Here is a 378,985-nt window from a genome sequence, read left to right on the forward strand (position 1 = left end):
TAAAAAAAGACTCTATCGACGTCCTCCACGTTGACGACAACAATCAGATGCGGACGCTCTTCCGGATAGCCTCGAACAGGTCGACGGGGCGTTTGGTTACTTCCGTTGGGGATCCAGTTGCAGTCCTCGATAGGCTTGATACCGATATCGAGTGTATAGTCTCGGATTACGAAATGCCGACAATGAACGGCCTGGAGCTTCTCCGGGCAGTGAGTGCCGACCGGCCAGACCTCCCGTTTATTCTTCTGACGGGGAAAGGGTCCGAGGAGGTCGCCAGCGAGGCGATCTCAGCTGGGGCAGACTACTTTCGGAAGTCAGATATCGCACAGCAGTTCCCGGTGTTAGCTCAACGCATCGAGAACGTGGTGGAAGGCGAGCGAGCGGAAATGAGCTATCGCGAACTCTTCGGCTTAGCCGCCGAGGGTTTCGCATTCCATCCCGAGACCGGAGCGTTTATCGACGCTAACCCGGCTTTCCTGGAGATTTTTGGCGTAGAGCGAGCGGAATTGTTGTCGATGGGTTTGAACGATCTCTGGAGTATTCCGCGACAGGACCATCAGGAAACGACGTTGAGCGATCACTTCCAGCGAGCGGCGACTGATGGAATGACCAGCACGGAGGAATGCTGTCAGCGAGCGAGCGGCGAGCGCTTCTGGGTGGAATTCAAGTTCAAACCAATCGAGGTGAAGGGTCGCTCGCTGGTCCTGACGCAGGCCCGCGACATCACTGACCGTAGGCGGTACGAACAAACGCTATCGGCGCTACATACAGCAGTCACTGATATCGTCGCCGCCGATCAATCGCGTCAGGTGACCGGAAGCGTCCTGTCCACGGTCGACAACCTGCTTGCTGCCGATCGAGGGGCAGTGTTCCGCCACGTATCGTCAAAAAATTGGTTGGAGGTCGTGGACGCGATGTCACTTCCGAGCGTTGCTGCGAGGTCCCACTCGATCCGGATCACCCGCTTGCCCGTGCCTTCATCGACGGCCGTCCGATCGAGGTAGATGATGTGTCGACCTTTGGGTCCGCGGCAGGAGACGACACAGGTCACGGACTGACGTTGTTCATGCCGATTGGATCTGCAGGCGTGCTCGCGATCGGGTATGACGACAGGAGATCGGTTGCGCCCCACGATAGCGAGTTCGTGGAGATCCTGGCTAACGCCGCTGCGGCGGCGTTCGAGCGGTTCGAGAGGGAACAGGAGATCAATTCGGGCCAACAAGAGATCAGTCGACAGAGCGAGGAACTCCACCGTCTGGAACGTGTGAATGCAACGCTTCGAGGACTCAACGAGTCCCTGTTACGAGCCGAAACCCGAGACGAGATATTCGAGGCAGTTTGCGACCAGGTGAGCGATATCGAGGGCGTGAAGCTCGCGTGGATCGGCGTTCCGACTGAAGAGAGCGTGCTGGATCGTCGCGCGTGGGCGGGTAATATTCCACAGTATCTCGACAATATTACGTTAGAGCTCGATTCGAGCGAAGAGCCAGCGATAGTCGCCTTCCAGACCGGCCGCTCGGTTCGCGTCGCAAACACGGCGATCGATATCCGTCAACAGCCGTGGAAGCAAACCGCGCTCTCGTACGGTGTCGAATCCGTCGTTGCGATCCCGATCGAGGTAGATGGCGTTACGTCCGGCGTGCTCTCGGTTCTGTCGGCCGATCAGAACGCGTTCAGCGGGCGCTTCGAGAGAATGTTGTCGGCTATCGCATCCTCGGTGGGCGAAACACTTCAGTCCGTCGAGCAGCGTCACGCGCTCCAGTCGGGTGCCACAACTGAACTTGCGTTCGAGATCGATGGCGTTGATCATCTTTTCGGGCGGCTTGCCGCTGACGCCGATTGTGAACTCGACGTGACAGGGGTTATTCCCGAACCGGGTGCCACCTGTCGGGTGTTCGCTGCTGTCGAGGAGGCGTCGCTGAAGAGCGTAACGGAGGTTGCTGCCACGATGAGTGCGGTCCGATCGGCAACTATCGCGACCGACAACGGGCCAGACGGTGTCGTCGAGCTTCATCTCGAAACCCCACTTCTCGGAGCGCAGTTGCGGGAATACCCGGTCAGAATTTCGGAGCTATCTGCATCCCCGAACTCCGTTCAGGTCGGTCTGGAGATCGCACAGACGGATATCCTGCGGGATGTCGCGTCGGATATTCTGGATCGGTATCCGAGCGCACAGTTGGTCTCGAAAGGCACACAGAACGCCGACGGCAGCGATTACGAGCGACTGGTTGCGTTTCGCGAGTCGCTCACGACGCGCCAGCGCGAGGTCGTTCATACCGCGTATCTCAACGGCTATTTCCAGTCCCCGCGTCACTGCACCGGGAAAGAACTCGGGGAGAAACTCGGTATCTCTTCCCAAGCGGTGTACCAGCATCTCCGGGCCGCGGAGCGACAGCTGTTCGACGAGGCGTTCCGCCAGACCCGGACGGTGTCGGCGAACGACGAGTAAACTGTGCTGGCGGGTGATTCAGAGGGGTGGGGGTTTACTATCCAAGCATCTCGACGGCCGGCGCTTGGAACGTCAACGGAGACGCCTGTCCGTCTCCAGCTATAATGGGGTTGTATGCAACGAAGAGCTGTAATCGGAAGCATCGGAGCGATTCTCGGAACAAGCGTCGGTACGGCTGCATACACCAGCGCCAGCGTCACTCGAGATGCGTCTTTCACGGTCGCAACAGACGCTTCTACAGCACTCATCGGCCTCAACGCCGGGACGACCGACGGTATCACTGAAACCGGTGACCTCCTCAAGATCACGCCGGCCGATCTGAATACAGACGGTTCGTTCACTTTCGGCGACTCGACTAGCCTTGATACGGCTCACGCCTTCTCGATCACGAACAACGACGGTAGTGAGCGCAGCTTTACGCTCGGGTACGGAACCGCGGGTGTCACCTTTGATCTCTTCGAGGAGGGCACAAATGGGTGGACAGATGCTGTCTCTCTTGGTACGGTCGACGACACGACAGACGTAACGTGGACGGCCGCTGCCGCTCAGGAGGTCCGCGTTGTCATGACCGTTGACACTACAGGGGTAGCCTTGGGTGCGACAGATCTGGACGGGACACTCACCTTCACGGCGAACTAATTCGACGGTCCAGCGAATGATTCGTCGAGCGCTGGCGTTCGTAGCGGTTGGTGGTCTGCTCCTGCTCTTACTGCCAGGGACGCCGCTCCAGCTCTCGTACGTATACAGCGACAGTATGGAACCGACCATCGGGCAAGGTGACGGCTACGTCGTCGGTCCGACTGGCGACGTCACCTCGGGCGACATCATCGTGTTCGACTCCACAACCCGCGACGAGTACGTTACCCACCGTGTCGTCGCCCTTACCGACGAGGGGTATATTACCAAAGGTGATAACAATCCATCGACTGATCAGGATGCCGGCCATCCTGTCGTGACTGACTCCAGTGTCGTCGGCACAGTCCTCACCATCGGCAACAAGCCGATCGTTATTCCACGGCTTGGAAGCGTCGTCGCCGTGCTGTCGACGTACTGGCCACTCGGCGTGCTCGCGGTGATACTCGCCGGCGGATTCATCGAGCGGAACCCCCGTGCTCGCGATGTCGTTCGCGTCAACGATCTGATGACACCGCTTGTCATCACTGCTGTCCTCGGAAGTGCTCTCGCGCCAGCCTACGGGGCGCCGACCTACGAGATGGCGTTTACTGCGGTCACGACCGACGGTGGAGGCGGTGGCCGCATCATTCCGGTCGGAGAGTCGGTGACTCGGTCCGTCGAGGTGGCAAGCGCCCCACGATTCACCTACCAGTTCGTCGAGGGGGCTGGCGTTACGGTTCTCGATATCGGCGCGAACGGAGGCAGCTCCGACGTTGTCGTCAGGGTCCCCGCCCAGACGAGTACCGGCGCCCTCGAGGGTACGGTGAGTTCCCACTACTATCCGGCCGTCCTGCCCTATGGAATCATGAGCAGCCTTCATACGCTTCACCCAGTCGCGGCGGCGATCGCCTCTGTCGGCACGGTCGTCACACCGCTTTACGGGGTACATTGGCTCGTGGTGGATGGCAAAGCACCGATCGAATTGCGATCCCGGTCACGTACTTCGTGGTGGGAGTTCCGATGAGTAGCGGTCGTTCTCGGGCGCGGTCCCGCCGCGTACTTCCCGCTACCGTGTTACTACTGGTCGTGTTACTACTTGGCGCGACGCTGTTACCTGCGGCCTCGTATTCGACCGCGGATGTCGACCGGGGGCGACCCTCGGCATCACTGACGACCCACAGGCTCTCATCGCGCTCGACACCGCGACAGGCGTCAGAATCGGTCACACGGACCAGCTCGTCGTCGTCACGAACAACCTCCAAAACACCGCCACGATGACGGTGACGCTAAACGACGCGTCGGCCACGAAAGCAGATCTCGTGGTCGACGGTATCTCTGTCGGGGACGAGTATACTGTCGATCTCGACGCGACCGAGAGTGTCGCTGTTGACGTTGCGATACCGGACGACGACACCTACGTCGATGAGAAAATCGTGTTCGATACATCCGCTGACAGCGTCGGTATCGACGCCGTCGCCACGAATCGGAGTGCAACGATCGAGGATACCACTCAATGATGGCCACTGGCGCCGCCAAAGTTCGATATCTCCTTTCAGAGAACGGCCGGATGCTTAGTCAACTCGGCGCTCTCTTGCTGTTAGTCGGCTTTATCGGTGTCGCCGTCACGATGGTGTTCCCGCCGACGATGGCTGTGACTGAGGTGACCGACCGGTCGCTCGTGGAAACAGGGACCACCACGACAGCGACGGTCGAGAACGACCACGCGATGTACCAGGCTGGCGAGGAGCTAACCAATGAACCTGTGTATCTCCGCGGAGTCTCCCCGAGTGTTACGGTGACCGCGACGACACGAGCACCGCCGGATGACGTCGTTGTCGACCAGCAGGTCTCGATCCTGTACACGGCATCCTCGACCGAGGACGGCGTATTTCGACGGCAGAAACACGCGATAACGTCTACATCCGGAACGATAGAAGGGAACGCCGCCACCGTCGATAGTGTGGCAACGGTTCAGAGCGCGGATCTCGCCGACACGCTGCGGGAGATGCGTGCGGAGATCGGGGATGCTGGCAGTGTCAACGCGTATCTCCACGTCGAAACCACTTATTCCAGTGACGATTATGAAGGATCTCTCGAGGATCGGGCCGAACTCACCGTCAGTCCTGACTCCTACCGTGTCCCAGTTCTTTCGGTTAGCAAGGAACACCGAACGACGGCGTCGTACGCCGCCCCAGTTAGCGACAAAGTGTTCCAGACGACGTCTCCGGTGGCTGGCTCCGTCATTGTCCCCCACATGACCCTGGTCTTCCTGGTCCTCTCGGTGATCGGTGGTGTGGTCCTCGGCGCCGCACGATACGGGCGCAGGGAGTTCGATGCTGATCGCGAGCGTGACAGGATCCATCGCCTGCGCTACGACGAGTGGATCTCTGGCGGAGACCTGCCGACAGCGTTCTCCAAGCATCTAGAAGTTATCCCGATGGATTCGCTCGAAGGCCTCGTCGATATCGCTATCGACTCCGAGACACGCGTGATCCACGACTCACAGCAGGGTCGTTATGCCGTTTTCACAGACGCGGCCGTGTTTGTCTTCCGTCCGGATACCACTGCCGGGTTTTTATTCAATAGGGAGGTGCAAGACACCGACAAATAACGGTATCGAGATCTCACTTCAGACTGCCGAGGCTGATGGACTGGATGCAAGCGATGAGCGTGCAGTACTTCAGTTCGGGACCTATGACGATCTCGTCGACAGCCTCACTCCGCTGCGCCTTGATCTCATCCAGGCGATCGCCAAAGAGCGTCCATCCAGCATGCGTGAGGCTACACGACTCGTCGACCGCGACGTCTCCGATATCCATGCAGATCTGAAACAGCTGGACGTGCTGGGTATCCTCGAGCTCAAGGAGGGAGGCCTTGGCGGAACGATCCAGCCAGTTGTCCCCTTCGATAAAATCGAGATGCACATCGATTACCCACTTCTCGACGACGTCGACGTAGACAGTACTCCCGCTAGCGCGGACTAGCCACTTGTTTTCACCCTCTGAAAGGGTGCGAGGGCTATCAGATGGCTCTCAGTGACACGACCAACGAACGGGAGGTGTCCAGAAAGGAAGCCACGGAACCATCCAGAGAGCGACTCGACCGTCAGCACTGCGAGCGATCAACTGCCCATCGATTCAGTACCCACGACTCGGTCCCTGATGAGACGTGGACGGGGCAACCGATCTGGGAGTGCCACGTATGTAGCACAGCTCGTCACGGGCCCGCTCGCGAATAGTGGAAAACGGACTCGTCGATTAACCAATAGAGACGAACGAGACCGCGTTTTGTTGGTTAACACTGCGAACGCCCGCAAGGCCGACGTCAGTCACGGTGGCCTATCCGCGCCGGCGAGCGGTGAGGCGCTTCCAGTGGAGCAACAGTTCCAACAGGGTAAACGGATGCACTGTGTGCTCAGCAATCTCAATCGGCTCGACGTCGACCGGTTGGACGACGCGGATCGAGAACGAGTCGAGATCACGAGAAGCCTCCTGGGAGAGGTGAGCCTTCTCACACGGCCGGATGCCGGAGACGAGACGAACATTCACGCGGACCCCTCACTGGCGTCTCCATCCACGCTCAGGGGAGGCGTTCCAGAGCCGGTACAACATCCCTCGATGAGGGTGTACGGAGCAGTCGACGCACGCTCGGCAGTTCCAGTATCGGAAAGCGATCCGGTGCGCGCGACACGGTCACGCGGGGTGTCCGGCAGCGTATTCTGCTATCATGTGGGTCGGTACCTCTTCACAGACTAACAGAGACCACAACGGTGCAGTCCCTCGATTAGTCCGAGTTAAACGGGATTAAAACCGTGAATCCGAGGGAAGACGACTGAATCCAGATACAGCGTTTGGACGGTTCATACGGGTTGGCGAGAGAGGTGGCGACATAATGAACACCGAACGTATCGCACTGGTCGTGGTCACGCTGGCGCTCCTCGTCGGTGGGGCCGCGACATTGTTCGCACCGACCATTCTTTCCGAGCCGGGTACCGCCCCCGGCCACGCGGAGGCAACGACCACCGCCGTCATGGATGGTGGGCTCGCGTCGTTGTTCGGATTCACGCTCTGGGGCGTGACGCTCCTTTTCGGGGCCACCGCACTCGTTTGGTTCGTCCTCACGACTGTCGTTGGGGCGGGCTACGAGGCGCCGCCGAACGAATACGGCCTTGAGAACATCCAAGTTCAGAATTATGACTGTCGACGCCGCTGAGGTCGTCCAGGAGACCGTCGATTCCCTGCCCGAGGGGCTCGAGGACGTGCACGTGATCGCGGAATCGGCCATCGACGTGACTGGAGCGACAGTCCACGTCGTCCCAGAGGACTTCACGTGTCGTGCAGTCCGGAAGGGCCGCGCACAGGAGTGGGCGCGGCAGGCGCTGGACTGTCAGGAGGAGTTCGTGTTGTATCTCGACGAGGACAGCATCGTCGAGTCACTAGACGGGCTCCCGGATGCAGATATCGTCCAACTCCGCGAGAAACCTCGCCGCACGGGATCGAATCTGAGCTATCTGGCCGATATGTACCGGATGGGCGTCCAGTTCGAACAGCGCGCATTCGCGCGACTCTCGATTCCGCTGTTCGCGTGGGGTGGCGGGATCGCTGTTCGCACCGAGGTCGAAGAGAAGACGACATGGGATCGTGAGACGCTGGTCGAGGACACCGCGTTCGTCTGGGCAGCGTTTCAGGAGTTCGACGTGACGTTCGCACTGGCGGATGCGGTCTGCCGGAACGAGGCGCCGCCATCGCTGTACGAGATCCTGCAGCAGCGTCGCCGCTGGGCGGCTGGCAACGTGCAGGCATCGGCGATGCTCCCGCTGCGGTACGAGGTACTGACGCGGGTGCGGAACTACGCCTGGGCGCTCTCGCCGATCGTCACCCTGCTCGTCGTCCCGCTGTCGCTCCTGAGCGTGACGATCGTCTATAGCGGGTTGTTCTTTGTGGCGTCCATGGGACTGGCGCTGTGTACGCTCGGCTGGTTCCTTCTGGGTGTTATCTACTACGGTGACAACCACCGTCAGTGGATACTGGCACTCCCGCTGGCGCCGGTGATCACCGTTATCCACTCGATGGGGACAATCGCAGGTCTCCTCAACCCACCGGAGACGTTCCGCGTGACGACGAAGGTAGGTAGCAAGTGATCAATTACGTCCAGCAGCTGTCTTGATTTTCAGGCAAGCGACGCATCTGCGGGTTCGGTTGGCGTCGAGTGTGTCGGTATAGCTCCTGATGGGTGAGAGGCGCTGGCCTATCCCGCTCGTGTTCGATAGCGACGGACGAGACAACCGACCGAAAGGGACAACGATACACCAGAAATCGTCCACTGGTCAAACACGACAGCCACAAACGCCTGGTTATCGCTGAGTTGCTGGAGGGGGCGGAACAGACCGACGTACGGCGTCGAAGCCCTCCGCGCGGATTTCAGTTCCCCCGAACCGATCGACGAGTAGTGTTGTTCGTCCCCCGGAAGGGGTGCGGGGCGAACCAGTCGCGGGTTGCCCTGCAAGGTGATTGCTCGATGGGACATCGCGCACTCGTTGCGTACGAACGAACCGACGGACAGTACACGCTTCACTACAGTCACTGAGGTACTGAGAACCTGAAGCTGAAGCACCGAATCTCGGCTGAAACGCCGTTCGGTGGCGAGGACACCGACTCGAAGTGGGTAAAACAGCTCATCGCGGAACTGGCCGATGGCCTCGAGGCAGATGCCGTCGACGGCTACCTCGCCGGCGAAGACCGACCGGCAACTCTCGTCGAGCCGAAGCCCCGCACCACCGGCCTCACGCTGGAGGAGATCATCGCTGACCACCTCGACTACCTCCACCACGAGGCGTTCTACGTGGTGTCGACGACGTTCGAAGTGACTACGTATCGGACGCTGTGGTTCGGCCTCCAGTACGACTCGGAGACAGTCGAACAGGGAGAGACGGTCGGGAACGGCGCGCTTGCGACGGTGCGCTGGTACGACGGCGAGCCGGTCGGCGACGGCCACCTGAAAGGGCAGTTCGCGGCCCTCAAAGACGTCGGCGGCGACATAATCGACAAAGGCGTCTTCACACCGTCGGCGGCGAGGCAGTATCTGAAACGGAAGCTGGCCGAGTGGGTCGCGATCAACAAGAACTGCTCATTCCGACCAGGGAATCGCCGTTCGAAGGGCGATCCGGCTCTATTGAGATCCTCTGCAGTTGATACGAGTCGCGTACAAGATACAGAGGTTCCGTTCACCACCTGGGGGAGGTATCGCAGCAAGAGGCTCCGTGCAAGTCAGTCGAAGCTATCGGTCCGATATTGCAACGAAACCTGCCATCTGACCGCGCATGTTTTCTTTAGTCGAGTATATCGGGATTGTCCTGGTCAAGTGGGTCTTCGAGGTCACCGATGATCGTCTCCAGCAGGTCGGTGACGGTAACCAGCCCGACCACGTCGCCGTCTTCGATGACGAGGGCAATCTCCTGCCGTTCGGCCTGGAACTGATCGATCGCGTCGCTCACGTCGGTATCCGGTGAGAGTGTCATCGTCGGTGCTGCCAATTCAGTAAACGCACCGTTGCCAGCAGACAGTTCCTTACGGCGGTTGAACAGGGCCGGGCTGTAGACGATGCCACGGAACTCGGTGAGGTCCTCACCGATCAGTGGATACCGCGTGTGTGGGTGCTCTTCGAGTTTCCGGAAGTTCGATTCAGGATCATCCTCAGTAGACAGCGCCACGATTTCCTCGGGCGGAATCATGACTTCTCCCACCGACTGCTCGCCGATGGCCAAGGCGTTCATAACCTCCTCACTGCGTTCCTCGGCCAACTCACCCTCGTTGAGCACCGACCCAAGCTCGTTTCGGAGGTCCGCACGGGTTTCGATAACTTCCTCACCGGTTTCGGTCCACGATTGGGTCATCTTGATGCCGAACAGGCCGAGTGTCGCTTTTGCAACCGAGTCACCGACCCAGATGGCCGGAGCGAGTATTTTGGAGAACCAGTACAGTGGTCGCGCTCCATACTGAGCGACCTGTTTGGAGCGCTCAACGCCGAGGTACGTCGGTGTCTGTTCGCCGTGGGTGAGATGAACCAGGTTGATGAGAAGAAATCCGAGGAGCGAACCAGCCCCGATCGATGCGAGGGTCGTGTTCTCGAACAGGGTTCTGAACAGGGCTGCGAGTCCGGGTTCGGCGATGATCCCCAGCGCAATACTGGTCCCAGAAATCCATACCTGACACGTCGTCAGATAAAACTCCAGGTCGTTAGTCATCTCCCAGGCGAGTTCGAGTCCAGGCGTGTTGAACTCCGATTCGGGATACTGCCTGAGACGGGTCAGGGCGAATTCAATTGCAACAAAGTAGGCGTTTACCCCGATAAGGACGATACCACCGAGAATCCGTAGTCCGATCTCGAGCGGTTCCATCATCTATTATACCGACAGTAGACAGAAAATAGTGTTCACATCAGGACAATGACGAAGGCACAAAAGGCACGGTACACAGGCACAACCAAGGCACGAGGTACGCGCCCTGTATTCAGCAAGCCAGCTGGAATATATAACTGATTGAGGAATTCTACAAGAGCAGCGAGCTTGAATCACTCTTGATCCTGCTTGCTTCGTGAGTGCTGCTGTTTTTCAGGGGCCGGAATGGGTGAGCCCTGCCGTAGGCTCGTGATTCGATGACCTCAGACGACCCGTTTCACGACTGCGAGTTGGATCCCGAGGCGATCCTCGGGACACACCTTCGAAGACGTCCTGTTCACCGACGAGACGGAAACCCCGGTGAACGTGCTCACCGGTGAGACACCGGCGCATTCGCGAGCGACCGTGGAGGAGGCAAAGGAGTTCGCTGCGAGTATCGACACGGAGACGCCCCAGATCGCGCTCCCCGCATCCGTCGAGTCGCAGGTCGAAACCCAGAGCAAGCCCTACACGGCGGCCGCATTCTTCCACTTCAAGGCGACTGGCTCGCTCGAACGCCACCGTGCTTACCATGCCGCCTACGAGGCGGACGAATTCGTCGTCGACTTCGAGGCCGACTACGAATCGGGCGACCTGACCATCACTGTCGAACGAGCGGACGAGTCCTGAGAACCCTCCGTCACGAGGGAGTTTTTCGAGCGCCGGCGATGGGTGCCGACGCAGCTGGAGCGAGCAACGATCCCCAGAGCGTCGGCGCTTCGAGGTGTTCGAGATGCATATGGTCATTTACACACTGGTAGAAGTATCGACGCACGACGACGCGCTGGCCACCGGAAAGTCAGTGTTCGACCGCCTGGTCGGGGCGGACCCACACGCCGGCGCCGTCTTCGATTACTACGTGACCTTCGATGAGGAGGACACGTCCGTTGCGGGGAAGGCGCGATGGGGAGAGTTGCCGACTGCAGCCCCTGTCGACTCCGATGACGGCCAGGACCTGCTCGAACGTGGGTGGGAGGCGACGAAGGAAGAGTTCGAGCGCAATCTCGACCGGGTGAAAGAGGCCATCGACGAACTCTCCGACGAGGAGATCATGCGCGACGAAGAGCTCGCCCGGCACGCCTTCCACCAGGTCGGCGCCTACGACGGCCCGACGATCTTCCTGTACACCGAACACGCAACCGGTATTCGCCACCGCGAGCAGCTGGATCGAATCCTCGAGGAAAGCGAGGACCTCTGGATCGTGCCCGCCGACGTCCACTTCTGAACAATGCCCCGAATCACCAACTGGCGACGCGAGTGCCGCTCGCCAACACTCGTGTATCGGAACACCGAGACCGGTGCGCGAGCCGTCCTGCATCGAGCACCGGACTCGTACCGGCACAAGTGGCGTGGGGCAATCCTCGTCGACGGCTACCCGATCTGGTCGCGGGGGTACGAGACGAAGGACGCGAAATCGTTCCGTGACGAGCTCCGGGAGCGGCCAGCGCCTGAACTGAGTTGTCCCGAGTGTCCGAACGATGACGTCCTCGTCGGCGAGAAGTCAGCAGACGGGGCGAGGGTACAGCGCTGGTACGACTGTCCCGACTGGCAGCAGCGTTCACCCGAAGGCGGCTGCAAGCACCTGCGTCGCGCCGATCACGAGATCAAACGGGGGCGCGTTCCCCGACCAGACGGCCGCCTTCCTTCCCCGTAGGGCAGCGATTGAGCTACTCCACGGGATGGACTGTGTCGCCATCTCGACGGACCCGGTCGAACGTTGAGAGATACGCGATCCGGTCCCGAACCTCCTCGTCATCCAGCTCCAGTTCCGCGGCCAGTTCGTCGACGGCCATCGGCTCGTCGAGTGCCTGGAGGACTTCGAGCCCCCGGTAGTACCTATTCGTGAGCTCCTGGACGCGGGCCTCGATCGGCGTGGTCACTCCGTACCGCTCCTCGAGTTCAACCAGAGCCTCGTTCGCGAACGTGGCGAACTGATCGTCCCCCAGGCGTTCGATCTGGGCTTCGAGTTCATCCCGGACGACGTCGTAATCGAGGCCGGCCTGCACGAGCATACTCATGTCCTCGATGTCGTCGTCGCGGCCTGCGATTGCCTTGAACAGGAAGATATCCTCGTTGCTAACCAGCCGGACCGTCAGTCGATCCAGGTTGAGGAACGGCTCACTGCGCTCTTGCATACCGTCGGTGAGCACGAGCTTGTTCGCGACTTGCTGGTTGAAGATGTCGAGGCGACACCCATCGTCGTTCTCGACGCAGCTCGTCGCGCCCAGCGCCCGGTAATCTGGATCCAGCGACTGGACCTCCGCATACCCGAGGTCCATCAGGACGGCCCACAGCTGACCGTACGCGTCGCCATCTGGGACGACAAGGTCGATATCTTTCGTCGCCCCCTTGAGGTCGCGTAGCGACATCGCGCCACCACCGATCAGGTAGACCGTGAGCGGTTCAGATAGCCCGTCTCCGATTCGCTGGAATTCGTTCTCGATGTACTCGCGTCCGAATGTTGGTCTCATTGTGGTAGTGGCACCTCGTAGTCAGCCGCCAACTCCTGGAACTCGTCCCACTCCGGGAGCCGGTCGTCGTCGATCTCGCCGTGCGTCTCGAGGTAGCGGAGCAAGGCGTCGATTTCGTCTTCGAGGCCATACTTCGCCGCCTGCTCTCGGAGATCCTCCTCGTCGACGTCGACGTGGCTGAGCAGGAGGAGACAGTACGAGCGGTGTCGGCTGCCGTCGTCGATCAGCAGCGTGTGACAGCAGAGCTCCGCCGGCGAGACTGCGTCGAGGTCTTCGGAGTAGACGTAGTAGCGGTGGCCGGTGAGCAGGAACTGGAGGTCATAGGCCGCGAATCGAGCAAGGCCGGTTTCGTGGAACGCCTCCGCGTCGATCTCCATCTCGGCCTGGAGGAGGAATTCGTCGTAGTCCTCCCAGAGAATCGTGCCCTTCGGGGCGACGGCTTCGAGGCGTTGGCGATGCAGATGGTGTGCGAGTTCACGGGCGAACGCGTGTAGGCGGTCGAAGTCGGCATTGAACTCGTAGCGGCCGTCGGCCGTCCCGACGAGACCACGGTCACGAAACCGCTTGAGGACACGGTTGACCGTGTTGCGGTAGTTGTCGCTCCGGTCGGCGATCTCGGAGACGGTTCGCGGCTGGTCGAGGTAGTACAGCACCTCGAGTGCCTTGCCGGTCAGCAGCTCGGGGAACTCGATGTGGGAGTACTGGCGGACGAGGTCCTGATAGAGTTCGACGGCGCGAGCATCCGACGGGACGACTCGTTTTCGGCGGCCGTCGCGTTCCGTGTAGACGAGCCCCTTCTCGACGAGGTCGCCGACGGCACGAGAGAGGTAGCTCTCGCTGTGGTCGAGCTTCGTCGCGAGTTCGGAGATCGTGTCGCCGCGGTCGACCGTGGCGAGGACCTCGAGTTCGATGCGCCGGAGCACGGTGTAACACAGTACGAAACTTGTATATAAAGAAGTTTCGAGTAGTGTTACAGACAGAGAGGAATAAGAGCTTGCCCCATCGTCTCGCTCTTATGTAGAATTGCGGAAAACCCCGATAACGAGACAATCAACGATTGACTCGACGGATTCACCCGCTATGTTGAATGAGCGAACGATTCCGAAGGTGTGAGCGGCCTGTTCCAAGCCCTGCTTGGACAGGCCGCGGAACTTCCGCAACCACGGCTGGACAAGCGAAAACAGGCACTCAGCTTGGTTAATATGAACGCTTTCTGGCGATACATACCTCTCTTTGTGGATGACCGTTCGGTGGTCAAAGTCCATCTGTCGGTACGCCTGGAGTCCGTCGGTTCAGACCTCTCCCAGCGGCTGGGAGAGGTCTTTAGCCTCCTGTATCACCGGTTCAAGATCGCTGCTGTAGTCGATCCCAAGTTGGCCGCGAATCACGCGAAGCGAGTCGCGGCACGCCGCGACCAGCGTTATCTGATCACCGTGGCGGCCTCGCCAACGAGATCGACCAGTTTGGGACGAGCCGCCGCGAGAACGGCTGTTCCGCGGCGGCTCTTGGCCTTTGTAGCCCGAATAGACCTCGCCAGATTCGTCGACTTGCGTCGGTCCGTCGATGGTTTGATCGAGGAGGCTCCAGACGACGGGGAAGCCGCGCTGAACCGCGGCTTCCACGTCTCGAATGGCTGTGTAGACGGTTCTATAGGCTCGACCGAGAAACGGCGCGATCTGGTTGATACTGAGCAACGTATCGGCGTACAGCGTGAACGCGAGAAGCACCTCCCAGCAGGCGAGGTGTTTCTCGTGGAACGGCGTTCCGTAGGTGAAAACCGGCTTAAAATTGCAGTTACGGCACCAGATTCGGTCGATACTCTCCCAGGTCACGATGCTCTGGTGGCCGCACCGTGGACAGGACGTATTCTCCCAGAATTCCTTGAGTCGCCGCTCGATGCGGACATCGAGCGGCTCCGTGTCGATCTCGACAACGCCCAGCTCGATCAGCTCTCGAAACATCGCTCCGAACGCTGGCTGAGTAGAAGACATATTGCCAGATTAGCGCCGACTCAGTGTAACAATACGGTCTTTCCGCAGCTTTGCATAAGAGCGAGTCCTTCAGCGCCCGCCCGAGGTGGAGGCGTATCCTGATTTTCGTCCGAAACCAACCCTGATATCGAGCAAATCAGTAAGGAATTTCGCTGAGTATCCGCCACACTACACCCCGTGTGCAAAATGAAAAAGCAGAATATTTTGTCTTTTTAATTGATCAACTCGATTTTTCGAGTATTGCGATTACGATGACGATTAACCATACGTAAACTATCTTGAGCAGGTTCCGAGACATTTGATCTGGCACGCGGTGAATTCGCATATCAATCCAAGATCTGGTTAGCATATGTTACTACAACTATGGTATTACTAACAGGAAATCCCGGTTTGCGAGATAAATATATTATGGCTTATAGGAATATACACCCCCCGTGTGCGATATGAAATACCAGATCATCACTCGGACAGGCTATCTTTCTTCGAGGAGGGAATCCGGGCCACTCACTCAAGTATGACTAATAGGTCTTTCAAACCCTTGATCGGTGATAGGTTCCAATGGTCATGCTGAATACAAAGCGTATATCGGTCAACCGTTATCTCCTCCGTGCGTCAACTGGTGGTGAAATACCTTTGTGTACCAAGCAGTAACGTGATATCAGTGGTCTACGTTACTGACTGACATGGACGTGATTATGAACCAAGTCACAGGAACAGTCCACAAACATGAGGGCGGTAAGTCGGATTGTCAGACTCTTTGTGGAATCCACTATCATCTATCGCATGATAATCTTCACCCCACCACAACCGACCAGTCAAATACCGTCACGAGCGCCAGTAAATGCGGGCGGTGCTTCGATGGTGGAGGCGGGTACTGAAACGTCCATCCGCAAAAGTTAGCAGTAACCGCAGAACAGACTCCACAGTGAATATATGCTCTACATCTTGTACACGAATTCTGACAGATAATCAGAACGTTTCGTTGCATCGCCGGAGGGGAACTACTAGCAGATCTCAGTTCCCGTGACCGCACATTTTTAGAGGGACTCTTTCGGAAAGCGGTATTCATCAGCGTTCTCTTCCCGACTTCGATAGCGAGAGTGGCGTTTGGGATTGGCCCTCTGCTGAACGAAAGCAACGGCATTGCGTTCAATCGACGATCTACCCCCGCTGTACTGTGATTCTGGAGAAAATATTCGTTATGGGCGCTGCAGGCTCGCGTTCGACGATCGAAGGGATCGACCTTTCTGGCGTGAGGTGGCCGAAATCGGCCATTTGAGAGTCGGGTGATCTGTCTGGTTTTGAATATGTCTTGGAGCCTGTGCTGACTACAGCGCGCATATCTCACACAGAATCCTGCACAGATTCCGATCCCTCGGATCGGTCGGTACAGGTGATTCAAGTATCGGTAAGGATAAAATCGCAGGGGAGACCGGTATCTATCTGCTTGGAAAGACAAGAAATTTGATGTTCCTTTAAAATGGTATATGTATGAGTCGGTTTATTGACCACGCAGCATCATCCGGTATATCTGATCATGTCGGCAGGATATGACGCATTTCCGGCAGGTTACATCCGCTTCGACAAAGTCAGGCGGTCAGTACCAGAGCCGACCAAGATACAGGTATCCGATGACGTTGCTCTCGAAACGCTCCATATACCAGGGGCCGATGAGGCGCTTGTTTTCATTCATGGAGGCCTTGGTTCGTTATGGAATCCGTATCCACAGTTGCATGCGTTTGCTGGAGAACGGGACCTCGTGACGTACTCGTTGGCGGGCAATGGCAACTCAACGACCCGACCAACGCAATCTATTAACGGTCACGTGGCCGATCTCCAAGCCCTACTCAAAGAACTCGATATTGATCGGCCAATTCTCCACGGTCACAGCTACGGTACAGCGGTCGCTATCGAGTACGCGAAGCAGCACCCGACAAGCGCACTCGTTCTCCATGCGGGCGGTGATCACGACCTCACACCAGCGTGGGAAAAGCCCTTCTTACGGCTCTTTCTTGCCCTCAGTCTGTACAGGTTACCGTCAAACAAGACCTTGATGCGTCGATTGGCTCACAGCGTCGGTGCACACGAAGAGACCTCCAGGGGTGTCATCGAAGACTTCCTTCAATCGAACCCGATGCCGCACCGCCGTTCGGCGTGGACAACGGTCACGGAGGGGTTTTGGGGGTATGACGGGCGTGATGATATGAGCCTCATCGACTGTCCAGCGCTGGTCATCTATGGACCTGCTGATGGGATCGTCCCTCTTGACGTGGCACGAAGTACTGCCAGCCGGATTTCGCAAGGTGTATTCTGCCAGTTAGAGCGAACCGGTCACATCGGAATGATCGAACGGCCCGCGATATACAACAGTTTGCTTCGGGCGGTCAGTACAACCGTCAAAACAGATCAACCATTAGTAGAATCGATGACGGAGGTACGGGATGCAGAAATTTCAAACGAGTAGTGAACAGAATCGTCGTTATCACTCCACAATTCGATTCCACTAAGATCAATATCTAAGACACTGCTGTAAGAGTGTTGGCTGCGGTAGTTGCCGGTCTCACTTTGGCACCTTCGTTCTCCCAGATCGCTATCGGTCGGAACACCACCCGCTGAGAGAGCAGTCGTATCCCACTATAAGGATCTGATTGGGCATCGATTCAGTCGTTACTTTCCGTAGCTGTCTATTTTATACTGCGACAACCATTGCGATCATCATACCTGTTGACTGGCACCAAGTGGATCTTGGGGCAAGCTGAAGTACACAGTATCGAAATTTCTAGCAAGTCGGCAGGGAGAGTTGATGATGTCTCAGGATACACCGCGGTACGACGCGTTTACGAATCGGGCACGTAGCTACGGGGTTGAGATCACCGAGTGTCCTCCGGACGACGTCGCGGCAGCGGTCGATGAGCGGATCGAGGGGCCGGCCATCGGCACACCATTGCCGTGGCCAGACGTCGAGTTGCCGGAGCAAGTAACAACTGCGCCCACGCCAGCGGATCTGGAGAATGCAGCCACTGGTGTTACGGCAGCTTCGCTGGCGATCGCCGAGTACGGGAGTCTCGTTCTCAGGATGGACGAACTCGGGAGCGAGCCGGTAAGTCTGTTCAACGACCGGCACGTTGTCGTCCTTCGGAAGCAAGACATCGTTCCGGATATGGCAGCAGCCTTCGAGTGGCTCGGCGACGAACTCCGGGAAACACGCGGTTCGGCGATTCTCGCAACCGGTCCTTCAGCAACTGCGGACATGGGCGCGCTGGTGCAGGGTGCGCACGGTCCGAAAGAAGTGGAGGTGATCGTTGTTTCATGAGCTCACAGCGAGAGTCGAAAGCAGCCCATATTCGACACATCCTGGAGACGGAGGGCGAGGCAGTCGCCGCTAACACGAGAGGATTTAACGCGGGACGATACGAATCTGTTGCCGATCTCGAGTCGTACGAGCAGCTTCGCGCGGAAGCGAGGGCGATCAAGGAAGACGCCATCGAACGGCTACCTGCTCTTCTCGACGAACTCACTGAAACGGTCGAGGAGAACGGTGGAACCGTCTATATCGCTGATGATGCCGCCGATGCCAACGAGTACATTTCGGACGTCTGTTCGCAAGCGGAGGCCGACCGCCTCGTCAAAAGCAAGTCGATGACGAGCGAGGAGATCACGGTCAACGAGCACCTCGAACGTGAGGGCGTCGACGTCGTCGAGACCGACCTCGGCGAGTGGGTCCTTCAGGTCGCTGACGAGGCTCCAAGCCATATCGTCGCTCCCGCGATCCACAAGTCTCGTGAGGATATTGCGACCCTCTTTAACAAGCAGTTCGAGCCTGCCGACGAACTCGAAACGGCCGAGGAACTGACGATGTTTGCCCGGGAGAAGCTGGGTGAACAGATCCGGGGCGCCGATGTCGGAATGACTGGTGCGAACTTTCTCACGGCGGATTCCGGGACCATGGCGCTGGTAACGAGCGAGGGCAACGCCCGCAAGACTGTGACCGTTCCGGACACGCAGATCACTGTCGCTGGCGTCGAAAAGATCGTCCCGAGCATCGAGGACCTGCAGCCCTTTATCGAACTGATCGGCCGCTCCGGGACGGGACAGGACATCACGAGTTATATCTCGTTGCTCACGCCCCCGATCAACTCTCCACCGGTCGATTTCGACGATCGAGAGACACCGATCGGCGGCGATGGCGAGGGCCGTGAGTTCCATCTCGTCCTCATCGACAACGGGCGGTTGGCGATGCGAGAGGACGAAGATCTCCGGGAGACACTGTACTGTATCCGGTGTTCGGCCTGCTCGAACACCTGTGCGAACTTCCAGTCCGTTGGTGGCCATGTGTTTGGTGGTGAGACGTACTCCGGCGGAATCGCCACGGGGTGGGAAGCTGGCGTACATGGTACCGACACCGCAGCGGAATTCAACGATCTCTGCACGGGCTGTTCGCGCTGTGTCGAGGCCTGCCCGGTCAATATCGATATCCCGTGGATCAATACCGTCGTCCGGGATCGAATCAACACCGAGACCGACACCAGCGCCGAGTTTCTGGTCGATGGATTGACGCCTGATACCGAGAGTTCTGGGCCGGGACTCCAGAAACGCCTGTTCGGCAACTTCGAGACGCTTGCCAAACTCGGTAGCGCGTTCGCACCCCTCTCGAACTGGGCTGCAAATTCTCTGCCGGCTTCGTACCTCCTTGAACGCGTCGCAGGCGTCGACCGGAGGCGGGACCTCCCCGCGTTCCGCCGGACGACATTTGTCGAGTGGTTCGAAAGCCGTGACGATATTCCACCGAGTGATCCGGACTGGACAGTCGTGCTCTATCCCGACCTGTACACGAACTACATGCTAGCCGAGCGCGGAAAGGCGGCTGTCAGAGCGCTGGAAGCACTTGGTGCTGAGGTCGTCGTCCCGCCGGTACCAGGGGCTGGGCGGGCACCACTCTCGCAGGGAATGATCGATACGGCCCGGACGAAAGCAGAACGCGTCGTCGAGCAGCTTGGCCCATACGTCAAGCAGGGAGACGACGTGGTCGTAATTGAGCCGAGTGACCTGGCGATGTTCCGTAACGATTACGCCAGGCTCCTTCCGGAAGAGCAGCACGAACCGCTCGCGGCGAACAGCTACGAGATTCTCGAATACATCTACGGGCTCCTCGAAAACGGTGCCAATCCCGACGAGCTGACTGTCGCTGCCGACGGGGAAACGGTTGCCTATCACGCCCACTGCCAACAGCGTACGATGGGACTCGACGAGTATGGCCTCTCCGTCCTAGACCGACTGGAGTACGAGGTGACAACAAGCGATGTCGAGTGCTGTGGAATGGCTGGATCGTTCGGCTACAAGCAGCAGTACTACGAGCTTTCGATCGACGTCGGCTCGAATCTGGAGACACAGCTCGACGAGGCGGACTGTGAACATACCCTTGCAAGCGGCATGTCTTGTACGGACCAGATTGGAGACCTCGTGGGCGACGAGCCGATGCATGTCGTCGAGCTCATCGCTCCTGATTGAGCTGCTCTTCGCTCGGTCGCTTCATTAGCAAGCTCGCTCTTGAGGAACATCACAACCTCGAAGGATGGAAATGATGCGTGGCTTCAAAGCGCAATATTGTTCGTGAATTGAATTATAGAAGGTACAGGAGAAAACCCACGGCTTTAGCCGTGGGATGAATCCGACAACACGGAACCAATCCACGTTTCGATACCTGTCCGAGAGTTCCAATCCATACTTTCAACTGACAGGCACTCCGATTCAAGAATAGGACTCAGGCGAGAAGAGAGTGATTCTGCCTTGTCCTCCGATGGCGGCTTCGCCGCCCCAAGCAACCAAGCAGTAATCGAAACCAGTTGATGACCGCCCGATTCTCACAGAGTCGGCGTGGAGTTGACTGTTGCACGCACCAGGAAAGTAACTCCGAGTCCGTCGAAGCCTGTCGGACTCTCCGAGGCAAAAACAACTCTGGGAGTCCGAACATGACAGAGGATAGGAGTACCGGGGGCTTGGCACTCCCAGCAGTCTCACTCGTCACAGTCCGTGAACTCTACACGGATTCTGACCGTGTCAGGGTTCGGTGGGACTGCAAACCTGAAATCTCTAACACTCAGGATTCCTCCGCGTTCACGCGGAGGAGGATGTCAATCCGTCCGGGGCCTGATACTGCGCGGTGCGATCAGGGCAAGCGGACTCGAAAGAGAACGGCGGGGTGGTCGTCCGCGAACGTTCTGGGTGCTCTCAAGCGTGGGCAGTGTATCCAGCGTCTTCGACGGCTTGTACAAGGGCCATGACGTCGGCGTCACCATTGACTCTCGCCTGTTCGGCCTCACGATCGGCGGTGGCGTCAGTCACGCCAGATACGTCTTGAAGGGTCTCTTTAACGGTCTGTTCACAGTGTTCGCACGTCATCCCCTCGACGGTGATCGTTTGACTCATTCCGGTGAAAAATACGGACGGCTCCTCTTTGTCATTTGCTGCTTCGATACTGTTGTTCGAACGGTTATGAAACGACGTATTCCAAAGTATCTTCAGGGAAATAGTATTGTATCCTGCGTCCTTTTGGGCCAGTATGCGGGACTTGGATGAAACCGACATGGAGATTCTCTCGCTGTTAGCCGAGAACGCCCGTCGCCCGTTCAGCGCGATCGGCGAGGAAGTTGGCCTCTCGGGGCCAGCCGTCTCAGATCGCGTTACACGGCTCCAAGAGACCGGAGTCATCAACAACTTCACTATCGATGTCGACCGTACTAAACTCAGAGCTGGTGTACCGGTACTCGTTCAACTGGATCTCCCGTCTGAGTCGTTCGACGCGGTACGCGAGCGGGTCAGAAACGACGACGCCGTCGAACACGTGTTCATTACGTCGGAGGGCGACCTCTGGTTCTATGGACGTGCAGAAGCACAGAACGTCCGAGCATGGGTGAACACGCTTCTCGATGGCGCTAACTCGGTTGATTACACAGTCACGTTAGTCGACGAAGTCGAGTGGACACCGTCGATTGACGGCGTCGAGTTCGCACTCACGTGTGCCGAGTGCAGTAATACTGTGGATTCTGAGGGGGAGACGAGTCGTATTGATGGAGAGCTCTATCATTTCTGTTGTCAATCGTGTCAGAGTCGATTCTGAAGATCGACACCAGCGTCTCGAAGAGGGCATATAGCGCTGACTTCGGTTTGGAACCGAAAGTAAACGCCGTCGATTACCCTCACTATCCAAGTGAGAACTCACCTAACGGGGTAGCTCCTACAGTATGATATGGAAACACGCACAGCACAACTGGACATCACAGGAATGACCTGTGCCAACTGCTCGGGGACAGTTGGGGACGCCCTGGAGTCACTCGACGGCGTCATCGAGGCGAACGCCAATTTCGCCACGGACGAGGGCTCCGTCGAGTACAACCCTGACGAGGTATCGCTCGCAGAGATCTACGGGGCGATCGAGGACGCCGGCTACGGTGCGGTGTCTGACACGGTGACCATCGGCATCTCCGATATGACCTGTGCCAACTGTGTGCAGACGAACGAGACCGCGCTCGAGAACACGCCGGGTGTTATCGCGGCCGAGGCGAACTTCGCCACCGACGAAGCGCAGGTCAGGTACAACCCCGCGGACACCTCACTCGACGCGCTCTACGACGCTATCGAGGACGCTGGTTACTCGCCGGTTCGTGAAGACAGCAACAGCGGTGAATCGGGTAAAGACGCTCGGGACGCTGCACGACAGGGTGAGATCTGAAAACAGCTTCGACTGACGCTGTTCGGAGCCGCGCTCTCGGCCCCGATGCTGTTTTTCCTCGCAGAGAAGTTCCTGCTCGGCGGGGGAATTCTCCCGGAGACGGTCCTCGGCGTCGAATTCGGATGGGTCGAGTTCCTGCTGGCGACACCAGTTCAGGCCGTGCTCGGCTGGCCGTTCTACAAGAACTCGTACAACGCGCTGATCAACAACAGGCGCGCCAACATGGACGTTCTCATCGCACTGGGTTCGTCCACTGCGTATTTCTACTCAATCGCAGTACTCGCGGAATTGATCGCGGGGGCTGTACTTCGACACTGCCGCGTTGATCCTCGTGTTCATCACCCTCGGGAACTACCTCGAAGCCCGCTCGAAAGGGCAGGCAGGTGACGCCCTTCGAAAGCTCCTCGAAATGGAGGCCGAGACGGCCACCCTCGTCGACGAGGACGGTACCGAAGTGGAAGTGCCACTCGAAGAGGTCACCGTCGGCGACCGTATGAAGGTCCGGCCCGGCGAGCAGATTCCGACCGACGGCGTCGTCATCGACGGGCAGAGCGCCGTCGACGAGTCGATGGTCACCGGCGAGTCGGTTCCCGTCGAGAAAGGCGAGGGTGACGAGGTCGTCGGGTCCACTATCAACGAGAACGGTGTGCTCGTCGTTGAGGCGACGAAGGTCGGTGCGGACACGGCGCTCCAGCAGATCGTCCAGACGGTCAAGGAAGCCCAGTCGCGCCAACCCGACATCCAGAATCTGGCGGACCGCATCTCGGCGTACTTCGTCCCAGCGGTCATCGCGAACGCGTTGCTGTGGGGCACTGTGTGGTTCCTCTTCCCCGCGACTTTCGCGGGCTTCGTTGAGGCACTCCCGCTATGGGGACTCGTCGCAGGTGGCCCCGTCGCCGCTGGAGGCGTCTCAGTCTTCGAGTTCGCGCTCATCGTCTTCGCATCGTCCGTGTTGATCGCCTGTCCCTGTGCGCTGGGGTTAGCGACGCCTGCTGCAACGATGGTTGGGACAACGATCGGTGCCCAGAACGGCGTCCTGTTCAAAGGCGGGGACATTCTTGAACGCGCGAAAGACGTCGACACGGTCGTCTTTGACAAGACCGGGACGCTCACAAAAGGTGAAATGGAGCTAACGGACGTCGTGGTCTTCGACGGTGACGGCCAACCTGTCGCTGACGGTGGAGAGCCGGCAGCCGACGGCGGAGCGCTAACTGCACGCGATCGTCTCAGTGAGGACGACGTCCTCCGATTCGCAGCGACGGCCGAAAGTGGAAGCGAGCATCCGCTTGCGCGGGCCATTGTCGATGGAGCTGAAGCCCGTGGTATCGACGTGACCGACCCGGACGCCTTCGAGAACGTCCCCGGCCACGGCATCAAAGCGACGGTCGGTGACAATGAGGTGCTGGTCGGCAACCGCAAGCTGCTGCGCGACAACGGGATCGACCCCTCGCCCGCTCAGGAGACAATGGAGCGCCTCGAGAACGAGGGGAAGACGGCAATGCTCGTCGCGTTGCGCGGTTCGGAGCGAAGCGGCGACCGCGATGCGAGCGGCGAACAGCCGCGAGCGGAGGGCAAACTCATCGGTGTGGTCGCTGACGCCGACACGATCAAAGAAAGTGCAACCGAGGCCGTGAGCCAACTGCAGGAGCGCGGCATCGACGTGATGATGATCACCGGCGACAACGAGCGGACCGCCCTCTCCGTCGCCGAGCAGGTCGGGATCGACCCCGAAAATGTCCACGCGGAGGTGCTCCCCGAGGACAAATCCGATGCCGTCGAGGCCATTCAGGACGAAGGTCGCAAGGCGATGATGGTGGGCGACGGCGTCAACGACGCGCCCGCGCTCGCGGTGGCCCACGTCGGGACGGCCATCGGGAGCGGGACGGACGTCGCTATCGAAGCGGCGGACGTGACGCTGATGCGCGACGATCCACTCGACGTGGTGAAGGCTATCCGTATCTCGGACGCGACGCTCCAGAAGATCAAGCAGAACCTCGTGTGGGCGCTTGGGTACAACACGGCGATGATCCCGTTGGCTTCACTCGGGCTGCTCCAGCCCGTGCTCGCCGCCGGCGCGATGGCCTTCTCAAGTGTATCGGTGTTGTCGAACAGTCTACTGTTCCGCCGGTACACTCCGGATCACGATTACGAGCTCCTCGGTCGACTCCGCTAATCAGCTGGTTTCACCAGCAGCATTCTTCGTCGTGTCCGGAAAAAACGACTCTCTGGAGAGAGACGGCTACTCCTGAGTGACAATTCCACGAAGAACCGGATAGTACGCTGTCCCAGTCCAGACCCCTACATGTGGATGACCGATGTACTGGAATCGGCCGTGGAGGTCGGCGTACGTCCCAGCGACCTCTTCGGCCTGGTGAAATGTCGCATCCTCTCGGGGATGGTTATCGGGCGTGTTGTACTCAAGTCCGTAGTGTTCCTCGGGGTTCGACGCCGTCCAATGGACTGGGTCGGTTACGTACTCCCATACCTCCTCGGACGATGCGTCGATGATGATTTCGGCTTTGTCGGTGACGTACCTGGATTGACACCTAATCTATGATACGAAGGCGTTGTAAAGCCACGCGAAGGCATACATCAAGACGAAGCTGATCACCGCTGCCTCGACCATGCCCGCCACAGTCCCGACGATGGTCGGTTCGAAGAACAGGTGCCACTGCTCCATCGCTTCGACTGCGCCCTCATAGACGCCGATCGCTCCGAACACACCCAGCAGGAGCATCGCGGTGGCAGAGACGACTGCTGCTGCGCCCGCCAGTGCCAACGAATCGAGATGCATCACGTTGGTCGTGGAGTCCATTTCGTACGCATCTTGGTTTGTGGTAGTAGTGCTCATGACTACAGATACGCTCTACTCCTTCAATCGGGTTTCTCTTACAATTCGAAAGGGAGCGATTCCTTGGTAACACGGAGGAAAAATATCGTGGGGGAACCAGCGGTCCAACACCCAGATCTGTATGGCCGGTCCGTCGGAAGACCAAGGAGCCACCACCGACTGGAATCAGTGACACGCAAAAACTGATGAGCGCGAACGCAGTCCTCGAACGCTTGACCACCTCTGATAGCATGAGTCACCTTTGAATGCAAGATTTACTCCGCCCACTGCCCCGGTTTCTTAAGAACAAATAACAAAAAAGATGGCTGCGATCGTCTAAATATGCAAGCCGCCCTCGTCGACGGAATCCTCGAGTCGTTGCGGATCGGCGTCGGTTTCCTCTGGACTGCGGCGTGGGCGATCATCATGGGGCTCGTCATCACGAGTCTCGTTCAGGTTTTCAAAATCGTCGTGTTCGCGCTCTCTGGCTTTCTCCTATACGTCTACCGTCGTGGTCTCGGTGTGCCCGGGCAGTACTGCGACCCCGTGGGATGCGAACCGACGATAGTGGACCGAGCCTCACCCACGACGGCGAGCCGATACAGTAGTCGGTGGCTTGGTCGCTGTCGTCCTCATCGTCTCTGGTGTGCTCATCTGGCAAGCATACCAGCAATAGCAGGCCTTCGACCAGATGGGATCGATAATGGGCACGTTGATGGGGTCCGTTCACGGAACGAATCCACTCTGGTACGTCCTCGGAACCTTCCTCGTTTCGGCTGTCATCGATGGGGGGTATCTCGTGATTCGGGATGAGGTCACCAGCATAGAGGTAAACGACCGCTCACAGAGTTAAATGGCGAATCCGACCGATCCTGAGGGTGATGAATCGCCAGAGGTAGCTGTCCAATCGAATCGAGCCATCAATCCGGAGTCTCAGCTACAGGCTCGCGTGTTAGACCTCCTGCCAGATGATGAACGCCGTATCCTCGAACCAGTTATCTCCTCGTCTGGCATCACACAGATCGAACTCAGGGATCGCTCGGACATCTCGAAGAGCAAGGTCAGTCAGACGGTGAGTGCGCTTGAGAAGCGTGGCCTGCTGTACCGCGAGCGCCAAGGGCGGACGTATCGCATCTATCCGAGCGACGACCTATAACGAAAACAGGCGAACTAGTGGGGCGTTCCCACGAGTCCAGCCCCGTCCAAAACGTTGTCCACTATCACGTCTGCACAATCTCGATGCAGGGATGGCGCGTGTCGTAGAATACGTCGAATGACCTGGTTACGGATCGTTCATACTGTTGTTCCTGGGGCCGTGGTCCTGTCCCGGGAGAAGGATTGAGTACCAATCCGGCGAATTCGGGCCGGAGGAACGGTCCTTGTCCTGAAAAACGGTTAGGTCCTCTTATACATGTTCTCGAACGTTCTCCTGTGTGGATTCACACCCACGTCGATAACCCCCCAGCAGTCCTACGAGTAATCGAGGAGAAAGACAATGACCAACTTCAAACTCGGCCGCTGGCTGCTCGTGGCCCTCGCGATCGTCGGACTCGCGTTTGCCGCGCCCGTTGCCAGCGCACACGGCAACGACACGACCGCTGACGACACGCTCACGGACAATACCACCGCAGATGAATTGGCCACTTGGATGGAGGCGCAGATGGCCGAACACATGGGCCCTGGTAGCGTCGAGTGGATGGAGTCGCACATGGGTGTGACCGTCGACGAGATGGCCCAGGACATGTCTGACGAGGAATACCACGACGGAGCTGACGACGACTACAGCGGCGAGATGTACGGGCAGGGCCACTGCTGACAACCCTGACCGTTTCGATCGCTGCAACCGAACACCACAACTCACCAACTCAAGATAATGACACAACTCACCACTCACATCGGACGCACTGCTCGTCGACTCGCAATCCTCGCCGTCCCGCTGCTGGTCGCAACGACTGGAACGGCTGCTGCCCGCGGTGGTGGGAGCTACGGCGGCGGTATGATGGGCGGGAGCGGCTGGGGCCTCTTCGGCGGAGCGATGGGCCTCTGGGGACTTCTCTGGATGGGGCTCCTCATCGTCGTCCCGCTCTACATCGTCTATGCGCTCCTCAACCGAGGATCCGGCGGGAACGAAGAGCAGTCGCTGTCAGTTCTCCGCGAGCGCTACGCCCGCGGTGAGCTATCGGATGAAGAATTCGATCGACGGCGAAAACAGCTCGAACGAACCGGATGACTGGAACAGTTGCTGTTCCAGCCGATACATCACACTCCCAACGCTCGCCGTTGCGGCACCCAACCGTTAACCCCGTGGACGGGGTATAATATTACATGGAATACACAATACAGACTTCAGTCACTGGCGATTTCGACGACGTCGTCGACACGACGATCGCAGCGCTCGAAGACGAAGGATTCGGCGTCCTCTGTGACATCGACATCCAGGCGACACTCAAGGAGAAACTCAACGAAGAATTCCGCCAGTACCGCATTCTCGGTGCATGCAATCCCCCCTGGCATACGAGGGACTGACCGAAGAAATCGAACTCGGAGCACTCCTCCCGTGTAACGTCATCGTCTACGAAACCGATGACGACGATATCGTTGTGAGTGCCGTCGATCCGCAGCAGTTGATCGACATCGCAGACAACGATGCGCTCGAGTCTATCGCGACCGAGGTCACCGAGCGATTCTGAACGTGTTCTCTCGGCCGTCACCGACGAACTAGGATCCAGATCGGAGACCTGATCTTCGATGTCTTCATCAAACCAGCTCGACGTCACGACGATCGTTCTTCTGATCCTCGGAGCGATCATCTTACTCCCGTTGCTCACAATGGGGATAGGATTCGGCGGGATGATGGGGTACGGTGGGATGATGGGTCAGTATGGCGGTACTGGCGGGTGGTGGCCGCTCGTCGGGATGCTCGTCCCGCTCATCTTCCTCCTTATCCTCCTCGGCGGTGGCTATCTCGTCTTCCGGCGTATTAGCGAAACGCAGACATCTCGAAATCCCGCGATGGAGGAACTCCGCACGGCATACGCTCGTGGCGACCTCACTGATGAAGAGTTCAGAAGCCCGCCGCGAGAGACTCGAACGGTCGGATTGAGCCAACGAGTACGCACCAAGTGCGTATTCACACGCCTGCGTGATCGAATTTGTGATGCTACTCCCGGTCACCACTGTGTGAACGCCCTTTCAGAATCGAAGAGATGGAGTTCTCTCAGCTTACGATTCTGAATAGTAATGTGGTTAAGTCCCAATACCGTATTATACTATGTGACCGAAGTCATCCTCTTCACCCAAGAGACGTGCGGAGCATGCGCAACACAACGAGAGAAAAACGACGGCCTCGAGGAGAAGTATCCGGACATGGAGTTCCGGGAGATCGATATCCAGAAAGATCTGGAAACGGCCGAGGAATACGGCGTCCGGAAGACGCCGACGACACTCGTCTACGCGAGCGGTAAACAGACCGCCGAGTTCATCGGCATTGTCGAGCGGAACGACCTCGAACCAGCCATTGAGAGCGCGACCGAACAGTCGTCTGGACTCGTCCAACGTCTCGTCGATGTCGTGCGAACATAACGACCACCCGACCAATTCAAACCACATGACGAACTATGATCGACGTCAGTTCCTGGGAGTGCTCGGTGCCGGCGCAGTCGCCAGCGCAGGCCTCTCTCAGCCAGTGAGCGCACAGGAGACGCCCGTCGTGAAGATGGGCAACAACTATTTCGACCCGATCGGGCTCCACGTCCAACCCGGCACGACCGTCCGCTTCGAGATAGCAGCCGGTACACACTCGGCGACGGCCTACGAGAACCGGATTCCGCTCGACGCCAGTCCATTCGATAGTGGGGTCATCTCGTCGGGAGGGTACGAGTACACGTTCGAAGAACCAGGTACGTACGACTACTACTGCATCCCGCACAAGACAGTCGGGATGGTTGGTCGCATCGTCGTTGGCAATCCCGGCGGCCCGGCCGAAGAGAGTCCGATTCCGGACGGTGACGTGCCCGAGAGCGACGCGATCGTCGAGCAGGGCGCGATCGCGTATGGATCTGGTACCGGGGGTGATGGGAACTCCGATGGCGGAATGATGGGTCCCGGAATGGGGTCCCGCCCGGGGATGATGAACGGCCGGAACGGTGGATGGTTCGGTGGGCTGCCGTTCGTCGGCGGGGCATTCGGAATGCTGGGGCTGGTCGGCGGACTCCTCTACTGGGCAACGGGTCGAGGTGATGCACCTCCAGAGAGTGACGATTCCGCGATGGAAACCCTTCAACGTCGTTACGCACGAGGCGAGATCGACGAAGAAGAGTTCCAGACGCGTCGTGAACGGTTGGAGGACGGGCAAAACGACCCATCCCTGTGAGGAGAGTCACCGAACCCCGTTGGGAGACGTCGGTAAATCCGTCCGTCTGCGGAGATCGTCCTTTTTCGATTGCGTCGTCACGTCGTTCGAGTTCCTCGGTAGTACACCCATATAGCGAGGAGCCCGATGACGAGGAGATAGCTGAATCCCCAGCTGAGTGACACAGCAGTATCCAGGTCCGTTGTGAGCCCGGTATCGACTATCACGCGGACGGGATGGTAGCCCGGGAAGAGTTTCATCCACCACTCGGGCTCGGACTGGACGAACAATGGGTCCTGAAAGAGCCCGATATCGATCATCGGGAGGATCAACATGATCCACAGGCCGGCCAGTCGATTGAAGACGGCACCGACGAGCATCCCGATCAGTCCGTAGGTCACCGAGAGGACGAGCATCGCGGCGACAAACCACCACAGCTGCTCCGGCCAGAAGTCGACGAGCATCACTCCCACTGAGACGCCGACAACGAGGAGTGTAATGACGACGAGGACGCCGAACCGGGCCGCGATAACCTGCCGTGCTCGATAGCCCACGACCGAGAGGCGGCCGTCCGTATCTCTCGCCTCGCGCATCAGGATTGACATCCTCCTCCGCGTGAACGCGGAGGAATCCCACGGCACCGCTACCGCTGGTTTGGGATATTAGGGTCTACGACATTGCCTGTTCTTGAGGCTCAAACGAGCCAGTTTCCTTGTCAAACAGGTACGTCGATGGCTGTGCCAACCAGCCGTTACTCCTATCACCGCCATCCGTGGCGAGACTCGGAGATACTTGTTTCCGAATATTCTCAGCACCATTCACGTCAGCATTCGCAACCAACTCGCACTCGGCACACACGTACAAGCCACGCTCAACACGATTCGACTCACGCTCACACCCGCACGAAGAACACGACTTTGAGGTGTTCTCCTCAGATACGCGCTCAACGGAAATGCCAGATTCTTCAGCCTTGTATTCGAGCAGGTCAGTGAATCGGTCGAACGCCCACGAGTGCAAGTCCAAGTTACCGTGCTTGCCCCAATCCTTCGTCTCACCGTCTTCATCCTCACGGATCCCGCTGAGGTCACCAATTGCAATCACACTGACGTTCTCGTCAACGCATCTCTCCACGATATGTTTCGAGAGCGTGTGGAAATAGTGCGCACGACGATTAGATTTCTTGGTGTTCAACCGTACTGATTCTTCCGACGAGGAATCATCACAGTGAGCAATATGCTTGCTGTAATAGTAATCGTCCTGTTTGAGGCAGTTCAACGGGTATAGCTCAGACTCTTGGTGTTCAAAGGCGAGAGCGGCGAAGTTACAGATACCCAGGTCGATACCAGCGGTCTTCTCAGCGTCGTTCTCTGATGCATTGATTTCGACATTGCAGACGATGTGGAGTTCCCATTCGTCTCGCTGCTTATTCCAGACAGCGCGTACCTGCTGGACGCTCTCAATCGCAGAGAGGTCAACGTCAGGTCGTGTTTGGATGTTGCAGAGAACGAAGTCCGACCAGTGCTCTTTCAGGTTCTCACCTTTGGAGAGTCGGATTCGACCATTTTTGGTATCGAGCTTGAAGCCAGCGCCTTTGAACGTGAGCGTTGAGCGTGGATGTTCGTCGTTGTGTTTGCGATATGCTGGTGGATTCGCTTTCGAGTCCCCGTTCTGGCGTTTCTTGTACCAGCCAGTGAACGCTTCAGAGAGTTCTTCAAGAACTCGCTGACTTGACTGCGAATGTAGGTCACTATAGCGTTCGTGGGATTTGAGGTACGATTTCAGGTCGCCGTCGTCGGGGATGTGGCCAGTTTCGTTCCAGACACGCCCGCTTGTCCAGCGGGCGACGTTCCAGAGTTTACTGGCGGCGAATCCAAGCGAATCAAGGTCGTCCTGCACTTGCTGATGGTTCTGTATGGAACCAATGAAAGTGCGTTTGACGACCTGTTTCGCCATACATAACCTATGTTTCTTAGCTTATGGACAAGTGTCGGTTTCGGGTCGCGTGGAATATCCAGAAATGCCGAACAACGGTTATTGTATCATCAGTTGGCGGCGCGTATCCACGCCGTAAACGACGTGGTATTGCGCCTGCTCAGCGTATAAACAGACGTTCGATCCGGAGTTTTTTGATGATGCCCACATCGTCACTGCTGGCATTCGGATGGCAGATGGCTCGGTATATGAGGGTGTGGGTTTACCGGCCAGTATCGGACGGGCCTCGGTCTGTGGAGAGCCAGTTGCAGTTGGCTCAGCCATTGCAGACGGGTATGACCATGACGAGATTCAGACGTCCGTAGCCGTATCGTACCCATTGCCCTATCATGACGCAACCGAAGCGCGCGTTATCCCGCCGTGTGGCGTCTGTCGAGAGCTATTGGCTGACTACAACGAGCAAATGCGTGTGATCGTACCCGTCGATGGTGACCATCAGGTCGTCAGTGCAATTGGTCTTCTCCCGACCCGGACCTGGTAAGCCGTTCATCTGTATCGACCATTTCGCCCGTGGTTCTTTCTGACTGAAACCTCCGAGCGGTCGATCTGCAATCTGAGCGGACAGGTGAGAGCAAAGCGGGAGTGGGGGTGGAATTTTGGTATGGAGGCCGTACGTGTACACGTGACAGACCAGAGCCAGAATGCGAATGATGCGGAAGAGCACGAAGAAGAGGAATTCGAGTTGGAGGGCCTCATGACCCGCGAACAGGGAGAGAACGTCCTCCGTCGCCTCGCCACCGGCGTTGCGAGCGGGTCAGTAGAACTGGGCCGCGATGAGGGCCCGGTGACCGTTCCCGAGCAGTTCGAAGTGGAAGTTGAGTACGAGGAAGAAGAGGATGAGGCCGAATTGGAAGTCGAGCTAGAGTGGTCGATGGCTGACGGTGAGGCAGTCTCACCCGAAGAAGACGAGAGCGACGGGACGGAGGAACCCGAAACGAGTGAGCAGGGAGCAGACGACCAGGAATGAACAGCAGGACAGTCGGACGCAGTGAACACTGTGAGGCACTGTCACGGGAGCGAAACCTACTGTCAGAGAAAAGTGAACCCCACAGGGGAGATACAGGACTATCAGTATCGAGCGTGCCCGCATCTACCGACGTACCGGACGGTCACGTGATTTCAATCTCGAAACGAGCACCACCGTCGGGACCGTTTGTGGCAGTGATCTCCCAGTCGTGTCGGTCAACGACTTCCTTGACGATACCCAGCCCGAATCCGGTCCCGTCGTCAGCGGTCGTATATCCCGCTTCTGAACACGTTCGTACTCTCTGAGTCGGGGAGTCCGCCCCCGTCATCAGCAACATAGAAGCCAGTATCTGTGTTCCCAATCGTCACTGTTACGTCTGGCCCGCCGTGTTCGACGGCATTCTGGAACAGATTTAGTACGAGCTGTTGGAGCTGATCGGGATCTGCCTCGATGGTACGGTCTGTCTCAATCGAGAGCGTCGCATCCTTTGTCGATAGTGTTCCCCAGCATAGCTGGGCGACGTCCGGCAACTGGACTGCTTCGAGGTCCATTACTGCTTCCCCGGCCTGCGCGAGCGCCAGTAAATCGTCGATCAGGGCATCCATCCGGCCCAACGCGTAGTCGATCTCGTCGATGTTGTCGCTGTCGCAGTCCTCTCGCAGTAACTCCAGGCGGCCTTTCGCGAGCTGTAACGGGTTCCGGAGATCGTGACTTACGACACTCGTGAATCGGTCCAACCGCTCGTTCTGCTGGACGAGTTCACGCTCGCGTCGCTTCTGGTCACTGATGTCACGGTCCATCGCCACGATCCGATCCTCTCCATCCAAGTTGAGACGGATAAGGTGGATTTCGATGGGGAATGTGGACCCGTCTTTCCGTTCGAGTTTTCCCTCGAATCGACGCGGGGTATTCGGCGGGAGTGACTCCCAGAATGACGACGCGCGCTCCGGATCGGCCGTTGGATCGAGATCCCAGACATACTGTCCGATCAGTTCGTCTTCAGTGTATCCGAGTTCGTCACACAGTCGCTGGTTGGCATCCCGGATGACGCCGTCGAAGTCGTGGATTATAAACATATCCGGCGAATGCTCGAACAGCGCCTCGAGACGCGCGGTATGGGACTGTAACCGTTGTTCGTACCTCTTGTGCTCCGTAACGTCGTCCTGGAATCCGACAAAGAGATCGACATCGCCGTCAGCGTCATACAGTGGTGCGATGCGGACGCGATTCCAGAATTCCGTGCCGTCCTTCCGGTAGTTCCGCACCTCGACGGTTACCGGCTCGCGATTATCAATGGCTCTTCAGAAGCTCCTCGACTGGCTCATCATCAGTGCCATCGCCCTGGAGGAATCGACAGTTCTGCCCAAACACCTCGTGTTTCTCGTAGCCAGTGAGTGCCGTGAATTCGTCGTTCGCGTAGATAATCGGGTTATCCTCCTGGTTGGGGTCCGTCAATAGAATCCCGATCGGAGCCTCATCCATTGCTTGCTCTTTCGCCGATAGATGCAGCGTCCCCGCATCAGTCGCTTGTGGTGGCGTGAGTGTACAGATCAGCGAGTTATCGGTAGTAAACGAGAGCGTGTGCTCGAGGTCGATTGGTTCGCCGTGCTTCCGGACGAACGACGTAGTGCCGTGCCAACGCCCATCGCGTGCCTCCGGAAGGAGGACGTCGTAGACGTGATCGACATCCTCGTCGTGGTAGAACGTTTCCCAATGGAGGCCGATAAGCTCCTCGGGTTCGTAGCCGAGAAGCTCCGCACAGGCGGAATTCGCGTACTCGATGTAGCCATCGTCATCAAGAATGCTGATGCCGTCGTGTGCGGTTTCGATGGCTTCGAGACCACGGTTCATGTACCGTTCGGCCCAGTATCCTTCGACAGCGTTCTGCACGCGATTCGCGAGGACGCCATACTGGTCCGTGCTAGTGGTCTTCTGGAGATAGTCAGTGACGCCTGCCGTGATGGCTTCGCTAGCGATCTCCTCACTACCTTTTCCAGTGAAGAGGATAAACGGAAGATCTGGATAGGACTCACGTACTCGTTCCAGTACCTCCAAACCGTCTACGCCCGGCATCTCGTAGTCGCTCACGATACAATCAACAGACGACTCGTTCTCTTTGAGAACGTCTAGGGCATCGCGAGAGTCTGTTATACTGCGGACATTGAAACAGTCACGTTCATGTTCAAGGAAGGTGGCGACAAGCCCGGCGAAACTGGGGTCGTCATCGATATGGAGGATATCGATAGTTTTCGAGTCCGGAAGGATTGTTGAGTTCTTACGGACTCTTCTATCACCGTTCATACTGCTTACTCGTCCGCAAGCATTAATTGGTTTATTGATTAGCTCCGTAGCACTTGAACTTTCTGAGAAGTGGAGAACTCACCGTTGCCACTGCACCGAGTCCCGCTGATCAATCTGGCGTTTCACTCTCATCCATCAGGGAAGATATGATGAGTCGCTTGATTCCACGTCGAAGCAGACCACTTGCTGCAGGTTGAGAGATATCCAGATCAGCGGCGACCTCGCTGAGAGTTGCGTTCCGTGGTTCTTCGAAGTACCCCGATTCTGAATGCGGCGAGGAGTGCTTCTCGCTGGCTATCGGTCAACCCGGCGTCCGTATTCCCCAAACTAGCGTATTCATTCACGCGCAGCAAATCGATATCAATGTCGTGCTGTTGTGCATAGTCCCAAAGATGAACTAGATCCGTTCGCTCGGGCATCCATACTGTTAGGATCCAGGCGCTTCCATCGTTTTCCATGTCGAGGATAACACCATTCGCGGCCGAAATTACTGGTGAGAGGATCTTCGCTTTGTCTGTATACTCAAAGCTATATATCGCCTCCTTGTCTCTGGTTTCAATAACTCGTTCAGAATTCGCCAATGGTACTATCATTCCGTAACCCGTCCTCGAACCGCTGGAAATCAGATGATTCTATGTAATAAAAGAACTTCCCCGACGTCGGGTCAGTTCCAGCCTCTGACACCGACTTGACTTTCTGAACTTCGATCGTGACTGACTGACTGTGTGAGCACTATGTCAGGATGCTCGGCCCGGACAACGGCTTTAATATCGGTCATTGTTCTGTAAAGTGATGGTTTCGTACATTAGGTGTTAGGATTATATTTGAGATACTTGATGTAAATATATTGCGATGCTTGTTACCGGGCTTATACGGAGGTCGTGTGGTGGCTTAACTGAGTCGGTCAGTCGTAATTCTTGAATGCGAGGATGGGGTTCAATTTTTTCACGTCTCATGTGTCTCGTCAGAGCGGAAGATCAATTCAGAAATCACACACTTCACTCTTGAATTAGCTGGTTCAACGGACTCGTTCGCAGTTCTATCCCCTTTTTCAGATGCGACGGCTGAACAGCGTTGTCCAGATGTACTCAAACCAACTGGCTTCGGACGACGGGGTGACCCCGGCAGGGAGGTAGATTTTTGATTCAGTAGCTCTGTCTTGATCATCAGCATGGTTTCTCTGTGTCATACAACTGAATAGAAGACTCGTAACCGCATTGTTCTGTAGCTTAAGCGTATAACCTGCTTATAAATAGCAAGGAGAATACCTGCGGCTTTAGCTGCCCCCAGACATCACAGATTTCTGGTGTGGGAACGAGACCTGCGGTCTCGTTAACGCAGGCTGAATCCGACAACTCGGAATCAGTCTACGTTTACTGGCCCCTCCGAGATTTCTCAATCCGTGTTTTGAACTGACAGGCAAGCCTACTCAGGAGCAGGAATCGGTTAGGAACGGACCGATTCCCGCCAGTCCTACGATGGCGGCCTGTCCGCCCCAAACAATGAGACAGTAATCGGAACCAGTCGGGTGAACGGTCGGTTCCTACTTTTCAGCAGCGAGAGAATCCCGCCGTTCACGGCGGGCGAGGATGTCCCCGGATATTAATCACTCCTCGCGATCGGACAACCGCTCGGACAGCCGATCCAGCTTCTCTTGAGCGGACTCGCGGCGGTCTCGTGTTACCTCCGGTTGGTACTCCATCGAGACGATCTCCCCCGCTTCGAGCGTCACCGAAAGCACGCCCCCATCCGTTTGAGCGGGTTCGGGCAGACGATCAGCCGCGATATCCAGTTGCTCGATTACCTCCCCATCCTCCTCGAGCAGGATCACGGCGATATCGCCATCTTCGATCCGGTCGACAACGGCAGTGTAAGTCCCCTCCATTGTTCACCCCACAACAGACGCGACAGTCCCATCAATCCCACTGCCCGAACTCCCTGCAACAAGCGGGCTGGGTGGCTGAAGGTTCGCCGTGTCGTCGGCGTCGGGCGTCTCCTCGAGGATATCCTCGGGAGCCGTCGAGAACGACTCCTGGGTCTCGATAGCAGTCGCCGTCCCATCGGTTCGGACCACGATATCGCCGTGGACGCCCGTCCAGTACGTCTCGATATCCCGGTCGGCGAATCGGTCGAGCACGACGTCGTTCGGATGGCCGTACTGTGAGTCGTAGGCGCTCGAAATGATGGCCGTCTCGGGAGTCATGGTGTCCAGCAAGGCCTCGCTGGAGGAGGTCGAGGACCCGTGATGGCCGACTTTGTACACGTCGCCCTCGAGATCGCTTCCTTGTTCCTCGATCAGTTGTTGTTCGACATCGGTGTCGATGTCGCCGGTTGTCACGTACTGGAACTCGCCGATATCGAACGTCAGCACGATACTGTTCTCGTTGACGTCGCTGCCGGTCTCCGTGGGCGGGTGCAACACCTGCGCGGAGACGGTCCCCGCAAGCGGCAGTTCGTCACCTCGTTCGACGAGAAGGAGTTCGACGTCGTGCTCGTCGATGGCATCGAGGTAGTTAGTGTAGGTCGCCGAACTCGAGGGCACGCCCGAATCGTACGCGGTCCCAATGCCCTCACCGTTCGTCTCGAAATGCTCGATCACAGCAGCGTGGCCGCCGATGTGGTCGGCGTCGGCGTGCGTCGCGACCAGGTGGTCGATCCGGTCGATCTCCTGTGCTTCGAGGTAGTCGATCACCTCACTGCCGTTCTGGCACCAGTCGCCGCTGTCGATCAGGATCGTCTCGTTGGCCGGCGTGACGATGAGGGTCGAGTCGCCCTGCCCGACGTCGATGTGGTGAACTTCGAGTTCGCCTTCAACAGTACTCTGTGTGTCGCCATCGCTCTCGTCGTCGGTCTCGTCATCGGTGTCGTCGGTCTCATCGCCGGCGTCGCTGTCCGACTCGGTTCCCACCATGTCGCCGTAGGCGTGCTCCATCACGACCTGGCCATCGGCGTCGACGAGTCGAACCACGTCGCCGTCGCCTCGCCAGATGTTGACGTTGTATCCCCAGTACAGCTCGGTCTCCGTTGCCTCGCCGTCTCCGGTCGTTACTTTCACTGTCTCCCCGGGTTCGAGGACGAACTCACTGGGAAACGAAAAGGGCGAGAGGCCGCCATCGACTTGGCCGCCCTCTCGGTCACGGAGCTCGAATCCGGAGAGGTCGGCGGGCTTATCGGCGGTGTTTTCGAGGACGATGGACTCCTCGCCGGGTGAGACGTCCGCGACGTTCAGGTCGACGATTTCGACGGCGTCTCCCACCGCCTGCGGGTCGTCGATCACGTCCTCGGTCTCGCCGGTGCTAGTCGTACATCCGGCAAGACCGACGAGCAGCACTACGGCGATTATGAGGATCGCTCGTTTCATACTCGGTGTATTCAGGGGCAGTGTTTGAGTGTTCCGTCCGGGACGGTAGTAGTGGTAGCGCCAAACCTGTAGCATGGTCCCTTCGGAATGGCTGTCTCTAACACCTCTTTCAGAGACAATGGACTGAGACTACTGTTAAACAGAGCTGCGAACTGACCGGTGAGGGAACTACTAGATAAATATAATAAATGTCTTGGTATGCAAGATGTAAGGCGCGTATGGGTCACTCAGCTTTTTGGACACCGGTAATTTCAGAGCGGGCCCCGCCCCCTTTGCTCTCAGTCACGGTAATCTCCCACCCATGCGCGTCGGCAATTTGTTCGACGATTCTCAGGCCGAACCCAGTTCCGTCCTCATTCGTTGAGTATCCTGCCTCGAAGACCTCCTCACGCTCACTTTCGGGTATGCCGGGGCCCGTGTCCGCCACGTAGAAGCCGTCGTCCATCGATCCGACAGACACTGTCACGCCGTCACCGCCGTGTTCGACTGCGTTGCGATAGAGATTCTCGAACAGTTGCTGGAGCCGGTTCCGGTCGCCTTCGACAGACTGAGACGTCTCGATTTCGAGTACTGCCTGTTCTGTGTTCGCGGTTTGCCAGCTACTCTTGACGATGTTCGCCAGGCCAATCACTTCGGTCTCATCGATTTGCTCAGCCTCTTGTGCCAGTGTCAGCATGTCCTCGATGAGCGTGTCCATCCGGCCAAGTGCCTGTGCGACGTCGTCGATATGGTCACTCTCACACACGTCCCGAATCAGTTCCAACCGTCCTTCGGCCACGCTGAGTGGGTTCCGCAAATCGTGGCTGACTACGCTGGTGAACTCCTCCAAGCGCTCGTTCTGTGTTTGTATTTCGCGCTCTCGTTCGACCTGGTCAGTCACGTTCCGGGCAATACCCACGATCCGAATGACATCGCCATCGATAATGACTGGCGCGAGGCTTGTCTCCCAAATCCGAGCATCTTCAGCGATGTTGAGCTCTTCACGGTACGATATCGGCGCGCGCTGCTCAACGCATCGAGTGTAGTTGGCTTCGAGTTCGGCACCTCGTTCGCTGCCGAAGACCGCTTGCGGTGTTTTCCCTCGAACTTCCTCGGTTGAGATTCCGGTCTGCGTCTCATAGCCAGGACTGAGTCGGGCGAACTCGAACGCTGGATCCTCGCCAGTTGTATCCACATCGAGCATGAATACCGCGTCTCCGGATGTTTCCAGCAGCGCCTCGTATTCTTCGGCAAGCGCTCGATACTCGCGGTTTTTATTCCCGGTTAGATTTCGTCCGATACCGACTATTCCGGTCGTATTCCCATCAGCGTCGATCAACTGTGCGCCGGTGAACTCGTAGGGAAGCCGCTCGCCGTCGGCAGTGAGCAGGTTAGCTTCGACAGTGACTGGTTCACCTGAGACAGCCGTTTGGATCGCGTCGGCGATTGTCGGGCGGTCGTCTTTGGGAAACAATTCGATAGCCTGCATATCGGCCAGTTCCGAGTCGGCATACCCCGTCGTTTCCGGAACCTGGTTGTTCCACCGTCGGAGGCTGCCGTCCGTGTCGAGCACGTAGAACAGGTCATCGAGTGTGTCGAGTGCCTGCTCGATGAACCGTCGTTCCGCTGCGAGTTCCCGTTCGCGTTCTTTGCGGTCGGTGATGTCGTTGCCAGACCCGCGGAGTTTCGTTACCTCACCGTTTTCGACGACTGGAGTGATCGTGATGTCCAGAAGGCGCTCGTTGCCGTCGTCTTGCTGGAGTCGCCACCTATCGTGCAGTTCCTCGCCAGTTTCTGAAGGCTCTGTCGAGTGTTTGCTGAATGCCCTCGCGGTCGTCCGGGCGGAACAGTTCGAGCGCTTCCTCAAGAGTGATTTCAGAATGTGTCGGGACGCCCGATGATTCGCCGGGTGCCAGCGGTCAACAGAATCGTGTTGCTCTCTCTGTCAAACTCGAACCCGCCGGTGTCGCCTGCGAATTCTGTCAATCGCATCAATTGTTCTTGTCTGTCGGCCCGCTCGGCCTCGCCGCGGGCCCGAACGGCGTTGCGGATCCGGTTGGCCAAGAGTTCATACCGTTCGGTGCCGCTCCCCTTCTGGAGATAGTCGGTGACACCGGCAGCAATGGCGTCACTGGCGACTGTCTCGCTGCCCTCGCCGGTGAAGAGAATAAACGGGAGGTCGGGATACTCCTCTCGGACAGCCTGCAGGAATTCGATGCCATCCGTGCCGGGCATGTTGTAATCCGAGACGACGCAGTCAGGCGGGCGGTCATTAATATTCTCCAACCCCTCGTCGGCACTGGTCGCTGTCTGGACAGCGAAGCGGTCGTCCTCGCGTTCGAGAAACGTCCCTGTTAGGTCCGTGATGGAGGGGTCGTCATCGACGTGGAGAATCTGAATATCTTGATGAGAACTGAGTGGCATAATCTACAAAGTGTTACTATCATCAAAAACCTACTGTAGCAGAATCAGGACTGAAATTGGCCTTGTCGATACCGAAAAATTAATTCATATTTAAATATTCAAAATAAAAACGTTCTGATACTGACTTTACGCTCTGTATGTTACACCAATGTTCTGATCGATTCCAGACAGGTTGTCAATCGTCGCGGTATGTGTGTACGCTATACTGACCGATTGAGGGTAGTTGCGAATCGGTTGTGCGACCGTTCTATGACACCCTATCCGGCTACTCGGATCTACCTGTTCATTCCCAACGTAGGGCTATCAGAGCCTCCTCATTCAGCGTATAACGGAAGGCGTGATTGCGTGCCGTCAAGAAGTCCCGCGAGTTGCTCGAAGTCCCACTGACGAAATTCGTCGAATTCGGGAAGCGATACACTACGTTCGCGGAAGAACATCCGGTCGGCGTCGCTCTCGGCAATCGCCTTCGCCGCGTCAAACAACGCATTTGTGAACGTATTTCGAGTCACCCACAGCACGCTGTATCCATTGACGAGATAATCATACGTAGCGGCGTGGAGATCCTTCTCTTCGTTTCGATGTTGGATCTCGAAGGCGATTCCATCCCCGAACTGATCGTGCTGCGCACCGAATCGAAGAAGCACATCGGCGTGTCGGGTAGTTGGATCCGTTGGAGTATGTGAGACATCGAGCTTCCCTTCCATGCAGAAAAAGAGCGATTCTTGGTTGGGAAGATGCAAATCGTGTAGTGCACGGAACACCAGGTGCTTCCACCGACGATGTTCCTCTGACTCGCCGCTACACTTCCGGCTGTCGGGGTAATGCACGAAGTGACGAAGCCGATCCGTCTGCGGCCCACCTCTGACGAACATCTCTTCCTCGCACTTCGGACAGATAACTGTAGTTCCGTCTGATACCCATCCCGGAAAAACGATAGTTCCTCGAAAACGGCCAACAAAAGGCATTATTGGCTCCAACGTTACTAACCAATGTCAATTTATCGACGATATTGTAGTCTCTGCTATGCTCAACGTTACCGTACGTTTGCTCAAGTGGACTACTGTCCTTCGACGACTTACCAGGGGAGATCACGTCACTTGAGTTGTCTATGTAGACCGGAGCGTATACACATGCAGCTGCGAACCACCGGTGATCAATCGCCACCAATTGTGACAGGGAATCATCTCTGTACACGTCTATCTGTCAGGGAAAGGATCATCATCTGTCCGGGATACCGTTTTTGTATGAGTACGGATCGACTGCGCAGTATCGTACCAATGTTTGGCGGTGCAACACGATACGTTACAACGCTGAATGCGATTCTTCAGTTTGTCGAGGCACATCATCCGACGTCGGATGAGCTCGTCGGATGGCATCGTGGAACGTTTTCAGAACGTATCCAGTCGGCAGTCGATCATGCGGCGGGTCAGCTATCTTCAACAGGTCGGCTTCTTGCACCAGGTGGGTGAACAGTGGGTACTGGGAGATGCTGGTCAGGAATATATGGCACAGGGAGAGATAGCGACACTGCTCCGTATAATGTGTGATCGGAACGTTGGGCTACGGAGTCTCCTGTATGCGTTGTCTGCTGGATCAATGACACTCGAGACGGTAAGTGAACAGCAGTTGGACACGCATCCTGAGTTAGGGTGGAGTCGTGGAGAGACCGACATGGCGAGACAGCGAGTGAACTGGTTGCGGAGCATGGATCTCGTCGAGGAGCGCTCGGACATGTTCGCATTGACGGACGAGGGGCGATCGTTCGTGGAGAGTGCGGTTGCGGAATGGAGTGATTCGGACTGGAAACCGTCGATGATCGACGACGAACTGAGTGCTGGGACGTACACGACGACAATTCACGCCCGTGCGGTTGATCCTGAGTTCCGTGCGACAGTGATTTCTCGGTATGACCGAACATGCCCGGTCTCAGGTGTTGACCACCCGGGGCTACTGGACGTCGCGCACGTGTTAGCGTGGAGTGAGCACCCAGATCACCGGGCGGATCTAACGAACGTCTTACCGCTGAGTAAGACACATCACGCAGCGTTCGACCGTGAACTGTTCACGATCGACTGCGACTATCGGTTGCGCGTGAACCCGTCCTTCAAACGGAAAGCGATCTCTTGCAGCGAACGATTATTCAGCAGGCTGGTGAACGAGTCGCACTTCCCGAGAAGAGTCTGAGCCCCGGATATCTCGCGGAGCATAACGCGGGACTCGCATGGGTGTAGATCTACTTTTGCTCTGGAAAGTGAGAGCCGTGGTACTCTCGTTCGATTAGTTTCATCATCTGACCTTGGAGACGTCTGCTAGATCGAGGTGATAGATGACTCGATCAAGAGAGAGTAAGTAACAACACCGACGACGTCGGTAATCACTCCTCTGCCTTCGTCGAGACGATCTCCTTCGATCCGCATTCCGGGCACTGGTCGTCGGTGGCATTGAACCGCGCCTGACAGGACTGACACTGCCAGTCCGCGTTGTCGTCGGCTGCTTCCTTCGCGGTCTGTTTGAATTGCTCGACCTGTCGCCCGACACTTTCGAAGAATCCCATCGGTTGTTTTCTATTAGCCGGCCGAACGGGATAAGCGTTCATCGGGTGTCGGCCGGTAGTTTCGCACGGGTATCTAGTCCGAGGAGTTCCAAAACGGCAGTGATGGCCCAGATCGTGTCCCCGTTCTCGTCGAAAATACTGATCGGGGCAAGCGCCATCTCAATGCGGCGCTGGTTTCGATTGTGGCGTTCCTCATCGAACAACGACTCCTGGCGAAGGCTCGTACGAATACGAGACAGAATCGGTTCCGTTGCGGCAGGTTGGGGAATCTGATCATTCACCTCAATGACGATCGCGGTACTGGCAAGCAGGTCACTCCTCCCACGGTGCCAAGACGAACGGTGGGGTCCGGGTTTGGAAAATCGATGGCCTGTCGCACGTTGAGACCGCTGAGATCGGTACGATCGGAGTCGCTCTCGACGCAGCCCACGGGGTTTTGTTCGACCGGTTGCGACACTCGCTGGCGGTGTCAACGACAGTAACTGTGGCTCCGGTAGCGGCTCACTCAGTTTTCACACTGAGCAATATAGGGTATCGCATGCTGGACTGGACGTCGATGAATATCGGATCATAGCCGGTATGAGCCATCACACGGCGTCAAAACGGTAGCTAGACGCCAGTGCGATAGTCACGTGGTGTTCATAATCGGCATTTTGCACCGCAAGAGCGGTGCTGAAAGGGGTTTGTGAGGGTGAACCAGGACGGATGTCGTGACGAAGTCGTGCTGACGCGATAGCCAGGCCGTGGAGTAAAGCGCATCTCGCGCCTGTTTCTGGCTGTTTCGGACGCTTGGGGTGTCTGCTTGGAGCCGTCGTCGTCGTCGAACATCCCCGAAATCGCACGAGGGGATCCGATTATGAGGCTATGGGTGCCTGTATATCGACGTCGTTGAGCACATGGTGGTACGTCCATTCGAGCGATAGCCGCCCGCTCCAGGCGTTTCTTCGTCGCTCCCCGACTGGGGAGTGGCGTTCGAGCGCCCGTCCTGGTTGGCTTGCAATTGCGGCTGTATCAGTAATTAGCGGTCCGTTGGAACAGATAGGATCGATCTGAAACGCTACATATTCGGTTTAGACTCCAAATAAAGCGATTTCTTGCCCTGAATCTGATTATGATGTATGGGCCGAAGTAGGGATCTGACCTGCCGTCGACGAGGGCTCACGAGCTCCGCCTCCCCCATGAGACCGGCGTCTCGCTGACCACCCGCGAGCACGAAACCGAGTACAAGGAAGTGACGATGGCCGATCTGATGACTGAATGTAACTATCTGAATCCGGACGTCGAAGTGATCGCCGAGATCAACACCGCGGCCAGTTTCGAGACGTTCGCCGAGTTGCTGAAACCAGGTGAACTACCGGTTTGTACCGGCATCAACGGTGTCGAGATCGGGTTCGTCAAACTCGAGTGCTTCTGCAACAGCCGTTGGTAGCTCTGGACGCGGGGCCGATTCGTGGCGTTCGATTTTCTCGGTCTTACGCGTGTTCTCGTAGAGGGCGCGAGCGACCGGGAGCCCCCGGAGATACTTGTAATCGTGAAGGACCTCGACACCTCTCTCTGTGAACCCGTAGAACTGCGAGGGGAGATCGCGTTTGTCTTGACTGGGTTCGTACGTATAGCGTGCAAGGAGCCCGGCGTCGCTCAGTGTCTCAAGCTGGTCTTTGATGGCCGCTTGGCTCTTGCCAGTCATGTATTCGAGTTCAGCGAGCGACATGAGGTGTGCAGGATGGCCCAGCAGCTCCTGGATGATGAGGTGGCGCGTCTCTTGGGACAGCAGCTTGAACAGTCGCTGCTGCTCCGCGAACGGCCCCGCATCGGCCGCGCCAGTGTGGGTTTCGCTCATACATATCCGTACGAGGAGCGAGGCAATAACAGTTAGGGTGATCCAAGTTGGTTATTCTTGAAAATACCAAAGTGATTCAGAAGAGACATAGTGGTGTGGTTCAGAACCAGCAGCCAATGACTGATCCCAGCCCCCGCCTGACGCTGCGAACATTATGGCAGTGGTCCACGAAGCGGTCGGCGGTATCGAACTCGAACCAGCGGAAAAGCGTGAGATCTGGCAGTTCGCCCAACATGAACTGCCGTATCTCTGGAGCCAGCGAACATCGTATTTTATTCTCGGCAGCTATCGTGATCCCTACATCCGCCGTCTCCGTGCTGTGCAGAACGAACTCACCAAGCAACTCGGCGCGTACCCGTTCATTATGGGGGATCTCCTGGAGCTGCCAACTGAGCGGCTCAATACGTTCGATATCATGTTCTCTTTGTTGGCAACCTACAGCGACTACATCGTTGGTGTCTTCGAAAAGGAAGGCGGGGGTGAAGCACCGGAATTAGGCGAGATCGATGACCCGCCGTATTTCGACAAATCGTACGTGTTTCCACGCGACTACGCGTGGGTGACTGACGCAAATCTCACATCGAAACATCACGTCACTCAAGCTGCGCTCGAAATTGCGTTCACGGATGAGTTGAAGCAAGATGAGGTCCATTCGAAGATCGACGCGCTCGTCGACCGCGCACAAGAGTCTGGGATCGACGTTACTGAAAAAGAGGTCTGGGATGTTATCGACGACCGAGCGGTGGAGGGAGACGAACCTGCGAAGTACAGTTGGGTCCATCTGAACAAGTTCCGCAAATTCTGAATTACACGCCCAGTGCTTTCCATGGTCTGCTGAGGAGGAACTCCGAACTGCAGTTTCCGAGCTTCCGTCGCCGACACCACGCCCGGAGTGGGAAGCGCGTAACGAACCGTGAACTACCCCACCCTACTTACTGTGTCTATCGGTCGTAGCCAACAGTTCAGTAGCGAAACGCCACTATTTTTTCGCATGCGAACTGACCACATATACACACACACGTGGCAGAATTACTAATTCTCGTGGGATTGCTGGTGGCGGTGTTCGTCGGGTACAATATCGGCGGGTCATCAACCGGTGTTGCCTTCGGTCCGGCAGTCGGCAGTCGGGCCGTTAGAAAAGTCACCGCCGGAGCCCTGTTTACCGTGTTCGCGTTCCTCGGAGCGTGGACGATTGGGCGGAAGGTCATCACGACGATGAGTACCGAAATCGTCGATGCAACAGCCTTTACACCCGAAGCGAGCGTCGGCGTCCTCTTTTTTACCGGGCTCGCACTCCTGATCTCGAACGTCTACGGTGTCCCGGCGTCAACCTCGATGACAGCCGTCGCAGCAATCGTCGGACTTGGATTAGCAACGGGGACGCTCAACACTGCCCTGATGTTCACCATCCTGTCGGCATGGATCGTTGCCCCACTGATCGCTGTCTTTACAGGTGCGTTTATCGGCAGATATCTGTACCCGCACCTCGACGCCAAATTCGAATTTGGTCGCCTCACGAACCCGTTGATCGCAATCGATACCCAGGGGAGGCTCCCACGGCTATCGGTCAACGATAACGTGGCACCTCGGGATCTGATCGGGTCGGCGCTTGTAGTGGTAATTGCCTGCTATATGGGGTTCAGCGCCGGAGCCTCGAACGCGGCGAACGCAGTCGCCCCGCTCGTCGGCAACGGTTCCCTCGACCCCAGCCCGGCGATTCTCCTCGCAGTCGGGGCCATCAGCGTGGGTGGCTTCACAATTGCCCGGCGGACGCTGGCGACCGTTGGCAACGATATTACTGAGATGCCGATTCTGGCAGCGCTCATTGTTTCGACCGTGGGTGCGACGATCATCACCGTCCTCTCGTGGCTCGGAATTCCAGCTAGTCTCGCCGTGAGTACGACCAGTTGTATCATTGGGCTCGGGTGGGGCCGTGCAAGCCGACAGCGGACGCTCGCAGAAATAGTCACACAGTCCCCTGCCGATGAATCCGCTCCAAAGTTTACGACTGGTGCACTCAAACTTCACCCAGTTGAAGGCAACAAGGGGGTCGCTGCGGGCCCGACTGTGGGCGAACTCGCTGAAGGCGAGACTCCTCACCCGGATAGGCAGCAGGCATCCGGGGATGATGTGTCTAGTATCGGTGAAAAAGACCCGGGGGAACTGTCCGCCGAAGGCCTGTTCCACCACGCAGCGGCAGCTCGCGTCGTAACACTCTGGGTGATCACGCCGATGATGTCCCTCGTGGGGGCCTATGCCTTGTTTTTACTTCTCGGCTAAGAGAATACCTCGTCTGTCCATCGGCCTCAGTCGTGGGTAAACAACCTCGGGCGCGGGGCGGTGTTAACTTAGCCATTGATTCCACCAGACGGCGTGAGCTTGTAGCCATGATTCTGCGGTGTCTGGATCAACGTGGCTGAAGCAGTTTGAAAACGAAGATGTTCGTCGTTCTACCTCACGAAAGACACGTTCGACGGCGTTTCTGAAAGTCGTGTTGCTGGACGCGGTAGCTGAGATTTTCTCGTCGAAGGCCGGCGATGAGGTCATCTGCGTCATCGACGAGAAACACGGCGTCTGTGACGGCGTGTTTCTCGGTCAGTTCAGTGAGAAACTCTCGTGCAATCGGCACCGTATACGTTGGGAACAGTCGTGAATGGAGAATTTTGTTGGATTCAGGATCAACCGCGGTGTACAGCCAGTATTGCTCGTCGTTGATCCGGATCGATTTTTGATCGACCGCAACTCGATCCAGATTCTCACCGCCGCTCGGCTGTAAATCCGCTTTTTGAACCCAGTTGTGAACCGCAGTGCGACTGCGTTTGACACCCGACTCCTCAAGTAACACAACTGTATTCGAGAGTGATAGGCCCGCAAGATGGTGGCGAATACCCTTTTTAATGAGCTGCGGGGGTGTCCTCTCACGCTGCACAAACTCCAAGTCGATCCAGTCTGTAGATTCGTTGAGGCGGTCGGTTTCGGCCATGAACATCCGAATCTTCGACCGCCTCGTTCCTAACTTAACACGACCGCGAGGGGCGCTGTTAATCTTTTGTGAGTGTATGTCTGGAAGGCATCGAGAGGGTGACGCCTCGGTACAGAGGTGATGGGCTTTCGTCTATGGAGGGCCATAGGTAAGATATGCCGCTGGACGAAATCGCACTGACAATGGGGAAGATCGGCGCGGGGGAATGAGAGCTCCACATTGAGGACGGCGAGACGGTTCGCGCCTTCTTCGATGAGGTCGAGGTGAGCAAAGAGAGCGTATTCCACGCCGAGGGCCGGAACGAAGACCAAGCGATGCTGTACGAACTGACGACCGGGAAGCAGCCCGGCGGCCCCGTCCGTCTGCGTCGACGGGCACTCGATGAGGAGTGGGAGGAGGCCGGGGAGGTCGTCGAGAGCATCGACCGGGACTGAACGACGGGCGTTGGTCCGGCTGCAGACCCCACCGACTGCCCGCCGTCCTAGAGCGGCTCGACCCGCAACGGAAGTCGCTGGGGGTAGCTACCTACATGCCGCCTGACCTGCCCATACGAAACGAACTCGGGGAAGGAATGCTCGGGTGATTACTCATACGATGGAACGACCACCAAAGTTCATATCGAGGCGTCATGTTTCTTCGAGTCAATGGAGTCCGATCACAGATCATCGACGTCAAAGAACCGCGGCACGCAGGTAGACTATGTGCAATCGATCGCTTAGCTCTCGCTGGGGGCGGTTGCCGTTAGCACAGTTGTGCTTCTCGTCGCCTCAGTTCTGCCATCTCCTCTCAGACGTCATCCGGGATGGAAGTGGGTGGGTCCCGACAAACTCCTGCATCTCATCGGCCATGCAGGCTATGTGGTGGCCCTGGCAAACGCAATCAGCGCTGGTCGACGTACTGACGGAGGGGCCGCCGTCCTTGCAGTGTGTATCTCAACAACGCACAGCCTCGTCACGGGTCGGCTTCAGAAGCGGGTTCCTGGACGAGCGTTCGAGCCGATAGACGTCCTTGCTAGCTTGGTCGGTGCAATCCTCGCCGCTATTGGCTGGTACGCTGTGAACGAGACGTCGACTGACGAATGTCAGTGAGGAGGGCACAGCAGTCAGGATGACTGGGATGGATGTGCCCGTCCGAGGAGCAACACGTCGCCGTCGAGCACTATCACCGTATCGGTCGCAAGAGCTCGAACCTCGACTAGACAGGATAGTCAGTTGATGTATAAAAGGGGATCCGGGTGCGCGTTCGGTGTCGGTTCCCCTCTCGTATGCTCGCATCTCTAACCAGCGTTCTCCCCTCGTTAGTCAACTCGCGAACTCCACCGACCCGGCGGATGAAGCCCAGGGCATCCAGCCACTCCCGGTGCCGGCCTGCCGGTCCCGAAGTAGACGCTTCGCTTCCTCGAACTATTACAGCAATATTGATCTTCGGAGTGATCCCTGCCTGTTGATCGAGAGGTCCCGTGCGCTGTGGCCGTGCGCTTTGCCGCCCCACTACGTAGTGCTCCGAGGTTGTTGGGTTTGTGTACGGCCCCGGCGGGCATAACTCCGAAGAAGGCGGAGTGGAAGTTGACGCGATTCAGGCCCGTCCCCAGAAGTCGTAGAGTTCTGGTGTGCGAACAAATCGCTCTGCGATTTGTTAACGCCCTGTTCGGGGCTCGGTTCCACCAAAGCGTCGGAACAGTCTCGCCTCACGGGAAGGGCGGGACCCTCTCGCTGTTAAAGATAGTGTCAACTGGACCACCCAGTTCGTCCCGAATCCGTGAAACGTAGTCGACGAAGTCGTGAGCTATCAGGCCACCCGAATCCTCAAGGAGGCAGTATGCAACTTCAGAGTATGGAGACGTACGACGTTGCGATCGTCGGTGGTGGCTGTATCGGGTGCTCAGTCGCGTACTATCTGGCGCGAGACTCGGCGTTAGACATCTGCGTCATCGAAAAAGAACACCACCTGCGGAACACCAGAGCGGCCGAAACTCCGGCGTCCTTCATCCTGGATTCAATTACCCACCCGGATCGTTGAAAGCCCAGTTCGCCTCTGAAGGCACTCGACGAATGAAGGAGTACTTTGATACCAACGATCTGCCCCTCGATGAACTCGGCGTACTGGTCGTCGCAACCGACCACGAAGAACGACGACGTCTCACTGAGATCCAGCACCAGGCCACCGAAAACGGCGTCGAGACCGACCTTCTCGAAAGCCAGGCTGCGATTCGAGAGCACGAACCGCATGCCGTCGGGGAGGCCGCCCTCTACTGTCCCGAAGCCGCATCGGTTGACTCACAGAAATACGTCTACTCGCTCGCTGGTGATGCGGAAAATGCGGGCGTGGACTTCTTTAGCGGCTACGAAGTCGAGACGATCGAGACTAACGACAGCACCCATCAGATCCGAACCTCAAACGGGACGATTACCAGTTCGTACCTAGTCAATACGGCGGGCCTGTACGCGGATACACTTGCTCATCAGATGGGGGTCGGACAGGAGTACAGGATCGTTCCTTTCCGTGGTGAGTATTACGAACTCGTCCCGGAGAAGCGCCACCTCGTACAATCAATGATCTATCCGACGCCTGATCCGGATCTTCCCTTCTTGGGCGTACACTACACCCGGCGGACCGACGATAAAGTTATTATCGGACCGAACGCCGTCCTCGCGTTCGGCCGTGAGGCGTATGCGAACACGCAGTTCGATCTCTCCGAAGTCCTCGACGTGCTTGGCTACAGCGGATTCTGGAAACTGTTCACGTCTCTCAAGATGATCAACGTCGGGATTACTGAACTGAACAAGTCATACCGGAAGACGGCATTCGTCGATGCAGCACAGAAACTGGTGCCCGAAGTCGAACCCGATGATTTCCGAAAAAGCTACGCAGGCATCCGGGCCCAAATCGTCCGTAGTGACGGGACACTCGTCAAAGATCCGCTGTTTAAGCACGGCTCACGGTCCACCCACGTGCTCAACGTCGTGTCGCCAGGACTGACGTCCTCTTTGCCCTTCGGCGACCATCTTGCGAGTGAGGTTCTCAGTCGGTTCAGAATGAGTGAGGTGTCGCGTGCTGGGTCGTACAGAACGTATCCAGTCCGATACCGATATCCTCTCGACTGACGATATCGCCGGTCGTCGCGCCCCCTTCACCGGGTGATGTAACTCGCTTAATTAAACACGATGGCGGTATATCCCGACGATCAATACGATGGTCAGGAGAGTAAAGAGCCCGAAGCCAGCGCCCCAAACTGTTACAACGTCGAACTCGACAAGTATCCAAGCCCCAGCAAGTACGTACGCGCCGACAAACATCGCGAGAACGTAGAGCAAACGCCTCTCGATCACGTTAATCCGCTCTTCGATTGGAACGTCGTCCATATTTGGGAACACTATTGCGAAAACAAATATGCTGGTACTGGAACAATCATTCGCCCGTGGCATCCAGGCGATACAGGACGACTGGGTGAACTACCGCGTCCTTCTCATCCGATGACCCAGTTCCGTTACGACAATGGGAACTTGATTCTGAAGACATACTGTCATACGTGCGAACGTTTCGTGTGGTTGTCCTGAAGCGTTCCACCGAGATCATCAAGTATGTCGTAATCTGGATAAGTCAGAGGTCATATAGCGATTCACCACGCCTCCCGGTTTCCGTGGTCATTCGAAGAAAAGGTCTGTCCCTGGTGGTTCCTCTGCCTCATCCGGGAGCTCATCGAACCATCCGATATCCGCTGGCTGTTTTTCAGCAGGAACATCTATCATAGAAAGACTAGACTGCTGACTGCTGTCTTGGGGCGATGCACTGAAGACAACAAAATGACGAGTTGCCGTTTCTCCCGTCTCTTCAGCCGTCAACTCTATTCGCCAGATTCCTTCGACACTCTCCAACTCGATCTCCAAGCCAGTACTCTCAGCAATCCATTCTTTTACAGCAACACCGTAGGGTTCGTCTGTTCTAACGGCCTTACTGGGAATCTTCCATGCACAATCGTCTTCGACACGCATGAGAAGAACCGATCCATCTGAACGCCTGATACCCGTGGGTGCCAAATCATCCATCTCGGAAACTGTTTCGACAATTTCCTGTTCTACGGTGTCGGTATCTACATGAACTGGAACATCGAGTTCTGTGAATCTATCTGGAGTAGCAATCTGATCTATCGACGTATGAGGGCTTTCAGGGCACATTGTTCTATCAAAACCCGATAAAAGCCGAGACTACATGTGAGGACAAAAAATTTACGTATTTATTTAATATGATTTTTGCACAACAGTATCCGACAATCAAACAATCTCAGGGGTGATGAACTCAGAACATATTCGATATTGCTCTCACAGCTCCGTGAAGACGCGATTGCGCGGATGGAAGCCGGTAACATTGAGATGGTCGCTGACGACGCCGTCAACGTCCGTACAGAAACGTCTGAAACCACCACGGACATTCGCGAAGTCGGGTGCGCGTCTCGGGGCTGTTGGCGCTCCACCAGCGAGTCGTAAGCAGTTGCCTGTGGTATCCGCACTGCCCGGGCAGCTCCGAACGGCCAGCGCCCTGTACAGTCTCCCCCGGCACGACAGCGACAGGGTGTTCACTGTAGACGCCTGAGATGTGATGTCCCAGTTATACTTCGGGGCGTCGAATCATCTGACTGATGGCGACGAGAGTACGCTCGTGGTCGACGGGTACGACGACCTGAGCAGGTTCACATACTCGAACTGCCGGACGGCACCACACAGTCGGTGGGAAAGCAGGTGAACTACCCCTGCCTACTCAGCCGCTGGCGCGGCTTCCTTGAGGCAGGGGCTTCCTGTTTCTACGACGCGACTTGCAGACACAGACTCTCGCTGAGTCGGGTCCACAGCGGTCGCAGTCTCCACAGGCGTTGACGAGAGCGGGGCTCTCGTTCGCACACCAGAATCGCCGTGCGATTCTGAGGACGTTGCTTTGGAGTGAACCACTCCTGGTTTCGACAAGCCACGCGATTTCACGTTCAAAGCGGCGTTCCAATCCCTATCAAGTTCGAACCCACAGGACGGACACGAGTGCTCACGCACCCACAACGGCTTCTCTGTTTCTACTCCGCATGACGCGCACTCCTTCGTCGTTCCTCGTGGATTGACCTCGACGGAGTGCGTGCCGTGCTTGTCACAGTGGTGTTCGAGAATCGCTCTGAAATCACTCCAACCTACTTCAGCCTTGTTCCGAGCGTTTCCATCGGCTTCGAGCATCAATTTCACATTGAGGTTTTCGACAAACACGGCGTCGTACTCTGTCGCATAGAAGTGCGCGAGTTTGTGCTTGTAATCGCGCTTCTTGTTCGATATACGAGCGTGAACCTCTGCGACGCGGCGGCGCTGCTTCTCCCAGTTGGTCGACTCGTACTGTTTGCGAGAGAGCGAGCGCTGCTCGCGTTCGAGTCGCTCGCGCTCATCCGACAAGTCAAGACGGTCGATAGACCGTCCGTCGGAGTCGTGGATGAAGTTGAGTACGCCGAGGTCGAGGCCCACGGTGTCTTCGGAATCGATGTCTTCTTGCGCTGGGTTCTCTGGTTCGTCCGTGCTGATGCAGAACGAGGCGTACCACGCTCCCGTTGGCTCTTTCTTCACTGTGACTTCCTTGATCGCGTCATGCTCTGGAAGGTCACGATGTAGTCGGATTGGAACCTCTAGAGTTTGACCGCGGACTTTTTTGAGTCGGAGGATTGTTCGGTCTCGTGGGCCACTCTTTTTGTCGAGTGTGAAGCCCGATTGCCGATACGTGAAACTCCGATACTCACGCGGCGCTTTCCAGTTCAGCGAGCCAACATCGTATCCCTTGGCTTTCAGTTTACCGAGATTCTTAATGTTGGTTCTGAATGCGTTCGACAGCTTTCTGCAACACAGTGGAGTAGACCTGTTGTATGTCGGTCCACCGTTGCTTAAGTTGTGGCAGAGTGTCGCGGACCTGCCAGACGCGCTGTCGAAGCGTGCCTTCGTCTTCTGGTATCGTGTTGAATTCGTGGAGCGAGTGGTTGTACACTTGTCGCACGATGTCACGAGTCCAGTCAAGACTCTCCCGCTGTTCGGTCGAGGGAAATAGTCTGTATTTTGGACTGTACTCCATGCGACGTGTCCCCTGCTAGTGGTTGTGGTTTGTTAAAAATTTTGATTAGAGTGGTTGAGAATCGTGCGGGTGCTGTATCCCCGCCCTACTGTGCTCCTCACTCGCTTCGCTCGTTGCGGTGCTCCTTGAGGACTGGGGCTTAGCGCCCTATTCTTCAGCTAAGCCGTCCACGACGAGGTCCGCCACCGCCCGGGAGAGGTAGCTACCGACATGACCGGTCTTCGTGGCGGACTCGGAGATGGTGTCGACGCGTTCGACGGTGGTGAGGACATCGAGAACTTCCGCAAACTGTCAGGGAGGTCCACATCAGCAGGCTTATTTTATTTGTTCGTCGAACTGTATTGTGATACGTAGTTCAATATGACGAGCGAACTGATTCCACTGGTGGCAGCGATTATCGCCATCGGGGTTATTGCGCAGTTGCTTGCCGATCGCTTCGAGGTGCCCAGCATCGTGTTTCTGCTGGTCGCGGGGGTTATACTGGGTCCGGAGGGTCTCGGATTCATCACGCCGAACACCTTCTGAATCGCTCCCGGCTATCGTCGGTCTCTCGGTTGCCATTATCGTTTTCGAGGGGGCGTTCCACCTCCGAATAGAGAATCTCCGCCAGGCGACGACGGAGAGCCTCCGCCTCGTCTCGATCGGGGCAGCCATCTCCTTGCTGGGAACGGCACTTGTCGTTCGGTTCGCCCTCGGTGCCGACTGGCTGTGTCCTTTCTCATCGGCTCACTGTTGGTCGCGACCGGTCCGACCGTCATCACACCGATCATGCAGGTCGTTCCTGTCCGTGATCGGGTGGCGACGGCGCTGGAGACGGAAGGCATCGTCAACGACGTGACGGCGGCCATTCTCGCCGTCGTAGTGTTCAAGATTATGCAACTTGAGGAGCCGACGGTGAGTGCGTTCCTCCAACTGTTCATCGAGCGGATCGGGACCGGCGTCGGTGTGGGCGTTATCGTGGCCGTCATTATCTGGGTCGTTCTCCGATACATCGATCTCTCGCCGGGCGATGCACCACGAAACGCTCGTCTGGTCGTTCTTGCCGGCGCTCTTGTTGCGTTCGGGGCCGCCGATACCGTCGCCAGTGAGGCCGGAGTCGCTGCCGTCGCGACGGCCGGGATCATCCTCGGCAACACGGAGATCCCGTACGAGGAGGAGATAGCCGATTTCAAGGGCGACATCACACTTATCGTACTCTCGTTCGTCTTTATCGCGCTGGCGGCGTTACTCGAGTTTAGCGATCTGCTCTCGCTTGGTGTCGGTGGACTCATCGTCGCCGCCGCTGTTATCTTGCTCATCCGGCCGCTGGACGTGCTCATTTCGACGCATGGGGGCGGATTCAGCACCTCCGAGCGGTTGTTCGTCAGTTTCGTCGGACCGCGTGGTATTATTCCAGCATCAGTCGCGACGCTGTTTGCGGTCGAACTGCAGGCGGCCGGCCAGACCGAGGCCGCAACTCTGCTCGTTGGCACCGTCTTCCTTGTCATCTTTTCTACTGTTGTCATAGAGGGCGGATTCGCTCGTCAGATCGCGGAATACCTTGACGTGATACCAATGCGTGTACTCATCATCGGCAGCGGGCGGGTCGGCCGCGAAGTTGCCACTCGACTGGAGGACAGGGGAGAGAACGTCGTCTTGATCGAAAACGACGAAGCAGCCGTCCAGCGGGCACGTAGTGAGGGGCTTACGGTGCGCATTGGTGACGGAACCAATGTTGAAGCGCTCCGTTCGGCCGGTATCGAGAACGCCAAGACCATTATCGCCGCAACCGGCGACGACAAGGTGAATCTATTCATCGGTCAGCAAGCGACCACGAACTTCGACGTCGATCGGGTGGTCTGTCGGGCGAACGACCCGGACAATCTCGAAGCTTTCGAGGATCTCGGCGTCGAGACGATCTCGTCGACGCACGCGACGGCGCAGGCTATCGACGATTCGATCGAGCGTCCTGCAATGGCCCGGTGGGTCGATATGCTCGGCGAGGAAGGCGACGTCCAGGAGGTAACGCTCCAAAACGAGGAGTTCGTCGGCCAACCGCTCAACGAGGTTGGGCCCGAACTGCCGGGGCGCTGTCTCATCACCCTGATCACGCACGGCGAAGATACGTTCGTTCCGGAGGCGACTTACACCCTCCAGCCGGACGACCATCTTACGCTCGTCGGTGAACGCGATGCCGTCCAGTCGGCAGTGTCGCTGGTCCGCGGAGAGCGAGCAGGCGTCCCCTGACTTGCCAGTTCAGGAGGTAGGTCGATCGATTCTACAGCAGCTATTTCGACAGGTTTTGGATACAAGGTTTCAGAGACCACTTCTCAAGGTGTTTGAATTCAGGCCTTTGGGGAATAATCACCTAGTCAGTACGTTTGCGTATCAAACGATGGTGGTATATTGAGATTGGACTCACTGAGATAGTTCCCTGCAAATCCCATCTCTGGATTCTCCATGTGAATTTGTAGCAAGGATTCAAAAGGTTCGCTCACGAACGGGACGACATGGTCGACAATCAATTGGACAACCTCGACCGTCGTATCCTCCACATGTTACAGCTCGATGCTCGTGGTGCCAGTGACACAGATATTGCTGAGAAAACCGACGTAACCGGGACGACTATCAACAATCGCATCAACGAACTTGAGGAGCAAGGAGTCATTGTCGGATATAATCCGGAAATCAATTATGAGGAGGCAGGCTACCCGATGAACGTCCTGTTTATCTGTTCGACTGATCTTTCCCGACGGTCGGAGATGGCCGAGAGAGCACTCGACGTGCGGGGGTCGTCAATGTCAGGGAGATGTTGTCCGGTGAACAAAACCTTCACATCGAAGTCGTAGCCGAAGCAACTTCGGACATCAAGCAAAGCACCAAACAGTTAGATGAACTCGGTCTACGCGTTATTAGTAGTAACATCTTGGCGGAGGAGCATATCCAGCCCTGGAACCACTTCCACCAGGAGATGACGGGCGAGCGCGATAGGCTCTCGGAAAGCGAATCTACAGAGTAATAGCGTGTGCCAGTAGGAGTCCATTAGTTGGACTACTGAAGCTATCCCGTACCGCTTGACTGCCACTCCGCATTTTGCTTGAATAAGTCAATCGCTTACCCCGATCCGTTTAGAAATATCAATAGTGTAAAATTACAGTTAACGAGACATTATACCGCTTCGGACGTACCAATAGATGATGGCAGCACTGAATACATCACGACTGAACGAGACCTTCGATATAATGACACATCCGCACCGGCGATACGTGTTGTATCATCTGCGAACCCAGGCCGGGGAAGTTAGCATCGAGGCGCTTGCAGCCGCAATCGCCAATTGGGACGAGGCACACTCAGGGAAGGAAAAGCCTCTCAGTACCGACGATATCAAAACAATGCTGCATCACAACCACATCCCGAAGCTTGCGGACGCCGGCTTGATCACTGTTGGGCCTGCCATGGATTCCATTGGCCTCGCAGGAACGGACGGACTTGACCGTTTTCTCGTCGACGCGGCCCCTATTGACGGACCCGACCAGGTCACCGCTGACGACTGACCGACAGTACCTGGATTGAGTACAATCCATTATGCTCTAGCTATTGTCCATACTGACCGATCCTGATTGGTCGAAGACAGGTCTGTGAACTATTGAATGACACCCTTATCCCAAAACGAACTGCCCAATCACTGCTAGCTACTGCCGGGACCAATGGTAACACAGCCATGCAGGCCCAATTATACTTATGACTCTGTCCGCCGATTACCGCGCAGGGTTCCGCACACAGACCGAGGAAGTGGTGAACGCCCAGCTACCCGTCGAAGGATCGTTCCCGGACTGGCTCCGGGGCGACCTCATCGGGAACGGCCCCGGCCAGTTTGAGGCCGGTGAGACGCAGTTGCGTCACTGGTTTGATCCGCTGGCGATGCTTCGCCGGTTCCGAATCGACGACGGGGCGGTGACGTACGCGAACCGGTTTATCAGAAGTCGAGATTACGAGTATGCGGCGGGCGGTGGTGGCGTCCGGACCCCGTTCCCCGGCACGCCACCGGACCGTCCTGTTTGGACGCGACTCGCACAGGCCCTCGGCGGGACCTTCCCGGACAATCCGGTCATCGGCATTCAGCAGTTTGGCGAGGACGTTGCGGCGGTGACGGAGTCGCCAACCGCGCTGTTGTTCGACCCCGACACTCTAGAAACGACGGGGCGAACGGACCTCACTGCGGGCCTCGATAGTGATCTCACGCTCGCTCACGTTCATTACGATCATGACGAAGCGGCGTTTTTCAACCTCGGCGTCTCATACGGCCGGGACACGACGTACACGCTGTTCCGCCGGCCAGCCAACGGTGGAGCGCCAACCCCGCTGACGCGACTCCGCTTCGACGAGGCACCGTATATCCACTCGTTCGCGCTGACTGAGCAGTACGCCGTCGTCACGGTGAACGCGTTCGGTCTCGACATCGCGAGACTACTCCGTGGTGCGGTTACGCGAGAGACGTTCCTGGATGCGTTCCAGGCGCTGGACGCACCTACGCGGTTCATCGTTCTCGACCGCCAGACGGGCGAACACGAGACGACAGTTACTGCCCCGCCCGCGTTTGTCTACCACCACGCGAATGCGTACGAGCGTGATGACGAACTCGTGGTCGACCTGGTGGCCTTCGAGGACGAACGGGCAGTCACCGGGCAGCACTGTCGAACCTCCGGAGCGAGGATCCCGACCTGCCGGTGGGCGACCTCTACCGATATCGGCTCCCGCTGTCCGGCGGTGAAGCGGATCGGGAATGCCTCCACCGGGGTCCCGTCGAGTTCCCGATGGTGAACTACCGGCAGGTGAACGGTGAGCGACACCGATACGTCTATCTCGCGGAGACGGATACCGGATCGAGTCTCCCGACGGACCTCACGAAGGTCGACGTCGAGAGCGGGACTGTTCGGCGGTGGCGCGAATCGGGAACTCACCCGGGAGAGCCGGTGTTCGTGTCAGCGCCGGACTCCGCGGCCGAGGACGATGGCGTCCTCCTCTCGATAGTTCTGAATCCGGAGGCCGATCGGTCCGAGTTGGTCTGTCTCGATGCTGAAACGCTCAGAGAGTGTGGTCGTGCTCGCCTTCCTCACCGCCTCCCATACGGGTTCCACGGCCAGTTCTATGGCCCGTCGTCGCCGGGTCAAAGCATGGCCTGACCCGCCCGCCCGGGATCAGCTACCCATCGTCAAATCGGTGGCTTCCGCGCTGGCGCCGCTCTCGAGCGTCTCTTCTCTCTCCCTGCGATTGATGCTGTTCCTGAGTACGAACCAAGGGATTTATGTTTTGGACTGGCCTGTTGTATTTCGGTTATGAACGATATACGTACGGGTCTGAGCTACGGCGACGTATTGCTCGTGCCACAGCGCTCGCAGGTCGACAGTCGGAGCGATGTCGACATCTCGACGCATCTGACGCCCAGTATCGAACTCGATACCCCGCTTGTATCTGCCGCGATGGACACCGTCACCGAGGCTGACCTCGCTATCGCGCTCGGCAAGGCCGGCGGTGTCGGGACGATTCACCGTTTCCTTACCGTCGAAGATCAGGCCGAGGAGGTGGCGGCAGTCGCCGACGCCGGGGTTCCGGCCACGGCTGCGGTGGGTATCGATGAGGACTATCTCGCCCGGACAGCCGCCCTTGTGGACGCTGGTGTCGACGCTGTCGTCGTGGACGTAGCCCACGGCCACATGGAACTGACACTCGACGCAGTCTCGGACCTCCGCGAGGCGTACCCGGACCTCGATATCGTCGCCGGTAATATCGCGACTCCGGCGGGTGTCGAGGACCTCGCGGCAGTCGGAGCCGATTGTGTGAAGGTCGGCATCGGCCCGGGATCACACTGTACGACACGGAAAGTCGCCGGGGCGGGCGTCCCGCAGTTGACTGCTGTCGACGACTGTGCCGATGCGGCGGCGGATCTCGATGTAACGATCTGTGCTGACGGCGGTATCCGGACCTCCGGCGACGCGGTCAAGGCGCTGATGGCTGGGGCGGATACAGTAATGATGGGCAGTCTCTTCGCAGGGACGGCCGAAGCCCCCGGCGATGTGGTGGAGGCCGACGGGATGCGCTACAAGCGCTCACGCGGGATGGCGACGACGGCGGCCGCCGAAGAGCGCTCGGATAAGCCAGCGGACGTAACTACGGACGAAGGCGTCGAAGGGCTGACCCCATACAAAGGAGCCGTTGCAGATGTCGTGGGGGAGTTCTGTGCAGGTATCCGCTCAGGGCTGTCCTACTGTGGTGGCCACGATATCGAAGCGGCTCGCGAGAAAGCAACGTTCATCGGCGTCGCAGCCAGCGCCAAGAAGCGTGAAGGTGCCCACTCCGACAGCGAGTGGGAGACAGTCAGCGTCGATAGCACGACACACGCCGAAGCCAACGCGGACGACTGATTCGATTCGCCCCGAAGTCGAACCACGGTGATTCAGAGCGAAGACAGTGGGGACGTTCACGTCTCCGGATCGAGTCGGAGTATGATGTCGTCTTGCTCCGTCGGCTCAGCCCTTCCGCCCCGATTCGAGGTCAGCAGGTAGATTGCTCCCTCCGGCCCCTGAGCAACGTGGCGGATACGACCGTACTCTTCGACCAGTAGCTCGTGTCGAACCGCGAGATACCGATCATCGTACCAGTCCTCGCCGTAGACGGCAGTCGCGTCGTCCGGTGGCTCGGTTTCCTGGTCCAACAGGGTGAGGACGTGCAACTGCCTCGACCGGAGGCCACCGAACAGAAACCGGTTCCGGAGGTATGGGAGGGCATCGTCACCGTACCAGGACCCTCCTGAGGGTGCCCAGGTTACCTCGGTTCCGGAGGATGCGATCGGCGGCGCGAACTCCGGGGTCTCCCCGTAGGCGCCGTACTCGGAATCGTCAGGCCCGCCGCGGGCTGTCGGCCAGCCGTAGTTGTTGCCCGGCGAGAGGAGTTGCACCTCGTCCCGTGCATCGGGTCCGTGCTCGGTTGCGATCGGCGTTCCGTCGGGTAGCCAGTCGAGTCCCTGCATGTTCCGGTGGCCATGGGTGACCACGCGGGGATCGGCGTCCGGCGGCGCTTCGTCACTGCCCCTCGGCTCGCCGTCCTCCGACACTCGCAGGAGTGTCCCGACGGGTGTATCCGGATTCTGGGCCTGATCCGGTTCGTGTGTATCTCCTCGCGTAATCCACAGCAGACCGTCCGGCCCGAAACGGATTCGGCCGCCGTTATGATACCCTTCCCCCGGAAGGCCATCGACGATGATCTCGACGTCATCTTGAGTGGTTGCATCGTACCGGGCGACCCTGTCGACCCGTTCCTCCAGCATGGCAGTATAAAAAACGTAGACGTAGGCCGGCTCCGGATACTCGGGGTGAACGGCGATTCCGAGCGTTCCTCCTTCACTGTCAGTAACTACTCCGGGAAGGTCGATCTGGTCGGTGTCGATCTCGGATTCGTCCGTTGGCGAATCGCCGGAGAGGACCTCTATGGTCGTGTGCCGTATACGTCCCGATCGTTCGGTGAAGAACACGTCACCGGTGGGTGCAAACGCGATATCCCACGGCAGTTCGAGGTTCGAGACTGCGACGACCTCCTCGAAAGACGCTTCGAGTGGGGAGCCCTCCACCTCCATATCTGCGGGGTCGGTTTCGTCTTCGCCAGTCTCGGTCTCGTTGGTCGGTTCGTCTGTTGGTCCGTCTTCCTCCGGCGTGCCATCAGTATCGTTGGTGTCGTTAGTGTCATCTGTGTCGTCGCCGTCGCTGTCGAGACACCCGGCCAGTGTCATACCACTCGCTCCCGCCAGCGTGAGCACTGACCGACGTGTATGATGATCTACCATTGCTATATACTCAGGTCGTTTGACAGCAAGTACTCATGGGGTGTTCACGATGTGGTTCTTCCAGCAACAAACGCTCTGAGAAGTCCACCGCCTATCGAGCTACAACCGGTCAGCAGGTAGTTTTCTCGAATCGATACCTTTTTTGAATCTGTCAGTAGCGTTTGGATGTGAACAACGCCGACCGACGGATCCAGTTCTGGGCACTCTATCTGACACGGTTTGCCGAGGGATTCGGTTTTGTCACTCTCTTGACGTTGTTGCCGACGTACATCAACACGCTCAATCCCGAAGCAACCACTATCCTTGGAATCACCGTTTCTGCTGGTGTTATTATCGGGATGTATACGACCGGATTTACGCTGGCCCAGACCGTGGCGGTAATCCCGCTCGCGTGGGCCGGTGATCGGTTCGATAAGCGGACAATCCTGTTGCTCGTGCTCGGAGTCGGCGCCGGGGTGTACGCGCTGTTCCCGCTCGTCGACTCCTCGGCCTCGTTCATCGGGATCCGCGCCCTCCAGGGTGTTGTGGTCACTGGTACCGGGCTGATGTCGCTCTCGCTGGTCGGGCAGGTAGCCGACGTGGGCACTCGCGCAGACAAGATCGGCAAGGCAAACGCCGCTTCGTTCGCCGCCTCGATCGTCGGGTCGCTGTCAGCCGGGGCCATCTACGACGAGGTCGGTTTCGGTCCGATCTTCACGATTATCACGGTAATGATGATCCTCGCATGGGTCGTGCTCTGGTGGTTTCTCGACGACGATCCCACTCGTGTCAAGGGGTTCCCGTTCTCTGATCTTGCGGTCAACCGCAAGCTCCTCACGATCACGAGCTTTCGGTTCCAGTATGCGTTCGCGGTAACGATGGTCAGGACGTGGGTGCCGATCTACGCGGGAACAGCCGTCGCGGGTGGCGGCCTCGCGGTCGGTGCGACCGCTGTCGCCGTCACCGTCACCGCCGAGAAGGCGACAAATATGGTCGGTCAACTGTTTACCGGGCGACTCTCCGACCGCGTCGGCCGTTCGCTGTTCGTCTTTGCTGGCGGGGGCGCGTACGGAGTGATCGCGATCTGCATCCCCTTCTCACGAGCCATTGGCGACGTCCTCGGTGCAAGCGCTACGGTACCGTTGCTCGGGACGCTCCCACCGGCGTACCTGCCGCTTGTCGCGTTCTCGGGACTGCTCGGCGTCGCAGATTCGTTTCGTGAGCCCGCCAGCATGGCGCTGTTTGCGGATGAGGGCACCGACGAAGGCGGTGTTGCCTCTGGTTTCGGGATCCGCGAACTCGTCTGGCGGCCCGGCTCCGTCGCCGGCCCCCTCATCGCCGGGTGGTTGATGATCGAAGTAAGCATGGGCTCGGTCTTTTATGTCGGTGGAGCCTTCGCCGTGACCGGCGTACTCGCGTTCGGTGGCATTCTGGTGTACGATTACGGAACACGCGCACTCACTGCGTGGTGACCGGTCTCGGGACGTGAGTTCGGCTCACGCTGTTAGACGTGCACTTCTGAAACGATCTCACGACAAGATGTCGTGAGAAGACCTCGTCGAACCAAAGTGCTATACTCGCAACATCGAATGGAATCACGGATAAAAAAGCCGCTAGCAGCGCCCTAACTCAACTGGATCGTATTCCCGTTCTGCATGATATGAAGGTTCTGCCCGACTTCGTAGCCCTGTCCCTTCGCGAGGTCGACGTATCCAGAGACACCCTCGATATCCTGATGAGCGGGGATGATGTGCTCAGGCTGAACGGCGTCTAACATCTCGTAGTGTCCCTCTTTCCGAAGGTGACCGGAGACGTGAACGTCGTCGTAGATTCGTGCCCCTTGCATCTGGAGGAGCTGCTCGGACTGGTACCGCTGCCCCTCGTTTGTCGGCTCCGGGATGACCCCCGCGGAGAAGATGACTTTGTCCCCGTCAGTCAGTTCGTACGGTGTCTCGCCGCGACCCATCCGGGTGAGTATCGCTCTCGGTTCGCCCTGATGACCGGTCACGATCGGGAAGAAGTTCTCTTTGCCCTCGTTCATGATCCGCGTAAGCGCCTGATCGATGCTGCCTCGGTGACCGTGCATCTCCAGCGTATCCGGGAAGGAGACTGCACCGATACGCTCTGCAGCCCCGGAGTATTTTTTCATCGACCGCCCAATGAGGACCGGTTTTCGGCCGATATCCTCGGCGAACTCGACGAGACTCTTGACACGAGCGATGTGGCTTGCGAACGTCGTCGCCACGATCCCGCCGTCGTAGTCTTCCATGCTGTGCATAACGTCTTGAAGCTGCTCTCTCGCGACCGCTTCACTCGGGGTCCGACCCTTCCGATTGGCGTTCGTACAGTCTTCAATGTAACAGAGAACGCCCTCACGACCGATCTCACGGAAGCGCTCCATATCGATCGGGTCGCCGACGACCGGCGTGTGATCGATCCGCTTGTCGAGTCCGTAGACGACTGCCCCCTCGGGTGTGTGAAGTACGGGGTTGATCGCACCGATCACAGAGTGGGTGACGTTGAGGAATTCGAGTTCGCAATCGTCACCGATATCCATCGTTTCGCCCGCATCCATCTCGACGAGATCGTTGTCCACCGCGAATTTGCCTTCGTCGTCGATCTCCTCACGGACCAGTTCGAGGGTATAGGGAGAGGCGACGATCGGTGCGTCGTATCTATGTGCGAGCTTTCCGATTGCTCCGATATGATCGAGATGGCCGTGAGTCGGGACGATGGCCTGGACGTCGCCGTCGAGCTCGGTCATGATGCGGTCGTCCGGAATCGCACCCATATCGATCAAATCGAGTGAGTGCATTCGTTCGGTCTGGACATCGTCGTGAATCAGTACTTTCGAGAGATTGAGTCCCATGTCGAAGATGACGATGTCATCCCCGGCACGGACAGCAGTCATTTGGCGACCGACTTCTTCGTAGCCGCCGATTGTTGCGATTTCTATTTCCATAGGTGGAGTCCGATCAGAGCAGTCCCAGAACTGCGAACAGTCCGCCTGATAAAGGAAAGCTGGTGTGCATCTCGTATCGAGAGCCGATATCGAGAGTACACAACCCGCTCGGGGAATACGCGCGTTTCGGTTATCTAAACCACGATGCTCACGACATAAGTACCCGCGTATTTGAGCGGCAAGAGACTTTCTGGAGTAGTTCAGAGAATGATAGCTATGTTGAGACCCCTCTTAACTGACACAAACCGCGTACTGAATCCAGAGAATAGATACAGTATGACGGCTTCGCTTATTCCAGCCTGGAATCAGTGAACTATCTGTTCAGTAGAGATCATCTGTTGATCACTGAGTCTCGTTACGAATAAGTAACATAACCTTTAATATATGCCTATGGATGAAACTCTTTATCAAAGCGTCATTGGGTTGTATATTGTGTGGCTCCTGTTGGTCGTCTTGATGATTGCAGGGCGATATACCTCGTTCCCACTGTTCGATGAAGTTCACTCAGGTGTCGTGTTTGGTGCCGCTGTTCTGGCTGTGCTGGGAGTTACGCGACTGATCCAGACCGGGTATCAACGAATCGTAGAATGATCTATATTCAGCACTGTCCGATGGGTGGCATCAACCTATCTCCTGCTGAGAAGTTCAATACTGCGAGGATGATCGACTTCTTCCGAATCATCTGCTCAATGCCCTTCACGATTGATCCCTGACGCACCGTTCCCGCCGAACGGCATCTCTCCGAGTCCGGCACCAACAAAAAGAATATTGTATTAGATCGCTTTGGAGCGCTCGATTGGATTCGAGCGATCCAGATCAGCTACGGGGGACTGTCACTCTCTCCAGGCACACCGCGCCCCTGGTAGAAGTCACCGCCCCACTGGCTGATCCAGATGTCCTGATTCGCCAGATACATCGCCGCCTCGGCATCGAACGTGTCGTCGACGACACTCCAGTCATCGCTCGTCGTGTCGTATTCGACAGCGCTGTTGTAGACCGTGGCCTGCCCGAACTCGCCGCCAGCCATCGGCGGCAGCGGCAGTGTAAACTCCGCGTTTTCGTCGCGCGATGGCGGTCGTTCTGCACGCTGCAGTTGACCACGGTTGACCGTCTGGTTGAAGAACTCCGCGTACTGGGCCTGAACCTCGGACCGGCCCAACACGGCGTCGGCGGCGTTGAGTCCTCCCGTGATATCGCCCGCGTCACGGGCGGTGATCCGATAGGTGGTGTCCTCGGCACCGGATGCGAAGGTTCCTGCATCCTCGTCGAACAGTTCATCCGTCAGGTAGCCCAGCACGTCACCAGCCGTATCCGTGTAATCGACACCGTCGATCTGTGAGGCCCAGAGGAGTCCCTGCCCGACGACTCCCTGTGTCGCAGCCTGGTTTTCGGTTCCGCTGGCGACCCGCCCGTTACCGTCGAGATTCGTCTCGATCCGTCCAGCGAGACCATCTGCGTACTCTATGGCACTGTTCTGGAGAGGATCCTGGTTCGTCTGCGTGCCGAACCAGCCGATTGCACCGAGCAACTCACCCACCAGTCGGGTATCGTCGAGTTCGGCGGGGTCGATGGCGTTCATCGTCGTCTGCCCCATCCCGTTGGTCAGCATCTGGATGTTCTCGGCGGGAATCAGCGGTTCTGGGTTCTCGTAGCCAAACCACCCACCCTGGGCGAAGCTATTGAGATTCGAGAGGAACCACAGCATCGCCGAGTGATGTCGGGGACGTGGCGTCTCGTCGACGAGGCCTTCGCCGGGGCTGAACGCCGATCCGAGCAGCAGGTTCTCCTCGTTCAATCGGAAGTTGCCACCACCCTCCTCGGTGACGAGTCCGAACACCGTCCCGACCTGTGCCATCGTCGAGAGCAGCATCGAGCGAAACAGCGGTGCGAGATCCGGCGGGAGAATCTCTGCATGCTTCTGGAAGTTTTTCGCCCAGGTGATACCCTTGAGGTGGGTCCACCCGAGAGAGGACGGACTGACAGTCATCGATGACGCCGACTGATCCCAGGTTAACGTCGAGGCGTCCGGTCGCCCGTCGCCAGCGTCTAACGCCGGTTGCTCGGTGAAACTCGGAGCACCCGAGGTGAACGGAGCCATATTCAGATTGGGTTCGATGACCGGTGGTTCGTCGGCGTCGGCAGCCTGGATGATCTGTGGCAACCGCTGCTGGAACTGTTCCTCTTGTTGCTGGTTCGCGGGGAAGGTGATCCCGTTACCGGAGAGCGTAATGACTGTACTCATGTTGTACAGCGAGTACCAGTACGAGTCCCACGTGGCGTCGATCCAGTCGTAGCCGGCTTCAGACTGTTCGATCTCGACTCCCGCGAGTTCGAGCAGATCTGTCAGCCCGGTCGCTTCCGCACCGTCGACCTCCTCCAGTGGACTCGTTCCGGGACCCGCTGCTACCTCCTCGACGATGACGAGGCCCACCATTCCAAGCCCTCTGTGCGGTTGACAGTAGTAGTTGTACACCCCGGGTGTCTCAAAGGTGTGTTCAGAAGCTATCTCCCTCGACCATGATCCCCGAATCGAACGGGCTGGCGTCCTGCGGGATCCGCAATGGCCCGTCAGTATCCGGGTGATACGACGTTGCCGAGTGGCTTCCGCTGGCGCTGTCCCACGTCACTGTGGCTCCCGTTTCGACCCAGACAACCGCCGGCGAGAACACGTTCTGGCCGGCACCCTGATCCGAATCGAGTATCAGTGCTTCGACTGTCGGCGTCGATTGGAGGTCGTCCGGTCCACCGAGGACATCGGCCCCTGGAACTTGCCCGTCCTCACCGGTCTCTTCCGTTCCGTTCTCCTCCTCTTCCGCTGTTCCGTTCTCCTCTTCGTCGTCCGTATCGGTCCCGTCACTGGGTTCATCTGTTGGTTCGTCCTCACTGGCTCCGCACCCTGCCAGTGCGACCATTGTTCCTGCGCCAAGGGTTTTCAGAATCGTTCGTCGATGCGAGTTACGGGTTGGATCCATTCTTCTACACGGCACGATTCGATACGTCAGGATATGAGTCCGTGTCAGATGTGCACATCTACCGTCTTGCCCCGAAGGTTTTATATACTTGTTTAAAAACATCCGATTCTCGGACGCTCGTCTGCCTCTGGTCTTACAAGCGAAAGCCCACGGCTTTAGCCGTGGATGAAGCCGTCACCTGATGTGGCTTGAGAGAGAGAAAATACGCGATATCTGTTCTCAGTGCGCGAGAATACGGACGGGTGGGGATCCCACTCGAGATTAGCCCTCTCCACGATGGCCAACGCCGGGATGGCCTGGAGTTCGGTGCCTCTCCCGCCGCCCGCATGTACTCGTCGAGTTTCATAGCCATCGCTGCCGCGAACGCGTCGTCGTTGATATCGGTCTCCCGTTCGATTAGTTCCATGGACTCGTCGAGATGCTTGCGAAGCGCATCAAACAGGGCCGAATCTGCCTCGGGGTCGTGGAAATCCTCCCCTTCGACGTCGAGCATTGAAACGCCTTCTAACGGGAGGAACAGCGCGGTCGGGCCCCTCGCAGTGTTGAGTTTCTCGGCGATGATCTCCCCGAGTTCTGCTGTCTCCTCGGGCGTGGTCCGCATCAGCGTCACCTGGGGGTTGTGAATGTGGAACTCTCGTCCCTCGAACTCCTCGGGGACGGAGTCACGGGGGCCGAAATTGACCATATCCAGCGCACCTGTGGAGACCACCTGAGGCGTGCCTGTCTCGGCAGCAGCGTCGAGTCGCTCGGGACCGGCAGCGAGGACCCCGCCGACCAGTTCGTCGGCCCACTCTGTCGTCGTCACATCCAGCACGCCGTCGATGACCCCCTGTCGGATCAGGTCTTCCATCGCACGACCGCCCGTTCCCGTGGCGTGGAAGACGATGGTCTCGTAGCCGCGTTCTTCGAGATACTCGCGGGCGGTCTGCACGCAGGGCGTCGTAACGCCGAACATCGTGACCCCGATGGTGGGTTTTTCCTCTATCTCGACGCCAGAATCGTTGGTAACCATCCCGACCATCGCGAGCGCGGCGTTGGCGATGACTTTGCGTGACAGTTGGTTGAGCCCCTCGATATCGGCGACCGAATACAGCATCATCACGTCTTTCGCGCCGACGTAGGGCTCCGTATCTCCCGAGGCCATCGTCGAGACCATCACCTTGGGAACCCCGACAGGCAGCGCACGCATCGCCGTGGTTGCAATCGAGGTGTTGCCCGAACCGCCGAGTCCGAGCACCCCGTTCACGGTACCGTCGTCGTGCATTCGCGTAACGAGGGTGGCGGCACCCTCTCCCATCGTTTCCATCGCTTCCCCGCGGTCGGCATCCTCGCGGAGCTGATTGAGGGTGCTGTCGGCGGCCTCGGCGACCTCATTCGCGCCCGTGTCGGGCTCGAACTCCGGTTCGCCCATCACGCCAACGTCGACGACGTGAGTGTCGACTCCCTGTGCCTGGAGGACATCGCGTGCGAAGCCGATCTCCTCGCCTTTGGTGTCGAGGGTTCCGACGATGACGACGCTCATTCCTCTCCCTCCACGTTCTCGGGGGTCGGTAACTCACCTGGCGGAACGATCTCACACCCGGGAAGCTCTCGAAGGACGTCCTCCGGCCCGGGTGGCGCGTACACTGCAAGCAGGAGCAACGGCTCCCAGCCGGTGTTGACTGTTCCGTGTTCGACTCCCTCCGGGACGAACACCATATCGCCAGCCTCGATCTCTCGAGTCTGCTCGGCGACTTCTTGTTCGCCTTCGCCACGGATCACGAAGAGGATCTCATCGCTGTCGGGATGCGTGTGGCGCTCGTGGCCTTTCCCTGGTTCCAGCTTGACGACGCCCGCGCTGAAGCGCTCGCCACCGGTCACCTCGGGCGTACTCATCCACTTCAGGACGCCCCAGTCGAATAGCTGGCTCTCGACGTCGTCCGGGGTGATAAAGTACTCTTCGTCGGCCATCAGAAATCCATCTCCTTGAACTCGCGGGCCTGGTCCTCGATAGCCTCCTCTGTTGGGAGGCGCTCGATGCTGGACGCGCCGAAGAACCCGACCACGCCCTCGGTGTGCTCCAGCACGTACTGTGCGTCGTCAGGCCAGGCGATGGGACCGCCGTGGCAGATGACGAGGACGTCCTCGTTTACCGCTTTCGCGGCATCGTGGTGGCTCTGGACCCGTTCGGCTGCAGTTTCGAGGTCGAGTGCGGTTTCGGCACCGATATCGCCGGAGGTGGTCAAGCCCATGTGCGAGACGATTACGTCGGCCCCTGCCTCGGCCATCTCCCGGGCCTGTTCCTCGGAGAACACGTACGGACAGGTCAGCATGTCCTGGTCGGCCGCCTCCCGGATCATATCGACCTCTTTGTCGTAGCCCATCCCCGTCTCTTCGAGGTTCTGTCTGAAACCGCTGTCCTCGTCGATTAGTCCGACCGTCGGGAAGTTCTGGACGCCGGAGAACCCTCGTCGCTTGAGATCCTCGATAAACACGTCCATCTCCCGGAAAGGATCGGTCCCGTTGACTCCTGCCAGCACTGGCGTATCCTCGACGACCGGAATTACCTCGTGCCCCATTTCGACGACGATCTCGTTGGCATCGCCGTACGGGAGCAGGCCGGCTAGCGATCCGCGGCCGTTCATCCGGTAGCGCCCGGAGTTGTAAATGATCAACAGGTCGACGCCACCACGCTCGGCGAACTTCGCCGAAATACCGGTGCCTGCACCCGCACCGATGACTGGCTCGCCGCTCGATACCGCTTCACGAAGTCTATCTAAGGACTCCTGGCGTGTGAACTTCATGGCTCATGCATACTGTTCGATAAATCATTACATAGTACTGTGTATAACCAGAGGACATACAATCTGTGACCACGGGGTCGCCGATGAGGTCAAAAGTCTAGAGTCAAATACCTGCGATATGGATTCGTCCGTCTGGGTAGTGAGACATGGCCAACGGCGGGATACCGTCGACCCCGAGTTCAGAATCGTACGCCGACCGGATCCACGACCCCGATCTGACGGAGTTCGGTCGCTGGCAGGCATGGCGGGTCGGCCGCCGGTTCGCTGAGAACGGTGTCGCATTCGACGCCGTCTACGCCTCTCCGTTTCTTCGGGCGGTCCAGACGGCCGACGAGATCTGTCGGGAGATCAATCGGACCGTCCGACTCGAACCCGGACTCGGCGAACACCGCAACCCCGAGTGGTTTGACAGCGACCCCGAAACTGCCTCTTACGACGACCTCGCGGACTGGTTCGATACCGTCCGGCTCGATCATGATCCAGTCGTGATCCCCGAGTTCCCGGAACACCACGAGGAGGCCGAGCGCCGAGCGGGGAGGCCGCCCGGAGACTCGTCGAGACGACGCGAAAGGACGGGTCAGACACCGGAAACGTGCTTCTGGTTGGTCATGGCATGACCGTCGGCGGTGTCGCCAGTGGACTCGTCGGGTCGACTGACCGGGTTGAGGCACCGCTCTGTGGGATTACCCGCATCGACCGGGATGGCGACGGGTGGGAACTCGCCTTTTCGGGCGACACTGATCACCTCTCGGAGTAACGCGAAAATCGGCGGTCGGTGATCCAGCCAACCGTCTCTCACGGGGTGCCCGGCCGGAGGAATGCTGAGCAATGCGTCCTGCTTCCGGCCGGTGAGTCTGCTACGTCTGTCCGCCCGCAATCTGCCGAGTAAGTAGTATACGGGGCTCTGGTCGAATCCTGCGTTTGGCCGAACTGTGGTCTCCGTGACGGGTGTCTATGGCGCTCGTGATATTCTGAAAAACAACGGTGAAGACGGTCGGACGCCGCGATTAAGACCCGGACGGGAGACCTTTTCCATGCGCCGTACGACCCTTCCAGCCTTGTATGGCGGTAGCCGGTTTCTCCCGGCATTGCCCTTCCGGGCTTTTGCTGGACTCACACCAGCGGTTGCCAGCAGCCGGTTTCCCGAGTATTGGTCACCCAACACCCGATAGTTGGTCTTCGCACCAGTCCAGCCGGCTGGACTGGTACTGGCACACTTCGGTTCTCCTTCGAGGCGTTCATCTCGCTGCCCTGTTACGGGCACTTTGATTTTACCTCTAATCTGAGCAAGCCCACCGTGAAGGGCGCACCCACTCAGATCGTCCGGTTTGTCCTCGCCGCGTCCGCACTTGTGTGATACGGTAGCAAGGGTAATGAAAGTTTTCATATGACGGGAAGATGACTATAATGAATCAGTTGGTGGATGGGCGTTACGTCGGTGTTGAGTGCCCTTAAATGCCCCTAGAGAGAAATAGAACGACGAGGGATTGCCTAATATATCACAAATACGTCTTATCGGCAGTAGCCTCACAGCGGTGTCCGTGAATCCACTTAGTGAAGCGATATGTCGCTCGGATCCGAGGCAATATCACCGGTGAGTCTGTATTTAAGCCAGTCTTTACAAAAAGACGATGTCCGCAGCCATTATCGTCTCCGTCTCGTGTTCGCGCAACCACTGCAGGAGTGCCAGACTCGTTCCGAGGAACTGGCCCCTCACACAGACGTCGTACAGGCGGTTGTTGATGTCGGACTCCTGCCTCTCGCCGATGCTATCGCTCGCATGCTCGTCGTACCAGAATGCATCCCGGGCCGGCTTCCCCTCGTCGTCGATGACCCACTCACCATCCACCTGTGCTGTCACCCCGAGACCGTGCTCCCGGCATCGAATCTGAACGGGACACGGACGGACGCTGGTCACTCTCGAAGGCCTTCTCGACGCGCTCGAATCGGTTCGTGTGCAGGACTTGGCAGTTGAGCCTAAAAAGTAGTAGCTGACACGCCGGCGTATTACGATATCTGGAGCGCTCTCGGTCAGTTAAAAGACGGTTACTGTATTTTGTGTTTTACCAGATTGGTCAAATCGGCAAACGAAGCGAATACTGACTGCCGTTGGCCTTGTACTCGTGTCTGCTGGTACTTGCTTGATCAACAATTCTGGCACCTGGTCGAAGAGACATTACAACCATATGTGCGTAAAAATAGCCTATAAGACGAGAAAGGAGTTTGTGCATACGATCCATTCGTGTACCACGTCGAGATGGTACCATTCGGCGTCGAGACGTTGTCTGACCTGCAAGGACTGTGTTGAGCCAGTGACGTCGGTAGTCTGCACGCCGACGTATACCCACCCAACGGGACCTGATCGACCCTGACGAGTTCGCCACGCGGAGCACGCATACCTCTGCAACGCCGCCCAGCCAGCGTGTCTCCGGGAGAGCGCACTCATAGAACCCCTCGAAAACAGTGAGATCTGGCGATCGGGGACGTATGTCTAGCACCGCGAACAGATTGCCGAAGACGACCCACTGCTTGAGCTGGAAAACGTCGTTACGACACCCCCATATCGTTTCGGCCTTACAGGACGTTATCAACCGATATAGTGGACTCAGTTCTGGATATCGAGGCCGACCTCAATGATGAGGTTCCGATGCACGTCAAAAACCCCGAAACGCCCGAACACTTCTGAATTATAAGACAAATATACAATAGAACAGTTTATTGATAATAATATTTATGTTTCTTTCGATGGATTGTGATTTAGCTCCGGTCGTTGTCAGGCTATCAGTTTTCAGTAGCCGTCAAGACGGTCGCAGTGGACCCGTCCAAACATTACAGCACAGTAAACTCTACAATCCAGGTATACCCGTCGACGTCGCGTTTATTCATAACAAAAACTGGGACGTGAGGACTTTCTGGCGCTTCTTGCCAGATGTAACGCTCCTCAGCGGTAGTGACAACTGAATGAAAGTGGCCCTTGAGAGTGCGAGAAGACACGGATGGATCTGATCATGTTGGGGAACCGTCCGTAACTAGTTGATCGTTTAAAATACAGCTTTTGAAATTGATATGATCGAGCTTTTATCGCTCCAATGTGGCGATATAGAACCGAACTCACACGTTATCCGAGAATCAGTATCTCCTGGTTCGTCGACGCTGCTCATCCTGACATACAACACATCGTCGTTGTCTAGTTGGCATCTTCCGCCGACCCGCATCTTCGTCTTGTAGTTCCCCAGCAAAAATCGCCTTAGTCTGTGACTACTCAGCATACTCGGTACCGAATCCTCACAGAGCCACCCTGGTGAGTTCGCTCGTTCCGGTAGCTGCAGAGTGTCTAACGGCCCTTCTCTCGATTCGATCGTAGCACCAGAACCGTCGTGGCGTCATAGTCGACGACAAGATTAGCTGAATACAGGCGCTAAGCCCCCGTCCTCAAAGAGCGACCAACGGGAGCGAGTAGGTCGGGGATACAGCGCCGTCATCATCTCACATACACTGTCCTGTTGCAGTCCCACAGGCCAACGCGAACCACAACATTCAAATGCATAAGTTACGTAAAGTGTGAAGTGGCAAAGCGCAAAACAATTTCCATCCGCGAAGACCAAGAAGAGTGGATTCAGGAAAATCACTTGAATCTCTCCTCGTTCGTCCAAGAGAAACTAGACGAACTGATTGAAGAGAGAAATCAGTAACAATGCACTATACCAACAGGTATCGGCTCCACCCAACAGAAGACCAGCGCGAGACACTGGACTACCACCGCGATACCTGTCGGCAACTATACAACCACGCCCTCAACAAGTTCGAGCAAATCCCTGACTCAGCAGGCACCCTCAACCAACGAGTTCGCCAAGTCCGCGACCAACTCACCGACCTCAAAGACTGGTGGGATGAGTTGACCGACCTGTACTCGACAGTGGCACAAGCCGCTGTTATGCGAATCGAGGCCAGTATCAAAGCACTTTCACAACTCAAACAGGACGGCTACAACGTCGGGAGTCTCAACTGGAAGGCACCGAGCGAGTTTCGGAGTTTCAAATACGTTCAGTCTGGCTTCGAGTTCGACAAGAAGAACGGCCAGACCGTCCTCTCACTCTCGAAACTTGCTGACATTCCAATCAGTTACCACAGAGATATTCCCGATGATGTCACAATCAAAGAGGTCTGTGTTAAGAAAGAACGGACTGGTGAATGGTACGCTTCCTTCGCTGTTGAAGGCAAAAAAGAGCCACCGATCCCAGAGAATCCAGACCGCTGTGTCGGAATTGATGTTGGCATCCTCAAATACGCTCACGACACGGATGGACGCGCTGTCGGCTCACTCGACCTGCAAGATGAACGAGACCGCCTCACGCGTGAACAGCGGTCGCTCTCTCGGAAACAGCACGGGTCGAACAACTGGGAGAAACAACGGCTGAGAGTTGCTGAGTGCCACCAGCGAGTCAGGCGGAAACGCCACGACTTCTTGCACAAACTCTCGAACTATTACGCCACGGAGTACGACTTGGTGGCCGTCGAGGATTTGAACGTGAAGTCAATGCTGGAGTCGGCTGGAAACAGTCGGAATACTGCATCGGCGGCGTGGGATACGTTCACCACAATGCTCGAATACAAGTGCAAACGAGAAGGCACGCATTTTGTTGAGGTGGAGCCAGCGGGCACGACCAAAGAATGCGCGTCGTGCGGCGTCGGGTCAGACAAACCATTGTGGGTGCGCGAACACTCTTGCCCCGCCTGTGGGTTCGAGATGGATAGAGATGCAAACGCTGCGATTAACATTTTGTCTCGCGGTTTCGAGAAGCTAGGACTGGGACAGTCCGAAGACACAACGCCTGTGGAGACTGCGCTCCCTATGTTCACGTCATCGGGTGCTACCGATGTCGTGGATGTAAAGCGCGTCGTAGAAACAGGAAGCCCCACCCTCAAGGAGCGAACGGCGAAAGCCGTGAGCGAGTAGGGTGGGGTAGTTCACATGAAACTGATAAAGGTTTGAGTATCCCGATGTTACGTCCTGCTTGTCGCGACCCAGGTTGCACTTGCCTCAACAGCGTTTTCTGAACGCGAGTTGGGCCACTTCTGGCGGCGAATCGGTGTCGCCGCCTGCGGGGAGAAACTGGAAACTTAGTTTATCCCCAGTCTCGCCGAGTTGCGCTTCGAGAGTTACGATATCACCCTTCTCAGCGGTGACGAACTCACGACGAACGATCATCTCCCCGCCGGCGACTTCAGTATCGAGTGAGGCGTCATATCGGTCTAATTTTGTGTTCACAGAGACTCCTACAGGGCGGTCACCTGTGTTCTCAACGATCAGTGTGCCTCCCGGATACTCAGGATCTTGATTATAACCCGGGAGGATTTCTGCGCACCCGGATACTGAGATCGCACCGAAACAACCTCCGATGCCACGTAGATATCGTCTTCTTATCATACTGTACGTTGAACCGACTTTTTGACGAACTTCATTGTCTGAATTTATTGTTGGTGCTGTTTCTTTTGCTTTGTGGTATGTCCTCCAGCGTCCCTTGCCTGATTCTGGCGATATAGCTATCAGATGTGTGATATTGTTACATGTTGGCGTGCAAGACGTAGGGCGCGAATCTTTCATGAGAGTCCGTTGGCGGGCCAGGCAAGTCACGTTAACTGTCCGTCCCGGGACTGGGAGGATGTGTCCGCAGAGCGTGTCGGGGAGGAGCGACCTATCGCTTACCACTTCATCCGGATTACCTTCTCGTGGAATCGCTACTGGGCTTTATTATCGTGCTTATTCTACTATTCGTATGACACTCGACGTAGCCGTCCCGGAGCCACCCGATCTCTCGAACCGGGGACGACCGCGAGGTTTCGACTGGGAAGAATCGGAAACCCTCGGATCCGAGGAATTCTACCGCGAGGACCTCGAAGACCTCCTCCAAGAAGGCGCGTGGCGTGAGGGGTTCGAGGAGTGGGCGGAGTACACGGACCTCGACGAGGAGAAGGTCCGAGTCGTCGACGACCTTGACCTGTTCCAGGACTTCGACTTCTACCGTGATCCAACGGACGAACACCTCCGCTTCGATGCGCCGACGGTGCCTGAGGACTGGAGCGAGCACGACGTGACCGAATCGCTCGATTCGAGTTCGGTCTCGGCCATCAACGGCGAGTTACATGACCTCGGCCGGTCCGTCCACGAGACGCTCCAGAACTACCTCCAGCGGACCCGCGACACCTCCGACTGGGGTGAGGAAGCCTTTGGCGAGCGCGAAGAGTAGAGCGAGATAACGGAGGAACGCGGACGCTGGTGGGCCGGGCGGTGGATTGGCGGGTGTTGGTGGGGGTCAAGAAGCTCCAGAAGGTGGCTCGATATGACACCCTAAGCTTAGCTAAATCCACCGAATGCTGCGCGCGAACTGCATGAGTCGGGGTCCCGAGCCATTGGCGACTCAGGAGGACCTTTCGATCCAAGAGGTCTACACCCAGCGGTGGGAACCGAAGACCAGCAACAGCGCCAGGGGTGCCGGGATCGCGTTCGTCGGCGACGGGGCCGTATTCCTGGTCCTGAACTTCCTGGGGAGTGGCTTCGAGATCCGGGTCAGTCGGGAAGGGAAGTTCGACCCGTATCTCCGATAGGCAGCCCTACTGTTATCCGCCTGAATCCCCTACCATGGTATATGGCAGATGATAAACAGGGCCGAGACGAGCAGGCGGATGATGAAAAACGTCGCCAGCGAGAGCGGATGCAAGAGGAGGTAAGTACCCGCACCGATGAAGAAGAGCCGGTGCGCGTCGACCCTGGTGAGGGCCTTGGTGATCTTGATGAAGCGCTCAAATCGCACGACTATCCAGCCACGACAGATGAGTTAGTTGAGGCCTATGGCGATTATGAACTTGAAACTCAGGGCGGCAAGAAATCCCTGGAGGACGTACTTCCTTCAACTGATGATCAAATATATGACTCAGCTGAGGACGTTCGCAGACGGATACTGGGACTCATAGGCCGATAGCACAACGGACCAACACACTCATTTCGCGAATTGGACCGCCTGTGCCGAGATCAACTCCGTCTGTGGTTCCCTCTCTGCTGAATCCACTCTCTATATTCAGCAGCCGATTTGTCACAGCCTCTGGGTGAGTCTTACATAATAATAGGAGAAAGCTCGCTACTTTAGTCGTGGGATGAATCCATCACTTTTGAAACAACTACGGCCCCGTAGCCCGACTGCAATCCTAACGTGTACAATCTATAATCTGATATTTACCGTGTGAGCGACCGACCGCGACGTACGAACGAGTACACTGCCGAACCCGCTACCGAGCGGTACAAGCAGTGTTTGTTCTGAATGGTTGATCGCCCACGCCCCCTTGTGGAACCAAATCAACTACCGACGCCGACAGAAATACTTCGCCGAGAACGGCGACGTCTGGGATACCGAGTACGCTGACCTGTACGACGAATACGCTCCAATACTCGGCAAGGCAGCGTGCCAGCAAGTCGCCCACAAGAACGCTGAAGCATGGCGGAGTCACTTCGACCTCCTCGACAAACACTCCGACGATTCGGACTCTTCGGTCACCGAAAAACCCAGTCCACCGGGGTACTGGGGCAGCCGTGAGGACGGGTACGAACTACACAGTCTCGTCCGCAACGACCTGTATACATTCGACTGGGCCGAAGACAAGAGTACGCTGGAGTTTGGCGTCGGTGAAGCACTCGAAGAGGAATACGACTTCGAGCATAACGAACGCGTCACGCTCGAAATCCGCGGGAATCCACAGTGGGATGGTGACGACGCGCGGTTAGAACTCGTCTACGACGAGCCAGCAGACGTGCTTCGTGTCAAGCATCCAGTTCGCATTCGGCCAGACACATTGCAAGAACAGCGACTAGATGCCTTCACTCACACACTCGACACCGAGAACACAACATACTCTGCCGCCATCGACGTGGGCGCGAACAACACACTCGCAATCGTCACCACCACTGGAGAAACCGCCGTCTATCACGCTCGTCCAGAATTCGACCGCTTCCAAGTCTTGTCCGGGCTAATCGCCGAGTTGCAATCGGAGCTGCCCGACGACCAGTACACGAGCAAGCGTATTCAACGAGTGTATGATGACCGCGGACGGAAGCGCGACCACAGCCGTGATGCTGCGGTGAAACATGCGGCAGACTGGCTGCTCGAATGTAACGTGGGCACCGTGTACGTTGGAGACCTGACCGACGTGTTGGACGCGCACTGGTCCGCGACCGTGAACGAGAAGACGCACGCGTTCTGGTCGCACCGACAACTTGTTGAACGACTCTACCTCACACTCGGCGATGTTGGCATCAGTATCGAGCAGATGAGCGAAGCTGATTCGAGCAGTGAGTGTCCGAAGCGCGGAAGCCAGCATACGTCGAGGAATGTAGATTCGTTCCGGTGTCACGACTGCAAGTTTGACGCGCACAGTGACATTGCAGGGGCGTGGAATCTGCTACAAACCACGGTTGGGCCGATGGCGCGGCCTGCCGCCCTATCTGCTGAACGCGATAGGGACGCACCCACCGATGGGACGTACTGGGAGTGGAATGGAGACGACTGGGGCGGTGTTAACTTAGCCATTGATTCCACCAGACGGCGTGAGCTTGTAGCCATGATTCTGCGGTGTCTGGATCAACGTGGCTGAAGCAGTTTGAAAACGAAGATGTTCGTCGTTCTACCTCACAAAAGACACGTTCGACGGCGTTTCTGAAAGCCGTGTTGCTGGACGCGGTAGCTGAGATTTTCTCGTCGAAGGCCGGCGATGAGGTCATCTGCGTCATCGACGAGAAACACGGCGTCTGTGACGGCGTGTTTCTCGGTCAGTTCAGTGAGAAACTCTCGTGCAATCGGCACCGTATACGTTGGGAACAGTCGTGAATGGAGAATTTTGTTGGATTCAGGATCAACCGCGGTGTACAGCCAGTATTGCTCGTCGTTGATCCGGATCGATTTTTGATCGACCGCAACTCGATCCAGATTCTCACCGCCGCTCGGCTGTAAATCCGCTTTTTGAACCCAGTTGTGAACCGCAGTGCGACTGCGTTTGACACCCGACTCCTCAAGTAACACAACTGTATTCGAGAGTGATAGGCCCGCAAGATGGTGGCGAATACCCTTTTTAATGAGCTGCGGGGGTGTCCTCTCACGCTGCACAAACTCCAAGTCGATCCAGTCTGTAGATTCGTTGAGGCGGTCGGTTTCGGCCATGAACATCCGAATCTTCGACCGCCTCGTTCCTAACTTAACACGACCGACGACTGGAGACCCAGCAGTTTTGGGAAACAGTCGAGCCCGCTCAACCAAACCAGAATCGGCGAACCCGGAAGTTCACAGCCGGGGTAATCTGCTGGCCGGATTGCCCACGGAGGAATCCCACGACTTCAGTCGTGTGGAGGACGTCGATCCATCTCGGCATCAATCACTGGTTCTTCGCTGTCGTCAGTCTCGTTCGAATGTGCCGCCCGGTAGGCATTTTTATACTGCTGGATTTTTCGGTAGAGCAGGTAGCCAAAGCCCCCTACATACAGCAACACGTAGATGAAGAAGGCGGTAAGTTGGGGGAGGCCCGTCCCGGCCTGAATCAGTCCGCTTCCGATTCCCACTGTGGTGTTGTAGGTTGCGTGGATTACCGCGGCGATGACGAGCCCTTTTACGATGATTGGACCGCGGTTCTCAGGATTAAATTTCGCTAACCCGAGGTAATAGCCCGCGAACGACGAGTAGATGACGTGCCCGGGCCCGGCTAACGCGCGAGTTGCAGTGATATCACCGCCGATACCGATCAGATCTAGGCCGAGAGACAGACCGCCGACTTCTCCAACTGCTCCACTGATGTAGATGGCATTTTCGATGGTAGCGAATCCGAGTCCGGCGACAGCGCCGTACACTGCCCCGTCGATAACTGCGGCGAACCGAGTGTCGTTATACGCATAGAGCCGTACAGCGAGCAGTTTCACCGTTTCTTCCACGGGGCCTACGATGAGGTAGAAAAACAGAATCATTCCGATACCACCGAGCATCGTGAAAACCGGCTGAAACAAGCTATTGACAACGGCAGCAAACCCTGCCGTGAGCACGCCTAACATGAAGGTAACCGCGAGCAGCGATAGCGGCTCACTGGTCGTTACATCGCTGTACCAGACGTACCCCGCCAATGCCAGCGCAGGAAGGGCAGAGAGGGCCGTTAGCACGCCGATTGAGGGCTCTCTCAGAATACTGAGTCCGCCGACGGCCAGGAAAATCAACAGTGCGAGCAGGATCAAGAGAATCTGGCCGGTACGAACCGCCAACCAGTAGATCGCGACCGAGGCGCTATCGAGGAGGGACCGCCGTTCCCACGATGAGATCCCGTAGAGATCTCGCTCGTCGTCCGCGGCCTCGACAGGATCCGTCTTATCTGAACCCATGGTTTGTTGAAATCCTTAAAAACTGATAGAACTTGCGTACTGAATGCAGAGATTACAGTCTGCTGAGCGAGAGCCACTCACAATGAGACACATCGTCCCGTCTAGTACCCACCTCCTTCTTCGAAGCACTGTCCACACTTGCTCGTGTTGTCTTGCTTGGTAACGTCTGGGACTCCGATTATCCGTAATTTTTCCTGTCCAACGTGGTTGAGGTGTCCACATACAGTCTGGAACTTGCCGAGTCCCAGCTCCTGTTTGTGAAGCGTCATCGTTGTCTCGTTCAAAATCAGGCTTTCCCCCGTGTTCTGGGCGATTCCCATAGTGTGTTATAATGTACCACACCTAAAATTCTATAGCATGGTGCACAATGATCTTTGAGCCGTGGTACTGAGCTGGGTAATAATTCACAACATCACCTGAATGTCTTCATACATTTTAACGAATATCGATTCCGTATCTCCCAGCTATTCAGCACGTCGCCCCCCAGAACTCGGATCTGCTGAGAGTGACCTGTGAATATGTGTTTAGTACTCATCAAGCAGTTCCTGGTAGCTCTTGAGGGTTTCACCAGAGCCTCACAGGACCAACGGACACGATGGATTCAAACAGACAGGGCGGTACCACACGGCTAGAATGGTCTCCCAGGCCGAGATCGAGCGCCTCCGTCTGGAAGCCGATACGATCATGACGCGCTACCAGCAGGTCGAGCAGGCACTGGATACAGCTCGCACCGAGTCCGGCGCCCACTGGGAGTCCGGGGAGCTCAGCGTCATGCTCGACACGCCACGCGGTGAGTCGATCGACGTCACGCTTGATCTCGATGCGGATACTGCAAGCAATGCTCAATCCCGGTACGAACGAGCGAAAGAACTCGAAGCCGAACTCGATCGCAAACAACGGGTCGTCGGACAGTTGGCGCCGCTCCCGGCAGATCCCGTCGCATACCTGATCTGTTACCATCTCGACGCCGTCGAAGGAAACTATCCCCGCTCGATGGCGGGACACCTCGATGCAGAGCGCGGCCACGTCGAAACGCTGTGCAAAGAAATGGAAACAGCGGGACTACTCGAACGCATCGAATCTGGCACCGTCAAACAACGCCGCGTCAAAGCCAAGCAGGCGGACGAGGTCCGCCAGCACCACACATACTATCGGCTCTCCCGGGATGGTGACCATCTCCTCCGGTTCCTCTCCGAAGACGAGGGACGAGTGAACGTCCTCCGGCACCTGCCCGATGGACAAACGCTCGTCGAGCGTCTGGCACGCGCCGGCCCGGATTACGCCCGCATGACCGCCGACGAACTGGACATTGAGTTCGAACGTGTCCGCCACCTCTACCGTGCGCTCCGACAGACGGGCCTCGTCACAGAGTACGAGGGCAGCACGATCAAGCAGAGCGAGCGGAAACTGAAGCCCAAAGACGAAACCCATCGCAAGCACACGTACTACGTGGCAACCGACCGTGCTGAGGAGGCGCTTCGGACGATGATGAGCTAGAAATTCACTCTGCGGTATTTGGATCTCTGTAGACCTGCCAATTAGTCATCGCTGATGATTTCTCCGCTCCATACCGAAGTGGGATGTCAATCAGTCGATTATGAATCCAACGACAGATCTCTTTTTGATTGTCCCTGCGGTGGAGAGCCCGCTGGCTCCTCGAGAAACCGTCCAGTCGGACTGTACCGCCAGCGAGCATACTCTCGACCGTAGGGGTGTCTGATCAGCCCCCAGTAAACGAAAATCCCGGTAGTTCGTTTCAAGATGCGTCTCCGAATGTGCATGCTGGTTCTGTCGGAACTACGGGAATCACAGATATAATTGTCAGATAACTATATAGTAACGGAGTAACCGTTCTACCAGCGGGATGGCTTCCGGTCTCCCAACACCCGGTTCGCATAGCATTTCCTGGGAGAGATGGCACCGCTATCCGCCGAACGACACCGTCGGCGTCATCTGGAGCGTGCGAACCGGGAACGCCGCGGCGACGCCCAAACCGGTCCGTTGCACTCGAAAACACACCGCGCTTTCGAGGACGAGGACTCCTGCGGTCGGCTTCTGAGGTTCAATCGTCTTCCTGACCACGCCAGGGGCCGCCGATCATCTCACGTTCGACCGTCTCGTACTCCCCATCCTGAAAGACAGTGATACGCCCTGACTCTTCGCTTAACGTGATGGTCGTTATCACGTCCGGTCGGAGCGAAGTCTCGTACGCACTCATATGTCGCGCTCCCATCCAGTCGGCGTAGTTGAGGCTGTCGAGACTCAGTCCCTCCGCTATTTCGTCGTTACTGATGTTCTTGAACCGGACCATCTGTTCGAGGATCCTTCCATCGACTCCGATACATACTCCGCCATCGCAGGAGTGTGCAACCTGCTTGGTGGCATCGTAGAAGGCGTCGATATCCGCGGACGCTCTCCGACAGGTATCTACTGGCCACGTGTTCGAACCCATCGGCTCTGCGAACTCGCCGACAGAATGATTCAAACGATGGCATAGTAGAGCCCTGGCCCGCGGAGATGGTCCTCGTCGTAGCCGTCGAATTCGAGGCTCAGCGTCTCGACGCAGTCACGAATCCGATTGGAGAGGTCCGTGACAGTCGTTGCTTGTTCGTACTGGAAGTCCAACGAGTGTGATGTCATGTTTTTGTGAGGCTTTTGCTTTGGGTGCTTTGCGAGTTGGAGACCGATGGGATACGTATCGGTCATTGGTCCATCTTGGACTCGTATCACGACGCTGGTTCATTATCACCGATTGTCACTGTCCGGTCGCTAGTGAAAAGCGCAAAGAGTGCAAAGAGAGCGTACAGTGCTGGTTCGTTCGTCCAGACACCGAGGACGCCCAATACGCCGATGACACCCAGCTTGTTGACCCGGATCTCCATATGAAATCTTACGTTCACTATCAAGAAGTACCTTCGGCCCAAATCAAATTCTCTGGAACCGATTCATCATTACAACTGCGGAGCGAGCCGTTCTGTGGACGCATAACGTTCATACTGTCGAGGACCTATGGATACGTATGAGCAACCGGGTTGCAGACGACGGGCAACCGGAGACCGAATCCGACTGGCGAGAAGTGCTTTCCGACGAGGAGTACCGCGTGCTTCGCGAGGCTAAGACGGAGCCTGCTGGCACCTCTGCACTCCTCCACGTCGACGATGACGGTGTATTCGAGTGCGCTGGCTGTAGAACCAAGCTGTTTCACACCGACCAGAAGTACACGTCGGGGACTGGCTGGCCGAGTTTCTGGGACCCCATCGACGACGATGCCGTCACCACCCAGCGCGAGACGGGCTTGCTAGACAGACGAATCGAGGTCTGCTGTGCCGAATGTGGTGGACACCTCGGACACGTCTTTGACGATGGGCCTGAACCAACCGGGAAGCGATACTGTCTCAACGGCGTCGCGCTCGAGTTCGCCCCGACGAGTGACGAAGAGCAGCCTGGAGAATGAACCGTAACGTCGGACGCCTCGACGCGATTGCTCGGGTTGTAGCCGGGGGTGCACTGGCGGTGCTCGCTGCACTCGCCGCATTCGGTGTGGTGACCGTGCCGGTCTTCTCGGCGCTCGGGGTAGGAATCGTCGCAGTTGTATTGGTCGTTGAGGGGGCGACACAGCGATGTCTGTTGTATCGCGTGCTCGGTATCGATCGCTGTCCGGTCGATTGAGGTCGGCGCTGAGGAGGTCAAGGACGCTGGTTCTCGGTCGCTACACCGACGGTTGCAGTGAATCCGACGTCACGGAGTCTGTCGATGAGGGGGTCACCGATCGCCGAGACTGGGGTTAACACGCCACCGTCCAGTGGCGAGTCGGTATCGTCCTGGACGAGACACATCGCGGATTCGCCGAGCATGCGTGCGGTGGCGCCGTAGCCCGGGTCCCGGTCAGCCCCGAACTCGGCTTCCACGGTAAAGGGGCCGTCTACGGTCGTTCCCTGCCCGAGTATACGTACGGTGAAGTGACCGTTCTCTACCTGTTCGTCCGTCGGGCCCTCGCCGGGGTCCGGGAACACGTACTCACGGATCGCTGAACGGAGCGGCCCGACAGACATCGCGGCCGTGAACAGGCCGAGTCCGCCGGTGATAAGGCTCGCACCGGCTACGCCTGTGAGTCCACGTCCGGTCGGGATGACCTCCGTACAGCGGAACTCCCGGCCCCAGGGGTATCCGAGGAGTGCGTTACTCCGCCGGACTACGCGTTCGTTGACCTGGGCCATCGGTGAGGGTGCGGTCCACGCTGATCGCAACCGATCCCTTCGCGGACCGCGTTGTGTGCCCGGGTCGACGCCGGTCCGTTCTCCCGGCGGAGCCAGCGAATACGGATTCCGGAGTGTCTGCCGGGCAACCGGGTCGGTCGATGCGGCCTCGAACTGCTCGGCCATGCTGGCCAGCGTGCCGCCGCTGACGCCGCCACTGGCGTCTTCGACGTAGATCCGAACCATGTCACAGGGCGTGTCGAACTTGTCAGTCGCGTACGACTGGACGAGCATGGTCCCGAGGTCCGCAGGGACGGAGTCGAAGCCGCAACTGTGCACGATACGCGTGTCGGCATCGACCGCCGCGTCGTGATAGCGGTCGATCATCTCACGGACCCAGGTTACCTCCCCAGTCAGGTCGCAGTAGTCCGTTTCGGCGTCGATACACGCCTCGACGAGCGGCGTTCCGTACGCCGTATACGGCCCGACAGTCGTGCAGACGACGCGTGTGCTGTGAGCGATATCCTGAAGGCTCTCAGGATCCGTCGCGTCGCCGAGTAGTATCGGGATCTCACCCCATTCGCTCCGACGAGCGAGATCCGAAGCAAGCGCTTCGAGTCGGTCCGCGTCCCGCCCGCCGAGAGCCAACGAGAGCGTGTCCGGCGAATACTGTTCCGTGAGGTACTCAGCCACGAAGCTCCCTGCGACGCCAGTCGCGCCCCACACCACCAGATCGTACTGTCGGTCTGTATCTGACACGTCTATCACGGTCCAGTACGCTGTCGAGCGGCTAAATTGTCAGGGTTACCACAACGATACCGGTGAGGCCCCTGGCTCGTCGGGACGTCCGACTCGAAGCGGCATCCAGCGACCCGGTCAGTCGACAATCTCCGCGACGAGTTCACGCGCGCTCCGGCGGACGGCTTCGTCGCTCGATAGCGACGGCTCCCAGCCCAGGTCCACGAGGCGCTCGATCGAAAGCCGCATGCGCGGGACGTCGCCGGTCCAGCCGCGGTCCCCGCCGGTGTACTCGTAGGTCGGATCCACGCCGAGTTCGTCGCTGACGACGTCGGCGATGCTCGTGACCGAGGTTGTCGTGTGGGTGCCGAGGTTGTAGACGTTCAGGTCCTCGTCGGCGTGTTCGACGACGTGACAGATGGCATCGACGCACTCCGTAACGTGCATGTAGGATTTCTCCTGCCGGCCGTCACCGAGGATAGTTAGCTCGGTCGGGTCCGCGTCAAGCTTCTGGATGAAGTCGGGGATCACGGTGCCGCGCTGATTGGGCCCGACGATGTTTGCGAACCGGAACACCCAGGCGGTGAGATCGTAGGAGTGGGCGTGCGTCGAGATCAGCGCCTCGTCGGCGAGCTTCGAGGAGCCGTAGATAGAGATGGGTTCCAGCGGGCCGTGGTCTTCCGGCGTGGGGCGTGGTGCCTCGCCGTAGACGGTCGAGGAGGAAGTGAACGCGAACTGATCGACGCCGACCTCGCGCATCCGTTCGAGCACGTTGTAGGTCATGGCCGTATTCGCCTCGAACAGTTCGCGGTCGTCGTCGTAGTTCGTGTCGGTGTACGCGGCGAAATGGAAAACGATGTCCAGTTCGTCAGTGACGGCTCTGGCGACGTCAGCGGTGTCGGTGAGATCCGCCTCGACGAACTCCGCGCCGTCGGGCACCCTGTCGGGGTCACCCTTCGAGAGGTCGTCGGCGACGCGGACAGTTGCACCGCGGTCGAGAAGCTCTGCGACGAGATGGCTCCCGACGAGCCCTGCACCGCCAGTAACGAGAACGTTCAGAATCGGGAAACATGCGCGGTGCTCTGTTCGGCGGCCACAAGTACATGTGGGATTCTGAAGGACCGGGGGCAGTCCGGCCGCCCGCCGTCAGAGCCCTCGGTTGCTCCCTTCGCCTGCGAGAATGACGACCATCGAGAGCCCGGAAATCACGAGCAGGATGAGCGTTGGTACGACCGCGTACTGGTAGAGCTGGGTCTTCTGAGCGCGCCAGATCTGTGTGACGATGGTCTCGAAGCCGGACGGGCGAAGAATGAGGGTAACGGGAAGCTCTTTCATCGTCGTGAGGAAGACGAGGGCGGCGCCAGCTACGATCCCCGAGCGGGTGAGCGGGAACGTCACGCGGCGGAACGCGCCCACCGAGGACTCCCCGAGTGTGCGACTCGCCTCGGCCAGTCTGGGATCGACCCCCAGGATCGAGGTTCGGGTCGACCCGACGACCTGCGGCAGGAACCGGACGACGTACGCGAACACGAGCAGTGGGATCGTCTGGTAGATCCACGGGAGATAGCCGGAGCCGAAGTAGACCAGCGCGAGCGCTAACACGATCCCGGGCACAGCAAAGCCGACGTAGGTGGCCCGCTCGAACAGGGTCGACAACGGCGAGTCGCTTGTCGCGGCGAAATAGGCGACAGGGATGGCCACCAGCGCGGCGGCGATGGCGGCCGCCGCGGCGACGGAGACCGAGTTGATTACCTGGACCCACTCGAACGCCATCGAGGGGCGACGCCCGGCATCGGAGCGGCGCAGCCACAACAGGAGGATCCAGATGGGGACGACGAGCGCGATTGTAGCCACCGACGCGGGCAGCAGGGTTGCCGGCCAGCGCCAGCGTCCCAGACTCACGAGTCGGTCGGTGCTGCCGGTGTCGTCGCCGTGGGCGTCCCGGTCAGACCGGACCAGCCACTCCAGCGCGAGGACCACGAGCACGATACCGAGCAATTGCAAGGAGAGCAACGCGGCGTAATCGCGGCCGAACGCGTTGTACTCGACGTAGATCTGTCGCGTGAACACCGGCAGTTGCATGATCGACGGCGTACCGAAGTCGGACACGGCGTACAGCGCCGACAGGAGTGATCCAGCGGCGATCGCCGGTCGGATTATCGGAAGCGTCACCCGGCGGAACGCCTCGATGCGGCCGTGGTTCAGCGTCCGAGCCGCCTCGATCAGCGTGGTATCGAGCGAGCGGAGGGCTGCTCGAGTGGTGAGATACACATACGGGTACGTGTACAGGGTGATCACGAAAATCGTCCCCGGAAGCCCGTAGATCTCCGGGAGCTGTTCGATCCCGAGTGGGGCGAGCACGTCCTGAAACTCGCCTCGGGGGCCAAACGCGGAGACGAACGCGAACGCGCCGACATAGCTCGGAACGACCAACGGGAGCGCGATGATAACCGACCAGAACCGGCGGAATGGGAGATCGGTCCGCACCGTCAGGTACGCCAGTGGTACCCCGAGGATGATCGACAGCGTCGTCACGCCAGCCATCAACAGTAGGCTGTTTTCTATTACCTCGGCAGTGCCACGGCTGAAAAGCAGCTCAGTCGCCCGCGAGGGATCGACGGTGACGGCCTCTATCACCAGCCACGCGAGTGGGAAGACCATCGTTCCGGCGATGGCCGCGGAGAGCAGCGTCAGCCCCAGCGGTAGTTGGTCGTCGCCGTCGGTCAGGACGTCGCGTATCCGTCGTGTCCAACTCATAATCCAGGAAACGGCTGTGCTTGAGGGAGAGAGGCTGCACCGACTGTTAACGATTCCGATCCCGTCATCGAACGAGTCCGATGGATATAATTGTTTAGGGGGCCTAAAACGATTATGAAACTGACGAGGCGCGACGCGGTGGCCGCCCTGGCCGCAGTCGGAGCGACCGGCGGCGTCGCCCTCGCCGCTCGACGGCGGGCTGAGAACTCGACCGACAGCGACGGAGAATGGGATGACGGGCTTCCGGACGAAGAGACCGTCCGGGCGTCGATGACCGCGATTGCAACCGTCGTCTATCCGGACGAGGTGTCCGGCGTGGAGGCGTTCGTCGACCGGTTCCTCGACGGTCGGCTCGATAGATCGGCTCACGCCGAGGGTGTTCATACGGCGGTTGCCGATCTCGACGAGGTGGCCCGTTCGTGGCACGGCGCACCGATCACCGAACTCCCCCGGAGGACCGGGATACACTCCTCAGAGAGACCGGCGCCGATACCGCAGAGGAAGATTCCGAGGGCTCGCTCGCCGAGCGGGTGCGGTACTACGTCATCAACGAGTTGCTTCTGGCGCTGTACACTTCGCCCACGGGCGGCGAGTTGGTTGGTCTGGAGAACCCGCAGGGCCACCCCGGCGGGGCCGAGAGCTATCAGGAGGGACCGCAATGACTGGCGCTGAGATGGATGCGAACGAGGCTGTTGACGGCAACGGGCCGGCCGTCCGCGACATCGATCGGTCACCGGTCACGAACGCGGACGTTTGCGTCGTCGGCGCGGGCCCGGCGGGAGCGATGATCGCGGACCGTCAGCTGCCGACCACGACGTGGTGGTTCTCGACGCCGGTCCTCGATTCGATCCTGCGGACCGCCTCGACCGACAGGAACGGGCGATCCGACCGAGCTACAATCGACCGGACGTCTGGGACGTCGGCGGCGAGCGCGACGCCCACGCCAACTCCGGCGAATGGTTCTACCCGTTGAATCACGCTCGTGTCAAGGGGATCGGCGGGTCGACACTCCACTGGCAGGGAATGGTGATGCGGCTTCACGAGGCCGATTTCAACTCCGGGGAACAGCGGGGTGTCGGTCCGGACTGGCCAATCGACTACGCCGACCTCCAGCCGTACTACGCCGAGGCCGAACGCGAACTGGGCGTCGCCGGAGCCTCGGACAATCCGTACGCGCCGCCGCGCGAGGAACCCCACCCGATGCCGGCGTTTGAGCCGTCATACAGCGACTCCCTGTTTGCGGAGGCTTGCGAGGAGTTGGAGATAGACATGCATTCGGTGCCGAACGCACGCAACTCCGAGCCGTACGACGATCGGTCCTCGTGTGTCGGTTACGGGACGTGTCAGCCGGTCTGTCCCTCCGGAGCGAAGTACGACGCGACCGTCCACATCGAACGGGCGGAAGAGAAGGGAGTATCCGTGATCGACCGCGCGCCGGTCCAGCGGCTGGAACACGAGGCCGATCGCGTGTCCGCCGCGGTGTACGCGACCCCTGACGGGGAAGAACACAGACAGGAGGCGGACGCCTTCGTCGTCGCCTGTGGCGGCGTGGAGACGCCGCGGCTCCTGCTCCTGTCCGATTCCGAGACGTATCCGGACGGCCTGGCGAACTCCAGCGGTCACGTCGGGGAGTTCTTCATGGACCACCTGTTTGCGGGCGCTGGCGGCGTCCTCGACGAACCCACCCGCCAGAACCACATCGGGTTTTACACGAGTGCCTCCGACCAGTTCTACGACGACGCCGACGAGGAGTTCGCCCCGTTCAAACTGGAGTTCTTCAATTCCATTCAGAACAACTACGCCGGTCCGTCCCCCGTTGGCATGGCGCTGACAGGCGATGACTGGGGGAACGAACTGCTCGACCGCCTTCGTGAGGGCTACGGCACTCGCGTGGCGATGGGTGGGCTGGTCGAACAGCTTCCTCGATCGGACAGCTACGTGACGTTGGACCCCGACCGCACCGATGACCACGGTAACCCAGTGCCCGATGTTCACTGGAACGTCGGTGACCGGGCGCTCAGGACCATCGAACGGGCGAACGAGATCCAGCAGGCGGTACTGGAGGAACTCGGCGCGGATATCGAGTGGGTCGCCGGCCCCGATGCGACTGGCCCTGCATACCATCACATGGGGACGACACGGATGAGCGCGGACGCCGAGAACGGCGTCGTCGACCCGGACTGCCGGACCCACGACCTCGACAACTGCTGGATCGCGTCTAGTTCCGTGTTCCCCACTGGCGGTGCGATGAACCCCACGCTCACCATCGCCGCGCTGGCGTTACGGGTCGCTGACGACATCGCAACACGGCTCTGAGTATTTTTAGGTAAACCTAAAAACTAAAGTGGGTGCGGGAGCACCTATCGGTAATGAGTGGATCACTCACGCCGCCCGCCGACGAGTCGGGGTCGGATGCGACTGACGAAAGTACGACGGCAACAGACGATACAGCCACGGACACCACGAGCGATACCGAGAACGCTTCAGGCATGACCGACCAGGACCGATACACCTTCGACGACGTCAGCGTCGTAATGGGGACGTACAACGAGGAGGCGGCAATCGCAACCGTACTCTCCGACATCGACGACGTCACCGGTGGGCGCGCCGAGGTCGTCTGCGTCGACGGCTCCTCCGACCGGACGCCCGAGATTGCCCGCAAACACGGTGCGACCGTGATCGAACAGGAGCCCCAGGGGTACGGCGTCGCCGTCCGCGAGGCGATACTCACGCCCGACCGCCCAGTCGTCGTTACGACCGACTGCGACGATACGTATCCGATGGAACAGCTTCCGGAGTTCCTCGACGCAATCAACGACGGGGCCGACGTCGTCAGCGGCGACCGGCTATACTACGGCGCGGACACCATGCCCGCGTTCAACCGTCTCGGAAACCACTCGTTCGCGGCAATCGCGAGCCTCCTGATGGGCAAGCGCGTACACGACACCACTACCGGGATGCGCGCATACCGACGGGACGTGATCGAGAACATCGAATGGACAGAGAACACCGGGCTCTCCGCCGAACTCCTGATCCGCCCGCTGATGCGCGGCTACGACGTCCGCGAGCATCCCATCGACTACGCCGAGCGCCTCGGCGAGACGAAACTCGATCCGATCGAGGGCGGCGCCGCAATCGCGAAATCGATCGTCAAGGTCTGCCTGGAAGAACGATTCCGGTAGATCGAGCTCTGACACCTTTTTAATTCAGCTTTACCTTCGAGGCGTCCGCTCCGGTCGGCTCGTTCCGACAGAATCTCACTCCTCGGCTGACTCTGCGCTCGTCTCGAAGACGACCCACTCGGCATGTGCGTTCGGATCGTCAGGGATGTACGTCCCCCTGTTCCCGCAGTCCGTGACGAGCCGGCAGACCGAGCGCTCGGGCGGCCAGACGGCCTCGATGCCCTCGCTGGATGCCCGGACCGTCGTCTCCTGTCGATAGGTGAATGTCGATCCCGACGGATCGACGAGGGTCACCGTCATGGTGACGACGTCGCCGTCCGGGTCGACCGGGATGGAGGCGTTCGGAGCGCCGGCCAACCGTGCCGAATCGCCGTCGAGCGACCAGTCCACCGTGAGCGATTCGTTGGGATCAGTCACGGCGTATCCCACACGGTCGGACCCACCGGCGACTCCGCCATCAGGGCTCTCTCCGCCCGCGGTCTCGAGGCGGATCCGCGCTTGGTCGACGCGGTCCGGGATGCCGACGGTCGTCTCCGCATCGAGCCGTGGTCCTTCCCGGACATCGAGCGTCTCCAGTTTCGGAACGACGCGTTCGTATGGGTTCGGCGTCCACTCGCCCTGATACCCGTACCGATAGAGAGTCCGGTCCGGGTATGCATCCAGCACCGCAAAGTCCTCGCTCGGATCGCGGTCGAGCGCGTACACGACCTCTCCGTCCAGCCCGGGATCGTTCCGGAGCGCCTGGAAGGGGTGGTTCTGCCACTCGCCATACGGTGTTGGGACGAATACGAGCGCGTTATCAAACGATTCCGACTCGATCGGCTCGTAGGCCGCATCGTATTTGTCGGCCTGCACCGAGTGCCGGTCCAGGGGAGCGCCGACCGCAGCCGCAGCCGCGAGAGTCCCGCTGAGGACGACGAGGACGGCCGCCACGGCGACGACCGTCCGCGCCGTCTGCGGGGTGACACGGGTAGCGAGCCGTTGCCGGACCCCGGCGAGCGCCCGGCCACCTGCGACGACGGCGACGCCGCCGAAGACAGACAGCGGGACGAGAAGATCGAAGTGATAGACCGGGCCGAAGCTCGCGACGAATCCGTCAGTTGGGTCCGAGATCGTCGCGAGGAGGTTGTGAGTGCCCCAGAAGAACAGGTTCCCGACCACCACCGTGACGACCACACCGCCGAGGAGGAGCCCGGCAATCCGCTCGAATCGGCGGTCATCAGCGGTGGAGTCGGTGGCCCCGTGGTCGTCGCCCTCCGAATGGTCGGCGGCGAGCGCCCGTTCCCCGAGCAGCCAGTGCCGCGCGGCTGCCCGCCGCCGACGAGTGCGAGTGCCGCGCCGACGGGACCGGCGACGAGCCAGCGTGTTGCGAGATACCACAGCGCGTAGCCATTCGTGCGGAGCGCCAGCCCGGGCGTGTAGTCGATCGAATGGTCGAGGATCCGTCGCTCACCGAATCCGGGGCCGTCCATCGGGGCGAACGCCTCGTAGGGGAACGTTAGCGGGGAGCCAGTCAGGCGGAGGTTGTACGCGAGGGTGACGCCCACGAACAGCACCCCGAACAGTGCAGTGAGCCCATGGCGGTTGATCGGGTCGGGAAGGCCCCGGAGCCCCCTGTTCACGAGTGGAGTGAGTCCCTCGGCCCGAACCGCCGAAACGACCTGGACGAGCGCGTGGCCGATGAACGGGGCCGCGAACAGCACTGCCGTGAACGGCCGGGCGAAGAACGCAAGCCCGATAGCGACGCCCGCAACCCCTGCAGCCAGAACCGATCGGTCACGGACGCTTCGGAGGTACGCGACCGCGAACAGCAGGTTCAGGAACGTGGTAGGGGCGTACGGGAGGAAGACGGACGAGGTGACGACCGCCATCGGCGAGGCTGCGAACAGGACGGCGGCCGCGAGCCCGACCCGTCGGTCGAAGACCATCGAGCCGAGCAGGTACACGAGCGCCGCGTTACCCGCTGCGATCGCCGCAAGGGTCAGCCGCGGCTCGCCGAACAGTCCCATCGAGACCGCGTACATCGCGGCCGGAACGGGGCTGTACTTCGGATAGAGCCTGCCGCCATCTTCAATGAAGAACCACGGGCGAAAGGCGCCGACTGCTCGCCAGCATGCAACTCTGCTGCCCGGACAGAAGCATCGCGGCCTGCGTGAGGTAGACACCTTCGTCGTGGTTAATCGAGTGATGCGCGAAGACGGTCGCGGCAAGAACGAAGGTGAGGATACCCGTCGCACAAGCGACGAAGACGGCCGCGAACGTCAGGCGGTCCGCTCGGGCGACCTGCTCGCGGCCGTAGCTCGCGAGTCGTCGTGCGAACCGGCGTGGACGAAGGAGGGCCGAAAGGGACGACACGGATGTCGGTGGCGGAACTCTATACCTCGACGCCGGCCTCACGCATGAGGTCGACCGTTTTTTCGAGATCGGATAGCTCCGTCAGGTCGATCTCGGGGACGTCGAGTTCGTCAATCGTCGGTAGATCGCCGATCGGCTCGACATCCGGGATCAGCGGGTACTCGAACGTCGTTCGGGCGAAGTAGTCCTGCGCCTCGGCCGACAGCAGGTGTCGGATGAAGTTCTCTGCGAGGGTGGGGTCGTTGGCTGTATCGACTACCGTGGCACCGGCGACGTTGAACACTGCGCCGGCGTCGCCCTCGGTGAACTCGGTGCCGATCGAGGCATCCGGGTTGCCATCCAGGACGCGCTGGATGTAGTAGTGGTTCGTGAACGCGGCGTCGATCTCCTCGTTGGCGATCGCCTCACAGGCGGCGAACTCGCTGGGGTAGCTGCTGATGCCGGAATCGACGACTGCCTCTAGCCAGTCGAGGGTGGCCTCCTCGCCTTCGATGAGCCGCATTGCAGTGACGAATGCCTGACAGGAGCCGTAGGAAGGGGCCCAGCCAAGGTCGCCGGCGAACTCATCAGGGTACGCCATGATGTCCTCTGGCACCTCGTCCTCGGAGAACGTCTCGTTGTCGAACGGTACGGCGCGTGCCCGCCCGGACGTGCCGATCCAGTCGTCGGTGTGGAACTCCGCCCGGACCATCTCGGTGATATCCGACGAAAGTGCCTGTGTGCGCCCCTCGTTGGCGAGCGCACCGAGTGCGCCTGCGTTGACCGAGTAGAAGACGTCGGCCGGGGAGCCGTCTCCTCGTTTGCGATCTGGTTCACGAGATCAGTAGAGCCGCCGTAGCGCTTCGTCAGATCGAAGTTGTCGTACAGGTTATCGATGTAGTCGAGCAGTTCGCCGACGAGGAACTCCCCCGACCGGAGTAGACGTGGAGTTCGCCCTCCAGATCCGGCATCTCGTCCATCGAAGTGCCGCCCGGGGCGTCACGCCCCTCCCGTCCCGATCCAATCTGTCCGATATTACTCTCCGGTTCATCGTCGTCGCCGCCCAGACAGCCGGCGAACCCGGCGGCACCGAGCGCGCCCGCCGTTGCCAGGAACCGGCGTCGGTCGACATCGTTCTCGTTTCGTAGGTGTCTCGTCATTGTTTTTAGGTTTACCTAAATCGTTTTAGTGGTGTCGGTTTAGTCGTCGGCAACCGCCGGCGTTCGCCTGAGGGCGTCGAGGCAGTCGAGCCAATCGCGCATGTATTCGCCGACGTGGGTAAAGAACGCACCGTTTCGGTACTCGTCGAACTCGCCGTCTGCAAGCCGGTCAGCCATCGCGGCGTATACCGCGGCGTAGCTTTCGGCATCAGTTCCGGCGTCATCGACGAGTTCCCAGAGGTGCTCGTTGAGTTCGAGCCCGGCGACCTCGTTGTGGAGGTCGTCGAACGTCGATCGAGCGGCCTTGTTGTGCTCACAGAGCGGGCGGCCGTTGTAGATCCGTCCGCCCACATCGCAGGCGCGTTTGAGGAACACCCCGCTCCAGATGTCGTCGAACCGTCCGACGTCCCACTCGTTGTCGTCCATCGGAAGCTGGTAGAACGCGGGGATTACTTCTCGCCGGAAGGCGAGGTTCATCGAACAAACGGTCAGGTAGTTGCCGCGAGCGGCGACGAAATCGTGGTCGAACTCCTCCGCGGTCGTCCGCGTCTGGGCCTGACCCTCCAGGTCCCCGTCCATCAGGATCCGGACCGCATCGAGGTCGGGGACGTTCGTCCAAAGTCCCTGTGAGGCGACGACTTCGCCGCCTTCGATATCGACCGTATCCGTCTCGACTGTCTCATCCATCGCCGAGTAGGGGTAGCCACGCGGGTAGAGCCCGTGCTCGTCGGCGTTCTGGTAGAGAACGTTTACCCAGTTCTTGTCCGACTGGACGCGCTCGACTGACCCCTCGAACGCGAGGTTCTCCATGTGTTGCCCGAAGTAATCCTCGTCCTCGTGCGGGAGCGTATCATCGTCGATGAACAGTCCGTACTCGAAGCTCTCGTCGGCCCACATGTACAACAGCCCAAAGCTCGTCTCGGCGTGGCTTGCGGCTGGCACGACGTGACCGTACTGCTCGATGTCATTCGCATCGTACCATTCCTCGCGCCGACTGCCGTCGAAGACTTCACCGGAAACCCCGAGATCATCGAGCATCGACTGCATCTCGTCGACATCACAGAAATCCTCCGTGACGAGAACGAAGTGGAGCCGCGAGATATCGAACCCGTGCTCGCGGGCGTTCTCCACGTACGAGCGAAGACACTCGTACTCTCGAATCGTCGGGACGATCACGCAGATGTCCCGTTGTACTACCTCTGAACGGTTCCCGGTCATACATTCGAATTCTTAGGCTGACCTAAAAGTCTGATGGTTCGGCATTGGAACTATCGCTGTCCTCGGGCGTGAACGTCGGCGAGACGTTGAACGCGACAGCCACGAGGCCCCCACCGCCGAGCGTGACGGCGTTTTTCAACGCGTGATCGAGGATCGCTGCGGCGAGCGCCGTTTCCACCGGAATCACCGTCGTACTGACGACTAATCCGGTAAAGGCCGCCTCGTAAAGCCCGATCCCGCCCTGTGAGAGCGGGAGCACTTTCGCAAGGTTACCGACGGTAACGGCCAGCGTTCCGACGGTCAAAAGCGTCACTGGGGAGACGAGGCCGCCGACCGGTCCGCCCACGAGTGCGGCGAGTACGAAGACTGCGGTCAAAACGTCCAGCGCCCACACGACCGTGCTCCAGAGATAGACCGTCCCGAGGCTACGGGGATCGGCGGCAACGACGCGAACGGCCGCTCCGAACCGTATCAGAGCGTCGACGACCTTCACCATGCGCGGCCGCCGAACACGGTCGCGGAACACGGGACCAAACTCTCTATCGCTGCTGGCCGCCGCGAGAGTCAGGGCCGAGAGAGCCACGGCCACGGCCGCGATCACTGCTGCGCCCATGACGGCGGTTATCGGTTCGACCGATCCGACTGATTCGGCCGACCTGATCGACCGACCATCCAAAAGCAAGAAGGCGAACGCGACGCCGCCAAGGGTGGCAAGCGCAACGAGATCGAACGTACGCTCGACGGCGAGCGAGGCGACGCCCGTTGGATAGGGCACGTCACGCTGATCGTTGAGCAGATAGGCACGGATCCCGTCGCCGGCGCGCGCCGGAATGACCAGATTCGCGGTCTGACTAGCGAATACGATCGCAGTAAGGAAGCCGGTTCGACAGTGATACTCCATGGCCCCGAGCACGTCGCGATACCGTCGTCCCCTGACCGGCCACGAGAGGAGGTAGGCGACGAGGGCGGCCCCCAGAAGCGCCGGGTTGGCCTCGACCACTGCCGTGATCACCGCGCCTATGTCGGCGTTTCGGGCGAAGAGTACGCCCCCAAGAACGAGAACGAGCACCGTGCCAAGGACTGTGAGGCGCTTGCGCGAGAGGTGGTTGCCCATCCACGCCCGAAAGTTGCGACCGGTCATTTCTGCGTGGTCGCGTGCCTGAAGCGACGCGTGATCGGATGTCGGACGCTCCCTACGCAAGCACACGCTGGAGTGGGCGAGCGTAGATATCCGGGCGTCGCGCCGGTTTGAGGGCGTTCAGGCGACTGTTCGCCGGTCATGCAGTGATTTAGGTCGCCCTAAACATATATCGCTGACGATTTATTCATCTCAAGAGAATCCTCACCATTCCACCAGCGAGGGGGCGTTGGCCGGGAATCTGGGGAGGATACCGTCCGTTCTTCATCGTTCAGCAACAGTGGTACGTATGGACAAAAACACTCATCAGGGAGTTGCTTGCTGACCACTCGCGGAACCGTTCAGATTATCGGTGGCATTTGGTAGTGTTCAGTCAGATTCGATAGCACTGGCAAGGACGTGCTGAGTGATACTCACACTACCGCTGGGCAACTGCCTGCCCGTGTTGCTACTGTGATTTTGATGCAGCCCACCCATCTCTGACACACCACTCCGCACAGTGGTACAGTATTGAGTCAGTCGGGTCTGACGACTCCTTGCCGAATCCTGTTTCTGCTTGTGAGCCGTGGACTGAACGCCAGTCGAACGGGCACCTGTATCTCCGTCCACAACAGGCGATGGAAAACTGGCGTGATTTCCTGTCTCCGTATAGGCGACAGGTTTCGCCGCTTCCATCTTGCTGTCTGAAAGGTACTTTCGACCGACGTTGATCGCGCCAACCACGTCACGGTCGCACTCGTAGCCGCAACCGGGACAGTGGAAGTGACCACCGTGACGACACTCAGTATGGTCGTCTGGGGCTTTCACCGTCTCACCACGTTCGCCACATCGAGGACAGTATCGGCTTGTGCCCCACGGATTCACCGACTCAACCTCAACACCCACGAGTTCAGCTTTGTATTCGGCTAACTCTAATAGGTCGCCTCTCGCCCACGTCGATATTGAGTGGGCAAGTGTTCCATCTACGTCGGGCGATTCAATCTGTCCGAGCGATTCAAACACGATCGTCTCACACTCATAGTGTATAGCCAGCCAGACCAACTGGTTCGCTACGTCGTGTTGAATCTGGGTTCGCAGGCATGTTTCCTTCCGTCGGAGATGTTCGTATTCACTATGGAGGTGGTTGAATCGGTCAGTATGTGCCTTCCCCTGTTTCCGCAGGGCAGCCAACCGGTCGTTGATTCCCTCGGCCTCTGTCGTCAACCTGAACAGTTTTTGCTTATTCGGATGATCGATAATCTCCGGCGGGGCGACCTGTCCCTTATCGCCATCCACAACCACCGCCGTGGTCTGTTTCTTCACACCGAGATCAACAGATAAAACACGGTTATCGATGGTTTCGGTGTCTTGTTCGGGTATCTCCACCGGCACGTCGAGCGTATAACCGCATTCTGATTTGTGGAGTGTCGGCGCACCCATCGCCCCGTGTTCAAGCATATTGGCCAACCGAGAGTGAACTGGGAAGGTGATTTTGTGGTCACTCCAATCGAGGTATGAGTCGGGGGTGAGTGAGTTTGGGGCGTTCAGAGTAGCTTGCAGGTGTCCATTTTCGATTGTGACTTGGTGGATGTGGTGGTCACCTTTGTCGGGAGCATACGGCAGTGTACCATTCGGCTCCGGCGTTTCTACCATATCGGTATAACAGTCGGGAAACGCACCGTGACAGTCGTAGTAGTTGTTTAACTGTTCAACTACTGACTCAAGGATGCCCCACTGGAGATATGGACTATCCTCGGTGAATAGCCGATCTCGGAGTTTCTCCCAACCAATCGTCTTGATTTTCCGTTGCTCGACTGTTTCGGTAACGAATTGGAACGCCTGATACTCGTCGGCGTGTGCTTCAAGCACGCTCGTCACTCGCTGGTACACGCACCGCTTGAACCGACTATACAGGTATTCATCGACGCCATTAAAAGCATCATACACGTCGTCACGGATGTACGTGTAGGACTGTCCACTGTGACTGGTCACGCCTGCTATGTGGGTTGCTGTCCAATACTCATCTACGAGTAACCGGCCTGCGTGGTGTTCGACCAGTGTAGTGAGTCGGTCACAGGCGTCGGTATATTCGTCGGGGATGTGGAACTGTTCGGTGAGTTGCATTAGTCTGAGTTGTCGGGGTCTGGTTCGGAGACACGCACGAGTTTGACGGTGGCTCCTTCCCATGCAACAGGGGCATAGACGTGTGCGCCGCCACTCCCGAACGCTTTGACCTCTTTTTCGAGGATTTCCTCACCCTCAATTTCGTAGCTGTCAGGCATGAGTCTACATATGTCTTACATATGCAAAATATATTTTGATACGGGATACACCCATATCATACTATATTACCTAACAGTTGGCTACCCCTGAACTCCGATACGGAGTGGAACTCGAGTCATCTCCGGGCAAAAGGGCCCGGCGCTAGTCGATCACAACTGTCAGGAAGGAAACTATGTGTGCGGGGCCGAAAAGAGGGGGTATATGATGAGCATCGACGAGGCGAGTGCACAGTGTGATGCCGTGCTGACCGAGGTCGAAAACGCGGTTATCGCTGACCGATCGTTTCTCGAAACGGTTCTCCTCGGTGTGCTCGCGCGAGGGCACGTGCTCCTCGAGGACGTCCCGGGAACGGGCAAAACACTGACTGCTCGAAGTATGGCCACCGCGTTGGGCCTGTCGTTCTCACGCGTTCAGTTCACTCCTGATCTCCTCCCGTCGGACGTCACGGGCACTCACGTCTTCAACGAGCGTGATCGTACCTTCGAGTTCAACGAGGGCCCGATTTTCGGGAACGTCGTGCTTGCTGACGAGATCAATCGGGCGCCACCGAAAACCCAGAGCGCACTGCTGGAAGCGATGGAAGAACGGCAGGTCACGGCCGATGGGGAAACCCGTGAACTGCCGGATCCGTTCTTCGTGATTGCGACACAGAATCCCGTCGAACAAGAAGGAACGTTCGCACTGCCCGAGGCACAGATCGATCGGTTTGCCGTGAAAGCCAGTATGGGCTATCCGAGTTACGAGGGTGAGGCGGAACTCCTGTTCCGACGGGCCGACCGAGAGGAACGAAGTCCATCCGTCGAGCCTGTGCTCTCCCCTGATCGTGTTCGTGCGGTACAGCGTGTGCCGGAGACCGTCCGCGTCGACGAGGATCTGATTATGTACATGCTCGATATCAGTCGAGCAACGCGCGACGATTCACGAGTGGCCGTCGGGGTGTCACCGCGCGGCGCACAGCGATTGTTCAGAAACAGCACGAGCGCAGGCAGTTATCGAGGGGCGTGAGTACGTAACGCCGGATATCGTCAAGACGATTGCCAGACCCGTGCTAGCTCATCGACTTGTGTTGACTGCTGATGCACGCGTGAACGACGTGGAGAAGAGAGGTGATCGACAGTGTGCTCGAACGGGTTGAAGTGCCGACTGTCGACTAGCGCAGAGATTCGAGCAAGAGGACTGCGGCGATCAGCAAGAAAAAGAGTGCTGTGATCGGCTGGTTACCGATGCCAGTCACATAGAGACCGTATCCGACACTACTCGTTACGACCCCGACGCCGGTACTCGCAACCACGTGAACGACCTCGATACGTCTGGTGTTAGCATCTCGTCCCAGTTGGCTCCCGATGCTGATCGCATTCGTACCGATATCCCACGCCAGCACTGCTGCGGTGACACTGATCAGCACCGGCGAAACGGCCGCAGTCTGCATACCCGCGAGGATTGCACCCACGAACAGACCGAACGCGCCGAGCGTGACCGCATTATACAGTCCACGAACGAGTCCGACGACGACGAGAACCAGTCCAACCGCTCCGACGACGAGTGCAGGCCACGAGTAGAACGCGCTGACTCCGAACGCTACGACCGCGGCACTCCCAGAGAGCAGGCTGCTAAGCCGTGCTGGATCTCGATCAACGCGGTTCATCTTGACCACCGTTCGTTGAACCGGGCCAGCGTGGCAGCAACCGAGTCGTCCCACGACCAGTCCATGACCGGAATTCCGGTGCCTCGAAGCGTCGAGAGGCGGAGTCGCCGGGCAACCTGTGCGAATCGCTGAGCAGTCGTCCGGCTGGCGGTCGGATCGAGGCTGATAACCGTAACGGGATAGCCGTGCTCGTCGAGTCGTCTGGCGAACTGGCTCCCGTATTCGTCACATAGCGGGGTGAGGAAAATGACCTGAGTGCCTGCGGATAGTCGTTTTCTGAGGTGGTGCTGCTGTCGTATCAACGCTGACTTGGTCTTTGTCGGAACGGGTGAGAACGCCGGATGTGTTGCGAGCAGTTTGCGTGCCGTGTCTCTGTGATCCACACCGGACCCCGGGGCCAGCCAACAGGACTCCTCGCTCAGTGCAGCGATCCCGACCCGATCTCCCGCATCGGCCAGGGTCACGAACAGCTGTCCGGCAGCGTCGACTGCACGATCAACCGCATGCTGTGCATGCGCCTCGGGCGAGAGGTACGCTTCTTCGCGTGTATCGACCACAATGACGACGCTCGCGGCGCGTTCTTTCCGGAATTCGACCGTGGTAAGCTCACCCGTTCGGGCGCGACGGTTCCAATCGATCCGACTCATCTGATCGCCTGGCCGGTACTCTCGGGTTGCATAGAACTCGATCCCGTCTCCGCTGGTCGCCGTCTCGACGCGACCCACCTCCTGGGTGGCCTGTGCTCGAAGGGGGACCGGTTCTGCTAACGCGCGTAGCGCCGGGATACAGGTCAGCGTCGTCTCTGCGCGAAGGATTCGTTCCTGCTCTCTCGCGGACGTAAGATCGCGTGTGATCACTGTCGTTGGACCGAACGTGTGGACGCCTCGACGAGCAGTAATCGAATACGTGAACGACGTACTCTCTCCTGCTCGAAGCGCCGTGCCGATACGCGGTGACGTATCGGTCACAGCCAGCGTTTCTGGCACACCGTCGATGAGACGCAGATCGGCGAGCAACCGATCGCTGTCGTTCGTGATCGTAACAGTTACCTCCACCTCGTCGCCCGGTTCCGGCCGCTCGTCACTGAGCGTCCGGGAGATGGAGACGCTCCCGGGTGGCAACGCTGACGAGCGGGCGTACGCAGCGTAGCCGATGCCGACGACGCCAGCAAGCAGTACCGAAGGCTGCTCGACGAGAATCCCGACGCCGATACCCACGAGCGCAACGCTACTCACGCCGGTCCAGTGTCCCGTCGAGTGTGTTGCACGCATGAGCGCGTCTTTCGCCTTGCCGTCAGATCCGCTGCTGTCGTTGGTCCGTCTCTGAGATGACTCGGTATCGGATTTCGCCTGCAGGTCCTCCTGCTGTCGGGGGTCCTGGGACGTATCGTTGTTCGAGGGAGATGGCACGCCAGCAGCCGCGGCAATCGCGTCGACAGTGTGTCGACCACCGCGCTTGAACGGTGACTCTCGACGAAGCGCGTTCGGAACGCGAACGCGGAGCGGAGGTGTCGGGGCCTGCTCGCCACCGATAAATGCAGCAGCGTACATATCGTCAGTCCACGTTCCTGCCTCGACTGCCGCCTCGGCTTCAGCCGTAGACTGCGACTCGTACTGGCTGAGCACAGTAACGGCAGCCTCACGGAGTCCTTTACGAAGACGAGTCTGGCGATAGTATATCTGTCTGGCGTCGAGAAATCGCTCGAGTTCGCTTTCTAAATCCTCTCCGGGAGGCGGGGTCGCAATCGGGAGTTCCGGGTCAGGAGTCACAGCCTCGTCACGGTCGTCGCGTCTGCGGGCCTGAATAACGCGTACTGCCTGTAGCAGGACCAATCCACCGACCCCCGATACCAGTACCCGATCGAGATTGAACGCTACAAGTCCGGGAGAGACGATTGCAAGTAGACTGAGTCCCAGAGCTACAATCCCGATAGCGAGCGCGAGGCGTCGGTAGTTCACGGATCCTCCTCCGTGTATCGGTTCTCGATCCGTCGGAAGATGCTGATCGCCTGGCGTTCGCGCTCGTCGGACGGCTGTGCGTTTCCGTACCGAACGTCCTCGAACAGACGGGTGAGTTCGGTGACGTCCTCACGGCCGAGACCTGTCTCGACGGCAGCAGCAGCGAACTCTCCGGGCGTGCTCGTTTCGGGGTTGTCGACGTCGGTCAGTTCCACCATCTCACGCCAGGTCTTGTACACCTCATTATCGACGTCCACCTCCCCTTCGAGCCGGTCGGCAGCGCGTCCTGCCGCTCGGCCGATGGCCGCAGCATTCTCACCGCCGCCAGTAGACTCCTCAATAGACTCGTCGGTGTCGCCAGTTTTTCTCCTCGACAGCGCAACGAGACCACCGATGACGGTGAGCCCCAGAACGAGCAGTACGAGTAGTGTTGGTGGGGATGGCTGTGTTGGATCGACGCCGCCACCGTCGCCCCCGCCCTCGCCCCCACCGCCACCGAGTGGAGTTCCGTCTCCTGGCTCCAGTCCCGGGAGCCCCGACGAGATAGTTGCCGTATCCAGAATTCCGGAGAGCAGGTACAATAGTACGAGCGAGGCGACGATTGCGAGGAAGACGCCGATAGCTTGTCGCCGATAGATAATCACGTAGGCAATGACCGCTATCGTCAGGATAATGGCGAGAATCGTGAGTATTTCGCTGAGGTACGGAATCGTCACTGTTTCGCTGGGAGGTGTTTCCGATTGCGGGACTGGTAGTATTCCGCTGCCGCCGTCACCCCCACCGCTACTAGCTCCGTCTCCACCGCCACCTTCGGGGAGGACCGTCGAGTCGAGCGTTGCTGCGGCGTACGCGACTGCAAAAATGGCCAGTCCGGCGATGATCGCCGATCGGGTGGATTCATTCATCGAGTCCGAATCTGGCCCCCGGTTTGTGACGATACGATCGCATCGTGTGATTACTACCTGTATTGTCAACGTCAAGAACCTTGCTACACAACCGGGGATGGTTCGGTCGGAGGGAGGCCGTGAGCGGCTGAATCACGAAATTCAGGCGCTCGTCGACGTAATCGAGTCGCAGTCTCGCCAGTGTCAGTGTTCGTATCTCTTGTTGTAAAGCTGAGAGTAGTGGTGACTTTGTTGGTTAAGAATGTGCGGTTGTTGGTTAACAGAGCAGGTACAGCCAACCGCTCGCTGGCGCGCCAACAGAAAGCCCCTGAGTATGTTCGAAAGGCGAGTTAGTGAACATTTTTATTCGATGAATCAAACACTATACGTATGTCTCCTTTGGGGGTTTCCTTCGGTCGTTTCCTCGTCCTGGGCGAGGGAAAACGTATTGACGCTTTGTCTGAGTGGGCCCAAGAGGACAACCGGATGGTTGCTGTCGAAGTCGCAACCGCTGAGTCGACGACGGACGAAGAAATCCAGGAGTGGGAGTTAGACTGTCTTGTCGTGGATAGCGGCGCTGTATCGGTGGACAGTACTGCCGTCATCGAGCGATGGCGTCGCGAACGACCGGACGTGCCCGTCGTGTTGCTCACTGACGAGTGGAGTGCCGAACGCGTCACTGGCGCGTTGTCAAGCGGCGCGACAGCAACGCTCCCGCGGCGACTCGTCGACGAGGATCCGGAACTGCTCGCGGATCGACTGCTCGCGGCTGTCGAATTCGAACACGGCTGGCAGAGCGTTCGAGAACTGTACGATACCGTCACGGGGTTTGCCACGGTTCACGACCCGGAGTCCGGCGAGATGGTCCACGCGAATCAATCGTTCTGTGAGCTACTGGGACACGACCGGGACGTGGTCCTCTCGATGGACGTGGGCGATTTCACAGCGGATGTGTCCGGGTACGACAACGAACGCGCGATGACGGTCGTTTCGCAGGTGGCCGAACAGGACGGTCCGAGCGAGGTCGAGTGGCCGGTGACCACCTCTGACGGGTCGGTCCGATGGGTGGATGCGCGTCTCCACACGGTCCGAATCTGCGGAAGGGAAGTCGTTCTCTCGACGTCAGTAGACATCACCGAGCGCAAGCGAAGAGAGCACGAGTACGAACAGATCTTCAACGGGGTCACCGAGGGAATCGCTATTCAGGACCCCGAAACGGGCGATCTTCTCGACGCGAATCAGACGTTCGTGGACAGGCAGGCTACGACGACGTGGAGACACTCCGAGAAGCAGGTACCGAGGCACTCAGCGTTACCGAGGCTGGGTTTACGAAGGAGAAGGCCCGCCAACTCTGCCAGCGCGTCATGGAGTCCGGAGAGTCCGAGACAGTTGAGTGGCAACAGGAGACGAAAGACGGCGATCGGATCTGGATCGAGGCGACAGTGAATCCGGCGGTTATTGGGGGCGAAGACAGGATCGTTTCGATGCAGCGCGATATCACCAAACGCCGCCGCCGCGAGCGCGAATACGAACAGATTTTCAATAGCGTCAACGACGCAATCGCAATATTCGACCCCGATACCGCCGATATCGTCGATGTCAACGACACCTACCACGAGATGCTGGGTTACGATGACCTCGAGACCCTGCAGGAACTGGGTATCGAGGGGCTCAGCGTGACCGAAGAGGGGTTCACGCGCGAACGCGGGCAAGCGCTCGTCCGGGAGGCAGCTAAAACCGGTCAGCCGAAGATGGTCGAGTGGCGTGGCGAAACGCGTGATGGGGACCAGATCTGGCTGGAGGTGACGCTCGCCCCCGCCGACATCGGCGGCGAAACACGCGTGTTGTCGATGCTACGTGATATTACCGAGCGCAAGCACCGCGAACGCGAGTACGAACAGATCTTCAACGACGTTACTGACGCGATTACCGTTCACGACCCCGAAACGGGTAGGCTCCTCGACGTCAACGACACGATGTGTGAGCTAACGGGCTACGACCGCGAAGCACTGCTCGGCGAAGGGCAAGCAAGCATCAACGTCGCCGAGGAAGGCTACTCCACTGACCGCGCAAAAGAGATCGTTCAGGAGGTCATGGAGCAAAACGAGAAACGGACGCTCGAATGGCTCATGGAGCGAGCGGACGGGGAGCGGCGCTGGCTTGAGGTCAACGCGACGCCAACGACGCTCAACGGGGAGGAACGGTATCTCGCAATCATGCGCGACGTGACCGAGCAACGTCGTACCGAGCGACGACTCCGCGAAATCCTCGAGCGTATCGACGAAGCGATCTATCTCACGCGTGCGGCGGAAATCACGAATCCGACGTTGCGCTCGGACGATCTCGGTGCAGGCTACGAATCGATCTGGGGTGAATCCCTCCAGGGCATTTTTGAGCGCTATGAGAACGGCTTCTTTGATACCCTGCATCCGGACGAAGTCAGCGGCTACAAAGAGTTCATCGATGACCTCGGAGCCGATTTCGACGAGGGAACGTGGGCCGATCGATACAGTCGTGAGTACCGTATCGTTCGGGCGGACCGTGAGATCCGGTGGGTCAGATCGGACTTCTACCCGATCGAGTGGCCCACCGGGTCGCTCCGCATCGTGATCGTCAGCCGCGATATAACTGATCGAAAGGCCCGGGAACGTCGTATCGCCTCGTTCGACGATGCCACGGACGACCTCGCCACGGCTGACACCCGCGCGGAGGCGACGCGGACGGCTGTAACGGCCGCGACTGACTCACTGGAGCTCCCTGCAATCGGTGCGTTCCTCTACGATAGTGACGACGGTGTGTTGCGCCCGGAGGTGCTTGAAGGCCCCTTCCCCTCGGAGGTCGCTACTGATTCGATTGCCCCCGGTGATGGACCGCTGTGGGAAGGCTTTGCGACCGGCACTATCGTCGGCGCGGACAGCACCGGCGACGAATCCGGAACCGTTTCGGAGAGCAACCGAACCCGAGCACTTGCCGAGTTGACGGACTGGCGGGCGATCTCGCTGGGGAACCACGGTATACTGCTGGTGGGGTCACCGGACGACTCACTGGGTTCGGAAACGATTCAGTCGGCCCACGTGCTTGCGGCGACGCTCGAAGCCGCACTCAACCATCAGCGGGGCCAGCAGCAACTTGCTGACCAGGAGGAACAACTACGCACACAGACCGAGCGTGCGGAGCGATTGGATCGGATCGCGCGCCTTGCTCAACAGGTCGAGGCGGCTATCACGGATACATCGAACCCTGGCCAGGTAGAGCGAGCGGTCTGTGACCGACTCGTCAACGCCGGTGCGTACGACCTCGCGTGGATCGGGGGTATGGACGTCGGATCCGTCCGTCTCGCCCCGCGTTCGGTCGTCGGTGCGCCGGAGCAATACGTCGAGGGGATGGACCTGACGACGGCCGAGGACGCCGGTGACCCCCATCCGGCGGTCACGGCCTGGCGGACCGACGAGCCCCGAGTTGCGGACTCTCTCGTCGCGAACGGTCCCGCGGGAGACTGGCGTCAGCGAGCCCTCTCCGAAGGCTATCAGTCCCTGTGTGCAGTCCCACTGACTTACGACGGTGTCACTCACGGCGTGTTGACCGTAGGCACTGACTCGCCGAACACCTTCGGTGACCGCGAGCGCGACGTTCTCGCTCAGCTGGGCCTCTATCGCAAACGCCCTGACTGCCATCCAGCGTCGTCGAGCACTCGAATCCGACGAAACCGTCGAACTGGAGTTTCACGGCGCCGGTGATAGCCTCTCGTTCGCACGCGCTGCGGACGCGGCCGACTGCCGTGTCAGGCACGACCGGACCGTGACCCGACAGGAAGGCGGCGTAAACGTGTATTTCAACTTTGAAGATGACGTCCCCGACGACAGACTTGACACCGCAATGGAACGGTTACAGGGGTCGGCTAGCGTCGTCTCCGAGGCGGCGTCGACACTCGTGGAGGTGAAGACGGACGACTGGTTCGGGTCTCCGCTGGCCGAATACGGCGGCGTGTTGCGCGAGGCGACGGCCGAACCCGGCGAGACGACTGTCACCGTGGAAGTCCCCAGACAGGCCGACGTCCGGTCGTTCGTCGAGCGATTGCAGACAGTCGCACCGTCGCTCGAACTCGTAGCCAAGCGCCAACACCAGCGACAGGACTGGACGCCCGCGGAGCTCAACGACCACCTCCGCGCGGAAATGACCGACCGCCAGTTCGAGGTTCTGAAACTGCCCTGCTGGCGGGGTACTTCGAGTGGCCCCGGGAGAACGACGGCAGCGAGGTGGCGAGCCGACTCGACATCACGCAGCCAACGTTCAACAAACACTTGCGACTCGCAGAAAAGGCGACGTTCACGCTGTTGTTCGATGCCGACGACTAAGAAGTGGTCCGCTGGAATATGAGAATCGACTTATTAGGCTCGGGTAACCACTATGCCGTATATGGGCCGCGACTCATCCGTTTCGAGTGGACGAAATCCGCGGGAAAATATACAGTTCTACCTCCTTGATCACAGGACAGTACCCGGGAAGATCATCGATATCGCCCTGTTGGTGCTGAATCTCGTATTCGTTGCCATTTTTGTCGTCGAAACCTACCCGATTGCGGCCGAGTTGCGATCTTTTCTGTGGAACCTCGAAGTCGGCATCGCGATCGTGTTCTTGGTGGAATATGTCCTGCGGATATACGGGGCTCCCGACCGGAAGGCGGAATTTCTCAACGGATACACAATAGTGGATTTGATCGCTATTCTGCCGACGCTTCTGGTGCTCGTGTTTCCTGTGACCGCTGGCGCGTTGCAAATCGGGTTTTTGCGGGTGATCCGAATCATCCGCGTGTTGCGTTTTTATCGTTTCACCGATGATGCAGAGTTTTTCTTCGGAACAGTTTCGGACAACAGCCTGCGTGCTATGAGGTTGCTGTTGACAGTTGGGGTGCTCCTGTTTATATCCGCCGGGGTATTTTTAAGTGTAGAACGCCCAGCGAATCCCAACGTGACGACGTTCGGTGACGCGTTCTATTACACGGTTATTTCACTTTCAACGACTGGATTTGGCGATATCATCCCCGTCACGACTGCAGGCCGGTGGGTGACCGTTGGCTCGATTCTGGCTGCAATTATAATCATCCCACGACAGGCGAGTAAGATCGTCAGAGAGTGGTCGTCCAGGGACAAGATCAACGTCACATGCCCACAGTGTGGATTGGAGTATCACGATTCGGACGCATCGCATTGTAAGGCCTGCGGGCAGGTCATTTACCAGAAAATCGACTCTCGGGAGTAAGTTTCACAGCTTCACAGGTCAAGATCGGTGACGACAGTCTTTCTAGTCGGCGGAGAACCCTTTTCCTGGATACTGGATGCCCCTAACAGTCAGTGATCGGGCTTTTGTCGACCGGTTTGAGTATATGTGGATGTTGGTACCTGCTACAGTCTAGACCAACCGCGAAAACAATATTAGTCATCGTCCGGTCAACAGGTTCCACCCCTCGAGTGATGGCTGCGCGTCAGATGTAAGTGGGATATGAGATCTCTTTCCAGAGAATCGCCGATCCAGGCCTGTAGCGGTTTGACCTGAGACACTGAACACCAACGCGATTGCCGGGCAAGGTATCTTCCAGCCGAGCCTCTCGGTATGCGGATAGTATTAAGCCCCAGGCAATCAAATGTGTTATCCAAACTGAATGAACGACACTACCAACAGTGAAGGTACGACCACTCCTGAGGTCGGCCCCCAACTCCCCGAATTCGTCGATTGGATAGCCGCTACGGTCATTGCATTGATCGGCGTTGCTCTCACGGTTGGAGGGACTGCCCTCGCCTTCGCCGTCGACCGAGATCTGCTCGAAAGCGGCGTTGAATCCGGCCAAATCACGGTGATCGTCTTCGAACGAGATCTCACGGAGGCGGAGATGCTCGAATTCACTCAAGAAATCGTGACATGGACAGGCTGGGGGCTCTTGGTGACAGGTATCGGCTTGGTCCTCTTTGCGATCGGGTACGTGGTCGTCCGTCACCGCGCGTATCGACAGCTTCCGGATGACGAGTCGGCCGGGTCGTATCTGTCGTCCGCCGTGCTCGGTGCTCTTGTCACCGGGATACTGTCCTTTCTCCCGTTCTCGCCCGTCTTCGGTGGCGGGGCCGCGGGGTATCTCGAACGTTATGGGAGCGGCCGCACGGTCAGTGCTGGTGCGCTCTCAGGGTTCCTGGCGATAATACCTGCTCTCGTAATTCTCGTCTTCGTCACTATCGGACTTTACATTGGTTTGGCCGCTGTTCAATATTCGGGCCTCGGAATCGTGGCAGGAGCAGCCATGCTCTTTGGGGTGCTCTTCACCGGGGCGTATGGTACTGCATTCGGTGCTCTCGGCGGATTCGCAGGTGGTCGGTTAGCAGAGTGATTGATATCTGGCCAATCCGAGCTACCTGTTTGAAACCCTGAATTCTGGCAATAGATTCCTTCTTGTTCTTATATTATAAAATTGATAATCACGGTTTTGACCGTGCTGCTCGAACTATTACACATGAGTGATCAGAACACGCTGCGCAACACAGTCCTCGGTGCTATCGTAACGCTGCTCCTCTCGTTCACGACGGTTTCGCCGGTATTAGGGGTGCTCTGGCTGGATACCTCGAGGGGGAGTCTCCCGGCCGCGGCATGAAGGTCGGTGCTATATCGGGCGCGCTAGCGAGTATTCCCTTCATCCTAGTGCTCGGTTTCGGGGTGATCCTATTCTTCGGGATACCGGGAGCAGGGTTCGGTGTTCCTGGTGGTCTAACTAGCCATCATCGTACTATTCATGTTACCTCTGCTGTTCGCCTGGACTATCGGGCTGAGCGCTATCGGTGGCTACCTCGGGGGCCTCCTTCGGGAGAGTTCGCAGCCAGCAACCGGTGACGCGGCCCCGCCGGAACAGGAAGCCTGATCGAGGGCTCAAAGACCGTGTCGGAAGGTCCAGCCTCCATTATGTCGGCGGACGAGAGGGACAGAGTCTCGGGCCTTGGAGGCGTCATTGTCACATCTGATGTGTCATTTTGTGCTTTTAAAAATCATCGTCAATACTCCAGATGCATAGTGTGCCGGCTGGTGATCCAGCGGCACTGAGACCTACTCGAACGCATCCCACTGTAACGTCGATAGCTCAGACTCGACAAACGGTCCGAGCGTGACTGTCCGGAACAGACTGAGTGTGGCCAACAGTGAGTGCGATTGCGCTGGTGTCGGATAACCGTGATCCCCACGAGCGGTCTCGGCTCCACGAAGCAAAGTGTCATACCGCTGTGCACGGCTATTCGTGTAGCTATCGATGGCCTCTGAGACCGAGCTCTCGTTCCGAGTCAGTTCCAAGACCAACGACAGTGCATCTCCGGTGCCGAATGAGTCGTGAAACCCGCCCGCGGGCGCGACGGGGCAAGAGGCAGGCCCGCAGTGAGCCACGCGACCCGTTCCCCACCAAGACCGGTTGGTCTCTCCTCTCTGTCGTTTGTACTGCCGTATTTTCGTCATTTCGGCGGGGTCCAGTTCATCCACCAGATCGACTGGTGACTGCTCATGCAACCGATCGTAGGCTTCGTCGTGCAGTGACGCTTGTAGATTGGAACGAGTCGTCGTGATTCAGAAGCAAACTCCCAGTGTCCGCCCGTGGAAGGCACTGCACAAGACAGTCGGGATACCAACGTTCCTGGATGTGGTTCGTGCTGTTGCTATCCGTTCCGATCACCGTCTCGTGCTGATACAGAACGGTACACTCCGGAGACTCCACTCGGTCAGACTGATGTGACGGATCAACACCACTGCCAGCGTCGACCACAACGTCGAACCACTCGCGCACTCCGTCCTCGAAATCGACGGCGAGCCCATCCGAGTGATGCGTCACCGTGTCGACAGTCCGTCTATCATCGCTCTGACGGTCGGGAAGTTGCTCCGTGAGTGCACGACGAAAGGCCTCTGTCTCCACGACCAGCGGGCGGTTCGGTTCGATACCCGAGTCTGTCGGTAGTTCGAAGGTTCTGTCCTCCCGTGCAGTCGGACCGTAGACGTCGATTCTATCGATGGTGGTGGCATGATCATGCAGCCACTCTCCGACACCGATTGCCTCGAAGACACGACGAACTGGTGGCCATAGATACGTCATTCGGGAGTCGACACTGGGTGTCGTACCCGCTGTGAGCAGTGGATCATACCCGGCGTGATGGAGAACGCAAGCGAGGGTGAGTCCGACTACCGTATCACCAGCCACGAGAACCTGTCGATCCGGACTCCCCCGAATACGTCATGCTGTGGCAGCCGAACCGACGGTGAAGCCGCTGTAGCCTGGGATTCGTCGTTTGATCCGGGTGACGAACCATCCGGCGATGAGTCAGCAGGTAGTCGGTTCTCTATGGAGTCCGATTGGTCCGCGCTATCGTCTTGTACCGCCTCTTCTCGCCACTCGTGGTCGTCTTGAGGCGGCGCAACTGCACGGTATCTGGACCGGTGCCCACGCCTCTGACTGCGGGTCCGACCGATAGGGCAGGCCTGCCTACCAGCCTGTGAACAGCGCCCGGGGACGCTATCTCTCAAGCACGATAGTAGACGGTTCATGTCCGTATCTACTAGCCGTATCTATCTAAAGTGGTGACACTTGTTTCAAACACAGAAACAGTCGCGGTAGGCCCAGGGACGCTCAGTATCTGCAGTGGTCTGATCAATACACCTAGCCGTCGCGTGTAGCGGTGACAACGTTAGTTGTGAGTAGCTTCGAGGGTGTGGGAAATGAAACAGGAATCGAGTTCAAGATGAGCCAACATATACAGCCTGTACAGGATACGCCCTCGGAGGACTCAACAGTGGTTGACCGTGAGCTCACGTCCGAAACGGTTCTGGAACTGTTGAACGCGTCGTACACACAGACAATACTCGAAGCAGTCAGTTCTGAACCCAAATCTGCCCGAGAGCTCACAGCAGACTGTGGTGCTTCACGGCCGACAATCTATCGACGACTCAACAGACTTCAGGACGCTGACCTCGTCGAAACCAGTATGATGTACGATTCCGATGGTCATCATCGGACGGTGTTCAGCGCGACGTTCGAGAAGGTTTCAGTCAAAATGAACGATGCTGGAGTCTCGGTTTCCGTGAGTATCGGGCCAGGCCAGCAGCAAACAGACCATTTTGTGCCGCAGTAGCATCTCAGGGGCTGAAGCTACGTATTCTGTTCCTTCGACCCAGCACACTTCGAGAGTTGATGCTCCCTCCTGAGGTTCTGTGAGATCAGCGGGCACAATATGTATAGCCCGCCTCCCCCACAGTGACGACTCATATAGACAGTACATTTGGGGGACTCGGATCCCAGGAACATAAACGAGAAAGACGAATGTCACAAACAGCAACCCCTCGAAAGACCTCTGAAGTTCTGGATCACGCGGATGACTCGACGTCCGACGCGGAGACGCTAATCGAACTCCTCAGCGACGAGTATGCCCGTCAATTTCTCTCAGCGATCCGGCACGAAGCGAAACCGGCGCGCACTATTGCCGAAGACTGTGGAGCCTCCCGTCCCACTGTCTATCGACGACTCAATCGACTCCAGGAGGCGGGTCTGGTCACCGAACAGATGGAATGTGAAGAAAACGGCCATCACCGTAGAACGTTCTCTGCGACAGTCGAGAACGTCGAGATAATACTCGGAGATGACGGCTTCGAGGCCGTCGTTACAGAATCCAATTCGCCATCTCCCAACAAGTCGTAATTCAGAGGCCGACAGGGGCTCTGTCGGGGTGAGTCTCTAGCACCCCCTCAATGGTGATGATTGGATTCCTGCGTCTTCAGGCCCAGGAGGATGTCAATAGTTCATCTACTAGCGTATGATCGTCAGTGAAAACCTTCTAACAGCCTTGCCCGGCATGTCTCATCAAACCGGTATTCAAGATAGGTAAGATATGCTAATAATTATGAGGCACATGCCGACGAGTCGATGGAGCCAAATCGCTAAACCAGATGGTTCAGATGGGTCGGAGTCTGTGTCGCGCAAGGAATCAAAGCCGAAGTGGTACACTGCTCTTGGCGTAGCGATATAGGCTATCCCAAGTATTGCAATCACAACCGCGCCAATCTGAACGATCGTGTTCACAACAGACCAGTCCTCTGCATAAACTTCAATGTATATGAATCGCTGTGATTCGCCAGTCTTCGGTTACCGGGTAACCGGCTGGATTGTGTCTGAACACGACGCCAATCTTCTGAATTCTTTACCTCTCAGTGTTGTGTTCAGGGTCTGAACGAGAATAACGAACGGAACAAATAGAACACTCAAAACGAATAAAACGAAGGTAACGAATAAGACGAACAAAATGCGCGCAACGATTCTGTTGCTCTGGGGGTACTCACTGGACTGATTGTTGACCGTGTCGAACAAAACGGGCAAAACGAATGAAACGAACGCAATCATCGTAATTTCCTGCCCTTAGAGAAGAATACTCTCCGTACACCCAGATATAACGAATATAACGAACGAAACGAACCACACGAACCGAATGAACGTGTTTCGTTCATTAACCTCCACGAACGAACCCGGGGCTACTTCGAGTTGTTCCCCTCATCAAAGGAAACGCCTTCACCGAGCACATCGAACAAAACGAACGCAATGAGCGAAACGAATGCAACGGCACACATGCGCCCACCGATCAAAACGAACAGGGGGATTTAATATCGGTGTGTTCCTTTCGTCAAGCGATACGCCCTCACCGAACGCATTGAGCGAAACGAACAAAACGAACCAAACGAAAGACATCATTCTATGAACTCTACACGAATCACCGTCGCGAACCAGAAAGGTGGCGCAGGGAAAACAACCGACGTGATCCACACCGGTGGCGCACTATCCGCTCGCGGGCACGACGTCCTCCTCGTCGATATCGATTATCACGGCGGACTCACGTGCTCGCTCGGGTACGAAGACCTGTACTACGATACCGAGCGGACCACGCTGTTCGACGTCCTCGACTTCGAGCAGATGGGGTCTATCAACGACATTGTCGTCGAGCACGAGGAATTCGATATACTTCCGGCCAGTGAGAAACTCGCAAACAACAAGAACATCCAGACACTGCTCGAAGCCCCCAAGAGTCGGGAACGGCTTGGAATGGCGCTCGACGAACTCGAATCCGACTATGACTACATCATCGTCGATACCCCACCATCGCTCAACGTTCTCACCGACAACGCACTGGTCGCGACAGGTAACGTCCTGATCCCCGTGATCCCCGAGAAACTCAACGCCAACAGTCTTCAGATCTTCGCCAAGCAGTTGAGTTCGCTCGAACCAGCCTACGGCGACATCAACCGACTCGCCATCCTCTGCAATCGTGTCGAGCAAAACGGCGAACATCGACGCACGATCGACGAGATCAACGACGCATACTCTCTGCCCGTCTTCGAGATACCGAAGCGGACGGACCTCTCACAATCGATCGGCGACGGCGTCTCCATATTCGGCTTCGGTAAGGAGAACAAGCGTGTCGAAGACGCCCGCGGGCTATTCAACGAAATAGCCGATCTGTTCGACGAGACCTTCGAAAAGGCTGCGACTGAGCAGGTGACAGCATGAGCGACGGCTGGGGGATGCCTCCGGTATCGAGGGCAACTACGATGACGACGACTCCTCGGATACAGATGTAGAGGAGGAACCGGCTGAAGCCAGTTCGTCGACGGCACCGAACGAATCGAGCTCCACGAGTGAATCGACTGCAACGAACGAAACGAACGAAACGAACGAAACGAGCAAAACGAAGACGAACATCAAAGACGAGTGGAACGGCCGGACAATCTATATCCCGGACGGCATTCTTGGCGACCTGGAAGATACTTATCTGGAATCACAACTGAAGCTCAGGAAAGCGGGCCAGGACGAGTTCAAGAAAAATCGGCATTTTTACCCCCTCCTCGTCCAGTTTGGCCTCGAAGGACTCGCCGACGCCGATGCCGATGAACTGCAGAATCGATTATCCGACCTCTGAAAGGAGTAGTGGAGACTCATCCGGGGATTCCTACTCTACTCTGTCAGGGTTCGTTTCGGACTCGATCAGCGCACGCCGGAGGACCGTCAGCAACAGATACGTTTCGTATTTTTGTGTCCGGCAGTGCTCACACGGAGCCATCTCTGCCCCGACCGAATCGAGGACGTCGCCGTACTCGGACCGTAGTTCGGAAGCGAGTTTCGACACCTGAGGCGCAGCGGCGTCGATGAGCGGCCCGAGGTCCTCCAGCGCACCATCCGGTAGCTGGTACGAGAGCACGATCGTATTTGCCCGGTAGTGCTTGGTAGTGCCACCTCGGCGTTCCTCGAGGCGTGCAACGTCGACGAGACCCGCGTCGCGGAGCTCGTTCACGTGATGGCGGACCGTGTTCTCGGTGCGTTCGTACCCCCGGTCGGCTAACTCCTCGCTGATTGCGGCGATCGTCATCTCCGACTCGGCGAGCATATCGAGAATCATTGCTCGCGAAGGTTCGTCGACCGCGCTGGAGATAGCCGGATCGCGGATGGCGACGTCTTCGAGGCCGACGTCGGTGGTGAATTCAGTCATCAACTGAACAGTACAGTAGCCTCCCAGTAGAACCGTTCGGTTCGCTCAGCAAGCCCCAAACGAGCCATTGTACCGGCCCAACAGCTCGTAATTGTATCCAAACATATCATATCGATAATACTTATGGGTCGATGGGTGCTACGTATACTCGTCCAATGAACGAAACACTCCAACTCAGGGTGCTGGATTTTAGCTGTCCAAGCTGTGCGAACACAGTCGAACGAGCGATCGGGAAACTAGATGGGGTTGCAGACGTCGAAGTCCACTTCACGACGGGTCGGGTCGAGGTCGAATACGAAGAATCGGCGGTCGCGACTCGGGATATCGAGACAATTATCGAGAAACAGGGCTACACGCCCCAACCCGCGTGAGCAGCGATGATGGCTCGACTCGAACGAATCAAACTGACAGTCCGACGTAACCGTACCGCGGTAGTGGCGGCGATGAGCGGGCTGTTCTTCGTTGTCGGCTGGGCGCTCGATTTCGCTACGTCCTACCAGACGGCGAGTTCGGTACTCCTCGTCGCCGGGGCAGTCGTTGGCGGATTCGACATCGCAAAGAAGGCGTACTACACGCTTCGGAGCGGGACCGTCGGCATCAACACGCTGGTAACTCTGGCCGCAATCGGTGCGATCCTCATCGGCGAGTTCTGGGAGGCCGCCGGCGTTGTCTTCCTGTTCTCGCTCGGGAACTATCTCGAAGCGCGGACGATGAGTAAGACCCGGACGGCGCTCACGGAGTTGCTGAAATGACACCGGACACGGCGGTGGTTCGCCGTGATGGCGAGCAAGTCGAGATCCCCGCCCGCGAGGTCGAGACTGGCGAAACTGTAATCGTCAAACCCGGAGCCAACATTCCGGTTGACGGCGAGGTCGTCGACGGCGAAAGCGCGGTCGATCAATCCCCTGTCACGGGTGAGAGCGAGCCGGTCCACAAGGCCGCCGGCGACGAGGTCTACGCGGGCACGATCAATCAGGAAGGGGCCATCGAGGTCGTGGCGACGGGGACCGGCACGGATACGACACTCCAGCGGATCATCCGGCGGGTCGAAGCGGCCCAGGAGGCCAAAGCCCCGACCGAGACGATCATCGAACGGTTCGCGAAGTACTACACGCCGAGCATCATCCTGCTGGCTGCGGGAACGTATCTGGTGACCGGCAATGTCATCATGGCGCTGACGCTACTCGTGATCGGCTGTCCGGGTGCGCTCGTCATCGGCCCGCCGGTCAGCATCGTCTCCGCTATCGGGAACGCTGCCCGCAACGGCATCCTGCTGAAAGGTGGCGAACACCTCGAACAGGCCGGCAAGATCGACGTTGTCGCCTTCGACAAGACGGGGACGCTGACGAAAGGGGAGACGGTCGTCGCGGGCGTCAAAGGGTTCGCGGGCGACGCCGAGGAGGCGCTCCGACTCGCTGCGATCGCCGAACAAAAAAGCGAACACCACCTCGCCAGTGCGATTCTCGACGCCGCCCGAACCAGTGGTGAGGGACCGAGCATCGCGACGGATGGCGGCACCGCTGTTCGTGACGTCGACGAGGAGGCTTCCGAGCCATCGATTCCCGAGTCGGATCGCTTCGAGGTGGTTGCCGGCAAAGGAGTCATCGCACGATACGACGGCCACGACATCGCCGTCGGAAATCGGACACTGCTCGACGAACGGGATATCTCGATACCCCCTGCTGTCGCCGACCACGTCCGCGAGCGTGAAGCAGACGGTGAGACGGCTGTTCACGTCGTCCACGACGGCGTTACTGTCGGTGTGATCGCCCTTCGCGACGAACTTCGCGAGACTGCACCGGACGTCGTGCAGGCGCTGAAAGACAGCGGGATACGGACCGTGATGCTCACCGGCGACAACGAGCGGACAGCCCACACAGTGGCCGACCAGGTCGGTATCGACGACTACCGGGCGGAACTCCTCCCCGAAGAGAAACAGGAGGCGATCCAGTCGCTCCAGAGCGAGGAGCACGTCGTCGCGATGGTCGGTGATGGGATCAACGACGCCCCGTCGTTGGCGACCGCCGATGTCGGGATTGCCATGGGTGCGGCCGGCACCGATACCGCCATCGAGACGGCGGATATGGCGCTGATGGCCGACGATCTGGAACGAATCCCGGAGGCAGTGTCGCTCAGTAAGGCGACTCGCCGCAACGTCTTCGAGAACATCGGCATCGCCGTCGCGACGGTCGGCCTGCTACTCGCGGGCGTGTTCACTGGCTACGTCCACATGACCACCGGGATGCTTGGCCATATCGGTAGCGTTCTCCTGGTCATTCTCAACGGGATGCGCCTACTGCAGAGCTAACAGACAACTACCCCGATCTCCACTACAATGATCCAACAGAACGAAAAGAAACAGACGAACTGGAACGTCGAGTACGACACCGTCGAACCGATTCGGCTCCGAGATCCTGTCGCAGAGGCGCTGGCAGTTCTGGGGCCGGGTGATCCGTTCGTCATCAGCTATGCGGACGTCGTCAAGGCGGCCGGTCACTCCTGTCCGACGGCCGCGGGGGCCTTCCGAATTACTCAGATCGGGCTTGGCGCGCTCTATCTCGAGGGAATTCCGGTCCGCGGCGAGATCGAGGTCACCATGGGCGGGCCGAAATCGGATCCCACCTACGGCGTGCTGTCCCGACTCGTCTCGTACATCACCGGGGCCGCCGAGGAGGACGGCTTTGCCGGCCTCGCTGGCGGCTACGGTGGACGTGATGAGTTGCTCGACTTCGGCGAACTAGAGGCTGACGGGCCGACTGTCGCCTTCGAACGAACCGACACGGGCGACCGCGTTACCGTCACCTACCACGTCGACGAGATCCCGGCCGCTGGACCTGCAACGCAGCATCTTCAGAAGATAATCGACGGGAGGGAAACGCCCGAAGAGCGCGCCGCATTTGCCGACGAGTGGCACACTCGCGTCCAGACGATACTGACTGACGACGACTGTTTCACCGTCTCGACGGTCCGGCGGTAGGCGGACCAGAGCTACCAAAATCCGGTGACGTGAGCGTTCCCATTTTGGAGGAACCTATCTCACTTCTCAGAGAGTGATTGCGAACGTGTTCGCAACACGAGCCATGCAGTTACTCCACAGAGTAATGGATACGATGACAGAGATCGATGTCAGGGAGATCCCGCCCAACGAGCGACACGACCGGATCCACGCCACTTTCGACGGCCTCGATGCCGGCGAGACGCTCACGATAATCAACGACCACGAGCCCAAGCCGCTCTACTACGAGATGGCCGCTGAAGTGCCAGCGTTCGACGAAGACGGCTACGATGTCGAGCGCGAGGGCGCGTCGAAGTTCATCGCCCGGTTCCCGAAGGTCGACACTGACACCTCGGACCGAACGGAGCAATGAGCGCGCTTACAGCTTCCCTGACCAACCCAACCAACCGACCACGAGTTATAGACCGATGACAGAAGACACCAGACTCGACCGACGACGATTCGTACAGATCACCGGAGCAGCGGCCGCAAGCATGTTTCTTGCGGGTTGCTCAGGTAGTGCCGACGGTGACGACGGTAGCAACGCAGACAAATTGGGCGACGAACCGGACTACGAAGGCTGGTTCAGCGACGTCAGTAACTATGATGGGACAGTGGACAAGACCGGGAGCGACGAAGCGACCGTCGATGTCGGTGCCGGGAACGGTTTATCATTCGGACCTGCTGCAGTCGCTGTCTCCCCTGGTACGACCGTCGTCTGGGAGTGGACCGGTAAGGGCAGTGACCACAACGTCTCGGCGGAGAACGGTGACTTCGAGAGTGAGACCACAGGTGAAACGGGCTTTACCTTCGAGCACACCTTCGAGGAGTCCGGCGTTCACAAATACGCGTGTACCCCCCACAGATCCGTCGGCATGAAAGGTGCAGTCGTCGTTCAGTGACGTCGAGCGATCACAGATAATATCAACCTATGACACACAGACCACAACAACGACCGAAGACGACGAACGACGACGAGAGCAAAGCGGCATCCGACGAGGAATCCGACTGGCTGCTCCCCGGATTCAAGCGTCGCGACTTCATGAAGGCCGGCGCGGCTGCCGGTGGCCTCGGCGGACTGGCTGGCTGTACCGACCTGCTTGGGGGCGACAACAACGATGGAACGGCTGCTGCAGACGCCAACCACTCGGTTCCACCGGGCGAGCACGACGAGTACTACGCGTTCCTCAGCGGCGGCCAGTCCGGCGGCATCCGCGTCTACGGGCTGCCATCCATGCGCGAACTCGCCCGTATCCCCGTGTTCCAGCCCGATAGCGGGACCGGATACGGCCACGATGACGAATCTCGCGAGATGCTGGAGGAGGCTGGCGGATACACGTGGGGTGACACACACCACCCGCGGATCAGTCAGACCGACGGCGACTACGACGGCCGGTTCGCATACGTCAACGACAAGGCAAACGGTCGGATGGCTCGGATCGATCTGACGTACTTCGAGACGGACGCCATCGTCGATATCCCGAATCAGCAGGGGACCCACGGATCCTGTGCGCAGCTCCCGGACACCGACATCATCTTCGGCGTCGGCGAGTTCCGTATCCCGATGCCGAACGACGGGCGCGACCTCGATGACCCGGACGCCTACGAGTCGGTGCTGGCCGCGATCAACCCCGAGTCGATGAACGTCGAGTGGGAGGTGCGTGTCGACGGCAACATGGACAACGGTGATGGGAGCAAGGAGGGCCGGTACTTCTTCACGACTGGGTACAACAGCGAGGGCGCCGTCACCGAGCAAGGGATGACCCGCTCGGAGCGCGACGACGTCAAGGCGTTCGATATTCCCCGAATCGAGGAGGCCGTCGAGAACGGCGAGTACGAAGTCATCAACGAGGTCCCGGTCGTCGACGGTCGGAAGGACAGCCCGCTCAATCAGGGCGACGACCCCATCGTCACCTACATTCCGACGCCGAAAAGCCCCCACGGCGTCAGTGTGACGCCGGACAACAAGTACGCAATCGCGAGCGGGAAACTCGACCCGACCGCATCAGTCATCGATATCGACATGATCGACGAGGTCGACGACCCGACGGATGCGATTGTCGGGCGCCCCCAGCTTGGCCTCGGGCCGCTCCACACCGCCTACGACGGTCGTGGCCACGCCTACACCACGCTGTTCATCGACTCACAGATCGTCAAGTGGGACATCGAGGAAGCCGTCGAGGCGGAACCAGGGTCCGAGAGTCCAGTGATCGAGAAGCTCGACGTCCACTATAACCCGGGCCACCTGATCGCCGCGGAGTCCTACACCGAAGACCCCGCCGGCGACTGGCTCATCTCGCTGAACAAGCTCTCGAAGGATCGGTTCCTGCCCGTTGGGCCGCAACATCCGGAGAACGACCAGCTCATCTACATTGGCGACGATGAGGCGGGGATGGAACACGTAAAGGACTCGCCCGCACACGCCGAGCCCCACGACGCGTCGATCTGTCACCGCTCGAAGCTCGATCCCGCGGCAACGTACGATCCGGACGACCTCGACCTCGAGTATACCGACGAGGGCGACGAGACGATGGAGCGCGTCGAGGATGACCGCGTCGAGATCAAGATGTACTCGACACGGAACCACTACGGCTTCCAGGAGATGACCGTCAAAGAGGGCGACACTGTCGAGTTACAGGTGACGAACATCGAGTCAACAAGCGACCTGCTCCACTCGGTGGCGATCCCGGAACACGACGTCCACATGCGGGTCGCCCCGCAGGAGACGCGAAAAGTGACGTTCACTGCCGATGACCCCGGCGTCTACTGGATCTACTGCGCGCACTTCTGTAGTGCGCTACACCTGGAGATGCGCTCACGGCTCATCGTCCAGCCGGAGGACTGACTCCATGCGATCATCGCTCGCGCGTTTCATCGAGATCCGGCGGGCGCTACCGCTTCTTGCAGCGGTGCTGCTGATCGCCGCACTGTTGATCCCGGTCTGGGAGATCACGCTCACCGCACCACAGTATCCCGGCGATCCGATGATCATCGAGCTGTACGTGTATCCGCATCTGAGCGGCGATTTTGTCGAGATTCAGGGCCTCAACAAGTACGCTGGGTTCTACTTCCTGATCCGGTGTACGTCGAACCGAACTACGACGTACACGAGAAAGCAATCGACACGCCGGAATGGGTTCTCGGCCCCGTCGTGTACCTCCTGCTTGCACTGACTGGGATATTCGTCTCCCTTGCGCCGACGGTGCGAAAGCTCAAAATGGGCCTGATGGCCCAGTTCGCCGGCACGACGAGTGTCTTTCTGGGTATGTTTGTCCTCATCCAGTACCGCCTGTATCAGGCTGGACATACACTCGACCCCGACGCCCCACTTCGGGGTATCGAGGGGTTTACGCCACCACTGCTCGGAAGCTATGAGGTCGCGAACATCAGCGGATTCGCCTGGTTCGGCCCTGGCGGATACATGACTATCGCCGCCATCGGCCTGCTAGCTATCGCGTACCTTGCCCGGGATACGGAAGCGACTGTTCTGGATCTCCCGGCACTACTGCGGACGATCCCGGAAACAATCCGCGAGAGAGTTACCCACCGCCGCCAGCGGGGGATCATCACGATGACAGGCCAAACGGTACGGAGGACCGAGAAGACCATGCGTAAAAACTCTGCCGAGGTGGGGTTCCTGCTGGCAGTCTGTGCGGTCCTATTTCTCGCACTCGCGGTGCCGGTGTTCGCGGCAGGAAGCGCAACGCCAGCGGAGTCGGATTCCGCCCCCGAGGTCCGGACCGATACCGCTGCGACCTCCGTAACCGCGCCGGAGATGGATGGGACCGCAACCGTCGGAGATGAGCGCTACGAGACGGCAGAAGCAGCGGTCCAGGCGGCGGCTCCGGGCGAGACGGTCGTACTCAACGGCGCGTTCGACGAGCGATTGAACGTCTCGACTGACGACGTCACGGTCACCGCCGGCGACGACGGTGCCGTCCTCGATGGCAGCGGCGAGGAGCGCGTCCTGACGATCAGCGGCGAGAACGTCACCGTCACCGGGCTCTGGATCCGTGCATCCGGTAGCGACATCGGGTCCGAAGACGCCGGCGTGTTCGTCTCGGGCGACGACGCCCGGATCGATACCCTCCGGATCACCGACTCCGCGTTCGGTATCTGGATCGATAGCGCGGACGACGCCGTAATCGAGAACGTCCGTATCGAGGGGCGCGAAGACGTCTATCCGGTCACCGAACGTGGAAACGGCATCCAGCTTTACGAGACGACGGGGACGGTCGTTCGTGACAACGAGATCACGGACGTCCGTGACGGAATCTACTTCACCTGGGCGACGGACGTTCTCGCCGAGAACAATACGATCCACAAGGTCCGATACGGCGTCCACTACATGTACTCGGACGACAACCGCCTCATCGACAACGTCGCGGCCGACAACGGCGTCGGCTACGCGCTCATGGTGAGCGACGGGCTGACGGTGCGGAACAACACCGCGATCCGCAACGGCGACACGAGCGGCCACGGGATTCTGGTCAGGGATATCGAACGCTCCGAAATAAGCGGGAACGTTCTCGTGGACAACGCGAACGGGCTGTACGTATACAACGCACAGGACAACGACCTCACCGACAACCTTGTGCTTGGAAACGACATCGGGATTCACAGTTCCGCCGGCAGCGATGGACAACTCGTCGCCGGAAACAGCTTTATCGGGAACATCGAGGACGTCAAGACGCCGCGGAACTCGCTCGTCGAGTGGAACGCCACTGATCGGGGCAACTACTGGTCCGACGCGAAGACCGCGGATCGAACCGGCGACGGCGTGAGCGAGATCAGATACCGACCGTCAGGACTGGTCGAACAGATCACAGCGGAGCATCCACAGGCGGCCGTCTTCGCGAACAGCCCATCGTTCGAGGCGATCCGACTCGCGGAGAGTTCGTTCCCGGTCATCGAGGCACCGGGAGTTATCGACCGGAAGCCGCTCGTCGAGTCGCCACACGACTGGCAGCAGTACACGGACCGATCCCGATCGGAGGACGACGATTCATGAACGTTCTAGCCACTGACGTCCGCAAGACGTACGACGACGTAACTGCACTCGATGGCCTTTCACTGTCGATTCCGAGCGGTGCCACGTTCGGGGTCCTCGGCACGAATGGAGCCGGTAAATCGACCCTCTTCAGACTGCTTGTCGGCCACGACAGGCCGGATGGGGGAACCATCACCGTTGGCGGGCGGGACGTCACCGAAGAGAGCCGTCAGATCAGAGAGCACATCGGCTATCTGCCGGAGAACATCGGCTTCCCGCCGGCGCTCACCGGTCGAGAGGTATTGGAGTTCCATGCGACCGTTCGAGGACTCCCGGATGACGGTCGGATCGAGCGAGCGGTCGACCGCGTCGGCCTCGACCCGGCGGAAGCCGACAGGGCTGTCTCCGGGTACTCGAACGGGATGCAGCGTCGACTCGGACTCGCGACGGTACTGCTTCCGGATCCCTCCGTGTTGATCCTCGACGAACCGACCGCAGGGCTTGATCCCCGCGGTGTCGACGAGTTCCACCGAATCGTCGAACAGATCAACGACGAGACAAATGCGACAGTCATCTTCTGCTCGCACGCGCTTGCAGAGGTCGAGCGACTCTGTGATCGAGTCGCCATACTCCACGAGGGGAGCGTTTGCACGGCGGGACCGGTCGAGGAGATAGTCGGCGACGCCGTCGACGCCAGCACCGGCCGTTCCGGATTACGGAGAGCGTTCAACGAACTCGTCACGGACACCGGTGCCGAAGCGGCGGCGGAGGTGTCGCGATGACCGACTCGGATCGGCGAGACGTGGAGGCCGATGCTGCTGCGGAGGCCCGCTCTGACGGTGGCCACGCAGATGCACGTCTAAACTCGGGCGAAGCCGCTAACCCGACTACTGAGACGGTCGCTCAGTCGACCGGCAGTGACGGTTACCGGGCAGCACTTCGACACATGTTCACCATCGCGGCCACGGAGTATCGGCTCGCCGTTCGCGGCCGGTGGGCGCTCGCGCTGACAGGGCTGTTCACAGTGTTCGGCGCGATGCTGCTGACGTTCAGCGGCTCGGCCGTCGGCCCGGAGGGGTGGATCGAATCATCGCGTCCCTGACGAGCCTCGTCGTGTACCTGGTTCCGTTGGCGGCGCTGACGTTCGGCTACGACGCTATCGTTGGCCGGGAAGAGGAGGGCTGGCTCGCAGTCGTCTTCTCCCTGCCGGTCCGACGAGGCGAAGTAGTCGTCGGGAACTATCTGGGCCGATTACTCGTGCTTGCCGGATCGATGGTTCTCGGGTTCGGATTTTCCGGGTTCTTGCTCGTCCGCGAGTACGGGACGGCCCGATGGAGCGCGTTTCTGACCTTTCTCGTTGCGACAGTCGCCGTTGGCGCAGTGTTTCTCGCGCTCGCCGTCCTGCTCTCGACTATCGCCCGGGAGAAGACCCATGCACTCGGTGCCGCGCTCTTGGTCTGGGTCTGGTTCGTCCTCGTCCACGACCTCATCGCTCTGGGCGTTCTCGCGGCGTTTACGCTTCCCGACGTCGTCCTCTCGGCGCTCGTGGTTGCAAACCCGGTAAGCGTCTTCCGCGTGCTGGTGTTGAGCGAGCTGGGACGGCCGCCGGAGGCGGGTTCACCGCTGCACTCGCTGGAGCGGGGCTCTCACAGGCGCTTCTCATCGGTGCGCTCCTCGTCTGGTGTATCCTCCCTGTGGCATCGGCGTCTTGGCTCGTCAGGCGACGCCGACTCTGATCCACGTCCTCGCGTGGCCCCTTCGAGAAACGAACGCTACGGATCATCTCGGGGGAAGAACGACCATTCACCCGAACGGCTTCGGCACCTTTCCGGCGACGCCGAAGCGCTACCCGAATACCGTGAGCGAGTCGCCAGGGACCACCCGACGGTACTTAAATAACCGAATAGTTCGGGAGTAGATACCTGCAGGATTCGGACGAACTCATAGTCATGGGCATACCCTTCCGCTTGACGGTAGCCAGTATATCTTGGCGACCCGGTCCCCGTTCACGGGAAGACAGGTCTTGCGCCGCCCCCGGGACGGCGCTGGCCGTTTCTTGCGACGGAGTACTGTCGATCGAACGACGGAGTCAGACACTGCACAGACCAATGGATAGACGAGCTATCGTAATCGTCCTCGTGGTGCTCGCGGTGTTGATTCCGACGTGGTTCGTCGCGATGCACGGTGAACCACCGTCCGAGGAGATCCGAATCGATCAGAGCGTGAGCGAGATCCAGCCACTCGATGGAGTCGTCGATACCCCGAACAAGCTCTCGCCGAGTCAGGTTGGCGTCATCGTCTGGGTCGCGCTGTTCGGCCTGTTGGGCGTCGTCTCGTTCTTCCATCGGTTCATGAACGAGGCGGCCCGGCCGACCGAGGAGAGTGGCGGATCGGCAGACACGACTGCCGCGGACGGCGGCACGACTGGTAGCGCACCGCATGCGCGAACGACCGTACCGTGGCTGGAAACCGAGCACCGCTGGATCGTCGAGTACAAAGACGCGAGCGACGCCAAAACGGGACTGATTGCGATGGGCGGCCTCACCGTCCTCGCAATCACGTTCGCGGCGCTGTTTACCGTGGAGTATCTCACCCTCGCTCGCACCCAGTACTTCGGATTCTACACGTTCGGCATGTTCATGTCGCTCACTGGCTCGACAGTCTCGTACTACGCGTGGTTCATGCCCCACGTCGAAGTCGCCGAACGGAGGGATCACTGATGACGGAGGATACCAACGACTCACGACCGACGGCGAACCGAACCCACACCGACGGACACCTGCACCCGGACGGCGGTGGCAACAGCGAGGTCGACGACTGCACCGAGACGGACGCGTGTGATGCCTGCCCTGACGGTAAGGGCCCTGATATCGAGCCGAGCATCTACGAACCGTTCTGGGAGGACACTCGAGCGGCACTCGAACGGCGCGACTACGCAAAGCTCCTCGCGACAGTCGGCGGACTCACCGCACTCGGGAGCCTCATCGTCCCGGTCTCCGGCCTCACGCAGGTCTTCGACCGCAAGTACCAGGGGCCGGTCTACTCCGAGGGCGTCCCGCTCGTCGACGAGACGGGTGCCCGGATCGCTGAGGACACACTCGACGTGGGCACGCAGTTAACGGTGTTTCCGGAGCCACGACCCGGAATCGGGGACGCCCCGACGATCCTCGTTCGGTTCGAGGAGTCGGCCTACGGCGACGACGTCCGCGACGAGTACACGGTCGGCGGCTACGCCGCGTTCTCGAAAGTGTGTACGCACGCCGGCTGTATGGTCGACGACCGTGACGGCGACGTCCTCGTCTGTCCGTGTCACTCCGGACGGTTCGACCCGTTCACCGGTGCACAGGTCGTCGGTGGGCCGCCGCCACGAGCGCTCCCGCAACTTCCGATCACGATATCGGGTGATGGCTATCTCGTTGCGACCGCCGATTTTCAGGGGCCAGTCGGCCCCGGAGGTGACTGATGTCTCGACTCGAAGCCGCCTACGACTGGGCCGACGACCGGCTAGACCTCGACGACGCGCAGGACTTCATGGGGAAGGCGTTCCCCGCGGAGGACTCGTTCCTCCTCGGCGAGGTGGCGCTGTTCTGTTTCCTCATCCTCGCCGCGACGGGCATCTTCCTCGCGTTCTTCTACGAACCGAGCACGACAGCCGTCGAGTACGAGGGCAGCGTCGCGCAGTATCAGGGTCAGGAACTCCCTGCGGCGTTCAAGAGCGTTCTCAACATCACGTACGACGTCGAGTTCGGGATGTTCATCCGGCGGCTCCATCACTGGGCCGCACACCTGTTCGTGGCGTCGATAGCGCTTCACATGCTCCGCGTGTTCTTCACGGGCGCGTACCGCAACCCTCGCGAGCCGAACTGGGTCGTCGGCACCGGTCTCGCCGGACTGGCTATGTTCGCCGCCTACACCGGGTACGCGCTCCCCTACGACGAGTTCGCGAGCACCGCCGTCGGCATCGGCTACAACGTGGCGAGTTCGATCCCGATCCTTGGCGATCCCATCGCGAGCATCATCTTCGGCGGATCGTTCCCGACCAGCGCGACGATACCGCGGCTGTACTTCCTGCACGTCTTCGTCATCCCGGCGGCCATCGCGGCCCTGATCGCCGTGCACATGTTCATTCTCATCCGGCAGAAACACACCGAGGGCGTCCGTGACGAGGACGTCGTCGGGCCGATGCCGGCGGACGCCAGTTCGGAGAGCCCATCGGTCGAGGCAACCGACGGCGGCGTCGAGACCGTCGACAAGGACGACGACAGCATCGTGATCGGTCTGCCTGCGTTTCCGAACCAGGCCGCCGTGAGCGCGATGGTGTTCTTCGTCACGATGGCGTTCCTCTCGTTACTGGCCGGTCTGCTACCCGTGCACAACATCGCAGAGTATGGCCCCAACGATCCGGCGGCGACGCCCTCGCTCATCATGCCGGACTGGTTCCTGATGTGGGGGTACGGCTTCCTCAAACTCGTCCCCTCCTGGCTGAGTTTCGACCTGCTGGGCGTCCACTTCAGTTCGGAGTTCATCGGCGGGCTTCTGGTGCCCGGTATCGTGTTCGCGCTCGTCGTCGTCTGGCCCTTTATCGACCGGACGGACGAGCCGGAGCACTTCAGCCGGAACCCGCTCAACCACCCGTTCCCCACTGCCGTCGGCATCGCCGCCATCACGTTCATCATGGTCGCATCGGTTGCCGGGATGGACGTGATCCTCGCCGAGGTACTCGGCACGTCGACCGCCGCGCTCAGATCGTTCCTGATCGGAGCACTCGTTCTCGTTCCGACCCTATCGGGCGCCATCACCTACGCCGTCCTCGGTGGATGGGAGGACGAGGAACCGCCGGGCAACGAGAAGAGCGCAGCAGGCGACCGACCGGAGCGCCCCAACGAGGGTGTAGCCGACGATAGCGAGGTGGCGAGCGATGACTGACGCGACCGCTACCCGCGGGCCCGCACTGACCCCGCGTCGCTACCGCTGGGTGGACCGGCTGACGAAACTAACCGGCCTGGCGCTGATCTCCGTCGGATTCCATACGGGCATCACGACGCTTGCCGGTCTCGTGCTTGTGCTGCTCGGCCTCATCTCTGGCCTCGTAACTGTACTTATTGACAAACAATGACTGACTCAACCGACCCTACTGACGAACAAGCAACTGACGGCCTCGATACCGCCCGCCGTGACTTCCTCAAGGGAGCCGGCGCAGCCACCGTCGTCGGCGCAACCGGCCTCGGCATCGCCGACGACCTCCTGCAGATGGACGGTCTCGACGTCGTCGACGATCCGATCGGCAACTACCCGTATCGCGACTGGGAGGACCTCTACCGCGAGGAGTGGGACTGGGACAGCAAGGCCCGGTCCACGCACAGCGTCAACTGCACTGGCAGTTGCTCGTGGCAGGTGTACACGCGAAACGGGCAGGTGTGGCGCGAGGAACAGGCCGGTGACTACCCGCGCTTCGACGAGTCGCTCCCCGACCCGAACCCCCGGGGCTGTCAGAAAGGCGCGTGTTTCAGCGACTACGTGAACGCCGACCAGCGCGTTACGCATCCCCTGAAAAGCGTCGGAGAGCGGGGGAACGGGCAGTGGAAACGGATCTCATGGGACGAAGCGCTCACCGAGATAGCGGAGGAGGTCATCGACACCGTTCAGGACGAGGAGTACGACGCTATCAGCGGGTTCACGCCGATTCCCGCGATGAGTCCAGTCTCCTTTGCCTCCGGCAGTCGCCTCGTGAACCTCCTTGGCGGCGTCAGCCACTCGTTTTACGACTGGTACTCGGATCTGCCGCCGGGCCAGCCGATCACGTGGGGTACCCAGACCGACAACGCCGAGAGCGCGGACTGGTACAACGCCGACTACATCATCGCGTGGGGGTCGAACATCAACGTCACCCGGATCCCCGACGCGAAGTACTTCCTCGAAGCGGGCTACGACGGCGCGAAACGCGTCGGCATCTTCACCGACTACAGCCAGACGGCGATCCACTGCGACGAATGGATCGGCCCCGAACCTGGCAGCGACACCGCGCTCGCGCTCGGAATGGCCCGCACCATCGTCGACGAGGGACTGTACGACGAGGCCCATCTCAAAGAGCAGACGGATATGCCCCTGCTCGTCCGGGAGGACACCGGGAAGTTCCTTCGCGCAAGCGAGGTGCCCGGGCTGGACGTCGACGCCGACCGACCGGAGAAGGTGTTCGTCATGCAGGCCGCGGACGGCACTCTCCAGACTGCACCGGGGTCTCTCGGCGAGCGGGACGGTCAGCACGACCACTCTGTGAGCATCGAACTCGACTTCGATCCGGATCTCGCCGTCGAGCGCGACGTCTCGACAACCGACGGCACCGTCGAGACGCGCTCGGTCTGGCTCAACCTCCGCGAGGAACTCTCGGAGTACACGCCCGAGCAGGTCAACGAGATCACGGGCGTCGGCGTCGAGACCCACCAGAAGATCGCCCGCGAGTTCGCCGCGGTCGACCGCGCGAAGATCATCCACGGGAAGGGGGTCAACGACTGGTACCACAACGATCTGGGGAACCGCGCGATCCAGTTGCTCGTCACGCTGACGGGGAACCTCGGCCGACAGGGAACTGGTCTCGACCACTACGTCGGCCAGGAGAAGATCTGGACGTTCAACGGCTGGAAATCGCTCTCCTTCCCAACCGGGAGCGTCCGGGGCGTCCCGACGACCCTCTGGACGTACTACCACTCCGGCATCATGGAGAACACGGACCCCGACACCGCCGAGAAGATTCAGCACTCTATCGACGAGGGCTGGATGCCACTCTACCCGAGTGAGCGGGATACCGGCACCCGTCCTGATCCCCGGATGATGTTCATCTGGCGAGGGAACTTCTTCAATCAGGCCAAGGGTAACATTGCTGTCGAAGAAGAACTCTGGCCGAAACTGGATCTCGTCGTCGACATCAACTTCCGGATGGACTCGACCGCGCTCAACAGCGATATCGTCCTGCCGACGGCGAGCCACTACGAGAAACACGACCTCTCGGTCACGGATATGCACTCGTACGTGCATCCGTTCACGCCCGCCGTCGAGCCGCTGGGCGAGTCAAAGACCGACTGGCAGATCTTCCGCGAAATCGCCGCGAAGATCCAGGAACTCGCCGAAGAGCGGGGGATCGAGCCCATCGGAGACAGGAAGTTCGACCGGGATATCGATCTGCAGTCGGTCCACGACGACTACGTCCGCGACTGGCTCGACGAGGAACCGGGCGGGCTCGAAGAGGACCGAGCCGCCGCGGAGTTCATCCTCGAACACTCCGAGGAGTCGAACCCCGAGGACACCGAGGAACAGATAACGTTCGACGACATCGACGAACAGCCCCAGCGGCTTCTCGAAGCGGGCGACCATTGGACCTCGGATATCGAGGACGGCGAGGCGTACACCCCGTGGCAGGACTACGTACAGGACAAGAACCCATGGCCGACGTTCACGGGCCGCCAGCAGTACTACATCGACCACGACTGGTTCCTCGAACTCGACGAAGCCCTGCCGACCCACAAGGAAGGGCCGGTGCTTCAGGAGAAATCGGAGTACCCGCTCGGCTACAACACACCACACAGTCGGTGGTCGATCCACTCGACCTGGCGTGACGACACCAAGATGCTTCGCCTACAGCGTGGGGAGCCGACCGTCTTCCTGAACCCCGACGACGCCGAAGAACGCGGCATCGAGGACGGCGATATGGTTCGCGTGTACAACGACCTCGACTCCGTCGAGGTACAGGCGAAGCTGTATCCGAGCGGCGAACCCGGGACTGTCCGGCACTTCTTTAGCTGGGAGCGGTTCCAGTACCCCGACCGGAACAACTTCAACTCGCTCGTTCCGATGTACATGAAGCCGACACAGCTGGTCCAGTATCCCGAGGACACGGGCGAGCACCTGCACTTCTTCCCGAACTACTGGGGACCGACCGGTGTGAACAGCGACGTTCGCATCGAAGTCGAGAAAGTCGAGAGCGCCGAGAGCCAGGAGTCGGTCGACGGCAGCGGCGTCCTCGATGGGATCACGGGATTACTCGGGGGTGACGACTGATGAGCCAGTCCGATGACACCGGCGTCGACCTGGCCGACGGCATCGACCACCAGGTTGCGATGGTGATGGACCTGAACAAGTGTATCGGCTGTCAGACGTGTACAATCGCGTGCAAGACCAACTGGACCGAATCCGGCGGCCGCGAGTACATGTACTGGAACAACGTGGAGACCAAGCCCGGTGCCGGCTATCCGCGGGACTGGGAGGAACTCGGCGGTGGCTGGGACGAGGAGGGTGAAGAACGCACACCCGGCGAGTTGCCCGATCAGGAGGACTACGGTCGGGCGTGGGAGTTCAACCATGAGGCGATCATGTACGAGGGCAGCGACGAGCCGCTTCGTCCCCTCGAAAACGCGGACTGGGGCCCGAACTGGGACGAGGACGAGGGGGCGGGCGAGTACCCGAACTCCTATTACTTCTATCTCCCCCGGATCTGCAACCACTGTACCCACCCCTCCTGCGTGGAGGCCTGCCCGCGCTCGGCCATCTACAAGCGCGAGGAGGACGGTATCGTCCTCGTCGATCAGGACCGCTGTCGGGGCTACCGCTACTGCGTCGAGGGGTGTCCCTACAAGAAGGTGTACTACAACGCCCAGACGAAGACCAGCGAGAAGTGTATCTTTTGTTACCCGCGCATCGAGGGCGAGGGTCCCGAGGGCGAAGTTCGACCGCCATCGTGTGCCGAGGACTGCCCGCCACAGCTTCGTCACGTCGGCTTCCTCGACGACGAAGAGGGGCCAATCCACAAACTCGTCAACGAGTACGAGGTCGCCGTCCGCCTGCATCCGGAGTACCGGACCGAGCCGAACGTCTACTACATCCCGCCGTTCGCGCCCCCGCAGACGTCCGAGAGCGGGGAGACGGTCGATGCCGAGCGCATCCCGCGGGACTACCTCGAAGAACTGTTCGGGTCGCAGGTCAACGAAGCGCTGAACACGATCAGCCGCGAGCGCGACCGTGTCAGACGCGGCGAGGAGAGTGAACTCATGAACCTACTTACGACCGTCAACAACGACGATCAGTACCGCCTGGAGGTGTTCGCCGATGACGACTGAGGAGTCTGGGCTCGCTCGCCTCGGGACACGGGAACTCGTGCTTGCCGCCGTGCTCGCGCTTGCTATCGCGACGTCGGCCGTGGCATTCCCGATGCTCGTCGACGCGCGCCCAGCCTACGAGATTCCAGTCGATCAGCAGGGTGATCCGGCCGATCTGGCCGAACCGACCGGGGACGCCTGGGAGGAAGTGCCGGCCGCGAGCGTCCCGATGAGTAGTGCTGGCGCGGCCGTACCGGGGGCGACGACACCGCCATCGAGGGCGCGCGCGTCGAGGCGGCACGCACGAGCGATCAACTGTACATCAGGCTCTCCTGGGGCGATACGAGCGAGAATCGGTCGACTGAATCCCTCAACGAGTTCGCGGACGCCGCCGCCGTACAGCTACCGGCGAACGGGACCGACCGACCGCCGATCGCGATGGGTTCGACCAGTAATCCTGTGAACGTCTGGTACTGGTCCGGGGACAATACCTCCGAGGCGCTTCTCGCCGGCGGGGCTGGCACCACGACCGAGATAGAGGAGACGACCCTTGAGACCGCCGCGACCCACGAGGACGGCCGGTGGAACGTCGTGTTCACGCGACCGCTCGCCGCCGATGGCGAGAACGTGGCAGACGCCACTGCGACCAACGAGATGGACGTCGCCTTTGCGGTCTGGGAGGGATCGAACGCCGAACGGTCCGGACAGAAGGCAACGACTGAATGGTACTATCTTGCGCTCGAACCCGACACGAGCGCCGCACCGTACGAGACGATCCTCTGGACAGTGGCGGGACTCGCCATCGTCCTCACGACGCTCGTAACGATCGAGGGCGTCAGACGAACGCGGGGTGACTGAGCATGTCCGAACCGACTCCGGACCGTGATAGCTCCCGTCCCGCTGTCGATATCGACACCGAGGCGCTGACACCGCGACCGGAGCGCGTGGATCAGTGTACGCGCTCGCCGCCCGAGCGCTTTCCGATCCGGACCCGGAACTATACGCCGCCCTGGCGGACGGTTCGATCGATTCGGCCGTGGCCTCGCTCGTCGACCAGGCCGGACTCGACATCGAGGCTCCCGACCTCACCGTCGAGGACGACCGGGATACGCTCGCGGCCCGCTACAACGATCTATTCGTCGTCGGCTACTCGGAGGTGATCGACGGGACGGATGGGACGATCGACAGTCAGGGGCCGCCGGTCTCGCTGTACGAATCGACCTACCGGTCGGACGTCTCCTGGAACGACGTGAACCTCGATCTGGCCCGCGCCTACGAGTTCTTCGGCTGCGAGATCGGCGGCGAGGAGCGCCGTCACCACGATCACATCCGGCTGGAACTCGAATTTGTGGGCTACCTCTGTCGGGTGGCCGCCGCAAACGACGCCATCGGCAAGCGTGGCGACGACCCCAACGTGAACCGCGCTCGACTCGACTTCCACGACCGCCACCTCACGATTCTCGTCTCCGGGCTTCGCGAACGGATCGACGACGAACCGGGGACCGGGTTCTACGGTCGGTTCGCCCGATTCCTCGACGAGTTCATCACCGCGGACGTCGAGGATCTCGCAACACGGCTCGACGTCGGTGCCGGTAGCGAGCGAGAGCACGTCCAGCAGACCGGTTCGAACGCGGGTGGGAACTCGTGAGTTCTCCCACGGCAGATGTCGACAGAGACGGCGACGGTACGACAACCAGGACCGGACTGATCCGTGGCCGTCCTCTCGGCGTGCGACTGCTCGCACTCAGCGCGCTTGCGACGCTTGCAGTCGCGGCCACGACCGGGCTACACGTGCTCTACAACGTCCCGGTCGACCCGGCCAACGTCTCTACTCGTCTGCTCTCGACGGTGGGCACGGGGGCAGCGGCCCTCGTCGCGCTGGCGCTCGTCGCAGTCGCACTCGCGAGCACTCGTCCCGGCGTCCGTATCGGCTTCCTGTTCGCCGGCGTGTTCGGCATGCTCGCGACCCTTTCGAACGCCGCGGCGGTCCCGGCAGTCGTTGCGATCACGGGTGGCGCGGCGGTCGCGCTCGGCCCGGGACTCGGCAAGCCGTCGACGTACGACGAGTTCAGACGCCGTGCCCTCGGAATCGCGTTTCTCGCCGCCATCGGGCTTTCGCTTGCCTCGACGACGGGGGTCCTCGATGCAGGCTACCGCGGGACGGGGTCGGCCCTCTTTCTGGTGGCACTGACACTGCTCGTCGTTCGCACAGGGAGCGATCCGGTCGCACTCGTGGCGGGCGTGGCCGGCCTCGTCGCGGTGCTCGCCGTGAGTACCAGTGCGCCGTTCATTACGGGGAGCGCCCTGCTGATCGCGTTCGGCGTCGTCGGCGGGCCACACCTGCTCGCCGCGACGGCAGTCTTCGGCGGGGTGGCGGCCGCCGTGGCCGGACTCCGGGACGGCGACTACGCACTCGTCGTCGGTGCGGCCCTCCTGCTCGTGGCGGGCGTCCCGGCGTCGCCAGCGGCCGCGATGGCCGTCTGTCTCGGTGCGACACTCGCCTGCATCGACGTGGGGTCCGTTCTCGGGAAGACGGACCAGCGGGCGACACTCTCGGGGGTGAGTGACTGATGAGAGATGCTGACGAGGCGACCGACGGACCCACCGACCCGCGCGTCCACCCCGAGGAGAGCCCCGGCTTCGGCGAGGACGCCGACGGTCTCGAAGATATCGAGGTGAGCCGCGACGTCACGATTGGAGAAGCGACTCCGCGAGAACTCCAGGCGACCGACGTCGGGCCGATGGCGAGCGACGATGCCGCCGCCAAGATCGAAACACTCGCCGAGGGCGATGCCGTCGAACGCCGCCGGGCCGCCCTCGCGCTCGCTGACGAACGACCTACCGAGGCAGTCATCACCGCGCTCGTTCAGAACGGCCTTGGCGACGGTGACGAGGACGTCCGGCAGTTCGCGGTCGAAGCGCTCGGCCAACTGGGCGGCGAGCGGGCCGGCGAAGCCGCGGTTGCAACGCTTGACGATGACGATCCGTGGGTGCGCGCAGAGGCCGTCGTCGCGCTCGACCGGACCGACCGCGTTGCCTACGCCGACGCAATCGAAGCCGCACTGGACGACGACCATCACGCCGTCATCAGAAACGCGATGGTCTCGCTGTTCAAACTCCGCGGCGAGGCCCTGCTTCCCGTGCTCCTGGAGCACTCGGCGGCCGAGAGCGAGCGCCTCCGCGAGTGGGCGGTCCACCTCCTCGCCGGCGTCAAGGACGACCGAGCGACCGAACGCCTCGAAGCGGTCGCGAGCGATGACGAGGAGCGGCAGGTGGTCCGCAGCACCGCGGCGCGTGCACTGGAGGCCGACTCCGGAAAGTTCCGTCGCCAGTTCAGCGGGGGCACCGAGAACTCCAGTGCGGACCTCCCCGGAGAGAGCACGCTCAACCGACAACCCGATCTATAATGACCGAGAACACTGTCGATCCATCGGATGCCGACGCACCGACCGCCACCGACGACGGTGGTGAATCTACAGCAGGCCAGACGCTCTCGACGGCGGCGGTAGAGGCGGCACTCAAGCGCGTTCGCGATCCGGAGACCGACATGACCCTGTTCGATGCCGGCGTCGTCGAGAACATCGAACTCGACGGTCGGCGCGTCACGATAGAGGCGGATCTGCGGGAGTTCCCCCAGAGGCCGCCGAGCAGGCCTCCGCAACCATGGTCCGGGCAGCCTCAGACGTCGAGGGTGTCGAGAACGCCCGCGTCGAACAGATCGATCCAAGCCCGGATCTCGACGGCCGGAGGTCCGGCATCGAGACGGCGGACCGCGTCATCGCAGTCGCAAGCGCCAAGGGCGGCGTCGGGAAGACGACAGTCGCAACGACGCTTGCGTGTGCACTCGCCAGCGAGTCCGACTCGGTCGGCCTCTTCGATGCCGACATCTACGGGCCGAACGTGCCGGAGGTCCTCGAAGCGAGCGGGCCGGTGTACAGCGACGACGACGGCAACCCGGTACCGGTCGACATGGACGGACTCGAAGTGATGAGCATGGCGTTGCTCTCCGACGGCGGCCCCCTCGCCTGGCGCGGCGCGATGGCCCACGACGCGCTCTCGGATCTCTTCGAGGAGACCGCGTGGAGCGATCCGGATACCGTCGTGGTCGACATGCCCCCTGGAACTGGCGACGTCGCCCTGACGACGCTTCAGGAGGTGCCCGTCGACGGCGTCGTCCTCGTCACGACGCCGTTTCACGCGGCCGTCTCGGACACTGGTCGCGCGCTCGAACTGTTCGAGGAGAACGAGGTGCCGGTGCTCGGCGTCGTCTCGAACATGGGCGAGTTCGTCTGTGACGACTGCGGCACCGCCCACGACCTCTTCGGCGGCGACGATCCGATAGCGGCGCTCGACGTGCCGGTGCTCGCCGAGTTCCCGTTCACTCCGGAGATGCAGACGACGCCCGAGCCAACCCCCAACGGGGTTCCCGAGTACGGGACCGACCTCGCCGCCGCCGTCGAGAAGCGCTACGAGGACGTCTGGACGGTCGACCCGCCCGAGGGGGCCGTCGACCTCCGTGGCCTCGACCCCGACACCAGAAAGGAGCGAGTGCAGGAGCGCTTCGAGGCGCTCGACGCCGGCGAGGAGTGTTTCCTCGTCAGCGACCGCGATCCCTCGCCAGTCCGTGGCTTCCTGCTCGAACTCGCCGAGACGGAGTCGCTGCCAAGCTTTCAGGTCAGACGACAGAACCCCGAGACGTGGTTCGCGCGAGCGACCCGTCCGTAACATCAAAAACACCACCTACCATCATGCGCTGGCCCAGCCAATGTCGTTGGCACTGTTTTCATGTCGTGAGAACGAACAACGATACTATACTTGAGAACGTAGATGCTCCAATTGGTATGGCAGACGGGATCCATGTCCGGTTGGCGGTTGACGGCTGCGATGGCTGCCCGGTAGCGACGCTATCGGAGCGGACGACGGTAGAGGACCTTCGCGTCGATTCCAGCGACGAGCGAGTCGAGTTCGTCACGACTGATCCGCCCACCGACCCGCCGGAGACGGTCGAACTCGTCGATTTCGGCGGCCAGACACATGGCCGGTACGACCTTTTGACGGAGCCCCACGCTACCGACGGCGGCGTACGGACGGCCGTGTCCGCAGAACAAGGAGCCGTCACCGGTGACGAACCCACGCGCGGCACCAACGAAGCCCCACCGGCTAGCGACACTGGCGACCACTCTGACGACCCCGGGTGCGACGACTGTTCCTGCCGGGGGATTACGTCCGTGTTCGAGGCACTACCAGTCAGACCTCGCGAGACGCGAATCGAAAACGGCGAACTACTCCTCTCGTTCGTTCTAACCGGGCACGAGGAACTGGAAGCCATCGTCGACGCCTTCGCCTCGGTTGGACTCAACGCCGAACTCCGGCAACTGATCGTTGGCCGGGACTGTGGCGATGACTGCGACGTCGTACCAGTCGATCTATCCTGTGTGACGACGCGCCAGGCGGAGGTCGCCGCCATCGCGGTCGAACAGGGATACTTCGAGCCCGGGGCGCCTCCGCAGCGGAGATAGCCGCCGAGCTAGATCTCGCAAAATCCACCGTTTCGGAACACCTCCGGATAGTGACTGCCACGCTCTTCTCACAGTTGTTCGCGGACGAGTCTCAGTAGGTAGCAGTGGGTTCGGACACGGCAACTCCGAACGTGTTCGCGACACGAACCATGGACATAGAGAACCGAGTAGAGAATACAATGACCGAAATCGACGTCAGAGAGATTCCGCCCAACGAAAGACACGACCGGATCCACGCCACTTTCGACGGCCTCGATGCCGGCGAGACGCTCACGATAATCAACGATCACGATCCGAAGCCGCTCTACTACGAGATGGCCGCTGAGGTGCCGGCGTTCGACGAAGACGCATATACTCTCGAGCGCGAGGAGCCCTCAAAGTTCGTCGCGCAGTTCCCGAAGGTCGAGGCCGACCCGACGGTAGATCGGGCCGATATCGGCGCGCTCGACGGCGAACCACACGCCGACGTGTTCCCCGGCCAATCGCCGAAAACCGTCCGTCTCTCGCTGACCGCGGGAGAGAGCCTCCCCGAACACGAGCACCCCGAGCGAAACGTCCTCTTCCAGGTGCTGTCGGGGGCGGTAGATCTCTCTCTGGACGGTGACGTTCATCGCGTCAAAGCGGGCGAGATACTTCGGTTCGACGGTGACAAGCGTATCGAACCGGTCGCGGACGAGGACAGTACCGCGCTAGTCGTGCTGGCTCCGAAAGCCGCCGAGTGACCGAGAGGCGTCCGTCGCCGTTCGGCTCGGCCCGGAAGTATTGTGTTTCGCCTCTCGAACAAAAGACTCAGTCGTTCTGATACTCCTTTTCAGATCCCCGGAACTCGGTCCGGTGGGCCTCCTCGTCTGCAAGGACCGTCACAGCGAGGTCTTCGGTGACAGGGTCGTCGGCGTCCTTGGCGGCGTTGATAAGTGCGCGATACGTCTCGATAGCATCCCCTTCGGCGTCTAGAACGCCTCGGATAACCGAGAGGACGTCGGTCGAATCCTCCGGTGGTTGTAGCGAGTCCTGACGTGCGGTGAACTCCGCGGAACTGGGTGGTCGCGCATCCAGTTGCTTGAGACGGTTTCCGAGCTGTTGGGCGTGGGCCAGTTCCTCCTGAATGTCCTGCTGCAGGCTCTCTTTGATCTCTTCGGCGCGAACGCCGTCGAGAACGATTGCGTTCGTCTGGTAGTTCATCACGGTCTCCATCTCGTCGCCGTACGCTTTCTGGAGGAGTTCGATGACGCGGTCTGAGCTCATACAAATACGGATTCTCTCTACCTGAGGATATAGCCATCGCCGAATCCCGCTCGCTTGGAATACCCCACCGACTTTTCAGCCGCTTCAACCTGAGGCCGAAGGGATCTCGACCGTAGTTGGGAAAGTAGAGTTTGCAGTCTACCGCCCATTCCATAGTTTGCTGGCAGACCAGCCATACCAATCAGGGTTACCCCACGCGCAAAAATGCAGGTACTCTGCCTGTTCCTTATAATCACCATGGCGCACCATACTAAAGAAAAATATCGCAGGACGTTCTACACAACCATGACTCCCTACCACACCCCCTGCCCCTCAATGGGCGTTCCAGACGGTCGGGAGTCAAAATATGCTATTGGATGGGGACGGTGCTCATCCTACCGTTCACATCTTCTGACCGCGGGTGGAGCCGTCTGTCACATACGCCCCTCTCTCTTGGAGGATACTTTTGGCAACAATCGCATGTCTCAGTCGGGCAGTCACGACTCGCCGGGAGTATTCATCACAGGAGTAGATACGTCCGAGAAGCGGTCGGACGTAGGGCTCTGGCCCTCAGTTCACTCGTTGCTCTCTTGGAGTAACTCTTTGATTTCGCCGAGTTTGATGTAGGTAGCGAGTCCGAGAATCGTCCCGGGCCACAGGCCGATAAACTCTCCACGCTGTTTGTTCCCTCGGACGTAATAGTAGTAAAGAGCCAGAGCGACAGAACCGACAGCAGCCATCACAGTCAGATCGAGATTGTTTTCATCAACTTCTACCACGGTCTCTGCTGCTCCCTCTGTTGTTTCACTCACATATAAAATTCAGGAGTCTGTACGTAAACCACCTTCGCAATGACACACCATGCAGTTTATATAATCGCTTCGGTGCATCGGCTGCGGCCGAGTTTTTCGTCCTGCATGCGCGGTTACTCGGCAGTGTCTGATCTATCGCTTTCGATATAAATAGACTATAACTCTAGACCACTCGTAAGACGATGAGAACACCTGCACTACGTGGATGGGAAGTGTATATTAGAACAGATACCATACCACAAGGCATGCCTGAAGCACTTGCCGATCAGGACTGTGAAGCATGCACCTCCGAGGACGAACCCCTCACAGAGGAGGAATACCGCGAGTATGTTGCAGAGATCGACAGCGAGGTCTGGGATGTCGTCGACGACCACCATCTCGAGGGCATGTACGAGTTCGAGGATTTCCGCGACGCACTGGAGTTCACCTACGAAATCGGTGAACTCGCCGAAGACGAGTGGCACCACCCCGATATCCATCTCCAGTGGGGAGAGGTAACGGTCGAGATGTGGACGCACAAAATCGACGGGCTACACAAGACGGACTTCATTATGGCCGCACGGATGGATCGAATCCACGACGAGTACGTGCCGGAGTGAGCGACCCGCGGGATGCGGCCTGCACTACACTTCTGTTGGACCACATGTCTGGACAGAATACGAAGACTCCGTAGAGCCGACCGTTTAGAACGGGGCCTCGAAATCGGGCGTTGCCGTCCCTGTGGATTCGCCAATGTCGGATTTACCGATCTGGACTCTGAACTCGCCTTGTTCTTTCTTCTGGTACTCCCAGCGGAACTCCGCACCCGCTTCGGCCTCGAACTGGTGATAGAGCGGCTTTGGGTCGTGGTCGTTGATCAGCACGAATCCCTCCCCGTCCTGTAGCGCCTCGTAGGACTCGAAGATCAGTTCGTGGCGTTTCGCCGGTGGGAACTGCCGGACGTCGAGTTCGTCAGTAATCGTCAGTTCCTCGCAGACTGTTGATCCTGGGACTCGGACTCTCCCGTGTCGGCATCCCCCTTCGTGATCCAGACACGACAGCGGCCATGCTCTTTCTCCCGGACGTCCCACTCGAACCGCTCGCCGTACTGCTGGCTGAACTCCCTGTGAAGCGGTCGTGGCTCGTGGGGAGCGATCAGCTCCAGGATATCCCCGGCCGAAAGGTTGCTGAAACGGTGATGGATGGTCGGATGTCGCTCCTGTTTCGGTATCTCGCGGACGTCGAAGGACGCCGCCACGGCCTCGTTCCCACTGGTGCTGGTCTCCGTTTTGAGTATCTCCACTTTCCAGGCGTCCGACTCGCGACTGCGATACTCCCAGTCGATACCCTCACCGTGCATGGAACGGAGTTCGTGATACAGCGGTTTCGGATCGTGATCGTTGACGAGAACGAACCCGTTGCCTGGGTCGAGATTTTCAGAATGTTTCGGTCAGGATCGAGTGTCGTTGCTGTGGCGGTAGCTCGCGGACGTCGAACTCGGTCAGTTCTGCGGTACTCTCACCGGTCGGGCGAGCGGTAACAGCCCAGGTGTCCGGTCCGTCTTCCTCGTATGTCCACGTTAGCGATCGATCCTCCGTAATCTGGGCCTGATAGAGCGCTGGGCCGGGGTCTCGATCAGCAGTGATCGTCACTACGTTATCCGGTTCGGCCTCGTGGAGTGCTGCCAGAATCTCCATCCGTGCTTGACCAGGCGGCGTTTCAGTCACGTCGATATCGGATACCATTATCTCGTATCCGACGTCGCCGGCATGATGGGTAGGTCCTGTGGCGAACAGATTCGGGACATGCAGTTCGTGGCCAGCGTTCGGAACAATCGTTAGGTGCTGGACAGCGTATGGGAGCGTATGCATCTAGAGACCCTTTGCATCGACGGGTCGGTATCGGTACTCTTTCCGCCAGAACTGCTGCGCGAGAAGTTGAGCGACCTACCAGTCGAGATTGTCATCCTCGACGATTCGATAGACGAACTCTCCACAGACCAGGGTGTGGTGACACTCGCTTATCGCGAGGCGTTCCTCGACGCCGGATGGGTTCACTCGGTCCAAGCGGGGGTCGATCGCTTCCTCTCGATCGGTTCCAGGAGGCTGACGTCTATCTTACGAACTCGACGGGCATCCATGGCGACGCGATCGGAGAGACCGTTGCGAGCTACCTTCTCGCGCTCGCCCGACGACTGCACGAACACGTGGCGAATCAGCAACGAGCGAACTGGTCACAGCCCGACTGGAACGAAGCGTGGACGGTTAGCGGCGAGACGGCCTGTGTCGTCGGTATCGGTGGGCTTGGGCGAGGTATCGTCGACCGACTGAACGGTCTCGGACTCGACGTGATCGGTGTCCGGCGAACACCGACACCGGAACCCGGTGTCAAGAAGGTCTACACGCCTGATCAACTACAAGCGGCCGTTTCGGACGCGCGGTTTGTCGTTCTGGCCGTTCCGCTCACGGAGCAGACCCGTCGGATGGTTGGTCGTGACACCTTCGAAGCAATGCGCGAGGACGCGTATCTCGTCAATGTAGCTCGTGGCAGTGTCGTCGATCAAAATGCACTCGTGACGGCGCTCGAAGACGGATCTATCGCAGGGGCCGCACTGGACGTCTTCGAGACCGAGCCGTTGCCCGAGTCCTCGCCCCTATGGGAGATGGACGACGTAATCGTCTCGCCGCACTGCGGAGCCTTCACGCGCGACTACTACGAGCACGTCGGAGCGCTGGTCCGCGAAAGCGTTACTCGAATTCGTACCGGCGATGAGCCGGTTAACCGAGTCGTTTGAGGCGTATATCTTCGACGAACACCCACGCAGTTTCGTGAAGATGGATCGGACAGGAACTACCGGGTGGATCAGTGCGGTCCAGCAGAGTATATCGCCACAGTGCTAGAGGAGTATCTCACTCGGACTGGAACAGTCGCCCACAGTCGGGACATTCCCCCTCAACTACCGCAACCTCCCGCTGACAGTCCGGACAGTACTTTCGGCGACAGGGTTGTTCGCCCATTGGCGAAATTTTCGTTCCGAGAGTTGAAAAATCACGTGCACCCCCTCACCGGGTCCGTGCTATCGGATGTTCCGTCGACGACAGAGGAGTTCCTCGCCGTTCTGAAGCCGTTGGTTGCCCTATAAAAACACTCGCGAAGATATTCGTCAAAGAGTATTCCCGGCATGGTAACAACACAATGAGATATGTCCAAAAGAGCGAGGCGATACGAGGGACGTGAACCGGTCACCCGTTGCGTACACGACCGACCATGGGTTGCAAATCTCGAGTCCTCCGCACACGCAATCGACCGCGGATTAGTCGTCAGCGAAGCTATCGACGCCATCGAGCAAACGGTTCCGGGGACCCGTGTCGACCTAATTACTCACAAGCGTCATGGAGACCCCGCCGCGTATCTGTATTCACGGCTCGAATCTCGGTTCGATCATATCGGCCTCTCGGCCGATGGGCGATGTCACTGTGGCGGATACGTGACCTCGGTGGTGGTCTAAGATGCCGCGAATCGACTTCGATGCTGAACGGTCCTACGACGACGAGCAGTTCACGGCAAACGGCGTCTTTCAAAGCGATCACAAAAAGGTCGTCTGTGGCTATTTCGAGCCGGAACAGTTCATTCCGGTCCACGCACCGAGCAGCGACCTGACGGTCATCGTTCGGTCCGGTCGGGGGTCGTCCGCGACGGCGACACCGAACACGATGTCGAAGAGGGCGATATCGTCATCGTCGAAGCGGATACGGAGCGCGGCATCAAAGCCGATGAGGACTCCAGATTGGAGGCGGTACTGGTGACCGCACCACCGCCAACCGACGCCGAACACGACCCAGTACGCGAGGGGCTTCGGACCGGACAGTTCGATCCGCGCAGTGAGCAGTCATGACGACTGCTCATACTATCGACGACCACGACGGCGAGCCATGCGCGAACTCCGTTCCGAGAAGTTGCTCGGCGAGGCTAACTCACTCTTCGTAGTAGTATTCGCCGCTGGCCTGTTGCTTCCTGTCGAGTTGGCTCCCCGGCTTGTTGACCCGCGGTCGGCCCGTCCCTTCGTCGCGCCGGAAGGTGATGCCGAGCGAGGAGAGAAACGCGTTCATACCGTCTCTAAGTGACTGTGGCGGGGTTGCACGGCCGTTCTCTCCTGACGTCCCCTCGAACACAGTAACCCGGTCGGCAACCCGGTCGATCACGAAGAGGTCGTGGTCGACGACGAGAACGGGCTTGTCCGTCTGATCGCTGAATCGGGAGATCTGATCGGCGAGGAGACCCGCCGGTCAACGTCCAGAAACGCGGATGGCTCGTCGATGAGGTACAGATCCGCCTCACGGGCGAGGCAGAGCGCGATGCCGACTCGCTGGAGTTCGCCACCGGAGAGCGAGTCGAGCGACCGGTCGTACAACGACTCGATTTCGAAGGGATCGCGGATCCGCGTTATGAAGGCCTGTGAACGGATGTCCGTGATCGGTTGGAACTGGCTCCGAACCGTTTGGTCACTGTCTGCGCTGAGATGCTGTGGCTTGTACGAGACAGTCGGCGAAACCGGAACGGTCCCGTCGTCAGCATCGAGGCTTCCGGCCAGGAGTTTCACGAACGTCGTTTTCCCGAGCGCGTTCTCTCCGACGATACCGATGGACTCCCCTGCGTGAATCTCTCCGGGGTGGACGGTGAGCGAGAACCCCGGGAACGACTTCTCCAGTTCCGGATAGTCGAGCACGGTCTCCGAATCGGAAAACGGATTTTCGAGAGCCTGGGCGAACTCGATCGACCGGCGTCGGATTTGGACGTTCTCCTCTTGCAGATAGCCCTCAAGAAACTGGTTGATGCCGTCACGGACGGATAGCCGCTGAGATACGACGCCGAAACTACCTGGTTCGCCGTACAGGACGTGAATCCCGTCCGAGACCAGGTCCAGTGTAGCCAGATCGTGTTCGACGACGAGCGCCGCCGCATTGGACTCCCGGACGTGATCGTGAATCGCCCGTGCGACGGTGGTTCGTTGCTTGACGTCGAGAAACGAGGATGGCTCGTCGAACAGATAGAGGTCTGCATCGGTCGCCAGCGTCGAGGCGATAGCGACCCGCTGGCGTTCGCCGCCAGAGAGATCAGCCAGGGACCGCTCCAAGATCGGTCGCAGTCCGAGTTCGTCGACGAGTGGATCCGAATCCTCTAATCGATCAGCCAGAAGTTCTCGGACCGTCCCGGCGTCGTCGGAGAGGGTGTCGACCCGCTGCTCTTTGTAGGCCGTCGTAATCTCCCCGTCCCGAAGCCGTTCGAGATGGGTCTGGAGGGTCGTCCCGCGGAACGATGTGACCGCCTGATCCCAGTCGAGTTCCTCCTCGGCGCCGAAGTTAGGGACGGAATCGCCGGCCAGGATTCGAAGGGCTGTACTCTTTCCGATCCCGTTCCGGCCCAGAAGTCCGACGACCTCCCCATCCCTGGGCGCAGGGAGGTTGTGCAGTCGGAACCCGTTGTCTCCGTACTGGTGGACGAGCTGGCCGCTCGCGGACGGGAGCGGAAGGATTTTGATCGCATCGTTGGGAATCTTCTTCTCGATGAGTTTGTGTTCGGCCATCACGTTCGCATCGTCGATGTGGAGTTCGCCATCGTCGGTGACGTGAAAGCCTTCGTGCCCTGATCGGTTCAGCGGGTCGTACTTGAGCGCGATATCCCGCACTTCGTCGGTGACCTCGTACTGGTCGATGATCGCGACGTATTCTTCTGATTCTGTGTTTGTCATTATCGTATTGCCGCTCGGGTCGCCCGTGCTGAGACGTGAGTGCTGCGTTCGTCGAGGAACCGACAGTGGGGCGAAGACGCCTCACCGATGCGGCGGTCGGTTACGGCACTCCGTCAAAAAATCGCGCTCGACTTCCCGCGTCTCGCAGACCCTCCCGGTACGTTCCTTGTTCGCCCTTTGGTGATCACCGAATGTGGGCTTGACGGTACAGATTGTCCGTGATAGGAGTGAACATCTCAAGACTAAGTAGCTCATTCAAATTATTTTTCTTTAGATATATAACAGCAAATTACTACTCACTATACGTCGAATTATTTATTGAAGATACTCTTAATTTCTAATACTATATTTTATCACACGCTGAATATAGGCCGCAAATCGTTCACTCCCCGCCTGCTAGATATTGATCTCGAACAACGTCTTGATATGGAATTGAAGTAGACGGACGTAGTCGTCGCGGCTCTCGTCTACCCTCCTGAAACGATTAAGCGGATCTCTCTCGTAGTTCTCGTATGTCGACAGTTGGTACAGATCGATCACGCGAACTCGATCAAAGTGAGGGGGTTCTGTGAGTCTCTTCGGACGGCTCTCGTTCGTCATACGGTCGTGGGCGAACGCTCTGTTGAACCGAGTTTCCGATCCAAAGGCTGAACTGGACTACTCGTATGAACAACTGCGCGACGAGTTACAGGCGATCAACCGTGGAATCGCTGAAGTCACGACCCAGAAGAAACGTCTGGAAATGCACCGCACTCGCCTTCGCTCGAACGTCGAGAAACACGACGATCAGGTCCGCGAAGCGATCCGTCAGGATCGGGACGATCTGGCCAGGCGTGCGCTCGAAAAGAAGCACACAACCACCGAGCAGATTGCGGATCTGGAAGAACAGATCGAGCGTCTCCAGGCGACGCAGGACCAGATGGTCGAACGTCAGGTCGCGCTCCGCGGCCGAATAGAGGGCTTCCGAACACAAAAGGAGGTGTTGAAAGCTCGCCACGAGGCCGCCCGGGCCTCTGCCCGCGTTGCCGAGTCGTTCAGCGGCGTCGGCGGTGATCTAACGGACGTGAACCGCGCCATCGAACGCGCGACCGAACGTACCGAGCAGATGGAAGCGCGAGCGGCCGCCCTCGAGGAACTGAGGAGACCGGCGCCTTCGACGACATACTCGCCGAAGGCGACGAGATCGACCGCGAACTGGACCGTCTCTCAACAGATCACAGAGTCGAGCAGGAACTCGAGGATCTGAAAGTCCAACTGGGGCGAGACGCGGAGCTCCAGACGGAACTCGATGACCCGGCCAGCTAAATGTGGTTATGAACGGATCGTCTCTACGAGCTTCGAGGAACGTGATCAGTCAGACTCACAGGCACTGTCGGCTCTGTCGAAACCCTAAATCGGCGATGTATTTCGGAAGTCCTGCTGAACACAGGGCGCATAGTTTGCAAGGTGACGGGTGACGTTTCGTCAAACTGGGACGGTTGCTGTAGGCGAGATACAACTCACCCGGTTTTAAGCGATCACAATAATGGGGTGGAATATATAGGTTTTGATGGTGTATACCCAGTAAGATGGGGGTACTCGAGATCCTACGCGGTGAACGAGATGGCAGTAGCTGTGATCTCTACGAGTGTCGGAACTGTGGGGTGAAAGTCTCCCCAACGATAGATGAGTGTCCAATCTGTGGATCCGCCGAAATCGCTTGCTTCAACTTCTAGATTCTGCATTCCGACGCCACCGAGAATCCTCATTGAAGGCTTCCATCCAAAGAGTTCAGTCCGATAAACGTAGCCTCTGTATCTTGACACGCGTTTCTTTCCAAACTCGGAGCAGATCAACGACATCGGCACTACGTTGCCCATCTGTATTGACCGCACCATGGGTCTGAATGTGGTATCTGCTGAGGATTTCGACAAAGCCGACTGAATTGATGATTCGCTTCGCCGTCAATCACACCGGTAAATACCGAGCATCTTTTGATTTCCCCTACGTCTACGAAAGTATGGCCCGTACCGCTGTCATCGCCGGCGTCGGCCCTGGGCTTGGAGAATCGATCGCGCGACGGTTCGCCTCCGAGGGACTGGCAGTCGGCCTACTCGGCCGGAGTACAGACTATCTCGAATCGCTGGCAACCGAGTTACAGGGGGCAGCAGGCGACGCTATCGCCGTTCACTGTGATCTGGCCCAGCCAAGTGATATCGAGCAAGCATTCACCGAATGTCGGGAGGCGTTCGGCCCCGTCGACGTCCTCGTTAATCACGCCAGTTCAGCCTCCTGGAAAGGGATTACCGACGTGTCCGACCGCGAGTTCCAGCGAGCGCTCGATGTCGGCCCTCGCGCAGCACTGCACTGCTCACAGGAAGCCGTCGCGGACATGCGGTCGACAGATGGGGACGGCACGATCGTTTTCACGGGGGCGACCACGTCAGTCCGAGGCCGGGAGAACGCCGTCGGTTTCTCGGCGGCAAAGTTCGCCTGTCGCGGAATGGCCGAGTCGATGGCCAGAGAACTCGGTCCGGAGGGCATTCACGTCGCTCATGTGGTCCTCGACGGCCAGATACTCCCCCGGACGGCACCGGCACACGCGACGAGGAGGAGTTCCTCGACCCGGATGCCATCGCCGAGAGTTACTGGCATCTGGTCGAACAGGACCGCAGTGCGTGGACTCTCGAACTGGATCTACGCCCCCACGTCGAGGAGTTCTAGTTCCCCGGGAGACGTGCTCCGCCTCGACGACTGGCTGTCAGCGCTGGACCTGTGGATACGATTGGCTCTGGCCCGAACTGTTCCGGGCGATGATCTCGGCGATGGCGTTGCGGCGGTCGTCATCGTCGACCTCGGTTCGCTCCGCGTAGTGGAGAACCGTCAGATCGAGACACGCGTGCAGCAGTTCGTTTGCACCGAACCGGTAGCGATCACTGGACGAGCCACGGTCGACCGGGTCGTCCGTCCTGAGGTGGTGCTGGACGAACAGCACGCCACCGGGAGCAAGCGCCTCCTTGATGTCCGGGAAGCGATCGATAGCCCTGTAGAAACTGATCGTGACGAGGTCGTACGTCGCTGGCTGGAACTCGTACCGCGTGGCATCGGCCTGGATCCAGTTGATCCGGTCCGCGATGCCGCGCTCACGGGCGTTTTCCCGGGCGATCTGCAGTCCTTCTTTCGACTGATCGATCGCATCGACCCGATAGCCCTCCGACGCGAGGAAGACCGCGTTCCGACCGGTGCCTGTCGCGATATCGAGCGCTCGACCGTCCGGACAGCTATCGAGATACCGACGTAGCGTCGGCGAGGGATCCGGATCCGTCGGATAGGATCCTTTCCGGAACCGCTCGTCCCAGGAGGTCATACGATATCACGCCCGAGTCTATTCCTCGGCAACTCTCTGGCGGGAGCGTCTGCTACCGATCCGGAATCACCAACCCTGGATTCTGAGACCAGATCGACGCCCTTCCAGCAGTCCGAATCGTCGACTTCGCCTGAAGCAGGCGCGTCGTGTGTTCGCAGGTCAGACATCGTATCGTCTGTGAGTGCCACGTATGATAACTCTCCCGTCGGTCGCCCTGTTTTTGCCAGTGGCATCTGATCGGCAAATACTCCTCATCTCGACGCCCTCGCTGTGAACAGTCGGTCAGACCACCGGAATTGGCGACACGAATCCCAATCCGAGATTCGACCCGCTCAGGAGGACATTATACCGCTGGACCGAGTAGGACTTCGAAATGCCCGTCGAACTCGAATGCGAGTCCTGTGGACTCCGTCACACTATGCGCGATCGCGTGTTCGATCGCGATGAAAAACGAATGGTGTGCCCCGAGTGTGGTGCGTACCCGTTTTCGGTCCATCGAATCGGCATTACGTGGCACCCGTCCTCAGACGGACAACCGTAGCACATGCCGGGTCGAATCTCTCGCTTGACCCCGTATTGGGTAGCCCCAAGGGGCCGGATCCGATAGAGGTGAGTTCTTTCCACGGGTAGTACGGCCAGTAGTCGATTCGAGGGCCTACTGCCCTGGGCAGATGCCGATTCAGTCGGCGACGTGCTCTGCCTGCCTCGTCTTATCGACGTCTAACGGATCTGTCGAGGACGTCGCAGTCACCAATCGTAGGAACTTCCCGGCGTTCGTGAGGAGCTTGTTTTCCGCCTTCCGGAGGTGTTCTTCGTATGTCGACCGAGCGACGGCCGTCTGATCGGCCAGATCACGGAGCGACGTCTTCCGTGGTTGCTCGTAGTAGCCGCTTTCGAGCGCAAGTCGAAGCGCCGCCATCTGCCGATCAGTTACCTCCTCGAACAACTGATCGACGGGCGCCAACATGCTGTGTGGGATCTGTTGTTCCGAAATAGCGATCTTCGAGAGCACTTCGATGTCCCTGTCGTTCTCTAGATTCTGCAGGAGGGCTCGAACGTCGGCCTCGTCGAACGCGATGACCGTGTAGTGTTCCCAGCCCTGTCGATGGATCGTCGGTGGCTGATAGAGGCTGTTAAACTCCTCGAACCGTTCGATAATCGAGTCTTCTAGCGAGCAAAGACAGGACTGTGTGACGACGTGGAGACCTGACTCGTCGTTCGAGCGGTGGAGGATCGTCCCCAGTTCCTCGATCTCTGTGAGTAGTTCGTCGGGTGGGGATTCCGGCGCGGTGATCTCGATCACCTGACAGTCACTCAGATACCACTCCCGGATCGTCAGGTCCGGGTACTGTTCCGAGATCTCTCGATACGGACATTCGTGTTTGACTCGGAACGAGGCCTCGTACAGGCTCATACGGGAGAAAAGGGGTTTGAAAATATTAAGGGTACCGGTCATGTCCGGCAGGACCCATATCCTGATACCCCGTGTATAACTGAGCACTGATGCCAGAGATCAACCCCAATCGACTCAGCGAGCGTTTGCGAACAGACGGCGACGACGTAGTGGTCCTCGACGTTCGCCACGAAGCAGATTTCGACGAGTGGCACATTCCGGACAGCCGCAACATCGATGTCTACGACTCACTCACTGCCGACCCCGACTCGGCGAAGGACGCGCTGTCAGATCTCCCCCGAGACAGGGATATCGTCACCGTCTGTGCTGCGGGCGTTGTATCACAGACCGCGACGGACGTACTTCGGGAGATGGATTACAGTGCCATTACGCTCACTGACGGAATGAACGGCTGGAGTCGCGTCCACCGGCATGCAGACGTTCCAACCGAACTCGATGCCACGGTAGTGCAGGTCGCCCGGCCGGGCAAGGGCTGTCTCTCACACGTTCTCATCTCTGACGGAGCCGCCCTCGTCTTCGATCTGTCCCACTACCTCGACGAATACGAGGCGATCCTCGACGACCACGACGCCGAACTGATCGGTGTCTTGGACACGCACGCCCATGCTGATCACGTCTCCGGGGCTACGGACCTCGCCAAGCGACACGGCGTTCCGTACTATCTCCATCCGAAAGACGCGCTTGCTATCGATGCGACCCCGATCGAGGACGGCCAGACCGTGACGGTCGGCGATCTGGAAATCGACGTAATCCATACGCCCGGACACAGCGAAGGGAGCGTCTCCTTCGATATCGACGGTGCGGCTCTGATCACTGGCGATACGCTCTTTCACGAGAGCGTGGGGCGCGTCGAACTCGGCGTCGAAGCCGGGATTGAGGATTCCGGCCTCGAAGAGAACGCCGGGACGCTGTACGAGAGCCTCCAGCGCTTGCTGGACCGGTCGGACGATACCGTCGTCTTGCCGGCACACGATCCCGGCTCCCCCGAACCGCCAGCGATGGCAACGCTGGGCGAGGTGAGAGCGCAGAACGCTGATCTCGGACGTGACCGCGAGGAGTTCGTCGAGACGCTTGCTGCCGACGTTCCGGAGCATCCACCGAATTTCGAGCGTGTCAAGCGAACGAACGTCGGACAGGAATCAGTTCCTGCCGACGAACTGGCCGACCTGGAGATGGGTCCAAACAACTGCGCTGCCGAGTAATCCATGAGTACGACAACTGAGCTCAAACAGGGAATCCGCGAGCATCTCGGACAGTTCTCGCTCCACGTCCTGCTGGTTTTTGCCACCGGGCTGACGATCGGGTCCGAGCGCGCTGTTGTCCCCGTCCTCGGTCGAGACGTTCTCGGCGTCGAGTCACTGTTCGTTATCGGGTCCTTCGTCGTCTCGTTCGGGATCGTAAAATCGATCCTCAACCTCTACGCAGGCAAATGGGGCGAGGAGTACGGCCGCAAGCCCGTCCTCGTACTCGGCTGGGCGACGGCACTACCGCTCCCGCTTATTCTGATCTTCGCGCCTGCTGGGGCTGGATCACCGTCGGGAACATTCTGCTCGGCATCAATCAGGCGCTAACCTGGAGTATGGCGATCAACGCCAAGATCGACCTCGCCGGACCTGACCAGCGCGGTCTCGCGGTCGGTATCGACGAGGCGTTCGGCTACAGCGGTGTCGCAGTCGGTGCCTGGATCACGGGCGTCATCGCCGGCCAGACCAGTCTCCGACCCGAACCGTTCTACTTCCTGGCTGCCGTGGTCGTGCTGGCGTTTCTCATCTCGATCTTCCTGATCAAGGAAACGCTCCAGTTCGCACAGGCAGAAGGTGACGACGACCATCAGGATGCGAACCTGCCGTTCATGGCCGTACTCAAGCGCGCGACCTACGGCGATCGGACGCTGTTCGCCGCGGCACAGGCCGGCCACATCGAGAACTTCGTCGACACGCTCTTCTGGATCGCTGTCCCGCTGTACCTGACCAGTCAAGGGCTCGGGATCGCGGCGGTCGGCGTCGTGGTCGGCGTCCACAGCGCGATGTACTTCCTGCAGATCGCAACTGGGGGACTCGCAGACCGCATCGGTCGTCGTCCCCCCGTTATCGTCGGGATGTTCCTGGCTGGAGGCGGCGTGCTCGGGATGGTGCTCGTCAAGGGCTACCTTCCGTGGGCCGTTCTGGCGGCGGCCTCCGGGCAGGGATGGCGTTGCTGTATCCCAACCTGATGACCGTGCCGAGCGATGCCGCCCACCCGACGTGGCGCTCCGCCGGCATGGGCGTCTACCGGATGTGGCGTGACTCGGGCTATGCAGTCGGCGCAGTCCTGATCGGCCTCGCGATGCAGTTCGTCACCATCGAGGCTGCGTTCTACATGACTGCAATCCTGATGTTCCTCTCGGGTGCTATCGTGTACATCTGGATGGAAGAAACCCATCCCGACTTCGGCACGCACGAACCCCCGTCACCTGCACCGGAGCCACCGACGCAGGTGATGTCTGAGGACTGATCTCTCTTCGCGGTAAGATCCAGAATCTGCGTCTCAGGCCACCATCACGGTCTGCCAGCCACGGTGGGTTTCGTACGTACCAGCGACCGAAGCGCATCGCTCCCGCCCAACGTGAGCGGTGTCCCGTGGCCCATACAGGCAACCTCGAAACCGGGTGCTCGTTCGACGAGTGATTTGATACTCTCGCGCACCTCGTCCGTGTCGTAGCTCATTACCCAGGGGGACGATTCCAACTCCCCATCCGATTCCGTGACCAGGTCGCCGAGGAACGCAACATCCCGCCGCTCGCTCACGTACGAGAAGTGCCCCGGCGTATGTCCGGGCGTGTGGTACGCGGTGAACGACCCGATCTGATCGCCGTCTTCGACGGTATAGATGTCCAGAGATGGCTCAGTCACGAGGAAGCCGATAGCTCGCTGGAGAGCACCTTTGTGGTTGGTGAACGGTGGTGAGCGGTTTCCGGTCAGGACACCGCCATCGAACTCGCCCACGTAGACTGGCGCGTCGAGTGCAGGCTCCAGCGCGGCGAGCGTGCCGACGTGATCGAGATCGTAGTGGGTTACCAACACACGTTCGATATCGCTGACAGCGTACCCAACCTCGGCGATTCCCGTTCGGAGGGTGTCTTCGTCGAACGGTGTGCCGGCGTCGACGAGCGTCAAAACGTCGTCGTCGACCAGATAGGCGTTGACGCCACGAAGGTCGAACTGCCAGACTGACTCGGTTACTCTGGAGACCATATTACTATAGTGTACACAGTGTGACAAAGTATATCTTAGGTAAATACTCCGCTGTGGGACGAATTCGGCAATGTGTTCCTGAGTGATTGGGAACGTGAGCAAGATGTGACTATGGCGATTCACGCCGCAGTAGCGGAAGCCAACACAGTCGACGCCGATACTCCGATTCCATGTTACTCGAATTCCAATTTTGCCCACTCCATCCCGGTCGGATCCTCGGGCGGCTCGAGCGGGCTCGATGGCAGGTCCCCTCTGAGCACCGGTTTGTTATATGCTCGCGGGGCGACATCGTTCGGTCCGCCGGGGGAGAACAGTGACGCGAGCAGTTGGATATGCCCACGCCCGACACAGAGTTCACACTGGCCCTCCCCGTAGATACTGATGTCCTGGTTCTCACAGTACTCGATCGTATCGAGGAGTGACCGGACGGTCCCGAACCGCGATGGGGCAATCGAACACCACCGCGGTTCGAACGGCACGTCACGAAGGTCGGCCACGCTCCTGATCGGCGCGCCCCACGAGAGGCGATCCGCATTCGCCGCAAGCAGGTCGCGAACGGCGTCGGAGACGGCAGGGTCTGCCACGACGGCGTCGGGGAACGTCTCGAAGACCCGTTGATAGAGCGTGGAATCCGGGGGCGGCCGTCGTCGGACCCCTCGGGCTGGCCGTTCAGGTCGAGGACACGGACCGCATCGGTCTCCGCGAGCGTCGCAAACGTCTCTGCAGTCCACGCGTCGGTCGGTTCGAGTGCGAACTCGCAGCCGGGGTTGCCCGCGAGTATCTCTTCGACTCGAGTGGTATCACCCTCCGGGACCGGTGGGCTGGCGACGAATCGAACCGATGGTCGCTCCCGGTCGAGGCGAGCAGCCAGAGTCGTGTCGTTTTGCTTGAGTGCGAGGTCGAGTGCAGCACTCTCGACCGCCCAGCGCCGATAGGTCCGCGAGATTTCCTGCTCGGGGGCTTCGTCGGGAAGAGGTCGACGTCTTCGAGCGACCGCGAGAACCCTTCGAGCGTATACTCGCCTTCGAAGTCGAACACCGGCGGCTCGGGCAACGCCTCGTGATCCACCGGGTCGTGCGTGACGTCTTCGCCGGCGCCGAACTCGTCGTCTGCCAGCAGGACAAACGTGGAGGTGACACGAGTCGCATCGCCCGCCATCTCTCGACGGCGGCTGGTCCGATCCGTGCCCGACACTCTCAACGGGAGGTCCGCAACGCGATTGTATAACGTCATCTCGCGGGCCCGTAAGTGTACGCGAGCGGCGACCCAGTTCCGGTGCCGGTACTACGGTAGAACACACTCGTGAACGAACACGACCAGTAGCCGTGGTGGGCCTGTAGTTCCATTGCATAGAGTATAGTGTGGTATTCACAAAACTATTGGGTTCCGCTCGGCAATCGGTATCCGGGCGGATTACCCCCGCACCCTCAAGTCAAAAGGAAATGAATAACAGGCCACTCAGGACCACGACACCCAGCACGACAGAGACGAGCCTCCCCAACATGTAGGTGCCGAGAATCCACGCCAGAATGGCTTTGAGGAACGTATTCGCGACCGCGGCGATGACGATTCCCGTCGTGGCGACCTCTGTGGAAACAGTGCCTTCCGCTGCGAGTTGGCTCAGCGTTATCGTCATCGCATCGACGTCGGCAAGACCGGAGAAGAACGCGGTCGCGTATATTCCCGACGAGCCGAACCACTCGTTAGCGGATTCTGAGACGAGCAACACGACCGCGAAGATGACCCCGAAGAGGAGGGCTGGCCGGAGGCGAAACGGGTTGCTGAGCTCTTCGGCTTCGACCGTCTCGTCGGACGCAGTTAGCCAGTACAACCCGCCGGCAGCGACTGCTCCGACTACGGTCATCGCTCCTAATGGTACTGCCACACTCGGGAGCAACTCGGGGTTGACGACCGCGATTTCGATGAGCGCTCGCGGGAACATCACGATGGAGGCGGTGACGACCGCGAAGGCACAGACGTGATAGAGCATCGCGCTCTGAGTCGTTTTCTCCGCCATCGAAACCGTCGTCGCGGTGGAGGAGACGAACCCCCGACGATTCCAGTGATCGCAATACCTCGCTCGGGACCGAGCGCCTGACCGAGCACGTAGGCCACGAATCCAAGGCCGGTGACGAACACGACCATCAACCAGACGAACCTCGGATTGAGTCCGTAGAGGAGATCGACCGACCGATCCGGCAGGGCAGGGAGGACAACGAGGACCACGAGAATGAACTTTGCCGATGCCCGTCGTTCGCTTGCTTCGATCTGATCGGCGAACTCGTGGACGGGATCTTTCACCGAGAGCAACACCGTGACAAGCCCACCGATGATGATCGCGACGACCGCTCCTCGGTTCGAGTGCATCGTCATCGCTCCGAGGACGACTGTGATGAGGGCCGCCACGAGCGTCGTCAGGCCGATGTCGCCTTCGTACCAGACTTTCCCGACGTACGCAATGGTAAGCGGCACGGCGAGTGTTCCCACAACGAGCGGAAGCATGCCCGGAAAGAACGCCTGAACGAGAGCCCCATAGAGTGCGATGAGCGGGAACGTCCTGCTCCCGGCGAACGATCCGCCCGACTCGCTTTGCTCTCGCTCCAGACCGATGAGTGCGCCGAGGCCACCCGCGAGAAGGAGATGGATGATAATTTCGGCGAGTGGAGTAGTCATAGGATCGATCATTATGTAATGTATCAATCCAGTGGGTTATCAAACAATAGTACGGGCGCATTGCGTGCGCTGATTCGTTTAATTCTGGCTAGCGTAGGCCCCGATCTTACGAGGGGCAGCTACCGCCTCGATTCGTAGCTCTCTCCAAGGGATCCGGCGGAACAATTACTGATACAAATGGTGGACAGAGAGAACATGAATCGATCAGTGCCGCCAAAAATTACCCTGTCTGATGCTTCCTCGTCGACGAGCCGTTATTTCACGTCGGAACTCGACGCACGGGAGAGCAGAATACACTGCGACACCACCGAAAAGGAGAGCGAGGATGGTCAGGACGGCCACACCGGGGACGACTCCATTCAGGGCACCATCAAACCACGTAACCTCGATGACGGTCATCACGTCCTGATCGACCATGAGCGAGCGTGTCGCATCGACGCCGTAGGTAACGGGGTTGAACCGGGCGAACGTCTGAATCCAATCTGGAAGTGCCTCGAGAGGGAGGAACGCACTCGAGAGAAACAGTAGCGGGAACTGCAGCAGGTTTGCACCGATGATCGTCGATTCCTGATCCCTCGTGAGAATCGCCAGTGCGTTCGAGAACGCGACGAACCAGAGCGAAAACAGAACGCCGATGGCGATGATGCCGACGACACCAACGAAACCAGTGAGAATCTCTGCGCCAAGCAGGACGCCAAGGCCGACGATAATCTCCACCTTGAGTTGGGGTTGCCGCTACCGACTTCGGAGTTAGTCGCTCTCGCTAGTTTCGGGACGCCATTCCCACTACCGCTTGCGTGAATCATTGTTCCCCAATAGCTTATCGCATGGTCTTACATCGAGGTCCACTGCTCGGGGCGCTTGAGCCAATTTTTCTCGAAAAGGTCAGTACCGTCACCGAGGTCGGTATCGAACTCGTCGAGCAGGCGCTCCGTGGGGGTAACGTAGCGGCGACGCTCCACGGCCCCGACAACCCTGGGACACGCACCTACGTTTCGGTACCAACACTACTCGTCACTGGTCAAGAGGACCTGCCCCACCGCTGACAGAATCCGTCGACGGGCCGAGCGGTTTTTTCCTCGTGTGCATCCTGTGTCACGCCCGCCACTAAGAAATGCGACAGATACGAGCGGACGTCCGGAGAATCAGTTCCGAAACCAGCACACAACGGGGCGGCCCTATCATCACGGATCTGTATCTCTCGTCGAAATTTCGGGGGCGAAAAGATTGAAATCTGTCCTAAGCGGCCTATACTGTGGGATGTGTGGGGAGTAAGCCCAGCAATTTGTTCTATTGAGAGCAATTAACTATAAAGTCTTACACAAAGGCAGGCGTATGAGTTCACTGGTAGTACTCAAGTTTGGCGACATGGACGGTGCGGAAGCGATGCGTGACAGGATGTACGATTTACAGAAAAGGGAACTGATCAAACTTGAGGATGCGGCGGTGGTCGTCCGCAATGAAAAAGGGCGCGCGAAGGTCAAACAGGCATACAGCCTCGTTGGCGCAGGAGCCCTCGGCGGCGCCTTCTGGGGTATGCTGATCGGGTTGCTGTTTTTCGCCCCGTGGCTTGGCCTCTTGGCCGGTGCTACTGCCGGTGCAGTCTCCGGAAAACTCGGCGACATCGGCATCGACGACGACTTTATCAAGGAGGTGCGGGACGCGATCGACCCCGGAAACTCCGCGCTGTTCCTGCTAAGCCGGGAGGGCAACCTCGAGCGCATCGAGGAGGAACTATCGGACTTCGAGTACGAATTCGAGATCATCGATACGAATCTATCACCCGAAGACGACAGGCGCCTCCGCGAGACCTTCGCCGCAGAAGAAGTGTCCGGGTAAGCCGACAAGGCCCCGGCCACCCCGGCGGAACCGATTTATACGAGCGGAAACCCCACCGACTGATTGTCTGGAATGCTTGTACGACTGGCACCTTACCATCACATGCGACTGGCCCAGATGTCGATCCCCGAGAGAACCCGATCCGCCCTTTTCGACGCGATCGGTAACCAGTTCACAGGAGAGGTCGACCGTAATACAATCGTTCGCGCCAGATATGTCGAGACGAATATATTTGCCGGGCAACTGCCGGAACTACAGACCGCGCAGGTGGTCGCTCCTGGGGCGACGCAATGAGTTCTGACGGGGATGAACTCCGGGACGAAGTCGACGACGTGGAAAAGCATCAGGGTGCACTATCGTACTGGGGTCCGGCCATCGCGGTGAGCTTGTCAATGTTCATCGCAGTCATAGATGCGACCCTGATGAACGTAGCTGTCCCCGCTATCGTCTCGGATCTGGACACCACCGTGCCCGTCGTGCAGGGCGCGATAGCGGTTTACTCACTCGTGATGGCGGCACTGATGCTTCCCGCTGGTAAGCTCCCATCGAGGTACGGCGTCCGACGGCTGATGCAGGGTACGCTCGTCGTCTACACCGTCGGGACGCTATTGGCAGCTGTCAGTTGGAGCCCTGCAGTCCTATATTTCGGCTGGTCCATCGTTGAGGGCGCCGCGGCGGCCGTGCTTATGCCTCTGACGTTTACCGTGCTCGTGGTCACCTACGAGGGGAAAGACCGCGCGAAGGCGCTCGGGCTACTGGCGGGGGTGAACGCTACCGGCGCGGCCATCGGGCCGATACTCGGCGGAGCACTGACGACATTTGCAGTTGGCGGTGGGGGTTCGCCCTCGAGGCAGTCGTCGTGCTCGTCGCGTTGGTGTTCGTCCGCTACGTGAGCGCGGCCCCGCTGACGCAGGATAGCGACTCCCTGGACATCGGTGGGACGGCCCTCTCCATGGTCGGCGCGACGTCGCTCGTCGTCGGCCTTCTTCTGGCTGGCAAGTTCGGGTGGCTGGTCGCGACGCGGCCGTTCGTTGTCTTCGGCGTCCAGTTCAACCCCTTCGGCACATCGCCGGCGGTCTGGGTGATTGGGCTGGGGTTGCTCGCGTTCGCCGCATTCACCCAGTACGAACTCCGCCTGGAACGAGCCGGTGGCTCACCGCTCGTCCCGATGGAGATTCTGACGAACCGCCCGTTCGTTGCGGGGTCGCTCACGTTCGGTGCCCGGTCGCTCGTCATGGCCGGGTTCATTTTCGTCATCCCGGTATACCTCCAGTCAGGGCTCGGCTACACTGCGTTCGAGGCCGGGGTCGCAATGCTCCCGTTTTCAATCGGGACGCTGCTCGTCTCGACGTTCACGACTGGCTGGAGCGCCTACGTCTCGCCGAAGATTCTCGTCCAGACCGGCATCGTGCTAATGGGCGTCGGCCTCCTGTTGCTGTTCCAGGGGACGACCCCGGACCAGACCGTCAGGAGCATGGCCCCCCCGATGGCAGTTATCGGCGTCGGCGTCGGATTGCTGATGCCCCAGCTCGTCAACACGACGCTGTCGGCCGTCTCACAGGCGAACTCCTCGGAGGCATCCGGCGTAATGAACGCTACCGGGATGCTCGGATACGCGCTGGGGACGGCCGTCGTCGGTGCCTTCCTGCTCGGGCAGTTCTACCGGGGAGTGATAGACGGCGTGCTCCGGGCGAGCGACGCCGCCGTGTCGGTAGAACAACGCGACGAACTGGCACGGACGCTCCAACAGGCGTCCGAGACGGCAACAGAGGCGACCCGGCAGGCGTTCATTACCCGGCTGACCCCTGCCGAACAGGAACTGCTAGAGGGCATCTTCAAGGCCGCCATGGTCGACGCACAGCGGGCGACGTTGCTACTCCTCGTTGTTTTCGTGTTGCTCACCCTCGTCACTTCGGCGTTCATTCCACGCGACTCAGGGCGGCCCTGATCGGCTCGGCCGCTCCTTGGAAAACGCTGCGAATTAAGGCACACGACCGCACCGGGACCTCTCGGGTTTCGTGATGGCAGCGATGAGACGCCAAGAACGGAGGTGGTGACACAGCCTGACCGCGTTCGTCAGCGGTTTGCCGACCTCGACTCGAGTCGATCCCCCAGTTGGTCGGAGATGCCGGTCAGGTACGTCGTCCCGAAGACGGCGACAAGTATGCCACCAATACTGTTGTACATGAGGTCCAGAACGGTGTCGTCAAGCCCGTACTGTGTGAGCACTTTGGGGATGCCGAACAGGTCCGCGCCCACGGCGATGTAAAACTCGAGGAGTTCCCAGATCACGCCGAAGGCTAACACGAAGATCAGCAGGTAGACGAACATGAACTTCGGTCCCAGATGGATGTGTTCAGTGTGTTCTTGGAAGGCTCGCGTCACCGCATAGCCCGAGGCGACGACTATCGACGAGGACAGCGCGTGGGTCAGATGGTCCCACCACCACGTCGCACCGTACAAACTCTGGAAGTCGAGTCCAGGGAGCGGCACCGTCCCGAGCGCATGCAAGAACACCGCCATCGTGATCCAGATGACGAGCCACACGTCCATGACGATCTGGTATCGACCCTCCAGGATTGCGGGTAACTGTGTGACGAAGAGCCCGATTGCGGCGTAGAACGCGAATACGACGTTGCCGGAATACAATCCAAACCCGAGCATGGCGACTAACAGGACCTGGAGGACTCTGACGATAACCACTTGCGTGCGATGAGAGACGTGCATGCGGGCCCGAATGTTCATTACGCACTCACCCCTTCGCCGCCGACGTGGTCGAGGTTAGCCTTGAGTTGCCGCTGGAAGTACAGCCGAAAGATGCCGCCGGCGACGAACGCTGCTAGTGCCGCGGCGTTGAAAATCATCATCAGCTCGTCGTTGGTTTCGACGAAAGCCGTATCGAAATAGTAGGCCGAACCCGCCGACAGAATCGCCCAGAGGCCTGCAGTCGCCATCGTGGCGAACACGACGAAGAACACGGCGAAGTTCGGCGTCATCCGAACTGACCCCGTCGATTGGAACGCAGCGACCACGAGCATCCCCAGCGCGGCGATACTGAGACCGGTGACGACATCGACGAAGAAGCTGATCCCGAGCGCTCCCGTCGAGAGGGGGATCGTACAGATCAGTAACAGCGGCCACGGAACCGTTCGAGTCCACGTTCTCTCGACGAGCGCCGGGGTGATGGCGACGAACGCCGCAAAGGCAGCGAGCGCCATCCGGGCGAGCAAGAACTCCAGAAACGCGGTTATCGCGACGATGACGAGAGCGCCGACGAGCACCCACGTGATAGCCGCGTTGATCCGAGTGTCCTCGAGAAACCACTCTTCGGGTAGTTGTTGACTCATGCTCGGGGTTGCTCCTTGAGACGATCAGTATGGACTGTGTCGAGCGGCGACTTCATCCTTGACTCCGTTGGGTGGTGTGTTGTGCGACCGAGTTACGACTCTCCCATCCGAGGAGGATCACCGAGACGCCGGTCACGATCAAATTAATCCCGAAGAGAACACCGATAGCCCAGACCGCGTCGCTCGGGAATCCGATCCAGAGGAGACCGCCGAGCACGAACGAGATGCTCCCGCTGGCGAGCAGCCACGCGGATCCGGGCCGGCCGCGGCTTCGTATCCCCCACGCGACCTCCACGATGCCGTCGGCGATGAAGAAGCCGACAGCTAGTAGGGTCAACGTCAACAGCCCGACAACGGGGTTCGCCATAAAAACAATTCCGGCGACGCCGTAGAGTACCGCAAGTATCACTTGACCGAGCTTGTCTCTGAGCGTCCCTGCAGAGAAGGCGTGTGAAACGTGCACAATCGCGCTGGCAACGAGGACAATGCCGAGTAAAACGGACAGCGAAATTCCTGTAACAAACGGAAATATCAGCGCGAGGGCTCCGAGTACCGCGAGCATCGCTCCGGCCACTGCAGCGGTGCTGCTCCCAGTACGGTTCGATTCTGGGTTGACTGTGTTAGCTGGACTCATCGGGTATATCTCGCCGGCTTACATTAAAAATAGTATATATCGTTCATTACATCACAGACCTAGCTAGAAGCACCTTTATTTTGATAAGTGATCCAAATTAAACATGTTGGCCGACTCAAGACGCCTTACTGCGGATCGTCGCGAGGGACTCCGGTTTTCAACCGAATCACGGCCCAATAGTGTAAAGTAACATATGATTTATGGCTACAATAACACAGAGATACCTCCGACCGGTCACGACTCGGTTCAGAGCGCGCCGATCCCCGCGTAAACTCACGAAAGCGACCGGTCAACGGGCGAATAACAGAGTGTAATCGATACCACTGGAACGTATAGATGTTCCTGATACAACAATGGGTTCCAATTGACCTGCAGCAGTTCATTCCGTCGCTCACGAACGCGATTGTGACGACGCTGCTATTCATCATCGTGTTTCTCGTCGTTTACCGACTCGGGCGGTCCCTCGTGACTCAAGCGGTCGAAAGTAGCCTCAAACGCCGGGACTTCGACGAGACGCTCGTCGGCTTCGCTGTGAGTATGACTGTCGGGGTGATGACCATCTTTGCAGCCGCGCTGGCCGCAACGATTGCCGGATTCGGGAGTGTTCTCGCCGCGTTTGCGACCTTGGGAGGTGCACTCACGCTTGCGATCGGCTTCGCCGCACAGGATCTCATCGCGAACTTCGTTGCCGGCGTGTTCGTCATCAAGGACAGGACGTTCACGGTCGGCGATTGGATCGAATGGAACGGGAACGACGGCGTGGTACGTGAGATCCACCTGCGGGTAACGAAACTCGACACCCTCGACAATCAACTGATGACGGTGCCGAATAGCGACCTCGCTAACGCGGCGGTGATCAACAACGTTGCAAACGATCGACGCCGGGTGTCGGTCGGGTTCGGCGTCGAATACGACGAAGATATCACCCGAGCACGGAACGCCATCGTTGAAGAGGGCGCCCGTATTGACGGCGTCCTTGCTGTTCCCGAACCGACAGCCCCCTCGTGGAACTGGGTGACTCGGCGGTTAGCCTCTCGGGACGAGTCTGGATCGACCCGTCTGAAAGCAGTTACCCGGCGGTTCGTTCGCAGTTTACCGAAGCAGTCAAACACCGCTTCGACGCCGAGGGGATCGACATCCCGTATCCCAATACGGAACTTTCGGGCGGCCTCGAGGTCACAAACGTCGCTTCCGAGGAGGGGAGTTCATCATGACGGGTTCTGATCCTGTTTTCTGGGTGATCGAACTTCCTAGTCAATCTTTTCGGCAACACTCCGAAGGTGCGACGCGATTTCGTCTCGGCTCTGGGCGCTCTCGGATTTGAACAGTACTTCTTCGTGGATACGCTATCTTGGTGTGTATTCAGACAGTTGACATCCTCCCCGTCCTGAACGGGGGTTTCGCCTGTTCCTCAGATGAACCTGACAGTCGATGGCAGTCCGAGTGGTCAAAAGCGGCGATAGATATCGAATCTTTTTGTTATCGCTCGACAAATTCACACATGTGAACCTCAGTAAGGGGTTTGTCCTCGCCCTCGTCGTCGCCCTGCTGGTGTTATCGGCCATGGTGATCCAGCCGTTTCTCCAGTACGTCCTCGGTGCCGTCCTCCTCGCCTACGTGCTCTATCCGCTGCAGATCCGTCTCGAAGCGTATGTATCGCCGATGATCGCCGCACTCTCGCTCCTGATTCTGGCAGTCGCGGGATTCGTCGTCCCATTCGTGGTGATCCTCGCGACAGTCGTGGATGGTGCCGACCGGATTCTGAAAGACTTCGACACGAACTCGCTGCAGATCGAAGTGGTCGAATCCCGGATCGAGGAACTCACCGGACGAGAGATCGATATCGCCGGAGAACTCGTCAGCTCAGGGCGGGAAATCGGAACGATCGTATTCGAGCGGTCGACCCAGGCGTTCGGTACGATCACCTTCCACCTCATCGGGATCGCGTTAGCGCTCTTTCTCGTCTACTACCTTCTCAAAGACGCCGATGACCTGCTCGACTGGCTCCACCGAACGATCCCCCTCCCGACGGACATCCAGCGCGACCTCTACGCCGAGATCAACGACGTGATGTGGGGTGTTCTCTTCGGACACGTCTTTGTCGCCATCGTCCAGGGGGTCGTCGCCGGAATCGGACTCGTCGCTACTGGCGTTCCCAATGCGGTGTTCTGGACGGCCGTTATGATCGTTCTCGCGATGGTTCCGCTCGTCGGTGCGATCCCCGTCTGGGGTGGGGCGGTGGTCTACCTGTATCTCACGGACGAACCGGTGCTCGCCGCCGGATTATTCGTCTACAGTGTTATCGTGGTTGGACTCACCGACGACTATCTCCGACCATTCGCCGTCGACAGGTACGCTAAGCTGAATCCGGCCGTCATCCTCCTCGGTATCCTCGGAGGCGCGTACGCATTCGGGATCATGGGACTGTTCTTCGGCCCCGTCGTCCTCGGCGGACTCAAAGCCGCTCTCCGCATCGGCTTGGATAACTGGTCACGGATCGACGAGAGAGAGATCGGCTGACCGAGCGTTCGTGATCAGTCGAACAACAGCAGTCCGAGCCTCGTCCTCAGATTCGGCGTGTCAAACCGGCGGCAAAACTCCAGGAGAACCTGTCCGGCGACGAGGGGGAGGACGTCATTCTGATGCCCGAGATTCTGAATATTCGGCTATTCAGTACGGATAAGACCACGTTGAGCAGGAGGAATACGACGAATCCAACGGCTATCCATCCCCACTCGAGAAGGGTGAGGGGAACGACTTGGTAGAACTCGTGAAGTGGTGTGTACAGGACTGCGAGGTGGACGAGAAGTGACACGCCGATCGCACCGACGAGCCAGAGATTCGAGCGAAGTGTCTGATCGTACCGCGAGCGGATCACCTGGATGCGGATCAGCTCGACGACGACGATGAAGGTGAACAGGAGCGACTGAGCGCGAAGGAGCGAGCCCGTGCGGTCGAGGGAGTAAAAGAAGATACTCAGACCAGTCACTGCTAACAGAACCGCGATAGTCAGTATCGACACGAGGACACGCGTGTTAATCACCCCTTCATCCGAGGGTCGTGGGGGCCGATTCATAAGTCCCTCTGCGTGTGGGTCCGCACCCAGCGCGAGCGCTGGAAGCGTATCCGCGACGAGATTGATCCAGAGAATCAGGATCGGTGTCAGAATCAACGCCTGCGACGTCCCAGAGAACTGTCCGGGGAAGAACAAACTCCCGAGCAACACACCCAAAAACACCACCAGTACCTCACCGGTGTTGGTCGAGACGAGATAGTTGACGAACTTGCGCACATTCTCGAAGATGCCCCGCCCCTCTTCGACGGCATCACGGATCGTGGCGAAGTTGTCGTCCTGCAAGATCATATCAGATGCCTGTCGAGCGACGTCGGTACCGCGCTGTCCCATCGCAACCCCGACATCCGCTTGCGTGAGTGCTGGCGCGTCGTTGACGCCGTCGCCCGTCATCACAACGTTGTGTCCGTTCTCCTGAAGCGCATTCAGAATACGGACCTTGTGATCCGGTGACACCCGGGCAAAGACATCGACATCCTCGATAGTTTCCCCCATCTCCTCGTCCGACTGCTCGGCGACATCGCCGCCGGTGAGCGCACCAGCCGGGTCAAGCCCGATTTGCTCGCCTACAGCCCTGGCTGTCATGAGATTGTCACCGGTCGCCAGCACAGTCCGGATGCCGGCCGACCGACAGTCGGCGATTGCGTCCTCGACTTCCTCTCGGGGTGGATCGAGCATCCCTTGTAAGCCGAGAAACACCATTTCGTCCTCGATTCGATCCGCGTCAGCCGATGGGTTCTCAACGGGCTTCAGAAGCGAAACCTAGCACCCGGAGTGCGTCCTCTGCGAAGGATTCCGTTTGGTTCAGGATCTCCCGGCGCTGTTTATTGGTGAGTTCGTGTACGTCGCCGTCTTCGAGGTAAGAGTCACATCGCTCGAGGACGACTTCCGGAGCTCCCTTCATGTAGGCCGTCGGCTCCCCGTCTTCGACGATAACGGTCATCCGCTTTCGCTCCGAGGAAAACTGGATCTCCCGGATCCGTTCTCCGCTCGGGTCGATCCCTTCGTCATCCGCTACTTTTCGGAGGGCAATCTCGGTCGGCTCACCACGATACTCGTCGTCGTCCGTTCGGTCCACGTTGTTGCAGAGAGAACCGCATCGCAATAGCTGGCCAACGTCTGGATCACGACTTTGATCCCCGTTCGCAACAACCCGCCGGCCGTCAACGTCACCATTCCCTGATTTCGAGTTCGATTTAGACAAGTTAACAACGGATCCCGAAGCGTATAGTCGAGTTACTGTCATACGGTTTTCCGTCACCGTGCCCGTCTTGTCGGTGACGATAACGTCGACCGAGCCCAGGCTCTCCACGACCGGAAGTCGTCTGACCAGCGCATTCCGGTCGACCATCTCCCGTGCACCCAGTGCCAGGGTAAACGTTACGACTGCAGGGAGCCCCTCCGGGACACCCGCAACGGCGAGGGTGATGCCCACAAGCAGAATCGCGGTCGACTCTGTCGCCGTGAACAAGAACTGGACAACGACGACCAAGACAATCAACGACACGACGAGTCCCCCGATCTGTTTGCCAAGATGTTCGACTTCGGTCTGGAACGGCGTCTGCCGGTCGTCGGCCTCCTCCAACTGGGTGGCGATCCCACCGACTTCCGTCTCCATACCGGTTTCGACGACAACCGCTCTTCCCCGGCCTTTTACGACGGTCGTATTCTTGTAGACCATATTGCGGCGCTCGGCCAGTGGCGTGTCGTCGTCAACGCATTCGGTCGTCTTCTCGACAGGTTTGCTCTCCCCGGTGAGTAGGGACTCGTTCGTCCGTAACTCCTCGGCGTTGAGTACTCTGGCGTCGGCCGGAATTGCATCTCCCTGTTCAAGATAGATGATATCCCCTGGGACGACCTGCTCTGCGTCGATTAGCTGTTTTTTTCCGTCACGGAAGACGGTCGCCTGCGGCGTTGCGAGTTCACGAAGTGCTTCGATAGACCGGGCGGCCTGGTAATCCTGGACGAATCCGAACACCGCATTAGCAGTGATAATAAGTACGATGAACACCGCCTCAGTGTAACTCGGCTCACCACCGGGAAGGAACCCTGTGCCGAGTGACAAAAGCGCCGCTACGACGAGCAAATAAATAAGCGGGTTACGGAACTGGGAGAGGAGTAAATCAAGCGTCGACGTCCGTTCGGCCTCGTGGATGTCGTTTGTTCCGTACTCCGACAGTCTGCGATCCGCCTCGTCTGTCGAAAGCCCCTCTTCGTCGGTCGCCAACGCCGAGAAGATGTCACCCATTGCTGTCGCATGCCAGGGTTCCGAAGGGGTCGTGTCCGCATTTGAACGAGTCATACTGTCAAAGGCTCCGATTGAGAAACGCCGTACTTCGGTTGGGTTCTATCCTTAGAGTCGTACAGTTCTACTCTCTCACATATTACGGGTGAGGTAAAAACACAGTCGGAGGACCAAAATACGTCCCGAAGACCTTCCATTGTATTAGTGGATTTCTTCTGTGTCAGGGTCGGGTGCTGGAACCGTCAATACTGGAATAGGCGACGTCCGAATAAGATACTCGGTGACGCTGCCAAGGACGTATCGGTCAAAGCCCGTGCGCCCGTGGGTGCCGACGACGACGAGGTCAATGTCGTGTTTGTCGATATACGCGAGGATCGCTTTGTGAATGGAGGCGCCGTATTCGACCGTTTTCGACGTTTGTTCGACGCCAGCGTTTTCCGCAACCGTCGCGGCCTCGTCGAGAAGTTCGTGAGCACTTTGCTCCAATAAATCCATCTGGATATCGGTACGGATATTAACCCCCAACGCCGCAACAGCAATAACAGAGAGGAGATGCAGTGCCGCCCCCTCGGTATCTATCAGATCAACTCCGAGAGCGAGCGCTTGATTCGCACAGTCGCTCCCGTCGGTCGGGACGAGGATATCCTGATGGGGATACGTAATGGTGCCATCAGCGTCTGGGTGTATCGTGAGCACAGGGACATCCGCTCGGCGGACGACTCGCTCGGTCGTGCTCCCGAGCAGAAACCGTTCAAGTCCCCGGCGTCCGTGCGTTGGCATCACGACGAGATCAAGCCCGTTTGTTTCGGCATACCCGACAATTTTGCGGTACGGCTTCCCCTGGAGAACCTCCGTGACGGTGTCGATGCCGCGCCGACGTGCCTGGTTAGCCGCCTCACTAACGAGTCGTTCCCCCTCCTGTACGAGTGCGTCAACCTCGTTTTCCTGCATCTGTGGGACGCTGACTGGTGTCGTATTTGCGACGTTAAGGATGTGGATGGTCGCGTTGTGGCGTGTCGCGAAATCTAAGAGATGGTCCAACGCGACTGCTGCCCCGTCACTTCCGTCGGTAGGAAAGAGAATTCGGTTGAACATAGCTTCGATAATGACACGAATACACAAAAACGGGTGTGGGGGTATCGCCGTGATGGTGACGGTAATGGCTCCTCCGGTGAGTACGAACGCTCGCCGATAGTGACAGCCGATAACACGCCCACGCTACTGAAGAAGGAGACCGGAATTGGGTAGAAGGCTGCTCAGTCCGGGTGAACGCCGAGGTTTTGAGTGGCACCACTGGTAGCAGACTCGGAACTCTCCCGAAATAGTTAGTAGTATAACTGGAATGGCCATCCAAGAGTTGAACTGAAGAAGTCGTCGGTCACAGAATCCACCGAAACCACGCATGACAGCACCAGTGAACTACCCCTGCCTACTCGGCGGCTTGCGCCGCCTCCTTGAGGCAGGGGCTTCCTGAATCAACGACGCGACTTGCAGATACGGCAAGCGTATCCACAGTGGTCGCAGTCTCCGCAGGCGTGTCTTCGGAGTGAACCACTCCTAGTCGAGTCCAACCACGTTGTTGGACGTTCAACGCAGCGTTCCAGTCTCGGTCGATTTCAGAAGCCGCACGACGGGCAAGAGTGCTCGCGGACCCACAGCGGCTTCGCGGTTTCTACACCGCATTCAGCGCATTCTTTTGTCGTGCCTCGCGCTTCGACTTCGACGACGTGACACCCGTTCTTGTTGCCGTGGTGTTCGAGAATCGTGAGGAACTCACGCCAGCCCACCTCGGCCTTGTTCCGAGCGCTCTGGTATCCTTCCAGCATACTCTTCACATTGAGGTCTTCGACGAACACTGCGTCGTACTCTGTCGTGTAGAAGTGTGCGAGTTTGTGCTTGAAGTCCTGTTTCTTGTTCGACATCCGCGCGTGGATTTCGGCGACGCAGCGACGCTGTTTCTCCCGGTTGTTCGAGCCTTCCTGTTTCCGTGACAGGGACCGTTGTTCGCGTTCGAGCCGCTCACGGTCACGTGACAGGTCGAGACGCTTCACTGAACGTCCGTCCGAATCGTGGATGAAGTTGAGGACGCCGAGGTCGAGTCCCACTGTGTCTTCAGGGTCGATGTCTTCAGGCTCGGGGTTCTCGGGAGCAGCGGTGTCGATGGTGAACGACGCGTACCACGCGCCCGTTGCGTCTTTTTTTAGCGTGACTTCCTTGATGGCGTCGTGGTCGGGGAAGTCGCGGTGAAGTCGAACTGGAATTTTGCGGGTTTTACCAGCAAGTTTCTTGAGTGTTAGGAGTGCGTGTCCGTCGGGGCCACTCTTCTTGTCGAGTTTGAAGCCCGATTGACGGTACGTGAAACTCCTGAATTCACGTGGTTTCTTCCAGTTCAGCGACCCTACCTTGTACCCTTTCGCTTTGAGTTTCCCGAGGTTGTTGATGTTGTCACGGATACGTTCAACGGCTTTCTGCAAGACTGTGGAATACACCTTGTTCAGGTCGGTCCACCAGTCTTTCAGCGCGGGGATGGTGTCGCGGACCATCCAGACGCGCTGCCGGAGTGTGCCAGCGTCTTCGGGGATTTTGTTGAATTCTCTGAGTGCGTGGTTGTAGAGTTGTCGTATGGTGTCGCGTTGCCAGTCCAGTGCGTCCTGTTGCTCTTCGTTTGGGAAGAGTCGGTAGCGTGGACTGTATTTCATGCGACGTGTCTCCAGCTATGACTTATTGATAGTTAAGTATTCTGATTAATAGCATATATAACTCGTGCGGGCGCTGTATCACCCGCCCTACTCGCTCCCTTCGGTCGCTCCTTGAGGACGGGGGCTTAGCGCCCACACTTTCAGCTAACCCCGCTGTTGTCTCAACTTTCAAATTCTAGCAGAAGTTGAGACTGGTGTTTTCAATGCACAGCTGGTAGCAATTCAATCCACTTCGATCGCTACTCCGTGATCAGTCCGACGACGTCATTGACAGTAAACAGATGAAGATCGTCCCGTTCCGATTCGGCTTCCTTGACTGCGGACGAGAATCCAGACCGACTGAATAGCGCATACGTGTACTCTGGATCACCACTGCTTTCTGGATGCCAATCTACTTTCGGGGCTTCAGATTCGAGTTGACTGAGGACATCGTATCCAATCACGTCCTGTCGGAACTTCACCTCACCAACGAGGAGTCTCTCTCCATTCGTCGGAGCCACGATGTCGATCTCGCTTCCACTACCATCCCACCAGTTCCCAGGTTCCTCTACGAAACGATACTCGTCGCCGAACGCGTACAGGACAGCGTGCTGGCACAACTGCTCGAACGTCCCACTGACGAAGTCCGGCAGTTCTGGATCGATGAGGTCGGTGTAGGCATCCTCGCCATACACCTCGTACCGTGCTGTCCGCCCATAGACGAATCTGAACTAGAACCGGAACAATGGATCTGTGATCGTATACCGACCTTTCCGGCTGCGATCCGGATCGACGGTGACTGGGTAGTCTCGTTCGATAAAGAAATCCCGTACAGCGGAGTAACCTGAGAACCAATAACGCTTTACAACAACTGCACTAATCTGAGGATATGGATAGGAATCTCCCGCTCGCCGTCCTCTGTGGGCTGGTGATGGGTCTCGGCATATACTGGTTCCTCTCCCCTGACTGGTTCGTTGCGGGGGGACAGCGGCGGTGCACGCTGGAGCGGGGTACTTTTATTTTGCCTTCGATATTTCTCTCCTTGGTAGTAGTATCCAATTTGACGATCGAATAGACAGGTTGGGCTACGCTATTGGCCTGTTCGGTCTCTGTGTGAGTCCAATGGCGTTCGCACAGTACTACGGGCAACAAGGCGCTACGACGCTCCCATTCGTGATTTTATTTGTGGGCGTAATTGCGTTTCTACTTTTCATCTCAGAAGCTCAGCGACAGACCGAATATATCCACTGAGACACGCTATCAAGTACGGCCAACGGGGCATCTGAAGACTCATTGGTACTGGCTCTGTCGACTGGTGTACAAGGATCCGCTGTGAGGTACTTTCACTGCATTGGAAATATACTAAGTTGTCTTTGTTGAAATCCTCAGAGAGTTACAGGTTCGCCCAGTAGTCCAACCGGATGGAAGCCCTACCGAAGTCGCGGTTACTCCGAATTGTTGAGCAAGCGATGCACTTGGGTCGTCGAGCTGTCGCTCGCTACTCCTCGAAATTCTCGAAACGACGGTACCCAGTTCAGCAACACATCGTCTTGCTCTGTCTCAAAGTTCGGAAGAATACGACGTACCGGACGCTTCTTGACGAACTGATCGAGATGCCTCGGATTCGGTGTGCCCTCGATCTTGAGGAAATCCCGTCTCCTTCGACGTTGTGTGAACTCGTTGTTGGCTGTCTCACTCACAACACCGACAAGGCCCTCTGAACGTTAGATGTAGTGTGTGGAGTTAGTACAGGTTGGTTGTGCTGTGTATCTATTGTGCCGCAAGTGTGTTCGCCACCCAACCACCGATGCGACCGAAGGACCACCCGAATACGGGCGACAAACACAGCACTACCACACCAGCAAAGGCGAAGAACATGAGTCTGGGCACCGACCACGTCGCAGTCACGGCTTCCATGAAGACAAGCGTGAAAATTGCGATGACACCACCGAGGAATCCTGCGCGGAGTCCAGCAGCACTCGGATCTGCCGAACGGGTGGCTGCGATAGCTCCAGCAATCGACGCGCCAATTATCATTACCGCACCACCAATGGTCGCTTCAGAGTTCGGTAGCCAATTCATCACAGCAGCAGCAGGTAGTGAGGCCCCCGCACCGAGAATTGCAATCCGCCATACTTGAGGAACGTTACGGGGGTGGAGGACTGGAAACATATTCCATCTAATACTGTACCTGAGAGACATCATATGGTTTTTGAAGTGTCAACCTGCGATTTGACTTGACCAGTGAGACCGCTGTTACATTCGCAGCTCTCAGTGCTAGATTTCTATATAGCACTATACGATATACAAAACCCATTAACTGCTTGGATAAGTGGTTAGAGTCTCTCTTCCGCCTATAATCCGCATAATCCTCCCTGTTCCCAATTGGTCGTGATTACACTGATAATCACGACCACTTTGAGGTACCCCACCGCCGTCGGTGAAGCACGAATTCTGTAATCGGCTCCCGACGCCGCTTCTCCCAGGGTAGAGCCGCCGAGACCAGGGGTCGAGTTTGGTCTTGCTCTCCGCAGGCGAGGTCAAGGCGATGGCCAAGAATCGAGTTCAGTATAGAACTAATGACCTCAACCTATATTTAAACAAAGCGCAAACGGTGTTATATGACCGAAGACGAATCGAATTCCGAGGACGTGATGGAACGCCAGACCACGGGTGAAGACCGGGTGCGGATGATCGCCCGACAGCTATCCGAGCCGCGGACGGCAAACTGGATCGGCTCCGAAGCGGGCTGGTCACACGAGCCGACCAAACGCGTCCTCGAACGACTCGTCGACGATGGGATCCTCCATCGTGACGAAGGCGGCACACACACGACGTACTACCCCGATCAGCGCCGCCTGCGATACAGGAGGCGATGGGTCTTCGAGACAGCGAGCACACTGTCGAGGAGCTCATGGACACTCTCGCCCACATGAAGGCGCAGATCCGGGACTGGGAGGACGAGTTCGACGTCGAGTCGCCGAACCAGCTTCGCGGAACGCTCGCTGACCAGGCACTCGACGTCACCGAAGAGGATCGTCCCCGTGAGATCGCACGCGAGTGGGAACACCTGCAGCAGCGCATCAAAATCATTGGATTCGTGATCCGCGAGTGGGACTTCCTCGCTCCGACGACAGAGCCTGCCGATGCTAACAGCTAAGAGATGTCGGTCCCGCATCCCGGAAGTGATCCGAACGCGAACCTCTACGCCCAGTTGGAGCGAGATGTCTCGACCATGTGCCACCGATCGGGACCGTCGAGTACGATCCTGACGATATCGAGGCCAAGCAACTACGGGCGATTTTCGATCCCGCCCGCCTTGATCCCCCGACAGGCCCCGATTCGCCGGAACTGACCGTCAAGTGGTATCGACAGGGCCCACACGATCGGTTCCGTATCAACTACACCGACCCGAACACTGGCTTTCACGCTGGCTGGCACCAGGACGAGGACCACCCCGAACTCGGGCAGGTGAATTTCCAGTACTCGGTCGCCAGTACGGAGGACCCCTGGGGGATCACGTTCGAACACGAGACTCCCTCCCTGATCCTCTGGGAAATCGTCGAAGAGTTCCTCGAGGACGTTCGTCCGAACGACCAGTACACGAGCGAGAAACCATGACACCCCGAGAACGCACCGATCAGTCACTCGAGAGTTCCTTCGAGCGCTACCTCCAGGACAAAGGGTAAGGCCGCGGTGGCGGCGGCGGGAACTACCGGCGGAACGCAGCACGAGAGCTCGAGCGGTTTGCCGAGTGGGCCACCACCGACCACTTCTTAGAGGATTCACTGGGCCGGGGTCTCACTACGCGCGAATCCGAGTCAGGGGAGAGCACCCGCCAGAGGATCCGTGGGTACAGGAGACTTGTCGCCGGTCGTTCCAGCCGAAAGACCCGCAAGAACGCCTCCGTCAACATGCCGTCGTCGTGGGCTCTAGCGACCAACCGGCCTGCGTACCTGTTGAGCAGATCGGTCGCGAACGGTTTGGGTCCCGTCGTCTGTTCGAAGGTAAAATCGTTGCCGACGGCCGTCCGCCAGGCCTCGTGGACGATGTCGTCGACTCGCTCGAACATCCGTGGTCCGAGTCCGTCGATCCCTCTCGGGAGTTCGTGATGGAGCGCAAGCGCGTCTAGAGCTGCGACTGACATGCCTTGTCCGTAGACGGGGTTGAAACTGGCGACGGCGTCACCAGTGACGACCAGTCCGTCCGGGAACCGAGCAAGGTCGTCGTAATGGCGGCGAACACTCGCGGGGAACGGGTAGCGTTGGATCTCCGACACCCACTCTCGGTCACGCAACTGCGTCGAGATGTCATCCATCGGGAGAGTGTCGGCCCAGTCGAGGAACGATTGACGGTCGACCGGCGCTCGCTCGCCGTGCAGTCCCTGGAGGAGAACCTCCCACCGATCCCCCTCGACAGGGAGCATAGCCGCACCGCGCGGTCGGTGGGGCTCAGGTGCGATGAGAACGCCGCGTTGTGCGTCCGGCGGCCGAGTGATACAGACCGTGCTGTAAGTAACGTCGACCGTGACCCGGTCGACATCAGGGGACGGATAGCCGTGTCGCTCGAGCCACGCCGGCGTCCGACTCGTCCGACCCGTCGCATCGACGGTGAGCATCGCGTCGAGTGCCGTCTCCGTGCCCTTCTCGTCTCTGAACCGGACGCCCGTGACACGGTTCAGAAGCCGGGTCGTGCTGGTAGTCGATGAAGTGACATCCCTCTCGAAAGCGGATCCCCGGTGTGTCGCGAACCCGTTCGCGGACCACGTGTTCGAAAAGCGGTCGGCTGGCGTACAGCGCTGACAGTGGCGTTGCTGACTCGGCAACGACGCCCCCATGGTCGTACCACGCGATATCCCTCGTCATGTCCAGTTCCAGTCCGCCGGCGGCCAACACATCGTTGCTGAACCCCGGGAAGAGGTCCTCAAGTGTGGCCCGTCCGGCTTCGAGCATCGCATGAGGATGGCTCGTCTGTGGTGCTCCGCCGCGGCTTTCCGGTCCATGGGGGAGGTCGTCGCGTTCGAGGATCACCACTTTGTCGACGACGTCGTGGAGGATACGGGCTGCACAGAGACCGGCCATACTCCCGCCGACGACGATGGCTCTGTCGCCAATCGGCTGGACCCGGGCTTCCTCGTACCGCGCCATCGTTGCCAACGTCATGTGAGAACGATCACTCATTTGTAAGTGCCTGACGGACAAAAAGGCCGCAGTTCCGGCCTGCATCGGGACGGCGCGGCGTCCATGTGGTGGTCGACATTTCTGACGGCAAGCACGGCTGTTCCCGTGTACACGACAGCGTGGATCGGGACGGGAGCCGACGGCTGCAGGCGCGTGAGAGTGACAAGGCAGTATCGCCGACGCGTTCGACGCCCGCCTCGTGTACTCGGATGCCATTCCTGGATCTTCGCGTCCGCGAGAAAGGACCTTCCACGCCGTCACAGAATCACGCATACAAGCTACGTCGGTCCGATAGTACCGGCAGCAGATGGTTGAAATGACCGTAGGACCAAGCCAAGATATGACACAGACCTACCCGATCAGGGATCTTCCGACGCCGGATCCCTCGCTGGACCCGGCGGAGGTTGTCGACATACAGCTTGATGCTCTGGCAACGAACGATGATCCCTTCGAAGACGCGGGGATCGGCGTCGCGTACAACTTCGCCTCGCCGGCGAACCGACAAACAACAGGTCCGTTCGACCGGTTTGTACGGATGGTGAAAGGGCCACAGTACGCTCCGATGGTCGATCACGTGGCGGCGACGACCGGCGAAATGGAACGGGACGGTAACAGTGCCACGCAGTCGGTCACGCTTACGGGGCCTGACGGTCGGACGGTAACTTACGATTTCGGGCTCTCGAAGGATCGACCCGGCGAGTTGGATGGATGCTGGCTCACCGATCGCGTCCTGATATCCTCCAGGTGAACGCAAAAGAATCCCGAGCGGAGAGAGTTTCAGGTTTGCAATCCAGTTAACTACGCGGGCTGATAGACGTCACCGGCACGCTCGTGTTCGTAGCTATCTTGATACAGAGAGACCCCCACCGTTTACGCTGGGGAGGAGGTCACCGAGTATCGGTATTGTCTTTTTGTCCGGTCGCATAGTCATGGTAGTGACAGGGTTCAGGGGGCGCTCATAGACTGCCTGCACTGTGATACCGAATTCGAGTCGCGCAGCGCGGCGCTTGTAGACAAGTACAATCTTGATGACGTGGCGGCAAGTGAGCCCCCGCCATCATCGGTTACAGCGGATTTCGATGTACGCGACAGGGAGTTACTCGGCCGCGTCCGGCGGTTCGACACTGCCCCGCTGGGACTCACGCTTGCCGGACCGGCCTATCGTGACAACCCCATCCTTTATTCTGAACGAGACGCTGAGAGAGTTCACCGGCTACCCGCTTGACGAACTCCGCGGTGAGAACCCACGACTGTTCCAGGGTCCGGACACCGAACAAGAACCGCTCAATCGGCTCCACGAAGCCGTCGACACCTGGACCGAAGTGACCGTCGAACTCTGGAACTACCGCCGAGACGGGAGTCGCTTCCGGAACCGCCTCACTATCGTCCCGGTTCCCGACGATAGCGGCATGATCGCCAACTGGCTCGGTATCCAAGCCGTCATCGACAGGTAGTTCCATGGATAGCGGCGGCACGGATGAACCGAGAGCGTCTAGACGTGGGCATTGATCGGTGGGCCCGAGGCGTCCAGGGGCAGCACACCTCTGCGGTGTTTCAGACAGGTTTGCGCGGAGCGGCGCGGGTAGCGGTTTACACCACGGAAAAGTGGCGATACACCGGGAGCAAATCCGGCAGTTTGGATCAACTGATCTCCGACTCAACGTTCAAGTTTGTCAAAGGAGTACCCGAGAACGAGAATGAAGCTTATCGAACGTGGACACGGGACTGACCGCGTGGCCATTGTCGGCGGCATTCACGGCGACGAACCCGCTGGCGAGCAGATCATCACCCGGCTGGCAGAAAGACTTCCCAATGACTGTCCGAAAACCATCCAACTGATCCTCGCCAACGAACCCGCCCTCGAACTTGGTGAGCGGTACACCGAAACGGATCTTAACCGAGCGTTCCCCGGCGACCTGGAGGGGGATGCGTACGAGACTGTACTCGCGGCTCGCCTGACGCGATTACTGGAGGGATGTGAAGCCGTGCTCGCGTTGCATACCTCCCACAGTGCTCCTCCGCCGTTCGCGATATACAGCAGGTTAACCGAGTCGGTCAGACGGACGGTAGCAGCGCTACCGGTCGATTACGTTCTCGATTCGGGAGCACTCCGCGACACGACACTAGATTCAGTCGTTCCCAACGCCGTCTCCTTCGAGACCGGACGACAGGGAAGTGAGGAAGCCGTCGAGGTCGGATACAGGGGTGCGCTCTCGTTTCTACGCGCCCATGGTGCCTTGACCGATGAGGAACCGACGTTCACCGAAACCACAGTGATCAAGGGGGACAAGGAGGTGCCGAAAGGAGGTGGCACACCACATCTGTACTACAAGAACTTCGAGGAGATGTCCAAGGGGAGTGTCTTTGCCGAAGACGACGTATACGAGCACCGAGTCGAACAAGACGGCGTCGTCCCCGTCCTTGCAAGTAAACACGGATACGAGGATATCTTCGGCATCTACGGCACCGTGGAGCAGACTCTCAAGCCGCCGGAAGCCCATCACCCCGAGGATCACTCGACGAGCGAACCGTCGTAGAAGGTCTCTCCCTGCTGTTGGATATACGCCCGCTGTGTGTCTCGGACGGCCACCCATGGCAGATCAGTTGCCGGATGCTCACCAGTTGCGAGTCCGGTCGGGAGTCCAGCGACGGCAGCCACGAGCACGGTCGCGTTGGGATCTCGGCCTCGATAGTCGACCCTGGCGTCTCCACCGCCCCTCCGACCGGGTTGTGTTCGTCGATGCTAGCGACGACTGGTACTTGACAGCGTTGCTGACGTTGAATGCAAGACTGAGAGCAGGGATTCAGCCAGAAATTTTCACCCTCATCTCCGTAATCACGACCACTTTGAAGTACCCCCGCGCCCTCGGTGACGCACGAATGCGACAATCACCTCACTGCGCCACGTCTCCCGAGGCAGAGCCGTGGAAACTGGGCTCGCAGGAACGCGGGGGCGCAGTCGATGCCTGATCGGGCACTCTCGACGCCGCTTGCCGACAGCTTCGAGCGCTACCTCCAGGACAAGGGGAAAGGCCGCGGTGGCGACGGCGGGAACTACCGGCGCAATGCGGCCCGCGAGCTCGAGCGGTTCGTCGAGTGGGCCGCCGCCGACCGCGGTGAAGACGACTGGACCGGAATCGTCACCGACGACGTCGACCGACGGCCAGCCTTCGATGACCTCGATGAGCGCGTGTTCCGCGGATATGCCCGGCATCTCGCTGGCGACCGGGGGCTCAAACAGAACACTGTACAAACCTATTATCGCTATATCTCTGCCTGGTGTGGCTGGTGTGTCAACGAGGGCTATCTCGAAGCGCACTACGCACAGCGGGCGAGTGCGATGGCGCCACTGCCGGACGACGACGGCCGGAAACCGGGAGATCAACAGGCATGGACCTCGGAACAGCGACATGCGCTCACTAGATACGTCGACGAGCGGGCCCGTGACGCCATCGAGACGTACACGAGACTCCCCGAAGATGCCGACCCCGTCGACAGACAGCGAGCACGATACAAGGCCCTGAAGACGGCCAGGGATCGTGCGCTGGTGTTCGTCCTCGCGTACACGGCGGTCCGCGTCGGCGAACTGCTCCGGGACCCGAACGATCCGCGTCGACGAGGCGTCCGATGGGAGGAGATATCGCTCGACGACGGGAGTATGGACGTCTACCGGAAGAAACAGCAGTGGGATGCCGCAAGCCTGCCCGACCCCGTACTCTCACCACTCCGGAGCTATCGGAAAGTTATGGCTCCGCCGACCGAGCGGTGGCCGGTGTTCCCGACGTTCGACCAGCGGACGCTCGCAACGCTCGTGAAGGACGAACTCGCCGACAGAGGGCTACGTGCGGAAGAAATCGACGAACGCCGTGATGGGCACGCTCGTGACCTGCTGTTAGCACTTGAGGAAGACATTCGTCCGCCGTCAATCACGACGGACGGGGCACGGTCGATTCTCCAGCGACTGTCGGAAGCCACAGAGATGGATATCGACCATCCGAAACACGATTATCTCGCTCCACACGGTGGTCGACGCGGAATGGGCGAGGTCCTCGTCCGCGCGTTCGGCTACACCGTAGCAGCCCGCTATCTCGACAACTCCGAAGAGATGGTTCGGGAGCGCTACTCACACATTGAAGCCGGTGAACTCGGTGACGTCGCTACCGAAGCACTCGACGAGATAGACGGCGGAAAGTAATTGGCCGCGACGGTCTGCTGTGTCGTCATCCAGCCTTCGAGTTCGATATCCCCGGAGACCGGTCCCTCATCCACACGAACAGTTGGGGATAGGCCCAGGGTGACAGAGTGCTGTGCAGGGACAAGTCGGCTCTCACCGACGCCAGCGAACGCTGCTGGTGCTGCGCCCGTGTTCGTTGTGGCATCGGCGATTCGCCTGAGACAACCAGCCAGCCCACCAATGGCCAGGAGGCCACCCGCGGCGAGCAGTTGATGGCGGTTAATGGTGTCATGTGACAGACCATCCGAGAGACCAGTTGGTTTTCGTGAACTCATCTTCAACGTCGGAAGGAGAGACGTAGTATAAGCTTTCTTATGATTTTGAGCAGAGAACGTAGTTTCTGGCGTCTGTACTAATCGTCAAAAAACCGGAATGAGGATCACTCACCCGGTCCGATGTTCTTCTACCACATCCGCCCACGGAATCGGGCCATCCTCCACGATAGTGTCCGGGCTAAGCGCAGGGGACTTCAGGACCTCGGCAGAACTCGGGATGTTCGGATCGAGACCACCGAGAACGCCGGCAATCCCGTTCTCTTCTGCCGGTGGGCGGCCTGTCTCTTCGGTCTCGAGTTCTGGGATCTCTCCTTCGTCCTCAGAGACGACGACCCGATGGACCATCCCGAACGCCTGATGTGGGAGACAGTAGAAGTCGTAAAGGCATTGGCGGTGAGAAGCGGTGCTACCCGTTCTCCTGCCCGACGAGTCAACGGATGCAATATCGCAAAAACGGTTCCTCAGTTCGATTCGGCGGAAGTGGATCTGATGAGTGTCCGTGTTCGGACTGGCGGTGACAACATCAGGGAGTCCACTCTCACCAGTATATTCAAGTCTCCGCCACAGGATATACAAAAGTATGGCCCCCGCGAATAAATACAACATTTCCGGTATTGATTTCGTTGACGATCAGTACACTGTAGAACAGAGCCTAATCCGAAACAAGTACGAAGCACTTGATTCGGCAGGTAACACAGTTCTTAGTGGCAAACAGAAGATGTTCAAGATGAAAGAAGAGTTCCCGTTCGTCGATGCGAACGGGGAGGACGTCTTCTCGGTGAAAGCCGCAGGCATCATCGATGTTGCAGGCGACTACCTACTGATAGACGCACAAACCGAAGCAGAACTCGTTGTTCTTTCTGAACGACTTCTCCATGTTTCAGGATACGTGGACAGTACGTGATGCCGAAACGGGATCCAAACTCGCCGAGATCAACTCTCGCGGAGCAGTAGTAACGGCGTTGCGGGGTTTTCTCCCGCTTGGTTATCTGATCCCGCACAAGTACGAAATCACGGACGCGAACGGTGATCACGTCGGATCGATCAATGGCCAGTTATCGTTCCGAGATCGGTACGAGATTACGATTGACGACGCTACCGATGTTCCAAAGGAACCGATTCTCGCTGCTGCAATGGTGATCGACGCGATCCAAAACAACTAATCAGTTATCCAATAGGGGGAATTATATCGCAGTATTTATTCAGTAGCGCGGCAGAAAGTCAAATAGATATGAACGACTGGTCGGTTATGAATACTGATCTATCTTTTTTGGTCTCGATCGAACATAGCCGAGACGAGCGGGTCTCCGCAGACTGATGGGCAAAGAGCTAGAGCGTGACCTGGGCCTACCTGCAGTGACGGCGATCAGCATCGGCGCGATGGTCGGCAGCGGTATCTTCATTCTGCCGGGACTGGCGATGAAGATGGCCGGTCCGGCGGTCGTGTTCGCGTATTTCCTCGCGGGGGTGCTGGTGTTGCCCGCAGCACTGAGCAAGTCCGAGATGGCGACGGCGATGCCCGAGGCCGGAGGAACCTACCTGTACATCGAGCGCGCGATGGGGCCACTGTTTGGAACCATTGCCGGCGTTGGGACGTGGTTCTCGTTGACGTTCAAAGGGGCGCTGGCACTGGTCGGCGGCGCGCCGTATCTGGTGTTGTTGTTTGATCTGCCAGTGACACCCGTCGCACTCACAGTCGCAGTCCTGTTGATCGTTCTGAATATCGTCGGCGCGAAACAGACCGGTCGGATGCAGGTCGTGATCGTCGCGGTGATGCTTGCAGTAATGGTCTGGTTCATCGTTGTCGGTGCGCCGAACGTCGAGAGCGCCCGCTTCGAGGGCTTTTTCGACAGCGGAATCGAGGGGATTCTCGGTGCGACCGGGTTCGTATTCGTCTCCTATGCCGGCGTCACGAAGATCGCTGCGTCGCCGAGGAGGTCGAGAACCCCGACAGGAACCTCCCGCTGGGCATCCTCGGGTCGCTCGTCATCACCGCGGGGATCTACGTCGCTATCGTAACCGTGATGGTGGGAGTCGCCGAGGAGGCGGCCCTAACCGACACTGAAACACCGATGCAGGTCGCGGCCAGCAACGCGCTGCCTGCAATCGGCGTCGCAGCCGTCGTCGTCGCGGCATTGCTCGCATTGATCAGCACCGCGAACGCGGGGATTCTCTCCTCGTCACGGTACCCGTTCGCGATGAGTCGTGACGGCCTCGCCCCCGACATTTTCGAGGACGTCAGCGACCGATTCGAGACGCCAGTCAACGCGATCACGATCACCGGTGGGGTGTTGCTGGTTCTCATCGCGTTCGTTCCAATCGACGATATCGCCAAACTGGCTAGCGCGTTCAAAATCCTGGTGTTCATCCTGATCAACGTCGCACTGATCGCCTTCCGCCAGGGCTCGATCGAAGCGTACGACCCCAGTTTCAAGTCGCCGCTGTACCCCGTTCCACAGCTAGTTGGGATCATCGGGGGGTCGTCCTCCTCCGGTACATCGGGTTCGTCCCGCTGGTCGGCGCCGTCGTCATTATCGCTGGTTCGATGGCGTGGTACTACCTGTTCGTGTACCGTCAGGGCGGTGTCGGCCGCGAGGGCGCGATGACCGATGCTCTCCGCCGGAGTGTGGGACGAGACGTCGTCGAGAAGACCGAATCCGAAGTCGAAACCGAAGGCAACGAGGTCCTCGTGGCGGTCACCGAACAGACGCCACCCGACATCGAGCGCTCGCTGATCGACCTCGCCGTGGATTTAGCGCGAACCAGAGAGGGCGGTGTCCGGGTCGCCCAGTTCGACGAGGCCCCCGACCAGACGCCGCTCCCCCAGTCGGCCTCGAATCTCACCGAAGCAGATCAAGCATTCGAGGCCAGATTGGCCGACCGAGCGACCGACTCCGAGATACCGATCCGGTACGGCGAGGTCGTCAGCCACGATACCCGGCATGCCATCGTCAACTATGCTGCAGATGTCAACGCCGATACCCTGATCATCGAGCGCTCGACCGAGTTCGAAACGCTGCTCGGCAGCGACGCCGACTGGATCGAAGAACACGCCCCCTGTAACGTTATCGAGGTCTCGAATCTCGAACACGACACAGTCGAGCGCATCGGCGTCGTCACCGACGAGGGACCGTTCGACCCTGCGAAAGTCGACCTGGCCGACACGCTTGCTACCGCCGTCGGTGCGACGGTTACCTTCTACTTCCCCGTCGGCGCGGACCCGCCCGAGAGTCGGCGGAACACTACCGAGGATTATCTCTCTGAACTGGTAGAGCTTTGTGAAGCCCCGGTCGAGACCCAGGTCGTCGAGGCGGATACCGACGACGTGATCGACCTTGCGGCCACCGACTCCGACGTCCTCGTCGTCAGCGGCAGTCAGCGCGCTCTCACGGACCGACTGTTCGGTCGCAGTTCGAGCCTGGTGACGGCTGGGACAGAGCACGGCACTCTGGTCGTGTACGACGCAAGCCAGCCGGGACCGCTCCGTCAGGCAGTCGAGCGGCGACTGTTCTAGGTCCCTACGTATACCTTCGTGCGGGGCAGTCATGATGGGTCCAAACTGGATCGTGTAAGATGCGTTGGACCGCCAATGGTAGCGGTTCGGGCTATGCATCGATCAGCAGTCCTGCCGTGATGGAGCAACCGGGTAAATCGAGAGACGGAGTGTGACGGTCTTACACGCTCGCGGCACCCCTAATAACCGATAGGGCGAAACCTGAAAGAAGCGACCTCAATGACCCCTTCTTTTGAGTCACCCGAGTGGGAGGGTACGACGGGTTCAGTTGTATCTGTGGCCGGTCAGAGTTCCCAGCCCATAGCCGGGACACGAGGGGTCGCTGTGTTGAGCACGCATGCCAGTAAAGAAACCACGGCGAGTCTGAACGCAGTTCGGGTGTTAAGACACGAACCCCTCTGGATCCATACCGAAAACGTCATTCGGTGGACCGAAGACGGCAGCGTCCGGTTCTCACCGCTCGTCGACATCGACCGCTGTCTGAACAGTTGGTGGGGTTCCACTACCGTTGGTACCCGACTAACCTTTCCCAGTGCTACGCCCATGAACAGACGAACCACTCTGGAGCACCTCGCCCGGATGACGGACGCTGAGCGAGAGGAAACGACGACCATCGATACGCTCGTAGCCGCGCTCGATACGGACAGACGTGCCGTCGAAGTACATTTAGCCGGGTTAGAGGCCTGCGAGCTGGCTCGAATCGACCCGGACGGCACTGCGAGAGTGACGGTCACCGGTGAAGAGTTCTTGCAACTCGATACCGAGGAGGCGATAATCGTCGACTCCGGACCTCCGTGCTCGGAGAAATGAGGGGGCTGAATTTATTGGGAGGCCACCTTTTTGTTCAACTAACGGGGAGAGATTGCCAATGTCTGAAAACGAACCGAGCCAATCGGGAGAGGACGTCGACGAAGTGCAGTACGATCCGGCGTCCAGCCGATACGATATATTCTGAATGCCCCGACTGCGACAACGTGGTGCTTGCACTCGGCCGCGACGAACCGCCGATGTCCTGTCACGACGAACCGATGGAACGCGTGACCGATGTAGAAATGAGTGTCAAACCGCCCGACGTGAGACAGGTGCTTCTGGAGGCGTTCGGCCTTCCAAAGGCAGGCCTCGATATCTGCCTGTGTGTCATCGGCGAAGGGCCAGTGTCGGCGAACGAGGTGGCTGACTCTCTGGGATACGATCGGAGTACGATCACCCGATATCTCAATAAACTCGTGGATCTGGGTCTACTTCGGCAATCCGAACTGAACCGTGAGGGTGGAGGTGTCGTCAACGTGTATCACTCGGTCGACCTCGAGCGGATGCGACGCGAGACCCTGATCGGGTTCTACGTCTGGGCAGGGGAAGCCGCCACACTCATCGAGGAGGCAAACCTGACCAAGCAGAACTATCTCGAAGAGAACCCCGACCGGGAACTGCCGGACGTGTTCTGGGACTCGTTTCCTGACGAGTAGGCGCACTACGGCGCTTGTGAAGTACCTCGGTGGCAAGTGGTTCGAGACCCGGAGCGTCTCGTCATCACGGAAATCGTAGATTTCCGTACGATCCCGAGGCACTCGCCTCGAACTGCCTGTAGATGTCTTAGCGACGTCTCGACGACGTTTAAAGAGAGGTAGTTAGCTACAGACAGTTGGCCTCGGCGGGATCCACCGAGACGGCGAAGATGAGCGGACCCCACGGAATCGAGACGCCGAGGTCAGGCGATGTTAGGGACGTCTCTCTCCATCGACCTCCGGAACTATCTCCCCGTCTCCGCACCACACGCTTTGCAGTAGGCAACGACCGCACCCTTGTCGTCAGTCCGTTCCAGGCGGTTGTCCGTTTCGGCCTCGTAGTCCGGGCAGAGACGGAGTGTACGCTGTTCACCGTATTCGAGCGGTGCACCGAGAGCGAGCGCGCGGACGCGTTCGTCGCCACGGTTCCAGCCGCGCTGGAACTCGCCGGGGGCGAATCGAATAAAAACGTAACGAGCAATCAAATCCGTGATTTTCTCCATCAGATACGTGTGCAGGTAGAGAGACAGGTGACGGTCCTGTGGGAGCGTGCATCTGGCCATAATGCGAATAGGATCGAACGATTCTTCGAGAGATACGAGCGGCTGGGCGAAAGCCGTTTATTTGTTGTAGCTGTCAGGGATCAGTACGACGCCGTGGAAATCGAAGAGTTCTGTGACGAACTCCTCGATCTGACCGAAGTCCGGATGCAGTGCCATTGCGGGGAGGTAAATATCGGTGTCGCTGAGCTGCGTCTCATTCTCTATCGTCTCTTTCATAACGACTAGTAGTTGCAGACCTGTATGCTTAGGTGCTAGCGCGTATTATTACGGGTGTTTAAGTGCGAATATAGGTCGTGATTATTCACTATATTTATCAATTTTTACAGAAGAATACCTCGGGTATTGACCCCGAGTATTCACTCAGATGTAACAATCTACACCAGGAACCAGCAGGGCGAACGGATAGTCTAAGATACCTGTCGGGATAAACAAGATGAGAGGGCTTCAACTTGACTTGACCAGTATCAGTCCGGTACTCTGAACGACAACCGTGTGCTTATAATACGAGAAAGTAACGCAACCACCCGGACAACTGCCTTTGGCATCGTTCTCGAACAGTACGTTTAATCCATCAGGGTTGATACTCTGACCAATGGGCGGCAGTGACTCTCGGTCTGCTCCAGTATAATCGGCAACAGCACTGACAACCGCTTCACTGATTCTTTGTTCACTGTCGAATCGTAGCGTGTAATGATCTTCGCTGACACCCCCTCGTGTGTTGATACCATGCATACTTCCAATACCGCTCATTAATACATGTCTGTGCGGCATATACCACATATATTTAAGTCTGCAAAGCCTTCTGATCCTCACATAATGCGATGCTGGGAGAACAGCCTCGTCCCAGCGTACAATACAGGCCCTCATAACGAGACACTGGCTGACGAATACACTGTCAATAGGAGAAACACAAGCAATATTGGAACACTCAATACAATGTTTCGCGGAGCTATCCACCCTGTAACCGAGGGAAGCCTCTGTCTCGAAGAGTCGATACGAACGGGATACGTTCGGTCGTAACATTAGAATATGACCAATACAACTGCATCAACACCTGATTCGACCGGCAGACAATTGAACCTCGAAATCAAAAACATTGGCGGAGTCTCTCATGCCCAGTTCTCACTGTCTTCGGGAGTGACGCTCTTTTCGGGAGAGAACGCCTCGAACAAGTCCTCTACGCTCCGTGCACTGGCCGGTGTGCTCGGAGGGCCACTCCCACCGCTGAAAAGTGACGCTGACACCGGCTCTGTCCGTATGAACGTAGGCGATGATAAATATTATCTCGATTTGACCCGAAAGGACGGTAAGGTTGTTGTCAGCGAATCTCGGGTCTACTCGGGGAAAGGCGATCTCTGTGAACTTTTCATGGCGCTGACCGAAATAAACCCGATCCGACAGGCCGTCCTTGCCGGAGACGACCTATCCGAACTGTTGATGCAGCCGATCGATACAGATGAGATAGAGGCCGAGATCCGACACCTGACCGAGGAAAAAGAGTCGCTCGACGACCGACTCGACGACCTCGACAAAATGGAAAACAGAGTCCCGGGGCTCCTGGCACGGCGAGATAGTATTCAAAAAGAAATTGAAGACGTTTCTGACTCTCTCGAGGAAACTCGGACGGAAATAGAGGAGTTCAGAATCCGAAATTGATCAGACAGACGAAGATACAGTAGCAATAAGTCCGAAACGAAACAAAAGAAGAGAAATTAAGCGACGGATCCGGAAAAACGAGTCCGCCGTCGAATCACTGACTGAGCAACTCAAACGAACCGAGGAAAAGCTGGATTCGATAGAAGTGACCGAGAACGGCGTCGATATCGACGAACTCGGTGAGGAGATTGAGAGACTCCATCATCAGAAACAACAACTCACCTCGACGATTAACACCCTCAGCCCGATTGCGGAGATGAACTCTCAGATACTCAACGAGGAGGACGATGTGCCAGCAGCGATGAAATCTGACGATATTGTTTCCGAACTCGACCCTGCCTCCCAGTCGGTTACGTGTTGGACGTGTGGTAGTTCGGTCGAACGGGCACAGATTGCGGATCAGGTCGAGACAGTCCAGGAGATCATGCGAGAGAAACGCAGTGAGCGAGATGCTCTCACGGAACGTATCCAGAAGAAGACAACAAGAAAGCAAGAACTTGAGTCGGAACGTACCGAGCGAGAGGATCTTCGCAAACAGCGGGCAGACGTTTCTACCGAGATAGAGACACGACGAGAGACACTCTCAGAACTCCGTCAGCACCGCCGGACACTGGAGGACGAAATCAGCGAGCTGCTAGAACAACATGGCAAAGAAACGGACCGGGAAGCCAGATTGAGCGAGCTTTACGATGAGATCAGCGATCTCGAATACGAACGCGGGCAGCTGTCGAACGATCTGGAACGTGTTGAAGAGGAGATATCCGAGATCAAGACAGCGCTGTCCACCCGAGAGACGGTCGAGAACGACCGTAAATCGGTTGCCGAAGAGCTCAGAGAACAGCGCGAGCGTATCGATCAGACCGAACAGGAGCTCGTCTCCACGTTCAATGAGATGATGCAACGTGTCCTCGATAGGCTCGAGTATAACGCGATCGAGCGTATCTGGATCGAGCGTCGCTCGTCCGGCACGCGGATGTCCGCAGAGTCCGAGTTCGAACTGCATCTCGTCAGAACGACTGATGAGGGCCGGGCTTACAAGGACACCGTTGACAGCCTCAGTAAGAGTGAGCGAGAGGTGATCGGTCTCGTTGTCGCGCTAGCGGGCTATCTCGTCCACGATGTCGGCGAGCACATCCCGTTCGTCATCGTCGACGCGATCGAAATGTTCGATGCTGACCGGATCCAGGGACTATTAGAACACTTCAATCAACACGCTGAATTCGTTATTACGGCGGTGTTGCCCGAAGAGCAGAACGAACTCGACGGACTGTACGACTCGATTTCGACAGCCGCTCTCGGAGCAGATTAGCTTTCTTTAGGCTGTCGACTCTCGGACTGGCACGAGCATCCCCCCGTTCTAGCAGCTTCGAGAAAGGATACTCGTCGCCGCATTCCGAGCAGCCGACACGGAGACTGAGTGTGACTGTTGGTGCCGGGATTGTCAACGACCCGCCCGTCTCCAGCCGGGCTATCATCTGGTGCGCGACCGACTCTGTTCGAGAGATGAGTTTGAACACCGTGTTCTGGGCATCACTGACGGTGAGCGTGGTGTCCCGAGCCGTGTCCACCTCCAGACAGTCATTGAGATGTGTTCGTATCGTCTGATAGCTCACGAAGTCCCCCGTGAGTTCCGCGGGGTCGAGTCCGTTCTGCCTGAGGCGCGATTCGACGTCGATACGCTCCCCTGGACTCACCTCGTCGTCAGTCAGGAGCCGGTATACGTTCGGTATTTCGCCGTCGAGAGTTTCTTGACCCGTCGCTTTCATCGCTGCTTGGAGGACGGCCTGATTGTAGTACGTTTCGAGGTCACGCAAACTGTCCCCGTCGTTTCGACGTTTCTGGAGTCGTTCATCTATCTCTGCCAGTTCCCATTTATTCGAAATCCGATCGACCTTACAGATGGGATCCGACTCCGCTGTCATCGTACCAGTAATATAGAACCTATGGTAATGAACGCACCGTCATTGATCCGACGCTGGGGACTTCCGAAAAGGCAAACTGTATATATAATTCTAAATAGCCAGAGTACAAAATGCCCTGTAACCCTAGCATGACAGACGCTATCCCAGCACGGCAGCATGCCCTCATCTACTCGTAACAATCACTAAGTTGGAATATCCATAATGTCTATTACAGCAAAAGTTCATATCGAGCACGATCGGCTCGCCCTTGTTCCGACACTGACCTCTCTCAGTGATGTCAATATTCGTGTCATAACGCAAGGGAATACCGATCCCGGTTCGACCAAGTTTCCATTCCTCATCGAGTACGACGATCAGGAGGAGTTAGAGGAGATGCTGGACGACGATCCGACGGTCGAAACGTACGACCTCGTCGACTGGACTGAACAGCAAGGAATCTACTATGTCGAGCACAGTCCGGAGACGGAACTGATCAGTACAGTCGTCACCGACGTCGGTGGATTCCTCGTCAATACCGAGACGAAAGGAAGTGGGTGGCTCGTCCATCTGTTACTACCGGACAGAGACGCACTCAACACTATCTGGGAGTATACCACCGAGAAGGACATTTCGCTCGATATTATCGAAATATACGGGAATACCGACACGGACGGGATGGAATCGTACGGGCTGACAGACGAACAGCGGGACGCGTTACAGATCGCGTACGCCCACGGCTACTTCGACGAGCCACGCAGTATCAAACTCAACGAGGCCGCTGACGAAATGGGATTGTCGTCGACAGCGATGAGCGGTCGTCTTCGTCGTGGGATCCGAAATCTCATTTCGACGACCATCGCTGAAGAAGAGACAGAGGAGTGAGACTGTCTCTCATAGCTATCATCGAAATAGTTGTTTTTCAGTAGGGTATAGTTCTCCATTGACGCATAGCCGATGGTCACTCACCGCGTTTTGACTTCTTCTCTTTATACACCGGTCGAAGTGCGGATATGTCCTTACTATATCCCAGCCAGACGCTCAGCACTGAGGCAACGAGGATGAGATACACTGGTAAAAGGCTGATAAGAATGTAACCGATGATTGGCAGCGAAATCAGACCACTCCAGTACAGTATTCCCAGTACAACACCTCCGGCAGCCAGACTAGCGAGAATCCCCAAACGAAACGCCTGGTCGGCTGCAGGACCGGGAGAGGTTTTGATTTTGTCCATACGAAATCTACACGCCCGAGACGAATAAATAGCGCGAGAGACGGACTACCACTGTACAACTGGGTAGCTTCGTTTGTTTGATTCACGAGACGAACGCGAACGATTTGGCCGTGGGTGAAGCGCTGCGTTTTCAAGTGTTAAATGCCCGAAAGCGCCCGCCTCAGTGGTAGTATCGACCAGATCGAATTAGGTTTTGTGGAAGCGAGGCCACGCCGGAACTGCTGATGGAGCTCGGTATTCAGCTCCGTCTTGACATATTATCAGTTTCAAATACTATCTTAGTACTTGAATTATTTGGTATCAAACACGCTCGATCGACCGTATATAAGTGGGTTCACAAGACAGATCTACAGCCCGAAGAGGGCCAGAATCCGGATCACGGTGCAGTTGATGGAACCGTGATCCGATTCAATGGACAGCAGTACTGGCTGTACGCTGCTGTTGACCTGAAAATCGACGAATTACTCTATTTACAGCCTAATCCGACCACTACAACCGTTCTCGCTCAATGGTTTCTTGCCACGCTGCGGGAGAAGCACGACGTTGACGACGCGGTGTTCCTCGTCTATAGCGCGACCTCACTCCAAACAGCCTGTTCACGACACAGCCTCTATTTTAGATACGAAAGTCAAGTAAATCGGACCAGTGTAGAACATATATTTTTTGAAGTAAAACAACAAAACTTTTTGTTTAGTAATATTTTTAGCCACGCCGAAGTTGAAACTGCTGACTACTGGTTCAGATCGTTCGTTTTCGCGTAGAACCAGCTTATCTGAACACGACCGTATCTACAGCCTGAAGACTGTGACATTGCGCTGGTCCTCCTGCAATGATGATTTGTGGCGATCACAACTTGTCGGATATCATCGGCCCGTTCGCAGTCAGAAACCTCCCCTGTGATAAATGCCAGAAGTGATCCACAGTATCTTTTATTATGATTTCCTATCTCGTCTTATAGGCATGACCGGAAATCAGGACCATCCCAATTATCCTAATGTCGACCAGTCAGATCGGAAAGTCCCACGCAATCTGCGCCAGACCGGTGACCCGGACATCGAGATGCTTGTCTCGACCCGCGTTCGGAAATCGCCGTTCTTCCACAAGTCCTTCAACGAGGAGGGTGCGTGGCGCGCCACCGTCTACAACCGACTCTATCACCCGCGCGGTCTCATCGAACCCGAAGACGGCGGTGTAATGAAGGAGTACGATGCGCTGACCAACGCTGTCACGCTCTGGGATGTCGCTGTCGAACGCCAGATCCGTGTCAAAGGACCTGACGCCGAGGCACTCACGAACTACGTCGTCACGCGTGATGTCAGTGAAATGGACGCGATGGACGGCAAGTACGTCATCCTCTGTAACGAGGATGGCGGCGTGCTGAACGACCCCGTTCTCCTGCGACCCGAAGAGGACGAATTCTGGTTCTCCATTTCGGACTCAACGCTGATGCAGTGGCTGCAGGGCGTCAACGTCGACAACGAGTTCGACGTCGAGATTGACGAGATCGATGTCGCTCCGATGCAGATTCAGGGCCCAAAGTCCGAGGACGTCATGGTCGATGTCGTCGGCGACAAGGTGAAGGACGTGCCGTATTACGGCCTGATGGACGCCGAAATCAACGGTGCCGACGTACTTATCAGCCAGACCGGGTTCTCCGGCGAGGCTGGCTTCGAAATCTACGTCAAGGACGCACACGAGACCGCCGAGCAGGTCTGGGATCCCGTTATGGAGACGGTCAAGGACCACGGTGGTCGACAGATCGCACCGGGCCACCACCGCCGTATCGCTGCGGGGATCATGTCCTGGGGCCAGGACCTCGATCACGAAACGTCCCCATTCCAGGTCAACCTCGGCTATCACGTTCCTGACGAAAAGGATGCCGATTACATCGGTAAAGAGGTGCTCGAAGAGCAGAAAGAGCAGATCAAAAACGGCGAGTACCCATTCACGCACAAGCTTATTGGGCTCAAGATCGCTGGCGATCCGATCCGCGACTACGCACCGGACTTCTGGCTCATCTCCGATCCGGAAACGGGCGAAGAGTGTGGCTACCTCACCTCGCCGTGGTGGAACCCGGACCTGGGCACAAACATCGGCATGGGCTTCGTGCCGGCCGACATGATCCAGGAAGTCACCGATACGCCGCTCAACGACGAGGTCTACGACGAGGAGTTGGACCTCGAGTTCCAGGTTCACCTCCCCGACGAGTACTCCGAGGAGCCTGGCGAGCCGACGTTCGCGACGGCCGCCAAGGTGCCGTTCAAGGAGTCCGTCAACCCGAGCGCGCGTGAACAGGCGAAGCTGAACGCACGGAAGGAAGCAGAGGCCAACCAGAACGGCGACTGATCGACGTCACGGCGTCTGTCCCAGTTGGTTTTTTGCGATATCTTTTTTGATCGTCGATAACGGGTTGACACACAAACAGACAGCCGTCAGCCGACCAGACCGCAATTGTGCTCCCCAGAAAAACCGACGATCACCGGCACGATAGCTATATTCTGAGATGTGCCGGTGGGTCGACGGCCTCGAGCTGTTCGAGCAGTCCGAGTCGATCCTCTTCGATCCATATCTCCGCGATCTCGTCATCTTCGATACGGTACTGGACCATGCCGGACCACTCGGCTTTGTGTTGGGTCGGTTCGATATCCTCGAACTCAGCGGTTTGGGTTCCAGATGCCGTGTATCGGACAGTGACAATGTTGTCTTCGGCGATCATTGCCTCAGTAGATCCTGAATAATCCGGAAACACGTCGAAGTGAGAGCGGTGGAGTTCGACGACTTCCTCCGGCCCGTGATGGGTATCGTGGATGCCATGCTCGACGACATCGTCTGCGAGATGCTCTTTGAGCGCCTCCTCGTCCTGGTCATTGAAAGCGGCCAGATAGTTCTGAACTGTTTGCTTGGCGTCGTCTTTCTGTACTGACATCGTATCACCTGATTTGAACACTCCGGTCCCCGTCCTGTCGCTGTGACGAGACCGAAGGTCGGTTTTAAATGATACAGCCGATATTGTTAATCGTTTCCATAGATGCAAATTGCTTTCACTTTCGACCAAGCCACCGCAGATGGTCCCTGCAACATCGTCCCGAGTCGTCGGTAGTCTCGCTAGCCGTCACCATTTTTCCATCGCGGGTTCCTATCTGATCGACGTGATATCGAACGCGTTGCTCACCGTATGGTGTCATATCAAATAATCGGCTGATTGTGTTGGGGCAAAGGTGTTTTTATTCCTCATCACGAGACTAGTTGTGATGACACAAGACCCCTGCTACAACTGTCCGATGTGCGGCGCTGTATTGAGCTACCAGACGACAAAACATACTGGCTGCCCGCAGTGTGGTTTCATTCCGTCCCACAGTGCTGATTAGCGATCTGTCCTTCGGAGGTATCTGTAGTTCGGACTCCTGACTCTCGATACGTTATAGCGCCGGCAGTTAGTTCGTGACGACAGCGTCACCTGAGTGACGACGTTCGGCACACAGTGACGATCAGTCGTATGGAACGACGAAGCCGGCTTTGTAAATTTGAATCGGACTGTCTCTCTTCTGACTGGACGGAGTGAATCCTCACTCCGTTAGTTCGTTCCAGCGATCGACGCCGGCCTCCGCAACCTCTTGATCCTGCGCAACTGCGCCGCCAGAGACGCCGATCGTCCCGACGATTTCGCCGTCGCGCTCGAGTGGGTAGCCGCCACCGAAAATGACGATCCGCCCCTCGTCTGTCGTCTGCAGACCATACAGCGAGTTGCCCGGTTCGGATGGTTCGGCCAGCTCGTGGGTCGGTGTCTCCAGCGCCGCAGCCGTGTAGGCCTTGTTCCGCGAGATGCTCACGGATGCGAGCCAGGCGCCGTCCATGCGATGCTGTGCTACGAGGTTCCCCTCGCTGTTCGCTACCGTGAGGACCATCGGATTGTCGATCTCTTCCGCCTTTGTTGCTGCCGCCTCGATCAGTTCTGTCGCTCTCGAAAGCGAGATGGACTCGACCATGCAGCTAGTGGACCGTAGACAGATGATAAAAAACCTTGTTCGGGCGTGAACCGGCAGCCCGTACGCCTATTAGTGACCTGATCAACGCCGATGAAAACGCCGTTTCTGATGGACGAATCCGGCGTGAAGAGCACAGCTCTCCCGGTGTGTGACACGGGACGGACCGACTGGCGTCTGTGGTACTGTACAAGAGTCGGTGATTCTGATATGACGATATCCGTATCATTTGCAATCTGGGACCAGGTGTGGCACAGTACGTGACTCCAGCCCAGGTGCGATTCATTCTATCCAAAATCGGTATTCCTGGAAACGGTTACATCCCGACTCCGAGCGATTCGTCCGTCGTCGACCGGCTCTCTTCTCCATCCATCGCCCCACAGAGTGCTCGGACAGCGTCGACACTCTCCGGAACGACATCCGCCTGCTGGTGGATCGCTTGGAAGAACGAGAGGCGCCCGTCACTCACATCGATCGAGTCGGCCCAGACACAGTTCTCCCAGACGTCGCCCCGCCGCCGGCCGGTATCGAGGACGTACTCCTGAATCTCCGCACAGCTCTGACAGCCTGACGCGGTGCTGATGAGCTCGATACGGTTTTCGTCGTTAAGTAGCTCTCTGACCGTCGCTGCTGTCGGGTCGGCTTCCAGTGACACGGTCACACTGTGGAGGTGCATCAGTGTGGCCGGGACGGTGACGCCTTTCGTCGTTACGTCGAGATCCGGCATAATCGCCTGGAGATCCGGTGCGTGATGTGACGGAACACCGATTGGATCCGGTAGGATGTCGTTGATGGGCCCCCGGTCGGTCTGGGTCGGATCGCCCCCCGTCTGATGAGTGTCGCATCGAGAGACTGGACACCGTACTGTTCCCGCAGCGGCGTTACTGCTCTCGCCAGCCCTGTCGTGTTACACGAGACGACCCGTGTTGCCGTGCTGTTGAGAGAGTCACTGTAGTTGGTCCGAGCGTTGAAACTGTGGGGCGCAACATCCGGGTCTTCCCCACCCTGGTAGACGACGCTCGTATCGTGCTCTTTGTACAGGTCGCGGTATGTCTCGCCAACGCCGGAGGGCGTCGCATCGACGACGACATCGCCTGCGGCGACCAGTTCGGAGAATGAGCCAGCGACCGGAATCCCGCGCTGCTCGAACTCGTCTGTCCGATCCGGGTCTGCCGGGTACAGATCGTACCCTATCTCGGTGGCAGCACGGGCTTCGTGGTTCGGTGATCGCTTGCTGACACCAACAACCCGCATGTCCGGCTGGGCCGACACGGCGTCGGCAACCCGTTTTCCGATCGTCCCGTAGCCGTTTACGCCGACTGTCATCATGATATCAGCACACTCCGTCCCGTGCCGTACCGAGCGTTCTTGACGGCCCGGGACATTGCTTCAGTCGGGAAGACCCCTGGGTTATCGACGCGCAAGCGATCCTTCGCGGCTGGACTGTGTCAGGTACCGTCATCAGCCGATATTTTCGGTGTCTTCGTAATAAACAGCCGGTACGATACCCGATCTGATTGTCAAACTATGTGTTGAAAAACTGTGTTTCAGGGTGTCTCTGTTGGCTCTGGGGGAAATACTCATTAACAGGTCCGCGGTACTCCACGGTAATGACGGTAGCCTGGTTCGAGGCGGTCAACGCCGACGACGTTGATATTGTCGGTGGGAAAGCGGCTTCGCTCGGAGAACTATCATCACATGGATTACCGATTCCTCACGGGTTCAGCGTCAGGGCTGACTCGTACCGAAAGTTCATCGACGAATCCGGACTCGGACCGGAACTGTTCGAGGCCGTCGACGTCGATACCGAAGACTCGCGCGCGCTGGCCGAGGCCGAACAGCAGGCCCGCGAACTCATATTGGAAGCCGACTGGCCCGACGGTATGCGAACATCGATCCTTGCAGCGTTCGACGATCTGGAAGGTGATCCAGTCGTCGCGGTCCGCTCGTCGGCAACCGCCGAGGATCTGCCCGACGCATCGTTTGCCGGGCAGCAGGATACGTACCTGAACGTCGGGCGCGAGGATTTGCTCGACAAAATAAAGCAATGCTGGGCGTCGCTGTTCACACAGCGAGCGATCTACTATCGCGTCGAACAGGGGTTCGACCACGAGACGGTCGATATCGCCGTCGTCGTCCAGCGAATGGTCGACGCTGACAAGTCCGGCGTCATGTTTACTAGTCACCCATCGACGGGTGAACCGGAACTGACAGTCGAAGCCGCGTGGGGACTGGGCGAAGCTGTCGTTTCCGGTGCTGTCTCGCCGGATCATTACACCTACGACCGGCAACAGAACGCGGTCAATAATGTCACTATCTCGACAAAGAAGGTGATGTGTGTCAAGAACGAGTCTGGAGAGACTGTCGAACGGCCGGTCCCCGACGAGAAGCGAGACGAACGGGTGCTCTCTGATGAAGAGCTCCACTCGCTCAACGATATCGGCGAACTTGTCGAGGAACAGTACGACCAACCACAGGATGTCGAGTGGGCGATATGTGATGGCGACATCTACCTCCTGCAGTCCCGGCCGATCACGACGATCAGCGACTCTTCCGACCGCACTGACACCAAGACCGGCGAGACGGCTGATGGGTCGCTCGTCGATGGAGTCGGCGCAAGCCCCAGTTCTGGAACCGGTACCGTCCGCGTCGTCGGCTCGCTGGATCAACTGGACAAGGTCAAAGACGGCGATATCGTGGTGACGGAAATGACGACCCCGGACATGGTACCCGCGATGAAACGGGCCGGTGGCCTGGTCACCGACGAAGGTGGGATGACGAGCCATGCTGCCATCATCTCCAGGGAACTCGGCGTGCCGGCAGTGGTCGGTTGCGAAAACGCGACATCTGTCCTGACCGACGACCAAAGAGTCACTATCGACGGCGATAGAGGCGTCGTGAGGGACCCTACAACAGAACCAGCACAGGACGATACGAGCGAAGGTGCTGAGACACCGTCTCCGCCCACCCAGAACCGTGGTCCGAAGCCGATGACAGCGACGGAAATCAAGGTAAACGTCTCCATCCCAGAGGCAGCAGAGCGGGCGGCTACGACCGGCGCTGACGGCGTCGGCCTGTTGCGGATGGAACACATGGTCCTGTCGACCGGTGAGACGCCGGAGCACTACGTGGCCCAGCATGGCGAGGAGGCGTTCGTCAACTCTCTCAGCGACGCGATGCGTACGGTCGCCGACGAGTTCTACCCCCGACCAGTACGTGTTCGGACGCTGACGCACCGACGGACGAGTTCCGACAGCTCGAGGGGGCGAATCCGAACCGGCCGAGCATAACCCGATGCTCGGCTACCGTGGCATCAGACGCTCGCTCGACGAACCAGCGACGTTCAAACTCCAGCTTGAGGCTTTCAAATCCCTCTACGAGAGGGGGTACAACAACATCGAAATCCTGCTACCGCTGGTCAACGACGCCGAGGACGTCTACCGGGCCAAAGCACTGATGGAGGCGGTCGGGATCGATCCGAACAAGCGACCATGGGGTGTGATGATCGAGACGCCTGCGAGCGCACTTAGCAGCGACGCCATCTGTAAGGCGGGGATCGACTTCGTCTCCTTCGGCACGAACGACCTCACCCAGTATACCCTCGCTGTCGACCGCAACAACAGTACAGTGGCCGGCCGGTACGACGCGCTCCATCCATCGGTCCTGCAGTTGATGACGGACACGATCGAGACGTGTCGATCCCACGATGTTGCGACCAGCATCTGTGGACAGGCGGCCTCTCAGCCCAGAATGATTGAGACCCTCGTCGACGCGGGAATCACGTCAATGAGCGTCAACATCGATGCGGTCCACGACACCCAGCAGAAAGCAAAGCGAGTTGAACAGCAACACATTCTCGACTCGGTTCGGTAGTGAACCGAACGTATGAGTGGCTCCAACGGCACACCTGAACCGTGGCCAGGCACACACAGTCGGGGGACCAAGACGGTTCACCAGTAACAGTCGGGAGCGTCATCGATTCGCTGCCGGCCGGTCGCTTCCAGCGACGTCTACTCCTCGTCACTGGCGGTATCTGGGCCAGCGTCGCGCTGTCTATTCTCGTTATTTCGTTTACGATCCCCGTTCACGTGGCAGTGTGGGGACTCTCGCCAGTCGAGGCAGGAATTCTCGGCAGTGGGACGCTCTTTGGTATGATCTTTGGAGCCAGCCTCGGTGGTAGGTACAGTGATCGACACGGTCGAAAACGGACGCTGGTTGTCGCAGTCGCACTGTTTACGAGCTGTACCGCATTGACGGGACTGGCGACCGGACTCCGCTCGGCCATCCTGTTGCGAATCCTGACCGGGATCGGCGTCGGGGCCTCGGTCACTGTGACTGCAACGTACCTCTCTGAACACGTCCCGACCCAGTGGCGCGGGCGGTATCTCGCGTATCTGGAAGGGTTTTTCGCGCTTGGCAACCTCGCGACGGTCCTCCTGGCGGCGGCCATACTCCCGGCTGGAGCCACCGATGCGACAGTATTCGGCATCGCAGCATGGCGCGTCACCTTCGTCGCTGCCGGTGCGCCGATAGTCTTCGTCGGACTAATCCACACACAACTTTCGGAGTCGCCGTACTACCTCGCACGGACCGGCGACCGTTCCGGCGCCAGCGATCGTCTGGCCGCTATCGCGGCCGAAAACGGACACACGTTCGATATCGAGCCCGAACAGTTAGCCGCGGGTGACCCGGAAAAGGCGTCGTTTCGACGCCTATTTCGTCCGGAGTTTCTTGGACGGACGGTACTCATTTCCGTAGTCTGGTCGGGGTTGAATCTCGGCTACTACGGCGTGTTCATCTGGCTGCCGGACACGGTCCAGGCAGCCGGGTATGTCGGCGGGCTGTACGTCTATCTCACGGTGGTCGGGGTGTTCCAGTTACTGGGTGTCCTGACAGCGTCGACGCTCGTCGATCGACTCGGTCGAAAGCGCGTCCTCGCCGGATCCTTCTCGCTCTCGGGACTCTCGACAGGACTGTTCACGCTCGCGCTCCCCGGCGTCGATGTGGGTCTCGGTATTAACGGTACTGTGCCGCTCTTGTCCGGTCTCTTTGCGACCGGGTTCTTTATTTTCGCGTCGTTCGCGGTCATCTTCGGATATACGACGGAACTGTTCCCCACGGGCATTCGATCATCCGGACTCGGCTTTGCCAGTGGTCTCGGCAAGATCGCTGCCGTCGCCGGGCCGATCCTAGCTGGATGGCTCGTCCCGTTCGGATACGCCGTCGCGCTTGCACCCTTCGCCGTGGCGTTGCTGGCGACAGGCCTGCTAGCCGGGCTGTTCGGTCCCGAGACGATGGGTGAAACACTCGAGTAACACTCTGATTGTTCTCGCCATCCAGAGATGCTGTGTCCGAAAACCGACGGCTATGATTGTGGCGAGACTGTCGGTGTGAGCGCGATTACAAGATATACCAGATCGGTCATATCGAGCTATCAATGGTGATCCCTTCGAGGGACCAAAACATCAAAAGAGCCGCTCTCCGATGTCCTGTGCATGGCAACGCAAGAGCAGCCACTCGTCAAAGATGTCATGTCTCGACCCCTGATCACCATTCCAGCTGAGATGTCACTGGTAGATGCGGCCGAAAAGATGCGCGAACACGACATCAGTGCGCTCCTCGTAACGACAGCACCACCATCGCTCATCACCAGTACTGACATTCTGAATGCGATCGCACAGGGAAAAAGCCCGTCTGAAGTCGTCGTGGGCGACGTCATGACGGAATCCGTTGAGTCCATTCCGCCCGACCTGCGCCTCCAGCAGACGGCAGCGATGATGGAGACGTTCCAGATCAGTCACCTCCCTGTCATCGACGACGATTACATCGGGATGGTCTCTTCGACGGATCTCACTAACGCGTTCTGGTAGACGGTTTCGGGGGTTGTTAACCTGTTTCAGTCGTCGGATTTCAGAACTCCTCCAGAGATGATAACGACGGTATGCACGACAGCCACGGCAGAATCCGGGCTACTCGTACAGTGTATACTCGTCGGTGAGTTCGTCGACGCGGTCGCTCACGCCACTGAGGACAGTTTCGTCGTGCGGTGCATCGACGACATCACAGATGAGATCGGCGACCTCTCGACAGGCTTCCTCGCCGAAGCCGCGGGTCGTGAGTCCCGGCGTGCCGGCGCGGATGCCTGAGGGGTTGAACGCCGAGCGAGTCTCGCCGGGCACCGTGTTCGCGTTCAAAACGATCCCTGTCTCTTCGAGCGCCTCCTCGACGTCCTTGCCGGTCGTGTCCGGATGGGATGGCCGGAGGTCGATCAAAACGAGGTGGTTATCGGTCCCGCCCGAAACGAGTGTCAGGCCACGCTCTTGCAGTCGGTCACCCAGCGCCGCCGCGTTGTCGACGGTCTGCTGGGCGTACCTTTCGAATGCGGGATCGAGTGCCTCACCGAAACCGACAGCCTTGCCGGCGACGCAGTGCATCGCCGGACCGCCCTGCGTACCGGGGAAGACGGCGCTGTCGATTTCGTCGGCGTGGTCGTCGCCACACATGATGATGCCACCACGACCGGCACGGATCGTCTTGTGTGTCGAGCCAGTGATGAAGTCCGCGACGCCGACGGGCGACTCGTGGACGTCGGCAGCGACGAGTCCAGTGATGTGTGCAATGTCCGCGAGGTGGTACGCACCGACGGCGTCAGCGGCGTCCTGAATACGACCGAAATCGACCTCGCGGGGATATGCGGAGTAGCCCGAGATGATGATGTCGGGCTCGAAGGTCTCGGCGGTCTCCCGCAGGCCCTCGTAGTCGATGTAGCCGGTCTCTTCGTCGACCTTGTACTGCTCGACATCGTACACCTGACCAGCGAAGTTCGCCGGGTGGCCGTGTGACAGGTGGCCGCCATGGGTCAGATCCAGCGAGAGGATCTTGTCGCCGGGATCGAGTGCGGCCAGGTACACGCCCATGTTTGCCTGTGAACCGGAGTGTGGCTGGACGTTGACGTGGTCGGCCCCCCACAGTTCTTTCGCGCGATCGATCGCCAGCTGTTCGACGTCGTCGGCGAACTCACAGCCGCCGTAATAGCGTTCGCCGGGATAGCCCTCGGCGTAGTTGTTCGTCAGTTCGGAGCTCTGGGCCTCCAGAACCGCCTCAGTGACGTGGTTCTCGCTTGCAATCATCGCTAGCGTGTCGTTCTGGCGGTTTCGTTCCCCTTCGAGCGCGTCGGCAACTGCTGGATCTGTATCGCGGACTGTCTCGTACGTCATACCCGTGGTACGGGTTCCGGTGTCAATAGTCTGTCCTCTGGCAGAACGTGTCGGGCGAGCGACGTATTGCAATTAACCCAGACGCGACGATTGCAGGACAATCGACAGGTGAACTCCGCCAGCGACGACCGAGCAGGTGCGCCGACGTAGTCGCTGGGCTCTCACGAACACCGGAGAACTGCAGGAATAGCAGTGAGGCGTGTCTGGGACAGTAGCAGCATGCAGTACAAACGAAGGCGTGCCCACGGTGGCGCCGTCAGGAATCGAGTCGGTCGTGCCGCCACGACTCGGTGTCCGGCGTCTGATTGAACGTGTAGATGTGGATGCCGCTGATGTTGTAGTACTCGTCGTCGACATGGGGTGCGAGACCGTCAATGAGGTCGTCGGGCTTGTACGTTCCGCGCGAGCCGACGAGCTGTTTCACGAATCCGAGAATTCCGGTCGTCTTTCGGAGGAACTTGATGGAGTCGCCGACCCCGACCTTCTGTGAGATCTGCATCAGCCGCTTGTACTTCATGACGCCGGGGATGCCGATCTCGACCGGGAGATCGACGCCACGGTCACGAATGGTTTCGATCCACTCCAGCACGGCGTCCGGGTCGTAACAGAGTTGCGTGACGATGTACGTCGCGTACGGCGTCTTCTTGTCCATCGACTCTGCCAGTGTCTTCTCGTCGAGGAAGTCGTGACCCTCGGGATAGCCCGTAATGCCGACTTCTTCGAAGGAGTACTCCATCTCGTCGAGTGCGGTCAACAGGTCGTATGCCGATTCTGAACTCACCCGCTGGTTCTTCACGATCACCGCCGGGGACGAAGATGTCGGTGATACCGGCCTCCGTGAGCCGTCGGGCGATCTCTTCGAGTTGCGCCCGGTCCTCGACGTACCGTGCCGCGATGTGCGGGACGACGTCGAATCCCATCTCGGCTGCATCTTCACTCCGATCGACGGTCCTCTCGATACCCAGTTGTGGCGACGTGGTGATCGCGATCGTCGCGCCGTCGGGCAGGTGCTGGATTTCGTCGTCGAAGCTCTCGAACGGCATCAGTTCGAACCGTGTATTGGCAAGGAGCGTCTGAACGCCACTGTGATCAGATGTGGCCCGTTTACCTAAAGACATGATTTATCGAATTATAGGGATATGTATACTTCCGTCTGTGGGTGGGTTACCGAACCCATTTAAATACACTATCGATCATCGGATGTATCAGTGTGTGGCCTCCTGGATTCGTTCGACCACCTGCTCGTAGGTGACTGACCATTCCGGATCGTCCGCGAGCGGTCGCAAGACGAGACTCAGGAGGTTGAGTTCCTCGAGGATAGCCCGGGTCTGGTCCCGGTTGAGTCCGAGGGTCTGCGTGACCTCGTACACTGTGACGGAGTCGATTACGGCACCGGCGACCTCTTCGAGATGCACGTCCTCGGGAAGGCCGAGACCGTCGGTCACGAGCTTTTCGTCGGGTATCTGTTCCACTGACTCCGGTTCGTCGGTCTGGGCCGACACGGTACCGGCAGCAGTTGTCTGCTGCTCGTGTTCTCCCGCGGATTCCGCTGATTCGTCTGTCGAGGACGTCTCGTTGTCGACTGCTGGCGACACTTCGTCGCTCGTATCGTACGTGTCGGGGTCGTGGATATCGGCTTCGATCATGTAGCGCCTGACGGTCTCCGAAGAGACATCCATCTGGATGTGTCGGCTCATCTCGGTAAAGTTGTCACAGCTATCGTAGAGCGCCTGGAGGTACTTTGTGTCCTCGTATGGCGGGACAGTGGCGTCACGCACCGCGGCGAACTCATCTGCGGTGTTTCCGGAAGCTGCAGCAGTCTTTTGCCGACTGACATCGTCCGGATCGGCTCGCTCGAGTTGTTCGGCGAAACTGATGGTCGATTCCTCGTCAGTACTACCCTCCGCTTCTTCGGCAGCTGCCGTCGCGGACTGAGGATCGTCATCTACTGTCCCCTCGTCGACATCGACCGGTCCTGTCGATACGGTTTCCGTTGGGTCGATCGTCACCCTGACAGTCAGCGAGAATCCCTCGTCGGTAACCCGAACGTCTTCTACGGTCGTCGAGACTGCGTCCTCATCTGTCGACGGGAGCTCAGGCAGTGAAAGGTCTACCTGGAGTCCGCCGTCATCGGTCAGTGCTGCGGCCTCCGGACTGAGCTCTCGCTCTCCTGCCGGTGAGCAGAGTGTGAGCGGAACGTCTAGCGTGGCATCGAGCACCCCTGCCTCGTCATCAACTGTTGCGACTTCGAGATGCTGGATCGAGTGACCCTCAGATTCGTACTGGTCGATTAGTTCCGAGAATAGTTGGAACGTCCTATGTACTCCCATGTTATAATAGCCCATGATACCTTATGTCATAGAAATACGTGAGGAATGCCAAACCCATTTAAGTACTACCACCGCATGAGGGGTGGCGATTTTGAGCTACCGACTTCGGTCCAGTCTTGACACCCTTCGGCGTCACATCTCTGTCGCGAGCGCAGCAATCCGTTCGCCGGCAACGACCACAGCCTCCCGCGCGACAGAGTACGCAACGCCACCCTCGTTTGCGGTGACCGTCTGGAGTCGGTCGTACGTAGATGGCGAATACACCGTCCCAAGTTCCGCCCCTTCGGCTACTGTGTCCCCGACGCTGATCTCTGATCGCAGTTCGAACAGCCCTGATGCCGCTGCTATGATATCGGTGCTGTTGTTCTCGAGGACAGTTTGGTTGGAAGATGCGACCGGATCGGCATCGATCACCTCGACCGCTCGCAGGAGGTTCGCCATCCCGTCGACGCCACTTTCGATCGCATCGTGCGTTATCTGCCGGCTGTTGGATAGTTCGGCTGTTATCGCCGGAATAGCTGCGCGAGCGGCGGCGGCTCGAAACGTCCCATCGAACGGTTCCTCGGTGGCGATCTCCCCCGTGTCGACGAGACAGTACTCCGTCCCGAAGGCCTCTGCAAGTCGCCGTGCATCCGCCTGGGATGCGTGATACCGGACGTGTTCGAGCATATCCGCCGTCCCGGTGTGGAGGTCTACTGCTGCGTCGGCATCTGTGACGAGCTTCCACAACTGTGCGGCCAGGCGTTCCTGGAGACTCCCCTCGCTGTCGCCCGGCCAGACCCTGTTCAGGTTCGGATTCCTGACATCGTACTCCGAAGGCATCATATACGAGCGATGATCGAAGGCCGGTGGATTCACCACGGGGACGACGAGAATAGTGCCCGCTATCTCGGTCGACAGTAGGCGATCGTGCAACCGACGGAGTGCTGCTGGGCCGTTGAGCTCGATCCCGTGCTGGGCTGCCTGCACGTACACAGTCGGCCCGTCGCCGCCGACATATCGGTGAACGGTCACGGAGAGGGTACGGCCCGACGGCAACTGACCGAGTCGCCGGTCAGTCGTCGTGTGGGTCGGTGGCTCGTACTCCATACGGAGTGTCAGCGACGGTCTTCGCATTACGTTTGGGGTCGTCGACGTCTGTTCACCGTCACTGTGACATTTTGGGAGCGGGAGGCTTTATACGTCTCCGGGCGAAGCGGCGCGCATGCAACTAGCGACCGAGACGTGGACCGACGCAGAGCGCACCGACACGAACCTGGCACTCCTTCCGGTCGGGAGTACGGAACAGCACGGACCACATGCTCCGCTCGGAACTGATACGTTCGACGCGGAAGCGGTCGCCGAACACGGTGCGGAGCGATACGACGACCCGGTCGTCGTTGCACCAGCTGTGCCCGTCGGGGTCGCCGAAGAACACCGATCGTTTACCGGAACGCTGTGGACCTCGGAATCGACGTTTCGAGCGTACATCCGCGATATCGTCGATAGCCTCGCAACACACGGCTGGGACCACGTCGTTCTGGTCAACGGTCACGGTGGCAACATCGCTGCCCTTCGAGAGGTCGCCGGGCGAATCACACGACACGACGAGGCGTACGCCATCCCGTTTACCTGGTTCAATGCGGTTGGCGACCACGGAGCCGATATGGGTCACGGCGGGCCACTGGAGACATCGCTCCTCCAGTCCACCCGGCCCGACACGGTCCACGAGGACCGACTGGACGAAGCGGCGGCGAACGGCAGTGACGGCTGGGGCGACTGGCAAAGTGGCGTCAATCTCGCCTTCGACTCCGGGGAGTTCACCGAGAACGGCGTCGTCGGTGACCCCCGCGAGGGAAGTGCCGACCGTGGAGAAGAACTGCTGGAACTGTCGACGACCGCACTTGTGGAGCTTCTCGACGCCATTGCGGACCGGCCGACCGGACCGCGCGACGATCGCTGACCGTCACATATCGCGGAGGCGTCCATCAGCCCCTCGGTCAGTGTTTGTGAGTTCGCTGTTGCAGGCTACTCCCACCTCACTTCACAATAGTAACGATGTTATTTCATAACTCTACATGACAGGTTGCTGAAAATCTGGAAACAGCGAGAGGGGTAGCCGATAACTATATTTGCCCGCCACAGTTCTTTTTATTCAGAATTATGAAGACGACAGAGAGCCTGCCGGACCAGGCCGACACCGTCATCGTCGGTGCCGGAATCGTCGGCTGTAATGTCGCGTATCAGTTGACCGAACTCGGGCGCGAGGATGTCGTGGTCGTCGACCAGGGGCCGATGCCGACGACGGGTGGGTCCTCGACACACGCGCCAGGGATTATGTTTCAGACGGCAGAGCCAAAGGTACTCAGCCAGTTCGCGGACTACAGCCGCCGGCTCTACTCCGACCTGAGGGCGCTGACGGCCACCAGGCCTACAACGAAACCGGCGGCATCGAAGTCGCCCGGAGCGAAGACCGGATGGACTTCCTCCAGCGTCGCGTCGAACACGCCTCGGCCTGGGGTATCGAGGATCCTCAGCTCCTCTCGCCGGAGGAAGTCACAGAGAAGTTGCCCCTCGTCGATGCAGACCAGATTCTCGGCGGGTATTACTCTCCCACGGACGGACAGGTATCCGGCGTCGTCGCCTGTGACGCCCTGGCACGCGAAGCGATGGAGCGTGGCGCAGAGTTCGTGCCACACACGCGTACGGAAGACGTCGAGATGGCCGATGGCGCGGTCCAGTCGGTCGTTACGGAAAACGGAACCATCGAATGCAACGAGGTTGTCGTCGCTACGAACATCTGGGCGCGCCAGCTCGGGGAAAAGCTCGACGTTCACCTCCCAGTAACGCCGGTCGAACACCAGTACACGATGACGGAGTCGCTGGACGAACTGGCCGACAGCGCGGTCGACATTACCGACCACCCGTTGTTCGAGAACTACGAAAACGTCTCCGGCGAGAAGGCAAAACGCCTGCTTGTCGGGCCGGATCGCCCGATTCTCCGGGATCAAGACAACGCGATGTACTACCGGAACCACGGAGACTCCTACGGGATCGGGTCGTACAACCACGAGCCGATCGTCCCGGACCCCAAGGAGCTGGGAACCAATGATCCCGACGGCGAGCAAGGCTCGGTCCACGAGTTCACCGACTACCACATGAACGTCGCAACCCATCCGGACCGGCCAGACAAGGCCCCGCGCCAGGCCAGCGACGAACTCGTTCCGGCGACAGCCGGGAAGGAACTCGAACACAAGTACAACGGGATGTTCGCGGAATCGCCCAACGGCCTTCCAGTGATGGGTCCGGTTCAGGAGTACGACGGCCTCTGGACGGCGGCGGCCATCTGGGTCACCCATGCTGGCGGGGCCGGAAAGGCACTCGCCGAGTGGATGGAGAACGACGTGCCACGGCTGCCCGACGGCCCGATCGACCTCGCACACTGTGACGTCAACCGCTTCGACGAACACGAAGGGAGCTGGGACTTCGCCCGCGATATCGGTGCAGAGGAGTACCGGATCGTCTACAACATCACGCACCCAAAATGGGTCTGGACGGACAAACAGCGTGATATCCGGCGGACGCCGATGTACCATACCCACAAGAAGTACGACGCGGAGTTGTGGGCCGAGGCGGGCTGGGAGGAGCCACACTGGTTCGACTCGAACGCCGACCTGCTGGCCGAGTACGGTAACCAGATCCCCGACCGCGACGGCTGGGAAGCGGAGTACTGGTCGGCGATCGAGGGGGCAGAGGCGCTGAACGTCCGCGAGAACGTCGGGCTCCACGATATGACCTCGTTCAACAAGATGGAGGTCGTCGGGAGCGACGCCGGCGAGTTCGTCCAGTACCTCTGTACAAACGACATGGACCTCGACGTGGGCGACGTCAAGTACACGTTGATGTGTAACGAGGTCGGCGGCGTCCGTGCGGACATCACCGTTACGCGGACCGACGAGGACCGCTATCTCCTACTGACGACCGGACGCGAGGTCGGAAACAACCACGTCGCGTGGGTCCGCGACCAGTCGCCGGATGATATCGTCGTTAACGACGTCACGTCCAGCCTCGCTGCGATGGTCTGTACCGGGCCGAAGGCGCGCGCGGTCCTCTCGAAGATCACCGACGTCGACCTCTCCGATGACGCCTTCCCGTTCTTCACGAGCCAGCAGTTCTTCGTCAAGAACATCCCCGTGACTGCGCTTCGGGTCTCCTACGCCGGCGAACTCGGCTGGGAGTTCTACACGCCGTCGGAGTACGGCGAACGGCTCTGGGAGCACATCATGGAGGCCGGCGAGGAGCATAGGATCCGCCCGTACGGGAACGGAGCGCTCAACGCCCTGCGTATCGAAGTCGGGTTCAGACTGTGGGGGAAAGACCTGCACACCGAGCACAACCCCTACGAGGCCGGCCTCGGTTGGGCAGTCGATCTGGAGACCGACTTCATCGGCAAAGAGGCCGTGGCCGCAGCGGCCGACGGCGACAACATCGACCACAAGGTCGCCTGCCTCACGCTTGACGATGAGGACGCGGTCGTGCTCGACAATCGACCGGTGCTCGACGGCGACGAGACAATCGGCTACCTCCACAGTGCCGAATACGGCTACACTGTCGGTGCCTGTGTCGCCTACACGTATCTGCCGCCGGAGTACACCGAACCGGGCACAAAAGTCGAGATTCTCTACGAGGGCGAGCGATACGACGCGACTGTCCGTGAGGAGCCCCAGTGTCCTGACGGTCTGGGCGAGTCTATCGCCGGGAAACTCCGGCATTCGTGCCGCGCAGGACGTCACGACTTCTGGCCGATTCAGTACAAGAGAGACCGGCCGACGCTTTCGCATCAGAACACAAGTAGCTCATGTAAAAATTTAGAGCCGTTGAAATACGGTGCCAACTGTCTTAATGATGAGAACAGTACTCTTATCGAGATGAATGGGGAGATCCAAATAGGAGTTGTAGTTGACGGTATACTTTCGGTAGAGGACTTACTGGTTGGCCCATCCTCTCCAGCTAGCACGATCACAGGGAGACGAGTAAAAAAAATAGGACACGGCCGAGTAACGGTTGGTTTGAAACACTGTCTCGGTGAACGCTGACATGAGCCTGATCGCAGTCGTTCACGTCGAACATCACAAACTGGCACTGGCACCCACGATCGAAGCTGTACCAGCAGTCGACATTCGAGTTGTTACGAACTGTATGACCGACCCGGAGACGGAGATGTTCTTCTTTCAGGTCCAGCACGAAAGTGGCGATTTCGACGAGTTCGAAGCGGCTTTAGACCGGGACGAGACGGTTTCGCATCCGCTCGTGGTCTCCGAGTCAGAGACCACCCGAATGTACCGGTTCAAACATCGCTCCGACACAGAACTACTGTCCCCAAAGATTACGGAACTCGGTGGACTGGTTATTGAAGCGACGGCAGCGCAGGCCGGCTGGCGACTTCGCATGCAACTCCCCAATAGAGGGACTATTGAAGAACTCTGGGAGTACTGCTCACAGAACGGGATATCCTTCGAGCTATGCCAGATATCCGACAACGACGCGGACAGCGCGTCCGCCACCAATGTGAGTGAGGAGCAACGGACTGCCCTCATCGAGGCGTACCGGAATGGCTACTTCCAGGAACCACGCAAGACTTCCCAGTCCGACCTCGCCGAGCAATTCGACATCGGTCCGACGGCCATCGGCGGTCGTCTCAGACGCGGCACGCGACAACTCGTCGAAGACATGCTTCTCGATGATGACGCAGACCGACAGGGATAACCATAGTACAGTCAACTATTGTAGAAATACGGCAAATATCTGCCGGGAGTTATTACCATAACACGATATAATTGTACGCGATAAATCACCAGTACTTAAAAACCGAGCCATCTGTGGTCAATCCCCATGTATGTGTTACACATACCCAGTAGTAGATGACGCGATGGAACACAGCTAACGACGACGTCGCAGCAGTAAGTCCAGATATCACCGACGAAACGAACGCGCTTCCAGCAAAGTACTTCACGGATCCAGAAGTCCACGAACTCGAAAAAGAGAAAGTATTCGGCCAGTACTGGGTCTACGGCGGACACGCAAACACGATCACGGAGCAGGGGAGTATTTCACCCGGACCATCGGCGGAAAGCAGGTGATTATTGTCCGTGATCACGAGGATCAGGTGCGTGCGTTCTTCAACGTCTGTGCTCACCGTGGTTCTGAAGATGGTCGAGGAGACTCCCATGACGGACCCCGGAAACATGGGTCGTATCCGCTGTCCGTACCACATGTGGTCGTACGATCTTGACGGTGATCTCCAGAGTACTCCCGAGAGCTTCGAGGAGGCAGGGCTCAACCCGGACCTCGAAGACGACGACGTTTGCAGTCTGGACGCGGGCGAAAACGGCCTCAGTGAGGTTCAGACAGACCGGATCGGTCCGCTCGTTTTCCTCAACTTTGCTGACGATCCGATGCCGCTAGCCGAGCAGGCAGGCTCACTCAAGGACGAACTGGAATCCTTGCCGCAGGCGAGTACGAGCACGCTGCGCGGTACGTCTCGGAAGTCGACTGTAACTGGAAGACGTTCGCTGGTAACTACTCCGAGTGCGACCACTGTCACGCAAACCACCAGGACTGGATCACCGACATCGAGCTCAACGAGTCCGAACTCGAGGTCAACGACTACCACTGGATTCTACATTACACCCACGACGAGGACGTCGACGACGAACTGCGGATCCATGACGAACACGAGGCCAAGTTCTACTACTTCTGGCCGAACTTCACCGTGAACATGTATGGGACTGCGGACGGGTACGGGACCTACATGATCGACCCGATCGACGAAGGTCGGTTCCAGTTGATCGCCGACTATTACTTCAGTTCCGCGGAGATGACCGACGCCGAGAGAGAGTTCGTCCATACGAGCCGTCAGTTGCAGGAGGAGGACTTCGAACTTGTCGAGCGCCAGTACGAGGGACTCCAATCGGGCGCGCTCGCACAGGCACAACTGGGGCCGAACGAACACACGGTCCACAGACTGCATCTGCTCGCACAGGAAGCCTACGAGGCCTGAGTCTAATGGCACACACGAGTACTCAGGACGCTCTGCCGTTCGTCGCCCGAACGACGGCGACCGACGAAGTGGTCGAGGCACAGACGGCCAACGAGGTCGTCGAGTTCTACCGCCGTCAGCAGGGACTCACGGGAACAGATATCGAGTGGGTCTTTGCAGAACACCCAGCTGTGACACAAGCACCGGCATCAGGCGATATCGAAGCCGTTCTCCGGAGGCTGGACGATCACTTCGAGAACGGTGTCCCAATAGGTATCGTCACCGCCGCGATGGGCAAGCAAGGAAAGACAGTCGAGGAGACGCTGGCTGCTCTCTACGACCTCCGTATGTCTGGCTCGCTCTGGGAACCACAGTCGGACCACCTTCGCCCAGTCTGACGGCGCGCAGTCCGTCGGATATCCTCCAGGTTGATCGCTGTGGGTATCGTCGTCCCTCTTTTTCGGTCCATCAAATCGAGACAGACTGGGTTTTCACCAGCTCAGTCCGTGAATCAGATATTGTCAGTTGTATACTACGCTGAGGTTTGGCCATATACATGTTTTGTCTGATTCTGAACGAGATTGCCCATTGTGGCCGTTAGTGGGTGTTAAATGGGTTCTACCGAGAAAACGCGCCAGTCGGAGACTCACACCACCGGTGTATTTATCACTATGACAGCGGCAGTGAAGAACGAGATATATGAGCACGCATACTCCTCCGTCACAGGCGGACACAGTCATTATTGGTGCCGGTGCCGTCGGCTGTAGTGTCGCCTATCATCTGACGGAACTCGGCGCTGAGGACGTCGTCGTCATCGATCAGGGACCGCTCCCCGTCACTGGTGGCTCGTCCGTCCACGCACCTGGAATCATGTTCCAGACGTCGCCGTCGAAGATCCAGGCGAAGACCGCGCACTACACGAGCCGTATGCTCTCCGACGCCGGCGTCTACGACGAGGTCGGTGGCATCGAGGTCGCACGTAGTGAGGAGCGCATGGACTTCCTTCGTCGCCGCGTCGAGTGGGCAACGTCCTATGGCCTCCCGGAGCCACAACTACTCTCGCCAGAAGAGGTCACCGAGCACATCCCGATGATCGAGGAAGACGAGATCCTCGGCGGCTACTACTCGCCGACCGACGGCCGCGTCGACGGGATCGGGGCGCTACAATGGTATATGGAGCACTCCTCGGCGTCGTTCTACGGCGACACTGAAGTGACCGACCTCGACGTCGAGGGCGGCCAAATCAATCGCGTGGTCACCGACCAGGGCGAGATCGACTGCGAGCGAGCGGTCATCGCAACGAACAACTGGGGCTACCAGACTGGACAGCTCGCCGGCCTCGATCTCCCGATCGCCCCGGTCGAACACCAGTACGTCGTCACCGAACCGATGGAGGAACTCGCTGATGCAGGGACATCTGTGGGCGACAACACGACCGGGCTCGAAGTCCCCGGCGACCGTTCCATCGCGGAGTACATGAGCGAAGGCCCGCACCAGCCCGTCGGCCGCGACCAGGACCATTCGCTGTACTTCCGGACCCATGGCGACGCGCTGGGAATGGGGTCGTACAACCACGAGACCCTTTCTGTCGACCCCGACGCAATGGGGAAGAACTCCGAGGAGAGCCAGGCGTCAGTTCGCGGATTTACCAGAGAACACTGGGAGACACCGACCCACCGCGGTCGGGACAAGTCCGCAAAACAGGCCTTCGACGAACTGCTGCCGGCCACGCAGGACATCGAGTACGAGGCGACGGAGAACGGTATCTTCGTCTTCACGCCGGACGGGATGCCCGCCGTCGGCGAGACGGCACAGGTCGACGGGCTCTGGACTGGCCTCGCCATCTGGTGGACCCACTCTGGCGGCTACGGACGAATCCTCGCCGAGTGGATGGAGAACGGCGTCCCGCGGCTTCCCTCTGGCCCGGTCGATACCGGTGGGATCCACGTCCGACGGTTCGAGCCGCACGCCGGCGAGAAAGATTACTTCGTCGACCGCGGTGCCAAACGCTACGAGCAGGTGTACAGCATCGTCGAACCGCGCTGGCAGCCCGACGACCATCGGAAACTCCGGACGAGCCCGTTCTACCACCAGCAGAAAGAACTCGGCGCGGAGTTCTATCAGAGCGGTGGGTGGGAGACGCCACAGTGGTACGAGTCCAACGAGGATCTCGTCGACCGCTACGCCGATCAGATTCCCGACCAGGACGGCTGGCAGTCGATCAACCGCTCGAAGATCGAAGCGGCGGAACATCTACACACTCGCGAACACGTGTCGATGTTCGACATGACCACGTTCAGTTCGATCATGGTCGAGGGCGAGGAAGCGAAGCGTTCCTCCAGTCGGTGTGTAGTAACGACATGGAGATCGACATTGGACAGGTCCGTTACTCACTGCTCCTGAACGAGGGCGGTGGCATCCTCGCAGACATCACCGCTGTCCGACTTGACGACGAGGAGTTCATGGTGACGACTGGCGGCGGTAATTCGCCGGGGATCCACGGTGGCTGGCTTGAAGACCACGCGCCTGAGACGGTCTCGGTCCACATCGAGGAGGGTGCGAAGTCGACAATCGGACTCTGGGGCCCCAAGTCTCGACTCTTGCTCCAGCGGTGTACTGACGAGGACGTCACGAGTGACGGCTTCCCCTACTTCCGTGCTAAGCAGATGTACGTCGGCGACGTGCCAGTTATTGCGCTACGCGTTTCCTACGTCGGTGAACTCGGCTGGGAACTCTGGACGCCGACCGAGTACGGCCAGCGTCTCTGGGAGACGCTCGAAGAAGCGGGCGAGGACCTCGACGTGCGGCCCATGGGCGGCGGCGCACTGAGTTCCATGCGACTCGAAAAGGGGTTCCGTCTCTGGGGCAACGACATCGACACGGACTCGAATCCCTTCGAGGCCGGCCTCCCGTTCGCGGTCGACATGGACACCGACTTCATCGGCAAGGAAGCACTCGAAACCGCTCGCGAGGACGGCGTCGACAGCAAGATCACGCCGATCACGCTGACGACTCGACGGACATCATGCTGGGTGGCCGTCCAGTGCTGAAAGACGGCGACGCGATCGGCTACGTACAGGCCGGTAACTTCGGCCACACGATCGGTGAGTCGATCGCCTACACGTACGTACCGACCGAGTACGCCGAGGCTGGAACGTCTGTACAGGTCCAGTGCGAAGGCGAGACCTATGACGCGACAGTCCGCGACGAACCGCTGTTCGACGCCTCGAGAGAGAAGATACTCCGATAACGACCGCAGATCACACGAAACCGACTCCACATTCAGGGCACGACGAACCTATGACATCAACCGAATCGACGGACCCACCCGTTACGTACGCAGACATCGAACAGGCTCGTGAACGCCTCGACGACGACACGGTCGTCAAGGAGACGCCAGTGGAACAGAGCACCTCGCTCGGCACGTTCGTCGGCGGTGATGTCTACCTGAAAATGGAACATCTGCAGTGGACAGGGTCGTTCAAAACACGGGGTGCGTACAACAAGATCTCACAGGACGTCGCGAACGGCGTCGACAAATTCGTAGCGGCCAGCGCCGGTAACCACGCTCAGGGCGTCGCGCTTGCGGCCACGAAATGTGGGGCCGAGTCGACGATCTTCATGCCGAAGAACGCACCACAGGCCAAGGTCGACGCGACACGAGACTACGGCGCGACGGTCGAACTGGTTGGAAGTGACTTCCAGGAGACGATGTCACACGCACAGGCTACCGTTGAGGAGAGCGACGCCGAATTCGTCCACGCGTACGACGACACAGACATCATTGCCGGGCAAGGAACACTTGGAGCGGAAATGTACCACGACTGTCCCGACGTCGATACGATCGTGGTCCCCATCGGCGGTGGGGGACTGATCAGCGGTATTTCGACCGCGGTCAAACACCTCTCGCCGGAAACTCGCATTATCGGCGTGCAGGCGACCGGTGCCGAGACCGTCCACGAGAGTCTGGACAAGGGGATGCCTGTCGTCCTCGACGATGTAGACACGATCGCCGACGGTATCGCGACCGGCGGCATCTCCCAGATGACGCTCGATATCATCGAGCGCAACGTCGATGAGGTCATGACCGTCTCGGACACGCAGATCGCACAGGCGATCCTCCTGTTGATGGAGCGGGCGAAACAGGTCGTGGAAGGTGCCGGTGCGGCGTCGGTTGCCGCCATCTTGAGCGACGACCTCGACGTGAGCGACGAAACAGTAATGCCGCTGCTTTGCGGTGGCAACCTCGACATGACACAGCTCCGAACAGTCTTGATACACGCGCTGACTGAGCGGCGCCAGCTCATGCGTCTTCGCGTGCGGATCGACGACCAGCCCGGAGTGATGGAAGATATCTCCGGGACGATCGCCGACTACGGAGCGAACATTCACAACGTCCGTCACGAGCGGTCGGTCGACGATCTGGAGGTCGGCGAGGCGTACCTCGTCTTTAACGTCGAGACAAGCGGGAAAGAACACGCGGACAGTATCGTCTCCGGTATTCAGGACACTGGGTACCCGGTCGAAAATATCGCGAAACTCTCGACTCTGTGAGCGGGGTCGGCTTTTGATCTTGCTAACTGATACACTGGGAAAAATTATTTACTTTTAGATTGTGACAGTCTATGTGAACTGGTAGCATGTACGAACACATACTCATCCCATACGACGGCAGTGACGAGGCAAAAAAAGGCGCAAGGCACGGAATCGAACTCGCGAACGAACTCGGTTCGTCAGTCCACGCACTGTACGTGATGGACTTGCCCGGTGCACCACGCGCACTCGCGCTCAGAGATGACGAGGAAGAAATCCGCAGGGAGTACAGAGAGTACGGCGAAGAAGTTACCACAGAGTTGTGTGAGATGGCCGCCGAACACGGTGTCGACTGTCAAACGGCAATCAAGACCGGTTCGGTGAGCGAGAACATCGTCCAATATGCAGAAAGCGAAGGAATGGATGCGATTGTGATGTCGTCTGCCTACCACGGAAAGCTCGGCGCGCTTCTGGGAAGTACGACAGACAAGGTTGTCCGGACCGCGACAGTGCCGGTTATCACCGAACGAATGCAGGTCGACGAGGTCTGAGATCGCCCAGAGTTCCTTCCGAGCGAGAGTACGGGCTGTCACTCTGTGTTAGATCCGGTAGGGAAGGTCGGATAGCGTTGATCAGTCCGATACCACACGCGTTTCCCTGAGATAGAGGACGAGGCTGACACTGAGAAAACAGAACCCGGCAACTTGAATATTCCCAGCGGACATCGCGAGTAGAGCAGCCGCGGCCAACGCTACAGCAACGAGTGCTAACCCTGTCGCCAACGGATTTTCCATACCAGTGCTACTCTGCCGGATAAAATAAATCCTCTCACGCTCGCAGGTCCCCATCGGACATCCAGCGAAGTCTTGATCACGCTACCGTCCCAGATAGCCTCACTCATACGAATGGCGGAACTCCCAGTGATACCGACAGCGATTACAGGTCGCCCACTCGGGGATATCGAACTTCTGAGGGTGTCGTTGACCGTGTTCCATCCGGTCGCCACAGACTGGACAGGTCATGAAGTCGAGTTCGAGATCTGGAAACTCAGTGTATTTGAACTCGGCGACACAGTGGTTGCAGTCGATATCCTCCCGAGGATCTACCTGTTTGATACCATCTCCACATCGCGAGCAGACGAGTGTGGCCGGCGGCCGCTCTGCCCATCCAATTCCGCCATCGACGGTCGTCGTATGTGCCTCCGGGACCGAGAGAGTGAAACTGGGGGCGTCCGGGTTCTTTCGCAGTGGCTCGGCGAGCTTGGCCGCTGCACGCTGCGCCAGACCGAACACAAAGCGTATCTTTTCTATCACTAACTGTTCTAATGACCGGACAAACATAATTCCCAGTCTCAGTCTGGTTCTGTTACTGGCCGCATATGTCCCGATTGCATCCTGAGTGGTCCACGCAGGTGTGTACGTTCATATCCAACTACGGGATGGCAGTTTTGCATGTACAACTATACTGATCAACAGTTGTTCTTGTCGCCCTCGAACGTCTGAATATGCACGGTATCGATCTGCTCACGTCGCTGTCCAACTCTACAAATTGTTGAATCATGCTAACTTTTATTATAATACCGGCATTTGTAGGGTGTGAGGGTATGTGACATTCCCCAAACGACGAATCCGTGAGGGGCTAGAACCAACCGGTGGACCGCTCCAGCCCGCAGCTGGTGGGTCTCCTGGAAAAAAGACCGGTACGGTGAGTCGGCAACCGAGACGGAATACGAGATGGCGTATAGTGCGTGAAACGAAGCGGTAAGACGAATACACGGTTCAACATGAAAACCATGATACCAAATCGAACGGTAGAGCATTGGTGGATCGATAAAAGACAATGACAGATGGTGAAGACAAACCGGTTGGAGAGACTTCTGACGGACTTCAGGTAGAACTCTTCCATCCGGATTCGGAACGAGAACCGGGCGACACAAATATACAGAGATGGGGGTTCGACGTTCATCCAGTCGTCTTCCCCGTTGCGTTGCTGTTGATCGGGGTGTTCATCACTGCGACGCTCGTTCTCGGTGAACAGGCTGCCTCGACCTATTCCAACATCCGTAGCTTCTTCGAGGGGAACTTCGGCTGGTTTTTCCTCCTCGCAGTGAACATCTTCATCGTAACGATCCTCTACTTCGCGCTCGGGAAGTACGGAACCATCCGGATCGGCGGCGTCGAAGCCGAAAAGGAATTCAGCGACTTCTCGTGGATGGCGATGCTGTTCAGCGCCGGAATGGGGATCGGCCTGATGTTCTTCAGCGTTTCCGAGCCGCTGTTCTACTTCCAGAACGTCCCCGGCTTCTTCGGTGCTGAGGGGGAACTGGCGCAGCCGCCTCGGCGGCCATGGCCCAGACGTTCTTCCACTGGGGTTTCCACCCCTGGGCGATCTACGGTCTGGTTGGCCTGGGGCTGGCGTTCTTCTCGTTCAACCGAGGGCTACCGCTGACGTTCCGCTCGGTATTCTGGCCCCTACTGGGTGACCGGATCTACGGCTGGCCGGGTCACGTTATCGACCTCGTCACCGTGTTCGCGACCCTGTTCGGGCTGGCGACCTCGCTCGGCATCGGCGTCTCACAGGTCAATACTGGCCTCTCCTACGTCGGTGGCGACATGCTCGGACTCGTCAACATTCCGATCGGGACGAACATGCAGGTTCTCCTGATCGCCGGCATTACCGCAATCGCGACCCTGTCGGTCGCGGCCGGCCTCGACGGCGGAGTCAAGCGTCTCAGTACGTTGAACCTCTACCTGATGATGGGACTCCTCGGATTCCTCCTCATCGTCGGCCCGACCGTCTACATCTTTGGGGCATGGGTCGAAGGTCTGGGTGCCTACTTCGGCAGCCTGCTGTCGCTGTCGTTCTTCACAGGAACGATGGGTACAGGCCAGGGAACCGTTTCCGCCTGGACAGTGTTCTACTGGGCCTGGTGGATCTCCTGGTCGCCGTTCGTCGGAATGTTTATTGCACGGATTCTGAAGGGTCGGACGGTTCGAGAGTTCGTTATGGGCGTGCTGTTCCTGCCGGCCCTCTTCTCGACGCTCTGGCTGTCCACCTTCGGTGGGAGTGCGCTGTTCAACTCTCTCGTGGGCAACGGTGCCGCATTAGCGACGTATAACGAAGTCGGACAGACCGTCGCGATGTTCGCCCTGCTGGAACAGTTCCCACTGGGCGCTATTTCCGGCGCGCTCGCGACGCTGCTCGTGATCACGTTCTTCGTCACGTCTTCCGACTCGGGGTCGCTGGTCATCGATCATCTGACTTCGGGCGGCAAGCACGACGTTCCCAGAGCCCAGCGGATCTTCTGGGCCGTCACTGAAGGCGCCGTGGCCGCGCTCCTGCTGTACGGTGGTGGACTCGGTGCGCTACAGACCGCTGCAATCGCGACTGGCTTCCCGTTCGCGCTGATCCTACTCCTGATGTGCTTCACCGTCTACATGGGACTCGATAACGAGTACGAGATACTGGAGTCCGAGCAGTTCGCTGACCGCATCCAGGACATGACTGCCGAAGGCGATATCGATGTCGTCACGAGCGGTGACGAGGTTGTCACTGATATTCGAGGTGATCCGGAGGGAACAGACGACTGACAACGTTTCGTCACGGGCTTGCCGCAACCTTCTTGTCGCTACAGTAGCTCACACCGCTTTTTTACCGTAGATAGGGACTACCAGTCGCCGACATCCTCCCGAACGCTCGGCTATGAGAGGAGGTCATGAACAGGTACAGTCAACAGTTCTAATACTTCCAATCGTCATCGTCGGACCCGTGCTGGACCTCGTCGTCGGTTTCCTCTTGATCGTCGGGCCAGGTAATCCCGTCGCCACGGAGGCTCTTGTATACGAAGGCTCCGAGGGCGACGAGCATGAGCAGTAGGATCACCGTACCGGCAGTGACGACGAACTGGCTGGCCGTCTCGAACAACCCCGAGTCGAATGCCTGGATGATCAGTGTCACACACAGTATTGTATGCCAATGCGTATCAGTGTTACTTCGATCGGACTGCTGACTGGCTCTTCGCGAGATCCCGCTGCGGTAGCGGCTGCGTCTCAGGTAGCGGCCAGGCGTATCAGCTCCGGTCGAGTTTCACGGTGTCGTCGTGAAGCCACAGCCTCGCGGGACCACCGATCCCAACTGCACCGACGCTGAACCAGACGGCTACACCGACAACGGCCGGCAGCAAGAACCAGACGAATGCGCCGGCAGTCCCGAGGCCGATCAACCCGAGCCACGGATCGCGCGGTCCAAAAAGCTCCGACAGCCAGCAGCCAACAATTACGAAGCCGAACCCACTCAGGGTGAGCAGGAGAGAGATCAAGATAATGCCAGCAACAATCAATACCGCTGTCGATGTGACCTCGATCCGGAGTAACTGGCTGTAGGCGTACCCGACGAGAAAGAAGGCACCGCCGTACGTCATTATCCCATAGAGTGTTGAACTCAGCGGGCTCCCCATCGAGGCGTCGACGGCACCATCTAGACGCCCGCCATACAGGTAGATTACAGCCCCGCCAAACAGGATCGTCGCAAACAACGCAGCCACGGCCCGGACCGAGCTTGGGGCGTTGAGCAATGTATTCGGGTCGAATATCTGTGTCGTCAGCGGCCAGAAACCGAGAACGAGCGACGTAGCAGCAGTCGCCGTGACTTCAATTACCATGGCTTCTATTTTCGACACACAAGGTGAAAAGCTACCGGTCATAGTGCCGACGAGGCGTCCGGCGCTTGTCACCAGTCGTTCGTCGCGGCCACCGTGCGAACTGTAGCGACGTTCTCGGCAACATCGTGGACGCGGACGATATCCGCGCCCCGCTCGGACGCCATCGCCGTCACAGCTGGCGTCGGGTGGAGCCGCTCGCCGTCGGAACTGACGGACTCGAACATCGATTTCCGCGAGTGACCGAGCATGATCGGACACTCCAGCGCACGCAATTCTCCGAGACGGTCGACGAGTTCGAACGACTCCTCGGCGTTCTTTCCGAACCCACACCCAGGATCGACGATAATCTGTTCGCGATCGATGCCAGCCTGTTCGGCGAGCAGTATCTGCTCTATGAGCACCCGCATAACGTCGCTACCCACGTCGTCGTAGATCACGGATCGCTCGGGATCGACCGGTGCGGAGAGGCTATGCATGAGCACGACTGAAGCGTCGTGGTCGGCAACGACGAACCGCATCTCCGGGTCTGAGAGACCGGACACGTCGTTGACGATGTCGGCCCCTGCGTCCAGTGCGGCGTCGGCAACGGCTGCCTTTCGCGTGTCGACCGAGATCGTCACGTCGAGCGACGAGATCGATTCGACGACGGGAACGACACGCTCGATCTCCGTTTCGATCGATACCGGCTCTGCGCCGGGACGCGTACTCTCGCCGCCCACGTCGACAACGTCTGCCCCCGCTGCGACCATCTGTTTGGCGTGGTCGACCGCCGCCTCGAGCCGATCGTACTTACCGCCGTCGTGGAAACTGTCCGGGGTCACGTTCAGAATTCCCATCACGGCCGTCTCCTCGGTGTCAAAGGGTGCGGACAGTGCCCGCCCATCGACGACTGCTTCGAGTTGCTGTGCAACCCGCGAGAGACCCAGCCCGTCAGCTGCAAGTCGATCGACGAGTTGCCGTAGCTGACCGTCTGTCCCGGATATCGTAGTAGACACGAGTTTCTCCGGCATTCCCTTGCTTGTACTGGCGAACTCGCCGCCGATTGTCTCGAATCGTCGTTGGACGGTCTCGGCCTGGTCGCTACGGAGCGTGAGCGAGAAGGTCCGCTGTCGCACACGTTCCTCGGCGACCCGTGTACTCTCCTCGCTGGCACCCGTCGAACCGACGGGTGCCCTGGGATGGCGGTCTTTAGGAACGACTAGCCGAATCCAGCGGTCTCGTGCCTCGGCGACGGCGTACAGCGATCCGGTGACGAGCACGAAATCGTCATCAGAAGCCTCCTCGATGGCCTGCTCTGTCGCTTCGGGAACGGATTCGACCTGGTGGACCTCTTCAGCCCCATCGTCGAGGGCCTCGGCGAGCGTCGCAGTGTCGGCGGCCCGATCAACGTCGGGGCGAGTGGCGAACGCAGTGCCAATCTCTGGCAACGTCTGTACCATCTGCTCGTAGGACTTGTCCTGCATCGCCGCGAAGACGACGTGTAGATCGTCGTACTCGTACCGTTCCAGGAGGTCTTCGAGCGTTGCCATCGCACCCGGGTTGTGTGACCCGTCGAGAACCGTCATCGGATCGGTCGACCGAATCTCGAACCGTCCCGGCAACGTCGCGTCACGGAGTCCGTCGGCTATCTCTCCAGTCGTGGCATCCGCAACCATTCTGGCCAACGTCGCTGCAACCCCCGCGTTCGTGGCTTGATGTTGGCCGAGCAGTTTGAGATTCGTCTCCAGTGACCACTCCGGAGCAGTGATCGAGATACTGTTCTCGATCTGCGAGCGCATGCCGTCCTCGATGGCCGTCACGTCGGCGTTGCTTCCACCGACGGTGATCACGTCGGTCTCCATCCGGATCGCGTCGAGGGCCGCCCCTGATGTCCCGGTCACGAGTGGCGCGTCGGCAGGCGCGACCTGTGCCTTGTCACGGGCGATCTCTTCGATCGTCTCCCCGAGCAGATCCGTGTGTTCCAGGCTGATGCTCGTGACCGCGCTTGCGACCGGATCGACCGCACTCGTTGCGTCGTAACGACCGCCGATACCGACCTCAAGCACGGCGATATCGACGTCTTCGGCAGCGAAATGATAGAGAGCGAGCGCAGTGAGCACCTCGAAATGTGTCGGCATGTCGTCGTCCGCCCGGAGTCGCCCGATGCACGGTTCGATCTGCTCAACGAACTCGGTGACGCGTGCCTTCGGGATCTGTCCACCGTTGACCTGTACCTGTTCTCGAAAGTCGTTCAGTCCGGGGAGGTGAACGACCCCACGTCGGCACCGGTCGTTCGAAGAATACTCTCGACCATGCGGGTCGTACTTCCCTTGCCATTCGACCCGGCGATCTGAATGCAGTCCATCTCCGCCTGTGGATCGCCCAGATGTGAGAGCATCCTCGCTGTTGTCTCGGTGCCTAATTTGGGCCGCCGCCGCTGTAATGACTGCAGGTACTCAGCAGACTCGTGATATTCCATAACACATATCCCCGGTGCGGAGTTGATTAAATTGTCGCTGACGGATCAAAACACGTGATTTATTGGCACATCTTTCCACCCTGATTATATGATCGACAATGCTCCGGTAAACCGATCGTCGCAGGAACCGTACGTTACGTCGTTCAGAATCGCAGGTCCGGTCGATCGACGGCCGAGCCCTGACCCTCGAAGAAACATACTTTTACGCCGAGGGTGGGGGTCAGCCCGCCGACAGAGGAACAGTGGCCGGTATCGACGTGGTCGATGTCCAGAAACGCGACGGCGTGACTGTCCATACGCTCGCCGAGGAGCCGGATATCGGCGCCGGTGATACTGTGGAAGGGTCCGTCGACGAGTCGTTCCGCACGTACAGCATGCGCGCACACACCGCGAGCCACGTCATCTACGGGGCAGGCCGGAAACTGCTCGATAGCCACGGCTACGGCGGCTTCGACATCGGCGAGGACAGCATTCGGATGGACTTCGCGACCAGTGCGTCGGATGACGACCTGAACCCACTTACCTTCCAGCGGATGGCGAACGAAGTCGTCTGGGACGGTCTCTCGGTGGACTGGTACGGGATGGGAATCGAGAGAGCACGGGACGACGACCGCATCGTTTTCAACCTTGGTGACGACGTCGACACGACCGATACCGTCCGTATCGTCGAGGTCGGCGACTGGGACATCTCCGCCTGTGGCGGCACGCACGTCCGGAACACGGCCGAGATTGGACCAATAAAAGTCCTCGGCGTCTCGAATCCAGGTGCAGATCTGGTACGGGTCGAATACGCAGTCGGCCCGGCGGCGATCAATCGACAGATCGACGAGACCAGAAACGCGACCCGCGCGGCCAAAACGCTCGATACGAGCGTCGACGACCTTGCCCGGCGGGCCGAGCAACTCCTCGAGGAGAAGCAATCGTTGCAGGCGGAGCTGGACGAACTCGGCGAGGAACTGCTCGATGCCCGTCTGGCAGCGCTCGCTGAAGACACACAGACAAGAGACGGCGACGAGTGGCTCGTTGGGACCGTCAATGCCGTCGGCCCGAACACTGTCGCGGACCGCATCGGCGAACTCGGTGATGATACCGCTGACGTCGTCGTCCTCGTCGGCACCGACGGATCGACCTTCATCGTTGTCGGAACAGGCGGTGAAACGGACGCAAACGCCGTTATCGACGACGTAACCGGCGAGTTCGGTGGTGGCGGTGGTGGACGCCCCACACTCGCACAGGGCGGCGGTCTCGATGCAAATCCGGATTCGGTCGTCGAGTATCTTCGGCGAGACTGACCGGCGCGCCACTGTGTCCAAACTCTTCTTATCACTCAAATAAACAAATATGTCGGCGCTACCCACGATTGAGTGGGACGAACACATCCTATTCCGATTTTGTCAGCTATACTAACATTATTACGATGGTGCAGGGAATATCCTATCGAGATGACTTCACAGAACAACAGTAGCTCATCTGAGGAGAAACCGGAGCCAATCCCGACTGACTACGACATTGCCCAATCGACGGATATGGAGCCAATTTGGGAACTGGTCGAACCGTGGGGACTCGGCCTCGAGGATCTCCAGTACTTCGGAGAGTACACTGCGAAGGTCAAACAACCCGCGATCGAGCGACTTCGCGACGAGGCAGGCGACAGGGAGGAGAACCTGGTGTTGGTAACTGGGATGACGCCGACACCAAAGGGCGAGGGCAAAACCGTAACGACGGTCGGCCTGGGGCAGACGCTCAATCATATCGGTGAGGAAGCGATGATCGCCATTCGCGAACCGTCGCTTGGCCCAGTGTTCGGTGTCAAGGGCGGTGCGGCCGGTGGGGGCCGCTCGCAGGTGCTTCCGATGGAGGACATCAACCTCCACTTCACGGGCGACCTGCACGCACTCACCTCCGCACACAACCTCATTGCCGCGATGCTCGATGCGAAGATCTCTCAGGGTGACGAACTCGATATCGACATCAACAACGTCGCCTGGCCGCGAGCGATCGACATGAACGATCGGGCCCTGCGAGAAACCGTCGTTGGACTCGGCGGCAAGACGGGCGGGACGCCGCGAGAGGACAGCTTCCTGCTCACGGCCGCCTCAGAACTGATGGCCGTGATCTGTCTGGCGCGGGACCTCGGTGACCTCAAAGAGCGCATTAGCCAGATCATCGTCGCTTACGATGAGGACGGCGAGCCGGTCACGGTCGACGACATCGAGGCGACAGGGCCGGCCACGATGTTGCTCCGCGACGCGATCAAGCCGAACGTCGTCCAGACGATCGAGGGCACGCCCGCGTTCGTCCACGGCGGTCCGTTCGCGAACATCGCCCACGGGACGAACTCACTGGTCGCCGACAAGACGGCCTTCGGGATGGGTGACTACCTCGTTACCGAGGCTGGGTTCGGCTCCGACCTCGGTGCGGAGAAGTTCATGAACGTTGTCTGCCGAATGGGCGACATGACGCCGAACGCGGTCGTGCTGGTCGCCTCCGTCCGCGCGCTGAAGTATCACGGACTGGACCAGTGGCCGGTCGACTACGACGAGATCGGTGAGGCCGGTGTCGATGCGGTCGAGGCCGGCTTCGAGAACCTGGACAGACACGCACAGAACCTCCAGAAGTTCGGCGTCCCTGTCGTCGTCTCGATCAATCGTTTCCCGGACGACACCGATGAGGAGATCCAGGCAGTGCTCGACCACTGCCGAGACGACCTCGGCGTCCGCGTAGCCGAGTCGAACGTCTTCGCCGAGGGCAGCGAAGGCGGCGTCGACCTGGGAGAGAACGTCGTCGAGGCAGTCGAGGAGAGCGACGAGGAGGATTTCGAGATGCTGTACGCCGACGAAGACAGTATCAAGGACAAGATCCACACGATCGCAACGGAGATCTACGGTGCGGACGACGTGAAGTACACGGGTAGCGCGCTCGACGACATCGAGCAGATGAACGACCTGGATTTCGACGACTACCCGATCGTCATGTCCAAGACGTTCCACTCGCTGAGCGACGACGCGAGCCGCAAAGGTGCACCGGAAGACTGGGAACTGGAGATCAGCGAGGTCTACCCCTCCGCTGGTGCCGGCTTCCTCGTTGCACTCACCGCCGACGCTCTGACGATGCCTGGCCTGCCCGCCCGCCCGGCAGCAGCCGACATGGACATCGACGAAGACGGAAACATCTCGGGACTGTTCTGAGAGGACCGAGTGTCTACCTGCGGCGGATTTCGCCACTTCGAGATGGCGAAATCCAGACAACGTGACAGCCTGTAGTGCGAGAACGCCATTCCGATCGACGATTGCTTTTTTGTGGCGATTCGGCCAACTGGTGTCGGTCTGCGGTAGTAGCCCGGATCTCCGTCAGCGCCACTTCGGCGTCCGCCTCGATCTCGGCGGCCTGCTGTTCGGTCTCCGAAACGAACTCGTCGTCATCGATCGCCGCGAGGTTCGCATGCACAGTGGACATACAGCCATCGAGTGCAGCGTGTGCGAGTAGTGCGCCGACAGCAGCGTCCGGAACAGCGACTGAACGCCCCTCTCTGGTAACTGTGACTGCGGCTTCGACGATATCAAGACACGCAGTGGCAGTCTCCAGTGGGACTTCGGTCGCCCGTTTCGAGGTCCGCTGAATCCGATCGTCGTCGCCCGATGCGAACGCCGCCTGTACGTCGTCGACGATAGCGGCATCCTCGTCAGCGAGATCGAGCAACCGGCTCCGGCGGTCGACGAGCGTGTCGCGAACACCGGCCAGGTCCGCCCGAGGATCGGCTTCGCCCGCCTCGATCGTATGGATACACACCATCTCACAGAGTGCTGCCCCCATCGCTCCGCCGACGCCGGCAACTGCGCCGCCACTGGGGGTGACCTGTTCGGAGGCGATTGCTTCGAGAAATTCGCCGATCGTCTGGTCGGCAAACGTCACAGTCGCCCCCTTTCGTTCGTCCTGAACGACTCTCGTCACCACGCACCGTCGACGTTCCCGGAATCTCTCCCCCACAATCGAGCCGTAATCGTTCGCTGTGTTGCACAGGCGGATGTCCGTGTCGACCGACCTAACGCTTTTGCCGAACTGTCAGAGAACAGTAAGGTAGGACGGGTTCCAACATTTCGAGCGGTCACGTCCGCCCCTGCTACTGAAGCGTATACAGTGTATGTAGGTATTCAACGGCCTCTTTTCGAAAGAAATATTCGGGAGCGATCAGCCTGTCTCGTCCAGCATCTTGTTCAGTTCGGGAACGATCTCGTGGAGGTCGCCGACGACGGCGTAGTCCGCTTTCTGCATGATGGCTGCTTCGGGATCCGTGTTGATCGCGAGGGTGGTATCCGCACCCTTGCAGCCGACCATATGCTGGACCGCGCCGCTGATGCCACAGGCGATGTACAGGTCCGGACTGATTTTGGTCCCGGTCTGGCCGATCTGGTCGTCGTGTGGTCGCCACCCCTCATTGACCGCCGCGCGGGACGCACCAACCGTTCCGTCGAGATGGTCGGCCAGCCTCTCCAGTTTGTCGTACCCGTCTGCACCGTCGACGCCACGGCCTCCACCAACAACAGCACGGGCTTCGGCGAGCGACACGCCGCCCGTGTCGGACGATTCGATCCGGTCGACGACGACACGGAACGCCTCTTCGTCAAGTGTCGGCTCGAACGACTCCACTGCCGGATCAGTCGCGTCGTCGACGGTCCTCGGCGAAAACTCGTGTGCCGCGGCGGTCAGCAGTTTCGTCTCGCCGTCGAGGTGTGCGTGTTCGACGAGACTCCCACCCCAGCGCTGGCGAGCGAGTTCGTACTGCTGGTCGCCGTCCACATCGACTTCGATGCAGTTCGCCACCATCGGCAGATCCAGTCTGGCGCCGACGTGGGCCAGCAGTTCCTGACCGCGGTCGGTCCCTGGTCCGACAACGGCCGCCGGATCAGTGGTTTCGATGAGTTGGCAGATGCTTTCCGCCCAGGCTTCAGGTGCGTACGTATCCAGGCGCTCGTCGTCGACGTGGTGGACCGTCCCCACGCCGTGATCGCCGAGATGGTCCGTGGTCGCCGCTCCTCGGCGCCTATGACGACGGCTTCGAGCGAAGAGTCCGTCTCAGTCGCGACCTCTCGGGCCAGGGTGAGCATCTCCTGGGACGACTCCGTTGGTGCGCCGCTCTCGTGTTCGACGACGGCGAGAATCACCATCAGATCACCTCCAGGCCGTCGGTAAGGAGTTCGGCAACGGCCGGAGCCGCGTCTGAACCCTCTCCGAGGATTTCTGCGTCACCACCCTGGCTCTCCGATGCCTCCAGTCGGATCTTTTCGAGGCCGCCGTCGAAATCGGCTCTAATCGGCTCTCGGCGTTCGATCGACTGCTTACGCGCCTGCATCTTTGCACGCATCGAGGCGTACCGCGGTTTGTTGACGCCCTCTTTCACGCCGAGAGCCGCCGGGAGGTCGAGTTCGTACACCTCTGCCCCACCAGTAACGTCGCGTCTGGCGACGACAGTATTCCCGTCGATACGGACATCGGTTACGCCTCCGACGAACGGGATATCGAGCGCCTTGGCGACGCGAACGCCGACCTGGTGGTTCGCAGCATCTGCCGATTCATTGCCAAAGAACATGAGGTCGAACGAGAGGTCGTCGCCACCATCAGTACGTATTGCGTCGGCGATGGCGGCTGCCGTCTCGCGGGGCCGCCACTGATCGTCGTCGGTCTCGAGCAGGGTCGCTTCGTCTGCCGTCATTGCCAGTGCGGTCCGGAGTTGCTCGCCAGCGCCGTCCGGGCCCACTGACAGTACGGTCGCGCTACCGTTGTGGTTCTCGGCCTGCTGGATCGCTTCCTCGATGGCACACTCCTCGTGTGGAGCGATGGTGAATCCGAGGTTGCTGGTGTCTATCTGCTGTTCGTCGTCGGTCAGTATGATTTTCGCACCGGTGTTCGGCACGCGCTTGATACAGGCTAGCGTGTTCATGTGGTTCGGGTTTAGTGTCTGTTTGTTGCTTGTCTTAGCTTCTGATACGTTCGTTATCGGGATCGAACAGCGGACGGCTCCCGACGACTTCGACCGTCACCGGGTACTGTTGACCCATGTACTCGACCTGGAGGCTTCGCCCTTCTTCGGCGACGGACTGTGGGAGGTACGCCAGCAGAAGGTGTTTGCCGACGCTTGGCCCGGTACCGGCACTCGTCACATAGGATCGACGACCCTCGTCGTCGACGAGGACGTTCCCCGCCTGATCCAGGACCGGTTCGTTGCCGAGCATGAAGCGACGCTCGCCCCCGTCGGGCGCGTGATCATCGACGGACAGCGTACACAGCGTTGCCGCGTTCTCCTGTTCGATTGCCTCGGCATAGGCTTCCTTTCCGACGAAATCGGCGTCCTTGACCCCGTGAAAAGCAAGTCCTGCTTCCGCAGGATCGTACTCCAGTTCCAGCTCGTGCCCGAACAGCCGGTACCCCTTTTCGAGACGGCCGGTTGTCCCGTAAACGCCCATTCCGGCCGGACGAACGTCGTGGTCCTGACCGGCCTCCCAGAGCACATCCCAGAGCCGACGCCCCTGTCCCATCGGAGCGTAGATCTCCCAGCCTCGCTCGCCGATGTAGGAGAGTCGCATCGCCCAGGCGTCGACCTCGCCGATCGTGACTTTCTGTGCGGTGTACGGTTCGAACGCCTCGTGAGACATGTCCTCCTCGGCGACGCTGTCGACGAGGTCCCGGGCGTTCGGTCCCCAGACGCCGACCGTACACAGCGACTCGGACCGATCGATCAGCGTAACATCTGCCTCGTCCGAGATGTGGTCGCTGAACCACGCACGGTCTGAGCCGCCGGCAGCACCGCCGGTAATGACCCGGTACCGCTCCGGACCGAGTCTGGCGATCGTCAGGTCGGAGACGAACCCGCCGTTCTCGGCGAGTATCGGCGTATAGACTGTCTTTCCCACGTCGACATCGATACGACCGACGGCCATCCGTTCCAGATAGTCGACGACATCCGATCCCCGGAAGTCGAAGATGCTGAATCCCATATCGCCGATCATCGACACGTGTTCGCGGGTGTGGAGGTGCTCGGCGAGGATGATCGGTGACCACCAGCGAGCGTCCCACTCGTTCGGTCGGCGGAAGTCGGCAGTTCGTCTTCGTACCGATCCAGCAGGTCGCTGTTGGACTCGTACCACTGGGGACGCTCCCAGCCGGCAGTCTCGAAGAACCGCGCCCTGAGATCCTGCTGCCGATCGTAGAAGGGACTGGTCCGGAGTTCGCGTGCGGACTGATACTGCTCGGCCGGATGGACGATATCGTAGATCTTCTGGAACCCCTCGCTGGCCCGCTCCTCGACGAAGGATCGAGAGTTCCCATACCCGTAGAAGCGGTTGACATCTGCGCCGTGAAGATCGATATCCGACCAGCCGCGGGTCATCCACTGGGCGACCGCCTCACCGATCGCCGGAGCCTCCTTGATCCAGACCGCGGCACACGACCAGAGTCCCTCGACGTCCTGGAGCGGGCCCAGTAGCGGTCCGCCGTCGGGCGTCTGTGATAGTAGCCCGTCGATCTCGTGGCGGATACCGGCCAGCGGATCATCGAGGAGGTCGGGGACCATCTCCAGCGCGTCGGCCATCGACTGTTCGAACGCGTCTTCGGTTAGGGGCGGTTGTGTCGGGGAGAGTGGTGCCTCGTCGATCGACGGAACGTCCTCGATATCCCAGAGGATCGGGCGGTGCTGGTAAGAGCCAACCTCCAGGTCGTTGCCGTGCTGGCGTTCGTACATCTGGGTGTCCATGTCTCGGACGACTGGGAACGAGATCTCGCCCTCGTAGTCCTCGAAGAACGAAATGGGGCCGACGCTGACCATCTGGTGGACTGCCGGCGTCAGCGGGATGTCGACGCCGGCCATCTCGGCGATCTTCGGACTCCAGAGCCCAGCCGCGATGACAACCTCGTCGGCAGCGACGGTGCCCCGATCGGTCTCGACTGCCGCTATTGTCCCGTCCTCAACGTGGAGGTCGAGTACTTCGGTGTTTGGCGAGACGTGGAGACCACCGTCGGTGTACTCCTCGGCCCGCGCTCGCATCACCTCGCCGGCGCGGAGGGGGTCGCAGGTGCCCGCGCCGGGACTGTGGAACCCCGCCTCGACGAGATCAGTATTCACGTATGGGACCAACTCCTCAACCGCCTCCGTCGTCAGCAGTTCCGCAGGTTCTCCCCACGCTTTCGCCGACTGGACCCGTCGCTTGAGTTCCTCGACACGCTCTTCGGTGCGTGCGACCTCGATGCCGCCGCTTTCGGTGAACGTGTCCATATCTCTGTACTGCTCGATACTCCGCTGAGTAAGGTGGGTCATCTCCTTCGAGTGCTCCACCGGCATCAGGAAGTTCGAGGCGTGGCCGGTCGACCCACCGGGGTCAGGAAGCGGCCCCTTGTCGATGACGACAATGTCTTCGCGTCCCTCCTGAGCCAGATGGTAGGCGAGACTGTTCCCGACGATGCCGCCGCCGATGATCACCGTCTTCGCCTGTGAGGGCAGCGAGTTCGAGCTCATTGATGTCCCACCATCGTTTGATATCTCTGTACGCTGCACTCCCGGTTCCCGACTACGGCTTGCGGACTGGTAGCTTTCGACATCGTAGTTCCGTCTCGGAATAGGGTGGTTCGCCGGATAAATCAGCCACCACTGTACTGAGGGTCTTTAAATTACGGTCCGGTATTATACAATCTCAGCGGCTCTTCTTGCCGATCATGACAAAGACAGACCAATCACCTGAATCCGGTTCGGACGGTATCGAAACTCGTCATAATCTTTTTCTGATAGAAAGGGGGACTGTGCTGGGGCTGTCAATCCGATTCGCCGTCCTCGATGACGGTGTACGAACCGAAATCCTCGACAGAACCGACCAACGGTGCACCGAACGCAAACCAGACGTGCGTTTTGTCCGTCGTCCGATTGAGTAGATTTCACACTGTGTCGGGATTGACACGAACGATGCCCGATCGGGGGATATCGTGGACCTCCCCGTCGATAAGGAACTGTCCGCTGTCAGCGCGACGAACACCTCCTCTTGGCCGTCATGAGCGTGACCGTCGTCTCGCAACTGGTGAACTGGTCGTCTGGTACCGACGCCGGTCGAACAATAGCGTAGCTGTCGCTCAGAGACATTCCGTCAATTACGGCGGTCAGTGGCCGCTCGTGTCGCTACGCCGGACCGACTCCCGGAACTGTTCGCGGTCCTCGTCACCGAAAGTCCCCACCTGCTCTCTCGTCGTCGTTTCGGTCGCTGTCTCGACGCCACGCATCACTTCACACATGTGGGTCGCGGTGATCTCGACGGCGACGCCGTGGGCGTCCAGTTCGTCGGCCAGTCCAGTTGCAATATCCCTGGTCAGTGTCTCCTGGGTTGTCAGTTGACGCGCCGTCCACCGCACGTAGCGGATCAGCTTCGACAGACCAACCATCTCCTCTCCTGGCCGGTAGGCGACGTGTGCGACGCCCTGGAACGGGAGCATATGGTGCTCGCACATGCTATTGAGCGGGATACCAGTCTTGACGACGAGACCGTCACTCTCGCTCTCGAACGTTCGCATCTCCGGCTTTGCCTCGGAACGTGCTCCCTCGGTCAGCGTCTCGAACATTTCGGGCACGCGCCGACTCCACGTGTCGGAGATCCCGCTTTCGTCGGGGTCGCGTCCGATGGCCTCGAGAAGGAGTCTTGCCCCTTCTCGTGCCTTCTGTTCGTCGAACTCCCTGTCGGCGATCGTTTCGCTGCCGGTTTCGTATCCGTGATCGGGGTGTCGCTCCCGTGAATCCATTATAGATACCAAGTGGCAAACGAGATATAAATCCTCTGACGACCGTGGAAAGTGCCACCCTGTGAGGCCTCGGCTAACAGTATTAACAGTGTGAAATACAGGAGATAATCCGCCGAATATGTCGAAAGGAAACAAGGAATTGTTTGGGCACCAATTTCGCCGGGTCGTCATACCGGAGCGGCGGCTATCGTCACGCCGAGAGAGTTAGCAAGGTCAGTCGTCGCCGGGGACACTCCCCTACCGGCGTCCGGTGTCTTCAGGACCGTCTCGTCCGTCTCCGGGCCGATGGGGTCGATGCGGACGCTCGACACTTTGTACTCGGGGATGCCAGCCGTCGGGTCGAAGGTCTCTCCGGTGAGTTTGTTGACCGCCCCGGCCGCGAAGTGCATCGGGATAAACAGCGTGCCGGGGCCGACGCGGTCGGTGATCTGTACCTTCACGACGATATCGCTCCGCCGGGACTCGACACGGACGTACTCGCCATCGTCAATACCTACCTGGTCGGCAGTCTCTGGGTTGACTTCGACGAAGCTCTCGCCGACGTGGCTCATCAGGCCCTCGACACGGCGGGTGATCTGGCCGGTATGCCAGTGGTAGAGGACCCGTCCTGTCGTCAGCGTCAGCGCGTACTCCTCGTCAGGAATATCGCCCGGATGGCCGCCGTCAGCCGGGACAAACCGCGCTTTGCCGTCCTCGAAATTGAAGTTGCCGTCCTCGTAGTCGTAGAGGTACGGCGTCCCATCGTGGTCTTCGTCCCAGCAGGGCCACTGGAGGCCGTGTTGGTCACCTTCTTCCAGGCGATCGTAGTTCACGCCCCCGTAAATCGGGGCTAACGAGTTGATTTCCTCCATGATATCGCTGGGGTGGTCGTAATCCCACTCGTAGCCCAGTCGGTCGGCCAGTTGCTGTGTGATCTCCCAGTCCTGGCGGGCTTTCCCGGGCGGGTCAGCCGTCGGCCGGACTCGCTGGATACGACGTTCAGTATTGGTGAACGTGCCGTGCATCTCCGGCGATGTCGCCGCCGGCAGGACCACGTCTGCGTGGTTGGCTGTCTCGGTAATGAAGATGTCTTGAACGACGAGGAAATCCAGTTTCTCGAGTGCCTTTGCGGCGTGCTGAATATCCGGTTCCGAGAGTGCGGGGTTCTCACCGACGACGTACATCCCACGGAAGTTTCCTTCGTGGGCTTCGGAAAACATTTCGGGAACTTTGAGGCCCGGCTCTTCTGGTGGGCGCTCACCCCACACCTTGGCGAACTTCTCGCCGACTTCGTCGTCGCTCGGGTCCTGGTAGCCGGGGAGACTTCCGGGGAGTGTCCCCATGTCGCCGCCGCCACCTTGGACGTTGTTCTGGCCCCGGAAAGGTGAGAGTCCGGCACCAGGCTTGCCGAGCTGGCCGAGCACCAGCGCGAGATCGGCCATTGCGAGCAGGTTCTGGGTACCGTGGCTCTGCTGAGTCATTCCCATTGCCCAGCCGAAAACGACGCTGTCGGCCTCCGCGAGGGTCTCGGCGGCCGAGGCGAGCTCCTCCGGCGGAACACCGGCAAGCTCTTCGACTTTCTCGGGCGTGAACGCCGTGACCTTCTCCGCGACGGCGTCGAAGTTCTTCGTGTTGCGCTCGATGAACGCCTCGTCGTGGAGGTCGTGCTCGATGATGTACCGGATTATCCCGTTGAGCCACGCCACGTCGTAGCCGGAGTTCGTCCGGGTGTACTGGTCGGCGTGATCGGCGATGCCAACTTTTCGGGGGTCGAAGACGACGAGATCTGCACCATCCTGGACGTTCTGCTTGATGCGGGTCGCGAGCACCGGGTGGGACTCCGTGGTGTTCGACCCACTGATGAGGTAGGCATCGGCCTCGCCGATGTCCTCGTTAATCCGGTTGGTCATCGCCCCGTAGCCAAGCGTTTGCTGGAGGGCGGCGACCGTCGAGGAGTGACAGAGCCGCGCGCAGTTGTCGATGTTCTTCGTTCCCAGCACCTGGCGGGCAAACTTCTGGACGAGGTACGCTTCCTCGTTGCTCCCCTTCGAGGAGGCCAGGCAGCCAACCGCGTCGACGCCGTGTTCGTCCTGAATCCTCGAGAGCTGCTCTGCGACGTAATCGAGTGCGTCGTCCCAGCTCGTCGGTTCGAGTTCGCCGTCGTCAGTACGGACCATCGGCTTCGTGATCCGCTTCTTGCTGTTCGAGAATTCGTGGCCAAATTTCCCTTTCACGCAGGTCGAGTAGTTGTTCGCGGGTGCGTCGTCGGGGTCGTCGACCGGGACGACACCCAGCGAGTCGCCGTCCTTGCCCCACATCTCGAACCGGCAGCCAACCGCACAGAAGCCGCAGGTCGTCTCATGCTTGTCGATCTTGCTCAGTCGGTAGTCACTGACGTCCGTGGCGATATCGAACAGCCGGCCTTCTGACAGCGTATTCGCAGCAATGCTCTCGGCGGTGTGTTCGCCGGCGAGGAACGCTTTCTTGCTGTACTCGTTCGCCAGGTCGCCGGCGCGGCGCTTGGCCGCCGACGCGAACTTCGCGAGCCCCTGTTTCTCGTCTGCGCCCGCCTCGGCGCCGAAGGTCCGGTTGGGCGCAGACGTGTCGTCGATCGTCTCGGCGTCCTCGTGTTCGATGATCTTCCCGATGGAGTTGCGCTGGGTGAATCCCGGGAGCGGTAGTGTCGCCGGGCCGCCGATCCCCTTCTCGGTGAGTGACCCCGTCGGACAGACCGTGGCACAATGCCCGCAGGAGACACACTCCGAGTCATCCATCGTCTCGGCCTCGGACTGGAACCCGATCCGAGTGTCCTCGCCGTGACCTTCGATCCGGAGCACGCCCTCAACCTGGACGTCGTTACAGGCGTCGACGCAGCGATTGCAGAGGATGCACTTGTTGCGATCGATCTGGATGAACGAGGAGGTGTCGTCGATCGGTTCGTACTGGTCGCGTTCGTCGAAGACACCGTAGCGTGGGTGATCGACGCCCTCGCTGATCGCCGCGTCTTGCAGTTCACACCGGCCGTTCCCGTTACAGGTCGTACACCGGAGATTGTGATTCGACAGGACGAGATCGAGGTTGACGCTTCGGGCCTCCTCGACGTCTGGCGTATCGGTCGAAACCTCCAGACCGTCGAGCGCCGGGAACAAACACGATGGGACCATTCCGTGGTCCTCGGTCTCGACCAGACAGGTGCGACAGGTGCTTCGCGGGCCGCTCTCGTCGCTACAGTCTCCATCACGGTCGTAATAACAAAGCGCTGGAATGTCGGCGTCGTCTTCGACACCCTCGGCACCCGGGTCGACGCTGACAATCTCGTCGTCAAGATGCTCCAGGGCGTCGATGATCGTCGACCCCGGCGTTACGGTGACAGGGTTGCCGTCGACTATGAGTGTCGACGGATCGGTGTCGTCAGTGCCGACATCCGGATCGTTGGCGGTCCCCGTCTCGAATTCGCTGGTCACCGGTGTTTCGGGCTGGGGATCGACGAGGTCTGGGACTCCCGGGAACGGTTTGTCGCTACTCATAGTTTCTCCGTACAGGTGCCGCTCGGACAATGGCCGTCGATGTGCGCGCGAAACTCCGGTTCGAATTCGTCGATTGCGGTCGTCACGGGTCGGGGTGCGTGGGCCCCGATCTGACAGTTGCTCGACCGGCGCATCACCCGTCCGAGTTCCTGGATCTTGTCGGTCTCGAACGAACCCTGGTAGATATCACGCAGGAGCTCGGCGAGCTGCTTGGTGCCTTCTCGACCGGGAACACACCGACCGCTGTTTTCTGTGGCCGCGAAGCGTGCGCGTTCGCCGACGGTCGCGACCGCACAGCGGTCGTCGTCGAACAGTTCGACCACGCCGTCGGTGCCCAGATCCGCGGCTCGCAGCGACTGAGCGGTTGGCGCAACATCGAGATCCCTCGTGATACCGCCGAGGATTCCGCCGACACAGGCCATCTTGAATCCGTTTGGGAGGTCGACTGCCTCGCGTGTTGCATCGAGGCTCGCGGCAGATCCGAGTTCGATCGTCGCCGGATCAGCCACGTCACCAGTGACGGTGACGATTCGAGTGCCGGGGTCGGACGAGTCGGGGTCGACACTGTCCGTCCGTGCGATTACCCGCTGGACCTGTGCGACCGTCCGTGGCGAGTGGACGACCGTCGGGCGACCGTAGAGACCGTATTTTGCCGGCGAGGGCGGCTGGAGGCGTGGTTCGATACGGTCGGCCCCTTCGAGGGCCTCGATCGCCGCAGTTGGTTCACCCGCTCGGAACTCGTCCGGACCCGCAACCAGCTGTGGAACCACAGGCAAAGACCCTGCTGCCGCGTCTACGGCCCGGCGGAGGCGGTCTTGCAGTGCGGTGTCGTCCTCGTTCAGGAGGATCACCGCGTCCTCGGCGCCGACGTAGTCCGCAATAGCTGCTAGCCCATCAAGGACGGCCATCGGTGCCCCGTCAAGCAGCGTATCGTCACTCCGGGGAGGGTACTTGCTTCGTTCGCGTTGACGACGACGACCGGCTCGCCATCGGCCTCGCGTGCAGTCTCCCAGACATCCGCGACGGGATCGTCGGTAGCCGTGTCACCGCGCCCTCGTCCGAGGAGTCCGGCGTCGGTCGCTTCGGCAGCCGTCCGATCGTCAGAGACGAACGACCACTCGTCCGGACCGAGCGGATCGATCCAGCCACAGGGCCCCAGTACCGTGCGTAGCCCGACCGCCAGGGGCCCATCGTCGGGCATCGGAAGCGATGTCGCTTCCGGGTCGTGGTCGACGACCGCATCGGCACCGTCTGTCGGCAGCGTACCACTTTCCAGTGTTTCGACAAGTTCTCGGACGACCGACGGCTGTGGGTCGCCGTAGAAGGCTGTCCGGCCCTCGCGGGTAATCATGACAAGCGGTGTGTATGCGACAATTCCTGTCGGTCCGGTTTCGATGACCTGGGCAGAATCGGCCGCATTTTGGGCCGCAGTTACGAACTGCTCGGCAGCGACCCGGCACTCGGTCGAGATCCGAACAGCTGTCGACCAGTTCGGGTCACTGTCATTTTGTGACATAACAACGGGTATCGACTGACGGCGTAAAAATCCCGACACTACCGCTGTACTGTCATTAGAACAATCTGTTCGGGTTCATGTTGGTCACCATCCTCGAATGACCATATAAATTATACGACGCCGTCGGATAGGCCACGCTGAAGGTCGAGGTTCTTTGAATGAGCAAGCCATTACCCAAACCGTGACGACGAATCCACACTTCGAGGAGGTCAAAGACGAGGCGTCGGAGGCACTCACCGAGGAAGAGTTGCGGTCTGTCTACACGGGGATTGTCCACGAAGACGGCCGCCACGAGTACTATCTCGGGAACGATACCGAAACAGCAGAGGAACTACGGGAATCTGCGGCAGTTCACCTCGGAATGTTGCTGCGTGTTCTCGCCGACCGCTCGGAGAGCAGCGTAGACGAGCTTACTGATCTCGCCGCCGAGCGGGCTGATCAGATGGAACTGCGGTAGTCTGCGAGCGCTATTCTGTCGACGCGATCGCTTCGATCTCGACGGCGGCGCCCTTCGGCACTGCACCTGCACCGATCGCACTCCGAGCAGGAGGTTCGACCTCGAAGAACTCGCTGTAGGCTTCATTGAACGCATCGAAGTCGTCAATGTCGTCGAGGAAGACGGTCGTCTTGAGGACGTCCTCGAGCGAAAGTCCCTCGGATTCGAGAATCGCCGCGACGTTTTCCAGACACTGTCGCGTTTGGTCGCCGACCGACTCGTCGTCGAGCAGTTCGCCGTCTGTGGTCAGTGGCAACTGGCCAGCAGTGATCAGGATATCGCCGTTCGTAGTCGCCTGGCTATACGCGCCCACTGCGACCGGTGCATCGTCAGTGCTGATAGTACGCTTCATCTAGCGACTCGTACCTCGCCACTCGTCATAAATCCCGGTCGCTATCGGGAACTCTCGCATATCCTGCTTCGCTGCTAACCATTTGTGTTAGATCGGTGTTCCGCACTGGGACTACTGGTTGATGATCAAGATAGCCGCCACCGCCAGCCCGATACCCGCTATCTTCGTGCCCGTTATCGGCTCGTTAAAGGCGACGACGCTGATCACAGCAGCGGTGATAAAGTACATTCCTCCGATCGTCGAGACGACGGTTGTCGAACCAACTGTCGTACCGACGAACGTCGAAACGACGCCTACCGCCGCTGCGATGCCAGCAGCAGCCGCGAGGAGGATCCCTCGATTCGTGACGACGAAGGATGCGTCGGTACCGACCGCGTAGATGCCCGTTACGACAGCAGCGGTCGCGTAGGAGATGAAGGCCGCCGTTTCCGGATCCATCGTGCTTGAGGCCGCGCTGCCGAACGCGATCCAGAACCCCCATGCGATCATCGTTCCCAGGCCAAACAGGACGGCTGGGTTCATAGACACCCACCGGATAGTGGAGTCGCTCGGTGTCTTCGGTACATAGACTGCCGCCCGTTAGCGGTCGGTCGCTGTTGTCGGGACATTATTGATTCGGTATGAGAGCCTGATGTTTCACTCTACTCACTGACGCGTGTCTTTTTATATCGAGTAGTATAACAGTATGATTGTGGCAGACGCACGAGACGGACCCTCTGAACCGGCGCTGGACGAGGTATTCTACCATGTCGAGAGGGTCCCGTTCGTCGAATGGGGCGAGTTCTCCGGTGCCAAGCCCACAGTGATCCTGACCGGCATCGTCACACTACTCGCGTTCGTGACGGGGTTGTCGAATCTCAGCCAGGCCACGCTGACACTCAACGGGCCCCTCACCGCAGTTGTCGACGTACCGATGGGATTCGCACGGTTCGGTGGCGTCCTGTTCGCGTTCGTTCTCGGCATCGTAACGGTTGGCCTGCAGCGACGGAAGCATCTCGCGTGGCGGGGCGCAATCGTCGTTGTTCCCGGACTCTTGGCGCTCCTTCTCACAACGGTACAAACGACGGACATCCCACTGATTCTGACCATCGCCGTGACGTATCCGCTCTTGCTCCGTAATCGAGAGCGCTTCGATCAGGGAATCGATCTCTCTCCGCTACAGATCGCGTCACTGTCGGCAATCTTCGGCGTCGTCCTGTACGGGACCGTCGGCGCGTATGGGCTCCGCAACCAGTTCCTCGAACTGAACAGTTGGAGCGATGCGCTCTACTACGTTATCGTCACGATTGCCACCGTCGGATACGGCGATATCACACCCCTAACAGCCCAGGCCCGATGGTTCTCGCTCTCGATCATCATGTTTGGCACCGGCGCGTTTACCGTTGCCGTAGGTGCGCTCATCGGTCCAGCTATCGAATCGCGAATGGCGAAAGCGGTCGGAGTCATGACTGCATCAGAACTCAAACTTCTCGAGGACCATGTGGTCGTCCTCGGATATGGCGACGTCACTGAATCGCTCCTCGACGAACTGACTGACGAGACGGAAGTCGTCGTGGTAACACCAGATGAGGAAGTCGTCGCGGAACTTCAGGGACACGACGACCTGAATTTGCTTACCGGCGATCCAACCGACGAGAGTGTCCTCGAAGACGCAGGCGTAGACACCGCAAGCGGGGTCGTCGTCGGCAGCAACGACGACGCAAAAGATGTGTTGGCAGTTATCGCAGCAAAGAACGTCGATCCCGAGATCCGTATCGTCGCGGCGGCAACACAGGAAAAACACATCGAGAAGTTCCGCTCCGTCGGCGTCGATGAGGTCATCAATCCCCGATCGATCGGTGGTCGGCTCCTCGGCCAGTCGGTACTCGAGGGGGCAGAGTCACAGACACTGCTTGGCACTGACGAGGTGCAGCCAGAGGACCCCAGCGAGGCCGATACGGCCGACTGACCCGTATTGGGGGTAGTAATATACGTATTCGTTACATAGCGTCGAAATGTGGCTGCTTCCAACACCCGTGGTATCGAGGCAACTGTCGCCCGACTGTTGATACCACTATGTGTAACCTCGGGCGCAGTGATCCTCGCGGGGTTCTTTTTTCCGACGTTCGTTGGAAGCGCGGTGACCGGTCTGGCGTGGCTCTCGCTGTCACTCGTGTTCTTCAGTTCGGGACTCGGATACATCGCGCTCATTCCATACTCGTCGGACGCCGAAGAGACATCGGCGGCTGAAATTCTCCTCCGGGTTCGTCAGACGAAACTTCGGAACGCTGCCTCGGAGTTTTTCTCCCGGAACGAACCCGTGGCGCTGCTCGTCCCGGTCACGACGTTCGCCCTCTTTTTTGGCCTGCAAATCGCCCTTCCGGCACAGACAACGGCGGCCGTATCGGGCGTCTCAACGGCGGTCCTGCAAAACGGCGGGCCGCTGTTTCTCGCTGCGATGCTTCTGGCCGTCTGCTACTGTTTCTTCCTCCTGCTCGGACCCTGGGGTGATATCAAGCTCGGCGGGTCCGAGACGGAGCCGACATACACGTATCCCACGTATTTCACGCTGATTTTCACCGCCGGTATCGCCGCTGGACTGGTGTTCTGGGGGCCGGCAGAGGCGCTCTTCCACTACGAGAGTCCACCGCCATACTTCGATGCTGCGGCCCAGTCGGGTGGCGCTATCGACAGTGCCCTCGTGTACAGTCTCTTTCACTGGGGCGTTTCCGCCTGGAGCGCCTACGCCGTCATCGGCATCCCCATCGCTTACTTCGTGTTCAACCGCGGCGCACCGCTTCGCGTCTCGACGATTCTCGCCCCGTTTCTCGGGATCGATGGGCTCGATTCCCCGTGGAGCAAAGTCGTCGACACGCTCGCCGTGTTTGCGACGATCGGGGGCATCGCTACCTCGGTGGCGCTGGTTAGCGAGCAGTTCCTCGCTGGCATCGACTACCAGTGGGACGTTTCGATGGGCGAACTCGGACCGATCCTGTTCGTCGGCGGGCTGACGCTGATCTTCGTCATTTCGAGCGTCACCGGGATCCATCGCGGTATCAGGCGGATCGCAGGACTCAACATCGTGTTGTTTGCTCTGTTTGCACTCCTCATCGTCGCCGTAGGGCCACGTGATTTCATCGTCCAGCGCGGTACGGCGGCGCTGGGGACGTACGTTGCCGAGTTCGCCCCACTCAGTCTCCACATTGGGGACGAGTGGGTCGCCAATTGGACCGTCTGGAACTGGTCGTGGTGGTTCTCCTGGGCCCCCTTTGCCGGATTGTTCATCGCCGCACTCTCGCGAGGCCGGCGGGTTCGAACCGTCGTGTTCACGAGTGTGATCGCGACCTCGGCTGCGACGATCGTCTGGTTCCTGCTACTCGGCGGGACGGCACTGTTCGTTCAGCACTCCGGACAGGCCGACGTACTCGCCGCAATCGCAGCACGCGGTGGGTCGGAGGCCGTCGCCGGCTTCCCGTTGTTTGCCTCGCTCCCGCTCGGTGAGCTCCTGATGTTCCTTTTCTTGGCGCTTATTCTGGTGTTCATGACTACCTCGGCGGACACGTCGACGCTCGTCGTCTCGATCCTGTCGGCCCGACGCGGCGTGTCACCGTCGACCAGCCATATCGTCTTCTGGGGCGTATTACAGGGGACGGTCGCTGTGGCGGTGCTGACGATCGGCGGCGCGGAAACGCTGCAGGCGCTCGCTGTCCTCACCGGAGGTCCATTCGCTGTCATCTCACTTGTTGCGGTGGGCGGGTTAACCGTCACCTGGTATCGCCACGAACGCGGCCACACGTCGCTGATTAGGCGTGTGCTCGATCGACTGCCGACGATTCAGGCGCACCACGATATCGACCCACCAGAAGAGGACTAGACAGACAGGGCTGGTTCGACGCCTACGCACTCGCGATGTTGGTACAGAAGTTCTCGACGATACGCTTGCCCGCGTCGGTGAGGATGCTCTCGGGATGGAACTGGACCCCGATGTGAGGTCTGTCGACGTGCTGGACGCCCATGACGATCCCCTCTGTATCGTTCGTGTGTGCGGTCTCGGTCAACACGCCCGGGAGATCCTCGTCGTCGACGGCTAAAGAGTGATATCTGCCGACTTCGAAGGGGTCGTCGATACCGTCGTACAGTGCCGTGTCGTCGTGGCGGACCTCTGAAGATTTCCCATGTACGACCTCCGGTGCGTGGCCGACGGGTGCACCGTGGGCGGCACAGAGGGCCTGGTGACCCAGACAGACTCCCAGCGCCGGGTACGTCGTTTCTGCGAAGATATCGACCGAGACGCCTGCATCGGCCGGTGTGCCGGGGCCGGGAGAGACAATGATCCCCTCTGGATCGAGCTCGCGGATGCCTGCAATGTCGATCGCGTCGTTTCGCCGAACGGTAACGTCATCGAATTCGCCGACGTACTGCACGAGATTGTAGGCGAACGAATCGTAGTTGTCGATGATGAGTATCATCAGGTCCCCTCCATCGGATCGGTAGTGGATTCGACGGAGAACGAGCCGTGTTCGCCGAGCGCCTCGTCGACGGCCGTCACGAGTGCCCGCGCTTTATCGAGCGTCTCTCGGTACTCTGCCTCCGGATGCGAATCGTGGACGATCCCACTACCCACTCGGAGCCGGTACTCTCCCTCGTAGTGGACCAGAGTCCGGATCGTGATGTTCAACGTCGCCTTCCCGTCGAACCCGAAGACCCCGATACTACCGGTGTAGGGACCGCGCCGTGTTTGCTCGACCTCGTCAATGATCTCCATCGTCCGCGGTTTCGGTGCGCCGGTGATCGTCCCACCGGGGAAGACGGCCCCAACGGCGTCAGAGATACTCACCTCGTCACGTAATTGCCCCTCGACAAGGGAGACGAGATGCATGACTTCGGAGTACCGATCGACCCGGCGGTACTCGTCGACATCGACGGTGCCGTACTCGCTTACTTTCCCGAGATCGTTACGCTCCAGATCGACGAGCATCGCGTGTTCCGCCCGCTCTTTTTCGTCACTACAGAGGTCTTCCTCAAGCTCCTCGTCGGCTGCCGGGGTCTCGCCGCGGGGGCGCGTTCCCGCGATCGGTTCGGTCAGGAGTTGATCACCATCGACGTCCAATAGCAGCTCCGGGCTCGCACTGACGAGGTCGACACCGGGGAATTCGAGTAGTCCAGAGTAGGGTGCCGGGTTCACTCGTCGGACGGCGTCGTAGGCCTCGACCGGGTGGACCGCCGCCGGTGCGGTCAGTCTGTGGGAGACGTTCGTCTGGAACGTATCACCGTCACGGACATACTGTTTGATCTGGCGGACTCGGTCGGCGAAGGCCGCTTCGCCACACTCGCTCTCGAAGGCTGCCTGATTCATCGCCATCGGCTGTGCCTGGATGTGCCTGTCACCGTGAAGCGCATCTTCGGCGAGCGTCCGAGCGGTCTCCAGACCGTTCTCGTACACCTCGGCGAGGTCCCCGTCGACAACAGGACACGCTGTCACGCGCAGTTCAGTCTCGCCATCACGGGGTTCCGTCCAGGCTGCGACAACGTCGAAGACCCCTAATTGGAGGCGGGGAGTCCATCGGCGACCGTTGTCGTCGGTAGCTCCTCCAGTTCCCGAGCGATGTCGTAGGATAGCCAGCCGAACGCCCCGCAGGGGTACGGAACGTCGCAGTTGCCCCGAACTAGTTGCTCCCGATTGAGGAGCTCATCGATAGTCTCGATGCTCCCACTTCCGTTCTCGCTGCTGTCCGCCATTTCCGGACTGACCTCGACTCGTTCGACTGGATCGACACCGAAGTAGCCCCATCCCGACTGCCCGCCAGTCGTTTCCAGGTAGAAGCCATCAGTATTACTGTCACGCGCACGACGGTACGCCTCGAACGGGTCTGAAACTGTGACTCGCACTTCGATCGGAACGCGAGCACCGACCGGTGCCGACCTCGCGGTCTCGACGAACGATATCTCGTCGGTAACGATATCTATGTTATCCATTTTTATAATTTTATGTTGAGAGATAGTTTTCTCTCAAATATGTGCCTGTGTACCACAAGCGCTGATCCGGACAAAAACCTTGCGTACGCCGCATACTTCGAGATTTCATCGCCGCTCCGCCGATGGCCGATCGGCTCAATAACCGACGTTATTTCAAGGGGTGGACTATTCCACAGTGTCGGTTATAATACATGGTGCCGAGTAAGATAGCGAACGCTGGACAGCAAGCCGGGAGCTGATTGCCTATCAGTTTCGACCGTGCCACCGGATACTGCCTCGCCGACAGCGACACCACCCAAACAATGACCACAATAATCGACGGCAACGAGATTGCCGACCAGATCACGGCCGATGTAACGGCCTGCACCGAGACGCTCGCGAGCGAAGACGTAACACCGGGACTCGCGACGGTGCTGATGAGCGACGATGGGGCCAGCGAGACATACGTCTCGATGAAACAGAAGGCCTGTAAAAAGATCGGCATCGAGGGCTTCCACCACGAGATCGATCCGGACGAGCCCGCAGAAGTCCTCTTCGACACGATCGACAGTCTGAACGAGGATCCGACGGTCCATGGCATCCTCGTCCAGATGCCCGTCCCCGATCACATCCCCAAGCGTGAGGTCCTCGAGCGCATCGACCCGATGAAAGACGTCGACGGGTTCCACCCCGAGAACGTCGGTCGACTCGTCGCTGGCAACGCACGCTACAAGCCGTGCACGCCACACGGCGTCCAAAAGATCCTGTCGAAATCCGGGATCGAGACGGAGGGGAAAGACGCTGTCGTCGTCGGTCGGTCAGACATCGTCGGCAAACCGATGGCGAACCTGCTCATCCAGTATGGAGCCGGTGGGAATGCGACAACGACAGTGTGTCACTCCCGGACGAAGAATCTGGCCGAGAAGACGCGGAGAGCCGATATCGTCATCGCTGCGGCCGGTGTCCCCGAAATGATCGACGGATCGATGCTCTCGGAGGGCGTGACGGTGATCGATGTCGGGATCAATCGCGTCGACGCTGACACCGAGAAAGGGTACGAACTCGTCGGCGACGTCGAGTTCGAGAGCGCCAAAGAGAAGGCCAGCGCGATCACGCCGGTGCCAGGCGGCGTCGGGCCGCTCACGATCGCGATGCTGATGTACAACACCGTCAAGAGTGCGAGCCTGCAGTCGGGTGTCGATGTCGATCTTCCGTAATTCTCGTTGACACGCCCGATCGATGGGCTCGTTCATACCACTGAATCTTTCTCAGCAACGAATTTCGGTATCTCGCAACGATACTGCTCGCGCCCGCAGTGACGACGCAACCGTGATATGAAATTTGTTTTATAGTTTGGGTTCTCCGGATCGGTCTACACCGAACTCTAGTATGACAGAGTAGCCCGATCACCGCTTTTCCACAGCGCTACACACGGGACACGTTATTTCGACAGTCCCGCTTGAATCCCGGCCCGATTCGATCATGTTGTGGCCCCGTGCACAGCGTTCGTGCATGTACACCTCATGATCACCGTGGTCCCGCAGGAGGAGATCAGAGGTCTCCGCCGTCAGGACGATGCCGTTACAGAAGTAACACTGTTTACTCATGGGTGATACATACCGAGTCCAAATAGAAATAGCTATTCCCGATCCAGAAAGGATGGCAACTCCCCGATTTTGATTCTCGATAGCGTCCGCCCTCATCTGTAATTATTTGCTTTGGGAGCGACAACAACTAATCATGAAATACAGTTACACTGGCGACACGCACGAACAGTTGTCCAGCGCCTATCAGGCCGACACTGACCCGTTCCCGACCCACACACAGATGGAGTTTCCTGAGCGGGAGCACCGACGTAGAGAGGTCGAGATTCTGAAGGAGCTGTTCTTTCCCACATGCTGGAACGCGACCAATCTGGTCCGTAACGAACTCGCAGTACTGAGTCACCTCGACGAACTCGGTGGGCTCTTTTTCGCGGGAATCAGGCCGTACGCGAACACCGACCCTGCGGAGAGGGTCGCCGTCATCATCGATCGTCTCCCGTCGATCCGTGCACGACTCAAAAAGGACATCGAGGCGGCGTACAAGGGCGATCCCGCGGCCAAGACGTATATGGAGATTATCCGGTCGTACCCCGGTTTCCTCGCGATCCTGGTCCAGCGGGTCGCTCACGCCATCTACGATACCGGGGCGACTGAGTACGCCCGGGAGCTAACCGAATACGCGAAGACAGAGACTGGGATTGACATCCACCCCGGTGCCGAGATCGGCGACTACTTTTTTATCGACCACGGGACTGGCGTCGTCATCGGTGAGACTGCGACCATCGGCGAGTGGGTACGAATCTACCAAGACGTAACACTCGGAGCACTGCACTTCGAGGAACACGAGAGCGACGAAAACGCGTTAAAAAAGGGGTACAAGCGACACCCGGACATCGGTGATCAAGTCGTTATCGGGGCCGGGACCAAGGTGCTGGGTGCGATTACCGTCGGCGACCACGTCAGTATCGGCGCGAACTCGTGGGTTACAGAGGACGTCCCAGACGATACGAAAGTATTCGTTACCGATCACCCGACTCAGGAGCGAAAGGATACAGACCGTTGAGGCTGCGATTCAGCTGGGTCGGACGAGCATCCAGACGGTAGATGCCTACCCACTGACCATCGAGATCGGTGTTCTGGGCGTGGGCGCCAATCTTGGTGTGACGTCTGTTAGTTGCATTTTGGCACACCTACTCCTTCAATATTATCGGGGCAAATGGTCGACACACGAGCCGTCGACGACGCCACCGTCGAAACGTGGCACCCCCAATCTGTATGAATTCACTCCCCTACCCGGTGATCGTGACCGGCCGGTCCGCTGAGAGGAAGATATCCTGCGTCGTGCTTCCCAGCAGTACTTTCTGGACACCCGATCGTTTCCGACCACCCATCACGATACTATCGGCATCAGCGTCGTCAGCATGTTCGAGAATTGTCTCAGCGACCTCTCCTCCGGTTGCAACCCGCTCGACAGCGAATCCTTCGGCCTCCAGATGCACGGCGGCCTCGACGGCTGCGTCGACATCAGCGAACTCGTGCTCGGGAGCCCCCTTGTAATCTTGATGCGGGAATACGTACAGCACTGTTATGTCGATCTCTTCTGGGTTGCTAGCGAGCTTAGTTGCATATTCGGCCTGTTTCAGCGCTCGGTCCGTGTCAGTGTCGACGGGGACGAGCAGGTTCTCAATGGAGTCACCGAATACCATTCCGTCACCAGTTATTGTGACTGGCACCTCTGCGGAAAGCGCAACGTCTTGGACCGTACTCCCCAAAAGCATCTTCGCAACTCCAGACCGCTTTCGTCCGCCCATGACGATTTCGTCGATACCGCGCTCCTCTGTCATATGCATGATCCGACTGGAGACGGTCCCGTTGTCGATGACCCGGTTGACAGGGATATTCTGTTCTTCCAGATACTCGGCCGCTTCGACGGCCGCGTCCACTTCTGAAAACTCCACGGTATCAGCTTTCTTGAACTCGTCAGGGGGTGTTACATACAGTACAGTCACATCGACTTCCGTGGCCGTACGCGAGAGGCGGGCAACGTGTTTTGCCTGATGGAGTGCTCGATTTTCGTCTGTATCGACTGGAACGAGTACTTCGTACATCACAGTTATATATCCACCCTTTGTGACAAATAACCAAGGGGGAGAGTTTCCCGCCCCCTGTTTCGAGGAGTTCTGACGGACAAGACGATAGCGACTATCTGGATCGGGAACGACGCTTGAAAAGGCATCCAACAGTCCAGATGTAACTACCCTCTAGTGCACGTGTACATGGGTCGAACGGCCACGGGGATTATTATCACGCCGCACCCAGAGAAGCCATATGAATGAAGTTGATTTACTGGTTATCGGCTCCGGATCGGGACTAGATGTCGCAAGCGTCGCCGTGAATCAGGGCCAATCAGTCGCAATCGTCGAGAAAGGTCCACTTGGGGGGACATGTCTCAACCGTGGGTGCATCCCGTCGAAGATGCTGCTTTACCATGCGGACATGGTCGAAACGATCGAACGGGCCGCCGAGTTTCATATCGATGCCGAAATTACCGACGTCGAGTTCTCGGAGATCGTTCGCGAGGTGAACCAAGATGTTCAGGCTGATTCTGAACTCGATCCAGCGGGGGTTGCGTTCGTCCGATCAACACGATCTGTACGAGGGGAAGGCAGATTTGTCGACGAACGGACAGTCGAAATCGTTAGCGGCAACGACGAGGGGAGTCGAATCCGGGCCGAAACTGTGCTTATCGCCGCCGGGACCCGGCCCGGAATTCCGGACACTGAGGGGATCGAGGAGGTCGACTACCTGACGAGCACCGAAGCACTCCAGCTAGAGACCCCACCGGACCATCTTGTCATCATTGGCGGGGGCTACATTGCGGCGGAACTCGGCCACTTTTTCGGGACGTTCGGGAGCGACGTGACGATCGTCGGACGTCGGCCGACGCTGCTGCCGGAAGCCGACGAGGAGGTCGCAGAGGCATTTACCGAGCGCTACGACGAACGGTTTACAGTTCATACCGGCCACGCGGCCACCGCGGTGTCGGAGGCCGATGGATCGGTAACTGTCGAGGCTCGGCCCGACGAGTACGGTGAGGATCCCGGCGTCGTCGGCGAGGAGTCCGTAACGGTAACCGGGGACGAATTGCTCGTCGCTGCGGGACGGACACCGAACACGGATCTCCTCGATCTGGATGCTGCGGGCGTCGAAACGGACGACCGCGGGTTCGTCGAAACCGACGAGTATCTCCGGACGACAGCCGACGGAGTGTGGGCGCTCGGTGATATCGTCGGAGAGTACCTGCTGAAACACAGCGCAAACCACGAGGCGCAGGCCGTCGCCCGGAACATCTTCGGATCCGAACTCGAACCAGTCGATTACACGGCGATGCCCTTTGCGGTGTTTGCCTCTCCAGAGGTTGCCGGCGCCGGTGCACGCGAAGGAGAACTCAGGGAAGAGGGCAGCGAGTACGCCACCCGGACGTACCAGTACGACAAAACGGCCCGTGGCAGCGCGATGAAGGCCGATGGATTCCTGAAGGCGATCATCGATCTCGATGGGGAGATTCTGGGCTGTCACATCATGGGCCCGGAGGCCTCGAACCTCGTTCAGGAGGTCGTCGTGGCGATGAAAGCCGGCTCTGGCAGCGTTCAGGACATCCGTGATTCGATCCATATCCATCCGGCGCTGTCCGAAGTCGTCCAGCGCGGCTTTTCGGGACAGTTCGAGCGCGGAAACGGCGGTCACTCACACTGATCGGCGATTGACTGTCCCGGTGAGCCGTGAGTCGGGGACATAGGCACTGATCCTTGTTGACACGGGCTGAAGATGATATATAAATCTTGCTCGCAGTCGTATCTCCCTCACACGACTACATCCAACATATACCGTCACGACCAGTAGGAAAAGACGTAATGACGAAAGCAGCAGTTATCATTCTCGCAGGGACGGAAGGCCACGAAAACGTCGGTCGACTGGTGAACGGTCTCGAAACGGCCAAGGAGTTCGCCGAGACCGACGGCGACGACGTCGAGGTAATCTTCGACGGGGCGGGGACACAGTGGGTTCCCGAACTCGAAGACGAAGACAGCGACTATCACGACCTGTATCAGACCGTCCGCGATGACGCCGCCGCCTGTGAGTTCTGTTCCGGTGCGTTCGGAGTCGAGGACGCCGTCGCCGATTCGGGCGTCGTAACGCTCGATGACCACGACGGTCACCCCAGCGTCCGTTCGCTGGTCGACGACGACTACGAGATCATCACGTTCTGAGGACCACCTGCGACCGTCCGGCTATCCTGTGGCTGCTCCTGGCGGTGCTCCGCCAGCTGTCGGTTCATGCATTGATCGGCGGCACGGCCTTGCTCGTGGCACCCTCTGGAGGGATGGTCGACCTCTCAGCGGCCCCACTCGACGGGACGCCATTCGGGGACTTCCTCGTCACGGGGTTCATACTCTTCGTCGTGTTTGGGGTCGTCCCGGCAGTCGTGTGCTACGCACTATACACGCGACGCTGGTTGGGGTGGCTCACAGGCGTCGGCGTTGCCGTCGCGATGCTGATCTGGGTAGTTGTAGAGGTGGCCGTGAGCTTCGATCGGCCGACAATTTACCTGAACCTCGGAACTGCCGGGGCGATCCTGATGCTTGCCTCGCGTCCGTCAGTTCGCCTCAAGGGGCTGGACACAGAGAGCTCATGACTGCGGTGAACCTGCGACGCGATTTTAAGGGAACACCACTGATTGGACATACGATATGGAACTCGTTTCAGTCGCTGCAGTGGCAGCAAACGGCGTCATCGGACGGGGCAACCAACTACCGTGGCCGAGTATTCCGGCCGACAAGCAACAGTACAGGAACCGGATCGCGGACTGGCCGGTGATTCTCGGTCGACGAACGTTCGGCTTTATGCGCGATGACCTTCCGGGAAGCGCTCAGATCGTGTTGAGCCGATCAGAGTCCGACTTCGATATCGAGTCGGCCCATCACGCAGCAGGGGTCGACGAGGCAGTCAGGATCGTCGACTCGCTCGGGGAGGGTCGCGCCTACGTAATCGGCGGGGCAGACATTTACGAGCTATTCCAGCCAGTCGTCGACCGAATGGTGCTCAGCCGTGTGCCCGGCGAATACGACGGCGATGCGTACTTCCCGGACTGGGATCCTGACGAATGGGAGGTCGCCGAACGCACGTCATACGACGAATTCACCCTCGAAGAGTGGGTCCGAGAACGGCGCTAACTAGCGTGTGGCCTCTTACTCGTGGCGACTGCCAGGTGAACGGCGAACACAATATATCACTCCTGGTACAACTCGAGCGTGTAGATGCGCTGTCTGGCATCCATAAACGAGATCCGTGACGTGACGATGTCGTTCTCCTCGAGTTGGGTGAGCGCAGAGCGAACGGTCCGCCGCGGGAGGAGCGTCGCTTCAGCGAGACTTGCCTGTGTACTATCGCCCTCGTATTCGAGAACCTTCGCGACTAGCTTTGCACTCGGCGGCAGATCGCGTAAGTCGGACGATTCTGGCTGGGTTGAGTGGGATGACTGGTCGATCATTACTACCAGATACACGAGTGGAACCGTTTTAACAGCAGGTCGGATATGCAGCTCAGTCGCACATCTGTCCACTCGTCGGCCGTCACTCGCCCCCAGCGGCCCACTCCAGAAGCGGTTCGAGCCGAGTGCTCACTTCCTCACCATCCCGGGTCAGCGAATACTCGACACGAGGGGGATCTCGTTGTACTGGGTTCGAGAGATCAGACCAGCGTCCTCGAATTCATCGAGTCGTTTCGAGATGGTGGACGTACTGGCGCTCGCGAGATGGTCCTCGATCTCCGCAAATCGGAGTGACTCGTGAGCCCCGATGATACTGATCAGTTGCATCGCGTATTTCTGACTGAGCGTGTCGATGACACCGGTTAGCGGACAGTAACAGGTTCCGTCCACATTGCAGGTGGGAGCGGGTTGTGAGGTTGGATCTGCCATAGCTTCGTAGCCTCCTACGTACTCCATTGCTTTGGACTCTACAGTATAATTACTTCGCATTCTAAATCAAGCGTAATGACTCAGAACGTCCGTTCGTATGACCTCGTGATTCTCGGCGGCGGGGCGGCCGCCTTCGCAGCCATCACCGAAGCGAGTCGCCGCGGACTCTCGACGGCGATGGTGAACACGGGGCTACCCATCGGTGGGACCTGCGTGAACGTCGGCTGTGTCCCCAGCAAACACCTCCTCGCGGTCGGCGAGACCGCAGCCACTGCTCGGGAGAACCCGTTCGATGCCGTCCAGTACAGCGACAAACCGACAGTCGACTGGGCAGCGCACTTGACGGTACCGACGAACTCGTCGACCGGTTCCGACAGACCAACTACGTCGACGTCGCCGACCACTACGAGACCGATATCTACGAGGGGTACGGACGGCTGGTCGACAACAAGGAGCGTAACTCCTCCGGCAATCAGCCGAGAGCAGACAGTACCCGGACACGGTCCGGTCCGACTATCGAAGTCGTCGATGGAACCGACGCAGGAGTACGGATTACCGGCGAGAAGGCGCTCGTCGCTACCGGGAGTTCACCATGGGTACCGTCAATTGAGGGCCTCGACGACGTTGACGAGCGAAGCTCGTCAGCCCATCAGACGCAGTCTGATGACGTCGAGTACTACACCAGCGAAACCATCCTCGACGAGCGCGACTTACCCGAAGACATCGTCATCATCGGCGGTGGATACATCGCGCTCGAGTGGGGGCAGATCCTCCACCGCGTTGGCGTCGATGTCACTATCCTCCAGCGTTCCGAGCACGTCCTTTCGGACATGGAGGGCCTGCTGGGGCGGGAGATACAACGGTCCTTCGGGGAGCAAGGTATCGAGGTGGAGACCGGTACCGACTTCCAGCGCGTACACTCGCCGGAAGTCAACGGGACAGCGCCACAGGACGGCCTCTCCGTCGAGACCGTGATCGACAGCAATACTCGCGAATTCGCAGCCGAGAGCCTCTTTGTCGCGACTGGCGTCCAGCCCAACAGTACAAACGCCGGGTTGGACGAGGCCGGCATCGAGACTGCCACCGACGGCACCGTCCGGGTCAACGAGTACTTCCAGACGACGAACCCCGACGTGTACGCGGCCGGTGACGTCATCGGCGACCCCGAACTCGAGACAGTGGCCGCCAAGGAGGGTAACCACGCTGTCAGGAACGCGTTCGGCAACGCGGAACAACGCTCCGCGGGCCGTTCGAGCGGCCCACGAGAAGACAACGAGGGGGCCACTATCGACTACGGTGCGGTTCCCGAAGTCGTATTCACCAGTCCAGAGGTGGCCTCGGTGGGCATCACCGAACTCGACTACGCCGACGAACACGGCACCTGCTCGTGTCGAACCGTCCAGATGGCGGATGTCCCCAGAGCAAAAGTGGTCAAAAACACCGACGGCCTCGTTCAGGTAGTCAAACACCACGAGACCGATGAGATTGTTGGCGTCCACATGGTCAGCTCCCGCGCCGCCGACATGATCATGGAAGCCACCCTGGCTGTGAAGTTCGGCCTGACCGTCGACGACATTATCGATACTGTCCACCCCTTCCCGACGTTCAGCGAGGCGTTCAAACAGGCCTGTCAGGCGTTCCGGCGTGATACGTCGACGATGAGTTGCTGTATCGAGTGAGACACGGCCACGGATCGGAAAACCCGCTCCATCACCCGCCCTTCCAGATCAGCCACCGTGGGTAGCGTCCCCGACCTTCCCTGACCGCGGTAGCTAGCTCCGTTTTGTGATCCGGTAGTGTAATTCGGCCACCAACACGGCATGGGTTGATACTGAAGCGCCTTCCTACTATACGTGGATGATAGTACTACACGCGACGTTTCCACTCGACCCAGCGAGCCGCGATGATGCACTCGACCTGATCGAGAATCTCGTCGAACAGTCACAAGAGGAAGACGGGATTATCGAGTACGAGGCCGCCACGGACGTCTCAAACCCAAACATGGCTCGATTCTTCGAGCAGTACGAAGACGACGCCGCGTTCGAGGCCCACTCTCAGACAGACCACTTCCAGGAGTTCGAGGAGGCACTCCCCGACCTGCTCGCGGGAGAGCCCGAAGTCCTCCGGTTCGAGGTCGAATCAGCGACCGAGCTCGAACTTTAAAAGGACTGTTCCGCACGTGTTTTTTGCCGTGAGCAGTTCGGCACGCACTGGTCAACAGAAGGCGTTCTGGTGAGTTCTGCTACGACCGGGGAAGCGTCGGTTTCGTTCGGCAAACCAGACACGGGAGCGGATAGTGTAAACAAGGCAGTCAAAAAATAATACTACGAACTCACCGCCAGCGTCCGTTTCGGCTGTCAGCGAGGTCGCTTCAGCACCGCGCTCTCGAACGTGGCCGGTACTGGTTCGAGTGCCGTTATCGATTCCCACCTCCGAGTGGTCGGACGTATGCGACCGTTAGCAGCGCTATAACTGCCACGGTGATCCCAAATCCGGGGATCGTATCCGACTGGTCGCTATCGGCGTCATCGCTCGTTCCGTCGTCCGTTTGCTGCTCGGTCGTCGGGTCTTCTGTGCTGTCGTCCGGAGAGTCATCAGACTGATCCTCATCGCCCTCGTCTGCCTGCTTATTATCACTGTCGTCGCTATCGTCACCAGTCTGGTTCTCCTCATCGTCGTCCCCACTGGTGTCATCCGCACCGTCATCATCCTGGTCCCCATCACTGTCGTCTCCGTCCTCGTCAGCCGGTTCCTCGTCGTCCGCCTGCTCCTTCTCGTCCTCATCGGACTGATCGTCTTCATCGTCGTCGATGAGGAACGTCAGGTCCTGTTTGACGACTCCATCTGCGTCCGAGAGTTCGATGCTCTCGACGGCCTGTTGACCGCTCGGGGACTGAACGGTGAACACTACCTCCTCACCGGCACCGCTGTCGACGGTCAGTTTGCCGTCACCGGCCGCGGGGCCACCGAATGCACCGTTTCCTGAAACCTCGACCGAGTCCTGAACCTCGTCGTCGACGATGGCAAAGACCGTTGCGCCCGCTGATACCGGAGCGCCCGACTCGTCCTCGGCCGTTCCGTAGATGTTGATTGGTTCACCGGGAGCCTCCTGACCGGCCGCGACTGCAGGCCCGCCGAGCAACGTAAGCGAGACGAGGACGACAGCCACGACGGCACCGATTGCGATGCGTGTGGCCTGTGTACCGTCTCTACACCGACGACACGCATCAGATCTGGCGAGATGACATCGACTCATATCACCAATTGACCCGAACATGGCCACGCTGTCTACGCGCCCCCGTTACGAAGTTCGAAGAGGCCAGGGAACGCCTCGGTGTCGAAATCGTCGGTCACCGGAACGAACTCGACTCCGTCGTTGCTTTCGTCGTCCTGAACCTGATCGTCATTGAATCGGAACGTAGCACCCAACGCATCAGCAATCTCGTTGTGATTAGCTGTCTCGTCGAAGTCATTGTAGTCCGACTGATCGTGAAGGAAGACGACGCCACCGTCGTTAACGAACGCTGTCAGTGCGGTGAGTTCGCTGTCCGTGAACGCTCCCGGCGAGGTGATCACGACCGCGTCGGCGTCCGGGAGATCGTTTTCGATGTCCGTCGTCGCCTGATAAGTGTAGCCGTTCGCTTCTGCTGTACTCGCAAACGTGGCGAAGGAACTCCGGTCATAGAACTGACCGTGGCCTTCGTCGTGGAGTACGGTGCCACTTCCGCCGAGTTGGTCGTCGTAGAGGTTCAACAGGAACTCGTCGTTACCGTAGGCCTCGAAGTCGGTGCCGTCACCGACCAGCGGCGCGGTTATCCCGACGACAGTACCGTCAATCGCAGCGAGAGGAATGTCAGTTCCGTCGGGATACGAGACGGCGTCACCGTTTCCATCGCTGTCGGTGTTGTACGCGGTCGACTTCGCAGAGACGGCTGTCACCGACTCGTCAGTGAGTGGCTCGCCGTTCTCGTTCAGCAGCGTCGACGCCGAGTCGAACACCAGTGGGTCGATAGTCTCGTTCGTCACCGGTTCCGTGGTTGATCCGTCATCAGTGACGGGTGTGAACAGCCCCGGGAACGCGTCGTCGAAGTTAGCTGTAGTCGGTACAGCCGAATCGCCTGCGAGGTTGTTCGTCTCATCGGTGACAGGATTCGCTGTGAAGCCGACGTCCGTCCCGAGGTCGGACAGCAACGGGTCGAAGTTGTCGAGCGCGTCCGTGTCCGCAGCAGTGCCGACGAGGATGGCTGCCCCGCCAGCGTCGGTGTACTCGTCGATCAGGGATCGTTCGGCGGCAGTCAGTTCGCTCGTCGGCGTCGAGATGATCAGCGCACGGGCTGCCGGCTCGCCGCCGTCAGTGAGCAAGTCAGGTCCAGCCTCGCTGGTCAGCTCCGTCGTTGCTTCGAGTCCAATGAACTCATCTTCGGCCGTCGATTGCCCCTCGAGATAACGCATGTAGTATGCGGTGTCCTCAGCGGAGACCGCGAAGTCGGCGGCGAACTGGCCGTGACCGCCGTCAACGACGACCGGGCCAGTCCCCGTTCCGACGGTGTCAATCACGTTCGTCATGAACGGGTACGCACCGTATTCGTCGGTCCCAGGGCCACCCTCCCCGCTCTCGAAGCCTTCTTCGATCAGCGGGCCGCCGACGACTGCAACGCCTGCCTCGGCATCAAGTGCGACCAGTGGGTCGCCGTCTTCCGAGCGAACCGGAACGTCACTGCCGGTTACTTCGACCGGGTCCGGGAAGAACAACTGTTCGACAGGCTCGTCACCGACTTCCGGTGTGGCCGCCGGATCGGAGATGTTCCACATCCCGCGGTTCGCCTCACGCGCGCTCGCTTCGAGGTCCAGATATTTGTCGTGACGCTCGAGTCCGGAGTCGTACACCCGCGCCCAGCCGTCCTCGATCACTGCGGCGTTGTAGACGGTGCCATCCGACAGTTCGAGAACGCCGAGCAGTCGTCCGAAGTTCCCGCGAAGCCCTTCGTTATCGTCGAACGAGAGTGTGACCGTCTCGCCTTCGAGGGTGTCCTTCGCGTACGCACTTGCGCTGTCAGCCTTCGTTTTGAGCGCCGGTCCATCGTCGATTCCCTCGTACTCCACGAGTCGTTCGTCCGTAGACCCGGTTTCGGGCGTGTCGATCCCAAGAATGCGAACCGTATCGACTGTCCCGTCCTGGAACTTGACGTCTGCAGTGTCGCCATCAGCAACGCTAACGACTTCGACCTCGTAGCTCTCTGACGTCTCGAGTTCCTGGCCGAGGCCGCTTCGGTCGACGAACAGTTCGGGGAACGCTTGGGTGTTGGCGTTCGTCGTCTCCGGCAGGAAGCTACTGCCGGCGTTTGCCGTCTCGTCGAACACCTGATCGTCGTTGAACCGGAACGAGGCGTTCACCGCATCAGCAATCTCGTTGTGGTTGGCCGTCTCGTCGTAATCACTGAAGTCCGATTGGTCGTGAAGGAAGACGACACCACCATCGTCGACGAAGTCGCTCAATGCGTCGAGTTCGCTGTCAGTGTACGCCTCCGACGGCGAAGTGATCACGACCGCATCGGCGTCCGGAAGTTCACCCTCCAGATCCGTCGTCGCCTGGTGGGTGTAGCCGTTCTCCTCGGCGTACTCTGCAAACGCCTGGAAATCGTCACCGCCGTTGTCCGCGAGGGTGTAGTACTGGCCATGGCCCTCATCGTGAAGCACGGTACCGCTTCCACCGAGCAGTTCGTCGTGGAGGTTCAACAGATACTCCTCGTTGCCATACTCCGCGAAATTGGTCCCAGTCGTCGCGAAGGGGCCAGTGACGCCGACGACAGTGCCGTCGACAGCAACGACGGGGATGTCCGCCTCGTCGGGGTAGGAGACGGCATCGCCGTTGCCATCTTCATCGCCATTGGTCGCCGTCGACTCGGCGCTAAGCGCGATGATTGAGTCGTCAGTGAGCGGATCTCCAGCATCGTCAAGCAGGCTCGAAACGGAGTCGAGAATGATCGGGTCCGTGGATTCAGCCAGTTCGAGCGTCGCGGTATCCTGATCGTCGGGCGTCGAAACCGTGTGCTCGACCGTCTCACCGGGGCCGGCCCCGAGCGTGCTCGCGTCGACCACGAACTCGACGGTCTGGCTATCGTCACTGGCAACGGTTACATTCTGCGTCGCGACCGTTTGGTCCGCGACGACGAGTTCGACATCGACACCAGTCTGCTCGGTATCAGCAGTGTTCGTCACCGCTGCCGGAATGGTAATGGTCTCACCTGCAGGTGCGACTGCTGGCGCGTTGTTCTCAATCGTGAGAGCACTCTGTGACCCACTACCGGCGAGAACTCCCGTTCGATCCACACGGTCGTACGGCGGATCGACGATTGCCCGGTCGACCCCACTGTCGGACCCGACGTACACCCAGTAAGGCTGGTACGCACCGATCTCTGTGCTCGGAGTGAGTTGTGAGTCGAATTCGACATCGAACACCGTCAGCGTCCCGGCATCGACGTCGGGAAGGTCCGTCTGGAGCGAGCGCGAATCGCCCTCTTTGGAACTGTCGATTGCGAAGTTCGAACCGACGAAGTTCCATCCTGTAGGCATTTCGACGACCCCGGGAGCCGGGGCGTCGTCGGTGTACGTGTAGCCGAGACGCGCCTCATCGCCGTTCGCGACCACGTAGATCCCACCGTGGAGGGACCGCGCGGACTCGAAGGTGAAATCTGTGACGGTGTCGTAGGTCCCCTTCTCGGCATCCCAGGCGTTCACCGCAGCGACGTGCTCGACCGAGAGTGTCGCTGACTGCGGCACTGAGGCGAGATTGTAGCCATCATCGAGGTCGACCGCCTCGTGCACAACTGTGACCGTTGTGGGCTCCGAGACTGTGGCACCGGCAAGTCCGACCTCGGAACTCTGGTTTGCGGCTATATTTAGCGTGCCAGGGTCAAACTCTGCCGAGGCGGTTCCGCTCTCGACAGTGGTCTTTGCAGCTACCTGGTCACCAACGGTGAATGCCACCGTCTCACCGTCAACAAAGGTACCGTCTCTGGTCACATCGTTTGCCGTGACAGTGACCATCCGTTCGTCTTCGACCGTACCGAGGAACTCGACGTCTATCTCGGTCGAAGCCACCGAGAGATCCGCAGTCTTCTCCTGAGTATCCAACTGCGAGAGCGATCCGTCGACCGGCGCGCTCGAACTTCCCGCCATCGCACCGACCCCCGCCGTGGCCGCCATGATTGTGAGTATCAATACTGCTGCGAAAACTGACAGCCGGACAGCCGTGGAATACAATGAATCGTCAGGAGTCATACGATTCCCCTCCGAAGATACCAGTCGCCAACCAGTTTCTGTTCGTTACCTGTGCCGACATCACAGTTGAGTGACTTATCACGTTTCCAGGATTCGCTTGGTGGTATTTAATTTCTACTAGTTGTAATATATATCAGTTATTCCAGTATAGAATACTATGTTCCGGTCTGTTCGGGTGCCAAGGCTGTACAAAACTCTGTGGAGTAGAGTGCGCCCCAGCAGTCGGCCGCAGATTTATTTGTCCAGATGGGTGATTTCTACCGCTGAAGGTTCCACCACTCCTCCTGTGTGAAATACCCCGCGCACGGTGGCGCGGGGCGTCCGTGTTTAGTCCTGCACAGCTGAGGCAACGGTCTTTAATTCCTCTCGCGCTTGACTCTGAGAGTCTTGCGCCGACGTTCCGTGTCGGTGAACACCCGAAGCGTAAATTGCTCCGTGAGAGTCGGGGCCTCCACCAGCCCCCGATGCCGCCCGTCTCATCTTCTTCACGCGGGGAAGCTTGTTGAGAGACGGCACATTTCCAGTTTCTTCGTCTAACCAGTTCTGCACAACGCACACCGCCGCCTTCCTATCAGCGTGGTCTTGAAAACCACACTTCTCGCACTTGAACCGTTTCTTGTGGCGATTCCCTCGTTCAGTGTGCTGGCACTCCGTTCTCGGGCATCGCTGACTCGTGTACTCAGGGTCAACCTCGTCAGAGGGAATCCCGTCCCACGCAGCTTTGTACGACACCATGTTTTGGAGTGCAGCGAACGGCAGTGAGTGGAGGCGACGGTTCATTCGCGTTCCGTAGTCGATGGAGTCTCGCATGTCTTTGAGGTCTTCAAAGACAAAAAGCGGGTTCGTGAACTGCAACACCCATTCAACTACTCGACGCGATACTTTGTGCAGACAGTCGTGAACATAGTCGCGTTCTTCAGTTTGAACGACCGTCTCGAACGCGGTCTGTCCTGCTTTCTGCATCCGCTTTCGCTTGGTGAAAAACTCGTGGCGCTGTTCTTTCACCGACGGATACTCAAACACTACTGAGTCCTTTATTGCGCCGTCACGACTCATCGCAGCGAGAGCGATGCAGTCCTCGTTCACATCTACGCCAACAATCGTATCTGCATCGACTTTGTTGGCGACTCGATGCGTCTCGTGTGTGACGGTAACGTGGAGCCGCCACTCGTCGTGTTTGTGAACAACTTCAGCCGTTCCAACCCGCCACTCATCGTCGTTGAACGCTGTCTGGAGTCGGTCGAAGTGGTCGGGGCTGCCACGGAGTTCACCTTTGAGGTGGGTGCCTCTCGTGGCCGTGACTCGGAACCGAATTAACCCACCATCTTCGGGGAATAGGCGGTAGCCTTCTTCGTGGTTCATCACCATCGGGTACATCCCGTCGATGTAGGGGTATGGCCGACCCCAGTCGTCGTCTTTGTTGTCGTGGTACGTTTCGATTTCCCCCAGTGCCTTGTCAACGATGAGTTGACTGGTGTTTTTGACGTGGTTCGCGTTATCCACGACAGTTGATTTGATGTCACTCCAGTCACCGCCTTGTCGGTCGAGGCGGTTGGTTTCGTTGCGGATACGTCGTGATTCGAGACAGCCGGTTTGCAGGTCGTCGTCACTCCCCGTGTGGATGTCTAGTCCGAACGACAAGGTTTGGGTGAGTTTGGACGACTGCACTGTATTCTGGTATGATTTGGGACTTGTTAAAAGTTCGTGTTGTGACGCGCTTCACCCCCGACCACGGTGGGTCGGGGTACTCGCGCTGCTATCCTTTATAGATATTCAGTTTTGGATTCGGGCGACTAGTGCCGGCCCTTCCAGCTGTTGGAGACGACAGAAAAGGATCCTCTGGGAACCGGCTATGGAACGTTCCGACGACCGTTGCTAACGTTGCACTCCGAGCGGATTCTTGCAGCTTTTGCAGAGAAAGAGATCCTTGTTCTCGTGGAGATTGAACCCGCCGTCATCCTCCACCTCGAACTCTGGGACCTCGTGTTTGTGTGCCTGTTCGAGTTCCTCCATCGATTCAGCCTCGTCACCGCATTCCGGACAGGTGATTGTGTCACCCATACACACAGATTATGCAGGGAAACAATATAAAAATAACCACGCAGTGCGGGTCGGATATTGTCACACACGCTGTGTGACACGCCGAACCCGTGCGCGACTGGCACCTCGGACGCCGTTCCGTCCCTGAGGTGTGAATAGCTCAAATATCGTTGTTGACCCCTTCCCACGTCTTTATCCCACGGCTAAAGCCGTGGGCTTTCGCCTGTACTTTCGTAATGATTCGTTCACCAAGGAAGTCACAGTTGGGTTTCTCCAAACGCTTCAGGAAAAGTCTGGCAAGAACTTCATCATGGTACTGGATCAAGCGCCGCATTTCATCGGCAACAAGATCAAGGACTTCGTTGAGGAGACAGCCATCGACGTGGCATATTTTCCCGCAGGATCGCCTGATTTGAATCCAACCGAAACGTGCTGGCGACAGTTCAGGAAGACCGTTGAAAATCAATACTTCGGAAGTCTCGACGAACTTCGAGCCGCTATCCGGCCAGCACTGGGATCAATCGATCCATCTTGAATCTATCATAGCTCTGTCGATGAGTACAGCTTTTGTGGACCCAGAGCCGATACCGGAGCTACTGATGAGGCCCGGTATTCAGCACTATCTCGCTAAATTATAACTTTTAAATACTATATTAAGAATTGAGCTATTTGTTGTTAGATGTGTTTGATCTACCGTTCATAAAGCCGAACTACAGCCCGAATATCCACAGAGCCCGAATCACATTGCGGTTGATAAAACCGCGATCCTCCTCAATAGCCAGCAGTATTGACTGTATGCTGCTGTCGATCCAGAGACCCACAAAATACTCCATACACGCTTGAATCAGCCACTATTTCCGTTCTCGCTCAGTCGCTCCTCGCCGCACTATAGGAGAAACACAATATTAAGAAAACGGTGTTTCTCCTCGATGGTGCGACCTCACTGCAAACGGCGCGCAAACGACCGACCACGATTTCAGATACGGAAAACGAGGAAATCGAAACAGTGTTGAAACTATAATTTAAGATATAAAACGACCAACTTCTTTGTCAAAAAATAATTTTAGACACGCCGGAACGAAAACTGCCGATGACTAGCACCGATCCTTTGCCTTCACATGGAATCAGCGTATCTGAACACGATCTATTTAATAAGCCTCGATGCATTGTACCTCACTATCGAACGGACCCGAAGCAGTGATCGCAAATCGAGATGGATGTTCGTAGTGTAATTCGACGATATACCTAAGTATACTACCATTATTACGTCGTTTTCTTCTATAAAAAGACTATAGTTAGCCATTGAATCGTTGGTCTCGGATGATTGATAGGCGTAGTTTATGAAGGAGGATGTTGTGGTATTTCACCAGGCGCAGTAAAAACACGTTTTCGGATTCGGAAGTTTATGACTGCTAATAGCACAGATCCGTTTGAAAAGACGGATTTAGACCCGAAGTTCGAGGCGCTTGTCGAGGAGACTCCCGACTTTGCGCTTTTTTTGCTCGACCCCGATGGATACATCATAAGTTGGAACAGGGGTGCCAGACAGATCACGGGATACGATACCGAAGAGATCCTCGGTGAAGAGGTCTCTATTCTTGCTCCTACAGATCTCGACGAACGCAACGAGCCATGGACCGCAATCGAGGAGGCGACCGAGAATGACGGATATCGTATCGAAGACTGGTGCCGTCGAAAAGACAGGTCCTCATTCTGGGCGAGTGGAGTTATCAAGCCAATCCAAGCGGAGGATGACTCGCTTCGTGGGTTCGTAGTAATCGCCCAGGCCCTCACTGAGCGCAAGGAACATACGGGCAATCTCGAGGCCATTTTCGACCATACGGTATCTTCCACCCCCGCCTCAGATGAGTAACGGTCTGTACCGGCGTCTGGATCGTGCCCGTACTTTCAACACTCATTAGTTTAGTTATACAAACTCGTTTTCGGTTACGGTTAACTATCCCCTCGATCAAAAAGACATATGCTCATCGTAGGAAGTGACGATGGAATATATCGGACGGATACTCTCGAATCAGCAACCGCTGCTACCGCAAAAAAGGTTCACGATACCGGGCGCGTTCTGCGGGTGCGGGAGTTCCCTGACCACCGAGGCGTGTTCGCTGCTACGAAAACCGGACTGTATTATTCGACAGACGGGACCGAATGGACGGACCTGAATGTCCCGCAGGAACAGGTGTATTCGGTAGGTTGTCGCTCCCGTGATCAGACATTGTTCGCGGGCACGCGGCCAGCGCACGTCTTCGTCGCGGATACGGCCGATCAAACCCCACCGTATCAGGATCTGGAGTGGGAAGAGATCAACGCCTTCCGTGATCGGGCGGAGCGAAACGAGTGGCAACTGCCTCGGCACGAGAATACGGCACAGGTCAGGGATGTTCTCGTCCCTTCGGAAACCCCTGATCGAATACTCACTGGCATCGAAGTCGGAGGAGTCCACATCAGCGACGACGGAGGCGACTCGTGGCACAAGTCTGAGGGTGCGGACGACGACATCCACGAACTCCACGTCATCGGGCCGGACGAGTTCGTCGCGGCCACGGGCTTTGGCCTCTTTCACACAGAGAATGCCGGGGAATCCTGGACGAGGCTCGATACCGACTACGACCAGCGATACTTCCGGGCCGTGTTTTCCGTCGACGACACGGTGTATGCCGCAGGCGCGCTGAAGAACTCGTCGACGTGGGACGACGATGACGCCGATCCCGAACTGTTCATTTCGTCCGACGGAGGGACGATCGAACCAGTCGCGCACCCGTATCCGACCGAGACAGTTACCGGGATTGCGTCGGTAGACGGCTCTGCTCTCGTGGCAACACATCGAGGGAACATCCTGCGGGAGCGTTCCGACGGGTGGGAGAGAGTCGGATCGTTCCCGGTCTCCGAACAGACCACAGGACGGTATACCCCGCTTCTGTGTGTCGATTCGTGACTCGATCCGCATCTCTCCTTTGAGTTCAGCATGTCACTCCTGGTCGTCGATTATAGTATTTTGCACATCGCCCTCATCTGCCGAGTGTTTTAGATTTTATACATGTTTTCTCCAAATTTGTCGACGAACATCTGTGATTCGAGTTGAGATGCGACAGCACGGCACAAAACTAAACCGATGAATGTTAACATGATAATTTACCAGCACAGACACTATCGAGTGTTTTAAACTGGATCTTGAGTGGATAAACCTGCATAAAAAGGCTATATCCCAATTCGAGAATTGTATGATTATTCATCATTATGTAAATCGTTCAGACTATCTATGTCTCTACAAATACTTTCGTCACCTGTCTCGACGGCTACTGAATTATTCTTTGAAAAAGTTCTTTGCCACCGACATTTCCATCCATGGTAGTTAGTTCGCCGAACAGACTCGCATCGAGGGGGACTGGGTTGACACATCGGCGATCCACAGCAGCGACGGTAATGTTCGATACCCCGCCGTAATAGGCCTCTATAAGCAGATCCAGACTCCGGACAGCGACACTGGGCATATCACCAAGCAGTATAAGGATAGCATCCGCGTTGTGGGCTCGTACTGCTCTGACACCTGCTCGGACTGATGTGCTCTGTCCGGTATTGTTATCAGTGTTTTCGATACATTCGGTGGCGTGGTCGTCCAGCGCTGGCTTGACGCGCTCGCTATCGTACCCAGTCACTACTGACACCCCATCGACGAGACTCAGAACGACGGTTTCAACGGCGTGTTCGACGACAGGTTTCCCACAGTATTCTGCGAGTATTTGTTCACAGTGCCGAACCGCTGACTGCTGCCAGAATCTCTCCCCAGACCGCTGGCTGTTCCGGGAGAGTCTCCCCGGACAACTGGTCGGGCGTAAGAACGGGCGTCGAATCGTCGGTAGTAATACAGCGGAAACCGTGTTGGCTTCCCATATCAATCCGCCGACGGTTCGGCTTTGGATGTCTCAGCCCCACCGTTCATATACAGCCCCAGTTCTTTCTTGTTCGTCTCGTCCGGCGACATGGTATGGACGATCTCACCCTCGTACATCACCGCGATACGATCACTGAGTTCGATGATCTCGTCGAGTTTTTCGGAGATCAGGAGGATCCCTGTTCCCTGTTTACGTTGTTTGAGCAGGTTCTCCAGAATCGACTCGATAGCACCGACTGATGCGTTCGACCATGCGACTTCGCTGGGTGTCCACTTCTCGTAGGCTATCCCCACAGTCGCAGCCGGAACTCGAAACCGAAGTTCGGGAACGATCTCGTTCTCACGAAGCGCAGTCTCGTGGGGGGCAGTGACGAACGATGCACCATCGAGTACCCGCTCACCATCGACACCCGTCACGGCGACGTCCGGATATAGCAGTGTCACTACAGTGGGAGGATCTGCCTCCGCCAGTGCGCCACAGAAAGTCCCGCGATTTCTCACCTGGACATCTCCGATGCTCTCGGCCACCTTCGACAGCGCGGGAATAGTCTCCGAGACGGCATCGTTCGTCGCCACATCGACGTGGCATGCGAGACAGCCGATCCAGAGTTGCTCTGCATCACGTTCGACGTGCGATAGCTCGTCGATCTCGTTGATATCGACGAGGATATCATAGGGGAGGTCACGCTGTCGAAGGTGTGGGATCAGGCTCTGTCCTCCGGAGAGCACTGTGGCATCTTTCACGTGTTCCGCCAAGAACGAACAGGCTGCCTCGACAGTTGTAGGAGCCGCGTACTTCACATCGGACATTGATGATTCACGCTAAACTGCCCGGCTACCGATATCTAACTGTATCAATTCTCGTTCACCGGGCGTGAATATTATACAATTAGATTTTCTAAGCAGAAAATCAACCCGGATATACAGTATTTGTTCAATGGATTGACCGTTTACTGTCGTAGCGAACGCCGCTATCTTGGACGAAGCGCGCTATTTGGGAGAACGAAGACAGCGAGTGAGAACTTTGAAATGTTCAGTATAGGAAATTCCGTCCACGCCAACGATTCTCATAAGATAACCAACGGCCTGTCGTTACGAAAATGGAAGTCGGCCACACGGCTTTGATTTTACATAAGTACTGTCGTAAATCTATCCCGGTGTCCGGGTGAGCAATTATTGATATAGGACCCCGAGAAGCAAGATACAGCCGTGTTGTTTCCGGTTTGGGCCGCGTCGACGACCACGAGTACGTGCCTTGCCGTTATGTATCACGGAACGGATTGATCGGCGGCACGCAACAAAGAGATCATCACGAGATTTCTATACTGGGAACTCTCGACGGATTTTTGGTCAAATATTGACATCGTTACCAGTATAGGGTTCAGATACCGATTGTTGGAAATTCACCGCTCATATACACTACAAACATCGACTATTCCGCGATATCTTTTTATAATCCTACTCGATAGTGAGACACACGCAATGTCGGGTGCCACTAGATCACCAGATCAGTTCGTTCAGAACCTGATGGACGAGCACAAGTCAACAGCCGAACAGCTCGCAGACGAGTACTACAATGACGAGTATTTCGACCGACTCGGGGGCCCGAGGCCACGATCCATACGGAGTTCCCAGCATTCGCCTGGAAGGGGTTCTATTACGGACTGTTGCCGCCCGTCCGTCAGATCGACCTGATTTACCGGAGAGGCGATCCCTACTACAACGATCGGAAGCTCATCGTCGGACTCGGTAAGCAGATCCAGGACGAGATCAAGGACGCGCGTGTATTCTCGAACCTGTCCGCTCAGTTTGGCGTTGACGCCGACAACCGCGCCTTCGACAGGACGGATCCGGAGACGTCGATAGACCTCGGCGAACTCGCGAACATCGCGATGCTCGGCAACTCCGAAACGCTCGGGCCCGAAGAGGAGGGGCCCGAGGCGTTACGTGGGAGCATCTCGCTGGTTGGTCGCGGGAAGTACCGGAGGTCGAGTTCGTCGACCCGGACACCGGCGGGGGAACGTCGCTCACAGTTACACCGTCGGCGCACTGGCTGTCGTCGTCGACGTCGATCCGCGAACCGGCGATATAGACGTCGCCATCTGTGAAGACATCGGGAACGCGATCAACCCGAGGCTCGTCGAGGGGCAGGTGCAGGGAACGATCGTTCAGGGCCTCGGTGAGACGCTGGTCGAGGAGTACGCTTACGATGAGGATGGGAATCTACAGAACGGATCGATGCTGGAGTATCATCTCCCCACGGCGGCCGACGTGCCGATGATAACCAACATGGAGAAACTCGAAAATCCCGATCCGACGACCTCGCATGGGCAGAAAGAGGTTGGCGAGTGTCCACTGGTCCCGGTCAGTGCCGCCATGACGAACGCCGTCTGTGACGCGACGGATATTCGCTTCACGTCGCTTCCCCTGACGCCACAGCACGTCTTACCGAAGCAGTGCAAGCCGATCTGCGGGAACTCTGAACAGCGGTTTACAGGAAAACATCGAATGTTGTTCGCAGCCGCGATGATCGACTACTCGTCCGATGGAGAGTCTCGTGGATGGATCGGGGTATCCCGATCACGGAGGTGGGCTGGCTTGCAGTCGTTGTGCACGGTTAGGACCTCCGAGACGATGCTCATCGCTATCTGACTGGGCTCTCCACCACCGAGAGCCAGACCGATCGGCGCGTAGAGCCGGGCCAGCTCGGCATCGGAAATCGGGCCCCGCCCGTTTTCCAGTGCGTCCCGGATCTCTCCAAATCGCTCCGACGGACCCATAATCCCGATATACGGCGTCGGCGTATCGAGCAGACAGTCGACCGCCAGCCGATCGTCGACGAGGTTGTGACTCATCACGACCGCGTACGTCTCCCGGTCGAACGAGAGCGTCTCGGTGAGGCGAGGTGCTGTGGCCGAAACAACGCGGTCCGCACACGGGAACTCCTCGGCGTTGGCGTGGCCGCCCCGGAACGTCGCGACCGTGACCCTGAAACCAGCCCGTTTCGCGAACTTCGTGACGGGATAAACGTCGTTCCCGCTGCCGAAGACGTACAGGTCTGGCGGGGGCCGAATCGGATCGACGAATAGGCGCAAATCCTCGGATTTCGCCGGGAGAGAGAGTAGTTCCGATCTGTCGCCAGCGACACTGTCCTCAACTCGCTTGCGGATCCGCTTGTCAAGCCACGCCGGGCGCTCGGCAAGTGCATCGAGGTCCCCGTCCGGAACGTAGAGTCGATCACGGACGGTTCCGTTTCCTGCCGACCCGTCGATCAGAGTCAGTGACAGGCCAGTACTGCCGTCTATATACCCGTCCACGAGGCGACCGAACCGGTCGTCGAGCGGTTCGAGGAGCAGATCGATCACGCCGTTGCAGCCGAGTCCCAGCCCCCACTCGTCGTCGGTAAGGTCGAACCGTTCAGAATCGTGGCTCGTCTGAGGCGCGAACGTCCTCTGCGAGTCGAAGCACCTCGTCCTCGATGCATCCTGCCGTAATGCTGCCCGCACCGGACTCGTCTGTGACGAGCATCTTCGCTCCGGGACGGCGGTAGCCGTTCCCGTCGACGGCGACGATTGTCGCCACTACGCCGGGCGTATCCGTCGCGAGCGCGTCTTCGATCCGCGCCATCACTGTCGGTTCCGAAAGACTCCAGTCGTGGGGCTGTCCTGGGTGTTCACTCATATCTTTGTGGTGGATCCGGGGGACTGATTCTGTGATACATTGTTGTTTGTTCTTCCCCAGTCGGTATTATTGTTTTCGACGAAGCCATTGCTTCGGCTCGCGTGCATGGCCCGTGGGATCGATCCGTCCTGATCAGTGTCGAGAGCGACGTCGACGTCACCCTCGACGACGGCGACAGCAGATCCCCCGGACGAACCACCAGCGAGGTGTTGATTGCTGTGTGGGATCAGTATCGGTCCCATTGCCGTGGGCACCCCGCTCCCCGAGACCGCAAGCTCGTCCGGGGTCGTTTTTCCAACCACCTCCGCGCCGGCATCGAGAAGCCGAGTGACGATAGTCGCATCGAACGAATGAACGAATCCCTCGAACGCTTTTGATCCGGCGGTCAGTTCGATCCCACCAACAGCGATGTTGTCCTTTACTCCGACAGTGACTCCCGATAGAGAGCCTGTCTCCGCTCCGTCGATCAGACACCGACGGACAAACGCATTGAGTGGGTCTTCCGATGAATCTGGGCGGTAGCCCATTTGTCGATCTCTATGATGAGTCGTGCCCGTAGGCGATGGAGCAGGAAGTGTCTCTAGCTGTTCTAATACGCCCAACTTCGAGCCGATGAGATCAGCGTATTCGGAAGCTTGATCATCAGTTAATCGTATCCCATGTTTTGACGCATATTGTAGGACATCCCCCGATGTAGGTGGTCGTATGAACTGTTGTTCCCAATTCATGTGTAGGACTTACACAAATGATATATAAAGCCACCGGCACGGGCAAGTGTAATCGACGACATCAAGCCCGAAGACACTCAGAGCAGCGGCCAGGGGTGCATAATTTCACCCAATTGATAGTCGATCTACCAGTTCAGCATGATGTAATATCAGTTTATAATTCTGGCAGAAACGCTCGGATGTCGCGCGTCGAATATCCCTCAAACTGCCTGCTCCAAAGATCCCCGCTCGCGATAGAACTCGGATCGGATGAGCCGCGGCTCTGATCCACACAGCACCCACCGGCACGGGAGAGCTAGTGCTTCGAGAGTCTCTGAACCGCTTGTCTCGCTGGTACCGTCGAGTTTCTCCGTAGCTTCAAATACCGTGCAGAACAGTAGTGGGATGCCCCAGCGACCGAAATTAAGGTAGCTCCCCAGATATATATGATTCGTAATCGAAGCACGGAGTATGGACCGCCAGGCCGCACTCAAGGAGACTCAGTGGGAGTTGTGAGATGCAGGGGTTCGTTCGCCGATATCTGCTGGTCGTGGTCCGGTTTTTCCCCTTCGCCGTAGCCTTTCTTCGTGACCGACACCGGTTCATCTTCGTCGGTTCTCCACGCCGGGTCGACGACCAGCGACATCGTCGCAGAGCCGAAAAACTCCGAGACACGCTACTGGAACTCGGCCCGGCGTTCATCAAGATCGGCCAGGTCCTGTCGACACGTCCTGACATCGTCCCGCCGACGTATGCTGCGGAGTTCGGAACGCTTCAGAACGAAGTCCCCGAAGTGGCTGGCGGCGACCCGAAGACGGTCCTGCAAGAAGAGCTCGGCGACGTACTCGACCTCTCTGCCGTCGAGCCCATCGCCGGAGGGTCGCTCGCCTTCGTCTATTCGGTCACCTACGAAGACGAACGGATCGCCCTGAAAGTGCGCCGGCCAGGCGTGAAATCGATCATCGAACGCGACCTACGTGTCGTTCGTGGTCTACTGCCACTGATCAGCCCCTTCCTCCCGGAACGCCAGCGATACTCGGTGCGGAATGCAGCCGACGATTTCGAGGAGGTGATTTTCGACGAACTCGATTTCGACCGGGAGCGGACGATCATGACCGAAATTCGGGCGAACTTCTCCGACGACGAACGAGTCCTGATTCCCGACGTCTATGAAGACCTCTCTTCCAAGCGCGTGCTGGTCATGGAGTACCTGACTGGTCGGAAGATTACTGATGACGACGCGTTCGACGGCGTCGACGTCGAACCAAACGAGATGGCGACTCGAATGATCAAGATCTATATGCAGATGGGAATCGTCGATGGCGTGTTTCACGCCGACCCCCATCCGGGGAATCTCGCCGTCACTGAGGCGGGCCAGTTACTGATCTACGATTTCGGGATGAGCGAACGGCTCTCAGAGACAGTCCAGGAGGACATTGTGGGGCTCTACCGTGCGCTCGTCCGGCGCGATGTCGACACGCTTGTCGACGCGCTGATTGCACTCGATGTGCTCGAAGCGGGTGTCGACCGTACCGAGGTCAGACGTGTCCTCTCCCTCGTCATCGAGACGTTAGAGGGCCAGTCGGAAGTCACCTGGCGTTTGATCATCACCGAGTTGACGACACAGCTTCGGGACTTTCCGTTTCGTCTCCCGCCAAACGTGATGTTGTTGATCCGAGTTGGGACCGTCGGCGAAGGCGTCTGTCGTCAGCTCGACCCGGAGTTCGATTTTCTTGCGGCCGTTCGGTCGTTCCTCATCGAACAGGGCCTCATCGAGAGCGAACTCGAGACGCTCATCGGAGAGTCGTGGGGCGATGTCCAGCAGTCGATACCCGCACTGGCACGCATTCCTGCCCGCCTCGATCGAACGCTGGATCAGCTGGACCGGAGCGAACTGGTCGTCCGAACGAAGCCCGTTGACACACGCGGTCGGGGTGACCCGCACCTCGGCTACGCCGTCCTGCCGGTGCATTGACCGTCACCGCCGCCATCGTCACGATATACGACCCACTCTACGCCGTCCCGTCCGGACTTCTCGCCGTCATCTTCCTGCTCGTGTATGTCGCTCGCCGTCGCTTGTGATAGCGCAAAGTCGTCCACTCGAACTAAGACATAGGACACGAACAATATTATACTATGTTAGCTATGATACGTGATGAGAAATATATTTTAAATGTTTTGTTAACCGTATATTTCATATTTGAGCGTCTCGGTCGAAACCCTTGCTGAGAAACGTGACAAGCGAGTAACGCAGGGTCAACTGTATGCCTCCTGAAGTGACAATGTGGGGGTAGACCGCTGGTAGAGGGCGAAGAAGTCACTACCCGAGCACTCGCCCTCCAACTCCATCTCGATGAGGACGGGCAACTACGTCTGTGCGATATCTCTCTTGAGTCCGCCGTGCGAGAAACGAAACTATCCGCCGGGTTTGCATTAACCAACAAACCTATCATACTGGTGTCTGTTGTTGGTTAACAGAGGACGGTCTCCAATGTCCGAGGAACAACCGACACCGCCGGCGGATCTCCCTGACGATGTCGTCGATACACTCGACGAGGCTTCCACCGAACGTCTCCGAGAGATTGCCGAGTACGCGGAGGAGCTAGCAGAGTATCATAGCCGAGAACCAAGTTCTGGCGAGGACGACAGAGTGCAAGACCCGTCCGAAGATCGTCCCGACGAGGTCCCATCGAGAGCGACGGTGACGATCAAGGAGATCAACGACAACCGATACTACTACTGGCAGTGGCGCGATGGAGAGACGATCCGGTCCCAGTACAAGGGGCCAGTGGACTCAGATTGACATCCTCCCCACCCTAAAGGACGGGGCTTTCTCCTTGAATTTCCGTAACAGGAGGAGTTTTTGGGGCTACTGTATATGTGAGGTCCCGACGGAAAGAACAGTATGCGTCCGAGTTCACTCATGCTGTTAGCGCTAGCACTCTCGGGATGGGCAGGGGCACTCATCGCACAGGTGAAAGCCATCCGGGCGGATAGTGCGGAGGCAAAAACGAACTGGACAGCAACACGCAATCGGTGTCTGCTTCTGTCGAGCGTCTCGATGAACTCGCTGGTGCTGAAAACCATGTATCGGTACACAAAACGGCTCAGGCGCTGAGGAACGCACTTGGACGATCCGATTTCGGTGTTCTACCAGGCCTGCTTCGTTGGTAGCAATGTTAGCTGATTACAGGCGGTAAGCCCCCTTCCTCAAGGAGCCGCCAACGGCGGGGAGTAGGCAGGGGTAGTTCACCGCGTACGGATCTGAGCATCCAAACATGATACTCTGGTAAAATGTCCTGTTTCGCATCAAAATGTACATGTGGATTGTTACCGAAGTGCACAGTATGAGGTATTTCGTGACCGGAGCCACGGGATTCGTCGGGACAGTCCTTGTGGACCGACTCGTGAGCAATAGCCACGAGGTAATCGCGTTAACTCGCGACAGCACCAATGCCCGCCATCTCTCCGAGTCGGTTACGGTAATCGAGGGAGACATTACCGACAAGGGGAGCATGCGTGAGGCGATGGACGGCGTTGACGGTGTGTTCCACCTCGCTGCTTGGTATGAAATAGGGCCGGGTCCATGGAACGAAAACACTGCCGAGCGTATCAATGTCGACGGGACACGGAACGTCCTCGAATTGATGGACGAACTCGAGATTCCGAAAGGCGTCTACACAAGCACCGTCGCGGTGTATGGAAATACCGGCGGCAACTACGTCGACGAATCGTATCGTTCCTCGAACGCGTTCCCGACGGTCTACCAGCAGACGAAATGGCGGGCGCATTACGAGGTCGCGGAGCCGATGATGGAGGACGGGTTGCCACTCGTGATCGCTACGCTGGGGGCGATCTATGGACCGGGGGACAAGGACTACGGCGGCACTCCCCGAACTGCCTTTCAGGGACATCTCGAGCAAGACCTCTCCATGGTCCCGGACGATTTCGTGTTGCCGTGGGAGTACGTCGAAGATACGGCTGCAAACCTCGTTCGAACGATGAATGACGGAACGCCTGGGGAGGAGTACATCATCACCAGCGACCCACGGAGCGTCGCTGAAGTGCTCCACATCATCGAAGACCTGACGGATATACCGGTACCTCGGACGGTTCCAGGGACGTTCTTTTACTGGTTGAGCCGTGTCGTCAGTGTCGCCGAAGCGGCTACACGACCTCCGGAAGGATTGAAAGTGAACTGTTGGAGTTCTTCAGTAGCGGCGAGGTTCTTGTTGATAACTCGAAGGCCAGACAGGAACTGGATATCGAGCATCGGCCGCTGGAAGAAGGGATGCGAGAGTACGTCGAATGGGAAATGGAGCAACTGGGAATGGAGATGCAGACAGGACGAAAAACGCCCGCGTAAGATCTGTTCTGTTTCAGTATATGGACTTGCTAAACGAACTGAAAAGATTTTTTGGTCGAGATCGTACGTGATTCGTGTAGTTGCCTGAAAACTGATTAACCACGATCATCTCGGCTTGGTTTCAGGCTCGATATACACCTTCCGGGCATCCGGGTAGGCGTGGGTAATCGCCTCCTCAATACCGTTGATACGGGTGTCGATTTCCTCGGTACCAAGACCCGAATCGAAGACTACGTCTGCGGTGACAAGCACGTTATCAGGGCCGAAGTAGACAGTCCGAAGATCAATGAGATCTGTCACACCGTCCGACTCTCGGACGAGCTCACGAAGCCGTTGTTCTTCGGACTTAGGGAGGCTTTCGCCCAACAACAGACGCTTGTTCTCCCACGCCAACGCGACGGCGAATCCCATCAACATGATCCCGATAAGCAGGGCAGCCGTCGCGTCGTATATTGGATTGCCGGTGAAATCGGAGAGGAATACGCCGACCAGAGCCAATGCCAACCCGACCAAAGCGATAGTGTCCTCGGTAAAGGCTGTGAGTGTCGTCACATTCGACGTTTTCTGGAACGCCTCAACAAGCCCACTCCAGCCGTGCTCATCAATGTCGGCTTGCATACCCGCGTATGCCTTCTTGAAGGCCCACCCCTCAAACAGTATTCCACCGGCGAGTACGGTGTAGTTCACCCAGATGCCGGGGAAAGAGAAACCGAACTGTGTCACAGTCCCAGCCAGTGCAGCCGACTCGTGATGCAGGACAGCGTTGTACCCGTGTTTCGCACTCTCCCACCCCGCAATTCCGAATAGGAGCACCGAGACGAGGAAACTGTAAAAGAATTGGGCTTTCCCGTACCCGAATGGATGTGCACGGGAGGCTGACTTATCTCCGTACCGGATGCCGATCAGCAAGAACACCTGGTTGCCGGTGTCGGAGATAGAATGGTATGTCTCCGAGAGCATCGCGGGGCTTTGAGTGAGAATAAAGCCGACGAACTTCAGGATAGCAATAGCTCCGTTCGCAACCAGAGCAGCGAGTACGACTGATTTGCTACTTGCCACTGGACAATCGTTCGGCCGTACACCTCAAATAACTTTCTCGGTTATTCGGGCCTTTCCGAGGAACTTGCGTTTCAGCATCTCTTTATTTTCGCATATATACTGAAATCTATACTGAATAGACGGTATCGGTCTGCTGAGCTCACCCTCTGTATCTTACACGCGGTTTCTTACACGACGTAGGTCAGTCGGTACTCTACGTCGGTATGTGGGTCATGTAGGAGGACTGCAACCGAGTCAGCATATATCACTTGCGGGGGACTTCAACAGAGCCACCGATTCAGACCTTTTTGGCTTCCTCAGAATCCCGACTCGAGGAACGCGAATCCATACGTAAATAGGCCCCGACGTAGCCGCCAACGCCACTCAGTGCGACGACCATCGACAGCAGCCAGAGCCCCACGTCATACGTCGGTTCCTCTGTCGTGTCTCTCCCGACGGTAACGAGGAAAAAGGCGCTGATCAGCAGGTTGATCCCGGCCAGTATCGCGGAAAGGACCTGATCGGCTGGCTGTGTGACGAGGAGGGCAATTGCGATGATCAGAAAGAGAAACCCGGCTCCGACTCGTTGCCGTACGTCGATCTCTCTGAAAACGGCCATCTGGAGAGTATCGAATCGACGCTTATAATCCTATCAGGCAGTTCAAGTGCGCAGAGAATAGTCTGAAGAGACACGAAGACGCTGCGGCGTCGAACGTACGATCTTCCCTCGGTGGCGGTCGGTGACACAACCATGGCACAAACACGACAGGGGCAACTTCCCCAGAACCTGACGCTCCACGTGGGCGAGGAGGAAGCGATACTGGAGCGAATTGCTGAGGCGCCAGCACGGACAGAGTTGGTTCTGACGCCGGTGGAGCTACATCGACGGAACATGCAGCGGCGGCTCCGCGAGTCACAGACGCCGAAGCAGGGAGTCGAGTTTGCCGATCCGACGGCGGTCGGCGAGCGGCTACTCACCACTGCAACGCTGTCGGCGAGTACGCTCGACCGGATCGATCGGCTGTCGGTGATCCGCGCGGTGCTTGCAGACGAGGAGGTGTCGATTACGCCGCCTGCCGTCCCGTCGGACGCCCGGACAGTCGAGCAGATCCGGACGGAAGTCGAGAGCGTGACCGGCTTTCACCCGGTACGACTCGACGCCATCCAGGACGTTGCCGAGGGGCTTGTCGCCCCCGTCGACGCCGACGCGATGGAACTCGTCGAGGTAGCGGTCGACATCGAGCGAGTACTCCGACAGCGTACTCCGAAGGCGGTCTCCGAAGTCGAATCGGTCCGGCGTGCGACGAGGGAGCTGCTCAGGTCGGACGGGGAGGTCTGGGACGCGGCGTACCCGGCGGTAGAGCGTGTCTCGCTCGCTGGAATCAGCAGCATCCCGATTGCCGATATCGACCTGCTGCACGCGCTCCTGGATTCGACGTCCGTCCCCGTCGATATCTACTGTCGACGCGGTACTGGGTCGTTTCTCTCGCGCCGCGTGGCCGAGATGCTTGACGTGGCTCAACCGGGAGCAGTGGTGTTCGAGTCGTGACGCCAGCGGACCGTCTCGCGCTCGCGGAGCCCCTCGATGACGCCGACGTACCAGTCGCGGAGATGGAGGCGACGACCCGCCGGGCAGAGGCTCGCGCCGTGATGGCGACCGTCGCCGCGCTCAGGGGCCAGGGCGTCCCTGTGCGCGATATCGCCGTCGTCGCGCGTGATCTCGACGGCTACGAAGCACCGCTGTACCGGGCGGCGATCCAGTACGGACTCACGCCGGTGTTCTGGACACAGCTACGGGTCACGCAAACGCGTCCGTACGCGCTTGTCGAAGCCGTGTGCGAGACGCTCGACGGCGGCGAACCCACCGCGGAGACGCTCTGCCGACCGCTCGAACACCGATGGAGTCCGGCGTCCGAAACGACACAGCCGTGGCCCCTCGATCCGAAGGACGTCGGGGCGGCAATCGAGGCGTTACCCGACGGTTCACGAACGCTTACGGAGTGGCGTGACGAACTCGCGGCGAATCCGACAATCGACGAGCGGTTCGAGCGCTACGTGGAGTGGCTCGACGACTGTCCCGAACCAACACCGGAGGCTGTCACTGACGTCCTCGACGCTGTGATCGACACGTACGAACAGCGCGGCCTGCCCGTGACGAAGGCAATCGATACGCCGGCCCTCGCAGAGACCGAACAGGACGCCCGGGCGGTGGTTCGCGTGAAGACGCTCGTCAGGCATCTGGGCCACAAATACGCGGATCGACTCGAGGAGGGAACTATCGAGCGGTCCTGGAGTGCCGTCGCGGAACTGGCGCGGCTGATGGTCACACAGCGCCCGGGGCGGCGAGAACACTCGAACGCACGCGCCGTGGACGTCCTCGAAGCGAACGACGTCTGGTTGCTGGACATTCCCTACGTGATCGGCGTCGGACTGGTCGATGGCGAGTGGCCCCAGCAGACCGACAGTGTGGTGCCGCCGGAACTCCAGGAAGCGATCCTTCGTGGGGCAGGTCGAGCAGGCACGCTTGCGCCACGGGCGGCATGGACCGACGGCCGTGACCGCGATCAGTTCGACGACACGGTACGGGCTGCCGGTGCCGGACTAATACTGACACGGCACACCGAGACGACTGCCGGAGAGGAACGGCGTCCATCCCCGCTACTGGAGTATCTCAGCCCCGAGGTCGTGCCGGTCGACGAGCGCCGGCGACTCCTCAGCGACGATCCGCAGCTTCCGACTGCGGTGCAGGCGATGTGTGAGGCTGTGGAAGGTGAGAAAAACGAGGACCGACGCAATAGCGAGGAGGGCAGACGATGAGCGAGGAGCCGATCCGTCTCGAGAACGCCCAGCAGGCCATCCGGGAGGCGTACTTCGAGCACGAGTCGGGACTGTTCACCCTCAACTGCGTCCCCGGGTCGGGCAAGTCCGTCGTTGCACATCACATCGCCGCAGAGGAGATCCTCCGCAGATACGTCGCAGGCGACACGACGCCCGAGCAACACGTCGCAGTCGTCTCGTTCAACCGGAACGAGGCGTCGAGCATCGTGCCGGAGATCCGCAGCCGTCTCCGGGAACTCGTTGAACACGACCTCGTCCCGGCTGCAAGCCAGATCTCGACCGCCGAACTCGATCACCTGGTACAGCGACTCAGTCAGGCACCACACGTCGGGACGATCGATAGCATCCTGCGGGACGTCGTGAGCGAGATTGCGGCCGATCTCGGCTTCGACGAGATGCCAACCGTCGGTAACGAGGCCCGGTTGCAACGACTGCACGCGACGTGTTACATGCGGGTTCGCGAAGCGCCCGATATCGCACAGCGGCTCGACAGGCTGGAAGCGGCGTATCCCGACGCCGAGTACAAAGACAGTGTGCGCGAGATGCTGACGGCCGCCGTCTCTCACTGTCGGGACCGTCGCCTCTCGACGCGCGAGTTCCGCGCAGAACTCGACGGGACTCTCGAAGACGTATACGAGGGAGGTCGGCCGGAATCGTTCGACGACGTCGTCGCCGCGGTCGAACGCTGCATCGGGACCTCCGGCGGGGCGGGCAGGTACGACGACCTCGACGAAGGCGAGCGCGAGAGGATCCGCGATGCGGATGCACGGCTACACGACGACTGGCAAGCCCGTCTCGACGACTTCTGTACGGTGTTTTCGGCGTATCGCAGTATGTATCGCCGACTCCTCCGCGATACTCACATCGTCTCGCATACTGACGTTGCCTATCTCGTCGACGCCTACTTCGACGGTCGTCTCGACGACCGATTCGAGGACGTGAACGACGCCCATCGCGAGCGGGTCAGAGCGCGCTACCACACACGGGTGCAGAGCCTGATCATCGACGAGGCACAGGATGTCTCGGCGATCCAGCACGCCGCCCTCTCGCATCTTGTCGCAGCCAGTACGCGCGTGTTCTGTGCTGGGGATCTGCTCCAGAGTATCTACCTGTGGCGGCACGCGGACCCGACGCTATTCGAGACGGCGACCGTCGACGGCACCTATCTCGGGCACGACTGGGACGTCCACGAGCACCGGACGGCGACGACGACATACCGGTGTCGGCCCGACGTTGCCAGTGCGATCAACGAGATCGCAGAGCCAGTCCTCACGGATCCAACACGCGGGGATATCGGCGACCTGAACGTGACCTATCCGGGCCTCGACGCCGACCGGGAGCCGACCGACGAAAGGAACGTCCACATCGCCGCGTTCGATCCGATGAGCGCGAGGCCGGACTCCTACGCCTGGGTGGATCCGGTCGACGGGATCGGCGAGGCAGATATTCTGGCGACGCTGCTCTCGAACGGGCTCGGCGACGGAACGTTCATCGACGAGGACGGCGAGCCGCTAGGGATTACCGTGCTGTTCCGGTGGTCCTCGAAGATGGAGACCTACGAGGAGACGTTCGTCGAGGCAGGTCTCAGCGTTCGCAACGCCAGCGAGTCGCTGTTCGAGTGTAACGTCGTCAGGAGCGTTCTCGATGTGTGTAAGTGGCTCGTTGCCCCGATGGCACCGGATCGGACACGCGAGCTCGTGCTGGAGGCACCGCTTGGTCTCGAAGCGCTTGCGGACGAGTTCGAGGCTCACGAGTGGGACATCGACGCCGTCCGCATGGAGTGTGCGCTCACTGACGAGCACCGGCACCTACTCGATGCGTTTGTCGCACTCCGCGAGCGATGCGACAGTTTCCGCTCCCGGCCTGCTGCGGCGTACGTCGAAGACGCCATCGAGCGGCTTGCCCTCCGGGCGGATCCTCACGACATGTTCGAGGTCGAACCGTCCCGGCGCATCGCCAATCTCGATGCGCTCGTCGAGACGCTCGAGGAGTGGGAAGCCGACGACCAACTCACGCCGGCCGAACTCACGGAACTGCTTGACCCGTTCCGCGAGAACGCCCATATCGGGCCGAACCAGCCCAGTACCGCCGAAGCGGACCACGACGTCGAGTTCCGAACGGTCCACGACATGAAGGGGGATCAGGACGACGTGGTCGTCATCGCGAACCCCGGCTTCGATCTCTGGAAGCATGGCCCCCACGCCCAGCGGTTCATTACGCAGGGACGGATCGCAGGGCTCGCCCCGCCAACGGAAGCCGATACACAGTCAGTGAATGCCGACACACCCACGGACATCTCACTGCCGCCGTACCGGAACGGTCTGTACGATCCGGACGACACGCGGGCCCGCGACGTCGGGCTACGCTGGGCGACGGCCCACTGGTCCGACGATTTCGGCGAGTCGAAAACAGCACCCTCACTCGTCGGCCCCGACCGGCTTCGTCGGACGGCGGCGAATGAACGCGCCGAAGGCTGGCGTCTGCTCTACGTCGCGCTCACGCGCGCACGTGACCACCTCGTCATCCCACTCCCGCGGTCGGACCCACACGAGTACAGTCCCCGTGACCGCTGGCTCGACGCGATGCAGGAGGGACTCGCGTTCACCGGCGACGAGAGCAGTGGCTACACCCGTGATACTGCGGCCGAATCGAACGACGACGCGTTCGAGATCGGTATCAACGACGTCACACTCGGTGCCACGTGGTCGAGCGCGACCCCTGCAACCACCGAGGACGTCGCCATCACCGCACCCCGTCGCGACGCGCTGGCTCCGTGGGTACCCCGGTTCGTCAACCCGAGCACGATGTATCCACTCACCGAGGCCCCGGAGGAGTACGTGCTCGATCATCTGCTCGGGCGGGCGCTGCATACGGACACGAACGACGTTCCCGAGGACATCCCCCTGCAGTTCGATCGACTGGGACCGGACGATGTCGGTACCTGCTTGCACGAGGTACTGACCAGGGTCGTCGAACGCGAACTGTCGGAGGACATACTGCGATCGGCAGACGGCGAGGTCCGGCACCTGTTCGACGAGGTTCTCGATGACGAAGCTCCCAGATCCGGCGTCGACGAGCGCGAATCACTGTTTGCGTTCTTTCAGGAGGAGATCCTCGACGAGTTCCTCGGGTCTGCGCTGTGGGAGCGACTCCAGTGTGCTGTGGACATCGCCGTCGAGACACCGATAGATGGACTCGTCACCATCGACGGCGTCGAGGTGGAACTCCACGGAACGGCCGATTTCGTCATAGAAACAGCTAGTGGCGACCGACACGTCGCCGACGTGAAGATCGCCCTTACCGATCTAACGCCGGACACCCGCCGTCGCTACGAGTTGCAGGTCGCCGCCTACGCGTACCTCTTCGAGCAACACGAGCACCAGCGAAAACACCACCACGAGCAACACCGGAAACAGACTGCACAGGTCCGTCGGGCAATCGAGACCTTCGGCGTCGAACGCGATACGATCACGTCGTCGTGGCCGCCAGCGGTCGTCGAACGGCGATTGGCCATGCTGCTGACCTGTGAATGTCAGGTTCATCACTGCCGGATCGAGAGGGATAGCACCGACCTGCTTCGGGGGTGGAAGGCAACGACGCAACTGCGCAGTAAAAGGTACATACTGTACGCCTGATGGGGGAGACGGTTAACGAGGTCAGCAGAGAAACCGTCCAATATGCATTCCTTAAGATGGGGCACACCTCGAAGTGGAGAGCCCCCGTTTTCACATCGATGACGGGGGTGCCGGTGAGTTACACTTCGATGCCGGGGTGTATGACGCGCGGCATACACTTCGACGACGGGGAGTAGCGAGAGAAGTTGTCGCGTGAGATACAATTGAGTTCGTAGAAGTCGAATCTCCATCAATTTACACATCGATGACGGGGGTCTCCCCTCGAATGTACTTCGGAGACGGTTCTAACCGATTCGAGTCGGACCCGCCGAATACAGGGGGTAAACAGAGTATACCGTGTGTATAAACATCGACGGAGGTCAATCTTTTTAACCCTCCAACGTACAGAACCTGTATGGCCGGCAACGATCAGGATGAGACCGCTCGCTCACCCCCTGATGAACAACTCCGTTCGGACCTGGACGACGATGTTGACCCAGTTTCTGAGACGATTCCGGAGGAGGTCGACGAGACAGCCAGCAAAAACCTCGATCCCGAGACCGAGGAGGCGGCTTCTGGGGAAGGAAGCCAACGATCGATCAGGGAGATGCTCGACGACGAGGGAGCGGAGTCCGTCTTCGTCAATCGCGACCTCGTCGAACCCGACACGATCATCGACGAGGAGCGGATCGTCGGACGGGACGATCAACTCGAATCCGTGGTCTCGTTCCTGAAACCGACGCTGCAGGGGAACCGTCCGCCGAATATGCTGTTATACGGACCCGCCGGCACGGGAAAATCGCTCATTATCGGTGCGGTGACCCAACAGATCATCGATCTCTGCGAATCGAAGGGCGAACGCTTCGGCGTCGTCGACATCAACCTCCAACCGATCAACACCCTCGATCAGGCCGTCTACGAACTCGTCCAGACCGTCGCGAGCGATGTCGGTGCGCCGGTCGGTGTCCCCGAGACCGGCGTGTCGACGAAACGGAAGTACCGTCGCCTGTACGAACTCATCAACGGCTACTACGACTCGGTCATCTTTATCCTCGACGAAATCGACCTTCTGGTCGGCCGTCGCGCCAACGACGAACCCGCCCACTCGAAGCTACTGTACCAGCTATCGCGTGCCAGCAACACGAACGAGATCGAAGGCCGTGTCTCCGTCGCAGCGCTGACGAACGACCCGAAGTTCATGCAGGATATCGACGGCCGTGCCGAGAGTTCGTTCAACCCTCGCGACGTCTACTTCCCCGATTACGATGCGACACAGTTGCGCGAAATTCTCGATAATCGCCGGGACGCCTTTCGCGAGGACGCCCTCGAGGACGGCGTGATCCCACTCGTCGCCGCGTTTGCCGCACAGAGCCACGGCGATGCTCGAAAGGCGATCGACCTGTTTCGTGGTGCCGGCGACCTCGCCGACGAGCGTGGCGACGGCGAAGTGACCGAGGATCACGTCCGAGAGTCACAGGAAGAGATCGACAAGGACCGCTCTCTCAAACTCGTCGAGGGACTGACGATGCAAAAGAAAGTCTCGCTGTACGCCACTGCCGCCGTTGCATCCTATTCGAACCAGTCACGAAGCTCGGTTCCGAGTCCGGTCGGCTTCAAGATCTACCAGTGGGTCACCGACGAACTCGATGCCGACCAGATGACCCGCGAAACCTACGTCAAGTACGTCAAAGAGCTCTCGACGTATGGACTGATCTCGACATCTCGAAAAAGTCGCGGTCGTGGCGGCGGCATGTACATGGAGTTCACGTTCACCGGCGATCCCGAGGGCATGATGAACCGCATCGTCGACGATACCCGGCTAGAGGCGATCGCCGAACAGGAAGAACTGCTTCGCACAGTCGTCAACACGCAGCTACGAGACTTTCACGAGCAGTGATTCTTTACGGGCAGTGATTCTTTTCGCGAGCAGTAAATCGCTTCTCCGGATATTCTACGGGTTCTAGGCGTCTTACTCGGGGAATTCGGACGACGTCGTGGGAACACCCCCTCCGTCATCGATGTGTAAACACGAACGAGATGGAACCACTCGTCCCCACACACCCCCCGTCATCGAAGTGTAAACTCGGGCAGTATCACCGCGGAAGACAGATATCGTCGACACCCTCCCCCGTCATCGATGTGTAAACAGCAAGGAAGCAGGGGTGGGGGTCGGGGCGAGAGCGGGAGGGTCGAGGCAGGAGTGAGAGTTCGTTCGTCGAGAACGGGCTGCTAAAGGGCGTCTCGCTGAGGAATACTCCGGTCAAGAGACGAACCGTCGACAGGGCAACGACCAACTGAGTTACTCGGTCTTACTCGGTCGTTCCGAGAATATCTCTTCACTTACTCGTAACTAGGTCTATTACGGATACTGTTCAAGCTCTTGCTATATAAAACCCCGTCAGACTATAGTTACTTTTTAGATAATGTTGAAAACTATTGTCTAGGAGTTCATCGACCGTCTTAACCGTCGATGTCGTTCAAACCGTCGTTCCACACCCCCCTCCCCCCACCCTCCTCTCGTGGTTTTACACATCGATGACGGGGGAGGGAGTGGGGGTCGTTCGCTCCATGCGAGTTTGTTTGTGACGTCTCCCGAAGTGACGTCTCTTGAGTAGTCGCTCTTATGTAGAGCTGCGGAAAGCCCCGATAACAAGACAGTCAATGGCTGAATCGACGGATTTACCAGATAGATTGAGTGAGCGGATAATGCCGAAGGTGTGAGCGGCCTGTTCCAAGCCCTGCTTGGACAGGCCGCGGAACTTCTGCAGCCACGGCTGGACAAGCGAAAACAGGCATTCAGCCTGGTTAATATGGATGCCTTCGGGCGATACGTATCTCTCCTTGTGAACGACTGTTTGGTGATCAAAGTCCATTTGTCGGTACGCTTGGAGTCCGTCGGTCCAGACCTCTCCCAGCGGCTGGGAGAGGTCTTCAGCCTCTTGAATCACTGGTTCAAGATTGCCTTCGTAGTCGATGCCGAGTTGGCCGCGAATTACCCGAAGCGAGTCGCGGCATGCCGCGACGAGCGTCAGCTGATCACCATGCCGTCCCCGCCAGCGTGATCGGCCTGTCTGGGACGAGCCGCCGCGAGAACGACTGTTTCGCGGCGGCTCTTGGCCTTTGTAGCCCGAACAGACTCTACCAGACTCGTCGACTTGTGTTGGTCCGTCGATGGTCTGGTTGAGCAGTTTCCAAACAACGGGGAAGCCGCGCTGAACCGTGGCTTCCACCTCTCGAATCGCCGTGTGAACGGTTTTGTAGGCTCGGCCGAGGAACGGCGCAATCTGGTTGATACTGAGCAGCGTGTCCGCGTAGAGTGTGAACGCGAGAAGCACCTCACCGCAGGAGAGGTGCTTCTCGTGGAATGGCGTGCCGTGGGTGAAAACCGGCTTAAAATTGCAGTCACGGCACCAGATTCGGTCGATTCCCTCCCACGTGACGATGCTCTGGTGACCGCACCGTGGACAGGATGTATTCTCCCAAAATTCCTTGAGTCGCCGCTCGATGCGGGCATCAAGCGGCTCGGTATTGATTTCGATGACGCCCAGCTCAATCAGCTGCCGAAACATCCCGCCGAACGCTGGCTGAGCAGAAGCCATATCGCCAAATTAGCGTCGGTTTAGTGTAACTATACGGTCTTTCCGCAATTCTACATAAGAGCGATTCCTGGTGAACGCCGCCAGACTCGTCTCGTGGGTCCCAGCGAGTTCCCGACGAATCTCCGTCCGATCCCACCCTAGCGATGAGAGGAGGCTCTCGACGGCTCTGACGAGTTGGGTCTCGTAGTACGAGGCGTCGTAGGTCTTGACGTCCTCGTGAGCCAGCGCGACACGGGCACGAGTCGATTTCTCGTCGTCGACGACCACGTACTCGATATCCTGCCCCGGGTGGACTGCCAGATCTTGCTCCCGAGCCCGTTTTAAGGCCGCCATGTTCTGGGTATTCTGCGAGTAGCCTTCCAGCGGCTTGGAAACACGATTTCGCTCGACGAGTCGCTCCACTGCTACGGTGTCCGCCTGTAGTTCGTTGATTGCTCGTTCGAGACGCCCGATTACGGCGTCCGGTGACCGCGTGGCATCGAGAATTTTGAGACAGTCCCGCTGGACGTCTTCGATGAACGACGGGGTCGACCGTTGTCGGGCTTCGATCCCGCGGAGTTTGAACTCGTCCTCACCGGCGACTTTGCCGAAGTACTTCGTCAGCGCGCCGGCGTCGCTGTCGCGCTGTGGGACGAACGCCACCCAGTCGTAGTGGGCTTCGTGTTCGAGCCGTATCTCGACAGCCTCCGTGATCGCCGTCGCGAGGATGTCGAGATCCTCGCGGTCATCGTCGTCGACGTCAGGATCCGGCGTCACCCAGATCGAATCGACGATGCCGTGGACGACGCGCCAGCCGCCGGCCTCCAGGCGCTGTTTCGCGGTCAATAGGATCTCGCGAGCGTACGCGTTGATCGCCTCGTGGCACTCGATTCGGCCGAATTTGGCGTTGCTGAACCCCTGGTAGCCAAAGCAGGCGACGAGGATCCACTTGAGCGCGCCCGAGCGCCCGTCGAGTTCTGCGAGCCGTTCCTGATCGGGCTCCTCACGCTGTTGTTCGCGACGGATCTCGGCCTTGATCTCGTCGCGAGCGTCGATGATCGGCTGGAGGACGTCGACGAGGTAGCCCCGCTCGTCACAGATCGAGTAGCCGAGTTCGGGCACGTCGTTGCGACCCGTGTGACAGTCACACCGGATCACGTCCGGCGAGACGTTCCGCGTGCAGATGATGTTCGGATAGAGGCTGGAGAAGTCGAGTTCGTGGACGTCCTCATGGAGGCCGACCTCGGGGGCGAAGATGAACCCGCCGCGGTCGGCGTCGTGGAGCGTTCCCATCGGCTTGTAGAACTCGTGGCGCCAGGAGTTCCACGGCACCAGCACGCCGCGGTCGTGGGCCTCACAGATCTGGATCGCGGTGAGGACGTTGCCGATTGACGCCCATGCGAGTTCCTGGACTGGCTTTTTTGATCGGGAGACGAGATCGAGCGCGCCGTCGAGGTTCGTCTCGCCGTAAAAGAACGTGTTCGACTCGTCGATGATCGCCCGGCCGGGCACGTTGTACCGGGCGGGGGAGTGGCCGACGCGGCCGTAGCTCGAATACGTCGACCGACTCGCGAGCCGTTGGTAGTCGACGCCGGGCCACCGACTCAGCGAGAACCCCTCGTTGGCGTCCGTGGCCATTTCGGACAGCGTCGGGATGATCTCGCTCGTCGAGCAGATCAGGATATCCGGGTCGTGTATATCGAGTGCCGCCTGGACCGCGGTCAGGATGTCCTCCGGTGGTCCCACGACGCTTTCGCCGCCGACGGAGAGTTCCGTGTAGGTGTCACCACCCGTTTCGGTCATCGGCACACCCAGTCGGAGCGTGGACAGGTCCGCCGCTGGCGTCGGATCGAGTCCATTCTCCAGACAGTACCGAAACTCCCGGGAGAGGTCGACGTTGAAGCAGGCGAGATCCCCGACCGGCGACGTCGATAGCTGGCGCGCCTGCCGGGCCAGCGACGTGACCCGGTCGATGTGGTCGACGTCGACGGCGAGTACCGCTTCGTCGTCGCGACGGAAGCCGGGACGCCGGTCGAGCACTTCGGTGCTGACGACGTCAGGATGGCGCTCGTACACTGGCTGGAGCCTCGTGATATCGCCGGCGGCATCGGGTGATCTGGGTGCGACGTAGAATCGCGGCGTGTAGCTGTCACACTCGGTTGCGACGGCGCCGTCGGCCGTCGCCGCCCATTCGAGGACACGGCCATCGTCGAGAAAATCTATCGTGAACGGCATGACCCCCGGACTCCTTGCACATATCATGCAGTAGAGAACTGTTCCGGATGAGTGCTGGCGTGTCGCTTCCACGTTTCCGGAATCAACAGCTACGGGGAGTGTGCCAGCCATGGACCGACGTCGCGTCCGCAAAACACCCACATTATTAATTATATTAAACTCGAATTTCAACTGGGATGAGCACCGACGAACATACCCACAGTACGGAGGATCATGATCACGAACACCATGAAGTCGAGGGGCCGGGGTATCCGACGCCGGCGGCAATGCGAACCGAGAGCGGTCGGGAGAAGACGGCCTACGTGATGGCACCACGAGTCGGCATGGAGAACGCCGGACCCGACTTCGTCGGCATCGTCGACCTCGATCCGACATCGGACACCTACAGTGAACTTATCGACACAGTCGAGATGCCCAACAGGGGCGACGAACTCCACCACTTCGGCTGGAACGCCTGCTCGTCGTCCTGTCACGCCGAGGGGCTGTCTCGACAGTATCTGGTCGTCCCCGGCCAGCGGTCCTCGCGAATCCACATCATCGACGCGGAGGACCCGCGCAACCCCGAGATGGTGAAAGTCATCGAACCTGAGGAAGTGTTCGAACACGACCTGTCAGCACCGCACACCGTCCACTGTGTCCCCGGCGGCAAGGTCGTTATCAGCATGCTCGGTGACGCGGAGGGCGAACTCCCCGGTGGCTTCCTCCAGTTAGACCAGGACGACTTCAGCATCGACGGCCACTGGGAGGCCGACCGTGGCGACATGGAGATGAACTACGACTACTGGTACCAGCCCCGGCACGACGTTCTCATCTCCAGCGAGTGGGCCGCGCCGAACACGTACTATCCGGGCTTCGACCTCGAAGACGTCGAAGGAGGAGAGTACGGCGACAGCATTCACATCTGGTCGTGGGACGACCGCGAGCATCTCCAGACGCTCGAGTTCGGCGAGCAGGGCCAGATCCCGCTCGAAGTTCGGATGAGTCACAACCCCGAGGAGACGCAGGGATACGTCGGAGCGGCGCTGTCCTCGAACATCATCCGCTTTTACGAAGACAACGGCTCCTGGGACTGGGACGTCGTCATCGACGAGGAGCCACGCGAACACGAGGACTGGGACATGCCAGTCCCACCGCTCATCACGGATATCCTGCTGTCGCTGGACGACCAGTACCTGTTCTTCTCGAACTGGCTCCACGGTGACGTGCGGATGTACGACGTGAGTGACGCGGCCAATCCGCGACTGGTCGATCAGGTGTGGGCCGGCGGCCTGTTCGGCGACCGACAGCAGGTACAGGGCGAGGAGATTCGCGGCGCACCGCAGATGCTCCAGTTGTCCCGGGACGGACGGCGACTCTACTGGACGACGTCGCTGTTCTCCTCGTGGGACAACCAGTTCTTCCCGGACATCGCTGACGAGGGGTCGCTGATGCTCAAGGCCGACGTCTATCCCGACGAGGGACGGATGGAACTAGACGAGGAGTTCCTCGTCGACTTCGGCGACGCGCCGGGTGGACCCGCACGCGCTCACGAGATCCGCTGGCCTGGCGGCGACTGCACGAGCGACGTCTGGCAGTAGATGGCCGCCACCCACGCCGTCGAACTCGTCTGGCCGGACGGGCGGACCGAGACGCTGCGAGTCGGGGACGACGAGACTGTCGTCGACGCGGCGAACGAGGCCGACGTGGCGGTTCCGTACGGCTGTCTGTACGGTGCCTGTGGCACCTGCACCGCAGCACTGCTCGACGGCGACGTGTCCCACCAGAAGCCCGCGCGAGCGCTGAAACCCCGCTCGCTGGACGCCGGGTACGTGTTGCCCTGTATCGCCACGCCCGACTCCGACTGTCGACTGCGCGTCGGTCACGAGATTCAGGCCGAAGTCGTCGGCACTCCCTGGAAGTGAGCGAGGGACTCCCCCTGGAACTGTTACCCCGTCTGTTCGGCAGTCTCCGTATTCTCCGCCCCCAGCAGGGCCGATGCGATAGAGGCGTTCGCCCCGGCGAACGCGTTCAGAATATGGAGGGCAGCGAGTGCGAGCAGGGCCCCAGCGGGCACTGCAACCGCCTGTTCAGTCGTGGTCTCGATGCTCTGTGCGACCTCCCAGCTGCCGACCGTGATGTTGAACGCGCCGTCGGGGAACACCGGCGTCAGCATCAGTTCGATGCCCGTTCCGAGGAAGGTGACCAGGAGAATAAACGAGAGTATGCCAATCCAGAACTTGAGAGCCACGAAGCCCAGCCCTCGCCACGTGGAGGCGGCCTGGATATACGCCTTCACAGTTCCGACGATACCCTCCCCGCTTTTCTGGACATCATCCGGAGCCGCGATGTTCGTTCCGAGGAGCGCGTTCGCGAGACCGCGCTCAAACGAGGCGATGTAGCGGAGTCCGATCACCGTTACCAGCAGGATGCCTGCCCGACGATCAGCACCGACAGCCCGAGGCCAAGCGCGAATCCAACCGTCAGGAGCACGTAGTATGCCAGCCCGAGGGGAAGGCAAGCATGAGGTACAGCAGGTTCTTGTACGTCTGTGCGTCCGCGACTACTCCAACGATACCCGAGATGCCGTCTCCAGTAGTTGCACTGGCGCTCGTTGATTGGCCCATCTCGTCATGGGATACGACGACAACAAATAAAGCGTACTTGCAGAGTTTCGGAGCGTGAAACTCCGCTCCGGAACGGGTCAGTGATCATACCGATCATTCTGCCCGTTCTATTCGTTTCGTTCGTTTTGTTCGTTTCTCACAACCCCTCTCAATCCCGTATTGGGGTTTCTCTCCGGCTCGTCGGCGGTGCCGCGGCGACGATCGACGTCGCACAGACAACACGGTCACTTCCCCGATTCGGACACAGATCGAAGACTCAGCTATCTACCACAGGGTCGAGCGATTTCATCGAGAAGTCAGACTTCGAGCAGTAGCGCTCGGCCAGATCCATCAGCGCCCGCGTTCGGCGGATATCTGCGACGTTGTGCAGTACGACCGCCTCGAACTCGCCGGCCTCCCAGGTGTCGACGGCCTCCGCGCTGTCCTCGAACGGATCGAAGTCACTTAGCCCGTCCCCGAGGAGTTCGTCGTAGACCTCCACGAGCGCGTTTTCCGTCGTGTTAAATCGGGATTCGAAGACCTCCATCGCCTCGATGTATGGGATGTCCTCGAACGGCCAGCCGAGGTCGTGGTAGTTGAGTCGCGTCCGGAGAAAGGGGAGATCGAAGCCGCCGTTCCACGTCTCGCCGTTGTACGCAACGAGTTTGATCTCCCGGTCGGAGAGCGTCGACTCGACGAAGGCGGCGACCGCTTTCAGGAGTGCGTACTCGCTCTCGTGCACCGAGAACGATACGGGGGTTCCCACCTCGTTGTTGATCCGTTGTTCGAGATCTGGCGGACACGTCTCACCGTCGGTGTTGAGAAACACGCGGGAGCTGATGGCTGCGTCGAAGCCGACGACCGTCAGCCGGTCCGTCGTCCCGAAGCCGGTCGTCTCGATGTCGAACGCGACGGTCGCCAGTCGTGTCATCGCGGGGGCCGGTCAGTTCGGTCCTCCGTGCGTTCCTGTCGGTCGCGTACCGTTTCGAGCGCCTCCTCCAGGTCGTCGAGCCGTTCGTCGTGGGCATCCAGCCGTGTCTCCTGTTCGAGGTCGATGCTGAGAAGCGCCGGCAGGAGCGGGTTCTGGTGGTTCAACAGCCCGCTGGCGTCGGCGTGCTCGCGAGCGTACATGAATAGCTGATCGAAGCGGGGCTGGTCGCGACGCCGGAGCGCTCGCCGGAACGTCGCCCAGCGCTCCTCGATGGCCCGCAATGCGTCCCGATACGTCGGATTGGTTCGGCCCATCGTCACCGCCCTCCAGTTCCCGCTGCGGTCCACGCGTCGAGTAACGGGTTCGCCGTGAGCGTCGCTGTCTCGCCGGCAGCCGTTACACCCGTGCCGACGCCCCCGGCTTCCTCCCTCCCAGAGGGTCTCGCCGGCTCCACCCCGACCTGCGTTGCCCGGGCGTCGAGTAGTTGCCGCCAGTAGGCGAACGTGGTCTGGTAGTACGCCCCGCCGTCGACAGGATAGACGAGCGTCTCGAACTCGTCGCCGACGAACCGGGGCCCCATCCGGGTCTGCTCGCACTCCAGACGCTGATTGGCAGCCGTTGCGACCGGTTCGGTGAACTCGTCGACGCTACTGCGAGTGACGAGCACCGGCACGTCGTAGCCGTCGGCGTAACTGGCCAGCCGTGCGAGCGTCCGCGCCTGCAGCGTTTCCGCGTGTGCCGCCCCGAGCGTGTCGTCGCCCCGATACTGCGCGTCGACGGCTGGCGCGACGATGAGCGAGGGGGTATGCGGCGACGAGCCCTCGTCACGGTCGGGCGGTCGTCGATGTCGTCCGGCGGCAGCGGTCGTTTCCCGGATAGACTGATTCACCGCTGTCGGGAGGTCACAGACCGCGCCGTAGTGCTGGTAGGCGGTGAAGCCGCGGGCGACGTGGATGCGGTCGAGCAGCCGCCGGCTGGGTGCGATCCGGCTGAGCGTAGTCGTGGTCGCGTGGCCGTTCGCGTCGACCCAGAACGCAGGCCCATCGTGCAGGAGTAGATGGTCGAGAACGAGCGACTGGAGTACCGGGACGCCTCGCCCGCCGTCGACGTCCAGAAGCGTGATCCCGTCGTCGAGCGAGGGAAGCAACCGGTGCTCGCTTGCCGGATCGGCGCGGTCGACGAGGTCCTGATTGCGATCCGCTCCGCGAGTCGGTCGGTCGACTGCCAGTCGGCTCGGCGTCGATTGGGACTTTTCGTGCATACTCCACTAGATGCCCACAGCCCCGATAAGCCGCGGTGTGTCGTTTCCGGATTTCTGGAAACACTGTCGTGAGGGCCGATTACGGCACTACCGCCGTGTTTCTGTAGCCCGGTAGGGTGTTTCCGAAAACGGTTCTCGGAATGGACTGTCACGACTCCGACCCACGTAGACCGCTGGCTTCGAGCCATGCCGCTCGTCGACGATGTCGGACGGGAGCAGTCGATGAGAGGTCGGCGCTACTGCGCTCCCGGAGTCAATCGCTCGTATATGTTGAGACGGCGGAGACCATCCTCTATCCCTCCCGCAATGAGCAGGATGCCCAGATACAGGAACCAGGCCCCGAAGTAGAGTGCGTGGGGGTCCTCCACACTCGCTGTGAACTCTGCCCGGACGTCGAGGATGATAAACAGCACCAGTAGCGTCGCCGGCGCAATTAGCTGATGACGGACCAGGAGATAGAGCGGCACAGCCGCGAGTATCCACATTCCGACAGCACCGAACAGGAACAACAACCACTCGAAGCCACCCGAAAGCGTCACCCCGAGGCGGGCGGCAAACCAGGTCATTACCGCAGCATGCACTAGTCCACCCACAGCAGCGATCGCGGTCGCCCGCCGCTGGCTAGCGGGAATCGACAGCCACGAGACGGCCTCGGGTACCGACGGAAGCGGCTCCCACGTGTTCCGGACGACGTACTCGAGGACCGCGAGGAACACGAACCCGACCGTCCAGACTGACGCATTGACCATGTAGCGCACGATGTAGAGGCCGTTCTCCACCACCATGATGCCGGTTGGCTCGGCAAGCCCCTCGAGTTCGGCGACGTCGCGAAAGGTGGGGCCCGGCGGTGTAAGCTCCATCCAGAGGACGTATCCAGTCGTGAGGAGCAGCGCGAGGACGGGTGTGACGAGGCGATGTCGCATCGCGAGCCATACTGGAACCGCCGCCACGACGACCAGGCCACCGTATCGCCAGCCGACTCCGAGAAGCGAATAGTTCGATAGGCCGACATCGTATCCAAGCCCGGCGGCAACGACGAGGAGTCCTCCCGCGTGCACCAGGCCGAGAGCGAGACTGATCGATAGCGCTCGTCTGGAGGGCATACGTTCGACTTCGTCTGCATCCGGCTTTGTTGTTACCCCTCGCCGGGGACGTAGTCTACAGGCGGAGCAGGCTGAGTGCCTCGTGGTCCTACGGAAATCAAAGATTACCGTGATGACGAGAATCAAAGATTCTCGAACCACCTGACCCCGAGGCAATTCACCTCACCACCGAGACCGAACTGCTTCCGAAAAGAGTGTTTCAAAATCGGCTGTTCCTGCCGTATTGAAATCCTCACTAAGTTATATATTTCAGAAGCCGTACTGGATACAGAGTGCATGTTTCGGACCAAGCCCTGCCTGAATTCAGGTCGTACAATTGGGCAGTACAGGTCTGTATCGAGCAGTCTAAAAATCTGTCCGATCAAGATTCGGCTTTGAATGTCCCGTCCTATACGCCACACTCACTGCCGCCGAACTCTATCCCCATTTCACTTTCACTGGAGTGGATATATAAGAAGAAGTTGTTCTTGGAACTCTCGCGCTGGTTGCACGTTACCTCGTAGCGACCCCGATAGGTTTCGCCGTCGAGGATCACTCGGGCGTTAATGGCGTCGCCGTTTTTCACCTGTGTCACTTCCTGCAGGTGGACCCCCGGTGGGTCCTCGTGATCGGGGCCGTTCGCGGCGATGTCGACCCGGCCGTCGATTAGCTTCTCCTCGTCGTTCTTGCGGAGCGTGAGTTCGGCTGTGTACTCCCGTTCCCGCCAGTTGGTGATGCCGAAGTGGAACGGACCTGCATCTTCGAGAATCGAGGAACAGCCAGCCGTCACTGCAACACTCCCGCTTCCCGCCGTTGCGAGAAACTGTCGTCGGTTCATGTCAAATCCTTGTGGCGGTCCAGAAATAAATGCTCTCAAAGATCAAACCTCGGTTTGACCTTTCGGCAACCCCGATTTACACGGGCTACGCGGAGGTAACGGTATCCAGGTCGAACAGTTGCAGATCGTCCCGCTCGGACACGGCTTCCTGTACGGACCGCGTTGCCCCGCTACGGGTGAATAACGCGTATTCCGTGTCGGTGTCGCCGGTCTCCGGCGTCCCTCGGCTCTCTGCAGCATGCTCTTCGAGTGAGGCGAGGGCGCTGTAGTCGAGCGGCGAGTTGATGAACTTGCATTCCCCGACGACCATCGTGCCGTCTGTAGTGACTCCGACGACGTCAACCTCGTACTCGTTGTACCACCATCGACCGATATCGAGGAACGTCTCCTCCGGGTATAGCCTCGGCAGGGCATTCTGGCAAAGTCTCTCGAATTCCTGACTGACAAAATCCGGGACCTCCCGTTCGATCAGCCGCAAGCCTAAAAACACGCTCTTCGGGAGCGTAATCGTCGGGAAGGAACTCCTGGGCAGCGGCGAAGCCGAGCGGCCGGAGATCGAGTTTCTCCGTGAACCGTCCGTACAGGGGACTGTTCCCCAGTAGCGTCGCTTCCTCCATCATACTGATCGACGACCCGACCAGGACAAGTGTTCCTGACGTGTTCTGGAAGCGCTGGTCCCACAGGCGCTGGATACCTGATGGAAGGCTTTCGTCGGCATCGATGAGGGAGGGAATTCGTCGAGGACGACGATACCGCCCTGCTCACCGAGATACCCCAGGAGGGATTCCCAGCTCTGTTTGATCTCCGTGATCCCGGGAAACGTCTCGGCGGCGACATCGACGAACTCGTCGAGTTGTATCTGCGACGTGGTTTCCGTAGCCTGATAGACGACGGCGTCGTCACGGTCAGCAAGCGAGTGCTGGACGAGTTGAGTCTTCCCGAGACGCCGTCGGCCGAAAATAACGACTATCTCGGCATCGTCAGATTCGTAACACCCTCGTAGCCGCGAGAGCTCCTCTTCCCGATTCACGAAGTATCTCTGCGTTCGTTCGCCCGGAAATAATACTTCCGGATAGACTAATCTGGAATAGCCTATCTCAGAATAGCCTATTCTAAAATAGGCTAATTTGGCTCTGTTGAAATCCTCAGAGAGTTACATGTTCGCCGCATAATTCGACGAGATGAAGGCCCTCCCGAAGTCGCAGATTCTTCGTTTTACTGAGAAAGCGATCCATCTGGCACGCCGAGCAGTCTCTCGATACTCCTCGAAATTCTCCAAACACCGCTATACACTCCCGCAACACGTTGTTCTGTTGTGTCTCAAAGTTCGGAAGAACACAACCTATCGTGGCCTGCTTGACGAACTGATCGAGATGCCACGCATCCGTCGTGTTCTCGGGCAGCCGAGCTTCCTACGCCATCAACGCTCTGTAAGGCATTCAATCGACTTGATATGGCCGTATGGCGTATCATATTGACTCTCTCAGCGACGCTACTTCCGACGAGCGGAGTTGTTGGAGTTGATGCATCAGGGTTTGACCGCAGTCACGCTCTGAAACACTACACAAAACGCGCTGAACTTACGATTCAGCAGCTCAAGATGACGCTGCTGGTCGATGCGAAGGTAAACGCGATTCTCGATTTACACGTGACGACGACTCGGAAACACGATAGCCAGATTGCTCCGTCGTTGATCAAGCGCAATCCTGAGAATATTGACATTCTGCTCGGTGACAAGGGCTACGACGACCAGAAAATCAGGCGACTTGCCCGGCAACACGAGGTTCGGCCACTGATTAAGCATCGTGAGTTCACGCCACTCCATCGGGCATGGAACGCGCGCTTAGACACTAATCTCTACGGCCAGCGGAGTCAATCAGAGACGGTTAACTCAACGCTCAAGCGGAAGTACGGTGCGTTCGTCCGGTCACGACGCTGGTGGAAGCAGTTCCGCGAACTCGTTATAAAGTGTATCGTCCACAATCTGGAGCGAAGCCTCGCCACTTCACACGAAAGGGGCGAATGTCCATGATTCCGAGAGAAACAGACTGCTAAATATTGAGAGAAGGTATAGCACAGCACTACCGCCAGATGAATGTACTGCGGAACGGAAGTCACTCCTCCTCCCGGTGAAATCTACTCGGGTGTCTCAACATTCCACTCCTCGTATTCCGTGGAAAATTCACGCCCTGTACAATCCGTGTCCTCCAATCCAAACAGGCGGAATTCAACGTCTTCAAACGGAATTCCCCACACTCCAAGGTCAGGTGGGAACTGAGCATTCGACGCTATACTTGCGTATGCTTGCTGTTCCTCCTCTTCCGGAATCTCGTATAATTCTCCCGTGATGATAATGCTTCGCCAGATCGACTCGTCTTGAGCATCCTGTTCGTACACAGTGAGACAGACATTCGGATTCGATTCAAGAACTCGATTCTTCCGACCTTCGTATCCACCACCCCATTGCATTGGGAACACTGGTTTCTCGGAATCGTATCCAAAAGACATTGGAATCGCATATGGGTGCGCACTTTCAGCCATTGCGAGGACACCAATCCCTTGTCGAACGAGTACCTCGTCCATTTCTTCCTGTGTAAGACCCCTCATATGGGAAGAAAACTCGGCTGTATTGTCTTAGTGTTATTCCATCAGCAGTCAATTACCTCGGAAAATCGCTGTGCATTCAGCAAAATTGCTGAAACCTATCATCAATAAAGGATTTCAACAAGGCCGCTAATTTAGAATTGGCTATTTTTCCACTCAATAACGCCTCTCCACTACTGCGAGGTAGCCGTCGAGTCGACGAGCGAGTACTCCCGATCCCGACTCGTCCCCGCCGCTTCCAGAAGGTTGTACTGGGCCATCTTCGAGAGATACGTTCGGATGGTTCGCTTCGTTCGCGGATCGTCGATCTCCTCGGAGTAGCGGTCGTGGATCTCGCTCGGGCCCAGTGGGCCGTGCTCGCGAACGATCTCGTAGACCACCTGCTGGTGTGGGGTCAGCGAGTCGAGACTCTTCTGTCTGATCTGGGCGCGTGCATCGCCTGCGGCGTCGCGCAGGAGGCCGTCTGTGATGCGTTCGTGATTCTCGCGGTCGGCCGTGCTGGCTGCCGTTCGGAGGATCCCGATCGCGAGTCGCGCGTCGCCGGCGGCGGCGTCCGCGATGCGATAGAGTTGGTCGTCGTCGACGACGTCCGGATCGAGCCCCCACTTCGCGCGGGCGGCCAGGATGTCGTAGAGCTGTTCGTCGTGGTACTTGTCCATCCGGACGTGCTCGCTCGAGCGCAGGCGGCTCACGAGCCGGTCGTCGACGCGGCTGTACAGTTCCTCTTCCTTGTTGGCGATACAGATGATCGCAAACTGTGGGAGGCTGTGCAGATCGTAGAGGACGCCCGGATCCTCGAGTTGATCGACCTCGTCGAGAATGATGACGGCTCGGGGCCCGTCGTACTGCTGGAGCCGTTCGATCAGTTCGTCGTGCGGGGTCGACTGCCGATGGATGTCGATGGTCTTCCCCAGATCGTCGAGGATCTGGTAGAGCGCCCGAAACCGAGTGTAGTTCCGCCAGCAGTTCACGTAGGTCCCTTCGACGTCGAGGACCTCCTCGCGAAGGCGCTCGGTGACGAACTTCGAGATACAGGTCTTGCCCGTCCCGCTGGGCCCCGTGACGAGCGCGGTGTCAGCCGGTTCGCCGTTCGTGATCGGTTCGAGGACGCTCGAGAGGTGGTTCACTTGGGCGTCGCGATGCTCGACTTCCCGTGGAACGAAGCCAGCACGCAAGACGCGAGCATCGCGGATCATCTATCGAAGGTGTTTCGCGTCGAGTTGTAAAAGTGTATCTGGGCTGTTTCCGGAAAGAGGGAAGTTCGGCCTCTCGTAGCACCCAGGCGTTATCCAGTCCTGCGGTTGCTGGCTCCGAAACGCATCGCTTCCTGAAAGTTTCAGGGCAGTCTCTAGTTGCTGCCGAGTTGCCCTTTTAAGTAGAACCGTTCGACCTCGCAGTGGTCGTTCCACCGGCACTCGACGCCCTTGGTCATGTACAGCGAGTAGAACTCCTCGCCAGCCTGCTGGACCTCGGCGGCTGTGTACGGCTCCAGTTGTTTATCGGCCACGTCGTCCTCTGTGGGATAACACTGGGGGGCCAGCGAGAAGCGGTGATGACAGGCCGGACAGGTGAGCGGCCGGTGAAACTCCAGGTCCTCGGCGTACCGGTCGCGCGCCACGGCCGTCGCAGTGGCCTGGACCCACGTCGTCTGACAGTGCTCACAGGTTCCAGTTGCCGTCTCGAAGCCGAGCCAGTCCCCGTACTTCTCTCGTAGTTCTGCGCGAGCATCGTCCCGGTTGGCCGGATATCGAGCGTCGTCGGCCAGGATCGGATACCGGTCCGGTTGCATCGGAATCGCAACCGTCCCCTCTCCACAGCGACACTCTACGTGAAACACTTTCTCCCCGGCATCGGCTGTCGTCTCACTCATGGCCGTCCCGTCATGGTTCGTGCCACGGACAGATATACTGCTGGACGGCCGTGAGCCGACCTTCCGATCAGCGTCCGGTGAAGTAGTCGGCTGCCTGGGTTCCGGGACCGATTTCTTCGACGGGTTCGCCGTCACAGTTGCAACACTGGGGTGGTCTCTCGACGTCCGCATACACCGTCTCGCACGCACCACACATGAAAAACCGGAGTCCTAGCACAACAACACGTTGGGAACACGCGTTCAAATCGATGTCGGCGATACATGCCCGTTCGGCCGCTGTATCCATCACCCGCTACCTGATCGCAGTTCGGCACACTGATCCGGAGCGTACAAAACAGACACAGATCTTGCACGGCCCTAAATACCACTTTGCGGATCTGATCCAACCGATTTCACTCGGAGACGCCGACGACCTGCTTGCCGATGTTGTCCCCAGAGAACAGTCCGAGGAACGCGTCCGGTGCGTTCTCGAGTCCATCGACGATCGTCTCGCGATGGGTGAGATCGCCGGAGGCGACCCATGTACCGAGTTGTTCGCTGGCTTGCTCGAATCGGGTTGCGTAGTCACTGACGAGGAGTCCCTGTACTTTCGCACGAGATGCGATGAGTTGCGGGAGCTTTCGCGGCCCCGTCGGGACGTCTTCAGCGTTGTAGTGAGCGATCTGTCCGCAGACAGCGACCCGTGCGTCGAGATTCAGTTTCGTGAAGACCGCATCCGTGATCGGACCGCCAACGTTGTCGAAGTAGACGTCGACGCCGCCGGGTGCGGCATCGTCGAGTGCCGCCCGATAGTCGTCGACGTCTTTGTAGTTGATTGCGGCGTCGAAGCCCAGCTCGTCGGTGAGCCACTCGACTTTCTCATCGGAGCCCGCAAAGCCGACGACGCGACAGCCGTTTAGCTTCGCAATCTGGCCGACGACGGAGCCGACTGCACCGGCAGCACCGGACACGACGACTGTGTCGCCGGGAGTGGGCTCGCCCACGTCGAGCAGTCCGAAGTACGCTGTCCGACCGGGCATTCCGAGCGCGCCGAGGTAGGCGGGGAGGCCGGCGATAGTCGGATCGACGGGGGCGACGCTGTCAGCGTCGAGGAGGCTGTAGTCCGCCCATGTTCCGTTGCCCGTCACGAGGTCGCCAGTATCGTAGGTATCACTCTCGCTTTCGACGACTTCGCCGACGACAGCACCGTTCAGCGGTTCGCCGATATCCCACGGCTCCGCGTACGATTCAGCGTCCCGCATTCGACCCCGCATATACGGGTCGACAGAGAGGTAGCGTACCCGGACAAGCAGTTCACCGTGTTCCGGCTCCGGAACGCCGCCCTCGTGCAGCTCGAAACTGTCCATATCCGGCTCACCATCGGGACGCTCGGCAAACACCCACTCGCGGTTCAGAATCTCGCATGCCCCGCCGTACGCTTCCCGGACCGAAAACGGTGCTGTTTTGGATAGACTGGCCGCCCTCGGCTGGAAACTCGAACAGGACGGTCGGACCGAAACCGACGGCCGACCTCGGAACTGTTCCCGGGCTCAGGCGGAGCGCTCGCCCGGCGCGAGCCCGAACGGCTCGCCGCGAACGTGGTTCTCGACGAGCAGCAGGTACGCTGCCTGGCTCCACTGGAGGTTCGAGTTCCACCGGACCCGTCCGCTCCCGTCGACGCGCTCGGGGAGCAGGCCGGCACTGGTCGTCCACTCGATGGCATCCTCGAACACGTGGTCGGCGACTGCATCGGGATCGTTGCCGCCGAGCCACCGGGCCACGTCTGCGTACGCCTCGCACAGTGGCCACCCGCCATCCTCGGCGGTCCCCGTGGGTGTGTAGTGGTCGCCGGGATAGCGGCCCAGACAGGGCGTCTCTCCCGCTACCCACGGTTCCTCGTCGGCGAGCGAGAGCGTCGCCGAGATGGTCTCATCGCCGGCATCAACGACGTTCCACGGCCAGACAGCCATGAACGCAGCGGCGTCCGGTCGGGCGTCAGCCGGCGGGTCGGACGAGGTCTCCGGGCTGTCGGCGGTGACGAACGCGTCACCGTACGGCGTGGATTTGAAACAGTACTGTTCGATGTTCTCCGCCCAGACGTTTGCTCGGTTGCGACACCGCTCGGCGAACGTCGGGTCGCCGTGCGCCTCCGCGAGTTCGCTCATCGCGCGAAGCCCGGCGATCGCGGCGGCGGTGCCCTCGGTGCTGTGCCCCCAGATCTCCTCCCACGGATCCTGGTGTTTCTCCGGGAAGCCGTACTGGTTGTCGTACGAGAGGAGGAACTCCGCCGCACGACGCGACATATCGTAGTGGGTGGCCAGCAGGTCGTCGTCGCCGGTCTCCTGCCAGACGAGCCAGTGGGCGTATATCGGCCCACCGACCTGGTCGAGCTGGAGCGCCCGCCAGTGCGGCTCGCCGGTGACGAAATAGTTCTGCCACCATGTCCCGTAGCGATTGATCCCCCGGCTGTCGACGACATCATTGATGATCTGGTTATCGTCGAACCACCGAAGCGCAAGCCGTGCCTCCTGCTCGGCGCCGGCCGCGATCAGCGCCTGCGTGATGATCACCTGATCGCGCGGCCAGATGAACTTGTACGTCATGTCGATCGGCTTGAACGCCCCCGCGATGACGCCACAACAGCCGTCCTGTGCGGATTTCATCGCCGTCAGCGACCGCTCGTACAGGCCGTTGACCGTGGAGTCGTCGGTCGGGCCGTCCGAGACAGTTGCGTGCCACGTCTCCCACGCGTCCGCGAACGATTTCCGCTCTGACTCGTACCCACGGTCGAGGACCGTCAGCGCGTGCTCGACTGCCGCATCGGCCCCGTAGCCGAAGCCGACACCGGTGAGCCAGGACGCCTCGTCCGTCTCGCCGACGTACAGTCCCACACCAACATCGAGGTTCCCCTCGCCCCGTTCAGTGTCGTCGATGAACCCGTCGGACCCCTCGTATATATCCGCCCACGCGCTCCGTCCCGGGCCCGTCGATACGCCGGTGTGGCCGATCCGGTTGCCGTCGAACTCCCGGCGGCCGTCGTGGTCCTGTGCGATCGCTAGCCACCGGTCGCCGTCCGTTGCGACAACCAGTTCGGCACCATCGCGCTCCGTGACGTACGCCTCCTGGACTGCGTTCGGGTCCTCGTGGTTGTGGCCCTGGATTCCGAGGTCGGTGACGGTGTAGAACGTTCGCTCTGCGACCGTCTCGAACGCGGCGTCAGTGCGGAGCAGCAGCGCACAGGTGTCGACGCTTGCGACGACATGCTGCGTGAGCGTCCCGGTCGATCCGGCCTCCTCGAAGCGGTTCTCGAGGGTTATCTCGGGGACTCGGCTCGACGCGAACGAGATGTCGCTCTCGACGGCATCGTCCCGGGCGTCCAGCGTGTGTCTCTCGTCCGCGTTCCACGCCAGCGTGTGGAGGTCGTAGAACAGTTCGATATCCGACCGAAACGCGGAGGTTTCCTCGATGATCGACCCGTGGCGGTCCTGCTCGGGGTCGTCGTACCGGTTCGCGGTCAACATGACGTTCGCGCCCTCGTCGTGTGGCGCGCTGAGGATGGCGTCCTTGTCGCTCGGTACATCCGGCGCGTTCGACTCGACTGGCATGGTTGGTCGACGACTGACTGATCAATAAAAGCGGGGCGACTGTGTAGCCTCGTTACCAACCCCCGGTCACTCGTCTTCCGATGACGAATCGACTAAGATACGGTTCAGACGGTGTATCGTTCTGCCAATGTAAGCAGTGTCACTGCTCCTGACTCAGGGTAACAGAAAATCCTGAATCGCCGTGACCACGCTGCCTGAGGAGTCCGTATTCGCTCGCTCTTCAGTAACTTGTTCGATTTCGTCGAACAGCGTTTTTACTCTACGTCCGATTTCGTCTCGAATCTCGCGGACGGTTTCCAAGTCCTGCCCCTCGGGATTAGTGAGATCCCATTCATATGATTCGACGCCATACTGGGCAGGATCAAATTCCGAAATGAAGCAACCCATCGTAATCAAGTAGTCAGTTTCCTTCAGGTCGTCAAGGTCGGCGATCCATTTCGGACTCCGGCCTGAGATATCTATTCCAACCTCGCCCATCGCTCTGACGACCTCTTCGTGAACGGTATCGCCCGGCTCTGTCCCCCCAGAGTGTATTTCGATGACATCCTCTAAATCTCGCTCGGAGCGCTCACGCTCGGCGAAGGCGGCTGCTATCTGGCTCCGCCCTGCATTGTGGACACAAACGAAATCAAGCCGGATCTGGTCATTCGACACCATAGTAGGGAATAGACTTGCATGTATAAAATGGATTATATGAGGCGTACATATTCATATATACTTTTGACGCCGCCAGCATTCCGTACGACTTCTGCATAGCGGCTGTATCACCGCCGAGAACGTGAAATGAACAATGTCGCTTGGGTAATTCCCTTTCTGTATCATCTCGATGACAATCAGAGACGCCTACGAGACGACGTTCGACGAGAAGGCACGGTGTAAAACAACGACAAGCAAACCCCCGAGTGCAGTGGACAGGTGCGATCGAGCGGAACCGAGAGCGACAGCAAGGCCGTCACTGAGTGGAGCGATGCCCGCAGGCCCATGTATGTCAGCCCTCAGCCATTCTGGTTCGCTGGAGCGAACAATTGAGGGGCAGGCGGCAGTACAAAAACCGTCGCCCATCGGATTCCCGGCGGCCGCAGGCGCCAATGTGACCACCCGAATTCGGACGCCAGCAGGGAGAACAGTGGTGGGGCGAAGGGTATCTGTGAGCGCATGAGTCTCATCGATGTCAAGCCACTCGCTGGGCAGCTTAGCTCCCGACATACTCCGTCATCTCTGCTCGCTCCGGAGCGACCCCGCCGGCCGGTATCATTCGCCGTCGTCGAACGAGTTCGCCTCTGCGGTGAGCGACTCTGCAATCTCCGACAGCCACGCCTCCCGATCGCTTGCGTCGACGAATGCTGACGCCGCCCCAGCAGCATCGGCGCCGTGGTCGAGACTCGCCAGGAGATCGACTTCAGTCGTGTGAGCAATGCGGCCCGGGAGAGCGCCGACATCGCTGGCGACGCTTCGGGTGTGACTGCGACTGCCACCGGTCAGGACGTCATTGTCCAGGTACAAATTGACCTGCTCACGGAGAACATTCTCCAGACGCTCGTCATCGCGCTGGTCGTCATCCTCGCTCTCATGATCGTCCTGTACCGGGTTAAGGAGGGGACGGCCAGTCTCGGCGCACTGACTGTGCTTCCGATCGGGATGGTGGTGGCGTGGGTGTTCGCTGCGATGTTCTTGCTAGACGTGCCATTGACGCTGTTCACAGCGTTACTCATGAGTTTGGCCATCGGTCTCGGAACGGACTATACGATCCACATCAGCGAGCGGTTCGCACAGGAACTGGAGGGAACGCGGAAGTGGCGGAAGCGCTCGAAACGGCTGTCGCGGGGACTGGCGGCGCACTGCTCGGCAGTACTGTCACGACGGTTGCTGCCTTTGCCACACTCTCGCTCTCAACATTCCCCCGTTGCGCCAGCTGGGCATGCTGGTAGCGATAGCCCTGCTTTGCTCGTTCGTGATGGCAGTGTTCGTACTGCCGAGTCTCCTCACGCTGTGGGTGCGATATGTGGGGTGGGAGCCGACATCTCCCGAGACGAAGTCCTCCGCTCCCCCGAGTGAAACCGAAGCGATGTCTGATGACGGGTTCGACCGGCGGTCCGAGACCAGCGGCGGCGGCAAACGTGACTGAGGACAGTCCAGAGCCGGCCAAACCTGGCGTTCCAAAGGGCTCCAAGTCGTTCGATGCACTGTACGATCGCTCGGTCGAATCACTCCTGAACGTCCCTGTATCAGACGAATGTGTAGACTCGACGGGCGGCCGGACCCACCTGCTCACTGCTGGTGATCCCTCCGCGTAGCCAGTGATCGTCTTTCAAGGGGGCAACGTGACGACCCCGGTGATCTTGTCCTGGGTACAGAAGGTGGCTGATGACTACTATCTCATCGCGCCGGATACCCCAGGCCAACCTGGAAAGACGGCTGTCGATATGTCCGCCAATCTCGGGCCGTGGGTCGTTGAGGTCCTCGACGAACTGGGACTCGACAGCGTGGCAATGCTTGGAATCTCCCACGGTGCCGGAATCGCTTTGGAGGCTGCTGTCGAAGCACCGACCCGGATCAACGCCGCTGCGTTGATCGCCCTCTCCGGCTTTGGAACGTCGCTCTCTCTCTGAATCTCGTGCGGATTATTCTCAGATAATAAATTCGAGATCGAAGAAGGGAGCGGCGACGACGCACAGCAAAACGAGGATTGCCGCGAAACGGAGTACGCCTACCGCCTGTAGCTGGGTCTCTGGGAGGGACTCGGCGATTCCGGACAACGCAGTTCCGACGATAATAAATAGTAACCACCGGGTTTCGCCAGCGTCGCCGACGCTCCAAGCATACACGAACATGCACAAGAAAGTAAGCGACACGCCGAACTGAAAGAGTGCCATAGGACGGCCTTGTGGCTCGTTGAACAGCACCTCGCTGATATAGGGGACCATAAGCGACGCGTTCCTGCTTAAGATACAAAATAATTCCTCAACGCGATCCCAGTAAAACATCCTCTCTCATGCTACGCGATTCCTCTGCAGAGACGGTAGGTGACATACTGCGAGATGCGCAGTCTTCAGCGAACAGCTGTTTTGGAGGAGAATATGTCTGAAGAAGAGGATTTCAACAAAGCCCTGTATTCCAAAATTCAGCCCAACGACTGTTGCGCGTGGTTAGCTGGCATAAAATTGCGAATTGATGGGGTAGTGTAACTGTTACAGATCCCAGTATCTATAAGTAACTACCAGTAGTAAACAGTAACATCAGATGCCACGGTCGTACTCAATTGGCGAGTTCGCAGAGGAACTCGGTGTTCACGCTCAAACCGTCAAACGCTGGTGTCGGAACGACGACCTCGATTACACCCGAACACCGGGCGGTGAACGACGTATTCCACACCGGGAACTCCGTCGACTTGCTGGTGATACTCGTCCGACAGACCGTGTTGCACTCTACGCTCGTGTCTCCAGTCACGGCCAGAAAGACAACGGCGACCTTGACCGGCAACTCGACCGACTTACAGACTACGCCCACGAACACGGGTGGAGCGTCGAAAACACCTACACCGACGTTGGCAGTGGCCTCAACGAAGACCGTCGTGGCCTCAACTCACTCCTTGATGACGTACGAGAAGCCAACTATGGACGCATTCTCGTCACTTACGAAGATAGACTTACTCGCTTTGGCTTCTCGTATCTCGAACGGTACTTCGAGTGTTACGGTGCCACCATCACCGTTATCGAAGACGAGACGGACAAATCAGCACAGGAAGAACTCGTTGATGACCTCATCAAGCTCGTCGCCAGCTTCTCCGGCAAACTCTACGGTATGCGTTCGTCAAAAAAACAACAGATCGTCAACACCGTCGAATCCGAGGTGAAACCCGATGAGTGACCACCTCTCGCTCCCGATTCGCCTCCCAGATGAGGACAAAAAACGATTCGAGCGACTGGCAACACTCACACAGAGTGTCGCCAATCATGTCCTCAAAGATCACTGGTCGCCAGTCCATCTAGACGGCATTTCCGAGGCATCGCATCAAGCGTGGAAATACTTCGATGAACACGAACCGTTCGAAGAACTTGGCCTGTATCTTCCCTCGCGGTTTCGACGGTGCATCTTGCAGAAAGTCGGTGAAACGCTCCGCAGTCACGCCGACCGCCGAGACGCCTTTCAGTCCATCCAGTGCGTGTTGCCCGACCACAAAATCCGACGCATCCACCGTCGTCGCATCAAAGATCAGCTCTGGGAGGGCGGCGACTACCTCTCGTCAGGCTACGTGGACATCCTCATCGACCAACTCAACAGCTACTACGACCGCCACGGCACGTATCCAAACAGGTATCTTGAGATGCAGGACTCCCCGGAGTATGACAACGGAGTACTTCCGTTCTCTGCGGATGACGGCCCAACCAGCGGCCAAGCCGTCAAATACCAGTACGACTCCAGTAGCGAGACGCTGACCATCCGACTCAAAACGCCAGACACACTTTCACCGGAGACACGGGGCGATTGGTCGTGGACAGAGTACGAGCGCGACGGCTACGAGGCATTTCACGATCTACTTTCCTACGGCGATCTCTCGGCTCCCGAGTTCCAGCCGTCTCGTCGCAAAACTGGTGACGCCTACTACGAACTTTCGTTCCCCGTCGAAGTTGAACACGCAGAGGCGACTGACGGCACAGACTGCGTACTGGCGCTCGACGCCGGGATGCGAAAAGACATGACTGCCGTGGTGGTGACTGACGACGGCGAACAACTGTCCACGCCACAGTTCATCCAGTTCACTGACCGCGAGAAGATGCGACGACTCCACCGTGAACGAACGCGCCTGAACGACCGCCTTGCCGCGTTGCGCCGTGACGGTCGCTCGCATACTGACGAGTTCGCTCATATCCAGAGCGAATACGAACGGGTGAACAACAAGATTCGACACAAGCGCGAGCAATTGACACACGACGTGGCCAACCAAGTCCTCGCACTCGCCCTCGTCTACGACGTGGACGCGATAGTTCACGAGGATTTGCGCTCGCTTTCTCCGCCGAGTGGCGAAGGCGCGTTGTCGTGGGAGCTGTCGTCATGGGCACGACGGAACATCATCGAGAACATCGAGTATCGGGCAGAGAGTGCTGGTCTCGCTGTTGAGCGAGTCTACCCGGAGGGAACGAGTCGGTCGTGTCCTCGGTGTGGCTCGACCGGTCACACCTGCAAGTCACCCGATCATCACCACGGACAGTGGTGGGGCGGGCATTTTCGGTGTGATAACGCCCGGTGTGGCTTTGAGGGCGACCGCGACTACATCGGGGCGCTGAACGTGGCTCGCGTGTTCTTCAGCGAGACGGACGAGCTGACCACGGTTTCACGTCCTCCTATACGGGGGATTCTGAAATCGTGCAGCTGGCCGTTCCGCTGGCACGCGGCTCACGTTCGGGGCTGGCATCGTTGCCTACGAACCCGAACAGGTAGCGGCGACCGCTGGTGGTGGGTCGGCTGTCATAGCGCCCGCTGTCGCCTTGCCCGAGTCGAATGCGGATGGTAGTGATGGACGTGGCCCAGTCGTCCAACAGTGTACCCGTTTCCTACGGTGTGCTACTGAAAGCTACTGAAAATTGGAACGGTTGAAGTCCGCGAACAGCGTCTACGAGTCGGCTGATTGCATTCTCTATATTCTGGAGGAGAAAACGGACCGTCCGCAAAGATCGCTCTAAGTAGTGCTCCACCGCGGCGTCGCTCGGTAGCGCGAGGCCCACCGATTGCCGTGTGTCACTCGGTCGCTCGGAAGTGAGCATCGAGGCGTTTGGCCCACGATTCGTTGGCGTCGCGCGTTCGACCGGCGATGTGGGGCGTATGGACGACGTTGTGCCGGTCGAGCAGCGGGTCGTCCAGCGGCAGCGGCTCCTCGTCCCAGACGTCGGCAGCCAGCGCAATCTCGTCGTCGAGGACGCGCTCGCGGACCGCTTCCATGTCGATCACGCCCGCGCGGGTGATCAGGACCACAACGCAGCCCTCGGGAAGCGCGTGAACGTGCTCGGCCGTGATCAGCCCCTCGGTAGCGTCGGTCAGGGGGACCGTCGGCGCGAACACCTCGGCGTCCTCGACGAGTGCTTCGAGCGAGTGCACCCGGTCGGCACCCGAGCGGTGGAAACAGGGCTCGTCGGCGTAGGGGTCGTAGGCTGCGACGTCCGCACCCAGCGAGTCGACGGCGTCGGCGTACGTGCTGCCGATGTTTCCGACGCCGGCTATCCTGACGCGGGTGCCGGCGACGGTGCCGTTCGTAAACGCGGGATCGTCCGCGAACTGATGGCCGTTCGCGCCCGGCACCTCGTTGTCGAGCTTTTCGAGGTCCCACGGGGCGTGGCTCTCGATCATCCCGGCGTGCTTTTGTGGGATCTTTCGGAGGGCGTCGATCGTCAGGCCAAGGCCGAACTCGGCAACCGACTGCGCCCAGAACCCCTCGTCGGTGTGGTCATGGACGGCGACGTCGCGGCTCTCGAGGCGCTCGTGTGCGTCGCCGTCGACGGCGTACATCGAGTCGGTCATGACGAACGCCGACTCCAGCGCGGTGAGCTGCTCGGCGTCAGTCTCGGTGACTGGCACGCCCAGCGCCGCGAGTTCGGTTACCTCCCCGGTTCGTCCAGGACGTCGACGAGCCGATCCGGTGTCTCGTCGAGGCGCCGAAACTCGACAGAGCCGCGCTCGGCCCACAGCTCCCGGAGGTGATCGGCCGCGAGCGGCCAGACGTCATCGAACAGCGGGCCGACGACGATCGTCCGGGTCATCGTCGGTCACCCTCGTCCTCGAAGAGGAACGTTATAGTGTCGAGCATGTCCGCGGGCATGCGCTCGGGGAACGACGAGTAGGCCGGCACCTCTACGGTGATCCAGCCGTCATAGCCGATCGTGTCGAGGGTGTTAAGCGTGCGCTCCCAGTTCACGTCACCCTGGGGCGGGTAGGTGACCCGGTGGGCGTCCGTGAGCCAGTCTTTGACGTGGATCTTCGCGATGCGGCCATCGAGTGTATGCAGCCACCGGCTCGGTAGTCCCGAACGGAGCGCGTTCCCGACGTCGAAGTACGCCCCGACCGGGCCGGCGTCCTCGACGTCGTCGAGAAACGCCGCGAACTCGTCGGGAGAGGGCAGGAAGTTGTTCTGTACGTTCTCGATTGCTACGCCGACGCCACAGTCAGCTGCGTAGCTGGCGAGCTTGCGAACCGACTGGACGGCGCGCTCGTAGTCGGCGTCGTAGGTCATGCCGTCTTCGATCACGGCAGGGACTATCAGTACGTCTTCGGCGTCAGCGCCGCCGCGGCGTCGATCATGTCGCGGCTGATCTCAAGACCGATCTCACGCAGTTTCTCGTCAGCGCTCGAGAGTGGGTACTCCCAGTGGCTGATCGTCGAGATAGCGGGCACCTCCAGGCCGTGGGTTTCGACCACCTCAGCTACTTTTCGGCGTCCCGCCTCGGTCGTCAGGGGGCCGTCGCGCTCGACGTTCGGTTCGATGCCGTCGTAGCCCGTCGCGGAGAGAATCGAGCAGGTTTCCTCGAACTCGTCGGACGGGAAGCCGGCCTGGTTGAGTCCGTAGCGCATTTCAGTTCCTCCTCCGACCAGCCCTCGGGCTGATCGAGTACGATCCGGGTCGCCTCGATGTCTTCGAGGGTCGCACCACGGCCGCCGATACCGTACTCCCGACCGTCGGCTTCGAGTACGATCGTCGCCTGGCCGGCGAGCTGTGTCAGTGTCAGGGAGCCGTCGTCGTTCGGTGGGGCTGCCGAGATGATCTCGGTGATCTCCCCGAGAGGTTGACATCCTCGCCCGTCTGGAGGTCGAACCCGTTAACGGTGGCTGGGATCGCTGTCTCGTCGTTGACGATCGGCGCAATGTCCTGGACACACTCGCGGACGTTGACATACTCCAGTTTCGTGCCCTCCGCGACTGAGTCGTAGACGTGTGGCCAGGTCCCCCAGAGTGCGCCCTGGAAGTACCAGTGGAACACGTACGTCAGGGTAAGATCGTCGATGATAATGCCGTACTGATCGGTCGGGTGGGACTGCGAGGAGAAGAACGTGTGTGAACGGTCGATCAGTGCGGTGAACGGTGCCGGGAGCGTTCGGTGGCGGACCTCGGTGGCAACGTCCGCGAACTCCATCTCGTCGACGGCGTGGGGATCCTCCAGCCCCGTCGCCACGCAGAGCTTGACGAACACGCCGCGGTCGATGGCGTCTTCGAGCGCCGGTCGGACCGCCTCGAACTGCGACGGCGAGACTGCGATCTGGATCCGGCTTGTCGCGTCCTCGGCCGCGGCTCTGAACTGCTCGACGACGGAGTCGAATCGCTTGACGATCGAAATCTTGTGGCCGCTGATCTCGGGGCGCTCCCAGCGATCCTCGATCGCCTCCGCAGTCGTCGCGAGCTTGTTCGCGCGCTGCTGGAGGTCCGACATCACCTCCGAGGGATCGCGCGGCCGTGCCGACAGCGTCGAATCCTGCTCGAACGTCTCGACGTAGTCGTCGCGTTCGAGGTCCTCGATGACATCGTAGATCCGGGATTTCGGGATGCCCGTCTGCTCGGCGATCTTGACGGCGGGCGCTGTACCCCGCTCCAGCACTGCGAGGTACGCGTCGGCCTCGTACTGGGAAAGCCCGGCTTCCCGTAACCCGTCGCGGAGCTCGTCCTCGTCCATTATCGCACCTCTTGGTAGCAAAGGGACTTAGATGCCGTGCCGGTCGCGGTCGGAGGAGCTGGGCAATCAGTATTCACTGTAGTAACCAACTAGTAGCAAATGTATATATGTTTGCGTTAGATAGCCGCCCTTTGAGCAGCATCTTGGCGTTCACCTCCGTCACACCGTCATGGGGTACACGCACGATTAGCCGCCGACGTGGGATCTGCAGCGCGGAGCAACCGGGCGACGCTATTGCAGTGGGCGGGTCCCAGCGGATGGACGATGCTGGCGCTTGATACCGGGGAGTTTCGGACCGTTCTGCTGTGCTATTCGGCCGGTTTCGATCGTAAGTGAATTGAGTAGTTACTCTAGTGAATACAGTGGCCCAAAGATTTAAGTGGTTGTTCCATACATTTGATGATGGATAACCATGACAGATCCGAAGACCGGACGCGAACGGCGAACGGTGCTGAAAGGGATCGGCGCAGCGATGCTCGCCGGTGGACTAGCGGGCTGCATAGGTGGGGGCGGAGACGATAACGAAGACACCGAGACGACGTACTGGACGACGCAGGTCGAGCAGGATCGCCAGGAGGTGATCGAGGGCCTGATCGAGAGCTTCGAGTCCGAGAGCGACGGAACGATCGACCTGGTCCCCGTCGAGGAGGGGGACCTGCCGACCCAGATCTCTTCGGCGACCGCATCGGGGACGCTACCCGCGTTCGGCGAGTGGGGGCTCGACCCCATGCAGAACCTCGGGAGCGAGGACCTGCTATCGACGGAGTCGGCGGAATCAGTCGTCGATAGCATCGGGCGCGACGACTTCGCCGAGGGCGCGCTATCGCTCGCGACCTCAAGCGACGGGAACCTGCTGGCCGTGCCGGCACACGGCTGGGTGCAGGGGTTCTGGTACCGCCAGAGCGCATTCGACGATGCGGGGCTGGACGCGCCGACCACCTGGGACGCCATACTCGACGCCGCGGAGACGCTACATGACCCGGACAACGATGAGTACGGCATCGTCGTCGGCTCCGACGAGACGCCGTTTGCGCGGCAGTGTTTCACCCCTTACGCTCGCTCAAACGGCGCGCGAGTGTTCAACAGCGACGGGGAAATCGTGTTCGACAGCGACGCGATGGTGGAGGCGCTCGAGTTCTACGGCTCGCTGGCGGAGTTCAGTCCGCCCGGTGCCAACACGTTTGAGACGGCTAACAACACGTACCTCAACGAGCAGTGTCACATGATCATGTACTCGTCGTACATCATGGGCGACGTTTCGAGCAACACCGATGGGATGGCGGACGACACGGCGTTCGCACCGTACATCGAGCGCGATCGGCGCAGCTCGTTTGGCCAGCTCGTCCTGTTCAACATCCTCGATACGGCCTCGGACGCCAATCGCGAGACCGCCGAAGCGTACGTCGAGCACGTGCTCAGCGGCGACCAGTATGTCGACTTCCTGCACATGGCTCCCGGCGGAATGAACCCCGTGCTCACGTCGACGGCCGAGAGCGAGGCCTACCGCGACAACGAGACGCTCCAGGAGTGGGGCCAGGAGACACTGAGTAACATCTCCGGGGCGTTCGACAACATCGAGCGGTTCGGCTACGTCGACGGCCAGATGATCCCCGCGTTCGGCGACATCACGAGTCGCAGCCTCATCGCGCAGGCGGTCAGGCGCGTCTCCGAGGGCGAGGATGCCCAGACGGTCGCGGACGATGTCGCCAGCGAGATGCGCGACGTCATCAACTGACTCCCCGTAGCTATTCTGAACTATGATCTCACTAACCCGTAGCGGCGATCGAACGATCGAGGAGAAGGAGGCGTTGCTGGGGTACGCGCTGATCGCACCGGCGTTACTGTTGATCGCTGCTGTGATCCTCTATCCGGTGCTGTACAACGTCTACCTGAGTTTCACCATCGTACCGCTGCGGCCGGACGAGGCGCCACAGTGGATCGGACTGCAGCACTATTACGATCTGTTCGGCAGCAGCGCGTTCTGGTCGGCGCTCCGGACGACGATCATGTTTACGTTCTTCAGCACGACCCTGGCAACGCTCGGCGGCCTCGGGGCCGCGTTGCTGTTCAATCGCTCGTTCCGGGGTCGTCGGTACCTCCGTGGAATGGTGCTGTTGCCCTACGTCGCGCCGCTGATCTCGGTTGCCTTCGTCTGGCGGTTCATGCTCGACCCGCTATACGGCGTCCTCCCGTTCCTGGGCAGCGACGTGTTAGGGCTGTATGCCGGCCAAATAGACATTCTGAGCAACGGCGACACCGCGATCTGGGCGGTGATCCTCATTGACGCCTGGCGATACTTCCCGTTCGCGTTCTTGATGCTGATCGCGCGCGTGCAGGCGATTCCCGGCGACATGTACGAGGCAGCGAAGATCGACGGCGCCTCAAAGTTCGCGCAGTTCAAGGACATCACGCTCTCGGAGCTGAAGTACATCCTGGCGACGGTGTTCTTGCTGCGGTGGATCTGGAACTTCAACAAGTTCGCGGATATCTGGCTACTAACCCGTCGCGTCGAGACGCTACCGATCTACGCGTACCAGGTGGCGTTCGCAAACTACGATCACGGACAGGCGGCCGCGATCTCGATGGTGCTATTCGTAGCGCTCATCGTGTTCGTCCTCGCGTACGTCGCCTGGGCGCTGGACTGGTGATACGATGAGTACGAAACAATCCACTTACCGACACGTCGTCGACTCGTTCAAGACTGCGCTCGGGCTCAGCGAGAGCACGCTCGAGACGTCACTCGCCGAACGCGTCGTGTTCTACGTCGCGCTCGGGCTGACGCTACTGATCACGCTGTTCCCGTTCTACTACATGGCGCTGGCGAGTCTGCTACCCGAGTCCAGCCTGTACACGCTGCCGCCGACGCTAATCCCACAGAATCTGACGCTCGAACACTACCGGACCGTGTTCGGGCCGGAGACGTTCCCGTTCCTGACGTACTTCAAGAACAGCTTCGTCATCGCGACGACTACCGCGGGAGCGTCGGTGCTCGTCGCCACGTTCGGCGCGTACAGCTTCGCCCGACTCGACTACCGGGGGCGCGGGATCATGTCCCGTGGCGTCCTGATGGTGTATATGTTCTCGGGCATTCTGCTGGTCGTGCCGATGTTCCAGGTGATCGTCTGGCTCGGCTTCGTCGACTCGCTGGCCAGCCTGTTCATCACGTACCTGGTTCAGACGCTGCCTGTCTCCTTGTACATGCTGGGCAACTACTTCCGGTCGATCCCGGAGGAGATCGAGGAGGCGGCGATCATGGACGGCTACTCGCGGCTAGAAGTGATCTTCAAGATCACGCTGCCACTATCGGCACCCGCGATCGTGGCCGTGTTCTTCTTCACGTTCATGATCGCGTGGAACGAGTACCTGTTCGCCAGCATCTTCCTCCAGTCCCAGAGCGTGTTCACGCTGCCGATCGGCATCGAGGCGCTGTCCTCGAGCTTCCGGCAGGTCTGGGGCCAAATCATGGCGGCGTCGCTGCTGACGAGCATCCCGCTGATCGTGATGTTCACCTACCTGGAGAAGTTCATGGTTGAGGGCCTGACCTTCGGGGCGGTGGAGGGATAACATGGCGACTGAACGCACCCCTACCGCCGCCGACGCCGCGGACGCCGCCTCACTTAGCTCTGACGAGAACTCGGAGGTCCGACTCCGGGGCATCACGAAGCGGTTCGACGACCTCGTCGCAGTCAAGGACCTCGACCTGACGGTCCGGGACGGCGAGTTGCTCGTCCTGCTGGGCCCCTCAGGCTGTGGCAAGTCGACGACGCTGCGGATGATCGCTGGACTGGAAGTACCCTCCGAGGGCAGCATCGAGATCGGCCGCGAAGAGGTCACCGAACGGCTGCCCCAGAAGCGGGACCTCTCGATGGTGTTCCAGAGCTACGCGCTGTACCCCCACAAGACCGTTCGGGGGAACCTCGCCTTCCCGCTCGCGAAGATGGACGTCAGCGAGGAGGAGGCCGACGAACAGATCCGCCGGACCGCAGAACTGCTGGAGATCGACGACCTACTGGACAACAAGCCGGGCCAGCTCAGCGGCGGCCAGCGCCAGCGCGTCGCACTGGGACGAACCATCGTTCGCGAGCCGAAAGCGTTCCTGATGGACGAGCCCCTGTCGAATCTCGACGCCAAGCTCCGGGTCCAGACCCGCTCGGAACTACGCAGCCTCCAGCAGCGCCTCGGCACGACCACCGTCTACGTCACCCACGACCAGGAGGAGGCGATGAGCCTGGCCGACCGGATCGCCGTGATGAACAACGGCGAACTCCAGCAGATCGGGACGCCGAAGGAGGTCTACGAGAACCCGGTCAACGAGTTCGTCGCCGGGTTCCTCGGAGAGCCGTCGATGAACTTCCTCGATCCCGACCGTCTCGAGCGGGGCGACGCCGACGGCTCCGTGACCGGGCTCGACGACCCGTTCTCGGGCACGGCGACCGTCGGCATCCGACCGGAGGACGTGACAATCGCCGAGGAGGGCGGCCAGCAGGCCAGCGCCGGTCGGGCGTACGAGCTCGACGGCGAGGTGCTCGTCGTGGAGCCGCTGGGCAACGCCTACGAGATCGAGGTCGACTGCGGCGGCGATTGGGTCACCGCACGACTGCGCGACCGGCCCGGCGCCGTCAGTTCCGGGTCGACCGTGACGCTCCAACTGCCGGACGACGCAGTCCACCAGTTCGGCGCCGACGGCGAGGTGATCAGATGATCCCGGACGGCTGCGCCCTGGCGGTCCGCGACGGCGCCGTCTGCGTCGTTGGGGAGTACGGAGACGTCCGGTCCGATCGCGCTGAAACTGGCGTGTACGCCAACGACACGCAGTACCTCGGCGAGTTTGAGGTGGCAGTAACCGACCACGACGAGCCCGAGAACGGCTGGGACCGGCTCGACCGGCGGGCCGGTCCGGACGGCGTAACGACCGTGCTGATCGGCGCCGCGCCGGGCGAAGGTCGAGGCGATGCCCGCAAGTTCCTGGTAAAGAAGAATGTCGCCATCGACGGCGACGTGATGACCGTCGAGACGACACTCCGGAACTACACGCCGAAGAAGCGCGTGGTCGACGTCGAACTGACCGCTGCTTCCGACTTCCGGCACGTCTTCGAGTCTCCGGGCTTTTTACGCCGCGCGACCCGGTCCATCGCGACCTGAGCGCGACGGACTGGAAGGGCGGCAGCCGACTGCCGGTACGTCGCCGGACGGGACGACCCGAAGCGCAACAGTCCAACTGGCAGGAACGAGCGACAGCACGGCCGAGACGGCAGCCGACGCCGTCCGCACGACGGTCAGCCGGACGCTCAGGATAGCGCCGGGAGAGGAGGCGTCGGTCGTCGCAATGGCACGGTTCGGGCCGACGCGCGGCCGGGTCGACCTGTCCTTCGATCCGTCGGTATCGATGACGTCATACCCTGGACTGTTCGACGCCGCGGCCGACACCCTGCAGGCGCTCTTGCTGCCCGAGGGTGTCCCTGCTGCGGGTGCGCCACGATTCGTCGCGCCGTTCGGGCGGGACGCACTGCTGGTCGGCTTCCAGACGCTGCCGTTCGCCCCGGAACTGACCCGGAGGGTGCTGACCTACTTCGCCGGGCGGCAGGCCTCGACGACCGATCCCGAGACGCTCGCCGAACCGGGCAAGATCCCCCACGAGGGGCGACGGGGCGATCTGCCGGCGCTCGGCCGGTCGATCCGATCGCCGTACTACGGGACGGTCGACGCGACGCCGTTGTTCGCGGCGCTCGTCGCCGCCTACGCTGAGTGGGCCGGCGAGGACGCGATCACCGACGAACTGTACGACGCTGCCCTCGGGGCCGTCGAGTGGACGGTCACGACCGGCGACGAAGACGGATTCGTGTGGTACGAACCACACGACCACAAGCACGGGCTCACCCACCAGGGGTGGAAAGACAGCGACAGGGCAATCGCACGGCCTGACGGCACCCCAGCGACGCCGCCCATCGCGCTCGCGGAAGTACAGGGGTACGCCTACCGCTCGTTCCGCGGCGTCTCCGACCTCGCGGCGGCCCGTGGTGACGACCGGCTTGCGGAGCGGCTGACCGAGCACGCAGAGCGCCTCCGCGAGGCGTTCGATCGGGAGTTCTGGCTGCCTGACGAGAAATGTTACGCGCTCGCGCTCGACGCCGATGGCGCGGTCGACGCCGTCGCCTCGAACCAGGGCCACGCGCTCTGGAGCGGGATCGTCCAACCGGAGCGTGCTGACGACGCGATCGGGAGGCTGTTGGCGCCGGATATGCTAACCGACGCTGGACTCAGAACGTACTCTGCGTCCCACGACGCGTTCGACCCGCTGTCCTACCATCGCGGCAGCGTTTGGCCGCACGATACCAGCATCGCCGCGATGGGCTGTGCGCGCTATGATCGCGCCGACGCCGCCGCGGCACTGGTTGGGCGGGGACTGAACGCACTGGAGACCGGCGCGACCGCCGATCCCGGCCACTGGGGGTTCCCCGAGTTGCTGGTTGGCCTCGACGACGTCGACGTGGACGCGGGCCGGGCCCGCCACCCCGATTCCTGCGAGCCGGCTGCCTGGAGCGCCGGGAGCGCCTTCGGCTTCGCCCAGGCCGCGCTCGGCCTCGGTATCGAGTCGGGGATGCCGACCGTCGAGCCTGTCACTGGCTTCGGCTCCGGGCAAGGGCTCGGAACGACGGAGGTGACGCTCCACTGCCACGGGCGGCGCTACGACGTTCGTCACAGCGGCGATTCGACGGTCGTGACGCCGACAGGGAGGGCGGCGGGCAGGGAAGCGCCCGACGGCGACCACGATCACCCGGAGGTGACTACCGATGGCTGAACTCACGCTACACGACATCACGAAAATCTACGACGACGCCGAAGGAACCGAGACCGCCGTCGACGAAGTGTCCGTGACCGTCAAGGACGGCGAGTTTCTCGTCCTTGTCGGGCCCTCGGGCTGCGGCAAGTCGACGACGCTGCGGATGATCGCCGGCCTGGAGACGGTGACAGAGGGGACGATCGAGATCGCCGACCGAGAAGTGCAACACCTCGCGCCAAGCGAGCGGAACGTGGCGATGGTGTTCCAGAGCTACGCGCTGTACAAGCGCATGACCGCCCGCCAGAACATGGGCTACGGGCTCAAGCATTCGACCGACATGTCGGCCGACGAGCGCGAACGACAAGTGCACGAGAGCGCGGAGATGCTGGGCATCGAGGAGTTACTCGACGACAAGCCCGAGGCGATGAGCGGCGGGCAGAAACAGCGCGTTGCACTGGGCCGGGCGATCGTCCGCGACCCGGACGTGTTCCTGCTTGACGAGCCGCTATCGAATCTCGACGCCAAACTCCGGTCACACATGCGCACGGAGCTCCAGCGCATCCAGTCGGACCTCGACGTCACCGCGGTGTACGTCACGCACGACCAGACCGAGGCGATGACGATGGCCGACCGGATCGCGATCATGAACGACGGCGTCGTCCAGCAGGTCGACCCGCCGGAAGTCGCCTACGATCACCCGAACAACGAGTTCGTCGGCGCGTTCCTCGGCAGTCCGGCGATGAACGTCTTTGACGCCGTCGCCCGCGAGGATGAGGATGGGTACGCCATCGATGTCGGAGGCACTACGCTCGGCAAGGTTCCCCGCGAGGCCCTCGAGGACGACATCGGTGGCGAGTCGGTCCGATTCGGCGTCCGGCCCGAAGATCTCCACCTCGACGAACTGCCCGAGGAAGCGACCGACGGCTCTCGGTTCCCCGCGACAGTCACGGTCACCGAGTATCAGGGGAACGACAACTTCGTCTATCTCGACGTCGGTGACCGGTCGCTGACGGCGCGCGTGCCGCCGGGCATCTACCCCGACCCGGACGACGAGGTGACGGCCCGAATCGCCGCCGAAGACGTCTATCTATTCGATCCGGAGACGACGGCTTCGATCAAGACGCGCGGTGTCAGCGGTGAGCGCACCGACACGCAACCTATCACTCGCGGCTAATCCCCCGCTTTCCCTACCTATGAAACACTCGCAGCAGCCGACGACGGACAGTATCGTTTCCCAGCATGTCGACGCGCCGATCGACGACCCGGCATTCCATCTCGACGTGCTGGACGAGCTGAGTTACGACGCCGACGTTGACGGCGCGGTGCCCCTGGCTGCGATCCCGACAACCGGTACCCCTACGTCTACCCGCGCGACGTCGCCTCGATCACGCGCGCCTGGCTGACGGCGCTTCGCCACGGCGTCAGGCCGGACGCCTGCCGTAACCGTATTGTCGAGGCGGCCCGCTTTCTGATCGCCGTCGAGGACGACGGCCGGTGGTACCAGCGGTACGGGCTCGACGGCACCGACCAGTCGATCTACCGCCAGGAGGACAACGTCGCCCACGGGATCAGGATCATCTCGCACGTGGTGCTTGCACTTGACGCGTCCGACGACCTCGAATCGGCGGACGAGGCGTTCCTGTCGGACGCAGTCGAGTGTATCGACGCCGCAGTGGGGGTCGCCCGCTCGGAACTGTACGACGCCAACGCCCACCTGATCGAGAGCACGACGAGCATCCACGAGGGAGCCATCGAGTCCGGCTACACGCTGTGGGTGAACTGCGCGTTCCTCGCCGCCGTACAGCAGGCGGCCGACGCGCTCGACCGGATCGAAGCCGCCGGGCGAGCGGGGGATGTCGCCCGAACCGAGAATAGGGCTGGAGGCGTTGATACGGGCGCCCTCGACGACATCGCCGAGCGGGTCGACGAGCTTCGATCCCTGCTGGAACCGGGCATCGAGCGCTGCTTCGCCGTCGACGGGACCCCCGTGCCGCGCCGGTACACCCCCGACGGCGAGCGCGACGAACGCCCGGATATTACGCTGCTCGCACCTGCCTACTTCGGGCTCGAAGAGGTGTTCGGCGAGCACATCGAGCGGGCGGGCGAGCGGGCGGTAGCGAGCCTTCAGGACCCGCGACTTGGCGGGCTTCAGCGGTTCCGCGGTTTCCACCGCGATCACGACGTCCACCAGCACGGCGGCAACGGACCGTGGATGCAGTACACGGCCTGGCATGCGCAGTTCCGCTACGACCGTGGCGAGCGCGAGCAGGGCGACGAGGTGCTCTTGACGATCACCGGCCACGCCGACGCGGCGGGTCACATTCCAGAACACCTCTCGACGCGCGAGCGCTTCGAGCAGTTCGTCGAACAGGAGTGGGATACGGGCATGGACTTCGAGAAGGAGTTCGACAACGACGTGCTCCGGGACGTTCCGTTCGACCGCATCGCGGAAGAACTGGGCCACATGCGCACGGCGTACAACGAGATGGCAGCCGCCCTCGAGAAGCGAGACGTCATCTCCTTCGCTGCGCCGCTGCGTGGTGTCACGCCGAGTTCCTGACGGCACTGCTCAAGCGCGAGGCGCAGTCCTGATCCGCACACCTGACGTATGAACGCACACAGGATTTCCATCGAGAATCGATCGGCGCTGGCGTCCAGCGACGCTGCAGACGTCGCGCTGGACTGTCTCACCGCCGGGATCGAGGCGGCTCATCCTCGGACCGTCGTCAGCGATACGCTGTCGCTCGACGAGGCCGTACTGGCAGTGAGGAGCGTCGACGGCGCTACCGCGACATACGAGCTCGACACCTACGAGCGGGTTCTCGTGCTCGGCGGGGGAAACGCCGCTGGGCACTTTGCCGCAGCGCTCGAAGCGCTGCTGGGCGAACGCATCGACGGCGGTGCCGTGGTGACGGACGATCCCGTCGAGACCGAACACGTCGAGGTGCTTCCGGGCGATCATCCCGTGCCAAGCAAGCGCGGCGTCGAGAGCGCCGCCCGTGTCCTCGATCTGGCTGACTGCGTCGGATCGGACGACCTCGTGATCGGCTGCATCACGGGCGGAGGCAGCGCACTGCTTCCCGCACCTGCGGGCGAGCTATCACTTGCTGACCTCCGGACAACGACGGATGCCCTGCTGGCCAGCGGAGCGCCGATCGAGGAGATCAACGCCGTCCGGAAACACCTCTCGGCGATCAAGGGTGGACGGCTTGCCCGCGCTGTGGCACCGGCGACCGTCGTCGGACTGGCGATCAGCGACGTCGTCGGCGACGATCCCGCAGTGATCGCCAGCGGGCCGCTCTCACCGGATTCGACGACGTTCCGGGACACGCTCGACGTGCTCGACCGCCGTGACGTCGATGTCCCGGACCCGGTTCGCGAGCACCTCCGTGCGGGCGCAGGCGGTGATTTTCCCGAAACGCCAACGGCGGACGACACGTCGTTCGATCGCGCTGCGGTGCACGTCGTGGCGAGTGCACACACTGCGTTGGATACCGCCCGCGAGGTTGCGACCGAGCACGACTACGAGACGATGGTCCTCTCCGCTCGCGTTCGAGGAGAGGCCCGCGAGGCCGCGAAGACCCACGCCGCCGTTGCTGAGGAGATCGCTACAATGGGCGACCCGATCGAGACGCCCGCGATCGTCCTCTCGGGGGCGAGACGACCGTCACGCTCGGCGACGACTACGGACAGGGGGCCGAATCAGGAGTTCGTCCTGAGCGGAGCGGTCGAACTCGGTGTCCCAGCAGTCGTCGCCGCGGTCGACACAGACGGGATCGACGGTGCGACCGATGCCGCCGGCGCCATAGCGGACGCCGACACTGTCGACGATACGGCGGCCAGAGACGCACTCAGCCGGAACGATGCCTATCCGGTACTCGAGAACGCCACCGCCTTGCTCAGAACGGGAGCGACCGGAACGAACGTCAACGATCTACGGGTACTCGTGGTCGAAGAAAGACAGTAGATAGCGGAGTGGCGTCGGCATTTTGATAATCGGATTGGGATCCCGTCTTTCCGTTCGGCGAGGTCGACGTCCAACCCCTCCTCGATCGTGCCGGGGTTGTGGTCTCAAAGTTCCGTCCCGCGGCAATTAATTGGTCCCGTATTTCGCCATTCGCCATCCGCGCACACCTCCTTTTGATCTCAGTGAATTGGTCGGAGCCGACCAATATGATCCAGTCGTCGAACTGCGGGCGGAGTTGGTCGCCAATTCGTCGGACGCTGTCCGTCGATTCGACGAGTGGCTGGAACGTGTTTCTGTCCCCTTCGAACCGCTGGTCTTCGAGATCACTGACGACTGACTGGACGGCCCGGTGGGCAGCAGTTTTGTCTTTGTCGACATTCACCAGTAGGTCGATGTCGCCGGATTCGACGCGGGTGGTGAACTCGTCTGGGTCGGGGAAGCAGAACTCCCGAGCAATAACACCCACGCACCGGTCAACGATTACGAGAAGCTGCGGTCGGTAGACGCAGACGCAATCTGGGCGTTCAACAACCGAGAGACGGCCGTCGAAGTGCTGGACCGACTGGCCGACGCGGACCGGCTCGAAGAGAGCGTCAGCGGACGGGACGCCCGGTCGTTCTCGACGATCCAAGACGCTGTGGCGGACTTCGATGCAGCGGGGATGACCACCGTTCGAGGGTTCAAGAATCTCGATCGGGAGGTCAACCAATGACGTGGCGACAAGCGACTTGCGAGGAGATATACGCGTACTACGCCGAGGAGTTCCCCCGCTACATCGACAACCTCCCCGGATTCATTACGTCGACCGGCCCGAAACAGTACGCCGTCGCCTTTCGAGAGCCGCACCCGGTTCGCAAAGACGCCGTCCCTGACAAGGACTTCATCCGCCGGGATACGTGGCAGACGGATGCATCCGGGGAACGGATGATCCCCGAATTCGGCGACTTCGAGGACGTTGTGGAGTTCATTCGGCACCCGGCTCGCAGCGACCCCCTCGGCCGAAGCAAGTTCGCGCTCGCTGACCCGGAGGTACTGGAGCAACCGGATCCACGGCCCGACGCCGTCTACTACGCACTGGATCACTGGGAGCGGCCGTGGGTTCTCCTGATCGATATCGACGCGAAAGAGATCGCCAGGGACCGAGCAGCGGACATGGTCTCGGAGGACCTCGGCAACCGGGACGACGATGCGCTCCTCGACGCCGCAGGGATCCTCGACGCCGCTCCCGAGGGGTATCCGTATGCCTTCGAGGATGTCGACCGCGCCATCGAGTACGGGTTCGAGGTGCGCGACATCTTTGCGGACGACTTCGACGCCGAGGAGACGATGGTCGTATACAGCGGGCAAGGTGTCCATGTCTACCTTCTAGATACCGACTCCGCACATCGGTACGACGAACAGAGTCGCGAAGTGTTGAACGACCTCCTCCTCGAGACCTACGAGATTCCCATCGACCCCGTCGTGACGGCCGACCGCCGGCGTGTCGCCCGCCTGCCTTACTCGCTTCACGCCGACGTCTGCAGCATCGTCCAACCCATCGAGAGCCCGGAGTTCGACGTCCGGTCGGCGACGCCCAAGGTGATCGACGAATGAGTCCCAGTACGCCTACCGAGGACGAGGACATGGCGTATCGAGTTGCGGCACTCCCGCTGGAGAACGGTGATACCCGTATCAACCAACTGTTTACGCGTGGCTACAACCGATACGTCGTCGACGGTGAGGATCAACCCGAGGACCTTGTGAACGATATCGAGCGGTTCGGGACGGCCGCGTTCAAAGAGCAGGTTCGCGCCGACGCCGCCGAGGAACCGTTCGTCGACGAACCAGGGACCCTCGCCGTGCTCGCCACGTTAAGCGCGACCTGTGTTAAGAAGCATCCGAAGTTCGAGCACGCATCGGCCCGGAACATCCAGGTGCTCTACGATATCCGGGAGCTGTACGTCAACAACCTCGCCTCACTCATCCGCGCCCACGGCGATGGGTCGCTCCAGCAGGACATCGCCGACGTCCTGTACAGCAAAGAGCCCGGCGAGGATGGCCCGCATCCGGGACGGGTCTGTACGGGCATCGCAGAGATGCCGGAGTTCGGGGATGGTCTGTACCTCGAAATCCCGATGGCGGCGGCGTCACGGAACTGTCTCGTTCGGGAGGGCGAGGCATCGACGGGGATTGACGACGGCGAGGAGATACTGACGCGAGTGAAAGACAACCACCTGTACGTCCCGGTCGGTGATTTCGACAGACAGTATCGTGACTACGCTGAGCGGGCGTTCAAGAAGCTCTTGCGGGTGCAGGAGGACGGCCTCTCTGACGACCAGCTAACGTGGTTGACCACGAACGAGTCCGCGATTACGGAGCGGATCGACCGCTTCCTTGAGACGGGCCATCACGAACGGATCTGGCGGAACTGGGATCGTGGCGAACGAACGATCCGCGTGCTCAGACGAGCCCTGAGTGAGGCCCCCGACGACGTCGCGCAAACGGGAGAGTTCCACACCGCGAAAGAACTCTACCGGGCGGTCGACGCGTACGATACCGATGACGACTGGGAATCCTCCGTAACGGACTGGATCTCGAGTCCGAGCAGTCTCGCGAAGACGCTGGCCGACCACGAATCCCACTCGGCCGTCACGATCGACCGCGACGGGCGCGTCAACACGTACCGGATCGGGCGAGCCGGGGCCGGCGCAGAACAGATCGAGGGGCGGGAGATCGAGGACCTCTTCGAACTTCCCTGTATGGCCAATATGGAGGAGCGGTTGCACGAGAAGAAGCCGGTGCGGAAGGACCTCTACAACTTCGCGCGAATGGTGATGTGGCTCCCGCAGTATCAGGACCGCAGCCTCGACGAGATCGTCGCGGACCTCAAGAACGTCTTCTCCCGGTGGCCGTGGTACGACGAGCAGGAGACCGAGTACCAGGTTCGCTACGAGTTCTCGAACACGATCGACGGCGACACGCCGTTGCCGATGAACTGCGACAACGACGATCTGCAGCGCTACTGTATCGGCCAAGACCAGTGCCCTTACTCGATCTGGGGCAGTCTCCCGTTCCCGGATGAGATGTACGAGCAAGTTGACGAGGAATCAGCTGGATCTGCTGAGCAGTTCTTAACCACAGATTTCCTGCTCTGTTGAAACTATCAGTCACTGAAAATTTGTTGTAGCCATGCTGAATACAGGGTGCATATCGCGCATCCACGAGTGGTTATAAATGCGCGGTGTTTACGAACAGTAATCTTTTTTATACCGCTCCAGAAAGTTACACTGTCTTTTCCCGGTCGTAGCTGTAGCACTGTGCTACGTACGACCGGTCGCCAGCCGACACCTGGCACCAACCTATGAAGACAACAGTTGAAAAGAAATTGGAGAAGCACTTCGCCTCGCATAGAATCGTTCGCCAGCTGCACGATGTCCCACCTCACGAGGTGTACGAGGTATCTGTTGACGGACGCCGGGCGGTCTACAAGGGTGATACCGGGCTGACAGGGAGCGCCGGTATCGAAGGAGGTGTCACCGCATTCGTCGGCCAGCAAACGTCCGTTCCAGTCCCCGAGATTCTGCTGACAGAGGATGACTACTACGTTGCCGCATGGCATCCCGATGCGCCGACACCCGACGAGGGTCAGCCTACAGACGAGGGGTGGGCATATGCTACCGGACGAGGGCTGGCGACGTTACATACCGAGACGGCCAACGTGATCGAACGATATGGCCAGTTCCGGTCCCAGAACGGCAGCGTTACGATCTCCGGATACGACGAATGGGATGCTGCCGCTCTTGATTACGTCCGTTCCCATCGCCCAGTCCTTGCTCGACATGGCCACGTTGATATCGCAGATGCTGTGATCGACTTTTTGAGTGAGCATCCGGATACCTTCGAGAACACAGGCGAGCCAGTCTGTTGTCACGGCTGGGCAACGCCGGAACATGTCGCAGTGGTCAATGATCGTGTGGCGTGCATGGTTGATTCTGAACACGCTATCGCGGCGCCGGGTGAGTTTGATTATTGGCGAACGTGTATGCCGACATTTGATTCCAGGTCCGAGAACACGGAACGTGCCTTTCGAAGGGGCTACGAATCTATCCGCTCGCTTCCGAGAGGCTTTGACGACCGAAAACCAATCTATGTCATGTTGAATCTGATCTACTATTTCGAGTCCCTCTACGTACAGGACCAGCACGGACCGGGAGAAACAGCTGAACGCGCCGAGAGGCTTCAAGACAGCGTAACCGAAATGTTGGAGAAACTGTCTTAGCGGTACTCGAGAGAACAAAATATGACTTGCTGAATTCAGGCTCTATATCGGTCATGCAGTACCTGACAGCATATCGGCAGATCGATGTGGGCATACAAGATAGAACGCGCGAATCCTGTACTCCAGATCGTGCTAAAATAGTCAGTAAGCATACCCGCTTTGTTTTCAGTCTCGCTTCAATTCATCCATGCACTCGGCGCAAACTTTCAGGTCACCCTCCCCGGCAAAGTCTTCTTTGCCGTGATCGATTGAGTCGACTAGTTCCTTCGTGATAGCATCTGGCGAGATACTTTGAAGATCATCCACATCACGTCCGCATCGAGCACATTTGACCATGTGATTAAGTAACAATATCACAGCTTATTATCGTTGGCTACGACCCCTACGGTTAACGCTGTACCCTATCGTTACGGATGTGCGGAATTCATCCTCTACATTCGGCACGTTAGGTCTGCCAGACTTTTATTATTTCATCGGAGCCAGACTTCCCTCAGAATTTTGAGGATTGGGTTGTAGACCAGAATCAGATCCTTCTGAATCCCCGTCTGGCAATTTTCAGCGGCTAACACGACCGGAATCGTGGGAATCGGGGATGTTTCACACTCAGAAGTACTGAGCAGGGGGTCCTCGGGGTGCCCCGAACATGTGGAGCAGCGAACCGAAGAAATCCAGATACGCCCGATATCACCATTATTACCCCGCCGTCGAGCAATTTTTGGAATCCTAGAATTATCCCCGAACTCGTCGAGGTGTTTTCTACTGCTTCAAATCGGCCCGACGGGGCTTTTCTACGATCTGCAGGCGTGATACCGCCTTGCATATCGCGGATTTCGTCCAAAGGAAGAGGCGATATGCAATGTGCGAAGGCCGCTGGCTCTCTCGGGCCGAGGGGCCGCCCCAGACGTGTGGATTCCGAGATGTATCAGATTTAGTGGATAGATTGAGCGAGTGGCTCCCGGTGGTGTTTATCGCCCCCACCAGGGGTGGAGGGGAACATCACGTGCCCTCCGAGAGACGATGGCTTTAGAACGTACGACCCAGACACAGACGACGCATCGAGAGTCAACCAATCCTGATGATGAGGGCCCGTGGTCGGACCTCGAGCTTACGGTTCCGAACGACCGTGATCGTGTGTCGATCGTCGCGCTCGTTGAGTGTGCTCTCGTCGAACTCACGCATGAGGACGTAGGGGCAGTACTCGTCGAGCAGCAGGTGGGACGCACGAAGCGCACCCAGTACGTGACCATCGACGACGTCGGCAAGCGCTTTCGGAAGCGGTACTTCGACGACCGGCTGGGCTGGCATGAGACCACCGTCCCCCGGCAGACTACACGAGATGAGCTCGTCGCGTGGCTCACTCGATCGCCGTCGAGTGTAGCCGGATCAAGCGGCGACAGTGAGACGATCAAACCGGATATCTTCACGGTAAAGCCGACGCACGTCCTGTAGGGGCGTCATCACAGGTTTAACCAACACTACTGGTTGGGAGGCGCATTTTGTTGGTTAAACACGTTGGAAATAGAGGCTCTGTTGACATCTTCTTCATTAGACAGGAGCGACGTGTTGAATATGGGGCGTGAATCTGACATGGAATCGCCTACAAATTCGATCAGACTAATTCGGTCGATACAGGGTCCACACATACCGCGACGAGTGACCACCTATCTGGAATCCATCAGAACCTCGGTGAAACATGCAGAGGATATATTCAACGATTTACCCATTGCTCTGGTGATCGGCAGAAGGGTCAGTTTCGACGTTAGAATCGACGACTAGGGAAAGTCTGTTGTATTCCGTGAGGGGTGTTTACATTCAACGGAGATAGAATACGAGTATGGGTCCCGGTACTGCGTTGCGGGTGTTATCGTGGAATGTCCAGGGTGCGGTTCCACCGAACGGGAGTATCGAGCGAATCCAGAATCAAGTAACATATCTTGAGGATAGTGCGGGCCTGCCGGATATTGTGTTGTTGAATGAGGTGACGACGATTCAGCGAGAGCGTTGGCGAGACCTCTTAGCAGAAATTGGATACGGGGAGAGTGTTGATTCATTAGAATGGGCGGCAGAACTGCGTGAAAGCACTATCCCACCCCATCAAGATTACAATCACGTGAACGGTAATTTGATCGCTGTCCACAAAACGAGTCCTGCAAGCAATCTTGAGCGGATGTCGGCGAGCATCCGATATGGGCCATGGGAGGGGGCAGATCTGAAGGATTGGGATACGAACGTTCCTGAAAAAATCCTGAACGCCAAAGTTTCACTCGGAGATACTACGCTTGAGTTGTGGAATGTGCGGGCGGTGCCGGGCAGTATGCATGGTGAGGAGAAAATCAAGATTCTGGAAAATGCGTACAATCGAATCGTGAAAGGGAGCAGTATGCCTTGTATTTTGGCGGGCGATTTCAATAGCCCGAATCGAGAGTTGGCAGATGGGACGATCATTCCTTGGCGGTACGAGGATGAAGGGAACATCGCCGAACGGTGGGTAGAGGCTGAAATGAATATTCTACGTGGATTAGAGGAAAAGGGGATGGTTGACGTATTCCGGGAGCAACACGGTTACGGCGATTTGGATATTCTGGACGTGAGTCACGCTACCCAAACGGAGGAACCGTTAGCTGTGTCACCAGCGGAGGTTGAAGGAAAGCGATTTGACCATATGATAGCTTCGACCGACCTCAACCCGCAGGAGTGTTGGTACGAACATGAGGGCTTCAGTTGTAGTGACCATGCCCCTCTCGTTGTGGAGTTCAGTCCATAATCGGGAATCTCTTCGGTGACCGGCCCGCGCATTGTATCTTGCATACCAGTACCGATATTATTCTCACCTGTTAGTATCCTCACCGAACAGTTCGCACAGCTACTGAGCGGGTAGTTTACCGGATTTAACGTGAAACAAATAAGGTCGTTGTGCTGCATTCACCGTCTATATTCAGCACTGCTGTAGAGAATTATCACTAGTTGAAGATTTCAACAAGGCCGAGACAGGGAATTACGACCCCGGTGAGTTCGCAGTAGGTTTGTTGTCCCCTGATGAGTGAGGGGACCTGTTCAAAAGCGTCTCCTCGATTGTTCGGTGATTTCGATGGCGATCAGAGATATCTACGAGACGACGTTCGACGAAGACGTACAGAGTAGACCAACCACAGACGAGTGCCCCGAATGCAGTGGGGCAGTGCACCCGAGCGAAACCGAGAGCGTCTGCGCGTCGTGTGGATTGGTCGTCGACGAGCAACGGATCGACCCCGGGCCGGAGTGGCGACCGATCGATGACGACCAGCGAGCGCGCACTGGTGCGCCGCTCACGGTGACTCGGCACGACCGAGGGCTCTCAACGGAGATCGGCCACGGGGGCGAACGCTCGACGACACAATCCCCGAGACGACGGCGACAGGTCCACCGGCTTCGACGCGAGCACAAGCGGGCACAGTGGCGCTCGAAAGCGGAGCGCAACCTTGGCCACGGACTCGGCGAGGTTCGTCGCGTGACGAGCGCGCTGGAGCTTCCCGAAACTGTCCGAGATCGGGCCTGCGTCATCTTCAGGCGGGCACATTCGGCAGATCTCCTCGTGGGGCGGTCAGTCGATGGGATTGCGGCAGCCAGCGTGTACGGGGCCGCGAGGTGTCTCCAGCATCCGGTAACACTCGACACAGTGGCCTGTGTCGCCCGGGTCATACAGAACCGGGTTGCGAGTTCCTACCGGACGCTGAACGCTGAACTCGAACTCCCGACGAAGCCGATGGGGCCAAACGCCTACGTGCCCAGGCTCGCCTCGGAATTGGATGCATCGGCGCAGGTACGCCGACGTGCCGAGCGCCTCGCAGAGGCAGCGGAGTCAGCCGGAATCACGATCGGCAGCAATCCGGTCGGCGTCGCTGGAGCGTGCATCTACCTGGCGGCGTGCGAGGCGGGGCAGGCCCTGACACAAGCTGCGGTTGCGAACGCGGCGGATGTCTCGACGACCACGCTGCGATCCCATCGAGACGCACTACGAGAGGCGCTCTGAGTAGGGCCACAATGCATCCACTTGAGCACCTTTCGTACACCGACCGTGTTGCAAAGCGTGCCCAGTACGAGGCCTACGAGTTCGAGCTTGTCCCAGACGGCGTCCGCGTTCGGAACTGTAGTCACGCCGATCCAACAGCTCACGAGTACGTGGTGACTGTCGAGAATGGCGTGCCAGCCAGTTGTGAGTGTCCAGCGGATGAACACTACGAGGGCGCCTGCAAGCACCGGGTTGCGGTCGCCATTCGCCAGCCGATCGTCGACGCCGCTGTGGAGCGGCAGGTCCGTGCCGACGGTGGGGAAGTCTCTCTCGAAAGCGAGACGGAGCGAGAGTCAGGCAGGCCGGACCAGTGTCAGTGTTCGGACGATCCGGATCGGCTTCCCTGTTGGGAGTGTGTCCGGACTGGACGGCGGAGTATATAATAAGGAGCTATTGTAGAGCTAGACTTCACTCTTGCTCGGAGAACGAATCGAGTTTTCGTAGGATCTTCGTGTAGACATCAGGGGCACAGTACCAGCCTTCATCAATCATTGCATCGATCACTGTCCGAGCTTCATCGACGGAGATTGCGTTGGACTGTGCGAACTTCAAGATGAGAAAGGCTGTTCCGCGAGTCGTGATCCCTTCGATCGCTGCAACGTCGCGACCATACGTTTCATCCATCACAGCTACACCGTCGTGAGCATCAGCACAGGTCAGGACAGCGGCGTCGGCCTCACTGAGGTTTGGATTCGACTGCAGCTGCGAAAGTAGCGGGGTTGTCTCAACTGATTCAATGTCGAATAGAGTAGTTTCGACCCTCTGCTCAATGCGGCGGGCATCCGGATATCCTGCTTCGATACCTGCTGTGACGACCTCCTCATAGACTCGTTCGGGGATCACACATGGTTCATTCAGATGTTGAACCAGCGCGAGTCGATCAACTTTCGCGAGGTAGATGAGCGGCGTCGCGTCGAAGACCCACATTCACAATGCCTCGAGGTCGTCGTCGATATGGTCGTCAGCAACCCACGTAATATCGTGTTCCTTGGCGAGCTGAGCGAAGTCCCAGACAGACATCCCCGCCAGTTCGGCCGCTCTATTGAACGTGATCTTACCAGCCGAAAGTTGGTCAAGTGCCTGTTCGCGACGCCACTCTTCGAGGCCCTCAGAAAGGAGCTTCCGGACCGCAGTACTACGATCAAGACTCTCGTCCTCGAGATAGGCCTCGAGTTCAGCCTCTAACTCATCAGGCACGCGTGCCGAGATCGTTCCCATGCTGTATACTTTGTATTCATCGTATACATATGCTTCGGCAACTCAACTAACACCGACTGAACACTGCTGTACACGGCCTGTTTGTTCGCGCCAAGATGCGTGCAGCGCGCAACAGTGTGGGCAGCGTGATTCATCATGAGAGGTCCCGATCCCCACGACGACACAAGTGCCGACTGCGAACAATTCGAGCGAAAGCTACTCGCTCAGGACCACAACATAGCTAGCATCGAGACGGCAGACGTCGACAACACGACAGCTCGCAATTTTATCAGCGAGCTCATCGACGCTGACGTCGTTGCACCCGTTCCCGAAAACCAAGTTCTGGTTCACGAGCCGAGCGGCACCGCATTCGACTCATCGACGCAGCTGGCCGTCTTCCACCGGGGCTGGACGGCCGATCGCGACGTCGATGCGGAGGGCAAGTGATGCAGCTGACGCTCGTCGGCTGTGCGTTCTGCGACGCTCCGTCCAGCACCGAGACTGGCGAGGTCCATACTTGGGGCCAAGACGAGCGGGTCACTCACCCGATCTATGTTGATTGCGTCATCCAGACGCGACCGGATCCCGACGAGCGTGATCACGTCGCCTGTGACGGGTGGGGGCTGGTCGTCGATGCCCTCGCGGCACTGACGCGGTTCCGCGTCGAGTTCGGCCACCTCGAAGGCCCGTTGCAGCTGTGCGAACACTGTAGCCCGGGCGGGCTGGCGACGTACTGGACACGCGATCTTGAGAAGCATATGGTTGAGCAGTAGGCATCTCCCGCATCTCCTCAAATGTCTTTAAATTGTATTATCTAGAAATACGTCGATACATCTAATACACTTACTGACAAAGAAATACATATGCCCATCGACATCGAGACGTTCAGAATCCTCCCCTGAAGACCGACTCCAGAATGGTGGGGAGACGAATGCCGACCGCGTGATGCGGTTCCTCGCCGCCCACCCTAACCAGGCGTTCACCCAGAGCGAGATTCGCGAAGCGACCGACGTGAAAGCCGGGAGCATCAGCGTCGTTCTCTCGCGCCTCGAGGAGCGTGGGCTCGTTCGCCACAAAGGCAACTACTGGGCCCTCGGTGAAGCCGACGACGTGGCCGCCTACACCAGTATGGTCGAGAGTTCGCGCGCCGCAAACGACCGCTTCGGTGAGGAGGACATGGACGAGTGGCTGGAGCACGCCGTCGACGACGAGGATACTGAATGACCTATCAGCGCGGCGATGTCGTCTGGGGGCCGGATCCGTTCAAGTCGGGTGAAAATCCGCGGCCGTGGCTGATCCTGAACAATGACAGCCATCCGTTCGGCGACGAGGAGTACATGCCGGTCACGCTGACGACCACCCCCACGACGAAGGGATTCCTCTCGAGGACGCCGACTGGGTCGAGGGCGGAATGCCTCGGCAGAGCTACGCCTCACCGTGGGCTGTTGCGTCGCCAAAGCACGCCGCGATCGTCCGGCGGCAGGGTCGCCTGAATGAGTCGTTCGTCCGGACCGTTGTCGACGCTCTCGAAACCTACCTCGAACCACCGACCAAGGAATGACCGACCATGTCCCCATGTACGATGTCCAGGAGCCAACTGGTAACCCAATGCACGCGTCCGTTAATACGGTCTGTGAACGCATGCTCGAACGGGCTACAGATCCACGAACGAATCACCCGGATGCGCATCTCGATGCTACGATAGCCACGGTAGTCGACCGTTACGGGGATGCAATCGTCCGAGCGGTCATCCGCCTGATTCTTGTTGACGGCGTCCTCTTTCGGACCGCCGCTGCTAACAACGATGTTGCTGCACTCGATGGGGTTCGAATTGGAACGGTCGCGACCCGGGTTCTTAGCGAGCTGAATACAGAGTCCCAGACATAACTCTGTGAAAGCCCTCGGCCGCTCGACGTCCCGCGACCGCGCGAGACGCAGTCTCGCTGCCCTCGTTTGTTTCGTCGCCGGCGCGTAGCGCCGGCTTCCAGCGGGACCTCCGGTCCCGCACGGCTCACGAGAACACCGCTGTGCGCCTCGTCCCTGCGGTGCTTGCGGGGTCGGGGGACGTTCACGGCGCTTTGCGTCGTGAGCTCGGGAGACGGTGTCTCCCGGTGGCCGAGGCGGCCTCACCCTTTCTGAGTCCGCCAGGACGGTAGATGGCTGGCCGAGCAACGTGGCCGGCTGACAGGTATGTACGTGACGGCCCGCCCCGCTCGCCGCTGCCGCCCTCCGCTTGCTCACGGCTCCCTCCGGTCACCGTTCGCATCGCGGCGCTCACGATGTTCGCGCCGCGCTTCGCTCGCGACCGACCATTCCGGGCTGGCGCGATCTCGCTCCGCTCGACCGCGTTCCGGGCTAAAATGCATGTGCCCTCGGCGCCAGCACCAAGCTCGCTTTCGGTTGCGTCTCCGTCGCTCCCGCTGGTCACTCGGTCGACGGACACGAAACCGGCTTGAGTGCTGGCCGCTCGCTCCGGGCGGGTCGCTGGCGCGCGGTGCTGGTTGGGTGGCCTTCCTTTGGCGCTCTCGCTCGCGCCCAGGAGGGCGCTCGCGAAGGCGCGAGCGAGAGCGCGCAGATGGTTCTGTCGGTCATTGTCGTCGGAAAACCGCGATGTACGAGCATCGCGGTGGTGGCGCGTGAACGCCTTCGGTCTTTGGTGAGATCCAATGTCAAGTAACAACTCTGTAGCAAGGTCGTTACGGTGGATGAACAGGCATTCGAAAACGCGGACGAGCAGGCGGTCGATGAGGATGGCTTCCCGGTCGTCGACGAGACGCCGGCGTTCGGGGCGACAGTTGAGCAGGAGACGCAGGCGAAGGTGGATGCGAACCACCCGGATGGGATCGCGGACACGAGCGAGGACCGGATTCACGGTGTCACCCTCGAACAGGAAGAGCGCATTCGGGCGCGGGAAGCCGAACTGGAGCGCATCAGTGCCCAGGCCGAGCTGGGACCACAGGATGGTCGGGAGCAGCGCACGCGAGATATCGCGGCGAAGCGGAGCACTGAGCGGCGTGCAGAGTTCCAGAAGCGGGCGGCGAGCGTGGATCCGAGGGCCGATCCAGAGCGCGACGATCCCAGGGCTGAACTCGCACAGGAGGAACTGGCGGCCGTGAACAAACACTCCCGAAGGTTAGCGAACAAGCTCGATGGCTGGTCCCGAGCGGCGATCAGTCGACGATTGGGCGAGGCGATCGTTGGTGGCAAGAGCATCACTGGCGCGGTCGTCAGCGTGCTCGAAGCGTGCGAGAGGGCGCGTGGCCATGCAGTCCCGATCGGAGAGCTCGAGGAGGTCGCTCGAAACGAGGTAACCATCGACGGGCGGGTCGAGACGTTATGGGATCCATCGCATCCAAACATAGCGCAAGTCGGGCTCATTGCGGACGACAGTGGGCGAACACGAGTGACGATCTGGGAGGCGTCAAACGCGAAGTGGCTCCAAGAAGGTGAGCGCGTTCGCATTCACGGGGCGTCCCGGAACTGGTACGAGGGGCGTGTCTCATTGGCCGTCACTGGGTGGAGCACCGTTATGTTCCCAGAGCGCGGTCGGTGGTGGGACGCGTAGCCAGGTGAGGCGACCTTCTTTTTTATTGTGTGCCGGACCGACCCAGGCCCCGCCTCCCCACCCTCCGCTCCCTGCTCGCTTCGCTGCGCACGCAGCCACAACCTAGCGTATTCGAATGTAAGCGGATTCATACTAGATTAGAGCCGCTTTCATTCAGCAAATAATATAAACAGAAAATGAGCCAAAAAGATATTAACTACCCAGTGGATTGCACACGGTATTGGCAAAAGAATCCTACATAAAAAAAGACTCTATCGACGTCCTCCACGTTGACGACAACAATCAGATGCGGACGCTCTTCCAGGATAGCCTCGAACAGGTCGACGGGGCGTTTACCGTTACTTCCGTTGGGGATCCAGTTGCAGTCCTCGATAGGCTTGATACCGATATCGAGTGTATAGTCTCGGATTACGAAATGCCGACAATGAACGGCCTGGAGCTTCTCCGGGCAGTGAGTGCCGACCGGCCAGACCTCCCGTTTATTCTTCTGACGGGGAAAGGGTCCGAGGAGGTCGCCAGCGAGGCGATCTCAGCTGGGTTGACAGACTACTTTCGGAAGTCAGATATCGCACAGCAGTTCCCGGTGTTAGCTCAACGCATCGAGAACGTGGTGGAAGGCGAGCGAGCGGAAATGAGCTATCGCGAACTCTTCAAGCTAGCCGCCGAGGGTTTCGCATTAAACCATCCCGAGACCGGAGCGTTTATCGACGCTAACCCGGCTTTCCTGGAGATTTTTGGCGTAGAGCGAGCGGAATTGTTGTCGATGGGTTTGAACGATCTCTGGAGTATTCCGCGACAGGACCATCAGGAAACGACGTTGAGCGATCACTTCCAGCGAGCGGCGACTGATGGAATGACCAGCACGGAGGAATGCTGTCAGCGAGCGAGCGGCGAGCGCTTCTGGGTGGAATTCAAGTTCAAACCAATCGAGGTGAAGGGTCGCTCGCTGGTCCTGACGCAGGCCCGCGACATCACTGACCGTAGGCGGTACGAACAAACGCTATCGGCGCTACATACAGCAGTCACTGATATCGTCGCCGCCGATCAATCGCGTCAGGTGACCGGAAGCGTCCTGTCCACGGTCGACAACCTGCTTGCTGCCGATCGAGGGGCAGTGTTCCGCCACGTATCGTCAAAAAATTGGTTGGAGGTCGTGGACGCGATGTCACTTCCGAGCGTTGCTGCGAGGTCCCACTCGATCCGGATCACCCGCTTGCCCGTGCCTTCATCGACGGCCGTCCGATCGAGGTAGATGATGTGTCGACCTTTGGGTCCGCGGCAGGAGACGACACAGGTCACGGACTGACGTTGTTCATGCCGATTGGATCTGCAGGCGTGCTCGCGATCGGGTATGACGACAGGAGATCGGTTGCGCCCCACGATAGCGAGTTCGTGGAGATCCTGGCTAACGCCGCTGCGGCGGCGTTCGAGCGGTTCGAGAGGGAACAGGAGATCAATTCGGGCCAACAAGAGATCAGTCGACAGAGCGAGGAACTCCACCGTCTGGAACGTGTGAATGCAACGCTTCGAGGACTCAACGAGTCCCTGTTACGAGCCGAAACCCGAGACGAGATATTCGAGGCAGTTTGCGACCAGGTGAGCGATATCGAGGGCGTGAAGCTCGCGTGGATCGGCGTTCCGACTGAAGAGAGCGTGCTGGATCGTCGCGCGTGGGCGGGTAATATTCCACAGTATCTCGACAATATTACGTTAGAGCTCGATTCGAGCGAAGAGCCAGCGATAGTCGCCTTCCAGACCGGCCGCTCGGTTCGCGTCGCAAACACGGCGATCGATATCCGTCAACAGCCGTGGAAGCAAACCGCGCTCTCGTACGGTGTCGAATCCGTCGTTGCGATCCCGATCGAGGTAGATGGCGTTACGTCCGGCGTGCTCTCGGTTCTGTCGGCCGATCAGAACGCGTTCAGCGGGCGCTTCGAGAGAATGTTGTCGGCTATCGCATCCTCGGTGGGCGAAACACTTCAGTCCGTCGAGCAGCGTCACGCGCTCCAGTCGGGTGCCACAACTGAACTTGCGTTCGAGATCGATGGCGTTGATCATCTTTTCGGGCGGCTTGCCGCTGACGCCGATTGTGAACTCGACGTGACAGGGGTTATTCCCGAACCGGGTGCCACCTGTCGGGTGTTCGCTGCTGTCGAGGAGGCGTCGCTGAAGAGCGTAACGGAGGTTGCTGCCACGATGAGTGCGGTCCGATCGGCAACTATCGCGACCGACAACGGGCCAGACGGTGTCGTCGAGCTTCATCTCGAAACCCCACTTCTCGGAGCGCAGTTGCGGGAATACCCGGTCAGAATTTCGGAGCTATCTGCATCCCCGAACTCCGTTCAGGTCGGTCTGGAGATCGCACAGACGGATATCCTGCGGGATGTCGCGTCGGATATTCTGGATCGGTATCCGAGCGCACAGTTGGTCTCGAAAGGCACACAGAACGCCGACGGCAGCGATTACGAGCGACTGGTTGCGTTTCGCGAGTCGCTCACGACGCGCCAGCGCGAGGTCGTTCATACCGCGTATCTCAACGGCTATTTCCAGTCCCCGCGTCACTGCACCGGGAAAGAACTCGGGGAGAAACTCGGTATCTCTTCCCAAGCGGTGTACCAGCATCTCCGGGCCGCGGAGCGACAGCTGTTCGACGAGGCGTTCCGCCAGACCCGGACGGTGTCGGCGAACGACGAGTAAACTGTGCTGGCGGGTGATTCAGAAGGGGTGGGGGTTTACTATCCAAGCATCTCGACGGCCGGCGCTTGGAACGTCAACGGAGACGCCTGTCCGTCTCCAGCTATAATGGGGTTGTATGCAACGAAGAGCTGTAATCGGAAGCATCGGAGCGATTCTCGGAACAAGCGTCGGTACGGCTGCATACACCAGCGCCAGCGTCACTCGAGATGCGTCTTTCACGGTCGCAACAGACGCTTCTACAGCACTCATCGGCCTCAACGCCGGGACGACCGACGGTATCACTGAAACCGGTGACCTCCTCAAGATCACGCCGGCCGATCTGAATACAGACGGTTCGTTCACTTTCGGCGACTCGACTAGCCTTGATACGGCTCACGCCTTCTCGATCACGAACAACGACGGTAGTGAGCGCAGCTTTACGCTCGGGTACGGAACCGCGGGTGTCACCTTTGATCTCTTCGAGGAGGGCACAAATGGGTGGACAGATGCTGTCTCTCTTGGTACGGTCGACGACACGACAGACGTAACGTGGACGGCCGCTGCCGCTCAGGAGGTCCGCGTTGTCATGACCGTTGACACTACAGGGGTAGCCTTGGGTGCGACAGATCTGGACGGGACACTCACCTTCACGGCGAACTAATTCGACGGTCCAGCGAATGATTCGTCGAGCGCTGGCGTTCGTAGCGGTTGGTGGTCTGCTCCTGCTCTTACTGCCAGGGACGCCGCTCCAGCTCTCGTACGTATACAGCGACAGTATGGAACCGACCATCGGGCAAGGTGACGGCTACGTCGTCGGTCCGACTGGCGACGTCACCTCGGGCGACATCATCGTGTTCGACTCCACAACCCGCGACGAGTACGTTACCCACCGTGTCGTCGCCCTTACCGACGAGGGGTATATTACCAAAGGTGATAACAATCCATCGACTGATCAGGATGCCGGCCATCCTGTCGTGACTGACTCCAGTGTCGTCGGCACAGTCCTCACCATCGGCAACAAGCCGATCGTTATTCCACGGCTTGGAAGCGTCGTCGCCGTGCTGTCGACGTACTGGCCACTCGGCGTGCTCGCGGTGATACTCGCCGGCGGATTCATCGAGCGGAACCCCCGTGCTCGCGATGTCGTTCGCGTCAACGATCTGATGACACCGCTTGTCATCACTGCTGTCCTCGGAAGTGCTCTCGCGCAGCCTACGGGGCGCCGACCTACGAGATGGCGTTTACTGCGGTCACGACCGACGGTGGAGGCGGTGGCCGCATCATTCCGGTCGGAGAGTCGGTGACTCGGTCCGTCGAGGTGGCAAGCGCCCCACGATTCACCTACCAGTTCGTCGAGGGGGCTGGCGTTACGGTTCTCGATATCGGCGCGAACGGAGGCAGCTCCGACGTTGTCGTCAGGGTCCCCGCCCAGACGAGTACCGGCGCCCTCGAGGGTACGGTGAGTTCCCACTACTATCCGGCCGTCCTGCCCTATGGAATCATGAGCAGCCTTCATACGCTTCACCCAGTCGCGGCGGCGATCGCCTCTGTCGGCACGGTCGTCACACCGCTTTACGGGGTACATTGGCTCGTGGTGGATGGCAAAGCACCGATCGAATTGCGATCCCGGTCACGTACTTCGTGGTGGGAGTTCCGATGAGTAGCGGTCGTTCTCGGGCGCGGTCCCGCCGCGTACTTCCCGCTACCGTGTTACTACTAGTCGTGTTACTACTTGGCGCGACGCTGTTACCTGCGGCCTCGTATTCGACCGCGGATGTCGACCGGGGGCGACCCTCGGCATCACTGACGACCCACAGGCTCTCATCGCGCTCGACACCGCGACAGGCGTCAGAATCGGTCACACGGACCAGCTCGTCGTCGTCACGAACAACCTCCAAAACACCGCCACGATGACGGTGACGCTAAACGACGCGTCGGCCACGAAAGCAGATCTCGTGGTCGACGGTATCTCTGTCGGGGACGAGTATACTGTCGATCTCGACGCGACCGAGAGTGTCGCTGTTGACGTTGCGATACCGGACGACGACACCTACGTCGATGAGAAAATCGTGTTCGATACATCCGCTGACAGCGTCGGTATCGACGCCGTCGCCACGAATCGGAGTGCAACGATCGAGGATACCACTCAATGATGGCCACTGGCGCCGCCAAAGTTCGATATCTCCTTTCAGAGAACGGCCGGATGCTTAGTCAACTCGGCGCTCTCTTGCTGTTAGTCGGCTTTATCGGTGTCGCCGTCACGATGGTGTTCCCGCCGACGATGGCTGTGACTGAGGTGACCGACCGGTCGCTCGTGGAAACAGGGACCACCACGACAGCGACGGTCGAGAACGACCACGCGATGTACCAGGCTGGCGAGGAGCTAACCAATGAACCTGTGTATCTCCGCGGAGTCTCCCCGAGTGTTACGGTGACCGCGACGACACGAGCACCGCCGGATGACGTCGTTGTCGACCAGCAGGTCTCGATCCTGTACACGGCATCCTCGACCGAGGACGGCGTATTTCGACGGCAGAAACACGCGATAACGTCTACATCCGGAACGATAGAAGGGAACGCCGCCACCGTCGATAGTGTGGCAACGGTTCAGAGCGCGGATCTCGCCGACACGCTGCGGGAGATGCGTGCGGAGATCGGGGATGCTGGCAGTGTCAACGCGTATCTCCACGTCGAAACCACTTATTCCAGTGACGATTATGAAGGATCTCTCGAGGATCGGGCCGAACTCACCGTCAGTCCTGACTCCTACCGTGTCCCAGTTCTTTCGGTTAGCAAGGAACACCGAACGACGGCGTCGTACGCCGCCCCAGTTAGCGACAAAGTGTTCCAGACGACGTCTCCGGTGGCTGGCTCCGTCATTGTCCCCCACATGACCCTGGTCTTCCTGGTCCTCTCGGTGATCGGTGGTGTGGTCCTCGGCGCCGCACGATACGGGCGCAGGGAGTTCGATGCTGATCGCGAGCGTGACAGGATCCATCGCCTGCGCTACGACGAGTGGATCTCTGGCGGAGACCTGCCGACAGCGTTCTCCAAGCATCTAGAAGTTATCCCGATGGATTCGCTCGAAGGCCTCGTCGATATCGCTATCGACTCCGAGACACGCGTGATCCACGACTCACAGCAGGGTCGTTATGCCGTTTTCACAGACGCGGCCGTGTTTGTCTTCCGTCCGGATACCACTGCCGGGTTTTTATTCAATAGGGAGGTGCAAGACACCGACAAATAACGGTATCGAGATCTCACTTCAGACTGCCGAGGCTGATGGACTGGATGCAAGCGATGAGCGTGCAGTACTTCAGTTCGGGACCTATGACGATCTCGTCGACAGCCTCACTCCGCTGCGCCTTGATCTCATCCAGGCGATCGCCAAAGAGCGTCCATCCAGCATGCGTGAGGCTACACGACTCGTCGACCGCGACGTCTCCGATATCCATGCAGATCTGAAACAGCTGGACGTGCTGGGTATCCTCGAGCTCAAGGAGGGAGGCCTTGGCGGAACGATCCAGCCAGTTGTCCCCTTCGATAAAATCGAGATGCACATCGATTACCCACTTCTCGACGACGTCGACGTAGACAGTACTCCCGCTAGCGCGGACTAGCCACTTGTTTTCACCCTCTGAAAGGGTGCGAGGGCTATCAGATGGCTCTCAGTGACACGACCAACGAACGGGAGGTGTCCAGAAAGGAAGCCACGGAACCATCCAGAGAGCGACTCGACCGTCAGCACTGCGAGCGATCAACTGCCCATCGATTCAGTACCCACGACTCGGTCCCTGATGAGACGTGGACGGGGCAACCGATCTGGGAGTGCCACGTATGTAGCACAGCTCGTCACGGGCCCGCTCGCGAATAGTGGAAAACGGACTCGTCGATTAACCAATAGAGACGAACGAGACCGCGTTTTGTTGGTTAACACTGCGAACGCCCGCAAGGCCGACGTCAGTCACGGTGGCCTATCCGCGCCGGCGAGCGGTGAGGCGCTTCCAGTGGAGCAACAGTTCCAACAGGGTAAACGGATGCACTGTGTGCTCAGCAATCTCAATCGGCTCGACGTCGACCGGTTGGACGACGCGGATCGAGAACGAGTCGAGATCACGAGAAGCCTCCTGGGAGAGGTGAGCCTTCTCACACGGCCGGATGCCGGAGACGAGACGAACATTCACGCGGACCCCTCACTGGCGTCTCCATCCACGCTCAGGGGAGGCGTTCCAGAGCCGGTACAACATCCCTCGATGAGGGTGTACGGAGCAGTCGACGCACGCTCGGCAGTTCCAGTATCGGAAAGCGATCCGGTGCGCGCGACACGGTCACGCGGGGTGTCCGGCAGCGTATTCTGCTATCATGTGGGTCGGTACCTCTTCACAGACTAACAGAGACCACAACGGTGCAGTCCCTCGATTAGTCCGAGTTAAACGGGATTAAAACCGTGAATCCGAGGGAAGACGACTGAATCCAGATACAGCGTTTGGACGGTTCATACGGGTTGGCGAGAGAGGTGGCGACATAATGAACACCGAACGTATCGCACTGGTCGTGGTCACGCTGGCGCTCCTCGTCGGTGGGGCCGCGACATTGTTCGCACCGACCATTCTTTCCGAGCCGGGTACCGCCCCCGGCCACGCGGAGGCAACGACCACCGCCGTCATGGATGGTGGGCTCGCGTCGTTGTTCGGATTCACGCTCTGGGGCGTGACGCTCCTTTTCGGGGCCACCGCACTCGTTTGGTTCGTCCTCACGACTGTCGTTGGGGCGGGCTACGAGGCGCCGCCGAACGAATACGGCCTTGAGAACATCCAAGTTCAGAATTATGACTGTCGACGCCGCTGAGGTCGTCCAGGAGACCGTCGATTCCCTGCCCGAGGGGCTCGAGGACGTGCACGTGATCGCGGAATCGGCCATCGACGTGACTGGAGCGACAGTCCACGTCGTCCCAGAGGACTTCACGTGTCGTGCAGTCCGGAAGGGCCGCGCACAGGAGTGGGCGCGGCAGGCGCTGGACTGTCAGGAGGAGTTCGTGTTGTATCTCGACGAGGACAGCATCGTCGAGTCACTAGACGGGCTCCCGGATGCAGATATCGTCCAACTCCGCGAGAAACCTCGCCGCACGGGATCGAATCTGAGCTATCTGGCCGATATGTACCGGATGGGCGTCCAGTTCGAACAGCGCGCATTCGCGCGACTCTCGATTCCGCTGTTCGCGTGGGGTGGCGGGATCGCTGTTCGCACCGAGGTCGAAGAGAAGACGACATGGGATCGTGAGACGCTGGTCGAGGACACCGCGTTCGTCTGGGCAGCGTTTCAGGAGTTCGACGTGACGTTCGCACTGGCGGATGCGGTCTGCCGGAACGAGGCGCCGCCATCGCTGTACGAGATCCTGCAGCAGCGTCGCCGCTGGGCGGCTGGCAACGTGCAGGCATCGGCGATGCTCCCGCTGCGGTACGAGGTACTGACGCGGGTGCGGAACTACGCCTGGGCGCTCTCGCCGATCGTCACCCTGCTCGTCGTCCCGCTGTCGCTCCTGAGCGTGACGATCGTCTATAGCGGGTTGTTCTTTGTGGCGTCCATGGGACTGGCGCTGTGTACGCTCGGCTGGTTCCTTCTGGGTGTTATCTACTACGGTGACAACCACCGTCAGTGGATACTGGCACTCCCGCTGGCGCCGGTGATCACCGTTATCCACTCGATGGGGACAATCGCAGGTCTCCTCAACCCACCGGAGACGTTCCGCGTGACGACGAAGGTAGGTAGCAAGTGATCAATTACGTCCAGCAGCTGTCTTGATTTTCAGGCAAGCGACGCATCTGCGGGTTCGGTTGGCGTCGAGTGTGTCGGTATAGCTCCTGATGGGTGAGAGGCGCTGGCCTATCCCGCTCGTGTTCGATAGCGACGGACGAGACAACCGACCGAAAGGGACAACGATACACCAGAAATCGTCCACTGGTCAAACACGACAGCCACAAACGCCTGGTTATCGCTGAGTTGCTGGAGGGGGCGGAACAGACCGACGTACGGCGTCGAAGCCCTCCGCGCGGATTTCAGTTCCCCCGAACCGATCGACGAGTAGTGTTGTTCGTCCCCCGGAAGGGGTGCGGGGCGAACCAGTCGCGGGTTGCCCTGCAAGGTGATTGCTCGATGGGACATCGCGCACTCGTTGCGTACGAACGAACCGACGGACAGTACACGCTTCACTACAGTCACTGAGGTACTGAGAACCTGAAGCTGAAGCACCGAATCTCGGCTGAAACGCCGTTCGGTGGCGAGGACACCGACTCGAAGTGGGTAAAACAGCTCATCGCGGAACTGGCCGATGGCCTCGAGGCAGATGCCGTCGACGGCTACCTCGCCGGCGAAGACCGACCGGCAACTCTCGTCGAGCCGAAGCCCCGCACCACCGGCCTCACGCTGGAGGAGATCATCGCTGACCACCTCGACTACCTCCACCACGAGGCGTTCTACGTGGTGTCGACGACGTTCGAAGTGACTACGTATCGGACGCTGTGGTTCGGCCTCCAGTACGACTCGGAGACAGTCGAACAGGGAGAGACGGTCGGGAACGGCGCGCTTGCGACGGTGCGCTGGTACGACGGCGAGCCGGTCGGCGACGGCCACCTGAAAGGGCAGTTCGCGGCCCTCAAAGACGTCGGCGGCGACATAATCGACAAAGGCGTCTTCACACCGTCGGCGGCGAGGCAGTATCTGAAACGGAAGCTGGCCGAGTGGGTCGCGATCAACAAGAACTGCTCATTCCGACCAGGGAATCGCCGTTCAGAAAGGGCGATCCGGCTCTATTGAGATCCTCTGCAGTTGATACGAGTCGCGTACAAGATACAGAGGTTCCGTTCACCACCTGGGGGAGGTATCGCAGCAAGAGGCTCCGTGCAAGTCAGTCGAAGCTATCGGTCCGATATTGCAACGAAACCTGCCATCTGACCGCGCATGTTTTCTTTAGTCGAGTATATCGGGATTGTCCTGGTCAAGTGGGTCTTCGAGGTCACCGATGATCGTCTCCAGCAGGTCGGTGACGGTAACCAGCCCGACCACGTCGCCGTCTTCGATGACGAGGGCAATCTCCTGCCGTTCGGCCTGGAACTGATCGATCGCGTCGCTCACGTCGGTATCCGGTGAGAGTGTCATCGTCGGTGCTGCCAATTCAGTAAACGCACCGTTGCCAGCAGACAGTTCCTTACGGCGGTTGAACAGGGCCGGGCTGTAGACGATGCCACGGAACTCGGTGAGGTCCTCACCGATCAGTGGATACCGCGTGTGTGGGTGCTCTTCGAGTTTCCGGAAGTTCGATTCAGGATCATCCTCAGTAGACAGCGCCACGATTTCCTCGGGCGGAATCATGACTTCTCCCACCGACTGCTCGCCGATGGCCAAGGCGTTCATAACCTCCTCACTGCGTTCCTCGGCCAACTCACCCTCGTTGAGCACCGACCCAAGCTCGTTTCGGAGGTCCGCACGGGTTTCGATAACTTCCTCACCGGTTTCGGTCCACGATTGGGTCATCTTGATGCCGAACAGGCCGAGTGTCGCTTTTGCAACCGAGTCACCGACCCAGATGGCCGGAGCGAGTATTTTGGAGAACCAGTACAGTGGTCGCGCTCCATACTGAGCGACCTGTTTGGAGCGCTCAACGCCGAGGTACGTCGGTGTCTGTTCGCCGTGGGTGAGATGAACCAGGTTGATGAGAAGAAATCCGAGGAGCGAACCAGCCCCGATCGATGCGAGGGTCGTGTTCTCGAACAGGGTTCGAACAGGGCTGCGAGTCCGGGTTCGGCGATGATCCCCAGCGCAATACTGGTCCCAGAAATCCATACCTGACACGTCGTCAGATAAAACTCCAGGTCGTTAGTCATCTCCCAGGCGAGTTCGAGTCCAGGCGTGTTGAACTCCGATTCGGGATACTGCCTGAGACGGGTCAGGGCGAATTCAATTGCAACAAAGTAGGCGTTTACCCCGATAAGGACGATACCACCGAGAATCCGTAGTCCGATCTCGAGCGGTTCCATCATCTATTATACCGACAGTAGACAGAAAATAGTGTTCACATCAGGACAATGACGAAGGCACAAAAGGCACGGTACACAGGCACAACCAAGGCACGAGGTACGCGCCCTGTATTCAGCAAGCCAGCTGGAATATATAACTGATTGAGGAATTCTACAAGAGCAGCGAGCTTGAATCACTCTTGATCCTGCTTGCTTCGTGAGTGCTGCTGTTTTTCAGGGGCCGGAATGGGTGAGCCCTGCCGTAGGCTCGTGATTCGATGACCTCAGACGACCCGTTTCACGACTGCGAGTTGGATCCCGAGGCGATCCTCGGGACACACCTTCGAAGACGTCCTGTTCACCGACGAGACGGAAACCCCGGTGAACGTGCTCACCGGTGAGACACCGGCGCATTCGCGAGCGACCGTGGAGGAGGCAAAGGAGTTCGCTGCGAGTATCGACACGGAGACGCCCCAGATCGCGCTCCCCGCATCCGTCGAGTCGCAGGTCGAAACCCAGAGCAAGCCCTACACGGCGGCCGCATTCTTCCACTTCAAGGCGACTGGCTCGCTCGAACGCCACCGTGCTTACCATGCCGCCTACGAGGCGGACGAATTCGTCGTCGACTTCGAGGCCGACTACGAATCGGGCGACCTGACCATCACTGTCGAACGAGCGGACGAGTCCTGAGAACCCTCCGTCACGAGGGAGTTTTTCGAGCGCCGGCGATGGGTGCCGACGCAGCTGGAGCGAGCAACGATCCCCAGAGCGTCGGCGCTTCGAGGTGTTCGAGATGCATATGGTCATTTACACACTGGTAGAAGTATCGACGCACGACGACGCGCTGGCCACCGGAAAGTCAGTGTTCGACCGCCTGGTCGGGGCGGACCCACACGCCGGCGCCGTCTTCGATTACTACGTGACCTTCGATGAGGAGGACACGTCCGTTGCGGGGAAGGCGCGATGGGGAGAGTTGCCGACTGCAGCCCCTGTCGACTCCGATGACGGCCAGGACCTGCTCGAACGTGGGTGGGAGGCGACGAAGGAAGAGTTCGAGCGCAATCTCGACCGGGTGAAAGAGGCCATCGACGAACTCTCCGACGAGGAGATCATGCGCGACGAAGAGCTCGCCCGGCACGCCTTCCACCAGGTCGGCGCCTACGACGGCCCGACGATCTTCCTGTACACCGAACACGCAACCGGTATTCGCCACCGCGAGCAGCTGGATCGAATCCTCGAGGAAAGCGAGGACCTCTGGATCGTGCCCGCCGACGTCCACTTCTGAACAATGCCCCGAATCACCAACTGGCGACGCGAGTGCCGCTCGCCAACACTCGTGTATCGGAACACCGAGACCGGTGCGCGAGCCGTCCTGCATCGAGCACCGGACTCGTACCGGCACAAGTGGCGTGGGGCAATCCTCGTCGACGGCTACCCGATCTGGTCGCGGGGGTACGAGACGAAGGACGCGAAATCGTTCCGTGACGAGCTCCGGGAGCGGCCAGCGCCTGAACTGAGTTGTCCCGAGTGTCCGAACGATGACGTCCTCGTCGGCGAGAAGTCAGCAGACGGGGCGAGGGTACAGCGCTGGTACGACTGTCCCGACTGGCAGCAGCGTTCACCCGAAGGCGGCTGCAAGCACCTGCGTCGCGCCGATCACGAGATCAAACGGGGGCGCGTTCCCCGACCAGACGGCCGCCTTCCTTCCCCGTAGGGCAGCGATTGAGCTACTCCACGGGATGGACTGTGTCGCCATCTCGACGGACCCGGTCGAACGTTGAGAGATACGCGATCCGGTCCCGAACCTCCTCGTCATCCAGCTCCAGTTCCGCGGCCAGTTCGTCGACGGCCATCGGCTCGTCGAGTGCCTGGAGGACTTCGAGCCCCCGGTAGTACCTATTCGTGAGCTCCTGGACGCGGGCCTCGATCGGCGTGGTCACTCCGTACCGCTCCTCGAGTTCAACCAGAGCCTCGTTCGCGAACGTGGCGAACTGATCGTCCCCCAGGCGTTCGATCTGGGCTTCGAGTTCATCCCGGACGACGTCGTAATCGAGGCCGGCCTGCACGAGCATACTCATGTCCTCGATGTCGTCGTCGCGGCCTGCGATTGCCTTGAACAGGAAGATATCCTCGTTGCTAACCAGCCGGACCGTCAGTCGATCCAGGTTGAGGAACGGCTCACTGCGCTCTTGCATACCGTCGGTGAGCACGAGCTTGTTCGCGACTTGCTGGTTGAAGATGTCGAGGCGACACCCATCGTCGTTCTCGACGCAGCTCGTCGCGCCCAGCGCCCGGTAATCTGGATCCAGCGACTGGACCTCCGCATACCCGAGGTCCATCAGGACGGCCCACAGCTGACCGTACGCGTCGCCATCTGGGACGACAAGGTCGATATCTTTCGTCGCCCCCTTGAGGTCGCGTAGCGACATCGCGCCACCACCGATCAGGTAGACCGTGAGCGGTTCAGATAGCCCGTCTCCGATTCGCTGGAATTCGTTCTCGATGTACTCGCGTCCGAATGTTGGTCTCATTGTGGTAGTGGCACCTCGTAGTCAGCCGCCAACTCCTGGAACTCGTCCCACTCCGGGAGCCGGTCGTCGTCGATCTCGCCGTGCGTCTCGAGGTAGCGGAGCAAGGCGTCGATTTCGTCTTCGAGGCCATACTTCGCCGCCTGCTCTCGGAGATCCTCCTCGTCGACGTCGACGTGGCTGAGCAGGAGGAGACAGTACGAGCGGTGTCGGCTGCCGTCGTCGATCAGCAGCGTGTGACAGCAGAGCTCCGCCGGCGAGACTGCGTCGAGGTCTTCGGAGTAGACGTAGTAGCGGTGGCCGGTGAGCAGGAACTGGAGGTCATAGGCCGCGAATCGAGCAAGGCCGGTTTCGTGGAACGCCTCCGCGTCGATCTCCATCTCGGCCTGGAGGAGGAATTCGTCGTAGTCCTCCCAGAGAATCGTGCCCTTCGGGGCGACGGCTTCGAGGCGTTGGCGATGCAGATGGTGTGCGAGTTCACGGGCGAACGCGTGTAGGCGGTCGAAGTCGGCATTGAACTCGTAGCGGCCGTCGGCCGTCCCGACGAGACCACGGTCACGAAACCGCTTGAGGACACGGTTGACCGTGTTGCGGTAGTTGTCGCTCCGGTCGGCGATCTCGGAGACGGTTCGCGGCTGGTCGAGGTAGTACAGCACCTCGAGTGCCTTGCCGGTCAGCAGCTCGGGGAACTCGATGTGGGAGTACTGGCGGACGAGGTCCTGATAGAGTTCGACGGCGCGAGCATCCGACGGGACGACTCGTTTTCGGCGGCCGTCGCGTTCCGTGTAGACGAGCCCCTTCTCGACGAGGTCGCCGACGGCACGAGAGAGGTAGCTCTCGCTGTGGTCGAGCTTCGTCGCGAGTTCGGAGATCGTGTCGCCGCGGTCGACCGTGGCGAGGACCTCGAGTTCGATGCGCCGGAGCACGGTGTAACACAGTACGAAACTTGTATATAAAGAAGTTTCGAGTAGTGTTACAGACAGAGAGGAATAAGAGCTTGCCCCATCGTCTCGCTCTTATGTAGAATTGCGGAAAACCCCGATAACGAGACAATCAACGATTGACTCGACGGATTCACCCGCTATGTTGAATGAGCGAACGATTCCGAAGGTGTGAGCGGCCTGTTCCAAGCCCTGCTTGGACAGGCCGCGGAACTTCCGCAACCACGGCTGGACAAGCGAAAACAGGCACTCAGCTTGGTTAATATGAACGCTTTCTGGCGATACATACCTCTCTTTGTGGATGACCGTTCGGTGGTCAAAGTCCATCTGTCGGTACGCCTGGAGTCCGTCGGTTCAGACCTCTCCCAGCGGCTGGGAGAGGTCTTTAGCCTCCTGTATCACCGGTTCAAGATCGCTGCTGTAGTCGATCCCAAGTTGGCCGCGAATCACGCGAAGCGAGTCGCGGCACGCCGCGACCAGCGTTATCTGATCACCGTGGCGGCCTCGCCAACGAGATCGACCAGTTTGGGACGAGCCGCCGCGAGAACGGCTGTTCCGCGGCGGCTCTTGGCCTTTGTAGCCCGAATAGACCTCGCCAGATTCGTCGACTTGCGTCGGTCCGTCGATGGTTTGATCGAGGAGGCTCCAGACGACGGGGAAGCCGCGCTGAACCGCGGCTTCCACGTCTCGAATGGCTGTGTAGACGGTTCTATAGGCTCGACCGAGAAACGGCGCGATCTGGTTGATACTGAGCAACGTATCGGCGTACAGCGTGAACGCGAGAAGCACCTCCCAGCAGGCGAGGTGTTTCTCGTGGAACGGCGTTCCGTAGGTGAAAACCGGCTTAAAATTGCAGTTACGGCACCAGATTCGGTCGATACTCTCCCAGGTCACGATGCTCTGGTGGCCGCACCGTGGACAGGACGTATTCTCCCAGAATTCCTTGAGTCGCCGCTCGATGCGGACATCGAGCGGCTCCGTGTCGATCTCGACAACGCCCAGCTCGATCAGCTCTCGAAACATCGCTCCGAACGCTGGCTGAGTAGAAGACATATTGCCAGATTAGCGCCGACTCAGTGTAACAATACGGTCTTTCCGCAGCTTTGCATAAGAGCGAGTCCTTCAGCGCCCGCCCGAGGTGGAGGCGTATCCTGATTTTCGTCCGAAACCAACCCTGATATCGAGCAAATCAGTAAGGAATTTCGCTGAGTATCCGCCACACTACACCCCGTGTGCAAAATGAAAAAGCAGAATATTTTGTCTTTTTAATTGATCAACTCGATTTTTCGAGTATTGCGATTACGATGACGATTAACCATACGTAAACTATCTTGAGCAGGTTCCGAGACATTTGATCTGGCACGCGGTGAATTCGCATATCAATCCAAGATCTGGTTAGCATATGTTACTACAACTATGGTATTACTAACAGGAAATCCCGGTTTGCGAGATAAATATATTATGGCTTATAGGAATATACACCCCCCGTGTGCGATATGAAATACCAGATCATCACTCGGACAGGCTATCTTTCTTCGAGGAGGGAATCCGGGCCACTCACTCAAGTATGACTAATAGGTCTTTCAAACCCTTGATCGGTGATAGGTTCCAATGGTCATGCTGAATACAAAGCGTATATCGGTCAACCGTTATCTCCTCCGTGCGTCAACTGGTGGTGAAATACCTTTGTGTACCAAGCAGTAACGTGATATCAGTGGTCTACGTTACTGACTGACATGGACGTGATTATGAACCAAGTCACAGGAACAGTCCACAAACATGAGGGCGGTAAGTCGGATTGTCAGACTCTTTGTGGAATCCACTATCATCTATCGCATGATAATCTTCACCCCACCACAACCGACCAGTCAAATACCGTCACGAGCGCCAGTAAATGCGGGCGGTGCTTCGATGGTGGAGGCGGGTACTGAAACGTCCATCCGCAAAAGTTAGCAGTAACCGCAGAACAGACTCCACAGTGAATATATGCTCTACATCTTGTACACGAATTCTGACAGATAATCAGAACGTTTCGTTGCATCGCCGGAGGGGAACTACTAGCAGATCTCAGTTCCCGTGACCGCACATTTTTAGAGGGACTCTTTCGGAAAGCGGTATTCATCAGCGTTCTCTTCCCGACTTCGATAGCGAGAGTGGCGTTTGGGATTGGCCCTCTGCTGAACGAAAGCAACGGCATTGCGTTCAATCGACGATCTACCCCCGCTGTACTGTGATTCTGGAGAAAATATTCGTTATGGGCGCTGCAGGCTCGCGTTCGACGATCGAAGGGATCGACCTTTCTGGCGTGAGGTGGCCGAAATCGGCCATTTGAGAGTCGGGTGATCTGTCTGGTTTTGAATATGTCTTGGAGCCTGTGCTGACTACAGCGCGCATATCTCACACAGAATCCTGCACAGATTCCGATCCCTCGGATCGGTCGGTACAGGTGATTCAAGTATCGGTAAGGATAAAATCGCAGGGGAGACCGGTATCTATCTGCTTGGAAAGACAAGAAATTTGATGTTCCTTTAAAATGGTATATGTATGAGTCGGTTTATTGACCACGCAGCATCATCCGGTATATCTGATCATGTCGGCAGGATATGACGCATTTCCGGCAGGTTACATCCGCTTCGACAAAGTCAGGCGGTCAGTACCAGAGCCGACCAAGATACAGGTATCCGATGACGTTGCTCTCGAAACGCTCCATATACCAGGGGCCGATGAGGCGCTTGTTTTCATTCATGGAGGCCTTGGTTCGTTATGGAATCCGTATCCACAGTTGCATGCGTTTGCTGGAGAACGGGACCTCGTGACGTACTCGTTGGCGGGCAATGGCAACTCAACGACCCGACCAACGCAATCTATTAACGGTCACGTGGCCGATCTCCAAGCCCTACTCAAAGAACTCGATATTGATCGGCCAATTCTCCACGGTCACAGCTACGGTACAGCGGTCGCTATCGAGTACGCGAAGCAGCACCCGACAAGCGCACTCGTTCTCCATGCGGGCGGTGATCACGACCTCACACCAGCGTGGGAAAAGCCCTTCTTACGGCTCTTTCTTGCCCTCAGTCTGTACAGGTTACCGTCAAACAAGACCTTGATGCGTCGATTGGCTCACAGCGTCGGTGCACACGAAGAGACCTCCAGGGGTGTCATCGAAGACTTCCTTCAATCGAACCCGATGCCGCACCGCCGTTCGGCGTGGACAACGGTCACGGAGGGGTTTTGGGGGTATGACGGGCGTGATGATATGAGCCTCATCGACTGTCCAGCGCTGGTCATCTATGGACCTGCTGATGGGATCGTCCCTCTTGACGTGGCACGAAGTACTGCCAGCCGGATTTCGCAAGGTGTATTCTGCCAGTTAGAGCGAACCGGTCACATCGGAATGATCGAACGGCCCGCGATATACAACAGTTTGCTTCGGGCGGTCAGTACAACCGTCAAAACAGATCAACCATTAGTAGAATCGATGACGGAGGTACGGGATGCAGAAATTTCAAACGAGTAGTGAACAGAATCGTCGTTATCACTCCACAATTCGATTCCACTAAGATCAATATCTAAGACACTGCTGTAAGAGTGTTGGCTGCGGTAGTTGCCGGTCTCACTTTGGCACCTTCGTTCTCCCAGATCGCTATCGGTCGGAACACCACCCGCTGAGAGAGCAGTCGTATCCCACTATAAGGATCTGATTGGGCATCGATTCAGTCGTTACTTTCCGTAGCTGTCTATTTTATACTGCGACAACCATTGCGATCATCATACCTGTTGACTGGCACCAAGTGGATCTTGGGGCAAGCTAGAAGTACACAGTATCGAAATTTCTAGCAAGTCGGCAGGGAGAGTTGATGATGTCTCAGGATACACCGCGGTACGACGCGTTTACGAATCGGGCACGTAGCTACGGGGTTGAGATCACCGAGTGTCCTCCGGACGACGTCGCGGCAGCGGTCGATGAGCGGATCGAGGGGCCGGCCATCGGCACACCATTGCCGTGGCCAGACGTCGAGTTGCCGGAGCAAGTAACAACTGCGCCCACGCCAGCGGATCTGGAGAATGCAGCCACTGGTGTTACGGCAGCTTCGCTGGCGATCGCCGAGTACGGGAGTCTCGTTCTCAGGATGGACGAACTCGGGAGCGAGCCGGTAAGTCTGTTCAACGACCGGCACGTTGTCGTCCTTCGGAAGCAAGACATCGTTCCGGATATGGCAGCAGCCTTCGAGTGGCTCGGCGACGAACTCCGGGAAACACGCGGTTCGGCGATTCTCGCAACCGGTCCTTCAGCAACTGCGGACATGGGCGCGCTGGTGCAGGGTGCGCACGGTCCGAAAGAAGTGGAGGTGATCGTTGTTTCATGAGCTCACAGCGAGAGTCGAAAGCAGCCCATATTCGACACATCCTGGAGACGGAGGGCGAGGCAGTCGCCGCTAACACGAGAGGATTTAACGCGGGACGATACGAATCTGTTGCCGATCTCGAGTCGTACGAGCAGCTTCGCGCGGAAGCGAGGGCGATCAAGGAAGACGCCATCGAACGGCTACCTGCTCTTCTCGACGAACTCACTGAAACGGTCGAGGAGAACGGTGGAACCGTCTATATCGCTGATGATGCCGCCGATGCCAACGAGTACATTTCGGACGTCTGTTCGCAAGCGGAGGCCGACCGCCTCGTCAAAAGCAAGTCGATGACGAGCGAGGAGATCACGGTCAACGAGCACCTCGAACGTGAGGGCGTCGACGTCGTCGAGACCGACCTCGGCGAGTGGGTCCTTCAGGTCGCTGACGAGGCTCCAAGCCATATCGTCGCTCCCGCGATCCACAAGTCTCGTGAGGATATTGCGACCCTCTTTAACAAGCAGTTCGAGCCTGCCGACGAACTCGAAACGGCCGAGGAACTGACGATGTTTGCCCGGGAGAAGCTGGGTGAACAGATCCGGGGCGCCGATGTCGGAATGACTGGTGCGAACTTTCTCACGGCGGATTCCGGGACCATGGCGCTGGTAACGAGCGAGGGCAACGCCCGCAAGACTGTGACCGTTCCGGACACGCAGATCACTGTCGCTGGCGTCGAAAAGATCGTCCCGAGCATCGAGGACCTGCAGCCCTTTATCGAACTGATCGGCCGCTCCGGGACGGGACAGGACATCACGAGTTATATCTCGTTGCTCACGCCCCCGATCAACTCTCCACCGGTCGATTTCGACGATCGAGAGACACCGATCGGCGGCGATGGCGAGGGCCGTGAGTTCCATCTCGTCCTCATCGACAACGGGCGGTTGGCGATGCGAGAGGACGAAGATCTCCGGGAGACACTGTACTGTATCCGGTGTTCGGCCTGCTCGAACACCTGTGCGAACTTCCAGTCCGTTGGTGGCCATGTGTTTGGTGGTGAGACGTACTCCGGCGGAATCGCCACGGGGTGGGAAGCTGGCGTACATGGTACCGACACCGCAGCGGAATTCAACGATCTCTGCACGGGCTGTTCGCGCTGTGTCGAGGCCTGCCCGGTCAATATCGATATCCCGTGGATCAATACCGTCGTCCGGGATCGAATCAACACCGAGACCGACACCAGCGCCGAGTTTCTGGTCGATGGATTGACGCCTGATACCGAGAGTTCTGGGCCGGGACTCCAGAAACGCCTGTTCGGCAACTTCGAGACGCTTGCCAAACTCGGTAGCGCGTTCGCACCCCTCTCGAACTGGGCTGCAAATTCTCTGCCGGCTTCGTACCTCCTTGAACGCGTCGCAGGCGTCGACCGGAGGCGGGACCTCCCCGCGTTCCGCCGGACGACATTTGTCGAGTGGTTCGAAAGCCGTGACGATATTCCACCGAGTGATCCGGACTGGACAGTCGTGCTCTATCCCGACCTGTACACGAACTACATGCTAGTCGAGCGCGGAAAGGCGGCTGTCAGAGCGCTGGAAGCACTTGGTGCTGAGGTCGTCGTCCCGCCGGTACCAGGGGCTGGGCGGGCACCACTCTCGCAGGGAATGATCGATACGGCCCGGACGAAAGCAGAACGCGTCGTCGAGCAGCTTGGCCCATACGTCAAGCAGGGAGACGACGTGGTCGTAATTGAGCCGAGTGACCTGGCGATGTTCCGTAACGATTACGCCAGGCTCCTTCCGGAAGAGCAGCACGAACCGCTCGCGGCGAACAGCTACGAGATTCTCGAATACATCTACGGGCTCCTCGAAAACGGTGCCAATCCCGACGAGCTGACTGTCGCTGCCGACGGGGAAACGGTTGCCTATCACGCCCACTGCCAACAGCGTACGATGGGACTCGACGAGTATGGCCTCTCCGTCCTAGACCGACTGGAGTACGAGGTGACAACAAGCGATGTCGAGTGCTGTGGAATGGCTGGATCGTTCGGCTACAAGCAGCAGTACTACGAGCTTTCGATCGACGTCGGCTCGAATCTGGAGACACAGCTCGACGAGGCGGACTGTGAACATACCCTTGCAAGCGGCATGTCTTGTACGGACCAGATTGGAGACCTCGTGGGCGACGAGCCGATGCATGTCGTCGAGCTCATCGCTCCTGATTGAGCTGCTCTTCGCTCGGTCGCTTCATTAGCAAGCTCGCTCTTGAGGAACATCACAACCTCGAAGGATGGAAATGATGCGTGGCTTCAAAGCGCAATATTGTTCGTGAATTGAATTATAGAAGGTACAGGAGAAAACCCACGGCTTTAGCCGTGGGATGAATCCGACAACACGGAACCAATCCACGTTTCGATACCTGTCCGAGAGTTCCAATCCATACTTTCAACTGACAGGCACTCCGATTCAAGAATAGGACTCAGGCGAGAAGAGAGTGATTCTGCCTTGTCCTCCGATGGCGGCTTCGCCGCCCCAAGCAACCAAGCAGTAATCGAAACCAGTTGATGACCGCCCGATTCTCACAGAGTCGGCGTGGAGTTGACTGTTGCACGCACCAGGAAAGTAACTCCGAGTCCGTCGAAGCCTGTCGGACTCTCCGAGGCAAAAACAACTCTGGGAGTCCGAACATGACAGAGGATAGGAGTACCGGGGCTTGGCACTCCCAGCAGTCTCACTCGTCACAGTCCGTGAACTCTACACGGATTCTGACCGTGTCAGGGTTCGGTGGGACTGCAAACCTGAAATCTCTAACACTCAGGATTCCTCCGCGTTCACGCGGAGGAGGATGTCAATCCGTCCGGGGCCTGATACTGCGCGGTGCGATCAGGGCAAGCGGACTCGAAAGAGAACGGCGGGGTGGTCGTCCGCGAACGTTCTGGGTGCTCTCAAGCGTGGGCAGTGTATCCAGCGTCTTCGACGGCTTGTACAAGGGCCATGACGTCGGCGTCACCATTGACTCTCGCCTGTTCGGCCTCACGATCGGCGGTGGCGTCAGTCACGCCAGATACGTCTTGAAGGGTCTCTTTAACGGTCTGTTCACAGTGTTCGCACGTCATCCCCTCGACGGTGATCGTTTGACTCATTCCGGTGAAAAATACGGACGGCTCCTCTTTGTCATTTGCTGCTTCGATACTGTTGTTCGAACGGTTATGAAACGACGTATTCCAAAGTATCTTCAGGGAAATAGTATTGTATCCTGCGTCCTTTTGGGCCAGTATGCGGGACTTGGATGAAACCGACATGGAGATTCTCTCGCTGTTAGCCGAGAACGCCCGTCGCCCGTTCAGCGCGATCGGCGAGGAAGTTGGCCTCTCGGGGCCAGCCGTCTCAGATCGCGTTACACGGCTCCAAGAGACCGGAGTCATCAACAACTTCACTATCGATGTCGACCGTACTAAACTCAGAGCTGGTGTACCGGTACTCGTTCAACTGGATCTCCCGTCTGAGTCGTTCGACGCGGTACGCGAGCGGGTCAGAAACGACGACGCCGTCGAACACGTGTTCATTACGTCGGAGGGCGACCTCTGGTTCTATGGACGTGCAGAAGCACAGAACGTCCGAGCATGGGTGAACACGCTTCTCGATGGCGCTAACTCGGTTGATTACACAGTCACGTTAGTCGACGAAGTCGAGTGGACACCGTCGATTGACGGCGTCGAGTTCGCACTCACGTGTGCCGAGTGCAGTAATACTGTGGATTCTGAGGGGGAGACGAGTCGTATTGATGGAGAGCTCTATCATTTCTGTTGTCAATCGTGTCAGAGTCGATTCTGAAGATCGACACCAGCGTCTCGAAGAGGGCATATAGCGCTGACTTCGGTTTGGAACCGAAAGTAAACGCCGTCGATTACCCTCACTATCCAAGTGAGAACTCACCTAACGGGGTAGCTCCTACAGTATGATATGGAAACACGCACAGCACAACTGGACATCACAGGAATGACCTGTGCCAACTGCTCGGGGACAGTTGGGGACGCCCTGGAGTCACTCGACGGCGTCATCGAGGCGAACGCCAATTTCGCCACGGACGAGGGCTCCGTCGAGTACAACCCTGACGAGGTATCGCTCGCAGAGATCTACGGGGCGATCGAGGACGCCGGCTACGGTGCGGTGTCTGACACGGTGACCATCGGCATCTCCGATATGACCTGTGCCAACTGTGTGCAGACGAACGAGACCGCGCTCGAGAACACGCCGGGTGTTATCGCGGCCGAGGCGAACTTCGCCACCGACGAAGCGCAGGTCAGGTACAACCCCGCGGACACCTCACTCGACGCGCTCTACGACGCTATCGAGGACGCTGGTTACTCGCCGGTTCGTGAAGACAGCAACAGCGGTGAATCGGGTAAAGACGCTCGGGACGCTGCACGACAGGGTGAGATTCTGAAAACAGCTTCGACTGACGCTGTTCGGAGCCGCGCTCTCGGCCCCGATGCTGTTTTTCCTCGCAGAGAAGTTCCTGCTCGGCGGGGGAATTCTCCCGGAGACGGTCCTCGGCGTCGAATTCGGATGGGTCGAGTTCCTGCTGGCGACACCAGTTCAGGCCGTGCTCGGCTGGCCGTTCTACAAGAACTCGTACAACGCGCTGATCAACAACAGGCGCGCCAACATGGACGTTCTCATCGCACTGGGTTCGTCCACTGCGTATTTCTACTCAATCGCAGTACTCGCGGAATTGATCGCGGGGGCTGTACTTCGACACTGCCGCGTTGATCCTCGTGTTCATCACCCTCGGGAACTACCTCGAAGCCCGCTCGAAAGGGCAGGCAGGTGACGCCCTTCGAAAGCTCCTCGAAATGGAGGCCGAGACGGCCACCCTCGTCGACGAGGACGGTACCGAAGTGGAAGTGCCACTCGAAGAGGTCACCGTCGGCGACCGTATGAAGGTCCGGCCCGGCGAGCAGATTCCGACCGACGGCGTCGTCATCGACGGGCAGAGCGCCGTCGACGAGTCGATGGTCACCGGCGAGTCGGTTCCCGTCGAGAAAGGCGAGGGTGACGAGGTCGTCGGGTCCACTATCAACGAGAACGGTGTGCTCGTCGTTGAGGCGACGAAGGTCGGTGCGGACACGGCGCTCCAGCAGATCGTCCAGACGGTCAAGGAAGCCCAGTCGCGCCAACCCGACATCCAGAATCTGGCGGACCGCATCTCGGCGTACTTCGTCCCAGCGGTCATCGCGAACGCGTTGCTGTGGGGCACTGTGTGGTTCCTCTTCCCCGCGACTTTCGCGGGCTTCGTTGAGGCACTCCCGCTATGGGGACTCGTCGCAGGTGGCCCCGTCGCCGCTGGAGGCGTCTCAGTCTTCGAGTTCGCGCTCATCGTCTTCGCATCGTCCGTGTTGATCGCCTGTCCCTGTGCGCTGGGGTTAGCGACGCCTGCTGCAACGATGGTTGGGACAACGATCGGTGCCCAGAACGGCGTCCTGTTCAAAGGCGGGGACATTCTTGAACGCGCGAAAGACGTCGACACGGTCGTCTTTGACAAGACCGGGACGCTCACAAAAGGTGAAATGGAGCTAACGGACGTCGTGGTCTTCGACGGTGACGGCCAACCTGTCGCTGACGGTGGAGAGCCGGCAGCCGACGGCGGAGCGCTAACTGCACGCGATCGTCTCAGTGAGGACGACGTCCTCCGATTCGCAGCGACGGCCGAAAGTGGAAGCGAGCATCCGCTTGCGCGGGCCATTGTCGATGGAGCTGAAGCCCGTGGTATCGACGTGACCGACCCGGACGCCTTCGAGAACGTCCCCGGCCACGGCATCAAAGCGACGGTCGGTGACAATGAGGTGCTGGTCGGCAACCGCAAGCTGCTGCGCGACAACGGGATCGACCCCTCGCCCGCTCAGGAGACAATGGAGCGCCTCGAGAACGAGGGGAAGACGGCAATGCTCGTCGCGTTGCGCGGTTCGGAGCGAAGCGGCGACCGCGATGCGAGCGGCGAACAGCCGCGAGCGGAGGGCAAACTCATCGGTGTGGTCGCTGACGCCGACACGATCAAAGAAAGTGCAACCGAGGCCGTGAGCCAACTGCAGGAGCGCGGCATCGACGTGATGATGATCACCGGCGACAACGAGCGGACCGCCCTCTCCGTCGCCGAGCAGGTCGGGATCGACCCCGAAAATGTCCACGCGGAGGTGCTCCCCGAGGACAAATCCGATGCCGTCGAGGCCATTCAGGACGAAGGTCGCAAGGCGATGATGGTGGGCGACGGCGTCAACGACGCGCCCGCGCTCGCGGTGGCCCACGTCGGGACGGCCATCGGGAGCGGGACGGACGTCGCTATCGAAGCGGCGGACGTGACGCTGATGCGCGACGATCCACTCGACGTGGTGAAGGCTATCCGTATCTCGGACGCGACGCTCCAGAAGATCAAGCAGAACCTCGTGTGGGCGCTTGGGTACAACACGGCGATGATCCCGTTGGCTTCACTCGGGCTGCTCCAGCCCGTGCTCGCCGCCGGCGCGATGGCCTTCTCAAGTGTATCGGTGTTGTCGAACAGTCTACTGTTCCGCCGGTACACTCCGGATCACGATTACGAGCTCCTCGGTCGACTCCGCTAATCAGCTGGTTTCACCAGCAGCATTCTTCGTCGTGTCCGGAAAAAACGACTCTCTGGAGAGAGACGGCTACTCCTGAGTGACAATTCCACGAAGAACCGGATAGTACGCTGTCCCAGTCCAGACCCCTACATGTGGATGACCGATGTACTGGAATCGGCCGTGGAGGTCGGCGTACGTCCCAGCGACCTCTTCGGCCTGGTGAAATGTCGCATCCTCTCGGGGATGGTTATCGGGCGTGTTGTACTCAAGTCCGTAGTGTTCCTCGGGGTTCGACGCCGTCCAATGGACTGGGTCGGTTACGTACTCCCATACCTCCTCGGACGATGCGTCGATGATGATTTCGGCTTTGTCGGTGACGTACCTGGATTGACACCTAATCTATGATACGAAGGCGTTGTAAAGCCACGCGAAGGCATACATCAAGACGAAGCTGATCACCGCTGCCTCGACCATGCCCGCCACAGTCCCGACGATGGTCGGTTCGAAGAACAGGTGCCACTGCTCCATCGCTTCGACTGCGCCCTCATAGACGCCGATCGCTCCGAACACACCCAGCAGGAGCATCGCGGTGGCAGAGACGACTGCTGCTGCGCCCGCCAGTGCCAACGAATCGAGATGCATCACGTTGGTCGTGGAGTCCATTTCGTACGCATCTTGGTTTGTGGTAGTAGTGCTCATGACTACAGATACGCTCTACTCCTTCAATCGGGTTTCTCTTACAATTCGAAAGGGAGCGATTCCTTGGTAACACGGAGGAAAAATATCGTGGGGGAACCAGCGGTCCAACACCCAGATCTGTATGGCCGGTCCGTCGGAAGACCAAGGAGCCACCACCGACTGGAATCAGTGACACGCAAAAACTGATGAGCGCGAACGCAGTCCTCGAACGCTTGACCACCTCTGATAGCATGAGTCACCTTTGAATGCAAGATTTACTCCGCCCACTGCCCCGGTTTCTTAAGAACAAATAACAAAAAAGATGGCTGCGATCGTCTAAATATGCAAGCCGCCCTCGTCGACGGAATCCTCGAGTCGTTGCGGATCGGCGTCGGTTTCCTCTGGACTGCGGCGTGGGCGATCATCATGGGGCTCGTCATCACGAGTCTCGTTCAGGTTTTCAAAATCGTCGTGTTCGCGCTCTCTGGCTTTCTCCTATACGTCTACCGTCGTGGTCTCGGTGTGCCCGGGCAGTACTGCGACCCCGTGGGATGCGAACCGACGATAGTGGACCGAGCCTCACCCACGACGGCGAGCCGATACAGTAGTCGGTGGCTTGGTCGCTGTCGTCCTCATCGTCTCTGGTGTGCTCATCTGGCAAGCATACCAGCAATAGCAGGCCTTCGACCAGATGGGATCGATAATGGGCACGTTGATGGGGTCCGTTCACGGAACGAATCCACTCTGGTACGTCCTCGGAACCTTCCTCGTTTCGGCTGTCATCGATGGGGGTATCTCGTGATTCGGGATGAGGTCACCAGCATAGAGGTAAACGACCGCTCACAGAGTTAAATGGCGAATCCGACCGATCCTGAGGGTGATGAATCGCCAGAGGTAGCTGTCCAATCGAATCGAGCCATCAATCCGGAGTCTCAGCTACAGGCTCGCGTGTTAGACCTCCTGCCAGATGATGAACGCCGTATCCTCGAACCAGTTATCTCCTCGTCTGGCATCACACAGATCGAACTCAGGGATCGCTCGGACATCTCGAAGAGCAAGGTCAGTCAGACGGTGAGTGCGCTTGAGAAGCGTGGCCTGCTGTACCGCGAGCGCCAAGGGCGGACGTATCGCATCTATCCGAGCGACGACCTATAACGAAAACAGGCGAACTAGTGGGGCGTTCCCACGAGTCCAGCCCCGTCCAAAACGTTGTCCACTATCACGTCTGCACAATCTCGATGCAGGGATGGCGCGTGTCGTAGAATACGTCGAATGACCTGGTTACGGATCGTTCATACTGTTGTTCCTGGGGCCGTGGTCCTGTCCCGGGAGAAGGATTGAGTACCAATCCGGCGAATTCGGGCCGGAGGAACGGTCCTTGTCCTGAAAAACGGTTAGGTCCTCTTATACATGTTCTCGAACGTTCTCCTGTGTGGATTCACACCCACGTCGATAACCCCCCAGCAGTCCTACGAGTAATCGAGGAGAAAGACAATGACCAACTTCAAACTCGGCCGCTGGCTGCTCGTGGCCCTCGCGATCGTCGGACTCGCGTTTGCCGCGCCCGTTGCCAGCGCACACGGCAACGACACGACCGCTGACGACACGCTCACGGACAATACCACCGCAGATGAATTGGCCACTTGGATGGAGGCGCAGATGGCCGAACACATGGGCCCTGGTAGCGTCGAGTGGATGGAGTCGCACATGGGTGTGACCGTCGACGAGATGGCCCAGGACATGTCTGACGAGGAATACCACGACGGAGCTGACGACGACTACAGCGGCGAGATGTACGGGCAGGGCCACTGCTGACAACCCTGACCGTTTCGATCGCTGCAACCGAACACCACAACTCACCAACTCAAGATAATGACACAACTCACCACTCACATCGGACGCACTGCTCGTCGACTCGCAATCCTCGCCGTCCCGCTGCTGGTCGCAACGACTGGAACGGCTGCTGCCCGCGGTGGTGGGAGCTACGGCGGCGGTATGATGGGCGGGAGCGGCTGGGGCCTCTTCGGCGGAGCGATGGGCCTCTGGGGACTTCTCTGGATGGGGCTCCTCATCGTCGTCCCGCTCTACATCGTCTATGCGCTCCTCAACCGAGGATCCGGCGGGAACGAAGAGCAGTCGCTGTCAGTTCTCCGCGAGCGCTACGCCCGCGGTGAGCTATCGGATGAAGAATTCGATCGACGGCGAAAACAGCTCGAACGAACCGGATGACTGGAACAGTTGCTGTTCCAGCCGATACATCACACTCCCAACGCTCGCCGTTGCGGCACCCAACCGTTAACCCCGTGGACGGGGTATAATATTACATGGAATACACAATACAGACTTCAGTCACTGGCGATTTCGACGACGTCGTCGACACGACGATCGCAGCGCTCGAAGACGAAGGATTCGGCGTCCTCTGTGACATCGACATCCAGGCGACACTCAAGGAGAAACTCAACGAAGAATTCCGCCAGTACCGCATTCTCGGTGCATGCAATCCCCCCTGGCATACGAGGGACTGACCGAAGAAATCGAACTCGGAGCACTCCTCCCGTGTAACGTCATCGTCTACGAAACCGATGACGACGATATCGTTGTGAGTGCCGTCGATCCGCAGCAGTTGATCGACATCGCAGACAACGATGCGCTCGAGTCTATCGCGACCGAGGTCACCGAGCGATTCTGAACGTGTTCTCTCGGCCGTCACCGACGAACTAGGATCCAGATCGGAGACCTGATCTTCGATGTCTTCATCAAACCAGCTCGACGTCACGACGATCGTTCTTCTGATCCTCGGAGCGATCATCTTACTCCCGTTGCTCACAATGGGGATAGGATTCGGCGGGATGATGGGGTACGGTGGGATGATGGGTCAGTATGGCGGTACTGGCGGGTGGTGGCCGCTCGTCGGGATGCTCGTCCCGCTCATCTTCCTCCTTATCCTCCTCGGCGGTGGCTATCTCGTCTTCCGGCGTATTAGCGAAACGCAGACATCTCGAAATCCCGCGATGGAGGAACTCCGCACGGCATACGCTCGTGGCGACCTCACTGATGAAGAGTTCAGAAGCCCGCCGCGAGAGACTCGAACGGTCGGATTGAGCCAACGAGTACGCACCAAGTGCGTATTCACACGCCTGCGTGATCGAATTTGTGATGCTACTCCCGGTCACCACTGTGTGAACGCCCTTTCAGAATCGAAGAGATGGAGTTCTCTCAGCTTACGATTCTGAATAGTAATGTGGTTAAGTCCCAATACCGTATTATACTATGTGACCGAAGTCATCCTCTTCACCCAAGAGACGTGCGGAGCATGCGCAACACAACGAGAGAAAAACGACGGCCTCGAGGAGAAGTATCCGGACATGGAGTTCCGGGAGATCGATATCCAGAAAGATCTGGAAACGGCCGAGGAATACGGCGTCCGGAAGACGCCGACGACACTCGTCTACGCGAGCGGTAAACAGACCGCCGAGTTCATCGGCATTGTCGAGCGGAACGACCTCGAACCAGCCATTGAGAGCGCGACCGAACAGTCGTCTGGACTCGTCCAACGTCTCGTCGATGTCGTGCGAACATAACGACCACCCGACCAATTCAAACCACATGACGAACTATGATCGACGTCAGTTCCTGGGAGTGCTCGGTGCCGGCGCAGTCGCCAGCGCAGGCCTCTCTCAGCCAGTGAGCGCACAGGAGACGCCCGTCGTGAAGATGGGCAACAACTATTTCGACCCGATCGGGCTCCACGTCCAACCCGGCACGACCGTCCGCTTCGAGATAGCAGCCGGTACACACTCGGCGACGGCCTACGAGAACCGGATTCCGCTCGACGCCAGTCCATTCGATAGTGGGGTCATCTCGTCGGGAGGGTACGAGTACACGTTCGAAGAACCAGGTACGTACGACTACTACTGCATCCCGCACAAGACAGTCGGGATGGTTGGTCGCATCGTCGTTGGCAATCCCGGCGGCCCGGCCGAAGAGAGTCCGATTCCGGACGGTGACGTGCCCGAGAGCGACGCGATCGTCGAGCAGGGCGCGATCGCGTATGGATCTGGTACCGGGGGTGATGGGAACTCCGATGGCGGAATGATGGGTCCCGGAATGGGGTCCCGCCCGGGGATGATGAACGGCCGGAACGGTGGATGGTTCGGTGGGCTGCCGTTCGTCGGCGGGGCATTCGGAATGCTGGGGCTGGTCGGCGGACTCCTCTACTGGGCAACGGGTCGAGGTGATGCACCTCCAGAGAGTGACGATTCCGCGATGGAAACCCTTCAACGTCGTTACGCACGAGGCGAGATCGACGAAGAAGAGTTCCAGACGCGTCGTGAACGGTTGGAGGACGGGCAAAACGACCCATCCCTGTGAGGAGAGTCACCGAACCCCGTTGGGAGACGTCGGTAAATCCGTCCGTCTGCGGAGATCGTCCTTTTTCGATTGCGTCGTCACGTCGTTCGAGTTCCTCGGTAGTACACCCATATAGCGAGGAGCCCGATGACGAGGAGATAGCTGAATCCCCAGCTGAGTGACACAGCAGTATCCAGGTCCGTTGTGAGCCCGGTATCGACTATCACGCGGACGGGATGGTAGCCCGGGAAGAGTTTCATCCACCACTCGGGCTCGGACTGGACGAACAATGGGTCCTGAAAGAGCCCGATATCGATCATCGGGAGGATCAACATGATCCACAGGCCGGCCAGTCGATTGAAGACGGCACCGACGAGCATCCCGATCAGTCCGTAGGTCACCGAGAGGACGAGCATCGCGGCGACAAACCACCACAGCTGCTCCGGCCAGAAGTCGACGAGCATCACTCCCACTGAGACGCCGACAACGAGGAGTGTAATGACGACGAGGACGCCGAACCGGGCCGCGATAACCTGCCGTGCTCGATAGCCCACGACCGAGAGGCGGCCGTCCGTATCTCTCGCCTCGCGCATCAGGATTGACATCCTCCTCCGCGTGAACGCGGAGGAATCCCACGGCACCGCTACCGCTGGTTTGGGATATTAGGGTCTACGACATTGCCTGTTCTTGAGGCTCAAACGAGCCAGTTTCCTTGTCAAACAGGTACGTCGATGGCTGTGCCAACCAGCCGTTACTCCTATCACCGCCATCCGTGGCGAGACTCGGAGATACTTGTTTCCGAATATTCTCAGCACCATTCACGTCAGCATTCGCAACCAACTCGCACTCGGCACACACGTACAAGCCACGCTCAACACGATTCGACTCACGCTCACACCCGCACGAAGAACACGACTTTGAGGTGTTCTCCTCAGATACGCGCTCAACGGAAATGCCAGATTCTTCAGCCTTGTATTCGAGCAGGTCAGTGAATCGGTCGAACGCCCACGAGTGCAAGTCCAAGTTACCGTGCTTGCCCCAATCCTTCGTCTCACCGTCTTCATCCTCACGGATCCCGCTGAGGTCACCAATTGCAATCACACTGACGTTCTCGTCAACGCATCTCTCCACGATATGTTTCGAGAGCGTGTGGAAATAGTGCGCACGACGATTAGATTTCTTGGTGTTCAACCGTACTGATTCTTCCGACGAGGAATCATCACAGTGAGCAATATGCTTGCTGTAATAGTAATCGTCCTGTTTGAGGCAGTTCAACGGGTATAGCTCAGACTCTTGGTGTTCAAAGGCGAGAGCGGCGAAGTTACAGATACCCAGGTCGATACCAGCGGTCTTCTCAGCGTCGTTCTCTGATGCATTGATTTCGACATTGCAGACGATGTGGAGTTCCCATTCGTCTCGCTGCTTATTCCAGACAGCGCGTACCTGCTGGACGCTCTCAATCGCAGAGAGGTCAACGTCAGGTCGTGTTTGGATGTTGCAGAGAACGAAGTCCGACCAGTGCTCTTTCAGGTTCTCACCTTTGGAGAGTCGGATTCGACCATTTTTGGTATCGAGCTTGAAGCCAGCGCCTTTGAACGTGAGCGTTGAGCGTGGATGTTCGTCGTTGTGTTTGCGATATGCTGGTGGATTCGCTTTCGAGTCCCCGTTCTGGCGTTTCTTGTACCAGCCAGTGAACGCTTCAGAGAGTTCTTCAAGAACTCGCTGACTTGACTGCGAATGTAGGTCACTATAGCGTTCGTGGGATTTGAGGTACGATTTCAGGTCGCCGTCGTCGGGGATGTGGCCAGTTTCGTTCCAGACACGCCCGCTTGTCCAGCGGGCGACGTTCCAGAGTTTACTGGCGGCGAATCCAAGCGAATCAAGGTCGTCCTGCACTTGCTGATGGTTCTGTATGGAACCAATGAAAGTGCGTTTGACGACCTGTTTCGCCATACATAACCTATGTTTCTTAGCTTATGGACAAGTGTCGGTTTCGGGTCGCGTGGAATATCCAGAAATGCCGAACAACGGTTATTGTATCATCAGTTGGCGGCGCGTATCCACGCCGTAAACGACGTGGTATTGCGCCTGCTCAGCGTATAAACAGACGTTCGATCCGGAGTTTTTTGATGATGCCCACATCGTCACTGCTGGCATTCGGATGGCAGATGGCTCGGTATATGAGGGTGTGGGTTTACCGGCCAGTATCGGACGGGCCTCGGTCTGTGGAGAGCCAGTTGCAGTTGGCTCAGCCATTGCAGACGGGTATGACCATGACGAGATTCAGACGTCCGTAGCCGTATCGTACCCATTGCCCTATCATGACGCAACCGAAGCGCGCGTTATCCCGCCGTGTGGCGTCTGTCGAGAGCTATTGGCTGACTACAACGAGCAAATGCGTGTGATCGTACCCGTCGATGGTGACCATCAGGTCGTCAGTGCAATTGGTCTTCTCCCGACCCGGACCTGGTAAGCCGTTCATCTGTATCGACCATTTCGCCCGTGGTTCTTTCTGACTGAAACCTCCGAGCGGTCGATCTGCAATCTGAGCGGACAGGTGAGAGCAAAGCGGGAGTGGGGGTGGAATTTTGGTATGGAGGCCGTACGTGTACACGTGACAGACCAGAGCCAGAATGCGAATGATGCGGAAGAGCACGAAGAAGAGGAATTCGAGTTGGAGGGCCTCATGACCCGCGAACAGGGAGAGAACGTCCTCCGTCGCCTCGCCACCGGCGTTGCGAGCGGGTCAGTAGAACTGGGCCGCGATGAGGGCCCGGTGACCGTTCCCGAGCAGTTCAAGTGGAAGTTGAGTACGAGGAAGAAGAGGATGAGGCCGAATTGGAAGTCGAGCTAGAGTGGTCGATGGCTGACGGTGAGGCAGTCTCACCCGAAGAAGACGAGAGCGACGGGACGGAGGAACCCGAAACGAGTGAGCAGGGAGCAGACGACCAGGAATGAACAGCAGGACAGTCGGACGCAGTGAACACTGTGAGGCACTGTCACGGGAGCGAAACCTACTGTCAGAGAAAAGTGAACCCCACAGGGGAGATACAGGACTATCAGTATCGAGCGTGCCCGCATCTACCGACGTACCGGACGGTCACGTGATTTCAATCTCGAAACGAGCACCACCGTCGGGACCGTTTGTGGCAGTGATCTCCCAGTCGTGTCGGTCAACGACTTCCTTGACGATACCCAGCCCGAATCCGGTCCCGTCGTCAGCGGTCGTATATCCCGCTTCTGAACACGTTCGTACTCTCTGAGTCGGGGAGTCCGCCCCCGTCATCAGCAACATAGAAGCCAGTATCTGTGTTCCCAATCGTCACTGTTACGTCTGGCCCGCCGTGTTCGACGGCATTCTGGAACAGATTTAGTACGAGCTGTTGGAGCTGATCGGGATCTGCCTCGATGGTACGGTCTGTCTCAATCGAGAGCGTCGCATCCTTTGTCGATAGTGTTCCCCAGCATAGCTGGGCGACGTCCGGCAACTGGACTGCTTCGAGGTCCATTACTGCTTCCCCGGCCTGCGCGAGCGCCAGTAAATCGTCGATCAGGGCATCCATCCGGCCCAACGCGTAGTCGATCTCGTCGATGTTGTCGCTGTCGCAGTCCTCTCGCAGTAACTCCAGGCGGCCTTTCGCGAGCTGTAACGGGTTCCGGAGATCGTGACTTACGACACTCGTGAATCGGTCCAACCGCTCGTTCTGCTGGACGAGTTCACGCTCGCGTCGCTTCTGGTCACTGATGTCACGGTCCATCGCCACGATCCGATCCTCTCCATCCAAGTTGAGACGGATAAGGTGGATTTCGATGGGGAATGTGGACCCGTCTTTCCGTTCGAGTTTTCCCTCGAATCGACGCGGGGTATTCGGCGGGAGTGACTCCCAGAATGACGACGCGCGCTCCGGATCGGCCGTTGGATCGAGATCCCAGACATACTGTCCGATCAGTTCGTCTTCAGTGTATCCGAGTTCGTCACACAGTCGCTGGTTGGCATCCCGGATGACGCCGTCGAAGTCGTGGATTATAAACATATCCGGCGAATGCTCGAACAGCGCCTCGAGACGCGCGGTATGGGACTGTAACCGTTGTTCGTACCTCTTGTGCTCCGTAACGTCGTCCTGGAATCCGACAAAGAGATCGACATCGCCGTCAGCGTCATACAGTGGTGCGATGCGGACGCGATTCCAGAATTCCGTGCCGTCCTTCCGGTAGTTCCGCACCTCGACGGTTACCGGCTCGCGATTATCAATGGCTCTTCAGAAGCTCCTCGACTGGCTCATCATCAGTGCCATCGCCCTGGAGGAATCGACAGTTCTGCCCAAACACCTCGTGTTTCTCGTAGCCAGTGAGTGCCGTGAATTCGTCGTTCGCGTAGATAATCGGGTTATCCTCCTGGTTGGGGTCCGTCAATAGAATCCCGATCGGAGCCTCATCCATTGCTTGCTCTTTCGCCGATAGATGCAGCGTCCCCGCATCAGTCGCTTGTGGTGGCGTGAGTGTACAGATCAGCGAGTTATCGGTAGTAAACGAGAGCGTGTGCTCGAGGTCGATTGGTTCGCCGTGCTTCCGGACGAACGACGTAGTGCCGTGCCAACGCCCATCGCGTGCCTCCGGAAGGAGGACGTCGTAGACGTGATCGACATCCTCGTCGTGGTAGAACGTTTCCCAATGGAGGCCGATAAGCTCCTCGGGTTCGTAGCCGAGAAGCTCCGCACAGGCGGAATTCGCGTACTCGATGTAGCCATCGTCATCAAGAATGCTGATGCCGTCGTGTGCGGTTTCGATGGCTTCGAGACCACGGTTCATGTACCGTTCGGCCCAGTATCCTTCGACAGCGTTCTGCACGCGATTCGCGAGGACGCCATACTGGTCCGTGCTAGTGGTCTTCTGGAGATAGTCAGTGACGCCTGCCGTGATGGCTTCGCCAGCGATCTCCTCACTACCTTTTCCAGTGAAGAGGATAAACGGAAGATCTGGATAGGACTCACGTACTCGTTCCAGTACCTCCAAACCGTCTACGCCCGGCATCTCGTAGTCGCTCACGATACAATCAACAGACGACTCGTTCTCTTTGAGAACGTCTAGGGCATCGCGAGAGTCTGTTATACTGCGGACATTGAAACAGTCACGTTCATGTTCAAGGAAGGTGGCGACAAGCCCGGCGAAACTGGGGTCGTCATCGATATGGAGGATATCGATAGTTTTCGAGTCCGGAAGGATTGTTGAGTTCTTACGGACTCTTCTATCACCGTTCATACTGCTTACTCGTCCGCAAGCATTAATTGGTTTATTGATTAGCTCCGTAGCACTTGAACTTTCTGAGAAGTGGAGAACTCACCGTTGCCACTGCACCGAGTCCCGCTGATCAATCTGGCGTTTCACTCTCATCCATCAGGGAAGATATGATGAGTCGCTTGATTCCACGTCGAAGCAGACCACTTGCTGCAGGTTGAGAGATATCCAGATCAGCGGCGACCTCGCTGAGAGTTGCGTTCCGTGGTTCTTCGAAGTACCCCGATCTGAATGCGGCGAGGAGTGCTTCTCGCTGGCTATCGGTCAACCCGGCGTCCGTATTCCCCAAACAGCGTATTCATTCACGCGCAGCAAATCGATATCAATGTCGTGCTGTTGTGCATAGTCCCAAAGATGAACTAGATCCGTTCGCTCGGGCATCCATACTGTTAGGATCCAGGCGCTTCCATCGTTTTCCATGTCGAGGATAACACCATTCGCGGCCGAAATTACTGGTGAGAGGATCTTCGCTTTGTCTGTATACTCAAAGCTATATATCGCCTCCTTGTCTCTGGTTTCAATAACTCGTTCGAATTCGCCAATGGTACTATCATTCCGTAACCCGTCCTCGAACCGCTGGAAATCAGATGATTCTATGTAATAAAAGAACTTCCCCGACGTCGGGTCAGTTCCAGCCTCTGACACCGACTTGACTTTCGAACTTCGATCGTGACTGACTGACTGTGTGAGCACTATGTCAGGATGCTCGGCCCGGACAACGGCTTTAATATCGGTCATTGTTCTGTAAAGTGATGGTTTCGTACATTAGGTGTTAGGATTATATTTGAGATACTTGATGTAAATATATTGCGATGCTTGTTACCGGGCTTATACGGAGGTCGTGTGGTGGCTTAACTGAGTCGGTCAGTCGTAATTCTTGAATGCGAGGATGGGGTTCAATTTTTTCACGTCTCATGTGTCTCGTCAGAGCGGAAGATCAATTCAGAAATCACACACTTCACTCTTGAATTAGCTGGTTCAACGGACTCGTTCGCAGTTCTATCCCCTTTTTCAGATGCGACGGCTGAACAGCGTTGTCCAGATGTACTCAAACCAACTGGCTTCGGACGACGGGGTGACCCCGGCAGGGAGGTAGATTTTTGATTCAGTAGCTCTGTCTTGATCATCAGCATGGTTTCTCTGTGTCATACAACTGAATAGAAGACTCGTAACCGCATTGTTCTGTAGCTTAAGCGTATAACCTGCTTATAAATAGCAAGGAGAATACCTGCGGCTTTAGCTGCCCCCAGACATCACAGATTTCTGGTGTGGGAACGAGACCTGCGGTCTCGTTAACGCAGGCTGAATCCGACAACTCGGAATCAGTCTACGTTTACTGGCCCCTCCGAGATTTCTCAATCCGTGTTTTGAACTGACAGGCAAGCCTACTCAGGAGCAGGAATCGGTTAGGAACGGACCGATTCCCGCCAGTCCTACGATGGCGGCCTGTCCGCCCCAAACAATGAGACAGTAATCGGAACCAGTCGGGTGAACGGTCGGTTCCTACTTTTCAGCAGCGAGAGAATCCCGCCGTTCACGGCGGGCGAGGATGTCCCCGGATATTAATCACTCCTCGCGATCGGACAACCGCTCGGACAGCCGATCCAGCTTCTCTTGAGCGGACTCGCGGCGGTCTCGTGTTACCTCCGGTTGGTACTCCATCGAGACGATCTCCCCCGCTTCGAGCGTCACCGAAAGCACGCCCCCATCCGTTTGAGCGGGTTCGGGCAGACGATCAGCCGCGATATCCAGTTGCTCGATTACCTCCCCATCCTCCTCGAGCAGGATCACGGCGATATCGCCATCTTCGATCCGGTCGACAACGGCAGTGTAAGTCCCCTCCATTGTTCACCCCACAACAGACGCGACAGTCCCATCAATCCCACTGCCCGAACTCCCTGCAACAAGCGGGCTGGGTGGCTGAAGGTTCGCCGTGTCGTCGGCGTCGGGCGTCTCCTCGAGGATATCCTCGGGAGCCGTCGAGAACGACTCCTGGGTCTCGATAGCAGTCGCCGTCCCATCGGTTCGGACCACGATATCGCCGTGGACGCCCGTCCAGTACGTCTCGATATCCCGGTCGGCGAATCGGTCGAGCACGACGTCGTTCGGATGGCCGTACTGTGAGTCGTAGGCGCTCGAAATGATGGCCGTCTCGGGAGTCATGGTGTCCAGCAAGGCCTCGCTGGAGGAGGTCGAGGACCCGTGATGGCCGACTTTGTACACGTCGCCCTCGAGATCGCTTCCTTGTTCCTCGATCAGTTGTTGTTCGACATCGGTGTCGATGTCGCCGGTTGTCACGTACTGGAACTCGCCGATATCGAACGTCAGCACGATACTGTTCTCGTTGACGTCGCTGCCGGTCTCCGTGGGCGGGTGCAACACCTGCGCGGAGACGGTCCCCGCAAGCGGCAGTTCGTCACCTCGTTCGACGAGAAGGAGTTCGACGTCGTGCTCGTCGATGGCATCGAGGTAGTTAGTGTAGGTCGCCGAACTCGAGGGCACGCCCGAATCGTACGCGGTCCCAATGCCCTCACCGTTCGTCTCGAAATGCTCGATCACAGCAGCGTGGCCGCCGATGTGGTCGGCGTCGGCGTGCGTCGCGACCAGGTGGTCGATCCGGTCGATCTCCTGTGCTTCGAGGTAGTCGATCACCTCACTGCCGTTCTGGCACCAGTCGCCGCTGTCGATCAGGATCGTCTCGTTGGCCGGCGTGACGATGAGGGTCGAGTCGCCCTGCCCGACGTCGATGTGGTGAACTTCGAGTTCGCCTTCAACAGTACTCTGTGTGTCGCCATCGCTCTCGTCGTCGGTCTCGTCATCGGTGTCGTCGGTCTCATCGCCGGCGTCGCTGTCCGACTCGGTTCCCACCATGTCGCCGTAGGCGTGCTCCATCACGACCTGGCCATCGGCGTCGACGAGTCGAACCACGTCGCCGTCGCCTCGCCAGATGTTGACGTTGTATCCCCAGTACAGCTCGGTCTCCGTTGCCTCGCCGTCTCCGGTCGTTACTTTCACTGTCTCCCCGGGTTCGAGGACGAACTCACTGGGAAACGAAAAGGGCGAGAGGCCGCCATCGACTTGGCCGCCCTCTCGGTCACGGAGCTCGAATCCGGAGAGGTCGGCGGGCTTATCGGCGGTGTTTTCGAGGACGATGGACTCCTCGCCGGGTGAGACGTCCGCGACGTTCAGGTCGACGATTTCGACGGCGTCTCCCACCGCCTGCGGGTCGTCGATCACGTCCTCGGTCTCGCCGGTGCTAGCCGTACATCCGGCAAGACCGACGAGCAGCACTACGGCGATTATGAGGATCGCTCGTTTCATACTCGGTGTATTCAGGGGCAGTGTTTGAGTGTTCCGTCCGGGACGGTAGTAGTGGTAGCGCCAAACCTGTAGCATGGTCCCTTCGGAATGGCTGTCTCTAACACCTCTTTCAGAGACAATGGACTGAGACTACTGTTAAACAGAGCTGCGAACTGACCGGTGAGGGAACTACTAGATAAATATAATAAATGTCTTGGTATGCAAGATGTAAGGCGCGTATGGGTCACTCAGCTTTTTGGACACCGGTAATTTCTGAAGCGGGCCCCGCCCCCTTTGCTCTCAGTCACGGTAATCTCCCACCCATGCGCGTCGGCAATTTGTTCGACGATTCTCAGGCCGAACCCAGTTCCGTCCTCATTCGTTGAGTATCCTGCCTCGAAGACCTCCTCACGCTCACTTTCGGGTATGCCGGGGCCCGTGTCCGCCACGTAGAAGCCGTCGTCCATCGATCCGACAGACACTGTCACGCCGTCACCGCCGTGTTCGACTGCGTTGCGATAGAGATTCTCGAACAGTTGCTGGAGCCGGTTCCGGTCGCCTTCGACAGACTGAGACGTCTCGATTTCGAGTACTGCCTGTTCTGTGTTCGCGGTTTGCCAGCTACTCTTGACGATGTTCGCCAGGCCAATCACTTCGGTCTCATCGATTTGCTCAGCCTCTTGTGCCAGTGTCAGCATGTCCTCGATGAGCGTGTCCATCCGGCCAAGTGCCTGTGCGACGTCGTCGATATGGTCACTCTCACACACGTCCCGAATCAGTTCCAACCGTCCTTCGGCCACGCTGAGTGGGTTCCGCAAATCGTGGCTGACTACGCTGGTGAACTCCTCCAAGCGCTCGTTCTGTGTTTGTATTTCGCGCTCTCGTTCGACCTGGTCAGTCACGTTCCGGGCAATACCCACGATCCGAATGACATCGCCATCGATAATGACTGGCGCGAGGCTTGTCTCCCAAATCCGAGCATCTTCAGCGATGTTGAGCTCTTCACGGTACGATATCGGCGCGCGCTGCTCAACGCATCGAGTGTAGTTGGCTTCGAGTTCGGCACCTCGTTCGCTGCCGAAGACCGCTTGCGGTGTTTTCCCTCGAACTTCCTCGGTTGAGATTCCGGTCTGCGTCTCATAGCCAGGACTGAGTCGGGCGAACTCGAACGCTGGATCCTCGCCAGTTGTATCCACATCGAGCATGAATACCGCGTCTCCGGATGTTTCCAGCAGCGCCTCGTATTCTTCGGCAAGCGCTCGATACTCGCGGTTTTTATTCCCGGTTAGATTTCGTCCGATACCGACTATTCCGGTCGTATTCCCATCAGCGTCGATCAACTGTGCGCCGGTGAACTCGTAGGGAAGCCGCTCGCCGTCGGCAGTGAGCAGGTTAGCTTCGACAGTGACTGGTTCACCTGAGACAGCCGTTTGGATCGCGTCGGCGATTGTCGGGCGGTCGTCTTTGGGAAACAATTCGATAGCCTGCATATCGGCCAGTTCCGAGTCGGCATACCCCGTCGTTTCCGGAACCTGGTTGTTCCACCGTCGGAGGCTGCCGTCCGTGTCGAGCACGTAGAACAGGTCATCGAGTGTGTCGAGTGCCTGCTCGATGAACCGTCGTTCCGCTGCGAGTTCCCGTTCGCGTTCTTTGCGGTCGGTGATGTCGTTGCCAGACCCGCGGAGTTTCGTTACCTCACCGTTTTCGACGACTGGAGTGATCGTGATGTCCAGAAGGCGCTCGTTGCCGTCGTCTTGCTGGAGTCGCCACCTATCGTGCAGTTCCTCGCCAGTTTCTGAAGGCTCTGTCGAGTGTTTGCTGAATGCCCTCGCGGTCGTCCGGGCGGAACAGTTCGAGCGCTTCCTCAAGAGTGATTTCGATGTGTCGGGACGCCCGATGATTCGCCGGGTGCCAGCGGTCAACAGAATCGTGTTGCTCTCTCTGTCAAACTCGAACCCGCCGGTGTCGCCTGCGAATTCTGTCAATCGCATCAATTGTTCTTGTCTGTCGGCCCGCTCGGCCTCGCCGCGGGCCCGAACGGCGTTGCGGATCCGGTTGGCCAAGAGTTCATACCGTTCGGTGCCGCTCCCCTTCTGGAGATAGTCGGTGACACCGGCAGCAATGGCGTCACTGGCGACTGTCTCGCTGCCCTCGCCGGTGAAGAGAATAAACGGGAGGTCGGGATACTCCTCTCGGACAGCCTGCAGGAATTCGATGCCATCCGTGCCGGGCATGTTGTAATCCGAGACGACGCAGTCAGGCGGGCGGTCATTAATATTCTCCAACCCCTCGTCGGCACTGGTCGCTGTCTGGACAGCGAAGCGGTCGTCCTCGCGTTCGAGAAACGTCCCTGTTAGGTCCGTGATGGAGGGGTCGTCATCGACGTGGAGAATCTGAATATCTTGATGAGAACTGAGTGGCATAATCTACAAAGTGTTACTATCATCAAAAACCTACTGTAGCAGAATCAGGACTGAAATTGGCCTTGTCGATACCGAAAAATTAATTCATATTTAAATATTCAAAATAAAAACGTTCTGATACTGACTTTACGCTCTGTATGTTACACCAATGTTCTGATCGATTCCAGACAGGTTGTCAATCGTCGCGGTATGTGTGTACGCTATACTGACCGATTGAGGGTAGTTGCGAATCGGTTGTGCGACCGTTCTATGACACCCTATCCGGCTACTCGGATCTACCTGTTCATTCCCAACGTAGGGCTATCAGAGCCTCCTCATTCAGCGTATAACGGAAGGCGTGATTGCGTGCCGTCAAGAAGTCCCGCGAGTTGCTCGAAGTCCCACTGACGAAATTCGTCGAATTCGGGAAGCGATACACTACGTTCGCGGAAGAACATCCGGTCGGCGTCGCTCTCGGCAATCGCCTTCGCCGCGTCAAACAACGCATTTGTGAACGTATTTCGAGTCACCCACAGCACGCTGTATCCATTGACGAGATAATCATACGTAGCGGCGTGGAGATCCTTCTCTTCGTTTCGATGTTGGATCTCGAAGGCGATTCCATCCCCGAACTGATCGTGCTGCGCACCGAATCGAAGAAGCACATCGGCGTGTCGGGTAGTTGGATCCGTTGGAGTATGTGAGACATCGAGCTTCCCTTCCATGCAGAAAAAGAGCGATTCTTGGTTGGGAAGATGCAAATCGTGTAGTGCACGGAACACCAGGTGCTTCCACCGACGATGTTCCTCTGACTCGCCGCTACACTTCCGGCTGTCGGGGTAATGCACGAAGTGACGAAGCCGATCCGTCTGCGGCCCACCTCTGACGAACATCTCTTCCTCGCACTTCGGACAGATAACTGTAGTTCCGTCTGATACCCATCCCGGAAAAACGATAGTTCCTCGAAAACGGCCAACAAAAGGCATTATTGGCTCCAACGTTACTAACCAATGTCAATTTATCGACGATATTGTAGTCTCTGCTATGCTCAACGTTACCGTACGTTTGCTCAAGTGGACTACTGTCCTTCGACGACTTACCAGGGGAGATCACGTCACTTGAGTTGTCTATGTAGACCGGAGCGTATACACATGCAGCTGCGAACCACCGGTGATCAATCGCCACCAATTGTGACAGGGAATCATCTCTGTACACGTCTATCTGTCAGGGAAAGGATCATCATCTGTCCGGGATACCGTTTTTGTATGAGTACGGATCGACTGCGCAGTATCGTACCAATGTTTGGCGGTGCAACACGATACGTTACAACGCTGAATGCGATTCTTCAGTTTGTCGAGGCACATCATCCGACGTCGGATGAGCTCGTCGGATGGCATCGTGGAACGTTTTCTGAACGTATCCAGTCGGCAGTCGATCATGCGGCGGGTCAGCTATCTTCAACAGGTCGGCTTCTTGCACCAGGTGGGTGAACAGTGGGTACTGGGAGATGCTGGTCAGGAATATATGGCACAGGGAGAGATAGCGACACTGCTCCGTATAATGTGTGATCGGAACGTTGGGCTACGGAGTCTCCTGTATGCGTTGTCTGCTGGATCAATGACACTCGAGACGGTAAGTGAACAGCAGTTGGACACGCATCCTGAGTTAGGGTGGAGTCGTGGAGAGACCGACATGGCGAGACAGCGAGTGAACTGGTTGCGGAGCATGGATCTCGTCGAGGAGCGCTCGGACATGTTCGCATTGACGGACGAGGGGCGATCGTTCGTGGAGAGTGCGGTTGCGGAATGGAGTGATTCGGACTGGAAACCGTCGATGATCGACGACGAACTGAGTGCTGGGACGTACACGACGACAATTCACG

Annotated in this window: 291 protein-coding genes and 88 pseudogenes; 217 read left to right on the forward strand and 162 right to left on the reverse strand. The window is 59.0% G+C overall.

Features of this window, described 5'->3' with window-relative positions:
- The 10 genes and pseudogenes from ACFQH2_RS17110 to ACFQH2_RS17155 all read left to right on the forward strand — a co-directional run.
- The coding region (locus ACFQH2_RS17110) for a PAS domain S-box protein (protein ID WP_377077036.1) at positions 1 to 1,004 on the forward strand (1,004 nt) is incomplete at its 5' end.
- A gap of 5 nt (positions 1,005 to 1,009) precedes the next feature.
- Positions 1,010 to 2,449, forward strand: a complete 1,440-nt coding sequence (locus ACFQH2_RS17115) for a bacterio-opsin activator domain-containing protein (protein ID WP_377077037.1) — start codon at positions 1,010 to 1,012, stop codon at positions 2,447 to 2,449.
- Between the two features lie 114 nt (positions 2,450 to 2,563).
- A complete protein-coding gene (locus ACFQH2_RS17120; RefSeq protein WP_377050254.1) occupies positions 2,564 to 3,088 on the forward strand; it encodes a hypothetical protein in 525 nt (174 codons plus the stop codon).
- 16 nt (positions 3,089 to 3,104) lie between these two features.
- Positions 3,105 to 4,088: a signal peptidase I gene (locus tag ACFQH2_RS17125; RefSeq protein WP_377077038.1), complete on the forward strand. Its 984-nt coding sequence runs from the start codon at positions 3,105 to 3,107 to the stop codon at positions 4,086 to 4,088.
- A gap of 250 nt (positions 4,089 to 4,338) precedes the next feature.
- Positions 4,339 to 4,581, forward strand: coding sequence for a hypothetical protein (locus ACFQH2_RS17130; RefSeq protein ID WP_377077039.1), 243 nt, complete (start codon positions 4,339 to 4,341; stop codon positions 4,579 to 4,581).
- Positions 4,578 to 5,675: a DUF5305 family protein gene (locus ACFQH2_RS17135; RefSeq protein ID WP_377050259.1), complete on the forward strand. Its 1,098-nt coding sequence runs from the start codon at positions 4,578 to 4,580 to the stop codon at positions 5,673 to 5,675. Before ACFQH2_RS17130 ends, ACFQH2_RS17135 begins: the two co-directional genes overlap by 4 nt.
- A 4-nt stretch (positions 5,676 to 5,679) precedes the next feature.
- Positions 5,680 to 6,048, forward strand: a complete 369-nt coding sequence (locus ACFQH2_RS17140; RefSeq protein ID WP_377050831.1) for a transcriptional regulator — start codon at positions 5,680 to 5,682, stop codon at positions 6,046 to 6,048.
- A 387-nt stretch (positions 6,049 to 6,435) separates the two neighbouring features.
- Positions 6,436 to 6,618, forward strand: a pseudogene (locus tag ACFQH2_RS17145) (hypothetical protein); the annotation flags it as partial.
- Positions 6,619 to 6,955: 337 nt separating this feature from the next.
- Positions 6,956 to 8,204 (forward strand): annotated as a pseudogene (locus ACFQH2_RS17150) (glycosyltransferase).
- Positions 8,205 to 8,581: 377 nt separating this feature from the next.
- A pseudogene (locus ACFQH2_RS17155) lies at positions 8,582 to 9,255 on the forward strand (DUF6735 family protein).
- A 137-nt stretch (positions 9,256 to 9,392) separates the two neighbouring features.
- On the opposite strand, the gene ACFQH2_RS17160 reads toward ACFQH2_RS17155, so the two are convergent.
- Complete coding sequence (locus ACFQH2_RS17160) at positions 9,393 to 10,460, reverse strand: CNNM domain-containing protein (protein WP_377050833.1); 1,068 nt, start codon at positions 10,458 to 10,460, stop codon at positions 9,393 to 9,395.
- A 257-nt stretch (positions 10,461 to 10,717) separates the two neighbouring features.
- Between ACFQH2_RS17160 and ACFQH2_RS17165 the strand changes: the two are divergent.
- The 3 genes and pseudogenes from ACFQH2_RS17165 to ACFQH2_RS17175 form a co-directional block, all read left to right on the forward strand.
- Positions 10,718 to 11,129 (forward strand): annotated as a pseudogene (locus ACFQH2_RS17165) (hypothetical protein).
- Positions 11,130 to 11,232: 103 nt separating this feature from the next.
- A complete protein-coding gene (locus tag ACFQH2_RS17170; protein ID WP_377050263.1) occupies positions 11,233 to 11,724 on the forward strand; it encodes a hypothetical protein in 492 nt (163 codons plus the stop codon).
- A gap of 3 nt (positions 11,725 to 11,727) precedes the next feature.
- Positions 11,728 to 12,063 (forward strand): annotated as a pseudogene (locus ACFQH2_RS17175) (hypothetical protein); the annotation flags it as partial.
- A gap of 103 nt (positions 12,064 to 12,166) precedes the next feature.
- Here ACFQH2_RS17175 and ACFQH2_RS17180 read toward each other — a convergent pair.
- The 3 genes and pseudogenes from ACFQH2_RS17180 to ACFQH2_RS17190 form a co-directional block, all read right to left on the reverse strand.
- The gene (locus ACFQH2_RS17180; RefSeq protein WP_377050265.1) at positions 12,167 to 12,970 is read right to left on the reverse strand and encodes a DUF6036 family nucleotidyltransferase; all 804 of its coding nucleotides are present in this window, start codon (positions 12,968 to 12,970) and stop codon (positions 12,167 to 12,169) included.
- Positions 12,967 to 13,893 (reverse strand): helix-turn-helix transcriptional regulator, encoded by a 927-nt coding sequence (locus ACFQH2_RS17185; protein WP_377050267.1) that lies wholly within the window; start codon positions 13,891 to 13,893, stop codon positions 12,967 to 12,969. Before ACFQH2_RS17185 ends, ACFQH2_RS17180 begins: the two co-directional genes overlap by 4 nt.
- Positions 13,894 to 13,983: 90 nt before the next feature.
- Positions 13,984 to 14,961: pseudogene (locus tag ACFQH2_RS17190) on the reverse strand (IS1595 family transposase).
- 1,504 nt (positions 14,962 to 16,465) lie between these two features.
- On the opposite strand from ACFQH2_RS17190, the gene ACFQH2_RS17195 reads away from it, so the two are divergent.
- From ACFQH2_RS17195 to ACFQH2_RS17205, 3 genes are all read left to right on the forward strand, one after another.
- Positions 16,466 to 17,425 (forward strand): alpha/beta fold hydrolase, encoded by a 960-nt coding sequence (locus ACFQH2_RS17195; protein WP_377050269.1) that lies wholly within the window; start codon positions 16,466 to 16,468, stop codon positions 17,423 to 17,425.
- A 339-nt stretch (positions 17,426 to 17,764) separates the two neighbouring features.
- Positions 17,765 to 18,274 carry a LutC/YkgG family protein gene (locus ACFQH2_RS17200; RefSeq protein ID WP_377050271.1) on the forward strand — a complete coding sequence of 170 codons (510 nt, stop codon included), beginning with the start codon at positions 17,765 to 17,767 and terminating at the stop codon, positions 18,272 to 18,274.
- Entirely contained in the window at positions 18,271 to 20,469 is a 2,199-nt protein-coding gene (locus ACFQH2_RS17205; RefSeq protein WP_377050273.1) for an LUD domain-containing protein, read from the forward strand. Before ACFQH2_RS17200 ends, ACFQH2_RS17205 begins: the two co-directional genes overlap by 4 nt.
- Before the next feature lie 720 nt (positions 20,470 to 21,189).
- On the opposite strand, the gene ACFQH2_RS17210 is transcribed toward ACFQH2_RS17205, so the two are convergent.
- Positions 21,190 to 21,387 carry a heavy-metal-associated domain-containing protein gene (locus ACFQH2_RS17210; RefSeq protein WP_377050835.1) on the reverse strand — a complete coding sequence of 66 codons (198 nt, stop codon included), beginning with the start codon at positions 21,385 to 21,387 and terminating at the stop codon, positions 21,190 to 21,192.
- 133 nt (positions 21,388 to 21,520) lie between these two features.
- On the opposite strand from ACFQH2_RS17210, the pseudogene ACFQH2_RS17215 reads away from it, so the two are divergent.
- Positions 21,521 to 22,112, forward strand: a pseudogene (locus tag ACFQH2_RS17215) (AsnC family transcriptional regulator).
- A gap of 95 nt (positions 22,113 to 22,207) precedes the next feature.
- Positions 22,208 to 24,863 (forward strand): annotated as a pseudogene (locus ACFQH2_RS17220) (heavy metal translocating P-type ATPase).
- A 378-nt stretch (positions 24,864 to 25,241) separates the two neighbouring features.
- Here ACFQH2_RS17220 and ACFQH2_RS17225 read toward each other — a convergent pair.
- Complete coding sequence (locus ACFQH2_RS17225) at positions 25,242 to 25,541, reverse strand: hypothetical protein (RefSeq protein ID WP_377050277.1); 300 nt, start codon at positions 25,539 to 25,541, stop codon at positions 25,242 to 25,244.
- A 595-nt stretch (positions 25,542 to 26,136) separates the two neighbouring features.
- Here ACFQH2_RS17225 and ACFQH2_RS17230 point away from each other — a divergent pair.
- The 7 genes and pseudogenes from ACFQH2_RS17230 (at position 26,137) to ACFQH2_RS17260 (ending at position 29,892) form a co-directional block, all read left to right on the forward strand.
- A pseudogene (locus tag ACFQH2_RS17230) lies at positions 26,137 to 26,676 on the forward strand (helix-turn-helix transcriptional regulator).
- A gap of 339 nt (positions 26,677 to 27,015) precedes the next feature.
- Positions 27,016 to 27,336, forward strand: a complete 321-nt coding sequence (locus ACFQH2_RS17235; RefSeq protein ID WP_377050279.1) for a hypothetical protein — start codon at positions 27,016 to 27,018, stop codon at positions 27,334 to 27,336.
- Between the two features lie 57 nt (positions 27,337 to 27,393).
- Positions 27,394 to 27,750, forward strand: coding sequence for an SHOCT domain-containing protein (locus ACFQH2_RS17240; protein ID WP_377050281.1), 357 nt, complete (start codon positions 27,394 to 27,396; stop codon positions 27,748 to 27,750).
- Positions 27,751 to 27,845: 95 nt separating this feature from the next.
- A pseudogene (locus ACFQH2_RS17245) lies at positions 27,846 to 28,262 on the forward strand (DUF302 domain-containing protein).
- Between the two features lie 6 nt (positions 28,263 to 28,268).
- A pseudogene (locus tag ACFQH2_RS17250) lies at positions 28,269 to 28,623 on the forward strand (SHOCT domain-containing protein).
- 170 nt (positions 28,624 to 28,793) lie between these two features.
- On the forward strand, positions 28,794 to 29,102 hold the full coding sequence (locus ACFQH2_RS17255) for a thioredoxin family protein (protein ID WP_377050287.1): 309 nt from the start codon (positions 28,794 to 28,796) through the stop codon (positions 29,100 to 29,102).
- Positions 29,103 to 29,127: 25 nt separating this feature from the next.
- Positions 29,128 to 29,892, forward strand: a complete 765-nt coding sequence (locus ACFQH2_RS17260) for a plastocyanin/azurin family copper-binding protein (protein WP_377050289.1) — start codon at positions 29,128 to 29,130, stop codon at positions 29,890 to 29,892.
- Positions 29,893 to 29,969: 77 nt separating this feature from the next.
- On the opposite strand, the gene ACFQH2_RS17265 is transcribed toward ACFQH2_RS17260, so the two are convergent.
- Positions 29,970 to 30,464 (reverse strand): hypothetical protein, encoded by a 495-nt coding sequence (locus ACFQH2_RS17265; RefSeq protein WP_377050291.1) that lies wholly within the window; start codon positions 30,462 to 30,464, stop codon positions 29,970 to 29,972.
- Between the two features lie 76 nt (positions 30,465 to 30,540).
- Positions 30,541 to 31,824: an RNA-guided endonuclease InsQ/TnpB family protein gene (locus tag ACFQH2_RS17270; RefSeq protein ID WP_377050293.1), complete on the reverse strand. Its 1,284-nt coding sequence runs from the start codon at positions 31,822 to 31,824 to the stop codon at positions 30,541 to 30,543.
- A 661-nt stretch (positions 31,825 to 32,485) separates the two neighbouring features.
- On the opposite strand from ACFQH2_RS17270, the gene ACFQH2_RS17275 reads away from it, so the two are divergent.
- Complete coding sequence (locus tag ACFQH2_RS17275) at positions 32,486 to 32,830, forward strand: amphi-Trp domain-containing protein (protein ID WP_377077040.1); 345 nt, start codon at positions 32,486 to 32,488, stop codon at positions 32,828 to 32,830.
- 142 nt (positions 32,831 to 32,972) lie between these two features.
- Here the strand turns inward: ACFQH2_RS17275 and ACFQH2_RS17280 are convergent.
- The 7 genes and pseudogenes from ACFQH2_RS17280 to ACFQH2_RS17310 all read right to left on the reverse strand — a co-directional run bounded on the left by ACFQH2_RS17280 (position 32,973) and on the right by ACFQH2_RS17310 (position 41,539).
- Positions 32,973 to 35,131, reverse strand: a pseudogene (locus ACFQH2_RS17280) (PAS domain S-box protein).
- A 109-nt stretch (positions 35,132 to 35,240) separates the two neighbouring features.
- Positions 35,241 to 35,909: pseudogene (locus ACFQH2_RS17285) on the reverse strand (helix-turn-helix domain-containing protein).
- Between the two features lie 828 nt (positions 35,910 to 36,737).
- Positions 36,738 to 37,016, reverse strand: a complete 279-nt coding sequence (locus tag ACFQH2_RS17290; protein ID WP_377050299.1) for a DUF3006 domain-containing protein — start codon at positions 37,014 to 37,016, stop codon at positions 36,738 to 36,740.
- Between the two features lie 3 nt (positions 37,017 to 37,019).
- On the reverse strand, positions 37,020 to 38,492 hold the full coding sequence (locus tag ACFQH2_RS17295; protein ID WP_377050301.1) for an MBL fold metallo-hydrolase: 1,473 nt from the start codon (positions 38,490 to 38,492) through the stop codon (positions 37,020 to 37,022).
- A gap of 223 nt (positions 38,493 to 38,715) precedes the next feature.
- On the reverse strand, positions 38,716 to 40,338 hold the full coding sequence (locus tag ACFQH2_RS17300) for a PAS domain-containing sensor histidine kinase (protein ID WP_377077041.1): 1,623 nt from the start codon (positions 40,336 to 40,338) through the stop codon (positions 38,716 to 38,718).
- A gap of 8 nt (positions 40,339 to 40,346) precedes the next feature.
- On the reverse strand, positions 40,347 to 40,895 hold the full coding sequence (locus tag ACFQH2_RS17305) for a response regulator (RefSeq protein ID WP_377077042.1): 549 nt from the start codon (positions 40,893 to 40,895) through the stop codon (positions 40,347 to 40,349).
- 314 nt (positions 40,896 to 41,209) lie between these two features.
- Complete coding sequence (locus ACFQH2_RS17310) at positions 41,210 to 41,539, reverse strand: hypothetical protein (RefSeq protein WP_377077043.1); 330 nt, start codon at positions 41,537 to 41,539, stop codon at positions 41,210 to 41,212.
- A 952-nt stretch (positions 41,540 to 42,491) separates the two neighbouring features.
- On the opposite strand from ACFQH2_RS17310, the gene ACFQH2_RS17315 reads away from it, so the two are divergent.
- Positions 42,492 to 43,079, forward strand: coding sequence for an HNH endonuclease (locus ACFQH2_RS17315; RefSeq protein ID WP_377077044.1), 588 nt, complete (start codon positions 42,492 to 42,494; stop codon positions 43,077 to 43,079).
- Between the two features lie 190 nt (positions 43,080 to 43,269).
- On the opposite strand, the gene ACFQH2_RS17320 is transcribed toward ACFQH2_RS17315, so the two are convergent.
- Positions 43,270 to 43,449: a hypothetical protein gene (locus tag ACFQH2_RS17320; RefSeq protein ID WP_377050309.1), complete on the reverse strand. Its 180-nt coding sequence runs from the start codon at positions 43,447 to 43,449 to the stop codon at positions 43,270 to 43,272.
- 1,143 nt (positions 43,450 to 44,592) lie between these two features.
- Between ACFQH2_RS17320 and ACFQH2_RS17325 the strand changes: the two are divergent.
- A pseudogene (locus ACFQH2_RS17325) lies at positions 44,593 to 44,797 on the forward strand (hypothetical protein); the annotation flags it as partial.
- 3 nt (positions 44,798 to 44,800) lie between these two features.
- On the opposite strand, the gene ACFQH2_RS17330 reads toward ACFQH2_RS17325, so the two are convergent.
- Positions 44,801 to 45,289, reverse strand: a complete 489-nt coding sequence (locus tag ACFQH2_RS17330; RefSeq protein WP_377050313.1) for an ArsR family transcriptional regulator — start codon at positions 45,287 to 45,289, stop codon at positions 44,801 to 44,803.
- 154 nt (positions 45,290 to 45,443) lie between these two features.
- On the opposite strand from ACFQH2_RS17330, the gene ACFQH2_RS17335 reads away from it, so the two are divergent.
- Both ACFQH2_RS17335 and ACFQH2_RS17340 read left to right on the forward strand, forming a co-directional pair.
- On the forward strand, positions 45,444 to 46,094 hold the full coding sequence (locus tag ACFQH2_RS17335; RefSeq protein ID WP_377077045.1) for a hypothetical protein: 651 nt from the start codon (positions 45,444 to 45,446) through the stop codon (positions 46,092 to 46,094).
- Between the two features lie 215 nt (positions 46,095 to 46,309).
- Complete coding sequence (locus ACFQH2_RS17340; protein WP_377050317.1) at positions 46,310 to 47,569, forward strand: inorganic phosphate transporter; 1,260 nt, start codon at positions 46,310 to 46,312, stop codon at positions 47,567 to 47,569.
- 63 nt (positions 47,570 to 47,632) lie between these two features.
- On the opposite strand, the pseudogene ACFQH2_RS17345 reads toward ACFQH2_RS17340, so the two are convergent.
- Positions 47,633 to 48,272, reverse strand: a pseudogene (locus ACFQH2_RS17345) (IS6 family transposase).
- Between the two features lie 263 nt (positions 48,273 to 48,535).
- Between ACFQH2_RS17345 and ACFQH2_RS17350 the strand changes: the two are divergent.
- Together ACFQH2_RS17350 and lhgO are read left to right on the forward strand one after the other, a co-directional pair.
- Entirely contained in the window at positions 48,536 to 48,706 is a 171-nt protein-coding gene (locus ACFQH2_RS17350; RefSeq protein WP_377050321.1) for a hypothetical protein, read from the forward strand.
- A gap of 1,399 nt (positions 48,707 to 50,105) precedes the next feature.
- Positions 50,106 to 51,376, forward strand: a pseudogene (lhgO, locus tag ACFQH2_RS17355) (L-2-hydroxyglutarate oxidase).
- Positions 51,377 to 51,427: 51 nt separating this feature from the next.
- On the opposite strand, the gene ACFQH2_RS17360 reads toward lhgO, so the two are convergent.
- Positions 51,428 to 51,634, reverse strand: coding sequence for a hypothetical protein (locus ACFQH2_RS17360; protein ID WP_377050327.1), 207 nt, complete (start codon positions 51,632 to 51,634; stop codon positions 51,428 to 51,430).
- A gap of 282 nt (positions 51,635 to 51,916) precedes the next feature.
- The gene (locus ACFQH2_RS17365; protein ID WP_377050329.1) at positions 51,917 to 52,447 is read right to left on the reverse strand and encodes a hypothetical protein; all 531 of its coding nucleotides are present in this window, start codon (positions 52,445 to 52,447) and stop codon (positions 51,917 to 51,919) included.
- A gap of 75 nt (positions 52,448 to 52,522) precedes the next feature.
- On the opposite strand from ACFQH2_RS17365, the gene ACFQH2_RS17370 reads away from it, so the two are divergent.
- Positions 52,523 to 52,756 (forward strand): heavy metal-binding domain-containing protein, encoded by a 234-nt coding sequence (locus tag ACFQH2_RS17370; protein WP_377050331.1) that lies wholly within the window; start codon positions 52,523 to 52,525, stop codon positions 52,754 to 52,756.
- A 267-nt stretch (positions 52,757 to 53,023) separates the two neighbouring features.
- Here ACFQH2_RS17370 and ACFQH2_RS17375 read toward each other — a convergent pair.
- Positions 53,024 to 54,359, reverse strand: a pseudogene (locus ACFQH2_RS17375) (RNA-guided endonuclease InsQ/TnpB family protein).
- Between the two features lie 360 nt (positions 54,360 to 54,719).
- On the opposite strand from ACFQH2_RS17375, the pseudogene ACFQH2_RS17380 reads away from it, so the two are divergent.
- The 6 genes and pseudogenes from ACFQH2_RS17380 to ACFQH2_RS17405 all read left to right on the forward strand — a co-directional run bounded on the left by ACFQH2_RS17380 (position 54,720) and on the right by ACFQH2_RS17405 (position 60,760).
- Positions 54,720 to 56,585 (forward strand): annotated as a pseudogene (locus ACFQH2_RS17380) (cation:proton antiporter).
- A gap of 263 nt (positions 56,586 to 56,848) precedes the next feature.
- Positions 56,849 to 57,187, forward strand: coding sequence for an Lrp/AsnC family transcriptional regulator (locus ACFQH2_RS17385; RefSeq protein ID WP_377077046.1), 339 nt, complete (start codon positions 56,849 to 56,851; stop codon positions 57,185 to 57,187).
- A gap of 345 nt (positions 57,188 to 57,532) precedes the next feature.
- A complete protein-coding gene (locus ACFQH2_RS17390) occupies positions 57,533 to 57,892 on the forward strand; it encodes a DUF7344 domain-containing protein (RefSeq protein ID WP_377050339.1) in 360 nt (119 codons plus the stop codon).
- Positions 57,893 to 58,079: 187 nt separating this feature from the next.
- A complete protein-coding gene (locus ACFQH2_RS17395) occupies positions 58,080 to 59,159 on the forward strand; it encodes a carotenoid oxygenase family protein (protein WP_377077047.1) in 1,080 nt (359 codons plus the stop codon).
- The gene (locus tag ACFQH2_RS17400) at positions 59,066 to 59,521 is read left to right on the forward strand and encodes a carotenoid oxygenase family protein (RefSeq protein ID WP_377077048.1); all 456 of its coding nucleotides are present in this window, start codon (positions 59,066 to 59,068) and stop codon (positions 59,519 to 59,521) included. Before ACFQH2_RS17395 ends, ACFQH2_RS17400 begins: the two co-directional genes overlap by 94 nt.
- Positions 59,522 to 59,674: 153 nt before the next feature.
- Positions 59,675 to 60,760, forward strand: coding sequence for a guanosine monophosphate reductase (locus tag ACFQH2_RS17405; RefSeq protein WP_377050343.1), 1,086 nt, complete (start codon positions 59,675 to 59,677; stop codon positions 60,758 to 60,760).
- A 56-nt stretch (positions 60,761 to 60,816) separates the two neighbouring features.
- Here the strand turns inward: ACFQH2_RS17405 and ACFQH2_RS17410 are convergent, their stop codons facing one another.
- Positions 60,817 to 62,121, reverse strand: coding sequence for a PQQ-dependent sugar dehydrogenase (locus ACFQH2_RS17410; protein WP_377050345.1), 1,305 nt, complete (start codon positions 62,119 to 62,121; stop codon positions 60,817 to 60,819).
- A 221-nt stretch (positions 62,122 to 62,342) separates the two neighbouring features.
- On the opposite strand from ACFQH2_RS17410, the gene ACFQH2_RS17415 reads away from it, so the two are divergent.
- Complete coding sequence (locus tag ACFQH2_RS17415; RefSeq protein ID WP_377077049.1) at positions 62,343 to 63,626, forward strand: MFS transporter; 1,284 nt, start codon at positions 62,343 to 62,345, stop codon at positions 63,624 to 63,626.
- A gap of 152 nt (positions 63,627 to 63,778) precedes the next feature.
- Here the strand turns inward: ACFQH2_RS17415 and ACFQH2_RS17420 are convergent, their stop codons facing one another.
- From ACFQH2_RS17420 to ACFQH2_RS17445, 6 genes are all read right to left on the reverse strand, one after another.
- Positions 63,779 to 65,116 carry an RNase J family beta-CASP ribonuclease gene (locus ACFQH2_RS17420; RefSeq protein WP_377050349.1) on the reverse strand — a complete coding sequence of 446 codons (1,338 nt, stop codon included), beginning with the start codon at positions 65,114 to 65,116 and terminating at the stop codon, positions 63,779 to 63,781.
- Positions 65,117 to 65,936: 820 nt separating this feature from the next.
- A complete protein-coding gene (locus tag ACFQH2_RS17425) occupies positions 65,937 to 67,550 on the reverse strand; it encodes a plasmid stabilization protein (RefSeq protein WP_377077119.1) in 1,614 nt (537 codons plus the stop codon).
- Positions 67,551 to 67,611: 61 nt separating this feature from the next.
- Entirely contained in the window at positions 67,612 to 68,088 is a 477-nt protein-coding gene (locus tag ACFQH2_RS17430) for a cupredoxin domain-containing protein (RefSeq protein WP_377077050.1), read from the reverse strand.
- Positions 68,089 to 68,221: 133 nt separating this feature from the next.
- Complete coding sequence (locus ACFQH2_RS17435; RefSeq protein WP_377077051.1) at positions 68,222 to 69,610, reverse strand: Tm-1-like ATP-binding domain-containing protein; 1,389 nt, start codon at positions 69,608 to 69,610, stop codon at positions 68,222 to 68,224.
- Complete coding sequence (locus ACFQH2_RS17440) at positions 69,607 to 70,038, reverse strand: cupin domain-containing protein (RefSeq protein ID WP_377050355.1); 432 nt, start codon at positions 70,036 to 70,038, stop codon at positions 69,607 to 69,609. Before ACFQH2_RS17440 ends, ACFQH2_RS17435 begins: the two co-directional genes overlap by 4 nt.
- The gene (locus ACFQH2_RS17445) at positions 70,038 to 70,871 is read right to left on the reverse strand and encodes a phosphoenolpyruvate hydrolase family protein (RefSeq protein WP_377050357.1); all 834 of its coding nucleotides are present in this window, start codon (positions 70,869 to 70,871) and stop codon (positions 70,038 to 70,040) included. Before ACFQH2_RS17445 ends, ACFQH2_RS17440 begins: the two co-directional genes overlap by 1 nt.
- A gap of 146 nt (positions 70,872 to 71,017) precedes the next feature.
- Between ACFQH2_RS17445 and ACFQH2_RS17450 the strand changes: the two genes are divergently transcribed.
- Positions 71,018 to 71,488, forward strand: a complete 471-nt coding sequence (locus ACFQH2_RS17450; RefSeq protein WP_377077052.1) for a histidine phosphatase family protein — start codon at positions 71,018 to 71,020, stop codon at positions 71,486 to 71,488.
- The gene (locus ACFQH2_RS17455) at positions 71,485 to 71,628 is read left to right on the forward strand and encodes a hypothetical protein (protein WP_377077053.1); all 144 of its coding nucleotides are present in this window, start codon (positions 71,485 to 71,487) and stop codon (positions 71,626 to 71,628) included. Before ACFQH2_RS17450 ends, ACFQH2_RS17455 begins: the two co-directional genes overlap by 4 nt.
- A gap of 861 nt (positions 71,629 to 72,489) precedes the next feature.
- Here the strand turns inward: ACFQH2_RS17455 and ACFQH2_RS17460 are convergent.
- Positions 72,490 to 72,720, reverse strand: a complete 231-nt coding sequence (locus ACFQH2_RS17460) for a hypothetical protein (RefSeq protein WP_377077054.1) — start codon at positions 72,718 to 72,720, stop codon at positions 72,490 to 72,492.
- Between the two features lie 1,845 nt (positions 72,721 to 74,565).
- Here ACFQH2_RS17460 and ACFQH2_RS17465 point away from each other — a divergent pair.
- Positions 74,566 to 75,828, forward strand: coding sequence for an RNA-guided endonuclease InsQ/TnpB family protein (locus ACFQH2_RS17465; RefSeq protein ID WP_377050363.1), 1,263 nt, complete (start codon positions 74,566 to 74,568; stop codon positions 75,826 to 75,828).
- Positions 75,829 to 75,912: 84 nt separating this feature from the next.
- Here the strand turns inward: ACFQH2_RS17465 and ACFQH2_RS17470 are convergent, their stop codons facing one another.
- Positions 75,913 to 76,299, reverse strand: a complete 387-nt coding sequence (locus tag ACFQH2_RS17470) for a hypothetical protein (RefSeq protein WP_377077055.1) — start codon at positions 76,297 to 76,299, stop codon at positions 75,913 to 75,915.
- A gap of 349 nt (positions 76,300 to 76,648) precedes the next feature.
- On the opposite strand from ACFQH2_RS17470, the gene ACFQH2_RS17475 reads away from it, so the two are divergent.
- From ACFQH2_RS17475 to ACFQH2_RS17490, 4 genes and pseudogenes are all read left to right on the forward strand, one after another.
- The gene (locus tag ACFQH2_RS17475; protein ID WP_377050367.1) at positions 76,649 to 77,119 is read left to right on the forward strand and encodes a hypothetical protein; all 471 of its coding nucleotides are present in this window, start codon (positions 76,649 to 76,651) and stop codon (positions 77,117 to 77,119) included.
- A gap of 163 nt (positions 77,120 to 77,282) precedes the next feature.
- Complete coding sequence (locus ACFQH2_RS17480; protein WP_377077056.1) at positions 77,283 to 77,477, forward strand: hypothetical protein; 195 nt, start codon at positions 77,283 to 77,285, stop codon at positions 77,475 to 77,477.
- A 41-nt stretch (positions 77,478 to 77,518) separates the two neighbouring features.
- Positions 77,519 to 77,851: a DUF5789 family protein gene (locus tag ACFQH2_RS17485; protein ID WP_377050371.1), complete on the forward strand. Its 333-nt coding sequence runs from the start codon at positions 77,519 to 77,521 to the stop codon at positions 77,849 to 77,851.
- Between the two features lie 258 nt (positions 77,852 to 78,109).
- Positions 78,110 to 79,430, forward strand: a pseudogene (locus ACFQH2_RS17490) (transposase); the annotation flags it as partial.
- Positions 79,431 to 79,437: 7 nt separating this feature from the next.
- Here ACFQH2_RS17490 and ACFQH2_RS17495 read toward each other — a convergent pair.
- From ACFQH2_RS17495 to ACFQH2_RS17505, 3 genes and pseudogenes are all read right to left on the reverse strand, one after another.
- Positions 79,438 to 80,077 (reverse strand): annotated as a pseudogene (locus ACFQH2_RS17495) (IS6 family transposase).
- Positions 80,078 to 80,250: 173 nt separating this feature from the next.
- Positions 80,251 to 81,276, reverse strand: a complete 1,026-nt coding sequence (locus ACFQH2_RS17500) for a PrsW family intramembrane metalloprotease (protein WP_377050377.1) — start codon at positions 81,274 to 81,276, stop codon at positions 80,251 to 80,253.
- 101 nt (positions 81,277 to 81,377) lie between these two features.
- The gene (locus ACFQH2_RS17505; protein ID WP_377050379.1) at positions 81,378 to 81,596 is read right to left on the reverse strand and encodes a hypothetical protein; all 219 of its coding nucleotides are present in this window, start codon (positions 81,594 to 81,596) and stop codon (positions 81,378 to 81,380) included.
- A gap of 313 nt (positions 81,597 to 81,909) precedes the next feature.
- Between ACFQH2_RS17505 and ACFQH2_RS17510 the strand changes: the two genes are divergently transcribed.
- A complete protein-coding gene (locus tag ACFQH2_RS17510; protein ID WP_377050381.1) occupies positions 81,910 to 82,773 on the forward strand; it encodes a DUF2250 domain-containing protein in 864 nt (287 codons plus the stop codon).
- Between the two features lie 565 nt (positions 82,774 to 83,338).
- Here the strand turns inward: ACFQH2_RS17510 and ACFQH2_RS17515 are convergent.
- The 3 genes from ACFQH2_RS17515 to ACFQH2_RS17525 all read right to left on the reverse strand — a co-directional run bounded on the left by ACFQH2_RS17515 (position 83,339) and on the right by ACFQH2_RS17525 (position 84,158).
- Positions 83,339 to 83,728: a hypothetical protein gene (locus tag ACFQH2_RS17515; RefSeq protein WP_377077057.1), complete on the reverse strand. Its 390-nt coding sequence runs from the start codon at positions 83,726 to 83,728 to the stop codon at positions 83,339 to 83,341.
- A gap of 29 nt (positions 83,729 to 83,757) precedes the next feature.
- On the reverse strand, positions 83,758 to 83,916 hold the full coding sequence (locus ACFQH2_RS17520; protein ID WP_377077058.1) for a hypothetical protein: 159 nt from the start codon (positions 83,914 to 83,916) through the stop codon (positions 83,758 to 83,760).
- 86 nt (positions 83,917 to 84,002) lie between these two features.
- A complete protein-coding gene (locus tag ACFQH2_RS17525; protein WP_377050385.1) occupies positions 84,003 to 84,158 on the reverse strand; it encodes a hypothetical protein in 156 nt (51 codons plus the stop codon).
- Between the two features lie 137 nt (positions 84,159 to 84,295).
- Here ACFQH2_RS17525 and msrB point away from each other — a divergent pair, with 137 nt between their 5' ends.
- Positions 84,296 to 84,730, forward strand: coding sequence for a peptide-methionine (R)-S-oxide reductase MsrB (msrB, locus tag ACFQH2_RS17530; protein WP_377050387.1), 435 nt, complete (start codon positions 84,296 to 84,298; stop codon positions 84,728 to 84,730).
- Positions 84,727 to 84,945: a YgaP-like transmembrane domain gene (locus ACFQH2_RS17535; RefSeq protein WP_377050389.1), complete on the forward strand. Its 219-nt coding sequence runs from the start codon at positions 84,727 to 84,729 to the stop codon at positions 84,943 to 84,945. The genes msrB and ACFQH2_RS17535 overlap by 4 nt, the downstream gene beginning before the upstream one ends.
- Positions 84,946 to 84,962: 17 nt before the next feature.
- On the opposite strand, the gene ACFQH2_RS17540 is transcribed toward ACFQH2_RS17535, so the two are convergent.
- The 3 genes from ACFQH2_RS17540 to ACFQH2_RS17550 all read right to left on the reverse strand — a co-directional run bounded on the left by ACFQH2_RS17540 (position 84,963) and on the right by ACFQH2_RS17550 (position 88,967).
- Positions 84,963 to 86,231, reverse strand: coding sequence for a saccharopine dehydrogenase family protein (locus ACFQH2_RS17540; protein WP_377050391.1), 1,269 nt, complete (start codon positions 86,229 to 86,231; stop codon positions 84,963 to 84,965).
- A gap of 117 nt (positions 86,232 to 86,348) precedes the next feature.
- Positions 86,349 to 87,272: an NAD-dependent epimerase/dehydratase family protein gene (locus tag ACFQH2_RS17545; RefSeq protein WP_377077120.1), complete on the reverse strand. Its 924-nt coding sequence runs from the start codon at positions 87,270 to 87,272 to the stop codon at positions 86,349 to 86,351.
- A gap of 84 nt (positions 87,273 to 87,356) precedes the next feature.
- On the reverse strand, positions 87,357 to 88,967 hold the full coding sequence (locus ACFQH2_RS17550; RefSeq protein ID WP_377050395.1) for an ABC transporter permease: 1,611 nt from the start codon (positions 88,965 to 88,967) through the stop codon (positions 87,357 to 87,359).
- Positions 88,968 to 89,081: 114 nt separating this feature from the next.
- Between ACFQH2_RS17550 and ACFQH2_RS17555 the strand changes: the two are divergent.
- From ACFQH2_RS17555 to ACFQH2_RS17565, 3 genes and pseudogenes are all read left to right on the forward strand, one after another.
- A pseudogene (locus ACFQH2_RS17555) lies at positions 89,082 to 89,629 on the forward strand (gluconate 2-dehydrogenase subunit 3 family protein).
- An 11-nt stretch (positions 89,630 to 89,640) separates the two neighbouring features.
- Positions 89,641 to 91,283 (forward strand): annotated as a pseudogene (locus tag ACFQH2_RS17560) (GMC family oxidoreductase).
- A 173-nt stretch (positions 91,284 to 91,456) separates the two neighbouring features.
- Positions 91,457 to 92,149, forward strand: a complete 693-nt coding sequence (locus ACFQH2_RS17565) for a dolichyl-phosphate hexose transferase (protein ID WP_377050839.1) — start codon at positions 91,457 to 91,459, stop codon at positions 92,147 to 92,149.
- Positions 92,150 to 92,224: 75 nt separating this feature from the next.
- On the opposite strand, the pseudogene ACFQH2_RS17570 reads toward ACFQH2_RS17565, so the two are convergent.
- From ACFQH2_RS17570 to ACFQH2_RS17595, 6 genes and pseudogenes are all read right to left on the reverse strand, one after another.
- Positions 92,225 to 94,504 (reverse strand): annotated as a pseudogene (locus tag ACFQH2_RS17570) (ArnT family glycosyltransferase).
- A gap of 19 nt (positions 94,505 to 94,523) precedes the next feature.
- Positions 94,524 to 95,643 (reverse strand): annotated as a pseudogene (locus tag ACFQH2_RS17575) (extracellular solute-binding protein).
- 39 nt (positions 95,644 to 95,682) lie between these two features.
- Positions 95,683 to 96,861, reverse strand: coding sequence for an alpha-1 4-glucan-protein synthase (locus ACFQH2_RS17580; RefSeq protein ID WP_377077059.1), 1,179 nt, complete (start codon positions 96,859 to 96,861; stop codon positions 95,683 to 95,685).
- Positions 96,862 to 96,883: 22 nt separating this feature from the next.
- The gene (locus ACFQH2_RS17585) at positions 96,884 to 98,002 is read right to left on the reverse strand and encodes a lysylphosphatidylglycerol synthase transmembrane domain-containing protein (RefSeq protein ID WP_377050405.1); all 1,119 of its coding nucleotides are present in this window, start codon (positions 98,000 to 98,002) and stop codon (positions 96,884 to 96,886) included.
- A gap of 366 nt (positions 98,003 to 98,368) precedes the next feature.
- A complete protein-coding gene (locus ACFQH2_RS17590; RefSeq protein ID WP_377050407.1) occupies positions 98,369 to 100,102 on the reverse strand; it encodes an RNA-guided endonuclease InsQ/TnpB family protein in 1,734 nt (577 codons plus the stop codon).
- Positions 100,102 to 100,260: a DUF2080 family transposase-associated protein gene (locus tag ACFQH2_RS17595; RefSeq protein ID WP_377050409.1), complete on the reverse strand. Its 159-nt coding sequence runs from the start codon at positions 100,258 to 100,260 to the stop codon at positions 100,102 to 100,104. Before ACFQH2_RS17595 ends, ACFQH2_RS17590 begins: the two co-directional genes overlap by 1 nt.
- Positions 100,261 to 100,465: 205 nt before the next feature.
- On the opposite strand from ACFQH2_RS17595, the pseudogene ACFQH2_RS17600 reads away from it, so the two are divergent.
- Positions 100,466 to 101,415: pseudogene (locus ACFQH2_RS17600) on the forward strand (AAA family ATPase).
- Here the strand turns inward: ACFQH2_RS17600 and ACFQH2_RS17605 are convergent.
- From ACFQH2_RS17605 to ACFQH2_RS17615, 3 genes are read right to left on the reverse strand one after another with little or no spacing between them, the layout of a single operon-like run.
- Positions 101,412 to 101,906, reverse strand: coding sequence for a DUF7519 family protein (locus ACFQH2_RS17605; RefSeq protein WP_377050413.1), 495 nt, complete (start codon positions 101,904 to 101,906; stop codon positions 101,412 to 101,414). The pseudogene ACFQH2_RS17600 and the gene ACFQH2_RS17605 sit on opposite strands and share 4 nt — an antisense overlap.
- Entirely contained in the window at positions 101,903 to 103,864 is a 1,962-nt protein-coding gene (locus tag ACFQH2_RS17610; RefSeq protein WP_377050415.1) for a DUF58 domain-containing protein, read from the reverse strand. Before ACFQH2_RS17610 ends, ACFQH2_RS17605 begins: the two co-directional genes overlap by 4 nt.
- Positions 103,861 to 104,769 (reverse strand): DUF4129 domain-containing protein, encoded by a 909-nt coding sequence (locus tag ACFQH2_RS17615; RefSeq protein ID WP_377050417.1) that lies wholly within the window; start codon positions 104,767 to 104,769, stop codon positions 103,861 to 103,863. The genes ACFQH2_RS17610 and ACFQH2_RS17615 overlap by 4 nt, the downstream gene beginning before the upstream one ends.
- Positions 104,770 to 105,138: 369 nt before the next feature.
- Between ACFQH2_RS17615 and ACFQH2_RS17620 the strand changes: the two genes are divergently transcribed.
- From ACFQH2_RS17620 to ACFQH2_RS17655, 8 genes and pseudogenes are all read left to right on the forward strand, one after another.
- Positions 105,139 to 106,194 carry a PAS domain S-box protein gene (locus ACFQH2_RS17620; RefSeq protein ID WP_377077060.1) on the forward strand — a complete coding sequence of 352 codons (1,056 nt, stop codon included), beginning with the start codon at positions 105,139 to 105,141 and terminating at the stop codon, positions 106,192 to 106,194.
- Positions 106,113 to 108,485: a PAS domain S-box protein gene (locus tag ACFQH2_RS17625; protein ID WP_377077121.1), complete on the forward strand. Its 2,373-nt coding sequence runs from the start codon at positions 106,113 to 106,115 to the stop codon at positions 108,483 to 108,485. The genes ACFQH2_RS17620 and ACFQH2_RS17625 overlap by 82 nt, the downstream gene beginning before the upstream one ends.
- Positions 108,463 to 108,843: pseudogene (locus ACFQH2_RS17630) on the forward strand (bacterio-opsin activator domain-containing protein); the annotation flags it as partial. The gene ACFQH2_RS17625 and the pseudogene ACFQH2_RS17630, both read left to right, overlap by 23 nt.
- A 161-nt stretch (positions 108,844 to 109,004) precedes the next feature.
- Entirely contained in the window at positions 109,005 to 109,103 is a 99-nt protein-coding gene (locus ACFQH2_RS17635) for a hypothetical protein (RefSeq protein WP_377077122.1), read from the forward strand.
- A 61-nt stretch (positions 109,104 to 109,164) separates the two neighbouring features.
- Positions 109,165 to 110,007 carry an ion transporter gene (locus tag ACFQH2_RS17640; RefSeq protein ID WP_377050421.1) on the forward strand — a complete coding sequence of 281 codons (843 nt, stop codon included), beginning with the start codon at positions 109,165 to 109,167 and terminating at the stop codon, positions 110,005 to 110,007.
- 400 nt (positions 110,008 to 110,407) lie between these two features.
- Complete coding sequence (locus ACFQH2_RS17645; protein ID WP_377050423.1) at positions 110,408 to 111,124, forward strand: DUF5518 domain-containing protein; 717 nt, start codon at positions 110,408 to 110,410, stop codon at positions 111,122 to 111,124.
- Between the two features lie 123 nt (positions 111,125 to 111,247).
- The gene (locus ACFQH2_RS17650) at positions 111,248 to 111,385 is read left to right on the forward strand and encodes a hypothetical protein (RefSeq protein ID WP_377077061.1); all 138 of its coding nucleotides are present in this window, start codon (positions 111,248 to 111,250) and stop codon (positions 111,383 to 111,385) included.
- 138 nt (positions 111,386 to 111,523) lie between these two features.
- Positions 111,524 to 111,649, forward strand: a complete 126-nt coding sequence (locus tag ACFQH2_RS17655; protein ID WP_377077131.1) for a hypothetical protein — start codon at positions 111,524 to 111,526, stop codon at positions 111,647 to 111,649.
- Between the two features lie 624 nt (positions 111,650 to 112,273).
- On the opposite strand, the gene ACFQH2_RS17660 is transcribed toward ACFQH2_RS17655, so the two are convergent.
- Positions 112,274 to 112,858 (reverse strand): FAD-dependent oxidoreductase, encoded by a 585-nt coding sequence (locus tag ACFQH2_RS17660; RefSeq protein WP_377077062.1) that lies wholly within the window; start codon positions 112,856 to 112,858, stop codon positions 112,274 to 112,276.
- A 595-nt stretch (positions 112,859 to 113,453) separates the two neighbouring features.
- On the opposite strand from ACFQH2_RS17660, the gene ACFQH2_RS17665 reads away from it, so the two are divergent.
- The 4 genes and pseudogenes from ACFQH2_RS17665 (at position 113,454) to ACFQH2_RS17680 (ending at position 116,720) form a co-directional block, all read left to right on the forward strand.
- Positions 113,454 to 113,891 (forward strand): ArsR/SmtB family transcription factor, encoded by a 438-nt coding sequence (locus tag ACFQH2_RS17665; protein ID WP_377050427.1) that lies wholly within the window; start codon positions 113,454 to 113,456, stop codon positions 113,889 to 113,891.
- A gap of 188 nt (positions 113,892 to 114,079) precedes the next feature.
- Positions 114,080 to 114,454 carry a winged helix-turn-helix domain-containing protein gene (locus ACFQH2_RS17670; RefSeq protein WP_377050429.1) on the forward strand — a complete coding sequence of 125 codons (375 nt, stop codon included), beginning with the start codon at positions 114,080 to 114,082 and terminating at the stop codon, positions 114,452 to 114,454.
- Between the two features lie 1,047 nt (positions 114,455 to 115,501).
- A complete protein-coding gene (locus ACFQH2_RS17675) occupies positions 115,502 to 116,311 on the forward strand; it encodes a ParA family protein (RefSeq protein ID WP_377050431.1) in 810 nt (269 codons plus the stop codon).
- A pseudogene (locus ACFQH2_RS17680) lies at positions 116,308 to 116,720 on the forward strand (hypothetical protein). The gene ACFQH2_RS17675 and the pseudogene ACFQH2_RS17680 overlap by 4 nt, the downstream one beginning before the upstream one ends.
- 30 nt (positions 116,721 to 116,750) lie before the next feature.
- Here ACFQH2_RS17680 and ACFQH2_RS17685 read toward each other — a convergent pair.
- Positions 116,751 to 117,287 (reverse strand): winged helix-turn-helix domain-containing protein, encoded by a 537-nt coding sequence (locus tag ACFQH2_RS17685; RefSeq protein WP_377050435.1) that lies wholly within the window; start codon positions 117,285 to 117,287, stop codon positions 116,751 to 116,753.
- A gap of 155 nt (positions 117,288 to 117,442) precedes the next feature.
- Here ACFQH2_RS17685 and ACFQH2_RS17690 point away from each other — a divergent pair, with 155 nt between their 5' ends.
- The 24 genes and pseudogenes from ACFQH2_RS17690 to ACFQH2_RS17805 all read left to right on the forward strand — a co-directional run bounded on the left by ACFQH2_RS17690 (position 117,443) and on the right by ACFQH2_RS17805 (position 140,599).
- A complete protein-coding gene (locus ACFQH2_RS17690) occupies positions 117,443 to 117,658 on the forward strand; it encodes a heavy-metal-associated domain-containing protein (protein WP_377050437.1) in 216 nt (71 codons plus the stop codon).
- Positions 117,659 to 117,667: 9 nt separating this feature from the next.
- A pseudogene (locus ACFQH2_RS17695) lies at positions 117,668 to 119,595 on the forward strand (heavy metal translocating P-type ATPase).
- 27 nt (positions 119,596 to 119,622) lie between these two features.
- A complete protein-coding gene (locus tag ACFQH2_RS17700) occupies positions 119,623 to 120,264 on the forward strand; it encodes a hypothetical protein (RefSeq protein WP_377050441.1) in 642 nt (213 codons plus the stop codon).
- A gap of 133 nt (positions 120,265 to 120,397) precedes the next feature.
- The gene (locus ACFQH2_RS17705) at positions 120,398 to 120,655 is read left to right on the forward strand and encodes a DUF2249 domain-containing protein (protein ID WP_377050443.1); all 258 of its coding nucleotides are present in this window, start codon (positions 120,398 to 120,400) and stop codon (positions 120,653 to 120,655) included.
- 55 nt (positions 120,656 to 120,710) lie between these two features.
- Entirely contained in the window at positions 120,711 to 121,184 is a 474-nt protein-coding gene (locus ACFQH2_RS17710; protein ID WP_377050445.1) for a halocyanin domain-containing protein, read from the forward strand.
- A 29-nt stretch (positions 121,185 to 121,213) separates the two neighbouring features.
- Positions 121,214 to 123,127 (forward strand): TAT-dependent nitrous-oxide reductase, encoded by a 1,914-nt coding sequence (nosZ, locus tag ACFQH2_RS17715; RefSeq protein WP_377050447.1) that lies wholly within the window; start codon positions 121,214 to 121,216, stop codon positions 123,125 to 123,127.
- 4 nt (positions 123,128 to 123,131) lie between these two features.
- A pseudogene (locus tag ACFQH2_RS17720) lies at positions 123,132 to 123,826 on the forward strand (hypothetical protein); the annotation flags it as partial.
- A 63-nt stretch (positions 123,827 to 123,889) separates the two neighbouring features.
- Positions 123,890 to 125,293, forward strand: coding sequence for a nitrous oxide reductase family maturation protein NosD (gene nosD / locus ACFQH2_RS17725; RefSeq protein WP_377050451.1), 1,404 nt, complete (start codon positions 123,890 to 123,892; stop codon positions 125,291 to 125,293).
- Positions 125,290 to 126,054 carry an ABC transporter ATP-binding protein gene (locus tag ACFQH2_RS17730; protein WP_377050453.1) on the forward strand — a complete coding sequence of 255 codons (765 nt, stop codon included), beginning with the start codon at positions 125,290 to 125,292 and terminating at the stop codon, positions 126,052 to 126,054. Before nosD ends, ACFQH2_RS17730 begins: the two co-directional genes overlap by 4 nt.
- Positions 126,051 to 127,008, forward strand: a pseudogene (locus tag ACFQH2_RS17735) (ABC transporter permease). The gene ACFQH2_RS17730 and the pseudogene ACFQH2_RS17735 overlap by 4 nt, the downstream one beginning before the upstream one ends.
- A gap of 372 nt (positions 127,009 to 127,380) precedes the next feature.
- Positions 127,381 to 127,992, forward strand: coding sequence for a hypothetical protein (locus tag ACFQH2_RS17740; protein ID WP_377050457.1), 612 nt, complete (start codon positions 127,381 to 127,383; stop codon positions 127,990 to 127,992).
- Positions 127,992 to 128,735: a ubiquinol-cytochrome c reductase iron-sulfur subunit gene (locus tag ACFQH2_RS17745; protein WP_377050458.1), complete on the forward strand. Its 744-nt coding sequence runs from the start codon at positions 127,992 to 127,994 to the stop codon at positions 128,733 to 128,735. The genes ACFQH2_RS17740 and ACFQH2_RS17745 overlap by 1 nt, the downstream gene beginning before the upstream one ends.
- Entirely contained in the window at positions 128,735 to 130,198 is a 1,464-nt protein-coding gene (locus ACFQH2_RS17750) for a cytochrome b (protein ID WP_377050460.1), read from the forward strand. Before ACFQH2_RS17745 ends, ACFQH2_RS17750 begins: the two co-directional genes overlap by 1 nt.
- Positions 130,191 to 130,388 carry a hypothetical protein gene (locus ACFQH2_RS17755; RefSeq protein WP_377050462.1) on the forward strand — a complete coding sequence of 66 codons (198 nt, stop codon included), beginning with the start codon at positions 130,191 to 130,193 and terminating at the stop codon, positions 130,386 to 130,388. Before ACFQH2_RS17750 ends, ACFQH2_RS17755 begins: the two co-directional genes overlap by 8 nt.
- On the forward strand, positions 130,385 to 133,324 hold the full coding sequence (locus ACFQH2_RS17760) for a molybdopterin-dependent oxidoreductase (RefSeq protein ID WP_377050464.1): 2,940 nt from the start codon (positions 130,385 to 130,387) through the stop codon (positions 133,322 to 133,324). Before ACFQH2_RS17755 ends, ACFQH2_RS17760 begins: the two co-directional genes overlap by 4 nt.
- Complete coding sequence (locus ACFQH2_RS17765; RefSeq protein ID WP_377050466.1) at positions 133,324 to 134,379, forward strand: 4Fe-4S dicluster domain-containing protein; 1,056 nt, start codon at positions 133,324 to 133,326, stop codon at positions 134,377 to 134,379. Before ACFQH2_RS17760 ends, ACFQH2_RS17765 begins: the two co-directional genes overlap by 1 nt.
- Positions 134,369 to 135,216, forward strand: a pseudogene (locus ACFQH2_RS17770) (ethylbenzene dehydrogenase-related protein). Before ACFQH2_RS17765 ends, ACFQH2_RS17770 begins: the two are co-directional and overlap by 11 nt.
- A 94-nt stretch (positions 135,217 to 135,310) precedes the next feature.
- Positions 135,311 to 136,006 (forward strand): molecular chaperone TorD family protein, encoded by a 696-nt coding sequence (locus ACFQH2_RS17775; RefSeq protein ID WP_377077063.1) that lies wholly within the window; start codon positions 135,311 to 135,313, stop codon positions 136,004 to 136,006.
- The gene (locus ACFQH2_RS17780; protein WP_377050472.1) at positions 136,003 to 136,929 is read left to right on the forward strand and encodes a phosphate ABC transporter permease; all 927 of its coding nucleotides are present in this window, start codon (positions 136,003 to 136,005) and stop codon (positions 136,927 to 136,929) included. The genes ACFQH2_RS17775 and ACFQH2_RS17780 overlap by 4 nt, the downstream gene beginning before the upstream one ends.
- The gene (locus ACFQH2_RS17785) at positions 136,929 to 137,765 is read left to right on the forward strand and encodes a HEAT repeat domain-containing protein (protein ID WP_377050474.1); all 837 of its coding nucleotides are present in this window, start codon (positions 136,929 to 136,931) and stop codon (positions 137,763 to 137,765) included. Before ACFQH2_RS17780 ends, ACFQH2_RS17785 begins: the two co-directional genes overlap by 1 nt.
- Positions 137,765 to 139,083 (forward strand): annotated as a pseudogene (locus tag ACFQH2_RS17790) (P-loop NTPase). The gene ACFQH2_RS17785 and the pseudogene ACFQH2_RS17790 overlap by 1 nt, the downstream one beginning before the upstream one ends.
- Positions 139,084 to 139,199: 116 nt before the next feature.
- Positions 139,200 to 139,877, forward strand: a complete 678-nt coding sequence (locus tag ACFQH2_RS17795; RefSeq protein WP_377077064.1) for a bacterio-opsin activator — start codon at positions 139,200 to 139,202, stop codon at positions 139,875 to 139,877.
- Entirely contained in the window at positions 139,874 to 139,975 is a 102-nt protein-coding gene (locus ACFQH2_RS17800) for a hypothetical protein (RefSeq protein ID WP_377077123.1), read from the forward strand. The genes ACFQH2_RS17795 and ACFQH2_RS17800 overlap by 4 nt, the downstream gene beginning before the upstream one ends.
- A gap of 81 nt (positions 139,976 to 140,056) precedes the next feature.
- Positions 140,057 to 140,599 carry a DUF2249 domain-containing protein gene (locus tag ACFQH2_RS17805; protein ID WP_377050480.1) on the forward strand — a complete coding sequence of 181 codons (543 nt, stop codon included), beginning with the start codon at positions 140,057 to 140,059 and terminating at the stop codon, positions 140,597 to 140,599.
- A 67-nt stretch (positions 140,600 to 140,666) separates the two neighbouring features.
- Here ACFQH2_RS17805 and ACFQH2_RS17810 read toward each other — a convergent pair whose 3' ends face one another.
- Both ACFQH2_RS17810 and ACFQH2_RS17815 read right to left on the reverse strand, forming a co-directional pair.
- The gene (locus ACFQH2_RS17810) at positions 140,667 to 141,122 is read right to left on the reverse strand and encodes a ferritin-like domain-containing protein (RefSeq protein ID WP_377077065.1); all 456 of its coding nucleotides are present in this window, start codon (positions 141,120 to 141,122) and stop codon (positions 140,667 to 140,669) included.
- A 554-nt stretch (positions 141,123 to 141,676) separates the two neighbouring features.
- Positions 141,677 to 141,913: a hypothetical protein gene (locus ACFQH2_RS17815; RefSeq protein ID WP_377050484.1), complete on the reverse strand. Its 237-nt coding sequence runs from the start codon at positions 141,911 to 141,913 to the stop codon at positions 141,677 to 141,679.
- Positions 141,914 to 142,158: 245 nt separating this feature from the next.
- On the opposite strand from ACFQH2_RS17815, the gene ACFQH2_RS17820 reads away from it, so the two are divergent.
- Positions 142,159 to 142,512 carry a 4a-hydroxytetrahydrobiopterin dehydratase gene (locus ACFQH2_RS17820; RefSeq protein WP_377050486.1) on the forward strand — a complete coding sequence of 118 codons (354 nt, stop codon included), beginning with the start codon at positions 142,159 to 142,161 and terminating at the stop codon, positions 142,510 to 142,512.
- 84 nt (positions 142,513 to 142,596) lie between these two features.
- Here ACFQH2_RS17820 and ACFQH2_RS17825 read toward each other — a convergent pair whose 3' ends face one another.
- The 3 genes from ACFQH2_RS17825 to ACFQH2_RS17835 are packed head-to-tail and all read right to left on the reverse strand — an operon-like array spanning position 142,597 to position 143,637.
- Positions 142,597 to 142,983, reverse strand: a complete 387-nt coding sequence (locus tag ACFQH2_RS17825; RefSeq protein ID WP_377077066.1) for a DUF2249 domain-containing protein — start codon at positions 142,981 to 142,983, stop codon at positions 142,597 to 142,599.
- On the reverse strand, positions 142,875 to 143,273 hold the full coding sequence (locus tag ACFQH2_RS17830) for a DUF2249 domain-containing protein (protein ID WP_377077124.1): 399 nt from the start codon (positions 143,271 to 143,273) through the stop codon (positions 142,875 to 142,877). The genes ACFQH2_RS17825 and ACFQH2_RS17830 overlap by 109 nt, the downstream gene beginning before the upstream one ends.
- Before the next feature lie 55 nt (positions 143,274 to 143,328).
- Positions 143,329 to 143,637, reverse strand: a complete 309-nt coding sequence (locus ACFQH2_RS17835; RefSeq protein ID WP_377077067.1) for a DUF2249 domain-containing protein — start codon at positions 143,635 to 143,637, stop codon at positions 143,329 to 143,331.
- Between the two features lie 120 nt (positions 143,638 to 143,757).
- Between ACFQH2_RS17835 and ddh the strand changes: the two are divergent.
- Both ddh and ACFQH2_RS17845 read left to right on the forward strand, forming a co-directional pair.
- Positions 143,758 to 144,686 (forward strand): annotated as a pseudogene (gene ddh, locus ACFQH2_RS17840) (D-2-hydroxyacid dehydrogenase).
- Between the two features lie 715 nt (positions 144,687 to 145,401).
- A pseudogene (locus ACFQH2_RS17845) lies at positions 145,402 to 145,787 on the forward strand (cupin domain-containing protein).
- Between the two features lie 79 nt (positions 145,788 to 145,866).
- On the opposite strand, the gene ACFQH2_RS17850 reads toward ACFQH2_RS17845, so the two are convergent.
- Entirely contained in the window at positions 145,867 to 146,094 is a 228-nt protein-coding gene (locus tag ACFQH2_RS17850; protein WP_377077068.1) for a hypothetical protein, read from the reverse strand.
- A complete protein-coding gene (locus tag ACFQH2_RS17855; protein ID WP_377077069.1) occupies positions 146,091 to 147,641 on the reverse strand; it encodes a ribosome biogenesis/translation initiation ATPase RLI in 1,551 nt (516 codons plus the stop codon). The genes ACFQH2_RS17850 and ACFQH2_RS17855 overlap by 4 nt, the downstream gene beginning before the upstream one ends.
- A 568-nt stretch (positions 147,642 to 148,209) precedes the next feature.
- Here ACFQH2_RS17855 and ACFQH2_RS17860 point away from each other — a divergent pair.
- Together ACFQH2_RS17860 and ACFQH2_RS17865 are read left to right on the forward strand one after the other, a co-directional pair.
- A complete protein-coding gene (locus ACFQH2_RS17860) occupies positions 148,210 to 148,887 on the forward strand; it encodes a PspA/IM30 family protein (protein WP_377077070.1) in 678 nt (225 codons plus the stop codon).
- 753 nt (positions 148,888 to 149,640) lie between these two features.
- Positions 149,641 to 150,120 (forward strand): annotated as a pseudogene (locus tag ACFQH2_RS17865) (SDR family NAD(P)-dependent oxidoreductase); the annotation flags it as partial.
- Positions 150,121 to 150,381: 261 nt separating this feature from the next.
- Here ACFQH2_RS17865 and ACFQH2_RS17870 read toward each other — a convergent pair.
- Both ACFQH2_RS17870 and ACFQH2_RS17875 read right to left on the reverse strand, forming a co-directional pair.
- A complete protein-coding gene (locus tag ACFQH2_RS17870) occupies positions 150,382 to 150,987 on the reverse strand; it encodes a class I SAM-dependent methyltransferase (RefSeq protein ID WP_377050500.1) in 606 nt (201 codons plus the stop codon).
- A 679-nt stretch (positions 150,988 to 151,666) separates the two neighbouring features.
- Positions 151,667 to 152,401, reverse strand: a complete 735-nt coding sequence (locus ACFQH2_RS17875; protein ID WP_377050502.1) for a helix-turn-helix domain-containing protein — start codon at positions 152,399 to 152,401, stop codon at positions 151,667 to 151,669.
- Between the two features lie 89 nt (positions 152,402 to 152,490).
- On the opposite strand from ACFQH2_RS17875, the gene ACFQH2_RS17880 reads away from it, so the two are divergent.
- Both ACFQH2_RS17880 and ACFQH2_RS17885 read left to right on the forward strand, forming a co-directional pair.
- Positions 152,491 to 153,603 (forward strand): MBL fold metallo-hydrolase, encoded by a 1,113-nt coding sequence (locus ACFQH2_RS17880; RefSeq protein WP_377050504.1) that lies wholly within the window; start codon positions 152,491 to 152,493, stop codon positions 153,601 to 153,603.
- Positions 153,604 to 153,606: 3 nt separating this feature from the next.
- Positions 153,607 to 154,894: pseudogene (locus ACFQH2_RS17885) on the forward strand (MFS transporter).
- Positions 154,895 to 154,938: 44 nt separating this feature from the next.
- Here ACFQH2_RS17885 and ACFQH2_RS17890 read toward each other — a convergent pair.
- From ACFQH2_RS17890 to ACFQH2_RS17905, 4 genes and pseudogenes are all read right to left on the reverse strand, one after another.
- On the reverse strand, positions 154,939 to 155,634 hold the full coding sequence (locus tag ACFQH2_RS17890) for an MBL fold metallo-hydrolase (protein ID WP_377050508.1): 696 nt from the start codon (positions 155,632 to 155,634) through the stop codon (positions 154,939 to 154,941).
- A 173-nt stretch (positions 155,635 to 155,807) separates the two neighbouring features.
- A pseudogene (locus tag ACFQH2_RS17895) lies at positions 155,808 to 156,867 on the reverse strand (hypothetical protein).
- A gap of 199 nt (positions 156,868 to 157,066) precedes the next feature.
- Positions 157,067 to 158,319 (reverse strand): annotated as a pseudogene (locus ACFQH2_RS17900) (MgtC/SapB family protein).
- A gap of 242 nt (positions 158,320 to 158,561) precedes the next feature.
- A pseudogene (locus ACFQH2_RS17905) lies at positions 158,562 to 159,018 on the reverse strand (ABC transporter permease); the annotation flags it as partial.
- A 116-nt stretch (positions 159,019 to 159,134) separates the two neighbouring features.
- On the opposite strand from ACFQH2_RS17905, the gene ACFQH2_RS17910 reads away from it, so the two are divergent.
- From ACFQH2_RS17910 to ACFQH2_RS17920, 3 genes and pseudogenes are all read left to right on the forward strand, one after another.
- A complete protein-coding gene (locus tag ACFQH2_RS17910; RefSeq protein WP_377050514.1) occupies positions 159,135 to 159,353 on the forward strand; it encodes a hypothetical protein in 219 nt (72 codons plus the stop codon).
- 322 nt (positions 159,354 to 159,675) lie between these two features.
- Positions 159,676 to 160,146, forward strand: coding sequence for a DUF1269 domain-containing protein (locus ACFQH2_RS17915; protein ID WP_377050841.1), 471 nt, complete (start codon positions 159,676 to 159,678; stop codon positions 160,144 to 160,146).
- A gap of 392 nt (positions 160,147 to 160,538) precedes the next feature.
- Positions 160,539 to 162,094: pseudogene (locus ACFQH2_RS17920) on the forward strand (MFS transporter).
- Between the two features lie 128 nt (positions 162,095 to 162,222).
- Here ACFQH2_RS17920 and ACFQH2_RS17925 read toward each other — a convergent pair.
- The 3 genes from ACFQH2_RS17925 to ACFQH2_RS17935 are packed head-to-tail and all read right to left on the reverse strand — an operon-like array spanning position 162,223 to position 164,127.
- Positions 162,223 to 162,891: a hypothetical protein gene (locus tag ACFQH2_RS17925; protein ID WP_377050516.1), complete on the reverse strand. Its 669-nt coding sequence runs from the start codon at positions 162,889 to 162,891 to the stop codon at positions 162,223 to 162,225.
- Positions 162,891 to 163,493 carry a hypothetical protein gene (locus ACFQH2_RS17930; RefSeq protein ID WP_377050518.1) on the reverse strand — a complete coding sequence of 201 codons (603 nt, stop codon included), beginning with the start codon at positions 163,491 to 163,493 and terminating at the stop codon, positions 162,891 to 162,893. The genes ACFQH2_RS17925 and ACFQH2_RS17930 overlap by 1 nt, the downstream gene beginning before the upstream one ends.
- A gap of 52 nt (positions 163,494 to 163,545) precedes the next feature.
- Positions 163,546 to 164,127: an HdeD family acid-resistance protein gene (locus tag ACFQH2_RS17935; protein WP_377050520.1), complete on the reverse strand. Its 582-nt coding sequence runs from the start codon at positions 164,125 to 164,127 to the stop codon at positions 163,546 to 163,548.
- Positions 164,128 to 164,463: 336 nt separating this feature from the next.
- On the opposite strand from ACFQH2_RS17935, the pseudogene ACFQH2_RS17940 reads away from it, so the two are divergent.
- Positions 164,464 to 165,341, forward strand: a pseudogene (locus tag ACFQH2_RS17940) (mechanosensitive ion channel family protein).
- Here ACFQH2_RS17940 and ACFQH2_RS17945 read toward each other — a convergent pair.
- A pseudogene (locus ACFQH2_RS17945) lies at positions 165,319 to 165,470 on the reverse strand (amphi-Trp domain-containing protein); the annotation flags it as partial. The pseudogenes ACFQH2_RS17940 and ACFQH2_RS17945 sit on opposite strands and share 23 nt — an antisense overlap.
- 160 nt (positions 165,471 to 165,630) lie before the next feature.
- Here ACFQH2_RS17945 and ACFQH2_RS17950 point away from each other — a divergent pair.
- Positions 165,631 to 166,647, forward strand: a complete 1,017-nt coding sequence (locus ACFQH2_RS17950) for an AI-2E family transporter (protein ID WP_377050524.1) — start codon at positions 165,631 to 165,633, stop codon at positions 166,645 to 166,647.
- A gap of 46 nt (positions 166,648 to 166,693) precedes the next feature.
- Here ACFQH2_RS17950 and ACFQH2_RS17955 read toward each other — a convergent pair whose 3' ends face one another.
- The 5 genes and pseudogenes from ACFQH2_RS17955 to ACFQH2_RS17975 all read right to left on the reverse strand — a co-directional run.
- Positions 166,694 to 167,878, reverse strand: coding sequence for an HAD-IC family P-type ATPase (locus tag ACFQH2_RS17955; protein ID WP_377077071.1), 1,185 nt, complete (start codon positions 167,876 to 167,878; stop codon positions 166,694 to 166,696).
- Between the two features lie 61 nt (positions 167,879 to 167,939).
- Positions 167,940 to 169,502, reverse strand: coding sequence for a cation-translocating P-type ATPase (locus ACFQH2_RS17960; protein WP_377077072.1), 1,563 nt, complete (start codon positions 169,500 to 169,502; stop codon positions 167,940 to 167,942).
- Positions 169,503 to 169,646: 144 nt separating this feature from the next.
- Positions 169,647 to 170,540: a universal stress protein gene (locus ACFQH2_RS17965; protein ID WP_377050528.1), complete on the reverse strand. Its 894-nt coding sequence runs from the start codon at positions 170,538 to 170,540 to the stop codon at positions 169,647 to 169,649.
- Between the two features lie 334 nt (positions 170,541 to 170,874).
- Positions 170,875 to 172,144: pseudogene (locus ACFQH2_RS17970) on the reverse strand (RNA-guided endonuclease InsQ/TnpB family protein).
- Between the two features lie 239 nt (positions 172,145 to 172,383).
- Positions 172,384 to 172,842 (reverse strand): annotated as a pseudogene (locus tag ACFQH2_RS17975) (DUF234 domain-containing protein); the annotation flags it as partial.
- A gap of 170 nt (positions 172,843 to 173,012) precedes the next feature.
- Here ACFQH2_RS17975 and ACFQH2_RS17980 point away from each other — a divergent pair.
- Together ACFQH2_RS17980 and ACFQH2_RS17985 are read left to right on the forward strand one after the other, a co-directional pair.
- Positions 173,013 to 173,198 (forward strand): hypothetical protein, encoded by a 186-nt coding sequence (locus ACFQH2_RS17980; RefSeq protein WP_377077073.1) that lies wholly within the window; start codon positions 173,013 to 173,015, stop codon positions 173,196 to 173,198.
- Positions 173,199 to 173,544: 346 nt separating this feature from the next.
- Positions 173,545 to 173,799: pseudogene (locus tag ACFQH2_RS17985) on the forward strand (IS5/IS1182 family transposase); the annotation flags it as partial.
- 94 nt (positions 173,800 to 173,893) lie between these two features.
- Here ACFQH2_RS17985 and ACFQH2_RS17990 read toward each other — a convergent pair.
- Positions 173,894 to 174,328 carry a DUF5518 domain-containing protein gene (locus tag ACFQH2_RS17990; RefSeq protein ID WP_377050534.1) on the reverse strand — a complete coding sequence of 145 codons (435 nt, stop codon included), beginning with the start codon at positions 174,326 to 174,328 and terminating at the stop codon, positions 173,894 to 173,896.
- A gap of 416 nt (positions 174,329 to 174,744) precedes the next feature.
- Between ACFQH2_RS17990 and ACFQH2_RS17995 the strand changes: the two are divergent.
- The 3 pseudogenes from ACFQH2_RS17995 to ACFQH2_RS18005 form a co-directional block, all read left to right on the forward strand.
- A pseudogene (locus tag ACFQH2_RS17995) lies at positions 174,745 to 175,283 on the forward strand (hypothetical protein).
- A gap of 3 nt (positions 175,284 to 175,286) precedes the next feature.
- Positions 175,287 to 175,744 (forward strand): annotated as a pseudogene (locus ACFQH2_RS18000) (hypothetical protein).
- Positions 175,741 to 175,894: pseudogene (locus ACFQH2_RS18005) on the forward strand (site-specific integrase); the annotation flags it as partial. The pseudogenes ACFQH2_RS18000 and ACFQH2_RS18005, both read left to right, overlap by 4 nt.
- Here the strand turns inward: ACFQH2_RS18005 and ACFQH2_RS18010 are convergent.
- Both ACFQH2_RS18010 and ACFQH2_RS18015 read right to left on the reverse strand, forming a co-directional pair.
- The gene (locus ACFQH2_RS18010; RefSeq protein WP_377077074.1) at positions 175,836 to 176,741 is read right to left on the reverse strand and encodes a hypothetical protein; all 906 of its coding nucleotides are present in this window, start codon (positions 176,739 to 176,741) and stop codon (positions 175,836 to 175,838) included. The pseudogene ACFQH2_RS18005 and the gene ACFQH2_RS18010 sit on opposite strands and share 59 nt — an antisense overlap.
- Positions 176,665 to 177,303 (reverse strand): hypothetical protein, encoded by a 639-nt coding sequence (locus ACFQH2_RS18015; RefSeq protein WP_377077075.1) that lies wholly within the window; start codon positions 177,301 to 177,303, stop codon positions 176,665 to 176,667. The genes ACFQH2_RS18010 and ACFQH2_RS18015 overlap by 77 nt, the downstream gene beginning before the upstream one ends.
- Positions 177,304 to 177,643: 340 nt before the next feature.
- Here ACFQH2_RS18015 and ACFQH2_RS18020 point away from each other — a divergent pair, with 340 nt between their 5' ends.
- From ACFQH2_RS18020 to ACFQH2_RS18030, 3 genes are all read left to right on the forward strand, one after another.
- Positions 177,644 to 178,051: a DUF4864 domain-containing protein gene (locus ACFQH2_RS18020; RefSeq protein WP_377050540.1), complete on the forward strand. Its 408-nt coding sequence runs from the start codon at positions 177,644 to 177,646 to the stop codon at positions 178,049 to 178,051.
- Positions 178,052 to 178,466: 415 nt separating this feature from the next.
- On the forward strand, positions 178,467 to 178,757 hold the full coding sequence (locus tag ACFQH2_RS18025; RefSeq protein ID WP_377077076.1) for a PAS domain-containing protein: 291 nt from the start codon (positions 178,467 to 178,469) through the stop codon (positions 178,755 to 178,757).
- Between the two features lie 243 nt (positions 178,758 to 179,000).
- Positions 179,001 to 179,840, forward strand: coding sequence for a succinylglutamate desuccinylase/aspartoacylase domain-containing protein (locus ACFQH2_RS18030; RefSeq protein WP_377050544.1), 840 nt, complete (start codon positions 179,001 to 179,003; stop codon positions 179,838 to 179,840).
- On the opposite strand, the gene ACFQH2_RS18035 is transcribed toward ACFQH2_RS18030, so the two are convergent.
- Positions 179,816 to 179,968: a hypothetical protein gene (locus tag ACFQH2_RS18035; RefSeq protein WP_377050546.1), complete on the reverse strand. Its 153-nt coding sequence runs from the start codon at positions 179,966 to 179,968 to the stop codon at positions 179,816 to 179,818. The two genes, ACFQH2_RS18030 and ACFQH2_RS18035, sit on opposite strands and share 25 nt — an antisense overlap.
- 297 nt (positions 179,969 to 180,265) lie before the next feature.
- On the opposite strand from ACFQH2_RS18035, the gene ACFQH2_RS18040 reads away from it, so the two are divergent.
- A complete protein-coding gene (locus ACFQH2_RS18040) occupies positions 180,266 to 181,498 on the forward strand; it encodes a phage integrase SAM-like domain-containing protein (RefSeq protein ID WP_377050548.1) in 1,233 nt (410 codons plus the stop codon).
- Between the two features lie 422 nt (positions 181,499 to 181,920).
- Here ACFQH2_RS18040 and ACFQH2_RS18045 read toward each other — a convergent pair whose 3' ends face one another.
- Positions 181,921 to 182,418 (reverse strand): plastocyanin/azurin family copper-binding protein, encoded by a 498-nt coding sequence (locus ACFQH2_RS18045; RefSeq protein WP_377050550.1) that lies wholly within the window; start codon positions 182,416 to 182,418, stop codon positions 181,921 to 181,923.
- Here ACFQH2_RS18045 and ACFQH2_RS18050 point away from each other — a divergent pair.
- From ACFQH2_RS18050 to ACFQH2_RS18065, 4 genes and pseudogenes are all read left to right on the forward strand, one after another.
- Positions 182,393 to 182,975: pseudogene (locus tag ACFQH2_RS18050) on the forward strand (LURP-one-related/scramblase family protein). The gene ACFQH2_RS18045 and the pseudogene ACFQH2_RS18050 overlap by 26 nt on opposite strands.
- 154 nt (positions 182,976 to 183,129) lie before the next feature.
- Positions 183,130 to 185,326 (forward strand): annotated as a pseudogene (locus tag ACFQH2_RS18055) (amino acid permease).
- A gap of 543 nt (positions 185,327 to 185,869) precedes the next feature.
- Positions 185,870 to 186,136, forward strand: coding sequence for a hypothetical protein (locus ACFQH2_RS18060; RefSeq protein ID WP_377050556.1), 267 nt, complete (start codon positions 185,870 to 185,872; stop codon positions 186,134 to 186,136).
- A 58-nt stretch (positions 186,137 to 186,194) separates the two neighbouring features.
- A pseudogene (locus tag ACFQH2_RS18065) lies at positions 186,195 to 186,792 on the forward strand (helix-turn-helix domain-containing protein).
- A gap of 284 nt (positions 186,793 to 187,076) precedes the next feature.
- On the opposite strand, the gene ACFQH2_RS18070 reads toward ACFQH2_RS18065, so the two are convergent.
- From ACFQH2_RS18070 to ACFQH2_RS18080, 3 genes are all read right to left on the reverse strand, one after another.
- Complete coding sequence (locus tag ACFQH2_RS18070) at positions 187,077 to 187,394, reverse strand: hypothetical protein (protein ID WP_377077077.1); 318 nt, start codon at positions 187,392 to 187,394, stop codon at positions 187,077 to 187,079.
- A 57-nt stretch (positions 187,395 to 187,451) separates the two neighbouring features.
- Entirely contained in the window at positions 187,452 to 187,610 is a 159-nt protein-coding gene (locus ACFQH2_RS18075; RefSeq protein ID WP_377050562.1) for a hypothetical protein, read from the reverse strand.
- 228 nt (positions 187,611 to 187,838) lie between these two features.
- Positions 187,839 to 188,417 carry a HalOD1 output domain-containing protein gene (locus tag ACFQH2_RS18080; RefSeq protein WP_377077078.1) on the reverse strand — a complete coding sequence of 193 codons (579 nt, stop codon included), beginning with the start codon at positions 188,415 to 188,417 and terminating at the stop codon, positions 187,839 to 187,841.
- A 6-nt stretch (positions 188,418 to 188,423) separates the two neighbouring features.
- Between ACFQH2_RS18080 and ACFQH2_RS18085 the strand changes: the two genes are divergently transcribed.
- Positions 188,424 to 189,050, forward strand: a complete 627-nt coding sequence (locus ACFQH2_RS18085; protein ID WP_377077079.1) for an ATP-binding protein — start codon at positions 188,424 to 188,426, stop codon at positions 189,048 to 189,050.
- A 55-nt stretch (positions 189,051 to 189,105) separates the two neighbouring features.
- Entirely contained in the window at positions 189,106 to 190,359 is a 1,254-nt protein-coding gene (locus ACFQH2_RS18090) for an archaea-specific SMC-related protein (protein ID WP_377077125.1), read from the forward strand.
- Here the strand turns inward: ACFQH2_RS18090 and rdfA are convergent.
- Positions 190,277 to 190,972 (reverse strand): rod-determining factor RdfA, encoded by a 696-nt coding sequence (rdfA, locus tag ACFQH2_RS18095; protein WP_377077080.1) that lies wholly within the window; start codon positions 190,970 to 190,972, stop codon positions 190,277 to 190,279. The two genes, ACFQH2_RS18090 and rdfA, sit on opposite strands and share 83 nt — an antisense overlap.
- A 201-nt stretch (positions 190,973 to 191,173) precedes the next feature.
- Here rdfA and ACFQH2_RS18100 point away from each other — a divergent pair, with 201 nt between their 5' ends.
- Positions 191,174 to 191,833, forward strand: coding sequence for a helix-turn-helix domain-containing protein (locus ACFQH2_RS18100; protein ID WP_377050570.1), 660 nt, complete (start codon positions 191,174 to 191,176; stop codon positions 191,831 to 191,833).
- 76 nt (positions 191,834 to 191,909) lie between these two features.
- Here ACFQH2_RS18100 and ACFQH2_RS18105 read toward each other — a convergent pair whose 3' ends face one another.
- Positions 191,910 to 192,182: a hypothetical protein gene (locus tag ACFQH2_RS18105; protein WP_377050572.1), complete on the reverse strand. Its 273-nt coding sequence runs from the start codon at positions 192,180 to 192,182 to the stop codon at positions 191,910 to 191,912.
- A gap of 141 nt (positions 192,183 to 192,323) precedes the next feature.
- Here ACFQH2_RS18105 and ACFQH2_RS18110 point away from each other — a divergent pair.
- A pseudogene (locus ACFQH2_RS18110) lies at positions 192,324 to 192,943 on the forward strand (IS6 family transposase).
- Positions 192,944 to 193,142: 199 nt separating this feature from the next.
- Positions 193,143 to 194,528, forward strand: a complete 1,386-nt coding sequence (locus tag ACFQH2_RS18115; RefSeq protein WP_377050574.1) for an aminomethyl transferase family protein — start codon at positions 193,143 to 193,145, stop codon at positions 194,526 to 194,528.
- Positions 194,529 to 194,673: 145 nt separating this feature from the next.
- Here the strand turns inward: ACFQH2_RS18115 and ACFQH2_RS18120 are convergent, their stop codons facing one another.
- The 3 genes and pseudogenes from ACFQH2_RS18120 to ACFQH2_RS18130 form a co-directional block, all read right to left on the reverse strand.
- The gene (locus ACFQH2_RS18120) at positions 194,674 to 195,108 is read right to left on the reverse strand and encodes an ester cyclase (protein ID WP_377077081.1); all 435 of its coding nucleotides are present in this window, start codon (positions 195,106 to 195,108) and stop codon (positions 194,674 to 194,676) included.
- A 640-nt stretch (positions 195,109 to 195,748) separates the two neighbouring features.
- On the reverse strand, positions 195,749 to 196,168 hold the full coding sequence (locus ACFQH2_RS18125) for a GlcG/HbpS family heme-binding protein (RefSeq protein ID WP_377050578.1): 420 nt from the start codon (positions 196,166 to 196,168) through the stop codon (positions 195,749 to 195,751).
- A gap of 313 nt (positions 196,169 to 196,481) precedes the next feature.
- Positions 196,482 to 197,494: pseudogene (locus ACFQH2_RS18130) on the reverse strand (type II glyceraldehyde-3-phosphate dehydrogenase).
- 281 nt (positions 197,495 to 197,775) lie between these two features.
- Here ACFQH2_RS18130 and ppsA point away from each other — a divergent pair.
- The 3 genes and pseudogenes from ppsA (at position 197,776) to ACFQH2_RS18145 (ending at position 202,035) form a co-directional block, all read left to right on the forward strand.
- Positions 197,776 to 200,038 (forward strand): annotated as a pseudogene (ppsA, locus tag ACFQH2_RS18135) (phosphoenolpyruvate synthase).
- 41 nt (positions 200,039 to 200,079) lie between these two features.
- Complete coding sequence (locus tag ACFQH2_RS18140; protein WP_377077082.1) at positions 200,080 to 201,480, forward strand: MFS transporter; 1,401 nt, start codon at positions 200,080 to 200,082, stop codon at positions 201,478 to 201,480.
- Between the two features lie 180 nt (positions 201,481 to 201,660).
- Complete coding sequence (locus ACFQH2_RS18145; protein WP_377050586.1) at positions 201,661 to 202,035, forward strand: cyclic nucleotide-binding/CBS domain-containing protein; 375 nt, start codon at positions 201,661 to 201,663, stop codon at positions 202,033 to 202,035.
- Between the two features lie 99 nt (positions 202,036 to 202,134).
- Here ACFQH2_RS18145 and glyA read toward each other — a convergent pair whose 3' ends face one another.
- The 4 genes and pseudogenes from glyA to ACFQH2_RS18165 form a co-directional block, all read right to left on the reverse strand.
- Positions 202,135 to 203,382 (reverse strand): serine hydroxymethyltransferase, encoded by a 1,248-nt coding sequence (gene glyA, locus ACFQH2_RS18150; protein ID WP_377050588.1) that lies wholly within the window; start codon positions 203,380 to 203,382, stop codon positions 202,135 to 202,137.
- A gap of 256 nt (positions 203,383 to 203,638) precedes the next feature.
- Positions 203,639 to 204,500: pseudogene (locus ACFQH2_RS18155) on the reverse strand (methylenetetrahydrofolate reductase).
- Positions 204,501 to 204,587: 87 nt separating this feature from the next.
- Positions 204,588 to 205,712 carry a hypothetical protein gene (locus ACFQH2_RS18160; protein WP_377050592.1) on the reverse strand — a complete coding sequence of 375 codons (1,125 nt, stop codon included), beginning with the start codon at positions 205,710 to 205,712 and terminating at the stop codon, positions 204,588 to 204,590.
- 132 nt (positions 205,713 to 205,844) lie between these two features.
- Positions 205,845 to 206,801 carry a succinylglutamate desuccinylase/aspartoacylase family protein gene (locus tag ACFQH2_RS18165; protein ID WP_377050594.1) on the reverse strand — a complete coding sequence of 319 codons (957 nt, stop codon included), beginning with the start codon at positions 206,799 to 206,801 and terminating at the stop codon, positions 205,845 to 205,847.
- Between the two features lie 115 nt (positions 206,802 to 206,916).
- Between ACFQH2_RS18165 and ACFQH2_RS18170 the strand changes: the two genes are divergently transcribed.
- The 8 genes and pseudogenes from ACFQH2_RS18170 (at position 206,917) to ACFQH2_RS18205 (ending at position 217,814) form a co-directional block, all read left to right on the forward strand.
- Positions 206,917 to 207,654 carry a creatininase family protein gene (locus ACFQH2_RS18170; protein ID WP_377050596.1) on the forward strand — a complete coding sequence of 246 codons (738 nt, stop codon included), beginning with the start codon at positions 206,917 to 206,919 and terminating at the stop codon, positions 207,652 to 207,654.
- A gap of 200 nt (positions 207,655 to 207,854) precedes the next feature.
- Positions 207,855 to 210,415 (forward strand): annotated as a pseudogene (locus ACFQH2_RS18175) (GcvT family protein); the annotation flags it as partial.
- Positions 210,416 to 210,788: 373 nt separating this feature from the next.
- Positions 210,789 to 211,457, forward strand: a complete 669-nt coding sequence (locus ACFQH2_RS18180; RefSeq protein WP_377050600.1) for a helix-turn-helix domain-containing protein — start codon at positions 210,789 to 210,791, stop codon at positions 211,455 to 211,457.
- Between the two features lie 155 nt (positions 211,458 to 211,612).
- Positions 211,613 to 212,751, forward strand: a pseudogene (locus tag ACFQH2_RS18185) (aromatic ring-hydroxylating oxygenase subunit alpha).
- 5 nt (positions 212,752 to 212,756) lie between these two features.
- Positions 212,757 to 213,128: a hypothetical protein gene (locus ACFQH2_RS18190; protein ID WP_377050604.1), complete on the forward strand. Its 372-nt coding sequence runs from the start codon at positions 212,757 to 212,759 to the stop codon at positions 213,126 to 213,128.
- 301 nt (positions 213,129 to 213,429) lie between these two features.
- Positions 213,430 to 215,980, forward strand: a pseudogene (locus ACFQH2_RS18195) (GcvT family protein).
- A gap of 50 nt (positions 215,981 to 216,030) precedes the next feature.
- Positions 216,031 to 217,284 carry a threonine ammonia-lyase gene (ilvA, locus tag ACFQH2_RS18200; RefSeq protein ID WP_377050608.1) on the forward strand — a complete coding sequence of 418 codons (1,254 nt, stop codon included), beginning with the start codon at positions 216,031 to 216,033 and terminating at the stop codon, positions 217,282 to 217,284.
- 86 nt (positions 217,285 to 217,370) lie between these two features.
- Positions 217,371 to 217,814: a universal stress protein gene (locus ACFQH2_RS18205; protein WP_377050610.1), complete on the forward strand. Its 444-nt coding sequence runs from the start codon at positions 217,371 to 217,373 to the stop codon at positions 217,812 to 217,814.
- 342 nt (positions 217,815 to 218,156) lie between these two features.
- On the opposite strand, the gene ACFQH2_RS18210 is transcribed toward ACFQH2_RS18205, so the two are convergent.
- Positions 218,157 to 218,576, reverse strand: a complete 420-nt coding sequence (locus ACFQH2_RS18210; protein ID WP_377050612.1) for a hypothetical protein — start codon at positions 218,574 to 218,576, stop codon at positions 218,157 to 218,159.
- A 526-nt stretch (positions 218,577 to 219,102) separates the two neighbouring features.
- Here ACFQH2_RS18210 and ACFQH2_RS18215 point away from each other — a divergent pair.
- Positions 219,103 to 220,853, forward strand: a pseudogene (locus ACFQH2_RS18215) (BCCT family transporter).
- A gap of 148 nt (positions 220,854 to 221,001) precedes the next feature.
- On the opposite strand, the gene ACFQH2_RS18220 reads toward ACFQH2_RS18215, so the two are convergent.
- From ACFQH2_RS18220 to folP, 3 genes and pseudogenes are all read right to left on the reverse strand, one after another.
- Positions 221,002 to 221,220 carry a hypothetical protein gene (locus tag ACFQH2_RS18220; protein ID WP_377077083.1) on the reverse strand — a complete coding sequence of 73 codons (219 nt, stop codon included), beginning with the start codon at positions 221,218 to 221,220 and terminating at the stop codon, positions 221,002 to 221,004.
- Positions 221,221 to 221,332: 112 nt separating this feature from the next.
- On the reverse strand, positions 221,333 to 221,995 hold the full coding sequence (locus ACFQH2_RS18225; protein ID WP_377077084.1) for a hypothetical protein: 663 nt from the start codon (positions 221,993 to 221,995) through the stop codon (positions 221,333 to 221,335).
- Positions 221,992 to 224,381 (reverse strand): annotated as a pseudogene (gene folP, locus ACFQH2_RS18230) (dihydropteroate synthase). The gene ACFQH2_RS18225 and the pseudogene folP overlap by 4 nt, the downstream one beginning before the upstream one ends.
- 179 nt (positions 224,382 to 224,560) lie before the next feature.
- Between folP and ACFQH2_RS18235 the strand changes: the two are divergent.
- A complete protein-coding gene (locus ACFQH2_RS18235; RefSeq protein WP_377077127.1) occupies positions 224,561 to 225,673 on the forward strand; it encodes a DHHA1 domain-containing protein in 1,113 nt (370 codons plus the stop codon).
- Positions 225,674 to 225,823: 150 nt separating this feature from the next.
- On the forward strand, positions 225,824 to 227,569 hold the full coding sequence (locus ACFQH2_RS18240) for a formate--tetrahydrofolate ligase (RefSeq protein ID WP_377050623.1): 1,746 nt from the start codon (positions 225,824 to 225,826) through the stop codon (positions 227,567 to 227,569).
- Between the two features lie 13 nt (positions 227,570 to 227,582).
- Here ACFQH2_RS18240 and ACFQH2_RS18245 read toward each other — a convergent pair whose 3' ends face one another.
- The 8 genes and pseudogenes from ACFQH2_RS18245 to ACFQH2_RS18280 form a co-directional block, all read right to left on the reverse strand.
- On the reverse strand, positions 227,583 to 228,332 hold the full coding sequence (locus ACFQH2_RS18245) for a cyclodeaminase/cyclohydrolase family protein (protein WP_377077085.1): 750 nt from the start codon (positions 228,330 to 228,332) through the stop codon (positions 227,583 to 227,585).
- A gap of 237 nt (positions 228,333 to 228,569) precedes the next feature.
- A complete protein-coding gene (locus tag ACFQH2_RS18250; protein ID WP_377077086.1) occupies positions 228,570 to 229,379 on the reverse strand; it encodes an electron transfer flavoprotein subunit alpha/FixB family protein in 810 nt (269 codons plus the stop codon).
- 166 nt (positions 229,380 to 229,545) lie between these two features.
- On the reverse strand, positions 229,546 to 230,319 hold the full coding sequence (locus ACFQH2_RS18255; RefSeq protein ID WP_377050627.1) for an electron transfer flavoprotein subunit beta/FixA family protein: 774 nt from the start codon (positions 230,317 to 230,319) through the stop codon (positions 229,546 to 229,548).
- Positions 230,320 to 230,353: 34 nt separating this feature from the next.
- On the reverse strand, positions 230,354 to 231,385 hold the full coding sequence (locus tag ACFQH2_RS18260) for an aminomethyltransferase family protein (protein ID WP_377077087.1): 1,032 nt from the start codon (positions 231,383 to 231,385) through the stop codon (positions 230,354 to 230,356).
- Positions 231,382 to 232,887, reverse strand: a complete 1,506-nt coding sequence (locus ACFQH2_RS18265; protein ID WP_377077088.1) for an FAD-dependent oxidoreductase — start codon at positions 232,885 to 232,887, stop codon at positions 231,382 to 231,384. The genes ACFQH2_RS18260 and ACFQH2_RS18265 overlap by 4 nt, the downstream gene beginning before the upstream one ends.
- Before the next feature lie 632 nt (positions 232,888 to 233,519).
- Positions 233,520 to 234,152: a GTP cyclohydrolase I gene (gene folE, locus ACFQH2_RS18270; RefSeq protein ID WP_377050631.1), complete on the reverse strand. Its 633-nt coding sequence runs from the start codon at positions 234,150 to 234,152 to the stop codon at positions 233,520 to 233,522.
- Positions 234,153 to 234,319: 167 nt separating this feature from the next.
- Positions 234,320 to 237,658 (reverse strand): formate dehydrogenase subunit alpha, encoded by a 3,339-nt coding sequence (gene fdhF / locus ACFQH2_RS18275; protein ID WP_377077089.1) that lies wholly within the window; start codon positions 237,656 to 237,658, stop codon positions 234,320 to 234,322.
- Positions 237,655 to 239,174, reverse strand: a pseudogene (locus ACFQH2_RS18280) (NADH-ubiquinone oxidoreductase-F iron-sulfur binding region domain-containing protein). Before ACFQH2_RS18280 ends, fdhF begins: the two are co-directional and overlap by 4 nt.
- 181 nt (positions 239,175 to 239,355) lie before the next feature.
- Between ACFQH2_RS18280 and ACFQH2_RS18285 the strand changes: the two are divergent.
- Positions 239,356 to 239,631 (forward strand): hypothetical protein, encoded by a 276-nt coding sequence (locus ACFQH2_RS18285; RefSeq protein ID WP_377050637.1) that lies wholly within the window; start codon positions 239,356 to 239,358, stop codon positions 239,629 to 239,631.
- Between the two features lie 10 nt (positions 239,632 to 239,641).
- On the opposite strand, the gene ACFQH2_RS18290 is transcribed toward ACFQH2_RS18285, so the two are convergent.
- Together ACFQH2_RS18290 and ACFQH2_RS18295 are read right to left on the reverse strand one after the other, a co-directional pair.
- Complete coding sequence (locus tag ACFQH2_RS18290) at positions 239,642 to 240,022, reverse strand: Rid family detoxifying hydrolase (RefSeq protein WP_377050639.1); 381 nt, start codon at positions 240,020 to 240,022, stop codon at positions 239,642 to 239,644.
- Between the two features lie 111 nt (positions 240,023 to 240,133).
- Entirely contained in the window at positions 240,134 to 240,544 is a 411-nt protein-coding gene (locus tag ACFQH2_RS18295; RefSeq protein ID WP_377050641.1) for an EamA family transporter, read from the reverse strand.
- A gap of 163 nt (positions 240,545 to 240,707) precedes the next feature.
- Between ACFQH2_RS18295 and ACFQH2_RS18300 the strand changes: the two genes are divergently transcribed.
- Complete coding sequence (locus ACFQH2_RS18300) at positions 240,708 to 241,970, forward strand: NAD-binding protein (RefSeq protein ID WP_377050643.1); 1,263 nt, start codon at positions 240,708 to 240,710, stop codon at positions 241,968 to 241,970.
- Between the two features lie 48 nt (positions 241,971 to 242,018).
- Positions 242,019 to 243,875, forward strand: coding sequence for a BCCT family transporter (locus ACFQH2_RS18305; RefSeq protein WP_377050645.1), 1,857 nt, complete (start codon positions 242,019 to 242,021; stop codon positions 243,873 to 243,875).
- Positions 243,876 to 243,897: 22 nt separating this feature from the next.
- On the opposite strand, the gene ACFQH2_RS18310 is transcribed toward ACFQH2_RS18305, so the two are convergent.
- Both ACFQH2_RS18310 and pabB read right to left on the reverse strand, forming a co-directional pair.
- Positions 243,898 to 244,470, reverse strand: a complete 573-nt coding sequence (locus tag ACFQH2_RS18310; RefSeq protein ID WP_377050647.1) for an anthranilate synthase component II — start codon at positions 244,468 to 244,470, stop codon at positions 243,898 to 243,900.
- A pseudogene (gene pabB / locus ACFQH2_RS18315) lies at positions 244,470 to 245,977 on the reverse strand (aminodeoxychorismate synthase, component I). Before pabB ends, ACFQH2_RS18310 begins: the two are co-directional and overlap by 1 nt.
- 302 nt (positions 245,978 to 246,279) lie before the next feature.
- Between pabB and ACFQH2_RS18320 the strand changes: the two are divergent.
- On the forward strand, positions 246,280 to 247,173 hold the full coding sequence (locus tag ACFQH2_RS18320) for a bifunctional methylenetetrahydrofolate dehydrogenase/methenyltetrahydrofolate cyclohydrolase (RefSeq protein ID WP_377050651.1): 894 nt from the start codon (positions 246,280 to 246,282) through the stop codon (positions 247,171 to 247,173).
- 189 nt (positions 247,174 to 247,362) lie between these two features.
- Here the strand turns inward: ACFQH2_RS18320 and ACFQH2_RS18325 are convergent, their stop codons facing one another.
- Entirely contained in the window at positions 247,363 to 247,563 is a 201-nt protein-coding gene (locus tag ACFQH2_RS18325) for a hypothetical protein (RefSeq protein ID WP_377050653.1), read from the reverse strand.
- A 133-nt stretch (positions 247,564 to 247,696) separates the two neighbouring features.
- Here ACFQH2_RS18325 and epsC point away from each other — a divergent pair, with 133 nt between their 5' ends.
- A complete protein-coding gene (epsC, locus tag ACFQH2_RS18330) occupies positions 247,697 to 248,563 on the forward strand; it encodes a serine O-acetyltransferase EpsC (RefSeq protein WP_377050655.1) in 867 nt (288 codons plus the stop codon).
- Between the two features lie 226 nt (positions 248,564 to 248,789).
- Here the strand turns inward: epsC and ACFQH2_RS18335 are convergent, their stop codons facing one another.
- On the reverse strand, positions 248,790 to 249,608 hold the full coding sequence (locus ACFQH2_RS18335; protein ID WP_377050657.1) for a universal stress protein: 819 nt from the start codon (positions 249,606 to 249,608) through the stop codon (positions 248,790 to 248,792).
- Between the two features lie 220 nt (positions 249,609 to 249,828).
- Here ACFQH2_RS18335 and ACFQH2_RS18340 point away from each other — a divergent pair, with 220 nt between their 5' ends.
- The 4 genes from ACFQH2_RS18340 to ACFQH2_RS18355 all read left to right on the forward strand — a co-directional run bounded on the left by ACFQH2_RS18340 (position 249,829) and on the right by ACFQH2_RS18355 (position 252,734).
- Positions 249,829 to 251,256: a dihydrolipoyl dehydrogenase gene (locus ACFQH2_RS18340; RefSeq protein ID WP_377077090.1), complete on the forward strand. Its 1,428-nt coding sequence runs from the start codon at positions 249,829 to 249,831 to the stop codon at positions 251,254 to 251,256.
- 158 nt (positions 251,257 to 251,414) lie between these two features.
- Positions 251,415 to 251,771, forward strand: a complete 357-nt coding sequence (locus ACFQH2_RS18345) for a hypothetical protein (protein WP_377050661.1) — start codon at positions 251,415 to 251,417, stop codon at positions 251,769 to 251,771.
- Positions 251,772 to 251,884: 113 nt separating this feature from the next.
- Entirely contained in the window at positions 251,885 to 252,196 is a 312-nt protein-coding gene (locus ACFQH2_RS18350) for a hypothetical protein (protein WP_377050663.1), read from the forward strand.
- A gap of 55 nt (positions 252,197 to 252,251) precedes the next feature.
- The gene (locus ACFQH2_RS18355; protein ID WP_377050665.1) at positions 252,252 to 252,734 is read left to right on the forward strand and encodes a dihydrofolate reductase; all 483 of its coding nucleotides are present in this window, start codon (positions 252,252 to 252,254) and stop codon (positions 252,732 to 252,734) included.
- Positions 252,735 to 252,790: 56 nt separating this feature from the next.
- On the opposite strand, the gene ACFQH2_RS18360 is transcribed toward ACFQH2_RS18355, so the two are convergent.
- The gene (locus ACFQH2_RS18360) at positions 252,791 to 253,051 is read right to left on the reverse strand and encodes a PaaX domain-containing protein (protein ID WP_377050667.1); all 261 of its coding nucleotides are present in this window, start codon (positions 253,049 to 253,051) and stop codon (positions 252,791 to 252,793) included.
- 82 nt (positions 253,052 to 253,133) lie between these two features.
- Positions 253,134 to 253,480 (reverse strand): annotated as a pseudogene (locus ACFQH2_RS18365) (winged helix-turn-helix transcriptional regulator).
- Between the two features lie 75 nt (positions 253,481 to 253,555).
- On the opposite strand from ACFQH2_RS18365, the pseudogene merA reads away from it, so the two are divergent.
- Together merA and ACFQH2_RS18375 are read left to right on the forward strand one after the other, a co-directional pair.
- A pseudogene (merA, locus tag ACFQH2_RS18370) lies at positions 253,556 to 255,159 on the forward strand (mercury(II) reductase).
- Between the two features lie 178 nt (positions 255,160 to 255,337).
- A complete protein-coding gene (locus tag ACFQH2_RS18375; protein WP_377050673.1) occupies positions 255,338 to 255,643 on the forward strand; it encodes a putative quinol monooxygenase in 306 nt (101 codons plus the stop codon).
- A gap of 253 nt (positions 255,644 to 255,896) precedes the next feature.
- On the opposite strand, the gene ACFQH2_RS18380 is transcribed toward ACFQH2_RS18375, so the two are convergent.
- The 4 genes from ACFQH2_RS18380 to ACFQH2_RS18395 form a co-directional block, all read right to left on the reverse strand.
- Positions 255,897 to 256,736, reverse strand: coding sequence for a PGF-CTERM sorting domain-containing protein (locus ACFQH2_RS18380; RefSeq protein ID WP_377050675.1), 840 nt, complete (start codon positions 256,734 to 256,736; stop codon positions 255,897 to 255,899).
- Positions 256,737 to 256,768: 32 nt separating this feature from the next.
- Complete coding sequence (locus ACFQH2_RS18385) at positions 256,769 to 260,686, reverse strand: DUF4350 domain-containing protein (RefSeq protein WP_377050677.1); 3,918 nt, start codon at positions 260,684 to 260,686, stop codon at positions 256,769 to 256,771.
- 402 nt (positions 260,687 to 261,088) lie between these two features.
- On the reverse strand, positions 261,089 to 262,429 hold the full coding sequence (locus tag ACFQH2_RS18390; RefSeq protein ID WP_377050679.1) for an RNA-guided endonuclease TnpB family protein: 1,341 nt from the start codon (positions 262,427 to 262,429) through the stop codon (positions 261,089 to 261,091).
- A gap of 207 nt (positions 262,430 to 262,636) precedes the next feature.
- Positions 262,637 to 262,822 (reverse strand): hypothetical protein, encoded by a 186-nt coding sequence (locus ACFQH2_RS18395; protein ID WP_377050681.1) that lies wholly within the window; start codon positions 262,820 to 262,822, stop codon positions 262,637 to 262,639.
- Positions 262,823 to 262,952: 130 nt separating this feature from the next.
- Between ACFQH2_RS18395 and ACFQH2_RS18400 the strand changes: the two genes are divergently transcribed.
- From ACFQH2_RS18400 to ACFQH2_RS18415, 4 genes and pseudogenes are all read left to right on the forward strand, one after another.
- Entirely contained in the window at positions 262,953 to 263,336 is a 384-nt protein-coding gene (locus tag ACFQH2_RS18400; RefSeq protein WP_377050683.1) for a transposase, read from the forward strand.
- A gap of 19 nt (positions 263,337 to 263,355) precedes the next feature.
- Positions 263,356 to 263,899: pseudogene (locus ACFQH2_RS18405) on the forward strand (IS6 family transposase).
- Positions 263,900 to 264,206: 307 nt separating this feature from the next.
- Entirely contained in the window at positions 264,207 to 264,674 is a 468-nt protein-coding gene (locus ACFQH2_RS18410; RefSeq protein WP_377050685.1) for a PAS domain-containing protein, read from the forward strand.
- Between the two features lie 357 nt (positions 264,675 to 265,031).
- Positions 265,032 to 265,751, forward strand: coding sequence for a WD40/YVTN/BNR-like repeat-containing protein (locus tag ACFQH2_RS18415; protein WP_377050687.1), 720 nt, complete (start codon positions 265,032 to 265,034; stop codon positions 265,749 to 265,751).
- A gap of 361 nt (positions 265,752 to 266,112) precedes the next feature.
- Here ACFQH2_RS18415 and ACFQH2_RS18420 read toward each other — a convergent pair whose 3' ends face one another.
- Both ACFQH2_RS18420 and ACFQH2_RS18425 read right to left on the reverse strand, forming a co-directional pair.
- Positions 266,113 to 266,712, reverse strand: coding sequence for a nucleotidyltransferase family protein (locus ACFQH2_RS18420; RefSeq protein ID WP_377077091.1), 600 nt, complete (start codon positions 266,710 to 266,712; stop codon positions 266,113 to 266,115).
- The gene (locus ACFQH2_RS18425) at positions 266,709 to 267,518 is read right to left on the reverse strand and encodes an FAD binding domain-containing protein (RefSeq protein WP_377050691.1); all 810 of its coding nucleotides are present in this window, start codon (positions 267,516 to 267,518) and stop codon (positions 266,709 to 266,711) included. Before ACFQH2_RS18425 ends, ACFQH2_RS18420 begins: the two co-directional genes overlap by 4 nt.
- Positions 267,519 to 268,375: 857 nt before the next feature.
- On the opposite strand from ACFQH2_RS18425, the gene ACFQH2_RS18430 reads away from it, so the two are divergent.
- Positions 268,376 to 268,816 carry a hypothetical protein gene (locus ACFQH2_RS18430; RefSeq protein ID WP_377050855.1) on the forward strand — a complete coding sequence of 147 codons (441 nt, stop codon included), beginning with the start codon at positions 268,376 to 268,378 and terminating at the stop codon, positions 268,814 to 268,816.
- On the forward strand, positions 268,758 to 269,360 hold the full coding sequence (locus tag ACFQH2_RS18435; protein WP_377077129.1) for a molybdopterin cofactor-binding domain-containing protein: 603 nt from the start codon (positions 268,758 to 268,760) through the stop codon (positions 269,358 to 269,360). The genes ACFQH2_RS18430 and ACFQH2_RS18435 overlap by 59 nt, the downstream gene beginning before the upstream one ends.
- On the opposite strand, the gene ACFQH2_RS18440 is transcribed toward ACFQH2_RS18435, so the two are convergent.
- The 3 genes from ACFQH2_RS18440 to ACFQH2_RS18450 are packed head-to-tail and all read right to left on the reverse strand — an operon-like array spanning position 269,243 to position 271,117.
- Positions 269,243 to 270,073 carry an XdhC family protein gene (locus tag ACFQH2_RS18440; protein ID WP_377077092.1) on the reverse strand — a complete coding sequence of 277 codons (831 nt, stop codon included), beginning with the start codon at positions 270,071 to 270,073 and terminating at the stop codon, positions 269,243 to 269,245. The genes ACFQH2_RS18435 and ACFQH2_RS18440 overlap by 118 nt on opposite strands.
- A gap of 52 nt (positions 270,074 to 270,125) precedes the next feature.
- Positions 270,126 to 270,389 (reverse strand): XdhC family protein, encoded by a 264-nt coding sequence (locus ACFQH2_RS18445; RefSeq protein WP_377077093.1) that lies wholly within the window; start codon positions 270,387 to 270,389, stop codon positions 270,126 to 270,128.
- Positions 270,386 to 271,117 (reverse strand): amidase family protein, encoded by a 732-nt coding sequence (locus ACFQH2_RS18450; protein ID WP_377050695.1) that lies wholly within the window; start codon positions 271,115 to 271,117, stop codon positions 270,386 to 270,388. Before ACFQH2_RS18450 ends, ACFQH2_RS18445 begins: the two co-directional genes overlap by 4 nt.
- 496 nt (positions 271,118 to 271,613) lie before the next feature.
- Between ACFQH2_RS18450 and ACFQH2_RS18455 the strand changes: the two are divergent.
- The 3 genes and pseudogenes from ACFQH2_RS18455 (at position 271,614) to ACFQH2_RS18465 (ending at position 275,550) form a co-directional block, all read left to right on the forward strand.
- A pseudogene (locus ACFQH2_RS18455) lies at positions 271,614 to 273,178 on the forward strand (ABC1 kinase family protein).
- Positions 273,179 to 273,587: 409 nt separating this feature from the next.
- Positions 273,588 to 273,899 carry a hypothetical protein gene (locus tag ACFQH2_RS18460; RefSeq protein ID WP_377050699.1) on the forward strand — a complete coding sequence of 104 codons (312 nt, stop codon included), beginning with the start codon at positions 273,588 to 273,590 and terminating at the stop codon, positions 273,897 to 273,899.
- Between the two features lie 544 nt (positions 273,900 to 274,443).
- Complete coding sequence (locus ACFQH2_RS18465; RefSeq protein ID WP_377077094.1) at positions 274,444 to 275,550, forward strand: NAD-dependent epimerase/dehydratase family protein; 1,107 nt, start codon at positions 274,444 to 274,446, stop codon at positions 275,548 to 275,550.
- 17 nt (positions 275,551 to 275,567) lie between these two features.
- On the opposite strand, the gene ACFQH2_RS18470 is transcribed toward ACFQH2_RS18465, so the two are convergent.
- Both ACFQH2_RS18470 and ACFQH2_RS18475 read right to left on the reverse strand, forming a co-directional pair.
- Positions 275,568 to 276,521, reverse strand: coding sequence for a cation diffusion facilitator family transporter (locus ACFQH2_RS18470; RefSeq protein ID WP_377050703.1), 954 nt, complete (start codon positions 276,519 to 276,521; stop codon positions 275,568 to 275,570).
- A gap of 277 nt (positions 276,522 to 276,798) precedes the next feature.
- Entirely contained in the window at positions 276,799 to 277,119 is a 321-nt protein-coding gene (locus ACFQH2_RS18475) for a hypothetical protein (protein WP_377050705.1), read from the reverse strand.
- Between the two features lie 132 nt (positions 277,120 to 277,251).
- Between ACFQH2_RS18475 and ACFQH2_RS18480 the strand changes: the two genes are divergently transcribed.
- The 4 genes from ACFQH2_RS18480 (at position 277,252) to ACFQH2_RS18495 (ending at position 284,849) form a co-directional block, all read left to right on the forward strand.
- Positions 277,252 to 278,049, forward strand: coding sequence for a hypothetical protein (locus tag ACFQH2_RS18480; protein WP_377050707.1), 798 nt, complete (start codon positions 277,252 to 277,254; stop codon positions 278,047 to 278,049).
- On the forward strand, positions 278,046 to 279,317 hold the full coding sequence (locus ACFQH2_RS18485) for a hypothetical protein (protein WP_377050709.1): 1,272 nt from the start codon (positions 278,046 to 278,048) through the stop codon (positions 279,315 to 279,317). The genes ACFQH2_RS18480 and ACFQH2_RS18485 overlap by 4 nt, the downstream gene beginning before the upstream one ends.
- Entirely contained in the window at positions 279,314 to 282,973 is a 3,660-nt protein-coding gene (locus ACFQH2_RS18490; protein WP_377077095.1) for a UvrD-helicase domain-containing protein, read from the forward strand. The genes ACFQH2_RS18485 and ACFQH2_RS18490 overlap by 4 nt, the downstream gene beginning before the upstream one ends.
- A 586-nt stretch (positions 282,974 to 283,559) precedes the next feature.
- Entirely contained in the window at positions 283,560 to 284,849 is a 1,290-nt protein-coding gene (locus ACFQH2_RS18495; protein ID WP_377050849.1) for an orc1/cdc6 family replication initiation protein, read from the forward strand.
- Between the two features lie 724 nt (positions 284,850 to 285,573).
- Here ACFQH2_RS18495 and ACFQH2_RS18500 read toward each other — a convergent pair.
- Both ACFQH2_RS18500 and ACFQH2_RS18505 read right to left on the reverse strand, forming a co-directional pair.
- Positions 285,574 to 286,551: an IS1595 family transposase gene (locus tag ACFQH2_RS18500; protein ID WP_377050713.1), complete on the reverse strand. Its 978-nt coding sequence runs from the start codon at positions 286,549 to 286,551 to the stop codon at positions 285,574 to 285,576.
- 9 nt (positions 286,552 to 286,560) lie between these two features.
- Positions 286,561 to 288,765 carry a type B DNA-directed DNA polymerase gene (locus ACFQH2_RS18505; protein WP_377050715.1) on the reverse strand — a complete coding sequence of 735 codons (2,205 nt, stop codon included), beginning with the start codon at positions 288,763 to 288,765 and terminating at the stop codon, positions 286,561 to 286,563.
- A 176-nt stretch (positions 288,766 to 288,941) separates the two neighbouring features.
- On the opposite strand from ACFQH2_RS18505, the gene ACFQH2_RS18510 reads away from it, so the two are divergent.
- Positions 288,942 to 290,342, forward strand: a complete 1,401-nt coding sequence (locus ACFQH2_RS18510) for a selenium-binding protein SBP56-related protein (RefSeq protein WP_377050717.1) — start codon at positions 288,942 to 288,944, stop codon at positions 290,340 to 290,342.
- Entirely contained in the window at positions 290,343 to 290,666 is a 324-nt protein-coding gene (locus ACFQH2_RS18515; protein ID WP_377050719.1) for a 2Fe-2S iron-sulfur cluster-binding protein, read from the forward strand.
- Between the two features lie 23 nt (positions 290,667 to 290,689).
- Here ACFQH2_RS18515 and ACFQH2_RS18520 read toward each other — a convergent pair whose 3' ends face one another.
- The 8 genes and pseudogenes from ACFQH2_RS18520 to ACFQH2_RS18555 all read right to left on the reverse strand — a co-directional run bounded on the left by ACFQH2_RS18520 (position 290,690) and on the right by ACFQH2_RS18555 (position 296,489).
- A complete protein-coding gene (locus ACFQH2_RS18520; RefSeq protein ID WP_377077096.1) occupies positions 290,690 to 291,262 on the reverse strand; it encodes a sensor domain-containing protein in 573 nt (190 codons plus the stop codon).
- Positions 291,225 to 291,368 carry a hypothetical protein gene (locus ACFQH2_RS18525; RefSeq protein ID WP_377077097.1) on the reverse strand — a complete coding sequence of 48 codons (144 nt, stop codon included), beginning with the start codon at positions 291,366 to 291,368 and terminating at the stop codon, positions 291,225 to 291,227. The genes ACFQH2_RS18520 and ACFQH2_RS18525 overlap by 38 nt, the downstream gene beginning before the upstream one ends.
- 256 nt (positions 291,369 to 291,624) lie before the next feature.
- Positions 291,625 to 292,278 carry a hypothetical protein gene (locus tag ACFQH2_RS18530; RefSeq protein WP_377050723.1) on the reverse strand — a complete coding sequence of 218 codons (654 nt, stop codon included), beginning with the start codon at positions 292,276 to 292,278 and terminating at the stop codon, positions 291,625 to 291,627.
- The gene (locus ACFQH2_RS18535) at positions 292,275 to 292,592 is read right to left on the reverse strand and encodes a hypothetical protein (protein ID WP_377050725.1); all 318 of its coding nucleotides are present in this window, start codon (positions 292,590 to 292,592) and stop codon (positions 292,275 to 292,277) included. Before ACFQH2_RS18535 ends, ACFQH2_RS18530 begins: the two co-directional genes overlap by 4 nt.
- 2 nt (positions 292,593 to 292,594) lie before the next feature.
- Positions 292,595 to 293,539: a hypothetical protein gene (locus tag ACFQH2_RS18540; RefSeq protein ID WP_377050727.1), complete on the reverse strand. Its 945-nt coding sequence runs from the start codon at positions 293,537 to 293,539 to the stop codon at positions 292,595 to 292,597.
- A gap of 236 nt (positions 293,540 to 293,775) precedes the next feature.
- Positions 293,776 to 294,642: a hypothetical protein gene (locus ACFQH2_RS18545; RefSeq protein ID WP_377050729.1), complete on the reverse strand. Its 867-nt coding sequence runs from the start codon at positions 294,640 to 294,642 to the stop codon at positions 293,776 to 293,778.
- Between the two features lie 388 nt (positions 294,643 to 295,030).
- Positions 295,031 to 295,459, reverse strand: coding sequence for a hypothetical protein (locus ACFQH2_RS18550; RefSeq protein WP_377050731.1), 429 nt, complete (start codon positions 295,457 to 295,459; stop codon positions 295,031 to 295,033).
- An 85-nt stretch (positions 295,460 to 295,544) separates the two neighbouring features.
- Positions 295,545 to 296,489 (reverse strand): annotated as a pseudogene (locus tag ACFQH2_RS18555) (ATP-binding protein).
- Positions 296,490 to 296,640: 151 nt separating this feature from the next.
- On the opposite strand from ACFQH2_RS18555, the pseudogene ACFQH2_RS18560 reads away from it, so the two are divergent.
- Positions 296,641 to 297,491 (forward strand): annotated as a pseudogene (locus ACFQH2_RS18560) (IS5 family transposase).
- Between the two features lie 104 nt (positions 297,492 to 297,595).
- Here the strand turns inward: ACFQH2_RS18560 and ACFQH2_RS18565 are convergent.
- The 6 genes from ACFQH2_RS18565 to ACFQH2_RS18590 all read right to left on the reverse strand — a co-directional run bounded on the left by ACFQH2_RS18565 (position 297,596) and on the right by ACFQH2_RS18590 (position 304,174).
- Positions 297,596 to 298,066: a pyridoxamine 5'-phosphate oxidase family protein gene (locus tag ACFQH2_RS18565; RefSeq protein ID WP_377077098.1), complete on the reverse strand. Its 471-nt coding sequence runs from the start codon at positions 298,064 to 298,066 to the stop codon at positions 297,596 to 297,598.
- Between the two features lie 170 nt (positions 298,067 to 298,236).
- A complete protein-coding gene (locus tag ACFQH2_RS18570) occupies positions 298,237 to 299,259 on the reverse strand; it encodes a Cdc6/Cdc18 family protein (RefSeq protein WP_377050737.1) in 1,023 nt (340 codons plus the stop codon).
- Between the two features lie 152 nt (positions 299,260 to 299,411).
- Positions 299,412 to 299,933: a hypothetical protein gene (locus ACFQH2_RS18575; protein ID WP_377050739.1), complete on the reverse strand. Its 522-nt coding sequence runs from the start codon at positions 299,931 to 299,933 to the stop codon at positions 299,412 to 299,414.
- 392 nt (positions 299,934 to 300,325) lie between these two features.
- On the reverse strand, positions 300,326 to 301,279 hold the full coding sequence (locus ACFQH2_RS18580) for an NADP-dependent oxidoreductase (RefSeq protein WP_377077099.1): 954 nt from the start codon (positions 301,277 to 301,279) through the stop codon (positions 300,326 to 300,328).
- A 183-nt stretch (positions 301,280 to 301,462) separates the two neighbouring features.
- A complete protein-coding gene (locus tag ACFQH2_RS18585; RefSeq protein ID WP_377050743.1) occupies positions 301,463 to 303,517 on the reverse strand; it encodes a glycoside hydrolase family 15 protein in 2,055 nt (684 codons plus the stop codon).
- 153 nt (positions 303,518 to 303,670) lie between these two features.
- Positions 303,671 to 304,174 carry a low molecular weight phosphatase family protein gene (locus ACFQH2_RS18590; protein ID WP_377050745.1) on the reverse strand — a complete coding sequence of 168 codons (504 nt, stop codon included), beginning with the start codon at positions 304,172 to 304,174 and terminating at the stop codon, positions 303,671 to 303,673.
- 714 nt (positions 304,175 to 304,888) lie between these two features.
- Between ACFQH2_RS18590 and ACFQH2_RS18595 the strand changes: the two genes are divergently transcribed.
- Genes ACFQH2_RS18595 through ACFQH2_RS18605 form a run of 3 tightly spaced genes read left to right on the forward strand, consistent with a single transcriptional unit; the run spans position 304,889 to position 306,126 of the window.
- Entirely contained in the window at positions 304,889 to 305,572 is a 684-nt protein-coding gene (locus tag ACFQH2_RS18595) for an MMPL family transporter (protein WP_377077100.1), read from the forward strand.
- Positions 305,573 to 305,589: 17 nt separating this feature from the next.
- A complete protein-coding gene (locus tag ACFQH2_RS18600; RefSeq protein WP_377077101.1) occupies positions 305,590 to 305,811 on the forward strand; it encodes a hypothetical protein in 222 nt (73 codons plus the stop codon).
- Between the two features lie 3 nt (positions 305,812 to 305,814).
- Positions 305,815 to 306,126 carry an alpha/beta fold hydrolase gene (locus ACFQH2_RS18605; protein WP_377050749.1) on the forward strand — a complete coding sequence of 104 codons (312 nt, stop codon included), beginning with the start codon at positions 305,815 to 305,817 and terminating at the stop codon, positions 306,124 to 306,126.
- An 18-nt stretch (positions 306,127 to 306,144) separates the two neighbouring features.
- Here the strand turns inward: ACFQH2_RS18605 and ACFQH2_RS18610 are convergent, their stop codons facing one another.
- Entirely contained in the window at positions 306,145 to 306,441 is a 297-nt protein-coding gene (locus ACFQH2_RS18610) for a hypothetical protein (protein WP_377050751.1), read from the reverse strand.
- 316 nt (positions 306,442 to 306,757) lie between these two features.
- Between ACFQH2_RS18610 and ACFQH2_RS18615 the strand changes: the two genes are divergently transcribed.
- Both ACFQH2_RS18615 and ACFQH2_RS18620 read left to right on the forward strand, forming a co-directional pair.
- Complete coding sequence (locus ACFQH2_RS18615) at positions 306,758 to 307,384, forward strand: IS607 family transposase (RefSeq protein WP_377050753.1); 627 nt, start codon at positions 306,758 to 306,760, stop codon at positions 307,382 to 307,384.
- The gene (locus ACFQH2_RS18620; RefSeq protein ID WP_377077102.1) at positions 307,377 to 309,029 is read left to right on the forward strand and encodes a zinc ribbon domain-containing protein; all 1,653 of its coding nucleotides are present in this window, start codon (positions 307,377 to 307,379) and stop codon (positions 309,027 to 309,029) included. The genes ACFQH2_RS18615 and ACFQH2_RS18620 overlap by 8 nt, the downstream gene beginning before the upstream one ends.
- A 224-nt stretch (positions 309,030 to 309,253) precedes the next feature.
- On the opposite strand, the gene ACFQH2_RS18625 is transcribed toward ACFQH2_RS18620, so the two are convergent.
- From ACFQH2_RS18625 to ACFQH2_RS18650, 6 genes and pseudogenes are all read right to left on the reverse strand, one after another.
- Complete coding sequence (locus tag ACFQH2_RS18625) at positions 309,254 to 310,087, reverse strand: NAD(P)-dependent oxidoreductase (protein ID WP_377077103.1); 834 nt, start codon at positions 310,085 to 310,087, stop codon at positions 309,254 to 309,256.
- 20 nt (positions 310,088 to 310,107) lie between these two features.
- Positions 310,108 to 310,269 carry a hypothetical protein gene (locus ACFQH2_RS18630; protein ID WP_377077104.1) on the reverse strand — a complete coding sequence of 54 codons (162 nt, stop codon included), beginning with the start codon at positions 310,267 to 310,269 and terminating at the stop codon, positions 310,108 to 310,110.
- Complete coding sequence (locus ACFQH2_RS18635) at positions 310,266 to 310,754, reverse strand: sugar phosphate isomerase/epimerase family protein (protein WP_377077105.1); 489 nt, start codon at positions 310,752 to 310,754, stop codon at positions 310,266 to 310,268. Before ACFQH2_RS18635 ends, ACFQH2_RS18630 begins: the two co-directional genes overlap by 4 nt.
- Positions 310,755 to 310,765: 11 nt before the next feature.
- Positions 310,766 to 311,077: a sugar phosphate isomerase/epimerase family protein gene (locus ACFQH2_RS18640; RefSeq protein ID WP_377077106.1), complete on the reverse strand. Its 312-nt coding sequence runs from the start codon at positions 311,075 to 311,077 to the stop codon at positions 310,766 to 310,768.
- A gap of 44 nt (positions 311,078 to 311,121) precedes the next feature.
- A pseudogene (locus ACFQH2_RS18645) lies at positions 311,122 to 311,277 on the reverse strand (TrmB family transcriptional regulator sugar-binding domain-containing protein); the annotation flags it as partial.
- Entirely contained in the window at positions 311,229 to 312,170 is a 942-nt protein-coding gene (locus tag ACFQH2_RS18650; protein WP_377077107.1) for a TrmB family transcriptional regulator, read from the reverse strand. The pseudogene ACFQH2_RS18645 and the gene ACFQH2_RS18650, both read right to left, overlap by 49 nt.
- A 412-nt stretch (positions 312,171 to 312,582) precedes the next feature.
- Here ACFQH2_RS18650 and ACFQH2_RS18655 point away from each other — a divergent pair, with 412 nt between their 5' ends.
- From ACFQH2_RS18655 to ACFQH2_RS18685, 7 genes are all read left to right on the forward strand, one after another.
- Positions 312,583 to 313,905: an ABC transporter substrate-binding protein gene (locus tag ACFQH2_RS18655; protein WP_377050763.1), complete on the forward strand. Its 1,323-nt coding sequence runs from the start codon at positions 312,583 to 312,585 to the stop codon at positions 313,903 to 313,905.
- 22 nt (positions 313,906 to 313,927) lie between these two features.
- A complete protein-coding gene (locus ACFQH2_RS18660; RefSeq protein WP_377050765.1) occupies positions 313,928 to 314,818 on the forward strand; it encodes a carbohydrate ABC transporter permease in 891 nt (296 codons plus the stop codon).
- Positions 314,819 to 314,822: 4 nt separating this feature from the next.
- Positions 314,823 to 315,734: a carbohydrate ABC transporter permease gene (locus ACFQH2_RS18665; RefSeq protein ID WP_377050767.1), complete on the forward strand. Its 912-nt coding sequence runs from the start codon at positions 314,823 to 314,825 to the stop codon at positions 315,732 to 315,734.
- 1 nt (position 315,735) lies between these two features.
- On the forward strand, positions 315,736 to 316,872 hold the full coding sequence (locus tag ACFQH2_RS18670; protein ID WP_377050769.1) for an ABC transporter ATP-binding protein: 1,137 nt from the start codon (positions 315,736 to 315,738) through the stop codon (positions 316,870 to 316,872).
- Entirely contained in the window at positions 316,869 to 317,312 is a 444-nt protein-coding gene (locus tag ACFQH2_RS18675) for a glycogen debranching N-terminal domain-containing protein (RefSeq protein ID WP_377077108.1), read from the forward strand. Before ACFQH2_RS18670 ends, ACFQH2_RS18675 begins: the two co-directional genes overlap by 4 nt.
- A 184-nt stretch (positions 317,313 to 317,496) precedes the next feature.
- Positions 317,497 to 318,969, forward strand: coding sequence for an amylo-alpha-1,6-glucosidase (locus tag ACFQH2_RS18680; RefSeq protein ID WP_377077109.1), 1,473 nt, complete (start codon positions 317,497 to 317,499; stop codon positions 318,967 to 318,969).
- Complete coding sequence (locus ACFQH2_RS18685; RefSeq protein ID WP_377050773.1) at positions 318,962 to 320,125, forward strand: ABC transporter ATP-binding protein; 1,164 nt, start codon at positions 318,962 to 318,964, stop codon at positions 320,123 to 320,125. Before ACFQH2_RS18680 ends, ACFQH2_RS18685 begins: the two co-directional genes overlap by 8 nt.
- Before the next feature lie 123 nt (positions 320,126 to 320,248).
- Here ACFQH2_RS18685 and ACFQH2_RS18690 read toward each other — a convergent pair whose 3' ends face one another.
- Positions 320,249 to 320,536 carry a hypothetical protein gene (locus ACFQH2_RS18690; protein WP_377077110.1) on the reverse strand — a complete coding sequence of 96 codons (288 nt, stop codon included), beginning with the start codon at positions 320,534 to 320,536 and terminating at the stop codon, positions 320,249 to 320,251.
- Between ACFQH2_RS18690 and ACFQH2_RS18695 the strand changes: the two genes are divergently transcribed.
- From ACFQH2_RS18695 to ACFQH2_RS18740, 10 genes and pseudogenes are all read left to right on the forward strand, one after another.
- A complete protein-coding gene (locus tag ACFQH2_RS18695) occupies positions 320,537 to 321,511 on the forward strand; it encodes a hypothetical protein (protein WP_377077111.1) in 975 nt (324 codons plus the stop codon).
- Between the two features lie 48 nt (positions 321,512 to 321,559).
- The gene (locus ACFQH2_RS18700; protein ID WP_377077112.1) at positions 321,560 to 322,918 is read left to right on the forward strand and encodes a glycerate kinase type-2 family protein; all 1,359 of its coding nucleotides are present in this window, start codon (positions 321,560 to 321,562) and stop codon (positions 322,916 to 322,918) included.
- A 391-nt stretch (positions 322,919 to 323,309) separates the two neighbouring features.
- Positions 323,310 to 323,630, forward strand: a pseudogene (locus ACFQH2_RS18705) (hypothetical protein); the annotation flags it as partial.
- The gene (locus ACFQH2_RS18710; protein WP_377050779.1) at positions 323,627 to 324,511 is read left to right on the forward strand and encodes a DNA primase; all 885 of its coding nucleotides are present in this window, start codon (positions 323,627 to 323,629) and stop codon (positions 324,509 to 324,511) included. The pseudogene ACFQH2_RS18705 and the gene ACFQH2_RS18710, both read left to right, overlap by 4 nt.
- A complete protein-coding gene (locus tag ACFQH2_RS18715; protein WP_377050781.1) occupies positions 324,508 to 326,055 on the forward strand; it encodes a primase-associated protein in 1,548 nt (515 codons plus the stop codon). Before ACFQH2_RS18710 ends, ACFQH2_RS18715 begins: the two co-directional genes overlap by 4 nt.
- A gap of 203 nt (positions 326,056 to 326,258) precedes the next feature.
- Entirely contained in the window at positions 326,259 to 327,176 is a 918-nt protein-coding gene (locus ACFQH2_RS18720; protein WP_377077113.1) for a phosphotransferase family protein, read from the forward strand.
- Positions 327,177 to 328,193: 1,017 nt separating this feature from the next.
- Positions 328,194 to 328,625, forward strand: a complete 432-nt coding sequence (locus ACFQH2_RS18725; RefSeq protein ID WP_377050785.1) for a hypothetical protein — start codon at positions 328,194 to 328,196, stop codon at positions 328,623 to 328,625.
- 385 nt (positions 328,626 to 329,010) lie between these two features.
- The gene (locus tag ACFQH2_RS18730) at positions 329,011 to 329,940 is read left to right on the forward strand and encodes an endonuclease/exonuclease/phosphatase family protein (RefSeq protein WP_377050787.1); all 930 of its coding nucleotides are present in this window, start codon (positions 329,011 to 329,013) and stop codon (positions 329,938 to 329,940) included.
- Positions 329,941 to 330,264: 324 nt separating this feature from the next.
- Positions 330,265 to 331,185, forward strand: coding sequence for a transcription initiation factor IIB (locus ACFQH2_RS18735; RefSeq protein ID WP_377050789.1), 921 nt, complete (start codon positions 330,265 to 330,267; stop codon positions 331,183 to 331,185).
- Positions 331,186 to 331,196: 11 nt separating this feature from the next.
- Complete coding sequence (locus tag ACFQH2_RS18740; RefSeq protein ID WP_377050791.1) at positions 331,197 to 331,607, forward strand: SWIM zinc finger family protein; 411 nt, start codon at positions 331,197 to 331,199, stop codon at positions 331,605 to 331,607.
- Between the two features lie 25 nt (positions 331,608 to 331,632).
- On the opposite strand, the gene ACFQH2_RS18745 is transcribed toward ACFQH2_RS18740, so the two are convergent.
- Both ACFQH2_RS18745 and ACFQH2_RS18750 read right to left on the reverse strand, forming a co-directional pair.
- The gene (locus tag ACFQH2_RS18745) at positions 331,633 to 332,151 is read right to left on the reverse strand and encodes a DUF3368 domain-containing protein (RefSeq protein ID WP_377050793.1); all 519 of its coding nucleotides are present in this window, start codon (positions 332,149 to 332,151) and stop codon (positions 331,633 to 331,635) included.
- Complete coding sequence (locus tag ACFQH2_RS18750; protein WP_377050795.1) at positions 332,152 to 332,442, reverse strand: UPF0175 family protein; 291 nt, start codon at positions 332,440 to 332,442, stop codon at positions 332,152 to 332,154. It lies immediately after the preceding gene.
- Positions 332,443 to 332,577: 135 nt separating this feature from the next.
- Here ACFQH2_RS18750 and ACFQH2_RS18755 point away from each other — a divergent pair, with 135 nt between their 5' ends.
- The 5 genes and pseudogenes from ACFQH2_RS18755 (at position 332,578) to ACFQH2_RS18775 (ending at position 334,308) form a co-directional block, all read left to right on the forward strand.
- Entirely contained in the window at positions 332,578 to 332,868 is a 291-nt protein-coding gene (locus ACFQH2_RS18755) for a hypothetical protein (RefSeq protein ID WP_377050797.1), read from the forward strand.
- Positions 332,868 to 333,194: a DUF7558 family protein gene (locus ACFQH2_RS18760; protein ID WP_377050799.1), complete on the forward strand. Its 327-nt coding sequence runs from the start codon at positions 332,868 to 332,870 to the stop codon at positions 333,192 to 333,194. The genes ACFQH2_RS18755 and ACFQH2_RS18760 overlap by 1 nt, the downstream gene beginning before the upstream one ends.
- 90 nt (positions 333,195 to 333,284) lie before the next feature.
- Positions 333,285 to 333,645: pseudogene (locus tag ACFQH2_RS18765) on the forward strand (MarR family transcriptional regulator).
- Positions 333,642 to 333,982 (forward strand): annotated as a pseudogene (locus ACFQH2_RS18770) (type II toxin-antitoxin system PemK/MazF family toxin). The pseudogenes ACFQH2_RS18765 and ACFQH2_RS18770 overlap by 4 nt, the downstream one beginning before the upstream one ends.
- A complete protein-coding gene (locus ACFQH2_RS18775; RefSeq protein ID WP_377077114.1) occupies positions 333,979 to 334,308 on the forward strand; it encodes a hypothetical protein in 330 nt (109 codons plus the stop codon). Before ACFQH2_RS18770 ends, ACFQH2_RS18775 begins: the two are co-directional and overlap by 4 nt.
- 181 nt (positions 334,309 to 334,489) lie before the next feature.
- On the opposite strand, the gene ACFQH2_RS18780 is transcribed toward ACFQH2_RS18775, so the two are convergent.
- Positions 334,490 to 334,849, reverse strand: coding sequence for a hypothetical protein (locus ACFQH2_RS18780; RefSeq protein WP_377077115.1), 360 nt, complete (start codon positions 334,847 to 334,849; stop codon positions 334,490 to 334,492).
- Complete coding sequence (locus ACFQH2_RS18785) at positions 334,846 to 335,013, reverse strand: hypothetical protein (protein WP_377077116.1); 168 nt, start codon at positions 335,011 to 335,013, stop codon at positions 334,846 to 334,848. The genes ACFQH2_RS18780 and ACFQH2_RS18785 overlap by 4 nt, the downstream gene beginning before the upstream one ends.
- Positions 335,014 to 335,087: 74 nt before the next feature.
- Between ACFQH2_RS18785 and ACFQH2_RS18790 the strand changes: the two are divergent.
- From ACFQH2_RS18790 to ACFQH2_RS18845, 12 genes and pseudogenes are all read left to right on the forward strand, one after another.
- Positions 335,088 to 335,986 (forward strand): annotated as a pseudogene (locus ACFQH2_RS18790) (SOSS complex subunit B family protein).
- 220 nt (positions 335,987 to 336,206) lie between these two features.
- Positions 336,207 to 337,238, forward strand: coding sequence for a PAS domain S-box protein (locus ACFQH2_RS18795; protein ID WP_377077117.1), 1,032 nt, complete (start codon positions 336,207 to 336,209; stop codon positions 337,236 to 337,238).
- Between the two features lie 5 nt (positions 337,239 to 337,243).
- Positions 337,244 to 338,683, forward strand: coding sequence for a bacterio-opsin activator domain-containing protein (locus ACFQH2_RS18800; RefSeq protein WP_377077037.1), 1,440 nt, complete (start codon positions 337,244 to 337,246; stop codon positions 338,681 to 338,683).
- A gap of 115 nt (positions 338,684 to 338,798) precedes the next feature.
- Positions 338,799 to 339,323 (forward strand): hypothetical protein, encoded by a 525-nt coding sequence (locus tag ACFQH2_RS18805; protein WP_377050254.1) that lies wholly within the window; start codon positions 338,799 to 338,801, stop codon positions 339,321 to 339,323.
- A gap of 16 nt (positions 339,324 to 339,339) precedes the next feature.
- Entirely contained in the window at positions 339,340 to 339,966 is a 627-nt protein-coding gene (locus ACFQH2_RS18810) for a signal peptidase I (protein WP_377050811.1), read from the forward strand.
- Positions 339,963 to 340,322: a hypothetical protein gene (locus ACFQH2_RS18815; protein ID WP_377050813.1), complete on the forward strand. Its 360-nt coding sequence runs from the start codon at positions 339,963 to 339,965 to the stop codon at positions 340,320 to 340,322. The genes ACFQH2_RS18810 and ACFQH2_RS18815 overlap by 4 nt, the downstream gene beginning before the upstream one ends.
- Before the next feature lie 250 nt (positions 340,323 to 340,572).
- Positions 340,573 to 340,815 (forward strand): hypothetical protein, encoded by a 243-nt coding sequence (locus ACFQH2_RS18820; protein WP_377077039.1) that lies wholly within the window; start codon positions 340,573 to 340,575, stop codon positions 340,813 to 340,815.
- Positions 340,812 to 341,909 carry a DUF5305 family protein gene (locus tag ACFQH2_RS18825; RefSeq protein ID WP_377050259.1) on the forward strand — a complete coding sequence of 366 codons (1,098 nt, stop codon included), beginning with the start codon at positions 340,812 to 340,814 and terminating at the stop codon, positions 341,907 to 341,909. Before ACFQH2_RS18820 ends, ACFQH2_RS18825 begins: the two co-directional genes overlap by 4 nt.
- Positions 341,910 to 341,913: 4 nt before the next feature.
- Positions 341,914 to 342,282: a transcriptional regulator gene (locus ACFQH2_RS18830; protein ID WP_377050831.1), complete on the forward strand. Its 369-nt coding sequence runs from the start codon at positions 341,914 to 341,916 to the stop codon at positions 342,280 to 342,282.
- A 387-nt stretch (positions 342,283 to 342,669) separates the two neighbouring features.
- A pseudogene (locus ACFQH2_RS18835) lies at positions 342,670 to 342,852 on the forward strand (hypothetical protein); the annotation flags it as partial.
- A 337-nt stretch (positions 342,853 to 343,189) separates the two neighbouring features.
- Positions 343,190 to 344,438 (forward strand): annotated as a pseudogene (locus ACFQH2_RS18840) (glycosyltransferase).
- A gap of 377 nt (positions 344,439 to 344,815) precedes the next feature.
- Positions 344,816 to 345,456 (forward strand): annotated as a pseudogene (locus ACFQH2_RS18845) (DUF6735 family protein); the annotation flags it as partial.
- A 172-nt stretch (positions 345,457 to 345,628) separates the two neighbouring features.
- On the opposite strand, the pseudogene ACFQH2_RS18850 reads toward ACFQH2_RS18845, so the two are convergent.
- A pseudogene (locus ACFQH2_RS18850) lies at positions 345,629 to 346,695 on the reverse strand (CNNM domain-containing protein).
- A 257-nt stretch (positions 346,696 to 346,952) separates the two neighbouring features.
- On the opposite strand from ACFQH2_RS18850, the pseudogene ACFQH2_RS18855 reads away from it, so the two are divergent.
- The 3 genes and pseudogenes from ACFQH2_RS18855 to ACFQH2_RS18865 all read left to right on the forward strand — a co-directional run.
- Positions 346,953 to 347,364 (forward strand): annotated as a pseudogene (locus ACFQH2_RS18855) (hypothetical protein).
- A 103-nt stretch (positions 347,365 to 347,467) separates the two neighbouring features.
- Positions 347,468 to 347,959, forward strand: a complete 492-nt coding sequence (locus tag ACFQH2_RS18860; protein ID WP_377050263.1) for a hypothetical protein — start codon at positions 347,468 to 347,470, stop codon at positions 347,957 to 347,959.
- A 3-nt stretch (positions 347,960 to 347,962) separates the two neighbouring features.
- A pseudogene (locus tag ACFQH2_RS18865) lies at positions 347,963 to 348,298 on the forward strand (hypothetical protein); the annotation flags it as partial.
- Positions 348,299 to 348,401: 103 nt separating this feature from the next.
- Here ACFQH2_RS18865 and ACFQH2_RS18870 read toward each other — a convergent pair.
- From ACFQH2_RS18870 to ACFQH2_RS18880, 3 genes and pseudogenes are all read right to left on the reverse strand, one after another.
- A complete protein-coding gene (locus ACFQH2_RS18870) occupies positions 348,402 to 349,205 on the reverse strand; it encodes a DUF6036 family nucleotidyltransferase (RefSeq protein WP_377050265.1) in 804 nt (267 codons plus the stop codon).
- A complete protein-coding gene (locus ACFQH2_RS18875; RefSeq protein ID WP_377050267.1) occupies positions 349,202 to 350,128 on the reverse strand; it encodes a helix-turn-helix transcriptional regulator in 927 nt (308 codons plus the stop codon). Before ACFQH2_RS18875 ends, ACFQH2_RS18870 begins: the two co-directional genes overlap by 4 nt.
- 90 nt (positions 350,129 to 350,218) lie before the next feature.
- A pseudogene (locus tag ACFQH2_RS18880) lies at positions 350,219 to 351,196 on the reverse strand (IS1595 family transposase).
- A gap of 1,504 nt (positions 351,197 to 352,700) precedes the next feature.
- On the opposite strand from ACFQH2_RS18880, the gene ACFQH2_RS18885 reads away from it, so the two are divergent.
- The 3 genes from ACFQH2_RS18885 (at position 352,701) to ACFQH2_RS18895 (ending at position 356,705) form a co-directional block, all read left to right on the forward strand.
- The gene (locus ACFQH2_RS18885) at positions 352,701 to 353,660 is read left to right on the forward strand and encodes an alpha/beta fold hydrolase (RefSeq protein WP_377050269.1); all 960 of its coding nucleotides are present in this window, start codon (positions 352,701 to 352,703) and stop codon (positions 353,658 to 353,660) included.
- 340 nt (positions 353,661 to 354,000) lie between these two features.
- A complete protein-coding gene (locus ACFQH2_RS18890) occupies positions 354,001 to 354,510 on the forward strand; it encodes a LutC/YkgG family protein (protein WP_377050271.1) in 510 nt (169 codons plus the stop codon).
- Positions 354,507 to 356,705 (forward strand): LUD domain-containing protein, encoded by a 2,199-nt coding sequence (locus tag ACFQH2_RS18895; RefSeq protein ID WP_377050815.1) that lies wholly within the window; start codon positions 354,507 to 354,509, stop codon positions 356,703 to 356,705. The genes ACFQH2_RS18890 and ACFQH2_RS18895 overlap by 4 nt, the downstream gene beginning before the upstream one ends.
- Positions 356,706 to 357,424: 719 nt before the next feature.
- Here ACFQH2_RS18895 and ACFQH2_RS18900 read toward each other — a convergent pair.
- The gene (locus ACFQH2_RS18900) at positions 357,425 to 357,622 is read right to left on the reverse strand and encodes a heavy-metal-associated domain-containing protein (protein WP_377050835.1); all 198 of its coding nucleotides are present in this window, start codon (positions 357,620 to 357,622) and stop codon (positions 357,425 to 357,427) included.
- Positions 357,623 to 357,755: 133 nt separating this feature from the next.
- Between ACFQH2_RS18900 and ACFQH2_RS18905 the strand changes: the two are divergent.
- Both ACFQH2_RS18905 and ACFQH2_RS18910 read left to right on the forward strand, forming a co-directional pair.
- Positions 357,756 to 358,347: pseudogene (locus ACFQH2_RS18905) on the forward strand (AsnC family transcriptional regulator).
- Positions 358,348 to 358,442: 95 nt separating this feature from the next.
- A pseudogene (locus tag ACFQH2_RS18910) lies at positions 358,443 to 361,099 on the forward strand (heavy metal translocating P-type ATPase).
- Positions 361,100 to 361,477: 378 nt separating this feature from the next.
- Here ACFQH2_RS18910 and ACFQH2_RS18915 read toward each other — a convergent pair.
- Positions 361,478 to 361,777, reverse strand: coding sequence for a hypothetical protein (locus ACFQH2_RS18915; RefSeq protein WP_377050277.1), 300 nt, complete (start codon positions 361,775 to 361,777; stop codon positions 361,478 to 361,480).
- A gap of 595 nt (positions 361,778 to 362,372) precedes the next feature.
- Here ACFQH2_RS18915 and ACFQH2_RS18920 point away from each other — a divergent pair.
- From ACFQH2_RS18920 to ACFQH2_RS18950, 7 genes and pseudogenes are all read left to right on the forward strand, one after another.
- Positions 362,373 to 362,911: pseudogene (locus ACFQH2_RS18920) on the forward strand (helix-turn-helix transcriptional regulator).
- A 339-nt stretch (positions 362,912 to 363,250) separates the two neighbouring features.
- Positions 363,251 to 363,571: a hypothetical protein gene (locus tag ACFQH2_RS18925; RefSeq protein ID WP_377050279.1), complete on the forward strand. Its 321-nt coding sequence runs from the start codon at positions 363,251 to 363,253 to the stop codon at positions 363,569 to 363,571.
- 57 nt (positions 363,572 to 363,628) lie between these two features.
- Positions 363,629 to 363,985 carry an SHOCT domain-containing protein gene (locus ACFQH2_RS18930; protein ID WP_377050281.1) on the forward strand — a complete coding sequence of 119 codons (357 nt, stop codon included), beginning with the start codon at positions 363,629 to 363,631 and terminating at the stop codon, positions 363,983 to 363,985.
- Between the two features lie 95 nt (positions 363,986 to 364,080).
- Positions 364,081 to 364,497: pseudogene (locus tag ACFQH2_RS18935) on the forward strand (DUF302 domain-containing protein).
- Between the two features lie 6 nt (positions 364,498 to 364,503).
- Positions 364,504 to 364,858 (forward strand): annotated as a pseudogene (locus tag ACFQH2_RS18940) (SHOCT domain-containing protein).
- Positions 364,859 to 365,028: 170 nt separating this feature from the next.
- Positions 365,029 to 365,337: a thioredoxin family protein gene (locus ACFQH2_RS18945; protein WP_377050287.1), complete on the forward strand. Its 309-nt coding sequence runs from the start codon at positions 365,029 to 365,031 to the stop codon at positions 365,335 to 365,337.
- 25 nt (positions 365,338 to 365,362) lie between these two features.
- Positions 365,363 to 366,127: a plastocyanin/azurin family copper-binding protein gene (locus tag ACFQH2_RS18950; RefSeq protein ID WP_377050289.1), complete on the forward strand. Its 765-nt coding sequence runs from the start codon at positions 365,363 to 365,365 to the stop codon at positions 366,125 to 366,127.
- Between the two features lie 77 nt (positions 366,128 to 366,204).
- Here ACFQH2_RS18950 and ACFQH2_RS18955 read toward each other — a convergent pair whose 3' ends face one another.
- Positions 366,205 to 366,699, reverse strand: coding sequence for a hypothetical protein (locus ACFQH2_RS18955; protein ID WP_377050291.1), 495 nt, complete (start codon positions 366,697 to 366,699; stop codon positions 366,205 to 366,207).
- Between the two features lie 76 nt (positions 366,700 to 366,775).
- Positions 366,776 to 368,059, reverse strand: coding sequence for an RNA-guided endonuclease InsQ/TnpB family protein (locus ACFQH2_RS18960; protein WP_377050293.1), 1,284 nt, complete (start codon positions 368,057 to 368,059; stop codon positions 366,776 to 366,778).
- Positions 368,060 to 368,699: 640 nt separating this feature from the next.
- On the opposite strand from ACFQH2_RS18960, the gene ACFQH2_RS18965 reads away from it, so the two are divergent.
- Entirely contained in the window at positions 368,700 to 368,960 is a 261-nt protein-coding gene (locus tag ACFQH2_RS18965) for a hypothetical protein (RefSeq protein WP_377050819.1), read from the forward strand.
- Between the two features lie 246 nt (positions 368,961 to 369,206).
- Here the strand turns inward: ACFQH2_RS18965 and ACFQH2_RS18970 are convergent.
- The 6 genes and pseudogenes from ACFQH2_RS18970 to ACFQH2_RS18995 all read right to left on the reverse strand — a co-directional run bounded on the left by ACFQH2_RS18970 (position 369,207) and on the right by ACFQH2_RS18995 (position 377,768).
- Positions 369,207 to 371,365: pseudogene (locus ACFQH2_RS18970) on the reverse strand (PAS domain S-box protein).
- Between the two features lie 109 nt (positions 371,366 to 371,474).
- Positions 371,475 to 372,139, reverse strand: a pseudogene (locus ACFQH2_RS18975) (helix-turn-helix domain-containing protein).
- Between the two features lie 828 nt (positions 372,140 to 372,967).
- Complete coding sequence (locus ACFQH2_RS18980) at positions 372,968 to 373,246, reverse strand: DUF3006 domain-containing protein (protein WP_377050299.1); 279 nt, start codon at positions 373,244 to 373,246, stop codon at positions 372,968 to 372,970.
- 3 nt (positions 373,247 to 373,249) lie between these two features.
- Complete coding sequence (locus tag ACFQH2_RS18985; protein ID WP_377050825.1) at positions 373,250 to 374,722, reverse strand: MBL fold metallo-hydrolase; 1,473 nt, start codon at positions 374,720 to 374,722, stop codon at positions 373,250 to 373,252.
- Between the two features lie 227 nt (positions 374,723 to 374,949).
- Positions 374,950 to 377,124, reverse strand: coding sequence for a PAS domain S-box protein (locus tag ACFQH2_RS18990; protein WP_377077118.1), 2,175 nt, complete (start codon positions 377,122 to 377,124; stop codon positions 374,950 to 374,952).
- A 314-nt stretch (positions 377,125 to 377,438) separates the two neighbouring features.
- The gene (locus tag ACFQH2_RS18995; RefSeq protein ID WP_377077043.1) at positions 377,439 to 377,768 is read right to left on the reverse strand and encodes a hypothetical protein; all 330 of its coding nucleotides are present in this window, start codon (positions 377,766 to 377,768) and stop codon (positions 377,439 to 377,441) included.
- Between the two features lie 952 nt (positions 377,769 to 378,720).
- On the opposite strand from ACFQH2_RS18995, the pseudogene ACFQH2_RS19000 reads away from it, so the two are divergent.
- Positions 378,721 to 378,985 (forward strand): annotated as a pseudogene (locus ACFQH2_RS19000) (HNH endonuclease); the annotation flags it as partial.

Origin of the sequence: Natronoarchaeum sp. GCM10025703 (genome assembly GCF_042661985.1) — an archaeon.
Classification (GTDB): domain Archaea; phylum Halobacteriota; class Halobacteria; order Halobacteriales; family Natronoarchaeaceae; genus Natranaeroarchaeum.

Excerpts from the sequence above, each read along its gene's own strand:
- ACFQH2_RS17120 (WP_377050254.1), top strand. The coding sequence starts at position 2,564 with ATGCAACGAAGAGCTGTAATCGGAAGCATCGGAGCGATTCTCGGAACA.
- ACFQH2_RS17125 (WP_377077038.1), top strand. The coding sequence starts at position 3,105 with ATGATTCGTCGAGCGCTGGCGTTCGTAGCGGTTGGTGGTCTGCTCCTG.
- ACFQH2_RS17130 (WP_377077039.1), top strand. The coding sequence starts at position 4,339 with ATGACGGTGACGCTAAACGACGCGTCGGCCACGAAAGCAGATCTCGTG.
- ACFQH2_RS17135 (WP_377050259.1), top strand. The coding sequence starts at position 4,578 with ATGATGGCCACTGGCGCCGCCAAAGTTCGATATCTCCTTTCAGAGAAC.
- ACFQH2_RS17160 (WP_377050833.1), bottom strand. The coding sequence starts at position 10,460 with ATGGAACCGCTCGAGATCGGACTACGGATTCTCGGTGGTATCGTCCTT.
- ACFQH2_RS17170 (WP_377050263.1), top strand. The coding sequence starts at position 11,233 with ATGCATATGGTCATTTACACACTGGTAGAAGTATCGACGCACGACGAC.
- ACFQH2_RS17180 (WP_377050265.1), bottom strand. The coding sequence starts at position 12,970 with ATGAGACCAACATTCGGACGCGAGTACATCGAGAACGAATTCCAGCGA.
- ACFQH2_RS17200 (WP_377050271.1), top strand. The coding sequence starts at position 17,765 with ATGATGTCTCAGGATACACCGCGGTACGACGCGTTTACGAATCGGGCA.
- ACFQH2_RS17205 (WP_377050273.1), top strand. The coding sequence starts at position 18,271 with ATGAGCTCACAGCGAGAGTCGAAAGCAGCCCATATTCGACACATCCTG.
- ACFQH2_RS17210 (WP_377050835.1), bottom strand. The coding sequence starts at position 21,387 with ATGAGTCAAACGATCACCGTCGAGGGGATGACGTGCGAACACTGTGAA.
- ACFQH2_RS17225 (WP_377050277.1), bottom strand. The coding sequence starts at position 25,541 with ATGAGCACTACTACCACAAACCAAGATGCGTACGAAATGGACTCCACG.
- ACFQH2_RS17235 (WP_377050279.1), top strand. The coding sequence starts at position 27,016 with ATGACCAACTTCAAACTCGGCCGCTGGCTGCTCGTGGCCCTCGCGATC.
- ACFQH2_RS17240 (WP_377050281.1), top strand. The coding sequence starts at position 27,394 with ATGACACAACTCACCACTCACATCGGACGCACTGCTCGTCGACTCGCA.
- ACFQH2_RS17260 (WP_377050289.1), top strand. The coding sequence starts at position 29,128 with ATGACGAACTATGATCGACGTCAGTTCCTGGGAGTGCTCGGTGCCGGC.
- ACFQH2_RS17265 (WP_377050291.1), bottom strand. The coding sequence starts at position 30,464 with ATGCGCGAGGCGAGAGATACGGACGGCCGCCTCTCGGTCGTGGGCTAT.
- ACFQH2_RS17270 (WP_377050293.1), bottom strand. The coding sequence starts at position 31,824 with ATGGCGAAACAGGTCGTCAAACGCACTTTCATTGGTTCCATACAGAAC.
- ACFQH2_RS17290 (WP_377050299.1), bottom strand. The coding sequence starts at position 37,016 with ATGGAGGGGACTTACACTGCCGTTGTCGACCGGATCGAAGATGGCGAT.
- ACFQH2_RS17295 (WP_377050301.1), bottom strand. The coding sequence starts at position 38,492 with ATGAAACGAGCGATCCTCATAATCGCCGTAGTGCTGCTCGTCGGTCTT.
- ACFQH2_RS17305 (WP_377077042.1), bottom strand. The coding sequence starts at position 40,895 with ATGCCACTCAGTTCTCATCAAGATATTCAGATTCTCCACGTCGATGAC.
- ACFQH2_RS17315 (WP_377077044.1), top strand. The coding sequence starts at position 42,492 with ATGACACTCGAGACGGTAAGTGAACAGCAGTTGGACACGCATCCTGAG.
- ACFQH2_RS17320 (WP_377050309.1), bottom strand. The coding sequence starts at position 43,449 with ATGGGATTCTTCGAAAGTGTCGGGCGACAGGTCGAGCAATTCAAACAG.
- ACFQH2_RS17330 (WP_377050313.1), bottom strand. The coding sequence starts at position 45,289 with ATGAGCGAAACCCACACTGGCGCGGCCGATGCGGGGCCGTTCGCGGAG.
- ACFQH2_RS17335 (WP_377077045.1), top strand. The coding sequence starts at position 45,444 with ATGGCAGTGGTCCACGAAGCGGTCGGCGGTATCGAACTCGAACCAGCG.
- ACFQH2_RS17360 (WP_377050327.1), bottom strand. The coding sequence starts at position 51,634 with ATGGACGACGTTCCAATCGAAGAGCGGATTAACGTGATCGAGAGGCGT.
- ACFQH2_RS17365 (WP_377050329.1), bottom strand. The coding sequence starts at position 52,447 with ATGTGCCCTGAAAGCCCTCATACGTCGATAGATCAGATTGCTACTCCA.
- ACFQH2_RS17385 (WP_377077046.1), top strand. The coding sequence starts at position 56,849 with ATGGTCGACAATCAATTGGACAACCTCGACCGTCGTATCCTCCACATG.
- ACFQH2_RS17390 (WP_377050339.1), top strand. The coding sequence starts at position 57,533 with ATGATGGCAGCACTGAATACATCACGACTGAACGAGACCTTCGATATA.
- ACFQH2_RS17395 (WP_377077047.1), top strand. The coding sequence starts at position 58,080 with ATGACTCTGTCCGCCGATTACCGCGCAGGGTTCCGCACACAGACCGAG.
- ACFQH2_RS17405 (WP_377050343.1), top strand. The coding sequence starts at position 59,675 with ATGAACGATATACGTACGGGTCTGAGCTACGGCGACGTATTGCTCGTG.
- ACFQH2_RS17410 (WP_377050345.1), bottom strand. The coding sequence starts at position 62,121 with ATGACACTGGCCGGGTGTCTCGACAGCGACGGCGACGACACAGATGAC.
- ACFQH2_RS17420 (WP_377050349.1), bottom strand. The coding sequence starts at position 65,116 with ATGGAAATAGAAATCGCAACAATCGGCGGCTACGAAGAAGTCGGTCGC.
- ACFQH2_RS17425 (WP_377077119.1), bottom strand. The coding sequence starts at position 67,550 with ATGGTGGGCCTCGTCATCGTCGAGGAGGTAGCAGCGGGTCCCGGAACG.
- ACFQH2_RS17430 (WP_377077050.1), bottom strand. The coding sequence starts at position 68,088 with ATGGATCCAACCCGTAACTCGCATCGACGAACGATTCTGAAAACCCTT.
- ACFQH2_RS17435 (WP_377077051.1), bottom strand. The coding sequence starts at position 69,610 with ATGAGCGTCGTCATCGTCGGAACCCTCGACACCAAAGGCGAGGAGATC.
- ACFQH2_RS17440 (WP_377050355.1), bottom strand. The coding sequence starts at position 70,038 with ATGGCCGACGAAGAGTACTTTATCACCCCGGACGACGTCGAGAGCCAG.
- ACFQH2_RS17445 (WP_377050357.1), bottom strand. The coding sequence starts at position 70,871 with ATGAAGTTCACACGCCAGGAGTCCTTAGATAGACTTCGTGAAGCGGTA.
- ACFQH2_RS17450 (WP_377077052.1), top strand. The coding sequence starts at position 71,018 with ATGGCCAACGGCGGGATACCGTCGACCCCGAGTTCAGAATCGTACGCC.
- ACFQH2_RS17455 (WP_377077053.1), top strand. The coding sequence starts at position 71,485 with ATGACCGTCGGCGGTGTCGCCAGTGGACTCGTCGGGTCGACTGACCGG.
- ACFQH2_RS17465 (WP_377050363.1), top strand. The coding sequence starts at position 74,566 with ATGCACTATACCAACAGGTATCGGCTCCACCCAACAGAAGACCAGCGC.
- ACFQH2_RS17470 (WP_377077055.1), bottom strand. The coding sequence starts at position 76,299 with ATGATAAGAAGACGATATCTACGTGGCATCGGAGGTTGTTTCGGTGCG.
- ACFQH2_RS17475 (WP_377050367.1), top strand. The coding sequence starts at position 76,649 with ATGACACTCGACGTAGCCGTCCCGGAGCCACCCGATCTCTCGAACCGG.
- ACFQH2_RS17485 (WP_377050371.1), top strand. The coding sequence starts at position 77,519 with ATGGCAGATGATAAACAGGGCCGAGACGAGCAGGCGGATGATGAAAAA.
- ACFQH2_RS17500 (WP_377050377.1), bottom strand. The coding sequence starts at position 81,276 with ATGGGTTCAGATAAGACGGATCCTGTCGAGGCCGCGGACGACGAGCGA.
- ACFQH2_RS17505 (WP_377050379.1), bottom strand. The coding sequence starts at position 81,596 with ATGGGAATCGCCCAGAACACGGGGGAAAGCCTGATTTTGAACGAGACA.
- ACFQH2_RS17510 (WP_377050381.1), top strand. The coding sequence starts at position 81,910 with ATGGTCTCCCAGGCCGAGATCGAGCGCCTCCGTCTGGAAGCCGATACG.
- ACFQH2_RS17515 (WP_377077057.1), bottom strand. The coding sequence starts at position 83,728 with ATGGGTTCGAACACGTGGCCAGTAGATACCTGTCGGAGAGCGTCCGCG.
- ACFQH2_RS17520 (WP_377077058.1), bottom strand. The coding sequence starts at position 83,916 with ATGACATCACACTCGTTGGACTTCCAGTACGAACAAGCAACGACTGTC.
- ACFQH2_RS17525 (WP_377050385.1), bottom strand. The coding sequence starts at position 84,158 with ATGGAGATCCGGGTCAACAAGCTGGGTGTCATCGGCGTATTGGGCGTC.
- msrB (WP_377050387.1), top strand. The coding sequence starts at position 84,296 with ATGAGCAACCGGGTTGCAGACGACGGGCAACCGGAGACCGAATCCGAC.
- ACFQH2_RS17535 (WP_377050389.1), top strand. The coding sequence starts at position 84,727 with ATGAACCGTAACGTCGGACGCCTCGACGCGATTGCTCGGGTTGTAGCC.
- ACFQH2_RS17550 (WP_377050395.1), bottom strand. The coding sequence starts at position 88,967 with ATGAGTTGGACACGACGGATACGCGACGTCCTGACCGACGGCGACGAC.
- ACFQH2_RS17565 (WP_377050839.1), top strand. The coding sequence starts at position 91,457 with ATGACCGACCAGGACCGATACACCTTCGACGACGTCAGCGTCGTAATG.
- ACFQH2_RS17580 (WP_377077059.1), bottom strand. The coding sequence starts at position 96,861 with ATGACCGGGAACCGTTCAGAGGTAGTACAACGGGACATCTGCGTGATC.
- ACFQH2_RS17585 (WP_377050405.1), bottom strand. The coding sequence starts at position 98,002 with ATGACCGGTCGCAACTTTCGGGCGTGGATGGGCAACCACCTCTCGCGC.
- ACFQH2_RS17590 (WP_377050407.1), bottom strand. The coding sequence starts at position 100,102 with ATGCAACTCACCGAACAGTTCCACATCCCCGACGAATATACCGACGCC.
- ACFQH2_RS17595 (WP_377050409.1), bottom strand. The coding sequence starts at position 100,260 with ATGCCTGACAGCTACGAAATTGAGGGTGAGGAAATCCTCGAAAAAGAG.
- ACFQH2_RS17605 (WP_377050413.1), bottom strand. The coding sequence starts at position 101,906 with ATGAACCGCGTTGATCGAGATCCAGCACGGCTTAGCAGCCTGCTCTCT.
- ACFQH2_RS17615 (WP_377050417.1), bottom strand. The coding sequence starts at position 104,769 with ATGAATGAATCCACCCGATCGGCGATCATCGCCGGACTGGCCATTTTT.
- ACFQH2_RS17620 (WP_377077060.1), top strand. The coding sequence starts at position 105,139 with ATGTCTCCTTTGGGGGTTTCCTTCGGTCGTTTCCTCGTCCTGGGCGAG.
- ACFQH2_RS17625 (WP_377077121.1), top strand. The coding sequence starts at position 106,113 with ATGGAGTCCGGAGAGTCCGAGACAGTTGAGTGGCAACAGGAGACGAAA.
- ACFQH2_RS17640 (WP_377050421.1), top strand. The coding sequence starts at position 109,165 with ATGGGCCGCGACTCATCCGTTTCGAGTGGACGAAATCCGCGGGAAAAT.
- ACFQH2_RS17645 (WP_377050423.1), top strand. The coding sequence starts at position 110,408 with ATGAACGACACTACCAACAGTGAAGGTACGACCACTCCTGAGGTCGGC.
- ACFQH2_RS17650 (WP_377077061.1), top strand. The coding sequence starts at position 111,248 with ATGAGTGATCAGAACACGCTGCGCAACACAGTCCTCGGTGCTATCGTA.
- ACFQH2_RS17655 (WP_377077131.1), top strand. The coding sequence starts at position 111,524 with ATGTTACCTCTGCTGTTCGCCTGGACTATCGGGCTGAGCGCTATCGGT.
- ACFQH2_RS17660 (WP_377077062.1), bottom strand. The coding sequence starts at position 112,858 with ATGACGTATCTATGGCCACCAGTTCGTCGTGTCTTCGAGGCAATCGGT.
- ACFQH2_RS17670 (WP_377050429.1), top strand. The coding sequence starts at position 114,080 with ATGTCACAAACAGCAACCCCTCGAAAGACCTCTGAAGTTCTGGATCAC.
- ACFQH2_RS17675 (WP_377050431.1), top strand. The coding sequence starts at position 115,502 with ATGAACTCTACACGAATCACCGTCGCGAACCAGAAAGGTGGCGCAGGG.
- ACFQH2_RS17685 (WP_377050435.1), bottom strand. The coding sequence starts at position 117,287 with ATGACTGAATTCACCACCGACGTCGGCCTCGAAGACGTCGCCATCCGC.
- ACFQH2_RS17690 (WP_377050437.1), top strand. The coding sequence starts at position 117,443 with ATGAACGAAACACTCCAACTCAGGGTGCTGGATTTTAGCTGTCCAAGC.
- ACFQH2_RS17700 (WP_377050441.1), top strand. The coding sequence starts at position 119,623 with ATGATCCAACAGAACGAAAAGAAACAGACGAACTGGAACGTCGAGTAC.
- ACFQH2_RS17705 (WP_377050443.1), top strand. The coding sequence starts at position 120,398 with ATGACAGAGATCGATGTCAGGGAGATCCCGCCCAACGAGCGACACGAC.
- ACFQH2_RS17710 (WP_377050445.1), top strand. The coding sequence starts at position 120,711 with ATGACAGAAGACACCAGACTCGACCGACGACGATTCGTACAGATCACC.
- nosZ (WP_377050447.1), top strand. The coding sequence starts at position 121,214 with ATGACACACAGACCACAACAACGACCGAAGACGACGAACGACGACGAG.
- nosD (WP_377050451.1), top strand. The coding sequence starts at position 123,890 with ATGCGTAAAAACTCTGCCGAGGTGGGGTTCCTGCTGGCAGTCTGTGCG.
- ACFQH2_RS17730 (WP_377050453.1), top strand. The coding sequence starts at position 125,290 with ATGAACGTTCTAGCCACTGACGTCCGCAAGACGTACGACGACGTAACT.
- ACFQH2_RS17740 (WP_377050457.1), top strand. The coding sequence starts at position 127,381 with ATGGATAGACGAGCTATCGTAATCGTCCTCGTGGTGCTCGCGGTGTTG.
- ACFQH2_RS17745 (WP_377050458.1), top strand. The coding sequence starts at position 127,992 with ATGACGGAGGATACCAACGACTCACGACCGACGGCGAACCGAACCCAC.
- ACFQH2_RS17750 (WP_377050460.1), top strand. The coding sequence starts at position 128,735 with ATGTCTCGACTCGAAGCCGCCTACGACTGGGCCGACGACCGGCTAGAC.
- ACFQH2_RS17755 (WP_377050462.1), top strand. The coding sequence starts at position 130,191 with ATGACTGACGCGACCGCTACCCGCGGGCCCGCACTGACCCCGCGTCGC.
- ACFQH2_RS17760 (WP_377050464.1), top strand. The coding sequence starts at position 130,385 with ATGACTGACTCAACCGACCCTACTGACGAACAAGCAACTGACGGCCTC.
- ACFQH2_RS17765 (WP_377050466.1), top strand. The coding sequence starts at position 133,324 with ATGAGCCAGTCCGATGACACCGGCGTCGACCTGGCCGACGGCATCGAC.
- ACFQH2_RS17785 (WP_377050474.1), top strand. The coding sequence starts at position 136,929 with ATGAGAGATGCTGACGAGGCGACCGACGGACCCACCGACCCGCGCGTC.
- ACFQH2_RS17795 (WP_377077064.1), top strand. The coding sequence starts at position 139,200 with ATGGCAGACGGGATCCATGTCCGGTTGGCGGTTGACGGCTGCGATGGC.
- ACFQH2_RS17805 (WP_377050480.1), top strand. The coding sequence starts at position 140,057 with ATGACCGAAATCGACGTCAGAGAGATTCCGCCCAACGAAAGACACGAC.
- ACFQH2_RS17810 (WP_377077065.1), bottom strand. The coding sequence starts at position 141,122 with ATGAGCTCAGACCGCGTCATCGAACTCCTCCAGAAAGCGTACGGCGAC.
- ACFQH2_RS17820 (WP_377050486.1), top strand. The coding sequence starts at position 142,159 with ATGCCTGAAGCACTTGCCGATCAGGACTGTGAAGCATGCACCTCCGAG.
- ACFQH2_RS17835 (WP_377077067.1), bottom strand. The coding sequence starts at position 143,637 with ATGGTATCCGATATCGACGTGACTGAAACGCCGCCTGGTCAAGCACGG.
- ACFQH2_RS17855 (WP_377077069.1), bottom strand. The coding sequence starts at position 147,641 with ATGACAAACACAGAATCAGAAGAATACGTCGCGATCATCGACCAGTAC.
- ACFQH2_RS17870 (WP_377050500.1), bottom strand. The coding sequence starts at position 150,987 with ATGACCTCCTGGGACGAGCGGTTCCGGAAAGGATCCTATCCGACGGAT.
- ACFQH2_RS17875 (WP_377050502.1), bottom strand. The coding sequence starts at position 152,401 with ATGAGCCTGTACGAGGCCTCGTTCCGAGTCAAACACGAATGTCCGTAT.
- ACFQH2_RS17880 (WP_377050504.1), top strand. The coding sequence starts at position 152,491 with ATGCCAGAGATCAACCCCAATCGACTCAGCGAGCGTTTGCGAACAGAC.
- ACFQH2_RS17890 (WP_377050508.1), bottom strand. The coding sequence starts at position 155,634 with ATGGTCTCCAGAGTAACCGAGTCAGTCTGGCAGTTCGACCTTCGTGGC.
- ACFQH2_RS17910 (WP_377050514.1), top strand. The coding sequence starts at position 159,135 with ATGGTCTTACATCGAGGTCCACTGCTCGGGGCGCTTGAGCCAATTTTT.
- ACFQH2_RS17915 (WP_377050841.1), top strand. The coding sequence starts at position 159,676 with ATGGACGGTGCGGAAGCGATGCGTGACAGGATGTACGATTTACAGAAA.
- ACFQH2_RS17925 (WP_377050516.1), bottom strand. The coding sequence starts at position 162,891 with ATGAACATTCGGGCCCGCATGCACGTCTCTCATCGCACGCAAGTGGTT.
- ACFQH2_RS17930 (WP_377050518.1), bottom strand. The coding sequence starts at position 163,493 with ATGAGTCAACAACTACCCGAAGAGTGGTTTCTCGAGGACACTCGGATC.
- ACFQH2_RS17935 (WP_377050520.1), bottom strand. The coding sequence starts at position 164,127 with ATGAGTCCAGCTAACACAGTCAACCCAGAATCGAACCGTACTGGGAGC.
- ACFQH2_RS17955 (WP_377077071.1), bottom strand. The coding sequence starts at position 167,878 with ATGCTCGATCCACCCCGAGAGGAAGTCGAGGACGCAATCGCCGACTGT.
- ACFQH2_RS17960 (WP_377077072.1), bottom strand. The coding sequence starts at position 169,502 with ATGACTCGTTCAAATGCGGACACGACCCCTTCGGAACCCTGGCATGCG.
- ACFQH2_RS17965 (WP_377050528.1), bottom strand. The coding sequence starts at position 170,540 with ATGTTCAACCGAATTCTCTTTCCTACCGACGGAAGTGACGGGGCAGCA.
- ACFQH2_RS17980 (WP_377077073.1), top strand. The coding sequence starts at position 173,013 with ATGGATAGGAATCTCCCGCTCGCCGTCCTCTGTGGGCTGGTGATGGGT.
- ACFQH2_RS17990 (WP_377050534.1), bottom strand. The coding sequence starts at position 174,328 with ATGATGTCTCTCAGGTACAGTATTAGATGGAATATGTTTCCAGTCCTC.
- ACFQH2_RS18010 (WP_377077074.1), bottom strand. The coding sequence starts at position 176,741 with ATGCTCACCGTCGATGCGACGGGTCGGACGAGTCGGACGCCGGCGTGG.
- ACFQH2_RS18015 (WP_377077075.1), bottom strand. The coding sequence starts at position 177,303 with ATGAGTGATCGTTCTCACATGACGTTGGCAACGATGGCGCGGTACGAG.
- ACFQH2_RS18020 (WP_377050540.1), top strand. The coding sequence starts at position 177,644 with ATGACACAGACCTACCCGATCAGGGATCTTCCGACGCCGGATCCCTCG.
- ACFQH2_RS18030 (WP_377050544.1), top strand. The coding sequence starts at position 179,001 with ATGAAGCTTATCGAACGTGGACACGGGACTGACCGCGTGGCCATTGTC.
- ACFQH2_RS18040 (WP_377050548.1), top strand. The coding sequence starts at position 180,266 with ATGCCTGATCGGGCACTCTCGACGCCGCTTGCCGACAGCTTCGAGCGC.
- ACFQH2_RS18045 (WP_377050550.1), bottom strand. The coding sequence starts at position 182,418 with ATGTTGTATTTATTCGCGGGGGCCATACTTTTGTATATCCTGTGGCGG.
- ACFQH2_RS18060 (WP_377050556.1), top strand. The coding sequence starts at position 185,870 with ATGAACAGACGAACCACTCTGGAGCACCTCGCCCGGATGACGGACGCT.
- ACFQH2_RS18070 (WP_377077077.1), bottom strand. The coding sequence starts at position 187,394 with ATGGCCAGATGCACGCTCCCACAGGACCGTCACCTGTCTCTCTACCTG.
- ACFQH2_RS18075 (WP_377050562.1), bottom strand. The coding sequence starts at position 187,610 with ATGAAAGAGACGATAGAGAATGAGACGCAGCTCAGCGACACCGATATT.
- ACFQH2_RS18080 (WP_377077078.1), bottom strand. The coding sequence starts at position 188,417 with ATGTTACGACCGAACGTATCCCGTTCGTATCGACTCTTCGAGACAGAG.
- ACFQH2_RS18085 (WP_377077079.1), top strand. The coding sequence starts at position 188,424 with ATGACCAATACAACTGCATCAACACCTGATTCGACCGGCAGACAATTG.
- rdfA (WP_377077080.1), bottom strand. The coding sequence starts at position 190,972 with ATGACAGCGGAGTCGGATCCCATCTGTAAGGTCGATCGGATTTCGAAT.
- ACFQH2_RS18100 (WP_377050570.1), top strand. The coding sequence starts at position 191,174 with ATGTCTATTACAGCAAAAGTTCATATCGAGCACGATCGGCTCGCCCTT.
- ACFQH2_RS18105 (WP_377050572.1), bottom strand. The coding sequence starts at position 192,182 with ATGGACAAAATCAAAACCTCTCCCGGTCCTGCAGCCGACCAGGCGTTT.
- ACFQH2_RS18115 (WP_377050574.1), top strand. The coding sequence starts at position 193,143 with ATGACCGGAAATCAGGACCATCCCAATTATCCTAATGTCGACCAGTCA.
- ACFQH2_RS18120 (WP_377077081.1), bottom strand. The coding sequence starts at position 195,108 with ATGTCAGTACAGAAAGACGACGCCAAGCAAACAGTTCAGAACTATCTG.
- ACFQH2_RS18125 (WP_377050578.1), bottom strand. The coding sequence starts at position 196,168 with ATGGTCGAGTCCATCTCGCTTTCGAGAGCGACAGAACTGATCGAGGCG.
- ACFQH2_RS18145 (WP_377050586.1), top strand. The coding sequence starts at position 201,661 with ATGGCAACGCAAGAGCAGCCACTCGTCAAAGATGTCATGTCTCGACCC.
- glyA (WP_377050588.1), bottom strand. The coding sequence starts at position 203,382 with ATGACGTACGAGACAGTCCGCGATACAGATCCAGCAGTTGCCGACGCG.
- ACFQH2_RS18160 (WP_377050592.1), bottom strand. The coding sequence starts at position 205,712 with ATGGGAGTACATAGGACGTTCCAACTATTCTCGGAACTAATCGACCAG.
- ACFQH2_RS18165 (WP_377050594.1), bottom strand. The coding sequence starts at position 206,801 with ATGGAGTACGAGCCACCGACCCACACGACGACTGACCGGCGACTCGGT.
- ACFQH2_RS18170 (WP_377050596.1), top strand. The coding sequence starts at position 206,917 with ATGCAACTAGCGACCGAGACGTGGACCGACGCAGAGCGCACCGACACG.
- ACFQH2_RS18180 (WP_377050600.1), top strand. The coding sequence starts at position 210,789 with ATGAGCCTGATCGCAGTCGTTCACGTCGAACATCACAAACTGGCACTG.
- ACFQH2_RS18190 (WP_377050604.1), top strand. The coding sequence starts at position 212,757 with ATGGCACACACGAGTACTCAGGACGCTCTGCCGTTCGTCGCCCGAACG.
- ilvA (WP_377050608.1), top strand. The coding sequence starts at position 216,031 with ATGACATCAACCGAATCGACGGACCCACCCGTTACGTACGCAGACATC.
- ACFQH2_RS18205 (WP_377050610.1), top strand. The coding sequence starts at position 217,371 with ATGTACGAACACATACTCATCCCATACGACGGCAGTGACGAGGCAAAA.
- ACFQH2_RS18240 (WP_377050623.1), top strand. The coding sequence starts at position 225,824 with ATGACTTCACAGAACAACAGTAGCTCATCTGAGGAGAAACCGGAGCCA.
- ACFQH2_RS18255 (WP_377050627.1), bottom strand. The coding sequence starts at position 230,319 with ATGAACACGCTAGCCTGTATCAAGCGCGTGCCGAACACCGGTGCGAAA.
- ACFQH2_RS18260 (WP_377077087.1), bottom strand. The coding sequence starts at position 231,385 with ATGATCGGCGATATGGGATTCAGCATCTTCGACTTCCGGGGATCGGAT.
- ACFQH2_RS18265 (WP_377077088.1), bottom strand. The coding sequence starts at position 232,887 with ATGAGCTCGAACTCGCTGCCCTCACAGGCGAAGACGGTGATCATCGGC.
- folE (WP_377050631.1), bottom strand. The coding sequence starts at position 234,152 with ATGGATTCACGGGAGCGACACCCCGATCACGGATACGAAACCGGCAGC.
- fdhF (WP_377077089.1), bottom strand. The coding sequence starts at position 237,658 with ATGAGTAGCGACAAACCGTTCCCGGGAGTCCCAGACCTCGTCGATCCC.
- ACFQH2_RS18290 (WP_377050639.1), bottom strand. The coding sequence starts at position 240,022 with ATGAAGCGTACTATCAGCACTGACGATGCACCGGTCGCAGTGGGCGCG.
- ACFQH2_RS18295 (WP_377050641.1), bottom strand. The coding sequence starts at position 240,544 with ATGAACCCAGCCGTCCTGTTTGGCCTGGGAACGATGATCGCATGGGGG.
- ACFQH2_RS18300 (WP_377050643.1), top strand. The coding sequence starts at position 240,708 with ATGATTGTGGCAGACGCACGAGACGGACCCTCTGAACCGGCGCTGGAC.
- ACFQH2_RS18310 (WP_377050647.1), bottom strand. The coding sequence starts at position 244,470 with ATGATACTCATCATCGACAACTACGATTCGTTCGCCTACAATCTCGTG.
- ACFQH2_RS18320 (WP_377050651.1), top strand. The coding sequence starts at position 246,280 with ATGACCACAATAATCGACGGCAACGAGATTGCCGACCAGATCACGGCC.
- ACFQH2_RS18325 (WP_377050653.1), bottom strand. The coding sequence starts at position 247,563 with ATGAGTAAACAGTGTTACTTCTGTAACGGCATCGTCCTGACGGCGGAG.
- epsC (WP_377050655.1), top strand. The coding sequence starts at position 247,697 with ATGAAATACAGTTACACTGGCGACACGCACGAACAGTTGTCCAGCGCC.
- ACFQH2_RS18335 (WP_377050657.1), bottom strand. The coding sequence starts at position 249,608 with ATGTACGAAGTACTCGTTCCAGTCGATACAGACGAAAATCGAGCACTC.
- ACFQH2_RS18340 (WP_377077090.1), top strand. The coding sequence starts at position 249,829 with ATGAATGAAGTTGATTTACTGGTTATCGGCTCCGGATCGGGACTAGAT.
- ACFQH2_RS18345 (WP_377050661.1), top strand. The coding sequence starts at position 251,415 with ATGACGAAAGCAGCAGTTATCATTCTCGCAGGGACGGAAGGCCACGAA.
- ACFQH2_RS18350 (WP_377050663.1), top strand. The coding sequence starts at position 251,885 with ATGGTCGACCTCTCAGCGGCCCCACTCGACGGGACGCCATTCGGGGAC.
- ACFQH2_RS18355 (WP_377050665.1), top strand. The coding sequence starts at position 252,252 with ATGGAACTCGTTTCAGTCGCTGCAGTGGCAGCAAACGGCGTCATCGGA.
- ACFQH2_RS18360 (WP_377050667.1), bottom strand. The coding sequence starts at position 253,051 with ATGATCGACCAGTCATCCCACTCAACCCAGCCAGAATCGTCCGACTTA.
- ACFQH2_RS18375 (WP_377050673.1), top strand. The coding sequence starts at position 255,338 with ATGATAGTACTACACGCGACGTTTCCACTCGACCCAGCGAGCCGCGAT.
- ACFQH2_RS18380 (WP_377050675.1), bottom strand. The coding sequence starts at position 256,736 with ATGAGTCGATGTCATCTCGCCAGATCTGATGCGTGTCGTCGGTGTAGA.
- ACFQH2_RS18385 (WP_377050677.1), bottom strand. The coding sequence starts at position 260,686 with ATGGCGGCCACGGCGGGGGTCGGTGCGATGGCGGGAAGTTCGAGCGCG.
- ACFQH2_RS18395 (WP_377050681.1), bottom strand. The coding sequence starts at position 262,822 with ATGGGTGACACAATCACCTGTCCGGAATGCGGTGACGAGGCTGAATCG.
- ACFQH2_RS18410 (WP_377050685.1), top strand. The coding sequence starts at position 264,207 with ATGACTGCTAATAGCACAGATCCGTTTGAAAAGACGGATTTAGACCCG.
- ACFQH2_RS18425 (WP_377050691.1), bottom strand. The coding sequence starts at position 267,518 with ATGTCCGATGTGAAGTACGCGGCTCCTACAACTGTCGAGGCAGCCTGT.
- ACFQH2_RS18445 (WP_377077093.1), bottom strand. The coding sequence starts at position 270,389 with ATGAGTGAACACCCAGGACAGCCCCACGACTGGAGTCTTTCGGAACCG.
- ACFQH2_RS18450 (WP_377050695.1), bottom strand. The coding sequence starts at position 271,117 with ATGAATTGGGAACAACAGTTCATACGACCACCTACATCGGGGGATGTC.
- ACFQH2_RS18460 (WP_377050699.1), top strand. The coding sequence starts at position 273,588 with ATGTCCGAGGAACAACCGACACCGCCGGCGGATCTCCCTGACGATGTC.
- ACFQH2_RS18465 (WP_377077094.1), top strand. The coding sequence starts at position 274,444 with ATGAGGTATTTCGTGACCGGAGCCACGGGATTCGTCGGGACAGTCCTT.
- ACFQH2_RS18475 (WP_377050705.1), bottom strand. The coding sequence starts at position 277,119 with ATGGCCGTTTTCAGAGAGATCGACGTACGGCAACGAGTCGGAGCCGGG.
- ACFQH2_RS18480 (WP_377050707.1), top strand. The coding sequence starts at position 277,252 with ATGGCACAAACACGACAGGGGCAACTTCCCCAGAACCTGACGCTCCAC.
- ACFQH2_RS18490 (WP_377077095.1), top strand. The coding sequence starts at position 279,314 with ATGAGCGAGGAGCCGATCCGTCTCGAGAACGCCCAGCAGGCCATCCGG.
- ACFQH2_RS18495 (WP_377050849.1), top strand. The coding sequence starts at position 283,560 with ATGCTCGACGACGAGGGAGCGGAGTCCGTCTTCGTCAATCGCGACCTC.
- ACFQH2_RS18500 (WP_377050713.1), bottom strand. The coding sequence starts at position 286,551 with ATGGCTTCTGCTCAGCCAGCGTTCGGCGGGATGTTTCGGCAGCTGATT.
- ACFQH2_RS18505 (WP_377050715.1), bottom strand. The coding sequence starts at position 288,765 with ATGCCGTTCACGATAGATTTTCTCGACGATGGCCGTGTCCTCGAATGG.
- ACFQH2_RS18510 (WP_377050717.1), top strand. The coding sequence starts at position 288,942 with ATGAGCACCGACGAACATACCCACAGTACGGAGGATCATGATCACGAA.
- ACFQH2_RS18515 (WP_377050719.1), top strand. The coding sequence starts at position 290,343 with ATGGCCGCCACCCACGCCGTCGAACTCGTCTGGCCGGACGGGCGGACC.
- ACFQH2_RS18525 (WP_377077097.1), bottom strand. The coding sequence starts at position 291,368 with ATGGGCCAATCAACGAGCGCCAGTGCAACTACTGGAGACGGCATCTCG.
- ACFQH2_RS18530 (WP_377050723.1), bottom strand. The coding sequence starts at position 292,278 with ATGACACGACTGGCGACCGTCGCGTTCGACATCGAGACGACCGGCTTC.
- ACFQH2_RS18535 (WP_377050725.1), bottom strand. The coding sequence starts at position 292,592 with ATGGGCCGAACCAATCCGACGTATCGGGACGCATTGCGGGCCATCGAG.
- ACFQH2_RS18540 (WP_377050727.1), bottom strand. The coding sequence starts at position 293,539 with ATGCACGAAAAGTCCCAATCGACGCCGAGCCGACTGGCAGTCGACCGA.
- ACFQH2_RS18545 (WP_377050729.1), bottom strand. The coding sequence starts at position 294,642 with ATGCCCTCCAGACGAGCGCTATCGATCAGTCTCGCTCTCGGCCTGGTG.
- ACFQH2_RS18550 (WP_377050731.1), bottom strand. The coding sequence starts at position 295,459 with ATGAACCGACGACAGTTTCTCGCAACGGCGGGAAGCGGGAGTGTTGCA.
- ACFQH2_RS18565 (WP_377077098.1), bottom strand. The coding sequence starts at position 298,066 with ATGAGGGGTCTTACACAGGAAGAAATGGACGAGGTACTCGTTCGACAA.
- ACFQH2_RS18570 (WP_377050737.1), bottom strand. The coding sequence starts at position 299,259 with ATGATCCGCGATGCTCGCGTCTTGCGTGCTGGCTTCGTTCCACGGGAA.
- ACFQH2_RS18575 (WP_377050739.1), bottom strand. The coding sequence starts at position 299,933 with ATGAGTGAGACGACAGCCGATGCCGGGGAGAAAGTGTTTCACGTAGAG.
- ACFQH2_RS18580 (WP_377077099.1), bottom strand. The coding sequence starts at position 301,279 with ATGGACAGTTTCGAGCTGCACGAGGGCGGCGTTCCGGAGCCGGAACAC.
- ACFQH2_RS18585 (WP_377050743.1), bottom strand. The coding sequence starts at position 303,517 with ATGCCAGTCGAGTCGAACGCGCCGGATGTACCGAGCGACAAGGACGCC.
- ACFQH2_RS18590 (WP_377050745.1), bottom strand. The coding sequence starts at position 304,174 with ATGGTGTCGAATGACCAGATCCGGCTTGATTTCGTTTGTGTCCACAAT.
- ACFQH2_RS18600 (WP_377077101.1), top strand. The coding sequence starts at position 305,590 with ATGACGGGTTCGACCGGCGGTCCGAGACCAGCGGCGGCGGCAAACGTG.
- ACFQH2_RS18610 (WP_377050751.1), bottom strand. The coding sequence starts at position 306,441 with ATGGTCCCCTATATCAGCGAGGTGCTGTTCAACGAGCCACAAGGCCGT.
- ACFQH2_RS18615 (WP_377050753.1), top strand. The coding sequence starts at position 306,758 with ATGCCACGGTCGTACTCAATTGGCGAGTTCGCAGAGGAACTCGGTGTT.
- ACFQH2_RS18620 (WP_377077102.1), top strand. The coding sequence starts at position 307,377 with ATGAGTGACCACCTCTCGCTCCCGATTCGCCTCCCAGATGAGGACAAA.
- ACFQH2_RS18630 (WP_377077104.1), bottom strand. The coding sequence starts at position 310,269 with ATGACCCGGACGATCGTCGTCGGCCCGCTGTTCGATGACGTCTGGCCG.
- ACFQH2_RS18640 (WP_377077106.1), bottom strand. The coding sequence starts at position 311,077 with ATGCGCTACGGACTCAACCAGGCCGGCTTCCCGTCCGACGAGTTCGAG.
- ACFQH2_RS18650 (WP_377077107.1), bottom strand. The coding sequence starts at position 312,170 with ATGGACGAGGACGAGCTCCGCGACGGGTTACGGGAAGCCGGGCTTTCC.
- ACFQH2_RS18655 (WP_377050763.1), top strand. The coding sequence starts at position 312,583 with ATGACAGATCCGAAGACCGGACGCGAACGGCGAACGGTGCTGAAAGGG.
- ACFQH2_RS18660 (WP_377050765.1), top strand. The coding sequence starts at position 313,928 with ATGATCTCACTAACCCGTAGCGGCGATCGAACGATCGAGGAGAAGGAG.
- ACFQH2_RS18665 (WP_377050767.1), top strand. The coding sequence starts at position 314,823 with ATGAGTACGAAACAATCCACTTACCGACACGTCGTCGACTCGTTCAAG.
- ACFQH2_RS18670 (WP_377050769.1), top strand. The coding sequence starts at position 315,736 with ATGGCGACTGAACGCACCCCTACCGCCGCCGACGCCGCGGACGCCGCC.
- ACFQH2_RS18675 (WP_377077108.1), top strand. The coding sequence starts at position 316,869 with ATGATCCCGGACGGCTGCGCCCTGGCGGTCCGCGACGGCGCCGTCTGC.
- ACFQH2_RS18680 (WP_377077109.1), top strand. The coding sequence starts at position 317,497 with ATGGCACGGTTCGGGCCGACGCGCGGCCGGGTCGACCTGTCCTTCGAT.
- ACFQH2_RS18685 (WP_377050773.1), top strand. The coding sequence starts at position 318,962 with ATGGCTGAACTCACGCTACACGACATCACGAAAATCTACGACGACGCC.
- ACFQH2_RS18700 (WP_377077112.1), top strand. The coding sequence starts at position 321,560 with ATGAACGCACACAGGATTTCCATCGAGAATCGATCGGCGCTGGCGTCC.
- ACFQH2_RS18710 (WP_377050779.1), top strand. The coding sequence starts at position 323,627 with ATGACGTGGCGACAAGCGACTTGCGAGGAGATATACGCGTACTACGCC.
- ACFQH2_RS18715 (WP_377050781.1), top strand. The coding sequence starts at position 324,508 with ATGAGTCCCAGTACGCCTACCGAGGACGAGGACATGGCGTATCGAGTT.
- ACFQH2_RS18720 (WP_377077113.1), top strand. The coding sequence starts at position 326,259 with ATGAAGACAACAGTTGAAAAGAAATTGGAGAAGCACTTCGCCTCGCAT.
- ACFQH2_RS18725 (WP_377050785.1), top strand. The coding sequence starts at position 328,194 with ATGGCTTTAGAACGTACGACCCAGACACAGACGACGCATCGAGAGTCA.
- ACFQH2_RS18730 (WP_377050787.1), top strand. The coding sequence starts at position 329,011 with ATGGGTCCCGGTACTGCGTTGCGGGTGTTATCGTGGAATGTCCAGGGT.
- ACFQH2_RS18735 (WP_377050789.1), top strand. The coding sequence starts at position 330,265 with ATGGCGATCAGAGATATCTACGAGACGACGTTCGACGAAGACGTACAG.
- ACFQH2_RS18740 (WP_377050791.1), top strand. The coding sequence starts at position 331,197 with ATGCATCCACTTGAGCACCTTTCGTACACCGACCGTGTTGCAAAGCGT.
- ACFQH2_RS18745 (WP_377050793.1), bottom strand. The coding sequence starts at position 332,151 with ATGTGGGTCTTCGACGCGACGCCGCTCATCTACCTCGCGAAAGTTGAT.
- ACFQH2_RS18750 (WP_377050795.1), bottom strand. The coding sequence starts at position 332,442 with ATGGGAACGATCTCGGCACGCGTGCCTGATGAGTTAGAGGCTGAACTC.
- ACFQH2_RS18755 (WP_377050797.1), top strand. The coding sequence starts at position 332,578 with ATGAGAGGTCCCGATCCCCACGACGACACAAGTGCCGACTGCGAACAA.
- ACFQH2_RS18760 (WP_377050799.1), top strand. The coding sequence starts at position 332,868 with ATGCAGCTGACGCTCGTCGGCTGTGCGTTCTGCGACGCTCCGTCCAGC.
- ACFQH2_RS18775 (WP_377077114.1), top strand. The coding sequence starts at position 333,979 with ATGACCGACCATGTCCCCATGTACGATGTCCAGGAGCCAACTGGTAAC.
- ACFQH2_RS18785 (WP_377077116.1), bottom strand. The coding sequence starts at position 335,013 with ATGACCGACAGAACCATCTGCGCGCTCTCGCTCGCGCCTTCGCGAGCG.
- ACFQH2_RS18805 (WP_377050254.1), top strand. The coding sequence starts at position 338,799 with ATGCAACGAAGAGCTGTAATCGGAAGCATCGGAGCGATTCTCGGAACA.
- ACFQH2_RS18810 (WP_377050811.1), top strand. The coding sequence starts at position 339,340 with ATGATTCGTCGAGCGCTGGCGTTCGTAGCGGTTGGTGGTCTGCTCCTG.
- ACFQH2_RS18820 (WP_377077039.1), top strand. The coding sequence starts at position 340,573 with ATGACGGTGACGCTAAACGACGCGTCGGCCACGAAAGCAGATCTCGTG.
- ACFQH2_RS18825 (WP_377050259.1), top strand. The coding sequence starts at position 340,812 with ATGATGGCCACTGGCGCCGCCAAAGTTCGATATCTCCTTTCAGAGAAC.
- ACFQH2_RS18860 (WP_377050263.1), top strand. The coding sequence starts at position 347,468 with ATGCATATGGTCATTTACACACTGGTAGAAGTATCGACGCACGACGAC.
- ACFQH2_RS18870 (WP_377050265.1), bottom strand. The coding sequence starts at position 349,205 with ATGAGACCAACATTCGGACGCGAGTACATCGAGAACGAATTCCAGCGA.
- ACFQH2_RS18890 (WP_377050271.1), top strand. The coding sequence starts at position 354,001 with ATGATGTCTCAGGATACACCGCGGTACGACGCGTTTACGAATCGGGCA.
- ACFQH2_RS18895 (WP_377050815.1), top strand. The coding sequence starts at position 354,507 with ATGAGCTCACAGCGAGAGTCGAAAGCAGCCCATATTCGACACATCCTG.
- ACFQH2_RS18900 (WP_377050835.1), bottom strand. The coding sequence starts at position 357,622 with ATGAGTCAAACGATCACCGTCGAGGGGATGACGTGCGAACACTGTGAA.
- ACFQH2_RS18915 (WP_377050277.1), bottom strand. The coding sequence starts at position 361,777 with ATGAGCACTACTACCACAAACCAAGATGCGTACGAAATGGACTCCACG.
- ACFQH2_RS18925 (WP_377050279.1), top strand. The coding sequence starts at position 363,251 with ATGACCAACTTCAAACTCGGCCGCTGGCTGCTCGTGGCCCTCGCGATC.
- ACFQH2_RS18930 (WP_377050281.1), top strand. The coding sequence starts at position 363,629 with ATGACACAACTCACCACTCACATCGGACGCACTGCTCGTCGACTCGCA.
- ACFQH2_RS18950 (WP_377050289.1), top strand. The coding sequence starts at position 365,363 with ATGACGAACTATGATCGACGTCAGTTCCTGGGAGTGCTCGGTGCCGGC.
- ACFQH2_RS18955 (WP_377050291.1), bottom strand. The coding sequence starts at position 366,699 with ATGCGCGAGGCGAGAGATACGGACGGCCGCCTCTCGGTCGTGGGCTAT.
- ACFQH2_RS18960 (WP_377050293.1), bottom strand. The coding sequence starts at position 368,059 with ATGGCGAAACAGGTCGTCAAACGCACTTTCATTGGTTCCATACAGAAC.
- ACFQH2_RS18965 (WP_377050819.1), top strand. The coding sequence starts at position 368,700 with ATGGAGGCCGTACGTGTACACGTGACAGACCAGAGCCAGAATGCGAAT.
- ACFQH2_RS18980 (WP_377050299.1), bottom strand. The coding sequence starts at position 373,246 with ATGGAGGGGACTTACACTGCCGTTGTCGACCGGATCGAAGATGGCGAT.
- ACFQH2_RS18985 (WP_377050825.1), bottom strand. The coding sequence starts at position 374,722 with ATGAAACGAGCGATCCTCATAATCGCCGTAGTGCTGCTCGTCGGTCTT.
- ACFQH2_RS18990 (WP_377077118.1), bottom strand. The coding sequence starts at position 377,124 with ATGCCACTCAGTTCTCATCAAGATATTCAGATTCTCCACGTCGATGAC.